Below are 461,373 nucleotides of genomic sequence, written 5' to 3'. Positions count from 1 at the left end.
CATCGCTGTTTCCTCATTTCCTTTTATAATCAACGTTCCCATTATAGCATAGCTTATCTGAGAATTGGCAAGTCAACTACGCACCCGCTGCATCATAATTCCCCAATTAATTCAGGTGAATAGTTCTGCAGAAATTGTCACTACCGAAATTACTATTCAAGAAGTAATGAAGCCTTTGGGTTGCTAAAAAACCGTCATTAAAAAATGACGGTTTAGTAATTATTTTCTTTCGCTTTTTTCTTTCGACGTTGCCGATTGATCACGAATGAAATACTCGGATCTGACGGTTGCTGCATAGCGTAAGACTCTAATTGATTGACTTGATGACGATAATTATTTGCGGCGAAATTTGAAATATCCTCATTTACTTCATAACGATCAATAATTTTTCTCTCCAAGTAAAATCCGCGAATCAATTCTTTAGCATAAAGCGGATCTTGTTGAATCAAATACGTCCCAAATAGACCATGACCGCTTACTTGATGCATCAAATTTTTACGTTCATCAATAAAGAAATCAATCAAGTCTTCATCGTACACATCTCGTAAGTTTTCCAAACTATCAAGAATGGCTTCGCTGTTACGGATAAAAATCTTTCTAAGCGAAGAAATATCTTCATTATCGACTGTTTCCTTACGCTTCTGCCTACGCTGCCAAAACATTTTTGGATGCATAATCACACGTATAATCCGTCGCACAAAAATCAACCAGAAACTAAGCAATGATAACATTTGTTTCGTCACAGATTCGGATACATTTGAAATGAATCGAGAATACAACCGATAAGCTCCTGAATCAATTTGGTGTCTTCTAAAACTCTCATCTAATCCATCACGCTCAACAGAAATGATCAATGCTTGGATTTCTTGAAATTCTTGTTGCGCACTCTCCGGCATTGAATTATTAAAGACCATTTGAATCCGCCCTTGATAATTCGCAATTACTGCAAGCAGAGCAAAACGCTCCTTTTCATTCAACTTTTTGTTGTCCAAATCATCATAAAGCTCACTAATAACTTCACGTAAAATCAACATCAATTTCGGATCAGTTGGTGGTACTACCTCACCCTCAGATAAAATCGGCAATAAAACCATGCCAATAATTAATGTTAGAAAGGTCACACAGGCCGTAATAAACAACAACAATGAGCGTTCAGGAAATTCAATCCCGTTAATCGCTGTTGGTAAAATAAAGATCGTTGCAATACTGACAGTTCCTTTGACACCACCAAAGGTCAACAACAAACGATCTCTTAATTGCCCATGACTTTTTTTCCAGCCTTGTGTCACAATGTAAAAGCCGCTGACAAACAGAAACCGTAAAACAAACAGCAGGACTGTTAATATTAGTACAATCCCCAGAAGGTGAATATTTGAATAATTTCGACTATTCCATACAGGAGAAAAGACTTGAGACAATTCAATTCCTAGGAAAATGAATACTAAAGCATTTAACATGAAACTAATTGTACTCCAAGAGCTCTCAGTCACACTGGACAGTTGTGCCTCAAATAGGTTGACCCGCCGAAATCCAGTTGCTTGAAGCACGCCCGTAACGACTGCCGCGATGATTCCCGAAGCATGAAACAGTTCGGCAATAAAATAAGCCGCAAATGGCAAAATTAATTCAATCAACAAATAGGCTGATACATCTTGAGCGGATATCCGTTCAATGATTTTTATAATCTCATTTTTTATCCATATAATGGCTAAACCAACCAACACACCGACAATACTCGATTCCAGCAAGGAAACCGACGCATCAGCCGCCGAGAATTGTCCAGTTAACAAGGCTGCTACAGCAAACTGAAAGGCCGTTACACCTGTCGCATCATTGATCAGGCCCTCGCCTTCTAAGACATGCATAACTGATTCAGGAATGTTCAATCGCTTTGCCAATGAACTGACCGCTACAGCATCCGTTGGTCCTAAAGAAGCTCCGAAAGCCAAACAAGCTGCAATCGGAATCGTCGGCAAAATACTATGCAGAACAAAACCTAAGCCAAGCAGCGTGAAAAGCACCCCGCCAAAAGCAAGCAGCAGAATCAATCCAAAATGCTTCAAAATCGAAGGGATATCTGCGGTCTCCCCTTCACGAAACAGTAGTGGCGCAATAATCATTACTAAAAAAACTTCCGGTTCAAAAGTGATAGAACTCCCCACTTCAGTCAATCCAAGTACGATGCCGGTAATAATTTGAATCATAAAAATAGGAAAAGAAGGAAAAACTTTTGCTAAAACATTCGATAAGGTAATGGCAATGGCTAAGATGATAATAATCTCGATTAAGCCCATTCAATCACCTCTTGGAACAGTTCTCTTTTGCTTTGAATAATAGTTTTAAGAATTCTCTTTTCTTACTAATTATTCGATCTTCTAAATCAGACAGTTCTTTTGATTCACCATCTAATGAAAGTTGTGCACGTTTGGTTTCCATACGTAATAAGTCATGCTTCATTCGTTCTAATTTACGAGAAGTTAAGACATTAATTCTCTTTATCTTTTGTTTAACGGCTTTGCGTTCTTCAGGGCTCAAGTTTTCAAATTCTTTATGGAGCGCCTTCATCCGTTCTTCAAATTCTGTAGTCATTTTAGACTATGCCTCCTTGAAAATATCCAGCAAAAGGATTACTTACAAACTGCATACACTTTAACAGTATTTGTCCAATAATGCAAAAAAGAACCCGAAAAATTTCTCGGGTTCTAACGAATTTATTCTTTATTTAAGTCACGAATCATTTGATCAATCTTAGAACCATACTCAACTGATTCATCTAGTTCAAAAAACAATTCTGGTGTCTTGTAAATTGACAAAGCCTGACCCAATTCACGACGAATTAATCCGCTAGCTTTATTCAAGCCTTCTTGCGCCTTTTCCTTATCTGAAGCTTTATCAGATAGTAGGCTGTAATAAATCGTCGCTTGTTGCAAGTCACCTGTAACATGTACATCAGTAATGTTTACATCTTGAACTCGCGGATCACGAACTTTTTTTCGCAAGATGTCATTGACTTCTTTTAAAATCTCTTGAGCGAGACGACGATCGCGATAATTTGGCATAACAACTGCCTCCTTGTTCATACTAATGATTTCATTTCTCTTAAGAAGAAGAGGAACTGATAATTAGTTTGGTTTAATTTCTTCCATAATAAAGCCTTCGATCACATCATCAACTTTGATATCATTAAAGTTTTCAATCATAGCACCACATTCGTAGCCCATCTTAACTTCTTTCACATCATCTTTGAAGCGTTTCAAGCTGGCAAGCTTACCTTCAAGAATAACGATACCATCACGAATGATCCGTACACCGCTATCACGCTGGATAGAACCTTCATTCACATAACAACCTGCGATTGTCCCAACTTTAGAAACCTTATACGTTTCACGTACAGTCATTTGACCTGTGATTTTTTCTTCGTATTCAGGATCAAGCAATCCTTTCATCGCTGTTTCGATTTCTTCGATTGCTTTGTAAATAATACGGTGTAAACGAATATCTACTTCTTCAGCTGACGCTTGTTGTTTAGCCTGCGGTGTAGGACGAACATTAAATCCGATGATGATCGCATTACTTGCTGCTGCCAAAGTAACATCACTCTCATTGATAGCACCAACTGCTGAATGGACGATCTTCACACGCACACCCTCAACATCGATTTTTTTCAATGAAGCTGCCAATGCTTCAGCCGAACCTTGTACATCTGCTTTTATGATGACATTAACTTCCTTCAATTCGCCCTCTTTAAGAGATTCGAACAAGTTGTCTAACGTCACGCGCGCACTCGCACTGCGGTGCTCAAGCATTGCCCGTTTTCCACGTTCTTCTCCAGCTGCACGAGCGGTTTTCTCATCATCAAAGATTGCAAAACGATCACCAGCTTGAGGAACATCATTCAATCCTGTGATTTCTACCGGTGTTGCTGGTCCAGCAGTTTTTTCGCGACGACCAATATCATTTGTCATCACTCGAACACGACCATACGTATTCCCAACAACGATCGGATCGCCAACATTCATTGTACCCTGTTGTACTAATAATGTTGCAACAGGTCCTTTACCCTTATCAAGACGAGCCTCAATAACTGTTCCAATTCCATGTTGTGTTGGATCAGCCTTCAAATCTTCCACTTCAGCTACTAATAGAATCATTTCTAATAGTTCGTCAATGTTTTGATTGAACTTCGCAGAGATTTCTACAAAGATCGTATCGCCGCCCCATGATTCAGGAATCAATTCATACTCACTTAATTCTTGCATCACGTGTTGAGGATTTGCCCCAGGCTTATCGATTTTATTTACCGCTACGATGATCGGCACTTTTGCCGCTTTCGCATGGTTGATCGCTTCGATTGTTTGAGGCATGACACCGTCATCAGCAGCTACCACTAAAATCGTGATATCTGTGATACTTGCTCCACGTGCCCGCATACTTGTGAAAGCAGCATGTCCCGGTGTATCCAAGAAAGTGATTGGTTTTCCATTGATATCGATTTGGTACGCACCTATATGCTGAGTAATTCCGCCTGCTTCCCCACTCGTTACACGAGAATGACGCAACGTATCTAGTAACGTTGTTTTACCATGGTCAACGTGCCCCATGATTGTTACAACTGGAGGTCGAGAAACTAAGTTCTCCTCATTTGCATCTTCTGCATCAAAGAAACGATCAATGTCAGCAATATCGATTGTCACTTTTTCTTGTGGTTCAATTCCATAATCCGTAGCTAAAAGCTCGATTGTGTCTTTATCTAATGGTTGGTTTTGATTGACCATAACACCCATCATAAACAACTTCTTGATAATTTCGGCTGGTTCGCGATAGATTTTCTTCGCGATGTCAGCTACATTCATGCCTTCTGTGTATTCCAAAATTTCTGGTAATTCACGGAATTTACGTGGTGGTACAGCAGGTTTTTGACTTTGTTGCTGCTTACCCTTTTTACCTTTTTTGTTAAATCTATTTTTATTGCGATTTTGATTACCGCCGAAACTATTGTTACGATTTTGGTTACCATAATTATTCTTATTGCGATTTTGATTGCTGTTCTGATTTGAAGAGCCGCCTTGATTTGAACGTTGCGCATTGTTTGTACCGCTTTGCGCTGGACGTTGTCCTTGATTTTGACGTTGCGCATTGTTGTTTGTACCGCCTTGTGCCGGACGTTGTCCTTGATTTTGGCGTTGCGCATTATTGTTTGTACCGCCTTGTGCCGGACGTTGTCCTTGATTTTGGCGTTGCGTATTGTTGTTTGTACCGCCTTGCGCTGGACGTTGTCCTTGGTTTTGACGCTGCGCATTATTGTTTGTACCGCTTTGCGCTGGACGTTGTCCTTGGTTTTGACGCTGCGCATTATTGCTTGTACCGCCTTGTGCTGGACGTTGTCCTTGATTTTGGCGTTGCGCATTATTGTTTGAGCCGCCTTGTGCTGGACGTTGTCCTTGATTTTGGCGTTGCGCATTGTTGTTTGAGCCGCCTTGTGCTGGACGTTGTCCTTGGTTTTGGCGTTGTGTGCTATTTGTGTTTCCTTGTGTTGGACGTTGTCCTTGGTTTGAACGGTTTGCGTTCGCTGAGTTGTTCTGTCTATTATTTTGTGTCAAGTCTTTATTTCCTTTTCTATTCTGGAAATTTGGGTTGTTCTTAGAGCTCTTTCCATGGAATTTTGGTTTTTCGTGCTGGTTAGCTGATGGTTTTGCTTGAGTAGTTTGTGTCGGCTTGCTAGAAAAAGCTTGTTTTAATTTTGATTCGTCATCCCCAGATAATGAACCCATATGATTATTAACATCAATACCTAAAGTTTGTGCTTTTTCTACAACATCCTTACTTGATTGATTCACTTCTTTGGCAAATTCGTATACTCTCTTTTTTCCCATGCAATCACCTTCCTAACCTGTTATTAACGTCATAATTTTGTTGGCAAATCCCTGGTCTAAAACCCCGATAACTTTTCTAGGTTTACCAATCGCGCCTAAAATCTCTCCTTGAGTAAATTCGACAAAATATGCCGTCTGATAATACTTACTTTTATCTGATACCTTTTTCTGAGTGTTTTCACTCGCATCAGTAGTGACAATCACAAGTTTCACTTTGTGTTTACGAATCTCATTAATTGTCAGTTCTTCTCCTGTGATCAGTTTGCCTGCACGCATTGCAAGGCCTAACATGTTCAAGGCCTTCTGTTTATTCATTGCCAAAGAGCTCTTTTCTGGCTTTTTGGTGTTTCACATAATCAAGTAGTTCTTGATAAAATTCATCACTTAAATCGGTGTCCAAGGTTCGGTCCAAGATACGTTTTTTCCACGCTTCTTCAACTTCAGTCGGTTCTAATGCAACATAAGCACCGCGTCCTGGTTTCTTTCCTGAAGGATCTATTGAAACTTCTCCTTCTTTTGACTTAGCGATACGAATCAATTCTTTTTTAGGGAACATTTCACCGGAAACGACCGATTTGCGCAAAGGAACTTTTCTTTTTTTCATTTGCTGTCCTCCTGATTGGTTATTCTTCATCTTGATCAGAAGCATTGTTTTCAATGTCCTCTGTCATTTCTGGTATTTCTTCCTCTAAAATAGCTTCATTTTCTTCATCAACTTCTGATTCATCATAACTTGCGTAAAACTCTTCCATATCAGATTCAGATTTGATGTCAATCTTGTGAGCCGTTAATTTTGCGGCCAATCGAGCATTTTGTCCACGTTTACCAATTGCTAATGATAATTGGTAATCAGGTACTACTACTGTACAAACTTTAGGATTATCAATAGCGAAGATAACATCTTCAACTTGTGCTGGGTTTAAAGAGTTCGCGATAAATACCGCTGGATCTTCATCCCATTCAACAATATCCATATTTTCGCCCTTTAATTCATTAACGATTGCTTGCACACGCTGTCCCTTTGGTCCAACACATGTTCCGACTGGATCGATATTAGGATCGGTCGAACGAACGGCAACTTTCGCACGATCTCCAGCTTCACGAGCAATACTGACAATTTCGACGATACCATCATAGACTTCAGGAATTTCTTGTTCAAATAAACGCCGTAATAAATCTGGATGACTACGACTTACAAAAACTTGTGGTCCCTTTGATGTATTTTCTACTCGTGAAACATAAACTTTGATTCGGTCATGAGGCTTGTAGTGTTCATTTGGCATTTGGTCTTGTTTAGAAAGAACTGCTTCGATCTTGCCTAAATTGACATAGATATAACGATTATCCTGACGTTCAACTACACCTTGCATGATGTCCTTTTCGTAGGCGCTGTATTCGTTGTAGATGATGCTGCGCTCTGCTTCACGTACCCGTTGAAGGATAACTTGTTTTGCCGTTTGAGCAGCAATCCGACCAAAATCTTTTGGTGTTACTTCAAAACGAATTGTATCACCGATTTCATATGCTGGATTAATACCCATCGCGTCTTTTAAAGATACCTCTAATTGTGAATCCATAACTTCTTCCGTTACTTCTTTCACCGCATACACATGGATATCACCTTTTTTTTCGTTGAATTCCACTTCAACATTTTGTGATTGCCCATAATGACGCTTGTAAGCAGAGACTAAAGCTGCCTCCAATGCATCGATTACGATTTCTTTCGAAACACCTTTTTCTGCTTCTAGAGTATCCAACGCATTCAGCATTTCTTTACTCATTATAACTTTCCTCCTAATTCATATTAACGAATCTATTCTTCTGAGTAAAAAATAATCTGGCTCCCACCACGTACAACAATTTACTAAGAAAAAATAGGTTAGGTTTCAATGGTTTAAAACTCGATTGCAAAGCGTGCTTTCGCGATATTTTTACGTTCAAAGACCATATCTTTGGTACGAGTCTTGATTTTGACTGTCAATGTCAATTCATCTTCAGTTAGTTCTTTCAAGAAACCTTGATATTGCTTTTCACCATCAATATTCTGATAGAGAGAAACATTAATGTACTGTCCTATCGCTTTTTGGTAATCTTCTTCCTTTTTCAATGGACGTTCGGCCCCAGGCGAAGAAACCTCAAGGAAATAGGCTTGTGGGATCGGATCAGGATCGATCGAATCCAATTTATCGCTAAGTTTCTCACTAACAAAGGCACATTCTTCAATATCAATGCCACCTTCTTTATCGATATAGACTCTTAAAAACCAGCTTTTTCCTTCTTTGACAAATTCTACTTCGACCAATTCAAAATTTTGCTCATCCAAAATTGGTGTTACTAAGTCAGTCACTGTTTCGACTACACTGCTCAAACTGTCAGCCTCCTTTATTCCATTAAAAAGAGTGAGCGAAAAATCCGCTCACTCACCATCAGTCTATGATTACATTGTTATACTAGCATAAATCCATTGAAAATTCAACCTCAGCATTTTCATGAAGGCTTTTTCTTTCATTTTAAAGCTGAATTTATCTTTTTCTTTACATATCAAAGAGTGAAAGCTGATTCTCATCTGGCAAATCTTTCAAAACACCATGAGTATCCATATACTCAATTAAGGTCTTCGAGACTTTACCGCGGGAAGCTAAATCTTCTTTCGATAAAAAGATGCCATCTTTACGTGCTTCTACAATTTGTTTTGCGACGTTTAGACCAAGTCCTGGTACAGCACGGAAAGGTGCAATCAATGTATCCCCATCGATCACAAAATCTTGAGCATCCGATTTGTATAAATCAATCATACCAAAATGGAAATCACGCTCTAACATTTCGTTACACAATTCCAAGACAGTTAATTGGTTTTTTTCTTTTGTTGATGCATCCATTCCTTTATCTGTGATAGCCTTCATCGCTGCCTTAACCGCATCTTTCCCCTTAGCCATTGCAACTAAATCAAAATCATCCGCACGTACAGAAAAATATGCACAATAATAAAGTATTGGGAAATAGACCTTAAAGTAGGCCACTCGCAACGCCATCAACACATAAGCAGCCGCATGGGCTTTCGGAAACATATACTTGATCTTCGAACATGAATCAATGTACCAATCTGGAACATTATTTTCTTTCATAGCTGTTAAGTATGTCTCACGTAATTCGTCATCAATTTTATTCCACTGACCTTTACGAACAGTCTCCATGATTTTGAAGGCCATGCCACTATCAAGGCCTGCGTGAATTAAGTAAACCATGATGTCATCCCGACAACCAATTACTTCCGCCAGGTTGGCTTCACCACGGCTAATCAGCTCTTCTGCATTTCCTAACCATACATCCGTACCATGGGACAAGCCAGAGATCTGCAACAACTCGGCAAAAGTTGTCGGGCCAGTCTCCTCAAGCATTCCTCGTACAAAGCGTGTTCCAAATTCTGGAATCCCCAATGTCCCCGTCTTAGAAAAAATCTGATCAGGCTCTACTCCGAGAACCTGTGGTCCAGAAAATATTTTCATAACTTCTGGGTCATCAGTTGGGATCGTTTTAGGATCAACCCCTGATAACTCTTGCAGCATCCGGATTACCGTCGGATCATCGTGTCCCAGAATATCTAACTTCAATACATTGTCATGAATGGAGTGGAAATCAAAGTGAGTCGTTTTCCATTCGGCGTTTTGATCATCAGCAGGGAACTGGATCGGTGTAAAATCATAAACATCCATATAATCAGGAATAACAATAATACCACCCGGGTGCTGTCCCGTAGTCCGTTTAACACCAGTTGCTCCTTTAGCTAAACGATCCACTTCAGCATTACGAAAATGGAGATTATGATCTCTTTCATATCCCTTAACAAATCCATAAGCAGTCTTATCTGCAACAGTACCTATTGTTCCAGCACGAAATACATAGTCTTCTCCAAATAGAACCTTTGTATAGTTATGAGCTTCAGCTTGATAATCTCCAGAGAAATTTAAATCGATATCGGGAACTTTGTCACCGTGGAATCCTAAAAATGTTTCAAATGGAATATCATGCCCGTCTTTATTCAGGCGAGCACCACATTTAGGACACGCCTTTTCAGGCATATCAAACCCAGATCCATAAGAGCCATCCTCAAAAAATTCAGAATACTGACATTCCGGGCAATAATAATGCGGCGGCAAAGGGTTTACTTCCGTGATTCCAGTCATCGTAGCAACGAAACTCGATCCAACCGACCCCCGAGAACCAACTAAATAGCCGTCTTCATTACTCTTGTGTACCAATTTCTGCGAGATCAAATAGATAACGGAGAACCCATTTCCAATGATTGAAGTCAATTCTTTTTCTAAACGTTTCTCGATAATATCTGGTAATGGATCCCCATATAACTCTCGAGCACGATTATAACTCAAATCTTTAATTTCTTCTTCAGAACCAGGAATTTTCGGTGTATATAAATCGTCTTTAACTGGAACGATTTCTTCACAGGTTTCTACGATTTTATCCGGCCCATCTACAACGACTTCTTTAGCCAACTCTGGTCCTAAGAAACTAAAGGCCTGCAGCATTTCATCTGTTGTACGAAAATGCACATCAGGTAAACTGTGGCGATTCAGCGGATTCGCTCCACCCATTGAACTGATCAGAATCTTCCGATAAATCGCATCTTCTTTATTAAGATAATGAACATCGCCAGTTGCTACTACTGTTTTGTCTAAATCTTTTCCAATTTGAATCAAATTACGTAAAATATCTTCTAAATCAGATTCATTTTTGACTAACTCTTGTTCGATAAGAGGCGCATAAACCGCTTTGGGCATAATCTCAATGTAATCATAGAAGGCTGCGCGATTTTTCGCTTCCTCTACCCCTTTTTGCATCATCGCTTCAAAAATCTCGCCTTGAGAACATGCTGATCCAATTAAAAGGTTTTCTCTCAATTTAGTTAACTGTGAGCGTGGAATACGCGGTACACGTTCGAAATATTCAACATTCGACATAGAAATTAATTTGAATAGATCTTTTAATCCCGCTTGATTTTTAGCTAAAATGGTTGCGTGGAATGGACGTGCACGTTTATACGAATCGCCTTCTCCTACATGATCATTCAATTGGTCATGATAGTTCATGTCATGTTTTTCGATAGCTTCCTTAACAAATATCCAAGCCAAATGTCCAGTTGCTTCCGCATCATAAACAGCCCGGTGATGCTGCTCCAAATTAATCCCAAACCTTTTAGTCAAAACACCTAGGCCAAAACGTTTGAACTCTGGATAAAGAAAACGAGCCAATTCTAAAGTATCAATGACTGGATTTGGTGTTTCAGGCATATTATGACGGACATAAGTCGTATTGATAAAACCTATATCAAAAGTAGCGTTGTGGGCAACTAGGATCGCTCCTTCACAGAATTTCTCGAACAACTCCATGACTTCCTTTTCAGGTTTTGATCCACGTACCATCTCATCGGTTATTCCTGTCAAGTTGATAGTAGTCTCTGATAACGGGTGTCCAGGATCAATAAATTCTTCAAAGGTCTCGATTACATTTCCTTTATGCATCTTGACTGCCGCTAACTCAATAATCGTATCATAAACCGCTGATAACCCTGTGGTTTCCACGTCAAATACTACATATGTTGCATCCGTTAGTGCTTCATGAGCATCATTATAAGCAATAGGAACGCCATCAGAAACAACATTTGCTTCAACACCGTATAAAATTTTCACGCCAGCTTTCTTTCCAGCCGCATGAGCATCTGGAAATGATTGGGCTCCACCATGATCAGTAATAGCGATTGCTTTGTGTCCCCATTTTCCAGCTTGCGCAACTAATTCACTAGCACTAGTAATGGCATCCATTGTACTCATGTTAGTATGCAAATGTAACTCAGAACGCTTTTCAGTTGCCGTATCTTTGCGTTCTGGATGTTTTACTTCTTGAATATCCTGCGCATTCATAACAAGGTCCCGCATGAATGTATCTTCCTGAACACTTCCGCGAACACGAATCCAACTATTACTTGAAATCGCATCAAAAACGGCCTCATCCTTTTCACCGTTGGAGAATTTCTTTACAACAAATGATGAGGTGTAGTCAGTCATCTTAATAATTAAGATTTTACGTTTTGATCGTAACTCACGAACCTCTTTATCAAAGATGAACCCCTCGATCGTAATTCGCCGCTCTTCTTCAATGATATTCCCCATTGGAGTGATAGCCTCATCTGCGGGAATATTGCGCCCCAGCTGAATAGGCCCATCAAAGTTTGCGGCACTTTCTTTCTTCTCTTTTTTCTTAGACTCATACTGCGCCAAACTGGCAGCAGCTTGCTCTTGCATTGCTTGCGCTTGTTCTTGCTTGCGTACTTCGAACTCCTGCAACTTCTTATCCGCCTGCTCTTTATCTACTTCCGGATCAATCCGTAATGGAGGGAAACCATACGAAACTAAATTTTCCTCAATTAGCGGTAGGTATTGCTGTTTCAAAAAAGGAATGACCGTCTCATTATCGATCAATAATACAATTCGTTTATCTTGAATAACCGGCAGCGGTTTGCTTAGAACTTGCTTAACTAACGGGGTATCACAATCCTGTTCACCTAATGCTAATTGCCAGTAATTTTGCAAAAGAGTTTCGTCAAATTGATTCTCTTCTGGTACGATATGTAATTTCACTTTTGCGATAGATTGAAAAGCAAGCTGTAACTTTTGATGAAACGCATAAAATAATTTCGCTGGTAAAATTTCTGGGGTTTGAATAAAAAATTCCCAAACTCGTGATTTCTCATGTACAACAACTTCTTTGATCTCAGAAGCCTGGATCGTTGGATGTTGCTGTTCTATCTCAGCTAATTCAATTTGTCGTAATAAATTTTCGAACAACTCACGATTTTTAGACAAAATGACATCTCCTTCACTTTTTCAAGTATGTTCCAGTATACCTGTTTTTTTTTATGATTGCATTAGAAAAAGGATCGAAAAATTTCGATCCTTTCATTTTAAAAGAAGAAACGTTGGATATCATTCCATGTGACTAAGATCATTAAAAGCATGATAAATCCAAAACCGATCATAGTAATCATACCTTCTTTATCTGGATCAAGTGGTCGTCCTCGTACCCCTTCAATTAAATTCAGTAAAATTTTACCACCGTCGAAGGCTGGAATAGGTAACAGATTGACAATTCCCAAATTGACAGATAACAGTGCCATCAAGTAAATGACTGTCTTGATTCCTGCTCGTGATGCCTCAGCAGACATCTGATACATCATAACAGGTCCACCAAGCTTGTCTAGACTGAACCCAGTGAAAAGCGAACCTAAAGCACCAAAAATTCTTTTAACCATATCCCATGATTGTGTCAAGCCACCGACTATTTTATCAGCAAAACCAGTTTTCATATAAGGTGTTACACCAATTTGACCAACCTTTTCCCCATTGCTTTTAACACTTTTCGGTGTCATTTGGACTGTTTTTTCTTTACCATCTTGTTCGATTACTACACTTAATTCTTCTCCTGGTTTCTTTGTAACAGTATTTGTTAGATCATCCCAAGAAGAGATTTTTTTTCCGTCAACAGAAACAATAGCGTCATGATCTTTTAAACCCGCAACGGCCGCGGGGCTGCCAGCTTGAACAGCTCCAATTTGATTTGTATCATAATCCGCAACGCCCCCTTGTAAAAAAGCTAAGGCAATAAATAATATAATTGTCAGAATAAAGTTATTCATTGGGCCAGCAAAGTTAGTCAAAATACGTGAACCTAGTTTAGCCGATTGGAATTGAACATCGCGCGGCGCAATCCGAACCTCTGTGCCGCTCTCCTCAATCACGGTAGCATTATGTTGAACTTTGTAAATTGTTTCTTGACTTTCATCACCATTCACATATCCCCTAATAATTAAATCATCTACAAGGTCTGCAGAAAATAATTCCATTGGAATGCTATTTGGCAACTGTATTTTTTTACTAGTGTTGATCCGACTCACTTCATTATTCGGAGTCAGTTCAACGGACAAGGGCATGCCTGGACTTAGTTCCGTTTCTTCGTCTTCTAAACCAGCCATCCGGACATATCCGCCAATTGGCAATAAACGCAATGTATAAGTTGTTCCATCTTTTCCCATATGAGCAATAAGTTTTGGGCCCATGCCAATTGCAAATTCTCGAACAAGAATTCCCGAACGCTTCGCAAAAAAGAAATGCCCGAATTCATGAACAATGACAAGTACGCCAAAAACGATTAAAAACGTAATAATCGTACGCATAATTCTCCTACCTTCATTAGTTTTCTTAAAAACAGTTTATCATAGTCTCGAAAAAATATATTCCTTTACCGATCATTTCATAGAAAATTTAAAAAAGCTGAAAAAAAAGAGCGTTTCCGCTCTTTTTAAAATACTCCTAACAAGTGCATCATTGGAAAAACAAATAGCATACTGTCAAAACGATCTAAAATACCGCCATGTCCAGGTAAAATTTTTCCTGAATCCTTTACATCATAGTGACGTTTGATTGCCGATTCTACTAAATCTCCAAATTGTCCGACAATTGAGAAAACGATCGTAAAGATAATCATCGTAATTATATTATGCTGGAAAACTGCTGGTTGAACTAAGACAAAAACAACTGCCACAACAACTGCGCTGGCAATTCCCCCTAACGCACCTTCGATTGTTTTATTTGGTGAAATATCTGGCCATAATTTATGTTGCCCAAATTTCCGTCCTACCATATAAGCACCGATATCCGTTGCCCAAACAACAAAGAAAGCAAAAAGTAAAATTGCCAACCCGTCTGCACGAGCTGTAACTAAATTTTGAAACCCAACACCTACGTATAAACTGGCGACAACCGGAAATCCCGCTTCGTCAATAGTATACGTATTTTTAGAAACCACTGAAAAGCCAAGAATAATCATCACGGTCAAATAAAATAATAGAAAATTGCTGTTCTCACCACTTAAAAAGGGCATCCAACGTTCCGCTGGCAAAACTAAGAAAATTGCTCCTAAAATTGAAAGTACACCTTCAAAGCTTACAATCGCAAGACCCTTCATACGGAACAACTCATAAACACCAATCCCTGCTAATACTGCTGCCGCTAATTCTACTGCTATCCCACCGACATAAAGAATCGGAATAAAAATTGCTAAAGCGACAACTGCGGTAATAACTCTTTGTCTCATTTTTTATCCTCCTTGTTCAAGCCTCCAAAACGCCGATTTCTCTGCTGGAAAGAAGCAATTGCCGCTTCTAAATGGTTCCCGTCAAAATCTGGCCATAAGGCTTTAGTAAAATACAACTCACTATAAGCTAACTGCCATAGCAAAAAATTGCTAATCCGTTCTTCTCCACTTGTTCGCACCACTAATTCAGGATCACGTAACTCATTTGGTAAAAAACCTGTCATTAAATGATCACCAACGATATCATCATTGATTGTTTCAACAGAAAGTTCGTCATTTTTGACCTCTTGAGCCATTTGCTTAATTGCAGTAATGATTTCAGCACGGCTACCATAGTTCAATGCAAAATTCAAAACGAGTCCATCATTTTGTGCCGTCTGTTCAATTGCTCGTTTCACCGCATCCTGTGTGTGGGAGGGAAGATATTCTTCATAGCCCATTACGTGAACTTGAACATTCTCTTCGATCAGTTCTGGCACGAAGGTATCAAAAAAATCTACTGGCAACTGCATCAAAAAATTCACTTCTTCTTCAGGTCGTTTCCAATTTTCTGTTGAGAAAGCGTACAGTGTCAAAACTTTTACACCCAAACGGTTCGCATGTTTCGTGATCTTTTTGACCGTTTCCATACCTTCTTTATGTCCAGCAATTCTTGGCAAACGACGATTTTGTGCCCAACGGCCATTACCGTCCATAATGATTGCAATGTGTTTGGGAACAGCACCTTCAGGATCAAAATCGAATTGCGCTGCCTCTGGCGTATACTTTTGTTTTTGTGGAAAAAATCGCAATACCATGTTTTTCCTCCTCCATTGAAATCAAAAGTAAGAAATACTTTTGAAAAGTCATCTGCCATTATAACAATAAAAATCGTGTATTCCTATGAAAAACAAATACCTTTAGGCTTTTTCAATGAATTTTGAGTAAAATAAAAACCCGAAGAACATATCTTCAGGCTTTTCTCGTAAATTAAACTTCTAATAATTCTTTTTCTTTCTCAGCAACAATCTGGTCAATAGCTTTGATATTGTCATCTGTTAATGATTGAATATCCTTTTCAATATTACGCAGATCATCCTCTGTCAAATCACCATTTTTTTGTTGCTTTTTATAAACATCCATAGCGTCACGTCGAATATTTCGTACAGCAACCTTCGCACCTTCTGATTCTTTCTTCACTTCTTTAGCTAATTCTTTGCGGCGTTCTTCAGTTAGTTGAGGAATCACCAAACGGATTACATTTCCATCGTTCGCTGGATTCAAACCGATATCGCTAGCTAAAATCGCTTTTTCTACATCAGTGATCATATTTTTATCAAATGGTGTAACCATTAGCACGCGTGCTTCTGGAATAGTAATTGATGCCATTTGGTTTACAGGTGTTGGGACACCATAGTAATCAACTGTGATGCGATCAAGCAAGCTTGCATTCGCACGTCCTGCACGAATTTGCCCTAATTGGCGTTGCAAGGCTTCCTGTGCCTTTTTCATTTTGTCTCTGGCTTCATTCATTACTGTATCTGCCATTTTATTTCCCCCTTACAGTCGTCCCGATGTTCTCACCAAGTACGACACGTTTAATATTTCCTGGTTCGTTTAAATTAAAGACAACAAGTGGAATATCATTGTCCATACTTAATGAGCTTGCTGTTGAGTCCATGACTTGTAATCCTTTAGCAATCACATCTAAATGAGTCAGTTCCTCATATTTCACTGCATTTTCATCAAGCTTTGGATCAGCCGAATAAACACCATCGACATTATTCTTCGCCATTAAGATTACGTCAGCATTTACTTCAGCTGCTCTTAATGCAGCTGTTGTATCCGTTGAGAAATAAGGATTCCCTGTTCCGCCAGCAAAAATTACGATGCGACGTTTTTCAAGATGACGCTCCGCTTTTCGACGAATATATGGTTCAGCAATTTGACGCATCTCAATTGATGTTTGCACACGCGTTGGTACACCTATATTTTCTAGTGCATCTTGTAATGCCAATGCATTCATTACTGTTGCTAACATCCCCATATAATCTGCTTGTGCGCGTTCCATCCCCATCTGAGCACCGATTTGACCCCGCCAGATATTCCCACCACCAACGATAATTGCCATCTCAATACCTAAATCATGAACTTCTTTAATTTCTTCAACAATTTCTTGGATCACTGGTGGATTTATACCAAACTTTTCATCGCCAGCCAAGGCTTCTCCACTAAGTTTTAATACTACACGTTTATACTTTGGTTCATTCATCTCAATACCTCCACTGTCACTCTATTGATATTTTAGCATACTCTGCTTTTGAAGCTAGCCTTATTTGAATTTGCTTAAAAAAAGGGAGCGCACATCTTCGTGCGTTCCCGACTGCTTAAAAAGCAGAATTATTTTTTGATTTGACTCATAACTTCTTCCGCGAAGTTTTCTTCACGTTTTTGGATACCTTCGCCAACTTCAAAACGAACGAAGCTCGCAACTGTAGCACCTTTAGAAGCTACATATTTTTCAACAGTCATATCAGGATCTTTAACGAATGGTTGGTCAACCAAAGCTATTTCTGCTTTAAATTTGTTCAAACGGCCAATAACCATTTTCTCAACGATATTAGCTGGTTTACCTTCATTTAATGCCTGTTCAGTAAGAACAGTCTTTTCATGTTCTAATTCTGATTCTGGGATTTGACTTTCATTTACATAACGAGGATTAATTGCAGCAACATGCATCGCAACATCTTTTGCAACTGCTTCGTCAGTTGTGCCATCTAATAGAGCTAAAACAGCAATTCGTCCACCCATATGCAGGTAGCCGCCAAATGCTGCGTTATCTTCTTTTTCAACAACTTCAAAACGACGGAAGTTAATTCTTTCGCCGATAACTTGTGTAGCTTCGATTAACGCTGCTTCTAAAGTTTCACCTTTAGCGTTCGTTAATTTCATTGCTGCATCCATATCCGCTGGTTTATGTTCAGCAACTAACGATGCGATTTCCTTAACTAAATCTTGGAACATTTCATTTTTAGAAACGAAGTCAGTTTCAGAGTTCACTTCTACGATTGCTGCAGTATTTCCGTTAACGGCAACTGAAGCTAAACCTTCAGCAGCGATACGATCATTTTTCTTAGCTGCTTTCGCCATACCTTTTTCACGTAAAAGATCAACAGCTTTTTCAATGTCGCCTTCTACTTCCACTAATGCTCGTTTAGCATCCATCATTCCTACGCCAGTCATGTCGCGTAGTTCTTTTACCATTTTAGCTGTTACATCTGCCATTTAAAGGGCCTCCTTAGTTTTTCTAAAAAAGCTGCTTCAAAGGAATATATTTACTTTGAAGCAGCATATGCTACGAAATTATTCAGCTGATTCAGTAGAAGCGTTGCCGCCTTCCACTACATCAACGATTTCTTCGATTGAAGTTGCTTGTCCGCCATCTTCAGCTACGAAGTCTTCTTCTGCTACTTGATCTTCACCTTGGTTTCCTTCGATGAAAGCATCAGCCATTTTTGCAGTGATTAATTTCACAGCACGAATAGCATCATCGTTTGAAGGGATAACTACATCGATTTCATCTGGATCACAGTTTGTATCAACCATAGCAACGATTGGAATGTTCAATTTATGAGCTTCTTGAACAGCAATGCGTTCTTTACGAGGATCAACGATATACATAACATCAGGGATGCGAGGCATATCAGCGATACCGCCTAAGAATTTTTCTAAGCGTTCACGTTCTTTGTTCAAACCAACAACTTCTTTTTTAGGCAATACTTCGAAAGTACCATCTGCTTCCATAGCGTTGATATTTTTCAAACGAGCGATACGTTTTTGAATTGTGTCCCAGTTTGTTAAAGTTCCGCCTAACCAACGGTGGTTTACATAGTATTGACCAGCGCGGATAGCTTCTTCTTTGATTGCTTCTTGAGCTTGTTTCTTAGTACCTACGAATAATGCAACGCCGCCATCTTCAGCGACATCTTTCATGTAGTCATAAGCCGCATCTACCAATTTGACTGTTTTTTGCAAGTCAATGATGTAGATTCCGTTTCTTTCTGTGAAGATATATTTCTTCATTTTTGGGTTCCAGCGACGAGTTTGGTGGCCAAAATGTACGCCGGCTTCTAGTAATTGTTTCATAGACAATACTGACATTTGTGTTTCCTCCAATTGGTTTTTTTGTTTTCCTCTCCTGCTCTCTTCTTCATAAGGAACTGACTAGCAGCACCGCCTTATGAATCAAGTCAGAATGTGGATTTTTGCGTAAGGTTTCCCACACACAATTAGTTATTATACAAGAGTTTTTTTAATAAATCAATCTTTTTTCACTTGCACTTTAGTACATTAATATTTATAAAGGAATACTGTTTAAAAAAACTTTTTCTGCTATACTGAGTGCATAATTATCATTTTAACAATCCCAACCTACTAGAGAGTAAGAAGCAATTCTAATCTCCGTAATCATACAATGACATTAAGATCAAACTAATTTTTCGGACACTTCGACTAAGTTAGTTCATTACATATAAAAATAAGGAGTTTTTTTATGCGAAAAAAAGATCGACACGAATTAATTAAACAAATTATTTCCGAAAATCCGATTCGAAACCAAAATGAATTAATGGATTATTTACAGCAGTATCAAGTTTCAGCCACTCAAGCAACCATCTCAAGAGATATTCGTGATCTGAAAATTGTCAAGACCATTGATGAAACAGGTAAACCTCGTTTTGAGGTATTCAAAGAGCACCAAGCACCTACCGAAGATGATGATATTAAGCGTTTAATCCGCATGACAACCGATGTGATCGTTAAAGTCGATACCGTACAGTTTATGACAATCGTCAGTACCCTGCCAGACAATGCGCATTTGTTAGCTTCAGTCTTAGATGATCTTTCTAGTGAACTTATCGTCGCGACAATGGCAAGTTTCGATACAATTATTATCATTTCAAGAACACCTGATGATGCACAACAAGTTACTGCATTTTTGCAAGATCCAACAAAGGTCTCTATTTTCAGTTAACAAAAAACCGGAGAAAAAATTCTCCGGTTTTTGTTTACATTTTATTTGGTGCATGAACACCCAACAAGCGTAAATCTTCTTTTAAAATTACTGTTACTGCGTGAACCAATGATAAACGTGCATCTTTTTGTTCATCGTCCACTAATATTTTTGTATGTGCGTAGTATTTATTAAAGGCTTGCGCCAATTTGATCGAGTGTTTAGCAATCACTGATGGTTCATATTGAGCTGCCGCCTGCATCACGACTTCAGGATAGTTTTGCAGTAATTTGATAATTTCCCAACTGTCAGCATCGTTTAATGAATAAACTGCTTCAGGATCAACAGTAAATGCCGCCTTCTCCAAAATGGTCATCGCACGCGCGTGGGTGTATTGAACATAGGGCCCAGTCTCGCCTTCAAAGCGAACAACTTCTTCCAAGTTAAAATCAAAGTTATTCAAACGATCATTTTTTAAATCATGGAAAACTACTGCCCCAACGCCAACTTGATGTGCAACTTCTTCTTTGTTGGGTAGATCAGGATTTTTTTCTTGAATTTGTGTCAATGCAGAGTCTTTCGCTTCGTTTAAAACTTCTTCCAATAAAACAATTTTCCCTTTACGTGTGGATAATTTCTTACCATCTTTTGTGATCAACCCAAATGGAATATGAACCATATCGTCTGACCAGTCAAAACTCATTTCCTTCAAAACGGCTTTTAATTGTTTAAAGTGTCCGCTTTGTTCATTTCCGACAACATACAAGGATTTAACAAAATTGTACTCACGCTTGCGATAAAGAGCTGCCGCCAAATCTCGAGTAATATATAGTGTTGCACCATCTGATTTTTTAATCAAAGCAGGATTCAAATCATATTTTTCAAGATCAACGATTTCAGCCCCTTCATTTGTTTGCAAAAGGTGTTTTTCTTCCAGCATCGTCACAACTTCATCCATCTTGTCATTATAAAAGGCTTCACCATTGTACGAGTCAAAATCAACTTCCAACATACCGTAAATTTTACTGAACTCTTTTAATGATTCACTACGGAACCACTTCCATAATGCTAACGCTTCGTCGTCGTTTTCTTCCAATTTCTTAAACCAAGCACGTGCTTCATCATTTAATTCTGGTTCTTCCTCAGCCTTTTCATGAAATTCCACATACAAACGCAATAGCTCATTAATCGGCTCGGCTTTAACCTTTTCTTCCGAACCCCATTTTTTATAAGCAACGATTAATTTACCAAATTGAGTTCCCCAGTCACCCAAATGATTGATTTTGATTGGAGTATAGCCAATTTTAGTCAATATTAGACTGATTGAATTACCAATCACAGTCGAACGTAAATGGCCCATTGAAATTGGTTTTGCGATATTTGGCGAAGACATATCAATTGTTACGTTTCCTTCATTTCCAATATTGCTATCACCAAAATGATTTTCCTCTTTTGCGATTTGTTTTAAGACCATACTTGAAATCACTTCTTTTTTCATGAAAAAATTTAAATATGGACCTACAACTTCAATTTTTTCGAATGCTTCTGGATTGATTTTTTCTGCCAATTCCACTGCAATTTGTTGGGGTGCTTTGCGAAAAATTTTTGCCAAAGCAAAAGCTGGGAATGCCACGTCCCCATGATCCACTGATTTAGGGTTTTCTAGCAGACGTTCTACTTCTCGTAATGTAAGATTTTCTTTGACTACTTCCAAAACAGCTTGTGCAACAATTTCTTTATTATTCATCCAAATTTCCTCCCTTTTAATACAAAAAAAGCCCCTGATGTATAAATACATCAGAGACGAGAATTCCCGCGGTACCACTCTTATTGTCGTAAACGACCAGCTTAAGGCTATAACGGTAGCTGCCGTTGCATCTCAAAAGTGCGCCATCCATTTTTGTTTATCCGGCTCTCACCCGCCCGAACTCGCTGCAAAACAGATCATAGACTTCTCTTTTTCATCGATGAAAATAATTATCTGGCACTTATAGTAACAGAAAAATCGTCATCTGACTAGTCACGAGAGAAAAATCTTTATGCTTTGGGAATAAATAAATCTCCTAACGTCGCGGCCATCACCGCCTTGATTGTATGCATACGATTTTCGGCTTGTTGAAATTGCAACGCCTGATCACTACGGAAGACTTCATCTGTAACTTCCATTTCAGCCAACCCGTATTTTTCTTTGATCTCTTCAGCTACTTCTGTTTCTAGATCATGAAAAGCCGGCAGACAATGTAAAAAAATCGTCTCAGCTTTTTTAGTTTTTGTCATCAATTCCTGATTCACTTGATAGGGCAGCAATAAGTTAATCCGCTCCTCAAAGGCATCTTCTTCACCCATTGAAACCCAGACATCCGTATAAACAATATCCGCTTTAGCAACACCTTGATCAATATCATCTGTAACAACTATTTTTGACTGTGAAGCTTCAGCATATTTTTCAGCCATAGCAATCAAGTCTTGTTCAGGATAAAGTTCTTCCGGCGTAACGATGGAAATATTTACACCTAAAATCGCACTGGTGATTAATAGTGAATTCGCCACGTTGTTACGACCGTCGCCGACATAAGCTAAAGTCAAATCTTCTAATTTTCCGAAGTGTTCTTTGATAGTTAAAAAATCCGCCAACATTTGTGTTGGGTGCCATTCATCAGTCAACCCATTCCAGACTGGTACGCCTGAGTGTTCTGCCAGTGCTTCAACTGCTGTTTGAGAAAAACCTCTATATTCAATTCCGTCAAACATACTGCCAAGAACTTTTGCTGTATCTTCCACAGACTCCTTTTTTCCTAATTGGATATCATTTTTTCCTAAGTATTCAGGATGGGCACCAAGATCAATCGTTGCTGTAGTGAATGCAGCACGTGTACGAGTGGACGTTTTTTCAAACAATAAAGCAATATTTTTACCCGATAAATATTTATGCGAAATATTCTGCTGCTTTAACTCTTTTAAATGTGCTGCAAAGTCAATTAAATAAAGTAACTCTTCTTTAGTGAAATCTATTTCTTTTAAAAAACTTTTTCCTTGAAAGATATTCGTCATTTCAAACCCTCCATTTTTGAATATTAATTCTTTTTTTATGCAATTAATTCATTTTTATTCATAATAACTTAATGGACGAGAAGTATCAACCTCATTTAGGAATTATTTTGAAAATCACTCCTCCTTAAATACTGGAACTCATTGATTTTTATTCTTAAGTTTAAAAGAACGGAAATTATGTCAGTTCATTTTAAACAGACGACTGCTTGGCTGAAAGAAAATATCATTGGGCATTTTATTGCAATACAGTATTCACTCAATCATTTAATATTCTAATGCTGTTAATGCAAAATAAAAAGGCAGCTAATTTTTAGCTGCCTGGTTAATTAATTCTTTTTTAATTTTCGAACACGCAAAGTAATTAAATATTTAAGATCCTCAAAATTTTTCCTGGAGGTAATATCTACGACAAACCAAAATCCTCCCATAACAGGTTTATTTTCCATATATGTCTTTTGGATTTGTTCAGACATTGAGGAGATAGTAGCTGATAGGTCTTCTTCAAAAAGCTCAGACACAACAACCATCATTCTTACACAATCTTCTCGAAAGTAAATTGTACCAAGGTTACCGCCATACTTTTTAGCCTTTAAATTCCACCCGCCAAATGCTCCTTTTTCCTTTGAGTACTCAATTGAGAATTTGGGGTGATAATTTTCCGTCAAAAAATCAAACAATTTTTCAAAATAGGTTCCTGCAGCAAATTCTTTCATATCCTCTAACGTTGGCTGTTCATCTATCGAAAATTTCTCTTGCCAATTTTGATCCATCTAAACGCCTCCTCCAACTCATAATAACAAAGTGTTAGATGTGTTGAAAAGCTAAACTTGGATTAGCATTTAAGCTCATGTTGGCGAAATGATGTTTTTGTAGTTCTACATGAGCTGCAGCTCCAATCATTGCTGCATTGTCTCCACATAAGCGTAACGGTGGTACGATTAGTTGAACTTGAGGCAATTCCTTTTCGATTACTTTGGTCATTCTTTTACGTAACCCTCGATTGGCTGCTACTCCGCCAGCTATAATCAATTGTTTAACCGGATAAGTTTTACAAGCCCTGATCGTTTTTGAAACTAATACATCAATAATACTCGCTTGAAAACTTGCGGCTAAATCCTTCTTATTTAATTCTTCTCCGCGCTGTTCCGCATTATGAGTTAGATTAATAAAAGCACTCTTCAAACCGCTAAAACTAAAATCAAAATTATCTTCCTTAATCATTGCCCGAGGAAAATTATAAGTATCTTCACCTTGATGAGCCAACTCATCAATTTCTTTTCCACTCGGATAACTTAGTCCCAGCACACGTCCAACTTTATCATACGCTTCACCTGCAGCATCATCCCTAGTTTCACCGATAATCTCGAAGGAGCCATCTTCACTCATATAGACTAATTCAGTATGTCCTCCGCTCACTAACAGAGCCATCAATGGAAACGTCAAGGGCTCAACTAAGCGTGCTGCATAAATATGCCCCGCCATATGATTGATTGGTAACAATGGTAAGGCATTCGCCCAGGCAAACGCCTTAGCTGCACTTAAGCCAATCAATAATGCTCCTACGAGACCGGGGCCATGAGTTACTGCCACTGCTCGAAGATCTTTAGCAGTTACGTTAGCTTCAAGTAGCGCCTCTTCGATACAAATTGTAATTTGTTCAACATGATGGCGACTAGCGACTTCTGGTACAACGCCACCGAACCGCATATGACTTTTAATCTGCGAGGCAACAATATTAGATAGAATTATATGACCATTTTCTATGACCGCGACGCTTGTTTCGTCGCAACTGCTCTCAATTGCTAAAATAAGTTCTGGTTCATTCATTTGTATTTCCTACTTTCAAAGACATCAACACAGCATCCTCTTGAGGGTGCTGATAATAATTTTTTCGTATTCCAATTTCTAGAAAGCCGAACTTTTCATAAAAAAGACGCGCCTCTCGATTCGAAGCACGCACCTCTAAAAAAACATTAGCGATATTCTGTGTTTCAGCATGCCCAATCAAGCTATTCATTAGTCTTCTGCCATGACCTTGGCCTTTTATCTTGACTGCAATATTAGTAATTTCTATTTCATCACAAACTTGATGAAATCCTAAAAAAGCAATAATTTCTTTTTCTTCAAAGAAATAGTGACTGTGAGCTTGGCTCATATCGCTGGCAAATTGGTCAGCGGTCCACGGAGAATCATAAGCATATGCTGCCTGGCTGATTTCCCAGAATTTTCTTGCTAAGTCTTCCAATTTAACTCACATCCAAACGTTTAATCATATCTAAAGCATCCTCATTGTTCTCAGTGTAATAGTTTTTGCGAATATTTCGCGCAGAGAACCCTAGCCTACGATATAACCGTTGAGCATCCGTATTACTGAGCCGGACTTCCAATGAGAGTGTTTCACAATCGTTCATTATAGCGAATTTTTCTACTTCGTCAATCAACAAATTGCCGATCCCATGATTCTGAAAAACAGTTCCTACCGCAATATTAGTAATATGCGTGTCGTTACCGATTAAGCGACTGCCGATAAAACCAGCAATTTCCTCTTTTTTAGTTACAATACAAATATATAAGTGTGGAATCGGAGAATGGATCTCTGAGAGAAAAGCGCTTTTCGTCCAAGGCGTTTCCCCAAAGTAAACGTCACGTTCCAATGCAATCAGTTCTTTAATATCTTGGTCTACAATTTTTCTTAATAGATATTCTTCATCACTTAAATTTACATACTTGGCGTTAAAAGGATATTGTTTCCCATACAAAATCGTCTTTACTAATCCGCTAAATTTTTTCAACATAGTTATCGTCCTCTGGTTGATGCGTTTCCAGCCATTTCTCTTCAGCCTCTACCCGTTTTAAATAAGCTGGTACCAATCCATGAACATTTTCAATTGGGGTTGCCAGAAATCCTAATTTACCTAAAACTATCCCATTAGGTAAATTAAACTCATCTGCCGCTGATACATCCGCAATTAATTGAGCTGACTCGATTTGCTCTTTGAATTTGCTTGTCTCGCCAATAAACAATACAGGTTCTTCGATTTGAGCCAATAAATCAGTCAGCGCAATGTGCTGATCCGCCAAAACAGTTACTAACTGCTGATTTTCCCAACGATATACTCCTGCATATACATTATTCCTACGCGCATCCATCAAGGGAACTATCAACTTATCTGTACGAGCATTCCCAGCAATTACTGCCAAACTAGAGACCGCCGCCAATTCAATGTTCAATGTCTCCGCCAATGTTTTCGCGGTCGTTATCGCGATGCGGATACCCGTATAAGAGCCTGGACCCTTTGCTACGACGATCCGATCCAAATCCGCTGGTTTCAATCCGCTGGCCTCCATTACAGATTCAACTGCCGGCATCAATGTTAGGCTATGATTCATTTTTCGATTCAACTGAAAATGAGCCAGCACAGTATCGTTTTCTAAGACAGCTACCGCTAATGTCTGATTAGATGTATCCATCGCTAATAATTTCATAAACGTTCATTTCCTCGCATTTAAGATAGCAATATTTTAACACAAACTATATTTGCTTTCCTACTAACTGTCCAAGAATTTCAACTTTCCCTAATTATCGGTATAAAAAGAGCAGCGAATCTCGCTGCTCCAGGTTATTTTGTAGATTCTCGTTGAAGCAGTTTTGTTCCCAACATTATTTTTCTCGGAACAGGTGAAAACTCCTTGGCTAAATCTAAAATCGTTGAGACAGCTAGTTCACCCATCCATTCAGTTTCAACTTTGACTGTTGTCAAAGCGGGTGATACGTACTTCGCTACACTTACATCGTTGAATCCAATAACCGAAATATCTTCTGGAACTCGTAGACCAGTAGCTTGAATCGCCTGCATTGCTCCCACAGCTAATGCGTCACTTGAAGCAAAAAAAGCATTTGGTAAATCCTGTGTACTAGACAAAAATTCCATCATCGCGATTTTCCCAGCTTCCATTGAAAAAGCCGCAGTCAACGTGAACTCCGGGCGATACAGGTTAATTTGTTGCATTTTGCGTTTAAAAGCTATTAATCGCGGATCTTCAATAGGTTGCAAATTATGCTTAGTTTTTTCTTCACCTGAAAGAATTCCGATTTTTTGATGTCCATGTTGGATGAAATAGTCGATTACAAGATCCACACTTTGGTCAAAATCGACAACCAAAGAATTCAGTCCCATATTCATTCCATCAAAATCGACAAAAAGTAAATTTTCATCAATTTGTTTTAGCTGCCGAATTTGCTCCGCGTCAAACTTCCCTAAAGCAATGGTTCCGCTGACCTGGGTATCTGATAGCTCATTCAACGTTTCGCGGCGAATTTGGACATTCAACTCCTCTGCTTTTTTTTCGATTCCTAAACGGATTGATAAATAGTAAAGATCGGCTAATTCCTCAGCCTCATCATACCATTGAACCAGACGGATCACTGCTTTGCCAATCTTGTTGGCGCGTTTATGCTTAGTATAGTTTAGCTCTTCTGCCACTTCAAAAATGCGCTGCTTTGTTTCTTGAGCGACCGATAACTCTTGATCGTAATTCAACACACGGGAAACCGTTGCAGGTGAAACACCTGCTCGTTTTGCAATATCTCGAATAGTTGCCATCGCTACCCCTTTCTACAAAGTCTTAATGAAACGTGTAAACCCTTCTTGTCCCTCAACATCACGTTTGAAGACACCGGCGTCTTCCAATACACGGGCAAAAACAGCTCCTACTTCTTTTTGAAGAACCTGTGTCACATTTTCATGTGTGATTTGATTATCAGCTTTCACTTGATCTGCCCATTTCACATGATAGTCAGCAATAGTACTCTCTTCACTCAATACGTATTTCTCGACTTCCTTTAGTTCTTTTTCCAAACGTGGGGGTAAAACAGCCAGACCCATGACTTCTATCAAACCAATATTTTCTTTTTTGATATGCTGTACATCAGGATGTGGATGAAAAATTCCATCAGGAAATTCTTCTGAGACATTGTTATCACGTAGAACTAGATCCAACTCAAAAAGGGCATCTTTTCGACGAGCGATTGGCGTGATGGTATGATGTGACGTGCCATCCTCTGTTTGAGCAATAATTTGCAGTTCTTTATCTGAATAAGATTGCCATTTTTTAAAGATCATGTTTGACGCTTCAATTAAATCTTTTTGATTTTTTCCTTGTAGACGAATAACTGATAGCGGCCATTTTACAACTCCAGCTTTAATAGCAGGATAATCTTTTAAATCAAAAGTTCTTTCCATTTCGGCGACGGCCATCGGAAATGTATGTCGACCTCCTTGATAATGATCGTGCGAAAGGATTGAACCTCCAACAATTGGCAAATCTGCATTCGAACCAACAAAATAGTGCGGCAAAACTTCTGTGATCTTCAAAAGTCGCTGGAAGGTTGCTTTTGTGATTTTCATCGGACGATGCTCTTCCGATAAAATAATGCAATGTTCATTATAGTAAGCGTAGGGAGAATACTGGAATCCCCAGCTTTCTCCATCAAGGTTCATCCGAATAATTCGATGATTGGTTCGCGCAGGGTAGTTTAATCGACCTTTGTATCCTTCATTTTCCATACATAGCATACATTCAGGATAATCGACTTTTACTACTTGTCGTTCTGCTGCAATTTGCTTCGGATCTTTTTCCGGTTTTGATAGATTAATCGTAATCTCTAAATCACCATATTCAGTTTCAGCCGGAAAAATAATATTGCGTGCAATTTCTCGGGTTTTGATATAATCGTTCTCTTTACTTAGTTTAAAGAAATAATTTGTTGCCTGAACAGGATCTTTTGAGTAGTATTGGGCAAAATAAGCATTAACTACTGACGGCGGAGGTGTCATAAGGTCCATCAACTGGGCTTCTAACATATCCTTTTCTGCTTGTAGATCAGTAATTACTTTATTCTTTTCCGCTTGAAGCAACAGATATTCAACCAAATCTACTGCGCTTTCAGTCACTCCTCGAATTTCAGCTTTTGTTAATGAATCTTCACCGATTATGGCAATGATGCGGTTTTCTAAATATAAACGATCCATCTCCATCCAACCGCCAGATTGAATAGCTAACGTAATAAAATCTCTAATCACTTGACTGATTGACACGCCATTTCCTCCTAGTCCTCATATCCATGTGGATGACTCACATGCCAATTCCACGCTGTTTCAATAATTGCTTTGATATCTGTATATTCAGGTTTCCAGCCTAATGCTTTCTTGACTTTTTCACTTGAAGCGACTAATCGGCTTGGGTCACCGGCACGACGAGGTCCTATTTCTGCCGAGATTTCTTTTCCGGTCACTTCACGAGCGGCATTAAGCATTTCTGTCACTGAGTAACCGTTATTTGAGCCTAGATTAAAGTAATTGCTCGGGTTACCTGCCTTCAAGTATTCTAATGCGAGGATATGCGCAGCAGCTAAATCTTCTACTTGTACGTAATCACGAATACATGTGCCATCTGGTGTATCATAATCATCACCGAAAATGGTCAAATGATCTCTTTGTCCTAAAGCAACTTGTAAAATAATCGGTACTAAATGCGTCTCAGGATCATGATCCTCCCCGATACTTGCATCTGCTTTTGCCCCAGCAACATTAAAATAACGTAAAGCTACATATCGCATACCATAAGCGTTATCGCACCATTTCATCATTTTTTCCATCATTAACTTGCTCTCACCATATGGATTAGTCGGATTAGTTGCAACTTCTTCTGTAATCGGTGAAATCCCTGGTTCCCCATAAGTTGCGGCTGTCGAAGAAAAGACTATATTTTTTACACCAAACTCTTCCATAACCTCTAACAAACTTTCCATACCAACTACATTATTATTGAAATATTTTAAAGGTTTTGCTACCGACTCTCCAACCAATGAACTAGCCGCAAAATGCACTACACCTTCAATTGTTTCTTTTGTGAAGACCTCAGTCATGAAGACTTTGTCACGGCAATCGCCCTCATAAAACTTTGCATTCGGATGAACTGCCTTACGATGGCCAGTTAATAAATTATCCACCACAACTACCTCATAATTTTGAGAAATTAATTTATCTACTGTATGAGAACCGATGTATCCCGCGCCGCCTAGAACTAAAATTGCCATTTAATCTACTCCTAACATTCACATTTTATTTAGTAAACAAATTATAATTTGTTTACTAAATAAATGCAAGCCTTTTTCCCATTCGTTAAACTTTTCATTTTTAAGGTTTTGCTTCATAATGAGTACATAAGGAAATAAATGTTATACAGCTCGCATTTGGGATAAGATATCTATTTCTTATGGCTGAGAAAGGAGTGTTGAAACGATGCGTAAATTTACTTCAGGATTCGTTACTGGTACCTTAACTGCTGCGGCAATAGTTGCAGGTGTAGTGATGGGTGTGAAAAAGAAAGTCATCGATCCGATTGAAGAAAAAGAATCAAAAATCGATGAAAATCGTAAAAAAGCTCGTAGAAAAAGAATCGCACGATAAAAAAGAAAGCCGCACGGCTTTCTTTTTTATCTATAGATAGTGCTGACGATTTGATTCGCTAAATAAAAGACACGATCTTCGCTCTTTGGACGTGGCGAAGCAGCATTCAACCAATCTAACCCCTCTAATGGAATCCCATAACAGTAGATATGTTGTAAAACAATCCCATTATGATCTACAACTTGATGAGACTTGCGGGTCACATGAATAGCTCCTGTTTGATATTCCTTGCCTTCAACTATTATGCTGTGTGGTGCTAGATATCCTTTTTGCCGCATTCGGATTAACAAAGGATTTTCGGTGTGCTCAAGATTCGTTTCAGGCAAACGTGCTTCAATTAAATTTTTTCCAATAAAAGAATGATTTGGGCTTTTTTTACTATAAGCTAAAAACGTTCCATTAGTTTTTTCAATTACCATATCTGGTGCTAAAAATTTGATAATTCCCGCTTCAAACAATGCCAACAATTGCTTTTGTCGAATCACTGGTGCTCCGATCGTCAAAAAACTATAATTCCGATTAAACGTTCCAAAAAAATCCTCAACATATTCTCTTGGTGTAAATCTTTCATGATCCAGCATAAAATTAAACGGTTCTTGCAATTCTTTGTACGTATCAATAGCTGCAGCAATTGCACCCGTTTTATTACCTAACTCAGCTTCAACAATATCTTTTCTTAAGTATTTTTGAATAAATTCTGGAAATTCTTTTGAAGAGATTTCTTTTGCTGGATCAAAAAGTACTGACCAATCTAAACGATTTTCAATAGGAATTTGATAATTACATAAGGCTTCTTCTCGCTCACCAATCCGATAATCTTGTAGAAAACTATCTAAATCTATCGCTGCATTCGTTAACTTTATTTGATAGAATGCTAATTCAGCTTCTTTTTTTAATAAATCAAATAGATCATCTGCACTGCCTTTGAACTGTTGCATAAATTCTTCCGTCAATATTCGGGGCTTGGCGTCTTCTCCAGGTATATTTTGATTATTAGGTCGGGCATGGTAAGGCAGTCCTCTTCCGGAACCAACAATTAAAAGCTGTTCTTTTCCAGAGGGTTCATAAACTAAACAGTTGTTTATCTCCGTAAATTCCCCACCCCAACGAGCAATGAATAATGCGATATAATCAAAAAAACTTAATCCCAATCCGCGAATTAGCACTGTATCTCCCTCAATTAAATGATTCAGACGTGCATTAGAAGGGTTCCCAGGGCCTTGATAAAAAAGATTGTACTTTTCAGCATATTTTTGATTTTCCGCTTCAGTCTCAGTAAGATAGTTTGCAGAATGGCCCGTAGCCAAAACTACATCACTTACTTGATAGTTCTTTGAAGTTTGAATCAAACTGCCGTCTTCTGTCACAGTCAAATCAACAACTTCTTCTTTAATCAAATCAACGGTGACATTTTTTGGTAAATTTTTTAATAGCTCATCGAAAAACCATGTCTGATAAACGCCATAATAGCGTCTTTGACAATAGTCGTCTCTGCCTAATTTAGTCTCTGATAAAAAAACTTCTCTAAGATCTAGTGAAGATAAGTACCTGGCGGCCTCTAATTGATTCCATTCGGCTAAATTCGGTCCTTCATCTTGAGAGAACAACGTAACATGCTGCATAACCGTATTCATTATGAATTGATCACTTTGATTTCTGCGCCAAATACTACCACCTGGGCCATCAGGATCAAAAAGCAATAACTCAATTTTTTCAGTTGCGGGTGCTTGTTTAATAAGACGATTCAATGCAATCAACCCGAATGGTCCAGCTCCAATAATCGCGATTCTTTTCATACTCATTCCCCATTTTTTGATAGTATCATCTCTTTAAGAGTAGAGAATAATCGAGGAATACGCAATTAAAAAAAGCCTCCGATGATTATTTCATCAGAAGCTCAAAAAACTATTTGAGAACCCAGCGTTCAAAAGCTTCTTTTACACCGTCTTCTAAGTTTGTAGCCACAGTGTAGTCAGCAGCAGCTTTGACCGTCTCACTGGCATTGCCCATTGCTACACCAGTTCCAGCAAATTCAATCATCGAAAGATCATTTTCCGCATCACCAATCGCCATAACCTCAGATTGTTGAATGCCTAAATGTTCACTTAACTCTTGCAAAGCTAAGCCCTTACTTGCATTAGAATTTAATACTTCTAGGAAAAACGGTGTGCTGCGAACAATCGTATATTTTTCAAAATACTCAGCTGGAATTTTCTTAAAGGCTTCATTTAAAATTTCTGGATCATCAATCATCATCATCTTAACAGCCAATACATTCTCAGCAATTTCTTCTGGTGTACGATAGTGGAGCGGCATGTTGACTAAATAAGATTCCAAAATTGTATAAGGACTAATGTCGCGATTAGCTGTATACATCGCTTTTTTATCGGCAACATGCAAATGAACATCTAATAATCGAGCCAAATGATCGATCTCCAAATAATTTTCCCTTGTTAAGCTATGTTCCGCTACAATATCCCAAGTTTTCGTGTTCAAAACTAACGCACCATTATAAGTGATGATATAATCATCCTCATTGCCTAAACCAAGTATTTCTAATTGTGACTTAGTCCCTGATAACGGACGACCTGTTGATAGAACCACATACACGCCCGCCTTACGAGCTTCCTTAATACAATCTACGACTGGTTGATTGATCTCATGATGATCATTTAACAATGTTCCATCTAAATCAATGGCAACTAATTTAATACTCATAAAATTCTCCTAGTTCTTTTATATATATTTTTTAGAGAAAGCTAGTCCATTCTTTTCTCTATCAACCAAAACTTTCAGACATGGATAATAATCCAATTTTTACTACCGTAACTTTATTGCAATCTACAAAAAGCAACAGTTATTATAATAAAGGTATTTCAATTTTTCGTCAATTTTTTACCTATCAGATTCTCTTCTTAAATGAACAAGAAACATAAACAGTATCTAACATCGTTTGATTCCTATTCTTTCATTAAACCTATAAAATAAAATCGGCCAGACAACTATCCAGCCGATAATACTTAATCATTTTTTTTCTGTTTGACTTTTCCAGTCCATTCTTGCATACCGCCTTTGAGAATATACAGATCAGTATACCCTTTTTTACGGAGCAAGTTTGCTGCACGTGCACTAACTGCTTTATTTTGATCATAAATATAGACTGGTTGATCTTTTCGCAAAGAACTATATGTTTCTTTCAACATACTGAATGGGAAACTGCGAGCCCCTAAAATGTGTTTCGCATTGAATTCATCACGTTCGCGAACATCAATGATCTGTGCTTTACGCATCCCCGCTTGAAATTCTTCTTGAGTAATGATTTTTGCAGAACGTCGCATCATGATCCGAACAACCAACTCATACAGACCAAACAGAACGATCACTGAAATTAGTACGATATTAATTTTCCACCAAATTGACATAACCTGATTCCTCTCTAATCCTTAATCTATTTAGCCAACGAAGCAGCGCCGATTACACCTGCTTCATTTCCTAACTCAGCTAGCTTAATTTTTGTACTTTCCCGTACTTGCGGGAAGGTAAACTCTTTAAAATACTTTTCAATGCGACTACGCAGAAACTCGCCAGCCGCTGATACACCGCCACCTATAACAATTGTTGATGGATTCAATGTATTGCCGAGATTCCCACAAGCCAGTCCTAAATAGAAGGTTACTTTATCGACAACCATCAGAGCTAGATCATCGCCTTCAGCTTCTGCTAATTCAAAAACATCTTTACTTGTGATGTCTTCTCCGTTATCCAAACGTGCCTTCAATTTTGATCCGCCAGCATATTCTTCAGCTAATTTACGAGCTACTCGTACAACACCAGTAGCACTAGCCACTGTTTCTAAACAGCCGCGTTTTCCGCATGTACATTCGAAACCTGTTGGATCAACAGTCACATGTCCAATTTCGCCGGCGCACCCCGCTATTCCATGAAGTAATTGACCATTCATAACGATTCCGCCGCCAACACCAGTCCCTAAAGTCATAAAGACTACATCTGGTTCGTTGTCACCGGCACCCTTCCAGCGTTCGCCTAAAGCAGCAACGTTTGCGTCATTGTCGATACTAAATTTGATCTTCGTTCCTTTTTCGATCTCTGACTTGACCTGTTGCAACGTTGTCCAGTTCAAGTTGTAGGCGCCAATTACTGTTCCAGCCTCAATATCTACACTACCAGGAGTTCCCATGCCGATTCCGATAAATTGTTCGGGCTTCATATCATACAAAGACAAATGATGATTGATTGAATCAATGATGTCTGGCACAATATGTGAACCATCATCTAAAATATTTGTCTCAATACTCCACTTTTGCTGAATTTCACCTGCTTCGGTCAAAATAGCAAATTTCACGGTTGTCCCGCCTAAGTCAATACCTAATAATTTTTTATCCACTCTAGTCACCTTCTCGACTTTCTTCAATGTGATGTTCTCGTTTTAAAATGCCCCAACCTTGCAGATAAGTATCACGATCGATCACGCGACTCTCATACAAATTTTTCAATTCAATCTGCATCAACTCGATATCGTATATCCGTTTTCCAACGTAGACATAGATGCCGAATTGCTTCAATAACTGCTGTACATCATATAAACTTTCCATCAAACCACATCCCTAGTATTATACAGAAAAATTTTTCTTTTTTATAGCCCAATTTTTATTTCCTCGTTTATTTTTTAGAAAAGGTATTTAGTCCACTCCATATTTTATAGTATTGTTCCAACAGTCGCAAATTGAACAGCATTATTCCTCTAGCAATGCAACTAACTTCAGTACTGTCTTCCAGTTTCGTGCAGTTAATCCATCAGATAGTTTGTTTAATTGAGAAATCAATTTTGAAAAACGAATACTTTTCTCTGTAAGATAAAAAATGGTTTTCGATCTCACAACCGCTCTCTCTCCTATAAGTGAAAGTTCTTGATTTTCTATCTCTTGCTCAGAAAAGTAAGCGTAAAGATGTGCGATTTTCGGATCTTTTTTTTCTGCTTCGACTATCTCAGCGGCAGTAAATGGCAGATTGTCTATCATTTCCAGCATTTCTGATTTGGTTCGGTAAATAATCTGTACTGAAAAACCAAATTTTTCAGTAAAAGCATCATTCACTGCCAAAGAAAATTCGTTTATTTCTTTGTCACTTGTAAACAAAATATTTCCACTTTGGATATAACTGCGGACATCTTCAAAATCAAATTCAATAAAAAGTTCTCTTAACTCTTTCATTTTGACGATATTTTTCCCGCCAACATTGATTCCTCGAAATAAAGCTAGATACCTCATCGTTTTCTCCTCCCTCATAAAAAAAGCGGACAAATTGTCCGCGATTTATTGATACATGCTAAATTTTCTTAAACCAAAAATGATAAAAATCACAACCGCAAAGATAAAGAATAAAACCGCAGTGACTCTAGCACGAGTAGAAAAGCGGTCCTGTGAATAAGGAACTGCTAAGGCCCAACCAGACAAAGCACCACCGATAATACCACCTAGATGCCCCCATATATCAATTGTTGAATCAAACATTCCAAAAGCTAGATTCATCAAAATGAACAATGCGAATTGTCGAGTCAACGCTTGAACTGCTCTATTATCACGATAATGGAGACCAACTACTAAAAAGGCTCCAAATAATCCAAAGATCGCCGTACTAGCCCCACCAGATAAAGTAGTTGGCTGGTTAAAAGCAAAGCTTGCAAAATTTCCCATCACTCCACTCAATAAATAAATGAGTGCAAAACGCCAATGTCCAAAAATTGCTTCACACTGTTGTCCCATATAATAAAGGACAACACCATTCAAAGCAAAATGCATTAAACCAAAATGAATGAACATCGGTGTAATAAATCGCCAATATTGATGCTGCCATACAACTGCTGGTGAAAACATACCTAATTGATTTTCGATCGATAATCCCGGTAATAAATATTGCATCAAAAAAACAATCGTATTGATAGCAAAAATTGTATACATTACATAAGGTTTATCTTTTTTCATATATCCACCTCTCTCATCTTTTAAATTCTCTTGTTGTTCTACTCGATAGAGCAGTCATTATCTACGATAGAAATAATTGCTGAATCGGTTGATCAAACCTTTCCGTTTGCCAATCTTCCATTAATTGTTCTGCAAAAACAAAACTGCATGTTTTTCCATTATAATTCGCTAAATAACGATCATAATAACCACCGCCAAAACCGATACGATAACCTGCTCTATTAAATACTAGTCCAGGAACAACTAATAAGTCCAGTTCATTCGGTCTAGCTGTATTCTCGATCGCCGGCTCTTCAACACCAAATTTCGTCTTATAAAAATCTGTACTTGAATCAATCCAATGAAAAACCATTTCACCTCTGGGTAATGATTTCGGAACAGCTATCTTTTTATCCATCTCAAATGCTCGTTGAATCACTTGAGCAGTTGGAAATTCAAACTGAGTAGCCATTGTCACACCAATACTGGTCGAATTTTCCCAAATTTTACTTTCAAAAAAATTCCCAAGGATAAGTTCAACCTGATTTTGCCGATTTTCACTATCAGCCATTTTCTGTAAACGAGTGATTGCAAGTTGTCTAAGCTTTTGTTTCTCCATTCATTCACCTTCTTATCTAGAAATACTAACAAAATCGAAACAAAATAAAAAGGGGATTACTCCCCTTTAACAAAATCACTAGAAATATGTCGAGCAATAGCCAATCCAGCAATTGCGTTAATGTGTAAATGATCGCCACTATCAAACTTCGCTTTTAAAGCCCCTTCTTCCCCAACGAACGCAGAAAAATCCCATAGATTATCATATTTTTCTGCTAACCAAGCATTTATTGTCTTCCGCACTTTTTCCTTTGCTTCATCCATCCCAGGATACCCTAAACATGGAGTCAACGTGCATAGCTGATAAGCAACTTTGTGTCTTTCGCACAATTGAGTCAGTCTTTTAATTTCTGTTTGAAATTTTTCCAATGTGAGTTCACCATTAATTAAGTCATTTATTCCGATAAATAATATAACTTTGCTGACATTGTTATGACTGGCAAAGCACCCCTGCAAACGTTGCAGACTATTATATCCATAAAAAAGATTCTGCGATCCATTTTCCGGTACATCACTAGTCGATTTCAACAAACAACTGCCATTGATCCCTTGATTGACCAAGTAAAGATTTTGTTTACGTAATTTTCTTTGCAGTGGCGCCGTCCAAGTCGCTCCTTCAGTTAAAGAATCACCAAACGCGATAACACAATGACCTATAGTTTCTGCCTCGATTGCTATTAAGCCAGAACAAAAATCGGATACTTGTGCCGCTGCTAAAAAATCTGCATCATTAGTAGAAAAACCACTTTCCATAGGTGATGACTGATAAGTAAGCGTCCATTTTTTTGCTTCTTGATCAATTATAATAGGTGGCGTTTTAACAATTTCACCTGGAATTACAGAAAAATCAGGAATCGTGTGGCAATTGTCATTTGTCTTGAAAGATAGATTCTGAATTGATTGCTCTTGAATTCCGTATTCATTCGCAAAAACCAGACGAATCTTTTCAACAGGAACAATTTGTCGAATTGTTAGTTGAATTTCTCCTTTTGAATCAGTATGATGAACAATCCCCCGTTGGGCATGACTCCATATCGTAGTCCATTTCATCAAGGTCCCTCCTAACCCTCAATTACTTTTTTTCAGCAACTGTAAAATAAAGTATGGTGCTCCAATTAGTGAAACAATAATTCCCGCTGCCATTTCACCACTAGGTAAAATAATTCGGGCCAGAATATCACTAAATAACAATAACACCCCGCCAATCAGAGCAGACATTACTAAAGTTTGATTATTTTTTCTTCCCGTCAATTGACGAGCAATATGCGGGGCGATTAAGCCGATAAAGCTGATGCTTCCGGCAATCGAAACACTCACTGCCGCTAAACAAACTGCACAGACCAAGAAGAATAGCTGCGTCCGCTTCAACTTTACTCCTAATCCAACAGCTACCTCATCTCCTAATTCCAATACTTCCAGTGAACGTCCTCGGAGTAAAATCAAGGGTAACAAAACGATGACCCACGGCAGTAACAAGAAAACATGCTGCCAAGTTGTTCCCCAAATCGTACCAGCAAGCCACGCTGTGACAAATTGATAATTATCTTTAGACACTCGGATGGTTCCAATCAACGTCAATGCAGAAATACCAGCGTTGACAGCGACACCCGCTAACAGTAACCGATTCGGCGTAATTCGTTCAGATTGACGGCCAAAATAATAAACCAGCCCTGTTGCAATAAAACTACCTCCACAAGCGATCAACGGTAAATACCAACTACTTTCACCAGTGGCAAAAAAACCTAAATAAATCAGGACTGTCAGCCCTGCCCCTGCGTTGATTCCTAAAATTCCTGGATCAGCCAAATCGTTATGTGTGATTGTTTGAAACAAGTAGCCAGATATCGCTAACCCCATTCCTGCTACTATCGAAACTAGTAAACGAGGAAAACGAAAATCAAAAACAATCAATTGCTGACTAGTCGTAGCGGTTCCCTGAAAAACGTGCAGCAGATCATTTAAATTCAAAGGAATTGTGCCTACTGTTAGACTTAGTATCCCCCCTGTAATCAGTAAGAGAAACAAACTAAGCCAACCTATTCTCTTCTTCATAAGCTTCCCTTCCTAATTTGTAAAAGTAAAAACGGAACACCAATGAGCGTAATTATTACTCCCGTTGGTGTTTCTAAAGGTGGCGCCACTAAGCGCGATACTACATCAGCAACAACAAAAAACAAGGCCCCAAAAATTCCGGAAGCCGGAATCACATAGCGATAGTCATGTCCAACAAAAAAACTAACTATATGGGGAACCATTAATCCAATAAAACTGATAGCTCCAACTAGAGCTACAGAGCTTCCAGCTAATAATAAGACAATCAGCATACTTAACCGACGGATCCGGTTAGGTTTTTTCCCTAATGAAATTGCTGTATCATCTCCTAAACTCAGCAAAGTGATTTGCGGGCTGATCAGGAATGCTCCCAAAACCCCCAATAAGATCAATGGAGAAATCGTTTGTAGTTGCGCCCATGAAAGATTTGCTGTTCCGCCGACAAACCAAAATGTCATATCTTGATTCAAATCAAATAGCAAGCTGATACTTTGACTGATTGCCGCAAAAAATGAGCTTAGTGCCGCTCCTAATAAAACAATTCTTATTGGTGATAGACCAAAAGAAACCTTGCTCGAAACCAAATAGATCAATACTATTGATACTGATGCTCCAAGAAACGAACCAACTATTCCCACAGTTGGCGAAGGATTGCCACTGATTGCAAAAACAATAGCCAAACCTAGCCCTGCCCCAGAGTTTATCCCTAATAAACCTGAATCAGCAATTGGATTAGATGTGATCCCTTGTATCAAGGCACCAGATATAGCAAATGCCGCTCCGACTAAAACGGCTCCTATCATTCTTGGTAAACGTAAATAACGAATCAATTGTTCTCCTTGATTCGCAGGATCAAAGTGGAACAAGGCCTGAGAAACATCTGTCCATTTACTAGTAACCGCTCCATATCTTAGAGATAAGAACATCGCTGCTATAAGTAATATGAAAACAACTGAAAAAAAATAGTTTCGCTTAGTCATTTCTCAGTGCTCCTTTACTAAGTCATAAGCAATAACTAATGGCTTATCACTATTAGGCAATGTAGCAAAGGTCGCTTGGATATCAAAAAGATTTAATAATTTATCCGCTGTGAATATTTCTTTGGGTGTTCCTTGAAAAACTAATTCGCCGTTTTTCATCCCTAATAAATAATCAGAAAAACGAGATGCATGATTTAAATCATGGATCGTCATTAGTATGGTTTTCCCATGTCGATTGATTTCCTGCAGTAACTCCAAGATTTCCAATTGATGCGCTGGATCTAAAAAGGTAATCGGTTCGTCCAAAATTAAAATGTCTGTATCTTGTGCTAATGCCATCGCTATCCAAACACGCTGTTGTTGACCTCCAGATAAGGTTATCAATGTGCGCTTTTTCAATGTTTCCAAGTTTGTGGCTTCTAATGCCCAACCGATTAATCGATGATCTTCTTCTTTCAAACCTGAAAAGCCTTTCTGATAGGGAAAGCGTCCATATGCAACAATTTCTTCAACCGTCAAACCACTTATCAGACTGCTTGTTTGAGACAACGAAGCAATTTTTTTCGCAACAGCTTTGGTCTCCAATCGCTGTACGTTTTCACCATCAATAAAAACTTCTCCTTTAGCCGGTTCAAGAATCCGAGCTAAAGCTTTCAGAAAAGTTGACTTTCCGCTGCCATTCGGACCAATCAAACTAGTAATCTGTCCTTTGGGAATTTCCACTGTGATATCATTCACAACTATTTTTTTATCGTATCCGATTGAAAGATCAGTCGTATTTAATTTTGTCATAGATCTTCCTCATTTCTCTGATAATCGTTCTCAATTATGCCCTTCTTTTCAATCATCGTCAACCGTCAAATAAAGAAAAATCACGGTTGACACACTTTGTGCTTTCGGTAATAATATCAATTGAGAATATTTCTCAATTAAACTTGAAGGAGTTTTTTTATGTTCAAAAAAATAATTTTAGGAACCGCCTCTCTTTTGGCACTATTCAGCTTAGCTGCATGTGGTCAAAGCAATGAGAGTAAAGATACAAAAAATGATGTTCGTACTTTGACCGACGCTCAAGATCACAAGGTTGAAATTCCAAATAAACCTAAACGAATCATCGCCTCTTATTTAGAAGATTATTTAGTCGCTTTAGATGAAAAGCCTGTTGCACAATGGACAGTTGGAGAAGGTAAAATCCAAAATTATTTACAAGACCAACTGAAAGATATTCCAACTATCAATTATGACTTACCTTATGAAGATGTTCTGAAATTCGAACCCGACTTATTGCTAATCGGCTCAAATGGCTCTCTTGAGGGCGGAAAATACAAAGAATATTCTAAGATCGCTCCGACTTATGTAGTAAAAAATGGCGATAATGTTACTTGGCGCGATCAATTAGAAGATATCGGAAAAGTTTTAGATAAAGAGGATAAAGCCAAAGAGGTAGAAAAGGACTATGATCAATTAGTCAATCAGACTAAAAAAGATATGAAAGAAAAGATCGAAGGCAAATCAGCAGTCGTTTTATGGGTAACAAATAATTCTGCGTTTATGGTGGCAGACAATCGTTCAAGTGGTCAACTGCTTTATCAAGAGCTGGGATTTGAAGTTCCACAATTGACGAAAGACATCAGTAAAAAGGCAACTGCGGACTTCTCTCAGGTTTCGTTGGAAAGTTTGTCTCAATTGGATGCGAATTATATTTTTCTAGTTAACAGTGATTCTGGTGCAGCGATGTTTAAGGATCCTTTATGGAGCAATATCCCAGCAGTAAAAAACAATCACTTATACGAATTTGACGGAAATTCAAGCTGGTTATACAATGGGCCAATCGCCTATACCAAAATGGTAGAAAGCATTCGAGATGTTTTAAAATAAAAAATGCCAATCTGATCGAGACTATTTCTAAGTAAAGAAATATCTCGATCGGATGGCATTTTATTTTTTTGCTGCGTCGGGTTCGTGTAGTCCCGGCTTCTTCTTTTTTTGCTAAAAATTTCAAACGATAAGGTTCATGATAACGAATACCTTCTTTAACAAAATCCCCACCAACTATAAATAATCCGATAGGTTTCAACGGATCTGTTTGGCGAATGGTTCCAATCGTTTCCAGATCACGATAATTTTTTCCAATTTGCAATTGATAGACCTCTGTATCAATCTGTTTAACGTAATAATAGGGATATAACGTGTTTTCATCAATCAAGAACCCTTCTTCTTTCGTCAGATCGCGCGTAGAAATTTCTTGTCCATCAATTAACGACTGAATGTTTTCAACTAATATCAACTGATAATCTTCATTAAAATCAACAGCCACTTCTTTTGCCTGTTCAAAAACTTTTTCCCCTTTTTTTGGCTTTTCATTTTGAATATTGAACGCATCATCCGGTAAATATTTAATGAAAAACTGCGTAATATCTCCTTTTAAATTTTTATCTAAGAAGTAATAGAAGAAATTCAAAACAAAGAAATAGACCAATCCAATAAAAACCAAGCTGTAGATGACTAGCTGCAGATAATTTTGGTTAAGCCAAAGTCCATAAACGATTCGTAAAATATACACAGTTGGTATTATGCTCAATAATGTATATGCTCGATTCGAATATTTAGGACTGATATCCAAAAAGCCCAAAAATTTATTTAATCCATTAATAATGTCTAATAGTAAGGTCATTGATTATCACCTGTTTCTGATCCAGCTGGTTCATTAGCTGGTTGCTGCTGTTGTGTCGGTGTCGTTTGCGATTCTTCAGTTGATGATGACGGAGCAACGGAATCGTCAGCGATTGAAGATTGCGTCTCTTGATTCTGATTATTTTCGATCGTACTCTGTTGAACGTTGCTATTTCCATCAAGTACTTCACTTGATGCCTGTTCGTTGGTTGTCCCTGTCTCATTAGTAAGGCTATTTGAATTACGAGAAGAATCGGTAGTACCTGTGGTAGTTGATTCTGTCGTCGGAGTAGTTGCTTTTACCTGACGATAACTGGAATTATTTAAAATTCCTGATGTTGTAGCGATCAAAATTGACAGGGTTAGAAGCGCAATTGGCTTCAAAATTGGTGGAACTTTGCGCATCTGATCCTTCCTTTCTCTTAATGATTTTCTTTAATAACTAGTTTTATCATTGGAAGGTTAGCTTTTGTTTAGGATTCTGTGAAGATTTTATGTAGATTTCTGAAAAGTTTCGCAAGTTATTTGGATTTTGCGAAAAAAAACAAAAGAGTCAGCAATCAAAATAGATTGCTGACTCGTAAGTGCGTTTATTTTACTTCTTTATGCAAAGTAACTTTGCGTTCGCGTGGGCAATATTTCATTTTTTCCAAACGATCAGGGTTGTTACGTTTGTTTTTATTTGTTAGGTAGTTACGTTCTTTACAAGAAGTACATTCTAAAGTGATATTTACGCGCATGATTTTCCCTCCCCTGCAAAAACAAGTTTTCCAAGATATTTCTCAGACTTTGATATCATATCATGTTTTTATTTCTTTGACTAGTCTTTTTGCTAATTTCGTTAAGTAATTCTACTTGACGTTTTTAAAGATGCGCTTCAATATCCTTCGCAATATCTTCCGGCTTCGTTTGTGATGCATAGCGCTTTATCACGTTTCCCTCACGATCAACTAGAAATTTTGTAAAATTCCATTTGATTGCTTTGTTAAGTAAACCACCTTGCGCACTCTTTAAGTAACTATATAATGGATTCTCATTTTCTCCGTTTACATCAATCTTAGCGAACGTTTGAAATGTCGTATGATATTTCAACTGACAAAATTCTGCTACTTCTTCATTAGTACCAGGCGCTTGATTTCCAAATTGATTGCAAGGAAAATCTAGGATTTCAAATCCGTTCTCTTTGTATTGGTCATACAAATTTTGCAAGCCCTCATATTGCGGGGTAAATCCACAACCAGTTGCAGTGTTGACAATCAAAAGAACCTTTCCTTGATAATCAGATAAAGATTTTTCGTTACCATCAGTTTGTTTCACTTTAAAATCGTATACTGACATATTTAACACTCCTTAAATGTTTAAATATTTTTTACCTATATATTCCCACTAGAACATCCTACAGGAATAAGCTCTTATAAAAGTCTTATAACCTAAGCTACTTAAAGAGAAAAGCTAAGGAGCTTGTGCTCCTTAGCTTTATTGTACGCCATATGTGTCTGCAAATGCATCAATTATGTCTTTGGCAATCGCTTTGTTAGTATCATCATGCTCCTCATCCAAGTTCGGCAACATTACGCTAATAGCTATTTGCGGATTATCATACGGTGCATACGCCACAATATTACTATTGATAGTGTTCACCGCTTGACCATTAACTGATACAACTGTTTCAGCCGTACCGGTTTTAGCAGCTGGATCTAGCTTTGCTGAAGCTAGATCCTTAGCCGTAGTATAGCCATCTGTTCCATGAACTGCTTGATAAAACCCTTGTTTAATGATTCCCATTTGTTCAGCGGTAATATCGACTTGATCCAATTTTTTCCCGGTAATCTCTTGCAGCATTTTTCCTAATCCACCGCTGTCATTGTTTCCATATATTCCTTTAACAACATGTGGAGCAATTCTAGTTCCGCCGTTTGCTACTGTCGAAGCATACTGAGCCAACTGCATTGGTGTATAGGTATCATACTGACCAAATGACAGATCGAGTAAATTACCGCCACCAGGTCCATTTTCCGTCCCAAATTGTTCATTAACTAGCCCTGGAGATTCATTCGGCAAATCAATTTGCGTCTTCACACCCATACCATATGCGGCAAACGCATTACGTAACTTGTCATACATCTCTTTAGAAGATGCACTTTCTGGTAAGGACATGTTTTGTTGATATTGAACCCCTAACATCCGCAAGACAATCTGCATCATATATGCATTAGAAGACCATTCTAAGGCTTTGACTGTGTTCAGTGCTATTTGATTTCCTAGTGTCTTGTTATAGATTGATCCTTTTAAAGCAGTCCCAGCCAGTTTGATTGGCTGATCGATCAAAACATCGTTCCCCGTTATCGCTCCAGTTTGATAGCCTGCCGTGACCGTTCCAGCTTTAACAACTGACCCCGGCTCAAAAGCACTAGTGATCGTTCCTAGGGTGTTTTCTTCTATTTCCTTACTACTCGTATCATGGGTGAAACCAGTCATAGCTAAAACTTCACCTGTATTGGGATTCATTGCCACTGCATAAGCACCTGGTGAGTACTTAGCAACTCCGCTATCTACTAACCCTTGGTAATGCTTCTTCAAAATATCTTCAACTTTTTTCTGGAACTCTGAGTTAATGGTCAGTACGACGTTCGACCCTTTTTCTCCTTTTTTAACTTCCTCTTGTTTCTCGATGTTTCCATTTTGATTCAACGTGACTTTGTATTCACCTTTTTTACCTTGAAGCTGTTCTTCATATTGTTTCTCTAAATAGCTCTTACCAACTCGGTCATTACTTGCGTAACCTTTTTTCAGTAAAGCGTCTGCTTCCTCAGCCGGCAAGCCTTCTTTTTCAGTTGTGATCGTTCCTAAGATACTTTTCAATGAACCCTCTAGGTCACTATTATAAGAACGATCCCAGTCGATTCCGGTCGATACGCCCGGTAAGTCTGAAGCCCGTTCCGCAACAATTGCCAACTCTTCGTCAGTCACACCCTCGTTTTTCACAAAGACTGTACTGAGAGATGACGCAGCGTTCATTCGTTTAAAGATCGTTGCAACCTTCATTTGTTCGTCACTGAGTTGAATTTCGCTGTCTTTTACTTTATCGACTAATTTTTGATATTCATTTGTAGTATCAAGATTTTTTTCTTTAAAGGATAGTCTATCTTCGGCCTCCTTTAAATGGTCTTCATCAGCTAACCAATAATCCTTTTTATCACGAGTACTCAAATCCTCATCCGCAGGCACATCAATCAATTTATTAAGTTCGTTGGCTAACTTTAGAATACCTGAAGCCTTGACGTTATTACCGCGAGTGAAAGTAATCGCACGATTCGAGGTATTTTTTACCAATACTGTGCCATTAGCTTCATAGATCTCTCCACGAGGCGCATTTTCTTTTACAGTGATCGTTGTCGAAGCCTTCATTTCAGCTTTCATCTTATCGCCTTCAACAATCTGCAAATAGCCTAATCGTGTAACTAAAACTACAAACAAGCCAAAAATCACAAAAAATAGAAAATTTAATCTAAAAGGTATATGGCTCTTATTTTGATTACGGCCACTTTCGTCCGCAAGCTTTAATTTTTCAAAAAATTTTTTAAATGGATTCGTTAATTTCATTCATCTGTTCCTTCCACTTTGACAGTTACTTGTCTTATTGTAGCCGAAAAAGTGTTTTTTCAAAAGGATTATTCATAGTACCTTTAATATAGTTTAAGAACTTTTATTTCTTTTACGGTTAAAACGCCTTAGTGTTTCACAACGACTTAATGGAATTTCAAACCAAACGAAAAATTTGCGTAAAATATGGATTCTTATCTAGTGAGAAATTCATTTTTCGTGAAACATTCTTTTTTATAATTCCCTGTGGAAAACTTTGGTTTTTTAAAAAGCGGATATTACGCATTTTCTTTAAAAAGTTTTCCACAAATGAATGCTTTAACTCATGTTTCTTGTTCCCATCTTTTCAAAGCATGTTAAAACAAATGGTTTCGACTTAGAAAGAGGCTGTCCTTATGCATCTGATTTCCTTAATTACGCCAAAAGCAGAAACAAAAAGCCGATGAGCGAACTCATCGGCTTTTTGTTTAATTACGACTTAGGTTTTCAATGTCATCTTTGATTGCATCAACAAATATATTCAAATCTTGCGCTTCTTGTTCTTCACTACCATAGCGACGAACATTTACTGAAGCACTTTCGACTTCCTTATCTCCAATAACTAATAGGTAAGGAATTTTTTGTGTTTGCGCCTGACGAATCTTGTATCCAAGTTTTTCATTACGATCATCAACTTCGACACGAACACCTTCACGAACCAAGCGATCTTTCACTTCATACGCATAATCACCATGATGTTCTGGCGATACAGGTAAAATTGCAACTTGTTCTGGAGCCAGCCAAGTTGGGAAAGCACCTTTGTATTGTTCAATCAAGTAGGCCGTAAAGCGTTCCATTGTTGAAACGACACTACGGTGAACAACAACTGGACGATGTTCTTTCCCGTCTTCACCAACATAAGTTAGATCAAAACGCTCTGGCAATAAGAAGTCAAATTGAATAGTAGATAACGTTTCTTCTGTTCCAATAGCAGTTAAAACTTGGACATCTAGTTTAGGTCCGTAGAAAGCAGCTTCTCCATCCGCTTCAAAGTAATCAAAGCCTGATTCATCCATTACTTCTTTTAATAACCCTTGAGAAGTTTCCCACATCTCATCGTCATCAAAATACTTTTCAGTATTTTCAGGATCGCGGTAGCTTAGACGGAAACGATAATCTTCGAAACCAAAATCTTTATAAACTTCTAAAATCAAATCTAACGTGCGACGAAATTCCTCTTTGATTTGATCTGGTCGAACAAAGATATGTGCATCGTTCATTGTCATTTCACGAACACGCTGCAATCCTGACAATGCACCAGATTTTTCATAACGATGATCCATCCCCAATTCAGCTAAACGAATTGGCAATTCGCGATACGAATGAATATGATTTTTATAAATCATCATGTGGTGCGGACAGTTCATCGGACGCAATACCAATGATTCTTCTCCATCACCCATATCCATGATTGGGAACATATCTTCCTTATAGTGATCCCAGTGACCAGAAGTTTTGTATAAGCCAGTGTCAGCTAGAACTGGTGTATACACATGTTCATAGCCCATTGAAATTTCTTTATCAACAATGTAACGTTCAATGATACGTCGAATTGTTGCGCCTTTTGGTAACCAGAATGGCAATCCTGATCCCACTTCTTGCGATACCATGAATAAGTCTAGTTCCTTACCCAATTTACGATGATCGCGTTCTTTTGCTTCTTCACGCATTTTTAAAAAATGATCCAAGTCTGCTTGATTGAAGAACGCAGTACCATATACCCGCTGCATCATTTTATTATCAGAATTTCCGCGCCAGTAAGCACCCGCAACAGATAATAATTTGACGATTTTGATTTTTCCTGTTGATGGTACGTGCGGGCCGCGACATAAGTCAGTAAACTCGCCTTGTGTATAGGCAGTAATGACTTCATCCTCTGGAAGATCAGTGATTAATTCTACTTTATAAGGATCGTAGCTAAAGAAATCCAATGCCTCTTGACGATTCATAACTTTACGTTCGATTGGCAAGTTTTCCTTAACGATCTTTTTCATTTCTTTTTCGATTGCTGGGAAATCCTCTTCACTGATTTGGTTTTCGCCATTGTCTGTATCATAATAAAAGCCGGATTCGATTGCTGGACCTACACCAAAATGCATGTTTGGAAATAAGCGGCGGATTGCTTGCGCCATTAAGTGCGCGCTTGAATGACGAACAAGTGGCAAAGCTTCTTCATCCTTATCAGTCACGATTTTTAATTCCGCATCTTCTTCGATTGCACGATTTAAATCTTCTAGATCGCCGTTTACTACGACAGCTAGTGCTTTTTTGGCCAATGAACTAGAAATACTTTTTGCGATCTCTAAGCCAGTAATACCATTATCAAATTCTTTTGTTGATCCATCTGGAAATGAAATTTTTACCATCCTGTAGTTCCCCCTTATTAGTTTTGATTGATAAAAAAAAGCCCTAGCACCGAAATCGGTACTAGGACGAATAAACGTGGTTCCACCTAATCTTTGAGCAGAATTTCTGCCCCTCACAAGCGATAACGGCGCTGTCCGCCTCTGCATTTTCGCAGAAGTCTCAGAAAGTGGTCATCCCTTGCGCTTGTCTGGAAAAGTTTCAGCCGTGCTTTCCCTCTCTGTTAAACAGCTTTCAAGTTCAGGTGTCTTTCTTCATCAATCAATTACAAAATCATTATAAACACTTATTGATTTGAAATGCAAGTATATTATAAATTATTATTTCCATTTGCCGCCTTGAGCATACTTTCCTTTTTGCATTTCGTTGATAATGACATGGATGTTTTCCTTAGGTGCCCCAGCTGTTCTTGATACTGCTTCAGTTACCTCCTCCACCATTTTAGTCAATTGTTCTTCCGTTCTTCCTTCCACTAACTCAATGTGTACGAATGGCATAATGAATCGCTCCTTTGATTTTTAGTTTTATCGTTTCATATTTTATCATAGTTGGGAAGAAAATGAGGATTGGAACTGTTTTTTCATTTTTGAATACAAGATGGTTTCCTTTGACGAGGAATAATACTGCTAGTCAGTGAATAGAAGCATTAGCAATCATCATGCTCCGATCATACTCGTTTGCCTCAATATCGTGTCCCGATATCAATCCTTACATTAAGTATAAGTAGTTCCCATTCGATAACTCTTTTCCAAGTCAAATCGTTATTGATAGCCCTTTCTTCGTGGTAAAGTATAGGAACAAGAATGGAGGAAGTAGCATGGATATTTATTTACATTTCAAAAACCAAGCAGCAGAAGCCATCGCCTTTTATGAAAAAGTATTTAAAACCGAACCGGCACAAATCATGACTTTTGGAGATATGCCCCATGACGACGAACATCCTGTGGATGAAACTATTAAAGGATTAGTGATGAATTCTAACTTGAAGATCAACGAAACAAATGTCATGATTTCTGATAGTCCTGAAGGTATGGCCCCACCAATAATCGTCGGAAATAATGTCGCTTTAGTTTTTAATGCTGCAACTGCAAATGAAGCCTCAGAAATTTTTCAACTATTAGCAGACGGCGGAACTGTTTTATTGCCTCTTGAAAAAACATTTTGGGCAGAATTGTATGGCATGGTTAAAGACCGATATGGTGTCATTTGGCATATCAACCTTAATTAGCGAAAGGATGGAATCTCATGGAACAGCAATTTGGCTGCTGTCTTTGGTTTGACAATCGCTTGACTGAAGCGGCCGACTTTTATTTAGAGACATTTGAAGATAGTAAAAAGTTGAATGAGACACATTTTATTACCGATGAGCACGGAAAAATTGGAGATCTATTGACGATTAATTTGGAATTAGCCGGGTGTGAGTTTCTTTTACTTAATGGCGGCACTGATTTTAAACCTACGCCTGCAGTTTCTTACGTGGTTAATTGTGAAAATGAAGAGCAATTGACTAACGTTTGGAATCGTTTAAATCAGAACGGGGAAACCTTGATGCCCTTAACCACCTATCCAGAGCTCGGAAAATTCGGTTGGACAAATGATCGCTATGGTTTTTCATGGCAAGTTCGCTTAGGCGATAGCTTACAAACAATTATTCCTTGTATCATGTTTGCTAACGACAATTATGGTCTAGCTCAAGCAGCGATTGATGATTGGACTGCTGTCTTTGGCGGAAAACAGACTTTTGTGATTAAGGGGAAAGAAGAACGTTTGCGCGCCTCTGGTTTTCAACTACGAGGACATGATCTGCTAATTATGGACAGCCCTGAGAAACACGACTTTAATTTTTCTATGGGGAATTCTTTTTACTTTTATTTTAAAGATCAAGCAGACATCGATCATGCTTGGGCTGCAATTACTAGTGATGGAAAAGAATGGCCCTGCGGCTGGATGGAAGATCGCTATGGTGTTTACTGGCAAACGGTCAATAAAGATCTACTTGAATGGACGAATGATCCTGATACAGAAAAAGCTCGTCGCGCAACTCAAGAGATGTATAAAATGAAAAAAATAAACCTTGCACAGATTCAACGAGCGCATGATGGATTAATCTAATTTCAATATAGAAAGAGATAGAAATCTTATCTCTTTTTTTGTTGGAATCAGCCTTTTGCTTCTCCTCACCCTTATATGCTATACTATTATGCTGTTATGAACAGTTGACGGAAAAACAAAGGAGGATGCTCAATGAATCCAAGAGAGTACGAACAAGAGCACGTCCAGCAGACAAGCGCTTTGATCCAACAAGAAATTGCTTTTTTAGACAGCCAAAAGAAAGAAACCAAATCAAAATTTGATACCGACATGCTAGAAAATGCCGGTCAAAGAGTACAAGGTGGTTCCTTCGAAGCCTTGGCTGAAACAATGGCGGATACACGACAACACGAAGCAGAGTTGTTAGTACGCTATCAAACATTCGCTTCTCAAGAAAAGCGACAAAGAGTTTTAAAATTGATGGGAGATAATCCTTACTTTGCCAGAATTGATTTTAAAGAAGACCAAGAAGCCGAAACGCTTTATTTAGGAATCGCTTCTTTGCGAGATACTGAAGAAGAAACGGTTGTAATTGACTGGCGCGCACCGATTGCTAATCTCTACTATGAAGGAACTTTGGGACAGACACAGTATGAAGCCCACGATGCAATCATCCCTATCGAATTATTACTGAAACGTCAGTTTAAGATTCGTGAAGGTCAGATATTATCAATGGTCGATACCTCCGAAGCCATCAATGATGATTTTTTATTAGAAATTTTGGATGAGGCCTCCTCTAACCATATGAAAAACATAGTCGCGACGATTCAGCGTTCACAAAATGAGATCATTCGCGACACGAGAAGTAAAGTTTTGGTAGTAGAGGGAATTGCGGGCAGCGGGAAAACTTCCGCGTTGCTTCAGCGGGTTGCTTACTTGCTCTATCATAATCGCAAATGGTTAGACAATGAACAGGTCCTTTTATTCTCACCTAACCATATTTTTTCAGATTATATTTCTACAGTCTTACCTTCGCTTGGTGAAAGCGGCATACCTACTGAGACATTCAAAACATTTTTGAGTGCTTTATTGCCTGCGTATCAGATTCATACAGAAGAAAGTCATGAAGAAGTCTTCCTTTCTGGACAGGATGATCGCGTATTACGAGCAAAAAGTAGTTTTGCAATCGTTCAGGAACTCTATAAATATGTTGATCGAATCGCAGACTTAGGTCCCTTGTTCCGTGATCTTAAATTGAAACAAGATGTTCTGATCTCTAAAAAACAAATTCGTAACTGGTATCAAGAAGCCAATCCTGAGTTACCGATGTATCAGCGAATGCAGTTGCTGCAAACGAAACTCTTGAAAAAATTAGGTGGATTGGAAAAAGATGAAATGAAAAAGGATTGGGCAAAAAAAGCCGCAGACGAATTGGTCGATGCCGTATTTGTCAATAATCCTGATATGGAAGATTCTGAAAAAGCCGAACGTCGTTTACGTCGACAAATGGCTCAAAAAGTCGTGCGTAAAAAATTACGGCCTATTCGAAGACAAATAACTCGTTTTGGATTCATAAACTACGCCAAACAATATTTACACTTTTTACAAAGTGTACCGAATCGTTTGTTGACTCAGTACCAACTAACGGAAGAACATTGGAAAACGATGCTTGATGAGCTGCGACATGATTTCAGGCAGAAGGATATCAGTTTAGAAGATGGTACCTTGATGTTTCTTTTAATGAAATCCATCCATCCAGTAGATGTGAAACAAAAAGCACGATTTATTTTTATCGACGAAATGCAAGATTTCTCTCCCACACAAGTAGCTTTGTTACGTCATTTATATCCTAAGGCGACATACACCCTATGCGGCGATTTGAATCAAAAGGTCTTCGGTAATGAAAGTATGGTTCATTCCTTAGAAGAAATTTTTCCAGATCAATCATTGACTCATTTTGAATTGACGACCAGCTATCGTTCAACTGAAGAAATCACTAACTTCGCCAATCAGTTCCTAACCCAAGAAAACCGCGTCGAGTTAACCGCTCGTGTTGGTGATCTGCCAAAGGTTTATTATGCAAATGAGACACATCAGATGATTGCTGGATTGATTCAACAAATTGAAGAAACTACAGAGTTAGCAAAATATTGGCGAACAGCCATTATTGCGAAAACTGTGGAAGAATGTCAGGAACTCTATGATCAATTGACGCCTGAACAAAAAGACCAAGTACAATTACTAACCGATGAAGAAGACTTTATGAAAAAAAGTTTGATCATCATTCCTACGTATTTAGCCAAAGGATTAGAATTTGATCGTGTCTTTGCTTGGAATGTCTCGCCTGAAAATTATCATACTGAACAAGATAAATTAATTCTTTATACAGTTTGCACCCGTGCTATGCATGAACTAAATCTCTTAATTATTGGCAAAAGGAGTCCATTATTGGAGATGCTGCCGGAAAGTCTTTATGTTCAAAAATCAGTAAAATAGGTTTGATAAAAATCTCACCGATAAACCGAAAATAGCCGCCCAAATCCAAGCAGATTTAGGCGGCTATTATTATACGTATTAATCGTCTAGTTCAACATTGTGGTAAATTTGTTGTACATCTTCCAACTCATCTAACACGTCAATCATTTTTTCAAATTTTTCTAAATCGTCCCCTGTTAAAGTCACTTCGCTTTGAGGAATCATTTGCATTTCAGCAACTGAAAATTCAGTAATACCCTTTTCTTTTAAAGCTTCTTGAATCGCATTAAAGTCTTCAGGTTCTCCATATACAATGATTTGTCCCTCTTCGTCCACAACATCGCGAACATCAATCTCTTTATCCATCAAATACTCTAAGATTTCGTCCGCGTCTTCTCCGGTGAAACCAAATAGCGCCGTATTGTCAAACATATAAGCAACCGCACCGGAAACACCCATGTTCCCTCCGTTTTTACCAAAAGCAGCCCGAACATCTGAAGCCGTTCGGTTAACGTTGTTTGTCAAAGCATCGACGATTACCATCGAACCATTTGGACCAAATCCTTCGTAACGTAGTTCTTGGAAAGTCTCATCACCAGAGCCCTTGGCCTTTTCGATTGCTCGATCAATAATATGCTTTGGAACATTGTACGTTTTAGCACGTTCAATAACGAAACGTAATTTTTGATTAGCATGTGGATCAGGGTCACCTGATTTTGCCGCCGCATAAATCTCGATTCCAAATTTAGCGTAAATTTTACTGTTGTTTGCATCTTTCGCAGTCTTCTTGGCTACGATATTCGCCCATTTACGTCCCATGTTTTCACTTCTCTTTCGTTAATTTTATACTTTCCCATTATAACGACTCGCCTGCTCTTTGGAAAGTACTTTTTATACTCGAATAGGAAATCGGCCAATTGTTTGCTCTTGTGGATGAACCAGCTGATACACTTGATCGGCACGATACGTTAAGAAATGCTTTTCCTTCTCCTTTTGTCCGATTTTTGCAGCAATAGGTAAAGTAAACTTCTTCTTCTTTTTATTCAAATAAGTTTGGCCTTTTTCAGTAAAACCCAGTATATGGAGCATCGTATTTTCTTGCTCCTCTTTTATCTCTGCTTCCTTGATCTGCAATAGAACATAGGTCAATAAACGCTGTAATCGCGGTTGCGTATATCGTTTAGTGCTGATTCTCTGCAAATATTCCGAAAAACTATCAGCGTCCTGTTCGATTATACGGTGTTCTATTCCTTCCCGCATTTGATATATCTTTCGAAGTTCCCCTAAAGAATTTGCTCTCAATTGATAATTTAAAAAAGGCCAAAAATCTGACCAAGCGATGGACATTTCAGTCAATTCTTCCAGCGTCTCTCTTGGAACAAAAGAAGACACATCCTCATTAGCTAAAACCGCCTGTCGAATACCTGTAGCACTAGCATACTGATTAGCGACCAATGATTGATCATGGTAACCTTGGTCTTTTCTATGCAGTGGGAAAATCTCCATTGGACGCTCATAGAGGGCATTTTCTTTAGCATAGCTTAAGCCTAAAATATGATTTGGAGGAAAATCTTGCGCCTTTGGATACAATCGTGAAACAACTCCTGCCATTTTTTCAGGATAGCTCCAGCCGATAGGCAATTCATGAAATAATTGATCAATCGCATTTTTTTCTTCAATAAAAAAACGACCATAATCCAGATAGTCAAATTTAGAATCACTATCTGTCCCAAAACACAGAGCGTCACACCCCAAAGCCTGCAATAGTTTAATACTACCCTTTGCAAAATAATCTGCAGATTGAACGGCCCAAGAAAACGGTAGCTCAACAACAAGATCTACACCATTTTTCAATGCTGCATTAGTTCGTGCCCATTTATCAAGAATCGCAGGCTCTCCTCGCTGTAAAAAATTTCCGCTCATCACTGCAACCACAACATCCGCATCACTCATTTCTCTAGCCTTCTCGGCATGATAACGATGCCCATTATGAAATGGATTATACTCAACAACAATTCCGCAACTTCTCATATTCTTCCTCCTTTCCAGAAATAACTAGTGCTTATACAAGTTCAATATAATTTTGTTGAACAGCCCATCCATGTACCCTCCAACAATTGACAGTAGCAAAAATGAAACGAACAAAAAAACCGAGATCACTCTCGGCTATTTTTGACAGACAAAAAACCAGCGTTTACTTGTCTCAATCGGACCCTCATCAGTGAAGTCCGCAAAAACCTCAACGTTAAAACCAACTTCAGTCAGCATTTTTTGATACATTTCCAAAGGATACGTTCTTTCCTTATGCAACTCATCAAACCGCTCAAACATTTCACTATCCATTTTCACAAAGAATGTTAAAAAATGTTCGATACTATAGTCGGAATCTCCTGAGTAACTATCCCAAAGAAACGCAAAATCTTCAGTTTGATCATGAAAACTATAATTTGGAAAAACTTCTTCCATTTGGTAAATAGAATGAACGTCGAAAATGAATGTTCCAGATTCTTTTAACAACTGATAAACACCCTTGAAAACTTGCTGAACTTGTGTTGCATCTTGCATATAGCACAGCGAATCAGAAAAGCAAGTCACTGCTTGATACAGTCCGATATCTGTTAAGTCAAGCATATCTCCAGCAACCCAGTTAATGGAAACCTCTTCTTGAATTGCACGATCACTAGCCAATGTTAACATTTCTTCAGACAAATCCAAACCAGTCACATCAAAACCTTTTTTAGCAAATTCTACTGCTAACGCACCTGTTCCACAAGCTAACTCCAAAACTTGATTTGCTGCTTTTGGTAAATGACGTAATGAAAAATTCAACCACTGCTGATACAAAGAATCATCCATTACCTCATCGTAGACAAAAGCAAATGTCTCATAAGCCATTAGTCCAACCAAGTATCGATATTTTCAAGCGGTGCATCTGACCATAATTTTTCTAAATTATAAAATTCACGCTCTGAAGTACTAAAAACATGAACGATCAAATCCCCTAAGTCGATTAAGACCCATTTACCGCCATCTTTTCCTTCAACACGCTTTACTTCAACATGCGCTTCTTCTTCTTTATCGATAATCTCATCCACGATCGCATTGATTTGACGATCAGAATTGGCTGAACAAATCATGAAATAATCTGCTAATAACGAGACCTGCGAAACATCAAGGGCCACGACATCAACCGCTCGTTTTGAATCGGCTGCCTTCACGGCGATTTCTAACATATTTTTACTATCTATGATAATTCTCCTCCTTATTTCTTACCATTATACATTTTATCTAAATAACTTTAACAATCAACAAATTGTCTTACACTCTCAAAAATCCGTTGTTAAGATTAGATTTTCTTTCTTATTGCATCCCAGCAACCCAACGATTATAAGTTTCGATCGTTTTGGGATAAACTGGATTTTCTGTCTCGACTAAATGAGCCAGTGTATGTTTGGTTTCAAACGCCACAGCCTGATCTAAATCGCTAAATGCAATCACCCGTGCATCCGCCACACTCGGAAAATTTCTTCCCGGTTCGATATAATCCGCCACATAAATAATTTTATCTAACAAAGTCATCTTTGCTGCACCTGTGGTATGCAGGCGGATAGCATTTAGAATTTCTTCGTCAGTAATCTTTAACTCGCGAGCGACGAAATCCGCACCTACAAGCCCATGCCAGATAGCATTTCCATATTTTAACAGCTCGGTTTTATTCTCATAGCTGCCCCGTTCGATAGCAAGCTGAAATTCATCATCTGAGCGTTCTTTCGCATAGTCATGTGTTAACGCTGCAATACTTGCTTTTTCTGGGGATTCACCAAATCGTTCAGCCAATGCAACCGCCGTTTCTTCTACACCTAAAACATGCTTAAAGCGTTTTTCGCTCATTCGCATCTGAACAGCTTGCATCAATCCTTCACGCTCCATAGCTGTATATCTGTCACTATAGTTCATCAAGATACAAACCTTCTTCCACAATATATTCACACACACGATCAGGTACGAGGTAACGAATCGAACACCCTTGCTTAACCTGTTTACGGATGTACGAAGAAGATAACTGAATCTCAGGGACATCTACCCAAATAATTGGATAAGGACTTTCTAGGGTGTAACCCGCTCGTTTGACACCAACAAAATTAACAACGCGAACCAATTCATCAATTCGATGCCATTTTGGCAAATACGCTACTTCATCTCCACCGATAATAAAATAGTACTCCGTATCTGGATTTTCAGCAGTTAATTCCAACATCGTATCAATTGTATAACTTTTACCCTTACGAACTAGTTCTCGTGTATCGACTGATAAAAAAGAGTTGTCTTCAATAGCCAATTTAACCATCGCCAAGCGATGCTTACTATCGATTGTCTTCTTTTCATCCACATGCGGCGGCAAATAACTCGGCAACAGATGCACTTCATCAAATCCCATTTTTTGCCCGACTTGCTCCGCAATCATTAAATGCGCGTGATGAATCGGATTAAAATTACCTCCCAACAGCCCTACTTGCTTTTTAGGCATGGCAGTGTCAGTCATTGGATTGACTTTAGGAATCGTTAAGACATCTTGATACAACGGTTATTCCCCCTTGTTTTATTAGATATATCGAAGTTTATATGCTTTGAACTTCTTTTGATATTTTTTGATATTTTTCCTTGTTTGAAGCTTTGTACAAAACTAGTACACGTCCAATGATTTGAACAATTTCACAATGGACTCTTTCTTCTAAAACATGAGCCACATCTTCAGCAAGCTCATCAGTGTTTTGTAATAAATTAATCTTGATTAACTCTCTTTTTTCCAATGCTTCAGCGATTTGAACAATCACTGCATCGTTGATCCCATTCTTACCGATTTGAAAAATCGGTTGTAAGTGGTGCGCTTGACTACGTAAGAAACGCTTTTGTTTTCCTCTTAATTCCATTAATACTCCCCTTATTCGGATAAAATTTTTTAAACTAATGCCTTTCGGGTCAATACATCTACACCTTTTGGTGCCCAACCCGCAACGACTGCTGGTTTTGACACCGTTACCCATCCTAGTCCAGCAAAAACAATATCGCTCTTTTCTTTAATTGAAAATTCAAAACGAACTAATTCAGGAAAATCTATCACCTCATCCGGTCGTGGAGGTTGCAACAAACCACCAACGTGTTTCTCATAAAAGGCATCAGCTTTTTCTAGTTTTGTCCGATGCGGTTCGATATCATTGGATACATAAGCAACAAAAGATGCTCGTTCTCCTTGGATAAAGTCGAAACGCGCTAATCCGCCTAAAAATAAAGTTTGTCCCGCATTCAACTGGTAAACTTTTGGTTTGATTTCTTTATGAGGCGCGATGATTTTCAAATCCTTTTTTCCTAGATAGTGTGCCATTTGATGACGGTGAATGATTCCTGGCGTATCAAAGAGATAGTTCCCATCATCTAGTGGAATCTCAATTTTATCCAAAGTCGTGCCGGGAAACTGCGAAGTTGTGATTAAGTCTTGTACTCCTGCAGTTTGTTTAATGATTTGATTGATCAATGTTGATTTCCCAACATTAGTCACACCCACCACGTATACATCGCGACCATCACGATATTCTTCTATCTTCTCTAATAAATCAGCCATTTCATTAGCCTTACGGGCACTAGTCAGTAAGATATCAACTGGACGTAAGCCTTCCTCATGAGCGCGTTCCCGCATCCACTGAGTTAAACGACCTCTCTTCAACGATTTAGGAAGTAAGTCAACCTTATTACCGACTAAAAGTACAGGATTATCTCCAACAAAGCGATGCAATCCAGGAATCAATGAACCATTAAAATCAAAGATATCTACTACATTTACGATCAACGCATCCGCTTTACCCAGTTCGTTCAACAAGCGTAGAAAATCATCGTCTGTCAAAGCAACATCTTGAATTTCGTTGTAATGTCGAAGGCGGAAACAACGCTGACAGTATACTTCGCCGTTCGCTAACCCTTTTTCTAAAGCTGATTGCGGAGTATAGCCTAATTCATTCGGATGCTCCGTTTGAATTTTTGCGCCACAGCCGATACAAAATAATTCTTCTTCCATTATAATTCACTCTTCCATTTCATCTCAGGATCATTGCGTAATAAAATATGCATCACACGACGTTCAAAGAAACGATTGATTCGTGTGTTCCAGCCATCGGTGTCAAGGATCGGACGGACAAGAATACTGCGGATGCCTGCCGCACTCGCCCCTCGAATATCCGTCATAACTTGGTCTCCGATCATGACTATCTCATCTTTTGAAACACCTAATCGTTTTTGTGCATTTATTATTCCAACAGAAAAAGGCTTCATCGCTCGCGACACAAAATCCAGTTCAAAACTTTCTAATGCCTTAGCGACGCGACTGGCTTTATTATTCGAAACGACCACCACGGGGATCTCTGCCTCGTCCATCATTTTTAACCAATCAATCAACTCTTTCGTTCCATTGGGATTATTCCAAGCGATCAAAGTATTATCTAAATCCGTCAATACCGCTTTAAATCCGTGAGCTTTCAATTGTTCCGGGGTTATCTGATAAATGGCTTCGACCATCCACGTTGGTTTGAATTTATCTAACATGGCAACTCCTATAACTTTATTTATACTTCTACAAAACCTGATTATAACGCAAATTTTTTGAAAACTCTACATTTGGGTACAAAGGTTTAAAAAAAGACTAGGCTTTATCCGCCTAGTCCCATTAATTCTATAATACTTTTGATAAAAAGTCGATTGTTCGAGAATTTTGTGTGTGATCGAAAACTTCTTCTGGGGTACCTTCTTCAACAATCACACCACCATCCATAAAAATGACACGGTCGCCAACTTCTTTGGCAAAACCCATTTCATGAGTCACAATCATCATAGTCATGCCTTCTTTTGCCAGTTGTTGCATAACTTGTAACACGTCGCCGACCATTTCAGGATCAAGAGCAGATGTTGGTTCATCAAATAGCATAACATCTGGTTGCATCGCTAATGCTCTAGCAATAGCAATCCGTTGCTGCTGACCGCCAGATAGAGATTGTGGATACGCCTCAGCCTTTTCTGACAAGCCGACTTTTTCTAGTAATTCTTTGGCGATTTTTTCAGCATCGGTTTTAGATATCCCTTTAACCTTGATGGGCGATAAAGTAATGTTGTCTAAAACCGTCATATTGGGAAATAGGTTAAATTGTTGGAATACCATCCCCATTTTTTCCCGTGTTTTGAAAATATCATTTTTTTTATCTGTAATATCTGTTCCCTCAAATCTGATCGTACCAGATGTAGGAACTTCTAATAAATTGACGCAACGTAAAAATGTGCTTTTTCCTGAACCAGACGGTCCGATGATTACAACCACTTCTCCTGGCGTAATCTCTGCGGAAATATCTTTGAGAACCTCATTGTCGCCAAATTTTTTATTTAAATGTTCAATTTGAATCAATGCTTCCATCATTATTAGCGCTCCTATCTCATATCAAAGAATTCATTTTTATCTCGGTCAATAGCTCACTACATTTCCAACATTTAAAAACAACCTCTTATGTTAAACATAGTGTAATTTCTAGAAATTGACAATGATAAACTTATCTTTGGTATCCTTTTCCAAGTTTTTTCTCCCATAAATTAAGTAGACGCGAAGTGACAAAAGTCATCACGAAGTAAAGTGCCGCAGCTACAAAATAGGGTTCCAATGGAATATAAGAATTTGAGATAACGATTTGAGCAGAGCCCATTAATTCATTGATTCCAATTGCAGTTAATAAGGAGGAATCTTTTATCAAAGTGATAAACTCGTTGCCTAAAGGCGGTAAAATATTTCGTAATGCTTGAGGCAAAATAACAAAACGCATCGTCTGTGCGGGACGCAGCCCTAATGAGTGAGCGGCTTCTGTCTGTCCATAATTGACAGCTGTTATCCCGCCCCGAATGATTTCAGCGACATAAGCTCCAGAATTCAATGACAAAACGATCATCCCAGGTATCAAACGTCCGAGATCAACAGTCAAAACACCGACTTCTAAATCTTTTGAAGGAAATAATCCTTGAAGAACTAGAAAACCGATCATAATTTGCAATAACATTGGAGTGCCACGAAGTACTTCGATGTAAATATTAGCTAGCCAATTTAGCGGTTTGTGTTTGGAGAGCTTTAGAAGGGCCATCACTAGCCCGATAAATGTTCCTAAAACAACTGTTACGAGTGAAATAATTACTGTAATACCAGCACCTGATGCAAAGTAAGATAAGTATTTATCCAAAAATGAAAAGTTCAATGCTGGGTCCCTCTATTCTGCTGATTTTTCGGCTAGTTCATGATTTTGTTTAACATACTCATCAATCTTGCCTTCATCATTTAACTTTTTAATAATTTTATTTATTTCTGTTTGCAATTCTTCGCTACCCTTAGGTAAGGCTATCGCAAATGCTTCATCCTTTGAGGCTTTCAAATCAATATTAGCGATCATCAAATCAGAATTTTGCTGCACATATGATTCAGCGATTGTTTTTTCTACCACCATTGCATCCAATGAACCGCTATTTACTTCAACTACCATGTTCGGAACTTTTTCGATTGAAACAGGTTTTGAATCTTTTAATTGCGTTTTAACGATATCTTCTTGAATCGAACCTTTTTGCGCCCCAACATTCTTATCTTTTAAAGAATCAATACTTGTGAATTTGTCTTGATTTTTTTTGTTGATAATTAATACTTGTGGCGGATTGTAGTAATTGTCTGTAAAGTCAAATTGTTCTTGACGTTCTTTGGTTGCAGAAATTGCAGAAATAGCGATATCTGATTTTCCTTCTTTTAATGAAGCTAAGACTGTATTGAAACTCATATCGGATACTTCTGCCTTCACACCTAACTCCTCAGCGATCGCATTGACTAAATCAATATCAGCACCGACGATTTTGTCTTTTCCGTCCACCATTGTATGGAATTCAAACGGTGCATAATCAGCTGATGTTGCTACTTTTAATACGCCTGCCTTTTTTATTGCTGCTAATTGATCCTCAGATTTTGCATTTGATGAATCAGCAGTTTTATCACTGCCTCCTCCACAAGCTGCTAAAGTGAATAGTGCTACTAATGTCATAACTAAGCCGGTAATCTTTTTCATCCTGTTTCCTCCTAAAATATAATTACTATTACTTAACTCTCGAAAAAATGGTTATAGTATGTATAGTAGTTTGATTGTTCCTATATAACAGTTGAACTAGTATCCACCTTTTGAGTGCTTTTTCAATGAATTTATTATAGCATGAAAATTTCATAAAACAAGCGTTTTTATGAATAAATATTAATATTTTTTTATATAAGCGGCTCTAGAATGTATATATTCAAATTACTATGAATATATATTTTTTATTCACCACCTTTTTGTGCTAACTGATTGTTTTCTTCAACCATCTTTTCTATCAAGTTCTCTTCTTTCATTTCTTTAATATATTTATTAAGTTCATTGACCAATTTTTTATTGCCTTTCGGAACTGCGATACACAACGAGTCCTCCTTCATACTTTTCAATGAAATATTCGCAATCATTAGTTCCGGATTTTTATTGACATATGCTTCCGCTACAGTTTTTTCAACCACTAACCCATCCAATGAACCATTTTTTACTTCCACAAATATATTCGGTAACTTTTCGATTGAGACTAGCTTTGCGTCTTTCATTTGTTCCTTCACAATATTTTCTTGGATCGTGCCTTTTTGTGCGCCAACCTGTTTACCGGAAAAATTATCAATTGACGTAAATTCATCTGCATGTTGTTTGTTAATCACGATTACTTGAGGTGATGTATAGTAATCTGTGGTAAAATCAAAACTTTCCTCACGTTCATCAGTAACAGAAATCGCTGAAACTGCAACATCGGCTTTTCCTTCTTTTGCAGCTGCTAAAACTGCATTAAAACTCATATCTAACCACTCAACTTTTACATCCATTTTCTTTGCAATTGCTTCCATCATCTCAATGTCGGCACCCACGATTTTATCTTTTCCATCTATCGTTGTATGAAAACCAAAAGGCGCGTAATCTGGCGAAGTTGCTACTTTGAGAACCCCATTCTCTTTGATAGTATCCAATTTGTCCTTTTTTTCAGTATTACCACATGCCGCGAATACAAATAAACTTAATCCCGTTAAAACAACCTTCAACCCTTTTTTCATAACCTAGCCTCCAAAATTCTTTTTTTCAGTATAGCATATTATTTCATATTTTCCACCCTTTTGTGTATATTTATTTATTATTAGTTTTATTTAACGCATAAAAAAACGACGGCATTTGCCGTCGTTGATCACACAATTAAAATTTACGAAATCGTTGATATCTTTTCTCGATTAATTCTTCAGTCGAGTACTTTGATAATTCGGTTATTTTTTCAATCAATGTTTTTTTCATCATACGAATGATTTTGTCTTCACCGAGGTTTTTACCTTTCAGCGTTTCTGGAATCACACGATCAATGACATCAAGCTCCAGTAATTCAGCCGCAGTGATTTTCATCAATTCTGCTGCCTCATCCGCACGTTTCCCGTCCTTCCAAAGAATCGAAGCAAAGCCTTCCGGTGAAAGAATTGCATAGATGCTGTATTCCATCATCCAGACTTCATCAGCTAATGCTAATGCTAATGCACCACCACTGCTACCTTCTCCAGTTACAATCGAAATAATCGGAACTTTTAAGTCCGACATCTCTAAAAGATTGCGGGCAATTGCCTCACCTTCCCCACGTTCCTCTGCCTCAACACCGCAAAATGCTCCAGGCGTGTTGACAAAGCAAATCACTGGGCGATTAAATTTCTCAGCCTGCTTCATTAAACGAAGTGCCTTACGATAACCTTCAGGATTGGGCTGACCAAAATTACGCTCCATATTTTCTTTCAGATCATTCCCCTTTTGAATCCCAATTACCGTTACCGGCTTACCCGAAAGATTCGCGATACCGCCAACGATGGCAGGATCATCCCCAAACAAGCGGTCTCCATGAAATTCTTGAAAGTCGGTAAAAATCTTTTCGAAATAATCTAGACTGGTCAAACGATCTTGATGTCTTGCCAATTTTACGATTTCTCCAGCAGTTAGACTCATTCTTCACACCAGCCCTTCTGTTGATGAAATGCTAATAATTGCGACAAACGATCCTTCAAGGTCATTCTTGGAACAATTTGATCAATAAATCCATGTTGTAAAAGAAATTCAGCCTTTTGAAAATCCTCTGGCAACTGTTGACGAATCGTTTGCTCGATTACTCGACGACCGGCAAAACCGACTAAAGTTTGCGGCTCAGCTAAAATAATATCGCCTTCCATTGCAAAGCTGGCCGTAACACCGCCTGTTGTTGGATCTGTCAGAACTGTGATATAAAGCAAACCTGCATTACTATGACGTTTGACTGCAGCGGAAATTTTTGCCATCTGCATCAATGAGAAAATTCCCTCTTGCATTCTGGCACCACCCGAAGCGGTAAATAATACCACGGGTAATTTTTCAATCACGGCTTTTTCAAAGAGTCGAGTGATTTTCTCACCAACAACCGTCCCCATACTTCCCATAATGAAATTAGCATCCATTACACCGATAGCAACAGTTTGATTATTGATTGTTGCTTTTCCTGTTAGTACCGCTTCATCTAACCCAGTCGTTTCTTTGGTCTTATCGATTTTAGCAAAGTACTCAGGAAAATCAATTGGATTTTTTTGTTCTAGTTGGTTATCCCAATCAGTAAAACTTTTTTCATCTATTGTTAGCGCTAATCGTTCCCAAGCGCTAATCCGGAAACTATAACCACAGTGAGGACAAACTTTTTCAGCACCGATTTCTTTTTTGTACAATGTTCGTTTGCAATTTGGACATTTTGCCCACATATCATCAGGCACAGTTGGCTTCGTCGTTGGTACACTATCGCGGTTAGGATTGATCCGAATGTAGTTTTTTTTCTTATTAAAAAGTCCCACCTAAATTCCTCCTACTCGCTTTGTTGCCACTCAGGTAAAAATGTTTTTTGTAAAAAACTTGTATCGTAATCACCAAAAAGTACACTTGGATGACTAATAAGGTCCATTTGGAATTCAACATTTGTAATAACTCCGTCTGAAACAAACTCACCAAGAGCACGCTGCATCTTCATCAAAGCGTCAAAGCGATCTTCACCATGAACAATGATCTTTGCAATCATTGAATCATAATACGGCGGAATTGTCACTCCACTATACATTGCGCTGTCTACTCGTAGTCCTAAACCACCGCTAGGTAAAAGCAGCGTTTTGATCTTTCCAGGAGAAGGCGCAAAATTGAACGCTGGATTTTCAGCGTTAATTCGACATTCAATAGAGTGGCCTTGAAACTTCACGTCTGATTGACTTAGTCCTAAAGGTTCACCGGCAGCAATTTTAATTTGCTTCTTCACGATATCGATTCCTGTAACCATCTCTGTGATTGGATGCTCAACTTGTATCCGAGTATTCATTTCCATAAAGTAGAAACTGCCGTCTTCATCGCGAAGAAATTCGATCGTACCAGCACTTTCATAATTTACAGCTTTTCCAGCTTTGACAGCTATATCCCCCAGCATTTTACGGTTTTCTTCACCGATCACAACTGAAGGGGCCTCTTCCAAAACTTTTTGGTTATTTCGCTGTAAGGAGCAATCACGTTCTCCCAGATGAATCACATTACCTTGCTGATCACCTAAAATCTGTACTTCGATATGTCGTGCTGGATAAATGATTTTCTCCATATACATTGCATCATCGCCAAAAGCAGCTTTGGCCTCTGACTTAGCAGATAGAAAATTCTTTTCAAGTTCGCTCTTCATAGGAACTTTACGAATCCCTTTTCCCCCGCCGCCAGCAGCTGCCTTTAGCATGACCGGATATCCGATTTTATCAGCTAACTTTTCTGCTTCTTCCAAGGTATCGATAGCCCCGTCACTACCTGGGATAACAGGAACGCCTGCTTGTTTCATCAACTGACGCGCGTGAATTTTATTTCCCATCGCATCAATGGTTTTTTCACTTGGTCCGATGAACTTGATATTGCATTCCGTACACATCGTTGCAAATAGGCTATTTTCTGACAAGAACCCAAAGCCAGGATGGATCGCTTCAGCATTTGTTACGATCGCCGCACTTAAGATCGCTTGCATGTTTAAATAGGATTCGCTTGAACGAGCTGGGCCGATACAAATTGCTTCATCAGCCATTTCTGTGTGCAAAGCTTCTTTATCCGCTTCGGAATAAACCGCGACCGTCTGAATTCCTAATTCACGGCAGGCACGGATGATTCGTACAGCGATTTCGCCACGATTGGCGATCAAAATTTTTGAAAACATAGACATCTATCCAATCATAAAGGTTAGTTCTGCTTCGGCTACTTTTTTTCCATCAACATAGGCGATGCCTTTTCCGCAACCAGCTGAAGAACGAACTTTTGTTAATTCTACTTCTAACACTAAAGTATCTCCCGGAACGACTTTCTTGCGGAATTTTGCTTTGTCGATCCCGCCAAAGTAAGCTGTTTTCCCTTTAAAATCTTCCATAGACAATAACGCGACAGCGCCAGCTTGAGCCATTGCTTCTACGATTAACACACCAGGCATTACTGGTTCGTGAGGAAAATGGCCTTGGAAAAATGGTTCATTAACAGAAACATTTTTCTTGGCTTTAATGCTTTTTCCAGCTTCTAATTCTTCCACCCGATCAATCAATAACATTGGATAGCGATGCGGGATAATTTCTTTGATTTCTTCAATCGTTAACATTTATTTTCCTCCTAGTTAATGCGGAATAACGGTTGTCCATATTCAACAACATCTTCATTTTCCACCAGAACCTCACTAATCGTACCATCAAAATCACTAGTGATTTCATTCAATAATTTCATTGCTTCGATAATACAAACGGTTTCGCCTTGCTTCACGGTATCGCCGACCGCTTTATAAGCGTCTTGTTCTGGTGTTGGCTGTAAGTAGACGATTCCTACAATCGGTGAAGTAATCACTTTCCCCTCACCTTTGTCCTCTGCAACTGAAACACTTTCTGAGTTCAAAGTCGGTGCAGCTGGAGCATTAGGTATCGCTGATACCGATTCTCCAGTTGGCTCAACTTGGACTGGTGCTGCAGCTTGGCGACTTGTCTGATTCTTATTCATATATAACTCAAAACTGCCTTCCCGTAAATCGAATTCGGTTAGGTTAGAATCATTAAATTGATTCAGCAGTTCTTTGACTTCATTGATTTCCATTAATTATGCCTCCCAGCGTTTCAAACAGATCACAGCGTTGTGACCGCCAAAACCTAGAGAATTACTTACAGCGTAATTGACTGGTGTTTCTTTTGCTTCGTTCACAACAACATTTGCTTTGATCTCTGGATCTACTTCTTGAATATTCGCAGTTGGCGGAATAAATTGATGCTGTAAAGCCATCAATGATGCTACTGCTTCGACACCGCCAGCGCCGCCTAATAAATGACCCGTTAATGATTTTGTACTGCTGACATAGGCGTTATCAGTTAAAGCCGCTTCAATTGCTTTACTTTCTGCTTTATCATTTGCTTGCGTACTTGTTCCATGAGCATTCACATAATTAACGTCTGCTGGTGTGATACCTGCTTCCTTAATCGCTTCAGTGATCGCTCTAGCTGCTCCTTCACCGTCTGGAGATGGTGCAGTCATATGGTAAGCATCACAGGTTGCTCCGTAACCTACGATTTCGCCTAAAATGGTTGCCCCACGCTTTTGTGCGTGCTCCAAGGATTCTAAAACTAAAATGCCGGCACCTTCACCCATAACAAAACCATTCCGATCTGTATCAAAAGGAATTGATGCGCGAGTTGGATCTTCTGAAGTGCTTAAGGCTGTTAATGCCGCAAAACCTGAAATTCCAATCTTGTTGATACAAGATTCCGCACCACCTGCAACGATGACATCTGAATAGCCATGCTTAATATTACGGAATGCTTCACCAATGGAATGAGTTCCACTAGCACAAGCAGTTACCGTACTAGTACAAATTCCTTTTGCTCCAATTCGCAAAGCAACATTTCCTGCTGCCATGTTCACGATTGCTAAAGGTACGAACATTGGCGATACGCGTGCTGGACCTTTTTTATCCATTTTGATCACTTGATCTTGGATCGTTCCCAGACCTCCAACACCAGAACCAATCATTACACCAAAGCGTTCCATATCTTCTTCTTCGGTGTTGATACCGCTCATTTCTAACGCCTCAAGCGCAGAATAGATAGCATATAATGAATAAGTCTCCATCCGTTTGGTATCTTTTTTAACAAAATATTTTTCCAAAGGGAAATCCTTTACTTCAGCCGCGACCGTAATACCTGTTTCACTTGCATCAAACCGAGTGATTGGTCCAAACCCATGATTTCCTTCTTTTAAATTCTTCAAAAATGTTTCTTCATCATTACCAATTGGTGAGGCAACACCAAAGCCTGTAATTACGACACGATTCATTTTATTCCGTCCTTTCTTTACATGACCATTCCGCCATCAACGTTCAATACTTGACCAGTGATGTAACTGTTTTGTGCTAAGAATACCGCAGCATTCGCCACATCATCAACGCTGCCAAAATATTTTAACGGAATTTGACCTTCCATCTGTTCTTTGACTTTATCATTCAGTTCATCTGTCATATCCGTTTTGATGAATCCTGGAGCAATCGCATTACACGTGATCCCCCGTGGAGCAACTTCTCTAGCTACTGCTTTAGTAAAGCCGATCACACCAGCTTTACTCGCTGCATAGTTGGTTTGCCCAACATTTCCGATCAGACCGACCACACTGGAAAGGTTGATGATCGCGCCAGCACGTTTCTTCATCATTTTCTTCAGAACCTGCTGAGTCATATTGAAGGTTCCCTTCAAATTTATATCCATGACTGCATCAAAATCTTCTGGTTTCATTCTCAATAATAACTGATCCTTTGTAATGCCCGCATTGTTGATTAAGATATCGATAGAACCTAAAACATCTTCACATTCCTTGATCATTTTCCCCGCATCATCAAACGAGCTGATATCTCCGCAAATTGCGGTGCATTTCACCCCAAAGGCTTCGATCTCAGCGATTTTATCTGCGGGAATAGCTTTACGGCCATTCAATACGATATTCGCACCAGTTTGAGCAAAAGCTTTAGCAGTACCCCAACCAATTCCACGGCTGCTGCCGGTTATAAACACTGTTTTATTCGTTAGTTCCATTCGGACCTCCTACTTCAATTTAAGGATATTTTTAAATGAAAATAAATAATTATCCCAAAAAGCTGACTGTTTCTGTTAAAGTCTTAACATCTTCCACACGACTTGTTGCTAACGAGCGGTCAATTTTTTTAATGAAGCCAGTCAATGTCTTTCCAGGACCGATTTCTATCATGCGTGAAACACCTAATTCTTTTAATGCTACGACGCTATCACTAAAACGCACGGGCGACATCACTTGTTTTGTTAATAACGAAACGACCTCGTCATTCGGCATGATCTTTGCGGTAGTGTTCGATATCACTGGCAGATTCATATCTTCGAAATTAATTGTCTGTAACACGTCATTCAATCGTTTACTTGCAGGCTCCAATAAAGCCGTATGAAATGGGCCGCTTACGTTCAACGGAATCATTCGCTTTGTTCCAGCAGCTTGCAATAATTCTTCCGCTTTTTCGACTGCGGCTACTTCGCCGCCAATCACGATTTGTTGCGGAGTATTATAGTTTGCTGGCGAAACAATTCCGAAAGCTGAAGCTTGTTGGCAACAGTCTTCAATGATTTCTGCGGAAGTATTCATCACAGCTACCATTTTTCCGCTACCAGTCGGTGCCGCTTCACTCATAAACTGTCCTCGTTTGTGAACAAGCTGAACGGCATCGCTAAACGCTAATGCGCCAGAAGCGACTAATGCAGTATACTCGCCTAGGCTCAAGCCTGCTACTGCATCAGCCTGAAATCCTTTAGCTGTTAACACACGTAAAAAAGCGGTGCTGACTGTCAAAATTGCTGGTTGCGTATATTTCGTTTCGTTAAGCTGAACGTTTTCTTCGAAGCACAAGTCTTCCATCGAAAAACCAAGTAAATCACTGGCTTCTTCAAATGTTTCTTTTACGACTTTCTCTTGCTGGTACAACTCTTTGCCCATTCCGACATATTGAGCGCCCTGCCCGCTGAACAAGAATGCTGTTTTCATGATCGTCTCCTAATAGCAGGAAAGGCCAGGCCTTACGCCTAGCCTTTTCCCGGAATTTTATTAATTAAGCGTTTTGTTGTTTTTCAACATATTCAACTAAATCTTTAACAGTTGTGATGCCATCTTCAGTTTCGATTTTCACATCAAATTCGTCTTCGATTTCGTTGATGATTTGGAATAAGTCCAAACTATCTGCCTCAAGATCCTCTTGGATATTTGTTTCTAATTTTACTTCCTCTTTCTCTACTCCTAGTTCTTCTACGATAATGTCTTGGATTTTTTCGAATGTCATAAGTTGTTTCCTCCGATAATTTTAAGTTTTAGTTTTTTATATTTTTAACAAACTTACAGCTGAATCAGCAGGTTTCCCCACGTTAATCCACCGCCATAGCCTGTCAATACCACTTTTTGATGACTATTTAAAGATAATACCTTCCCTTCAACAAGTTCATCCAATAAAATTGGAATGCTCGCTGCTGAAGTATTTCCATAATTCATTAGGTTCATAGGAAATTTTTCCATCGGCTCGTTCATTTTACGAGCGATTTTTTCAATGATTCGTTTATTGGCTTGATGCAGCAGGTAATAATCAACTGCTTCTTCACCGATAAATTCTTTCAAACTTTTAGTTACATCATTTAAGGCAAAGTTCCAGATTCCGCGACCATCCATTGATAGAGCCGTGATGGTTTCCGATCCTTCATGGAAGATATTACTGTTTTTACGGAAGCCAGAAGTTAATGCATTGGCACGTTCACCATCCGCTCGCAACATTTGTTTTATAATAGAAGGTTCTTGATTCGCCTCTAGTAAAACTCCCGCAGCGCCATCACCGAAAAGAACGGCTGATGAACGGTCTTGCCAGTTCAATAGCTTCGACGTTTTTTCACCGCCAATAACGATACCGCGTTTCATTCCACTGCGCACAAAATTTTCGGCTGTTGCTAGCGCGTAAACAAATCCAGCACAAGCAGCCGTTACATCAAAAGCCATCGCTTGTTTTGCTCCAAGTTGTCCTTGAACCTGACAAGCAACAGAAGGCGACGTATAATCTGGCGACATTGTAGCAACGATAACGAAATCTAAACTCATAGGATCAATCGCTGCTTTATCGATCAATTTTTTGGCAACCTGCAAGCACATGTCTGAAGTATTTTCAGCTTCAGCGATATGTCGTTGCTTGATTCCTGTCCGTGATTGAATCCATTCATCCGAAGTATCCATCCATTCGGCCAACTCATCGTTCGTGACGACTTTCTCAGGTAAATAGCGTGCTGTTGCGATTATTTTCCCGAAGCTCATACTCATTTGATCTCCTCTAAATAACTATATAGATTTACTAGTGCCTTTAAGAAAACCTCTTGTTCATCCGCATCAAGATCTTTAATTGCGCTTTTGACCATTTCATGATGAAAATGCTGATGGATGCGAAAAACTAATCGTCCTTTTTTCGTTAGTCCCAGCTTTACCACACGGCGGTCATCTTCACTACGGATACGTTCTACATAGCCCTTTTTCACTAAGCGATTGATTGATGTCGTCAAAGTCCCGACAGTTACTAATAATTCTCTAGCAACTTCAGTTGTCGTTTTTTTCTTGTACATTCCGATGGCATCAATGGTATGCATTTCTGTAATCGTCAGATCGCTAAATTGTGATTTTTTTAGTTCGTTTTCTTCAATCGACAGAACGTCGTTGAAAATAGAAACTAAATAGGTATTTAATTCTTCCCAGTTTCTTTCCATGTCCTCACCTAATTAGTTTGATTATCAAATCATTTGATGTTCAAACTATATCTTATTTTTTTTCTGAATGCAACACTCTTTTTTCAATTAACTAAAAATTAATGATCACGGTTGAATCTACCCCAGTTTCTCTATCATAAAATTACTTTGGTTATCAAAGGATTTTTACAGTAAAAAAATAAGCGGGAATCCCGCTTATTAATTATATGTTCCGATGCATTGGAATTGTATTATTGTTTGGATGAACCAATAAATATTGGATAACATCAATATTGCTAGCTTGAAAAGAAGCGGCACAGGCTTGCAAATATAGATCCCACATTCGATAGAAGGCTTCGTCTTTTTGCTCAATAATTTTATCTGTCACTTGATGAAAATTTTTCGTCCAATGTTCAAGCGTTAATTGATAATCGCGACGTAAGCTTTCAAGATCAATTAATTGCAACTCACTCTCTGTGATATGACCGATCAACTCAGTTACACCTGGAATATAACCGCCTGGAAAAATGTATTGATTGATCCATGCGTTCTTCGCTCCGCCCTGTTGGCGACTGATACCATGAATCAACGCAGTTCCATTCGGCGCTAAATGCTTTTCGACAACCTTAAAGTATTCTTGCAGATTCTCTCCGCCAACGTGTTCAAACATACCAACACTCGTAATATGATCGAAAGTTCCCTTCAAATCACGATAATCCATTAATTCAACAGAAACCGTATCTTCTAGGTGGTCTTGTTTAATGATCTCTTGGATATGATGATATTGTTCTTCACTCAACGTAATTCCTTTAGCTTTGACCTTATATTCTTTCGCCGCAGTCAAAATCAACGTTCCCCAGCCGCATCCAATATCTAATAATGTCTCACCGGGGTGAATAAACAATTTATTAAGGATGTGATGTACTTTATTGATTTGCGCTTGTTCCAGTGTATCTTCCGGTGTTTCAAAATAGGCACAGGAATACGTCAATGTAGGATCTAACCACATTTCATAAAAATCATTACCTAAATCATAATGGCTATGAATATCGTGAGCCGATTGTTTTTTCGTATGTTTTTCCTTTGGCATCCACTTTTTAAAGCTATTATTATGGAAAAAGCCGTTTGCTTGATTGTAAACATCGTAGATTAAAGCTTGTAAATCACCTTCAATCTCGATTTTCTTATCCATATATGCCTCTCCAAGTGCTAACGAAGCATTATTAATTAGTTCTTTTACGGGAATCTTCTCGTTAAAAATAATTTTGAAGATGACTTCTCCTTCAGGATTTCCATACTCTTTAATCGAACCATCCCAAAAAGTTACCTGTGTTTTTTGAGAAAAAGATGGTTTAAATAATTGATTGTATACTTCTTTGTCTAACATATTATTGCCTCCCTCAAGTTATCTTCTGACTAAATCCTAATTAGTTCAAAAGATATGCCCTAGGTTGGGAGAAAAAATAGGAATTCCTCATAAAAATATAATCAAAATTTATATGAAACCCCTTAACAAAAAAGAGCACAAAAAAAACGGGTCTCCCCGTTTTATTGAATCAAATCATAAATTTCCATTGCAACGATGTCGATGTTGTCAAATTGATAAGATTGTTTGCTGTCGCTTTCAGTCAACTCAAATGTCTCTGTTGTATTATCATAAGTTACAGTACATTTTTCTACGCCTTCTTTTTCAAAACGACGCAATTGTACTTCATTATCAGTCGATTCAGTCATCGCTTCTAAGCGTTTAATAATGGCAACTAATTGTGAATGTTTCATCTAGGTGCCCCCCTTCTTCTCAATTCTGTCTTATTGTATCAAATCCGACCGTATCTTGCATTGATTTTCATCAATTAATTTATGATTTTTTTACTAAATCTAACTTAAGATTCTGTCCACCATAATTTGATCAACGCTTGAGTCCCATCATTTTCGAACCCTTGATCGGCTAACCGTTCATAAAGTTCCGTCGCTAATTTTGTCGCAGGCAGATCAAGCTGCATTTTTTTTGCTTCATCTAAAGCAATTTTCAAGTCTTTGATAAAGTGTTTGACGAAAAATCCAGGAGAATAATCTGATTTTAGGATACGAGGTGCATAATTCGTCATTGACCAGTTTTGGGCCGCACCACCGCCTAATGTCTCTAAAACTTTGGATACATCTAAATTTGCAGCTTTCGCATAAACTAACATCTCAGTCATTCCAGTCATTGTTCCTGCGATCATGATTTGATTAGCCATCTTTGTGTGTTGCCCTGCGCCCGCTGCTCCTTGAAGCGAAAAACTTTTCCCCATAATTTCAAAAAGAGGTATTATTCGTTTGTAAGCAGTTTGATCACCGCCAACCATAATTGTTAATGTACCATTCTGAGCTCCTAAGTCGCCGCCAGAAACGGGAGCATCTAATGCGTCAGCACCTTTTTCTTTAGCAGTTTGATAGATTCTCTCTGCTAATGTTGGAGTAGAAGTCGTCAAGTCAACTAAAAGCTTTCCTGTAACCTCTACCGAAAAAATACTGTTTGATCCATAATAAATTTCTTCAACATCACTTGGATATCCTACCATTGAAAAGACAATTTCACTAACACTAGTAACTTCGGCAGGAGTAGCTTGCCAAGCAGCACCCAATTCGATTAACTCGTCTGTTTTACTTTTTGTACGATTGTATACCGCTACTTCATGTCCTGCTGATAAAAAATGTTTGACGATAGATTTTCCCATTACGCCAGTTCCGATAAATCCTATTCTCATGCTATTAACCTCCAAAAATAAAAAATAATCCATCTCCAGTATACATGAAGAGATGGATTTCAGCTTTATTTATCCTCGCTATTTCTGAGAGAATTTATTCGTACCCGCATTTTTCGTACTGTTTGCGCAGGGGATCTTATTTCCGTATGATTTTCATCATAATAAACAAGCATTTCTTGATAAAAATTCAAAATTTCACTACCAAAACGTTCAGCTGAAATTTCGATCAACTTATTTTTTTGTACTTCAGGATTGATTGGAATTTGTTGCTGAACGTATCGAACGAAGCTATCGCTAAAATCTTCATCTCGTTCAAAAGTAATCCCCAAAGACTCGTCACTTAACAACTGAGCTAAATAGTCATTTCCTTCAACAATACATTGTGTCCCAGAAGCAATTGCCTCGGCATATGTCAGTCCTTGCGTTTCCGAAGTCGAAGCACTAACAAAATAATCCGCAGCATGATAGTAATACGCTACTTCTTCGTGAGGCACCTCTCCTGTAAACTGAACATATTCTTCAATACCTAATTCATGTGTCAATTCCTCTAAATCTTCCCGATAGGGCCCTTTTCCTACGATCACTAAGCGGGCATTAGGATAACTCATAAGAATTTCGGTAAATTGCTGCACAATGACATGAATATTCTTTTCATAAGAAATACGACTCAATGACAATATCATCAAATCATCTTTCTCTAACCCTAATTTCTTTCTCAAACGATCCGTATCTTCTTTAGTAATATCTGAACGCACAAAGCGAGTCACTTCGATTCCAGTCGGAATGATACGCATCGGAACTTCTACTTCATAGCGTTTCAACGTGTCCACTACCCGTTTACTTGGACACACTACTCCCGTGGAGTGATTAACAAACATTTTAATGAAATGTTTGACGTGAGTAGGTCTGACGACTTTTCCATTAGCAATATAGTGAAGATAATCTTCATACATCGTATGATACGTGTGAACAACAGGAATTCGTAGACGATTGGCCACCATTTTCCCTAAAAAACCAGATCCAAATTCTGTATGAGTATGGATAATTTCAAGTTCTAATTCTTTGGCTATTTGATAAGCAAACCAAATCCCCCGCACAACGATTCGACGATCTTTAAAAGATACGAATGGAACACTAGGCATCCGTACAATATCTTTCTCAAACTCATCAGCATCGGGATCTGTTGTCGTAAAAATATAGACCTCATGACCTTGCTTTTCAAGTTCATTTTTTAATGTTCTGATTGATGTCGCTACCCCGCTTACCTGGGGGAAATAGGTATCTGTAAAAAAGCCGATCCGCACGTCTATTCCTCCAAACTATTTTGTAACTTTTGTATAAACCTGATGATCGTAAGGCAGCTCTAAAACTGCTTGATAAACAGATTTTAATTCTGCACCAACTTGTGTGATGCTCTTTTCCTGAGCAGTTTTAAATCCAGCCATGGAAAGATTTGGCAAACGATGGTTCACTAACTGATGAATCAATTCTTTAAATTCTTGATTATCGTTCCCCATATAACAATTTTCGCGGTCCTTTAACCAACCTTCATAGACTGGGATATTTCTCAGCAGGACTTGTTGTTGACTTGCTAAAGCTTCCAATACAACAATCCCCTCCGTTTCCTCGTATGAAGGGAAGAAAAATAAGTCTGCACCTGAATAAGCTCCCTCAATTAGATCTCCATTAATGTATCCAGGGAAAATGACGTTCTCAGGATGATCTTTTTTCACAACACGACGAATATTCGCTGGAATTGAGAGCATTGGAACATCTCCAAACCAAATAAAGGTGTATTCTGGCATACCTTCTGCAATCTTTACAAAATCAAGAATTCCTTTACGCTCAAAAAACAATCCCACACATATAACGACTTTTTGTGTTTCAGTCAATTTGAAATGCTTACGAAAAGCTGCTTCCTTTTTTTCATCTGGATAGTATTTTCTCAAATCTATTCCATTGGAGATTGCTGCGATCGGTTGTTTTAGCCCATAGCCTCGTAATAATTTCTTTGAATAAGGAGTTGGCGTAATTAAATGGTCTGCTTGTTGATACAAGGCGACCAGCCATTTCTTAAACAATGGAGCCAACTGATTCGAGCCAACAAATGAATTACGAAAATCCTCTTCAGTCGAATGTGCATGAAAAATGACTTTTTTCCCAAGTCTTTTCGCTTTTCTAACCAGACTAAGACTCTTCGGTCCATACGTATTAATATGTAATATATCGTAATCTGTGTCTCTCGGATCAAGCGTGTAGTCAATCCCCATTGAGGATAAAGCTCTCTTTTGATGACTTAATGCACGGCCAATTCCAGATTTCCCAATAACATTTTGACCTTCAAAGTAAAGTAATATTTTCATATGCGGCCTCCTTAAAAACAAATCAATTATATCACAAGCGTTTGAGATTTATCTCGACCTATAGTCTGATTTTAAGCTGGTATCTTTTAATTACCCAATATAGATCGATCGTATCAAACAAAAAAGACCGTTGTCCGAAAAAGACAACGGTCTAAAAATTTAAAACTATTTTACATATTCATTAACTAATTCTTCTACTTCTTCCATTGTGTCGCATTCTTTCAACGCTTTTTCAGCTAATTCAGCCATATCAGTCGTTGTTAGACGTTTCATCAAGCTGCGAGTTCTAAGAACAGACGTTGCACTCATAGAGAATTCATCTAATCCCATACCCATCAGTAATGGAACTGCTGTTTGATCGCCAGCCATTTCCCCACACATACCAGCCCATTTACCTTCAGCGTGTGCTGCATCGATCACGTTTTTGATCAAACGTAAAATTGATGGGTTGTATGGTTGGTATAAGTATGAAACGCGTTCGTTCATACGGTCAGCTGCCATTGTGTATTGAATCAAATCGTTTGTTCCAATACTGAAGAAGTCAACTTCCTTAGCAAACTTGTCAGCTAAAACAGCTGCAGCAGGAATTTCAATCATGATTCCGACTTGAATCGTGTCAGAAACTTTTACGCCTTCTTTAACAAGTTTTTCTTTTTCTTCGTTGAACATTTTCTTCGCTGCACGGAATTCTTTTAGTGTTGCAACCATTGGGAACATGATGCGCAAGTTGCCATGAACAGAGGCACGCAACAATGCACGTAATTGTGTACGGAACATGTCATCGCCTAATTCTGATAAACTAATACGCAATGCACGGTAACCCAAGAATGGATTCATTTCGTGAGGTAAAGTTAAATAAGGTAACTCTTTGTCTCCACCGATATCCATCGTACGAACAACGACCGGTTTGTCACCCATGCCTTCTAGAACGGCTTTATAGGCTTCAAATTGATCATCCTCTGTAGGGAAATCAGAAGAGTCCATGTATAAGAATTCAGTACGATACAAACCAATCGCTTCAGCGCCGTTGTTATGAACGCCTTCAAGATCTTTTGGTGTACCGATGTTTGCTGCTAATTCAAAATGCTTGCCATCAGCTGTAACTGTTTCAGCATCTTTTAATTTTTCCCATTCGGCTTTTTGCGTAGCGTAAGCTTCGCCGGCTTTTTTGTATTCAGCCGCTTGATCATCCGTAGGGTTCACGATTGTTTCACCGATGATTCCGTTGACTGCCAGTACATCGCCTTCTTTTACTTTAGAAGTGATTTCTTTCGTACCAACGATCGCTGGGATTTCTAATGAACGAGCCATAATTGCTGAGTGAGACGTACGTCCGCCAATATCAGTAACAAAAGCTTTTACGAAGTTTTTGTCTAATTGAGCGGTATCACTTGGAGTCAAGTCATGTGCTACAACGATAACTTCTTCGTCAATCATTGATGGATCCGGTAACGTTACTCCTAACAAATGTGCCATTACACGTTTTGTTACATCACGGATATCTGCCGCACGCTCTTGCATATAAGCGTTATCATCCATCGCCTCGAACATGCCGATGTACATGTCAGTAACTTCTTTAAGTGAGCTTTCTGCGTTCACTTTATTATCATTAATATGTTGTTTGATTTGACCAATCATTTCTGGATCTGAAAGAACCATTAAATGAGCATCAAAAACTTGTGCTTCTTCTTCACCTAAGCTTTTCGCTGCTTTATCCCGAATTTTTTCTAATTCAGCAGAAGAAGCCGCCAAAGCGTCGTCTAAACGCTTTTCTTCGGCAGCAGTATCTTCTACATTATTTTGTTTGAAAGATAAATCCGGTTGTACTAGCAGATAAGCTTTTGCAACGGCAACTCCGTCACTTGCGGCAATACCTTTTAGTAATTCAACCATTATTCAGATAATCCTTCCTTTTTCATTGTTTCTACGATAGCTTCCATTGCTTCTTTTTCGTCAGCACCTTCAGCAGAGATAACAACATCAGACCCTTGGCCAACACCTAGAGACATAACGCCCATGATTGATTTAAGGTTAACTGATTTTCCTTTATACTCTAAGTTAATATCAGAGTTAAATTTGCTTGCAGCTTGCACCAATAAAGTTGCGGGACGTGCATGAATCCCTGTTTCTGCTACTACGTGAAAATCTTTTTTTTCCATATTGACCGTTCTCCTTTATAAAAAAAAATGTTTTTTTATGTTAGGGCTTTAATGATAACATCCATCATTTTGAGCCCTTCATTTTCTTAGATTACCATTTTTTTGCGGTGGATACAACAATTTTAGTCGATTTATTGTAGTGAAATGTATGCCCTTTCTTAAAATATCTAGTTTTATGGACTAAGTTCTTGATTTCGCTTGTTTTCATTTTTTTTACATAACAATACCGTCTTGAAAAAGCAATTGGAGGTTTCTTTTAGCACTCTCGTTGTTAGATTGCTAAAAAGTAAAACAAACTGTTTGCTTTTATTGAAAATCTCGCTATAATTATTTCTAAGGTCAGTGATAGTCAAACAACTGATCAGCGTATCTTTTTACGAGATTCGCTTACTCGATGTACAATGGAAGAAACAATCAACTATTGAAAGGGTGAAAAAAATGCTTTGCCAAAATTGTCATGAGAATGAAGCAACGATTCATTTATATGCAAATGTTAACGGTCAACGAAAGCAACTAGATTATTGTCAGAGTTGCTATCAAAAATTAAAGAATCAAGCTGGAGGTGCGCCCCAAATGGCAGGAAATGATCCTTTTGGTTTTGGAAGTTTAGATGATTTATTCCGCTCGATGTCGCAGCAAATGCAACAACGACAAGGAAACCCAGAGCAAACACCACCGACACAATTCGGCGGTGGAAATGGTATTAACAATCAACCCCCTCGCGGAAATAGCGGCGGCGGGTTATTAGACGAGTATGGCATCAATATTACGGGAATGGCCCGTGAAGGAAATATTGATCCAGTTGTTGGACGAGACGACGAGATTCAGCGTGTGATTGAGATTTTAAATCGCCGGACGAAAAACAACCCAGTTTTGATCGGTGAACCCGGCGTGGGTAAAACAGCCGTAGTTGAAGGCTTGGCTCAAAAAATCGTCGATGGTGATGTACCGCAAAAATTGATGGATAAGGAAGTGATTCGTTTAGATGTCGCTTCCCTTGTTCAAGGCACTGGAATTCGTGGTCAATTTGAGGAACGGATGCAAAAACTGATTGAAGAAATTCGTCAGGCAGAAAATATCGTTCTATTCATTGACGAAGTTCATGAAATTGTAGGTGCTGGAGCTGCCGGAGATGGCAATATGGATGCTGGAAATATCTTGAAACCAGCATTAGCTCGCGGTGAGCTGCAAATGGTTGGTGCTACAACGTTAAATGAGTACCGTATTATTGAAAAAGATGCGGCATTAGAACGCCGGATGCAGCCGGTTCGTGTCGAGGAACCTTCCGTTCAAGAAACGATCGAAATTTTGAAAGGGTTGCAACCACGTTATGAAGATTATCATCATGTGAAATATACAGATGATGCCATCAAAGCGGCCGCCGAACTTTCAAATCGTTATATCCAAGATCGCTTCTTACCTGATAAAGCGATCGATTTGTTAGATGAAACAGGGTCGAAGAAAAACTTGACGATCCAAATTGTCGATCCAAAAACAATCGATAAGAAATTAGCCGAAGCTGAACAGCAAAAATCACAAGCTTCTCAAGAAGAAGACTTTGAAAAAGCGGCTTACTACCGTGATCAAATCAATAAATTGCAAAAAATGAAAGACCGTCAATTAACTGATGAAGAAACACCGGTTATTACCGAAAAAGATATGGAAAAAATCGTTGAAAAACGCACGGGTATCCCTGTCGGTGAATTGAAGGAGAAAGAACAAACACAATTGAAAAACCTTGCTGTTGATTTGAAACAACACGTCATCGGACAAGATGAAGCCGTGGATAAAGTGGCTAAAGCGATTCGTCGTAACCGTGTTGGTTTAAATAAGAAAAACCGTCCAATTGGCTCCTTCCTATTTGTTGGACCAACGGGGGTCGGCAAAACAGAATTAGCTCGTCAATTGGCCGAAGAATTATTTGGGTCAAGTGATTCGATGATTCGTTTCGATATGAGTGAATACATGGAAAAACATAGTGTTTCTAAATTGATCGGCTCTCCTCCAGGCTATGTTGGCTATGAAGAAGCTGGACAACTAACGGAACAAGTTCGTCGTCATCCATACAGCTTGATTTTACTGGATGAAATCGAAAAGGCCCATCCAGATGTGCTTCATATGTTCTTACAAATTCTTGATGATGGTCGCTTAACTGATTCTCAAGGCCGAACGGTCAGCTTTAAGGACACTATTATCATCATGACCAGTAATGCTGGAACAGGTAAAATTGAAGCCAATGTCGGCTTTGGTGCTGCAAGAGACGGTGTTACTCGTTCTGTCTTAGGTCAATTGAAGGATTTCTTTGCACCAGAATTCTTGAATCGCTTTGACGGTATCATCGAGTTCAGTTCATTATCAAAAGAAAACTTGATGAACATCGTATCCTTGATGTTAGATGATGTGAATGAAATGTTGGCTTCGCAAAAGCTTCACATTGATGTTCCAACTAATGTCAAAGAGAAGTTGGTTGATTTAGGTTATGATCCTGCTATGGGCGCTCGACCACTTCGTCGTACTATTCAAGAAACGATTGAGGATGGAATCGCGGAATTCTATTTGGATCATCCAACGATTACTGATCTGAAAGCAAAACTCGATAAAGAAGATCGTATTGTTATCACATCAAAGCCTGAACGCCTAGTTAAAGAAGATAAAAATTAACATTTTTAGGACTCTCGTTTAAAACGGGAGCCCTTTTTCTATAGTCAAATTTTTTAATTATTCTAATTAAAATGAGCAACATCCTTCTTTTTTCTTAATCTTTCTTATATAATTACACTATGAAGTAAGTTTTAGGAAGAGGGTGTTTCGGGATGAAACTTGTCAATGTGACGAACAGCCATTCACAAATGGTTTATAATCAGTTGGAAAATACTGATGCAAATATGATAAAAGTCTATACAATCGGTAACACTACTGTGATTTATACCGATGCCTACAAACATGCGGAGATTGTTTTAAAAAACGACAATCGAAACATCTTGCCATCGGAAGTTGATTTTGTACATAAATACTTTAAACGAAAATTAGATGAAGGCACCTACGATTTCTCAGATATCTCCTATTTGGAGTCTCCCGGCCTCATTGAAATGTCGATAACAAAAAAATAGTTGCGGCCCTTTTGGCTGCAACTATTTTTTTGCAAGATTATTTTGTTACATCAAACTCTTCAACTCAACTTCCGGATATTTATCCGCAAACCAACGCATCGCAAATTGATTTTCAAATAAGAACAGCGGCTGATCGAAACGGTCTTTAGCCAAAATATTCCGGCTTGAACTCATTCGTTCGTCTAATTGTTCTGGATCGATCCAACGAGCAATCTTATTCCCCATCGGTGTCATCACAACTTCCGCATTGTATTCATTTAACATACGATGTTGGAAAACCTCAAACTGTAGCTGGCCAACGGCTCCAATGATATATTCATCCGTCAAGTATGTTTTATATAATTGAATTGCTCCTTCTTGAACCAATTGATAGATTCCTTTATGGAAGGATTTTTGCTTCATCACATTTTTTGCAGTTACTTTCATGAATAATTCTGGTGTAAATGAAGGCAATTCTTCATATGCGACCTTTAATTTTCCTTCATAGATTGTATCTCCGATTTGGTAATTTCCTGTATCGTAGACCCCGATAATATCCCCGGCAACGGCTTCTTCAACATTTTCACGCGCATCCGCCATAAATTGTGTGACGTTGCTCAATTTCATCTTTTTACCTGTTCGACCAAGCATAACATCCATCCCGCGTTCAAAGGTTCCTGAACATACACGGACAAATGCGATACGGTCACGATGATTTGGGTTCATGTTTGCTTGAATCTTGAAAACAAACCCAGAGAACTCTTCCTCATAAGGAGAAATAGCCTCTCCTTCTTCTGTTTTATGTCCATGTGGTTTCGGTGCTAGATCCACAAATGTTTCTAAAAATGTTTCAACACCGAAATTTGTCAATGCTGATCCAAAGAAGACTGGTGTTTGATCGCCGCGTTCAACCTTTTCAGGATCAAACTGATCTCCGGCTTCACTGACCAATTCTACTTCACTTAAGACATCCTCGTAGATTGATTTATCTTTTAATGGATGCTCACCAACAATTTCTCCATTGGTTAATTCAACATACCGTTCTCCTCCGTATTGCTCTGGACGGTAAAACTCGATACGTTCATTATGAATATCATAAATTCCTTCTAATCCTTTACCCATGCCGATCGGCCAGTTCATTGGATACGATTCGATATCTAACAATTCTTCCAATTCTTCTAACAGCTCTAAAGGTTCGCGACCATCACGGTCCAGTTTATTGATAAAAGTAAAGATCGGAATACCTCGACGTTTGACAACTTGGAATAGCTTTTTCGTTTGTGCTTCGATACCTTTTGCGCTGTCGATGACCATCACAGCACTATCCACTGCCATCAGTGTACGATAGGTATCTTCAGAGAAATCCTCATGCCCAGGGGTATCCAAAATGTTGACACGTTTTCCGTCAAAATCAAACTGCATCACAGAACTTGTTACTGAGATACCACGTTGTTTCTCAATATCCATCCAGTCAGATTTTGCAAAATTCCCAGTTTTCTTCCCCTTCACGGTTCCGGCTTGACGAATAGCTCCGCCAAATAGTAATAACTGTTCAGTGATCGTCGTCTTACCCGCATCCGGATGGGAAATAATCGCAAATGTTCGACGGCTGTCCACTTGTTGTTTTAAATTAGGATTGTTCATTCTATTGCTCCATTCATATATCTAGTATCTTTCAAATTTCAACCCAATCAGTATAGCATGGATTTTACTCTGATGGAAAGTTGAATTGCTCCAACATTTATTTAGATTTTCATAAACTATTTATGCGTTTGATTGGTGACATTTTCTTCTCCACCCAAGATGCCACATAAAAACTGGCAAAAAGAAAACACTCTGACAAGCAGAATGTTTTCTAAATAAACAGGTATTAGCGACGTGGTTCATCGTCTTCGAAATCCTTCGTGAACAAACGTCTTTCTTCTTCTGGTTGAACATCTTCATGCTCATCCGGATGGAAAATCGCACGCAGTGTCAAAACACGGGAGCCTTCCATTTCTTCAGAAATCAAAGTCAAATCATCCACATCAAAGGACAGTTTTTCACCTTCATCAGGGATCGTCCCTAAAGCGGTGATTAAGTATCCCGCCATCGTATCAACATCGCTCATATGGAGATTCAAGCCAAACTCTTCATTAAAGTCATCAATCAGCATTTTTCCATTGATTAAATACTCACTATCTCCAACTTTTTCGTAAAGTTTCTCAACTTCATCAGATTCGTCATCGATTTCTCCGACGATTTCTTCCAGTAAATCTTCTAACGTAACTAATCCTACCATACCGCCGTATTCATCAAGTAAAATCGACATTTGGTTTTGCGTCTTCTTTAATTCATAAAGAAGGTCGTCAATGAAGATCGTTTCTGGCACAAATAATGGTTCTTGCAAAATTTTCTGTAATACTACATTTTCGAAACCAAATTGACGTGCAGCTTTCAATAATGTCTTAGTATGCAGGATTCCAACAACTTTGTCCTTATCCTCATCATAGACTGGAATTCTTGAATAGCTTTCGTTTAGGATCTCGTCGATATTTTCTAATACTGGATCATTGATATCGATCATGAAAGAATCTGTCCGAGGGACCATTACTTCCCGAGCCACTTTAGTATCCAACGAGAAGACACCTTGCAGCATTTCAATCTCATCATTGTCCAATACGCCTTCATTTTCTAACATATATCGCATTTCGTCACGGGTCATTTTTGTATCCTCATCATCAAACGTCATTGGCGTGATTCTTGCCAATAAGTTCGTTGAGGCCGTTAACAACCAGACGAATGGTTTTGTGATTATTCCTAATTTACGAACAACACCAGAAGTAAATTGCGCCACTTCTTCGGTCTTGGTCATAGCAATTCGTTTGGGATATAATTCTCCAAATACAATCGAAACATACGTCAATAAAACCATAACGATCGCCGCAGCGATTGTCCGTGCAATTGCACTACCTCCCAAAAGAGGCGCTAAACGAGCAGATAGGCTATTAGCCAACGAAGCCCCTGACAAGATATTGACTAATGTGATCCCCACTTGGATCGTTGATAAGAAGTTATTCGGATTTTGAATAACCTCCAGTAATTTTTTGGATTTTTGGTTACCATCATCTGCTTTTTGTTCCACTCGGTTTTTATTGACCGATACCACCGCAATTTCAGCCGCAGCTAAAAATCCGTTGATTAACGTCAAAATTACTAATAAACCTAGTTGTAAGATTAACGACTGACTATCGGGGTCAGCATTCATAATTGCATTCGCTCCTTAATTTAAAGTGTAAAAAAAGTGGCACAAAGGCCACGATAAAATCGTATCACATCACTTGTTTTTATGCAATCTTTTCCGAACGAAGAGCCCTTTGCTAATTCAAAAACTCCTGTTCTCGCTCTTCTTGTTTGCTTTGCTTCAAAATTTTAACAATAAAAACAACCAAAGTCCGCAAGATCGCATAGACTGGAACACCGAGAAAGACACCCAAGATACCAGCAAGATTTCCAGCGACCAGCAAAATCAAGATAATCGTTAGTGGATGGATATTTAGTGACTTCCCAATGACGTTGGGATAAATCACGTTTCCATCAACCTGCTGCACGATCAACACAATGACAATACATAACAATGCTTTAGTTGGTGAATCAAAAAAGGTATAAACTAACGCAGGAGCCAAACCTAGATATGGCCCTAGATAAGGAATCAAGTTCGTTAACCCAGCGATTACACCAAATAGAAAGGCATAATCAACACCTATTAATAAATAGCCTAGAAAAGTAAAAGTTCCGACAAATAGACACTCAATTGCCTGTCCACTGATATAGTCAGACAATGTCTTATTAAGTTGTTGCAAAAGTCCTTTAATGTTCCCTCGCTGTTTCTCAGGGAAAAGTCGTTCAACATTCGGAACAAGCTTATCTCCGTCTTTTAGCATATAAAATAGAATAAACGGTACGGTGACTAACAATAAGACGACAGTCGTGATTTTGCCAATGATTGAACCTAACCCGTTTGTTACTCCCGTAAGCGATTTTTGAATAATACTTCCTGCTGAAACATCCAAGTTGCTGATATATTTGTCGACATCCAGCTCCTTAAACAGCGGAAAGCGAGTCGCATTATCCGCAGCTTCCTGCAACCAATTCTGCATATTGCTAATAAAGCCAGGAATATTCCTCGCCAGAGATACCAACTGCTCCACTAAATTCGGAATAACACTCATGAATATTACTACAATCATACCAATCAATAGGATAAAAATCAGCGCGATCGCCATTAATCGTTTTACACCCATTTTCATCAAAAGATTCACTAATGGATTTAATAAATAATACAAGAATCCAGCGATCAAGATCGGTGCAAACAACGTGGTAAAAAATGTTCCAATCGGTTGAAAGACGAAATCAATTTTTGATGAAACCAAAATCAATGTCGCAATGATCAAAATTTCGACCGACCAAAACATTAATTTTGAATTTTTAATTTTCTCAAACATCCATCTACTCCTTTTTTCAGATTTAGTTTATAGTATACATCATGTGGAGAAAAATCCTCTTGAGGAAGGTGTCATTATGAAAATTTTAATTACTAAAGATACAATGAGCGACATATATCTCGATGCTGTTCGCATTCGCCAAAAAGTTTTTGTCCAAGAACAAGGTGTACCTGCCAATCTAGAAATCGATGAAAATAAAGCCTACTGCGTTCATTTCGTTCTATACACAGAGGACAAAAAGGCCGCCGCAACTGTGCGATTATTACCATTAAATGATCAACTGTTTAAATTGCAGCGCATGGCGGTATTGAAAGACTACCGAGGAAACAGTCTTGGGGCCGAGATCATCGCTGAAGCGGAATCCTTCGCCAGACAGCAAGGTTTCAAAACCATTGAGCTAGGCGCACAGTTAACCGCAGAAAAATTCTATCAGAAATTAGGCTACTTGGCCTATGGCGAAGTTTTTCAAGACGCAGGGATTGACCATGTACATATGAAGAAGGAGCTTTAGTAAATTGCAATAAGTTGGACTCGCAAAAAAAGGCTATACCAAGTTTATTTGGTATAGCCTTTTCTTTCTACTTCCGCGACAATTGCTTATAACGATCATACCAAATATCAATATAGCCCTGGGAAAAAGGCCCCTTTTCATTGTTAATCCAGTCCACTAAGATCTTGACGTTCTCCTTTAAGATATAATCAATCTCTTTAGAGTAATGCATCTGCTGACTATGGGCTTCGTATTCATCTACGTCTAATAGACGTTTTTCACCATCCGGAAAAACCTTGACATCCAAATCATAATCAATGTACTTTAGTGCCTCGTCATCTAATACATAAGGTGATGCTAGATTACAATAATAAGAAACTCCCTTCTCTCGAATCATTGCTATTATGTTGAACCAGTACTTTTGATGAAAATAAACGATCGCTGGTTCGCGAGTGACCCATCTCCTGCCGTCTGATTCAGTGACCAACGTGTGGTCATTCAAGCCGATCAGCGAACACTCGCTTGTTTTTAATACCATGGTATCACGCCACGTTCGATGCAAACTGCCGTCGTGTTTATAACTTTTGATCGTTACAAACTCTCCTTCTTTTGGAACTCCCATAGCTACCCTTCCCTCAGCGAAAAAGATTCCGCATTTGTTTGGGTGTTATCACACCGACATCAGAATTATTATAGCAATAAAATCTAAGATTGCCTACTAATCTTTGTCGTCTGCTAAATTATTTTCAAAAACTTCCAACATTTTTTGCTGAGGTTTCGGGAAAACATATTGAGAAAAATCATTTGGTTTCACCCAATGCCCATCGAGAGTTAGCGGTGCAGCGCTTCGACCATAAAAAACTAAGATGTGCCACCGCAAATGACTAAAGACATGTTTAACTTCTCCGAGCACTTTTTTCTGCCATATAATCGCTTGCTCTGCGAAAAAATCAGGACTTGCTTCAGCAACTTGGGAGCTAGAAAATAAATCCCAAGATTCAGGATTGTACTGCTCCTGTAGTTCTTTAAAACGATTTTCAGAAATTTCCTCTAATGGAAATAGCCACATATTTGCTAACAAGCCTGTTTCTGCCCGTTGTTGCAGAAACAATTCTTGTTGATTATTCTCGATGATCCCTGCAACATAGTAAATATCCTTGGGTTTTTGTTTTTTTGATTTAATTGGAAAATCCGTTTGACGGTTTTCACGATAAGCCTCGCAATACTGCTGAATCGGACAAATCTCACATTGTGGTTTCTTTGGTGTACAGATGCTAGAACCTAAGTCCATCATCGCCTGGTTAAAGTCTCCGGGAAGCTCTTGACTGATGATTTTTCTCATTGCCGCATCAAAAAAAGTGCGGCTGCTAGCTTTCGCAATATCTGCTTCAATACAAAACAAGCGGCTGACTACACGCATCACATTACCGTCAATCGCAGGTTCAGGAATTTCAAAAGCAATACTGCTGATCGCACCCGCTGTGTATGGACCAATCCCTTTTAACTCGCGGATTTCCTCAACCGTGGTAGGAAAATCACCATTAAATTCCTCCATAATTTGTTTTGCTGCCGCCTGCAGGTTGCGTGCTCGTGAATAATAGCCTAAGCCTTCCCAAACCTTTAGCAGTTTATCTTCTTGCGCATTTGCTAAATCTTGAATCGTTGGAAATTGTTCCATAAAACGATAAAAATAATCGATTACTGTATCTACTCGAGTTTGCTGCAACATGATTTCTGAAATCCAAATTCGATAAGGGTCTTGATTATATCGCCAAGGAAGATTTCGTTTTTCCTGCTGATACCATCCAAGAAAATCATGCTGGAAATTGGCTATCTCTGAGTCTGTCCACTTTTCCCAGCCATTACTCATCTGCTTCCTCTTTTCTACGAATATAGGCATCGATTTGATCTAGCTGGAAGCCCTTTTGATATAAACTCTGTTTAACCTTTTGTCGCCGTTTAGCCGGTTCAAAACGTTGATTTTTGCGCCATAATTTTTCTCCTTGCAGGTCTAGCGCATCATCCTCCTGTTCTTCGATCTCAGAAAAATCGATCTCTGCTAAAACACTCTTGCTGATATCGCTGTTGAATCCCTTCGTCATAAGCAATTGCTGCAGTTTTTGCCGAACTTCCCGTTGACTATTATGATGGAATTTTTTCAAGGCCTTTTTAGCTGTGTGGTAAGCTACTTGAAATTGTTCATCTGCTTCATAAAGATAAAGTGCCTGCTGAATATCGTTATCCTTCAAGCCTTTTTGTTTCAATTTTTGCTGCAGCACACGCGGTCCTTTATCCCCGATTCGCATTTGAGTACGAATATAGCTTTCCCCATAAACAAGGTCATCCAGCAAGTTCATCTCTTTTAATCGATCAACTATTTTTTGACGGTCAGTACTCTCAATCTCATTGTCTTTCAAGTACGTCCGAATTTCTTTCTCCGTTCGCAATTGGTAACTTAAATAGTTTAACGCTAACTGAAAGCCTAAGTCTTCTTTTCCTTCTTGCTTGATTTCTTCTAACGTTTTTTCATCCAGCTCTTGACCTTTCAGTAAACGATGGCGCACGACTGTATCTTCTGACAAGCGTAATTTCTCGCCATTAGAAAATTCCACTTTATAAAAGGGTCCCCGGCCTTGACTGATTTTTACTACTGTTAACATCATTTATCCCTCCTGTTTGAATAAATGTTTACGATCTTACACATAATCATTTCACGACTTATTCCCTCGCAAAAATTAATTCTATCATAGATGATCAACCAATCGATAAAAATATGCTAAAATGAATTGCGCTGAAAAGCTGACACTATAAATTTAAGAAAGAGGCTCTCTATGGCTGTTCAACTTAAACCAAATCAAACATTAACCTTAAAAATAAAACGGCTAGGTATAAATGGTGAAGGTATCGCTTATTACAAACGCCTGATCATTTTCGTGACAGGAGCTTTACCGACAGAAACCGTGATTGCTCGTATCACTAAAGCAACTCCGCGTTTTGCTGAAGCCAGTCTAGTTAAAATTACGAAAAAAAGTCCTGATCGGATCACTCCGCCTTGTCCCGTTTACGAAGAATGCGGCGGCTGCCAATTGCAACATCTAGTCTATAACAAACAATTGGACTTCAAAAAGGATTTATTGCGGCAGGCATTAGAAAAATATAAGCCTGAAGGCTATCAAAAATTTGAGTTGCGTGACACGATCGGAATGGATGAACCTTGGCATTATCGCAACAAGGCACAATTCCAATTACGCAAAAATAAAAAGACCAAACAAGTCGACGCGGGACTCTATCAAGCGGATTCTCATCAGTTGGTACCGATCAAGGACTGTTTAGTCCAGGAACCGACAACGCAAAAAGTCATCAATACTGTTGCGAACTTATTAACAAAATATGACATGCCGATTTATGATGAACGTTTAAACTCAGGAATTATGCGTACACTAATGGTTCGGATCGGAATAGAAACGGGTGAGGTTCAATTAGTTCTGATCACAAAAACAAAAAAACTGCCGCAAGTAAACGCGTTGATTCGTGAAATTACGAACCGTTTACCGGAGGTCGTTTCTATTATGCAAAATGTGCAGGATAAAAAGACCTCTGTCATCATGGGCGATGAAACGGTCCATCTTTGGGGCAAAGAAGTCATCAATGAAAAAATCAATGATGTCAGCTTTGAACTTTCGCCGAGAGCTTTTTTCCAATTGAACCCTCAACAAACGAAGGTTCTTTACCAAGAAGCGATCAATGCTCTGGACTTATCGACTCCAAAAACGGTCGTGGATGCCTACTGCGGTGTTGGAACGATTGGACTTTCATTAGCGAAACAGGCTAAAGAAGTCCGGGGAATGGATATCATTCCGCAAGCGATTGATGATGCTAAGAAAAATGCCGAAGCGATGAATCTGACTAACACACAATATGAAGTCGGTACGGCGGAAAGTGTATTACCAAAATGGTTGAAAGACGGATTTTCTCCAGATGCGATCGTAGTTGACCCTCCAAGAACAGGGTTAGACAATCAGCTGTTACAGGCGATTCAAGAATCACCTAGTCCCCAAATGGTCTATATTTCTTGCAATGTCTCAACCTTGGCTCGTGATCTCGTGAGTCTTTCGAAAATATACCGTGTCGACTATCTGCAATCCGTTGATATGTTTCCTCAAACTGCACGCTGTGAAGTCGTGGTAAAATTATCGATGAAATAAAGTCCGGACCACCCGTGAAAATGGGTGGTTAATTTGTTTCGGACAAAACAAAAGACATGACCGAATTGGTCATGCCTCTTGTTTTAGTACCCGGCTGCCGGCTGTCCGTAAGCCGCATTCGGATCAGTCGCACCGCCGTATCCCTGATCAGTTTGATTAGGATCTGTATATCCTTGGTCATTTTGTGCGGTATCGTCATATTGCTGATAACCGCTGTTAGTACTTGAAGAATCCCCGTAAATCCCACTATCGTCATAGTTATTCGGATTATCATACCCTGGAGCATACTGACTCGTGTCCTCACTAGCTTTTCCATCTGAATCATCGTAAAACAAACTGTTCGCATCCGTTTCACTCAAATTAGGTAAAGTATCAGCTGTTGTAAGTCCTAACTGTTTTTTCAAGGTATTTTGAATATCCAGCAACTCGGTTGTTCCTAAAATCTGATAGTAAATTTCATCAATCATCTGACTCTTGCCCACTAATTGTTTTTGTTTGATTGTATCAAAAGCGGACAGATAGTTTGTTCCGATGTCCATCATATCGTCCCAATCCAAATCAGTGGTCATATTTTTTTCTACTGCTTTTAAAATCTTCTTATAATTACCGACACCATTGATCGACATAGCTTTTCGTAGAATCTTCGTTACAACCTCACGTTGACGTCTTTGGCGGCCGACATCGCCCTCCGGATCTTCGTATCTCATCCGTGCATAAGCTAGACCCTTTTCACCATCAAGAGTTTGTTTTCCTTTTGCTACATGAATTCCATCCAACGTGAAATCGATTTTATTATTCACTTCAATACCGCCAACTGCGTCAATCAAATCTTTCAATCCCCGCATGTTGATCGATACATAATGATCCAAAGGAATGTCTAATAGTGTTTCAATAGTGTCCATCGACATCTTTACTCCGCCGAATGCATAGGCATGATTCAGTTTGTCGTTGGTGCCATAGCCGACGATCTTCGCTAAAATATCTCGATCAAGACTGACAATCGTTGATTTTTTCTGTTTTGGATTAATGGTAACCACCATCATACTGTCTGAGCGGCCTTGGTCCGAACGCCCAAGGTCCCCTGTATCTACTCCAGCAAGCAATATTGAAAATGGCTCTGCATTGTCGATATTGGGTTTATCGCCTTCTCGTTTTAAACTTGTCCGCTTAACATTTTGACGAATGCTTTCAACCATTTTACTCGCATCATTTGTCACTTGGACCGCGTAGTAGGTAATCCCGCCTATAAATAAATTTAGTAGGATCAATATTCCTACAATAACTTTCTTCCAACGACTCATAACACACCTCTATCAACGATTTTTTCGTTTTATTTTCTCATAGATCGGGCGTCTGTTCAACTACAGCCAAAAATAATTAATTTTATATAATGGAAACTTAAAAAAATAATAATTGCTAATCTGCCCTATAAACTCGATTTATACCATAAAAATATGAAGATTTTTGGAAGGTCTCAAAAATTCAGCTAAAATGAGCAAACAAAAAAGGAAAGACTGGGATGACCAATCTTTCCTTTACAACTCTTTTTGGTTATTTAGCAGCTGCCAAATTTTCATTTGCTTGCTCCCAGTTTACAACATCCCAGAAAGCTGCAATGTAGTCTGGACGAACATTTTTATATTTTAAGTAATAGGCATGTTCCCAAACGTCTAACCCAATGATCGGTGTTTTTCCATCAGTTAATGGGTTGTCTTGATTAGCAGTTGAAGTAATCTCCAATTTGCCATTGTTTAACACTAGCCAAGCCCAGCCAGAACCAAAACGTCCTGTTGCAGCTGTTTTGAATTCTTCTTTCATTTTTTCAAAGCTGCCGAATGCTTCATCAATTGCGTCTTTGATCGCGCCTGTTGGTTCGCCGCCAGCATTTGGTGCCATAATTTTCCAGAAGAAGCTGTGGTTCGCATGTCCACCGCCATTATTACGTACAGCTGTACGAATATCTTCAGGGACTTCGTTTAAGTTTGTTACTAATTCTTCGATTGATTGTTCTCCCAATTCTGGGTATTTTTCAATCGCAGCGTTTAAATTGGTTACATAAGTGTTATGGTGCTTGTCATGATGCAAGTGCATCGTTTCAACATCAATATAGGGCTCCAACGCGTCGTAGCCATAAGGTAGATCTGGTAAAGTATAAGCCATAGTACAAATTCCTCCTTAAATATCCTTGTGTATTTACTGTAACAAACAATCCAACTATCTTCAAAGTATATGCCTATCTTGGCGAAGAATTCGTTTTCTCGTCCTCGATAATCTCTACCTTCTTGAAAATAAAGAGCTTGCTGAAAACATAATTGGCAACTACAACAACGATTTGCGTAATGACTTTAGCGAATAAATTACCTGTATGCAGCATATCAATAAATAAGTACATGCATGCCATATCCATCCCAAAGGAAAGCACACGATAAAAAATGAATTTGCCAAATTCCCAAGCTAACGCTTGAAACCCTTTAGTTTTTGACTGAAACACCCATAACTTGTTTGTCACAAAAGCAAATAGTACTGAACATATCCATGAAATAGCGTTAGAAACCGGCCAATTTAAATGAAACGCTTGGTAGGCCAAGGCAAAGGTGATGATATTAACAACCGTAGCCAGTCCGCCAAAAAATAAGTAAATAAATACTTCCCAAAGTTTTTTTTCTTCTAGATAGTCTCGAAACATCTGATAGATTTTCATGATTTCTCACTTTCATATTCTTCTCTTCTTAAAGTAAGATAGCGAAGCTTGAAATAATAGTCAATTCTTTCTTGATTTCTTTTTACATTTTTACAGATCGCCTTGTTATTTCAACCCTACTTCGCTACAATGGCTGTTGTATAAAAAGATTGGAGCGATCACATGACTTTTCGTCAATTAATCAAAGGATCTCTTTTTCGTTTTGAAGATCTAAAATCAGCAAGAAATACCCCATTCTGGAAGTCGATTGTTTATTTACTCGGTTTGAGTTTGCTTTTAGCAATTCCAAGTGTTTATCAAGCACTTCAAGTAATGAATCAAATCAAGACAGATAGTCTCGAGATCGTCAAAAAAATTCCCGATTTCAAAATTGAAAATGGGGAAATAAAAACAGCTCAGCCTGAAAAAGGATTTATCTATCAAACAAATTCAATTATTCTAACCTTCGATCCTGAAGGCAAGCGTACACAGCAAGATGTTGAAAAAGATTTGATCGGCAATTATTTTAGTGTCGGATTACTGAAAGATCGGGCCGTTGTCGTATTACCAGATTATGGCGGTGTAAGTTCAGCTATTTTTGGCGATAATGTCTTGAAGTTTTCTTACAAACAAGAGCCGCTGAAAAGTATGACTGGTGATAAACTAAGAACTGGCCTAGAAGATTTGGAGGTTCCCATCTGGACACCTCTTGTAATGCTGCTGGCCGGAATGTACCCTTCCTTTATCAATTTATTCGTGACGTTAGTTTTTGCGGGAATCGCAGGAATGATCGTCGCAAAATTAAGATTGCGGCGTATAACCTTCTTTGAATGTTTTAAAACAATCATTTTTTGCGCGACAATTCCAACAATTCTAGCGACAATTATCTTACTATTCCAACCAAATTTTGATTCAAGTATTCTGATTACCTTTATCAGTCTATTCATTTTTCTTCGCGTGACGCATTATTTCCCGAAAATCGACTTACCGACCAATTAGCTGCTTACGATTCTGTAAGCAGTTTTTTTCTCGTATTTTTGTTAAAATAAAGCCGAGATTTCCAGTAAAAAAGAAACGAGGGTATTTCTATGACAAAACCAATTATTTTCTTACAACGTGAGTTTCGCGAAGAATTCATCGACAAGATCAACGCCATTGCTCCAGACTATGAAGTCAAAACTAAACTAGCTGACACCGACCTGTCAGCAGTGGAAGTAACTGTTGGGTGGCAAAAAAAATATTGTGAACAATTACTAAAATCTAGTCAGCTGAAATGGGTGCAGGCCATATCCGCAGGTGTCGATTATCTTCCCTTGAATGAGTTTTCCAACCAAGAAATTTTATTATCCAATGGCAGCGGTATTCATGCCCTCTCAATCAGCGAACACATCATCGGTGTGTTACTAGGCTATTATCGTGGACTCGATCAATCCGTTAAAAATCAAGAAAAAAAGATTTGGGGCCAAGATTTAATCCGATATGATCAACTAGCTGGAAAGAATTTGTTAGTAGTGGGAACCGGACACATCGGACAGCAGCTTTCTAAATCAATTCGCAGTCTAGGTGTGAACGTTTATGGAATCAATACAACGGGACACTCGGCGGAAGGTTTTGTAGAGACTTACTCAATCAAGAATATGAAAAAAATTGTTTCTGACATGGATATCGTAGTAGGTATCTTGCCAGGTACACCTGAAACCTTTCATATCTTCAATAACGATATTTTTGAAAAAATGAAAAAAAGTGCCCTATTCCTAAATGTTGGACGAGGAGATACGGTCCATACAAAAGAATTGGTAGCGGCGCTTGAAAACGAAGAACTGGCATTCGCTGCTCTCGATGTTTTTGAAGAGGAGCCGCTTTCTAAAGAAAGCTCTTTATGGGAATTGGACAATCTGCTGATCACGCCGCATATCTCCGGTCTGACTGTCGATTTTCAAAACAAGTTAATGAAGATTTTTTTAGCAAATCTAAAAAGCTATGTTTCCAATCATGAACTAGCAGTTAATCAAGTTGAGTTAAAACGCGGGTACTAAAAAAGTTGGAGCTTATTGCTCCAACTTTTCTTCCGTTTCTTTTACAATATAGACTGGTCGTTTTTTCGTCTCCATAAAGATCTTGCCAATATATTTTCCAATAATACCGATACACAGTAATTGAACACCGCCAATGAAAAGAATGATTGTCACCAACGACGGCCATCCAGACGTCGGATCTCCAAAAATCAAGGCACGTACAATAATGAAAAGCATCGCGATTCCCGAAGCCACACAAGAAAAAGCCCCGACAAAAGAAGCGATATTTAGCGGAACATCAGAGAAGTTAACGATTCCGTCGATTGAATAGTTAAATAGTTCCCAAAATGACCATGACGTTTTCCCCGCTACTCTCTCTTGATTCTCAAAAGAGATATACTCTGTTTTAAAACCCACCCAGCTAAATAAGCCTTTAGAAAAACGATTATGCTCAGTCAATTCTAACACTGCATCTACCATTTGACGGGTCATCAAACGATAATCCCGCGCTCCATCCACCATTTCGGTTTCGCTGATTCGATTAATCAAATGGTAAAAAAATTTTGCAAATAGATTGCGAATAAACGGCTCTCCCTTACGATCTGCACGACGAGTCCCTACGCAATCAATATCTGTCGTCTCAATCATTTCGATCATCTTTGGAAGCAATTCAGGCGGGTCCTGCAGATCAACATCCATGACTGTGACCAAGTCTCCTTTAGCTGCTTGTAATCCTGCATACAAAGCGGCCTCTTTCCCGAAATTTCTAGAAAATGAAATGTAGCGTACAAAAGGATTATTGCTAGCCAACTCGCGCAAAACTTCTAGCGTTCGATCCTTCGAGCCATCATTAATAAAAATATATTCAATGTTATGAGAAATCACTTTCTTTGTTTTCTCCATCTCAGCAAAAAAAAGAGGAATAGCCTCCTCTTCATTAAAGCAAGGAACAATCACTGATATCATTCAAATCACTCCTAAACCTGTTTAAACTCATATTTAGGCTCGTCCAGCTCCTGATCATAATCAACAACTAAATCATAGCCTTTAAAAAACCATTCATCCGCTTCTTCAATAAAGAAAAACTGGTCACCTATTATTGCTTCAGTAAGCGGACTTTCTGGTGTATCCACCGACATCCCCACTGAAAAGCCCTCATGAACTTGCGTCTTGCCATATACTTTGCCATAAAATTTTATTCCTTGACCTTCAGCTAATTCAAGTTCTCGTTTGAACCATTCCTGGGCCTTTGGCATTATCGTTAATTTCATTTTGAAAACCACCTATCCGTTCATTTTCTCATCTAAGTAATCCACATCTTCGTCACGGCCAATCACTACTAAATGGTCGTCTTTTAAAACAACCTCTTCCGCTGGCGGTGTAACGATTGGATCTTGATTATCACGGCGAATAGCCACCACGTTCAAACCAAATCGTTGACGGAAATCAAGCTCATCTAATGTTTTGCCATAAAATTTTCGATTGGTCACATTGATCTCTGCCAAAGAAAATTCGTCTGAAAGTTCAAGATAATCCAAAATATTTTTTGAAACGAGGTTGTGTGCGATTCGCTGCCCCATATCACGTTCCGGGTGAACCACACGATCAGCACCGATTTTCTCCAACACGCGAGCATGATACTCATTTTGCGCTTTCGCCAGAATATTCGGTACGCCCATCTCTTTGACCATCAAAGTCACTAAAATGCTCGCCTGGATATCTTCACCGATTGCAACAATTACATGATCAAAATTACGGATACCTAGTGAGCGTAGTGTCATCTCATCTTGTGCATTAGCAACTACCGCATGGGTCGCGATATTCATATATTCGTTTACACGATCTTCGCTGCTGTCAATCGCCAAAACTTCCTGACCTGATTCGACCAAAGTACGGCAAATACTGCCGCCAAATCTTCCTAAACCAATTATGACAAAACTTTGTTTCATGATCTCTCCTTAAATTTCCACAATAGTCTATGACTCTCATTATCAGTAAAACTTACAATTCATAGTATAACAAAGAGCGGGTTAATAAAACAGAGAATGACTCTCTATTTTATCAACCCGTGTTTAAATGCATAAATCGCCGCTTGTGTGCGGTCTTCGACTTCTAATTTCGCTAATATATTCGATACGTGTGTCTTAACTGTTTTCAATGTAATGAATAGTTCGTCTGCAATTTCTTGATTACTCATTCCCTGAGCGATCAGCAACAAGATCTCTTGCTCCCGATTTGTCAATTCTTCATGAAGAACATGACGATTCCGATTAGACAATTGTTCCATCATCTTAGTCGTCACTTCTGGTTCCAAGACTCGTTCACCATTATAGGTTTTACGAATGGCATTGGCGATTTCATGAGCCGTAGATGTCTTCAGTAAATAGCCCGATGCCCCAGCTTCGATGGCTGGATAAACTTTCTCATCATCAATAAAACTAGTAACAATTAAAATTTTTGCTTCTGGCCAATCTTTTAAAATCTTCTTGGTCGACTCGATGCCGTCCATTACTTCCATTACCAAATCCATCAAAATCACATCAGGTCGAAGGTCCATGGCTTTCTCATAGCCTTCCTCACCATTTTCAGCCTCGCCGACAACTTCTACATCCGATTGAATCGATAGATAAGAAGAAACCCCTAAACGAACCATTTCGTGATCATCAACTAATAACACTCGTATCATCCTCTGCCTCCTAATTCCTATTAATGTAATCATTTTTTCTTATAGAAAAAATAAGTCTTATTCTCATGCCGTATACCATCCAACTAGACTATTCTAAATTCTCTTAGATAATCTTTCGCTTTTTTACAACCTGTTTATTTACACTGCGAAGAGTTGGACTGGCATCCTAATTCCTATTAATGTAATCATTTTTTCTTATAAAAAAAATAAGTCTTATTTTCATGCCATATACCATCCAACTAGACTATTCTAAATTCTCTTAGATAATCTTTCGCTTTTTGCTACCTGTTTATTTACATTGCGAAGAGTTGGACTGGCATCCTAATTCCTATTAATGTAATCATTTTTTTATAGAAAAAATAAGTCTTATTCTCATGCCGTATACCATCCAACTAGACTATTCTACCCCATTCATACTCAAGGAATCGTCATTTTCAGGGCTGGTATCTTTCACCACGGGAACCTTAATCTCGATGCTAGTCCCTTGTCCTTTGAAACTGATTATCTTTGTTGAGCCACCCACACCAGCAATTCGTTCGCGAATATTTCTCAAGCCGTAGCTGCCAGCATGTTCATCCTTCGATTCAAATCCGACACCGTCATCAATCACACGCAATAAAATGTTCTGTCCAACAATTTTTAGATAGACCTCTAACTCATTCGCTTTTGCATGACGCAACGTATTGGATAACAGTTCCTGTACCACTCGGAATAATTGATCTTCAATACTAGCAGAAACACAGATATCCTGTATGTCCCATTTTAACTGTATCTGAATTTTTGTTCGCAATTCATTCAATAATTGCTCAATGCCTTGTCGTAAGCTTTTTCCTTCCAAACTGATTGGACGCAAATGAAGCAGCAATGCACGCATTTCTGATTGCGCTGCATTGATAATATCCGCAACCATCGCTAATTGCTTTTTATACGGCTCTAGCTCTTCCGAATGCTGGGACTGCTCATTTAACGCAGACATCATCATCATCGCCGCAAAAAGCTGCTGCGAAACTGAATCATGCAACTCTCTAGCTAACCGGTGCCGTTCTTCTTCTAAAATCTTTTCCTTCGTTGTACCATCCACCATCTGCGGTTGACTGCTCAATTGCTGCAATTCTCGCGACATACTCACGAGTTTCTCTTTGATCCGTTTGATGTCGTGATCAACCAACAACATTTCTTTATTTTGTGAAATCGCCACGTCTAAGGAAGGCTGGTCGTAATTCCCTGAAGCAAGACTTTGCAATTTCCCCTCAATTTTTCCCAATTGGCGCTTTTCCAAGAAGGTCACGAGAAAATAAACCACTGCACTTACCGTCAAAGAAATCACGATAATATGAACAAATAACGGGATATAGAAAATTCGTGCAATAAATAACTGTGCCAGCAATTGTTTTTTGCCAATCGCGTACATGTACAAAAAGAGTGTCGTCAAAATCAACAGAAAAGAGATTAACCCAGAGTAAAGCGAAATCTGTAAACGGGAATATTTCCCCATCATACGCGAATCACCTCGACATCTCCGACCAATGTATTGGTCACTATTTTCAATCGTCGAGGACTCTCATCATAATCCTCACTATATACTTTGATTGTTTCATTGCGCAAAACTTGCGTATCCTCATCAAACTCAACTTTACCATATAAGGTAGCGTGTTCGAACAAAATCCCAATACCATATGGTACTAAGATGCGCGTCCGGCCAAATCCTTTACGAACGATCACGATGCTGTCTTCCTTTGGTAGTAACGTATTCCCTAAATCAACGATCGTATCGCCCGCCAGAATTGCTACATTGATATCATCCCATTCAAAGACTTGTGTACCGATTCGATCGTTACCGATCCAACTTTGTTTTTTCCGCTCACCATTATGACTAGTTGGATCCGTTGTCTCAACCATCACGATGCTCTTTTTATTCTTTAAGGAATGGTTTGGCATTGAAATACCCGCAATTTCAAAGCCTTTAAGGCCAAGAAAAATTACCGCAAAAATCAGCATCAACCAAGTCGCTGGACTATTCACTAAACAGATGATCAAAATCACAGAACCTAAGATCAATTGAAATTTTCGACGACGATGTTTTCGTAATGCCCAGTATATATTCAGTGCTCCAAAAAGCATCATGATCAACATCGCTGGATTTGAAGATAATTGCCATAATAAGAAAATTGCAAGTAAGGCTTCAATTACAATGAAAAAGCGCCATGGACTTTTCATTTTATCTTTCCTCCCAACTTTTTATTTATACCTTATTCTACTTTCTTTACGTTCTAAATACTATCGGTCTAAAGTCGCAACCTCTTTCCTAGAACACAAAAGAAAGGCCTCGCGAACCCGCTCAGCTTTTGAGCAATAAGACTGAAACTTGTCAAAATTGCTTCTTAAATTTAGACAAATTTTTGCTTATTGTCGCTAACGCTAGTTCGTGAAGCCAGACAAAGTAATGCTACTTTACTTTGATGTTAAGAAAAGAGGCGACCAGCGCCTCTTTTGTGTATTCCTAGTTGTTTTTCACATTCGTAATCTTAACTTCCATGTTTCCGCCTGGTGTCGCAATTGTTACGACATCACCAACACTTTTACCAATCAGTGCTTGAGCGATTGGTGAATCATTTGAGATTTTTCCAGTCAACGGATCTGCTTCAGCTTTTCCTACGATCGTGTATTCTTCCTCTTCATCGTCAGGCAACTCAACGAAAGTAACTGTTTTGCCAATTGAGATTTCATCAGAATCAACATTCTCATTATCGATGATTTGTGCGAAACGAATCATATTTTCAAGTGTACTAATACGACCTTCCACAAAAGCCTGCTCATCTTTAGCAGATTCATACTCAGAGTTCTCAGACAAATCGCCGAAGCTGCGGGCGATTTTGATTCGTTCGATGATCTCTCCGCGTTTTACTGTTTTTAATTGTTCTAATTCCTGCTCTAATTTTTCTTTTCCTTCTAGAGTCATCGGATATGTTTTTTCTACCATTTTTCTTCTCCTTCAATCAACAAAATTACGAAAGGTAATCCTTTATAGATTTAATCCACAAAAGATTACCACGTAATTACTGTAATGTAAATTGTTTATTTCTCTTTATTGACATATTTTTCAACCAACTCCATATGCTCTTCGTAAGTTTTCGCATAATAAACTTTTCCGGTTGAGATATCTGCAACAAAATAAATATAGTCATTTTCGGTTGGATCAAGAACCGCAAGAATCGCTTCCTGACTCGGATTATCGAATGGTCCAGGACCATAACCAGAATTTGTATACAAGTTGTATGGTGAATCAACTTCAGTATCCTTGATTGTTACAACTTCTTTATGTTCACCTAACGCGTAAAGAATCGAGATGTCTGATTGTAAAGGCATGTCTGCTTTGACTCGGTTAAAGAAGACTTGTGCGATCTTCTTACGATCGGATTGCGTAACACCTTCTTTTTCGACCAATGAAGCTAGTGTCATTACTTCTTGAACCGTCAATCCTTTTTCTTTGATTTGACTGTAATAAGGTGTTAATACTTGGTTCGTAGTATCTACCATCTGAGTGACTAAATCTTCCAAGCTTCTATTCTTATGAACATTATACGTAGCCGGGAACAAGTATCCTTCCAAGCGATAACGCACATCTTTCGCATTGCTAGCATCTGTTAATAAATCAGGATATTGTGCTTTCAATTGATCAAAGAATTTTTCATCCTTCATTACTTTGATGAAGTCTTCTTTCGTGAAGTCCGTTTTCTTAGCAACTAGACTAGCAATTTTATCAATATCATACCCTTCTGGAACAGTTAATTTTGAAGCATCATCCAATGGTTCCGCACTTCCACCCTGTTGTAATTCCTTACCAATTTGATCCAAAGTCATATTTGGTGAAAATTGATAATAACCAGCTTGGAAATTCGTCAAATTTTTGAATTTTGTATAGAAGTTAAAGACCATGCCATCACGGATGACATCTCCTTCTTCTAAGATATCGCCGATTTGACGATTAGAAGAACCGCTTGGCACCTCTACTTGTACTAATTTCTTATCATTTTTATCTAGCGGCTTTAATCCAGCACTCACATAATTGTACCCTGAGATAGCTAAAATACCGGCGACAATCAAAATACCGATCGTCAATATATAAACAATTTTACGGACGACTCGATCCTCTTTGCGACGTTCTGCTCGTTTCAAGTTGCTCTCCTCACTTAAATCTCCTTCAAATTCCTCATCCATGTGACGAAGCTCATCAAATTTTTCACCTAGACGATGGAAAATCGATGGTTCTTCTTCAACATTCTCATCATGCTTGAGTTCCTTTACAACCTCAGCTTTCGGCTCCGTTTTAGGTGGAACAGCTTTAGTTGATTCTCTTAAGCTTGAATGACGGGATGTTGTTTTTTTATTCTGAATCGCTGAAGGTTCTTTCTTTATAGTCTTCTTTTTCTCTGCTGCGGGCTTCTTCGTTTCTTTTTGTTCCGCAGACTTTGCTTTAGACTTGCTATTAGCAGAGACCTTTTTCTCCGAAGTCTTTTCTTCTTTCGGCGGTTCCTCTTTTTTCATTTCTTTTTCAATCGGCTTAGACTTTTGCTCAGAGGCAGTTGATTCTTTCTTTTGTCTATTGCCAAATAAACGCTCATAGGACGAAGCCAAATCGTCATCATCACTAGTATCCTTTTTCATTTTCGAAGGTCCAGCGGATGTCGAGCTCGTTTTTTTCGTTGGTTCTGTTTCACGATTTTTTCGGCCCTCTTCTAAAGCCCGCATGATCTGCGCTTTAAAAGATCCTTCTTCCGAGTGTTGGTTTTGATCCTCAGACAAAAACAACTCCTCCTTACTTCATGTCATAACTTAAACCATTATACATGAAATGAAAGAGGAGTGAAATGTAAAATTTATTTAGTTAAGGAAATATACGAAATCAATAAATAGGAGAACTATTCTCTATATGCTTGTCTTACTCTATTTTGGTTTAATATTACTATTCTTTAAATCATTGTAAGAAAATGCTGTTAGCATTATGAACGGAATAGAAAAATACAAGCTAAAAATATACCTAAAGTCTGTAGCGGGAACAGAAATAAGTAAAGTACCTAAATTAATCATAAATGGAGAAAAAATCATTAAGCTTTTTAAGATACCTATTTTGTAACCACAAATTCCAATTGAAATTAAGAGAACCAAAACTGCTAGAGCCCCTCTTAAAACATATTTCTGCTCCTTATTCATAATCAGAAATATATTTCTAAAAAAATGCCTTAATTGACGATGCTGATCTCGATTTTTCAATAATATGAAATCACCATGTTTTCTGTTCTCATAGTATTCAGAATAACTAATATAATCCTGTCCAGCCGATTTAGCAGCAGCCTTGTATAAGTTGTAATCCTCCCTTACTATACTACTTCTTTCTTTGGTTGCTATAAGAGAAAGATAAATACCATTTTTTTCTTCTATTTCATACGGACTATCTAAATATACACTGTATCCATGAGGAGTATAATATCTCCATATAGAAGCTGTTTGTAAAAGGTATGCCTTTACAAAACTTACAAAATTCTTTTTTAATAAACTAAACCAATTTTTTAAAAACCCTGAAAAATTTTCATTGATTATTTCACCTTTAAACTGCGATGAAAATTTTATAGGATCCACAGTCATAGATTTATAGTTTTTCTTCCACTGTTCTTCTGGAAGAATTGAATAAAAATATGCATCATCTGCCTTATTTGTATTTCCATCATGTGAATAAACATATGCTATTTGTTGTATAGGAATACTCAAAGCCTCTACTACCGGGCTCTCTTCAGCCTTAACAACTTTCTTATTGTAAAACGAAAAACTACTCATCATTATAAATAGTAAAAAGAGTGTCACAATGATTCGTTTTCTATTTTGAAGAAATAATAACGCTAAAAAAAGACAAAGAATAACTACAATTGCTCCATTTTTCCTAAATTCTATAGTTAGAAATGAAATGCTCAAAAATAGTAAAAAAGATCTGTTTTGATTCAAAAATAAGCCTTTACTATCTATTAGTTCTTTAAAATAGTAAAAGAAAGCTAGAAGTAAAATAGAATAAGGAATATCTTTCCATAACGTGGAAAAATAAAATCCATTAATTGGATAGAATGCATATATTAGAGTAATGAATACTATGATTTTGGGAGATACTCCTCGATCCAAAAATTTTTTCATAAGAAACGACACTAATAAGGATGCAAAAAAAATCTGGGCTAGTAAAAAACTAGATGGAGAATAATAAAAATAACTTGCTAATTTTATTAAATAAGTATGAATTAGTGGATGCCATTCCGATAACGGTAAATAACCATTTGCTTGTCGCCATTGATTATAAGAATCGTTTGTCATTATTCCAGGATCAAAAACAAACAAGTATAATGACCAAGATAAAAAGAGTAATAGAAAAATACTAATTAAAAGTTTTTGGTTTTTTGAATTGCTCTGAAATTTAAATACTTTTTCTATTAGAAAATTACTGATTAAACAAAACATACTTAACCAATATATAAAGGATATAAAAAATATTATGACAAGTCCAACTGATGGCTGATGATTAAATCGATAACTACTAACAGTCCAAAAAATTGCTGGGATAGTTTGGAAATAGACCATTTTTTTGTTAATCTTTTGTCTTCTTGTAAAATGAAAAATAATCAATGAAAAAATAGTAAGTATAATTGATAACAGTATCGATTTTTGGTAGTAAAAAAAAGTAGAACAAAATGAAATCAATACAAAAAAAGCATAACTTGAAACTCTCATATTTGCGATCCTCTCCCATTTGGTGATTTTTTAAAGAAAAAAATCTAAAATCAGACAACTCTATTACTAAAAAAGTGCTAAAGAGTTAAGACCCTCAAGCACTCAATTTCAATACATGTTGTTCAAAAACTCTTTATTCTTTTTTTGAATAAACGTCGTATAGTTTTAACTCATACATTTTTTTATCTGCAGTAACAACTGTATCCAAAATAAGTCCCGTAACAAGTAGCAACATTGAAAAGGTCATTAAACCCGTTGCCAGAATAGCGGAAGGTATTTTGTCAATATAACCAGTTCTTACAAATTCAAAGATGACTGGAACTCCGACTAACAAGCCTAATATGAAAAATAACGAAAACCACATGGTGAAAAAGAAAAGCGGCTTATAATCTTTACACATTTTAAAAATGGTAATCAATACCTTAAATCCATCAGAAAACGTGTCTAACTTTGATTCACTTCCTTCGGGCCGATCTCTATAATCTATCGGTATTTCAACTAACTTAAATCTTTTATCCAAAGTATGAATAGTGAATTCAGTCTCAATTTGGAACCCACTACTCATTACAGGAAAACTTTTAACAAATAATCTATTAAACCCTCTATAGCCTGTCATTACATCATTTATATTAGCTTTATAAAGCCAATTTATTGAGTTTTTAACCAAATTATTTCCAAAGTCATGAAAAGCTCTTTTATTTTCATTAAAGTATGTTCCATTTGATAATCTATCACCAATAACCATATCAGCACGATTTTCTTTTAAAGCGTTCAACAATTCATGACAAGCTTCAGCTGGATAAGTATCATCTCCATCCACCATTAGATAGAAATCTGCATCAACATCAAAGAACATCTGACGTATTACATTCCCTTTTCCTTGTCTCGGCTCTTTTCTTACGATTGCACCTGCTTCAAGTGCAATCTGATAAGTTGCATCTGTTGAGTTGTTGTCATAGACATAAATATCTGCATCAGGTAGTTCTCTTTGAAAATCACTAATTACCTTTTTAATTGTCATTGCCTCATTATAGCAAGGAAGCAATATAGCAATTTTTTCTGTCATTTTACTATTCTCCTTAAAAATAAACACTAATACTAGAATACAAGAGTTAGTAGAATTTTTCTATAAAAATCGAAAAAATATTACCAACCTTTTATTCGATTCTACGTTCTATACTAAATACTATACTAGTATCGAAAAAAATATTGTTAAATCAAAATTTTAGTATCAAAAATTATTTCAAAACCAATCTATTCAAACAAAATTTCCCATGATATCAAACCACATTCAGTCTCTATATTGCTTTAATAACCCACAGATATTGTATTAATAATTGATAACATGAAACATCTCACGTAATTTTTCGATATTAACTAAAAAAACTGCTACTCCGCTAATTACTAATCGGATACAGCAGTATTTTGTTCGTTAATGAAATAATTCACCTTAGCAAACCCTCAGAGATCAAATATTTTTTAATGCCCACATCAAATGTAAAGTGAGATGTAAACCCTAGTTCTTTTAAGCGAGAAATATCAGAAATGGAGTCTTTGATGTCACCATCTCTTTCAGCCAGATATTCAATTGGAAGTTTAATTTTTAGTGTCTTATCAATTACCTGAATCAGTTCGCTTAACCTGATAGCGTATCCTGTACCAACATTAAATTGCTTTCCTAAAGCTTCTTCTTTGTTAGCTACAAGCAAGAGTGCTTGAATGACATCCTCAATAAAAACGAAATCACGAGATTGTGAGCCGTCGCCAAACAGCTTAAACGCTCCTTCTTCTCCTCGTTGCATTCTCTTGTAACGATCAACTAAAATCGAAATCACTCCACTGTATGGAGATTCAGGATTCTGATTTGGTCCATACACATTAAAAAAACGTACCGCGCTCGTATTTATCCCGTAAAGATGATTGTAATCCAGCACATATTGCTCTGCCGCAAATTTATCAATCGCATATGGCGTCAACGGCCGAATGATTGATTCTTCTTTCTTAGGTAATGTTGGCTCATCTCCGTATACTGCTGCTGATGAACTGAAAACCAAACGCTTCAAATCTTTTTGGTATTTTCTGATTAATTCTAACAATATCAAAACACTCTCAAAGTTAATTCGGTGCGTTTCAACTGGTCGTTCAACTGAATCCGCTACACTAGCGATTGCTGCTAGATGGAAAATGTAGTCAAATTTATTGTTAGAAAGAATGTCTTCCATTAGTTTTTCGTCAGTGACAGAACCATTAATAAATTTGAGGTTTGAACCCTTAGTCAAGTTCTCTTCTTTTCCCATAGATAGATCGTCAATTACGATTACTGAATTTTCTTTAGATAGGTAATTTGCTAGTGTAGACCCGATGAATCCGGCGCCTCCAGTGATTAAATATTTCTCCATATTTTCACTCCTTAATATTAGGATGCTAATAAATTACGAAAATCACTAAATGATTTCAATATATTCCTTTTGTTTATAAAAATATACACAGTAAATGCGATAAAGTATACAAGGAAACTTTCCCAGTTACTAAACAACAAATTACTAATTATAAACACTATTGTTAGTATAGTCTCTAACATTTGAGATATAAATAACTTCACATCCAAAAAAAGATTTAAAAATGTCTCAGCTAGAATACAACGTACTGCAAGAGAAAAAATTATCAACCCAACTGTTAAGTACAAATTCCCCACATAGAAGACTACAACTAATGATAATAATAAAGTGATCGTCAGCGTTGAGACATTTACAATTAATATAGTTTTTTCTTTTCTTAAAGTTTTTAAGTAAGTGTTGAGTAGTAGGGACATCCTACCTTCATATATGACCATAGGAAATAGAATCCCCATATAAATTAAACTCTCATTATACTCTGGAAGCCAAATTCCTAATATTATTTTACATGGTACATAGAACAATAGAAAAGAATAAGTTAAAGGAACAAATAAACTTCTCAGAGTAACATATAAGTGGGATAACTTATTTTGATTAGTCCTTCTCAAAAGCGGAAACATTACCACTCCCACTGCATTAATAAAAGTCATAAACATATTTGAGATACTCAAAGTAAATGATAGTTTTCCGAACGTTTCAATTGTCCAACGTTTTTCAACAAAAAATCGAATCGATCCGATAATTAACATTCCAGCTATGCTACTTAACATCAACTTGCTGCCAATATTTATGTTCTCTAAAATTTTAGAGATTTCTGTTTTAAACCTATTGAGCCTATTTACAAAAATCATATCTGAAATTCTCATTACGCCCCAAACCGTGATGATAAGTTTAGAAATTATATCCAAAATAATTAACCAATAGAAATTTCTTCCTCCTAGAAAAAAGTAGACCGCAATAAAAGAGACATATAAATATCTATCACCTCTAGATAATTGCGCATATTCTTTGATTCTATTAGTAGACTGTAATATATATAGGATGAATGTCTTTGCAATTGTAACAACAGAAACAACGGCTGTGAGAATTAGAATTATGGATTTGTTTGAAGTTGGTCCGAATATAATGGATCCGACGATTACAAAAGTAGAAATTATTACTTCCATTATCATCAAATACCAAAACTGTGAACCTAAGCTTTTTTTATCTAAATCCTCATATTCGCTACCACCGATTTTCAAATAAATTCCATCTACCCAACCAAAATGTAGAAATCCAACGTACGACGAATAAAAAACATATAGTTGCCAATAACTATATTCTTTCACTCCAAGTAACTTTGGTACAAATAAATTCAGTAATATCGATATTGCCAATGTCACAAAATTTGCAGCAACTGTATAGTAAAGGTTTTTAATAACTGTTTTTGCTTTATGATTCATTTATCACACATCAACTTTCTAAAGGAAAAAATTGTTTATCCAACCTTTTACTGTATATTTTTCCAAGATATCGGAAGGAACCTCTTCATAATCCGATTTTAAGAATTCTTCAATGTTTTCAAAATTGTCTTTTCCGAGAATAAAAATATTTTCATGACTATAAAAATCAGTTTCAAAAATCGAATAATTATTGGTAATGATCTTTTTCTTAAAAAAAAGTGCTTCAATCGGTCTTAATGTTTGTCCTTTTTGATCTAGTTGAACAATATCTAGTAAAGCCTTCGATTTCGATTCAATACTTAACAGTTCGCTATAAGATATCCTATTTTTATAACTATAAGAATTACTAGAATTTTTATTGGAATCAACAATATATAAATAAGTTGAAATTTCCTTCTTATTAAACATCGCCTCCAGATCAAGCAGTTGCTCTAATCTCCCCTTATCTAAACCGACAAAACACAAATCATATTCAATTTCATTACTTAGATAATTGAACATCTCACGATCAATGAATTGATTATTCTCTCTCAAATGATACTTTTGACAATCTTCCTTATCAAAACTCCATATCTCACAATTTAACTCTTTGAAAACCTTCAAAGGGGTGTCTTTAGATATAGGATTGCTATACCAGATAATTACTCTTATTTCTGGGAAAAATCTATTCAAATATTTTATTAATGGTTTTGAATATGTATGCGAATTCAATATTACAACTTCTATACTACGTAATTCTTCTTTCCATTTTTCCCAAAAAAAATAAGAAAACATTGTCCCAACTGAACGATCAATTCTACTGAAAAATCTTTGAAGAATTGTTTTCTTACTAAAATATCTTTCAATACGAACTCCGAGAGATTGTCCTTCTCTACTAAATAAAACAGAATTCTCATCCAATGTAACAATCATAATTTTATTGTAGTCCATCTGTAATACCTCTTCTTTATATCTTGTTAGTCAATCAAATAAAAATCATATGGATGATGTGTCACTCTTTCTTCTTTCGGAGGAAGTTTTAAATAGTCTCCGTATCTTAAAGTCAAAAAATCTTTTCTATTTTTTATCGCTCTAAACATATGACCTTCAAATTCAACGTCTTCATAATGCCGAAACCACTCAGTTGGGAAAATTCCCCAAGTCTCATTGATAAATTCCATGTAACCACAAATATCTGATTCGTCGAAGGAGTAACATGTAACATTCTCTTCATACTTCATTTTCCAAAAATTGTAATCACCATTTTTTAATATTTTTTTGTACCTAGGATACAAAACGATTCTTTTAATCTGCGCTTTCCACCAAGACCTTGAGATTGCATATGAATAATTTAACGTCATCAACATGTTTGAACGGTATTGTTCACATTCCTCTCCCAATATTTTTCGTTCCTTAGGATTGGTTGGAAAACCATCAATAGGAAAAATATCTACAAAAACTCCTAATTTTCCATCATCACTCCCGTAATATTGCTTACTTATAGCTCGCGTTCGTTGATCAACTAATTTTGAAAATGTATAACGATAATTGTCGGTTGTTTCAGGACTCAATAATAAATATTCTTTAGATGTTGATAGTATTTTAATTAATCTATCATAATCCGGTCTTGGAAGAACAATATCTAAGTCATCATCCCAAGGAATATATCCCTTATGTCTTTCAACCCCTATCAAACTTCCATAAAAAATTGAATAATCAATATCATTTTTTCTGCACACCTTATCAATATACATTAGAATATCCACACTAATCTTCTGTATTTCTCTCTCACTCAATAGCTTCATTAGTAAAATCACTCTTCTCTTTAAAATCATCAATAAAACCCGTTACTTTACCTAAGTACAACCAAAAAACAAAAGCTCCTATTTTATTTACTAATACAAGTTCCGTTAGAAATAATGCCGATATTAATACAGCTAAAGCGATATTAGTATCCAATAAAAATCTTTCATATTCATTACTATGAATAGTGAAAAGAATTTTTACAGATTCAAAAACCTTAAGTATAATAAATAATAAAATTGGTATTGTTCCTAAAAGTCCCGTTGTCGCTAATAAATAGAAAATAAAATTATGAGATGTTTGCTGTTTAGTAGCTATAAAAGTATTAGGTAGGTGTTCTTGAGCATAAGGTAAGAAATTTCTAGGCGATGTTCCTACTAAAGGAGTTGATTCAAATATTTCAAAAGAGCTCTTCCATAACTCAAAGCGATTATTTGAAACATCATCCTTGTTATCTACATCCGATCTAGATAACATATTTTTTTTCTTCTCACTCTGACTTTTCATAGCAACCTTATCTACTTTTGAAAAAACAAAATTACTATTTATCTCTATTTTGGGAAAGTAGTTTTTGATTCCCCAGTCACCCAAAACTAAGAAAGAAACTACTGTAATGGAGATAGCACATGCTATAAAACTCGATAATAGATTTGTCGCTTTTTTCTGTCTATTAAATACAGTAAAAAAAGACAAAAAGAACATTGAAATTGATAAAGCTATAAATGCCGTTCTTGAACCTGATAAAATAATATAAATAAATTGGACAAAAAAGGATAATGCATATAGAATTTTGATTGTATACGAAATTTTGTTGTCTATGATAAAGTGTATAGAAATTAGAATCACTACTACAGAAATTATGCCCGCAAAATTGGGATCTGCAAACATACCATATAATCTATTCTCTACAAACCCCACTCTTAAACCATTATAGAATTTATCTAATGGAGCTATATAAGCGAACCTTATAAAAAACAGCATTATAGATACTACACAAAAGCCCCCCCATACGATAGTTAACAACTTTTCTAAAAATAATACTGACGACCGCATTTTTAGGTTTTTTCCAATTTGAAAAACAGCAAACAAGTATAAAATTTGCCACAAAATTAATTTTGCATTTGCAAGCAAACCATCAGGTCCATTATATATCATCGAAATAATGAGCGCTATGATGAAAGCAAATAATAATATGTTTTCTTTTATTGAAATATTCTTCAAAACAAAGAAATCAAAAATCAAAATTATTATACCCAACAATGATATTAGTGTAAAAATTAGTGTATCAATTTTTGAAGGTAACAAGCTGTATATACCAATTAAACGAATCATTAATTCTATGCAAAACATAAATAAGAACACTTGTTTCAGCCTAGTTGTATATTTATCAATCTTCTCAATATTCATTTTTTTCTTCCTAACTTAAAAAAATTGCGTTGCACTAGTGTTTACATGAGTGATAAAAATTACCATTAAAACTAATTAACTGATTTAAATTTTTTATACTGAATATTTACTGGAATTCTATATAAACGGGCACTAATTAGTAGCATTATTAAAGATATTTTTCGTGTTTTCTGAAACCTCTTATTCTTCAAAATAAACAAAAGATTATTTTTCAAAATATTGCGAATCAACACAATTTGCTCTTTATTTTCTTTGCTTTCTTTTGAAAGAACCAGTTTGTCCAATACAATAAAATACGCCCAACAGACCCTTGTATGAACTTCTTCGTATAAACTAGGTACTTTTGTTGAAATCCATTCCTCATTACTATTCCAAATTTCAATAGTATCCAAATCTCTATATGAAAATTTTTTACTTGATATACTATCGTCTCTATGAAAATAAAAGTACTTCTGAGTAGTATCTACAATTACCTTGTCACATTGATCTAGTATTTTAAAAATTACAGCAGCATCTTCGGTTATCTTTCCAATAGGATATCTAACATTTTTAAAAAGTTGTTTCCTATATAATTTATTTACTGCATGAACAGAAATTAAAGTGGCATCTAAAACCATCTTCATTGTTTCTTCTTTTGTACAAACCTCTCTATATTGGGGTAATATTTTAGGGGCTTTCCCTTTATAAACATCATATATTCCACAAATAGATAAATCTGCATCTTCTTTAACGATATTAGTATAAAGAAACTCATACATATCTTCGGAAATATAATCATCACTATCAATAAAACCAAGATACTTTCCCTTAGCTACATCAATCCCAGCGTTTCTTGCATCACTTAATCCGCCATTTTCTTTATGAATTACTTTGACACGAGAATCTTTCTTAGCATATTCATCACAAATTAACCCCGAATTATCTGGCGAGCCATCATCAACTAAAATTAGTTCAAAATCTTTAAACGTTTGATTCAATATAGAATCTACACATTTATTTAAATATTTCTCTACGTTATATACTGGAACAATAATACTTATTTCACACATTAGACTCGCTCACTTCTGATTAGTTCTACTGTATTTTTTAATGCTTCATTCAAACCAAATACCGGTTTCCATCCGAGAGATACAATTTTATCTGAAGCTAAGATAGCTTGGTTTGCCTTTGAAAAACCTTTGCGCTCTTCCTCATCTGGTAAATCAAAAATGACGTTTTTCTGATTTATACTTGCTAATTCTTGAGCCAAATCTTTAAGATGCAAATCAAACTCTGGAACAGCAATATTATACGCATCACCATTTTTACCGCATGTTAATAAGTAAAGTAACGCGTATACCACATCTCCAACGTACGCGTAAGAGAAATATTGATTACCTTCACTCTTCAAAACAATATCCTCATCATTCACAGCATTCAAAACGAATTGAGATGATGCCTTAGAATCATTCAGTAACATCGTAGGTCCAAAGGTACGACAAATACGAGGGATAACAATATCTAAATCATGCTTAGCAATGTATGCTTGGCACAGACTTTCACTAGCTCGCTTTCCCTCTGGATAGCCGGCCCTTAAAGTATTGCAATCAATGTAGCCACAGTAATCTTCAGTGAACTTCTCCACGTCTCCTCTATTTTCACCATAGATTTCAACAGTTGAAAGAAACGCTATTCGTTTTGGATTAATATTAACTGCAAAGTCCAATACTTGTTGTGTCCCCATCAAATTGGTCATAATAGTACCAATGGGATCTGAAGAGTATGCTCTCGGATGTGTATTACTAGCTCCGTGGAAAATATAATCTACTTCTTCGCTAAGATTAATTGGCTGAGTTACATCACCCTCCACCATATGAAAAAAAGGAGTGTTTAAATACATTGAAAAGCGTTTTTCCAAACGTTGCAGGCTTCTTCCCATCGCATAGACATGAATATTCGATTTGTATTTCTCATTTCGACTCATCAAAACATCGATCATATACGAGCCAATCATTCCAGTCGCACCAATAATCAAAAAGGAGTGGTTATCAATCTTATTCCAATCATTTTTCGCATGATTAATCTTATCTAACTCCGCTAAATAGATTTCATTTTCTAATAACACACTTCCACCTCTAATCCTTCATTTTCAGATATGCTTTAAAGAGTTCTAAATCATCTTGAGTCGTCAATTTGATATTCTTATCTGAACCTGCTGCAAAATATAATGTCTCACCAAGTTCAACCATCATAGTATTTGTATAAGAAGAATCCGTCATTCCGATATCTTCTTTAACAGCTTTATCATAGGCCCAGTTCAATTTACCAAACTCGTAAGCTTGAGGTGTAGAAACCCGACGTAATGTATTGCGATCAATATACTGCTTTGTCGTTTCTTCTGTATCTTTCAAGAAAATCTGTTCATTATACGGCAATGAGGTCACACCGTTACCATGCTCTTGACATTTTACGATAACATCAGACAAAACAATTTCATCCACTAACGGACGAATGCCATCGTGAATAATAATTGTATCATTCTCGTCAGAATAGTCTTTAAGGAATTGAACGCCCTTGTTGATGGACTCTTGGCCCTTCGATCCTCCAGGAATAATCCACTGAACTTTTTTTAACCCATACTCCTTAATATAGCCCCATAGCGTTTCTTCCCAACCATGTTTACATACGACCAATACTCGGTCAACCATTGGGTGCTGTTCAAAAGATTCAAGAGTATAAATGATGATCGGCTTGCCCTCAATTGTAATAAATTGTTTTGGAATATCTTGTCCCATTCTTTTTCCAACGCCGCCGGCAATAATTAATGCTGTAATCATTTAATTTTCCTCCTTATTAGTTAAATAGTAGATACCTTTGTATTTTTTATATGAATTATCTGGATCGATAAATACCGTTTCATGATGAGGCGTCCTCTGATTTTCTGGTGGTAGCTTCATATAATCTCCAAAAACATTCGATAGATAATTATCGTAGCCTATTGGTATCGGTAGCTCGATATCTTCAAAAGCTGTTTTCTTAGCAGCTGAAAAATCTTTTTCAGGATATACATTCCCCATGTATCTAGGTCCTACGCATAGTTCTGTAACTAAACCTGTAGTTTTAGAATTGTATTTCATCATTTTCTTCTCAGCAAATTTCCAAACATGATATTTGTTTTGTTCACTAGGTGCCAAAGATAAGAGAACCTTACCCAGTCCAGTAAAAAATTTCCCATGGTTTTGTGGGATTTGTTGACTACAATAAATAGCATATACTAAAGCCCAAAATTTTTGGATTTTCCTCTGAAGATTCTTCGTCGGCGCTACATCCAAAGGAAAAATATCAATTTGAATTCCATGAACAATAGCTAAGTCTGCTTGATAAGTTTTTATGAAGGTCGTTTCTTTATCTCGCATAGTTGTGAACGAGTTGCGATCATTATAATCTTTATTAGCTCTTAATAAAATATACCTGCTATCGCTCTCTCGCTCCGCCCACAATTCAATCAATCTCTCATAATCATCTCTAGGCATAAAAAAATCTAAATCATCATCCCAAGGAATAAAACCTTGATGACGAATTGAACCAATAGCTCCACCACCACATAAATAACACAGTAAACCATTCTTATCACAAAAATCAGAAAAATATTTTGCAAGTTGTAAACTGGTCTCTTGTACTTGATGCAACTGCTTATCTTTACTGTACATACAATCCCTCAATCATTAATAATTTCTCTTCAACAAAGCCATTACACCAGGCATTTTGGTTTCTATAAAAGCTCCAATATTAAAAACGAACAGAAGTAATGGTCTTGGCATATTAAAAAGTAGTTTAGTAATTTTTTTTGTTGTAGTATCAGTTATGGCATATTGTTTTGCCTCCACAATCGATGTGTCATTCAATATTGAATCAATTTCGATTTTTTTTTGTTTTCTAGTAATTTTTTCTGTTTCTAAAATAGAAAAAATTACCGATGTCGCTCCTTTAAGTAGTAAGGCTGCCATGCCTTCCCTGATTTCGTTATTAGTAATGGCGTTACCTCGTTCATAGAATTCTTTAAAAGTAGCGAACTTCTCTTGATTATACTGATTAGTAATCCCTTGTCCTCCAACAAATTCATAAACATACTCAACTTTAGGGTTCATAACAACTAGAGAACAGTGCTTATAATAGTCCAGATTAAAAATCCGATCTTCACAACTACGATAGTCTTTAAAACGAATCTTATTCTTAATAATAAGATCTCTTCTGTAACATTTATTCCATACAACATACATCAGCTGTTTATTCATTAGTTCATACATATCAGATAAAAATTCTTCATTGTCATCATAAATATGTTCAGTTACTAAATATTCCTTTTCGTCAGCAACTTTTTCCTGATTCATTGTTCTAAAGATAAAAGAGCTGACAATCAAATCTAATCTAGGATTATTAGAAATAATCAATGCATAGTCATTTAGTATTGTTTTTTCAGGATAATCATCTGCATCAAAGAATAGAAGATAGTCCCCCCTTGCACGCTCAATACCATAGTTTCTGGCCAAACCTGGGCCTTCATTTTTTTTAGTGAACAGATGAAATCTAGGATCCTCACCAATACTATCGTTTACTACTTTCTCCGTGCTATCAGTTGACCCGTCGTTGACTAATAGTATTTCAAAGTTGGCATTATCAAATTCTTTTAAAACCTTAATTGTTTTAGTAATACTTGTCTCAGCGTTATAGATTGGAATAATAATACTAAATTTTGGTGTAGACATTCTTTCACCCCAAATTATTGAAGAATTTTCTCTTTAGGAAAATCCATTTTATCTAACGATGTACATATTTCATCTTCTTCTAAACCTTGAGAAGAAACTTTATCAAATAGAATCTTGATCGTTTGTAACAAGATTTTTAAATCTAACATGAAAGAATATTTCTTGATATACAACAAATCAAACTTTAACTTACTATTATAATCAGAAGCGTATTTCCCATAAACCTGTGCATATCCAGTAATTCCAGCACGAACATTATGTCGCAAATAATAGTAAGGATTTTCTTGATTGAACTGCTCAACAAAGAAAGGTCGCTCAGGACGTGGCCCAATAATCGACATATCTCCCTTTAATACATTGATTAATTGGGGTAATTCATCAAAACGAACCGCTCGAATAAATTTACCAACTGGTGTGACCCGTGCATCATTACTTTTCGCTAAAACTGGACCTGACTTAGACTCAGCTGTTGCACTCATAGAACGAAATTTGTAAATTGGAAATTCTCTTTGATTTTGTGTAATCCGAATCTGTTTATAAATAATCGGTCCAGGAGAGGTTGCTTTCACTAAAATCGCGGTAATTAACATGAACGGTGACGCAATCACCAATAAAACCAACGACACTACGATATCAAAAAGACGTTTAAGCATTGCATCTTCTGAAGGAATTCTAAATCCGGATGATTCAATAATGCTCTCATCTTCAAAATTCATAATATTGGGATTGATCGTTACTAAGTTTTCAAAGGTTGTGTTTAAGAATAATTTCTTTTCTTTCTTAGTAACAAGTTGATAGACCCTGATCTTTTCAGATTCATCAATCTCTGATGCTAAATAGACAATGTCTACATCGTCAATAATTTTAGCTAAGTTATCATAAAAACGATCTAAGACAACTGACTGAACTTTATGTTTATTATTTTTTTGTGAACTGAAGTTTTGAATTGCTGGAGCAACATCTTTCTCGAACCCAAGTATCGTTACTTTTTTATCTGAACTTAACTTCATATAGGCTTTATAAATGATCGTACGATAAATGATTAGTAAAACAGTTCCTAACAAGAAGGAAAGTAAAATGACTGTTCTAGGAAATGCAAACCATCGTCCAGCAAAAGTAATAATCATAATACCTAGCGACATTAAAAATTGTCCGATAACAGTCACAAAAACAATATCACTGACAATTCGATTATAGAACACATACGTCCCAAGTAAAACATTCAATATAATGAAGAAAACTGAAATAAATAATGCAGAACTTTCAAACGTTTGAAAGTTTCTTGCTGGAATGGTTCCGCCAAATTTTAACCAAAAACTAAAATAGACAGAAAAAATATAAACGACCACGTCCATCAAAATTATAAAAAATCGACGGGCGGCGCCCCATTCGCCACTTTTATTCATATAAACACTCCTAATCCACGAAATAATCCATTACACATCTTACCATACAGGCAAAAAAAAGAGTAGCTTTCCTAAGAAAAGTAATAAAAAAGAAAAGAACAGAAAGCAGTAAAATCAATTGATTTTATCGCTTTCTGCCTTTTAACAGTACATATACTACTTTATCATTTTTAAACAAAAAATTTATAATTTATCTGCATATTCTTGCATTCTAATCTTGTGGAAATAGATAAATTTTTGAAAAACGGGTTCCTGAAAAAATATGCGACTGCATATTCCCTGCTAACACCTGATGCCATATTCTATTTTCATTTGAACGATTTCCCCAAAAGATTCCAATATGACAATCATAATTGATATCCGTCCATACGGGATCGAAATAAATCATATCACCCTTTTGAGCCTTACCGCTTTTTAATAAAGCATCCACTGAGCTAAAGGTGTAATATTCCGTGTTGCGCATTAGTGCATCTCGCCAATTATAGGCATTTGCATAGCTGCCCCATCCTTGCGTAATCCCAGAAATACGACTCAGATTACCACCACTCCTTCGCATAACACATGCAACAAATCCTGTACAGTTCATTCCTGGACCGTGACCATTAGGTGCGCCGTAGGGACTTAAAAAAGGCTCAGGATTATTTGAAGACAACCCACGATATGGTGTACTAAGGTAGAATCGGTCATTCTGATGTGTGGTTAATTCACTCACTACACGCTGACGTGTCGTTCCCATATACTGAGCCGCTCCACGGCGCTCTCTCACAGCTCCACTATTAACATAACCGAACCATTTTCCATTGGAATCATACAATGAATAGTATATCGATCCATTCATATGTTTGTAATACCACTTAACTTGGTAAGTCTTATTGATCAATGAATTGGTTTGAGCTTTTTGTTTTCCACCAAAGCTATTCCAAATTGGGTAACCACTCTTAATCACAAGAACCGATTTATTCATTGAAAAACCAGTGCCTTGTGCTCCTCCAGCTTTAGCGGCGCCTTCTTCATTTAGATATCCTTGCCAGTTTCCTTTATTGTCATACAAAGATAAATATTTGGAGCCATTAAAATGACGGTACCATCCCGTTACTTTATAGGTTTTAGTATGCATGCTCTTGGTAGAGTTGCCAGTTTTAAAATTGAAGTCCTTCCAAATCGTCCAATTATTTTTCGTAACTGTCACGTATTGATTGGTAGAATTCCATTTTCCACCAGGGTTATTAATAACTTGCACTCCACCTTCATTCAAATAGCCCTGCCAGTTTCCTTTATTATCATAGACAGATAAATATTTTGAACCATTATAGTGACGATACCATCCCGTTACTCGATACGTTTTTTGATACATGTTCTTAGTTGAATTGCCATTTTTGAAATTGAAATCCTTCCAAATCGTCCAATTATTTTTTGTAACTGTCACGTATTGATTGGTAGAATTCCATTTCCCGCCAGGATTATTTGCAACTTGTACCCCACTTTCGTTCAGGTAGCCTTGCCAATTTCCCTTATTATCGTATACTGACAAATATTTTGTACCGTTATAGTGACGATACCATCCTGTTACTCGATAGGTACGTTGATACAAACTTTCTGTTGAAAATCCATTTTTAAAATTGAAATCTTTCCAAATCGTCCAGTTGCTTTTTGTGATCGTGACGTATTGATTAGCACCATTCCACTTACCTCCTGGCGAACTATTGGACTCAGTTCCCTCCTCATTTAAATATCCTTGCCAAACGCCTTTATTATCATAGACAGATAAGTATTTTGTACCATTAATATGACGATACCATCCCGTAACTCGATACGTTCCTTGGTACATCTCTTTCGTTGAGTTGCCACTTTTGAAATTGAAATCTTTCCAAATTGTCCAATTATTTTTTGTTATTGTCACATAATGATTCGTTGATCTCCAGATTCCACCAGCTCCACCGGCTTTTTGAATCGTCTCTTCTTCGACAATTCCCATAAAATTTTCATCATTATCATAAAGGAAAAAATACTTCGTTCCATTGAAATGGTAGTACCATTCCTTAACATTATAGGTTTTTTCTGCCATAGAGGCAGTTGTTCCTAGTTCTGCAAAATCAAGATTTTTCCAAACCTTTTGATCGTTCTTAATTACAGAGCAATAATCGTTTACAGAATGTTTCTGTCCCGCTTCATTGTTTGTTTTTTCAACAGCTGTTGATTCAACGATACCAACGAACTTGTCTGTCGAATCTTTTAATAAGTAGTATTGTTTACCATTAAAATGATTATAAAATCCATCGATTTTAAAAGTATGATCTTTAAAAGTACTGGTCGTCCCGTTTTCTTGAAAATCAGAACTAAATAATGTAGCATCTGTTGAGTTTATACTTCCATAAGTATTTGTTTCAGAGAATAGTTTACCTTCTCCCCCTGTGACACGCGCAGTACTTTCAGGCTTGATGTAACCCATTTGTCCTTTGGACGAAGATAGCAAATAATACTTCGCCCCACTATCGGCTATTACTTCCTGTGCAGAAAAAGTTTTTTGATAGTTCTCACCACTATCTTGTAAAGGTTCACCATCAGGTTCTTCTAATAATTCATAATTCTCATCAATAACGGAGATATAAAAATTCTCACTGCTAGGATCAGCTTGTACAATTGGCTTTTCTGTTTTCGCATCACGCTCTTCGTCCTCTATGATTGATTCATCATTTAAATATGATGAATCAGTTTCAGCCATTGAATTATCCGTTGATTGTTCCGATGATTCACTGATATTCGATGTAAAACTTGTCGATTCCTGTAAAACACTTGTTGATGAACTATTTGCAGTTCTTAAATCCGCATTTGAGTACTTAAAACCTAGTAATGGAAAACACAATAATATCGATAAAAATGAAACCCCTAACACTTTTCTCTTTTTCATAACTAAACGTTAAACAATTTAAAGCAACTGTTTAACTCCCCCTAACTTTTCCTAATATTGTTACCATCATTCTATCATAATGAATTAACCAACAGTCGTTTCAAAGACAAAAAAACAACCGAGAAACTCGGTTGTTTTATTGTTTCATTTCTCCCACCCTCACCGAAAAATCTCCTCCAACTCTCGTCAAATTAGGATTATAGTACGGGTCATTTTCAATGTAGCCTGTCCAATTGTCTTCCATATACTTGGTTTCTTTTTCAAAGCGGGCTTGTTTTTCGGGAGTATTTTCGTATCCGCGGGATTGAGATTCGAAGTGATACAATTCCGCACCGTGGAGCCACACATTAGTATGACCATTTTCGTATTCTTTCAAACACAGGTCAACATCATTGAAGGCAACGGTCAATTCTTCGTTGAAGCCGCCGACTTCAGCGAAATCGTTGGCACGAATCATCAGACATGCAGCGGTGACTGCCAAGTAATCGACGTTTATCTCTAATTTTCCGAAATAACCGAAGTCTCCCCTTGGGAAGGTATGATGTCCATGCCCTGCTGCACCACCCATGCCTAGGATCACACCAGCATGCTGGATCGTATTGTTTGGATAGTACAATTTTGCGCCGACACAGCCGATTCGTTCAAACTGTGCGAAGGAAACCATTTTAGTCATCCACTCTGGCGTAATGACTTCGGTGTCATTATTTAGGAACAGCAGGTATTTTCCTTTAGCACTTTTTGCAGCTAAATTATTGATACGAGAATAGTTGAATGGGATGTCGATTGATTCCACGACAAAACGTTCACCTAATTGTTTTTGGTAGTTGGCATACAGCTCCTGCATTTTAGGCTGGTCGCTGCCGTTATCCGCCATAATGATTTCGTAATTTGAATAAGTCGTTTTTTCGATGATCGAGTCGACACAGCGCTTCACATCATCATACCCATTGCGCGTAGGAATGATCACACTTACTAACGCTTCTGAAAGCACTTGATAGTCTACATCATATAATCCATTTCCCGCTGCATGATTGACAGTTGCTTTGATTCCACGGCGATTGATCGCGTCTTGAACAGCTTTTAACCCCGCATCGAAGGCATAGCTTTTCGTTGATTGATCGGCGGCCGTTGAGCTTGGTAAGATCCGCCAATAATATAAAATCTGCGGAATATGTGCAATTCGTTCCGCTGTTGTTTGCTCCGTGAATCGTAAAACTAAATCATAATCCTGCGAACCCTCATATCCAACACGGAAGCCACCGATTTTTTCCATAATCGAACGACGATAAACGCCTAAGTGAGAAATATAATTCGTGCCTAACAATAAATCCGGTGACCAATCAGGCTTGAAGGCTGGATCAAAACGGTTACCTTCCATATCAACCTTATCTTCATCGCTGTAAATCAGATCTAAATCCGCGTTTTCGTTTAAACGTTTAGCTACTTCGTATAAAGCAATCGGTGCTAATTCATCATCATTATCCAACAACGCAACAAATTCACCAGTTGCGATCTCTAACGCAGAGTTCGTTGCCTTAGAGATATGACCGTTTTCAGAACGGAAAACATTTTTGATTCGAGAATCTTGAGCCGCGTATTTTTCTAATAGCGGTCTTACGGATTCATCCGTAGAATGGTCGTCCGCCATACACAATTCCCAATTGGGATAAAACTGGTTCTGGACGGATTCAATACATTTCGCCAGCCATTTTTCTTTGACGTTATAAACTGGCATCAAAATTGAGATAACCGGTTGATATTCGAATGCGGCGATTTCCGCTTTAATCGCATCGACATCCCAATTTTCGTTTTCAGTGATCCACTGCTGATAGCGTTCATCGGTTTGCTTATTTTGTTCCAATTTGATTCGTCGCAACGTATTTTTTAAACCATTGCGTTTTAGATAGCCTAAGCCTTTACGTACTTTCCCATAAAAGTTTTGAATTGGTGACGGTTGTTTCGGTTCTTTTACGATATTTTCACTTGGGACAAAAGATTCGTTTTGCGTATGATCATTAAAATGAAAAGCAAGCACGATTTTTTCTGCCGGATTCTTCACTGTAACCGTTACCTCAAAGCCCATTTGCAGACTAGCACTTGTTTTATGTGCGGCTGCCACATCTGAACGAGGATACCACTCGATTTTGTCGCTTGCAGCGTTTTCTGAGTGAATAGTAATCGTTGGCACATCTTTTGAAGCTAAATCAAGGGCCCACCCTTTGATTTCGAATTGATTTGTCTCTGGTTGAAACTTGCATTGATCAATGCAAACTTGTTCATTTTTTGCCATCGGATTAGCCTCCTATGCTGAATTGATTTGGATTGATCAATGGATCGTTCAATTCTTGAGAATATTTGTTAGTCAACGTATCATATGCTTCTTTTCTTATACTAAAATGATTTTCACCAGGATATCGTACTTCAAAATACGGATCAAAAATCAGTTTTTTGTTTTCTTTTGTTAATCGGATCGAGAAATCAATCCCCTTAATCGCCATAGGCAAGGTCTGATCGAATCCGCCTAGTGATAAGAAGTCGTCTTTACGGAGAATCAACACATCTTCCGTAGCTGTATAAATTTCTCGCGGCAAGGCCGGACGGAAATACGTCCCGATCGTCTTATTGGACAATCCCTGCTGCTCATATACTACCCGTTCATGAGTAGGATCGATGGTTACGCCGCAATATAGGATCGCCTCATCTTTGCTGATAACCTTACCCGTTACTGCACCAACGTCAGGCAAGCGTGAAAAATTCATCGCTTCTTTTAGCCAAGTCGTTTTGGTAGGCGATAATTCTTCAGCCAAGAACACCAAAAATTCACCCTTTGATTCTTCAGCCAATTCATTTTCATTTTTACTAGAAAAAGATCGAATATGCTCATCTGTAATTTCTGAATGATTTAATAGAATTTCAAAATCAGACCAATCAGTTGCTAGAAGCTCCTGCAGCTGTTTTTCATTCGACTTGCCGCTCAAAATAATCGAAACTTTCGGTTCGGCTTCATATTTAAAATCGATCTTATAAGCACCATAATTTTTGGTCATAGTTACAACACCCTCAAGGTTACGGCGTTCAAGAGCTGCTTGTAAGGCATTTTGACCTGCTACATAGGCATATTCTTTACTTTGCGGATCCATAGCGACGGATGTTTCAATTGTACGCCAATGATAAAGAATATTGGGAACATGGTAAATTTCTTTTGCGGCTTCTGTTGCACGCAAAACAAAATCATAATCTTGACTGCCATTGAACTCTGTTCGTAATCCGCCGACCGTTTCAACGATTGAACGTTTTACCACGACAAAATGGGTAATGTAGTTATGTCCCAATAATAAGGTTTCGTTCCAGTTTGGTTTAAAAAATGGGTCAAACCGCTTGCCGCTCATGGATAATTTATCTTCATCAGTATAAATAAATTCACGATTTTGATCTTCATTCAACGCATTAACGACTGCCAATAGTGCCGTATCAGCTAAAATATCATCATTATCTAGAAACCCAATATAATCACCTGTCGCGATTTCGATCGCTGAGTTTGTTGCTTCCGAGATATGTCCATTTTTTTCACGAAGAACGATTTTCACACGTTCATCTGCATCTGATAATTCTTGCAGTAATGGTTTGATGTGGGCTTTTGGAGAAGCATCATCTGACAAGCAAAGCTCCCAATTTGAATAGATTTGATCCGTCAATGACTTCACACAAGCACGCAACCATTTTTCGTCCACATTATAGACCGGCACGACCAAAGAAATTTTCGGTTGGAAGGTGAGCTCTTTTGAAGCTTCAATCAGTTGTGCCCGAGTCGGTTCTTCGATCTTTGTCATCCACTCTTCATAATTAGCACTTTGCTGTTTCGAGCGTTGATAGTTTTTCACTGCACCTGCAAAGCCATTTCGTTTGATCGAACCCAGCAAATGACGAATTTTCCTCGTCATCGGTGTACTTGTTGGTTGTGAATGTTTTGCCACAACAGGATAAATTTGATCTTCATCATCGAGTACAAGCAATTTGATATCATCCAATACTTGCATATTCTTAGCTGTTAAAATGAAACCGAATTTTTCGGTCGATTCAATCCCAAACACTTCATTCACGTCTGGACGGTAGATTGGATTCACCTGCAGACGATTCATTGATTCCGCCAATAAATAAGCCAACGGCATTTTCGTCATCTCAGAGAATCCCCAGCCCTTGATAATTGCTTCATTTTCAGACTCGTTATTTTCGATTGATTCGATCGTTAATTTGATACCTTCTAATTCACTGCCTGGTTCCACATAAGGAATATTCTTTAACTGATAGTCATACTTATCGAGATAGTTCAGTTTTAATGTAAGCAGACGATTCTTTTCTTTCTCATTTGCCGCATCCTCCATAACTTTTAATTCGGATGGAAAAAATTCCTCTTCATTTAATACATTGACGTTCACGGTATATTCTTTTCCCGCTATAGTGGCACCATCGATAATCACATACGGTTCCTCTATGACGACTGGAAACATAAAGAGATCCTCTTGATACCAAGAAGCATTCGTTTCCTTGATCGCCAACAATTGGTTGTCAACAACCACCGATAGCTGAACCGCAGCAGGAACTTTACCAATAACGATTCGTAATTGTTCTGTATTTTCTGGCGCTTGATGAACAGTTGTTTTATTCTCATCCGTTTGATTGTTGAAGATATACGGTTCAACCTTAAACTTGCCATCAATTAGATAAGCGAGTTGAATTTGTTTATTATAATTTGAATTGATTGGTTCGACCCGTTCCGGCTGATCAACAGGTCCTTTACGCAACGCATAAAAATATTGATACACTTCACCAAATGCCCTTTTTTTAAAGTCATATCGGACCATTTGCGGCAATTCTTCGTAACTTGCAGACAACTCATTTTGTCCCACCTGCGAATAAGTAAAATCTTCTCGGCGAATCGATAATCCGATTCGATCAAACAATTCTTCAAAGCCCTTTTGCGTATAAAAACTATTGTGCGTCCGATCTAACAAGCCATATTGCTTCCAGTCTAATTTATTATTAAACAAGTCGATCAGTACTGAGTTGTGTGCCAAGTTCGGGAAAGTTAATAAGATCTCTCCATTGGGCGCTAAAAATTTGCTAGCTTCTGCCAGAGCTTTTTCCGAATCAGTCAAATGTTCCAAAACATCCGCGAAGATAATAAAATCAAACTTTTTATCTACAAAATGATCGTTCCATTTGCATTCTTCGATATTTCCTAAAAAGCCGTCCTGGGCAAAGCCCATGACGTGCTCAAATAAGACCGGATCAAATTCGACGATCGATACTTCACATTTTTTTTCGGAAATTAAATATTGAGTCATGCGACCGTTGCCGGGGCCAAACTCTAAAACAGTAGAGCCTTCAGTGATCTGACTGATGATTTTCCCCACACTCGTATGCTCTTCAAGCGACAAATCAAAATCATACTTCATAATTAAATCGTATCCTTCCACTTATGATCCAAAACGACGATGCCTTCGCCGACATATTTACCAGTAATGAACATGGTTAAATATCTTGTTTTATAAACCAACGGCACGGTCGCATTTTCTTCAAAAAGGGCTACATCGAAATAATATTCGCCGCCTAAAAGTGCCATTTTCTCATATTCTAAATAGAAGACATTCTCTCCCTTTTTCCAAGGAATTGATTCTTCATCTAATAATGTATTCAGCCCGCAGACATAGTTATTGTCCACAGTTCGAATAGCCACACCTAGAACGGGCTTCTTGATTGACTCATCCTTCACATTATACGTCACTTTAACAACGACTTTACTATCTTGTTCAATAATCTCTAGTGGCTGCAGATCACCATCTAATAATTCAGCTGATTTTACTTCCACAATATCATACGCCGAAAAATCCTCTGAACTAGAGTTTTCTCGGTCAATGCTCTTTAATGATTTTTTCTTCAAAAAGTTTTCATACGTTTCCGTAATCTCCATTGTTTCGCCTTCTGATTCAACGACACCGTTCTTCAACCAATACACTCGGTCGCAGAAACGGCGAACCGCGTTCACATCATGAGAAACAAAAAGAATGGTTTTTCCGGCATTGCGCAGTTCGGTAAACTTTTCCATACATTTCAATTGGAATTCCAAGTCGCCCACCGCCAAGGCTTCATCGACAATCAGAATATCAGGATCCACATTGATCGCCACGGCAAACGCAAGGCGCACAAACATCCCGCTTGAATAGGTTTTGACAGGTTGGTACAAATGATCGCCGATATCCGCGAAATTGATAATATCATCAACTTTATCCGCCATTTCTTCACGAGAAAAGCCTAGAACCATCCCATTAAGAAAAATATTTTCATAACCGCTGTATTCAGGATTGAACCCTGAACCAAGTTCTAATAATGCCGCGATGTTTCCTTCGATCTTTACTTCACCATCCGAGGGAGTCAATACACCTGTAATGATCTTCAGGATCGTTGATTTACCAGAACCATTTTCGCCGATAAACCCAATCATTTCGCCTTTTTTCACTTCCACGTTCACATCATTCAATGCGTAAAAAACCTCATGATAGGTCTTTCTTGTTGGGCTCAAAGCTTCCTTCAAGCGATCAGAAGGTTTTTTATACATATCATATTTCTTAGTTAAATGGTTAATTTCAATTACTGTTTCAGTCATTTAGATTTATCTCCTTATAAAACATCAGAAAAATGTGGTTTCAAGCGTTTGAAAACAACACTGCCGACCACTAATAGAATCAAGGTTACGACCCAGAAATAGATCGTTAACAGCGGTTTTTCCCAAAACCACTGCTCGCCAAAGAAAGCATCCCGGTATCCTTGAACGACATAGAACATCGGGTTGAATTTCAAAATGAATTGAATCGTTGGATGCGCCGCAAATTGATTGATACTCCACAACACTGGCGTTCCCCACATTAATGCCTGCATGATAACTCCAATAAACTGATTGATATCTGGGAAAAATGGTTGGATCGAAGAAGTGATCCAAGTTAATCCAGTTAAGAACATCATCATGGCAAACAGATAATAAAACAGCTGCAGCATATGCAGACCTGGAATTGCGTGATTAAAAATCGCTACAATTAAAGCGATCGCAATGAAAAAGATATGCATAAATAATCCAGAAAATAATTTGACCGAGGGTAAGATGCGAATATTGAATACGACTTTTTTAACTAGATAGCTGTATTCGCGAAAAACATTCGTCGCTGACCCCAGTACTTCAGAAAAGTACATCCATGGAACCAACCCTGTTAATAGAAAAACGATAAAGGGATACTTTCCATCGGTCATCGCTGCCTTAAACCCAACTCCGAAAACAAACCAATAAGTCACGACCATCACTAAAGGATTGGCGAAAGCCCAAAAAATCCCTAAAGCCGATCCGGCATAACGTGCCTTGAAGTCATTAACAGAAAATTGTTTTAATAAGGTGCGATTTTGAAAAATTTCTTTAAAAAAACTCAGTAAGTCTTTAAACATGTTTATTCCTCTCATCCAACGCTTGATTTATTATTTCTACAGTTGATTAACGTTATTATTCTACAGAAAGATATATGTAAAAGCAAGATTATTAAGAAAAGCTTCGCTAACGATGCAGGCTATTCACCTCTGCATGAACTCGCTGATCGAATAGCATAAATTTAGCCCAAGCAGGCTCTCTGTCCGATCCATTTTGAAACGGATAGATAAATTTCATACTGCTCTTATTGTACGCCAAATAGCCCGCCATTTGGTGAGCTAAATTTTTTATTAAGTTTTTAAAACTAACGTATTCTTATTACCTCGTCTCATACCAACATTGGGCTTTCTGATGAGACGAAAAATCTTTCCTATTCTCTTTTACGTATTCGATCAATCAACTGCTTTCGCTTTTTCTTAAGTTTTTCTGACGAAGATTCAATAGGCGCGACTTCGTTCACCTGTTCCTGCTTCACTCTTTCTGTTAGGCTGATTTTCGCTAGAATACCGCTATCATCGATTTGAATATTTACCACTATATATTCCCATGGCACACACATTCATCAGCTCCACTACCTGACTCTGAGTCATTTCTCTCTGAGTCACTTTCTCGGGCAGTTCAATCATCTGCACCAATACGCCTGGTACCTCTTCCGAGACAACCTCTCCTACCAAATAGCTAAAGTTTGAAGTGAAAGATTGGGTACTAAAGAATAAAAAAATATGCGGTGCAAAGAAACACACCGCATACACTTTATAACCCTAACCTTTTAAGGTAAGAAAATATTTTGTTCGAATACTGAGCGAAACACTACCTCAGGGAAACGAGAAAAAATGTAAAAATTACAATAATACCCGGCAAAGGCAACACATCCAATTGCGAGTAATATTCGTAACCACCAACTTACTTTTGAACCTAAAGCATTTGCAAACACTATATAATTTGATAGTAGGCACGCGCGGATCAAACGATCAAAACTTACAGAAATGGAAATTAATGGCAGTGCCAACATTAATATTGCATTTACCTTTATTACTAGGGTCGCATGGTTATAGTAGTAATTATCCACTTTTAACAACTGTTGCTTACTAGCAAAAAATCGCTCTCTTGGACTTTTTAGGCTATATCGAATCATCATCCACGACACTAACGCTAGTAAGGATAATAAAATCAAATAAACCGTAAAGCCCTTCATCTCCTCTGCATCAGTCATCAATTTCGTATTATAATAACGATTAATTTTGTAATCAATGAATGGAAGTAAACGACCCACCATTCTTATGACCCCACTAAGATTCGACGCAATGAGTAAAGCAGATGACGTTGTTAAAAGATACAAAATGAGCGGTGGAACAAAGTAGGCGACTATAACAAAATAGAAAAAGATTGCAGAGTAATGAAACATCACTCCTCCTGTAACAAGTGCGAGGTACTTAGCTATACTCATCCAACTACGGTCTTTCGCTAAAACAACCAATCCAGTAGTAATGAATGCTGCAGCTATAAAACTTCTAACCTGTGCAGCATCCATTGTAAAAGGAAAAATCAGATAGAAAATGAGCGTCCAACCTGGATTAAGGGAAGCCTTAAACACTGCATACAACATTAAGAGTAAAGCCACACCAATCACAATAGCAAAGAAGGCTTGGAAAGGTAGCCCTATTGCCTTACCCGCTAATTGGAGATACGTGTATCCCCACTCCTCCTTCGCCGCGATAGGATCGTTGTAAAAATTTTGGTATTGTCCCCTATCCGCAATTGCTGTATTGAATGTCATAGCGATCCAAAAAAGAACAACTAAGACAGAACAAACGATTCTATTCTTTCTGAAAATCGCAGTTAAAAGTCCAATACCTATAAAAAGTAAATAACTCATGTACGCACCCATTCTCTTTCTGTTTATAGACAATTAGCCCTAAACTATTAGTCTAAAAAAGATCAACAAAACTTCTCAACTAATCAAACAACACCTAATTAATATACCCATCTTCAGCTGGTGCCGGTTGCGGGATTTCTTGGTAATTATTCGTTCCGCCAATTGAATTAACCGCTGCATCTGCTTCCGCCAGCGCCTCATCTGAAGTAAAGCTTAATTGATAGATCGACCACTTATCTTTATCTGGTCCGTACATTCTATCAAATTGCGCATAATTCAACTCATTGTAGTCCTCCAATGGACGTTTACTGATTACATACTTAATCCCAAGTTTTTTACAGTCGGTAAAATTGAGATTAACTGTAAAATTATCCGGCCGGTCTAAGCTAAACTTTGTATCACCACTATCAATAAAAGCTCGAACATGTGCGTAGCGATTGTAGATCTCTTCATTTTTATGCTTAGGATCAATCTTTTTCCACAATTTCATGTCTGGATAAAAACGAACCGAGTTGATTGTCTTCACACCTAATGCCGGAGTAAAGTTATACAGATTGTCTTCAGATAACCATATTGCATCTGGATCTTCTTTTTTGATCTTGACTACTTCTTCAGCCAGTGTCTTCTTATCGATTGCACCCGTTCCATGAACGATCGGATTAACTGAAATTCCAGATACCAGCACAAGAATAGTCATCGCTAGTATAAAAAATTTCTTGAGCTTGAACAATAGACTAAACATAATTAAAGCAAATACGACCAACGTCATGAATATTTCAAAGTTATTGAAATACAACCCCATAACAGAAGTCGTGACAGAATGCGTCGCCAAAATCATAATAAGAGCTAAGAAAATCAACTTTATCCATCCTGGAATTCTTACATATTCCCAAATGAAATTGATCATCCACAATGATAACAACACTGCACCAAAGCCTAATGTTACCAAACTTCGAGTACTGGTCACGTAAGTCAGCATCAAAGCTTTCGCGATTCCGTGGCTATAGCCAAAGAATGTCCAACCAAAAATAAAACAACAGAACAGTCCTAAAATCGCGCCAATGTATTTTTCTTCCTTGCCTCTTTTAGATAAAATGATGAATGGCGACAGCAACACCGTCAAAGGTAAGAAGTTGAAATAAGAAGCGACTTCCCCATTGTTGGTTCCATGGAAATTAAAATTATCAAACGGAATTTTCCAATTTGTCAAGAACAAAAAGAAATCAGAAGGAGGTCGTCCCCCACCTTCAGCCTCTCGATGACCTGGATAAATCGTATTAAGCGTCGCATCAATAGCTCCTTTTGATGTGCTGTAAAAATGGAACAGAACCACGCCGATAATCCCTAGACCACCGATAATAATCGGCAGATCCCAAATATCTAAGACCAACTCTTTTCTAAAATGAATCAGTGTACCAAACAACCAGAATACTATTAAATAGACTAACGGCACTTGATGAGCTGGATACAACACCAGAACAAAACCAATCCCATTGATAACGATCAGTACCATCATAAGCAGCCGCAGCAAAACATTTTCATGCTTCGCGATAAAATAGTAACTCGCTACCATAATTGCAAGTGTGAAAAACATCAAATCTCCTACATGCTGCATAAACCACCATTGAATTGACGGTGAAAAGGTGATCCAAAATGAACCAAGTAAAGATAAATATTTATTTCGTTTCGTCAAAATCATTACCAGTTCAAAGCTCAATAGAAGCATCGCGATGATTTTAAAGCCCCAATAAAAAGAGAGCCCTCGTTCTTTTCCTAAAAAGAAAAAACCCCAGTTGAACGGTTTGCCAATTACAGTCAAATCCCTTACAGGTGAATTGTAGGCAATGATCATATTTTGACCTTCTTTGCCATACTGCTTGTTTACAACAGGATAGTCGCTTTCTGCTTGTGAGAAATAAAAAGGCGTTTGCACCATCCACTCATCTGAACGAACCTCACGATTTTCACCGAGAATAACATCTGATTTCTTATCATCGCTACGTTCAGAAACAATTTTATCCCAAGAACCGATGGAACTTCCGTTTAGATTTAGTACCACGATGATAATAAGGAAAAGCAAGCCAATGATGTATCGAAAGCGAATAACTTGATCAACAAACCATACAAAAGGATTTATTTTGGTCCTTTCATACGGTACTTCCCTCGTTCGCTTATATGCTCTTGTTTCCATTGTTTCCTCCTGAAAATAAAAATTTAAGTGTGATTTTTCCGTAGTTGACTCTACCAGTTAAGAGCTGTTTGCCTATTCTGAGAAATAGTTGTCTCTGGTACTGCGAGAACAATTCTGTCTTATATAAAGAATAATAGCCTTTTTCGGCTTGAATAATTGCTTGATAACGAGAACGATTCATTTGATTCGCATAATCTAGTACCGATAATTGGTGTTGAAGCTCTGTAGAAAGAATTTTGATTTGCCTTTTTTCAAAAAAAATTCGCCAGCTCAACCAATGATCCAAATAGTCCAATGGAAAATCTAAGTTGTAGCCGTCTATCTCTTTTAAAAAACGTATTCGAAGTGCCGTCGCTGAATTAATTACCATGATATCTTGGGAATATGTTTGATCATTTTTAGGCAGTTCTGTATGTAATGGACGTAATGTATCACTGCGTACAGGTGATATCTGCTGATCACCATCTTTGATAACTGGAGCTATGGCGGCCACTGATAGCGGTTGGTTATGACCCTCCTTGATTAATTCTCTTAAGTAATCATTTGTGAGCGTCGTATCTTGATCCAACGTTATCAGCCATTCGGCGGTTTCGTGGCTTTGTTTCAATGCATAATTATATGCCTTTGCTAATCCGACATTTTTAGGACTGTGATAATATGCAAACCGACTATCCAATCCTCGCGGCTCACTTGCTCGCTCACTATTATCAAAAATCAAAACCTGTTCAATTTCGGGAAAATCATGTGAAGCGAGGAGGTTGTTCAAACTTGTGATCGTTGCCGATTCAGAAAAGTCCATATTATACAACACTATCACTAGTTCAAACAAATTCTCCACCTCCATTTTTTATTGTTTCGCTTCTAATTCAAGAAAACTAGCTAACGCTTCTTGCCAAGTAGGGATTTCAAAACCTAATGCTTTTGCTTTGCTTAAGTCCATGATCGAATATTGCGGACGAGTCGCTTTTTGCGGATACTCCTCTGAAGTTACCGGAGCGACATCTACAGTTGTCTCTTTTAAAATTTCTTTGGCAAATTCATACCACGAACAGCTATTTTCATTTGATAAATGATAGACACCAAATGGTGCTTTTTCCTCAATCACAAAGGTCATAAATTCAGCTAGCGTACGCGTCCAGGTTGGTCGGCCGAACTGATCATTCACGACAGTCAAACGATCATGCGTCTTAGCTAATTTTTGCATTGTATAGATAAAATTGTGTCCATAAATACCGAATACCCAAGAAGTACGGATAATATAGTAATCGTCCATCATTTCTTGAACTGCTTTTTCCCCCAAGAGTTTTGTCCGACCATATTCACTCAATGGATTTGTTGCATCATCCACTTGATACATACCATCCTTTTTCTTGCCGTCAAAAACATAATCTGTGCTGATGTAGATCAATGTTGAACCCGCCGCTTTTGCAGCTGCCGCCACATTACGGGTTCCCTCAACATTGATCAATTCATCTAATTCTTTGCCTTCATCTTCGGCTTTATCAACAGCAGTGTAGGCTGCACAATGATAAATGATTTCCGGCTTCATGTCTGTAATAAATTTATGTGTAGCCTCTTTATCTGTGATATCTAGTTGATCCGCATCTGTTGAAACATAGCCCATCTTCTTTTCATCCAGCAAATGACGCAGCTCGGTTCCTAATTGTCCTTGTCCACCTGTAATTAAGATCATCTATATCTACTCCTTTTCTCAAAAAAAGGCAGGTTTCACCTGCCTGATTCAATTTGTATTATTGGCCGTTCTTCGCGTAATTGCTTTCTACGGCTTCTTTTTCAGCATGCCACCAATCCTCATGCTCAGTATACCATTTGATCGTATCCTTTATTCCAGCGCGGAAATTCGTAAATTCCGGTGACCAGCCTAATTCTTCGCGTAATTTTGTCGAATCGATCGCATATCGTAAATCGTGCCCTGCACGGTCTTTTACGTGATCATAAGCATCTTTCGATTGACCCATTTCTTCCAAAATAATTTCCATTACGGTTTTGTTATCTTCCTCGCCATCGGCACCGATCAAGTAGGTTTCTCCGATTTTGCCTTTAGTCAAAATCGCCCAAACAGCGAATGAATGGTCGTTCGTATGGATCCAGTCGCGAACATTCTTGCCATCTCCATAAAGTTTTGGTCGAATCCCACTCAAAACATTTGTAATTTGACGTGGAATAAATTTCTCAATGTGTTGATAAGGTCCATAGTTGTTTGAGCAATTTGAAATCGTTGCTTGCAAACCAAATGAACGCACCCAAGCTTTAACTAACAAATCTGAACCTGCTTTGGTTGAGGAGTATGGACTTGAGGGATTATAAGGAGTCTCTGCTGTAAATTTTTCACCCTCGCCTTCGCCATGTCCCGGCAAATCTTCTCTTAATGGAAGATCCCCATAAACTTCGTCCGTTGAAACATGGTGGTAACGCACATTATGTTTGCGGCATGCTTCAAGCAATGTATAGGTTCCGATAATATTTGTTTGTACAAAAGGAAACGGATCTTTCAATGAATTGTCATTGTGGGATTCAGCTGCATAGTGAACGACTGCATCAGTGTTTTTAACCAATCGATCAACTAATTCAGCGTCAGCAATATCACCAATAACTAATTCTACTCGATCTTCTGGAAGGCCAGCTAAATTTTCTTTGTTTCCTGCATAAGTCAGCTTATCTAAGACTGTCACATGGACTTCTGGATGATTATTTACAACATAATGTACGAAGTTAGAACCAATAAAGCCCGCTCCGCCTGTTACGATAATATTTTTCATCTGTTATTTACTCCTATTTCGTATTAAAGTACTCATCTCTCAAAAATCAAAAGACGCGTTTGATTCTCAACACGTAAATTTCCGTTCTATATTGAATTGTAAAAGAATTGGTATTCTTAAATTTCACCATATACGAAAGGATTCTCAGCTTCAAATTCTTTCAAAGTTGGTTGCTTAGCATCTTTTTCTGATGTAATAGCTTTTTCGATGTCGATTGGCCAATCAATTGCTAAATCTGGGTCAGCAAATGAAATTCCGCCATCTGCTTCCGCGTCGTATAAATTATCGCATTTGTACATGAAGTTGACATTTGGCGTCAGTGTTACGAATCCATGTGCAAAACCACGAGGTACTAACAACTGGCTATGATTGTGTTCTGAAAGAATATATCCTTCCCATTTTCCATACGTCGGGCTTCCTTTACGAATGTCCACAATCACATCCAGAACCGCCCCTGTTACAACACGAATCAACTTCGTTTGCGCTGATTTTCCTTTTTGGAAATGCAAACCGCGCAAAACACCTGCTTGAGTCGATAATGAGTGATTGTCTTGAATGAAATCAAAATCAACGCCCACGGATTTAAAGTCTTCTACCGAGTAGCTTTCTGTAAAGAATCCACGATGATCTCCAAAAACAGCAGGTTCGATAATTTTTACATCTGTTAAATTTGTTTCTGTTACTTTTATTTTCCCCATGTTTATTCCTCTTCTGCTAAACGTAATAAGTATTGACCGTATTGATTTTTCTTCAATGGTTGCGCAAGTTCGACTAAATCCTCTTTAGAAATGTAACCCATTCGATAAGAGATTTCTTCTAGACAGGCTACCTTTAAGTTTTGACGTTTTTCAATCGTTGAAATAAACGTAGATGCTTCGAGTAATGATTCATGAGTCCCTGTATCTAGCCAAGCAAACCCGCGACTCATCACTTCTACTGATAATTTATTTCGTTTTAGATACTCTTTGTTGACATCGGTGATTTCTAACTCGCCTCGTTCAGAAGGTTCGATATTTTTAGCAATTTCAACCACTTCATTGTCATAGAAATACAAACCAGTGACAGCATAATGTGATTTCGGATTTTCAGGTTTTTCTTCAATAGAAACAGCCTGCATATCGTCGTCAAATTCCACCACACCAAATCGTTCTGGATCATTTACATGATAACCAAAGACCGTTGCACCTTCTGTTTTCGTTGCAGCGCGTTGTAGCATGCGTGATAAGCCATCGCCATAATAAATATTGTCGCCCAAAACTAAGCAGACACTATCGTCGCCAATGAACGCTTCACCGATAATAAACGCTTGAGCCAATCCGTCTGGACTTTCTTGTACAGCGTATTCAATGTGGATTCCTAGTTCATGTCCATCACCAAACAGATTTTCAAAACGCGGCGTATCTTGCGGCGTTGAGATAATCAAGATTTCATTGATTCCTGCCAACATCAATGTTGACATTGGATAATAGATCATTGGTTTATCATAAACCGGCATTAACTGTTTCGAAGTTGCTTTAGTTAGTGGGTATAGACGAGTGCCGCTACCCCCTGCTAGAATGATTCCTTTCATACTTACGCTCCTTGTTTCTAACTATTGTATTTATTCTTTCTAGAAGAAAAAATAAACCAGATATTCATACCGTATAGCTTTTCGCTAAATCAGGGCATCTTTTTTACATACGAACATATTATACCTGATGTTGGGTATTAGAAAAATCGTTTTGCTACTTTTTTTTAATTTCTTTTATTCTTTTTCTAACTAATTGCAGGGCATTCCAGCGCCATTTAAACTGTTGGGCTCGTGATGCAGTCGTTTTGATCTCCGACGCATTCAAGCCATGACGGCGATAATACACTAATTGCTCAGGAACGAAGGCCACCCCACGATAATAATCTGCAAGTAATCCGATCCACATATCATGCATAGGCACTTCAGCTGGAATCGGCAAAATAATTTCTTTTAACTCTGAACGAAAAGCCATCCCCGCACCAATATAGCTGCTCTTGACAATATTATGCCAAAATCCAGAATGCGTATGACGCATCGCTTGATAAGAAGGTACCAAAACTTCAAGTTCATTATCAACAATAATCAAATCAGAAATAACGACCTTTGTTTTCGGATTATCAAAATAAGGAAGCATCTTCTTAACTTTATCACGATGCCAGATATCATCTTGATCACTTAAAAAAATAATTGGATGATTGCTTTGCTGAATGGCATTAGCAAAATTTGCGATTAATCCCTTCCCGTCATTTTGAAAAAGCTTAATTCGTTGATCTTTTGCTTTTAACTCTAATAAAAATTCCCACGTCCCATCCGTAGAATGGTCGTCGGAAATAATCAACTCATCATGTTCTGAAAGTTGTGGGAATATGCTGTTCAATTGTTCTTCAATAAAGTGACGGCCGTTATATGTTGCCATACAAACAGAAATTCGCGTCTTGGACTGCTTTTGCATTCCCTACCTCCAAATTTAAAAAAATTGCCAGCCCCACTTTTGAAAGTACTTTCGCATGGACTGTAAAAAAATAAAAAATAATTTCCGGCTTTTGACTGCTCCACGTTCGTATAAATGAACAACAGAGAATTGGGGACTATAAATTGCCCGATAGCCTGCTTGCTCCATTTTACGGCAAAGATCATTATCTTCGAAGTACATGAAATAGCGGGCATCAAAACCATTGATCTCGTTAAACTTAGCCAAGTCCACCACCATAAAACTACCAGAAATCATTCGTACAAAACTATCTTGATCATCTGGCAAATCACGACATTCAAATTTAGCTAATCGTTTGGAAAACATCTTTTTTATAAACTTAAACGGAATAAAACGCAACATATAATCAAAAACATTTAGATGATTGCGAATCAAATATTGTGTCGTTCCATCTTCGTTTAAGATTTTCGGCGCTAATAGCCCACATTCCGGATGTTCAGTCAGATGCTTCACCATTTCAATTAAATGATTTTCAGAAAGGATGATATCGGGATTAAAAATAATACCATATCCGTTTGTTTCTAAAAGGTTGGCATTGTGACCAAACCCGAAACCTTTGTTTTCATCATAAAAATTTATCTTAACAAATGGATAATCGAGATATTTTTTTAAACGTTCGCGATAATCCGGTTCCGAAGCATTGTCAAAAATTTTGATTTGAAATGTCCGATCCTCACCTAATGTTTCAATCAATGAATCTAAGCTTAGAAAAACCTTATCACTATTGTGAGTCACGATGCTGATAGTCACATTAATAGTATTCATATTCATAACGGACAACAACACTCATTTCTTGAAATATTTTTTTAGTACCTGCGAACGGTATTCTTTGTTCCCGAAGAATCGAAAACTTTTTGTAATAAAACTATATTTTTCACTAATTAATCCGATTAATTCTAATAAGAACGTTAATGCAAAAGTCATCGAGACAATCAAGACGATCGTTCCCACACGGCTAGTATAGTTCAATAGCAGTGCAGAAAATGAGAACAATACGGCAATTGCATAGATCGTCAAAACCGCTCCACGATGTGTAAAACCTAAGTTTAACAACCGATGATGCAAATGCTGCTTATCAGCTGCAGAAATCGGCATATTTTTAGCCTTCCGACGAACCATTGCAAAGAAGGTATCTGTCACCGGAACACCCAGAATGATCAACGGTGTAATCAAAGAGATGATTGTAACGTTTTTCAATCCCTGTAATGTCAGTACTGACATCATAAAGCCTAAGAATAAAGCACCCGTATCCCCTAAATAAATCTTAGCCGGGTGAAAATTATAGGGAAAGAATCCCATAATGCTTGCAACTAAACAAAAAATCGCCAACGAAATATAAACAGTGGATGAATGCAGGAAGAAGTAGCCAATAACGCCGATCGTCGTTAAACTAATGATCGAAACGCCCGAAGCCAAGCCGTCCAAACCATCTATCAAATTCAGCGCATTCGTAATGCCAAAAATCCAAAACAAGGTTGCTGGCAAGCTCAGCCATTCCAAATTAATACGGCCAAATAATGGCGCCGTGAAAAAGTCAAAACGAATATCCGCGTAGAAATAGATCACCAAACCCGCTAGGAGAATGCCGATACTTTTCTGTTTAGGGCTCAACTCATATTTATCATCTAAAAGCCCCGTGATAATAATGATCAGGCCGCCAAGTAAAATTTTACTAATATAATCAAAAGGAATCACGTTGCGGAATAGAATTAATGATGAAATAGCAAAAGTTACAAAAATCGGTAATCCGCCTGCACTAGGCATCGGCACTTTATTCATTCGACGCGCATTGGGGTTATCTACTAACCCAGTCTGTACCGAAATTATTTTAAAAATCGGGGTCAAAACCAATGCAATCAAAAAAGTCAAAACATATTTGATAATCAGCCCGAATGATACTAACATATTGCCACCTGCCTTTTTATTAAAATTATTATATCGGATTCCATGCGCATTACAAGGTTCTCCAAAAATCCTTCAAAAAATCTTGATATTATCTTCTTTTCTTAAAGCGATCCTTTAATTTGTTGAACCATTTATTGACACGGTTCGAGCCTTCTGTAACCTCTTGTCCAGTCCGATACTCTTCAATCGCAACGTTTAACACTCCGCCTAAAATGATGATTGTCGCCGCAAAATTCAGCCAAAACATCAAGACAATGAAACTTCCGATGATTTGGTATCCCGAAACACGTTGCGCGAAAGTTTGTGCGTAGATGCTAAACCCTTGCGCTAAAACAATCCAACCAACTGTCGCGAAAATTGTTCCTGGCAACGCATATTTAATACGTACATGAGCATTAGGAATAACGATATACAAGCCGCCCAAGATCACCAGCAAGCCAATTAAGGTGACCGGCCAGCGTAAAGCTAAGAATGTATCAATAATCTCTGGTGAGAATCCTAATAATTGCTGTAATGCATCTAAAATGACTTGACCCGCACTGAAAAATAGCGCGACTGCGATAATTGCCATCATCAAGACACCAACGATACCTACCGATACGATACGACTGATCACAAAATTACCGCGATCTTCAACACCATATGCCCGATTCAACGCTGTTTGCAGCGCATTAATTCCTCGACTAGACGACCACAGTGCCGCTAAAACAGAGATAGATAACATTCCGCCTGAGGAACTGTCCAATAAGCCGGTAATCGCCGGTTTTAAAAAACTAAATACATTCGGCGGGATCGCTTCTCTCAGATAAGGCAAGACTGTTTCTGGTGTGATATTAAAATACGGCAGCAAATTACCGACAATGATCAATATGGGGAAAAAGGACAGCAATAAATAATAGGCGACTACCACGGAGCGGTCGCCTATTTCTGTCTCTGCTAAATGTTTTCGGATCGATTGGATAAAATCCATTAATTTTTTATTCTTTTTAATTTTATCTATTGGTCCCATAAAATCCTCGTCGTCTTAATAAGTTCCTTCTTCACCCTGTGAAGTCAAAATTTTTGGTCCCTCTTTCGTGATCGCCAGAGTGTGTTCATATTGCGCACACCAGCCGCCGTCACGAGTGTATGCCGTCCAGCCATTCGGGTCCATTTTCATTTGCCATTCACCGGTATTGATCATTGGTTCAATTGTAATGACCATTCCTTCTTTTAAACGAAGTCCTTTTCCAGCAATACCGTAATGCGGGATCGCTGGTTCTTCATGGATTGTTGGACCAATACCGTGTCCAACAAAATCACGCACAACTGAAAATCCTTCGCCTTCAGCGTACGTTTGAATAGCATGACCGATATCACCGATACGATTTCCAACTTGTGCTTGTTCGATACCCAAATACATCGCTTTTTTCGTTACTTCCATTAAACGTTTGATTTCAGGTGAAACTTCGCCGACTGCATATGACCAGCACGAATCAGACATCGCACCTTTGTATTCAACACACATATCAACTTTAATCAAGTCGCCCTTTTTTAAAGGTTTCTTTCTTGGGAAACCATGGCAAATCTCATCATTAATACTGCAGCATGTCGCATATTCATAACCTTCAAAACCAATTTGTGCAGCAATACCGCCATGACTCTCAATAAAGTTTCTAACAAACTTTTCAATTTCCATACTAGTGATTCCTGGTTTTATGAAATCACGTAAATGACGATGGACATCAGCCAATAATTCGCCTGATTCATTCATCATTTCTATTTCACGGGGTGATTTTAACGTAATCATGTTCTCGTCTCCTTGATTAATAGTCCTATTTTTATGGTGAAAATAATTTCGCAGATCAATCAGCAAATCCTCGACTAACTTCTCTAAAGGGCTTTTTGCCGAATTATGACATAAAAAGTCTTGGAAAAACTGAACGAACATCCTTTTTCATCTTGTCCATTTTAACATAACCCTATAATGCGAACAAATGGTTAGAAAGCAGTGATTTCCTTTTGATTTTTATTTTGATATAATAACCATAAATTTGGCTTAAAGCTAAGGAGGAATTTTTTTGACATTAGCAAAAATCGTTTATGCCAGTATGACTGGAAATACTGAAGAAATCGCTGACATTGTGGCTGAAGCTTTCGAAAATCAAGACCTTGAAGTAGAAATCGATGAATGTACACAAGTGGATGCTGAAGATTTTCAAGATGCAGATATTTGTGTCGTTGCAACATATACGTATGGCGAAGGAGATCTTCCTGACGAGATCGTAGATTTTTACGAAGAACTGCAGGAGTTGGATCTAAGCGGTAAAATTTTTGGAGTATGTGGCTCTGGGGATACCTTCTATGACCAATACTGCAAATCCGTTGATGATTTTGATGTAGCTTTCGCAAAGACTGGTGCAACTCGTGGTGCAGACAGCGTAAAAATTGAGATGGCCGCTGAAGAAGAAGATATCGAGAATTTAGAAGCTTTCGCGAAGAAAATCGTTGAAGCTGCATCCTAATCAATTAAAAAAGATGTTCCAGAGATAACTGGGGCATCTTTTTTTGAAGACATTTTCTTTTGCGAAATTCTAAGAAATGCTAAGATAAGATTAACGAAATGGAGGGATAGAAATGGTTCTACCTAATTTTGATACACTCTTACAAAAATATGCCCACTTAATTACAAAAGTTGGTGTAAATATTCAAAAAGAAGATACGGTTGTAGTTTATGTCAGTGTAGAACAAGCACCATTGGCGCGATTGATTACTAAAGAAGCTTATCAATTAGGGGCTGCCGAGGTCATCGTTCAATGGAATGACGATGAGGTGCAACGCGAGTTTTTAAGTCATGCGGCGGATGATCACATCAATGAAGTGCCGGCCTATAAGATTGACGAAGCCAATACGTTTGCTGAAAAACGGGTCACTCGGATCAGTGTCGTTTCTCAAAATCCAGATGCCCTATTAGGTGTCGATACAAACCGAGTCGCAACCTTCCAAGCAGCTCGTGGAAAAGCGCTACAAGCTGTGATGGAAGCAACGCAATCAAACAAATTACGTTGGACTGTTGTAGCCGCCTCAAGTCCGGCTTGGGCAAAAAAAGTTTTCCCAAACCTATCTTCAAGTGTCGATCAAGTCGATAGACTTTGGGATGAAATCTTTAAAACAACCCGAATCTATGCCGATGACCCGGTTAAAGCTTGGGAAGAACATGATGCTGCCATGCGCGAACAGGCTGAACGCCTAAATAAAGAGCAATTTTATGCCCTTCATTACACTGCTCCAGGAACAGATATCGTAATCGGATTACCTGAAAACCATGTCTGGGAGGGCGCCGGCAGTTTTGCTGCAGATGGAAATGAATTCATGGCAAACATGCCGACGGAAGAAGTCTTCACCGCACCAGATCGCAACCGAGTCGATGGTTATATCACTAGCACGAAGCCCTTAAGCTATGCTGGGACAACTTTAAATGAAATGAAATTTACTTTTAAAGATGGCAAAGTAGTAGAGTTTTCTGCCAAAGAGGGTGCAGATGTTCTAGCCTCATTACTGGCTATTGATGAAGGGGCTAAACATTTGGGTGAAGTTGCTTTAGTGCCAGATCCTTCACCGATTTCTCAGTCAGGGATTACATTTTTCAATACACTTTTTGATGAAAATGCGTCAAACCATTTAGCGCTTGGTGCTGCGTATCCCTTCAGTGTTGAAGGGGGAACCGAGATGTCTAAAACAGAGTTGGCTGATGCTGGCCTAAACAGCAGCCAGACCCATGTCGATTTCATGGTTGGCTCAGCTCAAATGTCTATTGATGGAGTTCGTAAAGATGGTTCGAAAGTGCCAATTTTCCGGAATGGGGATTGGGCTTAACTTAAAACAAAAAGGAGCTGCGACAAACGTCTTGTCACAGCTCCTTTTTCCGAATAAACGGTGTTCCAGAAGCAACTTCTTAGGAAATAAGCCGAAAATTCACAAAAATTTGAGAAGCAATTTCCGAAAAATCTTTCTTATTTCTTGAAGCTGACCACTTCCGTCACAACCTCTTTTCTGTACGTTCTCGACTGGAATCGAACCAGCGACCTATCGCTTAGGAGGCGATCGCTCTATCCTACTGAGCTACGAGAACATGCCTATATTATTGTAGCGATTTTAACTTATTTTAGCAAGGTGGCTAACTTAAATTTAATGAAGTAATTTCAAAAAAATGACAAATAGCACGAGTCACCTGTTACTAATTTATGAATTTTTCTCAGGTAAGAATCTAAACGATTTTCGTACATCTACTTCTACAGAACTAGCCCCGACGTGAATAAAAAAAGAGAAAAGACTTATTTACGTCTTTTCCCTTTTTTCTTTTTACTCTTTTTCTTTTTTGGGTCACTTTGTTTTTCTGGCTCTTCAGTTAACAGCTCTCCGCCAAACAGATAAATAGGTTTCAACTTCAAATCAAGTTTTTTAGCGATTTTAGTCAAATCTGATTTTTCTTGAGATGTAACCAAGGAAATAACGATCCCACTATTTCCCATCCTTCCAACACGACCGGCACGATGAAGGTAACTTTCCTCACTCAATGGCACGTCCGCATTAATCACGAATGGCAATGCCTCGATGTCCAAGCCGCGGCTTGCCAAATCCGTAGTCAGTAATCCTAAGGCTTGATGCTTTTTGAACTGCTCAATCGCACTTTTACGTGATATTTTCGATTGGTCGGAGGCAAGACTCGCTACTGGCAGGTGATGAAACAGTAATTTTTCTTCGGCACTGCCCATATCGTTTAACTGATTAAAGAAGATCATGCCCCAAAAAGCTGGCATATTTAGCATACGCCGCAATTGATCTACTTTTTTTCGATCAGTCGTTTCTAAATAGAAATGCTGTACTTCGCCTTGACTGTCGTCTTCTGCTGAAACATCTACGACGATTAAATCCGATTCAAACTGCTGCAACTCGGCTAATACAACATCAGCTGTCGCGGAAAAATACAAATGCTGCGCTTCATTATCACTGGCCTTCAGAATTTTTTGAATGAGCTGTAAACTTTGACCTTGGATCAATTGATCTACTTCATCAAAGACCAACGTTTTTATATTCGGGGCTTTGATTTTTTTAGCAGTGATCAATTCTAAAACACGCCCTGGCGTGCCGATCAATAATTCTGGCTTTTTCTTTAGCGCTTCTTGTTGACGTTTAACATTCGCACCGCCAATCAGGGCCTGTACTTTCATGCCAGAACCTGTTAACCATTTGCGAGCGACTTCAACCACCTGCATCGCTAATTCTTGCGATGAGGTCAAAACCAAAACTTGACTAGCTTTACCTGCTTCCAATTTATTGATCAAGGGTAATAAATAGGCCAATGTCTTGCCGCTGCCAGTTGGAGCGATCCCAACTAAATTCTTTCCTTCAATAATTGATGAATAAACTTTCGATTGAATCAAAGCCGGCTTTTGAAAACCTGCCTCGTCCCAGTTTTTTTGTAAAAATGGTACAAAATCCTGATTGTTCATAATTCCCTCTATTTCTCGTCGGCATCAAAAATGATACCCGCACTTTTTCGCATATCATAAATCACTTGGTTCACATTACGGGCTAATTCAACCCATTCTTCATAATCGGTGCCCAATTCTCTATTTGTCGGATTCAAGATGACTTTCGCAAACACATCCGCTTCTTCCACCATCGGATTTTCCAGTTGATGGACGTTTAGTTTTTCTCTAGCTTGATGATTGCGATCATGAAAAACGGCTTCGCTGATCGAATTGACCGCATTCATTACTAAGGTGCCGTTGGTCAAATAAATTTCTGACTGTTGGAAGCTGTCACTGATTTTTCCTGTTCGAATCGTAACATCAAAGTTATCATACCGCAATATACCTGTCCCAATCCCGTCAACGCCTGTCGAGATTTTTTGTCCAAAATAGACGCTTTCCTTCGGCATCCCAAACCAAGCTAACGCAGCATAAATCGGATAAACACCTAAATCAGCTAATGCGCCGCCTGAAAAATGCGGCGAAAAGATATTCGGTTCTTGGCCATCTAACACTTGATCATAACGCGAAGAATACTTCATGAAACTAAAATCAGCACCAATGATATGGTCTTTAAAAGGTAAGAAATCCGCCACTGTTTTAAAAGCTTTCTCATGAATATTGCGGGCAGCTTCAAAGAAAAAGACCCTTTTCTGATTCGCTAATTCAATAATCTCGTCCATCTCTTTTGGTGTTGAGAAGGCTGGTTTTTCCACGATGACATTTTTACCAGCAAGAATGCCTTGCTTCGCTTGCTCGAAATGCAGACTGTTTGGTGAAGCAATGTAAACCGTATTCAAATGTTCGATACCAAAAAATGTCTCAAGATCCGTCGCGTATTCAACCTCCCCATATTTCTCACCAAATTTTTGCGCTGTTTCTAATCGTCGTGAATAAACTGCTGATAGTTGATACTTCCCTGTTTCAAGTGCTCCTTGTACAAACTGGTCGGTGATCCAATTTGTTCCAATAATACCTAAATTAATCATGATTCTTCCGCCTTTCACTGATTGGGATCAATAAATTTTTGTTTCAAGTCAAATGGAATAGCCTCTTTGATTGAAATTGACTCCTGATCTACATCACAATTATACGCTAAAATCTGCACACCGTCTGTCTCGGCCATTTTTACTGACTCGTAAAGCGCCGGCTGCATTTCGCGATGAATCGTGGCCACCTGTATCGTGGGAAATTGAACGATAAATAAAACGTAACAATGATACCCCCTTGATTGGGCCAGTCGTAATTCCTCCACATGCTTCAAACCTCTTAGCGTCGGTGCATCAGGAAAAGCCCCGATTCCATGATTTTCCAGCGTCATTCCTTTTACTTCAACAAATCCTTTTTCTTGTTGATCCGTTTCAAAGTAAATATCGAATTTCGATCGTTCAAAGGTGTATTCACGTTTTAAATAATTAATTGATCCCTTCAATCCAAGTAGCTTGATTTTATCTGCTAAGATTCCCTCGGCCGCCAATGCGTTTGGGATCTGTGAGTCAATGTTAATCCACATGTCTCCTTTTTTGACTGCAATCAAGTCATACGCCGTTTTCCTCTTGTCCGATGGTTGATGATTGACCGCTACCAAAGCTTCCGGTACTAATAATTCTTTACTGCGTCCGGTATTTTTTACATGGGTAATAATTTCTTCACCGCTATCCAATAAATGACAGCGGGCAATGAAGCGATTGCTTCTTTCGATGAAACTTGCTAGATAAATGGCAGAGTATTTCATTTCTTATCAAAATCCTTCTAATTAAAAGTTAAATAGTCCTTAAGCCTGATGGAAAGATGACAGACTTTATTATATAGTATAACAAAGCTAGTGTGAAAGGAGTTTTTTTGATGAGATTGAAATGGCCCGTCTTCCTCAGTGCGACGTCTCTCGGCGTAGCAGCTGTGAGTTCAAAATTTGTTCGCAAACGTGAAGCGAAGGACCTAAATAGTATTTATGTCGGTTCTTGGGAGTTCACTCATCCTAAAGAACACAAACATCACACGATTACGATTTATCCAGATTTATCGATTATTTTAGATGGCAGCGCCATCATTTACCAGCTGATCGAGTTGAGCGAACAAAAATTAGCGATCCAAGATCAATACGGTTATCACTTACTGATCAAAACAAAAAACGGGACGCCTGATACCCTCTATGATGAATTAGACGATGTATCTTTTCCAATCGTTCCAGTTAAAAAATAGACTAAAACCGACCAATTATAGACTGTTAATTTTGATAGTCCATGATTGGTCGGTTTTTTTATTGATGGATCAGTGAACGTAAAATCTGATCAACATTTTCTGCAGCCTTGCGCCCTTCGCGGATTCCCCAAATCACAAGACTTGGTCCTCGCCTAGCATCACCCGCCACATAAACTTTTTCATTATTGGTAGTATAATCTTCATAAATCTCATTCACATCAAAAACGTCCAATAGATTTTTTTCTGCTCCGGTAAAACCCATCGCCAATAGAACTAAATCAGCTTTTAATGTTTGTTCGGTTCCCTTGATTGGTTGGAATTGATGATCGACCTGTGTCGTTTCAATCGCGATCACTTGCCCACGCTCAGCTCCGATAAATGTTGTCGTGGAGGTAGAATAAGCTGTCAGTTCTGAGTTGCCCAAAGAGCCTTCTTCTTGTCCATACCCTACGCGATTGATCATCGAATATTCCGGCCAAGGATTCGCCTCCGTCCGACTAGTTGGCAGCTGTGGTGTGATTTCCAATTGTTTCACCGAAGCGGCCCCTTGTCGAATTGCTGAACCAATACAGTCATTTCCTGTATCCCCGCCGCCAATCACGATCACGTGTTTACCGGCTAGCTTTTGATCGACAACCTTTTTCCCATGCTGCAAAACTTCTTTCGTACATTCGGTTAGATAGTCTACAGCAAATTGAATACCGTGCAGCTCACGACCCGTGATTTTTAGATCTCTAGGAACACTGGCTCCGCTAGCAATAATCACTCGATCATATTTTTCTTGCAACTCAGTAGCAGTAATATCTATTCCTACCTCGGTACTTAAAACAAACTTAATACCGACTTCTTCCATCACATCGATTCGTCGCTGGACGATTTCTTTGTCTAATTTCATGTTGGGAATACCATACATCAATAACCCGCCCGCGCGATCACTGCGTTCGTAAACTGTTACTTGATGTCCCAATTGATTTAGCCGCCAAGCAGCCGAAAGTCCAGCTGGACCTGATCCAATGATCGCTACCTTGAAACCTGTCCGTTCAATCGGCAGACCATCCACTTTGACCCAGTCATTTTCAAATGCGTTATCAATGATAAAACGTTCGTTGTCGTGGATCGCCACACCTGAACCGTTCAAGCCTTCTGTACAAGATTTCTCACATGGCGCAGGACACACACGACCAGTCATCTCTGGTAGAGGATTGGTTTTTGCTAGACGATCAAATGCGTTCTTAAAGTCGCCGCGAAAAACAAAATCATTCCATTCAGGAATCAAATTGTCATTAGGACAACCCGATACCGCTCGTTTGCCGCCATAGAAAATTCCAGTATGGCAAAAAGGAATCCCGCAGTTCATACAACGCGCGGCTTGTTCTTTTCGCTCATCTACACTAAGTGGTGTCTGTAATTCTTCCCAATCTTGAATTCGCTCTTCGACTGGTCGATAAGGATTGTCCTTCCGAGGATATTTTAAAAAGCCAAATGGATCTGCCATCCTAGCCACGCTCCTTTCCAGCCGGTACCGTTTGTTCGCCGATCACTTCAATAAAGGCCTTTTCGATCAATTCTTCCCCTGTCAGTCCCGTCTGTGCCAATTCTTCCGTTACTCGAACCATCTCATGGTATTCTCTTGGATACACTTTGACAAAATGTTTTTGAACAACTTCCCAGTCATTCAATAGTTCAGCGGCTTTCAATGAGTCGGTATACGTTAGATGCTTCTCAAGCATTTCCTTCAAGACCGCATCATCACCAGACTCACCCAATTTGAAAAGGTCGACCATCTCTAAATTACATTTATCTGCAAATGTATCGGTCGGATCGTAAACATAGGCGACACCGCCTGACATTCCAGCAGCAAAATTTCGACCAGTCGAACCTAAGATGACTGCAACACCACCTGTCATATATTCACATCCGTGATCACCAACGCCTTCAACTACGACATTCGCGCCACTATTACGAACACAGAAACGTTCGCCAGCTTTCCCGCGGAAATAGCCTTCACCGCGATTCGCACCAAAGCAAACCACATTCCCGACAATTGGGGAATTTTCTACATCATATGCCGCATCTTTCGGCGGTACGATAATCACACGGCCACCACTCAGCCCTTTTGCTACGTAGTCATTTCCTTCACCAATCAGTTTTAATTCCATTCCTTGCGTGATGAACGAACCAAAGCTTTGGCCGGCAATCCCAGTATACGTATACTTGATCTGACCTGGAGCCAACTCGTAATTACCAAAACGTTCAGCGATCCAGCCGCCCATTCGTGCACCAACTGTACGATTCACATTATTGATGGGATAGGTCATTTCTACCTGTTCGCCGTTTTTGATAGCTCCTTCAGCAAAATGATCCAATTCTGGCCATTGCCGTTTTTCTTTAAACGGGTCTTCTGTTTTACGTTCAATTCCAACGCTGGTTGATAACATCCGTGAGAAGTCCAATGATTTTGCTTTCCCCTTTGCAATAAAGCGTGGCTCCAAGGCTTCTGTATGACCAATCATTTCATCAATACTTCTAAAACCTAACTCGGCCATAATCTCTCGCAAGTCTTCTGCGATGAAATACATCATATTGACTAAATGCTCTGGTTTGCCGACAAAGAATTTCCGAAGTGCCGGATTTTGTGTCGCTACCCCAACAGGACAAGTGTTCAAGCTGCAAACTCGCATCATGACACAGCCAATTGCCACCAAAGCTAGCGAAGCAAAACTGTATTCTTCCGCACCGAGTAAAATCGCCATCGCGACATCGCGGCCCGTCATTAATTTCCCATCGGTCTCCAAGGTCATCCGTTGCCGCAAATTGTTCATAGCTAATGTTTGATGCGCTTCGGCCACTCCCATTTCCCACGGCAATCCTGCATCACGAATCGAGTTCCGAGGTGAAGCCCCTGTTCCTCCATCATAGCCAGAAATCACGACAACATCGGCTCCCGCCTTCACTACACCAGTAGCAATCGTACCAACACCGGTACTTGAAACCAATTTGACGTTGATCTTCGCATAGGGATTGATCGCTTTTAAGTCATAGATCAATTGGGCTAAATCTTCGATTGAATAAATATCATGGTGCGGCGGCGGCGAGATCAAACGAACACCTGGTGTTGAGCCGCGAATTTCCGCTACCCAAGGGAAAACTTTATTGCCCGGCAATTGTCCGCCCTCACCCGGTTTTGCGCCTTGAGCCATTTTGATCTGTAATTCTTCCGCACTCATCAAATATTCCGCGTTCACTCCAAAACGCCCTGAGGCCACCTGTTTAATCTTACTGTTGAAATTCTTACCGTCCGCTTGCGGTTTGAATCGTTTGCGGTTTTCGCCGCCTTCACCGCTGTTGGATTTTGCCCCAATGCTGTTCATTGCCTCGGCAATACATTGGTGGGCTTCCTCACTTAGTGATCCGTAAGACATTGCCCCAACTTTGAAACGCTGCACGATTTTACTAGCAGGCTCCACTTCGGAAAGCTGGACTGCTGCGCGATCTTTTTTGAATTCCCACAAGGCCCGCAAGTTCGTTGGTTCATTTAAGGCTTCTTGATTCATCTGTTCAACATAGTGTTTGAACAACTGATAATCACCCGAACGCACCGCTTGTTGGAAATTATAGATCGTCTTCGGATTGAACAAATGGTGTTCGCCATCTGCTTTGTATTGAAAACTTCCACCTGAAGCTAATAGGTCATTTTGCTGCGGACCATAAGCTAAATGATGACGTTGCAGATATTCTTCCTCGATTTGATGGAGTGAAAGTCCTCCGATTCGACTGGCTGTTCCAGTAAAATAGTTGTCCGTTACTGGTTGACTGATTCCGACAACTTCAAATAATTGCGCTCCATGATAACCGGCGATCGTTGAGATTCCCATCCGCGACATAACTTTCACGATTCCTTTTTCAGCAGCTTTCCGATAATTTTCTAAGCCATTTTCAATCTTGAAGTCTGCTAATGTCGCATATGCACCATAAGGATGTATTCCGCTAGCACCATATCCGATCAAAGTCGCAAAATGATGAACCTCGCATACCTCAGCTGAATCGACAACTAAACTTGCTAATGATGCTTTGCCTTTGCGTACTAAGTGATTATGCAAGCCAGATACGGCCAGCAAAATCGGCATCGCCATTTTGGCCTGTTCCGAACCACGGTCACTTAAAATTAAGATCGTCCCGCCATTATCGATCGCAGCTTCCGCCTCTTTAAACATCTGCTCCAAACCGTCTTTCAACGCATTGTGCCCGCTGATTGGATAGAGCGTTGAGATCGTCACCGCTTTTTGCTCTTTAGTATTTAATTGAGTAAGCTTTAGAAAGTCAGCACTGCTGAGAACAGGACTCTTGATTTTTAATTTTTGACAGTTATGAGCATCGTCTACCCGAATATCACCGTCACGCCCCAAAAACATCTCTGTCCCGATCACTAATTGTTCGCGAATTGCGTCAATCGGTGGATTAGTCACTTGAGCAAATTGCTGCTTGAAATAAGTAAATAATGATTGGGGCTTCTCACTCAAGACTGCTAAAGGAGAATCATACCCCATTGAAAGGACAGGTTCCTCACCTTTTTCAGCCATTTGCAATAATGCTCCGCGAATAATTTCATCATTGTAGCCATTCAGCTTCCACATTTTTTGTAATTCTTTTTCAGTCATTGCGGCTTCTGTGCTTTCCGTTTCAGCAAGTTGCGATAATTCAATGCGATTCTCTGCTAACCAATCTTTGTACGTATGAGCCCTCGCATATTTTTCTTTGATTTCTTGGTTACGGTAAAATTTCCCGTTGATGGTATCAACGAGGATCATGTTTGCCGGACCAAGCACTCCTTTTTCAATGACATTTGATGGTACAAAGTCGACAACACCCGATTCTGAAGCAACCTGAACAAAACCATCTTTAGTAATCGAATAACGAGAAGGCCGCAAGCCATTACGATCCAGTGTCGCACCGACCATTTCGCCATCTGTGAAACACAGGGCCGCTGGTCCATCCCATGGCGCCATAAAGCTAGCATTGTATTCTTGGAAGGCAGTCATTTCTTCGCCCAAACCCGCTTCTTCTGACCAGGCCTCTGGAACCATCATCATCAATGCGTGAGGAATATCTCGACCATTGCGATACAAATACTCCATACAGTTTTCTAACTTGGCCGAATCAGAATCCTCCTCATTATAAATTTCGATACCATGACTCTTCATCCAATTTTCTGACCCGCGCAGCGTATTGATCTCCCCATTATGCGCTAGGAAACGAAATGGTTGAGCACGATCCCAGCTTGGAAAAGTATTGGTCGAAAAGCGGGAATGAACGACTGCGATACTTGCTGCAAAATCCTCATCCTGTAAATCATCATAAAAAATTCCAACTTGATAAGCATGCAGCATCCCTTTGTAAACAATTGTTTTGCTAGATAAACTACAAATCGCCATTTCTCCAGCATGGTACGTTTTCTCCAGCTTGCGACGCAAACGATACATCCGATCTTCAAAATCGCGATCCGTTTGTACTTCCAACGGTCGTTTTATGAACAACTGCACAAAGCTGGGCATAACTTTTTGTGCACCAGGGCCGCAATTCTCATACTGAAACGGCACATCCCGCTGCCAAAGAACCAAATAACCCGCAGCTTCAATTTCTTTTACAAGAGCCTGCTGCAAGCCAATTTTGCTTTTTTCCTCTGTCGGTAAAAAAAACATTCCGACCGCATATTGCCCGCGCACAGGTAAATTAATCCCTGCGGCTTTTGCCTCACGTTGAAAAAACTTGTCTGGAATCGTCGCTAATATTCCAGCCCCATCACCTGTTTCCGGTTCGGCACCAGTTCCCCCGCGATGATTCATTCGTTCCAACATCGTTAGTGCATGCTTCACTAATTGGTGTGAAGCTTTTCCCTCCATCTGAGCAATAAAGCCCATACCACATGCATCCTTCTCAAAAGAGGGATCATACATGGTCGGGGCTTCTGTTACTTGTTGCTTTGTCATCGACATCAATCCTTTAAATAGTTTGACAATTCTCATTTATTTTTAATATACTACCTTTTTTTAAAAAAATAGGCAAGTGTTCTTAGAATTTTTTTTTAATTACCTTTGTTATTGCAAGGTGGCATCTGCAAAAGAAAAGTCCAATCAAATGGAAAAAGTTAGATTTATTTGGTAAACTTAATCTGATATGCTTCGTTATGAAAGGATGAACATCAATGACACCGAATCGCGAAGATTACTTAAAATTAATATTAGAATTAGGTGGCGATAAAGAAAAAGTTAGTAATAAAAAAATTGTCGCTGGTTTATCCATTTCTGGAGCTTCTGTCAGCGAAATGATCAATAAGCTAGTGAAAGAAGGTTTAGTAGAACACTCTCCTTACCAGGGTGTTCAATTAACACCCGCTGGTCTAGAAAAAGCCAGCACTCTTGTCCGCAAGCATCGCTTGTGGGAAGTCTTCCTAGTCGACCATCTTGGTTACTCATGGAATGAAGTTCATGATGAAGCGGAAGTATTAGAGCACGTGACCTCCTCACAACTAGAACAAAAGCTGGATAATTATTTGAACCATCCAACTTTTTGTCCTCATGGCGGAATGATCCCGCAACAAGATCAAACAGTTCACGAAAAAGATCGCCAAACGCTGGCAAACTATTCGGAAGGCACAACTGTTCGGATCGCGCGCGTCTTGGATGAAAAAGAACTACTCGACTATTTGATGGATCTCGGCGTTAAAATTCATGAAGAATTTACGATTACAAATATTGCCGCTTACGAAGGACCAATTACTTTACAAAACGACCAAAAAGAGGTTTCAATTAGTTATAAAGCAGCATCAACAATTTTTGTTGATTCTTTATAAGCCGAATACGTGGTGAAGATCGGACTCATTTTTCTATTGAAAAATGAATACATTATTTTGAACTAGGAGTGAATCATATGGAACAAGCAGCATTGTTCACCATTTTTGGTGGAACCGGCGACTTGGCGAAGCGGAAACTCTACCCTTCGTTGTTTCGTCTATATAAAAAAGGCAACTTGGCAAAACATTTCGCTGTCATTGGTACAGCTAGACGTCCGTGGAGCGATGATCATTATCGCGAGATCGTCCGCGACACTATTAAAGATCTAGCCCCTACTGACGAAGAAGCACAAGAATTTTCTAATCACTTTTACTATTTATCACACAACGTCAACGATACGGAACATTATGACCAATTAAAAGTTTTGGCTGATCAATTAGATGAAAAATATGGCTTACAAGGCAATCGTATTTATTACTTAGCCATGGCACCTCAATTTTTCGGAACGATCGTTAATCATTTGAAGTCTCAAGAAATTTTGACTACAAATGGCTTTAACCGTTTAGTGATTGAAAAACCGTTTGGCTTTGACTACGATTCTGCCAATGAGCTGAACAATCAGATCCGAAACGCTTTCCCTGAACAAGATATTTTCCGTATTGATCACTACTTAGGAAAAGAAATGATTCAAAACATCTCCGTCATTCGTTTCGCCAATAATATTTTTGAATCCCTTTGGAACAATCGTTATATCGAAAATGTTCAAATCACTTTTTCCGAAGCGCTTGGTGTGGAAGACCGTGGCGGTTATTACGAACACAGCGGTGCATTAAAAGACATGGTTCAAAACCACATCTTGCAGGTTGTGGCTTTATTGGCAATGGAAGTACCGACCTCCTTCTCAAATAAATCGATTCGTGAAGAAAAGGTTAAAGTTTTACAAGCGATTCGCCGCTATGATTCGGAAGAAGTATTACAAAATTTCGTTCGCGGTCAATATGACGCCGGAGCGTTAGATGATAAAGTATTTGCTGCTTACCATGACGAGCCAAATGTCGCTAAAGACTCATTGATGGAAACATTCGTTGCTGGAAAATTCTTGATTGATAATTTCCGTTGGTCTGGTGTTCCTTTCTATGTTCGAACAGGTAAACGAATGACTGAAAAAGGAACGCGTATCAATATCGTCTTCAAACAAGTTCCTGTCAATGTCTTTAACTTCGAACAAGAAGAAGCCGATGGCGAAGAGTTACCACAAAATATTTTAACTATTTATATCCAACCAACAGAAGGTTTCTCTTTAACCTTGAATGGAAAGAAAATCGGACAAGGGTTCAATACCGATCCAGTAAAATTAGACTTCCGGCAAAGTGCTGAAGTGACAGAAAATAGTCCTGAAGCCTATGAAAAATTATTGTTAGATGCGCTAAATGGTGACGGTACAAACTTCTCACATTGGGATGAAGTAGCAAACTCATGGGAGATCGTTGACCGCATCCGGAATACTTGGGATCAAACAACTCCAGGTTTTCCAAATTATCCAGCCGGAACGATGGGGCCGCAATGTGCCTTTGACCTTCTAGCCAAAAATGGCCACGAATGGGCTTGGCAACCAGATCAATGGTATCGCGAACGCGGAAAATTAGAATAAATATTTCAAAAAGCTGAGACAAATTCTCAGCTTTTTCTTTACGCAAAAGAACCCGCGCCAGTTTTTTGGCACGGGTTTCTTCTATATATTATTGTGTCTTATTCCAATCCTTCAGCAACCGCTTCTGGATAATTTTCTTCCACAATATGCGCACATGAAGCACATAAAGTTGGCAGTTTTTCATCTTCACCGACTGTCGTACGGACTTGACGACAACGATCGCAAACTTCACCTTCCGCTTTTTCAATTAAGATCGCTGCATCATCAAAGGTCATCGCTTCAGATGGTGCTGCTTCTTTTGAAATACTAAATGAATCAGGGGATACGATCAATAACTGAGCAAGATCTGCATCTAACGCTGTTAACATTGTACTTACCTGTTCATTTGGATAGATCGTTACTTTCGCTTCTAAAGACTTGCCGATGACTTTCTCATTACGAGCTTCTTCTAAAGCCTTCAATACTTTATCACGGAAATCCATGAAAGCCTTCCACGTGTCTAGCAATTCCCCTTGATTAGGATATTCTTCATAGCTTGGTAATTCAGCCAATTGAACGTAATCTTCTTCCTCTTTCAAGTATGTCCAGATTTCTTCTGTTGTATGAGGGATAATTGGCGTCAATAATTTTGTTAAAGCAACCGCTGCTTGATAGAAAACAGTTTGCATGCAACGTCGTTCATAGCTGTCCTCTGCTTGGATATAAACAACATCTTTCGCAAAATCTAAATAGAATGAAGATAAATCTCCAGTCAAGAAGTTCACAACGGTCTTATAGATTTGAGTAAAGTCATATTTTTCATAGCCTTCTTCACGAACCGTTTGGATTACTTCGTTCAAACGAACCAGCATGTATTTATCAACTGAACGCAATTCTTCATAAGCAACTGCATGTTTTGTTGGTTCGAAATCACTCGTATTGGCTAATAGGAAACGCATTGTATTACGGATCTTACGATAAACTTCTGAAACTTGATTCAAAATATCCATCGATACTCGAACATCCGCTTCATAGTCTACACTGCTGACCCATAGACGTAAGATATCCGCGCCCATTTGATTGATCACTTTCCCTGGGACAATCGTATTTCCTAAAGACTTACTCATCTTCCGACCTTCTCCATCGAGAGTGAAGCCTTGAGAGAGAACTGATTTATAAGGTGCCACCCCATTAATGGCGACACTTGTAGTGATACTTGAATTGAACCAGCCGCGATATTGATCAGAACCTTCTAAATACATATCGGCTGGGAATGTTAAGTTTTCACGTTGACGTAACACCGCTTCGTGAGAAGAACCTGAATCAAACCATACATCCATAATATCTGTTTCCTTAGTAAATTCCCCATTCGGTGAACTTGGATGCGTAAAACCTTCTGGCAATAATTCTTTCGCTTCACGTTCAAACCAAACATTTGAGCCGTGCTCAGCAAATAATTGTGCCACATGTTCTGTCGTTTCTGGCGTGATGATTGCTTCGCCATCTTCGCCATAGAAAATTGGCAATGGCACACCCCAGGCACGTTGACGAGAAATCACCCAGTCACCACGATCGCGAATCATGTTGTATAGACGTGTTTTCCCCCAAGGAATAATCCAATCTACTTTTTCAATTTCGTCTAAGATATCTTGACGGAATTTATCGATAGAGGCAAACCATTGCGGTGTCGCACGATAAATAATCGGTTTCTTCGTACGCCAGTCATGCGGATAGCTATGCATAAAGAATTCTAATTTTAACAGTGCGCCTTTTTCCTTCAATAAGTCAGTGACCATCGCATTAACCTTATCATAAAAGACACCTTCAAATCCGGGGGCTTCGGCAGTCATTACACCACGATCATCAACAGGAGAAATAATATCGTTGCGATATTTTTTCCATGCAAAATAATCATCTTCACCATGAGCCGGCGCTGTATGAACAAGTCCTGTACCAGCTTCCAAAGTAACATGGTCGCCTAAAATCACTAGTGACTCGCGATCATAGAATGGGTGCTGCGCAGTCATGTATTCAAAGTCTTTTCCTTGAACTTCTTTGATCACTTTAGGTTCTGTCCAATCCAATTCCTTAGAAACAGAATCTAAAAGATCTTTAGCTACTACATATTTCTTTCCAGCTTCTTCAACAACAACATAACTATAGTCCTTGTTAATAGAAATCGCTTGGTTGGCTGGTAATGTCCAAGGCGTTGTTGTCCAGATAATAAATGAGGTATCAGTATCTAAAATTCCTTTGCCATCTTTGACTTTGAAAGCCACAAAAATTGAAGGAGATTTAACATCCTTATATTCAACTTCCGCTTCAGCCAATGAGGACTCACTTGAAGGTGACCAGTAGATTGGTTTCAATCCTTTATAGATGTAGCCTTTTTCTGCCATCTTACCAAATACACGAATTTCTGCTGCTTCATAATCCGGTGTCAACGTGATGTAAGGATTCTCCCATTCACCCGCAATTCCCAAACGTTTGAAATCTTCTCTTTGTTTATCAACTTGTGACAACGCGTACTCTTCACATTTTCTGCGGTATTCAGCCATGCTCATTTCTTTTCGTTTGATTCCTTTGTTTGCTAGAACTTGTTCGATCGGCAAACCATGCGTATCCCAGCCAGGAACGTATGGCGCCCGGAATCCAGACATCGATTTTGAACGTACGATGATATCTTTACTAATTTTATTCAGGGCATGTCCGATATGGATGTTCCCATTAGCATATGGAGGGCCATCATGTAAAACAAAGGTTGGTTTACCTTCATTTAATTTCTGACGTTTTTCGTAAATTTTATTTTCTTCCCATTCTTTTTCCCATTGGCCTTCGCGATTTGGTAAATTACCGCGCATTGGGAAGCCTGTTTTGCCTAGTTGAAGTGTTTCTTTTGTCTTCACTATCAATCGTCTCCTTTGATAAATATAATAATCGTTCTTACACAGTTAGCTTCTACCTGAAAATTTTTTTCTATTCATTCAAAGCAAACAGCTAGCTCATAATTAAAGTACAGAAATCACAAAAAAACAAGCTTATCCGCAAAGGGACGAGCTTGTCGTGGTACCACCCAAAATTTGAAACCTAAGTTTCCTCTAGCCATCGTTAACGCAATGACGCGTTGACTGCTACTAATCGTTCACAATCAAATGATCTAGAGGATCTTTCTAATTAGAGGGTCTGCCGAACTCTCACTGTCATCGGCTCGCTAGAAGAATCTAATCAGCTTTTCTATTCTAGATTGCTTAATCTTCGTCTGTTTTAATCAATTCAGGAATATCAATCGTTAAGCCCATGTCCTCAACTTGAGGTTCATTGACAATGATTGGTTCATCTGAGTCTACTGCATCAACAGTATCGCTGTCAAGTTCATTAGCCAAAACTTCTTTTAGGATTTCATGACCATCTCCCACGTATGAAGACATTGGTTTCAATACTTCATCCCAATCGCCGCTACGTGCTTGATCGATCTGTGTTTCCAATAATAATAACAATTGTTGGTGGAAGACCCGTGTTTTCTTCTTCAAGTCGTTTGTTTCAGCTGCTAATTGACGAGCATTCGATGTAGCGTCTGTCAGAATTTCCTTCGCTTTATTTTCAGCGGTCGTTGTTAACAAGTTTGCTTTTTGCATAGCGTTAGAAATCAACTCGTCTGCACGGTTTTGTGCGGAAGTAACGATAACTTCAGATTCCTTGCTTGCAGAAGATTTAACCTTATCTGCGGTATCTTGCGCCACAACAATTGATTGATTCAACGCTTCCTTCAATTCATTGAAGTATTCTAATTTCTCTTCAGAATGTTTTAAAGCCTTTTCTAATTCACGATTCTTTGCAATGCTTTCTTCATAATCGCGAACGATCATATCTAAGAAATCATCGACTTCGTCTTGGTTATAGCCACGCATTTTGGTGGAGAAATTTTTGTTTTGGATATCTAATGGAGTTAATGCCATCTTTTTGTTCACCTCATAAAATTTATTTTCGTAAAACGCCTAAGCGCAAACGGAATTTTTCTTTCTTTGTTTTTCCTTCTAATCCTTGGATCTGAATTCGACCAAACCCGCGAACCGAAACGACATCTAATAAATCGAGCAAATAATCCGGACGTTCATTCACTGACCAGTTGACTTTTACCTTACTGGCTTCAACCAACTGTTTTGAACGTTGACGAGAGATGTTATAAACGGTTGAGATAATTGCATCCAATCGCATTGAAGTCGCTGTAGTTGTTTCTTCTATCCAGCTATCTTTAGGAATAATAATATCCGTATAAGGACGTTCCTCTAAATGAACAGTCACACGACCGATTTTAGTCACTTGACCGACGATGTAACTAGCAGATTCTTTAGCTAAAAAAATTTGCCAACGATCACCATCAGAAATGATATCACCAAAATAATCGCGCTTAATTCCCGCATTCATTAAAGTTCCAAGAATCTTACCATGAGATAGTTCTGTAAACTTTTGCGGATAATTGATCTCGATCATCACTAGCTCAAAGTCATCAATCTGCGGTTCATAATAATCAGGATAAATCATGCAGCGACAACGCTCAGCACGTTCATAGCCGCCATAAAAAGAAAATTTTAATTCACTATTTTCGCGAATCATAGTTTCTAAGATATAAGCTTGACGAGGATCTAAAAAATTCGTCAAATAAGGAGCGTACTGGCTTTCAACTTGTTCTAACCAATCGCCAACACTGTCAACAAATGGATGCTCTTCTGGTCTAAAATGTTGATAGACATTCGCATTCATATTGCCACCTCCCTACTTAATAAATAAGATTTATCAGAATTTTTTGTAAAACCTCCATCGCAATATTTAATGCTAAGATCGCGGCCATAACTGAAAAATCGATTCCGCCAAATTGCAAAGGCAAACGTCGAAACAAATCAAGAAACGGCTCACAAATTCGGCCTAAAAGCTGACCAAATCTAGATTGATAGGCCCCAGGGAACCATGACATCAATGCATAAACGACTAAAAGTATCGTATAAAGATAAACTAGCCGATTTAAGATATTAAAAAGTGTAATAATCAATTCCAAATACTTGGCTCCTTTACATTTCTAATCCATAAATATCGTCATCCACCATTGTACTCAGTGTAGAATTCGTGACTTCAACATTCGTCGGTGTACACAAAAACATTTCATTTCCAACACGTTTGATATCACCATCGATCATAAAGACTGCGCCTGTCAGAAAATCCACCACACGACGTGCTTTCATTTCATCTAAAGATTGGAAGTTGATCAAAACCACTTCACCTTGGCCTACACGTTTCGCAATAGTCATCGCTTCGTTGTAAGCTTTTGGTTCAACGACAGAAATCCGGTCTTTTCTCTTATCTTCCGCTCTTGGTGCAAGCCGCTGTGCCCGACTATTATTGTTTGGCATAGAGACGACTTTCTCACTTTTTTTAGGCATGCTTTCTGCCTTTTTCATAACAGCTTCAGCACGTCGATTTGTTTGCGTTTCAACAGCCGGCTGAATTTTTTCTTGTACTTTTTGTGGAACTCTCTCTTTTGGTTGAGTTCTTTCTTTTGGTCGTTCCTGCTTTTGATATGTAGAACGAGGTGTTACGCGTTCTTTTTTAGGCGCGCTTTGTGGGCGGCTAACCTGCTTCTTTGGGGCAGGTGCTGCTACTTCTTCATACATGTCATCATCTGCTAAACCAAAAAAATCAGTGATCTTTGCTAGACTAATTCCCATTAACTTTACCTAACCTTTCCTAAATAGTGCCGTTCCGATACGAACAAAAGTGGCGCCTTCTTCAATTGCCGTTTTGAAGTCTTGGCTCATCCCCATGCTTAATTCTGTACATGGTGCATACTGCAAGTTTTGTTCTTTCACGCTTTCTTGAAGTTGTTTCAATGTAGAAAAAACAGCTCGGACTTCTTGCTGACTAGCTTCATAAGGAGCCATCGTCATCAAACCGACCACATGTATTTTATCTAAATCCTCCAATCCTTTAACAAAGGATTGCAGTTCTTCAGGCTTAACACCATGCTTTGATTCCTCACCGGATACATTCACTTCAATAAAACAATTTATTTGATGTTCCGCACGTTTTTGAATTTCTTGTGCCAAACGTAAACTATCTAACGCATGAAAGTAGTCAATTTCATTTATAATTAATTTTACCTTGCGACGCTGTAAATTACCAATAAGATGCCATTTTATTTGTTGATAGTGTGAGAGACTTTGCTTTTTTTCTAGTAGTTTATCTACTCGATTTTCAGCCAGATCCGTAACACCCAACTCAACGAGTTCATTTGCTGTTATGGAGTCGACACTCTTGGTCACCGCAACCATCGTAATCTCCTGCCGGTTACGTGAAACAAGAGCACACGACTCCTGAATTTCTTGCTCGATTTTATGCAAGTTTTCAGCGATCATGTGCTCTCCCCCTCTTATTTTCTACGGCGAAAGAATGGTGGTGTATCTAGTTCTTCGTCTTTTTCAGGTTTTACTTCTTCACGATTGAATGTCTCGAATTCTTTCTTTTCGATATTATCAAATTGCGTTTCTTCAACTTTCGGACGGATATTTTCTTCTTTACGAATATCCCATTCGCCAAAAGCAGACTGGCCTTCATTGTTTCTAGCAGGCTCGATGTCTAAGTTTTGCTTTTGTGGAACTGATTGGATTTGGCTAGCACGTTGTGTGTTACGAGTAGCCTTACGCTCCTTTTTTGTTGGATCAATTCCTGTCGCAATTACTGTAACGCGAATTTCATCGCCTAATTCTTCGCTGATAGATGTACCTAGAATAATATTTACATCACCCGTTGCCGCACTTGCAACGATGTCCGAAGCATCTTGTGCTTCAAATAGAGTCATATCTAAACCACCGGTGATATTTAACAATACTTGTTCTGCTCCATCAATAGATGTTTCTAACAACGGAGAAGAGATCGCTTTTTTCGTTGCTTCTACTACACGGTCTTCACCACTAGCAACACCGATACCCATCAAGGCAGTTCCTTGATTAGCCATCACAGTTTTCACATCCGCGAAGTCCAAGTTCACGTAACCTGGAGCTGTGATCAAGTCTGAAATTCCTTGAACTCCTTGACGTAAAACATTGTCCGCTTCACGGAAGGCTTCAAGCATTGGAGTCTTTTTATCGACAACTTCAAGTAAACGGTTGTTTGAAATGATTAATAAGGTATCAACATTTTCTTTTAGCAACGAAATGCCCTCTGCTGCAAAACGTCCGCGTTTTGGACCTTCGAAACTAAATGGACGAGTAACGACACCTACTGTCAATGCCCCAAGATCCTTTGCAATTTTCGCAACGATCGGAGCTGCACCAGTACCAGTCCCGCCGCCCATGCCGGCTGTGATAAACACCATGTCCGCGCCTTCTAATGCATCACGAATGGCTTGTTCGCTTTCTTCTGCTGATTTTTGACCAACTTCAGGTTGTGAGCCAGCACCTAAACCACGTGTGTATTTAGGGCCTAATTGAATAACTGTCTCTGCTTTTGAATTTTTTAAAGCTTGTACATCAGTGTTCGATGCGATGAATTCAACGCCTTTGACGTTTTCTTCGATCATACGGTTGATAGCATTGCCACCGCCGCCGCCGACACCGATAACTTTAATAACTGCACCTTCGTTAATATTGTTATCTATTGAGAATTCCATATTTTCTATTCCTCCTACAAATTAGTCAAAAATATTAGAGAAGAAGTCTTTAATCTTCCCAGTAACTTTTTCTTCATTTTTTGGTTTCGTTTCTTCTTCATAATCATTTGATGGTTCGTAATCGTCATATACTGGAGCTGTAGATACAGCATTTGTTTGCGGTGAAGCAGACAAAGAAACTTTTTCTCCTGTTACAGCTGATTTTGCCAAATGATAAACATCGTTTAATTCAGCAGAATAATTGACGATACTAATGACATTTGTAAAAACAGGATTTCTCAAACCCATTTGATTCGGCACGTGCAGTTTTACTGTCGTTCCAAAAATATCCTCAGCCAAGTCAACTACACCTGGTAAGCTTGCTGCACCACCAGTTAAAACAACTCCGCCTGGCAAATCAAGAGCTTCGATCTCATCTAGGGCTTCTTTTGCCTTACGGAAAATTTGTTCTAAGCGTGCTTCGATAATCTCAGCTAAATAGCGTTCATCAACTTTAACTGGGTCAGTTTTTCCAATCACATCAACAGGAAAATCTTCATCAGCCGATGTCCGACTTGGATAAGCATCTCCATAATTGATTTTTAACGCTTCCGCATTGTTAAAAGAAGTGTTTAAAACAATGGAAATGTCCTTTGTAACAAATTCTCCACCCTCTTGATCAACGTGAGTGAATTTTAATTGTTTATCGTGCATGACTGCCGTCGTTGTTTGACCACCACCCATATCAATAACAATCGTACCAAAGTCTTTTTCTCCATCAGATAAAGTAGATTCTGTTAAAGCTAAAGATGTGATCACCGTTTCAGCAACAGATAATCCCGCTTTTTCCACACATTTTGTAATATTATGAATGATTGTTTTAGGTCCAGTAAATACCAAACCAAACATTTCAAGTCGTACACCAATCATGCCCCGTGGATCTTTGATTCCTTCAAATCCATCAACAGTAAATTCTTGAGGTAATAGTGCAACTATTTGTCTTTCAGGAGGCACCGAACGAACCATTGCTGCTGAAGCGACATTACGAACATCTTCATCCATAATCTCTTTTGATTCATTGTTCACAGCGATCATACCTTGACAGGGTTCAACCTCCAACAAGTTGGCAGGTAACCCTACGCTGACACTTTTGATCTGAATCCCAGCTTTTTCCTCGGCCTGTTTTACTGCTCGTTGAATCGCCTGTACTGTTTTATCGATGTCTACGATAATCCCACGATTGATTCCTTCTGATTTTGCGTTTCCAACACCAATGATATTCATTTGGCTATCGATGTACTCGGCTACAACAACTTTTATCGATGTTGTCCCGATATCAAGGCCTACATACATTCCTGCTTTTGCCATGAATGGGATTCCCTCCTATTTTCAAATAAATGCTTTATTCAGATTTAATATTTTAAGTTACTGTTAAGCATGAAATATAATTTTTTGCAAGTAATTCACTGCCTTCAATTTTAACACATTTTGCCTAGAATGAAAAAGAAGATTCAACATTTTCTTGTAATAAATTTAATCATTTCCAACTGGCGTTTCAGATTGATCTATTGAGTTTTGTGTCGAATCCTCAGTAGACGAATCCTCAGTGTATGGATAGCTGTATATCCCAGCTTCCATATCGACAACACCTTTTGTCTCTTTATCGTTCATTTCCTTAGCGATTTGAGGATAATACTTCATTTTGCTGCCGAAATCATTGATGCTTACTAGAACCTTATTTCCATCATTCATGAAAATTTCCAATAATTCTTTATTCTCGCTTGTCGGAGCATATTTAATTTGTGAAATGCCTTGTTTAACTTCCTCAGTCAGTTTTTTATACCCTTCAAGCACCTTCAGAATTCTTTTTGAACCAGTAAAGCTTTCCAGAATGGGGAGTTCGCCGTCACTTTTTTCGACTTCAACTGGAATAATTTTCCCATTTGCAATGACTGGAGAGTATTTCCCATTACTTTCTAAGTAGGCAACCTCCGGATACTCCTTAATCTGCACCTCAAAATGATTGAAGCCATCGATGTGGACTTCAGCATCCTCGATTTGAAGTTCTTGCTTTTTCAATTTTTTCACATTATCTTTGCGATCAAAATATTGACTCCAAAGATTATCGCCAACAGTAAAATTGAGTTCTTTTTTTATTATCTCTGTCGAAATCTTCTCATTACCTTTTATGCTCACTCCACCTAACTTACCTAGCGGTGAGATGTAATACAATAGTAATAACGCCGGAATTGAAAATAAGACAATCAAAATCGATGACCTGCGCATTAGCCGCCGATTTCGTTCATGCTTGATATTAGGGAGTCGCTCCAAAAACGAACCATTTTTATGTCCTTTATCAGGCTCCTCTTCAACTTCTTTTGTAACAGTTACATCAACTTCGTCCTCTTTTTCTTCGGCCATTTCATTTTCAGTATTGGCAGGCTCACTAGCGCTTGATGTTTCAGTTGGCTGCTCAGATTTTTGGGGCTGCGCTTCTGTCTCGCCATTTTCTATAGCTCTCTGTTTCAGATACTCCATATTTGCCAATTGCCAGGGTGTTAAATTCTCTTGCTTTGGTTTTTCTTCTAGTTCCTTTTTTTCCTCTGGAAACTCCTCACGACTAATGATCCTCACCTCCAAAAAATAATACTACTTGACGATCTCATTTACCAGTGACCATAATCGTTCAGCCGCGTCTGGAATGCCTTCTTGATGTGAGGCTTTCGCCATCATTTCTCTTTTTTCTGAATCATTCATTATCTCATCGACTGCTTCAACTAGCTTTTCACCTGTCAACTCAGCATCTGCAACCATTTTCACCGCTCCAGCATTAACGAGACTTTGTGCATTTTTCGTTTGGTGATCATTCGTTACATACGGACTCGGGATTAAAATTGCTGGTAGTCCCAATGCAGTAAACTCTGCTATTGAGGTTGCGCCAGCTCGACCAATCAACAGATCAACATTTGCCATAACATCAGTCATATTTTTGATATACGGTTGAAGCGAAATATTGTGGCTGATTTTCCCAACGTCAAATTTTTCTGATATTTCGTTATAATAACGATCACCCGAAGCATATAACACTTGATATTCCTTTTGAGAGAATTTTGGCAATGCCTGAATAACTGCTTGATTTATTTTTAATGCTCCTTGGCTCCCACCAAAAATCAAAACGGTTGGGGTATCAGGTAATAAGCCATATTGTTCCAGCACTTCTGACTTGCCATTCGTTACAACCTCTTGAGCTCGCGGATTTCCTACTAAAACAGTTTTATTCTCCGGAAAATATTGTGCTGCATCCGGAAAACATATTCCCACACGATCAGCGAAACGACTCAAGAATTTGTTTGTAATTCCCGGAACACTGTTTTGTTCATGAACGATTGTCGGGATTTTCATCCGTGATGCCGCATAGACAACCGATCCAGATACGTACCCACCTGTACCGATTACTACGTCAGGCTTAAACTCTCGTAAGATTTCTTTTGAGCGTTTAATACTTTCAATAAACAACTGAACGGTCTTGATATTATCAAGCGAAAGTTTTCGCTTAAACCCTTGAATCTTGATTGTTTTAAAAGAGATGCCTGTTTCAGGCACGATTTTATTTTCCAACCCGCGATGCGTTCCTACATATAAGAACTCGGATTCAGGCTGAATTTTTTGTACGTAGCGGATAAATGCTAAGGCAGGATAAATGTGTCCGCCCGTGCCGCCGCCTGTAACAAGTATTCTCATTTTCATTTCCCTACTTTTCTAATTGCTTCACAGCATGCATAAATTTGTCTCCGCGAATTTCAAAATTTGGATACTGATCCCAGCTTGCATTTGCCGGAGATAACAAGATGCTATCACCCGCTTCACTTTGTTCATAGGCCAATGGGACAGCTGTTTCTACGTTTGAAGTCAAAATAACTGTTTGGATACCTGCTCGTTTTGCAGTATCAGCAAGCTTGTCTTTCGTTTCACCAAATAGAATGACCGCTTTTACTCCTTCAAGCGACGGAATTAATTCATCAAATCCGTTACCGCGATCTAGCCCACCCGCTAATAGAATCAAACGATCATTATCAAAACCGCTTAACGCCATTTCTGTTGCTAGAGTATTCGTTGCTTTTGAGTCATTATAAAATTTTCGTCCATTAATCGTATCTACATATTGTGTTCGATGAGGAACTCCATGGAAATTGCTTAACGCTGTCCGGATCGCTTCATTAGAAACACCTTTCAGCTTTGCTACAGAAATCGCCGCTAAGGCATTCTCAATATTATGAGCACCTGGTACTCCTAGTTCAGAAGCATTCATGATTTTTTCTTCCTTATAATGGAGACCACCATTTAATAGGTATGCACCATTAACAAGTTTTTGCTCCGTTGAAAAAGGTATAACCTGCGCCTTCGTTTGTTTACTCATCTCTTGTAGCTCTGCGGAATTCCAATTTAAAACTAAATAATCATCAGCTGTCATATTCTCTTGGATCGCCCATTTAGCTGCCACATAATTTTCGCGTGTTTTGTGATAGTCCAAATGTGCTTCGTAGATATTCGTAATAACGGCAATCTGTGGTTTGAATTCCTTAATCCCCATCAATTGAAAACTTGATAGTTCCATAACAATATCGTCATTTGCTGACGCTTTGGCTGCTACCTCACTACCTGGAAAACCAATATTTCCAGCCAAATGAGCTTTACCAGCTGTCCGCTCTTGATTCAACAATAGACCGATCATGGTAGTTGTCGTCGTTTTACCATTGGTTCCTGTAATACCAACGATAGGGCATTCTGCGACTTGATAAGCCAACTCCACTTCGGTCAAAATTGGGATATGCAATTCTTCAGCTTTCGCTACTAACGGATTGTCGTAAGGAATACCAGGATTTTTTACCATCAACGAAAAATCTTCGTCTAATAATTCGATTGGATGATGTCCAGTAATTACTCGCACACCTTGTTCCAACAACCCTTGTGCTTCCGGATTCTCTTCAAAAGGCTTTCCATCGTTGACCGTAACAAGTGCGCCCAAGTCATTCAACAACTTGGCCGCACTAAATCCACTCTTCGCTAATCCTAATACTAATACTTTTTCATTTTCATATCGTTTGATTTGTTTCATCTTTAAGTCATCTCCTACAGTACGATCAATAAAACAATAATAGATGCAATGAGTCCAATCGCCCAAAACACCGTATCTACTTTCCACTCTGACCAACCAGACATTTCAAAATGGTGGTGCAATGGCGACATTTTAAACACACGCTTACCTGTCATTTTAAAGGAAGTGACTTGAATAATCACGCTTGCTGTTTCAAAGATGTAAACTAGACCAACCAATAATAACGTCCACTCTTGGTGTAAAAGAATCGACACAGCTGCCAGCAGCCCTCCCAGAGCGAGCGAACCAACATCACCCATGAAAATTTTTGCTGGTTTCTTATTATATGGAAAGAAACCAACTAATCCACCCATCACTGCCAGGCAAACGATCAGTACTTCATACTGCTGCTGTTTCCATGCGATAATTCCATAAGTTGCAAAAGAGATAGTTCCTAATCCAGATACTAGACCATCAATCCCATCAGTTAGATTCACTGCGTTAGAAAAACCAACCAACCAGAAAATTACAAACAGGCCATATAGAATATTCAGCGGCAAGTCAATGCCGAAGAAATTTAAAGTATTTGGATAGCCTTCCATGCGATAAATAATATAAAAGACAATCGCCACGACAACTTGAGCAATGAACTTCTGACGGGAAGTTAAACCTTCATTTTGCTTTTTCGCTAATTTAATGAAATCATCTAAAAAACCGATTATTCCATATAACAGCAAAACAAAAACTAAAATCAACAGAGAAGTAGTCATTTCATGTGTCCAAAGACTATACCAAATTGATGTAATTACAGCAGCCGCTAAAAAACCTAAGCCGCCCATCGTTGGTGTCCCCGCTTTTGAATTATGCCATTTTGGCCCTTCATCCCGAATTTCTTGTCCTTGCTTCTTCATTCTAAAATAGCCAATTATAAAAGGCATGCCTGCAACAGTAATTGCGAAACTACTGGCAAAAGCAATAAATAGTTGTGCCGGTTGCATTTTTTTCTCTCCAGTCCTAACCTAACGTAATTTTCAATTTTTTCTTGGATACTTCTGCATAAGGAGCAATGCTTTGTTTCGTACAATAGCCGTCTCCCTTAAAGCTGACGTCAATATCTAGAAGGTTTGTTAATTTTAAGATGTCTGCTTTTGACCATCCTCTGACATCTGGCATTTCCTTCTTGCCATCAGTCAGCAAGATCAAATGCTCATTCGTCATAACCTTCTCACCTGGTTTCGCAGATTGTTCGATAATCTTATCCCCGTCACCAACTACCACAGCTGTTACTCCTCGTTTGTTTGCATCAGCTGCAGCTTTAGAAGTTGATAGATTGCGATAATCCTCTACAGTAACTTTAGTATTGCTTTCTTCATCCGCAGAATCAGTTTCAGTATTTTGGAATTCCATAGCACGACTTAATAACGGATTGGCAATTTCACCCAAAATTCCTTCTTTGTTTTCTTGCGGCTGTTTCAAAGTTAAATACAAAATATACTCAGGGTCTTCTGAAGGAAGCATTAAAGCAATCGAATAAATATAATTTGTATCGCCAGTCAAATATCTACCATTTTCAGCAATTTGGGCTGTCCCTGTTTTAGCAGAAATGGTATAACCAGGCACCTTGTATTGATCATAAGCAGAACCGTAGTTCTCACTCTCAACAGTATCTCGCATATATTCACGAACTTTCTTAGCCGTTTCAGCTGTAATCGGTTCGCCGACAACTTCAGGTTTCGTAATAATTTCTTTACCCGTATTGGGATTAGAAACTTTTTCAATATAATGAGGCTGCAACATTTTGCCATCATTTGCTACGGCAGTAAAACCACGCATCATTTGGAAATTCGTTACACCAATAGCTTGACCATAAGAACTCATCGCTTGGTCTACGATATTGCTTGTAGGAAGTGTTCCTTTTGACTCGCCTGGTAAACCAGAATAAGTACTTTGACCAAATCCAAAACGTTTTACGTATTCAGGCCAGCGATCACCTAGTCGTTCTTCCAGCTTGACCATTCCAACATTACTAGACCAAGAAAGAGCTTGCCGCATGGTAAGAATTCCCTTTTTACCTAGATCCCAATCATTAATGGTAGCATCGGCTACTTGGATCTTACCTGAAACATAGCTTTCGTTTTCATTAAAGATTCCTTCATTAACAGCTGCGGAGGTAGTAAAAACCTTCATTGTTGAGCCTGGCTCATAACTGTCCTCTATTAAGAAATTTCGCCATGCATCAGATTCGCCTAAACCTTCTTTTGTTTCAGGGTTGAAAGTAGGACGCTGAGACATCGCAAGGATATCTCCTGTCTTCGCCTGCATCAACATCGCAGTCATCTCAGATGGTTTAGCTTCTGAGTTAACTTTATCCATCAATGTTTCTAAATAGCTTTGCAAACCAGCATCTAAAGTGGTATAGATATCCTCACCATTCACCGCTTTTTTCTCTTCTGCAACGCTGCCTGGAATTGGGCGTTGATTTTCATCTTTTTGGTAGACAACTTTACCATCTTTACCTTTTAGTACATCGTCATATGCTGCTTCTAAGCCCATCATTCCAACTAATGATTCATTCTTATCCGGTTGAGCATAACCAATAAAATGAGAAGCAAAATTTCCGTTTGGATACATTCGATCCGTATGATCTGTGAAATATAGGCCCTTGACTTTAGCTTTCTTCATAGCGTCTTCGATATTCTGCTTAGTCTCTTCAGAAATATTCTTTCCTTTATTACCAAATTCGACTTGATAGTATTTACTTGTACCATTACTATTTATGCCGCTATTCAGTGTTTTCAAGGCAGTCTTTTCTTTTATCCCCAAATACTTATGTAAAATGGATGCCAGTTCGTCAAAATTTTTCTCTTGCGCATAAAGCTTTTCCTTTCCTGAAACATAGCTCTCGGAAAGAATTGCATATACTGAGTAAGAGGTCGCATCCTCTGCTATTACCTCACCATTTCGATCATAGATTGTTCCACGTTTAGCTTTAACAACATCGCCGCCATGATATAATTCTTCGGTCTTGGCCTTCAATGAAGTCCCTGCAACATGTCCGCCTGCCACTACATAAATCATGCGAACGGCAAATAAAAAGAACAATCCAATACTCGTAGCAAACAAAATAACGCCTACTTTTTTGCGATTGTTCATCGGAGTCAAATTCTTTTTTCGGATTTTTCTTTTTAGCCTTTTAAAGCTCATCTACTTCACTTTCCTTAAATTCGCGTCATTGATTGAAAGTCCAGCTTTTTCAGCAATTTCTTTTAGACGATCAGAACGAGATAATTCGCTCTTTTCTTGTTGTAATTGCGTCGCTGTTTTTTCTTTTGCATCAATATCGGTTTGAATACTAGTAATTTCGTTTTGGGTTTTGCTGATTTCATTACGGTAATTGACCATCATGATTGACAGCCCAATCAACATCACTAAGAAGGCAACTACAGCAAGTTTTTCTACTCGTGTAATTTTCTTTAAACGATCTCCAGGAGAAACGAAGACTTTGAAAGAATCTGGCGTTTGGTGAATCTCTTCTTGCTGAGAATCAAATTGAAACTGTTGGTTATTTTTTAATTCTGCCATAATTCCTATCCTTTCTTCACTTTCTCAGCGATCCGTAATTTTGCACTTCTCGCGCGATTATTTTCATGTAATTCCTCATCTGAAGGAATAATTGGTTTTCGGTTAACTAACTTCAGCACTGGTTGGAATTCTTCAGGAACCATTGGCAATCCTGGAGGTGTATCCTTTGGCGTACTGAACTCTTTAAAAATCGTCTTTACAATTCGGTCTTCTAATGAATGAAAAGTGATTACACTGACTCTGCCATCAATGGCTAACATCTCGATTGCTTGTTCCAAAGAACTCTCAATCGCACCTAATTCATCATTCACAGAAATTCGAATAGCTTGGAAAACGCGTTTGGCTGGATGCCCGCCTTTTCTTCTTGCTGGAGCTGGAATAGCCTCCTTGATTAAATCTACTAGTTCACCAGTAGTCTCAATTGGTTTGTCCACGCGCTTGCGCTCAATCAAACGAGCGATTTGCTTAGAAAACTTCTCTTCGCCATAGCGAAAAAAGATCTTCACTAATTCATGGTAAGAGTAATCATTTACAACTTGATAGGCACTCAGTGGCGCATCTTGATCCATTCGCATATCTAACGGAGCATCCTGGTGGTAGCTAAACCCACGTTCAGCTTCGTCAAGTTGCGGGGAAGAAACTCCTAAATCATATAAAACTCCATCGACTTCGGTTACACCTAAGCGATTCAGTTCTGTTGTAAGTTCCCTAAAGTTAGCTTTAACAAAGGTCACTTGATTTTTAGCAACATATTCAGCTAAGCGAATCTTCGCATTATTGATTGCTTTTTGATCTTGATCAAAAGCATAAAGATGTCCATCCGCGTTCAACTGGCTCAATAAATATTCACTGTGACCAGCTCCACCTAATGTACAATCAACATAAACACCGTTTGGTTTGATTGCTAGACCATCAACTGTCTCACGAAGCAAAACGGTTGTATGTTGAAAGTCTGTCATTGATAATCCTCTTCTCTAAAATCCAAAATCGACCATTGTTTCGGCAATGTCATCAAAACTAGCTTCTGTTTCTTTTGTAAACTCATTCCATCGTGCTTGATCCCAAATTTCTATCCGATTAGCTACGCCAATGATTACACATTCTTTCTCCAGCGAAGCATGGCTGCGCAATGACACAGGGATATTAATTCGACCTTGTTTATCGATCTCACACTCGGTAGCTGCGGAGTAAAAGAAACGAACAAATGCACGTGCATCTTTCTTAGAAAGCGGCATATCGTTCAACTTTGTTTCTAATTGATTCCACTCGGTTAAAGGGTACCCAAATAAGCAGCCATCCATGCCGCGGGTAACAACAAATTTTTCGCCTAATTGTTCACGTAATTTTGATGGAACGATCAATCGACCCTTTGCATCAATATTATGTTGAAATTCGCCCATGAACATCTAGACTCCACCCCTTTTCACCACCGCATGAGATTAGTCTACCACAATCCCCCACAATCTACCACACTTTACAAAAAACAAAAATAACAGTTTTTTGACCTTCCCTAACCATATTGTCATATTAGGGATTGTACTGGCAATAAAGAGTTTTTTTAAAGTTTTTTTCATTTATAAGGCATTAATAACGCTAGCGATAATCAAAATAAAATAGACTAAAACCGACAATAAAAACGTTAAGCGCCAAAACATTTTGAAAAAACGGCCATACATGATTTCACGATAGCGATAGGCTTGAAAAACAACCACACTAATACCCAATAATAGAATAGTTAGTAAAAAATATGGTAAAATCGAAAACGAGCTGATACTTTTAGATATTTCATGCATCCCTACAATTAAAAAAGGTACAGTAATATCCGGCGTTTTCAAATTGAAGCGTTGTTTTAATTTGAAAGTTGTTATGATATAATCAGACGCTAAAAAGACGATAATTGGAAAAATGTACCATAACAATAATATTGGTGAAAATGATGCCAACAAACACAGTCCTTCCTCTTCAAACTACTACCCTCACTATACTGCATTATCGTTACATTCGTGTTTCAATTCATTTAAAATATAAAGGATTTAGCAAGTTTTAACAATTGGATTCGCAATATTGACGCGAAAAGATTTCTTAGTATTTTTTAAAAGTTTTTTCAGTTATTTGCGGAGTTCTCGGAAATGAAGTATGATGGATTTGAAAATTTTTTGAGGATGGTGACGGCATGAATAACAAAAAATCTATGAGCACTTTTTCTAAAGTTACCAAGGTTGTTATTTGGACCATGTTAATTTTGACAATTGGTTCATTAGTTTTGAGTAGTCTACTAAGTATTATGTAAATAAATAGCCGGAGCATCTGCTCCGGCTATTTTTTGGCTAATTGCAATAATTCCTTCGCATGTTTAACCGTTAGATCTGTAATTTCAGCTCCGGCTAACATACGAGCGATTTCTTCTGTACGATCCTGCTCCGTTAACTCTTCCACCTTGGTCAGCGTCCGTCCTCCGACTACTTCTTTACGAATAAACAGTTGATGGTCAGCTTTGGCTGCTACCTGAGGTAAATGGGTGATACAAAGTGCTTGCGAATTTTGACCAATCTGATAAATTTTATCCGCGATCGCCTGAGCAACACGGCCGCTAACACCTGTGTCTACTTCGTCAAATACAATACTTGTTAATCCTTGTGTTTTCGAGAAGATTGTTTTCAAAGCCAGCATGATACGTGAAATTTCTCCACCTGAGGCTACCTTAACCAACGGCTTTAATGGTTCACCAGGATTTGTGGTTATGTAGAATTCTACTTCATCGATGCCCTCCGAGGTAAAAGCAACCTCTTTAAATCTCACTTCAAAACGAGCATTTTCCATGTATAGGTCTTTCAGCTCATGTTGAATCGCTAGGTCCAACTTCTTCGCCATTCTTTTTCGTGCTACCTGTAATTTCACAGCTAGTTTTTGTAGTTTTTCTTCTTTTACCATCAATTCTTTTTCTAGTTTTTCAAGCTTATCCCCAGAAAAATCTGAATCTAAAAGCTCTTGACTGATCTGATCATAATAATTCAAAATGACCTCAATCGAATCACCATATTTTCGTTTCAGCTGATGAATCAACTCCAAACGTTCATTGACTAAATCCAGACGTTCTTCATCTAATTCCAGCATATCTAACTGACGTCCAATCTCACTGACTGCGTCTTGCAGCAAATAATATGCACTATGGACATTATCAGAAATATTTTCATACTCCTTATCTAAGGAAGCGATTGTTTGAAGCTCCTGACTGGCCGACCCAATAACGTCTAAGAAACTTGTTTCTTCATTAGTCATTACTTGGTAGCTATTAGAAAGACTATCAACGATCTTTTGATAGTTCATCAGTTTCTCACGTTCTTCTACCAGCTTTTCTTCCTCACCAATAGACAGTTCTGCATTGCCAATTTCTTCCTGCTGAAAAGTTAGCATATCAATTCGTTGAACAAAGGTTTGTTCATTCTGTTTAAACTTTTTAACTTGATTCGCTAAAGTAATATAGCTTTGATACGCTGTCTGATAACCAGTTTTTATTTCTTGAAAACTCGGATCGCCAAAACTGTCTAAGAGACGCAAATGCGATTCTGGATGCATCAGTTCTTGATGATCGTTTTGCCCTTGGATATCAACTAAAAACTGTCCAATACGTCGCAAATTTGCTAAGGTCACGATTCTTCCGTTTACCCGTGATACACTCTTTCCTGAAATATTCAGATCTCTCTGAACAATTAGCCCTGCTTCATCTACTTCAATCCCAAGTTCTTCCATCAGCAATTGAAACTCCTGCTGTTTAGGCAAATCAAATAGACCTTCTACTAAACATTTATCGCTGCCTTGACGAATATATTCAATTGAAGAACGAGCACCAGCAAGCAAGCTAACCGCGTCAATGATGATTGATTTCCCTGCGCCCGTCTCACCAGTCAAAGCTGTCATTCCATCAGTAAAACCTAAATGCAATGAAGAAATGATCGCGAAATTTTTAATTGTCAATTCTTGTAACATTCTTCATATTCTCCTTTTGATGAGTTAAGCTAATTATTCTGACTTTTTTCCTCGATTTCCAGTTGGATACGTTTCGCATCATCCTCAGTTCGCGCGATCATCAAAACGCCGTCATCATCATTTAAAGTTGTAAACAAAATTTTTATAAATTGTTTTTCCAGCAAATTTGCGCAAGCTGAGGCATTTCCAGGCAATGTTTTCACACTAACAAACTTCTCCATTTGATCAACAGACACAACGGCATCTTTCAAAAGATCCGCTAATTTTTCGTTCACGTCCTCTTGCTCTTTACGTGGAATACTGTAACGATATCCACCGTTTTGTGCTGGTACTTTAATCAATTTCATTTCCTTGATATCTCGTGAAATCGTAGCTTGAGTTACCGTGACACCTTGCTGCGCAAGGATCTCTACAAAATCCTCTTGCTTCTTCACATCGTGTTCACTCAACAGTTGAGTAATAATACGGTGCCGCTCTTGTTTTCGCATTTCTTCCCCTCCCGATTACTTGTCTAGTTGTTGATGTGCCTCTGACACGACCTTTTCCAGATCAATCTCTGGATTCAGTACTCCCAATTCAGCTCCTTTTTTTAAGTGAGCGAGAAATTCAATATTCCCTTCACCGCCAGTAATGGGAGAAAATGTTAATTCTTGTATATCGAACCCATGCATCACGGCAAAATTCGTAATCTCTTCTAACACCATCAAATGTGTTTTAGAATCCTTAATAATGCCTTTCTTTCCAACGTACTCTTTTCCGGCCTCGAATTGGGGTTTGATCAGCGCAACCACATCACCATTATCTGTTAAAATTTCATGTAACGGCGGTAAGATTAGTTTTAATGAGATAAACGAAACATCAATTGTCGCAAAATTTGGTTGCCCCTTATCAAAGTCAGCTAATTTTGAATAGCGGAAATTTGTACGTTCCATCACTACTACTCGTTCATCTTGGCGTAATTTCCACGCTAATTGATTGTAGCCAACATCCAAGGCATAGCTTAATGTCGCACCATTTTGTAAGGCAACATCTGTAAAGCCCCCCGTAGAAGAGCCGATATCCAATAGGATCTTTTTGTTGATAGTTACATCAAATTCTTTTAAAGCCTTCTCCAATTTTAAGCCACCACGAGAAACATACGCTAAACGTTGACCTTTTACTTGTAAAATCGTCTCAATCGGAATCTTTTCACCAGGTTTGTCCAGCCGTTCATTTTTTTGGTCATAAACTAAACCAGCCATCACGCCGCGTTTGGCTTTTTCTCTAGTTTCAAAAAGGCCTTGATTAAACGCTAATACGTCGACACGTTCTTTTTTCATGTTGTCCCCTACTTCTTAAATAGATTTAACTTTCTAAGGTAAAAAGTGCTAATAATTCCTCGAAAATTTTAGGTTTAAATTCTGCAGCTCCCACTAATTGTTGAATCGTCGTTTCTGCCTGGGCTAACTCATCTGCTAGAGCTTGTTTGGCTCCTTCTAAACCTAATAATGCTGGATAGGTGCTTTTATCTGATTTTTCGTCTTGCCCAACTTTTTTTCCTAATTCTTCGGTAGTACTTATTACATCCAATAGATCATCACGAATCTGAAAGGCTAATCCAACATGTCCGCCCAGCTTTTCGAGCAGCTCGATTACATACTCAGTCTGGTCCGCTAAAATACCGCCAGCAACAAAGGCATAAGTTAACAGTGCGCCTGTTTTTCCACGATGGATCGCTTTTAATTCATTTAGAGGAACATGCTGTTTTTCCGCTGCCATGTCTCCGGCTTGTCCTGCAACCATACCGCCAATCCCCGCGGCTTTAGCTAAAAGCTGAATTAATAAAACATTTTCTGTTGAATTTAATGTCGTCTCGCTAATTAATTGAAAGGCGCCAGTTAAAAGACCGTCGCCAGCTAAAATAGCTAACGCCTCACCGAAAATCTTATGATTCGTCGGCTTGCCGCGACGTAAATCATCATTGTCCATCGCTGGAAGATCATCATGGATCAACGAATACGTGTGAATCATTTCAAGAGCACCCGCGGTTTGATATACAGGTGTCGTCAATTCTTTTTGAAAGGCTCTCACAGTGGCTAAAATAATCAATGGACGAATTCTTTTTCCCCCCGCTTTAATCGAATAAAACATGCTTTCCTTCAGCTCTTCATGGGTGGTATAGCTGCTGATAAAATCAATGATCTCTTTTTCGACCTTGGGTAGCTCTTCAGCAGAAAGCTGCTGCAACATTTAAGCTTCCTCCTCACCGGTAAAAGGCACTTCTTCATCATCGCTCATCATTTTAGTTAATGTTTTTTCTGCTTTAGTTAGCGTATCTTGGCATTGCTTGCTTAAAACCATTCCTTTTTGAAAGGCTTCTAAAGCTTCTTCTAGCGGCACATCACCGCGCTCTAATTGTGTTACGATCGTTTCTAGTTGTGTTATTGATTCTTCAAAGGTTGTATTTTCCATTATGATTCCCCTTCTTCAATTTCTATGATCGATGCCTTTACGTTGCCATCAACAAAATGTACGGTCATTTCTTTTTTGTCTAACTCTTTTACTGAACGAATCACGTGCTCATCTTGGGTTGTATAAGTAAAACCACGTCCCATCGTTTTCAACGGACTTAGTAAATCAAGAGAGGTAATGGCTTGCTGTACCCGGCGCTGTTGATTTTCTAAATAGCCCTGCATTTGCTGCTGTAAACGCTCTTGTAAATAGGTCATTTGCTGCTGTGCTTGTTTAACACGATTGATTGGATTGGCTTGAGCTAAACGGTTGCTGTACAGCATCAATTCTCGTTCTCGCTGATTGACCAAAACCGTCATATTTTGTTGTAATTGCTGCGTTAATCGATCTAATTGGATACTTTGCGCTTCATATAGTCGATTTGGTTGTCTAAAAATGTACGATTGCTGCAAACGTTCAAAACGTTCCTTTTTCCGTTGCAATTGATGCAAGAAGGCTTGTTCTAAACGGGCTTGTTTTTCTTTAATCCGTAAGATTTCTTCGGATAACACAGGCACTACTAGCTCAGCCGCCGCGGTCGGTGTTGCTGCACGAACATCTGCAACTAAATCAGCGATCGTCGTATCCGTTTCGTGACCTACTGAAGAAATGATCGGTATTGAAGAAGCTGCAATCGCTCGGGCAACGATTTCTTCATTGAAGGGCCACAGATCCTCGATTGATCCGCCGCCACGTCCAATAATCATCGTATCAAAATCCATAGATTCGGCCTTTTTGATATTTTTGACGATATCGGCGGCAGCCTTGTCGCCCTGCACTAATGTTGGGAATAAAACCAGCTGTGTAATGGGATAACGTCGTTTTACCGTAGTAATGATGTCTCGAATGACTGCCCCGCTAGGACTTGTAATCACTGCGATTCGTTTTGGATAGTGCGGCAAAGCTTTCTTGGGTTGTGTAAACAACCCTTCTTTATCCAATTTTTCCCGCAGTTCTGCCAAAGCTTGATATAAAGCGCCGACACCATCAGGCTCCATATGATCAATGTAAATTTGATAATTGCCGCTGGCTTCATACAATGCTACACGCCCAACAACCAGCACTTTCATCCCTTCTTTTGGTGCAAACTTCAGTTTTTGAAAAGCACCTTTGAACATGATGGCACTGATTTTGGAGCGTTCATCCTTCAAGCTGAAGTACTGATGACTATTCGCACGCATCCGGAAATTTGATATTTCTCCGGTCAAATAGACCCGCTCTAAATAGGGGTCTACATCGAATTTTCGTTTAATATATTTGTTTAACGCACTAATAGTTAAATACTCTTGTGCCATTTAAACACCTCTTTGCTATTCGTGTTCCAATACTTGCCGTTCGCAGCATTCCACTGTTTGCTGCATCAGCATTGTAATGGTCATAGGACCTACTCCACCGGGAACAGGAGTAATATAACCGGCGATTGGTTCAACTTCATCGAACTTCACATCACCAATCAGTTTACCTTCTTCGTTTCGGTTCATACCCACATCAATCACAACGGCTCCTGGTTTAACAAACTCTTTAGTAACAAAATGACCTCTGCCGATTGCTACAACTAAAATGTCCGCTTTACTAGCGATTTTTTCTAAATCTTCCGTTTTAGAATGAGTTAATGTTACTGTGGCATCCGCGCCCAATAATAGGATGGCCATTGGTTTACCGACAATATTACTGCGCCCAATCACAACGGCTTGCTTTCCTGCTAAAGGAATATCGTATTCTTCAAACATTTTCATAATGCCGTACGGGGTGCAAGGAATAGTATGAGGCATTCCTGCAAATAAGCGTCCCATATTCATTGGATGGAAGCCGTCAACATCCTTTAGTGGATTGATCGCAAGCAATACTTTTTCTTCGTCAATATGTTTTGGCAGCGGCAGCTGCACTAGAATGCCATGGAACTCATCCGAATTATTGTAGGCTTCAATTTCTTTGATCAACTCGGCTTCAGTAATCGTTTCTGGATAACGTTTTACTTCAGAATGAATCCCGATTTTTTTGGCCGCACGTTCCTTATTTCTTACATAAATTTGACTAGCGGAGTTCTCTCCAACTAATAAAACGATTAATCCTGGATGAATTCCCTTTGCTGCTAAATTTTCGACTTGTTCCGCTGTTTCTTGTTGAAGCTTTGCTGCTAATTCTTTTCCATTGATAAGTTGTGCCACGTTCATTCCCCGCTTCTTTCTCTGTATAGTTTAAATAAAGCTGGGAAAAATAGCTAATTAGCTATTTGCCCCAGCTTCATCGATCTCTTTCATTACATTTGATAAGATTCCATTGACGAACTTTCTTGATTGATCATCACTGAAAGTTTTGGCCAATTCGATTGCTTCATTTAGAACCACTCGATTTGGTACTTGAGTGTTGTACAACATCTCATAGATTCCTAGTCGCAAGATAATCAAATCCATTTTTGCAATTCGTTGAATCGACCAGTTAGAACGTAGATGCTTTTGAATAATTTCGTCTAGCTCCGCTTGGTGTTCCACAACTCCGCCAACTAACTCATCAAGATAGACAGGGATAAAGGCTTCTTCGTCTTCACTGACAAACGCTTGTTGGTCAATGCTTAATGCATGATTAATGGCGTCTTTTTTTGTTAACTCTTGATTGAAATCTAATGGGAATAGCGCCTGTAAGGCTTTTTCCCGAATCTCATGACGTGATAATTCTTTACTCATTATTTTCCTCTTCATCATTGAATAATTCTTCTAGGGTTGGCTGTTCTAATTTTTCAGCAACAACACCGACTACATGGATGTTCACTTCACTTAACGCCACGTCTGTCATAAATAAAACTTGCTGTTTTACGCGTTCTTGCATAGCCATTGCTACTTTTGGTACCGAAGTGCCGTAGTCGAAATAAGAATAGATGTCGACTTTCAGCCCATCCTCATCATTTTTAAGGTATACACCTTTTCCATGAGCTGCTTTACCAAGTAATTCAGTCACATTGCTGGCTAAAGAACCGCGCATACCATAGACGCCATCGACTTTAGAAGCCGCAATTCCGATAATTACTTCGATTACTTCTGGTGCAATGATAATCTCACCAAGTTCAGGGCTAGCGCCTAAAACTAAATTTTTTTCATCTGCCATCTTACTCTCTCCTTATTCCTCCAAATATACTTATTTTTCCTAACAGAAAAATAAGTTTGATGGTTCTACCATTCAAATAGATATACGCCATCGATTCTGTATTTATTATTAAAAAATCCGCTAGTTCATTAATAAAAACTAAACTTTTCTGTCGGAAACATTCAATTGGTTTTTACACCCATACCGTTTCTTTATTATACTAATGGTGCCAAGAAAAACCGCAATCCTTTATGCTCGAGAAACGTAACTGCCATCCTGCGTATTAACGATCAGCTTGTCTCCTTGGTTCACAAAAAATGGAACATTGACGGTCAAACCTGTTTCCATCACAGCAGGTTTTGAACCGCCTGATGACGTATCGCCTTTGATGTTCGGTTCAGTTTCCGCAACTTCCAATGTTACAGTATTTGGAAGATCCACACCTAAGACTTCGTTGCCGTACATAATAACGGTTAATTCCGTGTTTTCTAATACGTATAACATCTCTTCCGCTACTTGTTGTTTAGGTAATTCAATTTGTTCGTAGCTTTGCATATCCATAAAGACGTAGTTGTCACCATCGTCATAAAGATATTGCATTTTATTGTTATCAATTTGAGCTTTCGCTACTTTTTCACCTGCACGGAACGTTTTTTCTTGCATAGCTCCAGTACGTAGATTTTTAAGTTTTGAACGAACGAAGGCCGCACCTTTACCTGGCTTCACATGTTGAAAGTCGACTACGCGCCAAATACCGCCGTCCACCTCGATAGTCAAACCAGTTTTAAAATCGTTTACTGAAATCATGATACTTCCTCCTAATTCAATGAAAGGAAATCAATAGTAACCTTCTAGTTTTAATATAGAAGAAAAGATTTCCTGCATGTTGTTGCCCCATCTTTACAGATTTGGTTATAGTTTATCATTTCTTGTTTACTTACGCTACCACTACTCTATCACTGCTAGTTCTTTTTAATGTCCCCTTTACTCTCAATGAAAAACAGGTGCCGATTTTCTGCTTTAATTTCACTAAAAAGCTAAGAAAACAAACAATACCTATAAAAGAATCAGTTCTTTCGATGATTGGGTCAGAATTCGATTTCCCTCTGGTAAAATGACCAGATCGTCTTCGATTCGAACACCGCCAAGTCCAGCTAAATAAATCCCTGGTTCATCAGTAATGATATTCCCAGCTTTTAACGGCTCATCATTAGAACGACTAATATTCGGACCTTCATGAATTTCCATACCAATGCCATGTCCAGTAGAATGTCCAAATGCCTCGCCGTAGCCAGCTTCAGTGATAAAATCTCGAGCGACTGCATCTAATTGTGCGCCAGTCACACCAGGTTGTGCCACTTCAATAACCTTTCGCTGCGCTTCTAAAACGATGTGATAAATATCCTTCAACTGCTGTCCAGGATCTCCTATAGCAAAAGTGCGCGTGATATCCGAAACATAGCCTTGATAAACACACCCAAAATCAAGGGTAATCAAATCCCCTTGCTCAATCTTTTTTTCACTAGCAACGCCATGTGGCAAAGCTGAGCGTGCACCGCTAGCCACAATCGTCTCAAACGATGTCCCTGTCGCTCCAAGTGAACGCATGAAGAAATCTAACTGATTGGCTACCTCTATTTCCGTCATGCCTGGACGGATCATTTTTAAGACGTGCTCGAACCCTTCATCAGCGATCGCACAAGCCTTTTCAATAATAGCGATCTCTCCATCGTCCTTTTGTTCCCGTAATTTCTCGATCAAGCCACTAGCAGGAGCCAGTTCTGCATCGATCACTTCTTCGAAAACAGAATACTCCGCATAGGTCAGAAACGCATCCTCAAAACCAAGTACGTTGATCTGTTCACTTTCAATCAACTTGATGATCTCACCAACGATATCTCCCTGATGCTGGATGATCGTCATCCCTTGGACCTGCTCACTTGCTTGCTCTGTATAACGGAAATCAGTAATGAAGAACGCGTTGTCTAATGTAATCATTGCCAAACCAGCCGTTCCAGTAAAATTCGTCAAATAACGAAGATTGGCCGGACTTGTTACTAAGTACGCATCAATTACTTCCTTTTTCATCAATGCACGTAGATTTTCAATTCGTCTTATCATTCTTATCACCCGCCTACCATTATAACAAAGAGTTTCAAAAAGCTGAACGAACACGGCTATAAAATCGAAAAAGTCCGCGTTCAAACACGAAAAAACAGAAGCCGATCACTCAGCTTCTGTTTGGTTCTCATCGTCGGCCTGTAAAAAATGAAACGACTGCTACTACGACCACTGCACCTAAGATCGATGGCACTAACGCCATTCCTGCCAAATGCGGTCCCCAGTGACCAAAAATCGCTTGACCGATATAGGAACCTGCCAAACCTGCAATAATGTTAAATATGCAGCCCATTTGCTTTCCACGTCCAGAAAGACTGCCGCCAATCGCTCCGATCACAGCGCCTACTATTAATGTCCAAATCATGATTATCCCTCCATTTTTTAGTGTAGCATACATTTTTTTAATCTATAAAATCTAAACAGCCATCGCGATTGTCAAGTACTCAGCAGCAGTTTATTTAGAAAGTTTCGCAAATGTGAAACTATGCTAAAGGTTGATTTGTCCGCTTTTATACCTATGTAAGCGGCTAAATCAATCCATAAAAACGCTTTTTCGCCACATCCTGTTAATAACTTTTTATTGGATTAAATCCGATCGAAGTTTCACGCTGTTTTTCTCCCAATCAATCGTATCTATGTGGTACGGGAAATCACCACTTAAAGAAAAACTGCCAACCTCTGGTATATTGACTTTATTCATTCGTGCGCTCCCTTTAGCTAAGTAGCCTGTCCCCATTTTTAACATGTCTTTCAAGTTGAGATTGCTGCCAGAATACTCCTTGACCGTCCCATAGTTATTGGTAATAGAGGACAATCGCGGACGAACTGTTTTACGTTTCATTAATCGGATAATATCTTCCTGTCGTTCAAATACATCAATTCGACCATCCTGATCGATCTGATAAGTAATATAGGCATCGATTTCAGCTAAAGTCAGACGATGCTCACCTTTTGAAAACTGTTTTTTATTTTTTAATGCTGTGAAATCTTTATAGACTGTCACAGGCATTTTGCCATCTGCTTCAAGACCTGCTTCCTTCACACCGTTTAAACTATCTTCTTTTTTCAAAATCAAATATTTTTTTATTTCTATAGAAAAAGCTACTGAAAAATAGGCTAAGAATTTTTCAATCGGTACTTGCGTATACAATTCACCTAGTGTCAATTTCTGAATGTTTATTTCTGGAGAAACCCGCAACAAACTATTTACGCCGCTGGTCAAATCATAAACAAAAAAACTTGAATACTCTCGGTCATCAAATACAAACAAAACTTTCATGACGATCTTCCTCTCTGAAACAAGTTTATTAAAGTTCGAAAGAAAAAACATCCGCCGGAAGTCTGAGGTTTAAAATACAAAAAAGCCGAACGTCTATAAACTATCTAAATTAATAGAGGGATTATCGTCCGACTTCATATTTTTCTATTTATTCTACATACTGAGTATCATTAATTTTATCTACTGAGTATTTACCATTTTTATACTTCAATGTTGTTACGCTGCAATTATCGATGGCTTCACCTTGATACTCACCAGGAACTAACATTTCTAATAATGTAGGTATCATACTACCAGATGATACAATCAACACTTTTTTTGCCTTTTTCTTTTTCGCATCAGCAATTACTTTATCCATTGCTGCTTGTCCTCTTTTAGTAATATCTTTATACGTTTCCGCAACTTTTAGCGAATCACTTTCAGCAATAGCATCTGCTACACCTTCGTCACCTAATTTATTGACTAACTCATCGTAGTCCGTCCACTCCTCATCAAACTTCAGGCCATTTGCCTCGAAAATCGGTGTTCACATCTCAGCATTCGTCTTACCTTCAAATCCACCGTAGTTCCATTCTTTGAAACCGTCGTGTTCAGAGATTTTTGGTGTCTTATTTTTATTCTGTGCTAAGATCAATTTTGCAGTATTTCTTTGACGACCTAAATCACTGGAATAGGCTAAATCAAATTTTGTATTCTTCATTCCTTTTCCAACTTGTTTTGCCTGCGCGCTCCCTTTGTCTGTCAACGGTGAGTCTGCGAATCCTTGAACTTGACCCGTTGTATTGAAGAACGTCTTCCCATGCCGTACGAGATAGATCGTTACTTCATCTTTATCTTTTTTATCCGCAGCTTTTTCTTTTGCCTGAGCGGAAATACCTGTGGTCAAACTAAGCCCTAATAACGTCACGAACAATAATCCCCAAATTTTCCTCATTCCGATAATTCCTCCCCATTGCTCTTAATTACTTTTTGGTACCAGTCAAAAGAATCTTTTTTGGAACGCTGTAAGCTTCCTCTGCCTTCATTATCTAAATCAACATAAATGAAACCATAACGTTTGCTCATTTCTCCGGTACTAGCACTAACTAAATCGATTGGTCCCCAAGTTAAGTAGCCAAAACATTCAACATAATCTTCTTCCACTGCTTGCTTAACTGCCTGAATATGTTTTTTTAGATAAGCAATTCGATAATTATCATGAACCGTTTCGTTTTCGACTTGATCAACAGCACCCAAACCGTTTTCGGTAATAATAATTGGTAACTCGTATTTCCGATACAAGTAATTCATCACATAGCGAATACCTACTGGATCAATGCCCCAGCCCCATTTTGACTGTTCCAAATAAGGGTTTTGAATACCGCCAAACAAAGCCGCTTCACCTTCCACAGGCGTATTCGGTTCTGAAATACTAGACATATAGTAATTTAATCCAATGAAATCAATCGAACCTTTAGCAAAATCCTCGATATCACTTAGCTGATCCTCTAAATCGATATTCAAGGCTTGATAGTGTTTCATCTTGTATTTAGGGAATTTCCCGTTGCACATCGCATCAACTTGATAATAATCGCGATCATTATCCAAAAATCCTTTCAACACATTATCTGGTTGACAGTCATAAGAATAAATCGGGTTCAATCCAAAAACACAGCCAATCTTATTTTCTGGATTTATCTCACGTCCTAAACGCACTGCTTTGACCCCTGCCAGCGTCATGTTGTAACCGATTCGCGCTAAGTCCTCTGCCGGATTTTCCATGTCGCTATATTTCAAACCTGCGATTAAATACGTAAAAATATCTGATTGTTCGGTTTGCGGATCAAGATGGTTCATTTCATTAAAGGTTACCCAATGCTTGACTTTGCCATCGTACGCTCGCATCACTGTCTCACAATAATGCAGATAGAAATCGATCACTTGGCGATTTTTCCACGAACCATATTCGCGAACCAGATGAATCGGCATTTCAAAATGGTACAAAGTAACAATTGGTTCAATACCATTGGCGATTAATTCATCGATCACATCGCCATAAAAATCAAGTCCTGCTAAGTTTGGTTCCTGTTCATCACCTTTTGGAAAAATCCGTGACCAATCGATCGAGATTCGCAAGGCAGTGAAACCCATCTCCTTGAATAGCTTGATATCTTCTTTGTAACGATGATAAAAATCGATTCCCAAATGTGAGGGGTAGTCTAAGTTAGGTTCAATATTCTCATAAATTGTTCGCGGCTCTTTATTCGAACCCTTTGTTACAAAATCCATGATCGCTGGGCCTTTGCCACCCTCTTGCCAAGCACCTTCACACTGATGGGCGGCGATACTGCCGCCCCAGAAAAAGTCTTTCGTAAATGTCATTTGCTTCTCCTTTTTACAAAATTACTGTCAGTAATTCATCGCCTTGTTCATTACTAGCTGAGATCACATCAAGATAGTCATTTGAATTCGTTACGACCACGATAATTACCGGGTCAAAACCAGCTTCTTCTACTTTATCAGCTTGATATTTTGCTAAGATGTCCCCTTTTTTGACTTCCTGTCCTTTTTCTACGAAGCTTTCAAAGTATTTACCTTCTAGATTTACAGTATCAACACCAATATGGATTAATAATTCCACACCATTCTTCGTTGTAATGCCATACGCATGTTTGGTTGGGAATGCAACTGTTACAGTTCCTTCAACCGGTGAAATGATCATTTCCTTTGCTTGAGCCGGTATGATTCCGACGCCTTTTCCAAGTGCACCTGAGGCAAATGCTTTATCACTAATTTCGCTTAATGGAACGACAGAACCTTCAGCAATTTTACCAATACAGACTTGTTTCAATCCTTGGTTGCTTTCTAACGCCTCAACAAGTTCTTTTTCCTCAATCTCTTCTTCTGATTCTTCTTTAGGAATACCGATACCATACGCCACAGCTGTAGCACCAACAAAGCCAACGACGACACTAATTATCATCCAAATAAAGTTACTTGTTCCACCTGCCAGATATGTTGGTAATGATGCTAAGCCCCAAACAAATCCCATCGTTTTCACACCAGCTAACCCGGCAATTAGTCCACCTAGTCCACCACCGATAATGACCGCTAAAAATGGACGACGATACTTAACAAAAACCCCAAATACAGCTGGTTCAGTAATTCCCATTAAGGCACTAAAACTGACCGTACCGAACATTTGACGTTGATGGCCTTTTTTTGCACGTAAAAAGTAACCAAACATCGCACCACAAACTGCAACATCAGAAATTGTTGCCGCATGCATGATAATTGGGTCATAGCCTACAGTTCCTAAGAAGTTCAGCACGATTGGATAAGTAAAGTTGGCAGCTCCCAAGACGATCAAGAATGGTTGGAAAGCTGCATACAAGACAACCACAATCCAGTTACCAATCGTATTCATTAACACATCAAAGAAGGCACTTACCCCATCACCAATCAATGTTCCGATTGGACCAAAAACGACTAGAATAACTGGGAATGTTAGCACAAGAGATAATGCAGGAACTAAGAAATATTGCAACCCACTTGGAATAATTTTCTTCAAGTATTTTGTTACGATACTCAGGAACCAAACGCCCAACAAGATCGGAATAAAGGTATTCGCATACCCAATCGTTGGCAGACCATAACCGAATAATTCCAATCCTTTCGCTCCATCAATATTAGTAGAAAGTAATCCGACAGCTAATGCCATTGCTACATATTCGTTTAGTTTCATCCTTTTGGCTGCTGACGCCGCGATAAATACTGGCAAGAAATGGAACACACCGCCTCGTAACGTATCAAAAATCATATAAGTCGAACTATCTTTTGAAACTAAGCCAGTTAATGAAATGATGGCCATAATCCCTGCGATCATTCCGGCTGCTAATAAAACTTCTATAATAGAAGTCATGGTTTCTGAAATCATGACCAAGATTGACGAGGCAATTCCTTTGATTCCTTTTGCTTTTGCCTTTTCGGCCTCCTCGCCATCAGGTTTCAAGCCAAGCATCGCCATAAACTCATTGTAGACATCCGTAACATGTGTTCCGACAATGATTTGATATGCAACCTCATTGGAGACCACATCAATCACACCATCCAAATTTTTGATTTCTTCTGTTTTGGCTAAGCTTCGGTCCTCTAGTGTTAAGCGCAGACGGGTCACACAGTGAGCGACTGCTTTGATATTATCTTTGCCGCCGACTAATTCAATCAGTTGTTTATTTAATTTTTCATAACTCATTTTTTATCCTCCACTCTTTCTGTCACACGATTAATGTGTAACATCAAATAGGTCTCTTCATTAATTGAGATTTCTAATTTAAATTGTGATTGCACATAAATCTTCATTTTTTGCACCGTTTTAAAAGATTCTGGATACAGTTGACATACTTGCTTATACAACTCGATTGTTTCCGATCCATTATTAAAAATTTCACCGTCAATGATTCGTTGCACAAAATATTGGAGATGAGTTGTGAATCGCATGTAATTAGTTGATTCCTCATCTAGCGTAATATTAAAATGGTGCTCCACGATTGAAACAAGATCACTAAGTGTACGCATCTCCAATACATGGTCTTTCCTGCTCTCGCGGCTTTCTTCCATGTTTACAAAATGCAAACACAATGAGACAGCTTCGTCTTCCGGCAGTTGTAGCCCCTTTTGCTCTTCGATCATTTTTAAAGCCTTAAGGCCGACTTTGAAATGGTCTGGATAGAAACGTTTCGTATCCCATATCAACGGACTTTTAATAAACTGTTGCTTTTCCACTCGCTTCAACAAGAACTCCAGGTGATCAAGAAGAGCCAAACTCAAATAATCACTTGCCTTGATTCCCAATTGTTCTTCTCCATAGGAAATAATATTGCTGATCAAAAGAATATCGTTTGGATCTGAATGAGCCAATAAATAGCTGAAATGATCCAGCATATCAAAGGAATCAAGAATATACATCTTCTCAACTTCCTCTTCTGTGATTTGCTGTCCTTTTTTCTTTTTGAAACCAATTCCTTTTGCAACGACGAAGACCTCATTTCCTCCCCGTTTCACCAATGCAACGTTATTATTTAAGATTTGGCTGATCTTCATTTTTTCCTCCTTTCCAGAAAAAAAACCCAAGAAAGTATACAAGGGGACCTTGATCTCCTACTATACTTTCTTGAGTTCTGCCTGATTGTATTCAGTAACATACTCACAATCATAGCTCCAGCGCCATGATCGGTCTTTTCTCTTTATTATTTTATAATTTCATTCTAAGTGATGAAATTATAATTGTCAACGCTTTCTTATATAGATTGCATGTTTGTTTTTTTTTTAACTGTTTAAATCAAAAGAAAAAAATTGTTATTTAAACTAAACAATGCTGTCTTTGTCAGAAAGAAACAAGCAATGATATAGTAAATGCGGAGAAAGGGTTGCGAAAAAACTATTAGAAAAATCCTAAATTGAAAAAACTCGTATTGATAAATTTGTCAATAGTCGGCATCACTATACACATCATAAATCCAATTTCCCTTAGAACTATGACAGCAGGTCTTGGTTAGTCATTAAAAAGGAACTTCTTACTACATAATTTAGTACAGATAATCATCCCTGTTATCAGTATTCCTACACCTTTCATTGCCGATTATCCCTTAGATAGATTTCATTAAATTGCTTAATGTGTTCATGAAGAAAAGAAAAAGCTGTCAACTTCAGTATTCTGCGTAATAGCGATCCTTATTCAGTTATTAAATAGAACTAAAAAATCGTCAAACTAATACGAACTAATCCCACGCGTATGTCATTTTCTTTCGAACTGTTGTTAATTTGTCAGTTAACCTTTGACAAATTGAACAGCACTCGCTCAATTTGCGGAACTCCTCGACAATTGGATTCTTTTCCCAGTGTCTTTACACAAAGCAGAGAAATCATGTTATGGTTGATTTGAGAGGATTCATAATAACGAAGACATACTTTTTTCAGTCAAAATAAAAAATGAAATGAGGTTGATCTGATGAAAATTACGACTGTAAAAACCTATGAAGCGATGAGTGAATTGGCAGCGACTACTATTCTGGCAAAAATGCATGCCGGCCGACGAGTAAACTGCGCGTTGACAGCTGGTTCTACGCCTGAAAGGGCCTATGAACTAGTTATTGCTCGTATGAAAAATAGCTCTGTGTATGAGCATTTCCATGTTTATACCTTTGACGGCGGTCCGCTTGAGCATACGGAGCACACCACAACTTACCTTGAAATGAAGAAAATATTCTATGATCCAGCAGCTATCAAGGAAGAAAATATCCACGAGATAACACTGAAAAATTATACAACTTTCGATCAGCAGATCGAGGACGACGGCGGACTTGATTTAATGGTGATTGGTTTAGGCAGTGATGGTCAATTTTGCGGCAACCTTCCGCAGACAACTAAGTTTGACAGCTTGTCCTACGAAGTTGAAATAAAACCTGAGTATCCTCGGTATGAGTTTGTCGCTGATCTGTACCGGTCTTATGATCAAGTGGTACCTAAATCCTTTGTGTCCATGGGGCCGCTGAGTGTTTTACGGGCAAAAGAAATACTATTGATCGTCAGCGGCAGTGATAAGGCGGAAGCTTTAGCCAAAATGCTAAAAGGGCCGCTGACTGAAAAATTTCCGGCTTCTGTTTTACGAAAACATTCGAATATCACAATAATTGCTGACGAAGAAGCAGCTAAATTGATCAATTAATGCTCTATAGTCAGACGGGATCAAAGAGGCTGCGTCAGAAGTGGTCAGCTTCAAGGAAAAAGGAGAGGTGACAGGAACTTTGTCACCTCTCCTTGCTTATTAATCGAGTTGACTTGCCGCTTCCTGGTCCAAAATCACCGTCAAATTTGGATGCAGACGTAAGACTGATGCTGGCACATCCTCGGTGATAGGACCCTCTAGAGCCTGCTTGATAATTGCCGCCTTCTTTTCACCGTTAGCAATCAGAACGAGTTCTTTAGCGGCTAAGACCGTTTGCGGTCCAAAAGTGACCATCTCATCTCCTAGCTTATCCGGGATCGAATCATCGAGCAGTTTATACAGTTCATCATCTGGGTTGATCGGCACACGATAAACCCCATAATCAAATGACGTGTACGCCGGCATGTTGCCGCAGAAGTGACCATCTTCGCCTATTCCCATCAATACAAGATCCAAACCGCCGTCTTCAGCGATTTTCCGATCATAATCTTGATAATTTTTCCCATCCAATATTTCGATGTTTTCTTCTTCAATATCTAATGGCAGAAACAGCTCATTCGTCAGAGCTTGCATCGTCAAACCGTATTCCTGTCCTTCCAAAGTAATTTCGTCAAAATTGTAAAAATATGCCAAACTCTGGTCGAAATATATTTGCCGCAAACGTTCGGCTAAGATCTCATATGCCCGTTTTGGTGAAGAGCCCGCGGTCAACGCTAAGTTTACCCGGCGATTTTCCGCCCACTTCATCAAAACGATATCTGCTGTGATTTGACTTAATGTTTCATAGTTGTCTGCTACTAATAATTTCATTTCAACACCTGCCCTTTTCTTTTAATGATAGCACAGTAAATAGAAGCCCTTTCTTTTCCCGAGTACGATCAACTAGGAATTTTCTCTCTTACTGGCATTTTCAAGATACAATTTTGCGGGCAGACCTCCACACAATCACCGCAGTTAATACATAGATCCGGATCGATGACCGCGACATTGTTCTCCATCTTAATTGCTTTTTGCGGACAGGCCTTCACGCAACGACTGCAAGTGATACAGCCCACATCACAGATTTTACGAACACTGCCCCCTTTGTCCAGATTTGAGCATGCTACGATTGAGGTATTCTCCGCCGGCAGCATTTTAAACAGGTTTTTCGGACAAGCGTTGATGCATTTCAAGCAGCCCACACATTTTTCAGGATCAACTTTAGCCACGCCATCAACGATGTGGAGCGCGTCATATTCGCAAACGACTTCGCAATCACCGAAGCCCATACAACCAAAGCGGCAATCTTGCGGACCGCCAAAAATTTGATTGGCACCGTAACAGGTCGTTGTTCCGGCGTAATCCATTTTGCTATTGGTAAATTCACAGATGCCGTTACAGCGAACAAAGGCCGCTACTTTCCTTACATCACCAACTTCGACACCTAGAATTTCAGACAATGCCTGGCGCGTAGTTGCACCGCCTGGTGTACAATTGGTGGCTCCCGCAGAGCCTTCTGCCATCGCTTTAGCATAGCCATCGCAACCAGAAAAGCCGCAAGCTCCGCAGTTGATTCCCGGCAAGGCTTCTCGCAGCGCCTCTTCTTTTTCATCGACCGGCTTATGAAAGATGATCGTCGCGAGTGAAAGAATGACCCCTGCGATCAATCCCATACCGCTAACGATGCCGATGGGTATCATGATTTCTGTCATTTATTTCACCCCCTACTGGAATAATCCTTCCGCCAATCCGGCAAATCCGAGAAACGACAACGAGACGATTGCCGCGGCGATCAACGTAATCGGCAAGCCTTGGAGCGACTCAGGAATATCGTTACCCTCTAATCGACCTCGTACGCCGGCGAAAATCACCATCGCCAACAGAAAACCGACACCCGCCGCAAATGAATTGACCAGCGATTGCATATAAGAATAATTCTTTGAAAAGTTCAAGATTGTTACGCCTAATACAGCACAGTTAGTAGTGATCAAAGGTAAATAGATTCCCAGCGCATTGTATAAAGGAGTCATGTAGCGCTTCATCACGACTTCTACCAATTGTACCAGCGCAGCGATAGTCAGAATAAAAACAATCGTCTGCAGATAATCTAACCCTAATGGAACCAGCAGCGAAGCATAGATCGGATAGGTCACCAATGTCGCCAATACCATGACAAAAGTAACGGCCAATGACATTCCCACCGCCGTATCCAATTTCTTTGATACCCCTAGAAATGGACAAATGCCTAAAAACTGAGACAAGACAAAATTATCCGTCAAAATACCAGCAACTAAAATCGTTACAAATATCTGCATTACTGATCACCCACCTTTTCATCACAAACAGTCGTGCAGGCTTCAGCAATCGGGCACGCGGTACAATCAATTTCCTTCGTTTGGCGATCACTCAATTTATTCGCAACCATTACCAGCATACCGAAAACGAAGAAACCGCCCGGCGGCAACAGCATAATCGTCATCGGAGGAATCACACCCGCGGTTATCGGAAATCCTAGAAAGGTTCCGCTGCCAAGCAACTCGCGAATTCCGCCCATGCATAGAAGCGCCATCGTGAAACCAACACCCATACCCAACCCATCTAGGGCCGAATGCAGGACTGTATTATCCTTTGCATAGGCCTCTGCCCGACCAAGAATAATACAATTCACAACGATCAAAGGTAAATAAATTCCTAACGTAGCATCCAAAGCGGGTGCTAATGCCTTGACGACTAATTGAACGACCGTCACAAATCCGGCAATAATGGTAATGAAAGCTGGGATTCTGACCCGATCAGGAATCACCTTGCGTAATAGAGAAATTACGACATTAGAGCCAAAAAGGACCACCGTCGCCGCTATTCCCATCCCGATACCATTTATCGCTGATGTGGTTACCGCCAAAGTAGGACAGGTTCCCAACATGAGGCGCAGGACGGGATTTTCTTTGATCAAGCCTTTAGTAAAAATTGCAGATACTTTTTCTTTTTCCATCGATACTCCCTCCTAATCCTCAGATTTAGCGACTTGTTCAAAAAGCGCAAGTGCTTCCTTCACTGATGCGGCTACGGCATTGGAAGATTTAGTCGCTCCCGTTACCGCTTGAACTTGATTTTTATTCGCAGGATCGTTTTTCACAACCTCTAGTGAATCACCAAGACCGCCAAACTGGTCAACAAATTCTTTTTTTGTCACATTTTGCCCAAGTCCCGGCGTTTCATTTGAGGCATCCAAGACATCCACGCCCACGACTTTTCCATCCTTGACCGCACTCATGACACTTACATCACTGCCATAGCCGTACGCTTTGGTTACGAAGAGATAACCAACCGTTTCGCCAGACCCGTTGAGTGCCTTATAGCCTTGATTCTCTCCCGATACTTTGATCTCTTGAAAATCATCTGCTTTAATCAATTGGCTCATCACGCTTTGCGTTTGATCCCATTCTTGTTTGGCGATGCGGTCTTTGAACACGGCGCGTGTCCCCGCCACTGCAAAGGTAATTACCAGGCAAATAATGAACAAACAAAGCGCATCGGTAAAAATGACTTTGGAACTGGAACGCTTCATTTCACCTTCGCCCCCTCACCAAAAACTTTCGGAATCGTCAAACTTTCAATATGAGGGACTAGGATATTCATTAATAAAATGGCGTAAGAAACGCCCTCCGGCAGCGCCGCAAAGAAACGAATCAAAACGGTGACGATTCCACAGCCGATCCCAAAGATGATTTTGCCGTTTCTTGTAATCGGCGAAGTTGTATAATCAGTCGCCATGAAAATAGCTCCTAATAATAATCCGCCAGACATCATTTGATACAATGGGTCGCCTCCCAGCAACGTGGAGAAAACGACTACGGTACCAATGAAGCAAAGCGGGATAAGCGGCGAAATCACTTTTCTAGCGACTAAATAGACGCCCCCCATAAGCAGGGCCAATGCGCACGTTTCACCTAAACTTCCTGCTCGGATACCCAAAAACATATCCAATAATGACGGAATCTTTTGCCCTGTTTGCGAGGCAGAGAAATAAGTTGCTGAAGAAATGACATCTGGACGGAACATATAATAATTTAACGGCGGCTGCCAAGTACTCATCTGAGACGCAAAAGACATCATCAAAATAATGCGGGCGGTAATCGCTGGGTTAACGAAGTTTTGACCCACTCCCCCGAAAAATTCCTTCACGATCACGATCGCGATCACACCACCTAAAATAGCCATCCAAAAAGGCAGCGTAACCGGCAGGTTCAATGCTAAGAGAATCCCTGTAACTACTGCTGTTAGATTGTGAATCGAATCTGGCCGCTTCAAGATTTTTCTCGTGACATACTCGCTGGCGACACAGGCCGCCACGGTGACGATAATCAGGATAAGCGCGCGAAAACCAAATATAATAGTAGAAGCAACAATTGCCGGAACTAACGCAATGATCACATCCAGCATGATACTGCGGCTGCTGCGTCCGCAGTGAAGATGCGGCGAAATGGAAACAGGTAATTTGTTCATTTGGCGGCCTCCCTTTCTAACTGTTTTGCTCGTTTCATCGACTGAACAAGTCGACGTCCCGCGGGACAAACGAAGGCACAGCATCCACATTCCATACACGCAGACACATTCAGCTTCTTCAAGCCTGCTGTGTCATTGTTCCTTGTGCAGCGTTCAATCTGCACCGGCAATAACGACATCGGACAAGCCTCCACACAACGTCCGCAGCGGATACATGGTGATTCTTCCGGCAAACGTTGAGCCTCTGATAAAATCGTGATCGCATTCGTTTGCTTAGTGATCGGCAGTTCCGTTGAAAATTGCGCAATCCCCATCATTGGACCGCCTAGGATAATTTTGCTAGGTTCGTCGATCAAACCGCCGCAAAAGTTTATGACATCGCCAATCGGCGTCCCAACTGGAACAACTACATTTTTCGGCTGCGCGATATTTCCATCTACCGTCAATCTTTTATGAGTCAAAGGCATGCCGATCTCGATATAACGCTGCAATAATGAAATCGTCGAGATGTTCATGATCAAACAGCCTACCTCAGATGGCAGCTTCCCTGGCGGTATTTTACGCCCGGTTGTTGCATAAACAAGCATTTTTTCTGCGCCTTGGGGATACAATGAAGGAATCTCCATCACATCGATTGTCGGATCAAGATCTGCTAGTTCATTCAAATGATCCCGCAACTTTCTTAAGCCCTTTGGTTTATTGCTTTCAATCCCAACGACGCCATGAGCAATACTCAGATGCTTCATCACCGCCTGCATCCCTGCGATGATCCGATCAGGGTACTCCAAGCTTTCACGATAATCTGACGTAATAAAGGGCTCGCACTCCGCTCCGTTGATTACTAAGGTATCGATCGGCGTCTCTTCACTGACATTCAATTTCACGTGCATAGGAAAACCAGCCCCGCCGATCCCGACAATCCCGCTTTCTCTGGCGGCCCTTAACAAATCCTCCTTTGAATTGATTTCGATGGGTCTTGGTTCTGGAAATTCTACTGGTAAGCCATCGCTGGCAATATGGATCGCATCACACATTTGGCCATTCGCCATCAAAACAGGTTTGATTCCTTTGACCTTGCCAGAAACAGAGGCGTGGATCGGTGCCGAGACAAAGGCCTCTGAATCACCGATTACTTGACCGACAGTGACGATGTCCCCTTTCTTAACCGTTGGTTTACAGACACCACCAATATGCTGCTGCATCGGAATCGTAACAATTTTCGGCGGCTCCATAAAAACGCTTTCAAATTCTGCCGTATTTTTATTATGGGGGACTTTGACACCTCCTTTAAATTTTGCGATTGCTTTCGTTAATGTATCCATAGACAAACCTCCCCTGTGATTAAACAGACTCGTTTAGTTTCATTGTTCATTTGAGACAGCTTTTTCAGTACCTGTGACCAACGTTTTCCCCGAAATAATTTAAAAGAAGACGAACAATATGGTTGAAGAAAATGTATAGCAAACGGCCAGCTCGCAGTTGTTCATCCCGATTCCATTGCCCTTTCGAGTAAAAAGTTTTTTTGCATAAGAATAATTAATTCACAAAGTCATCCATAAGCTGAAACTCCAATTTTATCAGTAATCTTCTATATTTATGATAGCATAATGAAAAACAAATGTAATTATCTTTCACAAAGTTACGCAAAAAAAGTGCCTAGACTTGCTAGACACTTTTTTCGTTTCTATTATAACTAAGGCGTATTAGAAATCGTCCATTGTAGGGTGGTTTGGTAATTTCCAACTTGTTTAGGTGTGTTTTTAGGTACGAAAAGTTGAAATTGGTTCAACGGCAGCTCGACATAACCGGCATCTGTAGTACTGCTTAAATTCATCAACAGCATCTGCGCATTTGGTGTCATATGAATCGTTTGATTGTCGATCGAAGAATAATTTTGAAAATTAGTGTTTAAAACACCTAACGCGATATCGAGTCTTGCGCTAGTCAAACTTTTTTGACTACTCGTCCAGTTATTGGATTGCGCAACTTTTAATTGCCAGGCTTTCGCGGAAGTTCGGGTATCATCTATACGAACCGTCCCCGTTTGCAATGGATTGGCACTGTTTCCGCCAACATATGCGTTCCACGTCTCATCCACTTTGGTTTGAATCGGATGGGTCCCGAAATTCAAACTACTCGGCAGCAATTCACTCTTCATCGCTAATGAACCTGCAGAAAAATAAATGGCGGTGCTGCTGCCAAAATTACTTAATAATTGAACATCAAAATTATCTGTTTGAAAAATCCCGCCGCGGATCGAAGCCGCATAGTCTTGGGTCAAACCTGCCGGACTTGATACGAATGTAGGGATCGAAACAGTCGTTACTCCTAGGATCGAGGCCGCGACCAGATTTTTACTTACAAGGGAGTTTTGATCACCCAATGCACTGATTACTCCGGTCAAGCCAGATAAAACACTGTCTAAAAGCGCACTGATCAGCACATTTGGCACGATTCCAGAGACAATTGTTTTGATTGCCTGCAATCGTAGGACCAAGGCGTTGGTCAGGATCGGTAATAAGCCTTGATTGATATCTGCCCTTAACAAAGTAGGCGAATATTGTTCGACCGGAGCAGCAAATGTTTGATGACCAAAATTCTCACTGTTCAATGCCGCAATTGCATTATTGAGATTCGTTACGAGTGTTCCTGTACCAAGTAAGCCGATTAATGACGCTAATAAATCCAAAGTGGTTCCGGTGACGCCCTTTATATCTGACGCAAGAACAGTAATCGTCGTATCCACACTGGCAGCTCCATTTGCTTGAACTTTTCCAGTTAGTTGCGTAGGCAGATTGATAAATGCATATTTGACTCCGGTCCTGCCTGCCGTCGCACTAATAGCGGTCGTCCCATTGATCTTAAAAGTTACTGGTTGATTCGCCACATTCAGATAAGGTGCCGCCGCGGTGGTTCCGCTAGTATTACTCGCCTGTGTACTCGTAAATAAATCAAGCGAAACAGCGCTCACAATCATATTGGAACTTGTTAGAAAAAGAAATAGTGCGCCGATTATTACCCAAAGCTTATGAAGCAAACGAGTCCGCGTTTTCTTCATCTCATTTCCCCCTTCATTCTCCAGCATTTTGATCCAGTCAAAAATTTCCTGTACGAGAAAATAATCGATTAACGCCATTTTAATCGAAAAATAAACATCCTTTTGTTTGCGCTGACAGCACCGATTATCACTAAAGATTACTGGATTCCTTTACCTTCTCTATTCATTAAACAAGGATTTAGAAATTGTGAAAAATAGTTTGCTTAATTGTGAAGAAAGCGTGAGCAATTCGATAGCGCTTTTTTTAATCTGCGCTATATAATGCCGACATAAGCTTCACACTCTTTTCTGCGCAGAAAAGACGCTCTTTGTTTTGAAAACGATCCGCTGAGGACGGGGAAAGGAGGAGTCAATTGAAGAAACAGATCCTAGTCATTTTAAGTTTTCTGTCACTCTTCGTTGTTCTTTCTTCACAAGCCGAGGCTACTGTCACAAATGGCAAGGTGCAATATTATTTTGATAGCAGTACCGTCAATACAGAAAGTTCTGCCAGCAGTACAACAAAGGTAATATCTGATACGGAAAAACGAACTATACGAGGCAGCCAGCCTAACGGTACTGGTAGTTCTCGCTTGTTGCAAACAAATGATCAACGAAATATTTTCTTAATCATTATTGGAGTATTGATTCTCACAATCGCTCTTTTAGGATGGCGAATCACCCAAAATAGGAGGAAAAACACATGAAAAAACAATTTGCTCTGCTAATTGCCGGCCTTTTTGCTGGTAGTATCTTGGCCTTTTCAACTAGTGCTCATGCCGTTGATACGACTGGTACTGTCGACTATACCGATGGCGGTATCACCTTTGACCCGCAGGTTCCTGGAAACGCCAGTGCTTCATTGCCTCAAAGTTTGAATTTTGGTTCTCACGCGATCCAAACCAAAGCTGATGAGACTTGGGTCGCTACCAGCGATGGCGACCAAGAATCACCTGTAACAACTGGTCAAGTTGCGATCAGCGACAATCGCGGAAATTCATCAACAGGCTGGACAGTAAAAGTAAACGAACCTACACAGTTCACTGCTAATTCAAGCCCGTTGACTGGTGCTGCTCTAAGCTTCACAGTAGGTACACTGACTAATAACGTGAACGCCGCACCAACCGGAACTCGGATCGCAAACGGCGCCAAAACAACCATGCTAGTCAATCAATCGGTTTCAGTTCTGACAGCTCAACCTAATGAAGGTGCTGGTGAAACGGCATTGCCGATCACAAAATTTGAATTGAATGTGCCAAAGGATACAGCAAAACAACAGGCACAATACCAAACAACCTTAGTCTGGACATTTTCTGCAACACCAAGTTAAAAGTTAGGATGGAATCCCGTCAATAGCCTCGCCTACTGTGAAGGCGGCCATAGGCTGTTCGACTATGATTCTGTCCTTTGACTGATAGATGGGAAAAGAAAAATTGAGAGAGACTCTTCCATTACGCGGAAAATACAATTGAAATGAAGGAGAGAAAACATGCTGAAGAAGTTATTGAACCCATTCATACGAGGAGCGTTTCTCGTTCTGGCTTTTTCCTTTTTACCAATTGTCGCTCATGGAGAGTCGTTGGATAGTTTCGATGCGGTGATCCACCCTTCGGAACACCAAATTGATAAGGATCAGCTTTATTATGATTTGCAATACCAGCCAGGTGAAAACGAACGATTGACCGTAACTGTAACAAATCGGACTGAGAAACCGATCCAGTTAAAAACCAGCTTCAATCGCGCGGTCACAAATAGTCTGGGTGTCGTCGAATATTCCGGCATGAACCAAGATAAGAGTGATTTCGGGCCGAATATTACTGACTACGTCACACTCAAGGATAAGGAAATCGACCTGGCGGCAAACGAATCAAAAGATATTCACCTTGATGTCAAGATGCCGGACAAAGAATTTGAGGGAGTTCTCGCCGGTGGCCTGTACATGGAACAGATCTCGACAGAAAAAATCGAGGGCAATATCAAAAATATCTTCTCGCGAGAAATTGCGGTCTTGCTGCAAAATAATACCAGCAAGATCAAACCAGGCCTGAAGATCACAAAGGCCCGAGCTGCACAAGCGAACAGTCGAAATGCAATAAACGTAACGATCGACAATCAGAAGGCAACCTATGTTAAAGATGTCGCGATCGATTATCACGTCGAAAAAGACGGCAAATCAATCGCTAAAGGTCAAAATAAGCAATTAACATTGGCACCAAGTTCGCGTATGCCCTATTTGATTCAAATGGATAACACGGAATTTTCACCAGGCACCTATACTGTCAAAATGAAGGTTCGTGCTGGTGATCAAAAATGGCAGGCAAGTCCAACATTCACGATCAATCAAGAAAAAGCCGCCGATTATAATAAAAAAGATGTCTCAATCAAAGAAACATCGCCGAATCTTTGGATTTGGGGCGGGATTGCCGTGATCATCATTCTACTAGCTGTCGTAATCTTCATGTATAACAGAAACAGGAATTTGAAGAAGAAACTAGATGGAAAATAAATTTACTAAGCCGACGCTTCTTAATTGAAGCGTCGGTTTTTAGTTTTAAAAAGGATGGAAATCATTTTTTTGACAGGATACCTCGACCGCTGACAATCGTAATAAAACAAACTTTTCTATCAGGCAGTTCTTTTCAGAGCCTGTTGACTTCGGCGACAAAACAAAATACTATAAGTGATAGTAGTCTATCCACTATCACTTGTATATAGAGTATCTAAAAATACGATAGAAAGAAGGTTTTGATGATGCGAACGATTGATTTAATTGTTCTAGGAATCCTAAAAAAGGACTCCCTAAGCGCCTACGATATCCAAAAATTGATCGAATACCAAAATATTTCTCAATGGGTAAAAGTAAGTACCCCTACGATTTATAAGAAAATGCTGCAATTAGAAAAACAAGGATACGTCAAAAGCACCTTGAAAAAGAATGGTAAAATGCCGGAAAAGGCCGTTTACTCGTTAACCAAAAAAGGTAAAACCGAATTTGAGAAACTAATGCTGGGGATCGCGGCTCGTCCGATTTCTATTTTTCTGGACTTCAACGCCGTCATTCTGAATCTAGACAGTCTCGCACCCGCTGACCAAAAAGCCTGTATCGGGATCATCGAAGCCAATGTAAAAAAGATGAAGAACCAACTAGAAGAAACATTCGCTATCGAGCCGGACTCAACGAATATTCCCGCAACTGGATTCGCCGTCATGCAGCAGCAATTTCTTTTGGTAGAAGCCATTGAAAAGTGGATAAAAAGTGTGAAGTCTGGATTCTAATATCGGTCTTGCAGAAAGGAACGGCCATGCTTAATAAAGAAAGTATCTATCAAAGCTATTTACCAAAAGTCAATCAAGAGTGCATCGTGGTTATTCCCCATCAGCTATTACGTCCTTATATTGCTAACTATACATTCACCAATCCTAGCACGATGCCTGATCAGCAAACGATCCTGCCCACTATTAGCACATCATTGATCTGTACGTTTCAAAATGGTCTATTCACTGCTGGCCTGCGGGGAGTCAATATTCGGCCAGTAATGATTGCGGATTATGCCCAGCAATTTGATTTTATGTTTCTGGTAGAATTTCACGCTGCAGGTCTCTACCCTTTCCTTCAAATCGATCAAAAGCAGCTAACCGATGAGGGATTTCTTTTTGAGGATTTAGATCCGATCCTGCATCGGCAAATCGCTGAAGCCTATTACACATCCGAAGATATCACTTCCCTAGCAAAAAAACTGGACGCACTCTTTCTAACGCGAATCAATACTAGTGAGATCAATCCGACTTTTTCCATTGCCTTCGATAAAATTCTTGCATGCAACGGAAACCTGCGTGTGAAGGATCTGGCTAGTGAAACCTATTACAGCGAAAAACACTTGAATCGTTTATTCCTGCAATATGCCGGAGCAAAAGTAAAAACCTGCTCTCGTATCATTCGGATGAAGAATGCGACTGATTTATTAAATGCTCAGCACTCTGTTACGCGTCTATTCGAGCAAACCGGGCATCATGATTATGCCCATTTTATTCGTGACTTTAGTGCTATTTATGGATTCACACCAAAAGAATACTTAGAGAAAATGTCGATTTTTTACAATGACCCTTACAAACTGTGAGCGTATACTCTCAGTATAGAAGTGAAATCAGAAAAGGTGGTCGATCTTATGTTAATGCCTTATATTCGATTTAATGGGAATTGTGAAGAGGCTTTTTTATGGTATGCTCAAATTTTCAACGGCGAGATTCAGCACTTGTCAAAATATGGCGAGATTCCTGAAAATCCTGAGATGCCTATGAGTGATGAGTTGAAGAACAGTGTCATGCATGCGCAGCTAATACTGCCGAAGCTTGGCGGAATCAGCGGGGCAGATGCGCTGGAGCCGGTCCAAACAAGCGGAAACATTTCAATTCAAGCCCATTTTCAAGAGGAAAATGCTGCCAGAAAAAAGTTTGCTCAATTATCTGAGGGCGGAAAGATCGTTGGCGCTTTAGCTACCAACCCTCCTCCTGACGACTACGGCATCAGCGGATGTGTCGAAGATAAATATGGTGTAACTTGGATTATTTCTGCGAGAATATCCGTTTAATCCACGAACAGAGGAACCATTAACAAATTCTGTTAATGGTTCTTTTAATTGTTACTCTATTGACCTATCAGGTAAATCACGATATACTCAAATTGACCTAACAGGTAAAGGAGTGTTTTCATTGATTGAAATAAATACCGCTGACCCTAAGATTCAAAACATTCTAAATGCTGCATTGCAGGAGTTTGCTCAGAGAGGATATGATGAGGCGTCGACTAATCGAATCGCTAAGGCTGCTGGACTATCGAAGGCCTTGATGTTCCATTACGTAAAAAGTAAAGAGGAATTATTTCTGATTTTATTGGATTATTGTAGAAAAACGATTGAAGAAGACTATTTGAATCAGTTGGATTTACAGCAAAAGAATCTCTTTACTCGCTTGCTGCAATCTTACTCCTTACAAATAGAATTGATGAAGAAGAATCCGTGGATTTTTGACTTTATCACTATGGATATTGAGACAAAATCAGAAGCGATCAATCAAAAACTAGCAGAAAAACAGCAATCTTTTTGTGCTGAAGATTTATTCCACTCGATCGATGAATCAAAGTTCCGGTCTGGGCTCAATGTTGAACGCTGTAAACAATTGATTCTTTGGGGAAATATCGGTTTTACTAATGAGATTCTGACCGAGCTAAAAAATGCGCGGTATAAAGAGATCGATTATCAGGCCATCAGCGACAAATTGACACACTATCTTGAAGATCTCAGGATGGTTTTCTACAAGGACTAATTGAGGAAAACACGATGAAAAGAAAAGGAATTTTCATTGGCTGTCTCCTGATTCTATTGCTGATCTACTCCAGACAGGCAGCGCAAAATAAGCTTCTACAGAAAGAAGGTGCTACCATGGACAATGCGAAAATCACCATCGCCTTTCCTTTGCGCGGCGAATGGTATACGGAAACAAGCCCGGCTGATCGCGTTCCGAGCCACGGAACAGATCGCTTTGGACTGCGCTACGCATTTGATTTCATTCAAAAGGATCGCGAGAGTTCTTCTCATACTGGTCAAACGGCTGATTATTTTTTGGGCGGAATCCCACTTGAAAAATATTACTGCTTTGGGCAGCCAATTTATGCTCCTTTTGCAGGTGAAATAATCATCGTGGAAAATAATACCAATGATGGCGAAAATGCTTCTTGGATTCATGACCAAACAAAAGCAATTCGACACTCGCTTTTTTTCAATCCAGAGCGAGACGGTTTTGAAGCCATTGCAGGTAATTATGTCGTCATCAAACAATCCGCGGGTGTTTATGCGGCCTTCTGCCATTTACAGAAAGACTCGATCGCAGTCACAGCAGGCAGTTCAATCCAACAAGGCGCGTATCTCGGCAACGTTGGACATTCCGGCAATTCGACTGAGCCTCATTTACATTTTCAACTGATGGATTCTGCTATCATCGAATCAGCGAATGGCCTTCCCTTTGTTTTTGAGGCGTATGAAAAATATAACGGGCAGCGTTGGGAGCTTATAAACAATCACATTCCCGCTATCGGTGAACGGATTCGCTCCTTGGACTAAAATCAGACAGAAATTAGGTGAATTCTTTGGAAATGACTCATTTATATAAACCTCAGGATCGACAAGAACTGAGGGATTGGTTAATTCAAAATGCACAGACGACGAAAGAATGCTGGGTCGTAATTGATCGCCAGCAATTAAATCTGACCTATTTGGACATCGTAGAAGAAGCGCTTTGTTTTGGCTGGATTGACAGCACAAAGAAGAAGCTCTCCGCTACAGAGATCGCCCAGCGGCTATCGCCTAGAACGAAAAAGAGTCAATGGACAGAGTTGAATAAGGAACGAGTCCGTCGGCTGATTTACTTAGACTTAATGACTGAATTCGGTCTGACTATTTTGCCAGACCTATCACCAGAAAATTTCGTGATAGACTCGCGGATACTGAAGGAAATCGAGGCTGATCCAGAAATTAAGCAAAATTTCTCGGCCTTTCCTGAACTTTATCAACGAATCAAGATCGATAATATCCAGCGTTATGACAAAGATGCAGAACTCTTTGCTCGGCGGTTGGAAAAATTTCTGATCAACACCAAAGCCAATCAGCTTTTCGGTGCTTGGGACGACGACGGTCGCTTAAGCGATTACAAAAAGGAATAGCTTTTTTGAAGTAAGTCATTCTTCTGATTTACTTCTTTTTATTTCTCTTCCACAAGACGGACAATCAATTTGAATCGTTCTGAATTGCCCTCTTCTTGCATGCTGATGTCTTCCAACGTTCCACCCGGCGGCATAATCGCCATGATTAATGATAATGCTTCATCCTGACTCAAATCGTCAGAATCAACCTCTTCTGGCAGCTCGAAGATTTGCATAAGAAGACCTGTCTGGAGCAGTTTTTCTTCAACGATCAGCTCGCGTGGATCTATCATCAACGGCACTTCTTCAGCGGGTACGTTGTTTGCCATGCCTTCCTGTGCTAGCATTGGCTCTGGCGCCAAACCTGTTTTTTCATCAAAAATCACTGTCTCGATCTTATCGATAAACTTCGCGCCAACAACTTCTTGGAATAAATTGACCCCATCTTTTTCAAATAGATTTACGGCTGTTAGTTTTTCCAATGATGTTTTGATATCTTCAGCACTTCCATTCGGATTGACATCTTTCATACGCAGGCGACGCTTTTTTCCGTCACTGTTTTCAAATGTTGCAGCTATACTTAACATCCTTTTTCTCCTTTCATTTTATTTTTTAGTGCGTCATCCGCGTCAAGAGCCTACTAATCCTTCTAATGGCTCTTTGATAAATTGTGTGAATAAGTTTTTCACTGTTTCAACAACATACGTAGTGACTGCGAATAAACGAGAAGTCAGCTGTTTCCATTCCTTTGTATCAAAATACTCCTTGAAATATATGTGATAGCGGCGTAACGCACGCGTAGATTTTGTTTTGAACAATAAATAATGTACTAAGTCTTTTAGGAAGTAAGAAAAATCCGCTTCACATAATTCATCGCGAACTTGCAGCGCTACCAAGACTTTGATCGTAGTCTTTTCATCATGGGTCTCCTCATAAAAAGACAGGGTTCGTTTTTCCAAGGTTTTTCTTTTAAGTGAAAATAATTGTTGGGGTGTATACAATGCTTCTGACATGTTGACCCTCCTCTTCTTTTGTCTGTGATCACGCTTTGACTATAATCCTATCCATTCACTAGTGTCAAACAGCATTTTTTTATTTAGGAACTGTTTACAAGCCGAAAACCTTATGAATAGCGGACTGCATCGAGAAGTATTCTATTTTGCAGATTTGCCGTTAAAAAAAAGAAAGAGAATTCCCATTCATTTTGCGTATCTTATCTTTTTGGTTTCTATAGAAAGTAGCGTAGAATGACGCTATAACGTTCTTCGAGGAGGTTCAGAATGGAAAATTTGGAAAACTATCGTGTCACAATCGATATACCTGAAGTAGAAGAATACCTTGAGCTGCGTAAAGTTTGCGGACTGTCGGCTCGCGGCAGAGAAGCCAGTAAAACAGGCCTAAGCAATAGTATTTATTCGGTCATCATTAGAAGAAATACTGACCAGAAGCTGGTGGGGATGGGAAGACTCATCGGCGATGGTGGGACTGCTTATCAAATCGTTGATATCGCCGTTCATCCTAAGGACCAAGGAAAAGGCTTAGCAAAAACGATCATGCAATTAGTGATGACACATATCGAAAATGAGATTGACCCGCAGGCTTACGTGAATTTGATCGCTGATTGCCCGGCGGATAAGCTGTATCAGCAGTTTGGCTTTGTCGAAACCGCGCCTGAAAGCTTAGGCATGTATTTGAAAAGATAAAAGCAGCAGTGACAAAAATCTTGTCACTGCTGCTTTTTTTGAATAACCGGTGCGCCCTTCTTCTCTACAAGCTACGCATACAGGTATCACTTAACAATACTAGCATCCGGAAATAAGCCGAAAGTTCTTGAAGCTGACCACTTCTGTCATAACCTCTAGTTTATTTTGTAAATACTACAAACCCAGGTAATTCGGGATGATCAATCACGAGTCCTTCGTGAACCGAGCGCGCTCCCCAAAAGATCAACAAATCACCAGCTGCCATAAAGATGTTAAACGCCGAAAGTAGGATCAGCTCTGTATTTGGCAACAGCAGCGATAGTAGAAAATAACCGCCGCCCAGCACGACTACCGGCGCTAATACACCGATTTTATATGCTTTTGCGTCTAGCACCTCTTTGCAATGACAATACGGCATAAGTTCTTTGACGTTAAAGCCAAAGGTAATGCTCTTCATTTTGTTTTTGGTATATTTTGCCCAAGCCAACCCATGGATTAGTTCATGAATGGGAATAGATAAGAAAAACAACCCAATAAACAGTAGGAAATTGATTTCCCAAAGTGGTGTGGCATCCGCTCCCCAGCGCCAAAAATAGCCGCCCACGACCAATACGATAAATGGTATTGGCAGCAGCATTCCCTGCGTCCCGGCTTCCTTCGCCGAAAAGGTTTTATCCTCTTTATGATAGTTTTTATCTTGCATTTCCTGACAAAGTGCATCAAACAGTTCGTACTTCTTATCCTTTTTCCGCCTTGTCTTTTCCACCATAACGTTTCCCCCGTTCCCTATGTCCCCACATAGATCTACCCTTTATTTTTTTTAACACCCTTTCTTTTATAATATAGGTCTGGCACCATCGCGTCAAAATCTAAATTTAAAGGAAATTTATTGATAAAAAAGCAGCTAGAAAATCCTCCTACCAAAGATTCTAGCTGCCAATCATTCTATTCGGTTCTCTTCCAAAATACACCATATAAAAACTGGGTCGCTAATACTAGGATACCTGCTGATAATGCTAAATGAATAAACAAACACCTCATGGGTTGGATTCACCACACACATTGCTGCCAAAAAACAGAATAGCCACTGACAAAGATTGCTTACTCTCTTGTTCAAACGGTAAAGTTGCTCACTTCTGCTTGGATGCATGACAACCAATCCTTCCGAATAAAAAATCAGGATACGGGTCAATAATTCAATGTAGCAACAAGAAAATGGTTTTAGTGACTGGTGGCAATACTATATAAAAACCAATCTCCCCTCACTTATATTATACGCCCTTGTTCACTGTCTCACATTTTCGTTTTTTTGATATTTTGACAAAAAATTGGTATTTTGATCCAAAAAAGTCAGTACAGCTGCCCATACTGACGTGTATCCTGTGATTATAATTTTTTATTGATTTGTTCAATCTCACGTTTGTATTTTAAATAATAAAAAATCCAAATCGCGAAGAATATGAAGAAAAAGGACACTGAAGCAGACGCGATGACCTGCCACCTAAATGGAAACCAGTGATTCAGCCCAGCGGCAAGCATAAAGGCAATGAAGCTGCCGCCCATATGGATCAATGTTTGCGCCAAGATCGGCAATCCTTTTACCTCATAGATCAAACTCAATAGACCGATCACCACCGCTAACAACACAAAGCTCGCGACAATTTTCCGAACCTCATTATCTGCGAAAATAAATGCGAAGAACATGCAGATCGCACTTCCTATACCAATCGATCGAACCAATAATTTAATCATTTTTTCCATGTTGACTCCTCCTTTTATATCCCTAAACGCCGTTTCAACTGATCGACGAAACGGCGTGAAACCGTGATTTTCAATCCATTTTTTAAGTACGCATACATACTGCCGGAGAAGGCAACCTCCAGCTTTTGAATCTCTTTAGTATTCACCAATGCTGATTTAGAAACTTGCAGAAACTGCGCCTCTGGCAGCTCTTCCTTTAACGCCGTTAATGATTTGCGAAAAGCATACTTCTCATTCGCCGTATAAAGCGTCACGATTTTATTGTATATCTCTAAATAAACGATCTCTGATTTCTTTAATAAGACAACCTCATCCCTGAGCTTGACCACTAATTGATCCTCCTGATAGTTTTCCAGGCGGCGAGCAATCTGATTCCCGGTATCTGCTTCTGCCGCACGGATGCGCACTTCCGGCTCTACCCACTTTTCTTCGATTTCCATTTGAATCCTCAACCCTTTAAACACGTCCACAACTCCTATCTATGTAACTATCGTAAGCTATTCTTCCCGATATAAACAGCCCTTTTTCCTTTCCGGTACCTCAAACGGCCTATCCGGTCATGAGACGAAAAACTGCAAGAAAACAAAAAACCAGAAACCTCGTAAAAGGTTTCTGGTTTCAGTCTTATTCTTGAACCATTTCTACGCCTGCTGGTTCAGCCGCATAGTCGTATTCACTATCTGTTTCCATCGGCTGTTCCTTCAAGTCAAGCTCTAATTGATGCTGCTGCAGCGCATCGATCTTTTGTGTAATCAGAAGCAACAGCTGACTCAAGCTTTCCTCTGTGTTGATCTTGTTCTCGACAATCGCTTGACAGAGGTATTCGATTTGATGACTTTGTTCGAATAACTCTAGGTAGCTTTCGCTATACCGATCTACCGCACTGATAAGCTGCCAATCCGTGTCATGATAATAAGTATCATACATGATAAAGTCCAACCGATAGACTGCTAAAACGAACAAATCTCGAACCTTTTGATTTTCTCTCAGCAATCTGGCAAGCTCTGTCGAACCATTTGTAATCTCATCGCCTAAACTGACCAAAACGGAAAAATTATTCTCGTATTCCTTTTTCAGCTTCGTAAATAGACGAGTCGTTTTAGCAGCTTCCTTTTGCTTCTCACGATATTTCAAGAACTGAAACATCAATAGTGCCGCAATAAATGAAAAGAAACAGCCGAAGAACGTCGTTGACGCATTGAGAAATGTCTTGATGATATCAATGTTTTCGCCAAAAAATTCTTTATTAAAATAAATCAAGCCCATGCTTAATACCGCAAAAAACTCACCAACTAACAAAACTGCCAAAGAAACAATCACTACTTTTTGTTTTTCTGAAATCATTTTTCACCACACATTCAGGTTGAATGCTTCTCCTTATATTTTTTTCTAAAATTAAAAAGAATTAAGCTCATTCGCCTCCTTAATACACTCATTAAGCATTTCCTACACCGCAAACTACTATTTTCCGCATATTTATTCTGTTAAATAACTTTTTTATAACAAAAAATACAATTTAGGTGTTTGATAACGTGTTTTATTATATCATTTTTTGAATATATATTAAACCCCTTTCAACATTTTGGTTATAAGAACAACAAAAAAGAAGCGCTGTCCGCTACAACGCTTCGATCAAAAATTTATTCAATTAACCCTTCAACCTGCGGCAAACCAATCCCCGCTGTATACACTTCGATCAACCCGGTCGGCAGCGCAAGATCGTCGGTGTGCCCTTTAACATTCATATGGATCATGTCTTCTTTATCCGCTATCATTTTTTCCTTAAAGTCTGGATCAGACAATGCCGCTACTCCCATTGAAGCAATGTCGCCATAATTCAGCGCATCTAGTGCTTCATCCGCTGAACGTATCGTTCCCGAGATCACAACTGGTACCCTGCCTGCAACAAACTTTTTGACCACTAAGCTGACTGGATCAGTAAATTCGCCTCTTTGCGGCATTGCTTTATAGGCGTCTTTACCAAAGTTGCCGCCAGCCGCAGAAGAAAGATCAAGAAAATCAAGGTCTTGTTCCAATAGCTTATCGATCAGTTTCAGCGAATCAGCTAAGTCATAGCCCACCATTTCCCCATGGATCTCTTCAGGGGAAATACGATACCCCACGATCGCATGTGGATTTTCTTCCCGAGCGACTTTCAAGACTTCCTTCGTCACCTCAAGCGCAAAATTCATCCGCTTCTCAAAGCTCCCGCCCCAGTAATCATCCCGCTGGTTGGAATAGCTGGAGAAGAACTGCTGGATCAAATAATGATTCGCTCCATGAATTTCCACACCATCAAAACCAGCCTTCAGCAGACGCTTCGCCGCTAAGCCAAAGTCCTTCACCACCTGCCAAACGTCGTCCTCCGTTAATTCAGTCACCTTATATTGCAAAAATGGAAACTCAATCGCACTTGGCGCATAGGCCTTGCCCGTCACATAACAGCCATAAGCCCCCTCACGCCCCGGATGCTGGATTTGTCCGATCGCTTTACTGCCATTGCTCTTCATTGCCGCCGCCAGCTTACTATATGCCTCGATCGCATCATCTGTATAAAGCGCAAATTGTTTCGGATGCCCCTGAATATTCTCTTGCACAGTGATCGCGCCAGTAATCAATAAATCCGCGAACTTGCTGCGGCGTTCAAAGTAGGTGATATCTTCCTCAGTTGGGCGGCCAGTTGCCGGATCAGCCGCAAAAACCACCATCGGACACATGGCAAAACGATTTTCCAAACGACCGCCATGCTTCAAATCGATCGGTTCAAATAATGGTGCATATTTTTCCTTCATTTTTAGTTCCTCACTTTCTTCTATACTCGCGCATGCGTCGTGTACCAGCCGCCGTCGATCGTGATCGTGGCTCCACTAATAAAACCAGCTTTAGCAGATGCTAAAAAGGCAAATAACTTCGCCGGCTCCCAGTCTTCCCCGATTCGCCGACTAGGGATCGCCTTCAATGCCGCTTCGGTTCCCAACATTTCCCACGCCTGATCTGGCATCAAATTCGTGCGGATCAGTCCTGGACAAACCGCGTTCACTCGAATAAAGGTATTGTCGCCTTCATCAATTTCCGTCACCGCTTTTGGTCGTCCGAACATATCAGCCGGATTATTATTTAAAAGTGCCGCCGCACTTTGCCGTGTATAGTTCAACAGTGCTGCTTTCAACACATTATAAGGAACTGAATCACCGATCATAAAGGACGCCACGGATGCCGTGTGAGTGATACTCGGATTCTGCGACTTGCGTAAAAGCGGTACACAATACTTAGTAAACATCGCCGCATGCAGCACATACAATTGAAATGCCCGTTCAAACTCACCAGAATCAACATCCTCAACTGTGCCCACAATCGCGGAACCCGCATTACAAATCAAGCTATCCAATCTGCCAAATTTTCCCTTCGCAAAAGCCACTGCCGCTTTGATCTGCTCCTCATCTGTCACATCACATTTAAACGGTAAAAAGTTCGCACCTAAATCCTTAGTCCGACTAAAATTTCGTCCAATTCCGATCACTGTCGCCCCCTGATCCAGAAACTCCTTCGTCGTCGCCAGACCGATGCCAGAAGTCGCGCCAGTAATCAATACGATATAATCATTTAACATGTTTAATCCTCCTTCTATCTCATTTATAAGGAATTCTTTTTTTCTAAAAAAGTTTTAGTTTCGTTTCGAATACCATTCCACTATACATTTTACTTTCAAGCAAACTGCTAAAAGTGGAACTGACATCAATTACTGACTGTCATCAAGCCGCCGTCAATCAACACATCGGCACCATTGATATACTGTGCATCCGTCGAGGCTAGAAACGCAATCAAATCCGCTACTTCTTCCGGTTTCCCTGTTCGCCCGCAAGTAATCTGCGCCATCTGATCATACATCGCTAACACATCATTTTCTTCCATATTGACACCCTCACGCTGGAAAATCGGCGTCTGGATAAAACCTGGCGATACACTGTTGCAGCGCACGCCAATAAACCCCATAGCTTGCTGTTTGGTATACAGCACCACGGCGTTTTTCGCTAAGTTATAAAGTGGATTTTCAGAACTGACTGTTCGGCTGGCTGCAGAAGCGGTGTTGATGATACTTGCGTTGTTTTTTGGCGCATTTAATAACAGAGGATACAATTCTTTGGCAAACAACATCGGTGCCCGCAACAAAAGACTGAAGCAGCGATCAAACTGATCAACCGTAACGTCACGAATCGTGGTATTCTCACCAAAACCCGCATTGTTTACAAACACATCCAACTCATTGTCAAAGGTTTCTTTGATAAAATCACACGTCTTCACAATCTCATCCGCATCCCGTACATCACACGTCCGAGGAATAAAGCGGTCACCTAAATCCTTCGTCTTGCTAAAATTCCGCCCGATCCCAATGACCGTCGCGCCCTCCTTGATAAACAGCCGAGCCGTCGCAAGACCGATACCAGAAGTCGCACCAGTAATCACAACTTTGTAATCTTGGAACATTGTTCTACCTCCCTTTTCCAAAGCAAAAAAAACTTCAAATGAAAATAGGCAGTTGAATTTGTTCAATTAAGAGCATTTCATGGATTTTGACGTACAGACAGGTGTCTTGATGATTCGAATAGGGTAAGGGGAAATATCTATGTTGCTAGTTTTATGATAGCACTAAATAGCGGTGTTTGAAAACGGAATCATAAAAAAATCAAAAAGGAAAAAGTTCTCATCGGAGTTTTTCTGTCTATCCCAATCACTTGCAGAAATTAAAGAAGTCATGTCGCGTTTCAGGGGATTATTGGAATGCTGAATTGTCAAATTAATTGCAACATTTCTTCTTGAAAGACTTCCCAACAATTTTTCCAGTTCAATGTTTTTTTAGGACGCATATTTATCTTGCGTAATGCTTCCTGTTTCTCCGTAGGGGGTACCTTTGAAAAATCAGTTCCCTTAGGGAAGAATTCTCTAAATAAACCATTCCCATTTTCGTTAGATCCGCGTTGCCATGGGGAGTATGGATCACAAAAATACATAGGTACGTCTAAATCTTTCTCAATTTCTTTCCAGCAAGAAAACTCTTTCCCACGGTCGACCGTAAAGCTTAAAAATGCCTTGTGACTCCCTAGGTCTTGCACAAAAGCTTTAATCGCTTGTGCCATTGACTTCGCGGTACGATCCCTCATTGAGATCGCCCAATAAAAGCGTGTTTTCCGTTCAATAAACGTTGCTTCGCAGGCTTTGCTTTCCCCTCTGCTAGAAACAACTGTGTCCAACTCCCAATGTCCAAATTCTTCTCGAGTTGACACAGAAGCTGGGCGTTCATCAATGGTATGCCCTACAGTCATTTTGCCTCGTGCCTCTTCTTGTTTTTCTTGTCTTCTGCCTTTATGTCTCAGACACTGTTTAGACACATTAAGAATACCGGCATAGAGCCAATTGTAAATGGTTTTGAATGAAACTATTTGACGATCATTCGCAATTTGTTCAGGGGACCAGCTGTCTTCAAGATCACATTCAATCTGATAAGCGAATTCAGAAGTCCATTTGGACTTCGCACCACAGGCACTGCGCTTCATTTCCGCATCTAATTGCGCATTGTCGGCATTATAGATCAAATCTTCGGGTACTCGTTTCAACTCACGATCAATCGTTGTTCGGCTAACACCAATTCTGTCCGCTATTTCTTGAATACTCTTGGCATCATAAATCATCGTCTCTATACATTTTCGATTATCTCGTGTAAGCTTTTTGTGTGAACCCATCAAAATCACTCCTAGTAGTTTGTTATCCTAAACTCATTTTACTAGAAATTTTTGATGGGTTCTTTGTTGCGATTAATATTACAATTCAGCGAATAAAGAAGATTTTAGATCAAATTGGGGATTTTGATGAACTCACATAGAAGAAGTATCTTCGATTTAATCAGCAATGAGAATTCTTTACTATCGCATAGATTAACTAACCTTTTCAATAAATAAGCAATCGTACTTCAATTTATAAAATGGAGCAATTTCCAGTTTCTGTAGTACTTTTATTTTTTGTTCATCAATTGAGAATCATATTTTTCAATATCTTGCGCGTTTTTATCCACTAAACATTGAATTGAAGCGATTATCCCAATTATTTCATTTACATCATCAAGAGTCATTCTACTTATTTGAATTCGATCATACGCCATGTTTTCCAATGCCGAAATTGCACTACAAATATTATTTGAATTTACTACTAAGTCATCGCAATCAATTATTTTTTCCATCTCTTTTACACCTCATTATTTTTTTTTGAGAAAGGTTAGTTAGATCAATTCAACGATTGCCCTTTTTATTTTGATCAAAGTAAAAAGCTAGAAACTCCTCCTCAAATGATCATTTAAAAGAATACCAAAAATATCCCGTTTGATTTGTCCACTTATTTTAAATAATTAAAATTTTTGAACACTGCACTGTAATAGACAAACTGTTCAAGGTCAAATCAATGAAAAGACAAAAAAACATGCGGCGCAAACTCGCACCGCATGTTCAATTTACTTTTATTCTTTCCAACTCGATTGGATCAATCCCGCAATTCTTTTGAAATGTTACTCCCGAATTAGCGGTTGCGTCGTACATCTGAAAGAACCGCCAAACATTCGAGAAATATGATAATCCAACGCTTCGACCTTGATCCCTTTCGCTTCAATCTGCGAAATCAGCGAGGTAAATTCCTGATCGGTTACATAAACTTGATCATTGATCGGCAAGCCATTGGTCATTAATTTGGCTGCATCCTCTAAAGACACCTCAATTTTTTCCCAATTCTCTAGCTCTTTAGGAATTCCAGCTAAAAAGGCCTCCTCACAAACGATCATCAACCCGTCTCTCAAAAGACTAAGGGCACAATCCAAATGCAAGATATGGGGATGCAAACGAACAGGGATTACTTGATAGCCAAAGCTGCCCAGCAGTTGTTTCAACCAATTGATTCCTACTAAATTACTCGCTAAACCAGAATAACCAACAAAAACGGTCTTACCCAGAACTAGAACATCTCCGCCTTCAATAAATGGACCTGCCTCACTATCCTCGCCCGACGATAAATCAGGTTGCGGCGTAGCCAAATACGTCCCCTGATGATCTGCCAGCCACTCCGTCAAAGCAGGCCGAATAGGATAGATTTCTCTGCGGCGATGCATAAACCGCAAATTCCCTTCAATCACGAAAGACCCAATCGTAAAGAACGGATCACGAGAAAAGAAATTACTATAACCGATTCCCTGCGACTTGCCATACGCCTTCTCATACTCAGTCAATAGACGCGGCCTTAAAACCTCTATCCCATAAGACTCTAGCAATTTCTGCATTTCAATCTTTTCTTTTTCCCAGGCCTTTTGCAAATTCGAATCCACTTCTGCCAGATCCTTGCCACCGCTATTTTTCGCCAAACGAGCATTCTCAGCCGTTAAAAAAGACGTATCCATTTCCCCTTCCGTATCCTCAGGAAAACAAAACTGCGACTGTGCCAACACTACCGATTTTAACGACGCAAACTCACTCACAACATTCGCTCTTTTCATGACTATTCCTCCTCAATCTTCCATAAAAATTATAACGAGAAAAAGCCAGAAAGTCGAAGAAGACGAATAAAAAGCTAGAAACCTATGGTTAGAAGGTTCTAGCTTGGGGTGAAAATAGTTTGTTTTGGTATGTCAAACTTCGGGCGAATCTCAATAAATGGGGTTCCTTTTTTAAAGTACTGTAATCTAGCCCGATTATTGACATACGAATCTATAATAAACAAACGAATAATTTAATGTCTATCCGATACCAAACTATCAAGGAATCCCCTAATCCTCTTTTCTTCCTCGCTTCCATTCGTAGAAAAGCGGGCAAGCTTTATCCCTAATTTAGATAAAATACTATCTTTCCGCTTATCTCTCACCACCTGCTCCGGTCTCGAATGGAACTTATGACCGTCTACCTCAATTGCAGCAATGGGTTCTTTTCCTGTTTTAAAGTAGAAAACAAAATCTAATCTTGCACCATTCTTAACATATTGTTGCTCATCTATTGTCAACACTGAAAAATCTCTAGCTAATTTCTTTATCGTATATTCTGTCGTACACGTAATTGATTTGTACTTTTCTTCAGCTAGAATAGTTAAGATCATATCCATCATTAAATTTTCCGAATCAAAATTAGAATGATGGATTTTATAATTATTTCTTCTTCTAAACAGTTCCTCTTGAAAGTCTCTCGTTAACAAATCAAAAATTGAGTTCACAGGACTTTTATGCTCCAACGAATAGTCACTATTATATTTTATATGTCTAATTAAACTCGCAATACTGCCATTTCTCTTGCTAAACTCTTTCACAGAACTATTAAGAACAAAAAGGCGCTCAGCTCGTGACACTGCAACATTGATTAACTTTTCATCCTCTACAAAATTGTAATTTCTTTTACTTCCTTTATTATCTAAAACAGTAGAAAAAATTATTGCTTCACATTCTCTTCCTTGAAATTTATGAACAGTATCTGCAACATACTTCTTTTGCTGTTTTTCGATGGTAGCAAGAGTTTTATCTGCTTGCCTTCTAAAAGGAGTTACTATTCCTGTAGTTTTCATATCATGAATAATCGGACAAGCGTTACTAAACTCTTCAGATAAAACGCTATCAATCTCACGTTGATTAAATATTTTCTTGTCATAGTCAAATTTCATATGATTTCCCTCAGATGTCTCAACAAGAACTAATGCTTTTTCTTTTTCATTGAAATCACTTAAAACAATTAACTCTCCGTCATAGAACTCTTGATTACAAAAGTTGATAATCATCGGATGACATCGATAGTGCTCTTTTAATAAAACTGATGGTAGATCGTCAGCGAACACTGCTTCTATTGATGATAAGATACTATGTTCAAAGTAATTGTATGCTTCATCCTGAGGAACAACTATATTTTTCTGTTTCGCTTCCTTGTTCGTTATAATATTGGGTAACTGATTATTATCACCGACGATAACAATATTTTTCGCAACACTAAGCGGAAAAATACTTGGAACTAGACTCCCCATGGATGCCTCATCAATCACAACAATATCAAATTTTTTTCCTTTCTGAATATTCATTGTAATAGCATCGCAAGTGCTTAGCGTAACAGGATAATCTTTTGTGAAACCATCATAGTCTTTCCGTACTTGATTTTTTGTAGCCCTACTCTTACCCACTGTATATTTACTACACAAGAATGATTTAAATATTTTTTCGGATAGCTCTCCAACGTTTTCTTCTAGTTCTTTATAGTTGTTTTTTTCTAAGAATGACAAAATTTCCTTTATCTCATTTTTAACTGATACTATTTTATTTTGATAATATTCTCGTTCTACATAATCAATAAGCTCTTGGATTGATTCGCTAGAACGAAATGGATCAAAATTGTATATCCCATAACGAAAGAAATACTTTACCTTCTTACCAAAATTGAGCTTTTGTTCATCATTCAAATTCAAATCGACCAGAAACCTCATTTGCTTTTGGGCACCGAATCTAATCAAAGGTACTCGTTTCAATTTACCTTTTAAAGTATTGGTAGAATCTATTATGTTCTTTATATAAGACTCAAAATATTTTTTCTCCTGCTTCCAATCTCTCAATTCTTGTTCCAATGTAGCCAATCGATTCCGATCATCTAAAATTTGACTTAAACTTTTAAGGTCTTGCCTTAATTTTTCTCTGAAGTTATCTAAATCATCTTCAGGTATCTGCCAGTCGCTTAATTCTTGGGGGATAGGTTGCACTTTTTCAAAAAAGGTTTGCGTTTTCTTTGTGTTCCCTAAATTAGCGGCAATAAAAGAAAGTTTCTTTTTTTCAAGCTTTTCAAATACATTATCAGTAGCGGCATTATTAGGAGAAACAACTGCTATAGTTTTATTATTCATAATTGCGTTAGCTATAATAGTCAAAATAGTTTGTGTCTTTCCTGTTCCAGGAGGTCCTTGAACAACAGAAATTTGATTCTGAAATGTTTGTTCAACAGCCATTAATTGACTACTATTTAAACCAAATGGAAATATCAGATCTCCTTCATATTCCCTATATTCATTTTGCTTCATCAAATAGCCATATAAGGCGCTTGCAGGATCAAAAAAATCAATTTGCTCACAAATGGAATGGTGGAATCCTTTTGAGTCCGTGTCCCCTAATTGTTCCCCTATGTTTATAAAATACTTTTGAAATTTTTTTAGACTTTTCTTTGATTCACTATTTATGATGTTCAACTCCAATTTTTTTAAATTCTCTTTCACTGGTAAATTATTACTAAATACTCAAAAATTTCGAATTAATCACTCTGCACTCTTGAAATATTACTTTGTCTTTTTTGTTTTATAACTGCTCATTTTCCCTTCAGTACCTACCACTATCGTAGATACCTTCAAAGCCCTTCACCACATTGTTGATGTAATTGCGCGATACTTAGACTACGTTTTAAAGTCATAATTACTGCCCCTTAAAAAAGCATCCGCACACATGGTACCGATGCTCTGTTTTGCTATTAGTATAAGCCGAATGATTCGTGAATTTGTTCAATTATCCATGGATACTCTTCCCATTGCCTTCGACCTGTTTATATTGTTCCAAGCAAGCTCGAAATGCTTTATCTTGTTCTTGTTGTGATATCTTTCGGTTCTTCGCATTTAATTTGTGGATCGCATCCTCGATTTGAGCTAAAGCTTGTTGATAAACTTTCACCTATTAGCTCAACTATTCTGATATGACTATATTTACTCCAAACCGTTTAGTAAGCCACCGTTTAATCATTATCGTCAATTAACTAAAAATATCATAGTTCAATATAAAATAATATCAAATACCTTGAAAGGTTGTTTTATCACCCTGTTCGGTGATGTCCATTTTTTGAAAATAGTAACTAAAAGTTTTATATATAACAAACCACACCCCCATCAAATGATGGACTCCAAAAACTATAGTTGTTCAAAGTGGATTCCAAAATGATTGAATCTTTTAACGTGCCTACAAATTTATACATATTTTTTTCAAATTGATCCACATTGAATGTTAGATTATCGATTTAACTTTACTGACTGTTCACTTTTTATAGCTTATACAGTAATCCTGAAATGATCAGTTCCCCGTCAAGTGGTTTTCAAACATAAAAAAGTGAGGCCGTCTGATTGACGACCTCGCTTTTCTCTACCTATTTACTTAATTATCGGTTCTCCATTTTGATCACGGAAAACTCTTTTGGGAAACATTTTTTCTGGTGGTGCATAATCATGCCCTGACTCCGATTGCCAACAAGCAGAGACAGACAACATTTCTGATCCTGTATTAATTAAACGATGTGCCGTATTTCCGGGAATGTAATGGACCGACCCTGAAACAACTTCTTCTAATCGTGTTTCGTTCTCTTCAGTCATCATCAAAAGCCCTTGCCCATTCAAACCAAAGTAATATTCCCCTGTATCTCGCTTCGCATGAAAATGTCCTTTGGTTAGATAATATTCCTCACCAATCACCCCCGGATATAGATGGGTGATGCCGAAATAAAGTCCACCTGGAGTCCCTTCTGCTAAGTCATTATCCTGGTATTCCACATGATACATGATTGCCTCAGGATCAAATTTTTGATAAGCATCTTGATCGAAAAAGTAACCGGCTAAATCCTTCGCCCGAGTCTCTTTTCTTTTAATACCAAGACCATCCAATTTGAATTCTTTGCCATTGTACCTAACATTACTTTTCTTTATCATAAGTAAGCCCCTTTATGGAATAAAATCCAGCCATTTCTCTTTGCACAAATCTGGCCGAACGACAAAATCAAACTGATCATTACGTTGTTCATACTGTTGATAAATCGGCAGCAACGGTTCGATCAAAAATTCCGAGTACATTCGTGGTGTTTTTTCAATCAGCTCTTCTGCTTGATAGGTTGTATTTTGCTCCCAAATAATCTTATCTTCCAAATCAAATTTCGGATAAAAAGCTAACCCGTTATGAGCTTTGACATCGGCATACTCAAAGCCGAAATCACGTACACACCAAGCACCAAAAACCATGCGTTCAGTTTTTGACGCATTGATCGTGCAATGCGCCCAGCCTGGAGGAACAATGACTACCTCCCCTGCTTTCGCACGTACAGCATAACAACGACCTGGATCATCAACCGCTCGCTCCTGCATATAAATGATCGCTTCGCCAGACCAAATCTCATAAACCTCCGGCGTCGACATCTGACAAGCTTTTGAGATCGAATGGATGTGTCCTTGACTCTTAACCGGCTCTTCACCGATCGAGCCATCAGCGTAAGCAACGACGCCGAAAAGCAGCTCTCGCTCCACCAAATCGGCTTGATCATTTTTCTTACCAACATCCATCGCGATCGAATAGACGATCTCTGGCCCTTCAGCTTTAGCATCGGCTAAACTATGAAGAATATCCTTCAAATAGCGTTGCTCTGCATGTGCCGGGCCAAAAACAGTTTGCGGATAAACAAATTCATGTGTTCTTTCGTCGAAGGTTACAGCTAATCCATTTTCAATCATCCTGTCACTCCTTATTCATTTTAATGCACTGAATGTACTCCAAAAAGTTGGACTGACATCCTTAACCTAAATTCCTAACAAAAGCCTGGATAACCGCCACTTCTTTTTCTGGATCACCTTGATTGACTAATTTATACTCTTTGACTGCTTCTGGCACGATGAAGGTTTCGCCATAATGAATCTCAAACGGTTCAAAAGAATGATCCAAGCTTTCAACAGTAATCATTTCACCTTCAACCAAATTCAGCATATTGACACTTTGATGGACTTCAACAGTCGCATCTTTTTTAAACCAATGACGGTGCGTTTCGATAAATTCAAGTTCATGCAGTCCTGTTTTTTCGACTCGTGTTTCAGCATCTTCATGGAGCGTCTCAAAAGGATTGATCAGATTTTCTTGAACCCACTCCGTATCATAATCAGTATTTACATTCGCTTCCCCATGGGTCAAATGAACCGGCCGCGGTACACCATCTAATCCCAAACGTTCCCAATCCCATAGCTTAAAGGTAAAGATATACGGTGTTTGGCTGATCTCTAGCACCACAGTATCCGGCCCGCCGCAATGAATCGTTCCTGCGGGAATTGAATAATGATCATGTTTTTTTATCGGGAAACAATTGATATATTTTTCATCTGGAAAACGATAGTCACCCTTTTCAGCTTTACGCAGCTCATTAAATAATTCTGCTTTATCGGTTCCTTCTTTTACGCCCAAATAGATCGTTGATTTTTCCGAAGCCTGCAAAATATAATAGCTTTCATTTTGCGTATAAGGCATTCCGAATTTGTCTTGGATATAATCTACCCGCGGATGAACTTGCAGGCTCAGGTTTCCACCGCCTACTGTATCCAGATAATCGAAGCGAATCGGAAACTCATTGCCAAAGCGAGCCTGCACCTTTTTACCTAGTAATGGAACCGAGCGCTGATGCACGACATTGATCGCTGGTATTTCGATCTTGGTTCCTGAGAAATCCAAACACAGACTATTTTCTTCGGGAACACCATCAAAGGCCCAGCCGAAATTCTCCTGATCAGGGTCCAGGTTAAATTCTTTCTTCATCCACTGACCGCCCCAGACACTCGCATCAAAGTAGGGAACTAAACGGAATGGCTGCTCCACAATCTGATCCAGCGCCACACGATAACTAGCACCATCAACCATTTTAACTTGATTCGGAACGTTCGTATCAATCAGATAATCGATTCGTTCTGTTAATTTCTGTTTCAAGCGATCGGCTACGCGCCATTCAAAGAAGAAACCACGTTTCACTTTTTTTAAATTATCTTCTTGCTCATTGGCAGCTTTCCAATTCGGCATTCCTGCTCGATGACGTTTTTGAATCTCCCAACGTGTCAAGTCAGCGTAGCATAGAATATCAAAATCAGGTTGCAAAATAGTAGCTCCAGTACCGTAAACAACCACATTTCTTTTTTCTTCAGATAATTTCTTTTGCAGCTGCTGTACTTCGTATTCTGGGTAAAATTCATCCAACGTCGCATGGGACATGATGCCAAATACGCGATCTTCTGTTAAATTCGCAGATATTTTTTTGGTCACCGTCTCAGCATCATAAGCATAATCATCTGCTTTTACTAGACAGACATCAGTAAGCTTTGCTAACAGCCGTTCTTCCAATTCTTCCAGATCAACACCTGGATAGCACTCTACAACAATAGTTTTCTTTTCATTAGCAAGTTGATTATTCAACTCTTCAATAATTTGATCATAGTTCTCCCATGTTTGTGCTTCATGGTTGATCTTGATCTCCGGTCGCAAATTATACGTCATTTTTACCCCTCTTTAATAATCATAATGATATGACATTAGAAATCCTCTTCATCCTCTTCTTCAGAGAAATGCATTCGATCGATACTTTCTTTCCCAGCTTTGATTCCATCCATGATCAGCTGTTGAAACTCTTTACTATCTCGCATCAGGATTATATCCAAGAGCATCGCTAGATTCATCCCTGACAACATCTCAACTTCAAGTCCCGTTTGTGCAAAGACTTCGTAAGCATTTGTTCCAGGAGAACCTGCTGGAATATCGCAAACAAGGATCATTTGCTTGATATCTTTTGGTAAATCCTTAACTAGCTTTTCCAATTGTTCTCGATAAGAAGCAATTCCCGCTTCTTCTAATCCTAATGAAAATAGATTCACTTGTTCACCGGCAACAAATTCGACAGCCGTTTTCATGCCATGAGCCAGTTTTGAATGGCTGACCAATAAAACTCCAATCATATTCTTTTCACCTTGTTCCTTTTAATAGTTTCATTTCAATCTAGAACATCATTTGGATCAAGTAGGCGATTCCCACCCCACCAAAAGCTGTAATAAAGTAAATACCGATTAGCTTCAAAGCAGAAACACCTTTTTTCGCCATCAAATACCATGAGACAAGGACTAAAACTAATGGCAACAGATTAGGGAAAATTCCATCTAAAATCTGTTGGATATCGATTTTTGCATCGCTGAACTTCAAAACGATCGGTAATTGTAAATTGACGTAACTTGCTGCTACCCCACCGATAACGATCATTCCTAGAACAGAGAAAGCCTGCGTGATCTGTTGGGCTTTTTCCCCAACAAAGGTATCAACCGATTCAGCTCCCAGCTCATAACCTTTGAAGAATAAGAAGCGGGAACCAAACATAATGATCGTGTTATAAGCGACAATGTAAAAAATCGGTCCTAAGATACTGCCGTTGGCTGATAATCCCATCCCAATGGAAAGCAAGATTGGGATCAACATCCCTGGAATCATCGAATCCCCAATACCAGCTAAGGGGCCCATCAAGCCGACTTTCAACCCATTAACAAATTCATCGTCAATCTCTTCTTTACCTAATGCTCGTTGTTCTTCTAATCCAACAACCACGCCATTGATCAATGAACCGATTTGCGGTTCGGTATTATAGAAGACGGAATGTCTTTTCAGCATAGCTTTTTGTGCTTCAGGATCATCTTTGTATAAACGTTTCGCGATTGGCTCCATTGATAAAGCAAAACCAAAGGCTTCTAAGAATTCAAAACTCGTCGCCACTAAGTTATACATCATCCAGCGAATATAAGATTTATTCAGCGTCTTTTTATCTAAAAGTTGATAAGATTTCTTTTGTTCCATTAAAATTCCTCCTCATCATCGAAGTCATCATAAGAGCCGTCCTCTGTCACTACTTTTACTGCTGGTTTAGATTTGGCTTGGAAGAAAATATAAGCGATGACACCAGCCACGACAGCCAATGCGATCATATTCAATTTCAAGAAAATCACGCAGATAAATCCGAAAACGAAGAATAGCAGCATGATGTCTTCTTTAACAACGGCCGTTAGCAACATCACGATTCCGATCGCTGGCAGAGCACCACCTAGGATTCCCATCACATCGATCAAGTATTGCGGCATGCTTGCCAGCAATTCTTTCGCAAAGCTTGAACCAAAGTAGATAACTAAAAATGAAGGAACGAAGCGCAAAACAAAACTCAATAATTGCGGGCCAACGATTGCATTGAAGTGAAATCCCTTTTCATCGCCTTCTTCAATCGCTTTTTGCGCGCGGTGGTTCCAGAAGGAGTTGGCAACTTGGAAGAAGTTAAAGACGATTGTTCCGATAACACCGATAGTAGTCGCTAAGGTTACCGCTACTTCGGTTGATGAATTTGATAAAATGGCTAAGGCAATTGCTGGGTATGCGACAAAGTTCAGATCGGCCGGCATCTGACCGCCGGGAGTTACCATTGCGATATAGACTGCCTGAATCGCAACACCAATAATAATACCTTGTGTCACATCACCTAAAATAAGTCCGATTAAAAATCCTGATACTAATGGGCGGCTGATGGTATACCATCCACCTGTTAACCCCATCAACCAGGGCGTGCCCAAAGCACCTAAGTAACACAATAATGAGATCAATACTGCTTGGAAAAAGAGCATAATTATTTCCTCCGTTCTTTATTTTTCGATATCTTTCCAAGTAAAGCCTTTTGAATCCGGTACTAATTTAAATTGAATATCCATCCCCAGTTCAGCTAAACGTTCAAAAGCTGCACGTTCGCCTTCTGTGATTGCTACATTTGGTCCAATTTTTTCTGCCCCATCTCGAGCGCTCATGGGACCAACATTTAGAATCGGGTAACAAGAAATAAAATCAGCTCCTGCATCATACAGACGCACAAGCGTTTCCGGCGTTTTCGCGATCAAGAAATAATTCTTTTTGCTGCCGACGATTTCATCCCACTTCAAGGCTGTCCGATCGACCGTCATAACAAAACCTTTCAATGGCTTGGGTACTGCTCCTTTAAGCACTTTTGACAATGTTGGATTATTTGCAGAAGGATCATCTACTGCAACGACACCATCACAGGCTCTTTCACTCATCCATCTAGTTACTACTTGTCCGTGAATAATGCGATCATCAATTCGAATAAAAGATATTGCCATTTTAAAACACTCCTGTCTTCTTTTTGTCATTTTGTTATAACAATAACACAAATTGATTATAAAACATTTCCCCAAGAAAGACAACGCTTTCTTTTATTTTTTCAAAAAAAGTGCAAAACAATTTAACTTGTCCTGCACTTTTAGTAGATTTAAATTTCGACGTAGTAGCGATATTGGTCCCCAATGTAATAGCAATCACTGATCTCTTTGTACTGTCCATCGCTTTTAGAAACCATTCGTACTCGTTTTAAAATCGGTGTATTTTCCGGAACATCCAATACAACTTGTAATTCTGGTGTCGCCATCAAAGCTTCGACGTATTCTTTGCTTTCACTCATGACGATATCAAAGGTTTTCAAATACTCATAAAGAGAGCCATAATAATCTTTACTGTCTAATGAAAATTTTTCCGAATAAGGAATGTGAGTCACAAAATAAGCAAAAGCCTTGCCGTCATCCACACCTCTCGTTCTTCGAAGCTGAAGTACTTTAGCGCCTTTTTCAATGCCCAGTTGCTGAGAAATTCGTTCTGAAGCATCGATCACTTGGACCTGGGCGGTTAATGTCCTGACCTTTTTCCCTAATTCTTCCATTTCCCGCGTGAAGCTTCGAACCATTGTATAATGTTCTTTTTCAGTCGAGTGATCCATCGACAAGACAAAGGTTCCTTTCGCCCGTTCACGATACAAATGACCTTCTCGGACTAATTCATCGATTGCCTTGCGAATCGTGATTCGGCTAACATTGTAGATATCACATAGGTCTAGTTCAGGCGGTATTTTTTCCCCATCTCCCCATTCTCCTGAAACGATTTTAAAACGTAAATCATCGGCTATTTGACTATATAAAGGACTCGCACCTTTACCTTTAGCTAATTTTTCATTCAAGAATCTCACCTCTTAAAAGTTCTATTGTCATAACAATAATATATTTTGTGAAAAATATCAACCTTTATAGAATCAGTTTTCTTTTTTTGCATTCCCACTGTCTTTCTAACGATTGCTGAGCATAATGGAGATAGGAAACAAATCCACATATCAAGTGAAGAAAAAAACTTATGAAGATCGCCGTCATTTTTTTCAACTACTATACTTATACTCGCTAATTTTTATCTTTTTCTAGTTTATTTCAAGGAGAAAAAAACGATGATAAATTAGACCGATTGACTTTGATGTTTGGCATTAATATAGGCATCTTGTTTGTCGATAGTCTGATTCTTTTTCTTCGGCGTACTGATTGAAGAAAGCGCGTTCGTGATGACGATTCTTTCTGATTTTCCATCTTAATAAAAAAACTAGAAACCCCAACGAATCAAGGTTTCTAGCTCATATAAAATTCCTACCCCACAGAACCTTCCATCTCATACTGAATCAGACGGTTCAACTCCACAGCGTATTCCATTGGTAATTCCTTCGTAAATGGTTCCACGAATCCCATAACGATCATCTCCGTCGCTTCTTGTTCAGAGATTCCGCGACTCATTAGATAATACAATTGTTCTTCAGAGATTTTTGAAACTTTCGCTTCGTGCTCTAAAGAAACATTCCCATTTAAGATTTCATTATACGGGATCGTATCCGAACTTGATTGATCATCCATGATAATCGTATCGCACTCGATGTGGCTGAATGAGCCAGCACTGTTACGTCCGAAGCGGACAGTCCCGCGGTAGTCTACCGCGCCGCCATCTTTGGCGATGGATTTTGAAACGATCGAGCTGGATGTGTTTGGTGCGTTATGGATCATACGAGCACCATTATCTAGCACGATGTTTTTGCCGGCTACAGCGATCGATAGCATTGTGCCACGCGCGCCTTTGCCTTCCATATAGACACTTGGGTATTTCATGGTTACTTTTGATCCTAAGTTGCCATCGACCCATTCCATTGTCGCGTTTTCTTGGGCTTGTCCACGTTTTGTCTCCAAACTATAGACATTGTTTGACCAGTTTTGGATCGTAGTATAACGGCAGTAGCCATCTTTTTTAACGAAGACTTCTACGACTGCGGCATGCAAACTATCAGAAGAATACGTTGGCGCTGTACAGCCTTCTACATAGTTGATACTTGCACCTTCGTCTACGATGATTAGCGTACGTTCGAATTGTCCGGTATTGGCCGAGTTGATGCGGAAGTAAGACTGAATCGGAATCTCAGTCTGCACACCTTTTGGTACATAGATAAAGGTTCCGCCTGACCAAGCTGCTGAATTCAGAGCTGCCAATTTATTGTCTGATGGCGGCACCAATGTTCCAAAATATTCTTTAAATAATTCAGGATATTCTTTCAAGGCTGAATCCGTATCGGTAAAGACGATCCCTAATTTAGTGAACTCGTCTTTCATGTTGTGATACACCACTTCTGATTCGTATTGTGCAGAAGCTCCGGCTAAGTAAGCACGTTCAGCTTCTGGAATCCCTAAGCGTTCAAACGTTGTCTTGATCTCTTCTGGTACATCGTCCCAATCGCGAGCTGGTTTGTCACTTGAACGGATGAAATAATTGATTTTGTCATAATCCAATTCAGCTAAATCAGGACCGTAACCGGGCATGTCTAATTTTCTGAATGTTTCTAAGGATTTCAAACGGAAATCCAACATCCATTCTGGTTCTCCTTTAGCGCGGGAGATTTCGCGAATGACTTCTTCTGATAGACCTTCACCAGTCGTAAAGACAGGTTCGACATCATCGTGGAAGCCGTATTGATATTCTTCGATTTCAGGTACACTCATGTAATCCCGCTCCTATCCTATTCTTTATGATATTGCCCTTCTCTGGCTTTTCCTTGTTCGTTGGTCAGGGCTTTTCCTAATGCCTTCCACGCTAAGGTTGAACATTTGATGCGGGCTGGGAATTTTGCGACGCCGCTGAGCATCGCCGCGTCCCCTAATGCTTCTTCGTCTTTTTCAGGAATCTCATTTCCTTGAACCATTTGGGCAAAAATTACCGCTAGGTGTTCTGCTTCTGAAACAGGTTTGCCTACCACAGCATCCGTCATCATAGACGCGCTGGCTGTTGAGATCGAACAGCCGCTGCCGGAAAATGCGATATCGGTAATGATATCGTCCTTCACGATCAATTCCAATTCAATCACATCGCCGCATGTCGGGTTGTTCATCTCGATCGTTTGCGTAGAATCACTCAGCTTCCCACGATGATGCGGATGCGCGGAGTGATCCAAGATCACCTGCCGATATAAATTGTCTAATTTAGATAGCGCCATCTTTGAAAAACTCCTTCGTCGCCTTAATTGCTTCGATCAAGCGGTCCGCATCTTCTTTCGTATTATAGAAATAGAAGCTGGCCCGCGCCGTTGCTGGCAGATTCAAATAATTCATTAATGGTTGAGCACAATGATGTCCTGCTCGCACAGCGACACCTTCCATATCTAAAGCAGTTGCCACATCATGAGGATGGATGCCATCCAAATTAAATGCGATCACTCCCGTATGGTGTTCAGGATCTTGCGGTCCATATGTCGTAATCCCGCCGATTTCATGCAGCTTCGGTAGGACATAAGCAACCAATTCCTGTTCGTAATGGTGGATGTTCTCCATACCGATCTCATTTAAATAATCGATTGCACCGCCAAGAGCAATTGCTCCAGCAATGTTTGGTGTTCCCGCCTCGAATTTCCACGGCAATTCTTTCCACGTACTATCGTAAAGATTTACGAAGTCGATCATTTCGCCGCCGAATTCCACCGGCTCCATTTGTTCCAGCCATTCGCGTTTTCCATATAATACACCGATTCCAGTCGGTCCGCACATCTTATGCCCGCTGAAGGCAAAGAAGTCCGCGTCCAATGCTTGAACATCGACAGTCATGTGAGGCGCGGCTTGCGCACCATCCACGACCATCACTGCGTCATTGACATGCGCCATCTCAGCCAATTCTTTGATTGGATTGATGACACCAAGTACGTTAGATACATAGGCCAAAGAAACGATCGCTGTTTTTTCATTGATGATTTCTTTTGCGGCGTCCATATCGATGAAGCCTTCGTCCGTCAATGGCAAATAGCGCAATGTCGCCCCTTTGCGTTCGACTAGCTGCTGCCATGGAATGATATTGGAATGATGCTCCATATAAGAAATGACGATCTCATCGCCTGCTTTAATGAAGGCATCGCCATAACTGCGTGCCAACCAGTTCAACCCAGTCGTCGTTCCGCGGGTGAACAAAACTTCCGCAGTCTCCTTCGCATTGATAAAGCCACGAACTTTTTCGCGACTATTTTCATAGTCCTCTGTCGCCCGTTCAGCCAAGGTATGCACACCACGGTGAACATTCGCATTATCATGCTCGTAATAATGACGCAACACGTCCAAGACCTGCGTCGGTTTTTGTGTTGTCGCCGCATTATCTAAATAAACAAGTGGTTCATCATTTACTTCTTGGAAAAGAATCGGAAAATCTTTTCTAATAGTAGAAAAATCCCTCATTATTTACTCAACTTCCCTTCGATCGTAGCGATCAATTGCTCTTGCGTGGCTTTCACTGGAATAGCAGTGATCACAGGTCCTAAGAATCCGCGGATAACAAGTCGTTCCGCTGCAGCTCGTTCTAACCCGCGACTCATTAAGTAGAATAATTCATCTGGGTCCACACGACCTACACTGGCTGCGTGTCCGGCGGTTACTTCATTTTCATCAATCAAAAGAATCGGATTAGCATCGCCGCGAGATTTCTCAGACAACATCAATACACGACTTTCTTGTTGTGCGTCAGCACCCTTGGCACCTTTTAGGATATGTCCGATTCCGTTAAAGGTCAACGTGGATTTCTCTAGGATAACCCCATGCTGCAAAATATGGCCAATCGTATGCGGCGCTTTATTCGTTACACGAGTATCGATCCCTTGAATTTGTTTGCCATCACTGATTGCTACGATCTTCACTTCTGAATGCGAACCCTCGCCGACTAAATCAGAATCAAAATCCGCCACCACATTTCCGTCGTTCATGATCCCAATCGCCCAATCAATCATTGAGTCACGCATCAAGTAACCACGACGATTCATATAAGTCGCGATGTTAGCGCCTAGTGAATCAACCGCTGAGAATTTCACGCGCGCGCCTGGTTTCGTAATTACTTCGACTACGACATTTCCTGATAGTTTCTTCGCAGTATCGCCCTGTGATTCAAAACGTTCCAAGTAAGAAAACTCACTGTTGTCTTCCGCCACGATCAATACATGTTTGAAGAAATGAGCGTCATCGTCCCCATTGTGCAAGAACAAGCTCTCCAATGGTTCCTCGATCACCACATTTTTAGGCACATAAAGGAAAATACCGTTGTTCATGAACGCCGCATGCAACGCGGTCAATGAATTTTCTTCAACTGGCACCGCTTTTTGCATGTAGTATTCCTTGACTAGTTCAGGATGCTCTTGCATCGCAGTAACCAAGTCGGTAAAGATCACACCTTGATCCGCGAGTTTTGGCGAAATTTGTTCAAAAACCGTAGTTTCGCCAGCTTGTACGACCATTGGGTTGTCCTTCATTTGATCAAAGCTAGGGATCGTTCCGCTAACTTCTTGATGTTCAGGTTTTACATTATAAAGATTCCAACGAGCAAATTTTACTTTTTCAATTACAGGTAAAGGCAGCTCATCGATTTTATTCAGCGCATTGACACGTAGATCGGTCATCCATTGAGGTTCGGCCCATTCGGCTGAGTAAGCTTTGACGGCCTCAAGATATTCTGTCCATTTTTTCATCTATCTTGCCCTCCTAAACTTCTTCTTTGTAATCGATACCTAATTCAGCAGAGATACCTGCGTAGCCTTCAGCTTCTAAACGTTTCGCTAATTCTGCGTCGCCAGTTAAGACTACTCGACCATCCATCATGATATGCACGACATCAGGCACAATATAATTCAATAGGCGTTGGTAGTGAGTAATGATCAATGAACCGAAGCCTTCGCCGCGCATTTCGTTGATCCCTTTGGCAACGACTTTCAACGCGTCGATATCCAGCCCTGAGTCGATTTCATCTAAGATCGCAAATGTAGGCTCAATCATTAATAATTGAAGGATTTCGTTACGTTTCTTTTCCCCGCCAGAGAACCCTTCATTTAAATAGCGTTCAGCCATTTCTTCCGGCATATTCAGCAATTCCATTTTTTTATCTAACTTCTTCAAGAATTGCATCACAGAGATTTTATCCTCTTCTTCACGACGAGCATTGATCGCTGCCCGCATGAATTCGGCATTACTGATTCCTGGAATCTCGCTTGGATATTGCATCGCTAAGAATAAACCTAGACGCGCACGTTCATCGACTTCCAAGTCTAAAATATTTTTACCATCGAAAAGAACTTCGCCTTTAGTGACTTCATAGTTTGGGTTGCCCATGATGGCTGCTGACAAAGTAGATTTACCAGTCCCATTTGGTCCCATGATGGCGTGGATTTCTCCCGTCTTCATCACAAGGTTTACACCTTTTAAAATCTCTTTATCTTCAATGGCAACGTGTAAGTCTTTAACTTCTAAAACTGACATGAAAGTACCTCCAAAATTTTTTTCTCGTTCTCACACATTTTAATCTAAATGAGAATGGAATACAAACCGATTCACCGAATTTCTTCCAAAAAACTACCCTTTATTTAGAATAATTATAAATTTGTTTATTCACAGTGCCTTTACTCCGAGTCCGCAAAAAGTTTTTGCAGAAATGCCTCCTCGGTTAATTTTTCCGTCGCTTCTTGATAATGGAAGAAAGATGGCTTTTGGTCATAAAAGATTTCCTCAGTCAACTTTGCCTGATCAATCTCGGGGAATAAACCTGCCGGAAAGTAATACTCATTATCCGCTAGACTATGATAAAACAAACTGCTGCCGCATTTTTGACAGAAACCGCGTTCGGCCCATTCAGATGACATGAAACGCTGAACCTGCTCCTCTCCGCTTAGAGTGAACCCTTCAGGCAAAACACCCGCCAACGACATAAACGGTCCGCCAAAAAATTTTTGACACATCTGACAATGACAAACCGTGATTTCTTCTGCCACATGTGGAATCTTGATTTCTACCGCTCCACATAGACAGCTCCCATTTGCTTCCATAAAAAACTTCCTTCCTATTTAAAATGATTTCATTTTTGTGGACTCATAGCCTCGATTTAGCTATATGCTTCATTTGTTTTGTACTGAATCTAGTTTAGCAATAAAATTATTTTTATGATATGGGTTTCAAAAAGACTGCCCAGTCTTTCCTTTTAGCAAACGGAATACAAAAAACGCTGAAAGAAATTTTCAGCGCTGCTTTATTATCAGTATAAACATTTAATATGGTGATGATTTAATTTAGCCATTTTTTCGGCGGACACTGGCTTTTCAGTGATTAGATAATCGATCTCATGACAAGCAATTGCTTGATACATATATTTATGATCCAATTTATCTTCCGTAGCCAGCACGACTAAATGATTAGCCTGCCTGCGAAAAGCCTTTTTGATTAACGCTTCTCCCTCATGGGTTTCGGTGACACCATGTACAAAATCTAACCCCCGACAGCCAATAAAGGCAATGTCTGCATTGTACGTGAGAGTATCATTGTAAGCTTTTGAACCGTTGATTGTTGCCCGTTTCGGGACGATCGATCCACCTAATATCGACACATGAGCGGTTGTAAACTCACTCAGCATCGCTGCAGTAAGGACACCATTCGTAATGACCTGCAACCCATCAAATTTACTTAAATTTTTGATCAAATGCAAACTCGTTGTGCTGGAGTCTAAAAAGATGACCATATCATCTTTTACTAACGTCTCAGCAATATCGGCAATATATTGCTTGTTGTCCTCTTCATTCAAACGAGTGACCTTCATTAGATAAGGTACATCGATTTTTTTGTTATCAATGATCATTGCTCCGCCACGTGTTCGTCGGATTAATCCATTTTCTTCCAGTAAAACTAAATCTCTCTTGACTGTTGCTTCACTATAGTTGACCAGATCAATCAAATCTGCGACAGTCGCAAACTGATTGACCTTTAGATAATTGACAATCTGCTGCTGACGGTCTTCAATCGCACTTAGCATCTCTCCCCCTGCTTTCCTCTTCATTTTAATTAATTATAACTTTTCTAAAGGAAAAGAAGACAGCCCTTCCAAGAAAAATTGAAAGTTCTGTCTTTTTTATTAATATAATTCGGCTTTTCCAATCGTGTTCAAGACACTCAATTTATGTCTGACCACTTCTTTTACTTTATTATTTGCTTCTGGGAAAACATCTCCTGGTTCATACATCTCAGGATTTTCATTTAGGATTTCCCGTAAAGCATCAAAGAAGACACTTTTCAGATCAGAACTCAAATTGACCTTTGCCACACCATATTTTACCGCTTCGCTGACTTCAGAATCAGGATTTCCTGAACCGCCATGTAATACAAAAGGAATATCGAGACGATCGTTCAGCTCCTTCAGTAATTCTATATTTAATTTTGGTGTCATATCTTTGGGATACAATCCATGTGCAGTTCCAATCGCTACAGCAAGCGTGTCGATACCCGTTTCTTTCACAAATTCTTCGGCTTGGTTTGGATCTGTATAAATGATATTTGCTGAACCGCCTTCCGCCGATCCGTTATTTCCAATCGTCCCTAATTCAGCCTCAACCGATACATTCACATCGTGGGCGAACGAAACTACTTTTTTGGTAAGCTTCATATTGTCTTCAAAGGTCTGAGTGGAGGCATCGATCATTACAGATGTATAACCATTGCGTATCGCCCGCATCACATCCTTCACCGAACCGCCATGATCCATATGAATCACGACAGGAACCTTACTATTGTGAGCATATTCTTTCGCTGATGCGACAAATTCATCATTTAGATAAGCAATCTCATCCGGGTGTATTTCCAAAATTACTGGTGCCTGTTGCGCTTCAACTTCCTCCATAATGGCCTTCATCATGTCGTAACTGCAAATATTAAATGCAGGTACAGCAAATTTGTTTTCTTTGGCAACTTTCAGTAGATCCTTCATTGTATATAGCATTAAACTTCCACCTCATTGATTATTTTTTTATCTTCAACAGTAATCGGTTTTTTTAGCAACCCAACTGCTATTGCTGTAACTAACGTACCTGCGACGATCGCTAGGAGATACATCGGCAGATTATTCATAACATTAGGAATAAGCATCACCCAAATCCCACCATGGGGCGCCATCGAAGTAACACCGGCTGCCATGGATATGCCTGCTGCAGTTGCCGAACCTAACATCAAACTAGGAATCACTCGAATCGGGTCCGCCACCGCAAATGGAATGGCACCTTCAGTAATATATGAAGCTCCCAGTATCCAACAAGATTGTCCGGATGTCCGTTCTTCCTTGGTAAATTTGTTCTTAAATAAAATTGTTGCTAAAGCCAACCCTAGTGGCGGAGTCATCCCTGCTGCCATACAAGCAGCGATCGGTGCATTGACTCCTGCGGACATTAATCCGATTGAGAATGTAGATATTGATTTGTTTATTGGTCCGCCCATATCAGCCGCCATCATCACCCCGATTAATAATCCAAACATCAAACCTGAAGTGTTTCCTAATCCATTTAGCCAACTCGTCAGCGCATCTAAAACCCAAGCAATCGGTTTATCTATCAAAAAGACCATCGCTAAACCAATCACTAAAATGGAGACTAACGGAACCACAATCAGTTGATAAATTGCCGCAAACTGTTTTTTAATAGCTATTTTATTGGCTAAGATATCGGTCAAATAGCCGGCTAATAGACCGCCAATCATCCCGCCCAGAAATCCTGAACCGCCATTTGCCGCCAATAATCCGGCAACAATTCCGGGAGCAAAGCCCGCTTTTCCTGCGATTGAACTAGCAATCCCTGCGCTTAATGCTGGAACCATCATCGCAAAAGCAGTCCCGCCGCCAATGGTTGATAACGCCCCCGCAAGTACATTGTAGTCAGCTGACTTTGGATCAGATGCAGTTATTCCAAAGGCAAAACTTAAGGCAATGATAATCCCGCCAGCGATCACAAATGGCAGCATGTAATTTACACCATTCATAAAGTGATTGTATATTCCGCTTTTTCGTTCTTGCGAATCGTTTTTGTCATCTGCTGAAACTTCAAATGTTCCAACATTTGCCAATGCTTCTTCAATTACTTTCTCTGGCTCTTTGATTGCTCGTCCAGTTGAAACGCGTTTAATTTTTCGACCAGCAAATCGACTAGTGTCAATGTCTTTATCGACGGCTAAAATAATCGCATCCGCTGATTTAATTTCTTCAGATGTTAAAATGTTTTCCGTTTTTGCTCCCTGTGTTTCGAACTTAGCCTCATGACCCAAACTCGTTGCTGTTACTTCTAATTTTTCAGCAGACATATACGTATGAGCGATCCCTGTAGGACAAGCTGTAATTCCAATTATTTTCATGATGATTCCTCCCTATTTATGATATCCAGTACTTCTATTGCACTTCTGGCCTCTTTCAACTGACTTCTAAACGTCTGATTCATTAACTTTCGTGACAGATTACTCAATATTTCTAAATGTATATTTGAGGTCTTTTTAGGAACTAAAATTGCAAAAACCCATTCAATCATCTTACCATCCATTCCGACATAGTCGGACATCTTTCCTGTATGCACAAAACAAACAGTGGGGATCAAAACAGCCCTGCTTTTCGCATGTGGGATACCAAAACCAGCTTCTATTCCTGTTGATGTTTCTGCTTCTCTTAGATATAAATCCTTGATTACTTTCTTAGCTTTGGTTACCCGTTGCTTTTCTTCAAGTAATTGACCGAGTCTTTCAAACAGCTCATCTTTTGAACGTATTGACTCATCAAAAATAACTAAATCGTTCATCATTAAATCATCTAACTTCACCACAAAAACCTACTTTCACAACTAGGATAGCGCTTTCCTGTTTATGGTGATAACTATAGCACCGCTATCCAAAGCGTTCAATATTTTGACTGTTTTTCGGTTTAAAACTCTTTTAACACTAAAAAAGCTCACTAATCATGACCCGAATAGATCATAATCGGTGAACTTTTTAGCTATTCTTACACTAAAAAAAGGAGCTCTGACAAAAATCTTGTCAGAGCTCCTTTTTCCAAATAAACGTCGGTCCAGAAGTAGCTTCTTCGGAAATTTCTTCTTATTTCTTGAAGCTGACCGCTTCTGTCACAACCTCATAAATGTCAAAATTATTGTTCAACTGGTTTTACAGATCCGTCCCATTTCTCCAAGATCCAATCTTGAACATCTTTCTCATGTAAAACTTTCACTAATTTCTTCACGCGCTCATCGTTTTTGTCTTCTGTACGAACAGCAAGGATATTCGCGTAAGGTGATGTATCTTTTTCAAGCAATACAGCATCTTTGACTGGGTTCAAACCGGCACCATAAGCAAAGTTCGCATTGATCGCTACCAGGTCACCTTCATCATTGCTGTAAGTCGTAGCCAACAATGCAGGATCGATAGAATGATCAAATTTCAAATTCTTAGGATTTTCCGCAATATCATCAAATGTTGCGGTCTCTAAATCAACACCGTCTTTCACTTTAACTAAATCAGCATCCTGTAAGATCGTAATAATACGGCCCCAGTCTGATTCAGAGCTTGACGTAATAACTGTCGCGCCCTCTTTTAAATCTTTGATATCTTTGATTTTCTTAGAATATAAACCCATTGGTTCGATATGGATCGCACCAGCATCAGTAAATTTATAATCATTTTCTTTTACGGCTTTTTCAAAGAAAGGTTTGTGTTGGAAGTAGTTCGCATCGATATCTTTGTCCGCTAACGCTTTGTTTGGCAATACATAATCATCAAATTTTTTGATTTCCAGCTTCACGCCTTCTTTTTCAAGCAATGGTTTTACATGCTCCAAGATTTCCGCATGGGGAGTTGGTGACGCACCCACGACTAATGTATCGCTTTTTTCTTTACTGCTGCTGTCAGAAGAAGCGGAATCGCCATTCCCGCAAGCTGCCAACCCTACTGTTAATAATGCTGCTGCCGCAAAACCTAAAATTTTCTTTTTCATTGTTAGTTCCCCCTAAATAGTTTTAATAGATTTATTTTTAAGAATAAAAAGATATTCTGTTGCTAACGTTTATCCGTTCGCTTCGTCAAGAAATCTCCGATGCCTTGAACAATGAAGACGATGATTAAAATGATCACTGTTGCTACTAAGGTAACGGTATAATTGCCTCGTTGATAGCCTTCTTGCCAAGCTAACGCTCCAAGCCCACCTGCTCCGATCGCACCAGCCATCGCCGTAAAACCGATCATTGACACGGTTGTAACCGTCAAGCCTGAAATTAATGCAGGCAAGCTTTCTGGGATCAATACTTTGTAGATTGTTTGAAAGTAGCTGGCCCCCATAGAATCAGCCGCTTCCAATACCCCTGAATCAACTTCACGAAAGGCAATTTCAACTAACCGTGCGTAAAATGGTGCCGCTGATAATACCAATGCAGGAATTGCTGCTTTAGCTCCCAACATCGTTCCCACTAACGCCTTTGTAAACGGAATGATCAAAACCATCAGGATCATAAAGGGTGTTGATCGGAAAATGTTACTAAGAATGGATACCAATCCATATAAGATACCGCGCGCCGCCGAATGCTTCCGTCCTAACGAATATAGCAATAAACCTAGCAGCAAACCTAGAACAAATACAATCAACATAGAAATAATCGTCATGAACAACGTATCATTAATGGCCTCTTTCAAAGTATCCCAAGAAACTTGCTGGAAATTTAAATACGTCTCAGAAAAACTCTTATCCACGGTGCAGCACCTCCACTCCGACTTGTTGGCTCTCAATAAAGCTGATAGCCCGGTCAACCTCAGCTGGATCTCCTGTCAATTGAACAGTCAATGTTCCAAAAGAGCTGCCTGTCGCCCGTTCAATATTTCCGTACACGATACTAATATTGACCGGAAATTTACGAATCGCTTGTGAAACCACTGGTTCGTTGGCATTATTTTCCAAGAAATGCAATGTCGCCAATGTTCCTGTTGGATTTTCTTTGACGAACTCTTTCAGCAGCTCAGAAGGATCTGCTTTAGGCTCAAGATCTTGTTGAACGAAAATCTTGGTCACTTCCTGTTGTGGATGGCGGAAGACTTCGCGAACAGAACCCTCTTCCACGATTTTCCCTAGCTCCATCACAGCGACCTTGTTGCAGATTTTGCGGATTACATTCATCTCATGCGTGATCAATACAATCGTCAACCCAAGTTGTTGATTGATATTCGCTAATAATTCTAAGACTTCCTCTGTCGTCTGCGGGTCCAGCGCGCTAGTCGCTTCATCACAAAGCAGAATATCCGGATCATTAGCCAAGGCACGGGCAATGCCGACCCGCTGTTTTTGTCCGCCGGATAATTGAGATGGATAAGCATCCCCTCTTCCGTCCAAACCGACTAGATTCAATAATTCCTGAGCCTTTTTCTGACGCTGTTCTTTTGCCACGCCTGCTAATTCCAACGGTAATTGAATATTTTCAATCACTGTTCGTGACCATAATAGATTGAAATGTTGGAAGATCATTCCAACTTTTTTGCGAAACGTTCTTAACGCCGCACCTTGTAATTTTGCGACATCCTCACCATTTACCAGAACCTCTCCAGCTGTTGGTGTTTCTAATCCGTTCAATAAACGAACCAATGTACTCTTCCCAGCTCCTGAATAACCAACGATGCCATAAACATCCTTTTCTTCAATTGCTAAATTAATTCCATTGACTGCGTGGATTGGTCCAGTTTTGCCGGCAAAACTTTTCCCCACTTGATTTAACTCAATCAATGCCATGATTCTTACACCCTTTCTTAATAACTTATTAGCTTATAGCTAGTTCAGTTATGTAACTATTTCTCGTTACGCATACGATTCCACTAAAGCGCTCGACACTTTTGACAGCCTAAATCGTTATCAAACTGAGGCTAACAATGTATACTGCGAAAAGTGTAAATCGCAAAAAAGCTTCCGTCCTAAAAAATGTACGACTGTACACTTAGGACGAAAGCTTTGACTTCCGTGTTACCACCTAAAATTCGTTCTGACCTTACGATCACAACCTCTGCCAGTACTTGCTTCACGCGTATACTGAGGTGCTGTAACGGGCACTCCCGTGATAGACTTGGCACCTGCTTCGTCCATCCTGCTCAAAGACCATTTTCCATCTCATTACCGTAACTCCTTTTCAGCGTACTGGAGCTCTCTTTGTACTTTAATCAGATGTACTTTTCTTTTCATCGCTTTCTCATGTGTATGAAAGGATTATATCAGGCTGATTTTATCCTGTCAAACCACAAGTGAAAATTTCTCTATAAGTTTTCAAACTCGTCTACATCAACCTCGCGCAATGACAAGATCCATGCATCTAGTTCTTCCTTCACGTTCAATGCGGCAGGATCAGCTAAAACTTTTTCACTAACCGAAGAAACCACGCCTGCTAAAGGACTCTTGAATTCTTGCACCGCTTTTTCAGCTTCAATCTCTAATAAAGGATCTCCCGCTTTAACAGTTTGTCCGACTTTTGGTAAAGAAATAAAAGTGACTTCACCAAGTGTCTCTGCCATCTCTGCAGTCAAACCCATGCAATAATCTTTATCATTGTGCAAGATCCATAGACCTTCATTTTTTTTCAAGTAACTCATTTATTTATAACGCTCCTTTTTCATAGTAGAAAATACATATTCGGCTGAATCCTCTAAAGTTTAAATAGAACTTTCGTAGGTCGCTTCTTTAAAACCATTCAATAAAAATTGATCATCTTTGATCAGCAATGGGCGCTTCACCAGCATCCCGTCACTCGCCAATAATTTACTAGCCTCTTCGATAGACATATCAGCCATTTTTTCCTTTAACTCAAGCTCACGATATTTCATCCCGCTTGTATTGAAGAATCTTCGAACGGGCAGTTCGCTTGCTGTCAACCATTTCTCAAACTCAGCAGCTGAGGGTGTGTCTTGAATCAAATCAATCGTTTCATAATCAACACCCGCTTGGTCTAACCAAGCTTTCGCTTTACGACAAGTTGAACATTTTGGATACCAATAAAATTTAAGCACTGCGTGTCCTCCTAACAGATTTCTTGCCTACGCTTTGATAACGCATTGATAAGATCAAGCCGATCCCAATCATATTTCCTAAAATCGATGAACCACCCTGACTGATAAACGGCAACGGAATACCCGTTAATGGCAATAGTCCAATATTCGCGCCGATATTTTCAAAGACATGGAACAGCATCATCATAATGATCCCTGAGGCGATATAAGCATAAAATTCATTATTCATGTCAAAGCATAACCGAATCATTCGATAAATCAAAATAAAATAGAGCAAGATTACAAAAGCACCGCCAACAAAGCCAAAATTCTCACCGATTACCGTGAAGATCATATCTGACTCACGAACCGGTACGTAAACATGGCTGACATTATAGCCAGTCCCAAACATTCCGCCAGAACCGATCGCCATCAATGCATGAGCCAATTGGAAACTTTTCCCTTGTGGGTCATGGAATGGTTCTAGCCATGAATCGATTCGAGCAAATTGATAGTTTTTAAATCCGATATGAGTCAACATCTCTCGCCCGCCGTCTGTAGTCACTAATAAAATGACTGAAACACCGATAATTACCGCAATCACAACGACTGGTATTACAACTAACCAAGAAATACCTGACATCAAAAACATTCCCGCAAAAATCGCCAAGAAAACTAACATTGTCCCAAAATCTTTTTGTGCCAAAACTAAAACTAAAACAGGAATCGTTATAATCACCATTTTTAAGATCAGTTTAAAATCTGTTTTTAAAGAACGCAATTTAATCATGGTATTGTGCTTTGTAATAACTAGAGCCAGCATCAAAATATATGCTATCTTCATTAGCTCCGCAGGTTGAAAGGTTAACGTGCCAAGCTTAAACCAGTTTTTTGAACCTGTTGAGGCAGCTAATGTCGGATCGTAATACTTCAATAGCGCCAACATGACTGCTAATCCAATCACGTATAAAAAAGGAGTCAACCGCCACAATAGTTTCGCATCAAAATGAATGATAATAACAATTGCTGCTGCTCCAACCACGTACCAAATCCCTTGCATGACCATATTCCGAAAAACATTAGGATCTCTTGGATCTTGCGACAAAGCCACATACAGTGACAGCATTCCAATTAAACATAATATGAAAACAGGTAAAATGACGCCGTAATCAATCCGGCTGTCATCATTATTTTTTTTCAATCTATCCATCGTTCATCTCTTTTCCACCAGTATACTCGCTCTATTATAGACGCTTCTTTGTCTAAAGAAAAGCAAGCATTGCTGACTTTGTAAAATCTTTATTCTTCGTTTGTCTCCTGTCGCAAATAATAAATCAAACCCCAAATTCCCAATTGTAATAAACTAAACATTAAGACAAATTGAAGCTTTTCTGCACTCCAATTCCCCATCAATAATTTCAACACCTTCAGCGGACGAACCAATAACTCGATGGAATGAATACGGTCAAATCGTCCAATATAAACAGCAATACTTGAAAGAATCGATACTACCAGAAGACCGCTGATTCTCTGTGATTGCCGCAATTTAACAACTGAAAAAAGCTTAAATACTTGTGCCATGCCAATGAATACCATTAAGACTATTGGAAGCACTAATAAAAAATACGACCACCAGTCGTTAACATTCATCAGAAAGTGTCCACCAGGCTGATAAATCCTTAAGCTAGTTAAATGAAACAAGTCAGTCATTAAATAAGGGACATTAGGAAAAAACAAAAGCCACAAAGGGGCAAAAATCCAGCACATTAGACGTTTCCCCTGCATAAACAGTTGAGCAAAAACAATCGGCAACCATGCCAAAAAGACATTCAGCCCCATAAAAGAAAACGTCGTTTGACCAAAATGCATAAATAAAATATATAGCCATACAGCTAGATGAAACATATAAACTTTTTTCATAGTTCTCCTCAATTTTGTATAATAAATCATTGCAAAAAAATGGATCAATTTTACCGTAACACACATTTTACTAAAACATTTAGAAGTTTTTTCGAATTTATTTCTTCTATAGAAAAAAGTCGTCCATACCAAAGGATAAACTTTGATACGACGACTTTTAAATATGCCAGCTGCAGGAATCGAACCTGTGACCTACGCGTTACGAGTGCGTTGCTCTACCGACTGAGCTAAGCTGGCGTTTGATACAAGAGAAATTATAGAAAACTTCTACCAAAAAGTAAAGTAAGAATCCTCTTAAAAAGCGATTACATGAAAAAAACTTGAAAATGTGCTAAAATTAAGCAAGTGATAAAAGGAGGCGTTCGAAACAAATGGCTACATTTGGCAAAATAGAAACACACGTTGACCCTTCCGAAGCTGGTAAAAAATTTCCAGTAAAGACACACGTCATGTTCACTATTCGCGGTCAATCTCAAACTGGGGTGGTCGCTAAACAATTGAAAAACGCAGCTGTCGTTGAAATCGATGAAAAGCAGGATAATGAAGATTTGATTACTCATTCCAACGGCGTCGTCGTTATCAATTATAAACAAATGGAAAAGATTTAGTTTTTTAATCAAAAATAGCGAACCGTTTATGACGGCTCGCTACTTTTTTTATTTTGTACCGAATAAACGGTCACCAGCATCGCCTAGACCAGGAACGATGTACCCTTGATCGTTCAATTGATCATCTAATGCCGCTGTATAAATGTCCACATCTGGGTGTGCTTCCTGTAAAACTTTGACGCCTTCAGGTGCAGCCACTAAACAAACAAATTTCATGTTTGATGCCCCGCGTTTTTTCAATGAGTCGATCGCCATGATTGCTGAACCACCTGTTGCTAACATCGGGTCAACGATGAATAATTGACGGCTGTCAATATCCTCTGGCATCTTGAAGAAATATTCATGTGGTTCTAATGTTTCTTCATCACGGAACATACCGATATGTCCGACTTTTGCAGCAGGAATCAATTCCAAGATACCGTCTACCATGCCGATACCAGCACGTAAGATCGGTACGATCGCAACTTTCTTCCCAGATAACGTTTTTTGTGTAGACAGCGTGATTGGTGTCTCAATCTCGATATCTTCTAACGGCATATCACGTGAAACCTCATAAGCCATCAACATCGCGATTTCATTTACCACTTCACGAAAAACCTTCGTTCCACAATTTTTATCACGAATAATCGTTAATTTGTGTTGAATCAATGGATGATCAATTACTTGAAACTTGCCCATAATAAATTGCTCCTTTATTCTGCATTTCTCCTAATTATAAGACAACTGCTATAAGAAAACTAGTCTAATGTGCATGAATTGGATGAGAATCTGTTAATTCTAAAACAGCTTTGCGAATCTCTGCTAATTTTCCTTCATCACCTTTAGAACGTAAGGTTTCAATGATTAAATCAGCGACTTGCTTCGCGTCCTCTTCTTCAAAACCTCGACTAGTAATCGCAGGTGTTCCGATCCGAATACCACTGGTTTCTTTAAAGCTTTTTGACTCAAAAGGAATTGAATTTTTATTTACAGTAATGTGCACGCTGTCTAATAATTCTTCTGCTTCACGGCCAGTAATATCAAAGCCGGTCACTTCGATCAATAACAAATGATTGTCGCTAGAACCAGAAATCACTCGTGTTTCAGGCGCCTGATTAAAGACTTTAACCATCGCTTGAGCATTTTTAAGAACTTGCTCACTATAGGTTTTGAATTCTGGAGCTAAAGCTTCCTTAAAGGCTACAGCTTTCCCTGCGATAACGTGCTCTAATGGACCGCCTTGCAGCCCTGGGAAAACCGCGCTATTGATTTTCTTAGCCAGTTCTGCGTCGTTAGTTAGGATTAATCCGCCACGAGGTCCGCGTAAGGTTTTATGTGTCGTTGACGTTACGATATCTGCGTAAGGGACTGGGTTGGGATGCAAACCTGTTGCTACTAGTCCTGCAATGTGTGCCATATCCACCATTAATTTTGCATCAACTTCATCAGCGATTTCTCGGAACCGGGCAAAATCGATTGTTCTGCTATATGCACTCGCTCCCGCTACAATTAATTTCGGCTGATGTTTCCGCGCCAAAATACGAACGACTTCATAATCGATCGTTTCTGTATGAGGATCTACTCCATAGCTGACAAAATTATACAATTTCCCGCTGACATTCACTGGTGAACCATGCGTCAAGTGTCCTCCTGCTGATAGATCCATCCCCAGGACCGTATCTCCAGGTTGAATCAATGAGAAATAAGCCGCTTGATTCGCTTGCGAACCAGAATGTGCTTGAACATTGGCAAATTTCGCATCAAATAATTCTTTGGCGCGATCAATTGCCAAGTTTTCAACAACATCAACAAACTCACAACCGCCATAATAACGGCGTCCAGGATACCCTTCTGCGTATTTATTCGTTAAGACGCTCCCTTGTGCCATCTGTACTGCTTCTGACACGATATTTTCTGAGGCGATCAGTTCAATATTCTGTTCTTGACGCTCCGCCTCATTTTCAATTGCTCCCCATAGTTCGGGATCTAGTGTTTTGTAATCCATCCCAACGCCACCTTTCAATTTTCTGTTTTAAGTATACGAAAGTTTCAGCAGATAATCGAATCTTTTGTTTACTTTTTACTAAAATAATTTTGTGCTGCCGCTTTCTTCAAACGATTCATATATGCCAAGCCTAAATGATCTTCTGGAAAGACTTCAGCAAAGATAATATCCACTTTTTTCGCTTCATCCAAGGCACGCAACCCGCTGAATAAGCCTCGAGTCGCCGCCTTTATCGTATCCTCTTCAAAAACAAAGCGATCGGCTGAAGAATATCGGTTTGCAATACTTGGTGTCGCTAGCAAACCAATTTTTTTATTGTTTTTCTCCGCCCAATCCAAAGCGTCTTCCCAATCGTCAGAATGGATCATCAAAACAGGTGTGTCTGGAGAATAATGTTTATATTTCATACCTGGAGCCTTTGGTGTCTCACTTTCTTTTACCAGATGTTTGTCTAATGGAACCTCAATCCCTAAAACCTCTTCCAATACTTCCTGTGTCACAGCCCCAGGACGTAAAATTGTTGGCACCTCGCTGCTCAAATCTAAGACCGTCGATTCCACACCGATTTGTGTCGCGCCATCATCCAATATTCCAGCGATCTTCCCATTTAAATCATGATATACATGCACTGCAGTCGTTGGGCTCGGCTTACCTGATGTATTGGCACTCGGCCCAACCAGCGGTGCGCCAGTCTTTTCAATTAAAGATAATGTTTTTTTATTATCTGGCATTCTAAAGGCTGCTGTGGATAACCCTCCTGTCACAACAGGACTTAAACTATCTTCCTTAATAGTAAAAATTAACGTTAGCGGTCCCGGCCAAAAATTTTTGATGATTTTTTCAGTTAATGGATGGTAACTATCCACGAACTCCTTTGTCATTGAAAAATCAGCGACATGGACGATCAAGGGGTTGTCACTCGGACGTCCTTTGACCGCAAAAACCTGCTTCACCGATTCCGGTAAAAGTGCATTGGCACCTAATCCGTAGACGGTCTCCGTCGGAAAAGCCACCAGTTCTCCTTGACGCAATAATGCTGCCGCTTGATTTATTTGATCTGACTGAAAAATTTTCGTTTCCACAGCTTCTCCACAGCTCCTTTTTTTGCTTTTCCTAATTTAAAAACTTTCTTTTTCGACTTATCCCCGTAGTGTGGATAACCGAATTGTCAAGTGTGTATAACTATGTTGATAACTTTTTTCGGTTCTTAAGCCCTTTACTCCAGTGTTCTTTTATTATTTTCTTTTTTAAAAATAATTTTTATGCTACCACTATCATACGATCGTTTCCTGACATATCTTGATGAACCGTTACTTTTTTATTCGGAAAAGCCTGCTGAAACATTTTCTGTACCTTTCGCCCTTGACGAAAACCAATCTCTAGAAAAATCATCCCATCTGGCTGTAAAATATCACGACTTTCCAATGCGATTTTTTGATAGATGGCTAGACCCTCGTTCTCAGCAAAAAGAGCTGATTTAGGTTCATAGGTTCGTACACTCTCATCCATTAAATCCCATTCACTTTGGCTGATATAGGGAGGATTACTGATAATAATATCTTGTTTCTCGCTAATTGCTGATAAAACATCGCTTTGTTTAAAGCTGATTTGGGCATGCAAGTTTGCGGCATTCTCTTCTGCGATTTCCAGAGCTCCTTCAGAAATATCGACAGCTGTTACTTGCCACTCTGGACGATTCAACTTTAGACTGACTGCAATTGCTCCCGTACCCGTTCCGATATCGACAACTTTTTTTGATACTCGATCATTCATAGCTAGACATAAGGCCACCAACTCTTCCGTTTCTGGTCGTGGAATCAATGTATCTTCCGTCACTTTAAAACAATGCTCAAAGAAATACTCATATCCCAGCAAGTATTGTGGCGGAATATTCTCCAGCAGGCTTCTTAGATCTGCTTCAATTACTGCTTCATCTTCCAATGAAATGTCTTCCCGCATGTGCATCAGCCACTGCGTCTTGTCCCAATTCTTGCGAGCAAGAAAAAGATATTCAATTGCGTAGCCTTCTTTGCCAGCTGCTTCTAAAAAAGAAGAAGCCCCTGACAGGACTTCTACATAAGTTTTAGCCATTTTGCATATCTTCCAATTTCTTGGTTTGATCATACATAATCAAGGCATCGATAATCTCATCCAGCTTACCTGCTAGGATCTGATCTAGTTTTTGGATCGTTAGGCCGATACGGTGATCGGTCACACGATTTTGCGGGAAGTTGTACGTCCGGATACGTTCCGAGCGATCGCCTGTCCCGACAGCAGATTTACGACTCGCATCATATTCATTTTGCGCTTCTTGTTGGATCTTATCGTACACACGAGCACGTAAGATCTTCATCGCTTTTTCCCGGTTTTTGATCTGAGAACGCTCATCTTGCATGGCAACCGCAATACCTGTTGGAATATGGGTCAATCGAACAGCAGAAGCTGTCTTATTGACATGCTGTCCACCAGCTCCAGAAGCATGATAAATATCAGTCCGAATGTCTTTATCTGCAAGATCGATCTCAACTTCTTCAGCTTCTGGCATTACTACGACAGTCGCAGTTGACGTATGGATACGACCTTGAGATTCAGTTGACGGCACACGCTGTACGCGATGCGCCCCACTTTCGTATTTCAATTTTGAATAAACGTTATCGCCTGTAATCATCATAATCACTTCTTTATAGCCGCCGATTCCTGTTACATTGGCTTCCATGACTTCTGTCTTCCAACCTTGGGCTTCCGCATATTTCTGATACATCGTGAAAAGATCACCGGCAAATAATGCGGCTTCATCTCCCCCAGCGGCTCCACGAATCTCCATAATGATATTTTTGTCATCGTTAGGGTCTTTCGGCAATAGAAGAATCTTAATTTCATCTTCTAAAACTTCTTTTTCTTTTTTCAGATCAGACAGTTCTTCTTTGGCCATTTCTGCCATCTCGGCATCTAGGTTCTCGCCTAATAATTCTTCTGCATCACTAATGCCCTCCACCACTTTTTTATAGCGGCGATACGTCTCTACTGTATCACGAGTACTTGCTTCTTCTTTTGACAGCTGCATGAAGCGCTGAGTATCACTGATGACTTCTGGGTCACTAAGTAATTCACCAAGCTCCTCATAACGATCTTCAATTGCTTGCAGTTGATCGTACATTGATTAAATTCCTCCTAATTTCTAATTCATTTTTAAAGTATTCATTTTCTTTTGGAAAATGAGGCTGATTTTCATCACGCATATCATTCCGCTAAACTTTTAATTAGCAGTATGATCAATCTCTGGATGTAGATAATGTTTGCGACAAACTGGGTAATAGGCTTCATTCCCCCCAATTTGTACTTGATCGCCTTCATAAACTGGGCGTCCATCAATATAGTGCAGGTTCATCGTTGCCTTTTTATGACAAAACCAGCAAATTGTTTTTAACTCTTCCAATTTATCCGCATAAAGCAGCAAGTACTTAGAACCTTCAAACATTTCATTTCGAAAATCATTTTTCAATCCAAAGGCCATCACTGGAATATCTAAATCATCGACGACTTGTGCCAATTGTACCACGTGCTCTTTTGATAGAAATTGCGATTCATCGATCAATATGCAATAAGGTTTATAATCGAGACTCTGAATAAACTCAAAGATATTCGTCTCAGAAAAAATAGGTACTGCTGGTCGGCTTAATCCGATTCGGCTGGAGATAGTTCCCACGCCTTCACGCGTATCTAATCCGCTAGTCATTAACACTACCGGTTTATTTTGTTCCTCATAATTATGGGCGACTTTCAAAATTTCGATCGTCTTCCCGCTGTTCATTGCACCATATTTAAAAAAAAGTTGGGCCATTTCATGTCACCTTTCCCTTTTGTTCCTATCGTATTATAGCGGAAAAGAAGGATTATTTACAGTAATAATTTTCATTGAAGAATCTTCTTAGAAGAATCAATGACTATTTTCGACAAAGTCACAGGCTAATTTTTTAGAATTATAAGGCTTCAATGCTAAAATTTAGCGGTAATCATTTTAAAATACTTATTAAATAGGAGGCTTTTTATGGAACAATCAGTAAAAAAGAAAAGGCGCAGTTTCCCTTCCGCCTACACGGTCATCATCATTGTACTGATCTTGGTTCAGGCTCTAACATTTTTTATTCCTTCCGGCAAATACAGTACCTTGACGTATGACAGCGAAAAAGATCAATTCGCCGTTACTAATGCGCAGGACAAAACAATCATGGAACCGGCTACGCAGAAAACATTGGATAAGTACAAAATTAATATCAAAGTGGATAAATTTCGCGATGGCACTATTTATCGTCCAGCAGCAATACCAAATTCTTACGAACAGATCAAAAAACCAAAACGTGGAATAATGGGAACTATTACACAATTTCTTAGATCTCAAGTTCAGGGGATTACTGAGAGTGTTGATATCATGATTTTTATCTTGATACTGGGCGGCGTGATCGGTATCGTCAATGCCACTGGGGCAATGGACGCAGGGATGATGCGTCTTTCAGAAAAGTTGAAAGGTAAACAAAAATGGTTGATTGTTATCGTAACTACTTTGATTGCAATTGGCGGTACGACCTTTGGATTAGCTGAAGAAACAATTGCTTTTTATCCAATTTTGATTCCGATATTTTTACTAGCGGGATACGACACTTTAACGGCAGTCGCCACGATCTATCTCGGAACCGCAATTGGCACAATGAGTTCGACTATCAATCCATTCTCGACAGTTATCGCCTCGAATGCTGCGGGAATTAGTTTTACAGATGGTATGCCGTTGCGTATCTTAATGTGGATTACCGCAGTCGGTATATCCATTATCTACACAATCCGTTATGCAGAAAAAGTTCGATTGAATCCTGCTGCTTCACTTGTCGCTGATCAAGCTGAAAGTGACCATGAACGATTCTTAGGCGGCCAAGATCGCGAAAAAAATGCGAATTTTACAAAACGTCAAAAATTTTCTCTACTCGTTTTTGCCTTAGGATTTGTTGTAATGATCTATGGAGTACAACAACTCGGATGGTATTTTACTGAGATTGCGGTCGTTTTCTTAGCAGTGACCTATGTTTTAGCATTTGTCTCTGGCTTAGGCGAGAAAAAATTTATCGACAGCTTTGTCACTGGGGCTGCTGATCTTCTAGGGGTCGCTTTAATTGTCGGGCTCGCACGTTCAGTCGGCATTGTCATGGAGAATAGCTTCATTAGTGATACGATCATGAATTTCTTTAGTAATGCGATCAGCGGTATGAACAATATCATCTTTATTTGGTTCATGTTCCTTGTTTATATTATCTTAGGTTTCTTCATTCAATCCTCTTCTGGGTTAGCAGTATTATCGATGCCGATTATGGCGCCTTTAGCTGATGTTGTCGGAATCGATCGTGCATTGATTGTGGATGCGTATAACTGGGGACAAGGTTTGATTGGATTAGTTGCACCAACTGGGTTGATTTTAGTCTCTCTCTCAGTTGTGAATATTGGATTTGATAAATGGATTAAATTCGTTACCAAATTACTGGTCACGATCATTATTCTGATCCTCGCCTTCTTAGCGATTGGTGTATTCATCTCATAAAGAAAAAAAGACTTGGATCTTATCAGGATTCAAGTCTTTTTGATTCACTATATTTCTGATGCCATTTATCATCGACCTGCCGCGTTCCTTCTTTAAAGAAGATTGTCTCTGTGCCAGCCTCGTTGGCCGTTTGATAGTACCATTTTTTCCAGCGTAAAAAATCAAGTTGTGCCTGTAAATCATGAATTTTTTTCTCCAGAGCAGCCTCTTGCTCGACCATAAAGGCATACCGTTGAGGCAATGTCTTGTCGCCTTCTACACACCAGTCCATGAATTTAGCGATTTCTTTGACAGGAATCCCTGAACGCTTCAAACAATCAATGACTTCGATGTAGCCCAGATCATCTTCTGTAAATTCCCTTCGTCCTGCTTGGTTTTTCTTAACAAAAGGCAATAAACCCGCTTTATCATAATATCTTAACGTATCTTGCGAGATACCATACTTCTTTGTGATATCACCAATTAAAAATTTTTTCATTTTTTCAAACTTCTTTCTTGACCTGGAGTTAACTCCAAGTAGTAGAGTAAGTGTATCATAAATTTGAAAGAAGGCAATTTAAATGGAAAAATCTTTAGTTGTAATTACAGGTGCAAGCTCTGGTTTTGGTGCTGAGATCGCCAAACTTTTTAATCAAGCAGGGTTTCCTTTACTTTTATTAGGTCGGCGGGTGGAAAAAATCAAAGCACTACCATTAAACTTTGACAATGTAATGATTGAACAAGTGGATGTGACTGATTATAAAACTTTTGAAGCCAGTATCAAAAAAGCCGAAAATGTGTATGGACCAGTTGATCTGTTAGTTAATAATGCTGGTGTGATGTTGCTTGGCAATGTCTTGGACCAAGACCCAGCTGAATGGCAAACGATGATGAACACTAATGTCATGGGGGTATTGAACGGGATGCAAATCGTGCTGCCAGATATGAAGAAACGCAACCACGGGACTGTCATCAATATGTCTTCTCTTGCTGGGAAGAAAACCTTCACTAACCATGCTGCATATGTCGCTTCAAAATTCGGTGTACACGGTTTAAGTGAAACGATCCGGGAGGAAGTCTCTGGTTCAAATGTCCGGGTTTCTCTAGTCGCTCCCGGTGCCGCTGAAACAGAATTGTTAACCCACGTAACGGACCAAAACGCGTTGACTGATTACCAAGCTTGGAAAGAAAGCATGGGCGGGATTACTCTTGATCCAGTCCATGTTGCCAAAAGTGTAAAATTCATTTATGACATGCCGCAAGAAGTAACTATTCGCGAAATTGATATTGCTGCAACGGCTCAAGATGCTTAATCACTAGCGTCATTTAGCTATCCCACTCCTGCCAAAACGGTGGGAGTTTTTTTTATGGAAGCATGCTATACTGTCTCTATTGTTAAAAATTTTGAATAGATGATTTAAGGAGTCCTCCATGAATTTTGATCGACGAATAAGTTTTCTTAAAAAAAGCTGGAAAAAAATCAATAATCGATTTTCTTCGATTCAAATCATCGTCTTCTATTATTTAGCTATGACGATTCTTTCACTGATTTTATTTAGTTTGCCGATTTTTCGCGAACCAGGTTCACATGTATCTTTCTTAGATATGCTTTTTATGGCTATTTCAACAATTTCGGTAACTGGTTTAACGACATTTGATATCAATTCGGTCTTTAATGATACCGGTGTCCTGATGCTGGAGGTCTTATTCCATATCGGCGGACTGGGAATTATGATGATCACTACCTTCTTTTTTATTGTATCCAAACGTCGAATCACTTTGAAACAGCGGCAATTGATCATGACCGATATGAACCAGCCTCGTCTCAGCGGAATCGTCAATTTGATTCGAATCACGTTTACGATGCTGTTAGCAATTGAAGTCTTATTCGGTACGATCTTTTCGATTTATTTCTATTTAGCAGGTTATTATCACAAAATTTCCGAAGCAATCTTTTTTGGTTTTTATCAGGCTATTTCCGCGGTAACAAACTCAGGCTTTGATGTAACTGGTGAATCGATCATTCCCTTTTCCCACGATGTTTTTTTCATCGTAACAATTATGGTACTGATCTTTATCGGCGGGATCGGCTTTCCCGTTCTAATGGATTTTCACGGATGGGTCTACCACAAAAAATCTAAATCTCGGCTTCCGTTCCGCTTTAGTCTCTTCTCAAAAATTGCCCTGTTAGCCTTTTTTGTACTTTTTATTGGCGGGACCGTTGCGATCTGGCTGTTAGAAAAAAATCACAGTTTCTCTAGTATGAATTTGTTTGATCAATGGCTGAACTCAGCCTTCTATTCTATGACGACTCGGAATGCTGGCTTGCAAATTCATGATCTGAACTTGTTCCAAAATACGACCTTGATTATTTTTTCTTTATTGATGTTCATCGGTTGTTCACCCAGTTCTGTCGGCGGCGGAATTCGAACCACGACTATCGCAATCATTGGCTTATATTTGTTTTCTTTCTTAAAGAATGAAAACGATATAAACATTTTCGGTCGTAAAATCGCTCAGGAAGACGTACGTAAATCAGTGGTGGTCTTTATGCTCTCAGCAGGAATGTGCCTCTTCAGTATTTTATTTTTGACGGCGACGGAGGATCATTCTTTGATTTCGATCATTGTGGAAGTTACCTCAGCCTTTGGAACGACAGGTCTTTCTTTGGGTATCACGGATGACCTCTCCAGTACCGGTAAGATCATGATCGCTATTTTAATGTTCATTGGTCGCGTAGGTATGCTGTATACATTGATGCTCTTCGTACCGAAAGAAACTCAGGACTTAGGCTATGAATTTCCAGAAGAAAAGATTATTATTGGCTAGGAGCGAAAAATGCTCCAGCCTTTTTTTGTCAGTTTTTTTCCCGCTTTAGCAGGTTAGTAAAATAAGAAAAGCCGGCCCACTATTTTTTAAGCACAATTAGTAGATTGGCAGTCGAAAATTGAACTTCTTTTGTAGAAATGATTCTGTTTAAAAAATTAAGAAAAAGGAAACCTATTTAAACTTTTTTTTCAAATATGATAAGATGAATTAAATTTGTTACAGACATGGAGGATGTGTAATGGGGTTACGAAGTCAACTGGCGATCTCAGCCGGCAAGACCGCCCAATGGGTATTAAGAACGTTCTTTAAAGGTGGGTCAAGCTATCCTGGACAGCTTGCCTTGAAGATGGATCCAAAAATTTTAGATACATTAGTTAAAGATTATAAAGTGGTCGTCGTAACAGGTACGAACGGAAAAACATTGACCACCGCTTTGACCGTAAATATTTTAAAACAGGAATTTGATTATGTATTGACGAATCCAACGGGTGCCAACATGGTACAAGGGATCGTTTCGACCTTTTTAAATGCCAAAGGAAAAAAAGGCGGCAAAAAAATCGCTGTTTTGGAAATCGACGAAGCTAGTTTGAGCAAGGTCACAGAGTACATCAAGCCCGAGCTTTTCTTATTCACTAATATTTTCCGTGATCAAATGGATCGTTACGGCGAAATCTATACGACGTATAAATTAATTGTTGATGGTGCTGCAAAATCACCTAGTGCTCCTATTTTGTGTAACGGTGATTCACCGATTTTCAATTCGCTGGAAACCATCAACCCTAGAAAATATTATGGGTTCGATCATTTACCAGATAAAGACCAAGATGCACACTACAATACGGACGGTTTGCTTTGTCCAAAATGTCAGCACATCTTAAAATACAAAATGATCACTTACGCAAATCTTGGAAAATACTATTGTCCAAACTGCGGCTTCCATCGTCCAGAATTAGATTACAAATTAACAGAGATGAAAGCTATGGACAACAAATCATCTGAGTTTGTGATCGATGGGCAAGAATATAAGATTGAAGTCGGCGGGATGTACAATGTTTATAATGCACTTGCTGCGACGGCAGTAGCGGAATACTACGGTGTTTCTAAAGAAAAAATCAAGCGCGGCTTGGGCTATGATGAAAAAGTCTTTGGACGTCAGGAAGAAATTGAGATTGACGGTAAAAAATGTACGCTGGTCTTAGTAAAAAACCCGGTCGGCTTAAATCAAGTCATCGACATGATCGGTTTAGCTCCCTATCCTTTTTCCCTAGTATCATTGCTGAACGCTAACTATGCTGATGGAATCGATATTAGTTGGATTTGGGATGGAAATCATGAAGCGTTCGCAGAAATGGCCATTCCTGCTGTGATTGCAGGCGGTGATCGTCATACTGATATGGCGCTGCGCTTGAAGGTCGCGGGAATTCCTGAGGATACGCTGACGGAGACAGAAAGCTTGACGGATGTTATCGAAAAGATCAAACTGTTGCCGACAGAGCACGTATATATCTTGGCAACTTATACTGCTGTTCTGCAGTTACGTAAAGAATTAGCCCAAAAAGGCTACATTGATGGAGGTATGGATCGTGGCTAAATACGAATTAAACTTAGCGCATTTGTACGGAAATTTATTAAATACTTACGGCGATAACGGAAATCTCTTGACCCTGAATTATTACGCGAAACAAATGGGGATCGACATTCATTCGGAAATTGTCAGCATCTATCAAGATTTTGACTCTGACAAATTCGATTTTGTTTTTATCGGCGGCGGTCAGGATTACGAACAGGTCATCGTCTCAAAAGATATCCAAGATAAAAAAGAAGCATTAACTAAATACATCGAAAACGATGGCGTGCTGCTTTCAATTTGTGGCGGCTATCAATTGCTTGGTCATTATTACATTGGCGCAAATGGTGAAAAAATCGATGGTATTGGAGCTTTGGATCATTATACCTTGAGTCAAGATAACCATCGCTTTATCGGAGATATCGAGATTCATAATGAGGAGTTCGGTGAAACCTACTACGGCTTTGAAAACCATAATGGACGAACTTTCCTAGGCGAAGGCGAACGTCCTCTTGGCACGATCGTCAAGGGTAATGGAAATAATGGTGAAGATCAAGGTGAAGGCGTCATTTATAGAAATGTTTATGGCTCGTACTTCCACGGACCAATTTTAGCCCGTAATAAATCTCTTGCTGTTCGTTTGCTCCATACTGCTTTAAAAAATAAATATGGTGAAGATGTGGACTTGCCAGAAATAGCATAAATAAAAAATGACCATCGGCGAAATGCTGATGGTTATTTTTTCGCATGCAAAAAAGTGTTCAGTTTTAGATACTGAACACTTTTAGAATCCCTCTATTTTTTTCCTGGAGTTGAAGCAATGATTTTCATTTCGCCTTCAACTTTCCATTCCATAATTTGTGCTGGTAAAATACAGCTTGTACCAGGTTTCATTTCATAGCTTTGACCATCAACGATCAAATTGCCATACCCTTCAACAACGGTCACTAAAGTATAATCGCCTTCTTTTTTAAGCGAAAGCTCACCAACAACATCCCATTCATAAACATTGAAGAAATCCGTCTTCAAATAGGTAATTACAGAGGACGTGCCCTTTTTACTTTCAGATACTTCCAATTCAGGGCTGATCGCAGGTACTGTTGTCACATCAATTGATTGTTGGATATGCAACTCACGTGTATTTTCCTGGTCATCTTTGCGATCATAGTCATATACACGGTAGGTCGTATCTGAGCTTTGCTGTGTTTCTAATATCATGATGCCTTTACCGATCGCATGAATCGTCCCGCTTGGTACATAGAAGAAATCACCTTTTTTTACAGGTACGCGCCGCAAAAGATCATCCCAGCGTCCGGCTTCGATCATTTCTGCTAATTCTTCACGAGATTTCGCATTATGCCCATAAACAATTTCAGAACCTGGTTTTGCGTTAATGATATACCAGCACTCCGTTTTCCCTAATTCCCCTTCATGTTTTAACCCATAGCTGTCATCAGGATGAACTTGGACAGACAAATCATCTTCTGCATCTAGAATTTTGGTCAACAATGGGAAAACGTCACCTTCTGCATTCCCAAACAATTCCCGATGATCATTCCAAAGATCACTGACTTTAGAGCCTTTATACGGACCATTCTCTACAGTACTAACGCCATGAGGGTGTCCGCTGATCGCCCAATCTTCCCCGATTTTGTCATTAGGAATATCAAAACCAAAAACGGTATGCAACTGATCTCCGCCCCAAATCTTTTCTTGAAAAACTGGTTTTAAAAATAATGGTTCCATGATTTTTGCTCCTTTTTCATCTTAAAGTTTTTATTTTTGATAGATTTTTACTCGCTCATTCAAATAGCAGGCTAAGATGTCATCACGATGAGCCACATAGCTCTCACGATGATCTTCCGTATGGACACGATTTGACAGAAAAATGAAAGCTGATTTCTTTACGACATCCAGCATCAAGAAAGTGCCTGTATACCCTGTATGAAAAAGTAACGGTGATTGATCTAACGGACTGAACTTCAAATCCCAACCAATCGAACGCTTTCCTTCTTGCGTTGGTGTCTGATCATGAAGCAGTTCGAAAACTGTCTTGTCATGCAAATAAATAATATCGCTAACACGTCCAAGATTCAAATACATTTTTGCAAATTTACTTAAATCTTTCATATTAGTAAACAGGCCAGCATTTCCGGCATGAGATCCTAGGACTCGTGCTTTTGGATCATGGGTTAGACCTTTTAAAATCGTTCCATCAGCAAATTTCTGCGTGGGGACAATTTTATCATACGGCGGTTGAGGTAAGAAGCCGCTATCAGCCATTCCTAGCGGCTGCAAAACATCTTCTTTAAAAACTTCGATTGCATCTTGTTGATAGATTCTCTCAATCAGAAAACCCAATAGAATTGTTCCGGCATCGGTATATTGAACGACTTCACCAAGTCTGCCTCCAGGCTGTAACGTCAAATAAGCCGCACGCAGCTCTTCTGCGTTCAATTGATCGCGATCAGGAATATAGGTCTGAATATCTGACGTATGCGTTAACAAATGTCGTAATGTAATTGTCTCATTTTGAAATTCTGGCAGCAGCTCATGAAGTGTCTGATCCCAAGAAAGCTTCCCTGCTTCTTTTAGCTTTAACATTACAGTCGTCGTACAGACAACTTTTGTTAAGGAGGCCACATCAAAAAGCAACTCTTCCTGCATGGCAATTTCTGTTGGTTCAACTTGTGCACTGCCCAAAACGTTTACTTCCTCTTCCTCACCCTCAATAAAGCAAAAAACAGTCCCAGGAAAAACACCTTTTTGAAGTTTTGCTTCTATTAAGCGAAGTGTTTCAGGATACATAGCGCCCCTCCTTAAAAATATTTCCTAAAAAAGTATAGCATAAAACAGAAAACGAAAACTTTTTAGACTCTAATTAAGATAAAAAATAAAACCGCGATTTCTCGCAGTTTTATTTTTTGCTATTTTAATACGAACCACCATTCAATGCCTGCAGCATCATAAAGCGTAATCAAAGATTTCTTTTTGTCACAGAAATAATCTAACTGCTCATCACTCAAGTGTTGGCACAATTCTTGAAGTTTCGTTTTTGAAACTTTAAATTGTAAAAAGTCCAAGCCTAGCACCTTATCTGTTGGTAGATCAATCGTACCGCCTGTCGCAGTAGTTAAGCCCACATTAAACTCACCGCGGTTCAATGATAATTCCTCATCACTTTCATCATGTACCTTCAACCCTAGAATATCCGCTAGAAACGCTTGCTGTTTTTTCATGTTGCTGACATTTAAATGAATCTTGTCAAAATAAGCCTCATGGATTTTTTCACGTTTCGTCGCTTTCTTCGCTAATTCCTTAAAGTCAATGTTGATTGGCTCTGATGTTGAACGTTCTTTACTAGGAGCATAGAAAATTTCAATCTCATTTCCCTCAGGGTCTTCAAAGAGCAAACCCTTTTCTTCATCAGCTTGCAGCGCTGATTTGACTGGATAGTTTTCTTTTTCTGCTCGATAATAAACGTTCGCTAACTCTTCTACATTAGGTACAACCAATGAAACCCGTTGCATTTTTTTGATCTCGCCACGATGTTCATCTGCACGCGGACTTTCCTCCAACCAAAGCAGTTCGCTGGCTGGATCTTTGTATCCTAGAATCGCTAATTCGTTTTCTTCCCGCAATAAGTGCAGTCCAATAATATCACGATAGAAATGAATCATTCCGTCACGGTCTCGTACGCGAATGGCGATCGTTTTTAAATTAAGATTCCCTACATGAAAATTTCCCATTGTTCTCTTCCCTCCATCACTACTATTCTAACGATGCCATTTGATTCACGCAAGCAATATCCTTTGATAAAAAGAGAGTTCTAAAATCTTTCTATTTAAGCGAGCCGATTTTATAGACAAGAGAAGCGATTTTTTAATAAATTCAAGAATAATGCTTATCAATTTTTTCTTAATCTGAGTTTTTTTTGAATGATTCCTTTACTTTTTGTCAAATTCCAGTAAAATGGCTATGATAACACTTGTAATAAGACAATATATATATTAAAGTTGGAATCAATCTTAGGAAAGAAAAGGTTGTAAAGAAAGATGAACTATTCAGTAACAACAAAAGAATTTATGACGCTTGCCGCTAAAGAACCCGTGGATGTTTTGGACTTGAGAGACCCTGATTTTAATGATTCCTTTGATTTATTAGAGGGATCGAATGTTTCCCGTATTCCGTTGACCCAATTGCCTAATCGTTTAGACCAGCTTGACAAAGGTAAAACGTATTACCTATTTACTCAATTCGGCGTTCGTTCGAAAACGATGGCGCAATTTTTAACAAAGGAAGGCTTCCAAGTGGTAAATGTGATTGGTGGTACTTCTGCTTATAATCAATATCTTGCAAGTTAACAAAAAATGTTTCTTACCGTCTATGACAAGCAGATAAATTGTTTGTTTTAGATATATTGTGTAGGATTCGTTTGTAACTAAATTTAAGGAGTGTTAGTTTTGGCAAATGTTTTAGTAGTAAATGCTCACCCGCTAGCTGCAGAAGACTCACAAACTGTAACTATTTTGGACACTTTTATTGAAGCACATCAAGCAAGTCATCCAGAAGATGTTTTCACCATGTTAGATTTGTATTATACAGATCTCCCTGAGATTGACGGCGACCTGCTATTAGCCTGGAAATCGTTGCAAAAGGGTGCTGATTTTACCGAATTAAGTAATATTCAACAAGAAAAGGTTCGCGTTTTCAATGAATTTACTGATCAATTTTTAGCTAGTGAAAAAATCGTTATCGCCAATGCTTTATGGAATTTAAATATCCCAACAAAATTAAAAGCTTGGTTCGACACGATTAACGTCGCAGGTAAAACCTTCAAATACACTGCAGAAGGTCCTACCGGATTAATTACAGATAAAAAAGCTCTTCATATACAATCAAGTGGCGGTACATATAACGGTCAGGATTTCTCAGCGCAGTATGTTAAGGGGATTTTGAATTTTATCGGTATCACTGAGTTTGATTCCATTTATATCGAAGGTGCGGATTATGATCCAGCTAGAGCACCTGAGATTATGGCAGCAGCAAAAGAAAAAGCCAAATCATTGGCTGCACAGTTTTAGCCAATTTTTGTTTTGGCAAATAAAAAAATCCTGTCGATCATTCATCGACAGGATTTTTTTCTGAATCTTCATAAAGATTGGATACTTTTTTGTACCATTCAAAGACATGTATCGCAATAACTTTCGCTACCGCATAAAATGGAATCCCCAAAATCACCCCAGTAATTCCAAAAATCTTCCCTGCTGTTAACAGGACAAACATAATCGTCACCGGATGGATCTCTAATTGATTGCCTAATACTAGCGGCGACACAATCCGTCCTTCAATCGTCTGTTCAATTGTAAAGACAATAATTACTTTGACCAGCATGATTGGACCAGTAACGATGGCGATAAAGACTACAGGTACCATCGCTAAAAATGATCCTAAGTAAGGTATCAAGTTTAGGAATCCTGCTAGAATCCCCAACGTGATCGCGTAATTCATTCCCACTAACGAGAACCCGATAATAAACATCACTGCAACTGCAAATGCTACCGTTAACTGGCCACGAATATAAGAAGCTAGTTGAGAGTTCATTTCAGTCATAACACGTAATGTCGGCTTCCGCGTTTTAGTGGGCAAAAACTTAAGGATATACGGTGCCAACTGATCACCGTCTTTCAATAAGAAGAACAGGATAATCGGTGCAGTGATCAACGCGATAACCACTGTAGCTAATGTTGAAACAACACTGCCTAATCCCTGCAGAGTCACACGAGAAAGATTTTGCGCCGTCTCTGTCAAAGACTCCAATATTTTCTGCAAACTATTGTCAATATGCTGTTGAAATGGTTTGAAGGATGGGTCTTTAAAAATCTCACTTATTTTATCACTGATCGTATCAAAATATCCCGGCAGGCTTTTCATCATAGAGCCGATTTGTTCTCTGATTTGAGGAATAATGACCACGATTCCCCAAATAAGTAATGCAACGACCGCTATGAAAAGAACGATGATCGCAAGTGTTCGCTTTAGTCCTTTTCTTTCTAAGAAATTGACCACCGGATTCATCAAATAATAAAGAATACCCGCAATGACTATCGGAAGACCTACAATCGCAAAAAATTGTCCGACTGGTTCAAATAGATAAGACACTTTTGTAAAGACCAGCGCGATCAAGAGCAGCAGTAATACAATAATCAATGCCACAACGACTTGGCTGTTTAAGAACCATTTCCAAAACCAAGAAGTCTTTTGCGTTAATTTCTTTTTATCCACTCACTCACACTCCTACTGATAGCTAATTTTCATCCCAACTTCCAAATCTGGAAGCTTTTCTGGGGTGACATATATTCCATTTGGGATCACTCCGACGTCTTCTTGGAAGAAAACAGTCGCGTGCCCAATCTCATTTAGATTTTCATTCGCTAATGGTCCTACACCATTTACTTGGTAAACCTGATCTCCAAAAGTCAGTTGACCACCCTTTTTCAACGTGATCAATTCTTCGTCGAGCTTTTTCTGAACGATCGAAACATCCAACAAATCTGGTGTGATCGTTTCACCAAAAAGAACCAAGATATTTTCATCATTAATCGCATTTTTTCCAATTTGAGTAATTTCTGTCACTGTCATACGTCACGCTCTTTTCTCGTTTATTTTTCAATTATATCATAAAGTTAACGCTATCCAAGCGGGAATAAACTTGCTAAAATGGACATACAATGAAGGAGGTTTTTTGATGATCCACAAAATAATTCTAGGTACCTATACAAGACGCATCAGTCAAGGCATTTATCAAATCGAATTGGATACTGCGACTGAAACGTTAAACAATTTGGTGCTACTAACGGAAGAAACAAGTCCTACTTATCTTACAAAGAGTAAAAATGATTTTCTATACTCGGTAACGAGTCGCGATGATCAAGGTGGACTTTCTAGTTATGATCCTCAAAATAAATTTTTAAATGCGGTAACCGAAGAAGGCGCTTCACCTTGCTATGTAGCTGTCGATGAGGTACGTCAATTGGTTTATGGTGCGAATTATCATAAAGGCGAGTTGAATACTTATAAAATCAAACCGGACGGCTCACTTGAAGCCGCAGCTGCCCTTTTCCATAAGGAACCAACTGGACCTCATAAAAATCAAGACAAAGCGCATACTCATTATACAGATCTTACACCAGATCAACGCTTAGCTGTTTGTGATCTTGGTACAGATCGGCTATACACGTATGACGTCAGTGAAACTGGCGAAGTAGATGAAGTGGCTGTTTACGTTGCGGAACCTGGAACTGGGCCACGCCATTTGGTATTCCACCCTAGTGGTGACATTGCGTATCTATTCGGTGAATTAGACATCAGTGTCAGTGTCTTAGCCTACGATAAAACAGACGGCAGCTTTACACAAAAACAAAAGGTTTCTACTTTACCCAAAGAGTTTGATGGCGAAAATGGCGGCGCGGCGATCCGTGTCTCTAACGACGGACGTTTCTTATACGCGTCAAATCGCGGACACAATTCGATTGCAGTCTTTGCTATTGCTGAAGATGGTTTAAGCATTGAGTTGATTCAAAACATTTCGACTGAAGGAGATTTCCCAAGAGATTTTGCTTTAAGTCCAGACAACAAATACGTCGTCGCTGCTAACCAAAATAGCGACAACTTAACACTCTATCGCCGTGATAACGAAAACGGTCTGTTAACAATGATTCAAAAGGACGTTTTTGCTCCTGAGACTGTTTGCGTGTACTTTGATTAAGAAAGGAACGACTTATGGATAAAGAAGCAGTTATCGAGCGGCTGAAGAAAGATTTGGGGTTACCAAACTTTAAAGGCCGGCTAGAAGAAAAAGAATACACCGAAGAAGAATATCAAAAAATCAAAAACGATTTAAATGATTATTTTGAAAACTATGTAAGAAATATTGAAAATTAAAAAAGCTGGTCTCCATTGAATTCACTTGGAGACCAGTTTTTTTACTGTTCTTGTATCTCTATTTTTAAGATTTAATTACTAACGTCTCTTTCTTTATAAAACTGCTAAAAGCAGAACTGACAACTATCTCAATATCTTGGAATTCATTTTACCAAAAAACGGAAAAATGAGTCTAATTGTCATTACGCATATCATTCTGCTAAACGGTTTGTTCCTTTTATTTATAATATTTCAATAATTGGACCTCATACTAAAAAAACTGCTAAAAGCAGAACTGACAACTATCTCAATATTTTGGAATTCATTTTACCAAAAAACGGAAAAATGAGTCTAATTGTCACTACGCATATCATTCTGCTAAACGGTTTGTTCCTTTTATTTATAATATTTCAATAATTGGACCTCATACTAAAAAAACTGCTAAAAGCAGAACTGACAAAAAAGCACCGATCGGCAAATCGGTGCTAAAGGAGTATTACTTAAATGCAATGAAAAAGAAAAGGTTGTTATTGGTTATGAAATAATCATACCTGATGCTTCTCCATTTGTATTTAAAATAACGTTATAATAAAATTAGAAAACTTTTGTTCTCTTTGGATTTTAGATTGCTTCTTATTTCAATAACAGATTGGTGATTTTTTGAATTGTTTTATAAATCGTATCTGTCGCAGCATCTTGTTTCTTCTCCGCTGCATTAAAAGCCTCTTCATTTATTTCAGGCAATAAACTATCCGTCATTTCTTGGCACCCGGCTACATATTGAATGTACGCTTTCTCAAAGCTTTTATGATTTCCCATTACTTTTGCCGGTGCTTTTAACATGCTGATTTTTTCTAGATTTAATTGATAGAACTGCGTTCCCTCTTTAAATAATTCATGAATTTCAGATAAATGTTCTTGATCGAAATCGGCCACTTTCTTTTCATCTAACGCTGTACGGATTTCTTCATAACTAGGGTGTAAGCGTTCACCCATTTTCTCTGTATTTTGGACGATTTCGTTGATTTCTCTCGCATAAAAACCTGTATTAGGTCGCATTGATCGATTCCTACTTTCTATCTTTTGATATCTTCATTTTACCGATTTTTACTCAATATGCAAAGCGGCTCAGAAAATATTAAGAAATGACTTCATTTCTGTCTTAATTGATGGTACCCTTTTAAGAAATATAATTCTTTGGGAGGTTGGTTTATGGATACGATCATTCGAAATTGGCAGCTGGGCGATGCAAAGGCTTTAGCGGGAATGTTAAATAATAAAAAAATTCAAGATAATTTAAGAGACGGGCTCCCCTTTCCTTATACTGAAAAAGATGCACTGGATTTTATTCATGAAATGCTTGCAGCCGACCCAACGAAAACTTTTGCATTTGCGATCGTTAATGGTGAAAATGAGGCGATCGGCAGCATCGGCGCTTTTCGCTGTGAAAATATCCATCGCCAAACAGCTGAAATGGGCTATTACTTAGCTGAAAATTATTGGGGGCAAGAGATCGGAACAAAAGCTGCCAAGCAGCTGACAGATTATATTTTTGCGGAAACAGATATTATTCGAATATTCGCGGAACCATTCTCAACGAACCGAGGCTCCTGCCGTGTACTAGAAAAATGCGGTTTTCAATTCGAAGGGACACTACGGAAAAACGCAATAAAAAATGGTGAATTAAAAGATATGCAAATGTATGCATTGATCAAATAAAAAGATCGCATGAAAACCAGCAAAATTGGTTTCATGCGATCTTTTCGTTACTTTATTTTTTTTGTGCTCCTCGTTGGAATGCTTTTACTATTTCAACGATTGGAATGATCGCAAAGGATGCCCCAATTACGATTCCCCATTGGTATAAATCAAGATGAGCAACACGGAAAATATCGTTTAGTCCTGGAACAACGATGATCACCATCATCAATACAAAGGATAGCAGGATCGCCCAGTTGAAACTCTTGTTGCGGAACGGCCCAACTTTAAACAATGATTGATGAACGGATTTCACGTTGAAGGCATGGAACAACTGCATCAATCCTAATGTCGCAAAGGCCATCGTCAATGCATCAGAATGGATATCCGCATAGCTTGTATGAACCGGCCATTGAATCGCAGACCAGTAAACAAACAAGACTGTGCCCGCTTCTAAAATCCCTTGGTAGATGATACTAGAGAAAACACCACCAGAGAATAGGTTCGAGCTGCGGCCGCGAGGTTTGTGCTGCATCAAATCTTTTTCAGCAGGTTCCATCCCTAACGCAATCGCTGGGAATGTGTCAGTTACCAGGTTAATCCACAACAAATGGATAGGTAATAAGGTATCCCAACCAAGTAACGTTGCAATAAACAGGGTCAATACTTCACCCAAGTTCGCTGCTAACAAATACTGAACCGCTTTTTGGATATTTGAGAAGACTTTACGTCCTTCTTCAACTGCTACAACGATTGTCGCGAAGTTATCATCGGCAAGAACCATGTCAGAAGCACCTTTAGAAACTTCCGTACCCGTGATCCCCATACCAATTCCGATATCAGCTTGTTTCAAGGCTGGTGCATCATTGACACCATCACCAGTCATTGCAACCACTTTGCCTTCTTTTTGCCATGCTTTCACGATACGAACTTTGTGTTCTGGCGAAACGCGGGCATAAACCGAGTAATGTTCAACTTTTTGCGCAAATTCTTCATCAGACATTTCGTTTAATTGCGCACCAGTCAAGACGGAGTCGTCATCACCTTTTTCGATGATCCCTAGACGAGCAGCGATTGCTTCGGCAGTATCCTTGTGGTCTCCGGTAATCATAATTGGACGCACGCCGGCTTCTTTAGCCACACGTACTGCTTCGGCTGCTTCCGCACGTTCTGGGTCGATCATGCCGACTAAACCAGCAAAGATCAAATCATTTTCGACGATCTCAGATTCCAATTCAACTGGAACGTGATCAACGTACTTGTAAGCCATCCCTAACACACGTAACGCTTGTTGGGCCATGTCTTTGTTATTCGCTAAAATATCTTGTTTTTCTTTGTCCGTCATAGGTACAACTTGACCATTTAACAGAATTTGAGACGCACGATCGAGCAAGACATCTGGGGCACCTTTAACAGCAACCAGAATTTTTCCATCTTTTTCTTCATGCAGCGTGCTCATTAATTTACGATCTGAATCAAAAGGCAACTCACCAACACGAGGTTCTTCAGCTACTTTTTCACGGACATCAAAGGCGTTGTTCAAACCAAATTGTACCAACGCAGTTTCTGTCGGATCACCGATCAAACTACCGTCTTGAGCAATTTTTGTATCATTGGCATAGTTCATGACTTTCATCGCCATACTGTCGCTAGGAACTTCACCATGCGCATCAAATTGATGGTTATCAACATATAATTTTTCAACCGTCATTTGGTTTAGAGTTAATGTACCTGTTTTATCTGAAGCAATGATATCCGTTGAACCTAATGTTTCAACCGCAGGCAATTTACGAATCACAGAGTTCCGTTTAGCCATCACTTGTGTTCCTAAAGCAAGGATGATCGTAACGATCGCAGGCAGTCCTTCTGGGATAGCCGCAACCGCTAATGAAATAGACGTTAACAGCATATCAACCCAAGAAGTATCATTAAATACGATTCCGACAACAAACATAATCACTGCGATGATGATGATCGCGATCGTCAAGAATTTACTTAACTGATTTAAGTTCGCTTTCAACGGTGTTTCTGTCTCATCTGCTTGTGCCAGCATACCGGCAATTTTTCCGACTTCGGTGTTCATTCCAGTGTTGACTACAACACCTTTACCACGACCGTAAGTCACATTACTATTTGAATAAGCCATATTGACACGATCACCAATACCAACTTCACCATCATTAATCACAATCAATTCTTTTTCAACTGGAACAGATTCTCCTGTCAACGCTGCTTCTTCAATTTTTAAAGAAGCGACTTCGATCAAACGCAAATCTGCTGGTACTACATCGCCAGCTTCCAACATCACGATATCGCCAGGAACAAGGTCTGTTGATTTTACAGAGCTTATATGACCGTCTCGTAAAACATTCGCATTTGGCGTTGACATTTCACGCAATGCTTCAATAGCTTGCTCAGCCTTGGATTCTTGCACCACACCCATCACCGCATTGATAATCACCACGGCCAAGATAATGATCGAGTCTACCACTTCATGAGAAACAACTGCGGAGATGATTGCCGCAAACAATAAGACAATAATCATCAAATCTTTAAACTGTTCCATGAAGCGAGCGAACATACTTTTCTTTTCGCCCTCTTCTAATTCATTCAAACCAAACTCGCCTAGGCGCTTTTCTGCTTCAGCAGATGTTAACCCTTCTTCTGTTGTTTGAACTTCTGCTAAAACCTGTTCTGTTTCCTCAGTGTAATAAGGCTTTATCAGTTGTTGTTTTTTCTCCTCCGACATTATTATCCTCCTTAAATTAGTGTTCCTTTTGGAAGTAAAAAAAATAGACTTGTGTATGCGAAAGACACATACATAAGTCTCACTATTTAAGACAACACCAGAAAAATATCTTTTTCTTGCTGGTGGCGTTGCCACAGCTTGCGCTGCTAGTTACTCCCTCATGAATACAAAACGAATTATAGCATGAGAAAAGGCGGGAATACAATCACTACTTTTAAAATAATCGATTGTAAGAGCTTCCACTAGAGACTTTTTGTCCAAAAATCTTCAGCTGTTCCTTGTTCCATGCTCATTATAAACTTTTCTCGGATATCAGGGTAGTTTTTAGCAACGCTTGTTACTAGATTTTTGATTTCTTCACGCTTCGTTTTCTTATCCACAGGACAAGGATTAAAAACGACCGGCAGCTCCTCGCGTTTCACAAGTCGGATGATTTGTTTTTCCTCCAAATAGATCATCGGACGGACTAATGTTACGTTTGTCTTTGATAAATAGCTTTTCGGTTCAAAGCTATTCATTCGCCCGTGAAACAAAAAGTTCATAAAATAAGTTTCAATTGCATCGTCCACATGGTGGCCTAAAGCAACTTTTTGACAGCCTAATTCACTGGCTCGATTGTATAAAATCCCTCTGCGCAGCTTTGCACATAAAGAACAGGGTGATTTCTCCTCTCGAATATCAAATACCACCTTAGCAATATTGGTCGGAACAACCTCTAAGTTATATCCTAGACTTTCCACAAAAGCTCGCATTGGCGCGATATCACAACCGGCAAAACCCATATCAAGAGAAATCGGTACGATCTCAAAATCAAACCCTAAGCGTCCTTGACGCCTGATTCTATCTAATAAATAGAGCAATGTCGTGCTGTCTTTTCCACCGCTCATGCCAATCGCTACTTTATCACCAGCCTCGATCATTTGGTGATTTAAAATAGCACGACGTAGCGGATTATAATAACTCTGATTGTCTTTCTTTTTGAATCCCATACTTACTCCCTTAGTCCATCTGTTTAATCAAAGAATTTTTCTTTCAAGCTGTATTGATTACCAGCCGTAATATCGTATTGAATCATTTGATAATCCTGATAAATCTTTTCTTGTTTCTGATTTAATCGAGCTTCTTTGAACCACTGACCACTTTGATAATACATTCCCTTTTCAAATGCAGGCAATTCTTTTTGTAATGCAACTAATAAATTCTGAAAGCCAGTCATTTGAAGTCTCCCTTGTTGAAAGAGGTCCGCCGCAAAATAAAACGGGCTGGTCGTGACTTGCTGATTGTTCAATTGATGGCGGTTGTCATACATCAAAAATTCTGTTTCGTGCAATTGATGCCCCTGGTTTTCAGTTTGAATCTCATCTGAATAAATTCCCGGTAAATGATCTCCCCAAAAAACAACTAACGTTCGTTCTGGCAAATCGTCTAACTTTTCCAAAAAGTCTTTCAACGCTTCGCTGCTATAGGCAATATCCTGCAGGTAACTTCTTACAGCTGAACTGTTATCCCCTCGAACAACATATGGCAAATCTTCATATTTATTCTCATAAGGCATATGAGTCTGCATCGTTACAAGGTGCAGAAATTGCGGCTTTTCATTTTTTTCTAATTGATCAAAAATTTCTTGGTACGCTGCTGCGTCAGAAATATAGGGATTATTTTCGATCTTATCCGTATGTTTCATCGTACTTTCATCCAGAAACTGATCAAAGCCAAAAGTTTTATAAACATCTTTTCGTTTATACATTGATGTATTGTAAGGATGAATCGCTGTCGTTTCGTAGCCTCGTTCTTTTAATGTTCCTACTAATGAAGGAAAAGAATCGAACTCTGGCACGAGCATCGTATATGGAGTTGTCATTTGCGCATTGAAGAGTTCCATCGAAAAACCCGTCAACGCTTCGAATTCAATATTCGCCGTTCCGCCGCCATAGTTTTGGGATAACATTTGACCGCTATATGTTTTATCCGCCATCGTGCGATAGTCCTGAAGCGGATCTCCACCTAGAACCTCTAACCCATTTAACCGTTCTGGATCAGAAAAACTTTCACTCATCACATAAACGATATTTGGCTTTTCGGTTGAATTTTCATTTTTATCCACTTGGTATTCCTTGGCTACTTTTTTTACAGCCGCCGCCGAATAATTCTCTGGTTTTTCCATCGCTTCCACCGGCAGATTGTACAAAAATCCGCCCATGAATCCAGTATTGTAATAATTCATCTTCTGACTATAAGGAATCCATAAAGCCGTTTTATTGTACGCCTTTCGCAACAAATTTCCTTCTTGATTAAAACTACCCACATAAAGCAGCAAGCCGCTAGTCAAAATAAAAAAGCCTAGACGGAACCATTGACGTTTCTTTTCCAATTTTAAACTTCTTTTCAGACTAAAAACAATCAAAATAATACCGGTGGCCAAAAGTAGTAAAAACAAAATGAATACAGGTATCCCAACCATATCGCGAATCATTCCAAACTCCGTGATCATTTTCAAATCATCAGGATAAATCGGCTCCATTCGATACTTCATTTTCAAATAGTTGGCAATACCTACACCAGTCACCGTTAAGACATAAAATACACTCCCTGACCTTAACGACCCTAAAAAACTGCTGATCCAACCATAAAAAATGAATAATACAAAACAGCCTAAAAAGAATTTTTCTGTATGCCAAGAAAACGCAAATTTGAATGCTAAATCAAAAGAAAAATCATTTTGGGTCAGTTGAAAAAAAAGATTTGAAATAATAATTAACCCTACCACACCAATCACTTTTAGTAACTGACGCCAAGGAAGTTGTCGAAGCTTTTGCATATATCTCTCCCATTCATGAACGCATTTTTCAACTATGAAAAATGCGTTTGGTGCTTATCACGTATTTCATCTAACTAAGATTACTTTACCATTATTGTCTCTGAAAAAAATTCAGTCTTCCCAAACTTTACCTAAACTATGAAAAGTTTGAAAGACATCTTAAATATTTTAGCGAGAAAACCATGGAAAGTAAAGAACAGCAAGATGAAAACAACGATCTCCATATCCTCAGACTGTACATTTATTTATTACGCAAAAAAACCTAGTGCAGACAGCGCTCCACTAGGCCAAGGTCATTACTATTTCCAAAAATCATCAAAAATCGTGATCGGCAAATGACGTTTGTGCTGAGTCTTATTCCACCAATTTTCAATCGTTGCTTGTGCCTCCGAATCAATCTTCTTACCTTCTAAGTAATCATCAATATCATCATAGGTAACTCCTAATGCAACTTCATCAGCAATCAATGGTTTGCCATCTTCCAAATCGGCCGTTGGAATTTTTAAATACAACGCTTCATCGGCACCCAATTCCTTCAACAATTTTTTCCCTTGCCGCTTATTCAAACGGAACAACGGTAAAATGTCCGCACCGCCATCACCAAATTTCGTAAAGAAACCAGTAATGTTTTCAGCTGCATGGTCTGTTCCAATCACGGCTCCTTGATTGTCTCCTGCGATACCATATTGTGTAATCATTCGTTGACGTGCTTTGATATTTCCTTTATTGAAGTCGCTGATGGTAGCACCTGCTTCTTCCAGTGCAGCAACTTCCGCATCAACAGCTCCCTTGATATTTACACTCAAACTAATATCCGGTTTAATAAAGTCTAACGCTCTTTTGGCATCAGCCTCATCCGCTTGATCTCCATAAGGTAGGCGAACAGCGATAAATTTATAAGCGTCATCCCCTGTTTCTTGACGCATTTCTTCCATTGCTAGTTGTGCAAGACGACCTGCTAATGAAGAATCTTGTCCTCCGCTGATCCCTAACACAAGTGATTTTAAGAATGAGTATTTCTTAAGATATGCCTTTAGAAATTCGACGCTTTTACGAATTTCCTCTTGCGGATCAATCTGCGGATTGGTCCCTAGCTCTTTAATGATTTCTTCTTGTAACGTCATGACAACTCCACTCCTTTAATCTTCTTGTTCCGTTTTTACCACAGACTTACGTACTTGGTCCATAATTTTGTTTTTATGGTTCCAACAATCTGTAGAAAGATCAACAGGATATTTTTGTGGATTCAAATCACGTTTGTATTCTTCCCATAATGAGTCAAGACTTTCCTTAGCAGTTTGTTTGACCTCTTCTAAATCAGGCAACTCATAAACACGTTGCCCGTCTACAAAGATATCTTTAAGAACTGGACGCGCCTCGAAATTTTTCACTGTTTTATTGATATAAGGATAAACCGGATGGAACATATAGATTTCTTTTTCTTCCCGCGGATCCTCATCCCACAATGTCACGTAATCTCCTTCTGACTTTCCGTCAGATTTACGAGTAATACGCCAAACTTGTTTTTTGCCTGGCGTTGTGACCTTTTCTGCATTACTGGAAAGTTTGATGGTATCCATCATCTCTCCGTTCTCATTTTCAATTGAAACTAGTTTGAAAACTGCGCCAAGTGCTGGTTGGTCGTACGCAGTGATAAGTTTTGTACCAACACCCCAGACATCGATCTTAGCGTGTTGCATCTTCAAGTTTTGAATCGTGCTCTCATCCAGATCATTTGAAGCGTAAATTTTCGCATCAGGAAAACCAGCTTCATCTAATTGTTGGCGTACGCGTTTTGAAATGTAAGCCATGTCCCCGCTATCAATTCGCACCCCTAAGAAATTAATCTTATCACCCATTTCTTTTGCGACTTTAATCGCATTTGGAACACCTGATTTAATGGTGTCATAGGTATCTACTAAAAAGACACAGTCACGATGCGTTTCAGCATACGCTTTGAAGCCATCGTAGTCGTTACCGTAGGATTGAATCAATGAATGAGCATGAGTTCCGCTATCTGGAATCCCGAAAATCTTGCCTGCTCGCACGTTACTTGTCGCATCGGCACCGCCGATATATGCTGCTCTTGTTCCCCAAAGTGCTGCATCCAGCTCTTGAGCACGTCGTGTACCAAATTCCAGTAATGGATCTTCACCGATCACTGATTTGATTCGAGCGGCTTTAGTAGCGATCAGGGTTTGGAAATTTACGATGTTTAGAAGCGCCGTTTCTACCAACTGACACTGTAGTAATGGTCCCTCTACCTGAATAATCGGTTCATTATTGAAGACCAACTCGCCTTCCACCGCAGAACGGACCGTACATACGAATTTGAAATCTCGTAAATACTCGATGAAGTCTGTCGGGTATTTTTCAACCTCAGATAAGTACGCCAAATCACTTTCACTAAAGGTCAATTTTTCCAAATATTTAACAAGACGCTCTAATCCAGCAAAGATGACATAGCCATTATCGAATGGCATATTGCGGAAATAACACTCAAATACGGCATGAAGATCAGCCCGGCCTGTCTCCCAATAAGTCTTCATCATGTTGATTTGATAAAGATCCGTATGAAGTGTCAAACTGTCATCTTCGTACAACTTTTTCATAGTCATGCTCCTCATTTGTTTTTAGTAATTTAAACTATTTCATTTATTATATCACAAGAGTTCTGGGGTAGTACCTTTTGCTCCCCGTCAATACAAGAAATTTTATGGTAAAACTCAGTGATAATTAGTATATCTGCTATCCCAGTTAAGTAGTGAATCCACACTGTAAATCCTAAAAAAAAAGAAAGACATGATGTCTTTCTTTAAAAGTTTAATCCTTCGGCACTTTGTATTCTATCGCGATGATATCTTTATAATCCTCTTTAGGCCGCAAGCCTGCGTCCATGATTTGCTTTTTATAGCCGACATTCACGATAACATCTTCACGATCCACTTTCAGCAGACGATGAATAATTGTATCCACTTCCTTGTGACTGATTTTACGTTTGCGATTTAATAATAATAGATCAATCGTGTCATAACGATCAGCATAGATAATCTTTGTACGATCATAAGCATACAACTTAAGCAGTTTCACAGCCTGACGCTTATCAAAGAAGTACTTAGTTAGATTAGGATATAGTGTTTCTAAGTTAACATTACTATTTAATGGTGTTTCTATTAATTTCATTCAACATTCTCCTATTCTACGTATTTTAGTCTATACGACCTATTTATTTTCTTATCAAGGATTATTTTAACATATGGAGGAAACGTTTTTTTAAGGAATAAAAAAAATTTTAAAAAAAAGAAAAAATCCTAAGGCGCTTGCCTCAGGATCACTTTCTATTGCATCACATATTCTACTTGAACTGTTTTTTGGACACTTTCCGCCGCTAATTTACCAGAAGTTAACGCCCATGCGTTATTCGCTCCTGAAGGCGAATCACTTCCCATTACACCACCGACTAACTCGCCAGCAGCATAAAGACCTTCAATCGCTTGATCATTACGATTTAAGACTTGCATTTCGCCATTTGCGACTAAACCACCCATCGTGGTCGCAAAACGCGGCTTTTGTTCGATCATATAATAAGGACCGTCACCAACTTTTTCCTGTAGAAACTCTAATTGACGACCAAAATCTTCATCATTTTGCTTTTCTACCCAGCCATTATAGCGAGCGACTGTATCGACTAAACTTTCACTAGACATGCCAGCTTTTTCAGCTAGTTCAGTTAATGTATCCGCTTGGAAAATCTGAGGTGTCTCATCTTCATTTTCGATCCATCGAGCTAAGTCTTCTCGTGTAATACCGCCTTCTTCAACCGCTTCAGTAAATATTTCAAAACGCTCAGCATCCATCAATAAGAACAGCATTTGTGGATCTTGTTGTAAAAGCACTTCTAAAATTTCTTTGTTACTTGCTCGCTCATTGATAACTCGTTTTCCAACAGTATTTACTAACAAGCCATTGCGTTTTAAGACTTCGATATTTCCGCCGATCGTTGATTTTGCATAACCTTGTGAAACTTCCACACCATTTGGATATATTTTTCCATATTCCATCATACGTGTTGCTGCATTCAACTCTGGTGTTGTCGTCATCATTATTCCATCACCAGTCGATGATTTCGTTCCATAGAACAAGATATTGTTTAACTCATGACTCAACAGATTCGGATTGTTTCCATAACCGCCAGTCGTTAAAATCACAGCCTGTGCATGGATATTATGTCGTTTTCCAGTATCCTCTACAGCAGTTAAACCAGTTACTTTCCCATTGCCGTCTGTTAGTAGACTTTCGGCTTTCGTTTGCAGATAGCTTATCACATTGCTTCTCTCTAACGCTTTTCTAGCACTCGCGGCGAAGCCATGCCCACCATCTTCATAGGCCAGTTCACGATTTTTACGATATTCCGCTAAGGTGTGCAAACCGTTCTCCATGTCATAGTCAACGCCCATATATTCGTGAACCCAATCAGTGGTTTCTCCAACATTTTCAGCCAGCGCTGTTAGGAGTTCAGGAACATTTAGGCCGCTGCCGTTAGCTAAGAAATCTTCCACCATACATTCAGCGCTGTCATCACAAACTCCTGCTGCCGCTTGCAGTTTTGATCCCATAACTACTTGATTTCCGCCGCTGATAGAAATAGCACCGCCGACAAAACTCAATTTTTCAAGCAAAATCGTTTTTAACCCCATTTGGTCTGCTCGTAATGCCGCAGAGATTCCCGCTGCTCCAGAACCAACAATTACAACATCTGCCTCTTCTTCAATGACCTCTTTCGACCATTGAACAACTGGTTTCGGTCTAGCCATCAAGACCTCTGAACTAGCACCAGCCATTTCAACGGCTTCAGCCACACCATCAATCAAACCTTGACTAGAAGCCGAAGCGCCTGAGATTACGTCTACATTTAACGTTTGACCATCAATGATTTGCTGCGGTAAACGGATAAACACTTGATCTGATAATCCCTCTGATTCATTGCTTTGATCCGCCTCAATTTTTTCAATGCGTTCTTCTGAGAAAGTTACATTCATTGCAAGTTCGCTGTTGTGCCCTTTGGCTTCAACGGTATATGTTCCAGGTTTGAAAGTCAATTTCACTTTTTGCAATTCTTTTAATCGCTCATGTTTACGTTTCTCTTCTTCTGGGTCGATGACCATGTATGCCATGAAGTCCCAAAGCGGCGTTGGAATCAATAATTTTTGCTGTGCATTGACATGGGCATAATCAATGATTTCTTTACCATCTTTGATCATGTTTACCCAGTTTGGTTCAATCAAGAAACCTTTACCAACAGCTAATAGATCGTATCCCAGTTTTAATGCATCCTCTGCATCTTTTCTTTGCAAAATCGAGCCAACACCCATAATCGGAATTTGTGCCAATGCAGGTGAGCGTTGCGCTAAATATTTAGTTATCAATGGTTCGGGATCATCCGAATCAACGATTGACGGCCGTGTATAAGCACCCATTGAAAAATGGAAATAATCCGGCTGCAACTCTGCAAGCGTATTCAACAAATACATTGTGTCTTCATAATGGATTCCTGGTTCTTCTAACTCTTCTGGCGAGAAACGATAACCGATAATAAAATTTTCAGCCTGTTGTTCTTCGACTACTCGTTGAACCTCTTTCATGACCTCTAATGGGAACTTCGCACGTTTTTCACGACTGCCGCCCCATTGATCTTCTCTACGATTAGAGTGAGGAGAAAAGAACTGTTGTAAAATAAAAGTATTCGCACCATGAATTTCTACACCATCAAATCCAGCTTCAATTGCTCGACGGGTCGCATCACCAAACATTGTAATCATTTCCAGAATTTGTTCTTCTGTCATCTCACGAGGAACAGGTGCATTTGGTCGTAATGCTGCAACTGGGCTCGCAGAAATAGGCGTTGCTCCCCCGTTGATTTCCGGCCATGCCATCCGGCCTGCATGATAGATCTGCATGATTGCTTTTGAACCTTTTGATTTGATTGCTGCTGCTAATTCGGTCAACCCAGCAACTTTTTTATCTGTATCAACACCTAATGCACCTGGAAATCCACGTCCTTTGTCTTCAATGAAGCAGCTTTCTACAATAACTGCTGCTGCATCGCCAGAGCGAAATGCATAATAATCAATAATCTGCTGTGTGATTTCTCCATCATAAAAGGCCGATTGAGTCGTCATCGGCGACATAAACAAACGATTCTTAAAACTTGCTCCGGATGCTAATGGAATCTCATCAAATAAATTTCTTAACATATGGTTCTCCTTTCAAAATAAACGCATTATTCATCCAACTCTTTTGATATGTAACAAACTTCACATGAATGGCTAAACGTGTATCGGTTTTCCAGTATTCTTATGCTCCATACTTAAGCCTGTTGTTTCATTTGTATCGAATCATTTCTTTGATAATTTATGAACAAGGAATGCGCTTCCTTCTTACGCTCATTGTAAGAAATTTAATTGATAAATTCCAATAGTTTATTTTCATGGAATCAATAAATTTTTTTTATTGATACTAATTTCCTACATCTTCTACGAATACAAAAAAAGGACCGTGATATTAAATCACGGTCCTCAGACTGTAGACAAAAGACGTCCCAAACTCTTGATTTGAGTTTAGGCCGTCTTTTTATCTGATTTCTTACGAAATTCAGAACAAAAAAATAAAGGCTCTTTGCCTTTCCATAACCAAGTGGCCAATTTCTTTAAATTCATTGCAGCAAACACTAGCATCGTATGCGTCGCAACTTTTTCCAAGCCTCGATACTTGGTCCAACGCATTCCATGCTTTTCTTTTGCATCCGCAAATATTCGTTCAATCGTTTCTTTTCGTTTTCTGTAAATGGCTTTATTCAAGTCTGTCAGACGAAGATGCTCTATCTCATCCATCAAAGCTCCCCAAACATGTCTTGTGATGACTCGTTGATGATTCTTACTTTTGGTACATTGTTTTAGTAAAGGACAGTGGACACATTCTTTTGGATTAGATTTGTATTCTCGGTAGCCTTCTCGAGTAACCGTTGAAAAATTGAGCATTTGATCCTGCGGACAAATATAACAATCAAAATACTCGTCGTAGAGAAACTTATTTTTTAATAACAGGTCCTTTTTCCCTTTGGACCTTGAATAAGGCAAACAAGGCCGAAGGTTCAAATGAGTCAAAAAGTGAACAAACTTTGGTGTCTTATAGCCGGCATCCGCAACCACTCGTTTGATTTCTGGAAAAAGTCTCTTCGATTGTTTGACGAGTTGAAACGCGACTTGACTGTCATGAATATTTCCTGGAGTCACGATTGTGCTGAGAACAAATCCGTTGTCGTCGCATGAGGTATGGGCAGAATAAGCAAATTGTTTTTCTCGTTCGCCTTTGACGTAGTAGCCGCTTTCCGGGTCAGCCTTACTTATTTTTCTTTCTTTCAGCTTCACTTCCTTTTCTAAGTCCAAAGTAAAAGGGCGTTTTCCGGCTTCGATTCGTTGGCGATTGATTTCATCTTCTAGTTCATCCTGATAGGCTTTCGCTTCATCATGCGTCATTTCTTTCGTAAACCTATGTTTATTGGCATTGGCTTTGATGTGAGTCGAATCAAGATACAAATTATCTTCTGTTACAAAACCGGCTTTAATTGCTTGTTCCAAAATATAAGCAAAAATATCCTCAAACAGTGTCGTTTCTCTAAACCGGCGTACGTAATTTTTTCCAAAGGTTGAAAAATGGGGGATTTTCTCTTCGAAAGAATAACCTAAAAACCAGCGATAAGCGACATTGGTGTCGACTTCCTTGATGGTTTGTCGCATGGAACGGATGCCGAATAAATATTGGATAAACACTAATTTGATCAGAATCACCGGATCAATACTTGGCCTACCTAAATCGGAGTAAGTGGCTTCGACGATTGGATAAATAAATTCAAAATCAAGCGAGGCGTCAATCTTTCGAACGAGGTGGTCTTGAGGGACCAGGTCATCAATCGTGAGCATCGCGAATTGATTTCTGCCGTTCGTATTTTTTTTAGACATCATAAATACCACTCCTTGTATTCGGTTTCATAAATCTATTATAAAAGAAAAGACTGTAGACAGCATCCATAAAGTGGACTTTGTCTACAGTCTGAGGACCGTGATATTAAATCACGGTCCTCAAACTTAAATTGTTTCGCAAGTAGTATAGAAAATTCTTCTATATTACATCATGCCGCCCATCATTGATGGATCCATTGCAGGTGCTGCCGCAGCTCCACCTTCAACAGGCTTATCAGCAACTACTGCTTCAGTTGTTAATAGTAATGCAGAAACAGATGCTGCATTTTGTAAAGCTGAACGAGTTACTTTAGTTGGGTCAACGATTCCTGCATCAATCATGTTTACATATTCGCCAGATGCTGCATTGAAACCAGTACCATGATCTGCATTTTTTAGCTTATCAATGACAACTGAACCTTCAAAACCAGCATTTTCTGCAATTTGACGAACAGGCTCTTCTAATGCACGTACGACGATCTTGATCCCTGTAGCCACGTCGCCTTCAGCATCTAACTCAGAAACTTTCTTGATCACGTTTACTAATGCTGTACCACCACCAGAAACGATCCCTTCTTCAACAGCAGCGCGTGTTGAATTCAAAGCATCTTCAATGCGTAATTTCAATTCTTTCAATTCTGTTTCAGTAGCTGCACCTACTTTAACTACAGCCACTCCACCAGCAAGTTTGGCTAAACGTTCTTGTAATTTCTCGCGGTCAAAATCAGAAGTTGTTTCACCAATTTGGCGTTTGATCATTTCAACACGGTCAGTTAAAGCTGCTTTGTCGCCAGCACCCTCAACAATCGTAGTGTTGTCTTTATCTACAACAACTTTTCCAGCAGTACCTAAGTTTTCGATCGTTGCTTCTTTAAGATCTAAACCAAGATCTTCTGTGATTACAGTAGCGCCAGTTAAGACAGCGATATCTTCAAGCATTGCTTTGCGACGATCACCAAAACCAGGAGCCTTAACAGCTACAACATTGAATGTTCCACGGATTTTGTTTAAAACTAGCGTTGGTAATGCTTCACCGTCTACATCATCAGCGATGATCAGCAATGAACGAGATTGCTGCAAGACTTGTTCTAACAATGGCAAGATATCTTGAATATTAGAAATTTTCTTGTCAGTAATCAAGATATATGGATTTTCTAAAGCAGCTTCCATTTTGTCATTATCCGTTACCATGTATTGAGATAAATAGCCGCGATCGAATTGCATCCCTTCGACTACGTCTAATTCAGTGTCGATCCCTTTTGATTCTTCAATTGTGATAACTCCATCGTTGCCAACTTTTTCCATTGCTTCAGCGATTAATTTACCGACTTCTTCACTGCCAGAAGAAACAGCAGCTACTTGCGCAATCGCATCTTTAGAATCGACAACTTTAGAAATACTGTGTAGTTCTTCTACAGCAGTTTTTGTCGCTAGTTCAATCCCGCGACGAATACCCATTGGGTTTGCGCCAGCAGTTACATTCTTCAACCCTTCGCGAACAATTGCTTGAGTAAGAACTGTCGCAGTTGTTGTACCATCTCCAGCAATATCATTTGTTTTAGAAGCTACTTCAGAAACAAGCTTTGCTCCCATATTTTCGAAATGATCATCTAATTCGATGTCTTTTGCGATCGTAACACCGTCATTTGTAATCAATGGAGAACCATAAGATTTTTCTAAAACAACATTACGTCCTTTTGGTCCTAATGTTACTTTTACAGTATCAGCTAATTTGTCCACACCGCGGAGCATTGCCGCACGTGCATCTTCAGAAAATTTAATATCTTTTGCCATAATTCTTTCACCTCATTATTTTTTATTCAACGATTGCCATAATATCTTTTGCAGCGATAATCAAATATTCACTGCCTTCATATTTCACTTCTGTACCAGCATATTTTTCAAACATTACCGTATCACCAACAGCTACTGGCATTGGACTTTTTTGACCGTTTTCCAACACATTGCCTTCACCAACAGCCACAATTTTCGCTGTTTGGGGTTTCTCTTTGGCAGCAGAAGCTAAGACTAGCCCTCCAACTGTTTTTTCTTCTTCTTGAGTTACTTCAAGAATGACACGATCACCTAATGGTTTTAACACAATAAATCCCTCCAACTAGTAATGAATTTTCAAGTCGTTAGCACTCTTAGTTATAGAGTGCTAACTCACAATTCTTATCATACCATTTTTGTTTCTTTTTGCAAGTCCTTCGATTGCTTTTTTGAATTTTTCTTTCACTAAGTTTTTAAGTAAGATATGTTATACTTGGGGACAATAAATGTTTAGGAAGGAAAAATAATGAGCGAAAAAAAATATAGCTTTATTACAATCTTTACTTATGGAATAGTTCTGTTCTCACCAATTGTCTTTCTACGCCTCTTCCAAGCTGATCAATCACAAATTATTCAACTAACAACGCTGGCGTATTTTCTTGGTGCTGTATTAATGATTTTTTATCGTTTCAAATCTCAGATCTTCGGATTAGAAAAACGGCAGAAAAACTTTCTGATCACTATTTTGATTGGCGTTGTTGGCATTCCGGCATCTTTATTGCTGCAGATGGTTATTTTACAAATTGAGCAACGCTTATTAGGTCAATCTGTTACTTCACAAAATACGCAAAATATTGTCCAGTTAATCATGAACAATATGATTTTTATTTTAGCAACGACGATTGCTGGACCGATCATGGAAGAATTTGTTTTTCGGCGGGCGATCTTTGGTTCATTAGAAAAAAGATTCGGGTTCTTCCTGCCTGCGCTTTTAAGTTCCGTACTTTTTGCCTTCGCTCATAACGACGGACATTATTTATTGTACGCTGGCCTTGGTTTCTTATTCTGTGGAATGTATCGTTATAGCGGACGTATTTGGACCTCCATGATTACTCATGTTGGCATGAATCTCCTAGTGATACTTACACAATTAGCACTTCAGTCTTAAAAAGCTAACACGAATCTTTTGCTATTTTATAAAAACCTCCTTAGACTATAAGTAAGAATAGTCTAAGGAGGTTTTTTAATGAAAGTAGCTATTATTGGTGCCACCGGAAACGCCGGCTCATTGATTTTAGAAGAAGCATTGAATCGTAATTTAGCTGTCACAGCAATTGTTCGTCACCCAGAAAAACTTAAAGTAAAGGTACCGATTCTAGTCAAAGATTTATTTGAGCTTACAAAAAATGATGTGGATTTTTTTGACGTAGTGATCGATGCTTTTCGTCCTCCAGTTGGACAAGAAGAATTGCATAAAACTTCTTTAAAACATCTCAGCACTATTTTGCATGGTACCGACACTCGCTTGATCATCGTCGGAGGCGCCTCGTCTTTATTTATTGATAAAGATCATCGCATGATTGATCTATCCGATCCGAAAGCTGTCTACTATCCAACCGCTTATAACATGTATCAAGCATTTCTAGAATTGAAAGCAGCTCAGCAATTAAACTGGACCTACTTAAGTCCGGCCGCAAATTTTGTGCCAGATGGTAAACGTACCGGCCACTACAAACTAAGCGATGACCAACTGCAAAAGAATGCGAAAGGAAAAAGCGAGATTAGCATGGCAGATTATGCGATTGCTTTAATTGATGAAGTTATCGAACCGCGACACTTGAATCAACATTTTAGTGTCTATAGCTAAAGTATTCTGCCATTGCTTTAGAATAAGCACTCCTTTTTAAATTACGAAATGAAACGACTCTTCTAGTATCTGCCTTACAAAACACCGCTCGTTCATGTTAAAAAATGAAAAATGACAAGCCTGCAAAAAAGCAGACTTGTCATTTTTAAATTGCAAATAATTCAGTTGCACTATCCGGATCGGTATCAAAAATTTGAAACTGATGGTTCACCCCGAGATCATAACGGGTTAATGTTTCTTCCATTGTCATATGGGCCAACTCTTTCATATTATTCTCTCTACTCAAGTGCCCCAAATAAATACGTTTCGTTCGATCTCCAAGAATATCTGTCATGACTAATGCACCATCGTCATTTGATAGATGGCCACGGTCGCCTAAGATTCGCTGTTTCAAGCTCCAAGGGTACGCCCCCATCCGAAGCATTTCCAAGTCATGATTACTTTCAACTAAGTAGGCATCAGCATCTCGAATCGTTCCTCGCACGTGTTCGCTTGCATAACCTGTATCTGTCAACATCACGAAAGAATGACCATCTTTGTAAAAGCGATAGAATTGCGGTGCCGCCGCATCATGGGAGACTCCAAAACTTTCAATATCTAAATCACCAAAAGTTAAGACCTTTCCCATTTCAAAAATATGCTTCTGCTCCACATCAACTTTTCCGATTAAAGGAGCCATCGCTTCCCAAGTTTTTTCGTTGGCATAAACAGGCAGCTTATATTTTCGCGCAAGAACTCCGACGCCATGGATATGGTCGCGGTGTTCGTGGGTAACTAAAATCGCATCTAAATCATCAGGTTTTCGATCGACCTCTGCTAGCAGCGAAGTGATTTTTTTTCCACTCAACCCAGCATCGATCAAGATTCGTTTTTGCGGACTCTCTAAGTACAACGAATTCCCTGTACTTCCGCTAGCTAAAATGCTGATATTGAAGGCATTATTCATTTCTAACATGAGCAATTGGTCCTCTCTTTTAAAACTGTCCTCAGTATACAACCCTTTTTATGGATTTTCCACCTTTGGAACTAAATTATTCGTAATCACTTGGTTGTTCAAGGCATTGACCTTTTCAATTTGCGTTGTTTTGTCTGAGGTTTTTATCTTCACAAACCAGACCGGCACATAAACATTTTTTTCACGCACTTCAAGTGTACGAAAATAGCCTAGGTAAACATTAGTAATCGTCGATTTGCTAGGAATATTATTATTGATATACAACGTATTCAAGATTTCTTTTTCGGAATAGAGAGTCATTTTTTCACGTAGTGGCTCAATTTCTTTCAAACGAGTTTGGGTGTATTTGGAAACTCGCTCTTGGTCATCATTCGTTTCAATATCTAGAGTCACACGTGAAGTTTCATCAATAAAAGGAATTCCCTCATAAGTTTGTGCTCCGACGATTTTTCCCAAATCATCATCTTTCTTAGAGATATCTGGCAAATAAGTATATTCCTCACCGTCTACAATAAATCTCTTATCTTTCATAAGACGATTAAAGCTGCTAGTTGTCTTTTTTAGATCAAATTCTGTATCTCCACTTGGAGTATTCGTCAAAACCTTATCAGAAACATTCCACATTCCAACAATCGGTGAATTTGCAGCTTCATCGATCAATGAACTAAAGGTATCTTGTTCAGCACTTAGATAATAGCCTTCTTGATGTTCATCAGTAACATCATCATTGACTTTAATTTCATCATTCTCTAAACGCTGTAAAATGTCTTCACGCTGATTCGAATTTGTAACGAGACTTTGCTCATGCTGATTGTTCCAGTAGATACTAAAAAGAAAGATGTTTAACCCGACGAAGACGAGAAAGAAGATCCATTCGATTTTTCTAAAATCCAATTAGCTCGCCTCCATTTCTAGGTTTCCCTGCATTAGTTGAGTAGCAGAATACCAAGTATTGTCATATTTGACAAACCACTCTGGAGTTAAGGCAACTAATTTATTTACACCATCAATATCTTGCCAAGTATAGCCAATAATAAAGCTCTGAATTTTATCCAGATCTATTCCGACTGCCGCCAAATTATCCTCAATCTCTAAAGTACTTGGCAACTCAACCTCTTCATCAGAGGGAATTGGTACTTGGACAGTATCCATACTCGTCTCAATTTTGATCTGTGGAGTTGCGGTGTTCGGCGTATGCTCCACTTTCACACTCATTTTACCTTTTGACGACTGGCTAAAAATCGGGTAGCCTTCGACAAATATTCGATAATTTATTTGTCCATCATGATGATCAAAATAGCGTAAATTTCCAACAGCTGTGCCTAATCGGCTAACATAGTTGAAGCTTTGACTATAGACGCTTTCCTTCGCCAAATCTTCTGACAATTCACCGGTAAAAGTGACTGAACGTTTTTGTTCATCCATTATAAGTTCTTCATGACCACTGGCAAACGAGCGAGCACCATCCTCTTCTTCCTCGCCTTTTGCTTGATCAGGATTTTGGAAGAAGGCGTTGCGGAAAAGAGAGTAAGATTGAGTTGTTAAAATATAGCTGTATTTTTTTAGCCGGACTCGTTCCTTCGTCCGCAACAAGCGGGGAATCAAAGGATTCTCATCAGACATCGGCAGATACTTGCTTTGATTTTTTTGATAGATAGTTTCTAGACCAGAAAAATCTCCCGACATTGTCGCTTCGTAAACAGTATCTTTGTTGTAATTCAAAAAACGGATCTTTTTCTTAGAAAAATCAACTTGAATTTTTGAAAAATTGATGGACTCCGCCTCTTTTAAGGAATTCAAATTGATTGGCATGTCAAAAACCTTGATATACTCAGTCAAAGAGAAGCCACCTTCATAATTCAATTCAATCCCATTATCCAATTCATAATAGGGTTTAATTTCTTCCTCCCCTTGCGCAACTTCTTGAAGTTGCCCAAAGGTACTTTCCGTCAAGCGAGCTTGTGTAGTAGCCAATAAATTCTCACTGCTTGTTTGAAATTTCCCATCTGCCAAATCCCAAATACCGCGGATCGGTAAAAAGGCATCTGTTGCTTTCGCGTAATTCTGATCGTTTTTCACCGCTTGCTTACTGGTATTGACCTCTGCCGTTTTTGAAGTAGGGCTTAACCAGATTGCATAAGTTAAGATGAGACTAAGCAAAATCAGAGCCAAAAGGGCGACACGAATGATTTTTTCTGATATTTTCATTCCCAAATGTCCTCCTCATAGGGTTCATAAGGTAAAGAGATATAGAAAGTAGAACCTTTCCCTTCAACACTTTCAACCCAAATTTGGCCTTGATGGGCTTTCATGACTTCTTTGGAAATTGCCAATCCAAGCCCTGTTCCACCTTGTTGACGTGCCCGCGCCTTATCTACACGGTAAAAACGTTCAAATACTTTTTCTAAATCTTTCTTCGGAATACCCAAACCTTCATCAGCGATACTCAAGACCACATTATTATGTGTCTCGATTAAATGAACTTCAATTTTCCCGCCATCAGGAGAATATTTAATCGCGTTATTCATGACATTGTCAATCACTTGCATGATTTTATCAGTATCAATCTCTACCCACAAATCTCTTTCCGTGAACTCACGAACAATTCGGTAGTTTTTCTCTTGGCTATTCACCATCATATCAAAACGATCTAAGATATAATCAACAAGCTCATTAAAGTTCACAAGTTCAAGATCCATTTGTTGAGCACCCGAATCCATACGAGAAAGATTCAATAGATCATTGATCATACGAATCATACGATCTGTCTCTCCTAAAGTCACATGAATAAATTCTGGTGCTACTGCTTTATCTTGCCAAGCACCTTCTTCTAATGCTTCTAAATAGCTGCGTACACTAGTTAACGGCGTACGTAATTCATGAGAGACATTCGAAACAAACTGGCGACGTTCTTCCGCTGTTTTTTCTTGTTCCGTAACATCATGCAATACGACAACTAGCCCACTGATAAAGCCAGATTCACGGCGAATCATAGCGAAATCTGAACGTAGCGTCATACTTCCTTCATCAGAGTCAGGTTTTGGACGATTAATCAAAATCTCTTCCGGTGTTTCTAATAATTTCCGTAGTGTATATTCTTCTTCTAGTTCAAGTAACGTTAAAATCGATTGACCGATCGCCTCTTCATTAGTGGTGTCCAATAAAGATAACGCCATCTCATTAATTGTTATAACTTTCCCACGTCGATCTGTCGCGATGACACCATCTGTCATATGAGTCAAGACGCTGTCTAAACGATTACGCTCTGCTTCCATCGTGTCTTGTGCATCTTCAACACGGTCAGATAGTTTATTGAAGGTTTCTGCTAATTGACTCAATTCGTCATGTCCTTGAACGTCAACTTTTTCAGAATAATCCCCCTGAGCAATTCGCACCGCTTGTTTCTGCATTTCTTTGATCGGCTTTGTGATTGATCGTGCCACGAGTAAAGCAACAACAATCGAGATTAAACCCGCGATTAGAGATGCCGTAAAGAAAATCAACGCGGTGTTGCTAATTTCGGTATATTTTTGTTCAATGTCACTTTTAACATAAAGAGCCCCGATCACAGCCGAATCGCCGGTCGGGGACTGAATGGGTTGGACATTGATATATACCCGTTTATTATTATCATCCAATGTTACATATTGCTTCATCGAAAAATCATCAATATCGCTATACTCATTTTTCTTTCCAACAATTGAATCTTTTTGTCCAACATCGTTGGTCGCTACGACGATCCCTTTATCATCAACAACCCACATCTCACTAATATCTGCTGCAGTATTGTTTTCAAGAATGCGTTGAAGCTGATCCGCCTCATTGTCGCTATCCTCAGCCATTGTAGCACCTAATGTCGTACTCAAAAGGGACACCCGCTGATTCATATCCTTGGTAAAGTTATCGATTGTTGATTTTTCAAGTCCTCTAATAAAGTAAGCACCGATGATCTCGATCGAAATCAGTAAAATCAAAATAAATGAAAAAGCAATCTTGAAGTTGACTGATCGATAAAAACGGACTTTCTTTTCCATACTTACTCCTGTTCAGGGTTGCGTAGATAATAACCTACACCACGTCTAGTTACTAAATAGGTTGGATGACTAGGGTTATCTTCGATTTTTTCACGTAAACGCCGCACAGTCACATCAACTGTTCGAACATCGCCAAAATAATCATAGCCCCAGACCGTTTGCAACAGATGCTCACGAGTCATCACTTGTCCAATATGTTTTGCTAAATAATGCAGCAATTCAAATTCACGATGTGTCAATTCAATCGTATCCCCATGTTTAGTTACCATATAAGCATCAGGATGGATCGTTAGGTCACCGATCGTCAAATCACTTTGCGTTGTTTGTTCTTCTTCTTTCGGCGCTTGTCCGCCTCGACGCAAATTGGCTTTTACACGAGCGACCAATTCCCGATTAGAAAATGGTTTGGTCACATAGTCATCCGCGCCCAGCTCTAAGCCTAGAACTTTATCGATTTCAGAATCTTTAGCCGTAACCATAATGATCGGCATTTCATGGGTCTTGCGTACTTCACGAGCCACTTCTAAACCGTCTTTTTTAGGCAACATCAAATCTAATAAAATCAAATCTGGATTGACCTCTTCGACCTTTTCTAAAGCTTCTTCACCATCATAAGCAGTAAAGACTTCGTAGCCTTCTTTGGTTAAATTGAATTTCACGATGTCCGAAATCGGTTTTTCATCGTCAACTACTAGAATTTTTTTCACTAAGAGTCACCTCATACCTTTATAGGATTGTATGTACGCCTTACCATTATACAATAATTTCAATACTGTTTCATCTTTTCAAACAGGCGACAAATTTTTACAAGTATTACTTAAGAAAAAAATTAAAAAAGAGACAAGCATTTGGCCCGTCTCCCAGTTCATTTTGTATAGCTATTTTTTAGTACTCTCGGTTCTCATCACATATGATAAATCGTTCATTGGACTCTTTCAGGCGCATTAATCTAATACTTGGCAAACTACACCCAGCGAACCTGGGCCCGTATGTACGGACAACGCCGGTGAAACCTTTCCGAAGTAAATATTCTCTGCTGTTGGAAATATTTCCTGTAACCGTTGACGGACTTTTTCTGCCGTTTCCAACGCATCTGCCTGAGTAACCGCTAAGTTGAATCGTTTATGGTTACCGACATGTTCCTTCACTAACTGAATGGTCTTATCAATACTTTTATTCAATCCTCTTACCTTTGCAACAGTATAATAAATCCCATCAGAATTACACGAAATAATTGGTTTCAACTTCAACGCACTACCTAACAATGAAGAAACTAGACCGATTCTTCCGCCTTTTTGTAGATATTCCAAGGTATCGACATTGAAAAATATTTTTGTTTTTGGAATTTTATCCTCAACGTCTGCGATAATTTCCGTAAATGATTTTCCTTGTTTAACTAAATCGCCTGCATAAATCGCTAAAATCCCTGCGCCGATCCCAACGTTTTTCGTATCGATTGATTGAAATGTCAATCCTTCGTAATGCTCACCAAGCACTCGTAATGCATTATAAGTTCCACTCAACCCGCTAGAAATCGTCACAATGATCACATGTGTGTACCCTTGAGCCTTGATATCATCGAAAACTTTATGAATCAGCTCTCCGTCAGGTAAAGAAGTTGTCGGCAATTCCTTTTTGATCAATGGAAAAATGTTATCCGAACTGATATCAATCCCATCTCTATATTCACGGTCACTAAAAATGATCCGTAACGGTACCATAAAAAATGGGCCATTATCGATGACTTCCTTTGGAACATCCGTCCCAGAATCAACTAAAACTGCAATTTTTTCACTCATCATTTTCGCCTTCTTTCTCTTTGTCCAATTGAATGATTTTTTCAGCTAACATTTTTTGTGTAAATGAAGCAACGGCACCTTCCATTGCTAAATAGTAAAAATCCTTACTGCTGCGAGTTAAACTAACTTCTTCGCCTAAAACGATTTTTGCTATTTGCAGCAGTGCCTCTTCTTGCACCTTGCAAAAACTATTATACGCATCCTTAGGTTGGTTGATCGCCAGCTGCATGCGAATCAACTCGTTGATATCTGGAATCGCAAATACTTGCTTCAATAAGGTGATTGCAATCAAATACGCTAAATGATTGCGATTGTATCTTTTTTTGACTGGCGGCGGTACTAATTTATGTTTAACGTAATTATTGACCATGGCACTAGATAAGAGTTGATGCTTCTCATCTTCCATCAATGGAGACAAGTAGCGGTCAACAAGAGTAATGACTTGATCCATATACAATTCTAATTCAGGTAATTCTTCCCAACGAGGCAAACGTAACTCTTTCAAATCTTCTGCCCAAGCTCTGAGCTTCGTCTCTTCCATCATTATCTGCACTCCTTTCATCGATAGTTTATCAAAATTACGATAATTATACAATATAGTTCCAAAAACTAGATAATTGAAGCGCTTTTTAGTTAAATTTTTTTAGTTTATTCTTGCTTTTTCATTTTCTCAGTGCTAACATATGAAAGTACTTTGTTTGGGCCGTTAGCTCAGTTGGTAGAGCAGCTGACTCTTAATCAGCGGGTCGCGGGTTCGAGCCCCTCACGGCCCATTGGGTGCCAAACCCACGTCACCAGTGCATTCTTGGCTACTTCGGTAGTTTAGAAAAGAATGTACGTGGTGACTTTTTTTGCGTTTAAGTGATCTTAGTGCTGCTACTGTAGAAAAGACTACTTAATTAATTCCCTAAACTCCTCTAGCTTCCTCTTTAAAACTTTTTTTCTTTTTTTCACTTTATTAGTTTACAAAAATATTTCTTATGTTACAATTGTGTTACAGAAATATTAAGGAGTGATTATTGTGAAAAAAATGGTAGTTTTTAGTTTGCTGGTATTGTGCTTCCCCCTTGTTACGTTTGCTGATACGTCTGAAAGTGTTCCTAATGAAATGACCCCTCCTAGTCAAGAACAAGTAGTAGAAAGCAGTTCTGTTCCCGATCAAATTGCAGATGAAAGTCAAGAACCCGTCCTGAATGATACCAAAAGCTCAGATGAAGTGATCGTTGAAAGCGGGACCGGGACAACAGCTACCGAAGAGACTTCAACCTCTAATGAATTAGCGAAAAAGGAAACAATGACTAAAAAAACTGAAGAATCAACTACGACTTCAGAAAAAGCTGAAAAAAAATCAACAGCAGCTTCTTCTCAACAAGAAGCTAAAAAAACAGAAATTCCCGTGAAAGCAACGCAATCCTCTTCAGATTTAGAAAAACAGATCCTTAGTGAATGGTCAGCTGAAGACATTCGTAAAAATCTGATAAGTGCGAACTATGGCATCGACAAAACAGAACTGAATGGTTATACCGATCAAGAATTAATGAATGCCTTAAAATTATTTGCACGCTACAATTTCGACATTACTGGTATGGATTTCGGAAGCTATGTCTCCGTTCTACGAATGGTTTACAAGGATCAAACAATTTCTTGGGCAGATGCTGAAAAAGCTTTAGCCTTTAATCCTAATGATTACTCGACAACTGCTGAATTAGCCCAGAACGTTGATCAATTACAGGCTTACCTGCGAATCCTCTATTCAAATCAGACTGGATTCTTGCCGCTGCGCCATTTTACAAATGAAGAAATGCTGCACATTTTGAATCATCTTAGCGGCGCAGAGGATCAATTGAGTGTAGCGAATGGACTGTTCTCTGGTCTCGTTCATTGGCTATATTCTTCGCAAAAAGGAAACGGACCGATTGATAATGGGCCTAAGCCAGTTCCGCCAATTCAAAATCTAGCGACAACGACTAAACCCATAATCAGTAATGTTTCTTCTATTCCGAATACTACAAGTGTAAAAACTAACGATGCTCAAATACAAACAGCTCAAAAAGAATATCCTAAAACTGGCGAACAAAATACACTGTCTTTGACAATCTTAGGTACCCTATTATTCTTTATCTCAGGCTTTGTGATTTTGAAGAAACGTATTCGTTCTTAAAAAACGACTCTATGACTCTCTCTCACTAAAAAGATCCAAAACAGAAAAATCTGTTTTGGATCTTTTTGTATAATACTATGTTAAACCGCCATGGCTTTTTCGCTTTTCAAATGCTGTAGCTTCTTCTTATAATAAGCGACCTCATCTTCAGAAGAATAAATGTAGTGACCTGATGCGATTTCTCGCAATGATCGAGCTTTCCCATCATGAGGTTCAGTTTGATATTTGATTCGACGACGCTGACGTTCATGATCAGGATCGGGCATCGGAATCGCCGAAAGCAAACTTTCAGTATAAGGATGCACACCATAATGATAAATTTCATCACTTGTTCCAACTTCTAATAGATGCCCATTATTCATAACCCCAATACGATCACTGATATGCTTCACCATCGAAAGATCATGGGCAATGAATAGATAGGTTAAGTTATGTTCTTTTTGCAAATCTTGCAGCAGATTCACAACTTGAGCCTGAATTGATACATCCAAGGCAGAAATCGGTTCATCACAGATAATAAAGCGCGGACGAACAGCTAACGCACGAGCAATTCCGATTCGCTGACGTTGTCCGCCAGAAAACTCGTGGGGATAGCGTGTACCGTGGCTGGGATTCAACCCAACCGTTTCTAACAAGTCATTCACGATCTTATCTCGTTCTTTGGGTGTTTTGGCTAGACCATTGACATCAATACCTTCTGCGATAATCTCTTTTACTTTCATTCGCGGATTTAATGACGCATACGGATCTTGGAAAATCATTTGAACATCCCGACGAAATTCAGTCAATGCCGCTTTCCCATGAATCTTAGCAACATCTTTTCCATCGAATAGAATTTCTCCATCTGTTTGTTGATTCAAACGAATGATTGTCCGACCAGTCGTTGATTTGCCGCTGCCGGATTCTCCCACCAAACCGAAAGTTTCCCCTTCGTTAATATGGAAACTGACATCATTCACTGCACGGACTTCATTTTTACTACCGGTATTAAAATATTGTTTTAAATTATTGACCTCTAATAATCGTTTTTCCATTGTAGACCTCCCGTTCATCGCTAAAAATTAAGCGGAATATTGGTTTTGTTTCTTGCGAAAAATATCCCAACGTCGTTGAATCTCAGCTGGAGGATTGACTGCCGGTGCTTGTGGTGCAAGTAACCAGGTTGCTGCTTTATGGGTATTCGAAAGCTCAAAGAAAGGCGGCTCCATTTCTGCATCAATTTTTAACGCGAACTCGTTCCGCGGATAAAAGGCATCGCCCTTTGGTGGATCTAATAAATCCGGAGGTGAACCTGGAATCGCATATAAACGATCGTCTTCACTTTCTAAAGTGGGCATCGAACCAAGTAGTCCCCAGGTGTATGGATGTTGTGGATTATAGAATATTTCCTCAGCAGTACCTACTTCGATGATTTTACCTGCATACATTACAGCTACCCGATCCGCGACATTGGCAACGACACCGAGGTCATGAGTGATGAAAATGATCGACGTTTCGATTTTCTCTTGGATTTCCTTCAGCAATTCCAAGATTTGCGCCTGGATCGTTACATCAAGTGCAGTCGTCGGTTCGTCTGCAATCAATATTTCTGGATTACAGATCAAGGCAATCGCGATTACAATCCGTTGACGTTGTCCACCTGAAAATTGGTGCGGATAATTTTTCAACCGTTTTTCAGCATCAGGGATACCTACTAGGTTCAACAAATCTAAAGCTTCCTGCAGACTTTCTTTTTTTGAAACTTTCTTATGCTTGCGTAAGGATTCCGCGACTTGTTTTCCAATTGTCATGGTTGGATCTAGGGAGGTCATCGGGTCTTGGAAAATCATCGCAATTTCTCGACCGCGAATCTTTTGCATCTCTTTTTCTGATTTATCGACAATGTTTTGTCCTTTGAACAAAATTTGCCCCTCATCAATATTCGCATTGCTGGAAAGTAAACGCATAATTGTACGAGTAGTAACAGATTTCCCACTGCCAGATTCTCCTACAATTGCTAGAGTTTCCCCTTTATTTAAATCAAAATCTACACCCCGAATCGCTCGAACTTTTCCAGCATAGGTGTCGAATGAAATAGTCAAATTATTAACTTCTAAAATTTTTTCCATAAATCGTCACTCTTTCATTTTCGGATCGAATGCGTCACGTAGACCATCCGCTAACAGATTGAAACAAATCATAATCAGCGAAATAGTGACCGCTGGAATCCATAATAAGTATGGCAAGTATAAGAATGTTTTATAACCGTCATTCAATAAAGTACCTAATGATGCCGCTGGCGGCGTTAACCCTAAACCGATGAAACTCAAGAAAGCTTCAAAGAAAATCGCGGTTGGGATACTGAACATCATTTGAATAATAATCACACTGGATATATTCGGAATGATATGCTTAAAGGCGATCTTCCATTTTGATTCTCCCAGAGTCATCCCAGCTAAAACATATTCTTGATCCTTCAGCTTGAGGGTCTGGGCTCGGACAATCCGCGCCATCGGTATCCAGTTAGTAATAGCCATAGCAGCTACGATTGAGAAAATCCCGGGTTCAAAAACAACGAGCATTAAAATCATAACAACTAAATTAGGAATTCCAGAAAGAATCTCTAAGAAACGCTGCATTGCATTATCTACTCTTCCGCCTAACATCCCTGAGATCAATCCGTAAGCGACACCGATCGTGATATCGAATAAAGCAGCGATAAACGCAATTAATAGTGAAATTCGCGTTCCCATAAACAAACGACTTAAGACATCGCGGCCCAAACCATCCGTTCCCAATAGATAATTCACATTACTAGGAACATCTGCCTGTGCGTACTTATCAACTAATTCACCAGCGACCATCGTTTTCCCATTCAGCCCATCAATGTTCAAGCCCGGAACGCGCGGCGGCAAATTAATGTAATCAACATTTTGTTTACTTGGGTCTTGCGGTGAAACAAAGATCGTCACAATCGAGATCAAAATAATTACAGCGAGTAAAACCATCGAAATGACCGCCGCTTTATTTTTCTTTAGTCGACGCCATGAGTCTTGCAAAAAATTCAGCGAGGGGGCCGCAATCTCCTCACGTTCCTCTTCGGTATTTTTTTGCAAGGGTTGAAATTCATCAGCAGGAATATCAACAATTGAAGGATATTTCATCTCCATTAACTTTTGCTCCCTTCTGATAACCGGATACGCGGATCGACCAATCCGTAAAGCAGATCAACGACTAAAATGACAAAGACCAGCATAAATGAATAAAGGATTGTTACTGCCATAATCGTTGGATAATCATTCGTCATAATTGATTTTACGAATTGTTCTCCGATACCAGGAATTGCGAAGATATTCTCCACTACAAGTGAACCGGTCATCAATGCGACTGCCAAAGGCCCAAGCAATGTCATCAATGGGATCAAACTATTTCGCAATCCATGTCTGAAGGCGATCTCCCATCGACTCAAGCCTTTCGCCCGAGCCAGTTCGACATAGTCACTATGGAGAACCTCTACCATTTCAGTTCGAATGAAACGAGCTGAATCGGCCAGCGGCGACATCGCTAATGCCAGAGTTGGTAAAATCGTATAAGCAAAACCTTCCCATTTTGCGATCGGCAAGATTCGTAATTTCATCGCAAAAATATATTGCAGTAGTACGGCAAAAACAAAGTTAGGAATAGAACGTCCTAAGATTGCTACTAAGGTTGACGTCGTGTCCGCCCATGAGTTTTGTTTCATGGCGGAGATCGTTCCTAAGACAATCCCAATAAAGGTTCCAAAGATAATCGCTTGCAACCCCAATTGCAACGATGGACCGATTCGTCCGGCTAGTAATGAAGCTACTGCTTGATTTTTGAATTGGAAAGAAATTCCGAAGTTTCCCTGTACGAGGTTCGATAAATAAATTCCGTATTGAACAATTACTGGTTTATCTAAGCCAACTTGCTTATTCAGCATCGCAATCGTTTCAGGACTTAGACGTTCTTGATTGGTATAAGGTGTTCCTGGCAGTAATTGCATCAAGAAGAATGTAATTGTTGCAATCAGCCATAAGGTAACCACCATGAAAAAGACACGCTTAAAAAAATATTTCAAATAACTGCCCATGAGGTGCCTCCTAATTCGTTTCGATATTTATTTTTTTCAAAATGAGTTTTGTGAACCGCTCTTAAATTTTGACTTCTAGTTTTGTTATGGTTTAGAGTAGAAATGCATCTCGGATAAATTTTTATCTAGATAGCGTCAGTCATTAATTATTGGAGTGTATGTATGAAAAATAAATTATTTCCCATCGGAATCGGCGGTAGTTTGTTAGCGATCATCGTGATCTACTCAAGCATTAAAGATTCACTTGCGCTACTGACTTTATCCAACCGATTTTTCTTAACTGGATTACCATTTTTGATCATTGGTATCCTGCTATGGATTTTTTCTTCAGGCTTCTTTGATCACTTTCAGCATTCGATGCATCAAGCATTTAGCAGAAATCAAAAGAAAAAATCAGAATTTCAGTCACTCTCACAAGTTGGACAAGGCCGTTATTCTTTTTGGATGATCATTGCAGCCATGCTAATCGGTGCTTCGATCATCTGTGCTTTACTAACAATGATTTAAAAGGAAGTTGGAACGAATAACGTTCCAACTTCTTTTATTTTGTCAGTCTCGCCTTTTGCAGCATGATGATGTGAAAAGGTGCTTTAGAAATCCATAGAATTTTTATTCGTCAGAAAAATTCTTATCTTACTTGTGAGTTAGCAGTCACTCTATTTCTCTACATACGCCCATTTATAATCCCAAGAAGCGCCGGCAGGATGGTGAACGATGCCTTTAACCTTTTCGTTAACTAAATGTGCTTCAGATAATTGATAAAGTGGTGCGACACCGGATTCTTTAGAGATGATTTCATTTGCTTTTTGCAAATCATCCCAACGAGCTTCTTCGTCACTGGCATCTTTATTACCAGATGCATCAACAGCTTTGTCGTATTCCTCATTGCTCCAACGACCGCGGTTATATGAGTTTCCTGTTACGAACAAATCAGTGAAGCTGGATGGATCCGCATAGTCAGCTCCCCAACCACCAAGCAGAACATCAAAGTCGCCGGCATTTGAACGGTCTAAACGAACAGAGAATGGTACTGGAGTTGGTTTCACAGTGATTCCTGGTAAAGTTTCTTCTAAAGCACTTTGCATATATTCAATAACTTTCTTCGATGAATCTGTATCCGATGCCATCAACTCAAATGAAAGTGAGTCAATTTTCAATTCTTTCTTCGCCTTGTCCCAATATTCTTTTGCTTTCGCTTTATCATAAGGAGCTAAGTTCCCTGCTTCTTTCGCAAAGTCCTCATCCGTCTTAGGATTTTTTGACATACCTGACGGCACTAACCCAGTCGATACGACAGAACCATCGCCTAGTACTTGGTTAACTAGCGATTTGCGATTAATGGCGTATGAAACGGCCTTACGCAAGTTCTCATTTTTCCAAGGTGAATCAGCTTTTCGTTGATTGTATTCAAGATAACTAGTACGAGCTTCTTTGAACGATTTGTATGCAGGGTCATTTGCATTTTGCTGTGCCAATTCACCCGACAGGATCACATCGTCTGCTTCACCATCTTTAAATAGGTTCAAAGAAGTTGAAGATTCTTTTACAACGTTGACTTTAACCTTAGACAATTTGACTTCGTCTTTATCCCAGTAAGTATCATTTTTCTTGTACTCCCATTCAGTGTCGGTACCCGGTCCGTCAAAGCCTTCTAATGTGAATGGCCCATTATAAACAGCCTTGTCGCTTTTAGTTGCATATTCTTTTCCGTTTGCTTCCACAACTTTTTGATTTTGCGGGAAGAATGACGGGAATGCCAACAAGTAATCAAAATACGGTGTTGGTTTCGATAATTTAATTTCTAATTCATGATCATTGACTGCTTTGATTCCTAATTCATCTGGTGCTTTCTTCCCAGCTGAAATATCAGCAGCGTTTTCAACAGGTTCGAAAAGATAGGCATATTCTGAGGCCGTCTCTGGTTTAACCGTACGTTGCCATCCAAAGACATAATCTTTAGCTGTGACTGGATCACCATTCGACCACTTTGCATCTTCTCTTAATTTCACAGTATAGGTCTTACCGTCATCACTGACTTTGACTTTTTCACTAGCACCCGCTGGTTGCGGTTTGTTGTCTTTGTCTAGACGATAGATTCCTTCATAAACATTATTTAACGCAGTAAAACTAATTGTGTCGGTTGCTACAGATAGGTCGGCTGTGGGCATTTCCTGTTGGACCACTAAATTGAATGTGCCATTGTCTTTTGCCTTTGCACTTGAACTGCTCTCATCAGTTGTAGCGCTGCTGCCGCCGTAACATCCCGCCAAAGCGAGTCCGCAAACCGCGATGACCCCATAAGCTAATTTGTTCCTCATATCTTTTTCCCCTTTTGATTCAATTTTCAGAATAATTACGAAGTTCTGAATATGTCGAGTAGTTTAATCATTAATTTTTAATAAATCAACACATATGCTCTAATCATTCTTTTACTTTCTTGAAAAAAACCTAAGAAAACTTGTAGATTCAACAATTATCCTAAAAATATTTTTTTATTCTAACAAAAACAGAAGATTTTTTTGTTTTTGTGACATCTCTATGGTAGATATCCTCGTTTCTTTATAATAGGTAGGAAACCCTTTCTAAAATTCCACTTCCCCTCTTTCATTCGATATTTATTTATAACTAGAGAAATTTATTAGAAAAATTTCTCATCTTTTTTTCATAATCGTATTGACAATCCTTTCCTTTTTTTATACGATGATTACAACAATTTTTAAAAAATTCTGACAATAAACGGGTGGTTGCCATGATGAAATCAAATATGTCTTTCAACGCAACTTTATTATTATAGCTGGGACTTTCTGAAATTCATTTCATGAAGTCCCTATTCGCATTGCATCGGAGAAGAAAATGGTTCTTTTCCGATGGGGTGCTTTTTTTATACCCGTTTTTAAATGAAGGAGGAGCAAAAATGAGAAAGATTCAATTCTTCGACACCACATTAAGAGATGGTGAGCAAACACCAGGAGTAAATTTTAATACCAAAGAAAAAATTCAGATCGCGCTTCAATTAGAAAAATGGGGAGTTGATGTCATCGAGGCCGGATTTCCTATCGCTTCACCTGGCGACTTCGAAGCAGTCCAAAATATTGCCCGTCAAGTGAAGACAATGACAGTCACTGGATTGGCTCGTTGTCAGAAAAAAGATATCGATCGGGCTTATGAAGCGTTAAAGGAGGCTGCTAATCCTCAGATCCATGTTTTCCTAGCTACCAGTGATGTTCATATGCAATACAAGCTAAAAATGAGTAGAGAAGAAGTTCTTGCTTCTATTAAAGAGCACGTTGGATATGCACGCAGCCTATTTGAAAAAGTCCAATTCTCACCAGAAGATGCGTCACGTACAGAAAAAGGCTTCCTATTAGAAGCCGTCCAAACAGCGATTGATGCCGGTGCTACGATTATCAATGTCCCTGATACTGTCGGCTATTCAAACCCAACAGAATACGGTCAGATCTTCAAAACGTTGATTGAAAATATTCAAAGTGACCAAGAAATCACCTTTTCTTCTCATTGCCACGATGATTTGGGTATGGCAACCGCCAATGCTTTGGCGGCAATTGAAAACGGAGCAAATCGTGTAGAAGGCGCCATCAATGGAATTGGTGAACGTGCAGGCAATACAGCATTAGAAGAAGTTGCATTGGCACTGGCGATTCGCAAGGACTTTTATCAATGCGAATCCAATATCGTATTAAATGAAACAAAACGAACCAGTGAATTGGTTTCTCGTCTTTCCGGTATTCCAGTTCCAAAGAACAAGGCGATCGTCGGTGACAATGCCTACGCTCATGAATCCGGTATCCATCAAGACGGTGTACTGAAAAATCCTGAAACATACGAAATCATCACACCGACACTGGTAGGCGTCAATCAAAATTCTCTTCCACTAGGAAAATTATCGGGGCGTCATGCATTCAATGCCAAATTGGAAGAACTCGGTTATCAATTGAATGACACCGATAGCAAGGAAGCATTCAAACGATTCAAAGCTTTAGCCGATAAGAAAAAGCAAATTACCGACAAAGACTTAGTGGCTTTACTTGCTGATCAATATAGAGAAGAAACAGAGAAATACAAATTGGCAGAGGTGCAAGTTCAATACAGCTCTAATGGTTATCAAGGAGCAATCGTTTCAATTATTGATGAGGAAAACGAAACAAAAGTAGCCTCTCGAATCGGTTCAGGAAGCATTCAAGCGATTTACAATACGATCGATGAATTGTTCCAACAAAATCCTGAGTTAACAGATTATGAAATTCAAGCATTAACGGGTGGTGAAGATGCTCAAGCAGAAGTACGCGTCACACTACTGGATGAAAAAACGAAAAACGAATTTCGCGGGATTGGCGTGGACTTCGATGTTTTACAAGCATCAGCCAAAGCTTATGTCCAAGCAAGTAATCATTTGAAACAAAGTTGTTAACCAAATCATTCTATTAATATAGTAGGAAAAAAGAATACTTTTATACGAGATAGAATGCTAGTTCAACTTTTTGCAGTTGCCTCTAGCGTTTGATTCAATTAATTATTAACAGCTAAATTCTAGTCACTCTACTTAGTTGAATAGTATACGTGGCGAGAACAAAATTCATTTTTCGGTTTTCAGAAAAATGAATACTTTTATACGAGATAGGATGCTAGTTCAACTTTTGCAGTTGCCTCTAGCGTTTGATTCAATTAATTATTAACAGCTAAATTCTAGTCACTCTACTTAGTTGAATAGTATACGTGGCGAGAACAAAATTCATTTTTCGGTTTTCAGAAAAATGAATACTTTTATACGAGATAGGATGCTAGTTCAACTTTTGCAGTTGCCTCTAGCGTTTGATTCAATTAATTATTAACAGCTAAATTCTAGTCACTCTACTTAGTTGAATAGTATACGTGGCGAGAACAAAATTCATTTTTCGGTTTTCAGAAAAATGAATACTTTTATACGAGATAGGAGCATGCACATGAATAAAATTGTTGTTTTAGCCGGTGACGGTATTGGACCTGAGATTATGGATAGCGGCCTAAAGGTATTGGCCGCCGTAGAAAAAAAATGCAGTAACACTTTTGAACTTGAAAAATTACCCTTTGGCGGTGTTGGTATTGATGAAACTGGATCTCCCCTGCCTGATGAGACATTAGCGGCTTGTCAGGCAGCGGATGCGATCCTATTAGGCGCTATTGGCGGACCGAAATGGGAAAAAATGGAAGACACGCCTGAAAAAGGACTATTGGCCTTACGAAAGTCCTTGGAATTATTTGCGAATATCCGTCCGGTCTCTGTGTCTTCCGCTTTACTTCATCTTTCACCGCTAAAACCAGAAATTTTAGAAGGAACCGATTTGATTATCGTAAGGGAGTTAAGCAGCGGCATTTATTTCGGGGAGCCTCGTGAGTTAAAAGAAACAATGGCCTACGATACTGCCCGCTATCAAAAAAGCGAGATCGAACGCATTGTACATTCAGCCTTTAAAATTGCTCAAGGGCGGACTAAAAAAGTCACGTCTGTAGACAAGGCGAATGTGTTGGCTTCCAGCAAGCTATGGCGAGCAACAGCGGAAGAAGTCGCAAAGAACTACCCGGATTGCCAACTGGAACATCAATATGTTGACTCAGCAGCAATGAAACTGATCCAAAACCCGAAAGCTTTTGATGTGATCGTAACGGAGAATCTCTTCGGTGATATTTTGAGCGATGAAGCTTCTGTATTGCCTGGTTCATTAGGTGTACTGCCTAGTGCTAGTCATAGCGATGGCGGACCTTCACTATATGAACCGATCCACGGATCTGCTCCAGATATTGCTGGTAGAGGCATCGCCAATCCAATCTCAATGATTTTATCTGTAGCAATGATGTTACGCCAGTCCTTTCAAGAAGAACAAGCGGCGCAAGCCATTGAAAAAGCCTGCGATACAATTCTCGCCAAAGGAATGTTCACTCACGACTTAGGTGGAAAAGCCTCCACGGTTGAATTTACAGATGCTGTGATTCAGGAATTGGCAAGTTCTTTCTATTAATGAAGTAAATTACGTATATGCTTAGAAATAGTTAGTTAAATAAGGAGCGGAAAATATGGGAAAAACACTATTTGATAAACTTTGGGATCGCCACGTCGTCCACGGCGAAGAAGGTGCCCCTCAATTGCTGTACATCGACCTGCATTTGATTCACGAAGTTACTTCTCCGCAAGCTTTTGCGGGAATTCGTGAAGCCGGCCGAACCTTGCGTCATCCAGAACGGACTTTTGCCACGATGGATCATAATACACCGACGATTGATATTTTTAATTTCACCGATCTAGTAGCAAAGAAACAGATCGACACACTTAGAGATAATTGCCAAGAATTCGGTGTACAGCTATGTGATAACGGCAGCGATCGTCAAGGAATCGTCCACATGGTAGGCCCAGAAACCGGACTGACTCAACCAGGTAAGACGATTGTTTGCGGAGATTCTCATACGGCAACTCACGGCGCTTTTGGTGCCCTAGCCTTTGGGATCGGTACGAGTGAAGTGGAACATGTTTTTGCTACACAATCGTTGTGGCAAAATAAACCGAAAAATATGGGCATCAATATTACTGGGAAATTGCCTAAGGGCGTTTATGCGAAGGATATTATTTTGGCACTGATTGCTAAATATGGTACAGACTTTGGTGTCGGGTATGGCACTGAGTTTCACGGAGAAGCAATTGAAAACCTATCAATGGAAGAACGCATGACGATATGCAACATGGCGATCGAAGGCGGCGCAAAAATCGGATTGATCGCACCAGATGACAAAACCTTTGAGTATGTAGCAGGTCGCGAATACGCTCCAAAAAATATGGAGGCCGCCATTAAGGATTGGAAAGAACTGTATACAGACGATGATGCTGTATATGACAAAGAATTGACACTAGATGTCAGCGAACTCGTACCTTTCGTAACTTGGGGAACCAACCCTGAAATGGGCGTTCCTTTTGATGGCGCATTTCCAGCGATTACTTCACCGGATCTGCAAAAAGCTTACGATTATATGGATTTGAAACCGGGGCAGACTCCCGCGGATATTCCTGTCGGATATGTCTTTATTGGATCTTGTACGAACGGACGGCTATCGGATCTTAAGGAAGCCGCAAAAATCGTTGAAGGAAAAAAAGTCCATGACAATGTAACAGCTATCGTTGTCCCTGGTTCCCGACCAGTTCGTAAAGCTGCTGAAAAAATTGGTTTGGATAAGGTTTTTAAGGCCGCTGGATTTGAATGGCGCGAACCGGGCTGCTCGATGTGTCTAGGGATGAACCCCGACCGTGTGCCCGCAGGTGTCCACTGTGCTTCAACATCCAACAGAAATTTCCAAGGACGCCAAGGCAAGGACGCGCGCACACATCTTTGCAGCCCAGTAATGGCAGCACTAGCTGCTATTCACGGAAACTTCGTTGATAGCCGTAAGGAGGTCATTTAATGGAAAAATTTACGATCTATACTGGAAAAACAGTCCCTTTGATGAATGATAATATCGATACCGATCAAATCATTCCAAAAGGCTTTTTAAAACAAGTCGATAAAGCTGGATTCGGCAAACATCTTTTTGACGAGTGGCGCTTTTTAGAAGATGGCTCGCCCAACCCCGAGTTTATTTTGAACACTCCAGAACGAAAAGCGGCGACGATCTTGATTTCGGGAGAAAATTTTGGGTCAGGTTCCTCACGTGAGCATGCCGCTTGGGCCATTCAAGATTATGGGTTCAAAGCAGTGATTGCCGGCAGTTACAGTGATATCTTTTACATGAATGCACTGAAAAACGGTCTCTTGCCGATCCGTTTGGACCAAAAAATACGAGATATTCTGAGTCAATTACCGGCGGATCAATCGATCACTATTGATTTGCCTAAACAAGAAGTTCAAACGCAAGAAGCCAACTATCCTTTCCAAATTGATCCAACTTGGAAGGATAAATTAGTCAAAGGTTTGGATGATATCAGTATCACCTTGCAGTATGAAGATGACATTGACGCGTATGAGAAAAAGATGCCAACTTACGAATAAACAAGAAAATCGCGCAAAAACTTTCCAAATCGAAAGTTTTTGCGCGATTTCCTTTATTTTCTTAACTCACAACTTGTTCTTGTACGTATTGTGCATAAAGCGGATGCGTCGCGATCAAATCATTGTGGGTCCCATGACCGGTTACTTCCCCTTTTTCAATGAAGTAAATATGATCTGCATCTACGATCGTTGATAGGCGGTGAGCGATAACCAAAGTTGTGCGCCCTTCCATTAATTGATCCAAAGCACGTTGTACCTTTTCCTCTGATTGTGAATCCAAGCTAGCAGTTGCTTCATCCAGCATCAAGATTTTCGGATCTCGTAAGAAAGCTCGAGCAATGGCAATTCGTTGTTTTTGCCCACCAGACAATTTCACTCCGCGCTCCCCTAATTCGGTTTCTAATTGCTCTGGAAAATCCCGGACAAATTGATCCGCATAAGCTAATTCCAATCCATGCCACAACTCTTCTTCTGTTAATGTCCGATCCAATCCATATTGCAAATTCTCACGAATGCTTCCAGCAAATACAGCACTGTCTTGAGAGACATAGCCAATCTGTGAACGCCAACTCGTTAAGCTGAGGTCGTGGATCGTTTCATCGCCGATTTTGACCGCTCCATCTGTCGGCTGATAAAAGCGTTCCAATAAAGCGAAGATCGTAGACTTTCCACCGCCGCTTGGACCGGCAAAAGCGATTACGGTATTAGGCTTAGCCTCAAAAGAAACATTTTTTAAAATTGGACGATCTGCTACATAATGGAAAGAAAGATTTTCTGCCTTGATAGTTTTTCCAGTAACATCAACTGTTTTTCCAGTTTCGATTGGTTCCAAATCTGTTTTTAGAATTTGCTCGATTCGTTCAGTAGCTCCCATCGCTTTTTGTACTTGCGAGAAGAACATCGCAAAGCTGGCTGCCGGCATCATGATATTAAATAGATATAATAGGAAAGCAACTAATTGGCCGCTTGTTAACGTTCCCGCTTGGACCCGAACCGCTCCATACCCTAAGATCCCTACAAATAGGCCTAACATGACTGTCGTAATGATTGGCTGCAGCATCGCTTCGACTTTTGCATCCTTAATACCTAAATTGAAAATCTTGTTGATAAATGAACCACCGCTGGTTTTTTCAAATTTTTCACCGTTACTGGCTTTAATCAATCGAATTTCAGATAATTTTTCACTCGCTTCTGCATTAAAGTCGGCAGTTGCCGCTTGTAATTGACGTCCCAAACGAGACATAATCCGACCGATCGGCATCATGATCAACGCCATAATCGGCACAGCCAAGAACATCATGGCCGCCATCTTCCAATCCATCACGAACAAAATAATCATTGATCCAACCAATTGGATCGCACCAGTAATAAAGTTGGGAAATTGCGTTGCAACTAAATCCTTAATAACCGTCGTATCATTCACCAGCCGCGAACTGCTTTCACCTGATTTATGATCATCATAATATCCAACCGGCATTTGCAATAAGTGACTCCATAATTTTTCCCGTAACGTTTTAACAGCACTCTCGCCGACATACCGTAATAAGAAGCTGCCGATTGCCCCAAAAGCCAATTGTGCTACGAAGGCTAGAACTAGAACGACCAGCATCGTCCGATCGATTTGTGCTAATTTACTAGTATCGATCAACCCTTTCGTTAATTGCGGTACGATCAGGCTTGCTCCGCTTGTCAGCAGACTTAAAAACAACCCAATACCAAACAGTGTTTTCTTAGGGTTGACACTCATGATCAATCGTAAAAAATCTTTTAACTTGTAATTGCTTTTTTTATTTTTGCCCTTAACAGTTTCTTCAGGCACCATACTTATATCTCGATCCATAATTAGTTCCTCCTAGCTCATAACTGAAAGCTGTTGTTTTCTAAAAATCTTCCCACTCTGTATCTTCTGAGTCTTTTGTTTTATTCGCTCCGTCAAAACAATCACGGCTTCCCCAAAAATTCCGACGAAAGTCGTGTTTAAAATTGCGAGAAAAATCTCGCGAAGCATTGCGCATCTCTCGTTGCATTTGGTTTCGCATCCGATGTTGTTCCTCTCGTGAAAGATTCTGCCAATCTTCTTGCCAGTTTTCCGCAAACTGCTCACGCATCGCTTGCATCTGGCGCAGACGATCCATCGGGTCAACGAAACGGCCCGCTTGTTTTTGGAATTCTTCTTGCCAGCCTCCAGAAATTTTTTGCAAATACTCGCTGAAGTTTTCTTGTTCTTTTTCAGTTAATCCTGCAAAAAAAGCTTCACTCATATCCTCACCGGCATGGCTGAACTTTTGCGCCTTCTGTTTGCCATTTTCTGTTAGAAAAACACGTTTGATTCGTTTATCATGTTCTTCCTCTCTCCGTAACACATCTCCGCTTTTTTCCATCTTCTTCATTAATTCAGCCAAAGAGCTTGGACGGATGTCTAAAATTTCAGCTAATTGACTTTGGATCAATCCATCCTCCTTCGCTAAAATCGCTAAAACTCGCTGCTGACCATTTAATTTTTGTCGCTTGCTCACAAATGCATTACTCGCAGAACTAATAAAATGCAATTGCCGCATTAAGTCTTTTGTAAATTCACTCATTCTAAGGAACTCCTTCATTATTCATTATAGTTCGGTACCGAACTATATGTCGTTTGTTATTATAGTTCGGCACCGAACTATTGTCAACAACTTTGACAATTTTTTTTATTATCCAAAATGAATGCAAAAAAAGAACCCGATGAAAATCATCGGATTCTTTGTATTAATGCTTATGTTGTTCTTCTTTTACTGGGCAACTGCTGCCGCAGTCTTCACATGAATTGCCATTTTTGATTCGACGATAAACAATCACTCCAGCACCGCCAAAGATCAATACGCTTAATATTATAGTTGCCATTCTTTCACCTCTTTGATCTCTTCGATCGTAATCGTTGGAGTTTGTTTAACAGGTTTTCTAACGATGAAGTAAATCATCGCTGCTAATAAGATCGCTGCTAAAATCAATCCAACACCGATTTTTCCATCTTCAAACATTACGTGACCAAATTGATAAACGATGAAACTCACGACATAAGCCAATCCGCATTGATAGCCGATCGCACGCCACGTCCACTTGATATCGCCCATTTCACGATGAATCGCACCGATTGCGGCAAAACATGGCGCACACAACAAATTGAATACTAAGAATGAATAACCGGCAATTGGCGTATAAGCTGCTTGTAATGCTTTCCAGATTTCCACGCCGTCTTCTGCTACTTCCGCATGACGGTATAAAATCCCGAAAGTCCCGATAACATTTTCTTTGGCTACTAAACCAGTAATAGCCGCAACAGCTCCGCGCCAATCTCCCCAACCTAATGGTGCAAAAAGTGGTGCGATCAAGCCGCCCAAAGCTGCTAAAATACTATCATTTTCATTAACAGATTGTAATGAGAAGTTGTAGCTGGAAATAAACCAGATTACGATACTTGAAACAAAAATGATTGTTCCAGCACGCTTAACAAACGATTTACTATGATCATAAGTATAACGAATCGTGTTCCCAAATCTAGGCATATGATACAACGGAAGCTCCATAATGAAAGGTGCCGGATCGCCTGAGAAGAGCTTGGTTTTCTTCAACGCAATTCCTGATAAGACAATCGCGCCCATTCCAACAAAATATGCTGACGGTGCTACCCAGCTGCTATTAGGGAAAAATGCGCCCGCAATCAACGCAATGATCGGTAATTTAGCCGAACAAGGCATAAAAGTGGTTAGCATTGCAGTCATGCGTCGGTCCTTTTCGTTCTCGATCGTCCGACTTGCCATAACTCCTGGTACGCCACAGCCTGTTGCGATCAGCATCGGAATAAATGATTTCCCTGACAAACCAAATTTACGGAAAATCCGGTCCATGACGAAGGCAATCCGAGACATGTATCCGCAATCTTCCAAAAGCGCCAAGCATAAGAATAGTACCATCAATTGTGGAAGGAAACCTAAAACTGCTCCAACCCCAGCAATGATTCCATCTAAAATCAAGTTTTGCATCCATTCCGCTACATTCCAAGACTGCAATGTTGAGCTGACAAAATTCGGCACGATATCGCCAAACAAATTCTCGTTCACCCAATCAGTACCCATCGCACCGATTGTTTGGATAGCAATATAGTAGATCAGCCACATGACTAAAGCAAAGATCGGTAACGCTAAGAAACGGTTCGTGACAATACGGTCGATTTTGTCTGAGATAGACAACTTGAATTGATCCTCATCCACAACACATAACGTTTTTAAGTGAGTAATAAAATTATAGCGTTCATTAATAACTAGGCTCTCTGCATCTTCGCCAAAAATCTTTTCCGTGATCTTGATGATCTCGCCAATTTCTTTTTGTTGGATGGAGCTCAGGTCTAGATCCTGCTGCGCACGTTCATCTCGTTCAAATAATTTTAAGCTATACCAACGGCCATATTGAGCCTGTGCTGTACTTCCCAAAACTTCTTCAATCTCGTTAAGCGCTGCTTCTAAACGATTATCGTAATGTGGGAAACTAACTTCCTCCACGCCATTTTTGATCAGATGCAAAGCTTCATTGACGGCTTTATCCAAGCCCCAATTCTTCAGCGCACTGATACCAACAACTGGCACTCCTAAAGCGTAAGCCAATTTTTCCAAATTGATCTGTTTGCCGCTTTTCTTAATAATATCCATCATGTTGACAGCAACAACCACGGGAGTTCCAGTCTCAATCAGCTGTGTCGTCAAATAGAGATTCCGCTCCAAATTCGTTCCATCAATAATATTAACAATGGCATCTGGTGTTCCTGAAAGTAAATAATCTCGCGCTACCACTTCTTCAGGTGAATAAGGTGACAACGAGTAGATTCCGGGAAGATCATCAATAATTACTTCAGAATCCTTCTTATAAATACCCTCTTTTCGTTCAACCGTTACACCAGGCCAGTTTCCAACAAACTGATTGGTCCCAGTTAAAACATTAAAGGTACTCGTTTTACCGCTGTTGGGATTCCCTGCTAAGGCAATATGAGTCTTCGCCATCTATTCCGCCTCCTTCGATACGACCACCATCTCTGATTCGTTTTTTCGTAAACTCAATTCATACCCTCGAACTCGTAATTCAATCGGATCTCCTAGAGGAGCCAATTTCACGACCTTCACTTGTGTTCCTTTAGTCAGTCCCATATCCATCAAACGTCGTTTTACCGCACCTGTGCCATGGACATTTACTACAACACCTTGTTCTCCAGCACTTAATTGATCTAATGAAACCCATGTCTCTTGGTCCTCCGTTAGATCCTTCACAAGTATTTGTTTTAGTAAAGACTGGGATAAAGCCAGCCGTGTATTATGTAATAGAATAATTCCGTTATCGCCAGATTGATTCACGACGGCAACCTTTGAACCGACGATCATCCCCAAATCTTGTAGGCGATGCTTTAATTCTTTTTCTAAAGTCATTTCATCAATTTGAACGACCTGGTTCAATGAAACATCTGCCAAAGTTGTCATACACTTTTCCACCTAACTCTAATTAATAATGAGAATCTTTCTCACTAAGAATAGCTTCATTTGCTAGTAAAGTCAATAAATGGTCGAGGATTTTGTGTCTTTTGTGAGCAACTTGTTTGACAATCACTGATTTATTTGTTTCTAATCTGTATTTTTCGTTATTAAAAAAACTTTTTTGTCGAAAAAAAACACCTTGTAACGTTTTTTTGAATTATGAAAAGGGATTTTCCTTTGAAACCGTCCGTTTTCAACATTTTTGCAAAAAACACAAAGAGTAGTATACCAATAAATTACCACCACAATATATGGTATTAAACGATTGACTTTTTCGCTACATCTTTTATACTAGTAATTGTAGAAATCAAGGGAGGTAGTCTTATGGTAAAAGTCTATTCTAAAAACAATTGTATGCAGTGTAAAATGGCAAAACGTTATTTAACTGAAAATCAAATTTCATTTGAAGAAGTCAATATAGACAATGAACCTGAAGCACTAGGTTTTTTAAAAGATCAAGGTTTCCAAAGTGTCCCAGTTATTTTCGGCGGACAACAAGCCATCATTGGTTTTCGTCCAGATCAATTAAAAGCATTAGCGTAATTTAAGAAGCCGCTTCTAGAGCACCGTTTTGCGAAACTTTGCGATCCACGATTGCAAAGTTTTCTTCTTTATATAGGAATCGTTTTGCTTGTTCACTGCCACTATATCTAGTGATGGACCTATGTAACGATCAAGGATTCTTTTTTTTGTTTAAAATGAGACCTGTTGGGTAGAAAAGCAACTCGATGAACCTGAAAGAAATCGATAGAAAAAAGGAAAGATGTGACGAGATGAGTTTAAAAGACCTAGGTGAAGTATCTTACTTCAAATTGAATAATGAGATCAACCGTCCAGTAAATGGACAGATTCCATTGAATAAAGACAAAGAAGCGTTAACTGCCTTTTTCAAAGAAAACGTTGAACCAAATACCCGTACATTTTCATCTGTACAAGAAAAAATCGACTATTTAATAGAAGAAGACTTTTTAGAAGCAGCGTTTATTGCAAAATATACCCCTGCTTTTATCGAAAAACTCTTTAATTATTTAGCAGATCAAAAATTTACATTTAAATCATTTATGGCGGCCTATAAATTTTACTCGCAATATGCCTTGAAAAACAATGCAGGCACTGAGTATTTAGAAAGCTATGAAGACCGTGTCGCTTTCAACGCCTTGTATTTTGCGAATGGTGATGAGAAATTAGCTCTGTCATTGGCTGATGAAATGATCCACCAACGTTATCAACCAGCAACCCCGTCTTTTTTAAATGCTGGTCGTAAACGCCGCGGAGAATTAGTCTCTTGTTTCTTGATCCAAGTGACCGATGATATGAACAGCATCGGCCGCTCCATCAATTCAGCCCTGCAATTGTCACGAATCGGCGGCGGTGTAGGGATCAATTTATCTAACTTGCGTGAAGCTGGCTCACCAATCAAAGGTTATGATGGTGCAGCAAGCGGTGTTGTTCCAGTCATGAAATTATTCGAAGACAGTTTCTCTTATTCTAACCAATTAGGTCAACGTCAAGGTGCTGGGGTTGTTTACTTAGATGTTTTCCATCCAGATATTGAGATGTTCTTGTCTGCCAAAAAAGAGAACGCCGATGAAAAAATCCGCGTGAAGACTCTCTCTCTTGGTGTGACAGTACCAGATAAATTTTATGAATTAGCTCGTAAAAATGAAGATATGTATTTATTCAGCCCTTATGGTGTCGAACGTGAATACGGTGTGCCTTATTCTTATGTCGATATCACTAGGGAATATGACAATTTAGTCGCAAACCCAAATATTCGCAAGAAAAAAATTCGTGCTCGTGATCTCGAAAATGAAATTTCTAAATTGCAACAAGAATCTGGTTACCCATATATCATCAACATTGATACAGCCAATCGTGCGAACCCAGTTGATGGAAAAATTGTCATGAGTAATCTTTGTTCTGAGATTCTCCAAGTTCAGACCCCTTCTACCATCAATGGTCGTCAGGAATATGACGTGCTAGGTACTGATATTTCATGTAACCTTGGTTCCACAAATATCGTCAACTTGATGGAAAGTCCTGATTTTGGTCAATCTGTTCGAACGATGGTTCGTGCATTAACCTTTGTAACAGACGAGTCAGATATCGAAGTGGTTCCTTCCATTCAAAATGGCAATAACTTGAATCACACGATCGGTTTAGGGGCGATGGGATTACACAGCTTCTTCGCAAAACACCTAATGGCGTATGGTTCTGAGGAATCTATCGACTTTACCAATATTTATTTCACTTTGTTAAACTATTGGACGTTAATGGAAAGTAATGAACTGGCGAAAGAACGTAAGACCGTCTTCCATAACTTTGAAAAATCGGCTTATGCGGATGGTTCATATTTCGATAAATACACCACTGGTGAATTTGCACCAAAAACAGCTAAAGTCAAAGAAATCTTCAAGGATATCTTTGTTCCAACTGCCGAAGATTGGCAAGCATTAAAAGAAGCGGTTCAAAAAGACGGCTTGTATCACCAAAATCGTTTAGCTGTTGCACCGAATGGTTCGATTTCTTATATCAATGATACCAGTGCCAGCTTGCACCCAATCACTCGTTTAATCGAAGAACGTCAAGAAAAGAAAATCGGTAAGATCTATTATCCAGCGCCTTACTTGAATAATGAAACCTTGCCTTACTATACTTCTGCCTACGATATGGATATGAGAAAAGTCATTGATGTTTATGCGACAGCTCAGCAACATATCGATCAAGGAATGAGTTTGACGCTATTTATGCGTTCTGAAATTCCTGACGGGTTATACGAATGGAAAAAAGAAAGCAAACAAACAACACGTGATTTGAACATTTTACGTAACTATGCCTTCTATAAAGGTTGTAAATCTATTTATTATGTTCGGACCTTTACAGACGATGCTGAAGAAATCGGCTCAAATCAATGTGAAAGCTGCGTAATCTAAAAAAGGCTGTTCCCTCTCGGACCGAAGTCCGAGAGGGAATGCTATGCGTGATTATATACTTACCTTAGGAGGAATATCCATGGCAGAAACTTATTATGAAGCCATTAACTGGAATGAGATCGAAGACGTCATCGATAAATCGACGTGGGAAAAACTAACCGAACAATTTTGGTTGGATACACGAATTCCATTGTCCAATGACTTAGACGATTGGCGCAAACTATCCGATTTAGAAAAGCAAACCGTGGGGTACGTATTCGGTGGGCTGACTTTATTGGACACCGTTCAATCAGAAAGCGGAATGGATCAGCTGCGTGAAGACGTTCGCACGCCTCACGAAGAAGCAGTACTAAACAATATCCAATTCATGGAATCTGTTCATGCAAAAAGCTATTCATCGATTTTCAGTACATTAAATACGAAAACTGAAATCAACGAAATTTTTGAATGGACCAATACGAATCCATACTTGCAAAAGAAAGCGGAGCGAATCAACGAAATTTATAAAAACGGGACTCCGTTAGAAAAGAAAATCGCTAGCGTTTTTCTAGAGACCTTCCTGTTTTATTCAGGCTTTTATACACCGCTTTATTATCTAGGAAATAATAAATTGGCTAACGTAGCGGAAATTATTAAACTGATCATCCGTGACGAATCTGTTCATGGAACCTATATCGGATACAAATTCCAACGCGGTTTCAACGAACAGCCGGAAGAGGAACAAGAACGTTTGAAAGAATGGATGTATGATTTATTGTATGAATTGTACGAAAATGAAGAACGGTACACGGAAGAATTATATGATGAAATCGGCTGGACCGAAGAAGTAAAAACCTTCTTACGCTATAATGCCAATAAAGCATTGATGAATCTTGGTATGGACCCGCTCTTCCCGGATACTGCCGATGATGTCAATCCGATTGTGATGAACGGCATCTCTACTGGAACAAGCAACCACGACTTCTTCTCGCAAGTCGGCAATGGTTACTTGCTTGGTCAAGTAGAAGCTATGAACGATGATGATTATTTGATTGGTTTAGAATAAAAGTGACATCAAAAAAGAGGTTGTGACAGAAGTGGTCAGCTTCAAGAAATAAGAAGGAATTTCCGAATGCTAGCTCTGCTTAGTGAAACTTAGCAGTAACTGTATGCGTAGCTTGCGAAGAAGAAGCTACTTCTGACACACCGTTTGTTCGGAAAAAGGAACTGCGACAAGACTTTTGTCACAGTTCCTTTTTTTATTCTGAAGCCTGAATTCGTTTAATGACAGTCTCTTTATTAACGATTGTGGTTGTCGCATAGGTAAGAATCAACTGTACAACGACGACCAGCACTACCATCAGTGCGACTTGAAGCAACGGGTATTGATAGATTTTTATTTGCATCAGTGCGTGGCTTTCAGCATACAGATAGACTAGATATCCTAAGATACTGCCGATTCCGACTCCCAGTAAAAGTATTCCACCGGCGTAAACCAATCCTTCCGTTTGAAGCATCCGTTTCATCTGCCGGTTGGACATCCCAATTGCCTGCATCACACCCAGTTCTTTTTTTCGACTAAGAATACTATCAATCGTTGTATTGATCAGATTCATGATTCCAACAATCGCAAGAACTAACATAATAGCATACCCCGCACCAGTCATCATTTGCAGTGCACCTTCCCACTGCGCCAAAATTTCTTCATAACTCTTTAAATTGAAAAGCTCATTTGCTTCTACAATACTCTCGATTGCTGGCTTGATTGTCTCGGTTTGTCCTTTAGCAGCTTTGATGTTGATGTAATAGGTCAAATTATTTTTTGACAGTTTTTTTATTGCCTCGTTACTCATTAAGAAATTATCATAGCCGCTAATTGATTCCGCGAAATCTCCGCCGGCAATAACCTTCATGTCTTTTTCAAAGGAACGTTTCCCATCAAAAAACTTGAATGTCAGCGTATCACCAATCTTTATCTCTGGATAATTCGCCATCACATAACCTGTAGCGACCACTTTATCACCAGAGTCTAACTCATCATAAGTAGCGCTGCCTTCGTTGATATCCCTTTTAATCAGATCCATTTGATTTTTTGAAATACCGCCGATTGATAATCCCATTGGTTTGTTTGCGCCACTTTCTTTGATCGCTGGTATTTCTCCAGTGATTGATTGGAACGCCTCCACTTTTTCAACACCTTTGACTGCTTTGATCTGATTGATCATCTCTGCATTCAGAGGATTGTTCTGCTGGATAGCTGTCCACTCAAGATCCGGCCGCATTTTATCGCCGCTTTTTGATGCGATATTCAATCGATAATCCTCTGCAATCGAATCCCGAGCTATCTGCTGTGGATTCATACAGCTAAACACAGTCGAAATGACTACGAATAAAATTCCGATCATTCCTAATGAAAAGATCGTAATTAATGTCCCTTTTTTATTTCGAGATAGATTTGCATTAACTAAGCGTCGCAGATCCAGATTAATAAATCCCTTACGTTGTTTTTTCTTCTTGCCTTGCGCTTGTCCGGTATAGCGCATCGCCTCTACGGGCATGATTTTACTCGCTTGCCGCATTGGTTTGAGAGAAGCTAAGATAACTGTCAGTAAGGTGACACCTACAGTCATTCCTATTATCCAAGGGAGAATCAAGGATACCTCGCCATTTTCTAAAACTTCTCGCATAATCTTAGTGGTCGCGATCTCGTTTTGGATCGTGGACATCAGCCGGAAGAAAACGAGTTTTACAGTAGCAATTCCGATCAACAATCCAAGTGGGATCGAAATCCCCGCCACGATCAAATTTTCTCTTAAAATAATTTGACGCATCTGTCTTTTGGTTGCTCCCAGCGCCGCTAATTTCCCGAATTCTTGAACCTTATTAATCAAGGACACATAATAAATACTATAAATTGTTAACGCTCCCGCAATCAAAATGATTCCTACAATGATCGCCATCCCTGAATAAAAGGCAGGGTCAACATAATTCGCAAAAATGTAGTCGCCATTTTCGACGATATTATTTTCAGTTACATCAAAATTCTTGCCAATTTGTTTCACTTGATCCTTGATGGCATCTGTGGAAGTAGCCGCTTCCTTATTCAAGCGAATCATCATCCGATAACTACGCTGGTTCTTTGGAATGACCTCATTCATAAACTCTTTTGAAACCAACATCGAAAAGATCTTTCGATCATTTTGGTTTTTTCCATCAGGTGAGAAGCCTGTTAAGCGAAAAGACCTTTCCTGCTGCAGGCCCATGCCGTCCTCATCATAAATCTGTATCGGAACGTTGATCGTATCCCCAACTTTAGCGGCCGGGTACCCCAGTTCCTTCAAAGCGTTACGAGAAAGAACTGCGTCATTGCCCTTTTTAGGGGCATATCCTTTGGTAAACGTCTGTTTAGCTAATTTCTGAGCATCCTGATCTAAGTAGCTGATGAGAATATAGTCTTTTTCATTTAACACAGACTCTCCGACATCTTGACGCACTCCGTATTCGCTGATCGTTTCATGCTGGGCGATTTTCTCTTTGTTTTCTTCAGAAACTTCACGATACATCGCATGCCATGTTGGATAAACTTTGTTAACGGCCGCATTCTGAACATTTACCACGCCTAACCCGATCGAAGTGATCAAGAAAACCAGCACACTGGTCAAAATGATCGCAATACCAGATAATAGATTTTTTCCTTTATGATACTTAGTATTCGCCAAGGCTACTTTACTTGTCATCTTCATTTAGATCACCCGCCCATCTTCAATGTGGACGATGTGATCGGCCGTCTGCGCAATCCCTTCATCATGAGTGATCATGATTAATGTTTGACCAAATTTTTCCACCGATCGTTTTAATAATGACATCACTTCTAATTCCGTTTTGGTATCTAAGTTCCCTGTCGGCTCATCTGCTAAAATGATGGCCGGCTCTGCTGCGATCGCACGAGCAATGGCCACACGTTGCTGCTGTCCGCCAGAAAGCATACTCGGTAACGCTTTTTTCCGATCATTCAATCCGATCGTCGTTAACAGTTCTTCAATAAACGCGGTATTTACTTTTCGATTATCTAGACCGATCGGTAAAACGACATTTTCCCAGACATTCAATGATGGAATTAAATTGTAATTCTGGAAAATAAAGCCAATTTTCTGACGGCGAAAAACAGCTAATTGCTCATCCTTCATACGAAAAACATTTTTTCCATCAATAATTACCTGTCCTGTATCAGGTCGATCCAACCCGCCAATCAAATTGAGCAAGGTACTTTTACCTGAACCTGATTTACCAACGATTGCAACAAAATCACCTTTTTCTACTTCTAAGTCGATATAGTCAACCGCCTTTACAATTGAATTCCCGTCGTTATAATGTTTTACTAAATCCCTAATTGTTAAAATCATTTTTTGTCTCCCTCTTTCCTGCTCTCGTTTATTTCTATACTCTTAGTATAAAAAAGAACCCTTGCAGGATTCTTTCAGCGAACATAACAATTTTGTAAGAAAGAACGAAAGGAGTGTTGAACTCGTTCTGCTTATTGCTTGAGCAAGTTGGCAGGATAACTTCTGACCTAAATAAACGCTGGGGACGCCAGCTTAGCAGCTTCAAACCGGATCGCCTTCTTCATACGTGCATAAATTCAGACAAGAAATTAGGCTAACGGCAAGGTCAACTGAAAATTTGCTCCTTGAGGTTGGCGTCGTTTCACTAGAACGGTTCCGCCCTGTTCCTCAATAATCTTCCGAGTAAGATACAGCCCAACCCCCGAGCCTTCGACAGACTCGCTATTTTTTCCACGATAGAACCGCTGGTAGATTCTATTTTGTTCCTCAGCAGGAATTCCTGGTCCCTGATCTTTGATCTCTATTAAGATATAGGTTATTAATGATGACGTTTGAACGTTGACCGTTGTTTTCTCTGGTGAATACTTGATCGCATTTTCTAAAATATTGCCCAAAGCCTCTAACGTCCATTTTTCATCTACCAGAACAGAGAAATCCTCTGATAATTCAACCTCCAGCTCAATTTCTTTTTCGACAGCCTTCATGATCACACTATTCACTGCTTGATTGAGCAGCTGCTGCAAAGAACATGCCTGTGGACGTAACTGGATCAAGTCTGTTTCCAATTGCGAGATTTTTCCTAAGCCGTCCAACATTAGGCCTAACTTATTAATCTGCACCTCTGCTTGATCTGCAAATTTTCTTCGTTCTTGCTCTTCATATTTCTCTGAAAGAGCAATGTCTAAACTTAATTTCAATGAAGCAACGGGAGTCTTTAATTGGTGTGTAATGTCAGTAATACTGGATTTTAAATCGCCCTCTTCACGCTGACTCCGCTGCAGCATCAACTCATTATAGGCAATCGTTTCTTCATAATCACTAGTTCTCTCCTCCAGTCGCTTATGAATCATTCGTTTTTCGCGCACGAACCAAAAGAAGAGCAGTGAAAGAACAAGCCAACATACACTAAATACGACTAAATTACGAAAAATGAACGCATCTACTATGTGAGATAGACTCATTTTGCCTAACAACCCGTATTTTTCCTCCAGCTCTTTTCCTTCCATTACTAATTCAGCCGTTTTTACTTCATCAAAACCTTTGATCAGCTTTGCTTCAGAAAATGACTTCTCTTTATTTATAAGTGCTAAAGTTGCTTGCTGGTCTTGCTGAAGCTCAGAACCCATCTTTAGATTCTGAACAATAAACAGTGCAAAAAAAATCGCGGAAAACAAAACATAGCACAGGATTATTTTTTTTGAACGTCGTTGATCCATAAATACCCCACTCCTCGAACTGTTTTGATCCGCTCTTTCCCGATTTTCTGACGTAAACGGCTGATATTGACTGATACCGTATTCGTATCAACAAAATCACCCTTTGTATCCCAAATTTGATCCAATAATTGATCCGCCGATAAAATCTGTTTTGGATTCTCCATAAAGAGGATCAGTAATTGGATCTCTGTCTTACTTAAAGGCAAAACTTTATCATGCAGTTTCACTCTCATCTCAGTCAAAGATACCGATAACTCGCCAGAAACTAATTCTTGCCCTTGATTGCGCACCACACGTTTCATTAGCGCCTGTACTTTAGAAACCAATACCATTAAACTAAAAGGTTTCGTCATATAGTCATCTGCTCCATGAACATATCCGCTGACGATATCGTGTTCTTGGTTATAAGAAGTCAGCATCAAAATCAAAACATTCGACTGTTCCCGGATCGTTTGGCAAAACTCCAAGCCGCTGCCATCCGGCAAAGAGAGATCACTGATAACCAAGTCTATCTCATTTTTCTGGAAGGCCTGTTCCGCGGTAGCAATATCAAAACAAGCCGCCACCTCATATCCTTCTCTGGTCAGGCACAATTGAATCCCGTTATTCAAATTTGTATCATCTTCTAACAAAAGAATTTTCCCCATTTTTTCCTCCAGCTGTTGTTCTTATTATTAACTGTATCAATGAACATCATGCCTGACAATAAAACTTTAAAGAAAAAAGAAGATAAAATCATCATTAGACGATTCTACCTTCCTTATTAGACATTGATCATACGAAGCTTGGTGATGTTCTTATACATCGAAAGATCCTCAATCACATCCGTGTAATTCATCCCGCGCGGCAGATCGATCGTGTAGACATTTGTATAGATCCGATAATCATCCATAAAATCCACATCGAAATCGACATCTTCTACTTCGATTCTTTTACTCTCAAAATAATTCATGATAAATTCTTTGGTTGCCTCACGATGAATATAACGAATCTCCAGTTTCTTGATGGCATTAATTTTGATGATCCGTTTAACCACAGTCAAGGCCAACATAATCCCAACAAAGCTGCAGATTGCGATCGTATAATACCCCATCCCAATAGCAATCCCCAATCCAGCCCCGGCCCAGATCGAAGCCGCGGTCGTTAGCCCTTTGACTGAGCGATTGCTGACCATGATCGTTCCAGCTCCAAGAAAACCGATCCCGCTAACAACTTGTGCGATCAAACGAGCTTCATCTGCCCGAACAACGCCGACAAACTCCGGCTTAGCAGCCGCATATCGTAATGCTTGGTCAGCAATCTCTACTTGGATCAGCGCAATAATAGTCGCTCCCATACAAACCAAGATATGTGTCCGAATGCCTGCAGGACGATTCTTGTATTCTCGTTCAATTCCGATGGCGCCGCCCATGATCATGGCCAAAAATAATCGCAGCGTAATTTCATAAACTGATAATTTCAAATCCATCTGTGCACCGCCTCCTGCTCCATCAATAGCTCTTCTCTTTCAGTATAGCACGCTCAAGAAAAAAGGGAGTCTCTTAACCTTTTAGTGCTCGCAATTCATCCTCTGATAAAGAACGATACGTCCCTTTAGCCAAATCTTGCGGTAAACTCACTTTCCCCATACGGATTCTCTTTAAATAAGTCACTTCTTTCCCGCAAGATTTGACCATTCGTTTAACCTGATGAAATTTCCCTTCATGTAAAACGATTCGAACTTTTGATAAGCCCTCCATGACTTCATCAATCACTAATTCCGCCGGTAGAGTTAACTCGCCATCTAAAGGAATCCCGTCAGCAAACCGTTGTTGATCCGCTGAAGTCATTACCCCGCTGACTTCAGCGAAGTATTCCTTCTCTACGTGTTTCTTCGGAGATAATAAGTCATGGGCCAGCTTGCCATCATTTGTAATCAACAAAAGACCCTCAGTATCCTTATCCAATCGCCCTACTGGAAAAAGATCACTGCGATAATCACTTGCTGAAAATAAATCCATCACTGTCTGATCACGAGCGTCCTCCGTTGCACTCACCACACCCGCTGGTTTATGTAATAAGTAATAATAAAACTCCTGATAATGCAGTACCTCACCTTGAAAAATTATACGGTCCTTCTCCGGATCAACTTGCTTTTTATCCGATTTCTCGAGCTGCTCATTGACCGTGATCTGTCCTTTTTTAATCAGCTGTTTGACTTCCTTGCGGCTGCCCAAACCTACCTCTGCCAAAAATTTATCTAAACGCATACTAGCCTCCGTCTAACTTTTCTAATTTTCACTATAGCCAAAGGTTGAAAAAGAAGCAAGCCCAGTCAAATTCATGACTGAGCTTTAACACACTTAATCCACTAATTGATCAATATCGCCATTCTTCAAATAGGGAATCGCGTGCCGGATTTTTTCATAGGGCCAGTCCCACCATTTAATCCGCTGCAATTTCTGAATCGTCGCGGAATCAAAACGCGGCTTAATTTCCTTCGCCGGTATACCGCCGACCACACTATAAGCTGGAACATCCTTGGTCACAACTGATTTTGCTCCAATGATCGCACCATCCCCAATCGTGACCCCAGACAAAATAGTTGCTTCGTAACCGATCCATACGTCATTTCCGATTACAATATCGCCTTTGTTGTCCCAAGCCGACGTCACCTGCTCTTTGTCCAACTGCCATTCCTCATAAAACAATGGAAAAGTATAGGTAGAAAGCCCCGACTGCCGATGATTCGCACTATTAAAAATAAAGGTCGCACCACAAGCGATCGAACAAAATTTACCAATAATTAATTGATCCTTATTGATAGGATACTGATACAATACATTATTTCGTTCAAACTCACGAGGATCATTACGAAAGTCATTATAGATGGTGTACTCACCTACCGAAATAGCTGGTCGTGTGATTGCTTCCTTCAGATATATTGTCTCATTATCATTACTTCTAGGATAAAGCTTTTCTGCTGGAATAGTTTTTCACTCCTCGTATTTTAGTTCATACCGTCAACGACCATTCCAGCCTAAACAATGCACCTTCTCATAGATTCACGCTCCTAACTGCGTCCTATTTTCTTATTACTAGTATCACACCGATCAAATCCGGTCCTAATAAAAAAAGTGGAGCTGTGACAAAAGTTTTGTCACAGCTCCCTTTTCCCCAATAATCGGTGTTTCAGAAGCAAGTTCTTCTTCTCAAGCTTCGCATACAGTTACTGCTACGTTTCACTAAGCAGAACTAGCATTCGGAAATAAGCCGGCTAACTACTTCTGTCACACCCTCATTAGAGTACTATTTTTTATAATTTGCTTGCTGCGTCTTCATCAATAATGACTGTTACGTCAGCATGTTTTTGTAAGATACTTGCAGGAACATCTGTTGTTACTGCACCTTCGATCATATCTTTGATTGCATCAGCTTTGTCTGTACCAAAAGCCATCAATAAGATTTTCTTGCTTTGCATGATTGAACCAATCCCCATTGACAACGCATGAGTTGGCACATCTTCTACTTTATCGAAGTTGCGTTTGTTCGCTTCGATCGTTGATTCAGTTAGTTCAACTACATGAGTGGTTACATCAAATGATGTTCCAGGTTCGTTAAATCCGATATGCGCATTACGGCCGATTCCTAATACTTGTAAATCGATAGGATGATCAGCGATCACGCCATCGTAACGTTTGCATTCAGCAGCTAAATCTTCTGCCTTGCCCTTTGGTACGAAAGTTTCTTTAAATGGTTTTTTGTTGAATAATTGATCATTCATGAAGTAACGGTAGCTTTGTACATCGTCACCTGCTAATCCTACATATTCATCTAAGTTTACAGAAGTCATTTCTGAAAAATCTAAATCACTAGAAGTCATTTCTTGATATAAAGTTTCAGGTGTACTGCCTGTTGCAAGACCTAATACTTTTACGCCGTTTTCCATTCCATCTTTGATGATTTCAAATGCTTTTTTTCCGCCTTCATTGGCATCTTTCACACGAATTACTTTCATGGGTAAACGCTCCTTTATCAATTTGGTATACACCAATTTTAACACCACTCAACGAATTTTTCAACAAAAAAGTCTAGACCAAAAAATTAAATTTTTATCATTCCATCGTAGGTTCATTATCCCCAATTTCTTTGGAAACGTAAAGCTAAAAAAAGCCCAGCGCGGAATTTCCACCACGCTGGGAGCGATAATCTTATTTTTGATATCTTGCAGATATTTCTGCGATTAACGCATCGTCTTTTAAATCCGTTACTTGCTGGATTACTTCTGCGACCGATTTTTCTTTTAAGAACCCCTGTAATTCAACACTTTGTTCATCATTTGGATCATCGTAGTTCAAGACCATCGTCACGACATCAACTAAATTCGTGTAATCTAATCCACGTTCTTTTAACTCACGAATTGGTCGAATAAAGCGTTCGTCAAAACCGAGTTTGCGAATCGGTGTCCGAGCAACACGGCTGATACTGTCTGAAATATATTTATTTTCAAAGCGACTGACGATTTTATCGATATAAGCTAAGTGCTTTTCTTGATCGAAATTCCATTTGTTGATCAACAGGCTGCCTGTTTCACCAAGAACTGCCCGCAATTTTTCTAGAACCCGCTTATCAGCAATTGCTTCATCGATGGTCTTGTATCCTTCATAAGCACCCGTATAAGCAACTGTCGCATGTCCGGTGTTCACAGAAAACAGCTTCCGTTCAATATAGGGTTCTAAATCTTCTACATATTCCACATCATTGAGGCGCAACTCATTATTTTTGCTTTGCGTTGCATCGATCACCCATTCACTGAAAGGCTCCACAGATACAAATAATGGATCTTCATGATGTTGAATCGGTACGATACGATCGACTGCTGCATTAGGGAATCCGATATATTGTTCAACATATGCCTTGTCCTCATCAGATAAGAACGCTTGAACCTTTTCAAATAAGAATTGGCTGCCGCCGATCATATTTTCACACGCCACTACATCTAATGGTGCCGTATTGCCTTCACTGCGGCGCTTTTGGATGCCTTTAGCAATCAACTCTGCGATAAATGGTAAAATGTTTGGACCAATGGCTGTCGTTACGATATCTGCCTTGCTGACTGAATCAATCACCGCTTCTGGATTGGTCTGATTATTAAGCCCATCCACATTCTCAACATGAATCTCCTTTTGACTTTCATCAGCTAACTGAATCGTGTATTCATTTCGTTCATTCAACGCATTGATGATTGTTTCATTGATATCGACAAAATCAATCGAAAAACCATTTTTCGCTAAAATCTCTCCAATAAATCCACGGCCAATATTTCCGGCACCAAAGTGTGTTGCTTGCATCCTATTCTACCTCCTGAAGATAGCCAATGACTTCTTCTTTTGTTTTTGCATCTGCTAATTTAACTACATTTTCAACATCTGAACAAAAAATCGCAATCTTTTGTAAAATATCCAAATGCTCATTTTCGATTCCAGCGATACCAAATAGCACCATCGCCACATCTTCGGTATCATCTTTCCCAAAGTGAACGCCCGTTGGGACTTGGATCACTGAAATACCGCTCTTTTTCACGAAACGTTTCGCTTCGTCTGTTCCATGAGGGATCGCGATAAAGTTTCCCATATAAACAGAAACCAATTCGTTTCTTTCGATCATGGCATCAATATAGCCTTCTTCTACGCACCCAGCATCCACTAGCAGCTGCCCACTCGCGCGAATCGCGTCTTCCTTGTTCGCATATTCCTGATCTAACAAAATCATTTCTGGTTGTAATTCCATTCTATTTCCCTCCCGGCTTTTTTTCTCGCTAATTTTCTCGAATCTCTTTAACAAATAAAGAACTCAACAGTTGATAAATGATTTCCTTATTCCCAAATTTATAGATTTCAGTATTCAGATCGCTTTCGATCACTGAACTGCTGATTTTTCCTAACAAGCTTTGTTGACTTTCCGGCATTGGATCTGGCGCCAATAAAAGCAAAACACGTGTTAATTCAATACTTTTTTTATCCATTCCTTGAATCAAAAATTTCTGATCCAGATCATAAATAGTAAACAATGGTTCTTTGACATGAAGATCAGCACAATGGAATAAAGCGAAATTGGTTTTCGGAATTCCGATGGGTGCTACTAAATAGCGTTGAATGACTTTTTCTGTAACAGACTTCGCATCTGAAACGATCGTTCCCTGAAGACGCTCAATGATCTCTTCCAACGTCAACTCGATTGTCTCTTTCGCTTCAATCTTCTTTACATCAAAACTCTGTAATAAATTGTTTGCCACCCGCATCGTCTCATAAATTTCATCAAAAGCTTCGCTTGGCTCTTGTTCCGGTTCATCAGTCATTTCAATCACTTTTTCAGGATGCAGAGTCTGGATGTATTCCTTGATTTCTTTGATCTCATCATCCAGCAATAATGGCGAAATCACTTTATAAGGCAGATGAAATCCTGGTAGAAAGACAGTCGCCAAAATTAAATCATAACTCTTATAATCCAGTTGATTCATCTCAGAAATTTTTGCTACTTGAATTTTTTCAATCTCCGTCAAATACTTATGAATGCGACTCTCTAAGATACGCGCCGTGCCGATTCCGCTGGAACATAAAACCAAAGCGGAAAGTGCACGCCCACTTGGATGACGTTCTAACGATGTAGCAAAGTGAATCACCACATAGCCTAATTCGTCTGCGGTAAATTGATGATCCGGAAAAACAACCGCCAATTCTTTGATGATTGCTGTCGTTAATTCTTGATACTTGTCACGAATTTTTTGTAATAACGGATTGTTGGCCCCTTGGATGACAGTCAGGTTTCGTTTCAGTGCCGCCGACATATGGGCAGATAAGTCATTAAAAAGCTGTTCATCCTTGCGAAAATCGACTCCCGTCGTCTCCGATACTAAACGAATCAATTCCTTGATCTTGTACGAAAGCTCGACATCAAAGCTGTCGATAAAAATATTTTGCGGTTTCTTATAGTTGACACCTTCTAGTTGGAAGGCAAAGAAACGGACCTCTTGTGGTGGAATCGATTTTTTGATTGTTGTGGCCACTTTGATCATGACCTGACTAGCAATTTGCATACTTTCAGGCTTGGCCTTATTCTCTTGCTCCACTTCAACGAATCGACCTTGTGCTATTCGATCGATTGATAGCGCCAATAAAATCAATACACGTTGTAATTGGTTATCTGTCACTTGCTCAAAGGCCTGCTGAGAAATCTGTTCAAAAATTGAGCGGGCTAATAATAAACTAGACTGACTCAATAAATTTAAAAAGAAATCTTCTGTTGTTGTCTCAGCTTCATCCAGTAAATCAATGAAATGAAAGAAATCAAATTCACTCACACCGTTATAGATTAAATTACTTAATAACTGACGGCGTTGCTTTTCGCGTCCTGCTATCTTAATCCCTCGGCCCTTTAGTCGTAGCAGCTCTAAACGATAATCGATTAAACTTTTTTCGATTGCTGCAAGATCAGAAGTGATCGTAGCCGGACTGACTTTAAAATCAATTGCTAAGCCTTCGATCGTCGCTTCTTCATCCATCAGCAACAATGAGCAGACGATCGCACTCTGACGTTGAACATTGTCAGTAAACAACTCTGCCTGCTTCTCGCCTAACTGCTGCTGCAGCCGTTCCAAGCTCAATGTTTCGCCCAGAATACGATAGCCTTCGCCGCGAGGTTTGATGATCTGGATATCCTGCGATTTAATCGTTTTTTCAATACTTGAAATCTCACGATAAATTGTTCGCTTGCTGACCTGCAAAATATCTTGCAGCTCCTCCGGCGTAATGCCATTGGGATATTCTAATAAAAGGGAAAGTATCTTTTTTTCGCGAACCGAAAAATACACAATATCTCCTCCAATAATTTCAAAGGGTAAAAGCAGTGAGAATCCTCACTGCTTTAAGAGTAATACGATTCTGTAAAAAAGACTAACTATTTCTTCAAGTTTTGAATAACTTTGTCGTATTTTTCTGAAGCGACTAAGTCAGTTAACGGAACATGGATGGCACTTGGTGTTTGTTGTTCCGCTTTGATCGTTTCATCATTATTCGTAATAATCAAAGCTGTTGTTTCATCCTTAAGCGCAGCGATTGAGACAACCGTTACAGGATAGTTCAACTCATTGTCCTTCAGTAATTTTTTCAAAATCGTTGCACCCATGTTGGCTGATCCCTTCGCTTGATCATAGCCAAAGATAATGTGGTCGACGTTTGAATAGTCGGCTAACCCTTGTACCACATCATCTGTCAGCGGCTTTTTTTCGCTGCTACCAGCCGTTTTTTCTTCTGATAAATTTTCCACGATTTCGTCATAACGTGGAGAATTCATGAAGTTTTCTACTTGAACAAACGTAGCGCTTGGTGCTTTTTGACTTGCACGATCGTGTAGTTCTTCTTGTGTTACAATCAGTGCATTTGGGTCATCTGTTAAATTGTTGATTGCCGAATTAGAAACCGGTAACGTTAATCCAGCTTTTTTCACTTTGTCCCGTAAAACAGAGGCTCCCATCGCACTTGATCCCATACCAGCATCACAAGCGAAGATGATTTTATTGATATTGCCGAACATTTCTTGATTGTCCATTTTTACTGCATCTTGACCTTTTGATTGCGCTTTTGCGTCAGCCATTGCCGCTTGATTAGCAGCCAAGTCATCTTCTTCACTGTTATCAGATTTGATGATGATCATAGCAACTAAGAATGACACGAGACAGCCTACAATGATCCCCGCCAGATTCGCCAAGATAGCGTCGGGTGGTGTCATTGCCATAATCGCAATGATTGAACCTGGTGACGCTGCTGCTCGTAAACCTGCGCCTAACAATTGGAATGTAAATGTTCCAGCAACCCCACCAGCCATAACAGCTAGGAATAAAAGAGGTTTCATCATTACGTATGGGAAATAAATTTCATGAATCCCACCCAAGAATTGGATAATGATTGCTCCTGGGGCAGAAGATTTTGCCGCACCCTTACCAAATAATGTGAATGCTAACAGGATTCCTAAACCTGGTCCAGGGTTTGCTTCTAATAAGAATAGAACCGATTTCCCTGCTTCTGCTGCTTGTTCAATTCCCAACGGTGTTAAGATACCGTGATTGATCGCGTTGTTTAAGAACAAAATTTTTGCTGGTTCAATAAAGATATTTGCTAAAGGTAATAAATGCATGTTGATAATTGATTCAACACCTGCAGCCATTAAATTCGTTAGTGATTCAACAACTGGCCCAATCGCATAAAATCCTAAAACTGCGAGAGCAAAACCAATCAACCCAGATGAGAAGTTATTGACCAACATTTCAAAACCAGCTTTGATCTTCGTTTGGAAAGCGTCATCAAATTTCTTGATACACCAGCCGCCCAAAGGTCCCATCATCATAGCGCCGATAAACATTGGTACATCCGATCCGACGATAACACCCATCGCTGCGATTGCCCCGACTACTGCACCACGTTGTCCATGAACCATGCTACCACCTGTATAAGCGATTAATAATGGCAGTAAGTAAGAAAGCATTGGTCCAACTAAAGTAGCAAGTGATTCATTTGGGAAATAGCCATCTGGGATAAATAAAGCAGTGATAACCCCCCATGCGATAAATCCTCCAATATTCGGCATCACCATCCCTGATAAATGACTTCCGAGACGCTGGACTCTTGCCTTAAGTCCACCCTTTTGTCCAGTAGCTTCCATTTCTTTTTCCTCCTTAAGAAATAATATAAAATGATTTCGTTTACATATTTATCATAGCTCCTGTGGTATCCGCTTTCAACGAAATGTAGATAGAGCTTTGGCACAGAAGTTTGTGCCAAAATTAAAAAGCCGCTTATCACAAAGATAAACGACTTTTTTCTATTTATTTAACTTATTGCGAACCCCGCGTTTAATGACATCGAAAAAGCCTAATGATTGAACCATGTGGTCCGGATCGACATATTCACGAATCGCTCGCAAAACCTTTTTTGGTTCCTTTGAAGCAAATGAGTACGTGCCATTCTTTTTTGTTTGTATCGCATAACGAGGTATCCATTTGCCCTTGAAAACAACAGAAGCAACAACATAATCCACTTCTTCCCAAGGTATTTGAACAAATTTTCTAGCATCGCGATTATTAAAAAATTCAAACCCTTTGTCACCAATCATAATTTTCCCATAATCAGCAACACCTAAGTACGAGGTAGCATCGATCGTCAAATCGACCTTTGTATTGATTGACTGAACCATTAGACCTACTCCATTTCCATATATGTATCTGTTAGACTATTATACTTATTTTTTTAGTATTAAGCAAAAAATGCTCGGGCAAGCCCGAGCATTTTCTATCGATGACTTTCTTACATAATACCTAATACGTGCAAGCCAACACCAACTACGAACAAACCTAAGATGATAACGATTGGAGAAACTTTTTTCTTCAATAACCACATGCAAAGTAATGTCAATAGCAACGCAGCAAGACCAGGGATCAATGAGTCTAAGTTATCTTGTAAAGTAGTTACTTTAGAACTATTTAATGCAAGACCAGAACCTTGTTGCTCTAAAGCAGCCTTGATTCCTTGAGCGCCAGCAGGTAATTTATCCCATTCGATATAAGCACCTTTGTCTAGTTTTACAGTTGAAACGATCGGTGTAAATTTCACATTTACCCACCGTTGAACTAATGCTCCTAGAACGAACATACCTAGGATAGATGCACCTTTAGTAACTTTTTGTAACAATCCGCCTGAAAGGTCATCAGTGATTTTAGAACCCGCACGGTAGCCGAATTCTTGAGTGTACCACATGAATGCCCAACGAATGATATTCCAAGCAAGGAAGAAGATGATTGGTCCTAAGATATTTCCAGCTAAAGCTAGAGAAGCACCTAAGGCACCTAACATCGGACGTACAGTAAACCAGAATACTGGGTCACCAACACCGGCTAAAGGTCCCATCATACCAACCTTAACCCCTTGAATAGCTACATCATCAACTGGTGCGCCATTTGCACGTTCTTCTTCCAGTGCAAGTGTAACCCCCATGATAGGTGAAGCGATATATGGGTGAGTATTAAAGAATTCCAAGTGACGTTGCATTGCTGCTGTCCGGTCTTCTTTTGTTGTATATAATTTTTTGATCGCTGGTAAAATTGCATAACACCAGCCACCATTTTGCATACGTTCATAGTTCCAAGAACCTTGAATGAAGGTAGAACGCCATGCAACGGCTAAACGATCTTTTTTCGATAATGAAATTTTTTCTGCCATTTTATTTTCCTCCTTCAAGATTAATAATCATTCAAAATGTCGCCTAGCGGATCTCCAGTATTGCCTCCGCCACCATTAGATCCACCACCAGAGCTTTCTTGTAGGTTCAAGTAGATCAAAGCGAATGCAACTGCGATAACACCTAGTGCGATCAACGTTAATTCAGAAAGTGCTGCAATGGCGAAACCAATTGCAAAGAATGGCCATACTTCTTTTGTAGCCATCATGTTGATAACCATAGCGTAACCAACGGCAACAACCATACCACCACCGATAGCCATACCATCTGTCAACCATGCAGGCATTGATTCTAAGAATCCACGTACAGTGTCAGCAGGAATTACTAATAGTGCAGCTGCAGGGATCGCGATACGAACACCTTGCATACATACAGCGATGATGTGCCACATTTCAACTTTGCGCATCTCACCTTTTTCAGCTGCAGCATCCATAAAGTGAACAACTGGAACGGCTAAAGTACGAACGATCATTGTTAAGAACAAACCAGCAACGGCTAGAGGAACAGCGATTGCGATAGCTGAAGAAACGCCCTTAACCCCTTGACCACCTAAAACTAAAATAATTGCAGACGCAACAGATGCCAATGCAGCATCCGGTGCTACGGCAGCCCCGATGTTTGCCCAACCTAAGGCGATCATTTGAAGTGAGCCGCCAAGAACGATCCCAGCTTCTAAATTACCGGTTACTAAACCAATTAATGTACATGCCACTAGCGGTTGGTGGAATTGGAATTCATCCAAAATCCCTTCCATACCTGCTAGAAAGGCAACGATTACTACTAATACCATTGAAATACCAGACATTATAAGCCCTCCTATATAAGTTAATTATGTTGCTTAAGCGTTTTTTAATTCATTTTTTGCTTTGTTCAGGATTTCATCCATGTTGTCTTGAGAATCATTTGGCACTTTACGTACGTCAAACTTGATTCCTTTTGCTTTCAATTTCTCAAAAGTATCAACATCGTCTTGACCCATTGACAATACTTTACTTACTACGACTTTCCCTACCGAGTGAGCCATTGATCCAACATTGATTTCTTTAATATCAACGCCGCCGTCAACAGCACGCAATACATCTTGAGGATTTTCAAATAGTAACAACGCTTTTGTATTTCCGAAACGAGGGTCTTTTGAAATTTCGATCATTTTATCAACTGGGATAACGTTTGCCTTAACGCCTGGAGGAGCAGCTTGTTCGATCAATCTCTTACGAAGATCATCTTTAGCTACCGCATCTGAAACAACAATGATCCGACTAGGACCAGTTGTTTTCGTCCAAGCAGTTGCAACTTGACCATGAAGTAAACGAGAATCCACACGAGTTAATACAAACTTGATGTGACCATCACCTAAAACAGTTCCTTCTGGAATTGCTCCTGTTGGTTGATTTCCTTCTGCCGCTACTGGAGCCGCTTCAGCTGGTTCTAATTCTTCTGGACGAATTCTTACGCCTTCTTTTGCTGTTGCAGAAATATGAGCAGCAATTTCATGTGCAGTTTCCATCGAGAAACGTGAAGCATAAGCTTCAATCAACATTGGTAAGTTCATACCGGCAACGATTGCCCACGTGTCTTTGTGTTCTTCAAACAAACTATTCGCTTGATTGAAAGGAGTTCCACCCCAAAGATCGACTAAGAACAATACTTCGTCTTGGTTTTCGAAAGAGGCGATTGCTTCTTTCATTTTTGCCTTAACGTCATCAGGACCTTCACTCGGCATCAAAGTTACTGCTTTGACATTTTTTTGTTCTCCAAAGATCATCGCTCCGGATTGCAAGATACCATTAGCGAATTCACCATGACTGGCAATGATAATTCCTACCATCTTTATACCTCCTACTATTATTGTTACAGCTCAAAAATATAAATAAGTTCTAAAAACCTGTAACCAAAATTAATTTACTGCAGCATCTTCTCTTTTTTGATCAATTGCATCAGATCTGTTTTCCGGTCTGTCGGCACTTGACGAATCTCTAATTCGACATCCGCCTTTGATAGTTCAAGAAAACATTTTACATCATCACTATCAATAGAAATAAAATTCGTGATCATTTTCTTTCCTTCACTAAATCGCATTCCGCCGATATTAACCGATTTTAAGTCAACACCTGCTTCAACGACCTCGACTACATCTTGCGGAGAAGCAAACAACAACATAATTTTCATTCCATCAAACAATTGATCTTGATACACTTCAATCAGTTTTCTTTTTGTGACGACATTGGACTTGATCCCTGGTGGTGCGGCTTGTTTCAGGAGGAACTTACGCAACTCATCATTCGCAACTTCATCACTAACCACTAAGATTCGCTCGATCCCTGTTGCTTTGGACCAAACTGTCGCTACCTGACCATGAATCAAACGATCATCGATACGAGTGAGTCGAATATCCATTACCATCCCACCACCTCCTGCTACTACAAGGCTCAGACGCTAAAAGACTTGTGCTACATTTTTTTGAGTACAGTATCATACACGTACTCACTTATAATAAAGCAAGTATCGTGCCAAAATACACTAACAAGGAATTCTTTATTTATCGCATTTATAGCGATACACAAAAAAGGATACAGAATACTGTATCCTTTTTTGTGTATTATTTATACTTTAATTTCTTCATTATTCTTAAGCAATTGATAAATATAGTAGCGTTCTGAAGTCGGAATCTTGATTCGCAGCTGACTTTCTAACTCATTGAGGCCACGATTCATTACAACATTATCTGTAACACTTTGATAAATACGTTCTGATTCTTCATCAATTTTCAATGGTTGCTGTAAAATCCCACGTTCAATCGTACCTGCCATGTGCATCACAAAATTTACCATCAATGCATAATGAGAGGATTCTCCATCACTGGTTATCACCGTTTCAGCAAGACGCCAAAGTGGATCGATCAATTTATTCGGATTAATGAAGGTAAAACTTTCTTTCATAAAATTAATACACAATTCACGAGCCTTAGTTGCGTCTAAGACAACTTCCTCTTGCTCAGACAAATCATTCTCCAGTAAAAGCTCATCTAGAATCTGATCGGCTTTTTGATTAATAAATTTCTCCATTGGAATATATGGCGCTCCTACTTTAGGATCCATGATCCCGGTCGTTGCCAAAATTTTGAAGTCTTCTTTAAACTCTGGAACCTTAGTTTTAATATCCGCAACAGCTAGTGTTAAGACATGAATATGTTTCAAGTTTCGTTGTTTCAATGGGCGCTCGATGATTTCTTTTAAGCGCTGTGCCGTTCCCTCACCAGAGGCGCAAATTGCTAAAATTGCCTGTTTTTCCTGAGGCTCATTTTTTTCTTGAATAACGCGGCCGTAACCGCGGAAGCCTTGCAAGGATTCGTATAGTTCGTCTACACCTGAGCCTAACACACTCGATTTACGAGCTGCTTCGATCAACAAAGGGGTTGTGACCATGTCTAATGTGCAAACTTCGATTCCCGTATCTTTTTCGATCTCCTCATTAAAGGTCGCTAACGAACCCATGTCTACCATAATCAATACACCGCTGCCCTCATCGATTTGGGTTACGGCTTCACGCATTTTTTCATAAGCGACGCGCGGGTGCATATCTAACGGCATATCAACAGAAATAATATTTGAGACATCTAGTAATTCGCGAACAACTTGTGCCATTGATGTTGCAGTGCTATTTCCATGTGCTGCCACGACCACACCTATCTTGCCAGAAGATTGATCCTCTCGCAAAGAAACCAGTAGGACCGTTAAATAGTAATCTTCACTATCAGGAATCACGACTTGGAACTCTTTCTCCACTAGTCGACGAATTTCACGAGCAACCGTGAATTCAGTCGGATAATCTTTTGCCATTTCGCGAATATTCGCATTAGTCTCACGCGTTTCTCCCACATGAATTTTTTTCAAGAAGGAAGAAATATGAAGACTCATCGCATAAATGAAATTTTGCTGGAAATGGGTCTCCAAACGTTCACTGACAAGCGCGGCGATTTTATTGCTGACTTCAATTACATGCTTATCGACAAACTCGGTCAATCGGGTCTCCGTATCAAAGGTAAAACCATGGTCTTTATAGAATGATTTCAAATGGACATTAATGTCTGTAGAGATAAAATGATTGATGGTTTCTTGATCCAAGCCTTCTGTTTTTAATAGAGCTGCTTTATCACCGATGATATCATACAAATTATACGGCAGCTCATAGGTATCTGTTTTGATTAATTCATCGATCTCATTAGGCGTCACAACCATTTCTGGTTCAAGATATGGCGAGATGTCCGTTGACTTAATCCGATCCGCAGAGAGCTGAACTAAACTGGCTTTGATTCCCTCTGTTAGATCATTCAATGTAATATGAATTTCTTCTTGCATCATATGATTCATAAATCCACGAGCACAAATCAACTGTACATTAGATTTTAACTGTCCGACATTTCCATAGGAGACACTGCCCAGCAATGCCTTCACAACATCTTCGGTCAATGTGATTTTTCGCTGGATTCGATTCGCTTCCATCGCTACCATCACACGAACTAGATCTAGCTGTTCCGCTGCTGGTCGGCTGCTAAAGGCAGGCATTTGAATATTGATCGGAATACGGCGGACAAATGTATCTAATAATGCTGAATGAGGATCTTCTGTGGTTGCCCCCACAATCCGGACATTAGCGAACCGATTTTTGCCGGTTTCCCCTAGGCGGCTATAGGTTCCATGATCCATAAAGTAGAAAATCATTTCTTGACCTTCTGGCGGCAAACGATGAATCTCATCCAAGAACAGCATTCCGCCATCGGCTTGCTGGATCAGACCGTCCTTTTCGATATCTGCACCAGTAAAGGCACCTTTCTCATAACCAAATAAATGACTCATCAATAATTCTGGATTATTTGCGTAGTCGGCACAGTTAAAAACGACTAACTCACGATCGGATTCAACAACACCTTCTGTTTGAGCAAACTGAAACATCGCATGGGCAAAGAACGTTTTACCAGAACCTGTTGGTCCGGTGATCAGACAATTTAATCCGCGAGGCGGGTATAAAATAGCCGCCTTTGCTTGTTCGACAGCATTACGCATACTGCCTGCTGAACCAATAATCTGGGTAAAAACATTTCCGGTATTCTGGTTCAAAATCTTTTTCTCTGGCGGCTCCACAGCTGTTGTTTTGACTGGAGGGACTTCTTTATCAAACGACATTTCTACTGACTGGGTCGAAATAAAATAGCGAACGGGTCTTCCTTCACTTTTACTCAGTTGCCCGTCCTTAACAAGGAGATTTAAATCTTTACTGGCATTTGTCCGTTGGATATCCAATGAATCCGCAACATCTTTCGTCGTTACATTGGGATTTTCCGAAACAAAGCGATAAATGCGGTCAATTCGTCGTTCCATTCAGTCACCTTCTTTATTAGTGTATTCCATATTATCAATCATCTATAGTTTTTATTAAAATGTCAAATATTTTGCTGTAAAATAATACACTATATTTTTTAAATTTGAAAGTTTTTGGGAATTTATGCTTCCTGCCTTAAATAATTTTAACTTTTTTAATAACTTCTTAGTACCTCATTTTTCAAACGACGTTTTCATACCGAGTTTCTTCTATTATATAAAGAGAATAACCTAGATTCTTTTTCTAATCGAAAAAAATTATTTATTATTCTGTAGATCTGCCAATCAAAGTATAATATGTAATTTCAACAAAGGAAACCTCAATTTTATGTCCAGAAACTTAGACATAAGAAAAGTCTTATCCAAACACCGGATAAGACCTTTAAAAGAAGTATCTTTTTTTAACTCTTCCAGAAAGATTTTGAAAAGAGTAATAAGATAGGAAACATTTCTAATCTGCCTGCCAACATGGCAAAAGACAATGTCCACTTAGAAAGATCAGATAAAAAACCAAAATTCCCCGTAGGACCAACCGCCTTGAAACCTGGACCAACATTATTGATACATGTTGCTACAGCAGAAAAAATCGTTTGGAAATTGATATTTTCTAGTGAAAGTATCAACAGTGATACCACAAAAACGATTAGATAAAGAACCAGATACGCATGAATATTCCCAATCGTCTTAGGGGCAATGGTTTCTCCATCATACTCTAACGATGTCACGCTTCGTGAATGAACAACTTTTTTCATTTCCTGAAGCGCATGTTTAATCAGCATTTGAATTCGTGAAACCTTGATTCCGCCACCCGTAGATCCGGCACAGGCTCCGATAAACATTAACAGCAATAAGATCGTTTGCGAGAACAGCGGCCAATGATCATAGTTTGTGGTAGTAAAACCAGTTGTCGTAATAATCGAAGCAACTTGAAATACAGCATACCGAAACGCCTTCAGATATGATGGATATTGAGAAGCAATATTTACCGTAATCAAAATTGTTGCTGCTGCAATAACACCTAAATACCCGCGCAGCTCTTCACTTTTCAGTACAGGGGCAATCTTTCCGATTAAAAAGAAATAAATCAAATTAAAATTGATCCCAAATAAAATCATAAAAACTGTAATAACCCCATCAATATAGGCACTGTTGTACCCAGCAATCCCAGCATTGCTCATGGAAAAACCGCCTGTTCCTGCGGTTGCAAAGGAATTCAGCATACTATCAAAAATCGGCATACCGCCAAAAGCTAATAAAATAATCTGAACGAGCGTCAGCACAGTATAGATCACATATAGAATGCGGGCCGTCACACGTACTTTCGAGACCAATTTACCAATAATCGGGCCTGGCATTTCCGCCTTTAGAATATGCATCGTTCTTCCAGAAGCTATCGGAATAAAAGCTACAGTAAATACTAAGATACCCATGCCGCCAATCCAGTGCGTGAAGCTTCGCCAAAACAAACTTGCATGGCTGATATTACTAAGTGTGGGCAGGATTGAAGAACCAGTTGTTGTAAACCCGGAGACCGTTTCAAAAAAAGCATCCGTAAACGATGGAATCTCTCCAGACAGCATAAAGGGCAACGCACCAAATAAGGATAGCAATGTCCAGCTGACCCCTACAATAAAGAACCCCTCTTTAGCAAAAATATTGCGATTCTTAGGTTTTTTCCAACTTAATAGTGTCCCAACAATAAAGACAAATACTGCCACAACGGCGTACGATACACTCTCTTTTTCATGATAAACCAGTCCGGCAATACACGGAAGAAGCAATAGAATAGACTCTACTTTTAACAATTTGCCTATAGTAAATACAACCATTTTCTTATTCATAGTGCTTCACCGCTATCTCCTCACCAGATCATTCAAACTACAAATTTTCCGATCCGTAGTAATGATCACGATATGATCTTTTAGGCGAATCTCTGTGTCGCCTTTTGGAATAACAAACCCTCGTTCTCTAGAAATTGCAGCTATCAATATATTATTTTTTAATTTCACCTCGGATACTTTTTTGTTTAAGAAGCTCGTTTGCGGCGTTACGACGAATTCCATCGCATCCACATCATCATTAAACAGATGATGCAGTGTTTTCACGCTGCTATCGTCATCCTTATTATTTTTCGCGCGAACATACCTTAGAATATGTGTGGCGATGATATTCTTAGGTGAGATAATACTATCAATGTCTAATTGATCCAAGACATTCATGAAATTTGTCCGCGTGACTTTAGCCACGGTCTTCTTGGCTTTCATTTGTTTCGCATATAACGAGATCACAATATTTTCTTCATCAAGTCCAGTTAATGCGAGAAAGGCATCAACAGATTCGATCCCCTCTTCAATCAAAACCTCTTCATCACTGCCGTCCGATTCAATAATCGTGGCTTCAGGAAGTTTGATTGAGAGGTCCAAACAACGTTTTGGATCATTTTCAATAATCTTAACTTGAATACCATGTTCACTTAGTTGACGGGCCAGGTAATACGCAATCCGCCCACCACCAACAATGATGATCCGCTTGGTTTTTTGCTCAAACAAATTAATATCTTGGCAAAAGCGAACCAAATCTCGATGTTGCCCCATGACATGAATGCGATCACCCTGTTCAAGGATAAAGTTGCCATCTGGGATAATCAGCTCACCCTTGCGACGAACAGCACAAATCAAAACATTGGTTTTAGATACCTTCGACAACCGATTCAAGGGAACCCCAATCAAGCGTGCATTTTCTTTCAAACGAAATTCAGCTAATTCGATTTTTCCACCAACAAAAGTATCTACCTTAAACGCTGAAGGAAATAACAGAATACGGCGAATTTCATTCGCTGCTTCCAATTCTGGATTAATGATCATGGATAAGCCCAACTGATCACGCATAAAAGAACGCTGTTTCAAATATTCTGGGTTACGAACCCGAGCAATTGTATTTTGGGCACCCATTTTTTTCGCCATTAAACAAGCCAAAATATTCAATTCATCAGACTGTGTCACAGCGATAAAAATATCCGTGTCATCGACACCTGCTTCCGCCAATATATCGTAGGTTGCACCATCACCTACCACACCCAATACATCATACTGATTAACGATCGCTTCTACCTTTTCTGCGTATAAATCGACTACAACTACATCATAATCATAATCTTCGTCAGATAAATGCTGAGTCAAGGCTTTACCCACTTTACCAGCACCCAAAACAATAATTTTCATTCTATCCCCCTGCTTTAAAATTGATATTCTTATTCTCCATTCTAGTCCTTTCCACAAGGGAAAACAACGGACTTTCTATCGATAATCTACTCATAATTGCACAATAATTCACCCAATTTTAAATAATTTTGGATAAAAATGAAGCAGAAAAAAATAATTTCAAATACAAGCAAAATAAAGAAGCATCTAAAGCAGAAATTCCGCTTTAAATACTCCTTTGTACAGTTCTTCGAAAGGCTATAGCAATGCCGTAATAAATGTGATTGCTCCTAAAAATACACCAGGTACATTGGCAATGATAATCGGATAATCCTTTTTCTTTTGCATCGATGCGTAAATCACCCAAAAGATACAGTTAACCATCGCTACCATCGGCTGAATCGGATTCCCCTTATTCCCCGCTAAGTTGCTCATAATTTGCGGGATATATGATACATACATCAGTACTGATAAAACGGATGCGATCCTGCCAAAAATTAATACTGTTCGTTCTTTCTTGCTCACAAAAAAACACCTCAAACTTCTTTCCTTACTAAAATAGTAACTTAAGTTAGAAAAAGAAGCGAAAAAAAAGTCCTAACCCTGCGAACAGGATTAGGACTTCAACATTCTTAAGCTTCTTGAGCGACTGGGTATACAGACACTTGTTTTTTGTCGCGACCTTTACGTTCGAAACGTACCACGCCGTCAACTTTAGCAAACAATGTGTCATCGCCACCGATACCTACGTTTACACCAGGGAAAATTTTAGTACCACGTTGGCGATAAAGAATTGATCCACCAGTAACAGTTTGACCGTCAGCACGTTTAGCACCTAAACGTTTTGACTCTGAGTCACGTCCGTTAGAAGTTGAACCGCCACCTTTTTTATGGGCGAATAATTGTAAGTTCATATTCAATAACATGAGCTGCACCTCCTATGATTTAGATTCTGTAAGGATTTCAATGAAATCCAAATACTCAGTTTCGATTGATTGCAAGCCTAATAATAAATGCTCTAACAAAATTTGCGAGATATTCATCTGCTCTTGGGTCATGGAATCATCTAGATTCAATGATACATGAAGATAACCACCTTCATCATCGTTCGTCTCGATGTTTGGAATGACGCCTGCTAGTGCATCCAAGCTATTTACTGTGCTGATGGCTAATGCGGAAACGGCGGAACACACGATATCACTACCGTAAGGACCTGCTTCTGCATGACCCGTCAGTGTAAATTCGCTGATTTGGCCTGCTTGATTTCGAGTGAATGTACCTTTGATCAACTTAGGCACCTTCTTTTTTAAGCTTTGATTGAGTCAATGACAACTTTAGTGTAAGGTTGACGATGACCTTGTTTACGGTGTGAATGTTTTTTAGGTTTGTATTTGAAAGTAACGACTTTCTTTTGTTTGCCGTGTTTTTCTACAGTTCCTTCAACAGTTGCACCTTCAACGATAGGAGCTCCTACTTTTGTAGATTCGCCGCCTACTAAAACAACTTGGTCGAAGACAACTTTTTCGCCAGCTTCAACGTCTAATTTTTCAATGTAGACTGCTTGACCTTCTTCAACTTTGATTTGTTTACCGCCAGTTTTGATGATTGCGTACATGCTTGTGGCACCTCCTTAAATTATATACTTAGACTCGCCATCCCAAGTGACCGAAGTACTTAATAACTTGTTCTGTGCGGTTGTAGCTGTGGGTTCCACAATTACAACATTCATAGTTTACTAAAAAAGATAAGGCAAGTCAATGATTATTTATTGACGCGCGCGCTGCTTTTTTCTACTATTAGAAGGATGACAAAGCGAGGTGTGATAAATGGACTATCCAAAAGAGTTGGTTGAATTAGTAGCAAATCGTTCAAAAGAGTTTCAGCTTGAAGGGTTCATTACCGGACAAGGGCCGCTTCAGCCAAAATTAATGGTCGTAGGTGAGGCGCCTGGCCGGAATGAAGTTGTCAATCACATTCCTTTTTCTGGCGCAGCGGGGAAGGAATTGATGCAGGCAATGACAGCGATTGGATTAACGCGGGAAAACACCTACATTACCAGTGCTGTCAGGAGTCGTCCTTATAAAATCGTAAAGCGAATGAACAAACGGACTCAGGAAAATGAGACCGTTTATCCTAATCGCACACCAAGTAAAAAAGAAATACTCGCTCACGCTCCAATTTTGGATTATGAGTTAGCAATCATTCAACCCAAAATCATCGCGACGTTAGGCAATATTGGTTTGCAACGGCTGCTTGGACCAAAATGGCAGATCAGTGAGCGTCATGGCGAGGTCTATCATGGTCCTGTACTTGAACTGAACGCAGAACAAACCAATTATCAACTATCAGAAAAAGAATACACGATCGTCCCCCTATTTCATCCTGCGGCGATTTTTTATAATCGTTCCTTAAGTGATAAAATTGAGGACGACTGGCGAATACTCGGAAAATTATTAGAGAAAGAGGAAGAATAATGCGTAACGAAATGATGTACCGTCCAATTATTAATGAAGATATTTTACACTACTTACGAACCGAGCAAAAACAATTAACTGGCTCATTAGGTGAATTAGAAGAACTGGCCCATGAAAATGGTGTACCTGTTATCCCCCATGAAACAGTTGTCTTCTTACAATTTTTATTGAAACAGAAACAACCGAAAAATGTTTTAGAGATTGGTACTGCGATCGGGTTTTCTGCCAGCTTGATGGCGGATTCGATTAGTAAAGAGGCCAAAATTACGACAATCGATCGTTTCCCAGTCATGATTGAAAAAGCAAAGGCGAATTTTGCAAAACTTGGTTTAGAGGATCAAGTGACTTTATTAGAAGGCGATGCCGCAGATTTACTTGGCTCTTTAACAGGACCATACGATTTTATATTTATGGATAGCGCAAAATCAAAATACATCACATTCTTACCTGAATGCTTACGTCTACTATCAGATGACGGGGTATTAATGGTGGATGATATTTTCCAAGCAGGAACAGTATTGCAACCGTTAGACGAAATTCCTCGCAAGAATCGTGCGATCCATCGCAACTTGAATGAATTTTTGGAAGTAGTCACAAAATCACCAGAGCTCTCTTCGACCTTGCTGCCTTTAGGTGATGGTGTCGCCTTAATCTCAAAAAACAACTAAATGATGGCGGAAATTTGAAACTTTTTTGAATTTCCGCCTTTTTGCTTGTACCTGAAAAAAATTGGCGTACACTAAGGAACTGAAATGGAGGAATTTCCTATGAAAAACAAAAAAATAGGAGTCATTCTATCAATCCTATTCGTGTGTGTCCTCGGATTCGTTCTATTTGAAACAAAAGATCATGTTCAGGCTTCGAAAAATCCAACCGATCCTTTGCCGATCCCTGCACCGGTAATCATGGTTCCGGGAACAAACGGCGATGTCGATCGCTTCGATCGTTTAGTTGATTCTTTAAAACAGACAGAAAAGAATGTCGATGAAATAAAAATCACGGTAAATAAAGATGATTCAATTACTTCTTCAGGTCACTTTACTAAAGATACAAAACGTCCGATCATTGCAATCGCGTTCGAAGATGGCTCTGATCCATCGTTGCCAAAACAATCTCGCTGGTTCCAAAAAGCGTTGGAATATGCTGAAAAATACTATACCTTCAATACTTACGACTATCTGGGTTATTCCAACGGCGGATTGATTTTAACAGGATATTTGGAGAACGAACAGAAAAGCAATGATCCTTCACTCTATCATTTGATTACATTAGGCACTCCTTACAATGACACGTCATGGGATTATAATGACAACAGCGCAACGTTCACTAAACCCAAGGCTGAAAGTGATCTATTGAAGTATTACTTGAAAAACAAAAAAAATATTCCAAAGAATATCACCGTCTATAACATTGCCGGAAATGTTGATAATCAAAATTCAGATACTACTGTTCCATTGACGAGCGTTCTTGCTGGACGACTGATTTATGGCGACAGTGAAAAATATAAGGAGATCATCGTAAACGAACAAGCCGACCACGGTTCGCTGATTGAGAATCCAAAAACACTGAAACTAATCAAAGAATATCTTTTTGAATCTGTTAAATAACGAATTAGCATTGACAATCAAGAGTAGTTTTTCTATAATAGCAATTGTTGCAAAACTACTGTCACAGTAGCTCAGCTGGATAGAGCATCCGCCTTCTAAGCGGACGGTCGGGGGTTCGAATCCCTCCTGTGATGTCAAAAACCGTTAGAGACTAGGTCTCTAACGGTTTTTCTTTATATTTTTATTCTTTGTCTGTCTTTGGTACCATAACTAACGCGCACATCGCTAAACCTAATACGATGAATAGAACTGCGCCGATTGCATTGCCCTTTGTCAGCATCGCAAAGGCGATCGTACCGAATAGGCTGGCAACAGTTAAAATGATTCCTGATTTTTGGATCCCTGTCAATTTGGCGAAAGAATTTCTAAAACCGATCGTCAATAATAAAGAGCCTACAAATGAAGCAATCCCAAAAACAATGTGTCCCATCAAGATAAGATTTTCCATGTCTCCACCTCCCTCAGAACCACTATACTAGATGTTCTGAAGGAAGACGAAGATTGTGCTTGGATACGTTACTCTACTTGATAGCGTAAAATCGTACGACGTTTTTCTGGTGCTGTTTTTCTGGCATCATTTAGATAGATTTCTCGATGAAGATAGCTGCTGCGTGTTAGACCATTCTCTTTAACGAATTGATCCATCTTTTGGAATGAAGCTGGCTCGTCATCAAATGAACCCAGATGCAGCAGCTGAACACATTTCCCATCCTCAATTGTTTCAAAGGAAAGCTCGCTTAATAAGTCATTCGGTTCTTTCTTTTGCACAGCAGCTACAGCTGTTTCGAACATCTCTTGCGTGATCCAATCCGGTTGACGCAACATAATCTTGTACTCGAAGCTTTCTTTATCAGTAATATCATCGACATTTTTCGTAGACCAAATACCTTCTAATGGAAAGATTGCAAATTCAGAATACTCAAACTCGCTTTGCAGCTCCTGGTGTGCCTGATAAAATTTTTTGAAGCCCATCTTAATACTCCAAGCGACCGGATAAAGCACTCCTACTCGTTCAGAAAACTCTTGATTGTTGGGATTCCCCTCACCTTGAATCGTAAGAAATTTCTGTGGTGGAACCGTCACAATCTCAACTTTCTTTTTAGTACCATATAAATGCTTCTCTTGTTTTTTCCAATCATATTTCATTTCTTTTCCCTCACTTTCAACTTTGACTTCATTATAGCGAGCATAACCTGCAACCTCGTGTCAGGTTTAATAAATAGTTTTTAATTGATCGATTTTTTTGCTCATTTCCTTTCGAACAGAAGCAGGAGCTAAAACTTCTAACTGCCCGCCAAAGGAAAGCAGAAAACGATACAAACTGTCATTCACCGGATAATCCGCCGAAACCAGCAGTCGTCCATCCACTCCCACATCGATCGTTTCGTAATTTTCATAAACATGATAGGCCAACTCTGGTGCGAAAGCTAAGTGAATCCTAAGCTTTTCGGTCGTATAAATATTTTCCGGGCGAAGTACTTTTTCTGGCGCTTCGCGTTCAAAGCTTTCGACTGTCACTTGCATGTCTCTGATCCGTTTAAGTTTAAAGAGTCGATAATCTTGTTTATCACAGCAATAGGCATAGACATACCATTCTCTTGCTTTAAAAATAAGTTTTAACGGTTCAACTTTACGATCTGAAGCAGCTTTTTCTCGACTAGAGTAACGAAAAGCAATACGCGACCTTTGAAAAATGGCCTTTTGCAGCGTTTGAAACAGCTCTTCATTTCGCGGATTCCAATCTGAAAAATCGATCTCAATCCAATTAGCCGTCTGTTTCTGAAAGACACTACCCATTTTTTTCAGCAAGGCTTGGTTCCTTTTCTCGTCGACGCCGCTCATTCCTTGTAAAGCAATCAGAATTTGATTTTGCTCCTCCTCTGAGATCAGCGAACGGTTCAAAACAAAATTTTCAGGCAAGAAAATCCCACCGCCTTTTCCCTGTGTCGTATAAACAGGAATTCCTGCAGCACTCAAGATATCAATATCGCGATAAATCGTGCGAATCGAAACTTCAAATTTTTCTGCTAGCTCTGGTGCGGTCGTCCTTCCCTTATCCATTAAATAGTAGACCATTTGAAATAAACGATATTCTGCCATAAGATTCACCTCCATGATTAGTATATCATCGAGAACCTGCAAGCATATGTCAGGTTATAAAAAAACACCATCTGACTAGTCAAATGGCGAGTAAAAAAATTTTTTTACGGCTTCAACAACACTTTTCCGATGCTTTGCCCTGTTTCTAAATAGTCGTGGGCCTTTTTACCGTCAGCTAATGAAAAAATGGTAGGTTCGCTGATTTTGATTTGCTTTTTAATAAAGTAGTCGAACAAGCGCTCACTGCGTCTTCTTCTTTCTTCATAACTGGTTAGGTAATCCCATAGATCCCCTGTCAAAATACTTTTCGATTCAGACATTAAAGCGACGGGATCAATTTTTATCGGATCACCGCCAGCCATACCGAAAAATACAACTTTCCCTCGATGCTGGATCAATGCTAAACTTTGCTGAATCGTAGAACCAACACCGTCATAAGCGGTTGCGAATTGACCTTCGATGGCTTCAATCCAAGAATTTTCACGGCTTGGAAAAACTTCTTTTACTCCGTGTGATAATGCTAAGGCTTGTTTTTCTGTTGATGAAGCAGATCCATAAACATGGATTCCATCTGCTATCAACATTTGTGAAAGTATCTGGCCAACGCCGCCACTGATCCCCGTAATGAATACTTTCTCGCCAGGTGCATTCCGCCCTAGATCATGGGCAAGAAAATCAGCAGTCATTCCTTGCAAACCAATACTGGCAGCTAATTTACTATCGATCCCTGCAGGCAATTGAATCGCTCGTTCGCTCGGCACTGCTACATATTCAGCATTTGCGAGTGGTACATCCACAAACAAAACAGTTTCTCCGACTTTTTGCTTTGTCACCTTTGCGCCAATTTCAACGATAACGCCAGCACCTTCGTACCCATTGATGTAAGGCTCCTGTTTTTCAATAGAATACTCGCCTCGTCGACGATAGATATCCGCAAAATTCAAGCCGATATAATCAACTTTGACTAATACTTCATTGTCTTTAATCTCTGGTTTAGGCAGCTCTCCGTATTGAAGAACCTCACTGCCGCCAAATATTTCAAAATATAATGCTTTCATCACGAATACTCCTTTTGTTCTTTTCTCAAATATACTATGGAGAGGATGTCACGGCAAAAAATCGGATTGCATTCCTTTAACTCCTCTGATAAATTTGAAAGATCATGATTCATTGAGAGGAGCAACTTGAATGAAATTAGTAACTTTACCACAAGAATTATCTGTTTATAAGGTAGCAAACTTAAATTTGATCGATTTAGCACAACAACCGCTTTTCATTGGTATAACGGATGAAGAGGTATCAATCGTTTCTGCAACGGATAAGGTTCCAACCGATACGATCGAATGCGAAGATGGTTGGAGAGGGGTTAAGATTGAAGGGGTATTGGATTTCAGCCTTGTCGGAATTCTAGCAAAGATCGCTTCATTGCTAGCAGAAGCCGGCATCAGTATTTTTGCTGTTTCAACGTACAATACTGATTATATTTTAGTTAAAGCAGACAAATACGAAGCGTCTATTGAAACTTTGCGTGAAGGTGGATACACTGTCGTTTAGTATTTTTGACCTAGCTGGAGCTGTGTTTTTTGGCAATTTTCGGAATTGTCTTCTTAGTTCTTGACGCTGAACACTTAGGAGTCGGCCTCCTTTCATTTCACTCCCATTTTTTTATTTTTCCAGCCTTTTATCCGATATGAAAATAGGACTTTGGTTGGACGAAACGCTTCCGCTTTTCTCTTATTATGAGAGTGTAGTAATAAAGCGGAAATAAAAAATAAAAAAAGATTTTGACGTTGATGCCACACTTAGTAGAAATCAGGAGGATTTAAAAATGAAAAAAAATGGGTTAGATATTACAGTATTGATTTTGGGAATTGCTTGTATTGGATTGTTAACGGTGAATCGTTACATTTTCCGTCCAGTATGGCATACGGGATTTCGAACAGAATTAAGAGAAGTGAAAAACGAAATCAAGAATGGCTTAAACGAGGGTAAAGATGAAATCAAAGAAGCTAAAAACGAAATCAAAGAGGCTTCCAAAGAAGTCAAAAGTGAATTAAAAGAAAAAAGTAAAGAAACCAAGCGTGAGTTGAAAGAAAACCGTAAAGAAGCAAAAGAAGAAATGGAAGAAGCCAAAAATGAAGTCAAAGAGGCTAAAAACGAAGTCAAAGAATCTTTGAACCTGTCGTATTAATAAGATTATAAGAAAGGCTTCACGAACAAGCTTTTGGCTTACTGCCGAGATGCTAGTTCGTAAAGCTGGACATGGATATCGCTGCTGCTAAGCGATTTATTTATACTTACTGTCAAGACCTTCCATAGTGGAGGTCTTTTTTAGTCTGCTTGACGCAGCTTACTTTTCAGGTCACTTTGGAAAAATAAAGTCGAGAAAGTCATCAGAATAGCGCCAACAAACAGACTGATTTTTAAAATATTCATTGCTTCCGTATCTGCTAGAAAACCAATATAAGGTAAATAGAAACGCGGTCGTCCGATCAAATTCCGTTCATGAACCAACCCCATTTCGGCTTTATCCGAATTATCTCCCTTAACAAAGTAGCCGTCGATCGTATTATCCAAAGCGAGCACTCGCCTAGTCTTGATGGCCTTTCCTTGATTCTCATAATATGTAATCGTATTGCCGACGTGGATCGGCTCCGACACGTCCTTCACAAAAACTAATCCGCCCTTATGATATTCTGGCGCCATTTTATTGTCTGAAATCACGTAAGGTGTGACATCCAGAGCTTTTGGAATAACAATCGTCAGGATCGCCAATAAGAATAGCAAGAAAATCGAAAAAGCATAAACAACAGTTATTTTTTTATTCTTCAACTGCCCCTTCATCCCCCTAAAAAAAGAAAATCGTTCTATTAACATCATATCATATTAAGCAAAAAAAACTATTCTTTAGTTGTTAATTGAGTAAAAAACAAAATTTATTTTGATTGAAAACACCAATATGTTACTATTATAATAGCATTAAATACAGATTATTTTCTTTTTTTTAACGAAAGGGTGTTATTCCATCATAACGAATATAGACAACGGTCGATTTCCTAGACCAAATAAAAGGCGCAGCTTAATTTTAATAATATCAGTTATTTTAATAACAATCGCTTTTACTAGCATTAAGATCATAAATGAGATTAAAAAAACAAACGTCCAAGAATTACAGGATCGTTGGACATTTATCATCAAGGATCATTCAGATCATTATATTTTTGGCAAAACAGGGCAGCGCTTAACGAGCATCCATCCCAATAATGCTCTTATTATGCAACAACAGTTAGAAATGAAGTTAAAAGATCCCCAGCTAGTCGTGCAAACAAATCATCAATGGCTCTCTATCTATGTCGGTGAAAAGCTGATCTATAAGTATGGGGCCACTGATATGCAAAAAGAGCCCGGGATTTTACAGACGACTGTGCATTTGCCTAAGAATTACCAGCAACAAAAATTGCGGATCATTACGAAGACACCCTACGACTATTATGCTGGGATTCCCGCTCGAGTATTTATTGGCGAAACAGCTGAAGTAAGCCGTTTCTTTATTCTGCATTCCCTACCGCAGTTGTTGCTTCTAATCAGCTGCTCGACCTTGATCGTACTAATGGTGATCGCTCTCTTTTTAAAACCAAACATGTCGCGAAAGAGTTTTATTTCATCGCTGATTTTGATTGGCTTTACTTTTTTAGTAGGGGTGCAATCAATTGTTTTGAATATTCCTGCCAGCACGATATTCGGGCCTAGGACATTATCGATTCTATATAATCTAACCGCAATATTGATTCCCGTCTTTTTGACTAATTACTACCTGCTGCGAACCAAAAAATATCAGCACTACTATCTCTACGGTGTCGGTTCACAAATTTTTCTTTTAATCCTTGGGTCGCTTTGTATCATTGCCGGAAAATTATCCCTGCCGAGCGCCGTACAGATTTTCAGTGGATTCAACGTTTTCATGACGCTGTATACGGCAGCGATCGCTTTGGCGGAATCAGCTGACCATAATCGTTTTTATACCTTTTGTTCGCCAGGAATTATTATGGCTGCCTTTATCCATTGTTTCTTCTACATCCAACTTTTTGCCGGGGCAGCGAACTTAACGATTGATTGGCCCTTGATTCTGTTTGGCGGATTGATGATTTTGATCAGCGGGTACCATTTTGAGGAGGATATCCGATTTATCCAACGTAGCCGGAGCAAGCAACAGGAGCAAACGCAGCTGCTGCTCTTAGCGAAAGAAAAACGAGACAACTTGCTAACAACTTTTAAATTGTTAACAGAAAAGGAAGCCGCTTGGTCTGACCAAACGCCAAATTTATCTCACCTTCTTCAGCAGGTGCAGAATTATTATCAAAAAGAATTTCGCAAGCAAGCAAAGTTCTTCTCCTGCCGACTGGCTGTCAAAGAAGACGCGGAAATGCTGAATGAGGAAAATTTGAGTTTGATGATCCAATTGTTCGAAAAATTTTTGAATGACAGACGCTTCGGCACTATCGATATCACGATTCAACAAAAACAGGATCAGTTGATTATTGAAAGCAACACAAGCGCCTTCACTCGGCACTCTTTTGATGCGTCGGTTGTTTCAACGACTCCAATTGATAAACACGAAGAGTTGGAATAAGCCGTTAGACGGTCGAATGGCGACTGGCAATGGCAAAATAAAGAAAAGCAGCAGTATTTTAAAATCACATTGGGACTATAAGAGGTTGTGTCAGAAGTGGTCAGCTTCAAGAAATTTCGGCTTATTTCCGAGGAAGCTAATTCTGTCACACCGTTTATGCGAAAAAATGAGCTATGACAAAACTTTTGTCATAGCTCATTTAATCTTCTATTTAGTAAATCAATCCTAAAAAGTCTTCTTTAGTGATATTCCCAAAGTAATGGGTCAAATCGATTTGATCAATACTTGCTTCTAAAGCTTGCTTTTCATAGCGTGTGCCGATCAATTGATTTTCGACGTCTTTGATTTCACCTAGTCCGAAGAAGTCGCCGAAGACTTTGGCTTTCTCGATTGCTCCATTGGCAACATCCAAGCGAACCTCGATCGAACCGATTGGAAAACGCTTTTGTCGTTCCAAGTTGAATTCTGGAGAACGGCCATAATTCCAGTCCCAGTTTTTGTAGTACGCATCAGAGATTTGATTGATCGCCTGCCAGTCTTCCTCGTTCAGCTTATGAGTCTTAACCTGATCCACACTGTCTACACCAAAAATTTGCAAAAGAATTGCTTGACGGAATTCTTCGGTCGTCATGTCTTGTTTGTCTGTTGGCAGATAATCTTTGATATTCGTCACACGTGAACGAATCGATTTAATACCTTTTGATTCGATCTTGTCTTTTTTGACCTTCAAGGCATTGACCACCTCGTCGATATCGCTGTCGAACATCAAGGTTCCGTGCGCAAACATCCGGCCGTTGGTCGAATACATAGCATTGCCTGAGAATTTTTTATCCTCAATTACCAAGTCATTTCGCCCTTTTAATTGTGCCCCTTTGATTCCTAGTTTATGCAGGGCCTCGACAATGGGTTCGGTTAATTTTTTGAAATCCCTAAAAGAGTTGCCGTCATCTGGCATAATGAAGCTGAAATTCAAATTTCCAAAATCGTGATACACAGCGCCGCCGCCACTTAACCGGCGAACGACATGAATCCCTTTTTCATCCACATACTCTTTATTGATTTCTTCGATCGTATTTTGGTTACGGCCAATGATAATCGACGGTTCATTGATATAAAAAAGCAGGATTGGCTCATCTAGCGGCATATTCTGCAATAGATACGTCTCGATGGCAAGATTTACTCGTGGATCACGTTCTTTGTCATTTGGTACATATAGCATGTTTCCAGCTCCTAACTCCAATTAAGGAATAAATTATTTTTAAATCTCAAAAACGTTGTGCGGCTGTGCTAATTCTACAGGAATACCTGCACTGGTAGCGGCAGCTTGTTGCCGTAATTCCTCTAAATCGCCATGTTGCGGCAAGTGAGTCAACACTAATTTTTTGACTGCTGCATTTTTGGCGAATGTCCCCGCCTCGCCAGCAGTGAAATGAGCTTTGTGCCGTTCATTGCCGTCAAATAGATACGTATCCGCTAAAAATAAGTCAGCATCTTTGGCAAATTGATTGAATGCTTCCAAGTAGCCTGAATCTCCAGTGAAAACGAAAACTGCTCCGGTTTTTTCTTCAACAAAACGCATCGCATAACAAGGTACCGGATGAATCGTCTTCATAAACGTAACAAGAAATGGTCCAAGTTTCAATTCTTCTGCTTCGAAGTAAGACCGGCCTTCGGTAACGCCTTCCATCGTCAATTCATCGAAGTGAAATTCGTCCTCTGTATGTCCATAAATCGGCAGAATAGGCTTTGGCGTTTGTGTTGGATAAAGCTGCCAATAATATTGCAGCACACCTAAGTCGGCAATGTGATCATGATGATAATGCGTTAAGATCACCGCATCCAAATCCAAAGGATCGAGTTCTTTTTCCAATTCCACAAGTGTTGAACTGCCGGCATCTAATAATAAATTGAACCCATCAGCCTGCAGTAAATAACTGGTGGTGCCTTGACCATCATAAGGATACGCCCCTAAACAACCAAGTACGGTCAATTTCATGCTAATTCCCCCTGATCGATTTTTTCCTTCAAGGCTTGGTCATAAAAAGCAGCGCTGGCTGTGTTTACATAGACCGCTACAAAAAGCAGCCCGACGAACAAAGCGACGAAACCTAAAATGTACCAGCCAATAAATGATAATTGCAATAGAATATATTTGCCCCAACGATCTTTCAGCAATAACCAAGCACGCTTGATGCAGTCGCTGACACTTAGATCCGGGTAATCAAATTTCACCCAGACAGCAAATTTGAAGATAATACTGATAATGGTTGTTACAAGCAAGAACGCTAACGTCAAAACAGCATAAAGACCAATCACACCAAAGTTCAGCAACGTATTCGCATTGTCCATACTTGTGACGCCGCCAGATGAAATCAGCGAGAAATAGACGCTGCTTCCAGCTCTCAGCAACAATGGAATGAAGAAGATTGCTGCCAGCACATATTGTACAACTTGCGCAATAATATTAATCAGCAGCAATGGTACATAGTACCCCTGCTGAAAGACGACAAAGATTTGTCCCAACTCAGCTCTGCCGCCTCGTACCACATACAAACTGATGTAGTAAAGGGCATAACTGAATGCAAAAAGAACCAAGATACTCAATAAAAATGAGATACCTAACTGAAGATTTGTATTATTGGTCATCGTTGACACGTTACTAATCGCACCTGTCAATAACCCCACAATGAGGATTAATCCAACGTTGATCCCCCATTGATCCTTTAAACGATCTTTGGCTCTTTGACGATATTCACTAAGACTCATAGCTATACTCCCTTTTTGTTTTAAAATAGTCATTTTTTCTCACTAAAAATGACTTTGTTGTTCAAGCCTGACTACGGCTCTACTCACTGTCCGTTATAGATTCGTCGAGCGAATCCACTTTTTTCTCATTTTGAACTGCAAAAAATTAAATGGCAGCTCTGTCCGCAGGATGCGTTTTCCTACGATTTTTTTAATTCGGTAATTTCCTTCGTCAGCTTTTTTATTTTTCCTTCGACTCGTTTGGCTTCAAGAGCCGTTGGAACATTTGCGTAACTGAGCCGTTCAAAGGTTTTCAATTCTTTTTTTAAATGATCCAGTTCTGTACGTTTTGTGTCAATTTTCGTATTCACTCTTTCATTACTCCTTATTAAAAAGCAGGAACAACGGACATAAAAACAACTACGACGGACTCTGGCTAAACAAGCTAATACTGTTTGATTTCTCCAACCGCATCATAATCCAAACGAGCAACGACTTCAGTGACTAGCTTCACTGTATTAAAATAATCATCCTCATGAATGACCGATGTATGTGAATGCAAGTAGCGAACTGGTACGGTTATCGCTAATGAAGGCACCCCATCACGGGTCAAGTGCATTTGTCCGGCGTCTGTTCCACCACCAGCAATCACTGTATATTGGAATGGAATATCTAGTTCCTCTGCCACATCAATAACGAAATCCAGTAATTTTTTATGAGGGACCATTGAAGCATCGTAAATCAAGATCTGCGGTCCCTTCCCTAAAACAGAATCTGCCTCTTTTGGTGTCATTCCAGGTGTATCTCCGGCTGTTCCTGTATCTAGTGCAAAAGCAATATCCGGATTGACAATATGCGAGCTTGTACGAGCGCCACGCAAACCGACTTCTTCTTGAACATCGCTGCCGGCAAATAATACATTGTGATGCTCACGTTTAGATAAATTTTCTAACACGCGTAGTGCCACAGCCGTACCAATCCGGTTATCCCATGCTTTCGCTAATAAAAACTTTGATTCGTTCATTCGTTGATACTGGATATACGGCGTTACCATATCGCCAGGACGGATTCCCCATTCCTTCGCTTCATCCGCACTTGTTGCACCGATATCGATAAACATATCTTTGATCTCAAAAGGTTTTCTCCGCGCTTCCGGTGTCAGCACATGAGGTGGTTTTGAACCGATCACACCATGGATAATTTTACCTTTACGCGTTTTGATCTCCACTTGCTGGGCCAGCATGACTTGGTTCCACCAACCGCCGATTGTTTGAAATTCAAGAAATCCCTTTTCCGTAATTTTCGTCACCATAAAGCCGACTTCGTCTAAGTGGCCTGAGATGAAGACTTTCGGTCCGCCGCCTCCGCCATGTTTGGCAATGACGCTGCCTAAACCGTCAAAGAAAATATCGTCAGCAAAATCTTTTGCGTAATCTTTAAAGACCTCTCTGACCTCGTCTTCATTTCCCGCGATTCCCCGCGCTGAAGTGAGATTAATTAATAATTGCTCTTCCTTTTTCTCCACTCTTACTCCTCCTAAAATAAATCTGAATCCCACTAAGGATGTCCTGTCGCTTGAATCATAAAAAATGACATCCCGTTTTACCTAAAATCAGTATACCATTGTCAAAAAAATCTGCGAAGTATGTTGTATAATCACTATGAGGTGATCAAATGACACGTTTACTAGCAGTCGAATTGACCATGATGGTAATGATCGAAAATGAAGCAGGAGAACTATTGGTTCAAGATCGGAAGAAAAAAGATTGGCCCGGCTGGACCTTTCCAGGCGGACATGTCGAAAAAGAGGAGGGCAGCTTCGACGCAGCTGTTCGAGAAATCGAGGAGGAAACCGGGTTAACCGTACAGCCCATACTACGGGGGACAGCCGAATGGAACAACGTTAATAAAGAAACTCGCGAACTCGCATTTCTCTATACTGCTAAGGCAAAGAAACAAGCCGTTCCTGACGATCTTTTTTGGGTCCAAAAGAAGGAACTATCCTCGCAAAAATTGGCGGGTACATTGAATGAGCTCTTGCCGATCTTTTTCGGCGAAAAGCAGCAGATTTACTTTGAGGTATAAAAAATAAGCGTGCCTGCCGACACGCTTATTCTTTATGCTTTCACTCTTTTCAATGCCCAACTGCCTTTTTCGCGCATCGTGATCAAATGAATTACCCAAAATGCCGCCGCAAAAGCGATTAAGATCCCTGATTGGAATAGAAATTTATCCATAAACTTTTGATTGAAATCAACCGTCTTGCCGATCAATTCATTATTTTGAGCAAACCAATACGTCGGTGTAAATGCTGCTATTTTATTCACCGCATCCGGTAAAAAATCACTTGGTACAAAAACACCGCCGACAAAACAACTACCCATAATGAATATATTATTGATGCCGCTGATCGCATCCTCATTTTGTAAGATACTGGTAACCATGATTGAAAAACTGATGATTGCCGCAAAAAAGGCAACAGTATTGAGTACAGAATACCCCATGACTTGATCAAATTGCCTCTTGGTAATCAGTACCACAAAAGCGACAAACAGCACCCAGCAGAAAACAGCATAAACTAAATTTCCCATGGAAATCCGACGAGCCAGCTTGCGGCGTGAAATCGGCGAGCAGCTGTTTCGTTGACGGATCTCTTCTCGGTTGAAGGCTAAGTTCACCGCGGCATACCCGCTGAAGATTGACAGGAACATGCCATAAGCTAAAAGGTTATAAATTTGTCCGCTGACGCTCTGTTTCTTCTTTTTATGATAGGTGGAATCAAAATGAACTTCTCCGTCTTTGCTCAGCGTCTTCTTCGTCATCTTCAACAACTCTTGCCGACTCTTATCCGGCAGTTGTTTCTGGTAAGTTAAATACGTGTTCAAGTAATTATTGATCGTTGTATCCACTAATGACTGAGAAAAGGTTGCCGGGCGCGTTTTACTCGTCAGCTTCACCTGTTCACCCTTAGCCAATTTTTCAGAAAAATCTTTTGGTATTTCTAAAATATACTCCACTTCGTCAAAGTATAAGGCATCGTCCAAACTTTTTTGCGAAGTATCTTTTAAGTTGACGATCGTGTGCTGCTTTCCTAGATAATCGACGAACCCTTTTTCAATCGCAGAATCGTCATCGGATAAGATAGCGATCTTCGCACCTGTCAATTCCTCGGCGTCCTTCGTTAATTGCCCCGCGTAAAACATCGTAATGATCACCATGATGATCACACCCAGCATCAGGCTGCCCTTATTCTTTTTTAGAATTTGCAAAATCGCTTTATAGGTGGTCATATTGCACCTTCCTTTCAAAAGAATAATTCAACAAGATAAATAAAATGCCAAAGCCTGCCAACCATAACAGATTAATATAGAACGGATTTAACGATTGATAGTAGAACAGCTGATATAAACTCTCGCTGATCAAGTTCACGATATTGATTCGTCCTAACAGCGGTACATGTACATCGATCCAGTATTTAATCGATTGGGAACCCATCATTCCTGCTAAAAAGCTCATAATCATAGAAATCGAGATACCAATCGAGATTTTTTGTTGAAAGTCCAACTTGGACAATGCGTTGCCGATCAGAGTCCCAAATGAGATGGCGGTAAACGCACCGAGCGCGCAGACCAATAAAATATAATTCCAATGATCCCCGAATTCGACTTGATATACGAAGCGATAAAACATCAAAATCAAAACAGTCTGAACGAAGAACAAGACAAAGCTAGCCAGCATATTTGCAAAAGAAACCAACAATTTATTCCGCGGTATCAAGCATAGACGCATTCCTTCTGGTGACTGGTTTGCTTGCTGGTCGTTAGCATTTCGTAGTCCCCACATAAAGCCATACATCACGGTCATCCCAACTAAGGTAAAGAAGTAAAAAGATTTTAGATTAAAATTGCCCGTGCCATTTCCATCTTTCACGTAGTTTTCTTGTTCTAGCGCCTGACTGATAGCTTGTGGCTGTACGGTGCCTGAGGCCATCAACGTTTCGACTTTATCCGTATTTTGCAAATATTGATTCAGCAGTTCTTTTAAAACCGTTTGTTGCGTGCCGCTCTTGCTGACAGACAGTTCGATAGTATCCGCATCAATCTCAAAATAGCCTGAAATTTTGTCATCTGATAATTGTTTTTGCGCCTCTGTTTTTGATAACTTTTTACTTTTAAATATCACTTCGTCATCATTTTTTATTTCCTTTAAAACCGATTCAAACTGCTTTGTCTTGGCAGCATCCGTCGAAACGATCCCTACTTTTGAGGTTTCTAGTGCGGTTATCTCATCCAAATTGCCAAACGCTAAATTGAATAACAAGCCCAAAACAACCGGGAAGGCAAAGGTCCAAAAGAGCAGACTGCGATTTCTTAACAACACTCGTAAGCGGTAGATAAATAAACGAACAAACATAGTCTCACCCCTAATCCCTTAATTCTTTTCCGGTGATCTCCAAGAACACATCATTCAGTGTTGCTTCTTGGGTATGGATATTTGCGTACATGATTTTTTCTTCTTCAAAATAATTTAAGATCGGCAGCAAGGTTTTCTTCAATTCTTTGGTCGTCACCTGCAGATAGCTTTCATCATAGGCAACTTCTAAAATTGATGGGAAGGCTCCGATGTCCGTAATTTGTTCTTTGGTCAATTCGGGTACTTCAATAATCAGTTTCTCATTTTCTCGAACCATATTTTTCAATTGTTCTTTACTGCCTTCTGCGATTACTTGTCCTTGGTCGATAATCACAATATGGTTGCATAAAATTTCGACTTCTTCCATATAATGAGTCGTATAGACGATCGTCGCACCTAGACGATTCAGTTCCTTGATACTGTCTAAAATTTTATTCCGACTTTGCGGGTCTACCGCAACGGTTGGTTCATCTAAAAAGATCAGTTCCGGTTTATGGACAATGCCGCAGGCAATGTTCAATCGCCGTTTCAAGCCCCCGCTTAATTGTTTGGGATAAAACTTGCGAAATTCCTCTAGTCCGACAAGCTGAATCACCTCTTCGACATATTGTTCCCGCTTGCTCTTTTCTTGAACATACAACCCACAGAAGTAGTTGATGTTATCTGTCACATTCAATTCTTCAAAAAGTGCAATTTCCTGTGGAACAACACCGATTTTTTGTTTGATGTTGTATTTCTCTGGTCCCATTTCTTCGCCAAAGATTTTGATTGAACCACGATCATACGTCAGCAATGACAGCATACAATTGATCGTAGTAGACTTTCCGCTGCCGTTCGGCCCCAGCAATCCTAATATTTCTCCTTTTTTTACTGATAGATTCAAATGATTCAATGCGGTGAAATCACCGTAACGTTTTACTAAATTTTCGATTTCAATCAACATTTGAAAAACTCCTTTTCCTTTTCTTCTTACATTTACTATAATAAAATTAGAAACTTCGTTGTAGTGACTATATGCCAATCATGAGATGACAAATGTCATTTATTGAGATGCTTTTTCACTTTAAAAATGACTGTTAAGAATAAGAGGTAGCCATGAAAAAAATAAACAATTATTGGGTAGATTATTTCTTTTTAGAAACGCTTGGAATCTTCCTGCTTTTTCAACAAGGCTTCAAACCAGAAATGGTCATCTATCTACTTGCGAGTATTCTTCTGGCCAGTCCTGGACTGCTGTTCCAAAAGTCGTTGGGACAAATTCTAGGTGTTTTCCCATTGTTGATTGTCAGTTTTTTCTGGCCGCCGCTGCTTGTTTTTCTTCCAGCAAATTTGCGAATCGCTTGGCGTGAAGAAATTATTTGGAGTTGGGCACTAATCACTTTATTCGTACCTCTGTTTCAGGACAGCTACTCCTCTTCTGAACGGCTATTGATTTTTTGCCTGAGTTGTTTTGCACTTCTTTTAGCTTGGCGAGGAAAAAAGCAATTAAAAATAGAAGAAGCATTATTGCGATTAAAAGATGACAGTTGGGAAAAACAGGAATTACTGAAGCAAAAGAACAATGAATTAATCCAATCTCAGGAGACTTTCATTGACTTGGAAATTTCTGAAGAACGCAACCGGATTGCCCGCGACATTCATGACAATGTTGGTCATTTATTATCCAGCGCCATCATTCAGCTTGGAGCGATTGAAGCACTCAATCAAAGCGAACGGCTGAAGAAACCGCTGAACCAACTACGGTCAACCATTCACACTGGGATGGATAATATTCGCGAAAGTGTTCATGACCTGCATGATACTTCGTTATCCTTTGAGAAAGGGTTAGATTTACTAATTGCGGATTTTCAATTTTGTGAGGTAGAAGTTCGTGGAACCATCCCTGAAACGTATCCTTCAGAACAGGACCGAACCCTATTGATGGTGATGAAAGAAGCACTCTCTAATGTAATGAAACACAGTAATGCGAGTAAAGTGACACTCTCTTTTAGTGAATTGCCTGCTTTCCATCGTTTGCAAATTCTTGATAACGGGGATTTACCTAAAAAATGCGGCAATGGCATTGGTTTAAAAAGTATGCGGCAACGGACAGAGCAAATCGGCGGCCAGCTGCATATCTCGCAAACATCAAAGAATTTTATGATTCAAGTCATTTTGCCAAAGGATACTCGATCGTCGCTGCTTAACATTCAACGTGATCGAACCAATACTACTCAAGGGGGAAAAAGATGATTCGTGTTGTCGTTGTTGATGATGATCCGTTGGTAACGGAATCATTGAAAACTATTTTAGAACTATCAGAAGAAATCGAAGTCGTTGGTACTGGAAACTCAGCTTCGGATGCTGTGACTCTCTATTTACAAGAACAGCCAGATGTCTTACTAACCGATATTCGCATGGGAGAAAGCACCGGAATCGAAGCCGCGAAGGAAATTTTTAAGCAAGTTCCCCAAGCTGTCATTTTACTGCTGACAACTTTTTCTGATGATGAATATATTCGAGAGGCTCTGCAGATTGGCGTGAAGGGGTATCTGATTAAGCAGGATCTTGCCAGTATCGTACCGGCAATCAAGGCCGTTTCTAATGGACAGACCGTTTTCGGAACAGAGATTGCAGGAAAATTGGCATCCATTTTGACTGTTCAAGCACCGCCTAAGCTTTCCAATATCTCGTTGTCAGAACGTGAAGAGAGCATCCTGGTCGCTGTCGCCAACGGCAAAAACAATAAAGAGATTGCCAAAGAATTATTTCTAAGCGAAGGCACCGTGCGAAACAATATCAGTCAGCTATTAGAGAAATTAGAAGTCCGCGATCGAACACAGCTAGCAATCTTTTATTATAAAACTTACCAACAATGAATCTAAGTGCAGCTGGAAATAACCTAAGGGGGCTTTTCCCCTTAGGTTATTATTTTGTTCGGCTTTACTGCTAGAATCCGCATCTAAAAATTTTTAAAACCATCTATATAAAAAAGTATGGTCAGTTTAAACGAAGTCAAACCAAGCCATGACAAATAGACCTTTTTTAAGGGGATTGAAATTATTTTTTACGTTTATTCTTTTTCTTATTGCTGCTATTTTTCTTAGTGCCTTTTTTATTCGTGCCCTTTTGATTTCCTATCCCATTCATAAGGTTAGCAATCAAGCTTTGGGCATACGCTTGCTTATTCGTGAGAGCCTTTTGTTTCTTCGGGTTTTGCTTCACTTCTGCTGGCGGATCAATACTTTCGGCTGGAATCTGTTCATTAGTTGGTGATTCAGATCGTTGGTCATTGGCATTTTCAGTCAAAGTCGTTGCGGATGACGCAGCCCGTTCCTGAGTTTCCGCCATTTCTATCGGCGGTTCTTCCTCTGGCTTCTCGACAAACTCGATTTGAACATTCTCTAGACTTGCGCCTGCTGGCAAATGCGCTTTGGCCAATACCACCACTTCATTTTCACTTAAGGTTCTTGGATCAAAGCCGAATGGAACCATGATTTTGATCACTTGCGGCTCAACATCAGAATTTTGGACAGACTCCTCCTGCAGGTCAGTTTGTTCTTCTTCCTCATAGGTATCGATCGTTCCCGGACGAGCGGATTTTAACAATCTGACAAAGCGCCGAACGCCATCCTTTTGGAAAATACTTAAGGTAGTCAAAATTTCTAAGAGTTTGTACGTCTCTGCTTTTGTCCGCGATTCATCCGCGTCCTTTAACGTCAATGTATGTTTTTTTCCGTTAGCATCTTCAAACACCGAGACTATTTTAAGCTGTAAATCAGGATGCTTCTGTTCCCCGCTGCCTGGAGCTTTTAGCAAATTATTGTAGGAGCGAGCTTCCGCGGAAAGACGTTGATACTCCTTTTTATCCTTATAAAGACGACCAATAACCTGTTTATCCCACTCGCCACTTTTGAAAAACCCCTTAAAATAAGGACAATAATGACGCAATCCATCACTTGGCTCCGCACTCATGAATACCTCACGGATAACCTCTTTCAAGTCCTCTGAAAACGAGAAATCACTCATGCTCAAGGCGCTTCTCAAGAGAATGACTACCGCGTACTCGATTACCGATGCGCAGTCTTTTGCTTCCGCAAAATAAGCCAACACTTTTTTTTCTAGGTTTTCCAATTTCATGCTGAGTAATCGTCTTTCGGTTAATTGCATCGTCGTCATAATTGTCCAATCTCCTTTTTCTGCTTAAAAATACGCTTTCATTTATTAAAAAAACAACGGATTTCTTAGTTTAGACATTCCTATTTTAGCGCTAAAATAACTAGAATACGAATTCATTTTTTTAAAATAAAATAAACTATCTAGTATTAATTACAAATTAAGAAAAAGAACAGCATTCGACCGTGATCAGTCGTAACGCTGCTCCAATTTATGTTTGTGAATCGTCATTATTTCCTGTAAAGAAATGCCATATTTATCGGCGATGATGAACAGATTATCTAGAACATCGCCTAGTTCCTCGGTTAAATTTTCAATTGATTTTGAATGATCGGAAGGTTTCTCATCTGGCCGGTCACGCCCGATTTCGATCGTTCGAATCGCTCGGCAAACCTCACCAACTTCCTCCGTTAGAAAATTTGATCGAATAAACGGATCATATTGATACCAATTTCTCTTTTTATAAAATTCCCCAATCCATTCTTGATACGTTTGTATATCCAAAAAAATCCCTCCATTTCATTTTCGCGAACATAAGTTCCTTCCATATGATATACTACTACCAATCGAAATGAAAGAGGGAACATATTTTGAATATCATCGTTTATTGTGGTGCCGGCAGCGGCAATGATCCAATCTATCAAAAGACAACGGAAAAATTTGGTGAATGGATCGCAGAAAAGAAACACACCCTAGTTTATGGCGGCGGGAAGGCTGGCTTAATGGGCACGATCGCGGATTCTGTACTGAGAAATCAGGGTAAAGCGATTGGGGTTATTCCCACCTTTTTAATAGAAAGAGAATTGGCCCATCCTAACTTAACAGAGATGCACGTCGTCCAATCCATGTCTGAAAGAAAGCAAAAGATGCTTGAACTAGGAGACGCATGCATTGCTTTGCCTGGCGGACCAGGGACATTGGAAGAGATCACAGAAATGATTTCTTGGGCGCGGGTCGGGCAAAATGCAAATCCTTGTGTCCTATTTAATGAAAAGGGCTTCTACGATCCATTGAAGAATCTATATGACAGTATGGTAAAAAATAATTTTCTAACTCAAGAAGATCGGAGTAAAACCCTATTTTCTAACTCATTATCTGAAATCGATCAATTCATAAATAACTACACACCGCCAGTGATCCGCAAGTATTAGACAAGAAAGCATCCGCAACGCCAGATTCCTGGTGATTTCGGATGCTTCTTTTCTATTTTATTTCCTCTGGATTCATTTCTTGCCATTCTTTGCTTAAAAAATACTGATTATTGATTTTATAGTTCTCTGCTCGCGACTTGCGATCTTTCAAGAATGGTGCGATCTTTTTATCCGCAGCCAACCAGCCCTTCCAGCCTAAATGAATCGTATCCTGCATAAAATAAGGGGTATTATCCTGATCGGTATAATCTGCGATAGTATTGAAGCCTTGTGAAGTCAATTGATATTTGATCTTTCCTGAGAACTGCTGCAGCATTTCTTTTGAAAGTCCAGTGAATTTTGCCCAACGGCCATTGACCGGTGGAATGATAAAGAGTACATCAGCATGTTCTTTTGCTAATTGGTCCAAGGCCAATTGGAAATCTGAAAATTCTGGTGAAAAACGGTAATCCCAATTTTTCTGTGAATCCGCAAAACGATCCATATGTGGTTTTATCCGTTGATGATAGAAACGTCGTTGAATCCCAAATTCATTTCCTTGGGTCGCCCGCTCACCTAAATGATTAGCTAAAGCATTCAGCTTCTGATCATTATATTCTGCCGGCAACTCTTTGGCTGCTTGATCGATAGCTCCTTGTTTACTGATCATGCCGATCGTACTGAATAATTCATCCTCACGCTCCAGCATGTTCAATTTTAATTTGCTGATAGTCACATCGTTTTTATCCGGTAATTTACCAGCCATCACTGCATCAAGCATTCGTTCTAGCCGCTCGTCTTTTTTCACCACTCCATAATGTGTCAAGCGCTGAGCCAAATATTTATCGCTGGCTTGAACTTTTTTCAGATTCAACAGCCAATTCAAGGTTTGTTCGGGGGAGTAATACGCATCAAAGTAATCCCGTTTGATCCCGTGTTTTACAAACCATTGAGGGGAAATAATAAAGACCACTTTTCGATCCTTCAAGTCGCTCCCCAGCGATTGCATCATCATAAATTGCGTTAATGATTGTGTTCCTGGTGCCCCCATTAAGAATGGCGTATACCCCCGATCATATTTTTCTGCTAAAACCGATGGGTGAAACGGACTGATCCTGCTCAATTCTGAGGAACCGAAGAACGGGACATAGTTATCGGTACTTAGAGCTTCTTTTGTGATACTGTTTCCTCGTAAAACATTTCCCGCCATCGAACTCGATGCAGCTTTGATCAGCTTTGGATCATTGCTGTTGATTTTGAACGGTGAAAAAAACAGAAAAACCAATAACACTGCCGCTAAAAGAATCGGCCCAAAGATACCGAAGAGTTTCTTTTTCATTAAGCCTGCAAGGCCTTCACTTGTTCAATGATTTTATTTGGCGTATTCCATTGAGCGCGGTCAAACTCTGAAACAGGAACCTGTACACCTAATTGTCCTTCGATCTCAACTAATAATTGAACCGTTGCTAAAGAATCCATCAACCCTTCTTCGAATAAATCAACTTCGGGATTCTCTCTCACTTCATCTGTTCCTGTGATATCTTCTAAAATACTAAATAATGTGTCTTCCATATTAATCGCTCCATTTCGTTTTTCAAATTTGTTATCTCATTTAAATAGTGACTAACTCATGTTTAAGAAATAATTTTTTTCGTACACATACCATCCAGCTAACTCATAACTAGGTATTCATTTTTCTTTTGGAAAAATGATTTTTATTTTCATCTCGCATACCATCCAGCTAAATAGTTCACGCTATATTTTTATTCCTAAAGCATTACATCAGCTTGAATTTTAGTAAACTGCTAAAAGCTGGACTGGCAAATATATTGTGGAACCATAATTTATCCAAAAAGCCTGAGAAGATCAAAAAGCTCAAGCAGACAGCGTTGAAGGTCAAGAAAATCGCCAACACGTGGGTAAATTTATTGGATGGAATTTGTTTCTTGTGTTTCTTTTTGAAACGCAGCCACGCGTCCGTCAAACAAATCAATGCGGCGTGGTAGAATCCGTATAAAATGTAATACCAAGTCAAGCCATGCCAGACACCCATGATCAGGAACAAAGCGAAGTAACCAACATTGGAAGCTACGATTCGGCTCTTGAAGGTCTTCTTTTTGATCAAGGTGAACATCAAACGCATATAGATATAGTCGCGGAACCAGAAGGACAAGGTCATGTGCCAACGATTCCAGAACTCTTTGATATTCCAAGATAAGAACGGTTTATTGAAGTTGGGCGGTGTTTCATACCCCATCAGCTTGCTGGTACCAACAGCGAATAAACTATAGCCGGCAAAGTCGAAGAAGAGGTACATACTATAGACATACATGTAACCGACTAAGCCCCATGAGATACCGCCATGGTGCATCGCCATCCGGTCAACAATCGGTAGTAATACTTGTCCAAAATAATACCCAATCACGAACTTATACAAGAATCCAAGGAAAATATCATGAACACCTGCACCTAATAGATCAACATATTTTTCCGGTGCTGGCGGTTCATTCAAATCCTTCTCAAACCGACGATAACGATCGATCGGACCTGAAGAGATCGTTGGAAAGAACAGCAAGAACTTGATATAGTTCAACGGACTATATTCCTTGATCATACCGTCGCGCATTTCCATGATGATCTGAACAGATTTAAAGGTTAGATAGGAGATTCCTAGAAAACCAAAAAGGGAATTTTGCCCATCCATGAACGGCGTTACTTTGACCAGAATCAACGGCACGATACTCAAAAATACCGCAAAGTAAAAGACACCGGCTTGATTTTTGTTCTTACGATAATGGTTGTAACACCAGACTAAAATACTCTGGAAGATCACGTAGCCGATCAATGCCAATCCTTGACGATAATCTTTTCCGCCAAAGGAGATGTAGAGAAAGAACAATGTGATCAATGATTGATACCAACCAATTCGTTTTCCGCGAATCAATAAACTTAAAATTAATGGCAGCAACGTCACAACTAAAATAATAAAATATATGGGTGACGCATAAGGCACCATGTGCGGAATCAGCATCAACTATTCACCTCGCTGATTAATCTCTTACGGTCAATCTTCCCGTTAGCTGTCAACGGTAATTGATCGACATAGACAAATTTTTGCGGAACCATGTATTCCATGACCCCTTCTGCCAATTCTTCTTTGATAGCTTTTGTCAGCTGATAGGCCTTTTCAAAGTCATTGTCATTGGCGACAACATAAGCGACTAATTGTTGAACCTTATGCTCTTGATATTTCGGAACGACCATCGCCTGTTTCACGTAAGAAACGTTTTCTAAATGATGATCAATATCTTCCAATTCGATCCGAAAACCATGCAGCTTCACTTGGAAATCAATCCGTCCTTCGTAAAGCAGCAGACCGTCTTCCTGCAAACGTCCGGCATCGCCAGTACGATAAGCTGGAACGCCCTCAATTTCGAAAAAGGCGGCAGCCGTTTTTTCCGGATTGTGCAGGTAGCCTTTTGAAACGCTTGGACCCTTAATAATGATCTCCCCTGCTTCGCCAACGGCTGCTGGTCGATCCTCATCAAAGATTAAGACTTCAGTATCTTCTTTGATATAGCCGATCGGTACACGGTCATATTTCGCTAAGAGCTCTTCCGTCACTTCAATTTGCGTCATCGCAACAGTTGCTTCTGTCGGTCCATAGGTGTTTAAAACTTTCGCATTTGGAAAGCGCCGCAATAATTCTTCTGCCGTCTTACGAGGAAGCTCTTCTCCACAGAATTGAAAAATCTTCAGTGAAGGGACATGCTCACCATCAAAGGTCTTTTCCATCAAACAAATATCCATAAAGGATGGTGTTGATACCCAGACTTCCAGAGCTAGGTTCGGCAGAAAGCTGAATAATTTCTTGAAATCATTGATGATGTTTTTTTCCATTGGAACTAATGTCCCGCCGCTGCAAAGCGCTGGATAAATACTCATGACAGATAGATCAAATGAATATGGCGCTTGCGATAAGAACCGCATCCCCGACTCGATCCCAAAAGCTTTCAGATCCCAATTGGTAAAGCTCAGCAGATTTTTATGACTGATTTGCACACCTTTCGGAACACCAGTCGTTCCAGAAGTAAAGATGATATAAAACGTTTCATCCTCTGTGACTGGCTGTAGCTCTCCCAGTAGTTGTTCTGTCTCAAAAATTTCTGCAAGTTCCGCCGGCGTCACGACTGGAACCTCAGCAGTGATTTCTTTAGGCCATGGCAAAATGCTTACAATAAGTGCCGGCTGAGCGACCTCCAAAATCAATTGAATCCGATCCAGTGGTGTATTCGACTCGATCGGGATATACGCATGGCCGCTTTTCGCCGCTCCTAAGAAACTGGCGATCATTTCAAATTCCAATTCGCCAAACACAACGATCGGTGCTTTGGCTAGGGTATGTTGATTTAAGTAGTACGCCAAATTATCTGACCACTGACGTAATGTTTGATAACTGAATGTTTCTGTTTCTGATTGGTAAGCAATGGCTTCAGGCTGTTCACTAGACCAGCGATCGATTGCTGTGATGATATTTTTCATAATTGTCCCCCCGTTCGTTCCAAAACATTCTATTTTACTTCACTAGAATTCGTTATAAATAAAATTCCCGCCTTGAATACTCTTGTAATGGTATAAGTAAATTAGAATCAAAAGGACGGCAAAGTAGAAAATCGTCTTTCCAATAAAACTTAACCAATAACGAGTAGTCGGACGTTTCAAATATTCCTTCATCTAATCGTCCTCTCCTTTTTCTTTTGTGATAATTATAGAACGTTGACAAAAATCTACCATTTGATTCTCTTACATATACCGCTTTCAAACGAACAGTTTTGTCACATGCTTGACAATTGTTTTAATAGTCTTCTTTCAAATAGGATAGAAGAGCTGATATGACTGCCTTTTACTATACCAATTTATAAATGATTCTTTCCTGACTCTAAAAAAACTGTCCATTCTCCTGAATAAAAATGAGCATAAAAAAAGAGGCTGTGACAAAAATCTTGTCACAGACTCTTTCCCAATAATTTTACAGAAGCTTTTTCTGATAGACGCAGGAAATCCAATAAAAGAGCGCATAAACCACTAACATCAATCCGCAAAACAGATACACAAACCAATAGTCCGCATTCTTAGCAATATGGGAAATGACCGAGAGGGCCAGCATGCTGTGGATCAAGGCTAGGATGGCAGGAATGAAAAAGACGACACGATTCTCTCGTTTAATTTCTTGATAAATCGTTTTGTCAGGAATCCCCATCTGCCGCAACAACGCGTACTTCTTTCGTTTCTGCTTAAATTCTGAGAGCTGACGAAGCGTCACCATACTGGCCGTCGCAACAATGAATGTCGTTGTTACAAAAGTCACTACGAATAGAACCAGCCCCATACTGCTGCGCGACATTCGATAGACTTCTTGATGAGAAGTATATTCTGAACGATAGATCGTCGAACCCTCTTTCTTTGGTCCTTCTCCCTCAGTGATGTCACCAATAATTTGCTGATTCTTCCAAGCGAGTTCATAATGGATCGGAAAATCCCAATCCCCCTTCAATTCTTTACGAATCAATCTGTTTAGTTTTTCTTCATTTTGATGCTTCACATCAACCACTTCAACGGTATAGACAAGACCCGGTGTTTCATTGAACAACGCATCTGAAACGACGATCATCCCAGTCCCATAGCGCATGTTAGTATCTCCAAAAAAGTTTGGATGTGTCTCTTGAACAGTCAAGTTCCGCTCTTTCAAATAAATGATCTTGCTGTAATGTGTATAATCATTTAAATAGCGCTGGTATGAACTCAAAACCACTGTCGAATTCGCTGACTTCAAATGAATATCCTTCAACGTAGGATTCGTCTTTTGAAACGCTTGATAATCAGAAAGAGAAACCATATCCATAATTTCCGGCTGTGAATTAACCCCTTCACCAGAGATTTCGACACTTTGTTTCGCCGGTACTGCTTTAAAATTAAGCGACTGCCGTTGATAAGGTATGCTAGTTAGTTTTGGCGCGAGCTTCTCATAACTTTCTCGGGTAATCATCAAAGACGCTGGAGCAATTTCATTCACTGAACGCATTTGTAATGAAACAAGCGCGGCCATTCCGCCTAAAATCGCTAATGCCAAGCCCAAAGCAACGGTGATAGATCCAAAAAAACGCCACTCGCTAAACAATCGCAGCTGCCATTCACTGCGAGACAGCATACCGAGATTTTTATTCAAACGCTTAGGCCGGTAAGAATTATACCAACGCAACGTATAGGCAAAAAATAAATAACTGCCGATCACACATAGTAGAAAAATAATTCCCATCAGCAAGATATTTCCTTCAATCAATCCGAAATGATTGCTCACTTTGCGGGCAAAAACAATATACGCTACGGCCATTCCCCAACCACTCAGCAATAACAGTGCACCAATAGCGCCCAAGATCTTCTTCCATAAGCTCACCTTCATTGCTTGGATCTTACGCAAATGAAGCTTTTTTAAATGGGAAAATTTATATCCCGATACTAGCCATAAAATCTGAAAAGAGACCACCGCAAGAATGAATAGCACCACTAGACCCGTGGCGACAATCGCATCGGTTGAAAAGAAGAAATGAACTTGCAGCGGCAGGTCCATTGCCTTAACCAAAATCATGCTGAACAGTTTGGACAGCAAAACCCCCAATCCGATCCCTGTTACAAAAGAAAAAATTCCGATAAAGAAAATCTCTAAAATAAACCAGAGACAGATCTGGTAGTAATTCAAGCCGTATAGATGAAAGATACTAATATCCTTGCGCCGATTTTCAATAAAGAAGCGATTGGTATTCGCCATAAAGAAAAGCAATATCAAAACAACCGCAAAACTGCCGAACCCCAGCATCCCTACCAATTGGGTGTTTTTACCAGCACTGCGAATCAAAGGCTGTTCATAGGTCATCGCAGTAAAAGAGTAATACACCATTACCGCGAAAATCAGACTGAAGAAAAAGATCAAATAGTTCGATAATTGTTTTTTGAAGCCTCGCCAAATGATTCTAATCAGCATTGGCTTTCCCACCCCCGCCGATCGTTGCTTGCATGTCGATTACTTTTTCAAAGAAGTCCTTGCGGGAAGAACGGCGAACGATCTCAGAAAAGAATCGCCCATCTTTGATAAACAAGACCCGATTGCAATAACTTGCGGTATAGGGATCATGAGTCACCATTAAAATCGTCGTCTCTTCATGAAGATTGACCTCATCTAAATAATTTAGAAATTCCGAAGCGGCTTTTGAATCCAAAGACCCCGTCGGCTCATCAGCGAATAAGACCAAAGGCTTGCTGATAAGTGCTCTAGCTGCCGCGGTCCGCTGCTGCTGACCTACTGAAATTTCTTCTGGATATCGTTCCAGAATATGATCGATCTTGAGAATTCTCGTTAGACGAAGGACCCGTTCCTCAATCTCATCATTTGAAAGCTTACTAACCGTCAGTGGCAAGATAATATTGTCCTTAACGGTCAAGCTATCGATCAAATTAAAATCTTGAAAGATAAACCCTAGTTTTTCTCGCCGGAAATCCGTCAATCGACTCTCCCGCATCTGTGTGATATCCGCTCCAGCGATCTTGACGGAGCCCATTGTTGGTAATAAAATCGTCGACAAAATATTCATTAAGGTCGTTTTACCAGCCCCGCTCGGTCCCATGATGCCAACAAACTCGCCCTTTTCTACCGTAAAATTCAAATCATTTAAAACACTCACTTTATTATTTCGTGTACCGTAACTTTTACTAAGATGTTGGACATTGATGATTTTTTCCATTGGTTACCCTCCTAGCTCTAATTTAGAGGAATTATTTTTAAGTTGAAAACTAAATTGATTCAGGCAAGCATACCATGCCCTTCAGCCTTTATCCTTTAGTTCTGTTCCATTTCATTCAATTCATACGTAAAAAACAAAAAAATTAAGCTAAAAGTATCAGACTGAAATCTATTTGTAACATCTAATTTTTTTCTTTTATGGTATCATATTTGAGGTGGATTCTTATGTGAAACGTCCTTCAATAATCTTACAATTTCTTCACTTTTTCGGAAAAATATTTTTCAGTTATTTTATCTTATTTGGAAGCTTGTCCTTATCAGCTTTCTTTTATCTTTCAGTAAACAAACACACTATATATGGTGTGTTTTTTTTTTTACCCAAAAATTTATACCATATATCGTTGCAACTGCGTAAGAAATACTATATGATTGATAATGAACTTTAAAGGAAATGGAGTGCTTGCAATGATGGAAATCCACACAAAAGATTCGTTGATCAACGAATATCAGCCGTCGCTAAAAAATATTAAGGTCGTAAAACGTGATGGTCGTCACACAGCATTTGATGATCAAAAAATTTATGATGCCTTAATCAAAGCAGAAACAAAAATCAAAGGATCCGTTGACCCACTGGCTCATGAACGCATCCAGTCAATTGTTGAACGAGTAGATGGAGAAATTTCAGAGCGTTTTACTAGTGATATCAAAATCTATGAAATCCAAAACATTGTGGAACATATCTTATTAGAACACAACGAATATGAATTGGCTGAGGAATATATCAATTACCGGACACATCGTGATTTCCAACGCAGCAAAGCAACCGATATCAACTTTACCATCGGCAAATTGATCAATAAGGATCAAACTGTCGTTAATGAAAATGCGAACAAAGATAGTGATGTCTTTAACACACAACGTGATTTGACGGCTGGGATCGTCGGTAAATCGATCGGTTTAAAAATGCTGCCGCCTCACGTGGCGAATGCTCACCAAAAAGGCGATATCCATTATCACGATTTGGACTATCATCCCTATACACCGATGACTAACTGCTGTTTGATTGACTTCAAAGGCATGTTGAACAACGGCTTCAAAATCGGGAATGCGGAAGTCGAAAGTCCTAAATCAATCCAAACAGCAACTGCTCAAATCTCTCAAATCATTGCCAACGTGGCATCCAGCCAATATGGCGGCTGTTCAGCAGACCGTACTGATGAGCTGTTAGCTCCTTTTGCGCGCCTAAATTACGACAAACACTTAAAAGACGCTGAAGAATGGATCGAAACTCCTGAGAAACAGAAAGCTTTTGCAAAACAAAAAACACGCAAAGATATTTACGATGCCATGCAAAGTTTGGAATATGAGATCAATACCTTATTTACTTCAAACGGGCAAACACCATTCACTTCGCTAGGCTTCGGTCTGGGAACAGATTGGTTTGAACGCGAAATTCAAAAAGCGATCTTACAGATTCGCATCGAAGGATTAGGTAGTGAAAAACGTACAGCCATCTTCCCTAAACTCATCTTTACTTTGCGTCGCGGGACGAACTTAGAACCAAACGATCCCAACTACGACATTAAAGAATTGGCTTTGGAATGTGCGACAAAACGGATGTATCCGGATATCTTGAACTACGATAAATTGATCGAACTAACAGGGAGTTTCAAAGTGCCTATGGGCTGCCGTTCATTCTTACAAGGCTGGAAAAATGAGCAAGGCGAAGAAGTCAATGCCGGTCGGATGAACCTTGGCGTTGTTACTTTGAACTTACCGCGAATCGCGTTAGAGTCTGGCGGCAATAAAGACAAATTCTGGTCATTATTGGAAGAGCGTCTGCAGATCGCAAAAGACGCTTTGGTCTTCCGGATCGACCGTTGTAAAGAAGCCACACCTGCAAATGCACCAATTCTTTATCAATACGGTGCTTTCGGCAAACGATTAAAACGGACGGACGCAGTCAACGAACTATTCAAAAACAAACGGGCAACTATTTCTCTAGGCTATATCGGCCTTTACGAAGTCGCTAGCGTCTTTTATGGCGGTGAATGGGAAGATACTCCCGAAGCAAAAGAATTCACTTTAGACATTATGAAAGACTTGAAGGAACACGCAGATGCTTGGGGCAATGAATACGGCTATCACTTCAGTGTGTACTCAACACCAAGTGAAAGCTTGACGGACCGCTTCTGTCGTTTGGATACTGAACGTTTCGGTATCGTTGAGAACATTACAGACAAAGACTACTATACGAATAGTTTCCATTACGATGTTCGTAAAAATCCAACACCATTCGAAAAATTAGACTTTGAAAAAGACTATCCGAAATATTGTTCCGGCGGCTTCATTCATTACTGTGAATACCCTGTCCTACAGCAAAATCCAAAATCATTAGAAGCTGTTTGGAACTATGGGTATGACCGCATCGCTTATCTCGGAACCAATACACCGATCGATCACTGCTACGAATGTGGTTTCGAAGGCGACTTCAAACCAACTAAACGCGGCTTTGAATGTCCGCAATGCGGCAATCACGATCCAAAATCATGTGACGTAGTAAAACGGACTTGCGGCTACCTAGGCAACCCTCAAGCACGCCCAATGGTTCACGGTCGTCATGAAGAAATCGCATCCCGCGTAAAACACATGAAATAAAAAAATGAGCAGATAGCCCATTTTGTAAAAACAGAAATACGATTGACAGGGACGGCGCTCTTTGCCGCTCCCTGTTTTACTTGAAAGGTGAAAAATATGCGTAATCCCAAACCAAAAGAATGGCTAGCCAGCGAATTAAGCCAACAATATATCGCTGATTACAAGGCCTTCAACTTTGTCGATGGTGAAGGCGTCCGCAACAGTCTCTATGTCAGCGGCTGCCCATTTGCCTGTGAAGGCTGCTTCAACGCTGCTTCGCAAAATTTTCATTACGGCAAACCCTTCACACAAGAATTAGAAGATCAGCTGATCGCTGATACAGCTCTCGACTACGTACAAGGCATTACTCTCTTAGGCGGTGAGCCGTTCCTAAATACTCAAGTCTGCTTGAGGGTGATTGATCGAATTCGTGCCGAGTTCGGCGACACGAAAGATATTTGGTCTTGGAGCGGTTATACGTTCGAAGAGCTGCTGCAAGACAGTGAGGATAAATTGGAAATGCTGAGCAAGATCGATATCCTAGTTGACGGCCGCTTTGATATTTCAAAGAAAAACCTGATGCTGCAATTCCGCGGCAGTTTTAATCAGCGGATCATCGATGTCAAAAAATCGTTAGCACAAGGTGAAGTGGTCATCTGGGAAAAGCTTCATGACTCAGAGAAAGCTTTTGAACAAATTAAAAAGAGCGAACTAATTTGATCGCTCTTCCCACAATGGCAACACAATATTTTCATAAGCAACGGGATCTAGATTGGTCAAGGTAATACCGACTAATCGGATCCCTTTTTCTACGCCGCCGATTTCTTCCCAAATCAAGCTCGCTTGAGAAAACAATTCTTCTTTTTTTTCTATGTAATAAGGCAATGTCACACGGCGTGTCACCGTTGTGTAATCCGCATAGCGAATCTTGACCACCACCGTTTTGCCATGACGCTGCACCCGTTTCAACGAGCCCTCAACTTTTTCTGCCAACTGCCGCAACTGGCTTAATACCTCATCCTCTGTTGATAGCGGACGTCCGTAGGTATGCTCTTTGCCGACAGATTTCCGCTCGCGAGTGATGCTGACTGGTGAATCATGAATTCCCCGCACCTTCCGATACAAAGAATAACCCATCTTGCCAAATTCTTGGATCAAAAACATTTCACTCTTCTCGTATAAATCTGCTCCTGTAAAAATCCCCAATTCATTCATTTTTGGTACAGTCTTTTTACCTACCCCATGGAACTTTTCAATCGGCAATCGTTTCAAAAAGAAAACCGCCTCTTCAGGTGAAATAACCGTCATACCTTGTGGTTTTTGATAATCAGAAGCCAGCTTTGCCAAAAATTTGTTGTAGCTGACACCAGCAGAACAGGTCAGCTGAAGTTCCTGCCAAATATCCTGCTGTATCATCCGAGCAATCTTGATCGCTGAACGAGACTCAATCTTATTTTCCGTTACATCAAGGTATGCTTCATCGATGGAGACCGGCTCAATAATATCCGTATAGCGTCGAAAAATCTCTCGTACCTGTTTTGAGACTGCACTATATTTTTCATGATCACCAGGTTTAAAAATCGCCTGCGGACATAATTCAAATGCTTTTTGCGCACTCATGGCTGAATGAATACCATAGACTCGCGCCTTGTAATTCGCTGTAGTCACCACGCCTTTACCGCCAGTATCAGAAGGATGGCGAGCAATCACCAATGGATGCTTCGCCAGTTCTGGATCATCTCGCTCTTCAACGGAAGCAAAAAAAGCATCCATGTCCATATGAATAATTTTTCGCGATGTGTCGTTCTTCAATGGAAAAACCAACTCAGCCATTCTGCTCTCCTCCTTCCAGCAATACTTTCTCTACTCATTATAACCGAACGTCTGTTCACAGACAATTAATCATGCTGAACGCATCAGAAATTTAAGAAGCTATCTTAAATTGTAACAATAGAACGATAATTAATTCATCTATAGTGTTTCTTTTCGTGCACGTATCTGTTTACTAACCTGTTGATGCAGGGAAAAAAGCTAAAAAAAAATAGACAGTATAGACTGTCTATCGTTCAATCAGATTTACTTTTCGGATCATCAGCTTATCAGCTGAACCTCGTTGAAATTCCTGAGGTTCCCCAAAAATTTCAGCGTAAATGACCTTGTTATGCTCACGACGACGCAGCTGGTAGATAATTTTCCCCGTATCTTCCAGTTCCTTCATCATTTCCGTCACACCGCCAAAACCGGTTTTTTTCGTAATGAAGCCAGTCGCTACCATCCGTTCGTCTAAATACCGAGCGGAAATAACTGACCCTTTTGCTAATGTCGTTCTCAATGCAGTCGCCAATTCTTCTAATTCCTCTGGGACTGGTAATTCACGTTCCACTGGTTGATAAAGAGTATCTCGTAAAGTATTTAATTCCTCCACCAATGCTTCGTACTGTTCTTTGGTAAGCATCACTCCAGCAATTTTTTCACGGTTAAAGATATAAACCCCGGTCTCTGCTTTACGAGCTTGAGCAAAAACATCCATTGGTGATTTTTTTACTTCCGTAATCGAAGATGTCGGAACATCTAATTTTCGCAATCCCACTCTGCTCTCCTCCTAATTCCTATTAATGTATTTATTTTTTCTTTTAGAAAAAATAAGGTTGATGTTCATGCCGTATACCATTCCACTATACACTTTTATCGTTATATCACTTTATTATGAAGATTGCTTCTTCACAATACCTTACTGGAAAAAGTGGAACTGGCATCCTAATTCCTATTAATGTATTTATTTTTTCCTTTAGAAAAAATAAGGTTGATGTTCATGCCGTATACCATTCCACTATAAACTTTTATCGTTATATCACTTTATTATGAAGATTGCTTCTTCACAATACCTTACTGGAAAAAGTGGAACTGGCATCCTAATTCCTATTAATGTATTTATTTTTTCTTTTAGAAAAAATAAGTTTGATGTTCATGCCGTATACCATTCCACTATACACTTTTATTGTTATATCACTTTATTATGAAGATTACTTCTTCACAATACCTTACTGGAAAAAGTGGAACTGGCATCCTAATTCCTATTCATGTATTTATTTTTTCTAGAGACATTGAGTTTGATGTTCATCTTGCATATCAACGATACAGTCTTCGCCATAACTATGCGAGCCTATAATTAATTTTAAATTATTTATAGGTTAACTTTCGCAAAATATACGGATAGGAGCGTTTTCCCGAACTTCCTGCAATAAGAGCTAGAACGGATGATCGCAAAAAACGAGGCTAATATCCTTTTTTTATAGTCCTCATAGAAAAATTTTTATATTCTAATAACCCACAAAAGTACTGTAATCACGCGAAAAATAGTAGTATCCTCAACGTAGTCTTCATCATTATAGCATAACCTTTCTTGAAGAAAAATCCTCATCTAATTTTCCTCAATCAGATGGAAAAAATGACTCAAATCTCTCTTGGATCAATAAAGAAAATTCCAAAGTAGGTGTCGTCGTCAAAGCAACTTGATGACTAGCAAATCCTATGTTTCTCAAAGCTAAGGCCAGTTCATCAATTCGACAATTGCTCAGCATAGGAATTTTTCGTTTTAATTCTTTACTAAGGTGATAATAACTCTCCGAAATCGCCCCCTGTTTCCATTTTGAATTGTAGATTGCTAATGGAAGGCCCTGTCGGATTCCCAAAAAAAGATCAAACAGCTTCACCGCGAATGTATTCTTTAATAGTTCACTTTGCCAAGCTATCGTTTCATCAACCATCATACTCGCTTGTTTAACCTCTTCATATAAGACAGTCTGATGGTTTCGATGACAATGATAAAATTCAGTAAAACTCTGAAAATGATAGCGCATGTGATCAAAGAAGAAAAATTCCGATAATTTTTCCTGTATATTGACTTCCTCAATAAATCTGTTGATCAGCTCTTTATCTGGATACAACTCGTCATTTAACGGGGAGACTGGATAATCTTCATAATACCGATCCATTTGTTGATAAATTTCATGTTCTTCAAAATAATAAAAGTCTCTCAAATAACGTAATTGTAATAAAAAAATCAGACTTGGCTCCCCTAACAATCGACCTGCTTTCCGATTTGCCGAAAGGTTCAAACAAATCAAATGCTGATTTAATTGTTTCACTTTTGTATAATTGATTTCTTCCGAAGCTTCCTGCCAGAGATATTGTCGAAAAAGCCCAAAAAATGAATCTGCCATTATTATTTTCCGATGGACTTCCATATAGCTTGGATAGCACTGCCGATCAATTCTCCAAGATTTTTCTTTTATAACATATCCTTTTTGCCGTAATTCTTCAAGAGAACGCATAACCGTTCTTATACTTACCCTTGTTTGTCTAGCCATTTCAGGCACTGTGTATTGTTCTCTCTTTACTAGTTCAATTAACTGCAAATATCGTTGCGTCTTCTCACTTATTATCAATTGCCAAATCATACTTTATGTCTCCTCTATTGCTCATCACAATTATCTAATTCAAAAATAGCATAAATTGAGAGAAAGTTTTTCCTCAATTTTTTTCAAAAAAAATAAACGTCTGAATTAATCAGACGTTTAAAGTCATGGCATTGATTGCGACGATGATCGTGCTTAATGACATCAACACCGCACCAACCGCAGGACTCAGCAGGATTCCGATAGGTGCCAAAACACCGGCAGCCAATGGAATTGCTAAAATATTATAACCCGCTCCCCACCAAAGATTTTGAATCATTTTGCTGTGTGTTTTTTTAGCTAAGCGGACAAATTTTAAAATATCAGGTAAATTACTGTTGGTCAAAACAACATCCGCAGAATCAATCGCGATGTCCGTGCCTGCCCCAATCGCCATACCAATCGAAGCTCTGGCTAAAGCCGGCGCATCATTGATCCCATCGCCCACCATCATTACTTTCTTGCCCTTATCAGTATAGCTCTTAATGATTTTTTCTTTGTCATCCGGCAACAGTTCGCTGTAAAACTCTTTGATGTCTAAATAATCTGCCACAGCTTTCGCGGCTTCTTTGTTGTCACCTGTCAGCATTACGGGTTCAATTCCCGTAGCACGCAAGTTTTTGATAAACGCTTGCGCTTGCTCCTTCAAGGTGTCCCCCATTGCGAAGAAAGCGATTAGTTCATCATCAATCAATAGAAAAGAAATCGTATTGCCTTGTGCTTGATAGTCCTTCAGTTTTTCTTGATCGAAGCTCAATTCACGTTTCTCAACTTCTTTTTGATTGGCTAGGATCACTTGATGACCTTCGACCGTTCCGCTTACACCGATCCCTTTTAAAGTCGAAACATCTTGAGCTTGATAAGCTTCAATGTTCTCAGCTTTCAAATAATTCATCACACCAACCGCTAAAGGATGATTGGTTTGAGCTTCCAAAGCACCGATATTTTTTAAGGCTTCCTCTTTGCTGATATCCGTTAAAACTTCTACACCTGTCACAGTGAATTTCCCTTCAGTCAACGTTCCCGTCTTATCAAGAAAAACATAATCCAATTGGTTGCCTTGCTCCAATGCTTGACGACTTTTTAGCAACAAACCATTTTTAGCTGCTAATGAAGTGGAACGTGCGATAACTAAAGGAATTGCTAAGCCCAAAGCATGAGGACAAGCAATCACGAAGACGGTTACCATTCGGTCCAACGCTTGCGGCAAATCAGCTTCAACCAACCAAGCGATAAATGTCAGAATACCAGCAGCTAAAGCAATATAGAACAGCCATTTGGCTACTTTATCAGAAATAGATTCTAATTTTGATTTTTCTTGTTGCGCTTCCTTCACCATCGTCATAACTTTGGCTAAATAGCCCTCTTCACCTGTGCCGGTCACCTTCAATTGAATCGTGCCATCACCATTGACCGAACCGCCAATAACAGAATCACCTACCGTTTTCTCCACACCTTTTGATTCACCAGTTACCGCAGATTCATCTACAATAGTCGAACCATCAATAATCTCACCATCCGTCGGCATCTTATCTCCCGCACGAACAAGCAAGAAATCGCCGGAATGAATATCCTGCAGTTTCACTTTGGTTGTTGAGCCGTCAACTTCGAGTTTGTTAACCTCGTCAGGCAGCAATTCAGCCAGCTTTTTCAATGCATTACTAGCGTTCGAAACAGCATTCATTTCCACCCAGTGGCCTAGAAGCATGATCACGATTAATGTAGCTAATTCCCAGAAAAAGTCCATCACATGTTCATGAGGGTTCACCTTGTTGGCAACAAATGAATACAAGCTATAAATATAAGCCACCGATATCCCCATCGCAATCAAAGTCATCATAGCTGGACTCTTCATTTTCAATTCCATTTTAGCACCGCTCAAAAATGGCTGTCCCCCATAAATAAAGAGAACTGTCGCTAAAACTAGCACGAGCCATTCAGAACCTGGAAAGGTGAATTGGAACGGCAGGCGCATCCCCATCATCGGAGAAAGAATGATGATAGGAATCGCCAGAACAAGAGAGAGCCAAAATTTTTGTTTGAAATTTCCCATATGCATCGAATGATCCATTCCGCCATGATCCATCTCCTGATGATTATGTCCATCCATACCATGATCCATCGTATGATGATCGTGCCCACTCATTGAATGATCCATCTCATGATGCTCATGCTTTGAGTGATCTACTTTCATCGATTCATCCATTCGTTCTCCTTGTTTCATGACAAATGCGCCTCCTACAATTTCTTCTGATTCAAGCTGAGCGAATTTAGTAACACACTGACCGAACTAAAAGCCATCGCACCACCAGCGATAATTGGATTCAAGAAGCCTAGTGCCGCAAATGGGATCCCGATCACGTTGTATAAAAACGCCCAGAATAGATTTTGTTTGATTTTTCTTAATGTTAATTTGGATAAACGAATACTCTTTTCGACTAATAATAAGTCGCTGTTCATCAATGTGATATCCGCTGTTTCCATTGCAATATCCGTTCCACTGCCCATCGCTATACCGATATCAGCTAAAGCAAGTGCTGGTGCATCATTGATACCATCACCAACCATTCCAACCGATTCGTCCTGCGCTTGTAATTCCTTAACGACTTGAGCTTTGTCTTCTGGCAGCACTTCCGCGACAACATCTGCCGCCTTCAGCCCTACCTGCTCACCAATATAACGAGCCGTCTGAGGATTATCCCCCGTCAGCATCTTGACCGTTATACCGGCCTGATGCAACGCGTCAATTGCAGCTTTAGAGGATTGTTTGACTTGGTCTGTCACCGAGATCATCGCCAGAACTTTTGCCTGATCCGTTAAGAACATCACCGTTTTGCCCTCTTCTTCTAACGCTATCACACGTTCTTCCGCAAATGAAATATTTCGCTCGCGTACTCCCCGCTTCGACCCGACATAGTATTGTTGACCACCGATTTCACCAGTCACACCTTGTCCTGTCAAGCTTTCAAAATTCGTTACTGGTAAAACATCCACTTGTTCTTTGCCGTAGTTATAGATCGCTTTGGCTAATGGATGTTCAGAATGGTGTTCGATACTGGTCAGATAAGCTAATGCTTGGGGATCAAAGGATTCAAAATCAGCTACTACAGGCTTTCCTTCTGTGATCGTGCCTGTTTTGTCTAAAACGATTGTTGTCAGGTGTGCGATTTTTTCTAACACACCGCCGCCTTTGATCAAAATCCCTGACTTGGCGCCTAAACCAGTCCCTACCATAATAGCCGTCGGTGTTGCTAAACCAAGCGCACATGGACAAGCAATTACTAAAACAGAGACGCTGTGGACAATCGCCTGCTGCCAGTCTCCAGTCAATAATCCTGTTGCTAATAGGGTAAGCAATGCAAGGCCTAATACTGTTGGAACAAAGATACTTGAGATTTTATCTGCGATTTGCTGGATCGGTGCCTTTTCACCTTGCGCATCCTCTACCATCCGAATGATTCGCGAAAGCACCGTCATACTGCCGACTTGTGTCGCGGTGAATTCGATACTTCCCGTCGTATTGACCGTTCCGCCAAAAACTTGATCTTCAACCTTTTTATCGACAGGCAAACTTTCCCCCGTCAGCATACTTTCATCGATGGTCGTTTGCCCAGCAAAAATTTTCCCGTCAACTGGAATTTGTTCTCCTGGACGTACCCGCAGCAAATCACCGACCTGAACATCTTCGATCGGCACTTGTTTCTCTGTACCTTCTAAAATAACTGTTGCCGTCTTCGCTTGCAGATTCATTAACTGCTTGATCGCATCGCTGGTTTTTGTCTTGGCCTTTTGTTCTAGATATTTACCCAACAGGATCAAGGTAATGATCATGCCGCTGCTTTCAAAGTACAGATCCGAATTATAAGGATTAAAGAAGCCATTATAGACACTTAGTAAGAAAGCGGCCGAAGTTCCCATCGCGACCAAGACATCCATATTGGGCGCCTTAGTCTTCAGTGCATGATACGCTCCGCGATAAAAACGCTGCCCCACACCAAATTGCACTGGCGTTACTAAAATCAATTGAACAAGCGGTAAATGTAAGAAATGGACCCAACTAGCATGACTGCCTAGCAGCATCGCGATCATTGCGATCATCAATGGCGCAGTCAACACTGCGCTCATAATCAAATCACGCTTCATTTTCTTCAAATAAGCGGCTTTTTCTTCTTCGATCTTTTGTTTATGCGCATCATCAAACAGAATTGCACCATAACCGATCGCCTCTACACGCTGAATCAGCTGTTCAGCCGATAACGTCTCGTCAAATTGTACTGTTGCTTTTTCCGTCGCCAGATTAACATTAGCTTCTAAGACACCCTCTGTCGCCTTGAGCTCTTTTTCTACTCGAGCCGAACAATTCGCACAAGTCATCCCCGTGATCGCAAATGTTTCTACTGATGCATCTGCCAATTAGATCACCTCAGTTTCAAACCCTGATTCAGTCACTGCTGCGGCGATTTGATCGGCTGAAACTTTTGCTTCATTGAATTTTACGACACCTTGATTTTTTTTCAAATTGATCTTCACCTTGTCGATCCCATCCAATTGATTGATCGCTTTTTCTACAGTTGCTACACAGTGATTGCAACTCATTCCGTTAATTGCAAATTCTTTTTTCATAATAATAATCTCCCATTCCTCTTTTTTTATGGCTCCTGCCACTTGTTTATTTATGATGATTGCATTCACATTGCCCAGGGATACAATTACATTCGATCGTTGCTACAGTTTTTTTATTTATTAACTGATCCTTGATCCGCTCAACATCCGCGTCCGTCAATTCTGCTTCAGCAACCAATTCTGCAATCGTCTCGCCAATCCGCTTCGCACAAATATGCGAAAATAAATTTTCTGTCGCACTTTTAACTGTTTCACCCTCACTAATGGCAGGGTAATAAATGTACTTTTTCCCAGATTGTTCTGTTCGTACCGCTTCTTTTTTAACTAGACGCCCTAACAACGTTTTTATCGTTGCTGGTTTCCAATCCATCGTTTGTCCAAGAATATCAATGATTTCTTGTGCTGTGGTCGAATCTTGCGTCCAGATCACTCGCATGACTTCCCACTCCGAATCGCTGATCTTAATTGGTGCCACCGTCATTGTCATAACTTTCCGCCCCTTTCGTTTACATTTGTAATCTACAAATACAGTTTACAATTGTAATCTGTTTTAGTCAACTGATATGCGAAAAAATTTTTATCCTCTTCCACCAGTGGAAAAGTCATTTTTCCAAAACCAGAAAAAATAATTATATCCTCGTCACGCATACGATCCAACTAAAAGCTTTGACCAATCATTTTTACCTTAAATACAGTAAAAAGTTGGACTCGCAGTAGGCTCATAAATAATGAAGTCATTTTTTTGCAAAAATTCCTTTTAAGCTCGTCCACATATCATTATGCTAAACAGTTAGTTCGTTGATACATGAAAACTTATACTTACATATCAAACCTGATAAACTGCAAAAAGCATAACTGACAAAAAAGGCTTTGCAACTGGGCCAGTCACAAAGCCTTTTCTTCTATCATAATATTACTTCACTCGCAAACAACGCATCGCATTCAACACTGCGATCACAGTTACACCGACATCGGCGAAAACCGCGGCGTACATGGTCGCGAATCCTAAAGCACCTAGTAACAAAACTAAGACCTTCACTCCGATAGCAAAGACGATATTTTGTTTCACGATCCCCATCGTCTTGCGGGCGATTTGGATCGCAACCGGAATTTTAGCGGGCTGATCGTCCATGATCACGACATCCGCTGCTTCGATCGCTGCGTCGGACCCAAGTCCGCCCATCGCGATCCCAATGTCTGCTCGTGCTAATACAGGCGCGTCATTCATCCCGTCGCCGACAAACGCGGTCTTTTGTTCCCGGGACAATTCAGCTTCTAAATGGTTGACCTTATCTTCTGGCAATAACTCGCTGTAGACCTGATCAATTCCGACTTTCTTCCCAATCGCATCAGCAATCATACGATTATCTCCTGTCAGCATCACCGTCCGCTTCACACCTAAGCTCTTCACTTCTGACAAGGATTCTGAGACATTGTCCTTCAGCTCATCAGCGATCAACAAATGTCCAACGTACTTGCTGTCCATTGCCACATAAACGATCGTACCGATTTCACTGACTGCTTGGAACGGAATATCGTATTTAGCTAACAGCTTTTCATTTCCGACTAAGAAATGATGTCCTTCGATCTCAACTGAAATCCCGAAACCGGCAATTTCTTCCAGCTGGCTGATTGGTGATAGTGGTTGGTCGACATACTTCACGATTGATTGCGCGATCGGATGACTAGAGCTTTGTTCGGCACTCGCCACATAGCGTAAGAAATCCTTTTGATTGATCGTTGTTTCCACATTTTGAACTTCAAAAACGCCTTTGGTCAAGGTTCCTGTTTTATCAAAGACCAGTGTTTCCACATTCGCCAACGTTTCAATATAGTTGCTTCCTTTAATCAAGATACCGGCTTTACTTGCACCGCCGATTCCGCCAAAGAAGCTGAGTGGTACTGAAATCACCAAGGCACAGGGGCAAGAAATAACCAAGAAGGTTAATGCCCGATAAACCCAATCATAAAACGGTTCGCCTGTAACTAACGGCGGCACCACTGCCAACAATACGGCCAATCCAACAACAATTGGCGTATAGTAACGGGCAAAACTGGTAATGAAGTTTTCTGCCGGCGCCTTTTTACTGCTGGCATTTTCGACTAAATCTAAAATCTTGCTGACGGTCGATTCACCAAAAGTCGTTGTGACTTCCACCGTTAATTGTCCGCTTTGATTAATGAAGCCGCTAAGGATTTGTTCTCCAGCATTGATACTGCGTGGGACGGATTCACCAGTCAACGCCGAAGTATCCAACATTGAACGTCCTTCCTTGACGATTCCATCTAACGGAACCTTTTCGCCCGGCTTAATCAAAATCTGATCACCGACATGGATCGTTTTCGGTGCGACTTTTCTTACTTCGCCATTCAAGATCAAGTTTGCCGAATCAGGACGAATCGCTAATAACGAGCTGATCGATTTTCTTGATTTGGCGACTGCATAATCCTGAAAGAATTCGCCAACTTGGTAAAACAGCATCACTGCCACCGCTTCAGGATACTCGCCGATCGCAATCGCGCCGACTGTCGCCACTGCCATTAAGAAGTTTTCATCAAATATCTCACCATGAAAAATATTAGTTATCGCAGTATTCAGAACATCATAACCGATCCATAAATATAAAATCAGATAAGCAATCAACTCGCCAGGCATGGCCGGTTTAACGATCGTCAACACGCCTAATGCTAAGATGGCTGTAACGATTTGAATGATTTTTCCTTTAGAACTCTCTTCGACCTTTTCCGTTTGAACACTATTCACTTCAACGTCTGGTTCTAATTTGTTCACAACCTCTTTCGCTTCTTCACAAACTCGCCCGATTTCCTTTTCAGGAGCGTTGATCGTCAGCTTCGTGCTCATAAAATCAACCTGCGCATTTTCGACTCCTTTGATTTGTTGGACCGAACGCTCGATTTTCGCTGCACAGTTCGCGCAATCCAATCCATCCAAACGATATACTTTTTCCATGAGATACCCTTCTCTCTTTTTACATATGAACGTTTCTTCATGTATATTATATATGAGCGACCATTCATGTGTCAAGTCTAAAAGAAAGCTTTTACAAAAAAATATTTCGACTAAAATCCTTGATATGACGGCCTTTTTAAAAAATATTAAAATTCTTTTCAAAAAGGTGTTGACTTATAGACCCACGGTCGGTATTATTAAGTCAGAAAGAACGACCGGCAGTCGGTTGGGAGAAAGGAGATCAGACATGCGAATCGTAAAGGAGCACGATGAACGAAGAAATGAGATCATCACCACCGCCGAAGAATTCTTCTTAACCAAAGGATTCAACAAAACGACCGTCAATGACATTTTGAAACGAATCGGCATCGCAAAAGGAACCTTCTATCATTACTTCGTTTCAAAAGAAGAAGTCTTGGATGCAGTCATCGGTCAGATCATTGACCAAGAAATTTCAAGAGCCAAAGAAATCCAAGCTTCAAATGGATCAGCACTGGAAAAGCTCATCGCCTTCCTTTCACAAATCGATCAGGAAAATGAGCGTAAAGAAGAAATGGTCGACAAATTCCAAATGCCGGAGAATTCATTGATGAAACAGCGAGCATTAGACGGCACCATCAATCAAGTTTGTCCCGTCCTAGCAGAAATCATTGAAGTTGGCAGACAACAAGGTGAATTCAATACAGCCTACCCGCTTGAGAGCATCCAATTTTTAATCGCTGGTATTCAAACTATGTTTGATGAAATTGAAAAATTAGCACCTGAAACCATTCAAAACCGTGTCATTGCTGCAACAGATTTAATTTATAAAGCCTTGGATGTGAACCAAGAAATCCATCCTTACGATCAAACAACCGCACAATTACAAAAAATCTTCATCCCGTAAGCTCAACAAAACCCGTTGAGCTTAACATTTAAAATCAAAATGACCGACAGTCGGTCAAGAAAGAGGAATTTACTATGAATAATGCAGAAATGATCGAAACACTCGCTAGCCAAACAAACGAATCAACGATGACAATCGAAAGCATCTTAAAAAGTTACGAACACTATTGCAACAAGAACATTACCCGCTACTCAAGCAAACACTTAACTGCAATCGTTGACTTTATCGCTGCTGAAACACATTTACCAGAAGAAACTTGCTCAAATGTCATGACTCAGTTCTTTAACTCAGTAAAAAAACAAATCAAACATAAATTCTTTTAAACGCTGAATTGTAATATTAATCGCAACAAAGAACCCATCAAAAATTTCTAGTAAAATGAGTTTAGGATAACAAACTACTAGGAGTGATTTTGATGGGTTCACACAAAAAGCTTACACGAGATAATCGAAAATGTATAGAGACGATGATTTATGATGCCAAGAGTATTCAAGAAATAGCGGACAGAATTGGTGTTAGCCGAACAACGATTGATCGTGAGTTGAAACGAGTACCCGAAGATTTGATCTATAATGCCGACAATGCGCAATTAGATGCGGAAATGAAGCGCAGTGCCTGTGGTGCGAAGTCCAAATGGACTTCTGAATTCGCTTATCAGATTGAATGTGATCTTGAAGACAGCTGGTCCCCTGAACAAATTGCGAATGATCGTCAAATAGTTTCATTCAAAACCATTTACAATTGGCTCTATGCCGGTATTCTTAATGTGTCTAAACAGTGTCTGAGACATAAAGGCAGAAGACAAGAAAAACAAGAAGAGGCACGAGGCAAAATGACTGTAGGGCATACCATTGATGAACGCCCAGCTTCTGTGTCAACTCGAGAAGAATTTGGACATTGGGAGTTGGACACAGTTGTTTCTAGCAGAGGGGAAAGCAAAGCCTGCGAAGCAACGTTTATTGAACGGAAAACACGCTTTTATTGGGCGATCTCAATGAGGGATCGTACCGCGAAGTCAATGGCACAAGCGATTAAAGCTTTTGTGCAAGACCTAGGGAGTCACAAGGCATTTTTAAGCTTTACGGTCGACCGTGGGAAAGAGTTTTCTTGCTGGAAAGAAATTGAGAAAGATTTAGACGTACCTATGTATTTTTGTGATCCATACTCCCCATGGCAACGCGGATCTAACGAAAATGGGAATGGTTTATTTAGAGAATTCTTCCCTAAGGGAACTGATTTTTCAAAGGTACCCCCTACGGAGAAACAGGAAGCATTACGCAAGATAAATATGCGTCCTAAAAAAACATTGAACTGGAAAAATTGTTGGGAAGTCTTTCAAGAAGAAATGTTGCAATTAATTTGACAATTCAGCAAACCATAAAAATACAAACAAAGAGGAGAAATTAAAATGAAAAAACTTACTATCATCGCATTGGCACTGATCACTCTAGGAGCAACTTCGCAAATCGTTGAAAAGAACATCGACAAAGAAGAAGTCAAAACAGTCGTCACTACTAACCTTAAAGAAAACGACGAAAAGAACGAAGACCTCTACTTTCAACATGATGGACAAGAAAATTCTTTACTTGAAAAGATCGGATTTTAAACTAAAAAATACTTACACAGAGGAGAAATCAAAATGAAAAAACTTACTATTATCGCATTGGCACTAATCACTCTAGGAGCGACTTCGCAAATCGTCGAAAAAAATATCAACAAAGAAGAAGTCAAAACAGTCGTCACTACTAACCTTAAAGAAAACGACGAAAAGAACGACAACATTGATTACGGTCATGATGACGATCAAGAAAACACGCTAATAGAAAAAATTGGCTTTTAAATTAAACAGAAAACTTACTTATACAGAGGAGAAAATCAAAATGAATAATACAGAAACTACCGAAGCATTGGCGCTACAAACAAACGAATCAACGATAACAATCGAAAACATCTTAAAAAGCTACGAACACTATTGCACTGAAAATATTACTCGTTACTCCAGAAAACACTTGGTTGCAATCGTCGACTTTATCGCCGCTGAAACACATTTACCAGAAGAAACTTGCACAAATGTCATGACTCCGTTCTTTGACTTAGTAAAAGGCGAAATCAAACATAAATTCTTTTAACCTGCAAAAATACAACTGAAAAAAGGAGAAATTTAAAATGAAAAAACTTACTATTATCGCATTGGCACTAATCACTTTAGGAGCGACTTCGCAAATCGTCGAAAAGAACATCGACAAAGAAGAGGTCAAAACAGTTGTCACTACCAACCTCAAAGAGAATGACGAAAAAGAAGGTCAGATCGATTACGGTCACGATAACGACCAAGAAAATACTTTATTAGAAAAGATTGGCTTTTAACTGACAGCTAATTCGAGCTAAGGTATCATCTGAAAAAAACTTCATTCTCATTACGCAGACGATTAAGCTAAACTACTTGTCCATAAATTTTTCAACAAACCTCATATCTCTAAACTCGCAAAAAAGCGCCGAGGAAAAATTCCTCGGCGCTTCTAGACTTTATTCTTATGGATAAATACGATTTAACAAACGAGGGAATGGGATAGCTTCACGTACATGGTCAATCCCTGAAATAAAGGTAATCGTTCGTTCAAGCCCCAGACCAAAACCTGAATGCGGCACAGTACCATATTTACGTAAATCTAAATACCATGAGTATTCTTCTTCGTTTAGTCCCGCTTCGCGAATTTGTTCCAGCAAGAAATCATAATCCGTTGCACGTTCTGATCCTCCAATGATTTCCCCATAGCCTTCTGGTGCAATCAAGTCCGCACAGATAACAACATCATCACGCGTTGGATGTGGTTTCATGTAAAAAGGTTTGATTGCTTTCGGATAATTCAAAATGAAGACCGGCCGGTCAAACGAATTGGCAATAAACGTTTCATGTGGCGAACCAAAATCATCGCCCCATTCAATGTCATCAAAGCCGTTTTTCTTCAACAATTCCACAGCTTCATCATAAGAGATACGCGGAAACGGAAGTTTCGTATAATTCTTCAAAATTTCTTTATCGCGGTCTAAGACATCCAAAGCATAATCGCAATTATCTAGAACGCTTTGAACAAGAAAAGCAACATATTGCTCTTGAACCTCTAAACTGTCTTCTTGATGCATGAAGGCCATTTCTGGCTCGATCATCCAAAATTCGATCAAGTGGCGTCGAGTTTTTGATTTTTCTGCACGGAAAGTTGGCCCAAATGAGAAAACTTTACCTAGTGCCATCGCCGCAGCTTCCATGTACAATTGACCACTTTGAGATAAATACGCTTTGTGATCAAAATAATTCGTTTCAAATAAGTCGCTTGTGCCTTCAGGCGCTGAACCTGTCAAAATCGGTGGATCAACTTTTACAAACCCATTATTATTGAAGAATTCATAAGTTGCACGGATCACTTCGTTACGAATCAACATGATTGCGTGTTGTTGTGATGAACGCAACCATAAATGACGATGATCCATTAAGAAGTCCACACCATGTTCTTTTGGTGTAATTGGGTAATCATGGCTTTCACCGATTACTTCGATCTCTTTCACACCTAGTTCATAACCAAATTTTGAACGCGTATCTTCCCGAATTTCTCCAGTTACAATGATTGACGTTTCCTGTGTCAACTCTTTAGCTAAATGAAAGACCTCTTCAGATACTTCACTTTTTACAACTACGGCTTGAAAATATGCTGTTCCATCACGCAATTGTAAAAAAGAGATTTTTCCGCTTGAACGCTTATTAGCGACCCAAGCGCCGATTTTTACTGTTTCGCCAACATGATTCTTGGCATCGATGATTTGAATTTGTTCCACAAATGTCTCTCCTAACATATTTATCCCGAAATAATGTTTTACTTCTTACTATTTTCGATAAAACGACGAATCCGCACGACTGCTTCTTCTAAGTCCTCCATGCTGGCTGAATAACTCATCCGCACACTGTCGGCTGATCCAAAACCTTCACCTGTTACTAACGCAACATGTTCTTGTTCCAACAAGTCGTTGACCCAAGTTGTCACATTATCATAACCACCCATTTTCATTGCTTTCTTGATATTCGGAAACAGATAGAATGCCCCTTGTGGTTTTTTCAACTTGAATCCCGGTAAATCAGCGACCTTAGGATAGATGGTATTCAAGCGTTCTTCAAAGGCTTTCCGCATTTTTTCCGCAGTCTCCTGTTCACCAGCCAGGGCTTCAGCTGCAGCGACTTGGCTTACTGCTGTTGGATTACTAGTCGCCTGAGAAGCGATTGATGTCATACCGCCGATAATTTCAGCGTTCCCAATCGCATAACCTATTCGCCAACCAGTCATCGAATAAGTTTTTGATACCCCGTTGATGATTACCGTATGATGGAAAATCTCGTCAGATAAAGAAGCTATATGCGGTGCTTCGTTTCCATTATAAACAAGATGATCATAAATATCATCTGATACAATCAACAACTCGTGACGAACTGCCCATTCGCCAATTTCCCGCAATTCATCCTCAGTATAGATCATTCCTGTAGGATTCGATGGTGAATTAAGGATGATCGCCTTCGTTTTCTCAGTACGGGCATCCTCAAGCTGGTCAACCGTTATCTTGTAATCATTATCTTGATCACCTGTAACAAAGACTGGATTTCCTTCAGCCAATTTAACTTGCTCCCCGTAGCTCACCCAATAAGGAACGGGAATAATCACTTCGTCTCCATCATCCAAAATCGTTTGGAACAATGTATACAACGCAAATTTTGCGCCGCTGGTCACAATAATATTTTTCGGTTCGATCGTCAGATCATAATTTTTTTTAGTAAAATCGACAATCGCAGACTTCAATTCAGGTGTTCCACCAGAAGCAGTATAAAAGCTGACCTTGCCGCTCTTGATCCCGTCAATCGCTGCTTGCTCGATATTTTCCGGTGTAGTAAAATCCGGCTCTCCAACAGTCAAGCTAATGACATCTAATCCTTGGGCTTTCAACTCTTTGGCTTTGGCGGTCGCTGCTAAAGTGACGGACGGTTCTAAGTTTGTTACACGCTGTGATAATTTCATAACTGATAACTCCCCTACCAAGTTTTTTTAGATTTCTTTGATGACTTTGATCGTCTTGCCGTCATCGAATGCCAGCAAGTAATAATGAATCGCGCCTTGATCGTCTTTTGCGGTAATCTCCCAAACTGTTTGATCACGATAAATACCTAAGTTGGCTTTCTCAAAGATCATATCTGGATTATCACTTTCAAAGCGTTTTTCTGCTTGTTGTTCTGTCAGCCCATCTTTTTGATCGAGGACGCGAATCTTTTCTCCCGATTTAGGAACAATCACAATGATTGCTTCGCCCTTGTTGCTTTCACCGGTAACCGTAAAATAAGTTTTCTCACGATTGAACCAATAGAAGCGATCGACCGTCTTTAAATCGGCATATTTTTCTGCCATCTGAACAGCCTCTTTTTTGGCTTGGTGCATCGGACGATTTGATCGAATAAAAATCATGGTTGCTGCCACGATAATAATCAGTAGAAAAGTCACGATTCCTAATAGCCAACGATTAAGCTTTTTTTGTCTTGCACTATTCGTATCCAAAATCATACTCCTCTCAGACAAGCTACATTATACCAAAAGAAGAGCTCTCCCTCATTAATTCTCTTCACTTTTGTCAGAATTTAAAAATTGATCTGTCTCCAGTAAAATTTCTTCCATCGGCAACTGTCTGATCGGCAATTCTTTTGGCAGTGCCTTCCGCAGTTTTTCACCATATTTCGCAGTGATGAAACGTTGATCTAGCAAAAGCATAACACCCTTATCCTGATCCGATCGAATCAGGCGCCCTAATGCTTGGCGTAAGCGTAATGCTGCATGCGGTACGGCTTCTTGGAAAAATGGATTAATCCCTTCCGCTTCTAAAAAATCGTTGCGAGCCTTGACTTGCGGGCGCTGCGGATTTTCAAACGGTAAACGCGTAACGATTAAGATCTGCAGAATCTCTCCTGGCAAATCAATCCCTTCCCAAAAACTGTCAGCACCAAATAACAGTGCATCTTTCGAAAGTAAGAAACGTTTTAACAACTTTTCACGACTGCCGCCGATTCCTTGAGCCAAAACCTCTCTTCCTTCATTTAATAAAGGAACACGCACTCGCTGATAAACACGATTTAAGATATCATGAGAAGTGAATAATACTAAGATTGGCCGCTTCTGATTTTCCGCCATTTTATGAACCACATTGGCGACATAGTTCGCGTATTGATCTGGAGAAGTGGATTGAATACTGATGCTATTTGTTGGTAAATACAAACGAGCTTGCTCAGCATAGTCGTAAGGACTGCTGATAATCTTCAGAGCAGAGTCTGAGATTCCCCAACGTTTGGCGAAGTAATGACGGTCACTGCCGATTTTTAACGTTCCACCTAAATAGAGAATCTGCTGATAGCTTTCGTACCACTTTGTATGGCCAATCAGTGACGCTTCTAGATCTTGTACTTGAAACATTTTTCGCTTGGCGTTAAACCAATGAATATAGCGGGCATCCCATTTTTCACTAAAGGTCTCAAAAGCGATTTGTTGTTGCATCAAGCTGTCCAATAAAGCTTGAAGATCGCTCCATTCCGCTTGCTCTTTAATGCTAAAAGTCTCTTTATACATCGTAAAGTATCCTTGCATCTGTTCCCCTAACGTCAAGGCATCATGATACAAACGTCCGATCCGTTGCAAAACTTGTTCACCTGCTAAAGATAATTGATCGATCATTTCTTTTGTAATCAATCGTTCTTCTTGGGTGGGGTACTCTTCTTTGAAAATTTGATAAAAATCGGTCAAATCTTCATTCAACTCCTGTAATACATCTTGAAAAATTTCAAGAGTATGCTGGGTCTGATGATCTTTTTGGACCAACGCTTGCCAAACAGAGAATGATTGATCGTCCAACAGACGATTAAACATCCGCTGGATCGCCAAAAGATTAAATTGTTGGGTATTGATTTTTTCCAATACTCGATTCAAATGATGTGCTTCATCGATGATCAGATACGGACTTTTCGGCAGCTGAGGTGTCTGTCTTTGATCCTCTTGTGCTAAATAAGCATGATTGGTAACGATCAAGTTGCTTTGAGCCAATTTTTCCTGACGATGACGAATAAAATCTGCATGATAAAAGGGACTGTTGGGATTTAGCGTATGAGTTCCTAAATGAGAGACTTCTTTCCAGAATGGATGCTTCAAACTAGTCATATTCAATTCATCGAAATCCCCAGTCTCTGTCTGTGTCAACCAAACAAGCAGAGCCATCTGATAAAAGGTATATTGTTTTTGTTCCGATTTCTTTTGGAAACTTTGATAAAAACGCTCTAGGTCAATATAATGACGGCTGCTTTTCATCACTACCGCCTGCAGCGGCTGATCCAATAAACGATTAATCAGTGGTAAATCATGGTTTAAAATCTGCTCTTGCAACAACAACGATACTGTACTAACAACTATAGGCTTTTCTGGAGTAGCCAAAAAACTCATTGGCAGCAAGTAACCCAGCGTCTTCCCGATGCCAGTCGCTGCTTCTACCAAAATATTTTTATCATCCTTTTTATTGAAAAAATCATATACTAAATTCATTAAACGAGCTTGCTCTTTACGGAAATCCAACTCACCTTGATAAACTTTTTCCTTCGCCTTACGTGAACGAGGATACGCCTTGGTTCCAAAATAATTCTCGGAAAAGAGGGAAACACTTTTTTTACGCAAAGCCAAACCGTGAATAATAGCTATATCTTTTGATAATGGTTTTGGATTTACTTGCATCTCGGTCAAACAATCTTGCAGATAAGCTTTTGTTTGAAAAGCCATCTGATCAGCAGTATCAATAATTTTTTCTAATGTAATGATTGGCAATTCTTTTATTTTCGCTTCCAAATGTAAGAGTAATTGAGCGGTTACATCTGCATCACTATCAGCCTGATGAGGATTCTCATGCACTAAATTTAATTCTTCAGCTAAATCCTTCAAACGAAAACTCAAAGAAGTGGGCATAAATACCTGCGCTAGTTCCACTGTATCAATTCCAGAAATTGTTAACGGCGGCATACCGCACCGTTCTAGTTCATTACTTAAAAAAGGATAGTCAAAGTGAATATTATGAGCCACAAAGACAGTATCTTCTAACAAATTAGTGATCGTTTGAGCCACATCTTCAAAATATGGTGCCTTTCGAATTCGCTGATTAGTGATTCCCGTCAGCGTTTGAATTTGTCCAGGAATAGTTTGATCTGGATTGATATCCGTCGAAAAATGAGTCACGATCTTGCCATCTTCGATCAGAACGCAACCAAATTGAATGATCCGATCCGTTTTGGGGTCAGTTCCTGTCGTTTCGATATCTACGACCGCATAATTTTTCTTCACACTCACCCCTCCTTCCTCACGCATTATATCTGAATAGTACCACTTTCTACAAGAAAGTTCTTTGGATAAAACGGTTTCAATCAGAATTGAACTTACAACTATTTATTTTTTAAGAAATCCTTATTCCAAAACTTTGAAAAATATGTCGATTGTCACTATACGTAAGATCCCCAAAATGACACCTGCATATCTTATTTACTAAAAAAGTTCATAAAAAAAAAGCCAGATGCTTTCGCATCTGGCGTAAAAGTCTACTATAATTAAGCTTTGTTAACGTTTGTAGCTTGAGGTCCACGTTGGCCTTCTTCAACGTCGAAAGTCACTGCTTGACCTTCTTCTAAAGTTTTGAAGCCGTCGCCTTGGATTGCTGAGAAATGTACGAATACGTCGTTTCCGTTTTCAGCAGTGATAAATCCGTAGCCTTTTTCTGAGTTGAACCATTTTACTGTACCTTGTTCCATGTTAAACATCCTCCTAGGATAAAAATTAGTTTGTAATTACTTGAATGGTGAAATAGGAAAGATGTTGTCTGAAACAAACTTGCCAATATTACCGTACAAAAACTACAATTAGAAGTATAACACAGATAAAGCGATAACACTAGGTTATCGCTTAAAAAAATTTTTCTTAATATATTTGAAATAATTAAGCACTAATACCGTAGAATCGCCAATAAGCTTTTCTCATCGGGGGCATCCTTTTGGTCTAGAACAAAGACCTGTCCACCATTTTTGATAACATTATCAGCAATTTCATTGAGCACCTGACGACGGTCATATTCCACATCTGGATCTTCCCCATAACCATCAACCAGATTTGAAGTTGCGATAAACAAATGAGAAACTTTGCCCTCTTTTGCAGCTGGTACGATATCAACTAATTGATCAATAAACTTTCTGTTGATTAATTTTTGATAGGTTTGTGTTTCAAGCTCTGCTAATTGATCAGAAAGTTTTTGTGTTTCTTGTCTGATTTCATTAATATTGGCTTGTGCTGGCGAACCATTGATCGCTGCTTTATCTGAGTAATGTGGATTCTTCGCAATTTTTTTAAATTGTGTTTGATTTTCTGGCAAAGCAAAAAGATACAGTGGTAATTGATCCGGATTATCTAATTCTTTTAAGAAATTATCGACGGCTTGGTAATAGTTCACCCAGTCAATCTCGACTTCTTCATCCTTTGCGTTCACACCATGAAAGCTGCCAACCTCACCACCGCGAGCTGATACATTTAAGCTTCCGCCAGTCAGTTCATCTCCTAAAGCAGTGACAATGTCTTTCGGTGCACCTTCTGGAAGTTCGATCTCGCTAACTTCTTTATTACGAACAAAATAAAGTTTCATGGAGTCTCTATTCAGTGCCATCAAATAATACGGGTAGTTAAACTGAGTATTTTTGATGATTGCCAATAAATATGGCAAGTCACTTACGTAATATTGATCGTCGACTGTGATACTTAAGCGATGAACATATATATCGTCTGAGGTCAAAATCACGGCAACACTTTTAGTTCCGCTGCGCCAAAAATCTCCGTCGGTTAATAATTGATCGATTTTTTCTCGGAATGGTTCAAAGCTGTGATCAGTGTACTTCTTCTCAAAGCGCCGTTTCGCTTCTTTAGCAAAATTTTTAAACATAATTTGATCTTTTTCAACATCCTGATGCGCATGGTGAGTGTTTAGCATAAACGTGATAAACGGACCTGATGCTTCTTCTGAAGTCAATTCAGTTAGTAACTTTTTACTGATATTTGCCATAAATGTACCCTCCTATTTAATCTTCCACCCCAAGTGTACCATAGCTCCTAAATTCCTTAAAATGAAACGCAACCCTTACATTTTGTAAATATATCGTAAAATTTCAACGGAATTTGCATAAGTTTTTTCTAATTCATTTCTTAGTGATTAACAAACAGCTATTCATGAATTCATTGACTGTATGCTTTATCATGAAATTATACCAATTATCCCGAATTGGTTTTTCATACTTACTCCTACCAAGAGTAAATAACAACCTTCATTTCCACCATAGTGACGGCTATGGTGGTTTTTTTGTGCTCTGCTTTCCATTTTTAATATATACATGCCTACAATCATACGAGTTCACTTTTTTGAGATTCATTAAATTTAAGCACCAACATAAAAAGATTTGTTCGCGTTTCCAAGTTTTGCTACACTGAAGATAATAAGTCAAAGGAGCATATCATGAAGACTGCTGAAGAAATGTATCAATTTTGTAAAGACTCTGGACTGTTTTCGGGAGCCGATCCGCAATGGGGAATCAGACTTTTTTCCACCCTTGAGAAACATTTACGTCCTGAAGAAGAGGTTTTAGTTTGTTTTATTGGGGTTCACAATCGACGCTCCGCAACGAAAAATGATGGTTTTTTCGCCTATGCTCTGACCAATCACCGATTTATGCTCGGGCAGAAAAAAATGATCGGTGATACATTTAAAGTGATTCCCTTATCCAATCTTCAAGACCTGCAATTAACGAAAGAAAGTAGTTTAGATATCCTAGAGATTACTTCTCTAGAAGGGGTCACTAAAATCGTTTTGACCGAATCGGAGGCACCAATTGTTTTAGCAAAGTTGAAAGAAAATTTAACCCCTATTCCACAAAAGAGTCCGAATGAATCACTCAGTAAAGCAGAACAACTCTTAAAGATGAAAGATTTACTTGATCAAGGAATCTTGACAGAAGAGGAGTTTACTAAAATCAAGGAAGATATCCTTAAATAAAAAAACTGTCTAGGAAAAATCTCCTAGACAGTTCTTTTATTGGATCGCGGCCTTTCCAGTCTCACGTGTTCGAATACGAATCACTTCTTCAATCGGATAAACAAATATCTTTCCTGTTCCACATTCCTCCGATTGACAGGTTTCTAAAATTAGATCAATTACTCGTTCTACATCTTCATCCGCTAAAATAAAGCTCACTGAAACCTTTGGCAATAAGGTAGTGATAATTTCTTGTCCACGCACATACGTTTTCTGCCCTTTCTGCAATCCACAGCCGAGCACTTGGCTGACCGTCATACCATTTACCTCTATTTCCTGATCAATCACCGCTTTGATTGCTTCTAATTTTTCTTGTCTAATAATTGCTTCAACTTTTTTCATCGCGTTCTCCTTACTGTTGACTTTAAGAATCCATTCCCATAAATGTCGGATAAGCATTTTCATCATGCTCGATCTGATCTAATCCTAACGCCTCTTCCTGTTGTGATACCCGAATTGGCATGAAGACTCTAATCAACGAAATAATCAAATAGCTAGCTACCCCAGCAAAAACTAATGTAAAGAGTACACTTTCGATTTGCGCGATAAACAGATGCGTTTCACCGTAAATCAAACCTACTCTACCGCCAACTGAAGGATCTGCGAAAATTCCTGTTACGATTCCGCCAAAGATCCCACCGACACCATGGCAGCCAAATGCATCCAACGCATCATCAAATCCAAGTTTCTGTTTAATGACTGAAATAAAGAAATAGCAGAAAGGACTTACTAAAACACCTATTAACAAGCTCGACCAAATCGATACAAAACCGGCACCTGGTGTTATGGCTACCAACCCCACAACAGCGCCTGTACATGCACCAACAACAGTCGGTTTGCCATTTAGTACTTTTTCAATCAACATCCACGATAACATGGCACACGCTGCCGCTGTATTCGTAGTAATCATCGCGTGAATTGCCAATCCGTCAGCTGCTAAAGCTGACCCGCCATTAAAACCAAACCAGCCGAACCATAATAGCCCTGTTCCTAAAACAACAAAGGGAACATTGTGAGGCCTATAGTCACCGAGATGATATTCGCGTCGGCGGCCTAATACGATGGCCAACACCAAACCAGAGATTCCTGAACTGATATGAACAACATTTCCACCTGCAAAATCAATCGAACCGATCTTATCAAGGAAGCCGCCGCCCCAAACCATATGTGCCATAGGGAAATATACTACGACTAACCAAATGGCAATAAATAAGAAAATAGCGGAAAATCGCATCCGACCAGCAACTGATCCTGTTAAAATTGCTGTGGTTATAAGAGCGAACATCATTTGAAAGAAAGCAAACAGCCCTTCTGGAATCCCATCACCCTTCGTCATGGAAATTCCTTTGAAAAATACCTTATCTAAGTTACCAATAAAATCTCCGCCGCCGCTGAATGATAGAGAATAACCAAGGACCACCCAAATCAAGGAAGCCAATCCCATCGTACAGATTACCATCATCATCGTGTTCAGAATGTTTTTTCGTCGTTCCAATCCACCGTAGAAAAAAGCCAATGCGGGGGTCATAAGAAAAACTAATCCTGAACAAATCAAAATAAATGCAATATTTGCTGCCATCAAATCACTCCATTTCTTTCATGTTAATTATTCTAACATCAAATTCAAATAAAAAAAGCATTTCATCTCATTTTTTTCATTTAATTCTAATTTCATCACTTCCTGTGTTAGAAAACCTGACAAAAAAAGAGCAAGAAAGAATTCCTGCTCTTATAATTCATGATATTCTTTGTAAACATCTTGTTTTTTTAATCCATGCCGTTTTGCCACCATCTTGATAGCTTCCTTAGATACAGTACCTTCCGCAATCAACACTTCAACTTGTTCTTTTAGCGACCCCTCGAAAATCTCCTCTTCAACTATCTCTGTTGCTCCTGAAACTAGTAAACAGCATTCGCCTTTTAAAGAATGCTCTGACAAGTATTCAATTAACTCTTCTACTGTTCCTCGTAAATATTCCTCATAAAGCTTGGTTAATTCACGACAAATTACGACTTCACGATTTCCTAAAACCTCTGAGATATTTTTTAATGTCTCTTTAACACGATGCGGCGACTCGTAAAATATCAATGTTGCCATTTGATTCTTCAGGTCTTCCAATTCCTTTTTCTGAACACTTCTCTTCCGTTGCAAAAAACCATAGAAAAAGAAAGGTTGCGGCAATAATCCTGAAGCAATCAGCGCCGTCATTCCAGCAGTTGCTCCTGGTAAAGACACAACAGGGATATTTCTTTCAATACAAGCCACGACCAATTCGTGGCCAGGATCACTGATAGATGGCATGCCTGCATCGCTCACCTGAGCAATTGATTTCCCGCTTTCTAAAAAATCCAATAATTCTGGAATACGTTCATTAAAGTTATGTTCATGCAAACTTTTTTGAGGTACTTTTACTTCAAAATGGTTCAACAATTTTTGTGTATTCCTTGTATCTTCACTTGCAATCAAGTCAACTGTCTGCAATGTCTTAACTCCACGAAAAGTCATATCTTCCAGATTACCGATTGGCGTCGGTACTAGATACAATGTCCCGACTTGCTGTGCAAAACTTTTCTGAACCTTCACAGTCATTCTCCTAACTCCGTTTAAGGTAATTGCTTTTTACTGAAACATAATAATTTTAATCACTCTCTGTCAAACTCAATTTAGTATTTGAAGAAAGACTAATAAAAAAGCGAGTGCGACATAAGCAGCGTCACACCCACTATTACTGAATAAAGCGTCTCGGAAGCAGCTTCATCTGGAACACTTTTCAATTTACTTTTGTTTACTCTCACGATAAATCACATCTAAACAAAACGCACAGGGTTCATCCTGTTCGCGTCTCGATCCATATAGCAAATTACAAACATGAAAGCCATCTTCATAAATTTTTTCAAGATTCAAACGAGACTCCGATAATTCTTGCCGTTCATCTAAGACAGGGGATTTCTTTTCATCAATCTCACGAATCCGTTCCCGCAATCGTTCATTTTCCATCTCTAACGTAGCATTTTTCTCAACGAGTTCAAGTAACGTTTCTTTCATAGAGACTAAATCTTCGAGATTTTTATTCATGTCCTGCTCTAATTGATTCAAGCCATCATACAAGGAACGTCGATCCATCATGATAAATCACCTGCTTCAACGAGTTCTTGATAATCAAAATCCACCGTTGCATCACGACCGAACAATCGAACTTTCACTACTTTGCTTAGTAGATTTAAGCCAATTACCTTGCCGCGTCCTTCAGGTGTGTTAATTTCTTTGCCGTAATCAGGCATTTCTTTTTTCGCCGCCTCGTATTCACTGTTTTCATATTTCAAACAGCACATCAAACGACCGCAAAGCCCAGAAATTTTCGTTGGATTCAACGATAGTCCTTGATCTTTAGCCATTTTTATTGAAACAGGAATAAAATCGCCTAAAAAAGTTGAACAGCATAGAGGGCGACCGCAGGGGCCGATACCGCCTAAAATTTTCGCTTCATCGCGAACACCGATTTGCCGTAATTCGATCCGCGTGCGGAAAACACCGGCTAAATCTTTTACCAGCTCACGAAAATCAATCCGTCCGTCCGCGGTAAAATAAAAGATCATTTTACTGCGATCAAAGGTATATTCTACTTGGATCAGCTTCATCTCTAATTCATGAGAGCGTATTTTTTCTTTGGCGATCTTGAAAGCGGACGCTGCGTCTAATTCATTTTGCGTCACTTTTTTTAATTCCTTATCAGATGCTTTATGTAAAATCATTTTTAAATCATCTGATAAATCGTTTTTCGCTATTTCTATTTTTGGAATTGCCACTGTCGCAATCTGGTGCGCCTGCTGCGACTCGACCAAGACTTTATCATTATAAAAATATTCGCTTTTACCTGACGCATAATAATAAATATGCCCCGCATCACGAAAACGAACACCCACAACTTCAACCATGGTTCTCCCTACTCTCTTAAATAACGCTAAGCAAAAACAATGCGCAACGTTATTTGTTCTGCGATATTTTGAAATGATACGTTCGCTTCTAGTTTCTGACTGGCAGATAAAACTTCTTCCAATAGGTAATTGTACGCCTTTAGGTCTGTTTGGTTTTGTTTCATCACTTGATCACGTTTTTCTTTAACAAAATACGCTAACATTTCAAAGGCAAATTGCTGTTGCGTTTTGTCCTTAAATGTCTTTACCAATTTTTTTTGAACGTAGATAAAAGCTTGCGGATCATTTTTTCCGAGATAATTAAACCATTGAATAACAACATCTCTAGCTTCATTAAACCATTCATCTTTTGAGATTTCAACAGCTTTTCCATAACTATTTGTTAAATTTGCTAATAGTTTCGCGGTTTTTGCAGGGATTTGTTCCGATTCCAAACGAGATTGCAAGCGCGCTGTGGACAACGCTTGGAAATGAATGATCTGGCAACGAGAACGGATCGTAGGCAATATTTTACCTAAAGATTGGGTCTCTAAAATAATCATAAAGTTAGCTGGTGGTTCTTCTAAAAATTTCAATAAACTGTTAGCAGAATTTGAATTCATTTTCTCTGCTTGGTGAATGATCACAACTTTTTTCGCAGATTCAAAGCCGCTCTTAGCTAATTCGCTTTGCAGTGCACGAATTTGATCGACCTTGATTGATTGGCCGTCAGGTTCGATCTCCACTACATCGGGGTGATCTTTACTAGTTATTCGCAGACAATTATTGCATTTTTCGCAAGGCATTCCTTCTTGTAAATCTAAACAAAACAGATGCTTGACAAACCATAATGCCAATTCCGCTTTGCCGGTCCCTTGATCGCCTTCAAAAAGATAAGCATGGGCCAATCGCCCATGCTCAAAACTATTTTGCAGTTGACGAAAAACGATGGGTTGAATTGTCTGAAGTCTTTGTGCTTCTTCCATTCTAATATTGATGGAAGCCTTCGACTGGCAAGACAAATACTGTCGCACCGCCGACTTCAACTTCAACAGGATAAGGGACTTGTCCGTCTAATGAAATATCCAATGTTACTGGTGTAGTAACGTATTGTGTACGCGCCTGACACGTCTCTTTAATTAAGGCTAAAGCATCTTCTACTCGTTCATCTTCAATCCCGATGATGAACGTACTATTCCCGGCTTTCAAAAAGCCGCCGGTAGAAGAAAGTTTAGTTGCTCGAATATTGGCATCGATAAATTCATTGGCTAAGCGGTTAGAGTCTTTGTCTTGAACGATCGCTAAAATAAGTTTCATAGTTTACACCTCTCATGATTGAAAATAGTCTGGACAACGTGTCAACAATTCGTAAAAACAATCTCTCACGACTTCGTCTAAACGTTTCCGAGCATCGATTTTTATGATCCGATCTGGATTTGCCTCTGCTAATTTTAAATAAGCATGTCGGACCCTTTGATGAAATTGTAACCCTTCCGAGTCCAAACGGTCAATTTGATTGGTTCGGTTCTTCATGATTCGTTGTAATCCAGTATCTGAATCAACATCCAAATATAGTGTAACATCAGGAGTTGTGCCTTCAATCGCAAATTCATTGATCTTAGCTACCTCTTCCATGCCGATTCCTCTTCCTGCACCTTGATAGGCTAACGAGCTATCTACAAAGCGATCACATAAAACAATTTTATCTGCGTCTAGGGCAGGCCATACTTTTTCGATCAAATGCTGGCGACGCGCCGCTGCGTAAAGCAACGCCTCCGTTCGATCGTCCATTCGATCATTACTTGGGTCCAGGATCACGTGACGAATTTTTTCAGCAATCGGTATGCCTCCAGGTTCTCTTGTTTTGACGATTGATCGTTTCGCCGTTAATTGTAGTTTTGGATAAAGTTCATTCAGCACACTGGTTTTTCCCGCGCCGTCTGGTCCTTCTATCGTAATAAATAATCCGTTCACTTTTTTGTCCCCCAAATAAAATTGATCTTCTATCGCTCTTTCAAAAAAACACCGCGAAATCTTTATAATTCACGGCGTCCTTCCACTGCTTTTAACAAAGTGATCTCATCAGCATATTCAATATCGCTCCCTACTGACAATCCGTGAGCCAGTCGAGTAACTTTGATTCCTGCTGGTTTAATCAAACGAGATAAGTACATCGCGGTGGCTTCACCTTCAGTTGTAGCATTAGTCGCGATAATTACTTCCTTGATCTCATCATCGTGTAGACGTTTAATCAACGGCGCGATATTAATATCTTCTGGTCCAGTGCCTTCCATTGGCGACAACACACCATGAAGCACATGATATAGTCCGTGATATTCTCGCACTTTTTCCATTGACATCACATCTTTTGGTTCTTCGACAACTAAGATCGTACTTCGGTCTCTCGTCACGTCCGAACAAATCTCACACGGGTCCTCTTCCGTGATATTCCCGCAAACACTGCAAAAGCGCAGGTCACGTTTAACGCTGATCAATGAACGAGCAAATTCATTCACTGACTCATCTTTCATATCGATCGTGAAAAACGCCAGACGGGTTGCAGTTTTTTGACCGATCCCTGGCAGTTTCATATAACTCTCGATAAGCTTAGCAATTGGTTCTGGATATTGCATCTTGTTCTTCCTCCCAGACCAAAGTCACTTACATTCCAGAAAGTCCTTTTGTATACTTGCCCATTGTTTGATCGGTTTCTTTGGTAATTTTTGTTATTGCATCATTGACTGCTAATACAATCATATCTTGTAGCATTTCTGGATCTTCTGGATCAATCAACTCAGGATTAATCACCATCGTCTTCATGCTTTTATCTCCAGTGAATGTCACTGTAACTAAGTCGTTAGTTGAACTGCCAGTGAATTCTTTCGCATTCAACGCATCTTGTTCCTTCACCATTTCTTTTTGCATTTTTTGCATTTGCTTCATCATGCCTTGCATATTTCCCATTCCGCGCATCATCTTACGTATTCGCTCCTTCTCATATCAACAAACTATTTTTTAATTAGTTTGAATTTCAAATTGTATGCTATTTTTCTACTAACCGTTAAAACATAAAGACAAAACAACGTCCTTTAATCATCTTTTATTGTAACTAAATCACCAAACATACTTTTTGCTTGCTCAACGACTTCATTGGTTTCTTCCGGCGGCAACAGACTGAGTTCATCTTCCACGTCAGTTTCCTCTGTCTCCACAGGACGATCGTGGTGCTGACTGACAAAAGCTTGTCTCAAACGCGGCCAACTTTCACGAGTAATAAAGACAAACTCTGGTGTATAGTCTTTGATCATCATACTTAAACTATTCTGCATGTTCAAGCGCAACTCATCACTGCCATCCGCTCGTTGACAAACGATTTCGTAATCAAAAGCAAGCAGTATTGATCCCGGCCCAGCTGCCATTGGCTCACTGGCCTTTAGCATCGCTCGTTGTGTCACAGGCAAAGCCATCAATAAGTCTTCCCAAACATTCTTCACATTGCCTAAATGATCTTTAGTTGCTTCACTCAACACTTGATAGACCCGCTCAGTCGGAACGCGATAACTGCTGGCCGTTTTCTTCGGTACAGCTTTCGGCTCTTCTTTTTCCGTTGTTGGGTTGGTTTTTAAATGCTGTATTTCATTTTGTAATTGCTGCAACTGATTTTTTAGCGCTGTTAATTCTGACTGATCAGTCAGTTGTTCTTCACCTGACGAAGTTGAATTTATCGGCTGATCCACTGAAACAGCCTTGGTTTGCATGGTCGCTAACTTAACTGTGGCAACTTCTAGATAAACATTGGCATGATTCGTAAATCGAATCTCATTTTGCGTCTCGCTCAAAATCTTAATCATAATATACAATCGTTCTGAAGCAGTAGTTTCAGCCAACTGTTTAAAGGTCTCAGTCAAGTACGCCGAACGATTCTCTAAAAGCTTCGGTGCTTGCTGATACATCAGCAGATCCCGACAATACAATAGTAAATCTTCTGTCAATCGGCGAGCTTCTTTACCCTCAGCCAAAATATTCTCTAGAACTTCTAACGCACCACTAACATCCTGATGTAAACAAGCACCGATAAAACTATCCATCATTTCAGTAGTTAAGCTACCTGTCACGGCTAACGCATCTTCTAAAGTTATCGTTTCATTACTAAATGAAATTGCTTGGTCTAAAATGCTTAAAGCATCCCGCATCCCACCTTCAGCCGCTCGTGCGATTACTGATAAGGCTTGTTCTTCATAAGGTTGATTGCTCTGATCAAGAATATGCTTCATCCGTCCGATAATCGCTTGCACATCGATACGTTTAAAATCAAATCGTTGCGTTCTTGAGATAATCGTTGCAGGAATCTTGTGAGGTTCCGTAGTTGCTAAAACGAAAATCACATGTTCTTTCGGCTCTTCTAATGTTTTTAACAACGCATTGAAAGCCCCAGTCGAAAGCATATGGACTTCATCTATAATATATACTTTATATTTAGCTGTCGTTGGTGCGTAATTGGCACGATCACGGATAAAGCGAATCTCTTCCACACCATTATTACTTGCGGCATCGATCTCAATCACATCTTCTTGCCGCCCCTCGGTGATCGAACGACACATTTCGCATTCATTACATGGTTCCCCATCAACACTGTTAGGACAATTGATGGCTTTAGCAAAAATTTTAGCCGCACTGGTCTTCCCTGTTCCGCGGGGACCAGTAAATAGGTAGGCATGAGAAGTTTTCTGTTGTTGGATCGCATTTTTCAATGTCTTCGTAATCGCTTCTTGTCCAACCAAGTCATCAAAACGCTGCGACCGCCATACGCGGTAAAGTGCTTGATACGCCATAATTCTCCTCTTTTCTTTCAAAATCACTGCTTTTTATTATACGTGATTTCTCGCAAAAAAACTATAGAAACCGATTGCCGGACGCAATTGTTTAGTGTCTTTTAATTTGTCGGTCTATATCCTTTATTATAAGAAAAAGCCCTGTGGTATAATAGAAAAAACGTTTTTATGGAGGGATATTGATGGGACTATTTAAAGCAGCAACGAGCAGCATTGGCGGCGGTCTAGCCGATCAATGGCTAGAAATTATTGAACCAGCCAACATGGGACAGACTACAGTCATGACGAAAGGTATTGCCGTAAGAAAAGATGACAAACGCGGCAGCAATAAAAAAGGCACCAGCGATGTAATTACAGACGGTTCTGTCATTCATGTTTATCCAAATATGATGATGCTCTTAGTTGATGGCGGTAAAATCATTGACTACACTGCCGAAGAGGGCTATTACACAGTAGAAAACAATTCTGCTCCGTCAATGTTCAACGGATCATTGAAAGATGCAGTAGCTGAAACTTTCAGCCGTTTCAAATTTGGTGGTGTTACACCTCAAAAACAACAAGTATTTTATATCAATCTACAGGAAATTAAAGGCATCAAATTCGGTACTAGCACACCATTGAATTACTTTGATAATTTCTATAATGCAGAATTATTTTTACGAGCACATGGGACTTACTCCATCAAAGTTACGGATCCAATTTTATTTTTTGCTAATGCTATCCCGCGGAATATGGATCAAGTCGATATCAGCGATATCAATGAGCAATATTTACAAGAATTCTTGACTGGTTTACAAGCGTCGATCAATCAAATGTCTGCTGATGGACAACGCATCTCTTATGTACCGTCTAAAAGTTTAGAATTAAGTAAATACTTGTCAGATGCCCTAGATGATAGCTGGCGAGAACTACGTGGAATGGAAATCGTTTCTGTGGCCGTCGCTAGTATCTCATACACAGATGACTCTACAAAATTGATTAATATGCGCAATGAAGGTGCAATGCTAGGCGATCCAAATGTACGCGAAGGCTACGTACAGGGCTCAGTCGCTCGCGGAATGGAAGCTGCAGGCAAAAATGATGCGGGGGCCGCTACAGGTTTCTTCGGAATGGGCATGGGAATGAATGCCGGCGGAGATTACCTCAACCAAGCATCACAAAATAATAATCAACAAATGCAACAGAATCAACAGGCTCAACAAAAATCTACAGGTGATCAATGGACTTGCCCGAAATGCGGTGAAGAAAATTCTGGTAAATTCTGCAGCAACTGCGGTGAACCAAAACCCGCTCCAGCAGCGGCAGCAAAAATCCAAATGAAATGCAGCGAATGTGGAGAAATCGTCGACTTAAGTAACGGTGTCCCAAAATTCTGTCCACATTGCGGAAAACCCTTCAAAGCTGTTCCACTAGATTAAACTATTACTGACATAGGAGGACCTGCAAATGGCAGACGCATTAACACACCATTGTCCCAACTGTGGCGGTCCTTTGACTTTTAATCCAAGTGATCAGAAATTTCACTGTGACTATTGTCTAAGTATTTTTACTGTTGAAGACATCGAAAAATTTGAGGCCAAAAATTCTGAAACGCCTACAGAAACACGGTCAGAAACAACCGATTCTGCGGAAACGACCAGTGGGGACATTGATTTATTTCTCTGTCCCAGTTGCGGTGCTCAAATTGTCACTGATCACACTACCGCCGCAACTTATTGCTACTTCTGTCATAATCCCGTTGTATTGTCGGGGCGCTTGACTGGAGAGTTTTTACCAAGTAAAGTTTTACCGTTTAAAATTGATCGTCAAAAAGCTGTCTCCGACTTTTTGACCTGGACACAGAAGAAACGCTTCGTCCCGAAAGACTTTTTCAATGAACAACAGATCGAAAAGATGACTGGTGTCTATTTTCCCTATTGGATTGTTGATGCTGAAACATCTGGTAATTTGACAGGAAAAGGAACCTCACTGCGTGTTTGGATCGTCGGTGAAATCGAATATACAGAAACGAAAGTCTATCAAATCTTTCGTAAAGGCAAAGCCAAGATTAATCATTTGACTAAAAACGCCTTAAAGAAAAATCTTCAGCAGAAAATGGTTGAAGGCGTTCAGCCTTTTCCAATCGATCAAGCAGTGGATTTTCACACAGAGTATTTAGCCGGGTTCCAAGCGGAAAAACGCGATATCGAAATTAAGGATCTCGCAGAACAAATTGATCATGAATTGACTGAATACACAGAAGAGCTATTACGAGACACTGTTTCTGGCTATACGACATTCACACCAAGTAATCAGTCTGTTGATGTTGAAAAGCAAGACAACCATTATATGCTTCTGCCTGTTTGGCTGGTAACTTATCAAGATGCTTCGAACAAAACTTACTATTATGCTATGAATGGGCAAACAGGAAAAGTTAGCGGTATCTTGCCAATCAGCAACAAGCGATTAGGCTTATTCTCAGGAGGTATCTTCGCTGCAATTCTGGCGATTGCGATGATTGTGGGGTATTTCCTATGAAGAAATTTCTTTTATTTCTAGGCGTTCTTGCCTTGTTCACCCCATTGAAAGTTTTCGCAGCATCCGACACAGTGGACGATCAGGCAAATCTGCTTTCCCCAGAAGAACGTACTGAATTATCCAAACAAGCCGACGCAATCAATGAAGAAATCAAAGGGGAAGTATTTATCTTAACGACGAATACCAATACAGAAGAACCGCGAAAATTTGCAAATACACAATTAAAAGCCCGGATTGGTAAAGATAATAACGGCGCTCTGCTGTTACTAGATATGAATCAACGAGAGATTTATCTTTCAACTTCTGGTAATATGATCGATTATGTTACTGACAAACGAAGAGATAAACTTCTGGATGATGTTGAAGCAGCTATGCGGGACAGCAATTATTATCTGGCCAGCACCAACTATTTATCCAATACAAAAGAATTTGTTAATGACGGTATTCCTGGCGGTTCCTACCGAAAAGATGAAAAAACCGGTAAAATCACGTATTACAAATCTATCACCCCACTTGAATTCGCAATCGGCTTAATCGTCGCATTGGTAGCAGCAATTGGCTTCTTCATTTCAGTGCGATTACGTTATCAGTTAAAGACCGGAACCTATCGCTATCCTTATCGTCAAAATGCTCAGTTAGACTTGACCGAGCGACAAGATCAGCTAGTTAATTCATTTGTCACAACTCGCCGAATTCCTAAACCATCGAACCATAATGGTGGCGGCGGTGGCAGCACCACGAATTCTAGCGGCGGCGGAACATTTGGCGGTGGTGGTCGCAGTTTTTAATTAAATAAAATAAAAATTGTTATCATCATGCACCAGAGTCTTTCAAAACTAATGAAAAACTCTGGTGTTTTCATGTATTTTCTTGAATTCACCCTATGATTTTGCTAAACTTTTATGGTTAATAGAAATAAAGGAGCCCATCAATGAATAAAAAGAAAAGATTCCCCCTAGTTTTGGTTATTCTAGTACTTTTTTTCCAAAGCATCATAGGAATCACCGCTCAAGCAGCAGACGATTTTTCTGTCAACGCGAATGCGGGATACGCCATTGACGCTGACTCGGGAAAAGTTTTTTTTAACCAAGACGGCGACACCCCAAAAGGCATTGCTTCCATCACTAAAACGATCACGGCATACCTCGTTTTAGACGCAATCAAACAACAGAAAATTACTTGGGAGCAAGAAGTAACCATATCAGAGTACGCTGAAAAACTGAGCACCGTCCCCGATTTATCCAATGTTACGTTAGTTAGCGGACAAAAATACACGGTCAAGGATCTTTTCGAGGCCATGATTGTCCAATCGGCAAATGCTTGTGCAGTCGCTTTAGCTGAATTAATTGCTGGCAGTGAGCATACTTTTGTAAATCAAATGCGAGAACAGCTTACCAAATGGGATATTAAAGATGCGACCATCATCAATGCTTCTGGTTTAAGTAATGTTTACTTAGGTGACCATATGTATCCAGGCACACAAGAAAATGATGAGAATTTGATGTCTGCTCGTGATGTAGCGATTGTTGCTCAACACTTAATTAAAGATTTCCCTGAAGTTTTAGAAACGTCTAAAATAAAAGAGAAAACATTCGCCCCTAACACATCTCAACCAGACGAAATGAAAAATTGGAATGTCATGTTGTTTGAGGGACCAAATTACAAAGAAGGCGTCGATGGTCTGAAAACGGGTACTACTGATTTAGCAGGTGCTTGTTTTGTCGGAACAATTCAAAAAGATGGTCGACGTGTCATTACTGTGATTTTGAATGCTTTAGATCAATCGAACAACGAAAATGCGCGATTTACAGAAACGGGCAAATTGATGGATTACTGTTTGAATAATTGGAGTCAACAAGAAGTGACTTCGGCAGGTCAAACACCTACGGACAAAAAAGAATTGAAGGTTACAGATGGTAAAGAAAAAACGGTCTCTCTAGCTATGGAAAAACCTGTTAAACTTTGGGTACGAAACGACATGGATCCTAAAGATTTAACGATCAAGACAACTTTAGACCAGTCTTTACTAGATAGTAACGCGATCATTGCTCCTGTTCATAAAAATGAAAAAATCGGTACGGTCAGTGTTTCATTAACACAAGATACTTTGGGTTATGTACAGAAAAATGAAGGTGCCACTGCTGATCTTGTTACCAAAAATAATGTTGAAAAAGCCAGTACTTTTGAACTGATTTGGCGAAAGATTACTGGACTATTCGCTTAAAATAAAAAACTTTCGACGCAAGTCGAAAGTTTTTTATTTGGCCTTGAAAGGAAAATATAGCTCGACCTCTCCTTCTGCAAAATGCGGCAAATAATGTTCATGAGTCGCACCAGCCAGTTCCAGATTTTTTAAAGGAAAGATTTCTCCCAGCATCAGATTCGTCGCATCTTCAATCTTTTCAGCACTAGCCTTAACCGTCAGATAACTCATTGGCGGCAGTTCCCATCGCACCCATCCCTCGGGTGGTATAGCTGCTTCGGGTACTTGAACACCTGCCAGATAACGTCCTTCTTTTTGCCACGGGTCCAACCAATGTTCTCTGTCACTCATTAATCCCCATAAGTGCAGATCTTTCATTTCCTGACCTGCTAAAAGCTCAATTATTTCATCGAAATGACTGTTCATTTGATCCCAGAGCAGCGGTACCCACGAGGGTCCCTCCTCCGCTAAGCCGCTACCTTCTTTACCAATCACAAAAATTGTCGGCATATCTATACGATTGACTCCTTTGATCTCCATCAACATTCCTCCTCCCTATAATTTTACTAATCTTCTGAAATAAAACCAACCAATAGTTCTTAACTGCGTATATGACCTTATATTTGATATACTGACAAAGGGATATCAAATATTCAACTTCTATTTTCTGCTGATACCTTTCGCAGAATGATTGATAGCTTGAAAATCGGGATAATTTTTTAATTATTACTTCTATGTGGAAAAGATGTGATGGAATGGATATGCAACGAGATTTACTTGCCTTAGCACTTTATTTTATTGTTTTGATTAGTTTAATGATTCGCTTTAAGAAAATGAAATTCAGAAAATTCTCCCTATGGACAGGTATTTTTCTAGTTTTATATTTTTGCGCGATCGAAATTCAAAGAAAAACATTTTTTATTTTGATACCGCTCTTCTTCTTTTTATTATTTTGCTATTTTTATTTTAAGGAAAAATGTCGTTTAAGGAATGGGTGGCTACTGAATCTTTCGCTAATCAGTTTTATGGGGTATGTAGCACTTGTCACCGTAAACTCCAGTTCTTTGATTGGCTTAGGCATTCTTGGGATTTTGCTGGTATTATTTTTATTAACGATTCTATTTGGTTTGTATGCGGCAATTATTTTCTTGATTGGCAATAGTTTTATTGTTCTCCGTCATGAATCACGCAAGCTGCCAAATCTATTAACCTTGATTCTAGGTTTAGCAATCATTGCACTAGTCGCACTACAAGCATTAGGACCAAAAATTTTACCAAACTGGTCAGTGATTTTATTATCAATTCCAACAACGATCGCAATGTATTTTTTTGTCGTTTTTTGGAATTTCCTTTCAATCTCCGTACTCTATCAATTTAATCAGCCGAAATACAATCAGGACTATATCATTGTCTTAGGAGCTGGATTAATTGGCGGCGAAAAAGTCACCCCGCTATTAGCAAAACGAATTGATCGAGCGATTCAGTTTTACCATAAACAAAGTGAGGAAACTCTATCACCGCCTCAGCTTTTGATGTCTGGCGGGCAAGGACCAGATGAAAAAGTCTCTGAATCCCAGGCAATGAGAGAATACGCCTTGGAACAAGGCATCCCCTCAGAGGACATCCTCATGGAATCGCAATCAACAAATACGCTTGAAAATATGCGTTTCAGTAAAGAAATTATGGAGCGGGAAAGACCTTCAGGCTATCAGGCGATCTTTACTTCTAACAACTATCATATTTTCAGAGCCGGAATGTATGCTGAAGAAGTTGGTTTAAAAATTGACGGTATCGGCTCAAAAACCGCACGGTATTACTTGCCGAATGCTTTTCTAAGAGAGTTCATTGCAGTCGCCTTAATGAATAAACGTCTTCACCTTATCATTTGCGGACTAATCACGTTAGGGTTCGTTGCTCTCGCAATTCTTAATTATTTTTTTGTTGGTTAAAAGCAAAAGAAGGAATGCCGATAGTCATGGCATTCCTTCTTTATTATTCTGCTCGTAATGCGATTGCAGCATCTTTTTTCGCTGCCATTTTTGCTGGAATGTGTCCACCGATCATTGTTAATACTGTCGAAACAATAATCAAGATAACGCCATGAACAGGATTCAATTGTGCTACATTTTTTAATTCAGTCATATTATACAAAATCGCGTTGATTGGGAATGTTGCCAAATAGGCGATGACTACACCTAATGTTCCAGAAGCCACTCCTAAAATACACGTTTCTGCATCAAATACACGAGTGATATCTTTTTTCCGTGCTCCCAATGCTTTCAGAACACCGATTTCTTTGGTACGTTCAATTACTGATGTATAGGTGATGATACCAATCATAATCATGCTGGTCACTAATGAGATTCCGGCAAAGGCCACCAATACATAAGTGATAGCATCCATTAAGCCGCCCGTCAATTCAGTCATTGTGCCGGCTAAATCTGTGTAGATGATTTTATCTTCTTTTTTCTTACCTTTATTGTAATCATCCAAGTAACTCAAAATTTGTTCTTTGTCTTTGTAATTGTTTGGATAGATCATGATACTACTTGGAATACTGTCCCCGCCTAAGTAAGCCAAGGTACTTTCTTTAGTCGCATCATCCAATTTTTCGTTCGTCATGACGTTTGTATCTGTATCTTTTTGCGCTGTAACGATTTCCGAATTTTCATTGTCTTTCACGATTTTAGAAGTTAGTTCATTACTGTAAGCAATCCCTGGTGCTAAAAGATTCATCGTTGACGATTGTTTTACTCGCAAGATACCTGAAATTTTCAATGTATCGTTGTTGGCATTCTCGTACATCGCTTGGTAGTCATTATTCGGAATGAAATTCCCAGTTGGAATTTTTGTATAGTATTCATTATTGTTGATTAGTTTAAATTCCGTTCCAACAATTTTATCGAAATCGATTTTCTCCCCATCTTTCACGTCAAATCCTAGGTTTTTCAATGAATTGATATTCGTACTGTTATTCGCATCAACGATCAATACAACATCCGTATCGGCTTTAGGATACGCCCCGGCTAATAATTTATAATTATCCTCTAAGAAATTGCCAGAATTTTTGTCCAACTGAGTTGGAAAAGAAGAGACACCCATTCCTGTCATACTAGACATTGCACTCATCATGGATGGACCACTGTCTGGAGCCTCATTGGATAATTTAACAGGCTTCACATCTCCGTCAACATCACGTAGAAGGTTCATTCCAACCACACGAGTAAAACCGATATTATTACTTAATTTTGGATCAATTTTGTTGATGTAATCGACATAATCCTGATCAATCTTATTCTTGTGCTGCGCTTTGTCTTCATCACTGATTTTAGCAACTATATTGTTTTTATTCTCTTTACTTGATTCACTTGCTTTATCTGATCCCAACGCCTGATTTCTATTAGCCGTTTGATCTGTCGTTGTTTTTGAAATTGTGATCGGATACTTCGCCATTGTTTCAGCCTGTGTGCTGTCAATTTGCTTTTGGAAACCACTTGATAAAGAAAGTACGATCCCAATACTGATGATTCCGATACTGGAAGCAAAAGCTGTTAAGAAAGTTCGGCCCTTTTTCGTTCGTAAATTATTGAAGGAAAGCTTTAGGGCAGTCATGAATTTCATTTTTGTTCGTTTTAATTGAAATTGTTCCCCCTTCTCGCCTTCAATATGAGGATGGGAATCATTTATAATCCGACCATCTGAAAATTGAATGATCCGATCAGCATACTTATTCGCCAATTCCGGGTTATGAGTAACCATGATAACTAATTTTTCTTTAGATAATTCTTGGATCAAGTTCATGATTTGAACACTGGTTTCCGTATCCAAAGCTCCAGTAGGTTCATCACAAAGCAATATATCGGGATCATTCGCCAATGCTCGAGCAATCGCGACACGCTGCATCTGTCCGCCAGAAAGCTGGTTCGGCTTCTTATGCATATGTTCTGCCAACCCGACACGTATCAATGCATCCTCAGCACGTTGTTGCTTTTCTTCTTTCGAAACACCGCTCAACGTCATCCCAAGTTCTACATTGTCAATAATCCCTAAATGACTGATCAAATTGTAGCTTTGAAAGACAAAGCCAATCGAATTATTTCGATAAGCATCCCAATCAGCATCTTTAAAAGTTTTCGTAGATTTTCCGTCGATTACCATGTCTCCAGAGTCATAATTATCGAGGCCTCCGATTACATTCAACATCGTCGTTTTACCAGAACCACTGGCTCCTAGGATCGCGACAAACTCTTGTCGACGAAATGCAACTGATACGCCATCTAAAGCTTTTGTCGTCGTATCACCCACATGATAATATTTTTTTATATCTTTTAATTCTAACATTGCGTCACCCTTTTTCTCTTAGTTTACTTTGCCAAGATAACATGGCATTATTAACTCAAAATGAACAAAAATTCATATTAGGTTCACAGTGATTTGCTATTATTATCGAGCAAAAAGGATGCTAGTTCAACTTTTTTGCAGTTTATCTGTTCTGGCATTCACTTTAGCAGTTTAGGTAAATATTATTTGGGAAAACCTTAGTTGAATTGTACACGGCATGAAAATTGAGCATCTTAGAATGAATAAGGAGGGCAACTCAAATGAATCGAATACTTATTGTAGAAGATGATGAAAACTTATCATTACTTTATCAATCAGCTTTGAGAAACGAACGATTCGAAGTATTTCGTGCAATGAACGGCATAGAAGCCTTAGATCTTTTAGATAAACAATTCATTGATCTAATCATTAGCGATATCATGATGCCGGATATGGATGGCTATGAACTAGCAGAAAGTTTGCGCGAGGCAGAATATGATCTTCCGATTCTCTTTATCACTGCCAAGGATTCTTTCGAAGATAAGAAACGCGGATTTACAATTGGCGTTGATGATTATATGGTGAAACCAATCGATGTGAACGAAATGATTTTACGTGTAGATGCTTTATTACGACGTGCTCAGATTGTCCATACAAAAGAATTGATCATCGGTGATACTCGGCTTGACCAAGAAACTTATCAAATCAAGTCACCAGCTCTAATCGATACATTGCCGCAAAAAGAATTTTTACTTCTATATAAATTACTCGCCTATCCAAACAAAATTTTCACCCGACAACAATTGATGGATGAAATTTGGGGACTGGATTCTGATACCGACGAACGGACGATTGATGTACATGTCAAACGGCTGCGCACTCGACTAGAAAAAATTCCTGATTTTTCTATCGAGACGATTCGAGGATTAGGATACAAGGCGGTCATTCACAAATGAGAAAAAAACTATTCTCCCAATTATGGGTATATTTTGCTGCAATTACTTTTCTAATGATGGTGATCGTATTATCTGTCTTCGTCTGTCTGCTTTTTATGATCAATCATTATCAGTTATTATCGCCTGAACGGGAAGGACACCTTTTCCCCTTCTATTTCATCATCTTTTTGAGTCTGATGATCGGTGCAGCACTTTCATTCTTTGTCGGGAAACGTATTTTGCAGCCAATCGGTGATCTGAGACAGGCCATGAGCAAAGTAGCGAAAGGTGACTTCACAGTTCAATTAAACGGACAGCAGCAAATGCAGGATGTTGAAGAGCTTTATCATGACTTCAACGTCATGGTAAAAGAACTTAGCAGCATTGAAACATTACGAAATGACTTTGTTTCTACTGTTTCTCATGAATTTAAAACCCCCATTGCCACGATTAAAGGGTACGTTCAGTTACTACAAAACGAAACATTGTCAAAAGAAGAAAGAAAAAAATATTTGGAACGTATGTTAGATGGCACTCAACAACTCACTCATCTTACTGATAACATTTTGAAATTAAGCAAACTGGAAAATCAAGGAATCGGGTTAGATTTCCAAGGTTTTCGTTTGGATGAACAGATTCGTGAAGTAATTCTATTTTTACAGCCGAAATGGGAACAATTAAATTTGACGCTTGATTTAGATTTGCCACGTACTCAATACTTGGGAAATGAAGAATTTCTTTATCAAGTTTGGCTAAATCTGATGGATAATGCCATCAAATATAGTCAAAAAGATAGTAGTATCCATGTCTGTTTATATAGCGATGAAACTGGTCAAGTTATCACCATCAGAGACGAAGGAATCGGTATGTCTAACGAAGTTGCAAACCGGATTTTTGATAAATTCTACCAAAGCGACACCAGTCGTAAAACGAAAGGGAATGGATTAGGTCTAGCCTTAGCGAAACAAATCGTTGAGTTACATCATGGCACGATTAAAGTCAACAGTTCTCTAAACAAAGGGAGCAACTTTAAAATATTTTTGCCAAACAACTTAAAAACTTCACAATTAAATGGCGCAAAAGGCTAATTAATTCATCAATAGTTAATATTTCTTTTGTAAGCTATGAGTAGCTAATAAAAGAAAGGGTGACCATATGATGGAGGAACAAAAAGTTACCAGGTCCGTTTACTTTGTAGAAGAGACACAAAATATTGAGGGCGCATACGTTGAAGTTAATACACTTTTTGTCGCTGATAATCAAGAGCAAGCAACCGAGGTCTACGAAAAACTACTTAAAGAGCAGCCAAAAAAATCTTTTGGTCTTTTACTAAACGAATATATCATCAATGCCGAAGGAGGCTTTTTCCATAATCTATTGCAATCTTGGAAAAACCTTCCTGCTGAATTTTATCGTAAAATGCAGGTCTTAACCTATCGGCCAATCGCTGAATATCAAAACTAACAAAAGAGAGACATCCACTAGGAATGTCTCTCTTTTTATATCATTGATAATAAAAATACAGCAGCTAATCCAGTAATCACTGAGATAGCCATCGAACGAGTTTTATACGCGACACCAGCAACTAAAAACATCGCGATAATCCGGACATTACCGATTAAATCAAAATGGTTCTCGCTAATAAATACGTCCTTGAATACCAAGGCTGCAAATAACGAGATTGGTACGTATTTCATCCAATCACTAAACCATTGGGGAACTTGTCGCTGCGAAAAATACAGCATCGGAAAAAGCCGCGGCAAGTACGACGCGCCAAAAAGGCAAAAAATCAGCAGCAGCAAAGAAGTATCACTCATGATGAACCTCCCCGCCAGTCAAATCATAATGATCTGGACCATCATCTTTTGTATTGGCAGTTTTTCGAATCCGCTCAATTAAATAACCAGTAAAAGAAGCCAATAGTGTCGCTAAGATTAATCCAAAGGTATTTTTGAAGACCAGCATGAAAATAACTGCCAATCCGCCAGATAATAAACCTGTAGCTAATAAAAGACCATTGCTCAGTTGCATCATGAACATAAAGATGAACATCGCCGTTAGAGCGAAATGAACCAATTCAGTATCAACATGGATTACAGATCCAAAAATCGTGCCCAAAACCGTGCTTCCTGTCCAAGAGGCCATTGAAAACCAATTGACATACAACGCCTTTTTGCGATCCCATTCGGGATCAGTAGAATATTTTAAATAATTGACTGCATAATTTTCATCATTCATCGACTGGGAAAACAAGGCGATAAATGAACGTTTTTCTTTTTTGAAAAATTGTGACAAACTGGAACCTAATAATGCATAACGCAGCTCCAAGAAAAAAACCATTAAGATTGTGGACACAAATGATGCATGAACACTTATCATCGAGACGACTAAAAATTGTGCGCCCCCAGAGAAGACAAGCATCGAAAGCAAGGCAGTCAATAAAATGTTAAATCCCGCTTTTTGCAATAGCATACCGCATGCCAAACCAACCGGAATGTAACTCAAACAAAGCGGCAATGCCGCGTATAAAGCCTCTAACCATGGTGTCCTTTTTTTTACAGGCATGGTAAGTTCTCAATTCCCTTCACGTTCACAGGATAAAAAGCATTTTCATTCTAACACATTCTTTAGAAAAAGGTAGCACTCTGAGGACATCTTATTTCTTCAGTCATTTTTCCTTAATTATTCGTAAAATGGGCTATTTATTTATGTTATACCTTACACAGAAGACCTCTCTCGAGAATAATACGAATTATAAATCAAAAGACTAACTAATCATTTGTTTTCCTTAAATAAAAAGAGGAAAGTTTTAAATTTTTCTTATGAAAACTTCATGTACGTTTTCACTCTTTTCTGCTTTTGGCACTTGTCTCATCAAACAAATCCCCCACATATATCAATGATTAAAAAAACGGAAATCTCCGCTTGCTTAGCTCCTGATAATAAACTCATTGCTGTATAAAGAAAAATCATTCAGCTGATTATCGATTTTTTAAAAAAAGTGGTAAGATAGTCAGCGAAAAGAGTTGAGTTACTAATGGGAAATAGTTTTCATGAGAATCGTTCGGTAGGCTTATTGCTGACTTTTATCGGCGGGATGATCGATAGCTATACGTATATTCGGTACGAAGCCTTCGCATCCGCTCAAACTGGAAATTTGATTTTGGCAATCATTCAAGCTTACGAACATCAATGGAACATGGTCGGAAAAAAATTACTTTCTACCCTATTCTTCTTTATCGGCATTCTCTTAGCAAAGTTTCTAATCGATTACTTTAAAAAGAGAGAAATGCATTTTTGGCGCCTGTTCCTTCTTTATTTTGAAGCGTTTGTGTTTTTCATCATCAGCCTGCGCTTCTTACAGCCGCACCCTGCCATTATTACAATTATGATTGCTTTTACCGCTGCAATCCAATGGGTGTCTTTTGATAAAATCAACGGACTCACTTACACGAATCTATTTACAACCGGTAATCTAAAAGGTATGGCAACAAACCTTTATGATTATTTGAGTACAAGAGATTCAGGGGCTAAAACGCGCTTCATTCATTTTCTTTTAGTTGTATTAGCCTTCATCGCTGGAGCAATCGTATCCGTTTTTTCTTATCGTACATTTGGAAGCAACGCCGTTTTGATTATCGCTGGACTATTCTTATATCTAGCACTTTCCGAAACATACTTAGTTTGGCGTTTCCGACGAAATACAACTATCTTACAAAAAAAATAACTCTTCAGCATTTGCTGAAGAGTCTTTTATAGTTGTTTTTAGCGATTTACAAAAAGTAAAAACAAAACCATTACTAAACATAAAACGCCCATAACCGTTCCGATTATAACGAGTCGCTTATCTAATTTTGCTTCTGGAGTAACCAGTGCCAATCCCTTATAACTAACAATCCCTATGAATCCGCCAATAAAATTCATGAAGATATCTGTCACATCTGTCGCTCCAATTCCAAAAATGAACTGCATAACTTCAATAAAAAGTGAGAACAAAAAGACAAAGACTAGCTTCTTAATGAATGACAAATTCTTTGCTGAAATTCCTAAAAGAACACCTAATGGGATAAAAATGATTGCATTCAAAATAATCTCATCCAGTGCAATCTTGCCATTTACAATCATAGAACCCTGAAATGGGCTCAAATTGATAGATCTCATTGGTTGGTCTAAACTTGCGGCTATATCAGAGAAGGACAGTGAAAATTTAAACAGTAAGATCCAAATCAACAGTAATAAATAAATGACAAGCAACACTTTACTTAGCTTCTTACTGATCATTATATTTCCTCCTCTAAGGAAAATTTAGTTACCGAACAAATGCAATCTCAATATCTCCATTACTCGTTTTTACTTCTAATTTTTTTGACCCGCTTTTCTGATTTCCTAAATTATTTGAAGCATTGCTTGTTTTAGAAACGATCGAAAAATCATCCTTATTCCCAACGATCGTCCCGTTTACTTTAGAGTTACTCGTTTTAAGCGAAATGGAATCGGATGACTTCACATTCATTAGATCAATCTTGCCATTGGAAGTATGGAATTCTCCTGATTTAAACTCTAAGTCCTTCAACGCCATTTTACTGTTGCTTGATTCAAAGGAACCTTCGTCAAATGTCATTTGCGATAATTCTACTTTGCCATTGCTTGTTTCTGCATCTACAGTTCGTGCATCCACATCATTAATGATCATCTTGCTGTTGGTAGTTTCCAAGTCTAGATTATTCAACGCCAGATTCTCCGTTGATATCTTCCCATTAGATGTTTCAACCTGCAAGTTTTTCAATTTGTCTTTTGGAATCTCGATAGTAACTCTTGGACTGCTGTTACCGAAATTGAAAAAGTCAAAGCTGAAGTTGAAGCCCATGATTTTTTTACGCTCTATACTTAAATGATCACTGGTTTGCTTAATTCTATATTTTATATCTCTGCTCTTCTTGTAACTAATACGTGTTTTATTGCCAGACACTCCCACAACATCAATCGGCATATTGCGATCGTCAACGCTCAATTTCTTAACCGTTTTCGATGTAGTGAATGTCTCATCACTCATGCGGTTATGGAAAAACATACTACTGATACTAACCAGTGCCGCCCCAACTAAAACTAACCCAATAATAATTTTTTTCATTTTTATACCCCTCACCTGTTTTTCTTACTTTTATCATAAAGAATTTTTCAACCGTTTACATGGGACAAAAGACTGATTCTTTCTCATTACTTGTTCCGATAGAATCCCGCCTTGATCTCGATAAAATCTTGGAATAGTTGGAACAATTGAAAAAGCATGGCCCGTTCTTCAAACGCTTGACGACTTTCCGGTAATTGTTTTTGCTGATACCGTTGATCCGTCTCCATAATTTTGTTTACTATCTCTGCACCATCATTATCTTCAGCTAACGTCTGAGCAGTGAATTCAAACAACTCTCGTAGTTCCTTAACATCATCTGGTTCCGCATCTAGACGATTCAATATCTGCAGCATGTCAGATAGAACTTTCAATTGCAAACGGCGCATGGCAAAATATTCAAAGTAATAGCTGTTTCCTGAAAAGAAACGATTCTCTTCAAACTCCTGCGCGCGAACTTGAGCCTCCCGAACAAACTCCCGCAACGATAAGCACTCTTGACGTAATTGTTCTTCTTTGGCGGGCTGATTCAGATAGTTGGACATTTGTCCCAACATCTTTTTCATGGAAACTTCGACGACAGCTTGATCCTCTTGAATTTTTTTTTCAGTATTCGGCATGTAGAGATTGGCTACTAAAGCACACCCAACACCAATAATCATTAGTAAATATTCATTGATGATCAGATTTAACGGCATCTCACTTGCTACTAAATAATGAGTAATCAAAACCGAACTGACTGCGATCCCTTCCGCCAAGTCGAAATGAATCGATAATGGGATAAATACTAATAAATATAAACCAAAAACTAACGGATGGAACCCAAAAAGCAAAAAACAAATCGCTGCAATCATTGTTGCCAGCGTCAAAGAAAAAAGCCGATTCAAAGCAGTTTTTGCAGTTGAACGTTTGGTATTGGTTACAGTCAATATCGTTATAATAGCCGCCGATGCAGCTGACTCCAGATTCAATCCATTGGCTAAAAGCAACGCAATGGGGGCTGCTGCCGCAGTCTTTATTGTACGTAATCCTATCTTCATTTGTTTTCTCCTCCATTTAAAAGCTTACACTAAAGTCACTCAGGAAAAAAGTCGCAACTTAGCAAATTATCTTGTATAGTAAATACGATATGAATTTCTAGTAAAAAAAACAGAGTAATAGAACTAAGGAGTGAACGTACTATGGAAAGCTGGCTTTTTTTAGGAGTCATTTTATTGATTGCCCTTATTGCAAAAAATCAAAGTTTGTTAATTGCAACAGTTGCGATTTTAGTTTTAAAACTAATTCCCCATTCAGATAAACTTTTGTCTCTATTAAATAAACAAGGTATCAATTGGGGGGTTACCTTAATTTCAGCGACGATCCTAGTTCCGATAGCTACAGGAGATATCGTCCTGAAGGATCTATTAAATACGTTAAAATCCCCGCTTGGTTGGGTAGCAACGATCTGCGGAGTATTGGTTGCTGTCTTGTCCTCAAAAGGTGTCGGTCTGATTAATCAATCACCTGAAGTCACCGTGGCATTGGTTTTTGGGACCATCATGGGTGTTGTATTCTTGAAAGGTATAGCTGCGGGCCCAGTCATAGCTGCCGGGATCACCTATTGCATTATGCAGGTCATTCAAGTTGTAACAAACCACTAAAGAAAACATCCCCCTGATTATTTTCTAACGAGAAGAATCAGGGGCTTATTTGTATCTCGCAAAAATCTCTTGTAAGATGGAAATAGAAACTTCACTCGTACAAACTAGGAGGCGGCAGCAATGAGAGTAAAATCTAGAACTGCGCGTTTACGGCAAATCATAAAAATAACAAATCACTATAATGTCGTCAAAAATATTACGCAACAGAAAGATCCAGAAGCTGTCCGTAAAGCATTTGAAGAGTTAGGCCCCACCTTCATCAAAGTAGGACAGATGATGTCGGTGCGTACCGATATTTTTACGTTGGCTTTCACAAAGGAACTGCGGAAACTGCAAGATGATGTAAAAACGGATGATTTCGATTCTGTCAAAACCTTGGTTGAAAAAGAATTAGAATTACCCTTAACAGAATTATTCGAAAGCTTTGATGAGCAGCCTTTCGCTTCAGCCTCTATTGCCCAAGCGCATCATGCACGGCTGAAAAATGGACAAAAAGTTGTCGCTAAAGTCCAGCATCCTGGAATCGCGGAAGAAATCGAATTGGATTTGTCTTTGTTTGAAAAAGCGATACCAATTGCTAATTGGGTGCCTGAAAGTAAAGTGATCGACCTAAAAAGCATTCTGAAAGAGATTCGGGAATCATTACAAAATGAATTAGATTTCCAAAAAGAATTAGTTCTAGCGGAAGAATTCTATCGTTTGAATAACGACTGGAAAGAAATTCGTGCACCTAGAATGGAACCCGCCTATTCGACTAAAAAGGTGATCGTTATGGAATTGATGCCTGGAACGAATTTAAAAGAATTAATCAATGCGGAAGACGACAAAATCGTGCAAAATAAGACAACTTATAAAGAACTGAAAAAAACAGTCAGTGAATTGTTGATTGAACACTTTATGAAAGAGGTCTTTGAAGATGGTTTTTTCCATGCTGATCCTCATCCCGGCAATATCTTGTTGCAGCTGATGACTGAAGAGGAAAATCGAAAACAGCCGCAGCTAAAATCAAAGGAGCAGCGAGGAAAAATCGGCGGAATCCCTTACGAATTTACTTATTCCAAAAACAAGCAGCTTCGGCCTTTCCGATTGAACTTCATTGATTTTGGTATGATGGGAACTTTGAATCGCGAGATGCAAGCAAAAATGAGCAATACAATCATTGCCATCTACAGTAAAGATAACCAACGGATCACTAATGCCGTTCATGCGATCTGCAAACAGGTTGGTGGCTTTGATGAGGAGAAGTTCACTTACGAACTAGATGATTTTTTGAATCGCTACTTAAATTTACCTGTTAAGGAAATTGACCTGCAGAAGGTGTTTTCGCAAGTCGTAATCATATGCCATGATAATAACCTGCAGATAGATGATTCGGTGACGATGCTGATTAAAGCATTTGGTACTCTAGAAGGTGTGATTGAGGATCTCAATCCTGATCTATCCTTGTTCGAAGTCGTCGCTCCTTTTGCACAAAAATATTTTCTTCAACAATTGAATCTGAAGGACGAAATACAAGAAACAGGATTGGACTATCTCACTACCCTAAAAGCTTTACCAAAAATCCCGAGCCATGCTTTGAATGCGTTAGATACCTTTGCTAAAGGAAAGGGCAAATTGAATCTTGAGATAAAGAATCAGCGAAATTTATTAGAACGAGCTGAAGCAATGGTCAATCGTTTGGTCATAGGTCTAATTCTTTCTGCTTTAGTCATCGGTTCTTCCATATTGGTTCAAACTTCACCAGAAGGCGACACTTTAATTTCTGATTTGGGAATTTTTGGTTATTCAGTAGCTGGCCTTTCTATTCTATTCCTAGTCATTGAGAGCCTCTATCGCCGCTACCGTAAGTGGAAAGAACGTTAAATAAATTCGTAGAAGTGTGCTTCTTGTTTAGCATACTTCTTTTTTTTATACAAAAATCTTGCTCTTTCTTTTTTTTCTTACGTAATAAAAAAAACGGAAAATCGCAAAAATAAATATTTTTAACAGGCCTTGTGCCCCCTAAACTGTCTCAAAAAAGTTTATTTTAAAAGTATAATGAGCAACTTTTTTTACGCTGAATTGTCAAATTAATTGCAACATTTCTTCTTGAAAGACTTCCCAACAATTTTTCCAGTTCAATGTTTTTTTAGGACGCATATTTATCTTGCGTAATGCTTCCTGTTTCTCCGTAGGGGGTACCTTTGAAAAATCAGTTCCCTTAGGGAAGAATTCTCTAAATAAACCATTCCCATTTTCGTTAGATCCGCGTTGCCATGGGGAGTATGGATCACAAAAATACATAGGTACGTCTAAATCTTTCTCAATTTCTTTCCAGCAAGAAAACTCTTTCCCACGGTCGACCGTAAAGCTTAAAAATGCCTTGTGACTCCCTAGGTCTTGCACAAAAGCTTTAATCGCTTGTGCCATTGACTTCGCGGTACGATCCCTCATTGAGATCGCCCAATAAAAGCGTGTTTTCCGTTCAATAAACGTTGCTTCGCAGGCTTTGCTTTCCCCTCTGCTAGAAACAACTGTGTCCAACTCCCAATGTCCAAATTCTTCTCGAGTTGACACAGAAGCTGGGCGTTCATCAATGGTATGCCCTACAGTCATTTTGCCTCGTGCCTCTTCTTGTTTTTCTTGTCTTCTGCCTTTATGTCTCAGACACTGTTTAGACACATTAAGAATACCGGCATAGAGCCAATTGTAAATGGTTTTGAATGAAACTATTTGACGATCATTCGCAATTTGTTCAGGGGACCAGCTGTCTTCAAGATCACATTCAATCTGATAAGCGAATTCAGAAGTCCATTTGGACTTCGCACCACAGGCACTGCGCTTCATTTCCGCATCTAATTGCGCATTGTCGGCATTATAGATCAAATCTTCGGGTACTCGTTTCAACTCACGATCAATCGTTGTTCGGCTAACACCAATTCTGTCCGCTATTTCTTGAATACTCTTGGCATCATAAATCATCGTCTCTATACATTTTCGATTATCTCGTGTAAGCTTTTTGTGTGAACCCATCAAAATCACTCCTAGTAGTTTGTTATCCTAAACTCATTTTACTAGAAATTTTTGATGGGTTCTTTGTTGCGATTAATATTACAATTCAGCTTACAAAAAAAGAGGAACATTTTATTATTTTATTGTGAACAATTTAAAAATATTAAAGTGAGGAGGTGCGGTATGAACAAGTTTCTCAAAACCATCCTAATTATTTTTTCATTGGTTTTACTTTCTATTTTTCTTTCCGTCGTCGCAATTTATTACTTTATTGCTTCTAATCCGCTAGATTTCAGCTCTTTACAACAATTCGTGCTAACGAATAATTATGCTCAGGTATATTTATTCTGGGTAGCGGCAGCGTTAACGATTTTAACGGTAATCGGGATTTTCGTAATCCTATTCTATCCAAAGAAAGTTACTAAGTTCGTCTTAAAGGAAGAACGTGGAAAATTAGCTTTGGATAAGCGAGCAATTGAAGGGTATGTTCGGACAAGTATCAAACAGGAAGACTTTATGGACAACCCCAAAGTCAATGTAACGGCGACGAAAAATAAAATTAAAGTGAATGTTCGTGGGCAATTGAAGAAAACATCCGGTTTAGTTGGTCAAACAGATCGCTGGGCCAAAAATGTCGAAACAAAAATCAAGGAATTATTAGGTCCGGAAGAAAAAGTTGCGATCAAAGTAAATCTTCAAGCATTTGAACCAGCGCCAACAGAAACAACCGTAACACGTACACGGCCGCGAGTAGAATAGGAGGAACAGCGATGCAGGAATTTTTAACACGAGACAAACTACCTTTGATCTTCGGTATCCTCGGTTTTATTTTAGCTGTGCTCTTCTTTACCATCGGCTTCTTTAAAACGATTTTACTGATTTTGATTACGGTCATTGGAGTAGGTATCGGCATTTACTTAAAAAACAATCATATTTTAGATGATTATTTAAGAAAATAGATTACACAATCCGATTTAGAAAAGCTTTCTCTTTTTGAAAAGGCAATACATTAATTACAATTAGGAGGATATATTGATGGAAAACACAACAATCAAACCAACAGAACAAAAAAAGGACGTTAAAGGTGAATTGACTTATGAAGACAAAGTCATTCAAAAAATCATCGGAATCGCTCTAGAAAACGTAGACGGCTTATTAACTGTCGATGGTGGTTTCTTCTCTAACATTAAAGATAAGCTAGTAAACAGCGATAATGTGACTTCCGGAATCAGTACTGAGGTCGGCAAAAAACAAGTTGCTGTTGATATGGATGTAGTTGTTGAATACGGTAAAGATATTGAAAACATCTATGATCAAATGAAAAATTTGATTTCTGGAGAAGTCGATAAAATGACTCACTTAGATGTCATCGAGGTCAACGTGAACGTTGTAGACATCAAGACTCGTGAAGAATATGAAGAAGACAGCGAAACAGTTCAAGATAAAGTGACTAGTGCTGCTCAAACAACTGGAAAATTTGCCTCAAAACAAACTAACCGTGCGAAAAGCGCTTTGAGCAATCAAACAGATAAGATTAGCGACAACCTAGAATCTGAACCACGTGTCCAATAAACTCGTCTTCCCCACTGACTAGCTGAAACTTAGCTAGTCTTTTTTGCTTTTCTTCAGGTCTGCACATGGTGATAAGAAAAATTAGTCTACGACACCAACTAGAAACAGCCAAAGCTACTTCTGGAACTAGGTTCCCGATTTAGCTTTGGCTGTTCTTTCTATATATCTTTATAGCCTAAATAATCCTTATACGTTTCCGCGGCCATTGTTCCTTTTACGATTGCCTGTCGAACGGCTTCAACTGCTAAAATCGATACCGCTTCAAAACTTGCTTCGATTTGATTTGCTCCCAAAACAAACAATGTATCCCCATCATAAGTAGTATGCGATGGACGAATCGCTCTTGCGATCCCATTATGACTAAGATCAGCCAACTTATTCATCTTGGCTTTGGGGAATGTTGCATTGGTCATAACACAGCCGATTACTGTATTGCCGTCAAATAAAGCTGCTTCATTTTGATAATGTTCGAGGAAAAGGTCTTCAGAGAATCCAATTTTAGTTTCACCAACTTTTCGAGCGCCAGCTATAATTTTTCCGACGCCTTCATCAAAGACATCTCCGACAGCGTTTACTGCGATCACGGCGGTTACCCATAAATTCCCATGTTGCATTGTGTGTAGTCCAATACCGCCTTTCATGGCGTTTCCCGCCCCATTAATTGTACCAACACTACAACCAGTTCCAGCACCATAATTTCCCGCGTGAAAAACATGGTTACTAAAAGCTGCTTCACACGCTTTACGACCAGCCTGATAGTCTGGACGAATATCTGATCGACCGATTCGTAAATCAAAAAGACTCGCCCCAACCACATTCGGGACAAACGTAACCCCCATGTCCCGCCCTATTTTATTCTCTTCTAAAAAATCTACGACACCAGCATTCGCTGCTAATCCAAAAGCACTGCCGCCAGATAAAGTTACTCCGTGGACAAATTTCCGATTATTCTCAGACTTTAATGCATCCGTATCTCTTGTATTTGGTGACCCGCCACGAACTGAAACCCCTCCCGTGACGCCATCTTTACAAAGAATTACTGTGCAGCCAGTCATTGCTTCTGTATCGGTATATTGGCCAATGCGAAAAAAATTTTGATATTGTTCCATCTTGTTCCTCCACTCATTTTCTCTATTCTAGCCTATTCCTCTAATCAGCTCAATTTTGATTAAAGCTTCTTTTCTATCTTATGCTAATTCTTGTTTCTCTAAGATTATGAGGTATAATTTAAGTGTTCATTAGGCAAACGATTCTGTTACTTGAAAGAATGTACAAAAACAACCGCCTTTTATAAGCGGTTGATTACTTCATCGACATTCTTAATGGTTACAGAGATTGTACCATCAGGGTTGTTCGTAAATTCGATTAATTCAGGGTTGCGATAAACGTCCAAGGGGACAATCAATTCGATCCCATTTGATAATTTCAATTTTTGTTTGCCGTATTTTTTTTCGGTGATTTCGCGAACCTCTCTCAATAGTGGTGCTTGATCCACGTACCCTTTCTCAACAACTTCTTCTTGGAAAGCCATTTGAGCTGATACATTATCTTTAAAAACTTTTTGTGCAACAACTTTTGCATCAATCTGTCCACTTTCTTCTACTACATCGTAAACAGCTTCCTTCACATCTGCGATCACATCATGCTTTTGGTTTTCAAATTTAGCACCGATTTTTTCGGCTACTTTTTTAATGACGCGAACATTTTCTTCCAAGGATGGTGCTGGACGACTTTCAATTACTTGTGTTGAAAAATACAAGCGTTTCTCTCCAGAAAACGGATATTTTTTCTCGATCATCTCATAGCTCAGATTACCTAAATTGACGACGATTCCCTCATCAGCCTTTTGCGACTTACTTGAAAGCAGGGCACGATGTACGATTAATTCATTTCTTAAACCCGCTTCATCCGAATCAACAATATGAGTATACCCTTCATGATAGTTCACTTTTAAAAAGGCTAAATACAGTTGCGTATCTTCTTCAAATAAAACGACAAAAGCATCTGCACTTGGTGCTTCTTCACTCTCTTTATAAGCCTCGTACCATCGAGTCACGATTTTTTCGCTAGCGGATAAAAAATCATGTTCCGCTTGTTGGCTTAACAAAGCAAAGCTAGAATCTTCTGTCAACGTTCCTGTCTTGGTTTGGGCTGAAGATAATTTTTGAATTTTTTTTGTTAAATACTCTCGAACATATTCTTTCGTTAGATCTAGTTCGCTCTGGCTATAAATTGGATCGCCTGATTCACGATCAACAATATGAAGAGCCGCTTTCTTTAAATAAATATCCATAAATTCCCTGCTTTCTAAAAAATGAAATTCTGCCTATGATTTTCTAAAAAACAGCTAGTACAACTTGGCTGCAGTTTTTTTCAATGATTGAAAAAGTCCTTCTTTCGCGCATCTATCATTCGCTGAGCATATAAAAAATGAAATAAACTCAGTTCAATTGAAAACAACTCTTAGAAAATTTAATCTTAAGTTCGATTACATATCATTTACTAACCTGATGAAGCAAGACGTAAAATTGACAAAAACAGAACTGGCAACTTGATTATCATACACAGGAAATAGGTAAAATAGCAACTATTCTTTTATTAAAAATTCGACCTTTTTCATTTGATAAATGTAGCCGAACAACCCTTTCAGCTACAAAAAAACGCTGAAGCAAGCTTCAACGTTTTACTTTAGTAGTAATGGTGATTTTTTTCCTGCGCCTGCTGCTGAAGCAACTTCATAAATTCAGCCTTCGACATTTGCTTGACGGTATCACTGCCATGTTTGCGAACCGCAAATGTATCTTCAGACAATTCTTTGTCGCCAATTACTAAAATATAAGGAATTTTACGCAATTCAGCATCTCGAATTTTTTTGCCTAACTTTTCATTACGGAGGTCTTTCTCTACACGAATTCCCGCAGCATGAAATTCCTGAAACAATTCTTCTACACCTGCTTCATGAGGCTGAGCAACATTGATTAATGCTACCTGCTTTGGTGCTAACCAGAATGGAAATGCTCCTGCATAGTGCTCGATTAAGATGCCTAAGAAACGATCGAGTGATCCAAAAACAGCACGGTGAATCATAACTGGCTGTGCTTCCTGATTATTTTCATCGACATAAGTCAGATCAAATTTTTCAGGCATTTGGAAATCGAGTTGGACAGTCGCACATTGATGACTCCGATTCAACGCATCCTTGATATGAATATCTATCTTCGGTCCATAAAAGGCCCCGTCACCTTCGTTGATATTGTACTTGTAACCAAGGTCAGTCAATACTTTCCCCAAAGAAGCTTCAGCTTCATCCCATAGCTCGATCTCACCCATAAAGTCATCTGGGCGAGTCGATAATTCAACACCATACTCAAAACCAAAAATCTTATAGACTTCATCGATAATTTTCAACGCTAAAGCAATTTCCTGCTCAATTTGATTCCGTCGAACAAAAATGTGCGCATCATCCTGACAGAAGGTCCGAACCCTCAACAACCCATTCAATGCACCGCTGAATTCATGGCGATGGACCTGTCCAAATTCCGCCATTCGCATCGGTAGATCCCGATAAGACCGCTTGCGATCCTTGTAAATCAAACAGTGCCCTGGACAGTTCATTGGTTTCAAGGCGTAATCTTCATCAGCAACCTTTGTAAAATACATATTGTTTTTATAATGATCCCAGTGTCCAGAACGTTCCCATAGACGTTGGTTTAAGATTAACGGCGTTTTGACTTCTTTATAATCATATTTAGCCTGTAGCTCGCGTAGAAATTTTTGCAATTCATTACGGATAGTCAACCCGTTTTCTAAGTAAAACGGCATCCCGGGTGCTTCTTCGGAGAACATAAATAAATCTAATTCTTTGCCCAATTTTTGATGACTGCGTTTTTCCGACTCTTCCAAATAATCTAAGTGCGCTAAAAGCTGTGCCTTCTCTGCAAAGACCACCCCCGTTACCCGTTGAAGCATTTCATTTTCAGGATTTCCTTGCCAATAAGCACCTGAAACCTTCAATAAGGAGAAATATTTGGCTGTCTTCAGTTCTAACGCAGCGGGTTCTAAGAAAAATTCTGTCGCATTACCAAAAGAATAAACAAAAACAGTTTGATTTCCATCGAGCTCCGTTAGCGCTGATAGTTTCAGCTCGTTGTCTTTAAATACTTCTTTCGCTTCTGACACAGTCATCGTTGCACTTTCTATCGATCTGTCAGCTCTGAGTTGTTCCTTGATATGATGTTCCAAATCCTTCAAAATTAAAGCACTCAGCGGCTGCTTCACACGTAAATCGACCCAAATCGTTTGATCCTCTCGATGAGATTTTGCAAAAAGTGCTTCTGGATAATGTACCTTGACCGCTTCTTGCAGTAGCAAACTGACTAATTGACAAATCGCAGTCGTTCCCTCTTTAGATGCGCAATCGTAAAAAGCAAGTTCCGCATTATTTTTAACAGGAGTTGATAAGTCAACGAGCTCGCCGTCAATGCTGCCAACGACTGCCTCTTCCATCAATTGATTTTTTATATCAAGCAACGTGGTGTTTTTCTCCACCCTTTGTTTGCTTCCATCCGGTAAAACAATTTCGATTTCCTCTGACATTCAACTCAACTCCGATCCGCTTTTTCAATTAAATTTTTCTTGCGTACCTTTTCTTTTTAATTTTAACAAATGGGTCGCAGGGTTTTCAATAAAAAAACGTCCCTATAAAAATAGGGACGTGAATAAACGTGTTACCACCCAAGTTCCCAAAAAGTTTGCACTTTTTGGCTCATAAGATACATAACGGCTATCAACCGGACCGTTTGCGGTCACTCAAAGGGAGTAATCTGCTTTTCTCAATCAGAAGTTTCCAGCCATGACTTCTTTCTCTTGTAATGAGTGCAAAAACAAATCTTATCCTTCTCATTGCATTCAGTTATTGATTAAAGCATAGACTTGCTCAAAAATTTTGTCAACGCTTTTTTCTTTTATTTACTCATTTGATTTTAGAGCATCGATCATATTTATATGTCTCAGGCGAAAATGCGTCGCGACCATTACGATTACCGAGAACAAAATCGTTAAACCGCCAGACACAAGGTATGCACCTACATGAATAACTAGTGGAAATGTGATTGTTTCCATTGAAGCCTGATCCAAAATAAATTTTGTCAAAATGATCCCTAGACCATAACCAAATAGAATTCCTAAAATAGTAAAGACAAAGTTCTCACGAAAGATGTAAGAAGTTACTTCTCGATCATAAAAGCCTAATACCTTGATCGTAGATAATTCTCTTAAGCGTTCAGAAACATTAATATTAGTTAGATTATATAACACGATAAAGGCCAACAAGCCTGATAAAACTACGAAAATCCAAACAATTCCATCCAAATTATCCATTGAATGCTCCTGAGTTTCAATTTGTGTCGACATAAAAGAAGTATTTGTCACTTGATCCGAACTCAAAAGTTTTTGTGCTAAATCCTTTTCTGCACCCTTAGTCAGTGGTTTACTTTTCAATAAATAACTATTCACTACAAAAGCTTCTCCGCGAGCCTTTTCATAATACTCTTTTGACAAATACAAGAAGTTTCCTAAATAATTATCGGTGATATTCGAGATTTTAATTTTAAAAGATTGCTGTTCTTCATCATAGACAGTTAAGCTATCCCCTTTCTCTAGGTCAAACAGCTCAGCCATTTTTTTCGTGATTACTGCACCCTCATTGGATAGAGAAAAATTTTCATCCTGTTTCTTCAAATGAAGATACTGTTTGAAAGCCTGACGGTTCTCCGGCACCATCATAGTCAACTTCTGATTGGCTTGTCCCTTTTGCTTCAGTTCAACCGTTTGATTCATCATAGCTAACTCACTAGTAATATTTTTATTCTCAGAAAAAATTTTTTCGACCGCCGTTTTATTCGGTTGATCTTTCAACGTAACAATCGCATCATAATCAATGATCGGACCAAATTGCTTATCTCCGACCGAACTTAGTGAATCTTTTAACCCCACTCCTGCCACCATCAAAGCTGAGCACCCAGCAATACCAATAACAGCCATGATCATTCGCGATTTATACCTGAACAGGTTTCGATAACTAACCTTTGAATTGAAACTCATACGGGACCAAATCGGTGTGATTCGCTCTAGAAAAATTCGCTTTCCCGGTTTAGGTGCTTTAGGTTGTAATAGTTCTGCCGGCTTTTCATGTAATTCTCGCAGTAAGACAAGTAAAGCTGCGCCTAAACTCGCAAACAAAAAGGCGATCGTTGCTTGAACGATTGGGCGTGACAAATAAAAGGCCTCCACACCAGGAAAATTATAACGATCACTTGAAAGATTAAAAACAAGCCGCGGCAGTGTCTGGGTTCCAATCACAGAGCCAAAAACGATTCCGATAGCGGCAGCAGACAAGGCGTAAATGATATATTTAATCGATATTTCAAAACGAGAATAGCCTAACGCTTTTAGCGTACCAATCTCTCGTCGATTTTCTTCTATCATCCGCGTCATCGTTGTGAAGGTGATCAACGCAGCAATAAAAAAGAAGAAGACAGGAAAGACATTTGCGATAGCGGCAATCCGATCAGAAAGATCACCATATTCTTGAAATCCTGGATTATCTGCACGCTGCTCATAAGAATAGCTCGGTGTCTTCAAATTAGTGATAGCTTTTTCACTATTATTAATTTTCTGTTGAGCTGACAATAACTTTTCCCTATTGCTACTAAGTTCTTTTTGCTGTTCCTCAAGCTCTGCCTGAACTTGAACCAACTGAAGATTTTCAACTGGCATCATGGCAGTCTGTTGTTCTAGCTGTAGTTTTGCATGATCTAACTCTTTTTGTCCATCATCCAGTTTAGTTAAATTACTAAGTATTTCCGCTTTTCTTGGTAACAATTCCTTTTCTGCTTCAGACTTGATTTCTGCAGCTCGTTCTTTTGGTCGATCTACAAAAATATCTTCAACCTTCTCAATGTTTTCATCCATCACTTTTTTATAAGAATCGCCATACGTTTCTTTACCCTTGACATTCGTAAAGAGAAGATAGATAACCGATTTCACTTCGCTTGAAAAGTTTTCTTCTGGTAGATAAGCAAAAAAATCAACGACTCCATTTCCCACGTTAGAAAGTCCTCGTTCTTCCGTACTTATATACATCGGTGATTGAACAAAGCCGACGATTTTATACTTTTTTCGTTTTAATTGATCTGACTGATTAATTTGGTACATTTGATTCAGGCGATAGCCTTCCTCTTTAGCCTTCTCATCCAGTACGATCTCGTTTTCTTTTTTAGGCAAATGCCCAGATTTTACAATCAAGTGATTCTGCTGACTCTTTTTATCATAGGAGTAAAGCTTAACCACTTGATTTTTTCCACTATCCGCATAAAAAAGCTGATGGCCACTTTCAACCTTAGCATCAGGAATTTCCTTCGCTAGTCTCTCATCCTCTTCAGTCAATCCGCCGGTGGAAATAATTTGCAGATTTGATAATTTTTGCTCGTCAACATACTGACTAGCCGAATGATTCAAAATTGGACCTGTAGCTTTGATTCCGACGTACAATAAGGTCCCTAATAAAATAATCAGGACGATTGCGATAAAGCGCCCTTTGGAATAAATAATTTCACGTAAACTTGCTTTAAAATAGGTTTTATTTTTCATTTATCTGCTCCTGTTTTTTCATCCATTTCATTCTAACACAAAACGTTTTCATGATTAGCACGAAAAATTTGCACAAAAAAAGAACAATGCAAAATAAAAAAATTCTGCATTGTTCTTTTTAAAATTGAGTCTATTTATATTTAGTTCTTAAATGAATGGATTGGTGCTGGAATACGCCCACCGCGAGCAATAAAATCTTCCGAACCTGCTCCATTGACCGCCATGACGGGCGCTCTACCTAATAAACCGCCAAATTCGACCATCTCGCCAATTTCTCTTCCTTTGGCAGGAATGATCCGAACAGCAGTCGTTTTGTGATTGATCACGCCGATCGCTGCTTCATCAGCGATCATCGCCGCAATACTGCTTGCTGGTGTAGAACCAGGAATCGCGATCATATCTAAACCTACTGAACAAATCGCCGTCATAGCTTCCAATTTCTCGATTGTCAACGAACCATTATTGACTGCATCAATCATACCAGCATCTTCAGATACCGGAATAAATGCGCCAGATAATCCGCCGACATGATTGCAGGCCATGACTCCGCCTTTTTTCACCGCATCATTCAGCAACGCTAACGCGGCAGTCGTTCCATGGGTTCCAACCGTTTCTAAGCCCATTTCTTCCAACACATGAGCAACTGAATCTCCAACTGCTGGTGTTGGTGCCAACGATAGATCTACAATACCGAAAGGCACATCTAAACGTTCTGAAGCAATTTTACCAACCATTTGCCCCATTCGTGTAATTTTGAATGCAGTCTGCTTCACAACCTCAGCGACAACATCAAAAGATTCACCTTTCACTTTTTCCAAAGCTCGTTTTACAACACCAGGTCCGCTGACTCCGACATTGATGACGCAATCCGCTTCGCCCACTCCATGGAAGGCACCCGCCATGAAGGGATTATCTTCCACTGCATTGGCAAAAATCACTAATTTTGCACAGCCTAGATCAGAAGCATCAGCGGTCTCTTTGACGATTCGGCCTGTATGCGCAACAGCGTCCATATTAATTCCAGCTTTTGTAGAACCAATATTGACTGAGGCACAGACAAAATCCGTCTCGGCTAAAGCCTGAGGTATGGAATCGATTAGAATCCTATCCCCATGTTGATAGCCTTTTTCGACTAAAGCAGAGAAACCACCTAAGAAGTTTACACCAACAGCTTTAGCTGCTTTATCTAATGTTTTAGCAAATTTCACATAATCTGTATCTGGAGTCGCTGCGGCAACAATACCGATTGGTGTAACAGAGATACGTTTATTAATAATTGGAATACCGTATTCTGCTTCGATCGCCTCACCGACTTTTACAAGGTCTTTTGCTTTTGTCGTAATTTTTTTGTAAATTTTTTCACAGGCACGATCACTATCGCTATCAATACAATCTAGTAAAGATATCCCCATGGTAATCGTCCGAATATCCAGATTTTCTTCTTCGATCATTCGGATCGTTTCCAGTATTTGATTGGTTTCCACAAAGAACCCTCCTTATAATTTATGCATCGTGTCAAAAATTTCTTGATTCTGAATACTGATCTTCACGCCTAGAGATTTTCCTAATTCATGAAGCTGTTCTCGTGCCCCTTCGAAATCTTTTGTAGCACTGGTTAGGTCCACTAACATCATCATTGTGAAATAGTCCCCCATGATTGTTTGAGAAACATCAAGAATATTAATTTTTTGTTCCGCTAATTTTTGACTGACACCAGCTACGATACCAACCTTGTCTTTTCCTATAACCGTTACTACGCCACGCATTTGCATAACTCCCTTCAGATAATTGTTTCCCATTATAGCACAGTGATGGCAAAACGATTAGAATTTTATTAATTAAATCTACTTTTTTTACCTAAACGTTCGTGTTTTGACAAACTAGCTTACCAAAAGAAGCGCATGGAGAAACTTATTGGCTAGAATAAAAATTTTATTTGAATGGTAAGTATGGTGAACATAAGTTTTTTTAGTCTTTGAAAAAAAAGTCCTTTACTATGAACTAGCCGCGAATGATGATTAGCATTTTGAATATTCCTACAATTTAATATTTTAGATTTCCTAAAAAAACAAGGCTTCGTTTTCTAAACGAGTCCTTGTTTTTTTACTATTCTGGAATGATCGCAATGGCCCGCACATTGAAGCCAGGAGCATCCTTTACTTTTGGCACTCCGATTGAGATTGCTCCGCCAACCGGCGGAAGCTCCGTTAATCGATTCAACACTTCGACTTGAAATTTGTCTTGGCCCAACCAATATAATTCACCAATCAATCCGCCGTTCTTCGTGCAATCAACTGATGAGTCGGTATCTAGCGTCTCATGACCAATCGCCGTTACATTTCGTTCTTCATGTAAAAACTTTAAAGCTGCCAACGACCAGCCAGGCGTATGAGCTTGGCCTTCTGAATCAACATTATAGAAGACTTCTGGATTCGTCCAGCGCTTTGACCAGCCACTGGCAAACGCCACAAAGCTGCCCGCTGGGATTTCCCCATATTTCGCTTCAAAACTATGGATATCTTCCACTGTTACAGAATAGTCCGCGTTTTCTTCAACTTCTTTTTCTTTATTGATGACGATTAATGGCAATAAGAAATCTTTGATCGGCATTTGATCCACCGACATACGATTTTCGACGAAATGTACTGGAGCGTCAATATGCGTCCCATATTGCGTAACCAATTGATATTCTTTTGCAAAAAAACCATCATCTTTCACAGTAACCAATGTTTTTTCCTTCATTGGTTGAAAAGATTGGAAATAGGGAATCCCGCCGTGGATATTGTGGCTCAAATCAACCCATTTCTGTTGCTTTAAAAAGTCGATGCTGTTTGTAATCTCACTCATACTATTCCTCCTCACACTCAATAATTAGAACGTTTTCATTTTCTCTTAACGATACCGAGAAAAAATTCCTCTGTCAAATCATTATCAAAACGACAGGAGTAGGAGCGTAGCTGATAAAGAAGCTGCGCCAAATATTTAGCACAGCTCCTTGATTAGTTATTTGTTAAAACAATTTTTCCTTTAGCATGATGTGTCGCACTTAATTCATGTGCTTCCCTCACCCCAGCTGCTGTAAGTGGGTAAGTATGACCAACTACACTTCTGACCTTTCCTTCAGTCATTAGATCAGCTATTTCTTGTAATTGTTTGCCATCTGGTTGAAGCCAAATACTCTCTGCTTTAGCAATACTCTTGGCTAATTCTTCATCCGGTTGGTTGACGATCGAGATTAGACGGCCATTTTTATTTAACACTTTGAAACTGTCATTTTGAATATCTCCGCCCATCGTATCAAAAACTACATCGATGTCTTCCAACACTTCTGAAAAATCAGTGGTATGGTAATCAATTACTTGATCCGCACCTAACTCTTTTAACAATGCATGATTCTTTTCACTTGCGGTAGTGATGACTGTCGCTCCAGCATTTTTAGCTAATTGAATAGCATAAATACCTACACCCCCTGCACCAGCATGAACTAAGACTTTTTCACCCGCTTTTAGTTTTCCATGAATGAATAGCGCTTGATAAGCAGTTAATCCTGCTAAAGGTACCGCTGCCGCATCTTCAAAAGACACTGAATCAGGTTTTTCTGCTAATAAGTGATCATCAACAATCGCATAATCTGCATATGTCCCAAAACGTGTCGTTTCTGGACGAGCAAAAATTACTTGGCCTGCCTGCCAATCATTTACTTCTGTTCCAACTTCCACAATCTCACCTGCAACATCCCAACCTAAAATGATTGGAAAATTCCAAGGCATCATTTGAGCTAAATACCCTTCTCGTAATTTCCAATCAATCGGATTAACTGATGTAGCCTTTACCTTTACTAAAACTTGATGATCGCCTAGTTCGGGCAATACCACATTGCTTTCTTTTAATTGGTTCGCATGACCATATTCTTCTATTACAATTGCGCGTGTTTCCATTCGTGCATCCCTCCATATCGCTCCATTATAAAAGCCCCATCTAAAATTCGGAAATGATTTGCTTAATTAAACAAACAGGAAGACAGGAATAAATCGTTTGAAATTTTCCAAACAATTCTAAAAAAAACGAAAAGAATCCACGCCTCTAACTGAATAATAAAATAAATGATTTGAATCTATCAAAATTTTATTTTCCCACATACAGTGATACCTGTAAAAAGCTGGAGTGAAAAAAGACTGCAGGCTAATTTGCCTACAGTCAGGAAAGATTTTTTAAAACGACGTTTATAAGTCGGCAACTGTTGTTCCTTCGCCGAAGATTATTTCCCAATCACCAGTAAAATCAGTTACCGCTTGAGCGATTGACGGCATTGCCAATGCTTGTTGAATGATATCAACACCCATCGTCGCAGCTTGACTGCCATTTTCCAAGGCAGCATTGACTTGTCCGACGTTCTTAAAGCTGGCTGCTAAGATTTTTGTATCGCTCTTCGTACGAGCGATTTCTTCTGCCATTTCAAAAATTGCTTCACGAGGATCAATGTTTAGATTTTCCATTCGATTGAAGTATGGTGCAATGTAATCCGCACCAGCCGCAATTGCTAAATAAGCTTGGAACTTAGTATAGATAGCAGTAGCTGTAACATTGATACCGCGACGCTTCAATTCTTTGATTGCTTTCAAGCCTGGTTCATTGACCGGAATCTTGATGAATACTTTTTGATCGATATTCGCTAGAATCGTTTCTGCATCCTTAATAATTCCATCATAGTCTGTTGCAACAACCTGTACATGCAATGAACAGTGCTCACCGATGATTCCACGGATTTCTTTCATGTGTTGGAAAAAATCGATTTTCCCTTCTTTTTTTACGATCGAGGGATTTGAAGTAACACCAGCAATCGGTAAAAAGTCAGTAAATCTTTTAATATCAGCAATATTGGCTGTATCTAGCATAAATTCCATCTTTAAAAACTCCCTTACTTTTTTCTATGGGATAAGCATAGCACCTTCAAAAAAAAATTTCTGCCTTCTCCCGATAAAAAAAACGAAAAGCTTAGTAGCACGCCATTTATAAGTGAACATTCATAAACAATCGCACAAATGTGCAATTTTTATAAACAAACTACTTTCGTTGGATTGATCGCAGAATCTCTAGTGCTGTTTCCTGATCTGTGATCAGTGTTTTAAGATAACCTTTTTCCAGTAGAGGAAAGATCGAACGAGCTTTAGAAATCCCACGAGCGATCCCCACCGTTTGTGGAACATTGGCTAATTCATCCAAAGATAAACCAATCGTCCGCTGATTCAGTGGTCCGTTCAAAAGTTTCCCGTAGCTATCATAGAACCTGCAACAGCAGTCGCCTACCGCTTCACGTAATTTTAATTCTTCATAATCTCTTGGCGATAGTAAGTCGCGCCATTGGCTTTTATGATAGCTTAAGGGTCCGCCAACTCCTACGATAACTAAGTCCAATCGTTTCCAATATTCTTTTATATCATGGAAATATTTTGAATTAAAAATTCCATCTGCCAATTCTTTGGTTTCTTGAATCACCGTAGCATTCACAAACAGACTTTGCCCATTCAACTTACGCGCCAACTCATAGACTAGCGTATTCACATGATAGCGAGAATTGATGTGGCTGGGGCCACCAACTACTGGTACAACAGAAACGTCCGATAATTGCTTTGGATCAATTTTGTTAACTGCTCTGCCGACACTAGCTCCCCATGACAAGCCAACAACCATTTCATCGGATAATTGCCGACGAATCCAATTACCTGCCACTTCGGCTAGCTGTTCCTCTTTGGCTTCTTCACTGATATCATTTTCGTTCGGAACCAATTCTACAGCAGTCAATCCAAACACCTGCTTCAACTGCTCCTCCAACTCGAACAGGCTCGCATCAAAATGATTTATTTTAATCTCTACTATACCTTCTGATTTTGCCTGACTTAACATTCGACTCACCGTCGTTCGATAGATTGTTAATTCTTTGGCGATTTGTGCCTGTGTCAATTCCTGTTCGTAGTACATGTAAGCGACTTTGGCTAATAATTTTTTCTTATCTTCTTTCATATTCATTTCCTCCCGTAAGAGCATCTTCTTCTATTCTAACAAAATATCATTTACTGCGTTCAGTAAAGCGTGTATCATTAGTAATTAATCAAATTGCTGTCATAGAAATAATGGCAGCAAGAGCAGCAATGACATACTTCATGCGGAAAAATTCATGAATAGGAGGAAACTAAATGTCTATTGAAACTGTAAAAGAGTATTTTGCTCAATATGGAATTGCTGATCGCATCCAAGAATTTCCTGTCTCCAGCGCAACCGTCGAACTGGCGGCACAAGCATTGAACTGTGCCCCTGAACGTATCGCTAAGACCTTGTCTTTCAAACTAAAAAAAGCAGATAAAAGCATCTTGATCGTCGCTGCAGGTGATGCAAAGATCGCTAATGTGAAATACAAAGCTGCTTTTGGCGAACGGGCATTGATGTTGAAAGCAGATGAGGTAGAAACAGTTATCGGTCATCCAGTAGGCGGTGTCTGTCCTTTCGGAATTAACCCAGGTGTGGATGTTTATCTGGACGAATCCTTAAAACGCTTTGAGACTATCTATCCTGCCTGCGGAAATTCAAACAACGCAATTGAATTGACATTACCGGAATTAGAAAAATATGCTCAGTTCAAACAATGGGTTGATGTTTGTAAGGATTGGGAATAAAAACGAGGCAGATATTTCTGCCTCGTTTTTATTAAATGACTCCTTGTTCAATTACTTGGCAATCAATCAAATAATTTCCAAAAATTTTCTTCACTTCAACTTAATCAACTACCGTATCCTCTTCGAATCGATTGTGACCTGTATAACTCTTTCCTCCATATTCCCCTCATCATATTTTTACTCTAGTTTAAACGATTTCATGCGAAATCAAAAGCTTACTTATTATTTAAAGAGTTCGTTATAATGGATGTGTAGAAAGAGAGGTACATACTATGAAAATCACTTATCATGGTCACTCAGTTCTATCGATTTTTTTGGAAAACGGTCAAAAATTGTTGTTTGATCCCTTTATAACTGGGAACTCGTTGACAGACCTACTTGCAGATGAAGTTGAAACAGATTGGATCTTAGTCACTCACGGTCATAACGACCACATCGGAGATATGATCCCGATTGCGAAACGCAACGATGCAACAATTATCAGTATTGTGGAAATCTGCAACTTCGCCGCGAATAACGGCGTGAAAAAGACTCATGGAATGAACATCGGTGGAAAATATGATTTTCCTTTTGGTCGTGTAAAGATGGTCCATGCACAACACAGTTCGGGTTACGAGGTTAATGGGCAAACCTTATACATGGGTGAACCTGCTGGGTTTATTTTGCAGGCTGAAGGAAAAACGATTTATCATGCTGGTGACACCTCGAACTTTGGTGACATGTCACTTTTTGGCGAAGCTTTTGATATTGATATCGCCTTTTTACCGATAGGAGATAATTTCACGATGGGACCACAGGAGGCTGCCAGTGCCGCTAAGCGTTTGAAAGCCAAACAAGTCGTTCCGATCCACTACAATACCTTCCCTGTCATCAAACAAGATCCCGAAGTATTTGTTAAGCTATTGTCGGAAAATATCGGAAAAGTCATGACTGTTGGAGAATCCATTGAAATTTAACTAGTGAGAAGCTTGTGAACAAAAAATGTTCACAAGCTTTTTTAGCTATTTTTATCTGCTACAATAAGGTAAATCAAACAAGATGAGAGGGGTTCCTTATGTTAAATTTTGAGAGCGACTATTTAGAGGGTGCGCACGAAAAAATCTTGCAGCGAATGATTGAAACGAATGAAGAAAAATTAAGTGGTTACGGACGGGATAAGTATTCTGCTTCTGCGATTGAAAAAATTCGTAAAGCATGCCTTTGCCCTGAGGCTGACGTTTTCTTTATCGCTGGCGGTACTATGACCAATGCGCTAGTTATTGCTTCTTTGTTGAAGAAAATCGAAGGCGTTATTGCTCCTGAAACAGGCCACATAACCACCCATGAAACGGGTGCAATTGAATTTTCGGGGCACAAAGTTTTGAGTCTACCGCAAACAAACGGAAAAATTTCGGCTCAACAAATTCGTGATTACCTTGAGCAGTTTTGGGCAGACGACAATCGGGAGTTCATGGTATTTCCCGGAATGGTTTATTTATCCCATCCAACGGAATACGGTACGCTGTATTCCAAAGAAGAATTGAAAAATATTTCTGAGGTCTGTCGTAAATATAAAATCCCGCTCTTCATGGATGGGGCGCGATTAGGTTATGGTCTAGCAAGTCCGGAATCAGATTTGACGCTACCGATGATTGCTGAATACTGTGATGTTTTTTATGTCGGTGGAACCAAAGTTGGAGCTTTCTTAGGTGAAGCGATCATCTTTACAAAAAACAATTTGCCAGAGTATTTTGTCGCCCATATGAAACAGCAAGGTGCACTATTAGCTAAAGGTCGATTACTTGGACTGCAATTCGATACTTTATTTACTGACCAGCTGTATTTTGAAATCAGTGAGCATGCAATCGCGATGGCGATGAAATTGAAAGATGGATTAATTGAAAAGAATTACCGCTTCTATTTAGATTCACCGACCAATCAGCAATTCATTATCTTAAACAACTACAAAATGGACGAATTAAAAAAGAAAGTAGCGTTTAGTTTCTGGGAACAATACGATGACGAACACACTGTAATTCGTTTCGCTACTAGTTGGGCAACAAAAGAAGCAGACATTGATGCACTATTGGCGTTACTATAAAAAATGCGGCTCAAGTTCGAGCCGCATTTTTACAGACTGATCAATCGATAGGTCAAGCAAGCAACATAACATTCATAACTTTCAGAAAAACGCATAACGTTGTATCCCAATGCTTCACTGATTTTTTTGATACGATACTTCACAGTATTTTTATGGATAAATAATTGTTCGCTGCAAACTTGAAAATCCGCACCGGCATCCAGAAGAAAACTGCACAAGGTCATAAGTTGTTCTTTGCTGTCCATGATTGGTGCCAACACACTCAGCGTTTCCTCGACCTCTGCTTCTCCTGCCTGGATCAGCTTAGTTGCATGGGCAACTTGACGAATCTCACTGATAGAAAAGCTCTTCTTGCCGTGAAATAATTTGGGCAGCTGCAAAGCGACTTTATTGACTAATTGATACGTCATTCGTACATCTGTCGTATTGCGCAAACGCGGACATAAAACGATGCTGTCGATCATATCTTGATACGGGCTAGTTTGAAGGTAGCTTTCTCCCAACTCCAACTCAGAATCATTGTGACAATAATCTCCCAAAAGCACAATCAATTGGTCATCCACTAATTGCGCAACACAAGTCTTATAATATTTTGAGGCATACCCCAGAATATCCTCTTTGAGCTTTTTTTCTCCTCTTAAATCATTTAATTGCAGCAGCCACATCAAGCCGATACTTTTTACATCAACCTTCAAATGATTGGCTAGACGATACATCTTTTCGCTTTCGTCATTTAAAATGGCTTGAACTAAGGCATGCTCACTGATTTCTCCTTGTTTTTTCCCCCATAGGTTCATCGCAACTTGCAACAATTCCACCGACTGGACACATTCGGCCTCAGTCAGCAGCTCATGCTCTTTCAAAAGATAAAAGCGCAACACACCGTTTTCTTTGTGGTACAGCTCTTTGTAGAATATCGCAAAATCATTTTTCTGAACCTGCTGACCATCATCCACTACTACACGACGCAATAGACGTTCCAAATCAATCGAAGAATTGCGAGGCCATTTGATTTGATTAATCACTTCATTATCTGGATTCGTTAGGATGATATTTATCCGCAAAAAATCAGATAACAGCTTCAAGGTTACCTCGACCGTACGTAGATGCTCCGGCAACAGTGACGCTTTTTCTAAAACTTCATTCACAATATTTTCCGTTGGACGATCTTTTAGTATCGCCGCCATTCCTTCAACAAGCACCTCGCTGTAACGAATCTGTCTCTGATTTTTAGGCATTTGAATAATAACAAAATCTAAATCCTCAGCTGTTTTGATTACTTCCGAGGAAAGTCTTGGGACCACTATTCCTACATAATAGAGAATGATCCCCAACTCCCCCATTTTATGCAGCCGACAAATTGTTTCGCATTGTTTTGCTGTGTCGTCTTTGATGTCAAAAAAAGAGGTCAGCATCAACTCCCCTGAATGGTACTCTGTTGTTTCAAGCAAATCCGCACAGTCATCCATATCTGAAATATCTAAGAAAGATAAAGAAGTGACGGTCTGATTCAAGCAATTTTGTCCACTCATCAATTGAGCCTCACGCAAAGAAGGTAATCCTAACAACTCTTTCAATTTTGCACCCAAATTCATTCCTCCTTAAAATTTTCACATCAAATTTTATTTTTCTTCTAACCTTAGCAGATTCATAATTTCTTGTCTATCCATTTTTATTCAAAATAAGTAAATTACCTTGTGAAAAATGATAGATTTTTCTTCAAAAATTATTTCTCTAGAACTATTTAGAGCGTCTTAGTATTCTCACAATAGAGAACGAGAGTGAAAAAAAGAGACGAGCCTATGCTCGTCTCTATATCGCTTAAGTCTTATTTAACAGCTGTATCGGATTCAACAATCTTGCCGACAATTCCATAATCTTTCGCTTCTTCAGCTGAAAGCCAGAAATTACGATCGGTATCTTTTTCGATTTTCTCTAATGTTTGTCCAGTTGCCTTGGCAATCAGTTTATTCACACGTTTACGCATCCGTAAAATCTCTTTGGCCTCGATTTGAATCTCAGTCGATTGACCTTGCACACCGCCAGCTGGCTGATGGATCATGTAACGAGTGTTTGGCAAGCTGTAGCGATCCTTTTTATCCGCAGCCAAGTAGATTGTGATACCTGCACTTGCTACCCAACCAGTACCGATCATTTTAACTTTTGGTTTAATAAAACGGATAACATCATGAATCGTATCGCCAGATTCCACATGGCCACCTTGACTATTGATAAACATCGTGATCGGGTCATCATTGATAGCGGACAAATAAAGCAGTTGCTCCGTTACCGTCTTCGCTAATTCCTGAGTAATCTCACCATAGATCAAGATCGTCCGTTGGTTCAATAATTTTAACAGCATTGGATTTTTTTCTTCCATTTTTTCGGTTTCTTCTTCAGAAAGGAATTTATTCATATAAAGTACCTCCTCGATTTCTTTTATTTTTTCTCATGAATCTAGTATAGCCAAAAAACTTCAGAAATGATAGAAAGAGCACCTTTTAGAATTTATTTTGGCATAAAAATGCCCGCTGAATTTTATAAGCTATGATACACTCACTCCTAGTAGCGGTTTTTAGTAGCGCTATTTCTTTTTTTGTGGGATGATAAATCGTATTTACGAACAGGAAGGGGATCTTCGTGAATTATCGAAATAAGCCTCCATCAACGACTGTTATACCAGAATAATTTTATCTAAAAGGAGCAGTTTGTATGATCGAGGAAAAGAAAAGTTTTATCTCATGGCCAGTACTTGCCATGATGTCGTTTGTTACTGTCATCGGATTTGACGATATTATTTATAATTTTGCCAATCAGGGTTTGGGCGTCATTACTTCTTGGATAATTTTATTGCTATTATATGTGATTCCTTACTCTTTGATGGTTGGGCAATTAGGATCCGTCTTTAATCATGAAGGCGGTGGTTTGACCTCGTGGGTTCGAGGAACTAGCGGCGATCGCTTAGGGTATTTCACCGCTTGGACTTATTGGGCAGCATCGATTCCTTATGTCGTTGATACTGCTAATGCCGTTGTTGTCGGCTTTGGCTGGCTGATCAACGGGAATGATTCAATGGAAGACAAAATGTCTAACTCCATGTTCGCCCTGTTAACTTTTTGTGTATTTTTAGCCTTTATTTTCTTACAACGTCATTTTAAAAGGTCTTTAGAGGTATTGAGTACTATAGGCGGTGGTGCCATGTTTGTCATGGCAATTTTGTTCGTCTTTATGACCTTTGCTTCATTATTCATGCCGAATGGGCATATTGAAACACAACCAATGAACTTGGGAGCCGTCATCCCTAAGTTCAATCTCCATTATTTGACAACGATCGGACTTCTGATCTATGCCATTAACGGTGCAGAACTAGTTGCCCCATTTGTAACACGGATGCGCAAACCGCAAAAAGAATTTCCAAAGGCTATGGTCATGCTGACAGTTATGACAATTTTCTTAACAGTCTTTGGCTCGTTCTCATTGGGTGTTTTCTTCAATGCGCATCATTTACCAAATAATTTGAAGATGAATGGGTCATACTATGCTTTTCAACGTTTAGGAGAGTTCTTTCATCTAGGCAATACACTGATGTATGTTTTCGCAGTAACTCAAATCATTTATATGTGCGCACTCCTTGCCGTTTTGTTAGATGCTATGACTCGTATGCTGATTTCTGATACAGGCAAACAGTTCATGCCGAAGAAATTGACCAAATTGAATGAGGACGGGTTGCCAATTAATGGGTATATCTTGACTACTGCACTAAGTGCTTTCATCTTATTATTAGGTGTTTTCTTACCTGAGATGAATGACATCTTCAATTGGCTGTTAAATCTCAACGGTATTATTTCTCCAGGTGTAACTTGTTGGATCTTCTATGCCTTCATTCGAATTCGTTTAAACAGCCGCAAATTCCAATCCGATTATATCTTTATTAAGAACGATCGCATCGCGGTTTTTGTTGGAGGTTGGTGTTTAGTGGTTACCATTATTGCTACATTATTTGGTATTTTGCCGCAAGATGCGCCTTATGGTTCGAGTCTATTCTGGCATGAATTAATTATCAATATTGTCGGAATCGTTGTATTGATTGGCCTAGGATTTATTATGCCCGGGCTAGCTAAGCGTGAACGAGAAAAAGCGGCTTAATTATTCACAATTAACTATAGTAAGACTGCATTCTCCGTCCGTTTTATGGATGGAAAATACAGTCTTTTCTTATTCCTATTCAAAAAAATTTCTACTCGTGGTAAGATGATGTCTAAATAACGTTTAATTATTTTTTAATCGAAATCATAGAAATGGGTGAGTGTTATGTTGTTGGGTTCATTGGTGAATTGTATCGCGATCATTGCAGGAAGTGTTTCTGGTATCGTTCTGCGAAATATTACTGAACAAACAAAAGATACAGTAACAAAAGGAATTTCTTTAGGGGTCGTGGCTCTGGCGATTCAAATGTCCATGCAAGCGAGCTCCTTTATCATAATCATCATCAGCATTTGCCTAGGCGGAATGATCGGCGAGTTTTTAAAGATCGAAGACTCTATGACTCGGTTAGGATTATTTCTTGAAAATCGATTTGCTCGTGGTAATAGTAATTTTGCAGAAGGCTTTGTTACTGCAACGTTGATCTATGTGATAGGATCGATGGGGATTATTGGTGCGATCGAAAGCGGCGTAACTGGTAATCATCAGACTCTATTCACTAAAGCAGTGATGGATGGTTTCATGTCAATCATGTTAACTGCGTCTCTAGGTATTGGTGTCCTCTTCTCAGCCTTTCCAGTTTTGATCTATCAAGGTGCCATTACGATCTTTGCCAGTGTGATTGTCCGCTATTTGCCGAAAGAATTGTTGGATAGCCTCATGAATGAAATCAGTGCGATTGGTGGATTAATGATCTTAGCGATTGGCTTGAATGTTATGAAGCTTACCAAAATCCGCGTTTCCAATTATTTACCAGGAATTTTAGTTCTGATTGCTATAATGGTTGTTCAATATTATTATTTTTAGAGACAAAGGCTAGTCATAATAACAAGACTGAAAATAAGCAGATGAGGCGTGGTTATCGCTCATCTGCTTATTCTTTTAACTAAATAGTATTTTGTTGTACCGATCATAGGAACATCTTCCAATTCACCGAAAACTTCATAACCGTGTTTTAAATAGAAGCCCAATGCTTGGTAGGCTTTCGTGGTCAAAGTAATGGATAGTACGTTTTCCTTCAGCGCCTGTTCTTCAATCGCCTGCATCAATTTGGAACCAACGCCCAATTTCTGATAAGCATCATCGACCCCCAACAATGAAATATGCAGGGTATCGTATTGTTTCTTACCAACAACTCCACCAGCTAACCGATTATCGACCCAAGCACCAAAGGCTAATGTCTTCTCATCGGCCTCCGGCAAAGTATCCACAAATTGTTTTTCATGTTGCTGGTCAAATAGTTTATCTAAAAAAGGCATCAGTGCCTCTCTTTCACTTTGTTTGATTTCCATCTCATCACTCCCCGTCATATATATTTCGAATACACGAACTACTCTTTTTTATCTGGAATTTGTCGAAACCTTAAAACTATACCAAAAGCCATTCTATCATGCTTGCTTCTAAAATAAAAATAGGATAATAGAAAATAATGACGGGAATAATTTAGTTGAACAGCTTATCAATACTTAGTAAGAAAATCATGTAAGTCATTTTTAAATGCCGGATTTTGCACCTAATGAAGAAAAAAAAGCGAAATAGTTGATAATCGGAGTGACTCTATAAGCGTGAACAACAAAATCAACGAAGCGAATAAATAAAAAGACCATACTGGAATCATGTCGGATTTCAGTATAGCCTTCTTTATTGTTTACTTGGCTTTTTCAAAAGCGTCAGCAGAATTATCCGATTCTCCGATCACCCAAGTTTTCGCAATTTCTTGTTCTTTAATCATCTGTGCATACCAACCGTTTTGCTGACACAATTCTCGATGGGTGCCTTTCTCTCGGACACTCCCATCATCTAGAACGATGATTTGATCTGCGTTAATAATCGTGTCCAAACGGTGGGCGATCACCACCACCGTTTTCTTAGCCATTAAATGATCCAAAGCGTTATTGATTTCTTTTTCATTGTCAACATCTAGACTAGAGGTTGGCTCATCTAATAGGACAACTGGTGCATCCTTCAGTAACGCTCGGGCAATCGATACTCGTTGTTTTTCCCCACCAGAAAGAGTTGATCCTCCTTCGCCGACCAACGTGTCGTATCCATTATCCATCTGCATGATAAACTCATGACAATTTGCTAAACGACAAGCATGTGTGACTTCCTCCATCGTAGCATTCGGTTTCGCCATCCGGATATTATTCAAAATAGTATCATTGAATAGATAGACATCCTGAAATACACAGGTAATTTCTTCCGTCAACGCATCTGGGCGAATATCACTAATCTTTTCATCGCCCATTCGAATTTCACCTTGAGCGACATCCCAAAAGCGAGAGATCAAACTAACAACTGTCGACTTTCCTGAACCTGATGGTCCCACTAAAGCAGTCGTTTTTCCATCTTCCACCGTAAAAGAAAGATCATTTAGAACCGATACGCCGTTTTCATAGCTAAATGAAACATGATTAAAAGTGATCTCATGATCATTTCCGAGAAAAGCCTCTTTCGTATAAGGCAATGGCTGTGTTTCAAAGATCTGACGTAGATTATCAGCAGATTTAGATAAGTACTTCAACTCTGGATAAAGCATCCCAATCGTCATCAATTGGCTAGATGTTGAAACGCTCAACATCAATACTGCGATATATTGCTCTGGAGTCGAATTGCCTTGGATCAATAAATTGGTTCCCCAGATCAAAGCAACAGGAATCATGAAGGATACGATTGTTGAGAAGATCATTACGTACGGCATCATCGAAAGCTCCACACGGATCGATGATTTTTTCAATTCATGAAACGATTGATCCAAACGTTCAAATTTCGTACCAGTCAATCGATACAAACGAAATGTTTTGATTCCGTTAATATATTCTACAACTCGTGAAATTACTGCATTAATTTTCACACGATGTTCCGGCGCGATAGTATGTCCAACCGAACCGCCCTTAATCATTAGAGGTAAAGCCACTAAAATCATCACTACCATCACACCTGCAAAACGAAAATCAATCACGATTGCTGCTACCATACAGACCGTCACACTGAACAAAGCTTTGACAAAGTCTGTTAAATGATGAGTCAATACTTGTTCAAAATCAGCGATGTCAGTAGAAAAATAGCTTGTCAGTTTTCCAACGCTGTTTTGATTGAAGTAACCGGAATTTAACCCGCGAACATGTTCTGCCAAACGTAATCGCAAGTCGGTGGCAATCACCGAACCGTTCAATTGCAGCGAAGCAAAACTATAACGCGCTAAGAATGTCCGTAAAACAAAAACGATAACTAAGATTGCAATTCCACGGAAAAAGAAACTCTCCGTAAACTCATTTTTGATCAAAGTAACGATACTCAAAATCATTACCGAGTAAAACAACATATTCAAAAAGGCATCAAGAACTGCCAGTAAAATCGGTGTATACAATAGTTTAATTTTTTCGCCGATTACTGCTCGGATGTTTTTAATCACACTAGTCATAAGCTCTCCCCTATTTTTCTGTATAGATCGTCCACAACTTCGCATAGCTTCCATTGCGACGTAACAACTCATCATGTGTTCCTCGTTCAATCACACGCCCCTGATCAAAGACACAAATTTGATCCGCATGCTTGATTGTATTCAAGCGATGGGCGATCATGATCGTTGTTTTATCCTGCAACAATTCATTTAAAGCCAACTGGATTTTCCGTTCATTTTCAATGTCGGTAAAGCTGGTGGCTTCATCAAAGATAACAACCGGTGCATTCTTTAGAATCGCGCGGGCGATACAAATACGCTGCTTTTCCCCGCCAGACATTTTGATCCCAGCTTCTCCCATGACAGTATCATAGCCAGCTGGTAAACTCATGATGAACTCATGGATCTGTGCTGCTTTAGCCGCTTCATGTACTTCCTCATCAGTGACTCGTTCTTTTCCCACAGCGATATTCGTTCGAATCGTATCACTCAACATAAAAGCATCTTGAAAAACAAAACTGATTCCCTGCATCAATGCCTCTTCACTGAAATTTTCTACTGGTTGATCGTTCAACAAGATTTGTCCTTGCTGAATGTCCCAAAAACGTGGAACTAATTGAGCCATCGTTGATTTTCCTGAACCCGATACGCCAACGAAAGCAGTCAAACTATTAGCGGGCACTTCCAGTGAAACATCATGTAGCACTTCATCCTCTTCATATGAAAAATGAACATGATCAAAATTGATTTTTACATCTTCTAATTGCCCCTCATGACTGCCAAAATTCTGTTGCGGTAAATCCATAATCTCTTTGATTTTTTCTGTTCCAGTCAAAATTTGTGAGATTGCCATCGCAAATCCGCTTAAGCTTTTCAGAGAGGACAGGAACACAATACTCATAATCAAGAAGAACAAAAAGGTCGGCAAATCAACCGCTCCTTTTAAATAAAGCCATCCGCCTGCGGGAAAACTAAATAACAATCCGGATTCGATCAAAATCAAAAACATGCCATATGGCCAAGATTGCATCTTCGTACATTCCGTCCACATCTCATGGTACTCTTCTACTGTTGAGGAGTATTGTTTAAATCCTTTAGCAGTAACATTAAAGGATTTCATTACATTCATTCCGTTGATGAATTGCATGATCGAAGAATTTAACTGTCCTACTAATTTTTGATACCAACCCATATATTTACTGCTTGATCGCATACCGATCATTAGAATAACTGCGCCAATTACGATCGGCAATAGCAAACACAAAGCCAATGGAACACTCAATGTGCATAAGTAGCCGAACATTAATAGTGGAACGGTAACTGCCTTTGCTAAATCCGGTACTTGGTGTGCAAGCATCGTTTCGATTCGTTCAGTATCCTCAATAATGGTCTTTTTCAATTTTCCTGATGTCGTTTTAGTAAAAAAGCCCAAGTGAAGTGTCGCAATATGTGCGCTTAAACGACTCCGAATTTCGTATAATGTATTAAATGCACCAATATGTGACAATGCTCCGCTCACCATCATCGTCAAAAACTTTATGATGATCGCCACTCCCGCATACATTCCATACTGCATTGCCAAATCTATATTCGGCTCAGCACCAAATAGAAACATTAAGACCCGATACAACATCACCAATGGAACAAAATCCATGATGCCGGAAATGACACTAAAAATTGCAGATGCTAATAAAAGCAGACTCGATTTTCCTGCCAATCGAAACAAGTAAGTAACATTCGTCTTTTCCATCATTCTCCTCCTTATTACTGATAAATTAATTTTAGATTTCTTCACGTCCACAGTACTAGGCTTGATGTAAAAAAATTATCTCTGTACTATCACAAACCAAAAGTGTCGGCTAAAAGACCTCTTAAACGATAATGAGAACCATTCTCAATTACTTCGAAGTATTACACATGTTATTCATGAAGTAAAGCATATTTTTTGACTTATCTTCATTTTTCTGAATATTTTTGATTTGTTTCATTTATTTCAAAATCGTGTTTTCGAAGTGTATACTAAAGACAATCCTTGCAAAGAAAGAAGGTTCGTATGTCTGAATATTTGAATGACCTTAAAACATTCTGGGATGATTTTGCCGAAGATTATGAAGCAATTCAGCAAGAATCTTCTTTTCCAATAGCTGAAGATCTACGGGACTTTTTACTAGAGGAAGCAATCATCCCCTGCCGATCGTTTTTGGATCTCGCAGGTGGAACAGGACGTTATTTATCTGTATTACAGGATTATGTAGAAAAATACGACTTAGTTGATATTTCTGAAGAAATGTTGAAGCTTGCTGCCGAAAAGTCTAGTGAACATGTTCAGCTAGTCAATCAGGCTCAGGAAACGTTTTTTAGACAAAATAAGCAGCGCTATGATCTTGTTTTTTCAGCAATGAATCCCGCATTGAAAACCAAAATGGATCTGCTGGACTTATGCCAATCTAGTCAAAATTGGTGTTTATTATTAAGAGTCGTAAAGGATGAGGATCAACTCTTTTCTCCCTATGAAGAAAAGAATCCTGATCTGTTATTAAATAGTCACTATAAAACCTTTTTAGACGAATTAGAGATTCCTTATCTTACTAAGCGATTTGCTTATACGAAGCAAGAAAAAATCAGTCGTAATTTTTTTCAAGAATACTTTGCTGAAGATTTTTCTTTTGAAAAATTAACTGCCATTAGCGAAAAAAACTTTGGCATTTCACAACAAAAAAACAACTGGCATTTTCTAGATTTTGAATTGATTTATTTTCATGTGCCAAAGACTTATAATGAGAACGGAAATGAACGTTCGAGGAGGAATTTTAATGGAAGAAAAAACATTTCAACGAATCAAAGAATTAACCGAGCTTCAAGGTACTAGCGGCTTTGAAGAAGATATTCGTAGTTACATGCGTAACGCGATCACACCACTGGTCGATGAGGTGCAGCAAGACGGATTAGGCGGTATTTTTGGTCTTCGTCAAGCGGCTGCGCATAAACCACGGGTAATGGTCGCAGCCCATATGGATGAAGTCGGTTTTATGCTCTCCGAAATCACTCCCCGCGGGTTGTTTAAGGTCGTGCCATTAGGCGGTTGGAATCCTTACGTCGTTTCAGCACAGCGCTTTACTTTAAAAACCCGCAAAGGAAATTATCCATGTATCTCCTCTTCAGTACCTCCACATCTATTACGAGGAACAACTGGACAAGGACAAGTTAAGGTGGAAGATATTTTATTCGATGCTGGCTTTGAATCAAAAGATGAAGCATTAACCTATGGTGTCTTGCCTGGTGATACGATCGTTCCTCAAACTGAAACAGTTAAAACGGCGAATGGTAAAAATATGATCAGCAAAGCCTGGGATAATCGTTATGGTTGTACAGTAGTGCTGGAGGCTTTGGAAGCCTTGCAAAAAGAAGCCCTTGATTACACACTTATCGCTGGTGCGAATGTGCAAGAAGAAGTTGGCTTGCGTGGTGCCAAACCTGCTGTAACAAAACTCCAACCAGATCTTTTCTTCGCAGTAGATTGCTCAGCCGCTGATGATTTAGTAACAACAAATGGAACGTTTGGTCATTTAGGCGAGGGAACACTCTTACGTATCCAAGATCCTGGTATGATTTTACTTCCTCGTTTACGGGAATATCTATTAGATACCGCAGAAACTCACAACATCCCTTACCAATACTTTGTTTCAAAAGGTGGAACAGATGCTGGCGCAGCTCATACTGCAAACGAAGGGATTCCAAGTACAGTAATCGGTGTTTGCGGGCGTTATATCCATACCCATCAAACGATGTTCAATATTGCTGATTTTGATGCCGCACGAGAAATGCTGATCCAAGTGCTAAAAGGTTTAGACGAAAGTACAATCAAGACAATCATTGCTGGAAAATAGCCTCTTAATAAAAATTAAATAACTTTGGATAAATAGGTTTATCAAGGCTTTCCTAGTTTACTTGATGCGTTCATTCCGCCATTTCAGCATTTTTCTTGCAATCGGGATTTTTTTCCGTTAAGATTTAAATATATTAATAACTCCTTAGGGGAGTAACCGGCAACGTTGTTGTTGTGATATCAACAGTAAGTCAACCAGTGATGGTTTTCTGGTATCGTATGAAATGGTGAGACCTAAGACAAGTTTAAACACTTGCCTTGGGTCTCTTTTTTTGTCAGTTTTTCTATTCACGCTTTACTAGCATGATTAGAAAAATGATAGGTGTGGCGAAAATAAGCACCAAACTAAGAACTAGCTCTCGAGATGCTGAGCTGGTGGCCATTAATGAGTTATACTATCAACTGCAAAAAAGCTACCGAATCAAGTGAAAAAAATATTGGGGGATATAAATTGACAAAACATGCGTATCAACAAGAAACAACTGAATTAATGAAAGATTTAAACACTACATCTGAAGGTCTTAATCCGAAAGAAGCTCAACAGCGATTGCAAGAAAATGGCCCGAATCAATTAAAAGAAGCGAAGAAAAAATCCTCGCTGACTTTATTTTTGGAAACCTTTAAAGATGCAATGGTGATCGTTCTACTGATTGTCGCTGTCGTACAGATGATTATGGGGGCTCATGTTGAATCCGTTGTTATCTTCGCTGTGTTGCTATTGAACTCAGTTGTAAGTGTCATTCAAACAAAAAAAGCGGAAGGTTCACTAGATGCTTTGAAAAAGCTTTCTGCGCCAGATGCTAGCGTTCTTCGAGGAGGACAAGAACAGAGTGTCCCTGCTAAAGAATTAGTGCTGGGGGATATCGTAATTTTAGAAGCTGGGGACTATGTGCCAGCTGATGGACGTTTGCTTGAGGCTGGTTCATTAAAAGTTGACGAAGGAATGTTGACAGGCGAATCAACGCCAGCTGAAAAAAAGATCAAAAAATTAGATAATGACGTTCCAATCGGAGATCGCATCAATATGGTCTTTAGCGGAACAATTGTCACTTACGGACGCGGGAAATTCTTAGTAACTGCTGTCGGCAGTACTACCGAGATTGGTCAAGTCGCTGGTCTTTTAGAGTCAACTACAGAACAAAAAACACCGTTGCAACGCGGCTTAGATCGCTTCAGCAAAAAGTTGAGTTTTGCAATCTTGATTTTATCGCTGATTATTTTAGGTGTTCAATTACTCCGAGTCTTCCTAGAGGGATCAGCAGATATGACACAGGATATCGTCAATGCCTTTATGTTTGCCGTGGCTGTGGCTGTGGCTGCGATCCCTGAAGCATTACAATCAATCGTTACAATCGTCCTCTCATTAGGAACGAAGAAAATGGCAAAACAGCATGCGATTATTCGTAAACTTCCTGCTGTAGAAACATTAGGCTCAACGAGTATTATTTGTACCGATAAAACAGGTACTCTGACTCAAAATAGAATGACTGTTGTCGATTATTTCTTAGCTGATGGACAGAACGGTGAATTTTCAAGTGATCCAAAGCAATGGCAAGCAGATGAGCAACGCTTGATTGAAATCAGCGTTTTAGCGAACGATGCCACCATCAGTGATGACGGTACTAAGTTGGGGGACCCGACCGAAATTGCGTTGATTGATTTCAGCGAAAAGCAAAACCAACCTTATCGTGAACTACGCAAAAAATTCCCTCGTGAAGCAGAACTACCATTTGATTCTGATCGTAAACTGATGTCAACTCTTCACACCATCAATCAGCAAAAAATCATGGTGACAAAAGGCGGCCCTGATATCGTCTTTGAACGTAGCACGAAAGTTTTACTAAACGGACAAGTTGTTACATTTACACCTGAACTAAAAGCGCGCTTCCAAAAACAAAACGAAGATTTTTCTGAACGAGCATTGCGTGTTTTAGCATTTGCGTATAAAGAAATAACGTCTTCATCAATCACGCTGACTAATGAAGAAGATCTTGTTTTAGTTGGTTTACTAGCAATGATCGATCCTCCGCGAGAAGAAGTTTTTCAAGCGGTAGCCGATGCAAACTCTGCTGGCATCCAAACAGTGATGATCACAGGTGATCACAAGACGACTGCGGTTGCTATAGCTAAAGAGATCGGGATCTTCCAACAAGGTGACCTTGCATTGACCGGTACAGAACTAGATCAGCTGAGCGAAGCCGAGTTAGCTGATCAATTGGAGCAAATCACGGTCTATGCCCGAGTTTCTCCAGAAAATAAAATTCGAATCGTGCGTGCTTGGCAAGCTAAAGGAAAAATTTCTGCGATGACTGGTGATGGTGTCAATGACGCTCCAGCTTTGAAACAAGCGGATATCGGGATCGCTATGGGTACCGGAACTGACGTAGCTAAAGATGCTGCAGCAATGGTGCTGACTGACGATAACTTTGCTTCGATCATTAAAGCAGTTGAAGTCGGACGAAATGTTTTTGATAATATCAAAAAAGCGGTGGCTTATCTTTTTGCTGGAAATCTAGGAGCGATCATTGCCATTATTTTTGCTTTAACGATTGGCTGGGCGAATCCATTTACGGCTTTGCAGCTTCTCTTTATCAATCTGGTCAATGACTCTTTGCCTGCGATTGCATTAGGTATGGAGAAAGCTGAACCAACGATTATGAAGCGTCAACCACGCGATCCTAATAGTGGTATTTTCACAGGAAAAACACTGATTTCTGTCACTTATCGGGGAATCTTGATCGCATTGGCTGTAATTATCGCTCAATGGATCGGGAATCAGCAATCAGCTGAAATGGGTGTCGCAATGGCCTTCTCTACTTTGATTTTGAGCCGAACATTACAAACCTTTGCTGCTCGTTCAAATACACAAACATCGCTGCAAGTTGGCTTATTTTCCAATAAAATGGTTCTGCTTGCAATCCTTGTGTGTAGCGGACTCTTTAGTCTGACTCTGCTGCCAGGATTGCGCGAAGTCTTTGCCATTCCAACAACCTTTGCTTTGAAGGAAATTGGCTTGGCTCTGGTTCTAGCAACTTCTGCTCTGCTATTAATGGAAATCACTAAATTAATTTTAGTGAACGTTCAAGAACCAAAAATCAGCACCAAATTGAAAAAATTTTAAGTTGTGACAAGAGTTGCCAGCATCAAGAAATTTCGGCTTATTTCCGAAGAAGCTACTTCTGACACATCGTTTGTTCGGAAAAAGGACCTGTGACAAGACTTTTGTCACAGGTCCTTTCTTTTTATAAAAATTGTTGCAGATATCGTTGAATACGCGGATTGTCACTGTCAAAAAATGTCTGACTGCTGCCATCAAAAGTAACGTGCCCGTCTTCTAGAAAAACAATGCGGTCAGCAACTTTACGAGCAAATTCCAAATGATGCGTTACAACGATTTGGCCATTGCCCGATTCAGCTAAATCTTTAATCACTTGTAATACTTCTTGTGCCAGCTCAGGGTCTAACGCACTCGTTGGTTCATCATAAAGCATGAATTCTGGTTCCATTGCTAATGCTCGCGCAATAGCGACCCGTTGCATCTGTCCGCCAGATAACTGCTTTGGGTGCTCTGCGGCTTTGTCTAGTAACCCAACCTTAGTCAACAATTGTTCTGCCTGTTCTCGTGCCTGATTTCTCGAAACTTTCTTCACCTGTGTAGGACCTTCCATGACGTTTTGAATTACCGTCAAGTGAGGAAAAAGATTGTAAGCTTGAAAAACAATACTGAAGTGTCCACGATACTCTTTCAATTGACGAAAAGACAAGTTTTTCGGAAAGGAAAGATCATCTTGATCGATTTTGATTCTGCCTCTGTCGGGTGTTTCTAGTAGATCAATCGATCGTAATAAGGTGCTCTTTCCTGATCCAGACGGTCCCAAAATAACTGTTGTCTGGCCAGGCTGGAAAGTCAAATCAATTTCTTTTAAGACTTGGTTGCCCTCAAAACTTTTGTTTAATTTCTCGATTATTAACATGCTTTTTCCTCCTTAATCGTTTCAAAGTAATAATTTTTCCAAGAGAAAAAATTAGGTCGATTCGAATGCCATCTATCATTCAACTAACGTGATAGAATAATAAATAAACCAATTCTGCATTCTGCTAAAAATTGGCCCTCTTCTTCACTAGAGTTGGCATACGATTCCACTAATGTATTTAAAATACGAAGTGGAACTCGCAACTAACATCCTAATAGACCATCCGTTTTTCAAGTACAGATTGCAAATAATTCAAGAAAGTACAAAAGACTAAATAATAGACCGCCACCATGCTGTATAACAGCAGTGGCTCATAGGTCCGAGCGGCGATCCGTTGAGCTGTCATAAAAATCTCAACAATCGTGATACTAGCTGCCAATGATGTATCCTTAACAAGACTGACAAAGTTATTAGACAATGGTGGTAAAGCGATTTTGAAGGCCTGCGGTGCGATAATACGATACAATATCTGCCAACGGCTCATTCCTAAAGATGCCGCTGATTCATATTGACCTTGCGGGATCGCCAGCAAAGCGGAACGAATATTTTCCGAAGCATACGCGCCTGTATTTAGTGAAAAGGTCAAAATCGCCGCTGTCCACGCATCCATCTGAATGCCAACTGAGGGAAGCCCGAAAAAGACGATAAATAATTGAACCAGAAGCGGTGTCCCACGGAAGATCCAAACATATAGGAAAAATATTCCATTCAGCAGGCGATTTTTTGAAATTCGAGCCAAAGCGGTAACTAATGCTAAGTTCATCCCTAACGCAAAAGAAATCAACGTCAAAGGAATCGTCATTTTTAGCAGCGCCCAAAAGAGCGGCAACGCTGAGCTTTGAATAATATCAATCGTTCGTTCCATTTTACTTATTCCTTCCCTTTACTTAGAAATATCTTTCTTGAAATATTTTTCTGACAGTTTAGTCAACGTACCATCTTCTTCTAATTCCTTGATAGCTTTATCAACTTTCTTTGCTAATTTTTCGTCACCTTTATGGAACATTGCCGCAACCTCTGTCGCTTCATCTGAAGTTTTCACGATTTTTATTGGTGCATCCGGCTTTTGATTTAAATAATCATAGTAGGTCACATCATCATTCAATGTTGCATCCGCCCGATTGTCAGCGACTAATTCCACCGCCTTGCTGAAGCCGTCGACACTAGAAATTTTCGCGCCAAGATTTTCTGCCATTTCCGCATAGTTGCTGGTCAATGACTGAGCAGAAGTTTTCCCATTCAAATCAGCAAAATCCTTAATCTCATGATTATCCTTATTTACGATCAATGCTGGGTGAGAAACAGAATAAGGAGTACTAAACAAGTATTTTTCCTTGCGCTCAGGGGTGATTGCTACCTGATTGAAGACTACATCTGTTTTTTTAGCATCAAATGCTGCCAACATTGAATCCCATGGTGCCTCAACAAATTTAATTTTATAGTCGATCTTTTTAGCCACAGCTTTTGCGACATCTACGTCATAACCCGTCAGCTTATCATTGTCATCACGGAAAGAAAATGGTGAGTAAGTTCCTTCTGTCCCAACTCGCAAAACATTCTTCGAGCTAGCCTCCCCGCTGTCTTTTGACTGGCAACCAGCTAAAAATAAGACCCCAACGACGAATAGACTAGCAACTGCTATAATTGATTTTTTCATTTTTTTCATTTCCCTTCTAGGTATCATACCAGAGCTTTTATTTAGCTTTTTCTTAATGACGTGTGCCAGTAAAAGCTTGCTCCAAATCATTTTTCAAATCCGCTATATCTTCGATGCCTACAGATAAACGAATCAAGCTATCTTTGATTCCTGATGCTTCTCGTTTTTCTTTTGGTATTGACGCATGAGTCATAACAGCGGGAACTTCGATTAAACTCTCAACACCGCCTAGACTTTCTGCTAAGGTAATCACTTGCAATGATTCGACGAAAGCTGCAACTTTCCTTTCATTCACCAGCTCAAAGGCCACCATACCGCCGTATCCGCTCATTTGTTTTGCAGCAACTTCGTGACCAGGATGATCTGATAAACCTGGATAATAAACTTTAGCTACTGCGGAATGATTAGCTAAGTAGTTAGCAATTATTTCAGCATTTTTTTGGTGTGCTTCCATTCGAACTGCGAGAGTTTTGATTCCTCGTTGAAGCAGCCAGCTGTCTTGTGGACCTAAAACGCCGCCTATTGAATTCTGATAAAATCCTATTTTCTCAGCAAGTACCTCATCATTGGTTGTTGCTAAACCAGCGACCAAATCACTGTGCCCCCCTAGATACTTAGTACCACTGTGCAACACGATGTCTGCGCCTAGCTCCAATGGTTGTTGTAAGTATGGTGTAGCAAACGTATTGTCAACGATGGTTATTAAATTATGCTCTTTCGCCCAAGCTGAACTTTTTTCCAAATCGACAATTTTCAATAAAGGATTACTAGGTGATTCTAAATAAAGTGCTTTAGTATGCTCCGTTAACGCAGCTTCAAGTTGTGAGTGTTCACGACTGTCAACCATCGTGTAACTCAACCCCAGTGGTTTAAAAACTTTTTCTAATAAGCGGAAGGTTCCACCATACACGTCATCGCCT

General features: G+C 39.3%; 440 protein-coding genes, 4 tRNA genes, 2 pseudogenes and 2 other annotated features (2 of these 448 only partly in view). Of the genes and pseudogenes, 95 read left to right on the top strand and 351 right to left on the bottom strand.

The window, feature by feature from the left end; genetic code table 11:
• The 17 genes from truB to rpsB form a co-directional block, all read right to left on the bottom strand.
• Positions 1-3, bottom strand: partial view of a tRNA pseudouridine(55) synthase TruB gene (gene truB / locus IGI38_RS03245; protein WP_438730273.1) — the 5' end (the start) only. 924 nt of this gene lie to the left of the window's left edge; 3 of the gene's 927 nt are visible here — the first part of the coding sequence; its start codon is at positions 1-3; its stop codon lies off the left edge, out of view.
• 209 nt (positions 4-212) lie between these two features.
• Complete coding sequence (locus tag IGI38_RS03240) at positions 213-2,294, bottom strand: cation:proton antiporter (RefSeq protein ID WP_438726612.1); 2,082 nt, start codon at positions 2,292-2,294, stop codon at positions 213-215.
• Between the two features lie 4 nt (positions 2,295-2,298).
• Positions 2,299-2,589, bottom strand: a complete 291-nt coding sequence (locus tag IGI38_RS03235; protein WP_438726609.1) for a hypothetical protein — start codon at positions 2,587-2,589, stop codon at positions 2,299-2,301.
• A gap of 122 nt (positions 2,590-2,711) precedes the next feature.
• On the bottom strand, positions 2,712-3,059 hold the full coding sequence (gene rbfA, locus IGI38_RS03230) for a 30S ribosome-binding factor RbfA (protein ID WP_438726606.1): 348 nt from the start codon (positions 3,057-3,059) through the stop codon (positions 2,712-2,714).
• A gap of 63 nt (positions 3,060-3,122) precedes the next feature.
• Entirely contained in the window at positions 3,123-5,873 is a 2,751-nt protein-coding gene (gene infB, locus IGI38_RS03225; protein WP_438726603.1) for a translation initiation factor IF-2, read from the bottom strand.
• Between the two features lie 12 nt (positions 5,874-5,885).
• Positions 5,886-6,188, bottom strand: a complete 303-nt coding sequence (locus IGI38_RS03220; RefSeq protein ID WP_438726600.1) for a L7Ae/L30e/S12e/Gadd45 family ribosomal protein — start codon at positions 6,186-6,188, stop codon at positions 5,886-5,888.
• The gene (gene rnpM, locus IGI38_RS03215; RefSeq protein WP_438726597.1) at positions 6,181-6,477 is read right to left on the bottom strand and encodes an RNase P modulator RnpM; all 297 of its coding nucleotides are present in this window, start codon (positions 6,475-6,477) and stop codon (positions 6,181-6,183) included. Before rnpM ends, IGI38_RS03220 begins: the two co-directional genes overlap by 8 nt.
• A gap of 19 nt (positions 6,478-6,496) precedes the next feature.
• Entirely contained in the window at positions 6,497-7,654 is a 1,158-nt protein-coding gene (gene nusA / locus IGI38_RS03210; protein ID WP_438726594.1) for a transcription termination factor NusA, read from the bottom strand.
• Positions 7,655-7,767: 113 nt separating this feature from the next.
• Positions 7,768-8,241: a ribosome maturation factor RimP gene (gene rimP, locus IGI38_RS03205; RefSeq protein WP_438726591.1), complete on the bottom strand. Its 474-nt coding sequence runs from the start codon at positions 8,239-8,241 to the stop codon at positions 7,768-7,770.
• Positions 8,242-8,407: 166 nt separating this feature from the next.
• Positions 8,408-12,751: a PolC-type DNA polymerase III gene (locus tag IGI38_RS03200; RefSeq protein ID WP_438726588.1), complete on the bottom strand. Its 4,344-nt coding sequence runs from the start codon at positions 12,749-12,751 to the stop codon at positions 8,408-8,410.
• A 98-nt stretch (positions 12,752-12,849) separates the two neighbouring features.
• On the bottom strand, positions 12,850-14,118 hold the full coding sequence (rseP, locus tag IGI38_RS03195) for an RIP metalloprotease RseP (protein WP_438726585.1): 1,269 nt from the start codon (positions 14,116-14,118) through the stop codon (positions 12,850-12,852).
• A gap of 125 nt (positions 14,119-14,243) precedes the next feature.
• A complete protein-coding gene (locus tag IGI38_RS03190) occupies positions 14,244-15,038 on the bottom strand; it encodes a phosphatidate cytidylyltransferase (protein WP_438726582.1) in 795 nt (264 codons plus the stop codon).
• Positions 15,035-15,835, bottom strand: coding sequence for an isoprenyl transferase (locus IGI38_RS03185; protein ID WP_438726579.1), 801 nt, complete (start codon positions 15,833-15,835; stop codon positions 15,035-15,037). Before IGI38_RS03185 ends, IGI38_RS03190 begins: the two co-directional genes overlap by 4 nt.
• Before the next feature lie 172 nt (positions 15,836-16,007).
• Positions 16,008-16,565, bottom strand: a complete 558-nt coding sequence (gene frr, locus IGI38_RS03180) for a ribosome recycling factor (RefSeq protein WP_438726576.1) — start codon at positions 16,563-16,565, stop codon at positions 16,008-16,010.
• 1 nt (position 16,566) lies between these two features.
• Positions 16,567-17,289 (bottom strand): UMP kinase, encoded by a 723-nt coding sequence (pyrH, locus tag IGI38_RS03175; protein WP_207110592.1) that lies wholly within the window; start codon positions 17,287-17,289, stop codon positions 16,567-16,569.
• Positions 17,290-17,417: 128 nt separating this feature from the next.
• The gene (gene tsf, locus IGI38_RS03170) at positions 17,418-18,302 is read right to left on the bottom strand and encodes a translation elongation factor Ts (RefSeq protein WP_438726573.1); all 885 of its coding nucleotides are present in this window, start codon (positions 18,300-18,302) and stop codon (positions 17,418-17,420) included.
• Between the two features lie 78 nt (positions 18,303-18,380).
• Positions 18,381-19,178, bottom strand: a complete 798-nt coding sequence (rpsB, locus tag IGI38_RS03165) for a 30S ribosomal protein S2 (RefSeq protein ID WP_438726571.1) — start codon at positions 19,176-19,178, stop codon at positions 18,381-18,383.
• Positions 19,179-19,569: 391 nt separating this feature from the next.
• Here rpsB and IGI38_RS03160 point away from each other — a divergent pair, with 391 nt between their 5' ends.
• Entirely contained in the window at positions 19,570-20,049 is a 480-nt protein-coding gene (locus tag IGI38_RS03160; RefSeq protein ID WP_438726569.1) for an arginine repressor, read from the top strand.
• Between the two features lie 34 nt (positions 20,050-20,083).
• On the opposite strand, the gene argS is transcribed toward IGI38_RS03160, so the two are convergent.
• From argS to galE, 10 genes are all read right to left on the bottom strand, one after another.
• Positions 20,084-21,775, bottom strand: coding sequence for an arginine--tRNA ligase (argS, locus tag IGI38_RS03155; protein ID WP_438726566.1), 1,692 nt, complete (start codon positions 21,773-21,775; stop codon positions 20,084-20,086).
• A gap of 290 nt (positions 21,776-22,065) precedes the next feature.
• Complete coding sequence (gene argF, locus IGI38_RS03150) at positions 22,066-23,079, bottom strand: ornithine carbamoyltransferase (RefSeq protein WP_438726564.1); 1,014 nt, start codon at positions 23,077-23,079, stop codon at positions 22,066-22,068.
• Between the two features lie 326 nt (positions 23,080-23,405).
• Positions 23,406-23,849 carry a DUF3788 family protein gene (locus IGI38_RS03145; protein WP_438726561.1) on the bottom strand — a complete coding sequence of 148 codons (444 nt, stop codon included), beginning with the start codon at positions 23,847-23,849 and terminating at the stop codon, positions 23,406-23,408.
• A 34-nt stretch (positions 23,850-23,883) separates the two neighbouring features.
• Positions 23,884-24,906, bottom strand: a complete 1,023-nt coding sequence (gene tsaD / locus IGI38_RS03140; protein ID WP_438726558.1) for a tRNA (adenosine(37)-N6)-threonylcarbamoyltransferase complex transferase subunit TsaD — start codon at positions 24,904-24,906, stop codon at positions 23,884-23,886.
• Positions 24,899-25,324 carry a ribosomal protein S18-alanine N-acetyltransferase gene (gene rimI / locus IGI38_RS03135; protein WP_438726556.1) on the bottom strand — a complete coding sequence of 142 codons (426 nt, stop codon included), beginning with the start codon at positions 25,322-25,324 and terminating at the stop codon, positions 24,899-24,901. The genes tsaD and rimI (IGI38_RS03135) overlap by 8 nt, the downstream gene beginning before the upstream one ends.
• 1 nt (position 25,325) lies before the next feature.
• Positions 25,326-25,874: a ribosomal protein S18-alanine N-acetyltransferase gene (rimI, locus tag IGI38_RS03130; protein ID WP_438726553.1), complete on the bottom strand. Its 549-nt coding sequence runs from the start codon at positions 25,872-25,874 to the stop codon at positions 25,326-25,328.
• Positions 25,858-26,565 carry a tRNA (adenosine(37)-N6)-threonylcarbamoyltransferase complex dimerization subunit type 1 TsaB gene (tsaB, locus tag IGI38_RS03125; protein WP_438726551.1) on the bottom strand — a complete coding sequence of 236 codons (708 nt, stop codon included), beginning with the start codon at positions 26,563-26,565 and terminating at the stop codon, positions 25,858-25,860. Before tsaB ends, rimI (IGI38_RS03130) begins: the two co-directional genes overlap by 17 nt.
• 134 nt (positions 26,566-26,699) lie before the next feature.
• Positions 26,700-27,683, bottom strand: a complete 984-nt coding sequence (locus IGI38_RS03120; RefSeq protein WP_438726549.1) for a LacI family DNA-binding transcriptional regulator — start codon at positions 27,681-27,683, stop codon at positions 26,700-26,702.
• 12 nt (positions 27,684-27,695) lie between these two features.
• On the bottom strand, positions 27,696-29,177 hold the full coding sequence (galT, locus tag IGI38_RS03115) for a UDP-glucose--hexose-1-phosphate uridylyltransferase (protein ID WP_438726547.1): 1,482 nt from the start codon (positions 29,175-29,177) through the stop codon (positions 27,696-27,698).
• Positions 29,178-29,188: 11 nt separating this feature from the next.
• Positions 29,189-30,178 carry a UDP-glucose 4-epimerase GalE gene (gene galE / locus IGI38_RS03110; protein WP_438726545.1) on the bottom strand — a complete coding sequence of 330 codons (990 nt, stop codon included), beginning with the start codon at positions 30,176-30,178 and terminating at the stop codon, positions 29,189-29,191.
• A 205-nt stretch (positions 30,179-30,383) separates the two neighbouring features.
• Between galE and IGI38_RS03105 the strand changes: the two genes are divergently transcribed.
• Positions 30,384-30,551, top strand: coding sequence for a DUF3042 family protein (locus tag IGI38_RS03105; protein ID WP_438726542.1), 168 nt, complete (start codon positions 30,384-30,386; stop codon positions 30,549-30,551).
• Positions 30,552-30,577: 26 nt separating this feature from the next.
• Here IGI38_RS03105 and IGI38_RS03100 read toward each other — a convergent pair whose 3' ends face one another.
• The 12 genes from IGI38_RS03100 to IGI38_RS03045 form a co-directional block, all read right to left on the bottom strand.
• A complete protein-coding gene (locus IGI38_RS03100) occupies positions 30,578-32,353 on the bottom strand; it encodes an FAD/NAD(P)-binding protein (RefSeq protein ID WP_438726540.1) in 1,776 nt (591 codons plus the stop codon).
• Positions 32,354-32,456: 103 nt separating this feature from the next.
• Positions 32,457-33,269, bottom strand: coding sequence for a sugar-phosphatase (gene yidA / locus IGI38_RS03095; RefSeq protein ID WP_438726537.1), 813 nt, complete (start codon positions 33,267-33,269; stop codon positions 32,457-32,459).
• Between the two features lie 302 nt (positions 33,270-33,571).
• Entirely contained in the window at positions 33,572-33,973 is a 402-nt protein-coding gene (locus tag IGI38_RS03090; protein ID WP_438726535.1) for a rhodanese-like domain-containing protein, read from the bottom strand.
• A gap of 26 nt (positions 33,974-33,999) precedes the next feature.
• Entirely contained in the window at positions 34,000-34,956 is a 957-nt protein-coding gene (locus tag IGI38_RS03085) for an ROK family glucokinase (RefSeq protein ID WP_438726532.1), read from the bottom strand.
• A gap of 1 nt (position 34,957) precedes the next feature.
• On the bottom strand, positions 34,958-35,164 hold the full coding sequence (locus IGI38_RS03080) for a YqgQ family protein (protein WP_010746043.1): 207 nt from the start codon (positions 35,162-35,164) through the stop codon (positions 34,958-34,960).
• 141 nt (positions 35,165-35,305) lie between these two features.
• The gene (locus IGI38_RS03075; RefSeq protein WP_438726530.1) at positions 35,306-35,839 is read right to left on the bottom strand and encodes a DUF1697 domain-containing protein; all 534 of its coding nucleotides are present in this window, start codon (positions 35,837-35,839) and stop codon (positions 35,306-35,308) included.
• Positions 35,840-35,884: 45 nt separating this feature from the next.
• Positions 35,885-36,553, bottom strand: coding sequence for a rhomboid family intramembrane serine protease (locus IGI38_RS03070; RefSeq protein ID WP_438726527.1), 669 nt, complete (start codon positions 36,551-36,553; stop codon positions 35,885-35,887).
• Positions 36,554-36,614: 61 nt separating this feature from the next.
• A complete protein-coding gene (locus tag IGI38_RS03065; RefSeq protein ID WP_438726524.1) occupies positions 36,615-37,151 on the bottom strand; it encodes a 5-formyltetrahydrofolate cyclo-ligase in 537 nt (178 codons plus the stop codon).
• Positions 37,152-37,207: 56 nt separating this feature from the next.
• Positions 37,208-38,200: a GDSL-type esterase/lipase family protein gene (locus IGI38_RS03060; RefSeq protein ID WP_438726522.1), complete on the bottom strand. Its 993-nt coding sequence runs from the start codon at positions 38,198-38,200 to the stop codon at positions 37,208-37,210.
• A gap of 18 nt (positions 38,201-38,218) precedes the next feature.
• On the bottom strand, positions 38,219-39,202 hold the full coding sequence (locus IGI38_RS03055) for a FecCD family ABC transporter permease (RefSeq protein WP_438726519.1): 984 nt from the start codon (positions 39,200-39,202) through the stop codon (positions 38,219-38,221).
• Positions 39,199-40,182 (bottom strand): FecCD family ABC transporter permease, encoded by a 984-nt coding sequence (locus IGI38_RS03050; RefSeq protein ID WP_438726517.1) that lies wholly within the window; start codon positions 40,180-40,182, stop codon positions 39,199-39,201. The genes IGI38_RS03055 and IGI38_RS03050 overlap by 4 nt, the downstream gene beginning before the upstream one ends.
• 3 nt (positions 40,183-40,185) lie before the next feature.
• Complete coding sequence (locus IGI38_RS03045; RefSeq protein WP_438726514.1) at positions 40,186-40,974, bottom strand: ABC transporter ATP-binding protein; 789 nt, start codon at positions 40,972-40,974, stop codon at positions 40,186-40,188.
• A 159-nt stretch (positions 40,975-41,133) separates the two neighbouring features.
• Here IGI38_RS03045 and IGI38_RS03040 point away from each other — a divergent pair, with 159 nt between their 5' ends.
• Positions 41,134-42,060, top strand: a complete 927-nt coding sequence (locus IGI38_RS03040; protein WP_438726511.1) for an ABC transporter substrate-binding protein — start codon at positions 41,134-41,136, stop codon at positions 42,058-42,060.
• 94 nt (positions 42,061-42,154) lie between these two features.
• On the opposite strand, the pseudogene IGI38_RS03035 reads toward IGI38_RS03040, so the two are convergent.
• From IGI38_RS03035 to IGI38_RS03005, 7 genes and pseudogenes are all read right to left on the bottom strand, one after another.
• Positions 42,155-42,856: pseudogene (locus tag IGI38_RS03035) on the bottom strand (DUF6681 family protein); the annotation flags it as partial.
• Positions 42,853-43,260: a hypothetical protein gene (locus tag IGI38_RS03030; protein ID WP_438726509.1), complete on the bottom strand. Its 408-nt coding sequence runs from the start codon at positions 43,258-43,260 to the stop codon at positions 42,853-42,855. The gene IGI38_RS03030 and the pseudogene IGI38_RS03035, both read right to left, overlap by 4 nt.
• Positions 43,261-43,445: 185 nt before the next feature.
• Positions 43,446-43,595, bottom strand: coding sequence for a 50S ribosomal protein L33 (gene rpmG / locus IGI38_RS03025; protein ID WP_010740369.1), 150 nt, complete (start codon positions 43,593-43,595; stop codon positions 43,446-43,448).
• 124 nt (positions 43,596-43,719) lie between these two features.
• Complete coding sequence (locus IGI38_RS03020) at positions 43,720-44,193, bottom strand: glutathione peroxidase (RefSeq protein ID WP_438726506.1); 474 nt, start codon at positions 44,191-44,193, stop codon at positions 43,720-43,722.
• 138 nt (positions 44,194-44,331) lie between these two features.
• A complete protein-coding gene (locus IGI38_RS03015) occupies positions 44,332-46,458 on the bottom strand; it encodes a penicillin-binding transpeptidase domain-containing protein (RefSeq protein ID WP_438726503.1) in 2,127 nt (708 codons plus the stop codon).
• Between the two features lie 467 nt (positions 46,459-46,925).
• Positions 46,926-48,863, bottom strand: coding sequence for a threonine--tRNA ligase (gene thrS / locus IGI38_RS03010; protein ID WP_438726501.1), 1,938 nt, complete (start codon positions 48,861-48,863; stop codon positions 46,926-46,928).
• A 318-nt stretch (positions 48,864-49,181) separates the two neighbouring features.
• Entirely contained in the window at positions 49,182-49,358 is a 177-nt protein-coding gene (locus IGI38_RS03005) for a 2-hydroxymuconate tautomerase (protein ID WP_010746030.1), read from the bottom strand.
• A gap of 320 nt (positions 49,359-49,678) precedes the next feature.
• On the opposite strand from IGI38_RS03005, the gene IGI38_RS03000 reads away from it, so the two are divergent.
• The 3 genes from IGI38_RS03000 (at position 49,679) to helD (ending at position 53,388) form a co-directional block, all read left to right on the top strand.
• A complete protein-coding gene (locus tag IGI38_RS03000; RefSeq protein ID WP_438726498.1) occupies positions 49,679-50,089 on the top strand; it encodes a VOC family protein in 411 nt (136 codons plus the stop codon).
• Between the two features lie 17 nt (positions 50,090-50,106).
• Positions 50,107-50,973 carry a VOC family protein gene (locus tag IGI38_RS02995; protein ID WP_438726495.1) on the top strand — a complete coding sequence of 289 codons (867 nt, stop codon included), beginning with the start codon at positions 50,107-50,109 and terminating at the stop codon, positions 50,971-50,973.
• Positions 50,974-51,105: 132 nt separating this feature from the next.
• Complete coding sequence (gene helD / locus IGI38_RS02990) at positions 51,106-53,388, top strand: RNA polymerase recycling motor HelD (RefSeq protein ID WP_438726492.1); 2,283 nt, start codon at positions 51,106-51,108, stop codon at positions 53,386-53,388.
• Between the two features lie 78 nt (positions 53,389-53,466).
• Here helD and IGI38_RS02985 read toward each other — a convergent pair whose 3' ends face one another.
• The 31 genes from IGI38_RS02985 to IGI38_RS02835 all read right to left on the bottom strand — a co-directional run bounded on the left by IGI38_RS02985 (position 53,467) and on the right by IGI38_RS02835 (position 79,567).
• Positions 53,467-54,186 (bottom strand): YebC/PmpR family DNA-binding transcriptional regulator, encoded by a 720-nt coding sequence (locus IGI38_RS02985; RefSeq protein ID WP_438726490.1) that lies wholly within the window; start codon positions 54,184-54,186, stop codon positions 53,467-53,469.
• Between the two features lie 72 nt (positions 54,187-54,258).
• Entirely contained in the window at positions 54,259-55,398 is a 1,140-nt protein-coding gene (locus IGI38_RS02980) for a nucleotidyltransferase (RefSeq protein WP_438726487.1), read from the bottom strand.
• A 135-nt stretch (positions 55,399-55,533) separates the two neighbouring features.
• On the bottom strand, positions 55,534-56,262 hold the full coding sequence (locus IGI38_RS02975; RefSeq protein ID WP_438726484.1) for a class I SAM-dependent DNA methyltransferase: 729 nt from the start codon (positions 56,260-56,262) through the stop codon (positions 55,534-55,536).
• Positions 56,262-56,618, bottom strand: coding sequence for a ribosome silencing factor (gene rsfS, locus IGI38_RS02970; protein WP_438730271.1), 357 nt, complete (start codon positions 56,616-56,618; stop codon positions 56,262-56,264). Before rsfS ends, IGI38_RS02975 begins: the two co-directional genes overlap by 1 nt.
• Before the next feature lie 109 nt (positions 56,619-56,727).
• The gene (yqeK, locus tag IGI38_RS02965) at positions 56,728-57,324 is read right to left on the bottom strand and encodes a bis(5'-nucleosyl)-tetraphosphatase (symmetrical) YqeK (RefSeq protein ID WP_438730268.1); all 597 of its coding nucleotides are present in this window, start codon (positions 57,322-57,324) and stop codon (positions 56,728-56,730) included.
• Positions 57,314-57,910, bottom strand: a complete 597-nt coding sequence (locus IGI38_RS02960) for a nicotinate-nucleotide adenylyltransferase (protein WP_438730265.1) — start codon at positions 57,908-57,910, stop codon at positions 57,314-57,316. The genes yqeK and IGI38_RS02960 overlap by 11 nt, the downstream gene beginning before the upstream one ends.
• A gap of 76 nt (positions 57,911-57,986) precedes the next feature.
• On the bottom strand, positions 57,987-58,298 hold the full coding sequence (gene yhbY / locus IGI38_RS02955; RefSeq protein WP_438726481.1) for a ribosome assembly RNA-binding protein YhbY: 312 nt from the start codon (positions 58,296-58,298) through the stop codon (positions 57,987-57,989).
• A gap of 29 nt (positions 58,299-58,327) precedes the next feature.
• Positions 58,328-59,437 carry a ribosome biogenesis GTPase YqeH gene (gene yqeH, locus IGI38_RS02950; RefSeq protein WP_438726479.1) on the bottom strand — a complete coding sequence of 370 codons (1,110 nt, stop codon included), beginning with the start codon at positions 59,435-59,437 and terminating at the stop codon, positions 58,328-58,330.
• Positions 59,437-59,961, bottom strand: a complete 525-nt coding sequence (locus tag IGI38_RS02945; RefSeq protein WP_438726477.1) for a YqeG family HAD IIIA-type phosphatase — start codon at positions 59,959-59,961, stop codon at positions 59,437-59,439. The genes yqeH and IGI38_RS02945 overlap by 1 nt, the downstream gene beginning before the upstream one ends.
• 127 nt (positions 59,962-60,088) lie before the next feature.
• Positions 60,089-60,823, bottom strand: a complete 735-nt coding sequence (locus IGI38_RS02940) for an amino acid ABC transporter ATP-binding protein (RefSeq protein ID WP_438726475.1) — start codon at positions 60,821-60,823, stop codon at positions 60,089-60,091.
• A 130-nt stretch (positions 60,824-60,953) separates the two neighbouring features.
• Positions 60,954-61,643: an amino acid ABC transporter permease gene (locus IGI38_RS02935; protein WP_438726472.1), complete on the bottom strand. Its 690-nt coding sequence runs from the start codon at positions 61,641-61,643 to the stop codon at positions 60,954-60,956.
• A gap of 12 nt (positions 61,644-61,655) precedes the next feature.
• Positions 61,656-62,492 (bottom strand): transporter substrate-binding domain-containing protein, encoded by an 837-nt coding sequence (locus tag IGI38_RS02930; RefSeq protein ID WP_438726469.1) that lies wholly within the window; start codon positions 62,490-62,492, stop codon positions 61,656-61,658.
• 245 nt (positions 62,493-62,737) lie between these two features.
• A complete protein-coding gene (locus tag IGI38_RS02925) occupies positions 62,738-63,544 on the bottom strand; it encodes a transporter substrate-binding domain-containing protein (protein ID WP_438726466.1) in 807 nt (268 codons plus the stop codon).
• Positions 63,545-63,680: 136 nt separating this feature from the next.
• Positions 63,681-64,466: an acetyl-CoA carboxylase carboxyl transferase subunit alpha gene (locus tag IGI38_RS02920; protein ID WP_438726463.1), complete on the bottom strand. Its 786-nt coding sequence runs from the start codon at positions 64,464-64,466 to the stop codon at positions 63,681-63,683.
• Entirely contained in the window at positions 64,463-65,332 is an 870-nt protein-coding gene (gene accD / locus IGI38_RS02915; RefSeq protein ID WP_438726460.1) for an acetyl-CoA carboxylase, carboxyltransferase subunit beta, read from the bottom strand. The genes IGI38_RS02920 and accD overlap by 4 nt, the downstream gene beginning before the upstream one ends.
• 11 nt (positions 65,333-65,343) lie before the next feature.
• Positions 65,344-66,708: an acetyl-CoA carboxylase biotin carboxylase subunit gene (locus IGI38_RS02910; RefSeq protein WP_438726458.1), complete on the bottom strand. Its 1,365-nt coding sequence runs from the start codon at positions 66,706-66,708 to the stop codon at positions 65,344-65,346.
• A 6-nt stretch (positions 66,709-66,714) separates the two neighbouring features.
• Positions 66,715-67,137 (bottom strand): 3-hydroxyacyl-ACP dehydratase FabZ, encoded by a 423-nt coding sequence (fabZ, locus tag IGI38_RS02905; RefSeq protein ID WP_137613493.1) that lies wholly within the window; start codon positions 67,135-67,137, stop codon positions 66,715-66,717.
• An 11-nt stretch (positions 67,138-67,148) separates the two neighbouring features.
• Entirely contained in the window at positions 67,149-67,619 is a 471-nt protein-coding gene (accB, locus tag IGI38_RS02900) for an acetyl-CoA carboxylase biotin carboxyl carrier protein (protein ID WP_438726455.1), read from the bottom strand.
• 3 nt (positions 67,620-67,622) lie between these two features.
• Positions 67,623-68,849: a beta-ketoacyl-ACP synthase II gene (gene fabF / locus IGI38_RS02895; protein WP_438726452.1), complete on the bottom strand. Its 1,227-nt coding sequence runs from the start codon at positions 68,847-68,849 to the stop codon at positions 67,623-67,625.
• Positions 68,850-68,866: 17 nt separating this feature from the next.
• Positions 68,867-69,598: a 3-oxoacyl-[acyl-carrier-protein] reductase gene (gene fabG, locus IGI38_RS02890; protein WP_438726449.1), complete on the bottom strand. Its 732-nt coding sequence runs from the start codon at positions 69,596-69,598 to the stop codon at positions 68,867-68,869.
• Between the two features lie 49 nt (positions 69,599-69,647).
• Positions 69,648-70,571 carry an ACP S-malonyltransferase gene (gene fabD / locus IGI38_RS02885; RefSeq protein ID WP_438726446.1) on the bottom strand — a complete coding sequence of 308 codons (924 nt, stop codon included), beginning with the start codon at positions 70,569-70,571 and terminating at the stop codon, positions 69,648-69,650.
• Between the two features lie 64 nt (positions 70,572-70,635).
• On the bottom strand, positions 70,636-70,863 hold the full coding sequence (locus IGI38_RS02880; RefSeq protein ID WP_010746005.1) for an acyl carrier protein: 228 nt from the start codon (positions 70,861-70,863) through the stop codon (positions 70,636-70,638).
• Positions 70,864-70,916: 53 nt separating this feature from the next.
• The gene (locus IGI38_RS02875) at positions 70,917-71,879 is read right to left on the bottom strand and encodes a beta-ketoacyl-ACP synthase III (protein ID WP_438726444.1); all 963 of its coding nucleotides are present in this window, start codon (positions 71,877-71,879) and stop codon (positions 70,917-70,919) included.
• Positions 71,876-72,316, bottom strand: coding sequence for a fatty acid biosynthesis transcriptional regulator FabT (fabT, locus tag IGI38_RS02870; RefSeq protein ID WP_438726441.1), 441 nt, complete (start codon positions 72,314-72,316; stop codon positions 71,876-71,878). Before fabT ends, IGI38_RS02875 begins: the two co-directional genes overlap by 4 nt.
• Before the next feature lie 202 nt (positions 72,317-72,518).
• Positions 72,519-73,682, bottom strand: a complete 1,164-nt coding sequence (locus IGI38_RS02865; RefSeq protein ID WP_438726438.1) for a class I SAM-dependent methyltransferase — start codon at positions 73,680-73,682, stop codon at positions 72,519-72,521.
• A 161-nt stretch (positions 73,683-73,843) separates the two neighbouring features.
• Positions 73,844-74,074 (bottom strand): YkuJ family protein, encoded by a 231-nt coding sequence (locus IGI38_RS02860; RefSeq protein WP_010740403.1) that lies wholly within the window; start codon positions 74,072-74,074, stop codon positions 73,844-73,846.
• A 104-nt stretch (positions 74,075-74,178) separates the two neighbouring features.
• A complete protein-coding gene (locus IGI38_RS02855) occupies positions 74,179-75,078 on the bottom strand; it encodes an NAD(P)-dependent oxidoreductase (protein WP_438726434.1) in 900 nt (299 codons plus the stop codon).
• A 32-nt stretch (positions 75,079-75,110) separates the two neighbouring features.
• Positions 75,111-76,349, bottom strand: coding sequence for a glycosyltransferase family 4 protein (locus IGI38_RS02850; RefSeq protein WP_438726431.1), 1,239 nt, complete (start codon positions 76,347-76,349; stop codon positions 75,111-75,113).
• Positions 76,350-76,364: 15 nt separating this feature from the next.
• Complete coding sequence (locus tag IGI38_RS02845) at positions 76,365-77,408, bottom strand: glycosyltransferase (protein ID WP_438726429.1); 1,044 nt, start codon at positions 77,406-77,408, stop codon at positions 76,365-76,367.
• Between the two features lie 165 nt (positions 77,409-77,573).
• Positions 77,574-79,301, bottom strand: coding sequence for a phosphoenolpyruvate--protein phosphotransferase (gene ptsP / locus IGI38_RS02840; protein ID WP_438726427.1), 1,728 nt, complete (start codon positions 79,299-79,301; stop codon positions 77,574-77,576).
• Positions 79,301-79,567 (bottom strand): phosphocarrier protein HPr, encoded by a 267-nt coding sequence (locus tag IGI38_RS02835; protein WP_010745997.1) that lies wholly within the window; start codon positions 79,565-79,567, stop codon positions 79,301-79,303. The genes ptsP and IGI38_RS02835 overlap by 1 nt, the downstream gene beginning before the upstream one ends.
• Positions 79,568-80,005: 438 nt before the next feature.
• Between IGI38_RS02835 and IGI38_RS02830 the strand changes: the two genes are divergently transcribed.
• Both IGI38_RS02830 and IGI38_RS02825 read left to right on the top strand, forming a co-directional pair.
• Complete coding sequence (locus tag IGI38_RS02830) at positions 80,006-82,228, top strand: AAA family ATPase (RefSeq protein ID WP_438726423.1); 2,223 nt, start codon at positions 80,006-80,008, stop codon at positions 82,226-82,228.
• Positions 82,229-82,380: 152 nt separating this feature from the next.
• Positions 82,381-82,677: a DUF1827 family protein gene (locus IGI38_RS02825; RefSeq protein WP_438726421.1), complete on the top strand. Its 297-nt coding sequence runs from the start codon at positions 82,381-82,383 to the stop codon at positions 82,675-82,677.
• A 45-nt stretch (positions 82,678-82,722) separates the two neighbouring features.
• Here IGI38_RS02825 and IGI38_RS02820 read toward each other — a convergent pair whose 3' ends face one another.
• From IGI38_RS02820 to IGI38_RS02810, 3 genes are all read right to left on the bottom strand, one after another.
• A complete protein-coding gene (locus IGI38_RS02820) occupies positions 82,723-84,300 on the bottom strand; it encodes a peptide chain release factor 3 (protein WP_438726419.1) in 1,578 nt (525 codons plus the stop codon).
• 226 nt (positions 84,301-84,526) lie between these two features.
• Complete coding sequence (locus tag IGI38_RS02815) at positions 84,527-85,903, bottom strand: hemolysin family protein (RefSeq protein ID WP_438726417.1); 1,377 nt, start codon at positions 85,901-85,903, stop codon at positions 84,527-84,529.
• 112 nt (positions 85,904-86,015) lie between these two features.
• On the bottom strand, positions 86,016-87,140 hold the full coding sequence (locus IGI38_RS02810; RefSeq protein ID WP_438726415.1) for an AI-2E family transporter: 1,125 nt from the start codon (positions 87,138-87,140) through the stop codon (positions 86,016-86,018).
• Between the two features lie 76 nt (positions 87,141-87,216).
• Between IGI38_RS02810 and IGI38_RS02805 the strand changes: the two genes are divergently transcribed.
• Positions 87,217-87,651, top strand: a complete 435-nt coding sequence (locus IGI38_RS02805) for a GNAT family N-acetyltransferase (protein ID WP_438726413.1) — start codon at positions 87,217-87,219, stop codon at positions 87,649-87,651.
• Between the two features lie 67 nt (positions 87,652-87,718).
• On the opposite strand, the gene ntdP is transcribed toward IGI38_RS02805, so the two are convergent.
• From ntdP to recX, 3 genes are all read right to left on the bottom strand, one after another.
• Positions 87,719-88,252 (bottom strand): nucleoside tri-diphosphate phosphatase, encoded by a 534-nt coding sequence (gene ntdP, locus IGI38_RS02800; protein WP_010740416.1) that lies wholly within the window; start codon positions 88,250-88,252, stop codon positions 87,719-87,721.
• A 96-nt stretch (positions 88,253-88,348) separates the two neighbouring features.
• Entirely contained in the window at positions 88,349-89,500 is a 1,152-nt protein-coding gene (gene mutY / locus IGI38_RS02795) for an A/G-specific adenine glycosylase (RefSeq protein ID WP_438726410.1), read from the bottom strand.
• Positions 89,493-90,290, bottom strand: coding sequence for a recombination regulator RecX (gene recX / locus IGI38_RS02790; protein WP_438726408.1), 798 nt, complete (start codon positions 90,288-90,290; stop codon positions 89,493-89,495). Before recX ends, mutY begins: the two co-directional genes overlap by 8 nt.
• 171 nt (positions 90,291-90,461) lie before the next feature.
• On the opposite strand from recX, the gene rlmD reads away from it, so the two are divergent.
• On the top strand, positions 90,462-91,835 hold the full coding sequence (rlmD, locus tag IGI38_RS02785) for a 23S rRNA (uracil(1939)-C(5))-methyltransferase RlmD (protein WP_438726405.1): 1,374 nt from the start codon (positions 90,462-90,464) through the stop codon (positions 91,833-91,835).
• Between the two features lie 83 nt (positions 91,836-91,918).
• Here rlmD and IGI38_RS02780 read toward each other — a convergent pair whose 3' ends face one another.
• From IGI38_RS02780 to IGI38_RS02770, 3 genes are all read right to left on the bottom strand, one after another.
• The gene (locus IGI38_RS02780; RefSeq protein WP_438726403.1) at positions 91,919-93,136 is read right to left on the bottom strand and encodes an LCP family glycopolymer transferase; all 1,218 of its coding nucleotides are present in this window, start codon (positions 93,134-93,136) and stop codon (positions 91,919-91,921) included.
• Between the two features lie 250 nt (positions 93,137-93,386).
• Positions 93,387-93,995: a superoxide dismutase gene (locus IGI38_RS02775; RefSeq protein WP_438726400.1), complete on the bottom strand. Its 609-nt coding sequence runs from the start codon at positions 93,993-93,995 to the stop codon at positions 93,387-93,389.
• 73 nt (positions 93,996-94,068) lie between these two features.
• Complete coding sequence (locus tag IGI38_RS02770) at positions 94,069-94,536, bottom strand: GtrA family protein (protein WP_438726398.1); 468 nt, start codon at positions 94,534-94,536, stop codon at positions 94,069-94,071.
• 162 nt (positions 94,537-94,698) lie between these two features.
• Between IGI38_RS02770 and IGI38_RS02765 the strand changes: the two genes are divergently transcribed.
• On the top strand, positions 94,699-95,514 hold the full coding sequence (locus tag IGI38_RS02765) for a DUF1189 domain-containing protein (RefSeq protein ID WP_438726395.1): 816 nt from the start codon (positions 94,699-94,701) through the stop codon (positions 95,512-95,514).
• An 89-nt stretch (positions 95,515-95,603) separates the two neighbouring features.
• The gene (locus IGI38_RS02760) at positions 95,604-96,551 is read left to right on the top strand and encodes a phosphoglycerate dehydrogenase (protein WP_438726393.1); all 948 of its coding nucleotides are present in this window, start codon (positions 95,604-95,606) and stop codon (positions 96,549-96,551) included.
• 12 nt (positions 96,552-96,563) lie between these two features.
• Here the strand turns inward: IGI38_RS02760 and IGI38_RS02755 are convergent, their stop codons facing one another.
• The 39 genes from IGI38_RS02755 to map form a co-directional block, all read right to left on the bottom strand.
• Complete coding sequence (locus IGI38_RS02755; RefSeq protein ID WP_438726390.1) at positions 96,564-97,496, bottom strand: glycosyltransferase family 2 protein; 933 nt, start codon at positions 97,494-97,496, stop codon at positions 96,564-96,566.
• An 11-nt stretch (positions 97,497-97,507) separates the two neighbouring features.
• On the bottom strand, positions 97,508-97,801 hold the full coding sequence (locus IGI38_RS02750) for a HesB/YadR/YfhF family protein (protein ID WP_438726387.1): 294 nt from the start codon (positions 97,799-97,801) through the stop codon (positions 97,508-97,510).
• Between the two features lie 12 nt (positions 97,802-97,813).
• Complete coding sequence (locus IGI38_RS02745) at positions 97,814-98,479, bottom strand: potassium channel family protein (protein ID WP_438726384.1); 666 nt, start codon at positions 98,477-98,479, stop codon at positions 97,814-97,816.
• A gap of 104 nt (positions 98,480-98,583) precedes the next feature.
• Entirely contained in the window at positions 98,584-99,216 is a 633-nt protein-coding gene (locus IGI38_RS02740) for a response regulator transcription factor (protein ID WP_010745977.1), read from the bottom strand.
• Positions 99,217-99,613: 397 nt separating this feature from the next.
• Positions 99,614-100,714, bottom strand: coding sequence for a sensor histidine kinase (locus tag IGI38_RS02735; protein ID WP_438726381.1), 1,101 nt, complete (start codon positions 100,712-100,714; stop codon positions 99,614-99,616).
• Positions 100,711-101,433, bottom strand: coding sequence for a cell wall-active antibiotics response protein LiaF (gene liaF / locus IGI38_RS02730; RefSeq protein WP_438726379.1), 723 nt, complete (start codon positions 101,431-101,433; stop codon positions 100,711-100,713). The genes IGI38_RS02735 and liaF overlap by 4 nt, the downstream gene beginning before the upstream one ends.
• Before the next feature lie 283 nt (positions 101,434-101,716).
• Entirely contained in the window at positions 101,717-102,196 is a 480-nt protein-coding gene (greA, locus tag IGI38_RS02725) for a transcription elongation factor GreA (protein WP_438726376.1), read from the bottom strand.
• A gap of 95 nt (positions 102,197-102,291) precedes the next feature.
• The gene (gene mltG, locus IGI38_RS02720; protein WP_438730263.1) at positions 102,292-103,761 is read right to left on the bottom strand and encodes an endolytic transglycosylase MltG; all 1,470 of its coding nucleotides are present in this window, start codon (positions 103,759-103,761) and stop codon (positions 102,292-102,294) included.
• A 399-nt stretch (positions 103,762-104,160) separates the two neighbouring features.
• On the bottom strand, positions 104,161-105,834 hold the full coding sequence (locus IGI38_RS02715) for a DUF6020 family protein (protein WP_438726374.1): 1,674 nt from the start codon (positions 105,832-105,834) through the stop codon (positions 104,161-104,163).
• A gap of 283 nt (positions 105,835-106,117) precedes the next feature.
• On the bottom strand, positions 106,118-107,050 hold the full coding sequence (locus IGI38_RS02710; RefSeq protein WP_438726372.1) for a glycosyltransferase family 2 protein: 933 nt from the start codon (positions 107,048-107,050) through the stop codon (positions 106,118-106,120).
• 379 nt (positions 107,051-107,429) lie between these two features.
• A complete protein-coding gene (locus tag IGI38_RS02705) occupies positions 107,430-108,383 on the bottom strand; it encodes an NAD-dependent epimerase/dehydratase family protein (RefSeq protein WP_438726369.1) in 954 nt (317 codons plus the stop codon).
• 17 nt (positions 108,384-108,400) lie between these two features.
• On the bottom strand, positions 108,401-109,822 hold the full coding sequence (locus tag IGI38_RS02700; protein WP_438726366.1) for a lipopolysaccharide biosynthesis protein: 1,422 nt from the start codon (positions 109,820-109,822) through the stop codon (positions 108,401-108,403).
• An 18-nt stretch (positions 109,823-109,840) separates the two neighbouring features.
• The gene (locus tag IGI38_RS02695; protein ID WP_438726363.1) at positions 109,841-110,752 is read right to left on the bottom strand and encodes a lipopolysaccharide biosynthesis protein; all 912 of its coding nucleotides are present in this window, start codon (positions 110,750-110,752) and stop codon (positions 109,841-109,843) included.
• A gap of 26 nt (positions 110,753-110,778) precedes the next feature.
• Positions 110,779-111,606: a LicD family protein gene (locus IGI38_RS02690; protein ID WP_438730260.1), complete on the bottom strand. Its 828-nt coding sequence runs from the start codon at positions 111,604-111,606 to the stop codon at positions 110,779-110,781.
• Positions 111,590-113,011 carry an O-antigen ligase family protein gene (locus IGI38_RS02685; RefSeq protein WP_438726361.1) on the bottom strand — a complete coding sequence of 474 codons (1,422 nt, stop codon included), beginning with the start codon at positions 113,009-113,011 and terminating at the stop codon, positions 111,590-111,592. The genes IGI38_RS02690 and IGI38_RS02685 overlap by 17 nt, the downstream gene beginning before the upstream one ends.
• A gap of 71 nt (positions 113,012-113,082) precedes the next feature.
• A complete protein-coding gene (locus IGI38_RS02680) occupies positions 113,083-114,060 on the bottom strand; it encodes a glycosyltransferase family 2 protein (protein WP_438726358.1) in 978 nt (325 codons plus the stop codon).
• Positions 114,060-115,115, bottom strand: coding sequence for an NAD-dependent epimerase/dehydratase family protein (locus IGI38_RS02675; RefSeq protein ID WP_438726356.1), 1,056 nt, complete (start codon positions 115,113-115,115; stop codon positions 114,060-114,062). The genes IGI38_RS02680 and IGI38_RS02675 overlap by 1 nt, the downstream gene beginning before the upstream one ends.
• A 10-nt stretch (positions 115,116-115,125) precedes the next feature.
• A complete protein-coding gene (locus IGI38_RS02670) occupies positions 115,126-115,827 on the bottom strand; it encodes an IspD/TarI family cytidylyltransferase (RefSeq protein WP_438726353.1) in 702 nt (233 codons plus the stop codon).
• Complete coding sequence (locus IGI38_RS02665) at positions 115,828-116,700, bottom strand: LicD family protein (RefSeq protein WP_438726350.1); 873 nt, start codon at positions 116,698-116,700, stop codon at positions 115,828-115,830.
• 15 nt (positions 116,701-116,715) lie between these two features.
• Positions 116,716-117,756, bottom strand: coding sequence for a glycosyltransferase family 2 protein (locus IGI38_RS02660; RefSeq protein WP_438726347.1), 1,041 nt, complete (start codon positions 117,754-117,756; stop codon positions 116,716-116,718).
• Positions 117,757-117,770: 14 nt separating this feature from the next.
• On the bottom strand, positions 117,771-119,162 hold the full coding sequence (locus IGI38_RS02655; RefSeq protein ID WP_438726345.1) for a sugar transferase: 1,392 nt from the start codon (positions 119,160-119,162) through the stop codon (positions 117,771-117,773).
• A gap of 211 nt (positions 119,163-119,373) precedes the next feature.
• The gene (locus IGI38_RS02650) at positions 119,374-122,070 is read right to left on the bottom strand and encodes a hypothetical protein (protein WP_438726343.1); all 2,697 of its coding nucleotides are present in this window, start codon (positions 122,068-122,070) and stop codon (positions 119,374-119,376) included.
• 136 nt (positions 122,071-122,206) lie between these two features.
• Positions 122,207-124,360: a glycosyltransferase family 2 protein gene (locus IGI38_RS02645; protein ID WP_438726341.1), complete on the bottom strand. Its 2,154-nt coding sequence runs from the start codon at positions 124,358-124,360 to the stop codon at positions 122,207-122,209.
• A 4-nt stretch (positions 124,361-124,364) separates the two neighbouring features.
• The gene (locus IGI38_RS02640) at positions 124,365-127,526 is read right to left on the bottom strand and encodes a glycosyltransferase (protein WP_438726339.1); all 3,162 of its coding nucleotides are present in this window, start codon (positions 127,524-127,526) and stop codon (positions 124,365-124,367) included.
• Between the two features lie 2 nt (positions 127,527-127,528).
• Entirely contained in the window at positions 127,529-128,734 is a 1,206-nt protein-coding gene (locus tag IGI38_RS02635) for an ABC transporter ATP-binding protein (RefSeq protein WP_438726336.1), read from the bottom strand.
• Between the two features lie 14 nt (positions 128,735-128,748).
• Positions 128,749-129,561 carry an ABC transporter permease gene (locus IGI38_RS02630; RefSeq protein ID WP_438726334.1) on the bottom strand — a complete coding sequence of 271 codons (813 nt, stop codon included), beginning with the start codon at positions 129,559-129,561 and terminating at the stop codon, positions 128,749-128,751.
• Between the two features lie 350 nt (positions 129,562-129,911).
• Positions 129,912-130,100, bottom strand: a complete 189-nt coding sequence (locus IGI38_RS02625) for a hypothetical protein (protein ID WP_438726332.1) — start codon at positions 130,098-130,100, stop codon at positions 129,912-129,914.
• Positions 130,101-130,310: 210 nt separating this feature from the next.
• Positions 130,311-131,417 (bottom strand): EpsG family protein, encoded by a 1,107-nt coding sequence (locus tag IGI38_RS02620; protein WP_438726329.1) that lies wholly within the window; start codon positions 131,415-131,417, stop codon positions 130,311-130,313.
• A 94-nt stretch (positions 131,418-131,511) separates the two neighbouring features.
• On the bottom strand, positions 131,512-133,608 hold the full coding sequence (locus IGI38_RS02615) for a DUF7657 domain-containing protein (protein ID WP_438726327.1): 2,097 nt from the start codon (positions 133,606-133,608) through the stop codon (positions 131,512-131,514).
• Positions 133,589-134,446: a glycosyltransferase gene (locus IGI38_RS02610; protein WP_438726324.1), complete on the bottom strand. Its 858-nt coding sequence runs from the start codon at positions 134,444-134,446 to the stop codon at positions 133,589-133,591. Before IGI38_RS02610 ends, IGI38_RS02615 begins: the two co-directional genes overlap by 20 nt.
• Before the next feature lie 9 nt (positions 134,447-134,455).
• Positions 134,456-135,301 (bottom strand): dTDP-4-dehydrorhamnose reductase, encoded by an 846-nt coding sequence (gene rfbD / locus IGI38_RS02605; protein WP_438726322.1) that lies wholly within the window; start codon positions 135,299-135,301, stop codon positions 134,456-134,458.
• Positions 135,302-135,359: 58 nt separating this feature from the next.
• Complete coding sequence (rfbB, locus tag IGI38_RS02600; RefSeq protein ID WP_438726319.1) at positions 135,360-136,388, bottom strand: dTDP-glucose 4,6-dehydratase; 1,029 nt, start codon at positions 136,386-136,388, stop codon at positions 135,360-135,362.
• A 116-nt stretch (positions 136,389-136,504) separates the two neighbouring features.
• Positions 136,505-137,077 carry a dTDP-4-dehydrorhamnose 3,5-epimerase gene (gene rfbC / locus IGI38_RS02595; RefSeq protein ID WP_438730257.1) on the bottom strand — a complete coding sequence of 191 codons (573 nt, stop codon included), beginning with the start codon at positions 137,075-137,077 and terminating at the stop codon, positions 136,505-136,507.
• A gap of 11 nt (positions 137,078-137,088) precedes the next feature.
• Positions 137,089-137,958 (bottom strand): glucose-1-phosphate thymidylyltransferase RfbA, encoded by an 870-nt coding sequence (gene rfbA, locus IGI38_RS02590; RefSeq protein ID WP_438726317.1) that lies wholly within the window; start codon positions 137,956-137,958, stop codon positions 137,089-137,091.
• A gap of 154 nt (positions 137,959-138,112) precedes the next feature.
• Positions 138,113-138,850 carry a glycosyltransferase family 2 protein gene (locus IGI38_RS02585; RefSeq protein WP_438726314.1) on the bottom strand — a complete coding sequence of 246 codons (738 nt, stop codon included), beginning with the start codon at positions 138,848-138,850 and terminating at the stop codon, positions 138,113-138,115.
• A 15-nt stretch (positions 138,851-138,865) separates the two neighbouring features.
• Positions 138,866-139,660 carry a glycosyltransferase family 2 protein gene (locus IGI38_RS02580; RefSeq protein WP_438726312.1) on the bottom strand — a complete coding sequence of 265 codons (795 nt, stop codon included), beginning with the start codon at positions 139,658-139,660 and terminating at the stop codon, positions 138,866-138,868.
• Positions 139,661-139,675: 15 nt separating this feature from the next.
• The gene (locus tag IGI38_RS02575; protein ID WP_438726310.1) at positions 139,676-140,794 is read right to left on the bottom strand and encodes a glycosyltransferase family 4 protein; all 1,119 of its coding nucleotides are present in this window, start codon (positions 140,792-140,794) and stop codon (positions 139,676-139,678) included.
• Between the two features lie 88 nt (positions 140,795-140,882).
• Positions 140,883-141,803, bottom strand: a complete 921-nt coding sequence (locus tag IGI38_RS02570) for a YihY/virulence factor BrkB family protein (RefSeq protein WP_438726307.1) — start codon at positions 141,801-141,803, stop codon at positions 140,883-140,885.
• A gap of 15 nt (positions 141,804-141,818) precedes the next feature.
• On the bottom strand, positions 141,819-142,583 hold the full coding sequence (gene map / locus IGI38_RS02565; RefSeq protein WP_438726304.1) for a type I methionyl aminopeptidase: 765 nt from the start codon (positions 142,581-142,583) through the stop codon (positions 141,819-141,821).
• Positions 142,584-142,854: 271 nt separating this feature from the next.
• Between map and IGI38_RS02560 the strand changes: the two genes are divergently transcribed.
• Both IGI38_RS02560 and IGI38_RS02555 read left to right on the top strand, forming a co-directional pair.
• Positions 142,855-143,298, top strand: a complete 444-nt coding sequence (locus IGI38_RS02560) for a flavodoxin (protein ID WP_438726301.1) — start codon at positions 142,855-142,857, stop codon at positions 143,296-143,298.
• A 112-nt stretch (positions 143,299-143,410) separates the two neighbouring features.
• Entirely contained in the window at positions 143,411-144,649 is a 1,239-nt protein-coding gene (locus tag IGI38_RS02555) for an aminopeptidase (RefSeq protein WP_438726298.1), read from the top strand.
• A 182-nt stretch (positions 144,650-144,831) separates the two neighbouring features.
• Here the strand turns inward: IGI38_RS02555 and IGI38_RS02550 are convergent.
• The 4 genes from IGI38_RS02550 to sfsA all read right to left on the bottom strand — a co-directional run bounded on the left by IGI38_RS02550 (position 144,832) and on the right by sfsA (position 148,042).
• Positions 144,832-144,905: transfer RNA gene (locus tag IGI38_RS02550), tRNA-Arg, on the bottom strand.
• A gap of 202 nt (positions 144,906-145,107) precedes the next feature.
• Entirely contained in the window at positions 145,108-146,286 is a 1,179-nt protein-coding gene (locus tag IGI38_RS02545) for a DEAD/DEAH box helicase (RefSeq protein ID WP_438726295.1), read from the bottom strand.
• A gap of 8 nt (positions 146,287-146,294) precedes the next feature.
• Positions 146,295-147,296: a Gfo/Idh/MocA family protein gene (locus IGI38_RS02540; RefSeq protein WP_438726292.1), complete on the bottom strand. Its 1,002-nt coding sequence runs from the start codon at positions 147,294-147,296 to the stop codon at positions 146,295-146,297.
• 14 nt (positions 147,297-147,310) lie between these two features.
• Positions 147,311-148,042 carry a DNA/RNA nuclease SfsA gene (gene sfsA / locus IGI38_RS02535; protein WP_438726289.1) on the bottom strand — a complete coding sequence of 244 codons (732 nt, stop codon included), beginning with the start codon at positions 148,040-148,042 and terminating at the stop codon, positions 147,311-147,313.
• Between the two features lie 110 nt (positions 148,043-148,152).
• Here sfsA and IGI38_RS02530 point away from each other — a divergent pair, with 110 nt between their 5' ends.
• On the top strand, positions 148,153-148,509 hold the full coding sequence (locus tag IGI38_RS02530) for a DUF4828 domain-containing protein (protein ID WP_438726286.1): 357 nt from the start codon (positions 148,153-148,155) through the stop codon (positions 148,507-148,509).
• A 58-nt stretch (positions 148,510-148,567) separates the two neighbouring features.
• On the opposite strand, the gene IGI38_RS02525 is transcribed toward IGI38_RS02530, so the two are convergent.
• Positions 148,568-150,004, bottom strand: coding sequence for a glutamate synthase subunit beta (locus IGI38_RS02525; protein ID WP_438726283.1), 1,437 nt, complete (start codon positions 150,002-150,004; stop codon positions 148,568-148,570).
• Between the two features lies 1 nt (position 150,005).
• The gene (gltB, locus tag IGI38_RS02520; protein ID WP_438730254.1) at positions 150,006-154,502 is read right to left on the bottom strand and encodes a glutamate synthase large subunit; all 4,497 of its coding nucleotides are present in this window, start codon (positions 154,500-154,502) and stop codon (positions 150,006-150,008) included.
• Positions 154,503-154,711: 209 nt separating this feature from the next.
• Between gltB and IGI38_RS02515 the strand changes: the two genes are divergently transcribed.
• Both IGI38_RS02515 and zwf read left to right on the top strand, forming a co-directional pair.
• The gene (locus IGI38_RS02515; RefSeq protein ID WP_438726281.1) at positions 154,712-155,359 is read left to right on the top strand and encodes a metal-dependent transcriptional regulator; all 648 of its coding nucleotides are present in this window, start codon (positions 154,712-154,714) and stop codon (positions 155,357-155,359) included.
• 77 nt (positions 155,360-155,436) lie between these two features.
• On the top strand, positions 155,437-156,951 hold the full coding sequence (gene zwf, locus IGI38_RS02510; RefSeq protein ID WP_438726278.1) for a glucose-6-phosphate dehydrogenase: 1,515 nt from the start codon (positions 155,437-155,439) through the stop codon (positions 156,949-156,951).
• 98 nt (positions 156,952-157,049) lie between these two features.
• On the opposite strand, the gene ileS is transcribed toward zwf, so the two are convergent.
• From ileS to IGI38_RS02425, 17 genes are all read right to left on the bottom strand, one after another.
• On the bottom strand, positions 157,050-159,836 hold the full coding sequence (gene ileS, locus IGI38_RS02505; RefSeq protein ID WP_438726276.1) for an isoleucine--tRNA ligase: 2,787 nt from the start codon (positions 159,834-159,836) through the stop codon (positions 157,050-157,052).
• A 342-nt stretch (positions 159,837-160,178) separates the two neighbouring features.
• Positions 160,179-160,886, bottom strand: coding sequence for a DivIVA domain-containing protein (locus IGI38_RS02500; RefSeq protein WP_438726274.1), 708 nt, complete (start codon positions 160,884-160,886; stop codon positions 160,179-160,181).
• Positions 160,887-160,908: 22 nt separating this feature from the next.
• A complete protein-coding gene (locus tag IGI38_RS02495) occupies positions 160,909-161,691 on the bottom strand; it encodes an RNA-binding protein (RefSeq protein WP_438726272.1) in 783 nt (260 codons plus the stop codon).
• Positions 161,692-161,707: 16 nt separating this feature from the next.
• Positions 161,708-161,983, bottom strand: a complete 276-nt coding sequence (locus IGI38_RS02490; RefSeq protein WP_438726270.1) for a YggT family protein — start codon at positions 161,981-161,983, stop codon at positions 161,708-161,710.
• A 13-nt stretch (positions 161,984-161,996) separates the two neighbouring features.
• Entirely contained in the window at positions 161,997-162,650 is a 654-nt protein-coding gene (gene sepF, locus IGI38_RS02485) for a cell division protein SepF (protein ID WP_438726267.1), read from the bottom strand.
• Positions 162,651-162,659: 9 nt separating this feature from the next.
• Positions 162,660-163,337, bottom strand: coding sequence for a YggS family pyridoxal phosphate-dependent enzyme (locus IGI38_RS02480; RefSeq protein WP_438726264.1), 678 nt, complete (start codon positions 163,335-163,337; stop codon positions 162,660-162,662).
• Positions 163,338-163,351: 14 nt separating this feature from the next.
• A complete protein-coding gene (ftsZ, locus tag IGI38_RS02475; RefSeq protein ID WP_438726262.1) occupies positions 163,352-164,590 on the bottom strand; it encodes a cell division protein FtsZ in 1,239 nt (412 codons plus the stop codon).
• 21 nt (positions 164,591-164,611) lie between these two features.
• Positions 164,612-165,937 carry a cell division protein FtsA gene (gene ftsA, locus IGI38_RS02470; RefSeq protein WP_438726260.1) on the bottom strand — a complete coding sequence of 442 codons (1,326 nt, stop codon included), beginning with the start codon at positions 165,935-165,937 and terminating at the stop codon, positions 164,612-164,614.
• A 165-nt stretch (positions 165,938-166,102) separates the two neighbouring features.
• Positions 166,103-167,209 (bottom strand): cell division protein FtsQ/DivIB, encoded by a 1,107-nt coding sequence (locus IGI38_RS02465; protein ID WP_438726257.1) that lies wholly within the window; start codon positions 167,207-167,209, stop codon positions 166,103-166,105.
• A 9-nt stretch (positions 167,210-167,218) separates the two neighbouring features.
• Positions 167,219-168,310 (bottom strand): undecaprenyldiphospho-muramoylpentapeptide beta-N-acetylglucosaminyltransferase, encoded by a 1,092-nt coding sequence (gene murG, locus IGI38_RS02460; protein WP_438726254.1) that lies wholly within the window; start codon positions 168,308-168,310, stop codon positions 167,219-167,221.
• Between the two features lie 10 nt (positions 168,311-168,320).
• A complete protein-coding gene (murD, locus tag IGI38_RS02455; protein ID WP_438726251.1) occupies positions 168,321-169,685 on the bottom strand; it encodes a UDP-N-acetylmuramoyl-L-alanine--D-glutamate ligase in 1,365 nt (454 codons plus the stop codon).
• Positions 169,686-169,699: 14 nt separating this feature from the next.
• The gene (gene mraY, locus IGI38_RS02450) at positions 169,700-170,662 is read right to left on the bottom strand and encodes a phospho-N-acetylmuramoyl-pentapeptide-transferase (protein WP_438726248.1); all 963 of its coding nucleotides are present in this window, start codon (positions 170,660-170,662) and stop codon (positions 169,700-169,702) included.
• A gap of 16 nt (positions 170,663-170,678) precedes the next feature.
• A complete protein-coding gene (locus IGI38_RS02445; RefSeq protein ID WP_438726246.1) occupies positions 170,679-172,868 on the bottom strand; it encodes a penicillin-binding transpeptidase domain-containing protein in 2,190 nt (729 codons plus the stop codon).
• Complete coding sequence (gene ftsL / locus IGI38_RS02440) at positions 172,869-173,246, bottom strand: cell division protein FtsL (protein WP_438726243.1); 378 nt, start codon at positions 173,244-173,246, stop codon at positions 172,869-172,871.
• 5 nt (positions 173,247-173,251) lie between these two features.
• Positions 173,252-174,205: a 16S rRNA (cytosine(1402)-N(4))-methyltransferase RsmH gene (gene rsmH / locus IGI38_RS02435; protein WP_438726239.1), complete on the bottom strand. Its 954-nt coding sequence runs from the start codon at positions 174,203-174,205 to the stop codon at positions 173,252-173,254.
• Between the two features lie 15 nt (positions 174,206-174,220).
• Positions 174,221-174,652 (bottom strand): division/cell wall cluster transcriptional repressor MraZ, encoded by a 432-nt coding sequence (mraZ, locus tag IGI38_RS02430; protein WP_438726237.1) that lies wholly within the window; start codon positions 174,650-174,652, stop codon positions 174,221-174,223.
• A 168-nt stretch (positions 174,653-174,820) separates the two neighbouring features.
• Entirely contained in the window at positions 174,821-175,192 is a 372-nt protein-coding gene (locus IGI38_RS02425) for a DUF3397 domain-containing protein (RefSeq protein WP_438726235.1), read from the bottom strand.
• A gap of 227 nt (positions 175,193-175,419) precedes the next feature.
• On the opposite strand from IGI38_RS02425, the gene IGI38_RS02420 reads away from it, so the two are divergent.
• The gene (locus IGI38_RS02420) at positions 175,420-175,536 is read left to right on the top strand and encodes a DUF4044 domain-containing protein (RefSeq protein WP_438726233.1); all 117 of its coding nucleotides are present in this window, start codon (positions 175,420-175,422) and stop codon (positions 175,534-175,536) included.
• Positions 175,537-175,562: 26 nt separating this feature from the next.
• On the opposite strand, the gene recN is transcribed toward IGI38_RS02420, so the two are convergent.
• From recN to IGI38_RS02335, 17 genes and pseudogenes are all read right to left on the bottom strand, one after another.
• Positions 175,563-177,233, bottom strand: a complete 1,671-nt coding sequence (recN, locus tag IGI38_RS02415; RefSeq protein ID WP_438726231.1) for a DNA repair protein RecN — start codon at positions 177,231-177,233, stop codon at positions 175,563-175,565.
• Positions 177,234-177,262: 29 nt separating this feature from the next.
• On the bottom strand, positions 177,263-177,721 hold the full coding sequence (locus IGI38_RS02410) for an arginine repressor (protein ID WP_438726229.1): 459 nt from the start codon (positions 177,719-177,721) through the stop codon (positions 177,263-177,265).
• A gap of 15 nt (positions 177,722-177,736) precedes the next feature.
• Positions 177,737-178,552, bottom strand: coding sequence for a TlyA family RNA methyltransferase (locus IGI38_RS02405; RefSeq protein WP_438726227.1), 816 nt, complete (start codon positions 178,550-178,552; stop codon positions 177,737-177,739).
• Positions 178,553-178,577: 25 nt separating this feature from the next.
• Positions 178,578-179,462, bottom strand: a complete 885-nt coding sequence (locus IGI38_RS02400; RefSeq protein WP_438726225.1) for a polyprenyl synthetase family protein — start codon at positions 179,460-179,462, stop codon at positions 178,578-178,580.
• Positions 179,463-179,684 (bottom strand): exodeoxyribonuclease VII small subunit, encoded by a 222-nt coding sequence (locus IGI38_RS02395; RefSeq protein ID WP_438726223.1) that lies wholly within the window; start codon positions 179,682-179,684, stop codon positions 179,463-179,465.
• Positions 179,684-181,018: an exodeoxyribonuclease VII large subunit gene (xseA, locus tag IGI38_RS02390; protein WP_438726221.1), complete on the bottom strand. Its 1,335-nt coding sequence runs from the start codon at positions 181,016-181,018 to the stop codon at positions 179,684-179,686. Before xseA ends, IGI38_RS02395 begins: the two co-directional genes overlap by 1 nt.
• Before the next feature lie 15 nt (positions 181,019-181,033).
• Positions 181,034-181,891, bottom strand: coding sequence for a bifunctional methylenetetrahydrofolate dehydrogenase/methenyltetrahydrofolate cyclohydrolase (locus tag IGI38_RS02385; RefSeq protein ID WP_438726219.1), 858 nt, complete (start codon positions 181,889-181,891; stop codon positions 181,034-181,036).
• A 57-nt stretch (positions 181,892-181,948) separates the two neighbouring features.
• Entirely contained in the window at positions 181,949-182,407 is a 459-nt protein-coding gene (nusB, locus tag IGI38_RS02380) for a transcription antitermination factor NusB (protein ID WP_438726216.1), read from the bottom strand.
• Entirely contained in the window at positions 182,400-182,825 is a 426-nt protein-coding gene (locus tag IGI38_RS02375; RefSeq protein ID WP_438726214.1) for an Asp23/Gls24 family envelope stress response protein, read from the bottom strand. Before IGI38_RS02375 ends, nusB begins: the two co-directional genes overlap by 8 nt.
• A gap of 228 nt (positions 182,826-183,053) precedes the next feature.
• Positions 183,054-183,611, bottom strand: coding sequence for an elongation factor P (gene efp, locus IGI38_RS02370; protein WP_438726211.1), 558 nt, complete (start codon positions 183,609-183,611; stop codon positions 183,054-183,056).
• A 249-nt stretch (positions 183,612-183,860) separates the two neighbouring features.
• Complete coding sequence (locus IGI38_RS02365) at positions 183,861-184,925, bottom strand: M24 family metallopeptidase (RefSeq protein ID WP_438726208.1); 1,065 nt, start codon at positions 184,923-184,925, stop codon at positions 183,861-183,863.
• Between the two features lie 127 nt (positions 184,926-185,052).
• On the bottom strand, positions 185,053-185,289 hold the full coding sequence (locus IGI38_RS02360) for a GlsB/YeaQ/YmgE family stress response membrane protein (protein ID WP_242550331.1): 237 nt from the start codon (positions 185,287-185,289) through the stop codon (positions 185,053-185,055).
• Between the two features lie 213 nt (positions 185,290-185,502).
• Positions 185,503-186,204, bottom strand: coding sequence for a hypothetical protein (locus IGI38_RS02355; RefSeq protein ID WP_438726205.1), 702 nt, complete (start codon positions 186,202-186,204; stop codon positions 185,503-185,505).
• Between the two features lie 148 nt (positions 186,205-186,352).
• Positions 186,353-187,138, bottom strand: a pseudogene (locus IGI38_RS02350) (histidine phosphatase family protein).
• On the bottom strand, positions 187,135-188,565 hold the full coding sequence (locus tag IGI38_RS02345; RefSeq protein WP_438726203.1) for a family 1 glycosylhydrolase: 1,431 nt from the start codon (positions 188,563-188,565) through the stop codon (positions 187,135-187,137). The pseudogene IGI38_RS02350 and the gene IGI38_RS02345 overlap by 4 nt, the downstream one beginning before the upstream one ends.
• A gap of 13 nt (positions 188,566-188,578) precedes the next feature.
• Entirely contained in the window at positions 188,579-190,438 is a 1,860-nt protein-coding gene (locus IGI38_RS02340; RefSeq protein ID WP_438726200.1) for a beta-glucoside-specific PTS transporter subunit IIABC, read from the bottom strand.
• Positions 190,435-191,286 (bottom strand): PRD domain-containing protein, encoded by an 852-nt coding sequence (locus tag IGI38_RS02335; RefSeq protein WP_438726197.1) that lies wholly within the window; start codon positions 191,284-191,286, stop codon positions 190,435-190,437. The genes IGI38_RS02340 and IGI38_RS02335 overlap by 4 nt, the downstream gene beginning before the upstream one ends.
• Before the next feature lie 907 nt (positions 191,287-192,193).
• Here IGI38_RS02335 and IGI38_RS02330 point away from each other — a divergent pair.
• Positions 192,194-192,910 carry a glucosamine-6-phosphate deaminase gene (locus IGI38_RS02330; protein ID WP_438726195.1) on the top strand — a complete coding sequence of 239 codons (717 nt, stop codon included), beginning with the start codon at positions 192,194-192,196 and terminating at the stop codon, positions 192,908-192,910.
• A 99-nt stretch (positions 192,911-193,009) separates the two neighbouring features.
• Here the strand turns inward: IGI38_RS02330 and IGI38_RS02325 are convergent, their stop codons facing one another.
• The 8 genes from IGI38_RS02325 to IGI38_RS02290 all read right to left on the bottom strand — a co-directional run bounded on the left by IGI38_RS02325 (position 193,010) and on the right by IGI38_RS02290 (position 200,531).
• Entirely contained in the window at positions 193,010-193,720 is a 711-nt protein-coding gene (locus tag IGI38_RS02325; protein WP_438726193.1) for a glucosamine-6-phosphate deaminase, read from the bottom strand.
• A gap of 68 nt (positions 193,721-193,788) precedes the next feature.
• Complete coding sequence (locus IGI38_RS02320; protein ID WP_438726191.1) at positions 193,789-194,601, bottom strand: RnfABCDGE type electron transport complex subunit B; 813 nt, start codon at positions 194,599-194,601, stop codon at positions 193,789-193,791.
• Positions 194,602-194,613: 12 nt separating this feature from the next.
• On the bottom strand, positions 194,614-195,204 hold the full coding sequence (locus IGI38_RS02315) for an electron transport complex protein RnfA (RefSeq protein WP_438726188.1): 591 nt from the start codon (positions 195,202-195,204) through the stop codon (positions 194,614-194,616).
• Positions 195,204-195,881: an electron transport complex subunit RsxE gene (rsxE, locus tag IGI38_RS02310; RefSeq protein WP_438726186.1), complete on the bottom strand. Its 678-nt coding sequence runs from the start codon at positions 195,879-195,881 to the stop codon at positions 195,204-195,206. Before rsxE ends, IGI38_RS02315 begins: the two co-directional genes overlap by 1 nt.
• 12 nt (positions 195,882-195,893) lie before the next feature.
• Positions 195,894-196,457 (bottom strand): FMN-binding protein, encoded by a 564-nt coding sequence (locus IGI38_RS02305; RefSeq protein WP_438726183.1) that lies wholly within the window; start codon positions 196,455-196,457, stop codon positions 195,894-195,896.
• Entirely contained in the window at positions 196,454-197,395 is a 942-nt protein-coding gene (locus tag IGI38_RS02300; protein ID WP_438726180.1) for an RnfABCDGE type electron transport complex subunit D, read from the bottom strand. The genes IGI38_RS02305 and IGI38_RS02300 overlap by 4 nt, the downstream gene beginning before the upstream one ends.
• Positions 197,392-198,717 carry an electron transport complex subunit RsxC gene (rsxC, locus tag IGI38_RS02295; protein WP_438726178.1) on the bottom strand — a complete coding sequence of 442 codons (1,326 nt, stop codon included), beginning with the start codon at positions 198,715-198,717 and terminating at the stop codon, positions 197,392-197,394. Before rsxC ends, IGI38_RS02300 begins: the two co-directional genes overlap by 4 nt.
• 371 nt (positions 198,718-199,088) lie before the next feature.
• A complete protein-coding gene (locus IGI38_RS02290) occupies positions 199,089-200,531 on the bottom strand; it encodes an adhesive domain-containing protein (RefSeq protein ID WP_438726176.1) in 1,443 nt (480 codons plus the stop codon).
• 275 nt (positions 200,532-200,806) lie between these two features.
• On the opposite strand from IGI38_RS02290, the gene IGI38_RS02285 reads away from it, so the two are divergent.
• The 9 genes from IGI38_RS02285 to IGI38_RS02245 all read left to right on the top strand — a co-directional run bounded on the left by IGI38_RS02285 (position 200,807) and on the right by IGI38_RS02245 (position 207,147).
• Positions 200,807-201,139, top strand: coding sequence for an LPXTG cell wall anchor domain-containing protein (locus IGI38_RS02285; protein ID WP_438726173.1), 333 nt, complete (start codon positions 200,807-200,809; stop codon positions 201,137-201,139).
• Positions 201,136-201,762 carry a WxL domain-containing protein gene (locus IGI38_RS02280; protein WP_438726171.1) on the top strand — a complete coding sequence of 209 codons (627 nt, stop codon included), beginning with the start codon at positions 201,136-201,138 and terminating at the stop codon, positions 201,760-201,762. The genes IGI38_RS02285 and IGI38_RS02280 overlap by 4 nt, the downstream gene beginning before the upstream one ends.
• A 159-nt stretch (positions 201,763-201,921) precedes the next feature.
• A complete protein-coding gene (locus IGI38_RS02275; protein WP_438726169.1) occupies positions 201,922-202,938 on the top strand; it encodes a DUF916 and DUF3324 domain-containing protein in 1,017 nt (338 codons plus the stop codon).
• A 245-nt stretch (positions 202,939-203,183) separates the two neighbouring features.
• Positions 203,184-203,708 (top strand): PadR family transcriptional regulator, encoded by a 525-nt coding sequence (locus IGI38_RS02270; protein ID WP_438730251.1) that lies wholly within the window; start codon positions 203,184-203,186, stop codon positions 203,706-203,708.
• 26 nt (positions 203,709-203,734) lie between these two features.
• The gene (locus tag IGI38_RS02265) at positions 203,735-204,550 is read left to right on the top strand and encodes a helix-turn-helix domain-containing protein (protein ID WP_438726167.1); all 816 of its coding nucleotides are present in this window, start codon (positions 203,735-203,737) and stop codon (positions 204,548-204,550) included.
• Between the two features lie 48 nt (positions 204,551-204,598).
• A complete protein-coding gene (locus IGI38_RS02260) occupies positions 204,599-205,021 on the top strand; it encodes a VOC family protein (RefSeq protein WP_438726165.1) in 423 nt (140 codons plus the stop codon).
• Between the two features lie 112 nt (positions 205,022-205,133).
• On the top strand, positions 205,134-205,754 hold the full coding sequence (locus IGI38_RS02255) for a TetR/AcrR family transcriptional regulator (protein WP_438726163.1): 621 nt from the start codon (positions 205,134-205,136) through the stop codon (positions 205,752-205,754).
• A 116-nt stretch (positions 205,755-205,870) separates the two neighbouring features.
• On the top strand, positions 205,871-206,548 hold the full coding sequence (locus IGI38_RS02250) for a M23 family metallopeptidase (protein ID WP_438730248.1): 678 nt from the start codon (positions 205,871-205,873) through the stop codon (positions 206,546-206,548).
• Positions 206,549-206,580: 32 nt separating this feature from the next.
• Positions 206,581-207,147, top strand: a complete 567-nt coding sequence (locus tag IGI38_RS02245; RefSeq protein ID WP_438726160.1) for a YdeI/OmpD-associated family protein — start codon at positions 206,581-206,583, stop codon at positions 207,145-207,147.
• Positions 207,148-207,185: 38 nt separating this feature from the next.
• Here the strand turns inward: IGI38_RS02245 and IGI38_RS02240 are convergent, their stop codons facing one another.
• Positions 207,186-207,713 (bottom strand): DUF2922 domain-containing protein, encoded by a 528-nt coding sequence (locus IGI38_RS02240; protein ID WP_438726158.1) that lies wholly within the window; start codon positions 207,711-207,713, stop codon positions 207,186-207,188.
• A 42-nt stretch (positions 207,714-207,755) separates the two neighbouring features.
• On the bottom strand, positions 207,756-208,139 hold the full coding sequence (locus tag IGI38_RS02235; protein WP_438726156.1) for a hypothetical protein: 384 nt from the start codon (positions 208,137-208,139) through the stop codon (positions 207,756-207,758).
• 276 nt (positions 208,140-208,415) lie between these two features.
• On the opposite strand from IGI38_RS02235, the gene IGI38_RS02230 reads away from it, so the two are divergent.
• Positions 208,416-208,829, top strand: coding sequence for a GNAT family N-acetyltransferase (locus IGI38_RS02230; RefSeq protein WP_438730245.1), 414 nt, complete (start codon positions 208,416-208,418; stop codon positions 208,827-208,829).
• Positions 208,830-208,989: 160 nt separating this feature from the next.
• On the opposite strand, the gene IGI38_RS02225 is transcribed toward IGI38_RS02230, so the two are convergent.
• From IGI38_RS02225 to IGI38_RS02040, 38 genes are all read right to left on the bottom strand, one after another.
• Positions 208,990-209,598: a DUF3267 domain-containing protein gene (locus IGI38_RS02225; protein ID WP_438726154.1), complete on the bottom strand. Its 609-nt coding sequence runs from the start codon at positions 209,596-209,598 to the stop codon at positions 208,990-208,992.
• 617 nt (positions 209,599-210,215) lie between these two features.
• Positions 210,216-210,590 carry a DUF3021 domain-containing protein gene (locus tag IGI38_RS02220; RefSeq protein WP_438726151.1) on the bottom strand — a complete coding sequence of 125 codons (375 nt, stop codon included), beginning with the start codon at positions 210,588-210,590 and terminating at the stop codon, positions 210,216-210,218.
• Positions 210,591-210,604: 14 nt separating this feature from the next.
• Positions 210,605-211,054, bottom strand: coding sequence for a LytTR family DNA-binding domain-containing protein (locus tag IGI38_RS02215; protein ID WP_438726148.1), 450 nt, complete (start codon positions 211,052-211,054; stop codon positions 210,605-210,607).
• Between the two features lie 160 nt (positions 211,055-211,214).
• Positions 211,215-211,934 carry a hypothetical protein gene (locus IGI38_RS02210; protein ID WP_438726146.1) on the bottom strand — a complete coding sequence of 240 codons (720 nt, stop codon included), beginning with the start codon at positions 211,932-211,934 and terminating at the stop codon, positions 211,215-211,217.
• 296 nt (positions 211,935-212,230) lie between these two features.
• A complete protein-coding gene (locus tag IGI38_RS02205; protein WP_438726143.1) occupies positions 212,231-213,382 on the bottom strand; it encodes a hypothetical protein in 1,152 nt (383 codons plus the stop codon).
• 20 nt (positions 213,383-213,402) lie between these two features.
• Positions 213,403-214,200, bottom strand: coding sequence for an SDR family NAD(P)-dependent oxidoreductase (locus tag IGI38_RS02200; protein ID WP_438726141.1), 798 nt, complete (start codon positions 214,198-214,200; stop codon positions 213,403-213,405).
• Positions 214,201-214,325: 125 nt separating this feature from the next.
• Entirely contained in the window at positions 214,326-215,075 is a 750-nt protein-coding gene (locus IGI38_RS02195; RefSeq protein ID WP_438726139.1) for an SDR family NAD(P)-dependent oxidoreductase, read from the bottom strand.
• Positions 215,076-215,380: 305 nt separating this feature from the next.
• Positions 215,381-216,328, bottom strand: coding sequence for an IS30 family transposase (locus IGI38_RS02190; RefSeq protein WP_438725454.1), 948 nt, complete (start codon positions 216,326-216,328; stop codon positions 215,381-215,383).
• Between the two features lie 269 nt (positions 216,329-216,597).
• Positions 216,598-216,822 carry a hypothetical protein gene (locus tag IGI38_RS02185; protein WP_438726137.1) on the bottom strand — a complete coding sequence of 75 codons (225 nt, stop codon included), beginning with the start codon at positions 216,820-216,822 and terminating at the stop codon, positions 216,598-216,600.
• Positions 216,823-217,143: 321 nt separating this feature from the next.
• Complete coding sequence (locus tag IGI38_RS02180) at positions 217,144-218,118, bottom strand: dimethylarginine dimethylaminohydrolase family protein (RefSeq protein WP_438726135.1); 975 nt, start codon at positions 218,116-218,118, stop codon at positions 217,144-217,146.
• 233 nt (positions 218,119-218,351) lie between these two features.
• Entirely contained in the window at positions 218,352-220,850 is a 2,499-nt protein-coding gene (locus tag IGI38_RS02175; protein WP_438726133.1) for an AAA domain-containing protein, read from the bottom strand.
• Between the two features lie 283 nt (positions 220,851-221,133).
• The gene (locus IGI38_RS02170) at positions 221,134-221,295 is read right to left on the bottom strand and encodes a hypothetical protein (protein ID WP_438726131.1); all 162 of its coding nucleotides are present in this window, start codon (positions 221,293-221,295) and stop codon (positions 221,134-221,136) included.
• A gap of 470 nt (positions 221,296-221,765) precedes the next feature.
• Positions 221,766-222,317, bottom strand: a complete 552-nt coding sequence (locus IGI38_RS02165) for a glucose-6-phosphate isomerase family protein (protein ID WP_438726128.1) — start codon at positions 222,315-222,317, stop codon at positions 221,766-221,768.
• Between the two features lie 12 nt (positions 222,318-222,329).
• Complete coding sequence (locus IGI38_RS02160; RefSeq protein WP_438726126.1) at positions 222,330-223,109, bottom strand: glucose-6-phosphate isomerase family protein; 780 nt, start codon at positions 223,107-223,109, stop codon at positions 222,330-222,332.
• A 61-nt stretch (positions 223,110-223,170) separates the two neighbouring features.
• On the bottom strand, positions 223,171-224,904 hold the full coding sequence (locus IGI38_RS02155; protein WP_438726123.1) for a class I mannose-6-phosphate isomerase: 1,734 nt from the start codon (positions 224,902-224,904) through the stop codon (positions 223,171-223,173).
• A gap of 35 nt (positions 224,905-224,939) precedes the next feature.
• Complete coding sequence (locus IGI38_RS02150) at positions 224,940-225,359, bottom strand: PTS sugar transporter subunit IIA (RefSeq protein WP_438726120.1); 420 nt, start codon at positions 225,357-225,359, stop codon at positions 224,940-224,942.
• A gap of 40 nt (positions 225,360-225,399) precedes the next feature.
• On the bottom strand, positions 225,400-226,242 hold the full coding sequence (locus IGI38_RS02145) for a PTS system mannose/fructose/sorbose family transporter subunit IID (protein WP_438726118.1): 843 nt from the start codon (positions 226,240-226,242) through the stop codon (positions 225,400-225,402).
• On the bottom strand, positions 226,242-227,054 hold the full coding sequence (locus IGI38_RS02140) for a PTS mannose/fructose/sorbose/N-acetylgalactosamine transporter subunit IIC (RefSeq protein WP_438726116.1): 813 nt from the start codon (positions 227,052-227,054) through the stop codon (positions 226,242-226,244). The genes IGI38_RS02145 and IGI38_RS02140 overlap by 1 nt, the downstream gene beginning before the upstream one ends.
• A gap of 18 nt (positions 227,055-227,072) precedes the next feature.
• Positions 227,073-227,561, bottom strand: a complete 489-nt coding sequence (locus IGI38_RS02135; RefSeq protein ID WP_438726114.1) for a PTS system mannose/fructose/N-acetylgalactosamine-transporter subunit IIB — start codon at positions 227,559-227,561, stop codon at positions 227,073-227,075.
• A gap of 149 nt (positions 227,562-227,710) precedes the next feature.
• Positions 227,711-228,457, bottom strand: coding sequence for a GntR family transcriptional regulator (locus IGI38_RS02130; protein ID WP_438726113.1), 747 nt, complete (start codon positions 228,455-228,457; stop codon positions 227,711-227,713).
• A 442-nt stretch (positions 228,458-228,899) separates the two neighbouring features.
• On the bottom strand, positions 228,900-230,291 hold the full coding sequence (sufB, locus tag IGI38_RS02125) for a Fe-S cluster assembly protein SufB (protein ID WP_438726110.1): 1,392 nt from the start codon (positions 230,289-230,291) through the stop codon (positions 228,900-228,902).
• 17 nt (positions 230,292-230,308) lie between these two features.
• Positions 230,309-230,782, bottom strand: a complete 474-nt coding sequence (gene sufU, locus IGI38_RS02120) for a Fe-S cluster assembly sulfur transfer protein SufU (RefSeq protein WP_438726108.1) — start codon at positions 230,780-230,782, stop codon at positions 230,309-230,311.
• The gene (locus IGI38_RS02115; protein WP_438726106.1) at positions 230,769-232,004 is read right to left on the bottom strand and encodes a cysteine desulfurase; all 1,236 of its coding nucleotides are present in this window, start codon (positions 232,002-232,004) and stop codon (positions 230,769-230,771) included. The genes sufU and IGI38_RS02115 overlap by 14 nt, the downstream gene beginning before the upstream one ends.
• Positions 232,004-233,281, bottom strand: coding sequence for a Fe-S cluster assembly protein SufD (gene sufD, locus IGI38_RS02110; protein ID WP_438726104.1), 1,278 nt, complete (start codon positions 233,279-233,281; stop codon positions 232,004-232,006). The genes IGI38_RS02115 and sufD overlap by 1 nt, the downstream gene beginning before the upstream one ends.
• 13 nt (positions 233,282-233,294) lie before the next feature.
• Positions 233,295-234,065, bottom strand: coding sequence for a Fe-S cluster assembly ATPase SufC (gene sufC / locus IGI38_RS02105; RefSeq protein WP_438726101.1), 771 nt, complete (start codon positions 234,063-234,065; stop codon positions 233,295-233,297).
• 140 nt (positions 234,066-234,205) lie between these two features.
• Positions 234,206-234,628 carry a GFA family protein gene (locus IGI38_RS02100; RefSeq protein ID WP_438726099.1) on the bottom strand — a complete coding sequence of 141 codons (423 nt, stop codon included), beginning with the start codon at positions 234,626-234,628 and terminating at the stop codon, positions 234,206-234,208.
• A gap of 206 nt (positions 234,629-234,834) precedes the next feature.
• Entirely contained in the window at positions 234,835-235,605 is a 771-nt protein-coding gene (locus IGI38_RS02095; protein ID WP_438726096.1) for a DeoR/GlpR family DNA-binding transcription regulator, read from the bottom strand.
• Positions 235,606-235,704: 99 nt separating this feature from the next.
• Positions 235,705-236,565: a ketose-bisphosphate aldolase gene (locus IGI38_RS02090; RefSeq protein WP_438726093.1), complete on the bottom strand. Its 861-nt coding sequence runs from the start codon at positions 236,563-236,565 to the stop codon at positions 235,705-235,707.
• Entirely contained in the window at positions 236,565-237,962 is a 1,398-nt protein-coding gene (locus tag IGI38_RS02085) for a PTS fructose transporter subunit IIC (RefSeq protein ID WP_438726091.1), read from the bottom strand. The genes IGI38_RS02090 and IGI38_RS02085 overlap by 1 nt, the downstream gene beginning before the upstream one ends.
• Positions 237,959-238,417, bottom strand: a complete 459-nt coding sequence (locus IGI38_RS02080) for a PTS sugar transporter subunit IIA (RefSeq protein WP_438726089.1) — start codon at positions 238,415-238,417, stop codon at positions 237,959-237,961. Before IGI38_RS02080 ends, IGI38_RS02085 begins: the two co-directional genes overlap by 4 nt.
• 323 nt (positions 238,418-238,740) lie before the next feature.
• Positions 238,741-239,583, bottom strand: a complete 843-nt coding sequence (locus IGI38_RS02075; protein WP_438726086.1) for a MetQ/NlpA family ABC transporter substrate-binding protein — start codon at positions 239,581-239,583, stop codon at positions 238,741-238,743.
• A gap of 62 nt (positions 239,584-239,645) precedes the next feature.
• Complete coding sequence (locus tag IGI38_RS02070) at positions 239,646-240,332, bottom strand: methionine ABC transporter permease (RefSeq protein WP_438726084.1); 687 nt, start codon at positions 240,330-240,332, stop codon at positions 239,646-239,648.
• Positions 240,325-241,359: a methionine ABC transporter ATP-binding protein gene (locus tag IGI38_RS02065; protein WP_438726082.1), complete on the bottom strand. Its 1,035-nt coding sequence runs from the start codon at positions 241,357-241,359 to the stop codon at positions 240,325-240,327. Before IGI38_RS02065 ends, IGI38_RS02070 begins: the two co-directional genes overlap by 8 nt.
• A 200-nt stretch (positions 241,360-241,559) precedes the next feature.
• Positions 241,560-241,812 (bottom strand) — a binding site (T-box leader).
• 62 nt (positions 241,813-241,874) lie between these two features.
• Positions 241,875-242,207: a glycine cleavage system protein H gene (locus IGI38_RS02060; protein WP_438726079.1), complete on the bottom strand. Its 333-nt coding sequence runs from the start codon at positions 242,205-242,207 to the stop codon at positions 241,875-241,877.
• A 60-nt stretch (positions 242,208-242,267) separates the two neighbouring features.
• Entirely contained in the window at positions 242,268-242,621 is a 354-nt protein-coding gene (locus IGI38_RS02055; RefSeq protein ID WP_438726077.1) for an arsenate reductase family protein, read from the bottom strand.
• Positions 242,614-243,810 (bottom strand): FtsW/RodA/SpoVE family cell cycle protein, encoded by a 1,197-nt coding sequence (locus IGI38_RS02050; RefSeq protein ID WP_438726075.1) that lies wholly within the window; start codon positions 243,808-243,810, stop codon positions 242,614-242,616. The genes IGI38_RS02055 and IGI38_RS02050 overlap by 8 nt, the downstream gene beginning before the upstream one ends.
• An 89-nt stretch (positions 243,811-243,899) precedes the next feature.
• Complete coding sequence (locus IGI38_RS02045) at positions 243,900-244,520, bottom strand: DUF1361 domain-containing protein (RefSeq protein WP_438726072.1); 621 nt, start codon at positions 244,518-244,520, stop codon at positions 243,900-243,902.
• Positions 244,521-244,684: 164 nt separating this feature from the next.
• A tRNA-Thr gene (locus IGI38_RS02040) sits at positions 244,685-244,757 on the bottom strand.
• A gap of 134 nt (positions 244,758-244,891) precedes the next feature.
• Here IGI38_RS02040 and IGI38_RS02035 point away from each other — a divergent pair.
• Positions 244,892-245,128 (top strand): hypothetical protein, encoded by a 237-nt coding sequence (locus tag IGI38_RS02035; protein ID WP_438726070.1) that lies wholly within the window; start codon positions 244,892-244,894, stop codon positions 245,126-245,128.
• A gap of 48 nt (positions 245,129-245,176) precedes the next feature.
• Here IGI38_RS02035 and upp read toward each other — a convergent pair whose 3' ends face one another.
• From upp to IGI38_RS02005, 6 genes are all read right to left on the bottom strand, one after another.
• Positions 245,177-245,806 carry a uracil phosphoribosyltransferase gene (gene upp, locus IGI38_RS02030; RefSeq protein WP_438726068.1) on the bottom strand — a complete coding sequence of 210 codons (630 nt, stop codon included), beginning with the start codon at positions 245,804-245,806 and terminating at the stop codon, positions 245,177-245,179.
• 64 nt (positions 245,807-245,870) lie between these two features.
• A complete protein-coding gene (glyA, locus tag IGI38_RS02025) occupies positions 245,871-247,112 on the bottom strand; it encodes a serine hydroxymethyltransferase (RefSeq protein ID WP_438726066.1) in 1,242 nt (413 codons plus the stop codon).
• 68 nt (positions 247,113-247,180) lie between these two features.
• A complete protein-coding gene (locus IGI38_RS02020; RefSeq protein WP_438726063.1) occupies positions 247,181-248,194 on the bottom strand; it encodes an L-threonylcarbamoyladenylate synthase in 1,014 nt (337 codons plus the stop codon).
• A gap of 178 nt (positions 248,195-248,372) precedes the next feature.
• A complete protein-coding gene (gene prmC / locus IGI38_RS02015) occupies positions 248,373-249,203 on the bottom strand; it encodes a peptide chain release factor N(5)-glutamine methyltransferase (RefSeq protein ID WP_438726060.1) in 831 nt (276 codons plus the stop codon).
• Positions 249,196-250,269, bottom strand: a complete 1,074-nt coding sequence (gene prfA, locus IGI38_RS02010; RefSeq protein ID WP_438726057.1) for a peptide chain release factor 1 — start codon at positions 250,267-250,269, stop codon at positions 249,196-249,198. Before prfA ends, prmC begins: the two co-directional genes overlap by 8 nt.
• A 99-nt stretch (positions 250,270-250,368) precedes the next feature.
• On the bottom strand, positions 250,369-250,953 hold the full coding sequence (locus tag IGI38_RS02005; protein ID WP_438726055.1) for a thymidine kinase: 585 nt from the start codon (positions 250,951-250,953) through the stop codon (positions 250,369-250,371).
• A 207-nt stretch (positions 250,954-251,160) separates the two neighbouring features.
• Between IGI38_RS02005 and IGI38_RS02000 the strand changes: the two genes are divergently transcribed.
• Positions 251,161-252,696 (top strand): YfcC family protein, encoded by a 1,536-nt coding sequence (locus tag IGI38_RS02000; RefSeq protein ID WP_438726052.1) that lies wholly within the window; start codon positions 251,161-251,163, stop codon positions 252,694-252,696.
• A gap of 22 nt (positions 252,697-252,718) precedes the next feature.
• Here IGI38_RS02000 and IGI38_RS01995 read toward each other — a convergent pair whose 3' ends face one another.
• Positions 252,719-253,174, bottom strand: coding sequence for a MerR family transcriptional regulator (locus tag IGI38_RS01995; protein WP_438726050.1), 456 nt, complete (start codon positions 253,172-253,174; stop codon positions 252,719-252,721).
• Positions 253,175-253,256: 82 nt separating this feature from the next.
• Here IGI38_RS01995 and IGI38_RS01990 point away from each other — a divergent pair, with 82 nt between their 5' ends.
• From IGI38_RS01990 to IGI38_RS01975, 4 genes are all read left to right on the top strand, one after another.
• Positions 253,257-253,988 carry an SDR family oxidoreductase gene (locus tag IGI38_RS01990; RefSeq protein ID WP_438726048.1) on the top strand — a complete coding sequence of 244 codons (732 nt, stop codon included), beginning with the start codon at positions 253,257-253,259 and terminating at the stop codon, positions 253,986-253,988.
• A gap of 118 nt (positions 253,989-254,106) precedes the next feature.
• Positions 254,107-255,504 (top strand): TrkH family potassium uptake protein, encoded by a 1,398-nt coding sequence (locus IGI38_RS01985; RefSeq protein WP_438726045.1) that lies wholly within the window; start codon positions 254,107-254,109, stop codon positions 255,502-255,504.
• A 238-nt stretch (positions 255,505-255,742) separates the two neighbouring features.
• A complete protein-coding gene (locus tag IGI38_RS01980) occupies positions 255,743-257,095 on the top strand; it encodes a MurT ligase domain-containing protein (RefSeq protein ID WP_438726043.1) in 1,353 nt (450 codons plus the stop codon).
• Complete coding sequence (locus tag IGI38_RS01975; protein WP_438726041.1) at positions 257,088-257,774, top strand: type 1 glutamine amidotransferase; 687 nt, start codon at positions 257,088-257,090, stop codon at positions 257,772-257,774. The genes IGI38_RS01980 and IGI38_RS01975 overlap by 8 nt, the downstream gene beginning before the upstream one ends.
• Positions 257,775-257,866: 92 nt before the next feature.
• Here the strand turns inward: IGI38_RS01975 and manA are convergent, their stop codons facing one another.
• The 3 genes from manA to IGI38_RS01960 form a co-directional block, all read right to left on the bottom strand.
• On the bottom strand, positions 257,867-258,820 hold the full coding sequence (gene manA, locus IGI38_RS01970) for a mannose-6-phosphate isomerase, class I (RefSeq protein WP_438730242.1): 954 nt from the start codon (positions 258,818-258,820) through the stop codon (positions 257,867-257,869).
• A gap of 27 nt (positions 258,821-258,847) precedes the next feature.
• Positions 258,848-259,879: a serine hydrolase domain-containing protein gene (locus IGI38_RS01965; protein ID WP_438726038.1), complete on the bottom strand. Its 1,032-nt coding sequence runs from the start codon at positions 259,877-259,879 to the stop codon at positions 258,848-258,850.
• 119 nt (positions 259,880-259,998) lie between these two features.
• A complete protein-coding gene (locus tag IGI38_RS01960; protein WP_438726036.1) occupies positions 259,999-260,820 on the bottom strand; it encodes a VOC family protein in 822 nt (273 codons plus the stop codon).
• Between the two features lie 306 nt (positions 260,821-261,126).
• Between IGI38_RS01960 and IGI38_RS01955 the strand changes: the two genes are divergently transcribed.
• Together IGI38_RS01955 and IGI38_RS01950 are read left to right on the top strand one after the other, a co-directional pair.
• Positions 261,127-261,435 carry a rhodanese-like domain-containing protein gene (locus tag IGI38_RS01955; protein ID WP_438726033.1) on the top strand — a complete coding sequence of 103 codons (309 nt, stop codon included), beginning with the start codon at positions 261,127-261,129 and terminating at the stop codon, positions 261,433-261,435.
• Positions 261,436-261,534: 99 nt separating this feature from the next.
• Positions 261,535-262,155 (top strand): FMN-dependent NADH-azoreductase, encoded by a 621-nt coding sequence (locus IGI38_RS01950; RefSeq protein WP_438726030.1) that lies wholly within the window; start codon positions 261,535-261,537, stop codon positions 262,153-262,155.
• 37 nt (positions 262,156-262,192) lie between these two features.
• Here IGI38_RS01950 and IGI38_RS01945 read toward each other — a convergent pair whose 3' ends face one another.
• Positions 262,193-263,356 carry an AI-2E family transporter gene (locus IGI38_RS01945; protein WP_438726027.1) on the bottom strand — a complete coding sequence of 388 codons (1,164 nt, stop codon included), beginning with the start codon at positions 263,354-263,356 and terminating at the stop codon, positions 262,193-262,195.
• 12 nt (positions 263,357-263,368) lie between these two features.
• Positions 263,369-263,713, bottom strand: coding sequence for a PTS glucitol/sorbitol transporter subunit IIA (locus tag IGI38_RS01940; protein ID WP_438726024.1), 345 nt, complete (start codon positions 263,711-263,713; stop codon positions 263,369-263,371).
• Between the two features lie 106 nt (positions 263,714-263,819).
• Between IGI38_RS01940 and IGI38_RS01935 the strand changes: the two genes are divergently transcribed.
• Positions 263,820-264,839 carry a lactonase family protein gene (locus IGI38_RS01935; RefSeq protein WP_438726021.1) on the top strand — a complete coding sequence of 340 codons (1,020 nt, stop codon included), beginning with the start codon at positions 263,820-263,822 and terminating at the stop codon, positions 264,837-264,839.
• A 14-nt stretch (positions 264,840-264,853) separates the two neighbouring features.
• Complete coding sequence (locus IGI38_RS01930) at positions 264,854-265,015, top strand: hypothetical protein (protein WP_438726018.1); 162 nt, start codon at positions 264,854-264,856, stop codon at positions 265,013-265,015.
• A gap of 612 nt (positions 265,016-265,627) precedes the next feature.
• Here IGI38_RS01930 and IGI38_RS01925 read toward each other — a convergent pair.
• On the bottom strand, positions 265,628-266,053 hold the full coding sequence (locus IGI38_RS01925; protein WP_438726016.1) for a hypothetical protein: 426 nt from the start codon (positions 266,051-266,053) through the stop codon (positions 265,628-265,630).
• A gap of 153 nt (positions 266,054-266,206) precedes the next feature.
• Here IGI38_RS01925 and IGI38_RS01920 point away from each other — a divergent pair, with 153 nt between their 5' ends.
• Positions 266,207-266,713, top strand: coding sequence for a GNAT family N-acetyltransferase (locus IGI38_RS01920; protein WP_438726014.1), 507 nt, complete (start codon positions 266,207-266,209; stop codon positions 266,711-266,713).
• A gap of 52 nt (positions 266,714-266,765) precedes the next feature.
• Here the strand turns inward: IGI38_RS01920 and IGI38_RS01915 are convergent, their stop codons facing one another.
• The 10 genes from IGI38_RS01915 to groES form a co-directional block, all read right to left on the bottom strand.
• Positions 266,766-269,441, bottom strand: coding sequence for a calcium-translocating P-type ATPase, SERCA-type (locus IGI38_RS01915; protein WP_438726012.1), 2,676 nt, complete (start codon positions 269,439-269,441; stop codon positions 266,766-266,768).
• Between the two features lie 242 nt (positions 269,442-269,683).
• A complete protein-coding gene (locus IGI38_RS01910; RefSeq protein ID WP_438726010.1) occupies positions 269,684-270,430 on the bottom strand; it encodes a tRNA 2-thiocytidine biosynthesis TtcA family protein in 747 nt (248 codons plus the stop codon).
• 23 nt (positions 270,431-270,453) lie between these two features.
• Complete coding sequence (locus IGI38_RS01905; protein ID WP_438726008.1) at positions 270,454-272,259, bottom strand: sulfatase-like hydrolase/transferase; 1,806 nt, start codon at positions 272,257-272,259, stop codon at positions 270,454-270,456.
• 299 nt (positions 272,260-272,558) lie between these two features.
• Positions 272,559-273,383, bottom strand: coding sequence for an ammonia-dependent NAD(+) synthetase (gene nadE / locus IGI38_RS01900; protein ID WP_438726006.1), 825 nt, complete (start codon positions 273,381-273,383; stop codon positions 272,559-272,561).
• A gap of 15 nt (positions 273,384-273,398) precedes the next feature.
• Positions 273,399-274,871 carry a nicotinate phosphoribosyltransferase gene (locus IGI38_RS01895; RefSeq protein WP_438726004.1) on the bottom strand — a complete coding sequence of 491 codons (1,473 nt, stop codon included), beginning with the start codon at positions 274,869-274,871 and terminating at the stop codon, positions 273,399-273,401.
• 211 nt (positions 274,872-275,082) lie between these two features.
• Entirely contained in the window at positions 275,083-275,442 is a 360-nt protein-coding gene (locus IGI38_RS01890; RefSeq protein WP_438726002.1) for a DUF1827 family protein, read from the bottom strand.
• Positions 275,443-275,597: 155 nt separating this feature from the next.
• A complete protein-coding gene (locus IGI38_RS01885) occupies positions 275,598-278,513 on the bottom strand; it encodes an FAD-dependent oxidoreductase (RefSeq protein WP_438726000.1) in 2,916 nt (971 codons plus the stop codon).
• A gap of 363 nt (positions 278,514-278,876) precedes the next feature.
• A complete protein-coding gene (locus tag IGI38_RS01880) occupies positions 278,877-280,280 on the bottom strand; it encodes an IS1182 family transposase (RefSeq protein WP_438725998.1) in 1,404 nt (467 codons plus the stop codon).
• A gap of 162 nt (positions 280,281-280,442) precedes the next feature.
• Positions 280,443-282,071, bottom strand: a complete 1,629-nt coding sequence (groL, locus tag IGI38_RS01875) for a chaperonin GroEL (RefSeq protein WP_438725996.1) — start codon at positions 282,069-282,071, stop codon at positions 280,443-280,445.
• Between the two features lie 22 nt (positions 282,072-282,093).
• Complete coding sequence (gene groES / locus IGI38_RS01870; RefSeq protein WP_438725994.1) at positions 282,094-282,378, bottom strand: co-chaperone GroES; 285 nt, start codon at positions 282,376-282,378, stop codon at positions 282,094-282,096.
• Positions 282,379-282,576: 198 nt separating this feature from the next.
• Here groES and IGI38_RS01865 point away from each other — a divergent pair, with 198 nt between their 5' ends.
• Together IGI38_RS01865 and IGI38_RS01860 are read left to right on the top strand one after the other, a co-directional pair.
• Entirely contained in the window at positions 282,577-283,218 is a 642-nt protein-coding gene (locus tag IGI38_RS01865) for a lysostaphin resistance A-like protein (protein WP_438725992.1), read from the top strand.
• Positions 283,219-283,296: 78 nt separating this feature from the next.
• On the top strand, positions 283,297-283,917 hold the full coding sequence (locus IGI38_RS01860; RefSeq protein WP_438725990.1) for an NAD(P)-dependent oxidoreductase: 621 nt from the start codon (positions 283,297-283,299) through the stop codon (positions 283,915-283,917).
• A 145-nt stretch (positions 283,918-284,062) separates the two neighbouring features.
• Here IGI38_RS01860 and IGI38_RS01855 read toward each other — a convergent pair whose 3' ends face one another.
• The 7 genes from IGI38_RS01855 to IGI38_RS01825 form a co-directional block, all read right to left on the bottom strand.
• On the bottom strand, positions 284,063-284,872 hold the full coding sequence (locus IGI38_RS01855) for an MBL fold metallo-hydrolase (RefSeq protein ID WP_438725988.1): 810 nt from the start codon (positions 284,870-284,872) through the stop codon (positions 284,063-284,065).
• A 48-nt stretch (positions 284,873-284,920) separates the two neighbouring features.
• Positions 284,921-285,766, bottom strand: coding sequence for a two-component system regulatory protein YycI (locus IGI38_RS01850; RefSeq protein WP_438725986.1), 846 nt, complete (start codon positions 285,764-285,766; stop codon positions 284,921-284,923).
• Positions 285,767-287,080, bottom strand: a complete 1,314-nt coding sequence (locus tag IGI38_RS01845) for a YycH family regulatory protein (RefSeq protein ID WP_438725984.1) — start codon at positions 287,078-287,080, stop codon at positions 285,767-285,769.
• Positions 287,077-288,906 carry a cell wall metabolism sensor histidine kinase WalK gene (gene walK, locus IGI38_RS01840; protein ID WP_438725982.1) on the bottom strand — a complete coding sequence of 610 codons (1,830 nt, stop codon included), beginning with the start codon at positions 288,904-288,906 and terminating at the stop codon, positions 287,077-287,079. The genes IGI38_RS01845 and walK overlap by 4 nt, the downstream gene beginning before the upstream one ends.
• Positions 288,907-288,908: 2 nt before the next feature.
• Positions 288,909-289,613 (bottom strand): response regulator YycF, encoded by a 705-nt coding sequence (gene yycF / locus IGI38_RS01835; protein WP_010740621.1) that lies wholly within the window; start codon positions 289,611-289,613, stop codon positions 288,909-288,911.
• A 237-nt stretch (positions 289,614-289,850) separates the two neighbouring features.
• A complete protein-coding gene (locus tag IGI38_RS01830) occupies positions 289,851-290,708 on the bottom strand; it encodes a DegV family protein (protein ID WP_438725980.1) in 858 nt (285 codons plus the stop codon).
• Positions 290,698-291,246 (bottom strand): DUF1836 domain-containing protein, encoded by a 549-nt coding sequence (locus IGI38_RS01825; RefSeq protein ID WP_438730239.1) that lies wholly within the window; start codon positions 291,244-291,246, stop codon positions 290,698-290,700. Before IGI38_RS01825 ends, IGI38_RS01830 begins: the two co-directional genes overlap by 11 nt.
• 159 nt (positions 291,247-291,405) lie before the next feature.
• Between IGI38_RS01825 and IGI38_RS01820 the strand changes: the two genes are divergently transcribed.
• Positions 291,406-291,478, top strand: a tRNA-Lys gene (locus tag IGI38_RS01820).
• Positions 291,479-291,735: 257 nt separating this feature from the next.
• Positions 291,736-292,866: an LPXTG cell wall anchor domain-containing protein gene (locus tag IGI38_RS01815; protein WP_438730236.1), complete on the top strand. Its 1,131-nt coding sequence runs from the start codon at positions 291,736-291,738 to the stop codon at positions 292,864-292,866.
• Between the two features lie 80 nt (positions 292,867-292,946).
• On the opposite strand, the gene IGI38_RS01810 is transcribed toward IGI38_RS01815, so the two are convergent.
• The 4 genes from IGI38_RS01810 to opp3b are packed head-to-tail and all read right to left on the bottom strand — an operon-like array spanning position 292,947 to position 296,956.
• Complete coding sequence (locus IGI38_RS01810; protein ID WP_438725978.1) at positions 292,947-293,900, bottom strand: ABC transporter ATP-binding protein; 954 nt, start codon at positions 293,898-293,900, stop codon at positions 292,947-292,949.
• Positions 293,901-293,927: 27 nt separating this feature from the next.
• On the bottom strand, positions 293,928-294,974 hold the full coding sequence (locus IGI38_RS01805) for an ABC transporter ATP-binding protein (RefSeq protein WP_438725976.1): 1,047 nt from the start codon (positions 294,972-294,974) through the stop codon (positions 293,928-293,930).
• Between the two features lie 6 nt (positions 294,975-294,980).
• Complete coding sequence (opp3C, locus tag IGI38_RS01800) at positions 294,981-296,015, bottom strand: oligopeptide ABC transporter permease (RefSeq protein ID WP_438725974.1); 1,035 nt, start codon at positions 296,013-296,015, stop codon at positions 294,981-294,983.
• Positions 296,015-296,956: an oligopeptide ABC transporter permease gene (gene opp3b / locus IGI38_RS01795; protein ID WP_438725972.1), complete on the bottom strand. Its 942-nt coding sequence runs from the start codon at positions 296,954-296,956 to the stop codon at positions 296,015-296,017. Before opp3b ends, opp3C begins: the two co-directional genes overlap by 1 nt.
• Positions 296,957-297,118: 162 nt before the next feature.
• On the opposite strand from opp3b, the gene IGI38_RS01790 reads away from it, so the two are divergent.
• Complete coding sequence (locus IGI38_RS01790; RefSeq protein WP_438725970.1) at positions 297,119-297,463, top strand: DUF3899 domain-containing protein; 345 nt, start codon at positions 297,119-297,121, stop codon at positions 297,461-297,463.
• A gap of 149 nt (positions 297,464-297,612) precedes the next feature.
• Here IGI38_RS01790 and IGI38_RS01785 read toward each other — a convergent pair whose 3' ends face one another.
• Positions 297,613-299,274 (bottom strand): peptide ABC transporter substrate-binding protein, encoded by a 1,662-nt coding sequence (locus IGI38_RS01785; protein ID WP_438725968.1) that lies wholly within the window; start codon positions 299,272-299,274, stop codon positions 297,613-297,615.
• 596 nt (positions 299,275-299,870) lie between these two features.
• Between IGI38_RS01785 and IGI38_RS01780 the strand changes: the two genes are divergently transcribed.
• From IGI38_RS01780 to leuD, 4 genes are all read left to right on the top strand, one after another.
• Positions 299,871-301,385 carry a 2-isopropylmalate synthase gene (locus tag IGI38_RS01780; protein WP_438725966.1) on the top strand — a complete coding sequence of 505 codons (1,515 nt, stop codon included), beginning with the start codon at positions 299,871-299,873 and terminating at the stop codon, positions 301,383-301,385.
• Positions 301,386-301,917: 532 nt separating this feature from the next.
• The gene (gene leuB / locus IGI38_RS01775) at positions 301,918-302,970 is read left to right on the top strand and encodes a 3-isopropylmalate dehydrogenase (RefSeq protein WP_438725964.1); all 1,053 of its coding nucleotides are present in this window, start codon (positions 301,918-301,920) and stop codon (positions 302,968-302,970) included.
• A 55-nt stretch (positions 302,971-303,025) separates the two neighbouring features.
• Positions 303,026-304,399, top strand: coding sequence for a 3-isopropylmalate dehydratase large subunit (gene leuC / locus IGI38_RS01770; RefSeq protein WP_438725962.1), 1,374 nt, complete (start codon positions 303,026-303,028; stop codon positions 304,397-304,399).
• Positions 304,399-304,983: a 3-isopropylmalate dehydratase small subunit gene (gene leuD, locus IGI38_RS01765; protein ID WP_438725960.1), complete on the top strand. Its 585-nt coding sequence runs from the start codon at positions 304,399-304,401 to the stop codon at positions 304,981-304,983. Before leuC ends, leuD begins: the two co-directional genes overlap by 1 nt.
• A gap of 61 nt (positions 304,984-305,044) precedes the next feature.
• On the opposite strand, the gene IGI38_RS01760 is transcribed toward leuD, so the two are convergent.
• The 5 genes from IGI38_RS01760 to IGI38_RS01740 all read right to left on the bottom strand — a co-directional run bounded on the left by IGI38_RS01760 (position 305,045) and on the right by IGI38_RS01740 (position 310,484).
• The gene (locus tag IGI38_RS01760) at positions 305,045-306,823 is read right to left on the bottom strand and encodes an ABC transporter ATP-binding protein (protein WP_438725958.1); all 1,779 of its coding nucleotides are present in this window, start codon (positions 306,821-306,823) and stop codon (positions 305,045-305,047) included.
• 40 nt (positions 306,824-306,863) lie between these two features.
• A complete protein-coding gene (locus IGI38_RS01755) occupies positions 306,864-307,565 on the bottom strand; it encodes a MarR family transcriptional regulator (protein WP_438725956.1) in 702 nt (233 codons plus the stop codon).
• A 163-nt stretch (positions 307,566-307,728) separates the two neighbouring features.
• Complete coding sequence (locus tag IGI38_RS01750) at positions 307,729-307,863, bottom strand: FeoB-associated Cys-rich membrane protein (RefSeq protein WP_438725954.1); 135 nt, start codon at positions 307,861-307,863, stop codon at positions 307,729-307,731.
• Positions 307,851-310,013, bottom strand: coding sequence for a ferrous iron transport protein B (feoB, locus tag IGI38_RS01745; protein WP_438725952.1), 2,163 nt, complete (start codon positions 310,011-310,013; stop codon positions 307,851-307,853). Before feoB ends, IGI38_RS01750 begins: the two co-directional genes overlap by 13 nt.
• Positions 310,014-310,484, bottom strand: a complete 471-nt coding sequence (locus tag IGI38_RS01740; protein ID WP_438725950.1) for a FeoA family protein — start codon at positions 310,482-310,484, stop codon at positions 310,014-310,016. It lies immediately after the preceding gene.
• A gap of 378 nt (positions 310,485-310,862) precedes the next feature.
• On the opposite strand from IGI38_RS01740, the gene nrdH reads away from it, so the two are divergent.
• The 3 genes from nrdH (at position 310,863) to nrdF (ending at position 314,516) form a co-directional block, all read left to right on the top strand.
• The gene (gene nrdH / locus IGI38_RS01735) at positions 310,863-311,081 is read left to right on the top strand and encodes a glutaredoxin-like protein NrdH (RefSeq protein WP_010740640.1); all 219 of its coding nucleotides are present in this window, start codon (positions 310,863-310,865) and stop codon (positions 311,079-311,081) included.
• Positions 311,082-311,311: 230 nt separating this feature from the next.
• A complete protein-coding gene (gene nrdE, locus IGI38_RS01730) occupies positions 311,312-313,471 on the top strand; it encodes a class 1b ribonucleoside-diphosphate reductase subunit alpha (RefSeq protein WP_438725947.1) in 2,160 nt (719 codons plus the stop codon).
• A gap of 79 nt (positions 313,472-313,550) precedes the next feature.
• Positions 313,551-314,516 carry a class 1b ribonucleoside-diphosphate reductase subunit beta gene (nrdF, locus tag IGI38_RS01725; RefSeq protein ID WP_438725945.1) on the top strand — a complete coding sequence of 322 codons (966 nt, stop codon included), beginning with the start codon at positions 313,551-313,553 and terminating at the stop codon, positions 314,514-314,516.
• 193 nt (positions 314,517-314,709) lie between these two features.
• Here nrdF and IGI38_RS01720 read toward each other — a convergent pair whose 3' ends face one another.
• The 24 genes from IGI38_RS01720 to rplU all read right to left on the bottom strand — a co-directional run bounded on the left by IGI38_RS01720 (position 314,710) and on the right by rplU (position 340,690).
• Complete coding sequence (locus IGI38_RS01720) at positions 314,710-317,193, bottom strand: ABC transporter permease (RefSeq protein ID WP_438725943.1); 2,484 nt, start codon at positions 317,191-317,193, stop codon at positions 314,710-314,712.
• Entirely contained in the window at positions 317,194-317,853 is a 660-nt protein-coding gene (locus IGI38_RS01715) for an ABC transporter ATP-binding protein (protein ID WP_438725941.1), read from the bottom strand. It abuts the gene before it with no gap.
• A gap of 248 nt (positions 317,854-318,101) precedes the next feature.
• Entirely contained in the window at positions 318,102-319,229 is a 1,128-nt protein-coding gene (locus IGI38_RS01710) for a sensor histidine kinase (RefSeq protein ID WP_438725939.1), read from the bottom strand.
• Positions 319,202-319,876, bottom strand: coding sequence for a response regulator transcription factor (locus IGI38_RS01705; RefSeq protein WP_438725937.1), 675 nt, complete (start codon positions 319,874-319,876; stop codon positions 319,202-319,204). The genes IGI38_RS01710 and IGI38_RS01705 overlap by 28 nt, the downstream gene beginning before the upstream one ends.
• Before the next feature lie 116 nt (positions 319,877-319,992).
• Positions 319,993-320,697 (bottom strand): MgtC/SapB family protein, encoded by a 705-nt coding sequence (locus IGI38_RS01700; protein ID WP_438725935.1) that lies wholly within the window; start codon positions 320,695-320,697, stop codon positions 319,993-319,995.
• 73 nt (positions 320,698-320,770) lie between these two features.
• A complete protein-coding gene (locus tag IGI38_RS01695; RefSeq protein ID WP_438725933.1) occupies positions 320,771-321,478 on the bottom strand; it encodes a pseudouridine synthase in 708 nt (235 codons plus the stop codon).
• A gap of 93 nt (positions 321,479-321,571) precedes the next feature.
• Complete coding sequence (locus tag IGI38_RS01690; RefSeq protein ID WP_438730233.1) at positions 321,572-322,198, bottom strand: CatB-related O-acetyltransferase; 627 nt, start codon at positions 322,196-322,198, stop codon at positions 321,572-321,574.
• 326 nt (positions 322,199-322,524) lie between these two features.
• A complete protein-coding gene (gene nagB, locus IGI38_RS01685) occupies positions 322,525-323,226 on the bottom strand; it encodes a glucosamine-6-phosphate deaminase (protein WP_438725931.1) in 702 nt (233 codons plus the stop codon).
• Positions 323,227-323,419: 193 nt separating this feature from the next.
• Positions 323,420-324,559, bottom strand: coding sequence for a mannitol-1-phosphate 5-dehydrogenase (locus IGI38_RS01680; protein ID WP_438725929.1), 1,140 nt, complete (start codon positions 324,557-324,559; stop codon positions 323,420-323,422).
• 1 nt (position 324,560) lies between these two features.
• Positions 324,561-324,998 (bottom strand): PTS sugar transporter subunit IIA, encoded by a 438-nt coding sequence (locus IGI38_RS01675; protein WP_438725927.1) that lies wholly within the window; start codon positions 324,996-324,998, stop codon positions 324,561-324,563.
• A 28-nt stretch (positions 324,999-325,026) separates the two neighbouring features.
• Positions 325,027-327,078: a BglG family transcription antiterminator gene (locus IGI38_RS01670; RefSeq protein WP_438725925.1), complete on the bottom strand. Its 2,052-nt coding sequence runs from the start codon at positions 327,076-327,078 to the stop codon at positions 325,027-325,029.
• Between the two features lie 86 nt (positions 327,079-327,164).
• Entirely contained in the window at positions 327,165-328,925 is a 1,761-nt protein-coding gene (locus IGI38_RS01665) for a PTS mannitol transporter subunit IICBA (protein WP_438725923.1), read from the bottom strand.
• 159 nt (positions 328,926-329,084) lie between these two features.
• Positions 329,085-329,456, bottom strand: coding sequence for a DUF956 family protein (locus IGI38_RS01660; protein WP_438725921.1), 372 nt, complete (start codon positions 329,454-329,456; stop codon positions 329,085-329,087).
• A gap of 110 nt (positions 329,457-329,566) precedes the next feature.
• The gene (locus IGI38_RS01655) at positions 329,567-330,478 is read right to left on the bottom strand and encodes a PTS system mannose/fructose/sorbose family transporter subunit IID (RefSeq protein WP_438725919.1); all 912 of its coding nucleotides are present in this window, start codon (positions 330,476-330,478) and stop codon (positions 329,567-329,569) included.
• Positions 330,479-330,498: 20 nt separating this feature from the next.
• Positions 330,499-331,302 carry a PTS mannose/fructose/sorbose transporter subunit IIC gene (locus tag IGI38_RS01650; RefSeq protein WP_438725917.1) on the bottom strand — a complete coding sequence of 268 codons (804 nt, stop codon included), beginning with the start codon at positions 331,300-331,302 and terminating at the stop codon, positions 330,499-330,501.
• A 33-nt stretch (positions 331,303-331,335) separates the two neighbouring features.
• Positions 331,336-332,325, bottom strand: coding sequence for a mannose/fructose/sorbose PTS transporter subunit IIA (locus IGI38_RS01645; protein WP_438725915.1), 990 nt, complete (start codon positions 332,323-332,325; stop codon positions 331,336-331,338).
• A 74-nt stretch (positions 332,326-332,399) separates the two neighbouring features.
• Complete coding sequence (locus tag IGI38_RS01640; RefSeq protein ID WP_438725913.1) at positions 332,400-332,900, bottom strand: PTS system mannose/fructose/N-acetylgalactosamine-transporter subunit IIB; 501 nt, start codon at positions 332,898-332,900, stop codon at positions 332,400-332,402.
• Positions 332,901-333,100: 200 nt separating this feature from the next.
• Positions 333,101-335,875: a sigma-54-dependent transcriptional regulator gene (locus tag IGI38_RS01635; RefSeq protein ID WP_438725911.1), complete on the bottom strand. Its 2,775-nt coding sequence runs from the start codon at positions 335,873-335,875 to the stop codon at positions 333,101-333,103.
• 401 nt (positions 335,876-336,276) lie between these two features.
• Positions 336,277-337,716 carry a TrkH family potassium uptake protein gene (locus tag IGI38_RS01630; RefSeq protein ID WP_438725909.1) on the bottom strand — a complete coding sequence of 480 codons (1,440 nt, stop codon included), beginning with the start codon at positions 337,714-337,716 and terminating at the stop codon, positions 336,277-336,279.
• 12 nt (positions 337,717-337,728) lie between these two features.
• On the bottom strand, positions 337,729-339,096 hold the full coding sequence (gene trkA, locus IGI38_RS01625; protein WP_438725907.1) for a Trk system potassium transporter TrkA: 1,368 nt from the start codon (positions 339,094-339,096) through the stop codon (positions 337,729-337,731).
• Between the two features lie 237 nt (positions 339,097-339,333).
• On the bottom strand, positions 339,334-339,600 hold the full coding sequence (locus IGI38_RS01620) for a SemiSWEET family transporter (protein ID WP_438725905.1): 267 nt from the start codon (positions 339,598-339,600) through the stop codon (positions 339,334-339,336).
• Positions 339,601-339,707: 107 nt separating this feature from the next.
• Positions 339,708-340,001 (bottom strand): 50S ribosomal protein L27, encoded by a 294-nt coding sequence (gene rpmA, locus IGI38_RS01615; protein ID WP_010745708.1) that lies wholly within the window; start codon positions 339,999-340,001, stop codon positions 339,708-339,710.
• Between the two features lie 12 nt (positions 340,002-340,013).
• The gene (locus tag IGI38_RS01610; RefSeq protein ID WP_438725903.1) at positions 340,014-340,364 is read right to left on the bottom strand and encodes a ribosomal-processing cysteine protease Prp; all 351 of its coding nucleotides are present in this window, start codon (positions 340,362-340,364) and stop codon (positions 340,014-340,016) included.
• A gap of 17 nt (positions 340,365-340,381) precedes the next feature.
• On the bottom strand, positions 340,382-340,690 hold the full coding sequence (rplU, locus tag IGI38_RS01605) for a 50S ribosomal protein L21 (protein WP_010740661.1): 309 nt from the start codon (positions 340,688-340,690) through the stop codon (positions 340,382-340,384).
• A 20-nt stretch (positions 340,691-340,710) separates the two neighbouring features.
• Positions 340,711-340,782, bottom strand: a sequence feature (ribosomal protein L21 leader region).
• 119 nt (positions 340,783-340,901) lie between these two features.
• On the opposite strand from rplU, the gene IGI38_RS01600 reads away from it, so the two are divergent.
• The 4 genes from IGI38_RS01600 (at position 340,902) to IGI38_RS01585 (ending at position 343,290) form a co-directional block, all read left to right on the top strand.
• A complete protein-coding gene (locus tag IGI38_RS01600; RefSeq protein WP_438725900.1) occupies positions 340,902-341,549 on the top strand; it encodes a uracil-DNA glycosylase in 648 nt (215 codons plus the stop codon).
• Complete coding sequence (locus IGI38_RS01595; protein ID WP_438725898.1) at positions 341,549-342,217, top strand: O-methyltransferase; 669 nt, start codon at positions 341,549-341,551, stop codon at positions 342,215-342,217. Before IGI38_RS01600 ends, IGI38_RS01595 begins: the two co-directional genes overlap by 1 nt.
• 99 nt (positions 342,218-342,316) lie before the next feature.
• Positions 342,317-343,156 (top strand): alpha/beta hydrolase, encoded by an 840-nt coding sequence (locus tag IGI38_RS01590; protein ID WP_438725896.1) that lies wholly within the window; start codon positions 342,317-342,319, stop codon positions 343,154-343,156.
• Positions 343,157-343,216: 60 nt separating this feature from the next.
• Positions 343,217-343,290: transfer RNA gene (locus IGI38_RS01585), tRNA-Arg, on the top strand.
• A gap of 47 nt (positions 343,291-343,337) precedes the next feature.
• On the opposite strand, the gene IGI38_RS01580 is transcribed toward IGI38_RS01585, so the two are convergent.
• The 4 genes from IGI38_RS01580 to IGI38_RS01565 all read right to left on the bottom strand — a co-directional run bounded on the left by IGI38_RS01580 (position 343,338) and on the right by IGI38_RS01565 (position 346,314).
• Positions 343,338-343,604 (bottom strand): Na+-transporting malonate decarboxylase, carboxybiotin decarboxylase subunit, madB, encoded by a 267-nt coding sequence (locus tag IGI38_RS01580; RefSeq protein WP_438725894.1) that lies wholly within the window; start codon positions 343,602-343,604, stop codon positions 343,338-343,340.
• A 68-nt stretch (positions 343,605-343,672) separates the two neighbouring features.
• Entirely contained in the window at positions 343,673-344,302 is a 630-nt protein-coding gene (locus IGI38_RS01575; protein WP_438725892.1) for a GyrI-like domain-containing protein, read from the bottom strand.
• Positions 344,303-344,368: 66 nt separating this feature from the next.
• A complete protein-coding gene (locus IGI38_RS01570) occupies positions 344,369-345,256 on the bottom strand; it encodes a helix-turn-helix transcriptional regulator (protein WP_438725890.1) in 888 nt (295 codons plus the stop codon).
• A 104-nt stretch (positions 345,257-345,360) separates the two neighbouring features.
• Complete coding sequence (locus IGI38_RS01565) at positions 345,361-346,314, bottom strand: zinc-binding dehydrogenase (protein ID WP_438725888.1); 954 nt, start codon at positions 346,312-346,314, stop codon at positions 345,361-345,363.
• Between the two features lie 130 nt (positions 346,315-346,444).
• On the opposite strand from IGI38_RS01565, the gene IGI38_RS01560 reads away from it, so the two are divergent.
• Together IGI38_RS01560 and IGI38_RS01555 are read left to right on the top strand one after the other, a co-directional pair.
• On the top strand, positions 346,445-346,810 hold the full coding sequence (locus IGI38_RS01560; protein WP_438725886.1) for an ACT domain-containing protein: 366 nt from the start codon (positions 346,445-346,447) through the stop codon (positions 346,808-346,810).
• Positions 346,811-347,084: 274 nt separating this feature from the next.
• A complete protein-coding gene (locus IGI38_RS01555; RefSeq protein ID WP_438725884.1) occupies positions 347,085-347,447 on the top strand; it encodes a YtxH domain-containing protein in 363 nt (120 codons plus the stop codon).
• Positions 347,448-347,587: 140 nt separating this feature from the next.
• Here IGI38_RS01555 and IGI38_RS01550 read toward each other — a convergent pair whose 3' ends face one another.
• A complete protein-coding gene (locus tag IGI38_RS01550; protein WP_438725882.1) occupies positions 347,588-348,088 on the bottom strand; it encodes a signal peptidase I in 501 nt (166 codons plus the stop codon).
• A 460-nt stretch (positions 348,089-348,548) separates the two neighbouring features.
• On the opposite strand from IGI38_RS01550, the gene IGI38_RS01545 reads away from it, so the two are divergent.
• Positions 348,549-349,886: an MFS transporter gene (locus IGI38_RS01545; RefSeq protein ID WP_438725880.1), complete on the top strand. Its 1,338-nt coding sequence runs from the start codon at positions 348,549-348,551 to the stop codon at positions 349,884-349,886.
• A 211-nt stretch (positions 349,887-350,097) separates the two neighbouring features.
• On the opposite strand, the gene IGI38_RS01540 is transcribed toward IGI38_RS01545, so the two are convergent.
• The 5 genes from IGI38_RS01540 to IGI38_RS01520 all read right to left on the bottom strand — a co-directional run bounded on the left by IGI38_RS01540 (position 350,098) and on the right by IGI38_RS01520 (position 354,156).
• Positions 350,098-351,105, bottom strand: a complete 1,008-nt coding sequence (locus tag IGI38_RS01540) for a lipoate--protein ligase (RefSeq protein WP_438725878.1) — start codon at positions 351,103-351,105, stop codon at positions 350,098-350,100.
• Between the two features lie 39 nt (positions 351,106-351,144).
• Positions 351,145-351,882: an MBL fold metallo-hydrolase gene (locus IGI38_RS01535; RefSeq protein ID WP_438725876.1), complete on the bottom strand. Its 738-nt coding sequence runs from the start codon at positions 351,880-351,882 to the stop codon at positions 351,145-351,147.
• Positions 351,879-352,685, bottom strand: coding sequence for a DUF975 family protein (locus tag IGI38_RS01530; RefSeq protein ID WP_438725874.1), 807 nt, complete (start codon positions 352,683-352,685; stop codon positions 351,879-351,881). Before IGI38_RS01530 ends, IGI38_RS01535 begins: the two co-directional genes overlap by 4 nt.
• Before the next feature lie 146 nt (positions 352,686-352,831).
• On the bottom strand, positions 352,832-353,002 hold the full coding sequence (locus tag IGI38_RS01525) for a hypothetical protein (protein ID WP_438725872.1): 171 nt from the start codon (positions 353,000-353,002) through the stop codon (positions 352,832-352,834).
• 74 nt (positions 353,003-353,076) lie between these two features.
• A complete protein-coding gene (locus IGI38_RS01520) occupies positions 353,077-354,156 on the bottom strand; it encodes a M42 family metallopeptidase (RefSeq protein ID WP_438725870.1) in 1,080 nt (359 codons plus the stop codon).
• A gap of 149 nt (positions 354,157-354,305) precedes the next feature.
• Here IGI38_RS01520 and IGI38_RS01515 point away from each other — a divergent pair, with 149 nt between their 5' ends.
• The gene (locus tag IGI38_RS01515; protein ID WP_438725868.1) at positions 354,306-354,716 is read left to right on the top strand and encodes an NUDIX domain-containing protein; all 411 of its coding nucleotides are present in this window, start codon (positions 354,306-354,308) and stop codon (positions 354,714-354,716) included.
• Positions 354,717-354,748: 32 nt separating this feature from the next.
• Here the strand turns inward: IGI38_RS01515 and IGI38_RS01510 are convergent, their stop codons facing one another.
• Genes IGI38_RS01510 through IGI38_RS01500 form a run of 3 tightly spaced genes read right to left on the bottom strand, consistent with a single transcriptional unit; the run spans position 354,749 to position 357,987 of the window.
• On the bottom strand, positions 354,749-355,921 hold the full coding sequence (locus tag IGI38_RS01510) for an ABC transporter permease (RefSeq protein WP_438725866.1): 1,173 nt from the start codon (positions 355,919-355,921) through the stop codon (positions 354,749-354,751).
• Positions 355,908-357,044, bottom strand: a complete 1,137-nt coding sequence (locus IGI38_RS01505) for an ABC transporter permease (protein WP_438725864.1) — start codon at positions 357,042-357,044, stop codon at positions 355,908-355,910. The genes IGI38_RS01510 and IGI38_RS01505 overlap by 14 nt, the downstream gene beginning before the upstream one ends.
• Positions 357,045-357,054: 10 nt before the next feature.
• Entirely contained in the window at positions 357,055-357,987 is a 933-nt protein-coding gene (locus tag IGI38_RS01500) for an ABC transporter ATP-binding protein (protein WP_438725862.1), read from the bottom strand.
• Between the two features lie 152 nt (positions 357,988-358,139).
• Between IGI38_RS01500 and IGI38_RS01495 the strand changes: the two genes are divergently transcribed.
• The gene (locus IGI38_RS01495) at positions 358,140-359,276 is read left to right on the top strand and encodes a sensor histidine kinase (RefSeq protein ID WP_438725860.1); all 1,137 of its coding nucleotides are present in this window, start codon (positions 358,140-358,142) and stop codon (positions 359,274-359,276) included.
• Positions 359,273-359,902 carry a response regulator transcription factor gene (locus IGI38_RS01490; RefSeq protein WP_438725858.1) on the top strand — a complete coding sequence of 210 codons (630 nt, stop codon included), beginning with the start codon at positions 359,273-359,275 and terminating at the stop codon, positions 359,900-359,902. Before IGI38_RS01495 ends, IGI38_RS01490 begins: the two co-directional genes overlap by 4 nt.
• A 181-nt stretch (positions 359,903-360,083) precedes the next feature.
• Here IGI38_RS01490 and IGI38_RS01485 read toward each other — a convergent pair whose 3' ends face one another.
• Both IGI38_RS01485 and IGI38_RS01480 read right to left on the bottom strand, forming a co-directional pair.
• Positions 360,084-361,202, bottom strand: a complete 1,119-nt coding sequence (locus IGI38_RS01485) for a hypothetical protein (RefSeq protein ID WP_438725856.1) — start codon at positions 361,200-361,202, stop codon at positions 360,084-360,086.
• Positions 361,203-361,388: 186 nt separating this feature from the next.
• On the bottom strand, positions 361,389-361,703 hold the full coding sequence (locus tag IGI38_RS01480; protein ID WP_438725854.1) for a MazG nucleotide pyrophosphohydrolase domain-containing protein: 315 nt from the start codon (positions 361,701-361,703) through the stop codon (positions 361,389-361,391).
• An 86-nt stretch (positions 361,704-361,789) separates the two neighbouring features.
• Here IGI38_RS01480 and IGI38_RS01475 point away from each other — a divergent pair, with 86 nt between their 5' ends.
• Positions 361,790-362,350, top strand: coding sequence for a TIGR00730 family Rossman fold protein (locus tag IGI38_RS01475; RefSeq protein WP_438725852.1), 561 nt, complete (start codon positions 361,790-361,792; stop codon positions 362,348-362,350).
• Between the two features lie 52 nt (positions 362,351-362,402).
• Here IGI38_RS01475 and dltD read toward each other — a convergent pair whose 3' ends face one another.
• The 7 genes from dltD to IGI38_RS01440 form a co-directional block, all read right to left on the bottom strand.
• Complete coding sequence (dltD, locus tag IGI38_RS01470; RefSeq protein ID WP_438725850.1) at positions 362,403-363,668, bottom strand: D-alanyl-lipoteichoic acid biosynthesis protein DltD; 1,266 nt, start codon at positions 363,666-363,668, stop codon at positions 362,403-362,405.
• On the bottom strand, positions 363,668-363,901 hold the full coding sequence (dltC, locus tag IGI38_RS01465) for a D-alanine--poly(phosphoribitol) ligase subunit DltC (RefSeq protein WP_438725848.1): 234 nt from the start codon (positions 363,899-363,901) through the stop codon (positions 363,668-363,670). The genes dltD and dltC overlap by 1 nt, the downstream gene beginning before the upstream one ends.
• A 205-nt stretch (positions 363,902-364,106) precedes the next feature.
• Positions 364,107-365,360, bottom strand: a complete 1,254-nt coding sequence (gene dltB, locus IGI38_RS01460; protein ID WP_438725846.1) for a D-alanyl-lipoteichoic acid biosynthesis protein DltB — start codon at positions 365,358-365,360, stop codon at positions 364,107-364,109.
• Positions 365,360-366,871: a D-alanine--poly(phosphoribitol) ligase subunit DltA gene (gene dltA, locus IGI38_RS01455; protein WP_438725844.1), complete on the bottom strand. Its 1,512-nt coding sequence runs from the start codon at positions 366,869-366,871 to the stop codon at positions 365,360-365,362. The genes dltB and dltA overlap by 1 nt, the downstream gene beginning before the upstream one ends.
• A gap of 42 nt (positions 366,872-366,913) precedes the next feature.
• Positions 366,914-367,063 (bottom strand): teichoic acid D-Ala incorporation-associated protein DltX, encoded by a 150-nt coding sequence (locus IGI38_RS01450; RefSeq protein ID WP_438725842.1) that lies wholly within the window; start codon positions 367,061-367,063, stop codon positions 366,914-366,916.
• Between the two features lie 295 nt (positions 367,064-367,358).
• Positions 367,359-369,368: an FtsX-like permease family protein gene (locus IGI38_RS01445; RefSeq protein WP_438725840.1), complete on the bottom strand. Its 2,010-nt coding sequence runs from the start codon at positions 369,366-369,368 to the stop codon at positions 367,359-367,361.
• A complete protein-coding gene (locus IGI38_RS01440) occupies positions 369,358-370,125 on the bottom strand; it encodes an ABC transporter ATP-binding protein (protein WP_438725838.1) in 768 nt (255 codons plus the stop codon). The genes IGI38_RS01445 and IGI38_RS01440 overlap by 11 nt, the downstream gene beginning before the upstream one ends.
• A 464-nt stretch (positions 370,126-370,589) precedes the next feature.
• Here IGI38_RS01440 and nrdD point away from each other — a divergent pair, with 464 nt between their 5' ends.
• Together nrdD and nrdG are read left to right on the top strand one after the other, a co-directional pair.
• Positions 370,590-372,782 (top strand): anaerobic ribonucleoside-triphosphate reductase, encoded by a 2,193-nt coding sequence (gene nrdD, locus IGI38_RS01435; protein WP_438725836.1) that lies wholly within the window; start codon positions 370,590-370,592, stop codon positions 372,780-372,782.
• A 96-nt stretch (positions 372,783-372,878) separates the two neighbouring features.
• A complete protein-coding gene (gene nrdG / locus IGI38_RS01430) occupies positions 372,879-373,481 on the top strand; it encodes an anaerobic ribonucleoside-triphosphate reductase activating protein (protein ID WP_438725834.1) in 603 nt (200 codons plus the stop codon).
• Here the strand turns inward: nrdG and dinB are convergent.
• The 8 genes from dinB to IGI38_RS01390 form a co-directional block, all read right to left on the bottom strand.
• Positions 373,473-374,594 carry a DNA polymerase IV gene (gene dinB / locus IGI38_RS01425; RefSeq protein WP_438725832.1) on the bottom strand — a complete coding sequence of 374 codons (1,122 nt, stop codon included), beginning with the start codon at positions 374,592-374,594 and terminating at the stop codon, positions 373,473-373,475. The genes nrdG and dinB overlap by 9 nt on opposite strands.
• A gap of 226 nt (positions 374,595-374,820) precedes the next feature.
• The gene (locus IGI38_RS01420) at positions 374,821-375,351 is read right to left on the bottom strand and encodes a hypothetical protein (RefSeq protein WP_010745652.1); all 531 of its coding nucleotides are present in this window, start codon (positions 375,349-375,351) and stop codon (positions 374,821-374,823) included.
• A gap of 841 nt (positions 375,352-376,192) precedes the next feature.
• Complete coding sequence (locus IGI38_RS01415) at positions 376,193-377,221, bottom strand: hypothetical protein (RefSeq protein ID WP_438725830.1); 1,029 nt, start codon at positions 377,219-377,221, stop codon at positions 376,193-376,195.
• A 109-nt stretch (positions 377,222-377,330) separates the two neighbouring features.
• Positions 377,331-379,442, bottom strand: coding sequence for a heavy metal translocating P-type ATPase (locus IGI38_RS01410; protein ID WP_438725828.1), 2,112 nt, complete (start codon positions 379,440-379,442; stop codon positions 377,331-377,333).
• Positions 379,443-379,456: 14 nt separating this feature from the next.
• Positions 379,457-381,592 carry a heavy metal translocating P-type ATPase gene (locus tag IGI38_RS01405; RefSeq protein WP_438730229.1) on the bottom strand — a complete coding sequence of 712 codons (2,136 nt, stop codon included), beginning with the start codon at positions 381,590-381,592 and terminating at the stop codon, positions 379,457-379,459.
• Positions 381,593-381,631: 39 nt separating this feature from the next.
• Positions 381,632-381,841 (bottom strand): copper chaperone CopZ, encoded by a 210-nt coding sequence (gene copZ, locus IGI38_RS01400; protein WP_438725826.1) that lies wholly within the window; start codon positions 381,839-381,841, stop codon positions 381,632-381,634.
• 46 nt (positions 381,842-381,887) lie between these two features.
• The gene (locus tag IGI38_RS01395; protein WP_438725824.1) at positions 381,888-382,328 is read right to left on the bottom strand and encodes a CopY/TcrY family copper transport repressor; all 441 of its coding nucleotides are present in this window, start codon (positions 382,326-382,328) and stop codon (positions 381,888-381,890) included.
• A 426-nt stretch (positions 382,329-382,754) separates the two neighbouring features.
• Positions 382,755-384,812 carry a heavy metal translocating P-type ATPase gene (locus tag IGI38_RS01390; RefSeq protein ID WP_438725822.1) on the bottom strand — a complete coding sequence of 686 codons (2,058 nt, stop codon included), beginning with the start codon at positions 384,810-384,812 and terminating at the stop codon, positions 382,755-382,757.
• 247 nt (positions 384,813-385,059) lie between these two features.
• Here IGI38_RS01390 and IGI38_RS01385 point away from each other — a divergent pair, with 247 nt between their 5' ends.
• From IGI38_RS01385 to IGI38_RS01355, 7 genes are all read left to right on the top strand, one after another.
• Positions 385,060-385,698: a TetR/AcrR family transcriptional regulator gene (locus tag IGI38_RS01385; RefSeq protein ID WP_438725820.1), complete on the top strand. Its 639-nt coding sequence runs from the start codon at positions 385,060-385,062 to the stop codon at positions 385,696-385,698.
• 74 nt (positions 385,699-385,772) lie between these two features.
• Positions 385,773-386,021, top strand: a complete 249-nt coding sequence (locus tag IGI38_RS01380) for a hypothetical protein (RefSeq protein ID WP_438725818.1) — start codon at positions 385,773-385,775, stop codon at positions 386,019-386,021.
• A 92-nt stretch (positions 386,022-386,113) separates the two neighbouring features.
• The gene (locus IGI38_RS01375) at positions 386,114-387,061 is read left to right on the top strand and encodes an IS30 family transposase (RefSeq protein WP_438725454.1); all 948 of its coding nucleotides are present in this window, start codon (positions 386,114-386,116) and stop codon (positions 387,059-387,061) included.
• A 45-nt stretch (positions 387,062-387,106) separates the two neighbouring features.
• Positions 387,107-387,304, top strand: coding sequence for a hypothetical protein (locus IGI38_RS01370; protein WP_438725816.1), 198 nt, complete (start codon positions 387,107-387,109; stop codon positions 387,302-387,304).
• A gap of 33 nt (positions 387,305-387,337) precedes the next feature.
• Positions 387,338-387,538, top strand: a complete 201-nt coding sequence (locus tag IGI38_RS01365; protein ID WP_438725814.1) for a hypothetical protein — start codon at positions 387,338-387,340, stop codon at positions 387,536-387,538.
• Positions 387,539-387,578: 40 nt separating this feature from the next.
• Positions 387,579-387,827: a hypothetical protein gene (locus IGI38_RS01360; RefSeq protein ID WP_438725812.1), complete on the top strand. Its 249-nt coding sequence runs from the start codon at positions 387,579-387,581 to the stop codon at positions 387,825-387,827.
• A gap of 37 nt (positions 387,828-387,864) precedes the next feature.
• Positions 387,865-388,065, top strand: coding sequence for a hypothetical protein (locus IGI38_RS01355; protein ID WP_438725810.1), 201 nt, complete (start codon positions 387,865-387,867; stop codon positions 388,063-388,065).
• Positions 388,066-388,230: 165 nt separating this feature from the next.
• Here the strand turns inward: IGI38_RS01355 and asnS are convergent, their stop codons facing one another.
• The 6 genes from asnS to IGI38_RS01325 form a co-directional block, all read right to left on the bottom strand.
• Positions 388,231-389,529, bottom strand: coding sequence for an asparagine--tRNA ligase (gene asnS, locus IGI38_RS01350; RefSeq protein ID WP_438725808.1), 1,299 nt, complete (start codon positions 389,527-389,529; stop codon positions 388,231-388,233).
• A gap of 38 nt (positions 389,530-389,567) precedes the next feature.
• The gene (locus IGI38_RS01345; RefSeq protein ID WP_438725806.1) at positions 389,568-390,755 is read right to left on the bottom strand and encodes a pyridoxal phosphate-dependent aminotransferase; all 1,188 of its coding nucleotides are present in this window, start codon (positions 390,753-390,755) and stop codon (positions 389,568-389,570) included.
• Between the two features lie 27 nt (positions 390,756-390,782).
• Entirely contained in the window at positions 390,783-391,286 is a 504-nt protein-coding gene (locus IGI38_RS01340) for a cell wall elongation regulator TseB-like domain-containing protein (protein ID WP_438725804.1), read from the bottom strand.
• 54 nt (positions 391,287-391,340) lie between these two features.
• Positions 391,341-394,118 carry a helicase C-terminal domain-containing protein gene (locus tag IGI38_RS01335; protein WP_438725802.1) on the bottom strand — a complete coding sequence of 926 codons (2,778 nt, stop codon included), beginning with the start codon at positions 394,116-394,118 and terminating at the stop codon, positions 391,341-391,343.
• Between the two features lie 236 nt (positions 394,119-394,354).
• Complete coding sequence (locus IGI38_RS01330; RefSeq protein WP_010745638.1) at positions 394,355-394,555, bottom strand: cold-shock protein; 201 nt, start codon at positions 394,553-394,555, stop codon at positions 394,355-394,357.
• A gap of 191 nt (positions 394,556-394,746) precedes the next feature.
• Positions 394,747-395,850 carry a baeRF6 domain-containing protein gene (locus IGI38_RS01325; RefSeq protein WP_438725799.1) on the bottom strand — a complete coding sequence of 368 codons (1,104 nt, stop codon included), beginning with the start codon at positions 395,848-395,850 and terminating at the stop codon, positions 394,747-394,749.
• Between the two features lie 447 nt (positions 395,851-396,297).
• Between IGI38_RS01325 and IGI38_RS01320 the strand changes: the two genes are divergently transcribed.
• Positions 396,298-396,834 carry an SHOCT domain-containing protein gene (locus IGI38_RS01320; RefSeq protein WP_438725797.1) on the top strand — a complete coding sequence of 179 codons (537 nt, stop codon included), beginning with the start codon at positions 396,298-396,300 and terminating at the stop codon, positions 396,832-396,834.
• A 36-nt stretch (positions 396,835-396,870) separates the two neighbouring features.
• Here the strand turns inward: IGI38_RS01320 and IGI38_RS01315 are convergent, their stop codons facing one another.
• From IGI38_RS01315 to dnaX, 11 genes are all read right to left on the bottom strand, one after another.
• Positions 396,871-397,215: a P-II family nitrogen regulator gene (locus IGI38_RS01315; RefSeq protein WP_438725795.1), complete on the bottom strand. Its 345-nt coding sequence runs from the start codon at positions 397,213-397,215 to the stop codon at positions 396,871-396,873.
• A 22-nt stretch (positions 397,216-397,237) separates the two neighbouring features.
• On the bottom strand, positions 397,238-398,452 hold the full coding sequence (locus IGI38_RS01310) for an ammonium transporter (RefSeq protein ID WP_438725793.1): 1,215 nt from the start codon (positions 398,450-398,452) through the stop codon (positions 397,238-397,240).
• A gap of 150 nt (positions 398,453-398,602) precedes the next feature.
• Positions 398,603-399,463, bottom strand: coding sequence for a 16S rRNA (cytidine(1402)-2'-O)-methyltransferase (rsmI, locus tag IGI38_RS01305; RefSeq protein WP_438725791.1), 861 nt, complete (start codon positions 399,461-399,463; stop codon positions 398,603-398,605).
• 186 nt (positions 399,464-399,649) lie between these two features.
• Positions 399,650-399,997, bottom strand: coding sequence for a DNA replication initiation control protein YabA (locus IGI38_RS01300; RefSeq protein ID WP_207106930.1), 348 nt, complete (start codon positions 399,995-399,997; stop codon positions 399,650-399,652).
• Positions 399,997-400,809, bottom strand: a complete 813-nt coding sequence (locus tag IGI38_RS01295; protein ID WP_438725789.1) for a PSP1 domain-containing protein — start codon at positions 400,807-400,809, stop codon at positions 399,997-399,999. The genes IGI38_RS01300 and IGI38_RS01295 overlap by 1 nt, the downstream gene beginning before the upstream one ends.
• 26 nt (positions 400,810-400,835) lie before the next feature.
• Entirely contained in the window at positions 400,836-401,774 is a 939-nt protein-coding gene (gene holB / locus IGI38_RS01290; RefSeq protein ID WP_438725787.1) for a DNA polymerase III subunit delta', read from the bottom strand.
• Position 401,775: 1 nt separating this feature from the next.
• A complete protein-coding gene (locus IGI38_RS01285; RefSeq protein ID WP_010740793.1) occupies positions 401,776-402,105 on the bottom strand; it encodes a cyclic-di-AMP receptor in 330 nt (109 codons plus the stop codon).
• Positions 402,106-402,117: 12 nt separating this feature from the next.
• On the bottom strand, positions 402,118-402,762 hold the full coding sequence (gene tmk / locus IGI38_RS01280; protein ID WP_438725785.1) for a dTMP kinase: 645 nt from the start codon (positions 402,760-402,762) through the stop codon (positions 402,118-402,120).
• A 62-nt stretch (positions 402,763-402,824) separates the two neighbouring features.
• A complete protein-coding gene (gene recR / locus IGI38_RS01275) occupies positions 402,825-403,421 on the bottom strand; it encodes a recombination mediator RecR (RefSeq protein ID WP_438725783.1) in 597 nt (198 codons plus the stop codon).
• 28 nt (positions 403,422-403,449) lie between these two features.
• Entirely contained in the window at positions 403,450-403,764 is a 315-nt protein-coding gene (locus IGI38_RS01270; RefSeq protein WP_438725781.1) for a YbaB/EbfC family nucleoid-associated protein, read from the bottom strand.
• Between the two features lie 113 nt (positions 403,765-403,877).
• Positions 403,878-405,620 (bottom strand): DNA polymerase III subunit gamma/tau, encoded by a 1,743-nt coding sequence (gene dnaX / locus IGI38_RS01265; RefSeq protein ID WP_438725779.1) that lies wholly within the window; start codon positions 405,618-405,620, stop codon positions 403,878-403,880.
• A gap of 182 nt (positions 405,621-405,802) precedes the next feature.
• Between dnaX and IGI38_RS01260 the strand changes: the two genes are divergently transcribed.
• The 4 genes from IGI38_RS01260 to IGI38_RS01245 all read left to right on the top strand — a co-directional run bounded on the left by IGI38_RS01260 (position 405,803) and on the right by IGI38_RS01245 (position 410,361).
• Entirely contained in the window at positions 405,803-407,038 is a 1,236-nt protein-coding gene (locus IGI38_RS01260; RefSeq protein ID WP_438725777.1) for an SPFH domain-containing protein, read from the top strand.
• 28 nt (positions 407,039-407,066) lie between these two features.
• Entirely contained in the window at positions 407,067-408,137 is a 1,071-nt protein-coding gene (locus tag IGI38_RS01255) for a TFIIB-type zinc ribbon-containing protein (protein WP_438725775.1), read from the top strand.
• Complete coding sequence (locus IGI38_RS01250; RefSeq protein ID WP_438725773.1) at positions 408,134-408,925, top strand: TPM domain-containing protein; 792 nt, start codon at positions 408,134-408,136, stop codon at positions 408,923-408,925. The genes IGI38_RS01255 and IGI38_RS01250 overlap by 4 nt, the downstream gene beginning before the upstream one ends.
• A gap of 143 nt (positions 408,926-409,068) precedes the next feature.
• Complete coding sequence (locus IGI38_RS01245) at positions 409,069-410,361, top strand: serine hydrolase (protein ID WP_438725771.1); 1,293 nt, start codon at positions 409,069-409,071, stop codon at positions 410,359-410,361.
• A 33-nt stretch (positions 410,362-410,394) separates the two neighbouring features.
• On the opposite strand, the gene IGI38_RS01240 is transcribed toward IGI38_RS01245, so the two are convergent.
• The gene (locus tag IGI38_RS01240; protein WP_438725769.1) at positions 410,395-410,880 is read right to left on the bottom strand and encodes a GyrI-like domain-containing protein; all 486 of its coding nucleotides are present in this window, start codon (positions 410,878-410,880) and stop codon (positions 410,395-410,397) included.
• A gap of 215 nt (positions 410,881-411,095) precedes the next feature.
• Between IGI38_RS01240 and IGI38_RS01235 the strand changes: the two genes are divergently transcribed.
• Positions 411,096-412,289, top strand: a complete 1,194-nt coding sequence (locus IGI38_RS01235) for a YdcF family protein (RefSeq protein WP_438725767.1) — start codon at positions 411,096-411,098, stop codon at positions 412,287-412,289.
• A 43-nt stretch (positions 412,290-412,332) separates the two neighbouring features.
• Here the strand turns inward: IGI38_RS01235 and IGI38_RS01230 are convergent, their stop codons facing one another.
• Positions 412,333-414,681 carry an ABC transporter ATP-binding protein/permease gene (locus IGI38_RS01230; RefSeq protein ID WP_438725765.1) on the bottom strand — a complete coding sequence of 783 codons (2,349 nt, stop codon included), beginning with the start codon at positions 414,679-414,681 and terminating at the stop codon, positions 412,333-412,335.
• A 260-nt stretch (positions 414,682-414,941) separates the two neighbouring features.
• On the opposite strand from IGI38_RS01230, the gene IGI38_RS01225 reads away from it, so the two are divergent.
• The 3 genes from IGI38_RS01225 (at position 414,942) to IGI38_RS01215 (ending at position 417,059) form a co-directional block, all read left to right on the top strand.
• Positions 414,942-415,616, top strand: coding sequence for a response regulator transcription factor (locus IGI38_RS01225; RefSeq protein WP_438725763.1), 675 nt, complete (start codon positions 414,942-414,944; stop codon positions 415,614-415,616).
• On the top strand, positions 415,613-416,683 hold the full coding sequence (locus tag IGI38_RS01220) for a sensor histidine kinase (protein ID WP_438725761.1): 1,071 nt from the start codon (positions 415,613-415,615) through the stop codon (positions 416,681-416,683). Before IGI38_RS01225 ends, IGI38_RS01220 begins: the two co-directional genes overlap by 4 nt.
• 67 nt (positions 416,684-416,750) lie before the next feature.
• On the top strand, positions 416,751-417,059 hold the full coding sequence (locus IGI38_RS01215; RefSeq protein WP_438725759.1) for a hypothetical protein: 309 nt from the start codon (positions 416,751-416,753) through the stop codon (positions 417,057-417,059).
• Between the two features lie 35 nt (positions 417,060-417,094).
• Here the strand turns inward: IGI38_RS01215 and IGI38_RS01210 are convergent, their stop codons facing one another.
• Both IGI38_RS01210 and IGI38_RS01205 read right to left on the bottom strand, forming a co-directional pair.
• Entirely contained in the window at positions 417,095-417,412 is a 318-nt protein-coding gene (locus tag IGI38_RS01210) for an AzlD domain-containing protein (RefSeq protein WP_438725757.1), read from the bottom strand.
• On the bottom strand, positions 417,405-418,160 hold the full coding sequence (locus IGI38_RS01205) for an AzlC family ABC transporter permease (RefSeq protein ID WP_438725755.1): 756 nt from the start codon (positions 418,158-418,160) through the stop codon (positions 417,405-417,407). The genes IGI38_RS01210 and IGI38_RS01205 overlap by 8 nt, the downstream gene beginning before the upstream one ends.
• Before the next feature lie 472 nt (positions 418,161-418,632).
• Here IGI38_RS01205 and IGI38_RS01200 point away from each other — a divergent pair, with 472 nt between their 5' ends.
• Positions 418,633-419,322 (top strand): YoaK family protein, encoded by a 690-nt coding sequence (locus IGI38_RS01200; RefSeq protein ID WP_438725753.1) that lies wholly within the window; start codon positions 418,633-418,635, stop codon positions 419,320-419,322.
• A gap of 38 nt (positions 419,323-419,360) precedes the next feature.
• On the opposite strand, the gene IGI38_RS01195 is transcribed toward IGI38_RS01200, so the two are convergent.
• From IGI38_RS01195 to IGI38_RS01185, 3 genes are all read right to left on the bottom strand, one after another.
• The gene (locus IGI38_RS01195; protein ID WP_438725751.1) at positions 419,361-419,876 is read right to left on the bottom strand and encodes a VanZ family protein; all 516 of its coding nucleotides are present in this window, start codon (positions 419,874-419,876) and stop codon (positions 419,361-419,363) included.
• 28 nt (positions 419,877-419,904) lie between these two features.
• Entirely contained in the window at positions 419,905-420,726 is an 822-nt protein-coding gene (locus tag IGI38_RS01190; RefSeq protein ID WP_438725749.1) for a DUF4097 family beta strand repeat-containing protein, read from the bottom strand.
• Positions 420,727-420,812: 86 nt separating this feature from the next.
• Positions 420,813-421,763, bottom strand: a complete 951-nt coding sequence (locus tag IGI38_RS01185; RefSeq protein WP_438725747.1) for an aromatic acid exporter family protein — start codon at positions 421,761-421,763, stop codon at positions 420,813-420,815.
• A gap of 141 nt (positions 421,764-421,904) precedes the next feature.
• On the opposite strand from IGI38_RS01185, the gene IGI38_RS01180 reads away from it, so the two are divergent.
• Together IGI38_RS01180 and IGI38_RS01175 are read left to right on the top strand one after the other, a co-directional pair.
• A complete protein-coding gene (locus IGI38_RS01180) occupies positions 421,905-422,366 on the top strand; it encodes a DUF441 domain-containing protein (RefSeq protein WP_438725744.1) in 462 nt (153 codons plus the stop codon).
• 120 nt (positions 422,367-422,486) lie between these two features.
• Positions 422,487-424,229, top strand: coding sequence for an ABC1 kinase family protein (locus IGI38_RS01175; RefSeq protein WP_438725742.1), 1,743 nt, complete (start codon positions 422,487-422,489; stop codon positions 424,227-424,229).
• A 201-nt stretch (positions 424,230-424,430) separates the two neighbouring features.
• Here the strand turns inward: IGI38_RS01175 and IGI38_RS01170 are convergent, their stop codons facing one another.
• A complete protein-coding gene (locus tag IGI38_RS01170) occupies positions 424,431-425,378 on the bottom strand; it encodes an IS30 family transposase (protein ID WP_438725454.1) in 948 nt (315 codons plus the stop codon).
• Positions 425,379-425,540: 162 nt separating this feature from the next.
• Here IGI38_RS01170 and amaP point away from each other — a divergent pair, with 162 nt between their 5' ends.
• From amaP to IGI38_RS01155, 3 genes are all read left to right on the top strand, one after another.
• Entirely contained in the window at positions 425,541-426,116 is a 576-nt protein-coding gene (gene amaP, locus IGI38_RS01165) for an alkaline shock response membrane anchor protein AmaP (RefSeq protein WP_438725740.1), read from the top strand.
• A gap of 11 nt (positions 426,117-426,127) precedes the next feature.
• Entirely contained in the window at positions 426,128-426,316 is a 189-nt protein-coding gene (locus IGI38_RS01160) for a DUF2273 domain-containing protein (RefSeq protein ID WP_438725738.1), read from the top strand.
• Positions 426,317-426,392: 76 nt separating this feature from the next.
• On the top strand, positions 426,393-426,929 hold the full coding sequence (locus tag IGI38_RS01155) for an Asp23/Gls24 family envelope stress response protein (RefSeq protein ID WP_438725736.1): 537 nt from the start codon (positions 426,393-426,395) through the stop codon (positions 426,927-426,929).
• A gap of 158 nt (positions 426,930-427,087) precedes the next feature.
• Here the strand turns inward: IGI38_RS01155 and IGI38_RS01150 are convergent, their stop codons facing one another.
• The 10 genes from IGI38_RS01150 to IGI38_RS01105 all read right to left on the bottom strand — a co-directional run bounded on the left by IGI38_RS01150 (position 427,088) and on the right by IGI38_RS01105 (position 440,600).
• A complete protein-coding gene (locus tag IGI38_RS01150) occupies positions 427,088-428,038 on the bottom strand; it encodes a P1 family peptidase (protein ID WP_438725734.1) in 951 nt (316 codons plus the stop codon).
• A 179-nt stretch (positions 428,039-428,217) separates the two neighbouring features.
• Positions 428,218-429,222, bottom strand: a complete 1,005-nt coding sequence (locus IGI38_RS01145; protein ID WP_438725732.1) for a nucleoid-associated protein — start codon at positions 429,220-429,222, stop codon at positions 428,218-428,220.
• Positions 429,223-429,617: 395 nt separating this feature from the next.
• The gene (gene thrS / locus IGI38_RS01140; RefSeq protein WP_438725730.1) at positions 429,618-431,525 is read right to left on the bottom strand and encodes a threonine--tRNA ligase; all 1,908 of its coding nucleotides are present in this window, start codon (positions 431,523-431,525) and stop codon (positions 429,618-429,620) included.
• A gap of 372 nt (positions 431,526-431,897) precedes the next feature.
• Entirely contained in the window at positions 431,898-434,579 is a 2,682-nt protein-coding gene (locus tag IGI38_RS01135) for an FtsX-like permease family protein (RefSeq protein ID WP_438725728.1), read from the bottom strand.
• A gap of 140 nt (positions 434,580-434,719) precedes the next feature.
• Positions 434,720-436,063 (bottom strand): PFL family protein, encoded by a 1,344-nt coding sequence (locus IGI38_RS01130; RefSeq protein WP_438725726.1) that lies wholly within the window; start codon positions 436,061-436,063, stop codon positions 434,720-434,722.
• Between the two features lie 12 nt (positions 436,064-436,075).
• Positions 436,076-436,345: an ACT domain-containing protein gene (locus tag IGI38_RS01125; protein ID WP_438725724.1), complete on the bottom strand. Its 270-nt coding sequence runs from the start codon at positions 436,343-436,345 to the stop codon at positions 436,076-436,078.
• Between the two features lie 340 nt (positions 436,346-436,685).
• Positions 436,686-437,426 carry a cyclase family protein gene (locus tag IGI38_RS01120; protein ID WP_438725722.1) on the bottom strand — a complete coding sequence of 247 codons (741 nt, stop codon included), beginning with the start codon at positions 437,424-437,426 and terminating at the stop codon, positions 436,686-436,688.
• A 152-nt stretch (positions 437,427-437,578) separates the two neighbouring features.
• Positions 437,579-438,517, bottom strand: a complete 939-nt coding sequence (locus IGI38_RS01115; RefSeq protein WP_438725720.1) for an NADP-dependent oxidoreductase — start codon at positions 438,515-438,517, stop codon at positions 437,579-437,581.
• A 285-nt stretch (positions 438,518-438,802) separates the two neighbouring features.
• On the bottom strand, positions 438,803-439,483 hold the full coding sequence (locus tag IGI38_RS01110) for a fructose-6-phosphate aldolase (protein WP_438725718.1): 681 nt from the start codon (positions 439,481-439,483) through the stop codon (positions 438,803-438,805).
• 160 nt (positions 439,484-439,643) lie between these two features.
• Positions 439,644-440,600, bottom strand: coding sequence for a sugar-binding transcriptional regulator (locus IGI38_RS01105; RefSeq protein WP_438725716.1), 957 nt, complete (start codon positions 440,598-440,600; stop codon positions 439,644-439,646).
• A 173-nt stretch (positions 440,601-440,773) separates the two neighbouring features.
• Between IGI38_RS01105 and IGI38_RS01100 the strand changes: the two genes are divergently transcribed.
• From IGI38_RS01100 to IGI38_RS01090, 3 genes are all read left to right on the top strand, one after another.
• On the top strand, positions 440,774-441,250 hold the full coding sequence (locus IGI38_RS01100) for a YbaK/EbsC family protein (protein ID WP_438725714.1): 477 nt from the start codon (positions 440,774-440,776) through the stop codon (positions 441,248-441,250).
• A gap of 272 nt (positions 441,251-441,522) precedes the next feature.
• Entirely contained in the window at positions 441,523-442,206 is a 684-nt protein-coding gene (locus tag IGI38_RS01095; RefSeq protein ID WP_438725712.1) for a metal-dependent hydrolase, read from the top strand.
• Between the two features lie 98 nt (positions 442,207-442,304).
• A complete protein-coding gene (locus IGI38_RS01090) occupies positions 442,305-443,330 on the top strand; it encodes a threonine aldolase family protein (RefSeq protein ID WP_438725710.1) in 1,026 nt (341 codons plus the stop codon).
• A 29-nt stretch (positions 443,331-443,359) separates the two neighbouring features.
• On the opposite strand, the gene IGI38_RS01085 is transcribed toward IGI38_RS01090, so the two are convergent.
• Together IGI38_RS01085 and IGI38_RS01080 are read right to left on the bottom strand one after the other, a co-directional pair.
• Positions 443,360-444,919, bottom strand: a complete 1,560-nt coding sequence (locus IGI38_RS01085) for a PucR family transcriptional regulator (protein WP_438725708.1) — start codon at positions 444,917-444,919, stop codon at positions 443,360-443,362.
• 239 nt (positions 444,920-445,158) lie between these two features.
• The gene (locus tag IGI38_RS01080) at positions 445,159-445,746 is read right to left on the bottom strand and encodes an ATP-dependent Clp protease proteolytic subunit (RefSeq protein ID WP_438725706.1); all 588 of its coding nucleotides are present in this window, start codon (positions 445,744-445,746) and stop codon (positions 445,159-445,161) included.
• A 296-nt stretch (positions 445,747-446,042) separates the two neighbouring features.
• Between IGI38_RS01080 and IGI38_RS01075 the strand changes: the two genes are divergently transcribed.
• Together IGI38_RS01075 and IGI38_RS01070 are read left to right on the top strand one after the other, a co-directional pair.
• Entirely contained in the window at positions 446,043-447,476 is a 1,434-nt protein-coding gene (locus tag IGI38_RS01075; RefSeq protein WP_438725704.1) for an amino acid permease, read from the top strand.
• 165 nt (positions 447,477-447,641) lie between these two features.
• Entirely contained in the window at positions 447,642-448,340 is a 699-nt protein-coding gene (locus IGI38_RS01070) for a DUF554 domain-containing protein (protein ID WP_438730225.1), read from the top strand.
• 59 nt (positions 448,341-448,399) lie between these two features.
• Here IGI38_RS01070 and IGI38_RS01065 read toward each other — a convergent pair whose 3' ends face one another.
• The 3 genes from IGI38_RS01065 to IGI38_RS01055 all read right to left on the bottom strand — a co-directional run bounded on the left by IGI38_RS01065 (position 448,400) and on the right by IGI38_RS01055 (position 452,686).
• On the bottom strand, positions 448,400-448,825 hold the full coding sequence (locus tag IGI38_RS01065) for a GNAT family N-acetyltransferase (RefSeq protein ID WP_438725702.1): 426 nt from the start codon (positions 448,823-448,825) through the stop codon (positions 448,400-448,402).
• A gap of 356 nt (positions 448,826-449,181) precedes the next feature.
• Positions 449,182-450,957, bottom strand: coding sequence for an ABC transporter ATP-binding protein (locus IGI38_RS01060; protein WP_438725700.1), 1,776 nt, complete (start codon positions 450,955-450,957; stop codon positions 449,182-449,184).
• A gap of 10 nt (positions 450,958-450,967) precedes the next feature.
• The gene (locus tag IGI38_RS01055; RefSeq protein WP_438725698.1) at positions 450,968-452,686 is read right to left on the bottom strand and encodes an ABC transporter ATP-binding protein; all 1,719 of its coding nucleotides are present in this window, start codon (positions 452,684-452,686) and stop codon (positions 450,968-450,970) included.
• 303 nt (positions 452,687-452,989) lie between these two features.
• Between IGI38_RS01055 and IGI38_RS01050 the strand changes: the two genes are divergently transcribed.
• The 3 genes from IGI38_RS01050 (at position 452,990) to IGI38_RS01040 (ending at position 457,943) form a co-directional block, all read left to right on the top strand.
• The gene (locus tag IGI38_RS01050) at positions 452,990-453,805 is read left to right on the top strand and encodes a methyltransferase domain-containing protein (protein WP_438725696.1); all 816 of its coding nucleotides are present in this window, start codon (positions 452,990-452,992) and stop codon (positions 453,803-453,805) included.
• Positions 453,750-454,823, top strand: coding sequence for a glutamyl aminopeptidase (gene pepA, locus IGI38_RS01045; protein WP_438725694.1), 1,074 nt, complete (start codon positions 453,750-453,752; stop codon positions 454,821-454,823). The genes IGI38_RS01050 and pepA overlap by 56 nt, the downstream gene beginning before the upstream one ends.
• Before the next feature lie 450 nt (positions 454,824-455,273).
• Entirely contained in the window at positions 455,274-457,943 is a 2,670-nt protein-coding gene (locus tag IGI38_RS01040; RefSeq protein WP_438730223.1) for a cation-translocating P-type ATPase, read from the top strand.
• A 121-nt stretch (positions 457,944-458,064) separates the two neighbouring features.
• Here IGI38_RS01040 and IGI38_RS01035 read toward each other — a convergent pair whose 3' ends face one another.
• The 4 genes from IGI38_RS01035 to IGI38_RS01020 all read right to left on the bottom strand — a co-directional run.
• Positions 458,065-458,796 carry an amino acid ABC transporter ATP-binding protein gene (locus IGI38_RS01035; RefSeq protein ID WP_438725692.1) on the bottom strand — a complete coding sequence of 244 codons (732 nt, stop codon included), beginning with the start codon at positions 458,794-458,796 and terminating at the stop codon, positions 458,065-458,067.
• A 211-nt stretch (positions 458,797-459,007) separates the two neighbouring features.
• A complete protein-coding gene (locus tag IGI38_RS01030; RefSeq protein ID WP_438725690.1) occupies positions 459,008-459,661 on the bottom strand; it encodes an amino acid ABC transporter permease in 654 nt (217 codons plus the stop codon).
• Between the two features lie 18 nt (positions 459,662-459,679).
• A complete protein-coding gene (locus IGI38_RS01025) occupies positions 459,680-460,453 on the bottom strand; it encodes an amino acid ABC transporter substrate-binding protein (RefSeq protein ID WP_438725688.1) in 774 nt (257 codons plus the stop codon).
• 52 nt (positions 460,454-460,505) lie between these two features.
• Positions 460,506-461,373, bottom strand: partial view of a cystathionine gamma-synthase gene (locus tag IGI38_RS01020; RefSeq protein ID WP_438725686.1) — the 3' portion only. The gene runs 278 nt beyond the window's last position; the window shows 868 of its 1,146 coding nt (coding positions 279-1,146); the start codon falls outside the window, past its right edge; the stop codon is at positions 460,506-460,508.

Origin of the sequence: Enterococcus sp. AZ128, assembly GCF_051714485.1 — a bacterium.
In the GTDB taxonomy this organism is placed as follows: domain Bacteria; phylum Bacillota; class Bacilli; order Lactobacillales; family Enterococcaceae; genus Enterococcus_A.
This window is presented reverse-complemented; position numbering and strand designations above follow the sequence as displayed.

Coding starts and splice junctions, on each gene's coding strand:
- IGI38_RS03240 (WP_438726612.1), bottom strand. CDS start 2,294: ATGGGCTTAATCGAGATTATTATCATCTTAGCCATTGCCATTACCTTA.
- IGI38_RS03235 (WP_438726609.1), bottom strand. CDS start 2,589: ATGACTACAGAATTTGAAGAACGGATGAAGGCGCTCCATAAAGAATTT.
- rbfA (WP_438726606.1), bottom strand. CDS start 3,059: ATGCCAAATTATCGCGATCGTCGTCTCGCTCAAGAGATTTTAAAAGAA.
- infB (WP_438726603.1), bottom strand. CDS start 5,873: ATGGGAAAAAAGAGAGTATACGAATTTGCCAAAGAAGTGAATCAATCA.
- IGI38_RS03220 (WP_438726600.1), bottom strand. CDS start 6,188: ATGAATAAACAGAAGGCCTTGAACATGTTAGGCCTTGCAATGCGTGCA.
- rnpM (WP_438726597.1), bottom strand. CDS start 6,477: ATGAAAAAAAGAAAAGTTCCTTTGCGCAAATCGGTCGTTTCCGGTGAA.
- nusA (WP_438726594.1), bottom strand. CDS start 7,654: ATGAGTAAAGAAATGCTGAATGCGTTGGATACTCTAGAAGCAGAAAAA.
- rseP (WP_438726585.1), bottom strand. CDS start 14,118: ATGCGTACGATTATTACGTTTTTAATCGTTTTTGGCGTACTTGTCATT.
- IGI38_RS03190 (WP_438726582.1), bottom strand. CDS start 15,038: ATGAGACAAAGAGTTATTACCGCAGTTGTCGCTTTAGCAATTTTTATT.
- IGI38_RS03185 (WP_438726579.1), bottom strand. CDS start 15,835: ATGGTATTGCGATTTTTTCCACAAAAACAAAAGTATACGCCAGAGGCA.
- frr (WP_438726576.1), bottom strand. CDS start 16,565: ATGGCAGATACAGTAATGAATGAAGCCAGAGACAAAATGAAAAAGGCA.
- pyrH (WP_207110592.1), bottom strand. CDS start 17,289: ATGAATGAACCAAAGTATAAACGTGTAGTATTAAAACTTAGTGGAGAA.
- tsf (WP_438726573.1), bottom strand. CDS start 18,302: ATGGCAGATGTAACAGCTAAAATGGTAAAAGAACTACGCGACATGACT.
- rpsB (WP_438726571.1), bottom strand. CDS start 19,178: ATGTCAGTATTGTCTATGAAACAATTACTAGAAGCCGGCGTACATTTT.
- IGI38_RS03160 (WP_438726569.1), top strand. CDS start 19,570: ATGCGAAAAAAAGATCGACACGAATTAATTAAACAAATTATTTCCGAA.
- argS (WP_438726566.1), bottom strand. CDS start 21,775: ATGAATAATAAAGAAATTGTTGCACAAGCTGTTTTGGAAGTAGTCAAA.
- argF (WP_438726564.1), bottom strand. CDS start 23,079: ATGACGAATATCTTTCAAGGAAAAAGTTTTTTAAAAGAAATAGATTTC.
- IGI38_RS03145 (WP_438726561.1), bottom strand. CDS start 23,849: ATGGATCAAAATTGGCAAGAGAAATTTTCGATAGATGAACAGCCAACG.
- tsaD (WP_438726558.1), bottom strand. CDS start 24,906: ATGAATGAACCAGAACTTATTTTAGCAATTGAGAGCAGTTGCGACGAA.
- rimI (WP_438726553.1), bottom strand. CDS start 25,874: ATGTTGAAAAAATTTAGCGGATTAGTAAAGACGATTTTGTATGGGAAA.
- tsaB (WP_438726551.1), bottom strand. CDS start 26,565: ATGAAATTATTAGCGATGGATACATCTAATCAGACATTAGCGGTAGCT.
- IGI38_RS03120 (WP_438726549.1), bottom strand. CDS start 27,683: ATGGCAACTATTCGAGATATTGCAAAACGAGCAGGTGTTTCACCTGCA.
- galE (WP_438726545.1), bottom strand. CDS start 30,178: ATGGCAATTTTAGTTCTAGGCGGCGCGGGATACATCGGTTCTCATACA.
- IGI38_RS03105 (WP_438726542.1), top strand. CDS start 30,384: ATGCGTAAATTTACTTCAGGATTCGTTACTGGTACCTTAACTGCTGCG.
- IGI38_RS03100 (WP_438726540.1), bottom strand. CDS start 32,353: ATGAGTATGAAAAGAATCGCGATTATTGGAGCTGGACCATTCGGGTTG.
- yidA (WP_438726537.1), bottom strand. CDS start 33,269: ATGAGTATTAAATTAGTTGCCATTGATTTAGATGGAACATTGTTAAAT.
- IGI38_RS03090 (WP_438726535.1), bottom strand. CDS start 33,973: ATGTCAATTTGGTGGAAAATTAATATCGTACTAATTTCAGTGATCGTT.
- IGI38_RS03080 (WP_010746043.1), bottom strand. CDS start 35,164: ATGGAAAGTTTATATGATGTACAGCAGTTATTGAAGCAATTCGGCATC.
- IGI38_RS03075 (WP_438726530.1), bottom strand. CDS start 35,839: ATGAGGTATCTAGCTTTATTTCGAGGAATCAATGTTGGCGGGAAAAAT.
- IGI38_RS03070 (WP_438726527.1), bottom strand. CDS start 36,553: ATGAAAAAAGATAAACCTTATGTAATGTATACAATTTTTGCTATCAAT.
- IGI38_RS03065 (WP_438726524.1), bottom strand. CDS start 37,151: ATGGAGAAACAAAAGCTTAGACAACTTGCAATCACTCGTTTACAGAAA.
- IGI38_RS03060 (WP_438726522.1), bottom strand. CDS start 38,200: ATGAAATGGACTACGATATGGAGTCATGCCCAACGGGGGATTGTTCAT.
- IGI38_RS03055 (WP_438726519.1), bottom strand. CDS start 39,202: ATGAAGAAGAGAATAGGTTGGCTTAGTTTGTTTCTCTTACTGATTACA.
- IGI38_RS03050 (WP_438726517.1), bottom strand. CDS start 40,182: ATGACTAAGCGAAACTATTTTTTTTCAGTTGTTTTCATATTACTTATA.
- IGI38_RS03045 (WP_438726514.1), bottom strand. CDS start 40,974: ATGACAAAATTAAATACGACTGATCTTTCAATCGGATACGATAAAAAA.
- IGI38_RS03040 (WP_438726511.1), top strand. CDS start 41,134: ATGTTCAAAAAAATAATTTTAGGAACCGCCTCTCTTTTGGCACTATTC.
- IGI38_RS03030 (WP_438726509.1), bottom strand. CDS start 43,260: ATGCGCAAAGTTCCACCAATTTTGAAGCCAATTGCGCTTCTAACCCTG.
- rpmG (WP_010740369.1), bottom strand. CDS start 43,595: ATGCGCGTAAATATCACTTTAGAATGTACTTCTTGTAAAGAACGTAAC.
- IGI38_RS03020 (WP_438726506.1), bottom strand. CDS start 44,193: ATGTCAGTATACGATTTTAAAGTGAAACAAACTGATGGTAACGAAAAA.
- IGI38_RS03015 (WP_438726503.1), bottom strand. CDS start 46,458: ATGAAATTAACGAATCCATTTAAAAAATTTTTTGAAAAATTAAAGCTT.
- thrS (WP_438726501.1), bottom strand. CDS start 48,863: ATGGTAAAAATTTCATTTCCAGATGGATCAACAAAAGAATTTGATAAT.
- IGI38_RS03005 (WP_010746030.1), bottom strand. CDS start 49,358: ATGCCATTCGTACACATTGAGTTAGTGGAAGGAAGAACGGAAGAACAA.
- IGI38_RS03000 (WP_438726498.1), top strand. CDS start 49,679: ATGGATATTTATTTACATTTCAAAAACCAAGCAGCAGAAGCCATCGCC.
- IGI38_RS02995 (WP_438726495.1), top strand. CDS start 50,107: ATGGAACAGCAATTTGGCTGCTGTCTTTGGTTTGACAATCGCTTGACT.
- helD (WP_438726492.1), top strand. CDS start 51,106: ATGAATCCAAGAGAGTACGAACAAGAGCACGTCCAGCAGACAAGCGCT.
- IGI38_RS02985 (WP_438726490.1), bottom strand. CDS start 54,186: ATGGGACGTAAATGGGCGAATATCGTAGCCAAGAAGACTGCGAAAGAT.
- IGI38_RS02980 (WP_438726487.1), bottom strand. CDS start 55,398: ATGAGAAGTTGCGGAATTGTTGTTGAGTATAATCCATTTCATAATGGG.
- IGI38_RS02975 (WP_438726484.1), bottom strand. CDS start 56,262: ATGGCTTATGAGACATTTGCTTTTGTCTACGATGAGGTAATGGATGAT.
- yqeK (WP_438730268.1), bottom strand. CDS start 57,324: ATGAACTATAGTGACAGATATACAGCTATGGAGCGTGAAGGATTGATG.
- IGI38_RS02960 (WP_438730265.1), bottom strand. CDS start 57,910: ATGACTGACACTGCCATGCCTAAAAAGCAAGTAGGGCTGTTGGGAGGT.
- yhbY (WP_438726481.1), bottom strand. CDS start 58,298: ATGGAATTAAGAGGAAAACAAAAGCGTTTCTTACGTAGTCAAGCGCAC.
- yqeH (WP_438726479.1), bottom strand. CDS start 59,437: ATGGAAGAAGAATTATTTTGTATCGGCTGTGGCGCAAAAATTCAAACG.
- IGI38_RS02945 (WP_438726477.1), bottom strand. CDS start 59,961: ATGTTAGATAAATTCAAACCAACGTGGATGGTCGAAGCCATTTATCAG.
- IGI38_RS02940 (WP_438726475.1), bottom strand. CDS start 60,823: ATGATGGAAGCATTGATTCAAATTGAACATTTAAATAAAAAATTTGGC.
- IGI38_RS02930 (WP_438726469.1), bottom strand. CDS start 62,492: ATGAAAAAGATTACCGGCTTAGTTATGACATTAGTAGCACTATTCACT.
- IGI38_RS02925 (WP_438726466.1), bottom strand. CDS start 63,544: ATGAAAAAAGGGTTGAAGGTTGTTTTAACGGGATTAAGTTTATTTGTA.
- IGI38_RS02920 (WP_438726463.1), bottom strand. CDS start 64,466: ATGAGTCTAACTGCTGGAGAAATCGTAAAATTGGCAAGACATCAAGAT.
- IGI38_RS02910 (WP_438726458.1), bottom strand. CDS start 66,708: ATGTTTTCAAAAATTTTGATCGCCAATCGTGGCGAAATCGCTGTACGA.
- fabZ (WP_137613493.1), bottom strand. CDS start 67,137: ATGTTAACGATTGAAGAAATCAAAGAAATTATCCCGCATCGCTATCCA.
- accB (WP_438726455.1), bottom strand. CDS start 67,619: ATGGAAATCAATGAAGTCAAAGAACTGCTGAATCAATTTAATGATTCT.
- fabF (WP_438726452.1), bottom strand. CDS start 68,849: ATGAATCGTGTCGTAATTACAGGCTTTGGTGTTGCCTCACCAATTGGT.
- fabG (WP_438726449.1), bottom strand. CDS start 69,598: ATGGAACTAACGAATAAAACAGTGTTTATAACCGGCAGCAGCCGTGGA.
- fabD (WP_438726446.1), bottom strand. CDS start 70,571: ATGAAAACAGCATTCTTGTTCAGCGGGCAGGGCGCTCAATATGTCGGA.
- IGI38_RS02880 (WP_010746005.1), bottom strand. CDS start 70,863: ATGACATTCGAAAAAATCCAAGACATTATCGTAGAAGAACTAGGAGTA.
- IGI38_RS02875 (WP_438726444.1), bottom strand. CDS start 71,879: ATGAGTATGAGCTTCGGGAAAATAATCGCAACAGCACGCTATTTACCT.
- fabT (WP_438726441.1), bottom strand. CDS start 72,316: ATGGAAAGAAACTGGGAAGAATTAAATACCTATTTAGTTTCTATTTTC.
- IGI38_RS02865 (WP_438726438.1), bottom strand. CDS start 73,682: ATGTTAGACAAAGAAGTATACAATCAATTATTTAAACCATCTTTTTCT.
- IGI38_RS02860 (WP_010740403.1), bottom strand. CDS start 74,074: ATGAAACATTCACAATTAGTTGCCATTATTAAACGCTTAGAAGCGATG.
- IGI38_RS02855 (WP_438726434.1), bottom strand. CDS start 75,078: ATGGATTATTTTTTATTTTTGGAGGTTAATAGCATGAGAATAGGATTT.
- IGI38_RS02845 (WP_438726429.1), bottom strand. CDS start 77,408: ATGAAAATATTACTTTACTTTGAAGGTCAAAATGTTATTGGGAAATCT.
- ptsP (WP_438726427.1), bottom strand. CDS start 79,301: ATGGTTGAATTACTAAAAGGTATTGCCGCAAGTGACGGAGTTGCCGTT.
- IGI38_RS02835 (WP_010745997.1), bottom strand. CDS start 79,567: ATGGAAAAAAAAGATTTTCACGTAGTAGCAGAAACAGGGATTCATGCA.
- IGI38_RS02830 (WP_438726423.1), top strand. CDS start 80,006: ATGCTTTGCCAAAATTGTCATGAGAATGAAGCAACGATTCATTTATAT.
- IGI38_RS02825 (WP_438726421.1), top strand. CDS start 82,381: ATGAAACTTGTCAATGTGACGAACAGCCATTCACAAATGGTTTATAAT.
- IGI38_RS02820 (WP_438726419.1), bottom strand. CDS start 84,300: ATGAACAATCCTAATTTAAAACAACAAGTGGACAGCCGTCGAACATTT.
- IGI38_RS02815 (WP_438726417.1), bottom strand. CDS start 85,903: ATGAATGCTGACCCCGATAGTCAGTCGTTAATCTTACAACTAGGTTTA.
- IGI38_RS02810 (WP_438726415.1), bottom strand. CDS start 87,140: ATGTTTGAGAAAATTAAAAATTCAAAATTAATGTTTTGGTCGGTCGAA.
- IGI38_RS02805 (WP_438726413.1), top strand. CDS start 87,217: ATGAAAATTTTAATTACTAAAGATACAATGAGCGACATATATCTCGAT.
- ntdP (WP_010740416.1), bottom strand. CDS start 88,252: ATGGGAGTTCCAAAAGAAGGAGAGTTTGTAACGATCAAAAGTTATAAA.
- mutY (WP_438726410.1), bottom strand. CDS start 89,500: ATGAGTAATGGCTGGGAAAAGTGGACAGACTCAGAGATAGCCAATTTC.
- recX (WP_438726408.1), bottom strand. CDS start 90,290: ATGTTAACAGTAGTAAAAATCAGTCAAGGCCGGGGACCCTTTTATAAA.
- rlmD (WP_438726405.1), top strand. CDS start 90,462: ATGGCTGTTCAACTTAAACCAAATCAAACATTAACCTTAAAAATAAAA.
- IGI38_RS02780 (WP_438726403.1), bottom strand. CDS start 93,136: ATGAGTCGTTGGAAGAAAGTTATTGTAGGAATATTGATCCTACTAAAT.
- IGI38_RS02775 (WP_438726400.1), bottom strand. CDS start 93,995: ATGGCTTATACTTTACCAGATCTACCTTATGGCTACGACGCGTTGGAG.
- IGI38_RS02770 (WP_438726398.1), bottom strand. CDS start 94,536: ATGAAAATCTATCAGATGTTTCGAGACTATCTAGAAGAAAAAAAACTT.
- IGI38_RS02765 (WP_438726395.1), top strand. CDS start 94,699: ATGACTTTTCGTCAATTAATCAAAGGATCTCTTTTTCGTTTTGAAGAT.
- IGI38_RS02760 (WP_438726393.1), top strand. CDS start 95,604: ATGACAAAACCAATTATTTTCTTACAACGTGAGTTTCGCGAAGAATTC.
- IGI38_RS02755 (WP_438726390.1), bottom strand. CDS start 97,496: ATGATATCAGTGATTGTTCCTTGCTTTAATGAAGAGGAGGCTATTCCT.
- IGI38_RS02750 (WP_438726387.1), bottom strand. CDS start 97,801: ATGAAATTAACGATAATGCCAAAGGCCCAGGAATGGTTCAAACGAGAA.
- IGI38_RS02745 (WP_438726384.1), bottom strand. CDS start 98,479: ATGAAACAAAGTTTTGTCATAATTGGTTTAGGAAGATTTGGCGGCAGT.
- IGI38_RS02740 (WP_010745977.1), bottom strand. CDS start 99,216: ATGATACGAGTGTTATTAGTTGATGATCACGAAATGGTTCGTTTAGGG.
- IGI38_RS02735 (WP_438726381.1), bottom strand. CDS start 100,714: ATGATGGGGAAATATTCCCGTTTACAGATTTCGCTTTACTCTGGGTTA.
- liaF (WP_438726379.1), bottom strand. CDS start 101,433: ATGAAAAGTCCATGGCGCTTTTTCATTGTAATTGAAGCCTTACTTGCA.
- greA (WP_438726376.1), bottom strand. CDS start 102,196: ATGGTAGAAAAAACATATCCGATGACTCTAGAAGGAAAAGAAAAATTA.
- mltG (WP_438730263.1), bottom strand. CDS start 103,761: ATGAAAAAAGAGGAACCGCCGAAAGAAGAAAAGACTTCGGAGAAAAAG.
- IGI38_RS02715 (WP_438726374.1), bottom strand. CDS start 105,834: ATGGTCTATTTCCAAACTATCCCAGCAATTTTTTGGACTGTTAGTAGT.
- IGI38_RS02710 (WP_438726372.1), bottom strand. CDS start 107,050: ATGACAGAAAAAATTGCTATATTGCTTCCTTGCTATAATGAGGCAATG.
- IGI38_RS02705 (WP_438726369.1), bottom strand. CDS start 108,383: ATGGAGAAATATTTAATCACTGGAGGCGCCGGATTCATCGGGTCTACA.
- IGI38_RS02700 (WP_438726366.1), bottom strand. CDS start 109,822: ATGAATCATAAAGCAAAAACAGTTATTAAAAACCTTTACTATACAGTT.
- IGI38_RS02695 (WP_438726363.1), bottom strand. CDS start 110,752: ATGGACTACAATAAAATTATGATTGTTACATTGGATGAGAATTCTGTT.
- IGI38_RS02690 (WP_438730260.1), bottom strand. CDS start 111,606: ATGAAGCTATTGAGTGAGAGAGAAATACAGAAGATTAGTGTGGATATT.
- IGI38_RS02685 (WP_438726361.1), bottom strand. CDS start 113,011: ATGAATATTGAGAAGATTGATAAATATACAACTAGGCTGAAACAAGTG.
- IGI38_RS02680 (WP_438726358.1), bottom strand. CDS start 114,060: ATGTGTGAAATAAGTATTATTGTTCCAGTATATAACGTAGAGAAATAT.
- IGI38_RS02670 (WP_438726353.1), bottom strand. CDS start 115,827: ATGATTACAGCATTAATTATTGCCGGCGGCGTTGGAAAAAGAATGGGA.
- IGI38_RS02665 (WP_438726350.1), bottom strand. CDS start 116,700: ATGTACAGTAAAGATAAGCAGTTGCATCAAGTACAAGAGACCAGTTTA.
- IGI38_RS02660 (WP_438726347.1), bottom strand. CDS start 117,756: ATGTCTACACCAAAATTTAGTATTATTATTCCAATCTATAACGCTGAG.
- IGI38_RS02655 (WP_438726345.1), bottom strand. CDS start 119,162: ATGAATAAAAGTGGCGAATGGGGCGCCGCCCGTCGATTTTTTATAATT.
- IGI38_RS02650 (WP_438726343.1), bottom strand. CDS start 122,070: ATGAAAAAGAGAAAAGTGTTAGGGGTTTCATTTTTATCGATATTATTG.
- IGI38_RS02645 (WP_438726341.1), bottom strand. CDS start 124,360: ATGGCAAAAAATGAACAAGTTTGCATTGATCAATGCAAGTTTCAACCA.
- IGI38_RS02640 (WP_438726339.1), bottom strand. CDS start 127,526: ATGAAGTATGATTTTGATTTGTCGCTTGAAGAGCATACGAGTGTGGGG.
- IGI38_RS02635 (WP_438726336.1), bottom strand. CDS start 128,734: ATGACTGAAACAGTAATTGAAATTAACCATTTAACTAAGAAATATGAT.
- IGI38_RS02630 (WP_438726334.1), bottom strand. CDS start 129,561: ATGTTTAAAGACTTACTGAGTTTTTTTAAAGAAATTTTTCAAAATCGC.
- IGI38_RS02625 (WP_438726332.1), bottom strand. CDS start 130,100: ATGTGTGTGCCATGGGAATATATAGTGGTAAATATTCAAATCGATGAT.
- IGI38_RS02620 (WP_438726329.1), bottom strand. CDS start 131,417: ATGAGTTATTTACTTTTTATAGGTATTGGACTTTTAACTGCGATTTTC.
- IGI38_RS02615 (WP_438726327.1), bottom strand. CDS start 133,608: ATGGAAACAAGAGCATATAAGCGAACGAGGGAAGTACCGTATGAAAGG.
- rfbD (WP_438726322.1), bottom strand. CDS start 135,301: ATGATCTTAATTACAGGTGGACAAGGACAATTAGGAACCGAGCTGCGT.
- rfbB (WP_438726319.1), bottom strand. CDS start 136,388: ATGAAAAATATTATCGTAACAGGCGGAGCGGGCTTTATTGGTTCTAAC.
- rfbA (WP_438726317.1), bottom strand. CDS start 137,958: ATGAAAGGAATCATTCTAGCAGGGGGTAGCGGCACTCGTCTATACCCA.
- IGI38_RS02585 (WP_438726314.1), bottom strand. CDS start 138,850: ATGCAAAAGCAGTCCAAGACGCGAATTTCTGTTTGTATGGCAACATAT.
- IGI38_RS02580 (WP_438726312.1), bottom strand. CDS start 139,660: ATGAATATGAATACTATTAATGTGACTATCAGCATCGTGACTCACAAT.
- IGI38_RS02575 (WP_438726310.1), bottom strand. CDS start 140,794: ATGTTAGTATCATTCGGGCTGATTATCAAATATGTTTTGACTTTTTTG.
- IGI38_RS02570 (WP_438726307.1), bottom strand. CDS start 141,803: ATGGGACCAATAGATAAAATTAAAAAGAATAAAAAATTAATGGATTTT.
- map (WP_438726304.1), bottom strand. CDS start 142,583: ATGATTACGTTAAAATCACCCCGTGAAATAGAAATGATGAATGAATCA.
- IGI38_RS02555 (WP_438726298.1), top strand. CDS start 143,411: ATGGTTCTACCTAATTTTGATACACTCTTACAAAAATATGCCCACTTA.
- IGI38_RS02545 (WP_438726295.1), bottom strand. CDS start 146,286: ATGAACAATCAGGATTTTGTACCATTTTTACAAAAAAACTGGGACGAG.
- IGI38_RS02540 (WP_438726292.1), bottom strand. CDS start 147,296: ATGATTAATTTAGGTATTATTGGAACAAATTGGATCACCGACCAGTTT.
- sfsA (WP_438726289.1), bottom strand. CDS start 148,042: ATGAAATACTCTGCCATTTATCTAGCAAGTTTCATCGAAAGAAGCAAT.
- IGI38_RS02530 (WP_438726286.1), top strand. CDS start 148,153: ATGAGATTGAAATGGCCCGTCTTCCTCAGTGCGACGTCTCTCGGCGTA.
- IGI38_RS02525 (WP_438726283.1), bottom strand. CDS start 150,004: ATGGCAGATCCATTTGGCTTTTTAAAATATCCTCGGAAGGACAATCCT.
- gltB (WP_438730254.1), bottom strand. CDS start 154,502: ATGTCGATGACAAAGCAACAAGTAACAGAAGCCCCGACCATGTATGAT.
- IGI38_RS02515 (WP_438726281.1), top strand. CDS start 154,712: ATGACACCGAATCGCGAAGATTACTTAAAATTAATATTAGAATTAGGT.
- zwf (WP_438726278.1), top strand. CDS start 155,437: ATGGAACAAGCAGCATTGTTCACCATTTTTGGTGGAACCGGCGACTTG.
- IGI38_RS02500 (WP_438726274.1), bottom strand. CDS start 160,886: ATGGCATTAACTCCATTAGATATCCAAAACAAAAATTTCTCCACCAAA.
- IGI38_RS02495 (WP_438726272.1), bottom strand. CDS start 161,691: ATGAATGCGAATGTCTATCAACATTTTAGACCAGAAGAGCATCCATTT.
- sepF (WP_438726267.1), bottom strand. CDS start 162,650: ATGGGAATTAGTCTAGCAAAGATCACTGATTTTTTTGGTTTAGCAGAT.
- IGI38_RS02480 (WP_438726264.1), bottom strand. CDS start 163,337: ATGATCGCTGAAAACTTGCATAAAATCGAGCAAGAAATTCAGGAGTCG.
- ftsZ (WP_438726262.1), bottom strand. CDS start 164,590: ATGGAATTCTCAATAGATAACAATATTAACGAAGGTGCAGTTATTAAA.
- ftsA (WP_438726260.1), bottom strand. CDS start 165,937: ATGGCAAAAGCAGGAATGTATGTAGGCCTTGATATCGGGACAACATCG.
- murG (WP_438726254.1), bottom strand. CDS start 168,310: ATGAGAATACTTGTTACAGGCGGCGGCACGGGCGGACACATTTATCCT.
- murD (WP_438726251.1), bottom strand. CDS start 169,685: ATGAAACAAATCAAACGATATGAAAATGAAAAAGTATTAGTATTAGGA.
- mraY (WP_438726248.1), bottom strand. CDS start 170,662: ATGCAACCGGCACAACTATTTATTGCTTTTGCCAGTAGTTTCGCAATT.
- IGI38_RS02445 (WP_438726246.1), bottom strand. CDS start 172,868: ATGAGCTTTAAAAGGCTAAAAAGAAAAATCCGAAAAAAGAATTTGACT.
- ftsL (WP_438726243.1), bottom strand. CDS start 173,246: ATGGCAGAATTAAAAAATAACCAACAGTTTCAATTTGATTCTCAGCAA.
- rsmH (WP_438726239.1), bottom strand. CDS start 174,205: ATGACAGACTTTCAACATACAACCGTTTTGCTTCGTGAGACAGTTGAT.
- mraZ (WP_438726237.1), bottom strand. CDS start 174,652: ATGTTCATGGGCGAATTTCAACATAATATTGATGCAAAGGGTCGATTG.
- IGI38_RS02420 (WP_438726233.1), top strand. CDS start 175,420: ATGAATAACAAAAAATCTATGAGCACTTTTTCTAAAGTTACCAAGGTT.
- recN (WP_438726231.1), bottom strand. CDS start 177,233: ATGTTACAAGAATTGACAATTAAAAATTTCGCGATCATTTCTTCATTG.
- IGI38_RS02410 (WP_438726229.1), bottom strand. CDS start 177,721: ATGCGAAAACAAGAGCGGCACCGTATTATTACTCAACTGTTGAGTGAA.
- IGI38_RS02405 (WP_438726227.1), bottom strand. CDS start 178,552: ATGAAAAAAGAACGTGTCGACGTATTAGCGTTTAATCAAGGCCTTTTT.
- IGI38_RS02400 (WP_438726225.1), bottom strand. CDS start 179,462: ATGTTGCAGCAGCTTTCTGCTGAAGAGCTACCCAAGGTCGAAAAAGAG.
- IGI38_RS02395 (WP_438726223.1), bottom strand. CDS start 179,684: ATGGAAAATACAACCTTTGAAGAATCAATAACACAACTAGAAACGATC.
- xseA (WP_438726221.1), bottom strand. CDS start 181,018: ATGGCACAAGAGTATTTAACTATTAGTGCGTTAAACAAATATATTAAA.
- nusB (WP_438726216.1), bottom strand. CDS start 182,407: ATGAGTAAAGAATTATCACGTCATGAGATTCGGGAAAAAGCCTTACAG.
- IGI38_RS02375 (WP_438726214.1), bottom strand. CDS start 182,825: ATGGCAGATGAAAAAAATTTAGTTTTAGGCGCTAGCCCTGAACTTGGT.
- efp (WP_438726211.1), bottom strand. CDS start 183,611: ATGATTTCAGTAAACGATTTTAAAACTGGTTTGACTATCGAGGTGGAC.
- IGI38_RS02365 (WP_438726208.1), bottom strand. CDS start 184,925: ATGATAAGACGAATTGAAAATCTACGTGCATTGATGAAAAAGGAAGTA.
- IGI38_RS02360 (WP_242550331.1), bottom strand. CDS start 185,289: ATGATTTGGACATTAATAGTAGGCGCTGTGATCGGAGCGATTGGCGGC.
- IGI38_RS02355 (WP_438726205.1), bottom strand. CDS start 186,204: ATGAAAGTTTTGTTTGTATTTGATGACCGAGAGTATTCAAGTTTTTTT.
- IGI38_RS02345 (WP_438726203.1), bottom strand. CDS start 188,565: ATGACATTTACGAAAGACTTTTTCTGGGGCGGCAGTATCGCCGCCCAT.
- IGI38_RS02340 (WP_438726200.1), bottom strand. CDS start 190,438: ATGAGTTATGAAAAATTAAATAAACAACTGATTGAATTAGTCGGCGGC.
- IGI38_RS02335 (WP_438726197.1), bottom strand. CDS start 191,286: ATGAAGATCAGCCAAATCTTAAATAATAACGTTGCATTGGTGAAACGG.
- IGI38_RS02330 (WP_438726195.1), top strand. CDS start 192,194: ATGAAAATTACGACTGTAAAAACCTATGAAGCGATGAGTGAATTGGCA.
- IGI38_RS02325 (WP_438726193.1), bottom strand. CDS start 193,720: ATGAAATTATTAGTAGCAGACAACTATGAAACATTAAGTCAAATCACA.
- IGI38_RS02320 (WP_438726191.1), bottom strand. CDS start 194,601: ATGACAGAAATCATGATACCCATCGGCATCGTTAGCGGTATGGGATTG.
- IGI38_RS02315 (WP_438726188.1), bottom strand. CDS start 195,204: ATGCAGATATTTGTAACGATTTTAGTTGCTGGTATTTTGACGGATAAT.
- rsxE (WP_438726186.1), bottom strand. CDS start 195,881: ATGGAAAAAGAAAAAGTATCTGCAATTTTTACTAAAGGCTTGATCAAA.
- IGI38_RS02305 (WP_438726183.1), bottom strand. CDS start 196,457: ATGAAGCGTTCCAGTTCCAAAGTCATTTTTACCGATGCGCTTTGTTTG.
- IGI38_RS02300 (WP_438726180.1), bottom strand. CDS start 197,395: ATGAACAAATTACCTGTTTCCATTTCGCCGCATCTTCACTGCGGACGC.
- rsxC (WP_438726178.1), bottom strand. CDS start 198,717: ATGGATACATTAACGAAAGCAATCGCAAAATTTAAAGGAGGTGTCAAA.
- IGI38_RS02290 (WP_438726176.1), bottom strand. CDS start 200,531: ATGGCGTTAATCGATTATTTTCTCGTACAGGAAATTTTTGACTGGATC.
- IGI38_RS02280 (WP_438726171.1), top strand. CDS start 201,136: ATGAAAAAACAATTTGCTCTGCTAATTGCCGGCCTTTTTGCTGGTAGT.
- IGI38_RS02275 (WP_438726169.1), top strand. CDS start 201,922: ATGCTGAAGAAGTTATTGAACCCATTCATACGAGGAGCGTTTCTCGTT.
- IGI38_RS02270 (WP_438730251.1), top strand. CDS start 203,184: ATGCGAACGATTGATTTAATTGTTCTAGGAATCCTAAAAAAGGACTCC.
- IGI38_RS02265 (WP_438726167.1), top strand. CDS start 203,735: ATGCTTAATAAAGAAAGTATCTATCAAAGCTATTTACCAAAAGTCAAT.
- IGI38_RS02260 (WP_438726165.1), top strand. CDS start 204,599: ATGTTAATGCCTTATATTCGATTTAATGGGAATTGTGAAGAGGCTTTT.
- IGI38_RS02250 (WP_438730248.1), top strand. CDS start 205,871: ATGGACAATGCGAAAATCACCATCGCCTTTCCTTTGCGCGGCGAATGG.
- IGI38_RS02245 (WP_438726160.1), top strand. CDS start 206,581: ATGACTCATTTATATAAACCTCAGGATCGACAAGAACTGAGGGATTGG.
- IGI38_RS02240 (WP_438726158.1), bottom strand. CDS start 207,713: ATGTTAAGTATAGCTGCAACATTTGAAAACAGTGACGGAAAAAAGCGT.
- IGI38_RS02235 (WP_438726156.1), bottom strand. CDS start 208,139: ATGTCAGAAGCATTGTATACACCCCAACAATTATTTTCACTTAAAAGA.
- IGI38_RS02225 (WP_438726154.1), bottom strand. CDS start 209,598: ATGGTGGAAAAGACAAGGCGGAAAAAGGATAAGAAGTACGAACTGTTT.
- IGI38_RS02220 (WP_438726151.1), bottom strand. CDS start 210,590: ATGGAAAAAATGATTAAATTATTGGTTCGATCGATTGGTATAGGAAGT.
- IGI38_RS02210 (WP_438726146.1), bottom strand. CDS start 211,934: ATGATTTCAGAAAAACAAAAAGTAGTGATTGTTTCTTTGGCAGTTTTG.
- IGI38_RS02205 (WP_438726143.1), bottom strand. CDS start 213,382: ATGAAGGAAAAATATGCACCATTATTTGAACCGATCGATTTGAAGCAT.
- IGI38_RS02200 (WP_438726141.1), bottom strand. CDS start 214,200: ATGTTAAATGATTATATCGTATTGATTACTGGCGCGACTTCTGGCATC.
- IGI38_RS02195 (WP_438726139.1), bottom strand. CDS start 215,075: ATGTTCCAAGATTACAAAGTTGTGATTACTGGTGCGACTTCTGGTATC.
- IGI38_RS02190 (WP_438725454.1), bottom strand. CDS start 216,328: ATGGGTTCACACAAAAAGCTTACACGAGATAATCGAAAATGTATAGAG.
- IGI38_RS02185 (WP_438726137.1), bottom strand. CDS start 216,822: ATGGAAAAAATAATTGATTGCGATGACTTAGTAGTAAATTCAAATAAT.
- IGI38_RS02180 (WP_438726135.1), bottom strand. CDS start 218,118: ATGAAAAGAGCGAATGTTGTGAGTGAGTTTGCGTCGTTAAAATCGGTA.
- IGI38_RS02165 (WP_438726128.1), bottom strand. CDS start 222,317: ATGATAAAGAAAAGTAATGTTAGGTACAATGGCAAAGAATTCAAATTG.
- IGI38_RS02160 (WP_438726126.1), bottom strand. CDS start 223,109: ATGATTGAAAATGGATTAGCTGTAACCTTCGACGAAAGAACACATGAA.
- IGI38_RS02155 (WP_438726123.1), bottom strand. CDS start 224,904: ATGACGTATAATTTGCGACCGGAGATCAAGATCAACCATGAAGCACAA.
- IGI38_RS02150 (WP_438726120.1), bottom strand. CDS start 225,359: ATGATTGGAGTTTTATTGGTCAGCCATTCAAAACTGGCTCATGGCATG.
- IGI38_RS02145 (WP_438726118.1), bottom strand. CDS start 226,242: ATGGAACAAAAGAAATCTTATCAACTTTTAGATAAAAAGACGCTGAAT.
- IGI38_RS02140 (WP_438726116.1), bottom strand. CDS start 227,054: ATGCTCTTTTTCCAAGCAGTATTGATCTCATTATTGTGTTACTTAGGT.
- IGI38_RS02135 (WP_438726114.1), bottom strand. CDS start 227,561: ATGGCAATATCTTTTATTCGAATTGATGATCGCATTATTCACGGACAA.
- sufB (WP_438726110.1), bottom strand. CDS start 230,291: ATGAGTGTACCTGAAATCGAAGAATATCAATACGGCTTCCACGATGAT.
- sufU (WP_438726108.1), bottom strand. CDS start 230,782: ATGGCGCTATCTAAATTAGACAATTTATATCGGCAGGTGATCTTGGAT.
- IGI38_RS02115 (WP_438726106.1), bottom strand. CDS start 232,004: ATGAGGGATTTTTCTACTATTAGAAAAGATTTTCCGATTCTTTTCCAA.
- sufD (WP_438726104.1), bottom strand. CDS start 233,281: ATGAAAAAATGGACAGAATATCTTGAGGCCGTCAAAGCTTACTCAGCC.
- sufC (WP_438726101.1), bottom strand. CDS start 234,065: ATGTCAGTTTTAGAAGTTAAAGACTTACACGTTGCCATTGAAGATAAA.
- IGI38_RS02100 (WP_438726099.1), bottom strand. CDS start 234,628: ATGGAAGCAAATGGGAGCTGTCTATGTGGAGCGGTAGAAATCAAGATT.
- IGI38_RS02095 (WP_438726096.1), bottom strand. CDS start 235,605: ATGCTAAGTGCGATTGAAGACCGTCAGCAGCAGATTGTCAATTATCTA.
- IGI38_RS02090 (WP_438726093.1), bottom strand. CDS start 236,565: ATGCTATATACAATGAAGGATCTACTGAAAGTTGCCAAAGAAAACAAA.
- IGI38_RS02085 (WP_438726091.1), bottom strand. CDS start 237,962: ATGAAAATAATTGGAATTACAGCTTGTCCTACAGGGATCGCTCATACG.
- IGI38_RS02075 (WP_438726086.1), bottom strand. CDS start 239,583: ATGAAAAAGAAAATTTTAGGTTTTGCGGCAGCAGCATTATTAACAGTA.
- IGI38_RS02065 (WP_438726082.1), bottom strand. CDS start 241,359: ATGGCATTGATTGAGTTAAATCAAGTGGGGAAAAGTTTTGCCGGCAAA.
- IGI38_RS02060 (WP_438726079.1), bottom strand. CDS start 242,207: ATGAGTTACTTGAAAAAAAATGAAGGTCTATGGATCTTGCACAATGAT.
- IGI38_RS02050 (WP_438726075.1), bottom strand. CDS start 243,810: ATGGATAGATTGAAAAAAAATAATGATGACAGCCGGATTGATTACGGC.
- IGI38_RS02045 (WP_438726072.1), bottom strand. CDS start 244,520: ATGAAAAAAGTTTATATGTTTCATCTAGCTGTATGGCTATATATTTTA.
- IGI38_RS02035 (WP_438726070.1), top strand. CDS start 244,892: ATGGCTACATTTGGCAAAATAGAAACACACGTTGACCCTTCCGAAGCT.
- upp (WP_438726068.1), bottom strand. CDS start 245,806: ATGGGCAAGTTTCAAGTAATTGATCATCCATTGATTCAACACAAATTA.
- glyA (WP_438726066.1), bottom strand. CDS start 247,112: ATGGATTACAAAACACTAGATCCCGAACTATGGGGAGCAATTGAAAAT.
- prmC (WP_438726060.1), bottom strand. CDS start 249,203: ATGGCTAAAACTTATGTAGAAGTCCTGTCAGGGGCTTCTTCTTTTTTA.
- prfA (WP_438726057.1), bottom strand. CDS start 250,269: ATGTACGATCAACTGCAAGCAATTGAAGATCGTTATGAGGAGCTTGGT.
- IGI38_RS02005 (WP_438726055.1), bottom strand. CDS start 250,953: ATGGCCCAACTTTTTTTTAAATATGGTGCAATGAACAGCGGGAAGACG.
- IGI38_RS02000 (WP_438726052.1), top strand. CDS start 251,161: ATGGAACAATCAGTAAAAAAGAAAAGGCGCAGTTTCCCTTCCGCCTAC.
- IGI38_RS01995 (WP_438726050.1), bottom strand. CDS start 253,174: ATGAAAAAATTTTTAATTGGTGATATCACAAAGAAGTATGGTATCTCG.
- IGI38_RS01990 (WP_438726048.1), top strand. CDS start 253,257: ATGGAAAAATCTTTAGTTGTAATTACAGGTGCAAGCTCTGGTTTTGGT.
- IGI38_RS01985 (WP_438726045.1), top strand. CDS start 254,107: ATGAATTTTGATCGACGAATAAGTTTTCTTAAAAAAAGCTGGAAAAAA.
- IGI38_RS01980 (WP_438726043.1), top strand. CDS start 255,743: ATGGGGTTACGAAGTCAACTGGCGATCTCAGCCGGCAAGACCGCCCAA.
- IGI38_RS01965 (WP_438726038.1), bottom strand. CDS start 259,879: ATGTATCCTGAAACACTTCGCTTAATAGAAGCAAAACTTCAAAAAGGT.
- IGI38_RS01960 (WP_438726036.1), bottom strand. CDS start 260,820: ATGGGAAATTTTCATGTAGGGAATCTTAATTTAAAAACGATCGCCATT.
- IGI38_RS01955 (WP_438726033.1), top strand. CDS start 261,127: ATGAACTATTCAGTAACAACAAAAGAATTTATGACGCTTGCCGCTAAA.
- IGI38_RS01940 (WP_438726024.1), bottom strand. CDS start 263,713: ATGACAGTGACAGAAATTACTCAAATTGGAAAAAATGCGATTAATGAT.
- IGI38_RS01935 (WP_438726021.1), top strand. CDS start 263,820: ATGATCCACAAAATAATTCTAGGTACCTATACAAGACGCATCAGTCAA.
- IGI38_RS01930 (WP_438726018.1), top strand. CDS start 264,854: ATGGATAAAGAAGCAGTTATCGAGCGGCTGAAGAAAGATTTGGGGTTA.
- IGI38_RS01925 (WP_438726016.1), bottom strand. CDS start 266,053: ATGCGACCTAATACAGGTTTTTATGCGAGAGAAATCAACGAAATCGTC.
- IGI38_RS01920 (WP_438726014.1), top strand. CDS start 266,207: ATGGATACGATCATTCGAAATTGGCAGCTGGGCGATGCAAAGGCTTTA.
- IGI38_RS01915 (WP_438726012.1), bottom strand. CDS start 269,441: ATGTCGGAGGAGAAAAAACAACAACTGATAAAGCCTTATTACACTGAG.
- IGI38_RS01910 (WP_438726010.1), bottom strand. CDS start 270,430: ATGGGATTCAAAAAGAAAGACAATCAGAGTTATTATAATCCGCTACGT.
- IGI38_RS01905 (WP_438726008.1), bottom strand. CDS start 272,259: ATGCAAAAGCTTCGACAACTTCCTTGGCGTCAGTTACTAAAAGTGATT.
- nadE (WP_438726006.1), bottom strand. CDS start 273,383: ATGACGTTACAAGAAGAAATCATTAAAGAGCTAGGGACCAATCCGCAG.
- IGI38_RS01895 (WP_438726004.1), bottom strand. CDS start 274,871: ATGAAAAAGTTGTACGAAGATGACAGTTTGACACTTCATACGGATCTT.
- IGI38_RS01890 (WP_438726002.1), bottom strand. CDS start 275,442: ATGAAATTAATAGAAACACCATTAAATAGTAATGTTAACTTAGAAACA.
- IGI38_RS01885 (WP_438726000.1), bottom strand. CDS start 278,513: ATGTTAAGAAATTTATTTGATGAGATTCCATTAGCATCCGGAGCAAGT.
- IGI38_RS01880 (WP_438725998.1), bottom strand. CDS start 280,280: ATGATGTCTAAAAAAAATACGAACGGCAGAAATCAATTCGCGATGCTC.
- groL (WP_438725996.1), bottom strand. CDS start 282,071: ATGGCAAAAGATATTAAATTTTCTGAAGATGCACGTGCGGCAATGCTC.
- IGI38_RS01865 (WP_438725992.1), top strand. CDS start 282,577: ATGAGCGAAAAAAAATATAGCTTTATTACAATCTTTACTTATGGAATA.
- IGI38_RS01860 (WP_438725990.1), top strand. CDS start 283,297: ATGAAAGTAGCTATTATTGGTGCCACCGGAAACGCCGGCTCATTGATT.
- IGI38_RS01855 (WP_438725988.1), bottom strand. CDS start 284,872: ATGTTAGAAATGAATAATGCCTTCAATATCAGCATTTTAGCTAGCGGA.
- IGI38_RS01845 (WP_438725984.1), bottom strand. CDS start 287,080: ATGAAAATATCAGAAAAAATCATTCGTGTCGCCCTTTTGGCTCTGATT.
- walK (WP_438725982.1), bottom strand. CDS start 288,906: ATGGAAAAGAAAGTCCGTTTTTATCGATCAGTCAACTTCAAGATTGCT.
- IGI38_RS01830 (WP_438725980.1), bottom strand. CDS start 290,708: ATGATGAGTGAAAAAATTGCAGTTTTAGTTGATTCTGGGACGGATGTT.
- IGI38_RS01825 (WP_438730239.1), bottom strand. CDS start 291,246: ATGGAAGAGACGAAGCTCAGAGCTTGGGCAGAAGATTTGAAAGAGTTA.
- IGI38_RS01815 (WP_438730236.1), top strand. CDS start 291,736: ATGGTAGTTTTTAGTTTGCTGGTATTGTGCTTCCCCCTTGTTACGTTT.
- IGI38_RS01810 (WP_438725978.1), bottom strand. CDS start 293,900: ATGGAAAAACGATTATTAGAGGTCAATAATTTAAAACAATATTTTAAT.
- IGI38_RS01805 (WP_438725976.1), bottom strand. CDS start 294,974: ATGGAAAAAATTTTAGAAGTTAATAATTTGACTATTTCATTCGACACC.
- opp3C (WP_438725974.1), bottom strand. CDS start 296,015: ATGGAGATGAAATATCCTTCAATTGTTGATATTCCTGCTGATGAATTT.
- opp3b (WP_438725972.1), bottom strand. CDS start 296,956: ATGGGCAGTTATTTGAAATATTTTTTTAAGCGTGTCTTTTTCATGGTG.
- IGI38_RS01790 (WP_438725970.1), top strand. CDS start 297,119: ATGAAAAATAAATTATTTCCCATCGGAATCGGCGGTAGTTTGTTAGCG.
- IGI38_RS01785 (WP_438725968.1), bottom strand. CDS start 299,274: ATGAGGAACAAATTAGCTTATGGGGTCATCGCGGTTTGCGGACTCGCT.
- IGI38_RS01780 (WP_438725966.1), top strand. CDS start 299,871: ATGAGAAAGATTCAATTCTTCGACACCACATTAAGAGATGGTGAGCAA.
- leuB (WP_438725964.1), top strand. CDS start 301,918: ATGAATAAAATTGTTGTTTTAGCCGGTGACGGTATTGGACCTGAGATT.
- leuC (WP_438725962.1), top strand. CDS start 303,026: ATGGGAAAAACACTATTTGATAAACTTTGGGATCGCCACGTCGTCCAC.
- leuD (WP_438725960.1), top strand. CDS start 304,399: ATGGAAAAATTTACGATCTATACTGGAAAAACAGTCCCTTTGATGAAT.
- IGI38_RS01760 (WP_438725958.1), bottom strand. CDS start 306,823: ATGGATCGAGATATAAGTATGGTGCCTGAAGAAACTGTTAAGGGCAAA.
- IGI38_RS01755 (WP_438725956.1), bottom strand. CDS start 307,565: ATGAGTGAATTTACAAAAGACTTAATGCGGCAATTGCATTTTATTAGT.
- IGI38_RS01750 (WP_438725954.1), bottom strand. CDS start 307,863: ATGGCAACTATAATATTAAGCGTATTGATCTTTGGCGGTGCTGGAGTG.
- feoB (WP_438725952.1), bottom strand. CDS start 310,013: ATGGCGAAGACTCATATTGCCTTAGCAGGGAATCCCAACAGCGGTAAA.
- IGI38_RS01740 (WP_438725950.1), bottom strand. CDS start 310,484: ATGACAACTTTGGCAGATGTTTCATTGAACCAGGTCGTTCAAATTGAT.
- nrdH (WP_010740640.1), top strand. CDS start 310,863: ATGGTAAAAGTCTATTCTAAAAACAATTGTATGCAGTGTAAAATGGCA.
- nrdE (WP_438725947.1), top strand. CDS start 311,312: ATGAGTTTAAAAGACCTAGGTGAAGTATCTTACTTCAAATTGAATAAT.
- nrdF (WP_438725945.1), top strand. CDS start 313,551: ATGGCAGAAACTTATTATGAAGCCATTAACTGGAATGAGATCGAAGAC.
- IGI38_RS01720 (WP_438725943.1), bottom strand. CDS start 317,193: ATGAAGATGACAAGTAAAGTAGCCTTGGCGAATACTAAGTATCATAAA.
- IGI38_RS01715 (WP_438725941.1), bottom strand. CDS start 317,853: ATGATTTTAACAATTAGGGATTTAGTAAAACATTATAACGACGGGAAT.
- IGI38_RS01710 (WP_438725939.1), bottom strand. CDS start 319,229: ATGGATCAACGACGTTCAAAAAAAATAATCCTGTGCTATGTTTTGTTT.
- IGI38_RS01705 (WP_438725937.1), bottom strand. CDS start 319,876: ATGGGGAAAATTCTTTTGTTAGAAGATGATACAAATTTGAATAACGGG.
- IGI38_RS01700 (WP_438725935.1), bottom strand. CDS start 320,697: ATGGATTTGAAATTATCAGTTTATGAAATTACGCTGCGATTATTTTTG.
- IGI38_RS01695 (WP_438725933.1), bottom strand. CDS start 321,478: ATGCGTTTAGATAAATTTTTGGCAGAGGTAGGTTTGGGCAGCCGCAAG.
- nagB (WP_438725931.1), bottom strand. CDS start 323,226: ATGAAAGTAATTCGTGTGAAAGATGCCAATGAAGGCGGAAAAAAAGCA.
- IGI38_RS01680 (WP_438725929.1), bottom strand. CDS start 324,559: ATGCAAGCAACACACTTTGGTGCCGGAAATATTGGCCGTGGATTTATT.
- IGI38_RS01675 (WP_438725927.1), bottom strand. CDS start 324,998: ATGGAATTACAACCAGAAATGATTTTGTTAGATCAGGAATATGCGAAC.
- IGI38_RS01665 (WP_438725923.1), bottom strand. CDS start 328,925: ATGGAAGCTACTGGACAAAAGGGTGGACTTAAGGCAAGAGTCCAGCGT.
- IGI38_RS01660 (WP_438725921.1), bottom strand. CDS start 329,456: ATGGTTCAGTCAATCAATACAAAGGTCGATTTGACGATCGATGCTACC.
- IGI38_RS01655 (WP_438725919.1), bottom strand. CDS start 330,478: ATGGCAGAAAAAATTTCATTATCGAAAAAAGATCGTTTAGCCGTTGCA.
- IGI38_RS01650 (WP_438725917.1), bottom strand. CDS start 331,302: ATGTCTGGTATTTCAATGGTATTAGTAGTAATCGTTGCCTTTCTAGCA.
- IGI38_RS01645 (WP_438725915.1), bottom strand. CDS start 332,325: ATGGTAGGAATTATCATTGCCAGTCATGGTGAATTCGCTAATGGTATC.
- IGI38_RS01640 (WP_438725913.1), bottom strand. CDS start 332,900: ATGGTAATGGATATTCGACTCACTCGTATCGATGATCGTTTGATTCAT.
- IGI38_RS01635 (WP_438725911.1), bottom strand. CDS start 335,875: ATGGAACGACGAATTGACCGCATTTATCGCTTTGTTTCGGAAAATCCC.
- IGI38_RS01630 (WP_438725909.1), bottom strand. CDS start 337,716: ATGAATAAGAAAATGGTTGTATTTACTATAGGCAAATTGTTAAAAGTA.
- trkA (WP_438725907.1), bottom strand. CDS start 339,096: ATGAAAATTATTGTTTTGGGTGCTGGTAAAGTGGGTAAAGCCTTGACT.
- rpmA (WP_010745708.1), bottom strand. CDS start 340,001: ATGTTATTGAATATGAACTTACAATTATTCGCCCATAAAAAAGGTGGC.
- rplU (WP_010740661.1), bottom strand. CDS start 340,690: ATGTACGCAATCATCAAAACTGGCGGTAAACAAATCAAAGTTGAAGAA.
- IGI38_RS01600 (WP_438725900.1), top strand. CDS start 340,902: ATGGACTATCCAAAAGAGTTGGTTGAATTAGTAGCAAATCGTTCAAAA.
- IGI38_RS01595 (WP_438725898.1), top strand. CDS start 341,549: ATGCGTAACGAAATGATGTACCGTCCAATTATTAATGAAGATATTTTA.
- IGI38_RS01590 (WP_438725896.1), top strand. CDS start 342,317: ATGAAAAACAAAAAAATAGGAGTCATTCTATCAATCCTATTCGTGTGT.
- IGI38_RS01580 (WP_438725894.1), bottom strand. CDS start 343,604: ATGGAAAATCTTATCTTGATGGGACACATTGTTTTTGGGATTGCTTCA.
- IGI38_RS01575 (WP_438725892.1), bottom strand. CDS start 344,302: ATGAAATATGATTGGAAAAAACAAGAGAAGCATTTATATGGTACTAAA.
- IGI38_RS01570 (WP_438725890.1), bottom strand. CDS start 345,256: ATGGCAGAATATCGTTTATTTCAAATGGTCTACTATTTAATGGATAAG.
- IGI38_RS01565 (WP_438725888.1), bottom strand. CDS start 346,314: ATGAAAGCATTATATTTTGAAATATTTGGCGGCAGTGAGGTTCTTCAA.
- IGI38_RS01560 (WP_438725886.1), top strand. CDS start 346,445: ATGAAATTAGTAACTTTACCACAAGAATTATCTGTTTATAAGGTAGCA.
- IGI38_RS01555 (WP_438725884.1), top strand. CDS start 347,085: ATGAAAAAAAATGGGTTAGATATTACAGTATTGATTTTGGGAATTGCT.
- IGI38_RS01545 (WP_438725880.1), top strand. CDS start 348,549: ATGAAGTTAAAAGATCCCCAGCTAGTCGTGCAAACAAATCATCAATGG.
- IGI38_RS01540 (WP_438725878.1), bottom strand. CDS start 351,105: ATGCTATATGTACCAAATGACAAAGAACGTGATCCACGAGTAAATCTT.
- IGI38_RS01535 (WP_438725876.1), bottom strand. CDS start 351,882: ATGAAATTGACCGTACTTGGTTGTTTAGGGGCGTATCCTTATGATGGT.
- IGI38_RS01530 (WP_438725874.1), bottom strand. CDS start 352,685: ATGACTATTTTAAAACAAAAAGGGAGTATAGCTATGAGTCTTAGTGAA.
- IGI38_RS01515 (WP_438725868.1), top strand. CDS start 354,306: ATGACACGTTTACTAGCAGTCGAATTGACCATGATGGTAATGATCGAA.
- IGI38_RS01510 (WP_438725866.1), bottom strand. CDS start 355,921: ATGACCACCTATAAAGCGATTTTGCAAATTCTAAAAAAGAATAAGGGC.
- IGI38_RS01505 (WP_438725864.1), bottom strand. CDS start 357,044: ATGTTTGTTCGTTTATTTATCTACCGCTTACGAGTGTTGTTAAGAAAT.
- IGI38_RS01500 (WP_438725862.1), bottom strand. CDS start 357,987: ATGTTGATTGAAATCGAAAATTTAGTAAAACGTTACGGTGATTTCACC.
- IGI38_RS01495 (WP_438725860.1), top strand. CDS start 358,140: ATGAAAAAAATAAACAATTATTGGGTAGATTATTTCTTTTTAGAAACG.
- IGI38_RS01490 (WP_438725858.1), top strand. CDS start 359,273: ATGATTCGTGTTGTCGTTGTTGATGATGATCCGTTGGTAACGGAATCA.
- IGI38_RS01485 (WP_438725856.1), bottom strand. CDS start 361,202: ATGACGACGATGCAATTAACCGAAAGACGATTACTCAGCATGAAATTG.
- dltD (WP_438725850.1), bottom strand. CDS start 363,668: ATGAAAAAGAAACTCTTCGGTATCTTTGGGCCGATTCTTTTAGCGGCA.
- dltC (WP_438725848.1), bottom strand. CDS start 363,901: ATGGAAGACACATTATTTAGTATTTTAGAAGATATCACAGGAACAGAT.
- dltB (WP_438725846.1), bottom strand. CDS start 365,360: ATGCTGATTCCGCACATGGTGCCTTATGCGTCACCCATATATTTTATT.
- dltA (WP_438725844.1), bottom strand. CDS start 366,871: ATGAAAAATATCATCACAGCAATCGATCGCTGGTCTAGTGAACAGCCT.
- IGI38_RS01450 (WP_438725842.1), bottom strand. CDS start 367,063: ATGAAGGAATATTTGAAACGTCCGACTACTCGTTATTGGTTAAGTTTT.
- IGI38_RS01445 (WP_438725840.1), bottom strand. CDS start 369,368: ATGCTGATTAGAATCATTTGGCGAGGCTTCAAAAAACAATTATCGAAC.
- IGI38_RS01440 (WP_438725838.1), bottom strand. CDS start 370,125: ATGGAAAAAATCATCAATGTCCAACATCTTAGTAAAAGTTACGGTACA.
- nrdD (WP_438725836.1), top strand. CDS start 370,590: ATGATGGAAATCCACACAAAAGATTCGTTGATCAACGAATATCAGCCG.
- nrdG (WP_438725834.1), top strand. CDS start 372,879: ATGCGTAATCCCAAACCAAAAGAATGGCTAGCCAGCGAATTAAGCCAA.
- dinB (WP_438725832.1), bottom strand. CDS start 374,594: ATGGCTGAGTTGGTTTTTCCATTGAAGAACGACACATCGCGAAAAATT.
- IGI38_RS01415 (WP_438725830.1), bottom strand. CDS start 377,221: ATGATTTGGCAATTGATAATAAGTGAGAAGACGCAACGATATTTGCAG.
- IGI38_RS01410 (WP_438725828.1), bottom strand. CDS start 379,442: ATGAAACAAGGAGAACGAATGGATGAATCGATGAAAGTAGATCACTCA.
- IGI38_RS01405 (WP_438730229.1), bottom strand. CDS start 381,592: ATGACTTGTGCGAATTGTTCGGCTCGAGTAGAAAAAGAGCTCAAGGCG.
- copZ (WP_438725826.1), bottom strand. CDS start 381,841: ATGAAAAAAGAATTTGCAATTAACGGAATGAGTTGCAATCACTGTGTA.
- IGI38_RS01395 (WP_438725824.1), bottom strand. CDS start 382,328: ATGACAATGACGGTGGCACCAATTAAGATCAGCGATTCGGAGTGGGAA.
- IGI38_RS01390 (WP_438725822.1), bottom strand. CDS start 384,812: ATGGAAAAAGTATATCGTTTGGATGGATTGGATTGCGCGAACTGTGCA.
- IGI38_RS01385 (WP_438725820.1), top strand. CDS start 385,060: ATGCGAATCGTAAAGGAGCACGATGAACGAAGAAATGAGATCATCACC.
- IGI38_RS01380 (WP_438725818.1), top strand. CDS start 385,773: ATGAATAATGCAGAAATGATCGAAACACTCGCTAGCCAAACAAACGAA.
- IGI38_RS01375 (WP_438725454.1), top strand. CDS start 386,114: ATGGGTTCACACAAAAAGCTTACACGAGATAATCGAAAATGTATAGAG.
- IGI38_RS01370 (WP_438725816.1), top strand. CDS start 387,107: ATGAAAAAACTTACTATCATCGCATTGGCACTGATCACTCTAGGAGCA.
- IGI38_RS01365 (WP_438725814.1), top strand. CDS start 387,338: ATGAAAAAACTTACTATTATCGCATTGGCACTAATCACTCTAGGAGCG.
- IGI38_RS01360 (WP_438725812.1), top strand. CDS start 387,579: ATGAATAATACAGAAACTACCGAAGCATTGGCGCTACAAACAAACGAA.
- IGI38_RS01355 (WP_438725810.1), top strand. CDS start 387,865: ATGAAAAAACTTACTATTATCGCATTGGCACTAATCACTTTAGGAGCG.
- IGI38_RS01345 (WP_438725806.1), bottom strand. CDS start 390,755: ATGAAATTATCACAGCGTGTAACAAACTTAGAACCGTCCGTCACTTTA.
- IGI38_RS01335 (WP_438725802.1), bottom strand. CDS start 394,118: ATGCGTGAGGAAGGAGGGGTGAGTGTGAAGAAAAATTATGCGGTCGTA.
- IGI38_RS01330 (WP_010745638.1), bottom strand. CDS start 394,555: ATGGAACAAGGTACAGTAAAATGGTTCAACTCAGAAAAAGGCTACGGA.
- IGI38_RS01325 (WP_438725799.1), bottom strand. CDS start 395,850: ATGGCAAATATCAGTAAAAAGTTACTAACTGAATTGACTTCAGAAGAA.
- IGI38_RS01320 (WP_438725797.1), top strand. CDS start 396,298: ATGAAGACTGCTGAAGAAATGTATCAATTTTGTAAAGACTCTGGACTG.
- IGI38_RS01315 (WP_438725795.1), bottom strand. CDS start 397,215: ATGAAAAAAGTTGAAGCAATTATTAGACAAGAAAAATTAGAAGCAATC.
- IGI38_RS01310 (WP_438725793.1), bottom strand. CDS start 398,452: ATGGCAGCAAATATTGCATTTATTTTGATTTGTTCAGGATTAGTTTTT.
- rsmI (WP_438725791.1), bottom strand. CDS start 399,463: ATGACTGTGAAGGTTCAGAAAAGTTTTGCACAGCAAGTCGGGACATTG.
- IGI38_RS01300 (WP_207106930.1), bottom strand. CDS start 399,997: ATGGATCGACGTTCCTTGTATGATGGCTTGAATCAATTAGAGCAGGAC.
- IGI38_RS01295 (WP_438725789.1), bottom strand. CDS start 400,809: ATGGTTGAAGTTGTGGGTGTTCGTTTTCGTGATGCGGGGCATATTTAT.
- holB (WP_438725787.1), bottom strand. CDS start 401,774: ATGGAAGAAGCACAAAGACTTCAGACAATTCAACCCATCGTTTTTCGT.
- IGI38_RS01285 (WP_010740793.1), bottom strand. CDS start 402,105: ATGAAACTTATTTTAGCGATCGTTCAAGACAAAGACTCTAACCGCTTA.
- recR (WP_438725783.1), bottom strand. CDS start 403,421: ATGCAATATCCAGAACCAATTGCTAAGCTTATCGAGAGTTATATGAAA.
- IGI38_RS01270 (WP_438725781.1), bottom strand. CDS start 403,764: ATGATGCGCGGAATGGGAAATATGCAAGGCATGATGAAGCAAATGCAA.
- dnaX (WP_438725779.1), bottom strand. CDS start 405,620: ATGGCGTATCAAGCACTTTACCGCGTATGGCGGTCGCAGCGTTTTGAT.
- IGI38_RS01260 (WP_438725777.1), top strand. CDS start 405,803: ATGGGACTATTTAAAGCAGCAACGAGCAGCATTGGCGGCGGTCTAGCC.
- IGI38_RS01255 (WP_438725775.1), top strand. CDS start 407,067: ATGGCAGACGCATTAACACACCATTGTCCCAACTGTGGCGGTCCTTTG.
- IGI38_RS01250 (WP_438725773.1), top strand. CDS start 408,134: ATGAAGAAATTTCTTTTATTTCTAGGCGTTCTTGCCTTGTTCACCCCA.
- IGI38_RS01245 (WP_438725771.1), top strand. CDS start 409,069: ATGAATAAAAAGAAAAGATTCCCCCTAGTTTTGGTTATTCTAGTACTT.
- IGI38_RS01240 (WP_438725769.1), bottom strand. CDS start 410,880: ATGGAGATCAAAGGAGTCAATCGTATAGATATGCCGACAATTTTTGTG.
- IGI38_RS01235 (WP_438725767.1), top strand. CDS start 411,096: ATGGATATGCAACGAGATTTACTTGCCTTAGCACTTTATTTTATTGTT.
- IGI38_RS01230 (WP_438725765.1), bottom strand. CDS start 414,681: ATGTTAGAATTAAAAGATATAAAAAAATATTATCATGTGGGTGATACG.
- IGI38_RS01225 (WP_438725763.1), top strand. CDS start 414,942: ATGAATCGAATACTTATTGTAGAAGATGATGAAAACTTATCATTACTT.
- IGI38_RS01220 (WP_438725761.1), top strand. CDS start 415,613: ATGAGAAAAAAACTATTCTCCCAATTATGGGTATATTTTGCTGCAATT.
- IGI38_RS01215 (WP_438725759.1), top strand. CDS start 416,751: ATGATGGAGGAACAAAAAGTTACCAGGTCCGTTTACTTTGTAGAAGAG.
- IGI38_RS01210 (WP_438725757.1), bottom strand. CDS start 417,412: ATGAGTGATACTTCTTTGCTGCTGCTGATTTTTTGCCTTTTTGGCGCG.
- IGI38_RS01205 (WP_438725755.1), bottom strand. CDS start 418,160: ATGCCTGTAAAAAAAAGGACACCATGGTTAGAGGCTTTATACGCGGCA.
- IGI38_RS01200 (WP_438725753.1), top strand. CDS start 418,633: ATGGGAAATAGTTTTCATGAGAATCGTTCGGTAGGCTTATTGCTGACT.
- IGI38_RS01195 (WP_438725751.1), bottom strand. CDS start 419,876: ATGATCAGTAAGAAGCTAAGTAAAGTGTTGCTTGTCATTTATTTATTA.
- IGI38_RS01190 (WP_438725749.1), bottom strand. CDS start 420,726: ATGAAAAAAATTATTATTGGGTTAGTTTTAGTTGGGGCGGCACTGGTT.
- IGI38_RS01185 (WP_438725747.1), bottom strand. CDS start 421,763: ATGAAGATAGGATTACGTACAATAAAGACTGCGGCAGCAGCCCCCATT.
- IGI38_RS01180 (WP_438725744.1), top strand. CDS start 421,905: ATGGAAAGCTGGCTTTTTTTAGGAGTCATTTTATTGATTGCCCTTATT.
- IGI38_RS01175 (WP_438725742.1), top strand. CDS start 422,487: ATGAGAGTAAAATCTAGAACTGCGCGTTTACGGCAAATCATAAAAATA.
- IGI38_RS01170 (WP_438725454.1), bottom strand. CDS start 425,378: ATGGGTTCACACAAAAAGCTTACACGAGATAATCGAAAATGTATAGAG.
- amaP (WP_438725740.1), top strand. CDS start 425,541: ATGAACAAGTTTCTCAAAACCATCCTAATTATTTTTTCATTGGTTTTA.
- IGI38_RS01160 (WP_438725738.1), top strand. CDS start 426,128: ATGCAGGAATTTTTAACACGAGACAAACTACCTTTGATCTTCGGTATC.
- IGI38_RS01155 (WP_438725736.1), top strand. CDS start 426,393: ATGGAAAACACAACAATCAAACCAACAGAACAAAAAAAGGACGTTAAA.
- IGI38_RS01150 (WP_438725734.1), bottom strand. CDS start 428,038: ATGGAACAATATCAAAATTTTTTTCGCATTGGCCAATATACCGATACA.
- IGI38_RS01145 (WP_438725732.1), bottom strand. CDS start 429,222: ATGGATATTTATTTAAAGAAAGCGGCTCTTCATATTGTTGATCGTGAA.
- thrS (WP_438725730.1), bottom strand. CDS start 431,525: ATGTCAGAGGAAATCGAAATTGTTTTACCGGATGGAAGCAAACAAAGG.
- IGI38_RS01135 (WP_438725728.1), bottom strand. CDS start 434,579: ATGAAAAATAAAACCTATTTTAAAGCAAGTTTACGTGAAATTATTTAT.
- IGI38_RS01125 (WP_438725724.1), bottom strand. CDS start 436,345: ATGCGTGGCGTAGTAACGGTTATAGGAAAAGACAAGGTTGGTATCGTA.
- IGI38_RS01120 (WP_438725722.1), bottom strand. CDS start 437,426: ATGAGTGAGATTACAAACAGCATCGACTTTTTAAAGCAACAGAAATGG.
- IGI38_RS01115 (WP_438725720.1), bottom strand. CDS start 438,517: ATGGAAACACGCGCAATTGTAATAGAAGAATATGGTCATGCGAACCAA.
- IGI38_RS01110 (WP_438725718.1), bottom strand. CDS start 439,483: ATGGAATTTATGCTAGATACAGCCAATATTGCTGATATTAAAAGATTT.
- IGI38_RS01105 (WP_438725716.1), bottom strand. CDS start 440,600: ATGAAAGAAGATAAGAAAAAATTATTAGCCAAAGTCGCTTACATGTAC.
- IGI38_RS01100 (WP_438725714.1), top strand. CDS start 440,774: ATGTCTATTGAAACTGTAAAAGAGTATTTTGCTCAATATGGAATTGCT.
- IGI38_RS01095 (WP_438725712.1), top strand. CDS start 441,523: ATGAAAATCACTTATCATGGTCACTCAGTTCTATCGATTTTTTTGGAA.
- IGI38_RS01090 (WP_438725710.1), top strand. CDS start 442,305: ATGTTAAATTTTGAGAGCGACTATTTAGAGGGTGCGCACGAAAAAATC.
- IGI38_RS01080 (WP_438725706.1), bottom strand. CDS start 445,746: ATGAATAAATTCCTTTCTGAAGAAGAAACCGAAAAAATGGAAGAAAAA.
- IGI38_RS01075 (WP_438725704.1), top strand. CDS start 446,043: ATGATCGAGGAAAAGAAAAGTTTTATCTCATGGCCAGTACTTGCCATG.
- IGI38_RS01070 (WP_438730225.1), top strand. CDS start 447,642: ATGTTGTTGGGTTCATTGGTGAATTGTATCGCGATCATTGCAGGAAGT.
- IGI38_RS01065 (WP_438725702.1), bottom strand. CDS start 448,825: ATGGAAATCAAACAAAGTGAAAGAGAGGCACTGATGCCTTTTTTAGAT.
- IGI38_RS01060 (WP_438725700.1), bottom strand. CDS start 450,957: ATGACTAGTGTGATTAAAAACATCCGAGCAGTAATCGGCGAAAAAATT.
- IGI38_RS01055 (WP_438725698.1), bottom strand. CDS start 452,686: ATGGAAAAGACGAATGTTACTTACTTGTTTCGATTGGCAGGAAAATCG.
- IGI38_RS01050 (WP_438725696.1), top strand. CDS start 452,990: ATGTCTGAATATTTGAATGACCTTAAAACATTCTGGGATGATTTTGCC.
- pepA (WP_438725694.1), top strand. CDS start 453,750: ATGGAAGAAAAAACATTTCAACGAATCAAAGAATTAACCGAGCTTCAA.
- IGI38_RS01035 (WP_438725692.1), bottom strand. CDS start 458,796: ATGTTAATAATCGAGAAATTAAACAAAAGTTTTGAGGGCAACCAAGTC.
- IGI38_RS01030 (WP_438725690.1), bottom strand. CDS start 459,661: ATGGAACGAACGATTGATATTATTCAAAGCTCAGCGTTGCCGCTCTTT.
- IGI38_RS01025 (WP_438725688.1), bottom strand. CDS start 460,453: ATGAAAAAATCAATTATAGCAGTTGCTAGTCTATTCGTCGTTGGGGTC.